This window comes from Pseudomonas sp. C9D1 (assembly GCF_056491235.1).
The window spans coordinates 167,681-613,266 of sequence record NZ_JBSZIE010000003.1; the positions used below are offsets into that span (position 1 = coordinate 167,681).

The following is a 445,586-nucleotide window of genomic DNA, read 5'->3' on the forward strand; positions in this document are numbered from 1 at the left end:
CAGGCCCAGGCGCTTGCCCTGGGCGTCCAGCAGCGCGGTTTCCACCGCCGAGCGGGCGAAGGTGTTGCCCTTCACCACGCGGTCGATGCGCTGCATGGCGGCGTTGATGTTGCTGGCGTCCTGGCCGATCAGCAGTGGCGCGAAGTAGCGGTCGAGGTTGGTCTTGATGCTCTCGGGGCTTTCGTAGCCGTAGGCCAGGCCACCGATGGTGGTGGCTTCGCCGATGCCCTCGATGTCGTCGGCGCAGCGGATGCGCAGGATCACCAGGGTCTGGTTCTGCATGGTGTGCATCGCCAGCTTGTGCGGGCGGATGGTCGGCAGGTCGACGATGATCGCTTCGAGGGACTCGATCGCGGTAGAAATCATTTCAATACCCATCAGGTTCTGTTTTCACTGTTCCGCAGCGTAAATCTGCAAATCCCAGGCTTCCAATATTGAGTTTGTCTGGCACGATACCCACCAGGTATCAAACCAGGCACAGAGAGATTCCCATGGAGCTTCGCCACCTGCGCTACTTCCAGGCCCTTGCCGAAACCCTCAATTTCACCCGCGCCGCCGAGCGCCTGCATATCGCCCAGCCGCCCTTGAGCCGGCAGATCCAGCAGCTCGAGGAAGAGCTCGGCGTCACCCTGCTGGAGCGTGGCCGGCCCCTGCGCCTGACCGAGGCCGGACGCTTCTTTCACGAGCACTCCAGCGCCCTGCTGGAGCAGTTGGCCAAGGTCTGCGACAACACCCGGCGCATCGGCCAGGGCGAGAAGACCTGGCTGGGCATCGGCTTCGCCCCCTCGACCCTCTACGGCGTGCTGCCGGAGCTGATCCGCCGCCTGCGCAGCGACGCCGAGCTGGAGCTCGGGCTCAACGAAATGACCACCCTGCAACAGGTGGAGGCGCTCAAGGCCGGGCGCATCGACATCGGCTTCGGCCGCATCCACATCGAGGACCCGGCCATCCACCAGCAGGTACTGACCCTGGACCCACTGGTCGCCGCCCTCCCCGCCGGCCACCCGCTGCTGGCCGCCCCGGCGAGCCTGGAAGCCCTGGCCCGCGAGCCCTTCGTGCTCTACCCGGGCAACCCGCGCCCGAGCTACGCCGACCATGTGCTCGCGCTGTTCGCCACCCACGGATTGCAAATCCGTGTCGTGCAGTGGACCAACGAACTGCAGACCGCCATCGGCCTGGTCGCCGCCGGCATCGGCATCACCCTGGTGCCCGCCTCGGTGCAGCTGCAGCACCGCGACGACATCGGCTACACCCGCCTGCTGGAAAGCAACGCCACCTCGCCGATCATCATCAGCCGCCGCGTGGGCGACACCTCCCCGGCATTGGGGGACTGCCTGGCGCTGATCGGGGAACTGGTGGCGCAGGACGCCTGAACGCACAGGCGCATCGCAATAAAAAAGGCCCGCAAAGGAGTGGCCGGGCCGAGGTGAAAACAACGAGATTGGTACAGGACGCGGGCTCATCGCCCGCACGGTCCGTAGGAGCGAGCTCTGCTCGCGAAGCGCCTTCAAGGGGCTCATCACCCATGCTGTCCTGGGGCCGCTCCGCGACCCTTGGCGAATGAATTCGCCCCTACAGGTTTGATCCGGCCCGGCAGTGTGCTTCCAGCTTTTGCAGGAAGCGACAACGCCGGGCCGGCCCTTCATACCCTGCGGCTCAGAACTTGAAGGTGTAGGTGGTGATCAGGCGGTTCTCCTTGTAGTCCGCCCCCGAGGCCGCGCCGTTGCCGTAGCGGGTCTTGACGTCGATGTTGCGCCACTCGAAGCCGACACCCTTGAGCAGGCCGCTCTGCACCACGTAGCTGAGGAAGATGTTGCGCTCGCTCTCGACGTTCTCATCCAGGGCGTTGTTGCCGCGATCGATGCCGGTGCCGCGCAGGTAGCGGGTCATCAGCTTGAGGCCCGGCGCGCCATAGCTGGCTAAGTCCAGGTCGTAGCGCAGCTGCCAGGAGCTTTCGTTGGGCTTGACGAAGGCGACGGTGGACCAGTTCACCAGGTACGGCTGCGGGGCGTAGCCGTTGAGCGTGGGGAAGGTGCTGTCGCCGAGCATGCGCTGGTAGCCGACGCCGATGGCGTGGGCGCCCTTGCGCAGGGTGGTCATGGCGCCGTAGGAGCGGTTGTCGATCTCGCCGTAGAGCGCCTTGCCGTCTTCCTTGTTGTCGAAGTAGCGCAGGTCGGTCTTCAGGCCGAAGCCGTCGCCCAGGTCGGCGTTGTAGGTCAGGCCGCCGTAGTGCTGCTCGTAGATGTCCTCCAGCTGGCCGTAGAAGTAGGTGGCCGAGAGCGCCGGGCTGAAGGCGTAGGTGGCGCCGCCGAAGTTGAGACCGTCGCTGCGGCGTTTGATGTCCGGGCCGTTGAACAGGTACATCTTCTCCCGGTCGGAGGATTCGCGCCCGCTGATCTCGGTGAAGCGCCCGCCGGTGAGGGTGAGCTTGTCGATCTCGCGGGATTCGACCAGGAAGCCGTGGTAGGTGGTGACCAATTGCCGCGAGTCGTCCATGAAGGCCACCGGCAGCATCGGACGGTGCTCGCCGATCTTCAGCTCGGTCTTGGAGTACTTGACCTTGGCGGTCAGCGCGGCGCGACCGTAGTCACGCACCTGCTCGCCCTTGCTGTCGTCGTAGGGAATGATGCTGTCCGGGCCACGGCCACCACCGCCATCCAGGCGATAGGCATATTGCGCGGAAAGATCGAGGCCGAACTGGATGGGGCCTTCGGTGTAACCGGAGATGGCGCGGAAGTCGAAACCCTGGGTCCAACTGCCAATACGCGACTTCGGTGCATCGCTCTGTTTGTAATCACGGTCGATATAGAAGTTGCGCAAGCCGAGGCTCACTTGCCGATCATCGAGAAAGTCCGCCTGGGCGGTAATCGGCGCGAGCGCACCCATCAGGCTCGCGGCAGCAACGCCGCGGGCCAGCCAGCTTTTCTGAAACATGGGATGTTCCTTTAATACATGTGCAAGGCACTAGAGTGGGAGCAGATTAATTGGCAAATCAGCAAACGCAGGCAGTTAATCCGCAGTGTTGTTTTTATGACCACTTACTGCAAAAAGGCGAAACAGACCCATTACCCGAACATCAGTAACGGGCACCCTCCTTTATTGTTATGTGTTTCATACAGCAGACTTTGCGCGGGAATCACTCGCAAAGTTTCCGGCGATAAACACCGAAACTTTCTACACCGGGACGTTGCTCTTCCCCGGCCTTGAAGCGTTATCAGCAGGCGGCCTTGGAGGCATCGCCGAGGCGGTGATAGGCGCGGTTGAAATACACCAGGCCTTCCTGGTTCTCGCCGTGGCGGATGCCCAGCACCTCGCAGTAGAAGATGGTGTGCGAGCCCACTTCATGGGCCTGGGCGATGCGGCAATCGAAGCTCACCAGGGCCTCGTCCAGCAGCGGCGCGCCGCTTTCCAGGGTGTGCCAGCTGGCGGCGGCGAAGCGCTGGTCGGAGTCCAGCTCGCGGTTGGCGAACACTGCCGAGATGTCCTTCAGCTCGGCGGTCAGCACGTTCACGCCGAGCACGCCGTTGCTCTTGAAATGCACGTTGGAATACGAGGAGCGGTTCATGCACACCAGCAGCGTCGGCGGCTGGTCGGTGACGCTGCACACCGCCGAGGCGGTGAAGCCGAAACGCCCGGCGGTGCCATTGGTGGTGATGACCGAAACGGCGCCGCCCAGCAGCGCCATTGCGTTACGAAATCCCGTGGTATCAACCATGGTAGTGCCCTCCGGTGTTCAGATATCCAGGACCAGCTTCGGGGTCCTGGCGCGCGAGCAACAGACCAGGATCTGGTCGTTGGCGGCCTTCTCGTCGTCGGTCAGGTAGACGTCGCGGTGATCCGGCTCGCCCTCCAGCACATCGCACAGGCAGGTGCCGCAGACGCCCTGCTCGCAGGAAATCTCGATCTTGATGCCCACGCCCGCCAGCGCGTCGAGAATGCTCTGGCCCTCGGCCACCTGCACCGTCTTGCCGCTGCGCGCGGCCACCACTTCGAAGCCCGCGCCGCTGGCGTCGACCTCGACCTGGAAGTACTCGCGGTGGATGTTGGCCTCGGCGTAGCCGGCGTTGCGCGCCTCGCCTATCACCCAGTCCATGAAGCCGGCCGGGCCGCAGACATAGACGTGCACATCCGCCTGGGGCGCGCCCAGCACGCGGGGCAGGTCGAGCTTCTGTGCCGGCTCGTCGTCGAAATGGGTGCTGACGCGCCCGGCGAAGGGCGCGGCGGCCAGCTCGTCGAGGAAGGCGGTGCGGCCGCGCGAACGGCCACAGTAGTGCAGCTCGAAGTCGCTGCCGGCGGCCTGCAGTGCATGGGCCATGGCGATCATCGGGGTGATGCCGATGCCGCCGCCGATGAGGATCGAACGCTTCGCATCGGCGGCCAGCGGGAACAGGTTGCGCGGCGCGCTGATCTCCACCTCGGCCCCTTCCAGCAGGCTGTCGTGCACGCCCAGGGAGCCGCCGCGGGAGGCCGGGTCCTTGAGCACGCCGAGGCGGTAGAGGCTGGAGTCGGCGGGGTCGCTGCACAGCGAATACTGACGCACCAGGCCGGGGGCGACGTGGATGTCCACGTGGGCGCCGGCTTCGAAGGCGGGAAGCGTCGCGCCGCCGACCGGCAGCAGATCGAGGACGACGACGCCGTCGCCCTGCAACTGGCGCTTGTGCACCACGACCTTGAGGAGTTGTTCTGTCATCTCGGGTTCACCCGCATTGCACGTCATGGAAAGAAGGCGGCCGTTCAGCGGCCGTCGCATCGTTGTTCGGTGTCGCTCAGCGCATGTACAGGCCGCCGTTCACATCCCAGGTGGCGCCGGTGGTGAAATAGGCTTCCGGCCGCGTCAGCTGCACGATCAGGTCACCGAGGAAATCCGCATCGCCCAGGCGCTTGACCGGGATGTTGGCCAGCAGCCCCTCCATGCGCTCCGGCGGAATCGCCGCGCGCACCGCCGGGGACTCGATGGGCCCTGGGGCGATGGCGTTGACGGTGACGCCGCTGGCCGCCAGCTCCTTGGCGAAGACCTTGGTCAGGGTGACGATGGCGCCCTTGGAGGCCGCGTAATGCGCGCCGGTGGCGGTGCCGCCGTTCTGCCCGGCCAGGGACGCCAGGTTGACGATGCGCCCATAGCCGGCCGCCGCCATGTGCGTGCCGAACACCTGGCAACCGACGAACACGCTGCGGGTGTTGAGGTTCAGCACCCGGTCGAATTCCTCGGGGCTGATCTGCATCACAGGCGTGGTCAGGGTCATGGCGGCGTTATTGACCACCGCATGCAGCGCACCGAAGCGCTCCAGGGTCGCCGCCAGGGCGGCCTCGAAGTCGGCCTTGCTGGCAACGTCCAGTTTCAGTGCCAGGCTGCGCGCACCGCTCGGATCGAGACGGTCGGCGGCGGCCTGGGCACGCTCCAGCGACAGGTCGGTGATCACCACCGAATGGCCGGCGGCGAACAGCCGGCCGGCGATGGCGAAACCCAAGCCCTGGGCGGCGCCGGTGACGAGTGCGATCTGGCTCATGACCGGCTCCCCAGGGTCTGTTCATGAGCTCGCGAGCTAGAGCGAGACAAGGAAGCAATGGCTGAGAGAGCGGAATTTACGTGCTGTAAATGAGCATCTCGAAGCCATTGATGACGCCGTATCGCCGACGCGCAGCAGCTCATGGGCAGACCCTCACAGGATGTAGCCGATACCGGCGAGGGTATCGGTCGAGTTGATGAGTTGGATCAGCTTGCGCTGGATGCGGAAGCCCTCGCCTTCGCGCTGGAGCTCGAAGGTGATGTCGGCGGTGTAGTGCTTGAGCACGTCCTTGCGGAATTCCCGCAGGTTCTGCGCGCAGCGCACGGTGACCACGCCACTCTCCTCGCCCAGCACGCGGAAGCGCGACAGGGCACGCACGGTGCGGGCGCGCGGGCTGGTGGAGATGGATTCACCGCCGATCAGGCGCTTCACCCGCAACTGACGCATGTGGTGGTCGTCGTAGGCGTAGTTGAGGGTGTTCTCGAAATCGGTCTCGTTGGGGTCGATCGGGATGATGTAGGTGCCCTTATCGGCCCAGAGGTCCAGCCAGGCGTCGAACTCGCCGTGGTCGAGCATGTCCGCTTCCTGCCAGATGAAGGCGCTGACGTGGTTGAGCAATTCAAGGTTCATGATCGGTCTCTCAAGTAGTGCGTCGAGCAGCGTAGGAGCGAGCTCTGCTCGCGAAGCTTCTGTGGCACCTATGTTCGCGAGCAGAGCTCGCTCCTACAGGCATGTGCCATCCGGGTTGGATATCGATCCGCCCTAGGCCGACATCATCTTTTTCCACTGCTGGTAGGCCGCGCGCATGCCGGTTTCGGCGCTCACGTCGCTGACCAGCCCGTCCTCGCTGGGCTTCTCGCCCGGCAGGCCGCGGTTGAGCATGATCCACAGGTCGCTGCCGGCCTGGGCGCCCTTCTGCACGCGCTCCCAGGCTTCGGAGTCGTCCGGGGTGCCGAAGCCCATGGGGCCCTGGAAGTGCTCGTGCAGGCGCAGGCGGTAGCGGTTGGCCACGGCCGGGCCGCCGTCCATGGTGATCACCGCGTGGTGGATCTCGGTCTCGTTCACCGAGATCGGCTGCAGCACGCGGAAGAAGGCCATGGAGCAGGCGACGTTGGGGAACAGGTTGAGGTTGAAGCCCGAGCCACCCACGGCGCGGACGATGCGGCGCACCTGCTGCTCGTCGATGCCTTCGCCGCGCAGTTCCTCGGCCAGGGCCTCGAAGCGCTCGGGGATGGGCTTGTCCAGATCGGCTTCGAGGTCGATCAGGTCGGGGATCATCACCATCACGCTGTGGCCATTGCCCAGGTCTTCGACATAGCCCGGGCCTTTGACGAAGTCGAAGAGCTCCAGGGTCTGTTCGTCCACCGAGGACAGGAACGACTTGTGCACCAGCGGGAAGTGGTAGGCGTCGGTGGTGTTCTCCAGCTGGATCTTCCAGTTGCCGGGGAAGCGGAAGCGGTGCTCGCCGGACACCTTCACGCCGTAGCCGGCGCCCTGCTTCATGAACAGGTCGATCCATTTCTTCGCCGGGCCGAGGAAGTTCACCAGCGGCTCGATGTCGTCCTTGAAGGTGGCGAAGATCATGCCGTTGTACTGCTCGACGCGCAGGCTCACCAGGGGCAGCTCGCCCTTGTCCAGGCAGTCGGCGTAGCTCTCCGGGTGCGGCACGCCGCGCAGGCTGCCGTCCAGGCCGTAGCTCCAGCCGTGGTAGGGGCAGACGAAGCTGTTGGCCTTGCCCTTCTTGTGCTCACAGACGGTGGCGCCACGGTGGCGGCAGCGGTTGAGCAGCACGTGCACGTCCTTCTTACGGTCGCGCACCACGATCACCGGCTGCTTGCCGATGTAGGTGCTCTTGTAGCTGCCGTTGTCGGGGATCTCGCTGGCGTGGGCGACCCAGATCCAGGTGCTGTAGAACACCTTCTCCAGCTCGTCGTCGAAGATGCGCCCGTCGGTGTAGAGCGAGGTGTGCACGCGGTCGTGCTGCACCAGGTCGGCCGGGGTGGCGGCCAGGTTCACGGTTTCGATCAGGTTGGTCACGATCACTCCTCGTCGGCGCTGGGTGCCGACTTGATTTTTCTCGCCGTGCCGGCAAGTCGGAGCTTCCGGTCGGCGCGATCTTTGTAGGGTGGGCTTCAGCCCACGTCTGGCCTTTCTGTGGTGGGCTGAAGCCCACCCTACGTTTGTTGGTTCTTGCCCGGCACCGGCAGGTGCGCGGCGCTGTTCCAGGTATCCACCGGGCGGCTGAACAGGTTCTCGGTCTGGAAGTGCGCCATGCGCCAGGCGCCCTCCTCCTCGCGGAACTCCACTGTCAGGCGCGCCGCGTTGAGGTGCGAGGCGCCACTGGCGAAGGTGGAGGTCTGCAACATCACCCAGCTGCCGATCGCTACGCCGCCCTCCACGCGGATCAGTTCCGAACAGAGGAAGTGCACGTTCAGGGCGAAGTGCGCCGGCTCGACCATGTAGGTGGCGAACATGGCGGCGATGGCCTCGCGTCCGCGGTAGCCGCCGAAGCTCTTGGCGTACTTGGCGCCCTTGCCCTCCCACAGCGCATCGTGGGTGAACAGCCCGGCCAGCTCGTCGAGCGGGGTGCGGGCGTCCAGCGCGTCGCACAGCACCATGTAGCGGTTCATGCAGGCGCGTATGGCGTTCTCGCTTTCCAGCCGGTGCAGGCGCGCCTCGAGCGCTTCGGTCGACATGGCGGTCACGCGCGCTGGATGATCAGTTCGCGGCCGGTGCGAGCCTCGACCTTGCAGTAGCGCCACAGCTTGTAGGGGCCGGTGCCCACGGCGGTGGTGCGGAACAGGTTGCAGGCGGCGTGCACCGTCTCGATGTCCGGCACGTCGGCCAGCAGGTAGGTGGTCCAGGGGTAGCCGGTGGACGGGCCGACCATGCTCTGGTCGTCGTCCATGTTGCCGAACACGGTCACGCCGGGCAGGTCGTGGATGCCGTTCCACATGGCGCTGAACGCAGCCCAGACTTCCAGCTGCTCTTCGCGCGGGGCGTCGAAGAAGTTCTGGTTGATTCCCATGCAGAACAACACACGCAGGGCTTTTTTCTCGCTCATCACAATCACCGATCAGTCAGTTGGAATTCACAGGTAGCCGGGCAGCGGCTTGTTGCCGAAGAAGATCGCGCCGGCGTTCTGGTAGGTCATGTCACCCATGAAGGCGTGCTGGGTGATCACCAGGGTGTCGTTGACGAAGCGCGACAGCGGGTTTTCGCGGTACACGCCGCTCATGCCGGAAAGCATCTGCGCGCTGCGCGCCACCTCGGCGGAAACACGGGTCGCGTGAGTCGAGGACAGGCGCAGCAGGTTGGTCTGCTCCACCGACACCGCGTCGCCGGCGAGGATGCTGGCCCAGGCGCTTTCCATCGCCTCGTAGAACCAGGCGCGGGCGGCACGCAGCTCGGCTTCGGCCTTGGCCACCTGCATCTGCGCCAGGGGGCGGTCGGAGAGCGCCGGCGCACCGGTCACCGAGAAGCGACCGCTGGCCATGCCGCTGAGGTAGTCCAGCGCGGCGCGGGCGACACCCAGGCCGACCACGGACAGCACCTGGGTGGCGAAGGACAGCGATGGGTAGCGGAACATCGGCTCATCGAGGTTGGCCGGGCCGCCGCGGACGAAGGTCCAGTCCTCGGGCACCACCACGCCGTCGATCACCACGTCGTGGCTGCCGGTGCCGATCAGGCCCACCACGTCCCAGGTTTCCTCGATCTTCACTTTTTCCCGCGGCATCACCGCCAGGCGCGGCAGGCCGAGCATCTCGCCGTTCTTCGGGGCGATGCCGACGCCGATCAGCGAGGCGCCCATGCAGCCGCTGGAGAACTTCCAGCGGCCGTTCACTTCCAGCCCGCCCTCGACGAAGGTGGCCGGTTGCGGCGGGAAGATGCCGCCGGCGAAGACCACGTCCGGACCGTTGGCGTAGACCTTTTCCAGGGTCGCCAGGGGCAGCGAGGCCAGGTACACCGGGTTCATGCCGAAGCTCGCCACCCAGCCGGCGGAGCCGTCGGCGATGGAGATGTCCTCGATCATCTGGCAGAACTCGATGGGCGAACGCTCATCGCCACCGAAGCGCTTGGGCACCAGGGCGCGGTACACGCCCAACGCCTTGAAGCGCTCGATGATGTCCTGGGAGATGTATTTCTGCCGGTCGAATTCCTCGCTCCGGGCGCGCTCGCGGATCTCGGCGAGCAGCGCCTGGAACGCGTCGTTGGCGGTGATCGACACGGGGCGCTGGTAGTCCAGCTCGCTTAGCGCAGACATGGTGTGCTCCAGGGTTGGCATGGGGTTAAGGCTCCAGGCGCCGCACCAGTTCGCGGGCGACTGCACAAAGCAGTTCGTCCGCGCCCTTGGCGGCGATCAGTTGCAGGCCCACCGGCAGCTTCGAGGCACCCACCAGGGGGATGCTCAGTGCCGGGTGGCCGGTGAGATTGAAGGGCCGCACGAAGGCGGTCATGCCGATCACCGCGCGGGTGTCGGCGGCATCCGCCGTCAGCAGCGGGTAGTCGGGCATGGTCGGCATGGCGAGAATCGGGCACTGCGCCAGGGCCGCGTCCACCTCGGCGGTAAAGGCCACGCGGCAGGCTTCGGCTGCGGCCAGCGCCTCGTCGGTGGTGGCGCCGGCGGCCTCCAGGCGGCCGGCGATATCGGCGCCGACCTTGCCGCTGGCCAGCAGGTGCTGGCAGGCATTCCAGGTCTCGCGGTTGATCACCGTGAGGCCGGCGTCATAGGCGGCGCGCATGCCCGGCAAGGGCAGCGTCTGCAGGGGGAAATCCGCGGCGGCCAGGGCCGCATCGACGGCGAACTGCACTTCGTCCAGCGCCTGCACCGGCACCGCGCCGATGCGCACGCCCTCTATAGAAGGCAGCGGGCCGAAGTCGGGGACGATCAGGCCCATGGCCTCGATCAGCATGTCCATGTCACGGGCGAATGGGCCCACGCAATCCAGCGACGACTGCGCCGGCATCACCCCTTGGCGGCTCACGCGGCCGAACGTGGACTTGAGGCCGAACACGCCGCAGCAGGCGGCGGGGATGCGCACCGAGCCGCCGGTGTCGGTGCCCAGGGAGAAGTCGCAGAGCCCACCGGCCACTGCCGTGGCGGAGCCGCTGGAGGAACCGCCGGGGATGCGCCCGGGGTAAAGCGGGTTGTTCGGCGTGCCGGTCCAGGCATTGATGCCGGTGGTGCCGAAGGCCAGCTCATGGAGGCTGGTCTTGCCGGTGATACAGCAGCCGCCATCGAGCAGCGCCTGGACCACATCGGCATGGTGGCTGGCGTCGGGCGCCTCTTCCAGCGCACGGCTGGAAGCGCGGGTCGGGTAGCCGGCGATATCGATGGTGTCCTTCACCATCACGGTCCTGCCGGACCCTCCAAGCTGCAGTTTCTCGACGACTGTCGCCATGCCTTCACCTGTATTCGAGTTGTTCGCGCTGTGCGCTTTCAGGGAAGCCTTCTGCCTGCCTGAGCAGGTGAACGCTTAAATCTAAAATCGGAATATTTACGTGAAATGTCAATTGAATTTTGGCAAATAAATCCGTGTGTAGATTCGGTGCACTTCTCTCTGCTTCGCACCCTTTCCGTGCATTTCGGTAACAGGCATGAAAATGGATATTTCACCTATGAATCTTATTTTTATTGTTTATTTTCAATGATTTATATATTTAATGAGAAACACAATCATTCAATAAAGTGTTCCCTCTCCCTGCCTAAAGACCCTGCACAAACCCCTTGCGAAAAGAATTTTCAGCCCCTAAAAACAGGCCAAAAATGCCACCAAAAAACAGGTGTTTTTTAGCCTGAAAAATCGAGATTTTTTGGTCAGGAAATCGACTTTCCAGAAGCCGTATTGATCCAGATCAATGCCTTGTCGCCTGCGGGATCGGCGCGCATCGGCAGCGGTGCGCGAGTGGCCACGGGAACCCCGGCGCCATCCCCTCGCCCAGCCGCCGCAGACGACGTGCCGAAACGCCCCCTGTCCGACGGCGCCGCAACGGGGTAACGATTTTTCCTGGCATGCAACCTGCTATCGCCCTACACGCCACTCGGCCCTCCATGGGCTCGACGGCGCCGCCCTGCCCTCGGCAGCGTGCAGCGCACGGGCATCACAACAAGAAGGACCACGGGCTCGCCACGCGGCACCCGTCGGACAACCGCCCCGTATCGCCTTGCAACTCTTCGGAGAAAGTCATGCTCTTCAAGAAAGCTGTGTCCACGTTGCTCCTCAGTGCCGCCTGCGCCTCCCTTGCGCAGGCCGAAGTCAAAGTCGGCGTCATCACCTCCTCCACCGGCCCCATCGCCCTGGTGGGCCTGCCGCAGAAGAACAGCGTGCCGCTGCTGCCGACCCAGGCGGGCGACCAGCAGGTGAAATACATCGCCCTGGATGACGGCAGCGACCCGACCGCCACGGTCAAGGCGCTGAAGAAGCTGATCAGCGAGGAGAACGTCGACGCCATCATCGGCCCGAGCGGCTCGCCCAACGCCATGGGCGTGATCCAGTTCGCCGCCGAGGCCGGCGTGCCGCTGCTGGCCCCGGTGGGCACCGCCGCCGTGGTGCTGCCGATGAACGAGCAGAAGAAATGGGTGTTCAAGACCACCCAGAACGACGACCTGATCGCCAAGGCCCTGGTCGACGACATGGTCGGCCGTGGCGTGAAGACCCTGGGCTTCATCGGCACCGCCGACCCCTATGGCGAGAACTGGTCCAAGGTGATGGGCGCGATGGCCGCCGAGCACGGCATCAAGGTGGTCGCCAACGAGCGCTTCCAGCGCCAGGACACCTCGGTCACCGGGCAGAGCCTCAAGGTGCTCTCCGCACGCCCCGACGCGGTCCTGGTGGCGGCGCCCGGCAGCTCCGCGGTGATGCCGCAGACCACCCTGTTCGACCAGGGTTATCGCGGGCAGATGTACCAGACCCACGGCGCCGCCCTGCCCGACTTCCTCAAGCTCGGCGGCAAGAAGGTCGAGGGCACCATCCTCGCCGCCAGCCTGATGCTGGTGCTCGACGAAGTGCCGGACAGCCACCCCTCGAAGAAGGTCGCCGCCGACTACATCGCCGCCTACGAGAAGCTCAACGGCAGCAAGCCGGCCACCTTCGGCGCCAACACCTTCGACGCCGGCCTGCTGCTGCAGCAGGCCATCCCCACCGCCGCCGCCAAGGCTGCACCGGGCACGCCGGAGTTCCGCGCAGCGCTGCGTGACGCGCTGGAGCAAAGCCACGAGCTGGCTGCCACCCAGGGCGTCTACAACATGACCCCCGAGGACCACAGCGGCTTCGACGAACGCGGCCGCGAGCTGATCCAGGTGAAGAACGGCAACTGGACGCTGCTGCGCGGCAACTGATCGCAGGCACGGTTTCCCCGTAGGGTGGACAGCGCTTTTCTGTCCACCAGGCGGAGCCCGGCTCAACGCCGAAAGGTGGATGAAAAAAGCGTCATCCACCCTACGTCTGCCAACGAGCGAAACCCTCGCGGACACCCCCCGTAGGGTGGACATCGCTCTTCATGTCCACCAGGCGAGGCCGCACTGGGCTCCGAAGCCACAGTCTCTTCCATTGCGATAAAGAGTTCCCACCATGAATTTCCAGATAGCCATGCTGCTCGGCCAGGACGGCATCACCAACGGCGCGATCTACGCGCTGCTGGCCCTGTCGATCCTGCTGGTCTTCACCGTCACGCGTATCCTGCTGATCCCCCAGGGCGAGTTCGTCACCTATGGCGCGCTGACCATGGCCACCCTGCAAGCCGGCCATCCCACCGCCCTGGTCTGGCTGCTGCTGGGCCTGACCCTGATCGACTGCGCGCTGGACCTGTACGACGCCGCGCGCTCCAGCCACGCCTTCCGCTTTCCCAAGCGCATCCTCGCCAAGCTCGCCTACGCCCTGGCCATGGTCGCGGCCATCCGCCTGCTGCCGCTGGCCGAGCTGCCCATGGCGGTGCAGGCGCTGCTGACCCTGGCCCTGGTGGTGCCCCTGGGCCCGCAGATCTACCGCCTGGTGTTCCAGCCCATCGCCTCGGCCAGCTCCCTGGTGCTGCTGATCGTCTCCATCGCCGTGCACGTGGCCATGGTCGGCATCGCCCTGCTGCTGTTCGGCCCGGAGGGTGCGCGTACCGAGCCCTTCTCCGAAGCCGGCCTGGAGCTGGGCCCTGTGACCTTCAACAGCCAGACGCTGTGGGTGATCGCCGTATCCCTGGGGCTGATCATCGGCCTGTTCCTGTTCTTCGAACGCAGCCTCTACGGCAAGGCCCTGCGTGCCACGGCGGTGAACCGCATGGGCGCGCGGCTGATGGGCATCTCGCCGACCCTGGCGGGCAAGGCCACCTTCCTCCTGGCCACCTTCATCGGCGCACTGTCGGGCATCCTCATCGCGCCCATCACCACGCTCTACTTCGACTCCGGCTTCATCATCAGCCTCAAGGGCTTCGTCGGCGCCATCATCGGCGGCCTGGCGAGCTACCCGGTGGCCGCCCTCGGCGCGCTCTCGGTGGGGCTGATCGAAGCCTTCTCGATGTTCTGGGCCAGCACCTACAAAGAGATCATCGTGTTCACCCTGATCATCCCCTTCCTGCTCTGGCGCTCGTTCACCAGCCGTCACGTGGAGGAAGAAGAATGAAACCGCGCCACCTGATCCTGCTCCTGGTCGCCGTGCTCGGTGTCGCACCGCTGGTGCTGCCGCCCTTCTACGTCACCCTGCTCAACTACATCGGCCTCTACACCCTGGTGGTGCTGGGCCTGGTCCTGCTCACCGGCGTCGGTGGCATGACCAGCTTCGGCCAGGCGGCCTTCGTCGGCCTCGGCGCCTACACCACCGCCTACCTGACCACCGCCGAGCAGTTGCCGGCCTGGCTCGCCTGGGCCAGCGCATCACCGTGGCTGACGCTGCTGGTGGGGGTGGCCATCACCGCCCTGGTGGCCCTGCTGCTGGGCGCGCTGACGCTCAAGCTCTCGGGCCACTACCTGCCCCTGGGCACCATTGCCTGGGGCCTGTCGCTGTACTACCTGTTCGGCACGGTGGAATCCCTGGGCGGCCACACCGGCGTCAGCGGGTTGCCGTCGATCTCGCTGTTCGGCGTGCTGCTCGACAAGGGCGAGAAGGTCTTCTACCTGATCTGGGTGGTGCTCCTGCTGGCCATGCTGATCACCCAGAACCTGCTGGATTCCCGCGAAGGCCGGGCCATCCGCGCACTCAAGGGCGGCCAGCTGATGGCCGAGTCCATGGGCGTCGACACCTTCCGCTCCAAGCTGGTGATCTTCCTCATCTCGGCGGTGTTCGCGGCGGTGTCCGGCTGGCTCTATGCGCACACCCAGCGCTTCGTCAACCCGACGCCCTTCGGCCTCAACATGGGCATCGACTACCTGTTCATGGCACTGATCGGCGGCGTCGGCAGCGTCTGGGGCGCCCTGCTCGGCAGCGGCATCCTCACCCTGCTCAAGCAGTGGCTGCAGGACCTGCTGCCGCACCTGCTGGGCAGCACCGGCAACTACGAGACCATCGTCTTCGGCCTGCTCATCGTGCTGCTGATGCAGCGCGCGCCGGGTGGCCTGTGGCCGCTGCTGGTGCGCCTGGTGCCAGCCCGCCTGCGCACCCGCCACCGCCTGCCGGCGGCCGAGGCCCCGGCTCGCGAGCTGCCGCAGCGGGAACGCCCGGCCCACGGCGAGGTGATCCTCGAAGCGCGCCATGTCACCCGGCGCTTCGGCGGCCTGGTGGCCAACAACGACATGAGCCTGGACGTCCGCGCCGGGGAAATCCTCGCCCTGATCGGCCCCAACGGCGCCGGCAAGAGCACGCTGTTCAACCAGCTCTCCGGCGTCGACACCCCCAGCAGCGGCGACGTGCTGTTCATGGGCAGGCGCATCAACGGCCTGGCCTCGCGCCGTGTCGCCGGCATGGGCATGAGCCGCACCTTCCAGCACGTGAAACTGCTGCCCGGCATGAGCGTGCTGGAGAACGTCGCCATCGGCGCCCACCTGCGCGGCGGCAAGGGTGTGCTGGCCTCGGCCCTGCGCCTGGACCGTGCCGAGGAGGCCGACCTGCTGGCTGAGGCGCGCCGCCAGCTGGAACGCGTCGGCCTCGGCGACTACCTGCATCAAGAGGCCGGCAGCCTCGCCCTCGGCCAGCAGCGCATCCTCGAGATCGCCCGCGCGCTGTGCGCCGACCCTTGCCTGCTGCTGCTCGACGAGCCCGCCGCCGGCCTGCGCCACAAGGAGAAGGAGGCCCTCGGCCTGCTCCTCAGCCGTCTGCGCAGCGAAGGCATGGCCATCCTCCTGGTGGAGCACGACATGGACTTCGTCATGGGCCTGGTGGACCGCGTAGTGGTGATGGAATTCGGCCAGCGCATCGCCCAGGGCCTGCCGGAAGAGGTGCAGAAGAACCCGGCCGTGCTGGAAGCCTATCTCGGAGGCGCAGAGTGATGAACATGCAGATCGAACCCCTCAAGCCCATGGAAAACCAGGTGGCCGACGCCGTGCTGGAGGTCAGCGACCTGTGCGTCGCCTACGGCAAGGTGGAGGCCCTGTCCAACGCCAGCCTGCGGGTTGGCCAGGGACAGATCGTCACCGTCATCGGCCCCAACGGCGCCGGCAAGACCACCCTGCTCTCGGCCATCATGGGCGTGCTCGGCTCCCGTGGCCGGGTCGAGTTCGACGGCAGCCTGGAAGCGGTGCCGGAGGTGGAAGTGCTGGTCTCCCGCGGCCTCGGCCTGGTGCCGGAGAAGCGCGAGCTGTTCACCAGCATGAGCGTGGCCGACAACCTCCTGCTCGGCGCCTTCCAGCGTCACCGCCGGGGCGACCGCAGCCATGCTGCCACCCTGGCCGAGGTCTATGAGCTGTTCCCACGGCTGTGGGAACGCCGCGACCAGCTGGCCGCCACCCTCTCCGGCGGCGAGCGGCAGATGCTCGCCGTGGGCCGCGCGCTGATGGCCAAGCCCAAGCTGCTGATGCTCGACGAACCCAGCCTGGGCCTGGCGCCGCTGATCACTCGCGAGATCTTCCGCATCATCACCGCACTGCGCCAGCAGGGGGTGTCCATCCTTCTGGTGGAGCAGAACGCCCGTGCAGCCTTGCGCGTGGCCGACTATGCCTACGTGCTGGAAACCGGGCAGATCGCCATGCAGGGCCCCGCCGCCCAGCTGGCCGACGACCCCCGCGTGATCGAGGCCTACCTGGGCCTCGCCAGCAAGCATCAGGACATGCTTGCCGGTTGACCCGAGCCCGCCCGGCGATCCCGGGCGGGCCACTCGATGGAGCGAACCATGAAGCAACCTCCCCTGCGTATCTGCATCGCCGGTGCCGGCGCCATCGGCTGCACCCTGGCCGCCCGTTTCGCCGCCAGCGACCAGGTGGTCAAGGTGCTGGCCCGGGGCAAGACCCTGGCAGCCATCCGCCGCGATGGCATCCACCTGCACGACCTCGACGGCTTGCACCAGGTGCGGGTCGACGCCAGCGACGACGCCGCCGAACTGGGGCAGCAGGACCTGGTCTTCCTCTGCACCAAGGCCCCGGCCCTGGCCGCGCTGTTGCCGCAGATCCAGCCCCTGCTGGGCGACGAGACGATGGTGGTGCCGGTGGTCAACGGTGTGCCCTGGTGGTACTTCCACGGCCTGTCGGGGCGCTTCGCCGGGCGCCGCGTGGAGGCGGTGGACCCGGACGGCGCGCTCAGCGACGCCCTCGACCTGGCCCGGGTGATCGGCTGCGTGGTGTTCATCACCGCGCAGTGCCCGGCGCCGGGGGTGGCCGAGTCGAGCAACCCGCACCTGATGATCGTCGGCGAGCCGGACAACAGCCTGACCCCGCGCCTGGAACGCCTGCGCACGGTGATCGCCGACGCCGGCATCGAGGCCCGCGCCAGCGAGCGCATCCGCGACCCGCTGTGGACCAAGGTCATCGCCAACCTCACCTCCAACCCCCTGTCGGTGGTCAGCGGCGCCACCCTGGAACAGCTCTACGGCCAGCCCGGCCTGCGCGAGCTGGCCCGCGCCACCCTGCACGAGGCGCTGCTGGTGGCCGCCGGCCACGGCGCGCGGGTGGACATCGACCCGCAGACCTTCCTCGAACTCGGCGCCGGCATGGGCGCCGTGCGCACCTCGATGCTGCAGGACCACGACAAGGGCCAGCCCCTGGAGCTGGCCGCCATCGGCGACGCCGTGCTGGAACTGGCCGAGCTGCTCGACCTGCCCATGCCCATCACCCGCCACCTCATCGCCCTGGCGCGCTTTCGCGGCGCCCAGGCCAGCCATTGATTCTCAGGAGCCTCCCATGAACGCCATCGCCATCACCCAGCCCCAGCACTGCAGCGACGAGGAGTGGGCCCTGCGCGTGCAGCTCGCCCACTGCTACCACCTGGTGGATTTCTTCGGCTGGACCGAAACCATCTTCAACCACATCTCCGCACGCCTGCCGGGGCCCGCGCACCACTACCTGGTCAACCCCTTCGGCCTCAACTACCGCGAAGTGACCCCGGCCAACCTGCTCAAGGTCGACCTCAACGGCCACAAGCTGGAGGACTCGCCCTACGACGCCAACCCCGCCGGCTTCGCCCTGCACAGCGCCGTGCACGGGGCCCGCGACGACATCCACTGCCTGATCCACACCCACACCACACCCATCTCCGCCGTGGTGCAGAAGAAGGCCGGCTTCGGCCACCACGACTTCTACGGCGCCCAGTTGTACGGGCGCATCGGCTACCACACCTTCGAGGGCATCACCCTGTTCGATGACGAGAAGGTGCGGATGATCGACAGCCTCGGCGACAAGCACATCCTGGTGCTGCGCAACCACGGCATCGCGGTGGGTGAAAGCAGCATCGCCAAAGCCTTCTTCCTGCTCTGGACGGTGCAGCGCGCGGCGGAGATCCAGTGCGCGGCCGGGGCCCTCGGCGGCGAGGACAACCCGCTGCCGGAAGCCGTCAGCCAGAAGTGCGCCGACCTCACCGCCATGCTGATCCGCGAGAGCGGCTTCGCGGTGAAGTTCTTCGACGCCATGGTGCGCAAGATGCAGGCCGAACGCGGCGCGGGCTGGTAAGCATGGGCACCTCGATCGCCACCCTGCCCGCCTTCGTCGAGCCGCCCATTTCGCGCCTCGACCCGCAAGGCCGCCTGCTGGCCTGCAACGACGCCTACCTGGCGCTCTGCGGTTACCCGCGCGAAGAGCTGCTGAACCAGAGCTTCGAGCTGATCAACCATGCGCAGATGCCCGCCCAGGTCATCGCCCGCATGTGGCAGACGCTGCATGCCGGCACCCCCTGGAGCGGCCCGCTGATGGGGCGCAGCAAGGACGGCGGCAGCTTCTGGAGCCACCTCTACGTGGTGCCGTTGTTCGACGCCGGCAAGCTGGTGGCCCTGGGTACCGTCTACCACCCCATCGACGCCGCCCAGAGCCGTCGCGCCGCCCGCCTCTACGGCCGTCTGCGCCAGGGGCGCGGCCCCAGGAGCCTGCCGCAGCGCCTGGGCCGGGCCCTGGTCGAGCAGGGCCTTCTCGGCCTGCTCGGTGCCACCCTGGTCGGCGCCACCCTGGGTGGCCTGGTCGCCCCGCCGCTCGGCCTGGTGCTGCTCGCCCTGCTGCTCGGTGCCGGCCTGCAGCAATGGGCGGGCCGGCGCCGTGAGCTGCACCGCGCCCTGGGCGGCCATGCCCAGGTCTACAGCGATGCGCTGCTGGCGCCGATCTACGGCAACGGCAGTGGCGCCAGCGGCCTGTTCGAGATGGCGCTGAACAGCCAGAAGCTGCGCATGCGCACGGTGATGGCGCGGATCAGCATCAACGGCGAGATCCTTCGCAGCCGCAGCGAGGAATCGGCGCAACTGGTGGCCAGCGGCGCCGAGCAGCTCGAACGCCAGTTGCAGGAAGCCGAGCAATCGGCGGCGGCCATCCACCAAATGAGCGCCACCATCCAGGAACTCTCGCGCAACCTGCAGGAAGCGGCCGAGGCCACCCAGGAAGTCGACCAGTTGGCCCGCGACGGCGAGCGCCTGGCCGAACAGAGCCAGGGGTCCATGCACGGCATGCGCGACACCGTGGCCGGTATCGATGCGGCGGTGGGCCGCCTGGCGGAATCCATCGAGTCCATCAGCGGCATCGCCACGGTGATCCAGAGCATCGCCGAGCAGACCAACCTGCTGGCCCTCAACGCCGCCATCGAAGCGGCGCGAGCGGGTGAATCCGGGCGCGGCTTCGCCGTGGTCGCCGACGAAGTACGCACCCTCGCCTCACGCACCCGGGACTCCACCGGGCAGATCCAGCAATCCATCCAGCGCCTGCGCGACGGCAGCGCCGAGGCCCTGGCCGCCGCCCGCCGGGGCGAGCTGGCGGTGCAGCAGTCGGGGCAGGACGTCGAGCAGGTGCGCCAGGCCCTGCAACGCATCTGCGGCGCGGTCGGGCAGATCAGTGGCATGAGCCTGCAGATGGCTTCGGCCATCGAACAGCAGGGGCTGGTGGCCGAGGAAGTGAACCGGCAGATCGCGCAGATCGCCGAGCTGGCCGAATGCAGCGCCGGCCAGGCCCAGCGCAACAGCCAGATCGGCCAGGAGCTGCACCAGCTGGCCAACTCGCAGCTGGACCTGGCGCAGCGTTTTCTCGATGGCTGAGTCGCAGAACCTCACGCAACCGCTCTCGTAGGGTGGGTAGAGCTCCGCGAAACCCACGCGGAAAGAGCACCGTAGCCCGGGGTTGGCACGAAGGCGTTCCCGGGCTGAAGCCCGGGCTACCGGCAGGGTTCGAACGGGGAAGGCACGGATGCAGGGTGCGCGGCGCCGCTCAACGGCCGCCGCGCAGGGTCTCCGACGGCAGGCAGCCGTACTGGCGGCGGTAGTGGGTGGCGAAGTGGCCGAAGCTGCTGACCCCATGGCGCAGGAGGATGTCGGTGACGCTGTCCTGCGCTCGCGCCTGCTGCAGCGCCTCATGCACCAGCGCCAGGCGGCGGCTGCGCATGTAGTCGGTGGGGGTCTGCTTGAGGAAGTGGGCGAAGCCGTTCTGCAGGGTGCGGATGGAGACCCCGGAAAGCTCGGCCAGGGTGGCCAGGGCGATGGGCTCGTCGAGGTGGCTTTCGATGTAGTCGCGGGCCTTGCGCACATGGAAGGGCATGGGCTGGCGGCGATCCTCGCGCAGCGCTTCGGAGTAGTTGTGCGGCAGCTGGGTGAGCAGCACCGAAAGCAGGTAGTCCGACAGCCCGCTGCCCAGGGTCGGCGCCAGGTCCTCGACCATCGGCCCCTGGTGCAGGCGGCAGATGTACTCCAGCGTCTCGCGCACCGCCGCCATCCCCGGGTGCCCCGCCGCCACCTGGATGTCGAACAGCAACGGCTGCTTCAATGGCCGCTCCAGCAGGCGCTGCAACTGACGCTCCAGGGCATCGCGCTCCACCCGCAGGATCAGGTTGCGGCACTCCTTGCCGATGCGGATCAGGCTGCGCTCGGAGGGCGAGGAAATGGTCAGGCTACCCCGGCGCATGGCCGCGCTTTGCGCGCCCAGGGTCACGGTGCCGGTGCCCTGCAGGGTGATGCGGATCAGGTAGTAGCTGGCGATATCGCCGGCGTCGATCTCCACCTCCGCGCCGTAGTGCAGGTCGAACAGCGCCGAGCTGCCGAAGAACACGCCATAGAGCGCCGAATGCAGGGCATCCGCACGGGGCAGGTTCATCCGGTGCGGCCACAGGTAGTGGCTGACCTTGTCGCGGACCTCGCCGATACCGGCGGCGGGGTTCAGCAGGCAATGGCGCTGCAGGAGGGATGCATCGTCGAGCATGGTGGCGGCCCCGTGATCAGTGCGGCACGCCCACTGCATGCACCGCAGAATTAGTGGAAAAGGAAAGCAATTTCCACGCCACGCACAGCAAATCTGCGCAGCCGGAACAGCGGCTGCGCCTGGCGCATAGAGCCCCGGGGGCCAAGGGCATAAAAAGACAGGGCGGGGCTCGCCGACAGCGGGTTCTGCCAGTTGGCGATGCATGAAAACAACAAAGGGCGCACCAGGGCGAGGCACATCGGTAACGTAGCCGTCACCGAACTACCCCGCTCCCTCCCACGCTGCCGCAGACCTCATCACCACCGCCTCGAGGGGCCGAACCGAATGACCAGCCAGACACCCACCGACCTCACCCGCAAACGCTACGCCTACGAGTGGTACGTGGTCGCCATCTGCATGGTGGCCTACATCTTCTCCTTCGTTGACCGGCAGATCCTCGCGCTGATGATCGAGCCGATCAAACACGACCTGCAGCTCTCCGACACCCAGTTCAGCCTGCTCCACGGGCTGGCCTTCTCGCTGTTCTACGCCTTCATGGGCATGCCCATCGCGCTGCTCGCCGACCGCTTCTCGCGGCCGAAGATCATCGCCATCGGCGTCGCCTTCTGGAGCCTGGCCACCGCCGTGTGCGGGCTGAGCAAGAACTTCACCCAGATGTTCCTCGCCCGCATCGGCGTCGGCATCGGCGAAGCGGCGCTGTCGCCGGCCACCTACTCGATGCTCAGCGACATGTTCCCCCGCGAGAAGCTCGGCCGTGCCGTGGCCATCTACTCCATCGGCTCCTTCATTGGCGGCGGCGTGGCCTTCCTCATCGGCGGCTACGTGATCGACCTGCTGAAGAACCTCGACAGCGTGACCCTGCCGCTGCTGGGCAGCATGCGGCCCTGGCAGGTGACCTTCTTCCTGGTCGGCCTTCCCGGCCTCTTCGTCGCCCTGCTGATCGCCGCCACCGTGCGCGACCCGGCGCGCAAGGGCCTGAAGCTGGATGCCAACGGCCAGGTGCATAAGCCCAGCCTGGGCAAGGCCTTCGCCTTCCTCGGCCGCCACCGGCAGACCTTCACCTGCCACTACCTGGGCTTCTCCTTCTATGCCATGACGCTGTTCTGCATGCTCAGCTGGACCCCGGCCTTCTACATGCGCACCTTCGGCCTGGCGCCCAGCGAGGCCGGCTACATCCTCGGCCTGATCGTGCTGCTGGCCAACACCAGTGGCGTGCTCTGCGGCGGCTGGCTGATCGACTGGCTGGCCAAGCGCGGCTACAGCGACGCACCGATGCGCGCCGGGGTGATCGGCGCCATCGGCATGGCCGTGCCGGCGGTGCTGTTCACCCAGGTGGGCGAGTTGTGGCTGTCCCTGGCGCTGCTGGTGCCGGCGATGTTCTTCGCCTCCTTCCCCATGCCCGCCTCCACCGCGGCCATGCAGATCCTCCCGCCCAACCAGATGCGCGCCCAGGTCTCGGCGCTGTTCCTGCTCATCTCCAACCTCATCGGCCTGGGCCTCGGCACCACCCTGGTGGCGCTGCTCACCGATCGCCTGTTCCAGTCGCCAGCGCTGGTGGGCCACTCGGTCTCCCTCCTCAACGCCGGCGCGGTGCTGCTCACCCTGGGCCTGCTGATCAAGGGCTGCGGCCATTTCCGCCGCAGCCTGGAGCGTGAAAACCTCAGCTGAACCCCCACCGCCTCCCTGCCCCAACGGGCGCGCCGACGCCGCCAGGCGTTGCGCGCCCGCATCCCGCGCCCTGCCGAAGCTGACTTGCATCAAGGCAATGACGACAGCCAGTCGACAGCCTGCGCCCAACCCCCTATAAATCACCCCCACATCTTTGCAACAGCACGCAGTTACCCATGACCACCCCGAAAAAACGCCAAAGCCGCTACAACCCCGCCAGCGACAACTTCAGGAAGGAAGACTTTCCCTTCTACTGGCTGGCACGGGTGCACGGCCGCTACTCCATGGCCATGGAGAAAGCGCTGAAGAAGATCGACATGGACATCCCGCGCTGGCGCATCCTGTTCATCCTCAAGGAGAACGGCGAGTCGAGCATCTCGGAAATCTCCGAACACGCCATCGCCAAGCTCTCCACCGTCACCAAGATCGTCTACCGCATGAAGGCCGACGGCCTGGTGGACACCAACCCCTGCAGCAACGACGGCCGCGTCACCCAGGTCTCCATCACCGAAGCCGGCCGCCGCACCGCCGAACAGATCCAGGTCACCACCGCGCACATCTTCACCAACAGCTTCAAGGACCTCAGCGAAGCGCAGATCACCAAGCTCAACGGCACGCTGGAGAAGATCTTCAACAACCTGCCGGAGGATTGAGGGGCGCTTCAGGGCCTGAATGGCCATTTAACGCGCCCTCGGTCCGGCCTTTCCTCGCCCCTGTGTAGGCGAGGAAGAAGCGCTCGACACGATCCTTCTTCTTTGCACGCCAATGCGCCGCAGCCCCTTCAGTCCGCCCAGCTTGCCACCCTAGTCTGCCGCCGCCTCAGGCAATCCTGCCTGTACGCACGGAGGCACTATGCAGACCCTGTTCGCACGTCATTACCTGGCAACAGCCATCACTCTCGCAATCCTTCCCGCTAGCGCGCTGGCGACCACGCTGGACATCAGCAATCTCGCCCCGACGACGCTCTCATCCAGCTACACCGACCTGACATTGACCGGGACCGTCAACGCCAGCCATGAGGCGTTGGTGGACCTCGTCGGCAACGTGAGCGGGAACCTGACCAACAATGCCGACATGCTGATCGAAGGTGCCGGCGTATTCGGCATCAACGGCACTCTGTACCTGGAAGCGGGTTCGAGGGTGGATGGGAATTTCATCAATAACGGCCGACTCATCAGCCGGGACATCGCCGACGTCAACGTCTGGATCGGGGGCGCGAGTATTGGTGGCTCGTTCATCAACAACGGCCTGATCGAGAAGACGGGGGATAGGAACCCGGGGACCCCCTCCATGGAGATCTACAGTTCGACGCTGACCCGGGGCTTCCTCAACAACGGCACCATCAGCGCGTCCGGTAATGAATCGATCGCGCTGGAGATCGGGCAAAGCCGACTGGGCAGCTTCGACAACAGCGGCAACATCACTGCGGACGGCAACGGATCCATCGGTGTCCATGTAACCGCCGGCACGACACTCGACAGTGCGGCGCTGGTCAACCGCGGCGACATAAGCGTAAGCGGCTTGAATTCGACGGCCGTGGTGCTGACCGAGAATCTGCTATTGGAGAACCAGGGCACGCTGACATCGCAAGGTATCGCTGTCGATCTCAGCCAATCTGGTTGGGCAGCCTTCAAACAGACCTCCGGCAGGATCGATGCGCCTATCGCGATCAAAGGCACCGGCCACAGCCTGATCACGTTCGAGGGAGGTAGCGCCAAAGGCGACTTCTCGCAGCTGGCGGTACTGGAGGTGTATGGCGATGTGCAACTCGACACCACACACATCGACGCAAACTATCTTGAACTGGGCTCGGGACGCCTCACTCTCCTGCGCCCAGGCGGCCGCCTAACAGGTAATCTCAAGCTGATCGGAAGCCAGTTGGAGCTTCTGCTGAACGACAGTGTTTCCCCCACCACGCCCTACCTCCATGTAGCGGGCTATGCAGTAGTCGATCCTGATACTCGGATACTGCTTACCCCCACTCCCAATGACTTCACGCTGGACGGACCTCGGTCATTCCAGCTGATCGAAGCGTCCGAGTGGTCCGGCTCAATTACACCCAACGATCCGGCAACAGCACTTGCCAACCTCTCCGTCCAAAGCACATCGGCCTTGATGAAGGTAAATAGCTACTCGCTCAACGGAAATATTCTCGAAGCCGAGGTGGATGTACAGGTTGGTTCCGAAGCCGCCGAGTTGGTTGCTACTCAAGGCGCAACCGCCAACGCACAACGAGCACTCGCAGCTTTCTCCTATAACCTGGATGCCCTGGCTGTAGAAGACCCTCTGTTCATTGCCCTGGGCAACGCCGATGCGCACGAAAGCGCACGGATTGCCGAGCAACTGACGCCGGAAGTCAACGGTGCAAGCGCGCTGGGCGCCATCGAGAGTCTTCGCCTATTCGAAGCGGCCACCACTGCGAGCGGCGTAGCCGCGCAAAAGGATCAGGGCGAATGGCGAAGCTGGATAAGTCTGCAGGACAGTAACGGGCATACCGGTGAGCGCCAACAGGTCCGGGGCTTCGACCTCCACACCAAGAGCATCGCAGTGGGTCTTGAGCGTAGCCTTGCGGAGGGGGCACTTGGCGTCGGATACAGCCACTACCAGGGCAACGCAAAAAGCCATAACGGCAACAAGCTCGACAGCCAAGGCCATCTGTTGGGGGTCTATGGATCCCAGGTGCTGGATGGCTTCGTCATCCAGGGCAGCCTGACAGCAGGCTGGCTCGATAACGAAAGCAAGCGCTACATCGCAGGCACCCGTGCCAAGGGCAAGCCAGATGGCCACCTGTTCGGCGCCAACCTGTTAGGCGCCTACCCTATCGCCCTCTCCAATGATCTGTCGCTGGAGCCTCGGATGGGCGCTCGCTACTCCCAGGTTCGCCTGGACGGGTATCGGGAAAAAGGATCGTCGGCAGCACTGCATACCAGCGCCTCCCGCTACGAAACTGGCGATCTGGGCGCGGGCATAAAGCTGAGCGGAACCGTGTCGCTGGAAGCAGGCAAACTGAAGCCCGAAGCCTCGATCATGGCGTGGCATGACACCATCGGCGACCGCATCGGGGCAAACAGCCGCTTCATGCTGGGGGATGGTGATTTCGCCAGCCAGGGCGTGCGCCAGGCGCGAGACAGCTACGAGGGCAACCTGGGTGTGACCTATAGCCTGGGCAACATGGCACTCAACGCGGGTTACAGCCGCACCCTGCGCAACGATGCGGCCTGGCGTGCCGCCCATGTTTCATTCGCTTTCGCGTTCTAGATAATCATGGCCAGTCCTGCGGGACTGGCCTTCTCTTCCGGTAGCCTGCATCGCCGCTTGCGATCCACCCCGCCCCTGCTGCACAGTCCACCGACCATTCCGGCAAGCGCCCCCGGGCCGTTGTCTGCCGTCCACCAGGAAGGAGGATCGCTTCAATGGCCAAACGCATACTCTTCGTGCCCTTCGTCATGCCCGACGCCAATAACTTCCGGGACAACCGGGGCTTTCATACACCAGCAAGAACAACAGCTGGATCAACAGCTACCAGGGAAAGAGATCCTCAGTGCTCGATGGCGAATGCCACGACATCTACCAGCTCTGGTACTACCCCTGTTTAGCCGGGATACATGGGTAACGCTTGTCGGGGGACATGGGTAACGGGTTGCTGGTCGTTACTTCTTCTCTCTCAGGTCGAACTGGCGGATTGTCTTATGGATGAAAATCACATCGTAGACACCATCCACACCGGTGGGGCGTATTGCGATTCGCTCGCCCAATAACCCACCACCGACGAACCGGCTTTTCCCTTTGAATTGCACCTGTCCGGTTCCCCCTACCTTGAGCACCTTGTCCTCCGGCTCGTACTCGATTTCCGGCAATTGCTCCGTGTACGCCCTTAGGCTTGGCTGATAGCGCGATATCGGTGGTAACTGGCCCAGCGCCTCATGAGGTCGTTGTTGGTTGTACTGATCTCGCCATTGGTCCATCACGCGCTGGCAGTGCTCCATGTCACTGAAGCTGCGATGCAGCAGCTCACGCTTGAGGGTTTGATGGAAACGCTCGAGCTTGCCTTGCGTCTGCGGGTGATAAGGGCGGCTATGACTGACATCGATACCCAGGCGCATCAGCCAGACTTCCAGGGCGGATAGGCCGCCCTCGATGTTTGAGCCCCAGGGCGGGCCGTTGTCGGCCGTTATCCGGCATGGCAGCCCATAGCGACGGAAAACCGCGGCCAGCTTGGGGCGAACCAGTTCCAGGCGCTCCCCTTCACAGCCCTGCAGGCAGAGCGCAAAGCGTGAATGGTCATCGAGCACCGTCAGCGGGTGACAACGTGGCGAGTTACGGTCCGAAAGATGGAAGTTGCCCTTGAAGTCGATCTGCCAGAGCTCGTTGGGTTGCTTGTGCTCGAAGCGTTGGGTGGCCGGTGCCTGGGCGTCTTCGGCGTGATAGCGCACCTGGCAGCCATGGCGCCGAAGAATCGCATCGAGGGTGCTGTGATGAGGGCGATCCATGGCCTTTGGCAACAGATGGAGCAGCTTGCGAGCGCCCCAATAAGGGAATTGGTGATGCAGGCGCACCACCTCTCGCTCCAGCTCGGCGCTGGTGCGTCCAGGACTCGTAAGCGGACGACGGGATTGGTCCTGCAGACCGGAATCACCCAGTTCTTGATATCGCTCCAGCCATTTGTAAGCCGTCTTGGGGCTGATGCCGTAGCGTCGACAGAGCTCCCGGATGTTGCTCTGCGGGTGTTGGGCCAACAATACGAATTCACGTCGTATCGACATGGTGGTGCACTCCTGCCACGGCATCGCTCGAACTCCTCTTCGAAGGATTCCGTAAGCCTAAATGCGTTACCTATGTCTCCCGACACCTGTCACCTATGTCCCCCGGCTGAACAACCCCGGCTCCATGGGCAGCCCGATGCTGATGGGCCTCGGCGAGGACGACCAGATCTACATCCGGGGCCACTCGGTGGCCGGCATGAGAGGCATCTTCGACAACTGCACCCTCGATGAAAAAGGCAATCAGCTCAACGTGCAGCGGATCCTCGATAAGTCCAATCACTTGCTCAAGGTGACGGACGAGAACTACGCCGGCAGCCGCGCCAGGTACTTCATCCTCAACGCCGACGAGGTGGCGCTGCGGCTGCAGGAAATGGGCCTGTCGAAGGGTTTCGCCGGCACCATCAAGTGCTACAACTGCCACAGCGCGGAGGGCGCGCAGAACTTCAGCCAATCACTGACGGATGAGTTCTACGACCTCGGCTACACCGCATGCAAGGTCTACGGCTATACCGGCGCGCTCAGCTCGGTGTACGGGAACGCCCACAAGGAGAGCCTGCACGAACACCGGACCGTACGAGCCAGCGCCAATCGCGTGCGTATCTACCCGACGGCGCAGGCCGCCAGCTCATCCGGTGCACCGGGCGCCTCCAGCCCCGGGAAGTGACCCACACTGCGAACCCCGCCCCAGACACGTCGGCCTTTCATCCGGGCACCTTTCCAATCACCGATCCGTTGCTAACCTTGCTGCGCACACTCAATCGCAGCAAGGAACCGGACGCCGATGAAAAAGCGCTACACCCTCGACCAGGACGTGATCTGCCATATCTTCAAATCCGGCAAGCACACCAACAACGTGATCGAGCCCAACGATGGCTCGGGCGGTCATGCGGTTCAGGACATCAGGAGCAAGATCACCGAGTGCACCATTCTCGCCGTGCCCCAAGCGAACAAGGCCGACCTGACGGAATGGGCGAAGAAGAAATTGGAGGAACGCCTGCTCTGCCCCTATCCCCACGTTGCCACCTTCAAGTTCAGTGGCCAGTCGTACAACAGCAAGTCGATGTTCCCCGGCACGGGCACCAAGGACGAGCTGATCAAGACCATCGAACGCGCACTCACCAGCGGCACCTCGGCGCATACCTATAACGGCTCGGCCAAGGTCAATGCGGCGAACGGCAAGGCCTGGGTCGCCCCGGCGGACTTCAAGCGCCCGCTGTCGGACATGACGGTGGAGAACGGCGACTACGTGGTCGGCCGCGCCAATGGCCTGCGCATCAAGGGCCAGAAGAAAGGCGCCGGCGGTGCCGGCCTGACGTCAGCCTTCCCGGACACCACCGGGTTCTACTGGGGTTAGCGCACAGGCCGCGTAGATACCGTCTTGATCCCTAGTGAGCAAGGGCCAGCTTTACGTCGTACGGCTGGCCCGATTTCAAGACGCCATAAGCGATGTTCAGCAGCTTACGCATCGCTGCACAGATGATCTGCATGCCGGTCTTGCCCTTGGCTCTGAGGCGTTCTCTCATCGCTTTGATCGCCCCGTTGTGCTGCAGGGCGCAAACGGCAGGCATGTACAGCCCAGCGCGCAGCCGCGATGAGCCCATCTTGGAAATGCGGGTCTGCCCCCGGTACTTACCAGACTCCTGCAAACGCGGGTTGAGCCCGGCAAAGGCGGTAATCGCGCGGCTGCTGGTGAAGCGATGAGGGTCGCCCAGCTCCGCCAGGATCAGGGCGGCTGTCTTGTCCGCGATGCCATCGATGCTGGTCAACAGATCACGTTTACCGCGCAGATCCGGGTCATTGTCGATGTGGTTGTTGATGGCCTTGAGGGTTTCCTCGATCTGTTGCTCGATGTGCCGCAACACTGAGCGGATCGACTCCTGCACGCTGGTATCGGCCACCTCCAGGCGATTGCTCTCCATCTGCTGGATTTCCTGCAGATCCGCCAGGCGCCGCATCAGTGCTTTCAGGCGCCGTATGGCGCGAGGTTCAGGCTGCCAGGGCCGTAGCTCGTCCTGGTGGCGCTCGCCGTATTCGGCGATCAGCTTGGCGTCGACCTTGTCAGTTTTCACGCGCTGCAGCTGACTGCGGGCGTAGTGAGCGATCTGCGCAGGGTTGAGGACGCAGACCCGATAGTTCTGCTCCAGCAGCCATTCGGCCAGGGCTTCATGGTGGATGCCGGTGGCTTCCATCACGACCCAGGCACCCGCCTCGCTGTGCTTGTTCAGCCACTCCTGCAGCGTGCGAAAGCCCGCCTCGCTGTTGGCCAACTTGGCCTTGGTGCGGTACTTGCCGTTCGCCTGCAGGGTGGCGATATCGAACGTGTGCTTGGCAATGTCGATACCAATGACACTGGGCATGTGAGCTCCTCCTGATCTTTTCAGACACGATCATCACTGCACCCGGCCCAACCTTGTGAATGCGAGCTCTGGGCTCAAGATACCGTTCGGGCTGTTCGAGTGAGTGTGGAGGGGCGGAGCACTATCTACGTCGCAGGCTCAGGGCCTAAGGGTGGACACGACTTCCAGCCCCTCCCCCGATGATCAGTCGGGAACTATTACCCCTGAAGGGGTAGTTAGTCGAGATACAAGGGTGGACCACGCTTCACCGGTCCACCTTTCGTGCTGCCCGGTGACTCCGCGGGTGGAGGTAAAAAGCGACCTCCACCCGGCGGAGCACCGAGCGCTTCGTAGGATGGCGTAGAGCGAAGCGAAACCCATGCTGTGGATGTACCAGGTGCCCAGCGAGACCCTGAAAGCACAGCTCTTTACTTTGAATCCACAACAGCTAGAGCAGACACAGTCCATTCATTTGCCAAGCAACGCCCCGCCGCCGGCGACCCCGGACTGAAGTCCGGGCTACGGAACGGTGGAATCCGCTCACTTCACCTTCAGCACCTTGCGCTCCAGCGCCGGGTCGGCGTCGATCTCGGCGTTGCTGAAGGGCAGCTTCTGCCATTGCTGGCGGGCGAAGAGCTCGGTCTGGTCGCTGTGGTGCGGCGAGCCGGCCTCGCTGGACTGGGAGAAGGCCAGCAGCCCACGAGCTTGCGGGCCCTGGCCGTCGAAGGTGACCAGTTGCAGGTAGCTGGTGCCGCTGACCACTTCCAGGTGATCGCCCTGCAGTTCGCTCTGCATGGCGTTGTAGACGCCGAAGTGGCCGTCGCCGCCGGGGATGCCGATGGCGCCCGAGCGCTGGATGTCGCCCCAGCGGGCCTGTTCGGGTACACCGGCCTTGGCCACTTCCTCACCGGCGGCAACCAGCGCCTGGATCACCTTGTCCTTGGCCGCCGGGTTCAGCCCGCGCGGGGTGACGGTCGGGCGTTGCGGGTCGAAGGGCTCGCGCCAGCCGTCCTCGATCTCGGCGAAGCCCTTCATGAAGTGCTGGAAGTGCAGGAAGCCGATGCCGCTGTCGAGGTTGGCCTTGCCGTCCCAGGCCGCCAGGGCCTTGCAGGGCGCGGCCAGGGCGGCGTTGCCCGCCTCGGCCTGGCACAGCTCCAGCAGCTCGGGCAGCAGGTCGGTGGCCAGGGCCACTTCGTTGTCGGTGACCATCGCCTTGAGGAACTCGGCGCTCAGCGGCGCGTCGCCCTGCAGGCGGCCCAGGGCGAAGCGCGCGCGCGGCGACAGCTCACGCCCTTCGCGGTTGACCAGGAGCGAATAGCCGGCCAGCGGGCTGTCCGGGTTGCTCAGCCAGGCGCTGTCGTTGGAGTTCTGCACGAAGTCCTCGCGCTGCAGCACCGGCAGCTGGGCCGCCGGGGTGATGCCCGGCTGGGCGGCGCTGGCGTCGCGGGTCCATTCGCAGGCGCTGGTAGTGCCCTGCAGGGCCGGCAGGCCTTCGGCGGCCAGTTGCGGGATCACGCATTCCGCCAACTGCTTGGGCAGCAGGTGCGGCACCACGGACTGGTTCATGTACAGGGCCTTGCCGCTGGCGTCGGCGGCCAGGGTGTTGACCCAGGGGATGCCCTGGATTTTGGTCACGGCGGCACGCAGGGCATCGACGTCACGGGCCTGGTTAATCGCATACCACTGCTGCAGCACGCGGGTATTGCCGAGGTTGGCGTCCTTCAGCGCCCAGGCTTCGCCAGCGGTCCACTCCAGCATGCCCGGCCAGTTGAGCAGCGGACCGAAGCGCGACTCGTAGAGGTCGTGGCTGCGCACCGAGAGCGTGCCGGCGGCGTCACGGACCTGCACCTGAAGGCGGGTCTTCTTCAGCTTCTCGGTACGGTCGTCGATGCGGTAGCGGGTCGGGTCCTTGGGGTCGAGTTCCAGGCGGTAGAGGGTGAAGTGCGCGGAGGTGTCGACGGTGTGGGTCCAGGCCAGCTGCTGGCCGAAGCCGATGTTGACCACCGGCAGGCCGGGCAGCGCGGCGCCCATCACGTCGAGCTTGCCGGGGATGGTCAGGTGCAGCTGCCAGAAGCGCAGTGCGCCGCTCCAGGGGAAGTGCGGGTTGGCCAGGAGCATGCCGCGCCCGTCGGCGCTGCGCTTGCTGCCCACGGCCACGGCGTTGCTGCCGCGCTCCAGGCGGAAGCCTTCGGTGCGCGCCGCGGTGTAGCCGGAGTCCAGCTGCGCCTGCTGGGCACCGGGCGGCGCGGCACCGATCAGCGCTTCGGCGAACTGGCCGGCACCGCCTTCCACCAGCAGGCGACGGGTCAGGCGCACCAGGTCGTCGGCATCGATGGGGCGCAGCCAGCCCTCGCCCAGGCAATGGGTGGTGCGCGCATCGGCTTCCTTCAGGTAGTGGTTGAAGCCGGCGGCGTAGCCGTCCAGCAGTTGGGCCACTTCGCGGGTCTGCGCCTTGCGGAAGGCGGCAATCGACGCCGGCTGGTTGAGCCAGGTGAAGAAGAAGTCGGATGGCAGGTTGTCGAGGTGGGCGGAGGACTGGCCCTCCGCGCCGAACCAGCGGGAGCGCTCGCCACGGGCGGTGACGATCTCCTCGGCCAGCAGGCAGGCGTTGTCGCGGGCATAGGCGTAGCCGATGCCGTAGCCGAGGCCGCGTTCGTCCGCCGCCTGGATGTGCGGGACGCCATGGGCGGTCCAGCGGATAAGCGTTTCTCTCGGCTTGGCGGCCGTATCGGCGGCCAGAACGGCAAAAGCCGGGCACAGCAACAGCGCTGCGACACCGGCAACAAGGCTACGCATGGGCATCGGGGGTTCTCGCAAGGAAGGGTGGAAACCGCGCCGACGGGTGTCGGCGCGGATCAAACGGATCAGCTGGCGGCGGCCAGCGCCTGGACGACACCGCGCTCGGCACAGGAGCCAGGCTGGATATGGTCGTAGAGCGAGGCGGCGATCTCGTCGGCGCGGATCGGCAGCACCGACAGCAGGGTGTCGCTGAGGCCGTGGCTGGCCTGGCAGAAGCCCTGCATGTAGACGGCCGCCTGGCAGCGCTCGTCGGTGCGGACGCGGTAGTCGCGGCCCACCTCGAAGTCGCCCATCCACTGGGCCAGGGGCTCCAGCAGGTGACGGTGCACTTGGCGCTCGTAGCCGGTGGCGAGCACCACGGCGTCGTAGCGCTGCACGCTCTGCTCGCCGCTGGCGTTGTTGCGCAGCACCAGTTCGATGCCGTCGGCACCGGCGGTGGCGCGCTCCACGGTGCTGAGGATGTGGAAGGCGTGGCGCTGGATGCCGGAGACCTTCTGGCGGTAGAAGATGCCGTAGATGCGCTCGATCAGGTCGATGTCCACCACCGAGTAGTTGGTGTTGTGGTGCTCGCGGATGAAGCGCTCACGCTCGGCGCCGGTCTGGTTGAAGATCAGGTCGGTGAACTCGGGGAGAACACCTCGTTGACGAAGGGGCTGTCGTCCGCCGGTTTCAGCGCCGAGCCGCGCAGCACCATGTCCACCTGCACCGACGGGTAGCTGTCGTTGAGGTCGATGAAAGCCTCCGCCGCGCTCTGCCCGCCGCCGATGATGGCGATGCGCATCGGCTTGCCACCGACGCAGGGCTGCTTGGCGATGCGCTCCAGGTACTGGGAGTGGTGGAAGACCCGGGCGTCGTCCTTGAGGTGGCGGAAGGCCTGGGGAATCCGCGCGGTGCCACCGGCGCTGACCACCACCGAGCGCGTGGCGCGGACATGGGTCTCGCCACCGGCATCGCGGGAGATCACCCGCAGCGCCTCGACGCGCTGGCCTTCCAGCACCGGCTCGATGGCCAGCACCTCTTCGCCATAGCGGCTCTGCTCGATGAACTGCCCGGCCACCCAGCGCAGGTAGTCGTTGAACTCCATGCGGCAGGGGTAGAAGGTGCCGAGATTGATGAAGTCCACCAGGCGGCCGTGCTGGTGCAGGTAGTTGACGAAGGAATAGGGGCTGGTGGAATTGGCGCAGGGACACCAGGTCCTTGAGGAAGGAGATCTGCAGCTCGCTCTGGGTCACCAGGGTATTGCCGTGCCAGCGGTAGTCGGCCTGCTTGTCGAGGAACAGGGCATCCAGCGCCCCCTGCTTGCGGGCACGCTCCTGCAAGGCGATGGCCAGGGCCAGGTTGGAGGGGCCAAAACCAATGCCGATCAGGTCGTGGATAGCGGTGTTCAGGGGCTGAGTCATGTCCAGTGTCCTCTGGAGGTGCGCCCGTCCGGCGACGGTTGCCGTTCGCTGACGGCCCCACTGGCCGCCTGTTGACTAGGAACGAGGACAAGGAAATGAAATTTAGCCGGCGGGCGTTGCACTGCACCGGTCGATCAGGCCGCGTCCCACTCACGCATGCGCAGGCGGCAGTGTTTCATGGCGTTGACGATGTGCTTCTCCACCAGGGGCTGGGAAATCCCCAGGCGCTCGGCGATCTCGTCATGGGAGAGCCCCTCCAGCTTGCGCAGCAGAAAGGCGTCACGGCACGGCGCCGGCAACTCGTCGAGGGCGCGCTGCAACATGCCCAGGCGCTGGCTTTGAGCCAGGGAACGGTGCGGCGATGGAGCGTGGTAGCGCTCCTCCTCATCCAGCACGTCCAGCGGCTCGTTGCGGCGAATGGCGTTGCGGCGGTGTTCGTCGATCACCAGATTCAGCGCCGTTCGGTAGAGAAACGCGCGGGGCGAATCGATCCGCTCTTGACTCGCGCGTTCCATCACCCGCAAATACGCGTCATGTGCCACATCCGCAGCTGCCTGCCGATCACCCAGTTTTGCACTGAGGAAACGCACCAACTCGCGATAGTAGATTTCCAAGTCGCTTCCCCGGCGCCTAACGAATGCGGCGCATACACTTGAGCTGGATCAAGACATACCCTTTGGGTGATGCTGGCAGTCTGAAATTATTAAATTTATAATAATTCTCATCAAGATTCATATTTCAGCGTGCCGCTCCACCGTGTGAATACAGAACTCGAATTCAGGCATAACCGGTAATCCTGATGAACAACGCCTCCTCGCAAACCCAAAGCGACCCGCTGGTCGAGGTCGCCGCACACTGGTGCATGCGCCTGCACGCGGAGGATTGCACGGACGAGGAGCGCGCCCAGTTCAAGGCCTGGATCGAAGCCGACCCGAGCCATGCCCTCGAATACGCCGAGATGCTGGAGATCCGGACCTGAGCGAGCACCTGCCGCCGACCCAGCCTTCGCCCCGCCTGCACATTCCCCTGCCACTCCCGCTGCCACCGCCGACCCTCGCCCAGCTGCCGGTACGCCAGCGCCCACGCGGCTTCATCCGCCGCCATGCACGCGCCCTGGCCCTGGCCCTGATCGCCGCGCCCCTGGCCGGCTACAGCGGCTGGCTGGCCGGCTGGGTGCCCGACAGCTACCAGCGCTACGAGGCCGAAAGCAGCATCCGCCGCGTCACCCTGCCCGACGGCAGCGACGTGGAGCTGAACCTGGCCACCCGCCTGAGCTACGCCAACTTCATCGACCGCCGCCGGGTCAGCCTGGACAGCGGCGAAGCCTACTTCCACGTCAGCCACGACAGTGCCCACCCCTTCGTGGTGCATGCCGGCGAAGGCTCGATCACCGTGACCGGCACCCGCTTCAACGTGTGGAAGTACCAGGACAACATCGTCGTCACCGTCACCGAAGGCTCGGTCAAGGTGCGCAGCGAGCAACGCGGCAACGACAGCAACCTGACCCCCGGGCATGCAGGCCAGCTTCAAGGCCGGCGACATGAAGCCCCGGGTCGGCGCCGTGGACACCCAGCAGGCCCTGGCCTGGCGCGACGGGCAAGCTGATCCTCGACGACCTGACCCTCGCCGAGGCGGTGCCGCTGATCAACCGCTACCTCGACGCGCCGCTGGTACTGGGCGACCAGGCCAGCGCCGACCAGCGCATCGGCGGCATCTACAGCACCCGCGACATCCGCAGCCTGGTCACCGCGCTGCCCCGCGTCCTGCCCATCAGCCTCGCCCAGCAGGCCGACGGCAGCACGCTGATCAGCAACCGCAAGATGCGTCTCTGATTCCGGGCGTCCGGGCCGCCAAGGACGCACCGCCGGTAAATTTTTCCGCCCCTAGCTCGTTCAACTGGCAGCGCCCCTTCGGCTGCCGCACCGCGCCGGCCAGGGCCCCACCCAGAGCCGGACATCTCCATGAGCGCCCCACGACTTTCACGCCGCCTGATCCTCGCCCCGCGCTGCTCGTCCCCCTCATCGCCCTGGCCGCCTGGAAGGCCCTGCCGGACGGCATCCACGAAGGCGACACCGTGCGCGTGGCGGTCACCAGCATCGAAAGCAGCGTCAGCGCCCTCGGCACCCTGCAGCCACGGCGCTACGTCGACGTCGGCGCCCAGGCGTCCGGACAGATCCAGAAGCTCCATGTGGAAGCCGGCGACACGGTCGAGGAAGGCCAGCTGCTGGTTGAAATCGACCCCTCCACCCAACAGGCACGGGTCGATGCCGGGCGCTCCTCCATCGACACCCTCAAGGCCCAGCTGGAAGAACAACGGGCCCAGCACGAACTGGCCCGGCAGCAGTACGCCCGCCAGCAGAAGCTCGCCGCCAGCGGCGCCACCCGTGACGAAGACCTGCAGGTGGCCCACGCCCAGCAGCGCTCCACCCAGGCGCGCATCGCCATGATCCAGGCGCAGATCCGCCAGGCCCAGGCCACACTGCGCAGCGACGAGGCCGAGCTCGGCTACACGCGCATCTACGCCCCTATCTCCGGCACCGTGGTCGCCGTCGACGCCCGCGTCGGCCAGACCCTCAACGCCCAGCAGCAGACGCCGCTGATCCTGCGCATCGCCAAGCTCTCGCCCATGACGGTCTGGGCCCAGGTGTCCGAAGCCGATATCGGCCGCGTGCGCCCCGGCATGCCCGCCTGGTTCACCACCCTCAGCGGCGAAGGCCGTCGCTGGGAAGCCCGCGTGCGCCAGGTGCTGCCCTTGCCGCCGCGCCCCCTCGACCAGCTCAGCCAGGGTGGCGGCAGCCCCACCGGCAGCGGCGGTCGCGTGGTGCTCTACACCGTGCTGCTGGACGTGGACAACCAGGACAACGCCCTGATGACCGAGATGACCGCCCAGGTCCACTTCGTTTCCCAGCGTGCCGAAAACACCCTCGCCGTGCCCATCGCCGCCCTGCGCGACGGCGACGCCGGCGGCGACATGGTGCTGGTGGTCGGTGCCCGTGGCGCCCTCGAGGAGCGCCCGGTGCAGACCGGCGTGCGCGACCGCATGCAGGTCCAGGTGCTGTCCGGCCTGGCCGAGGGCGAGCGCCTGCTGATCGGCGAACCCGCCCCATGAAGGCCCTGCACGAACCCGCCCTGCTGGAACTGGTCGACGTCCGCAAACGCTACGGCGGCAACGGCACCCCGGAAGTCGAAGTGCTACGCGGCATATCCCTGCGCATCGATGCCGGCGAATTCGTCGCCATCGTCGGCGCCTCGGGCTCCGGCAAGTCCACCCTGATGAACATCCTCGGCTGCCTCGACCGCCCCAGCTCCGGCAGCTACCGCTTCGCCGGCCGCGACGTCGCCGCGCTGGATGTCGACGAGCTGGCCTGGCTGCGCCGCGAGGCCTTCGGCTTCGTGTTCCAGGGCTACCACCTGATTCCCTCCGCCTCGGCCCGTGAAAACGTCGAGATGCCGGCCATCTACGCCGGCACCCCCGGCCCCGAGCGCGCCGCCCGGGCTGCCGAACTGCTGCAGCGCCTGGGCCTGGAAAGCCGCGCCGGCAACCGCCCGCACCAGCTGTCCGGCGGCCAGCAGCAACGCGTCTCCATCGCCCGCGCGCTGATGAACGGCGGCCACGTGATCCTCGCCGACGAACCCACCGGTGCCCTCGACAGCCAGAGCGGCATCGAGGTGATGAAGCTGCTCGACGAGCTTTCCGCCCAGGGCCACGCGGTGATCCTCATCACCCACGACCGCGAAGTGGCCGCCCGCGCCCAACGCATCATCGAAGTGCGCGACGGCCATATCCTCAGCGACAGCGCCGACGGCCAGCTGCCCAGCGGCAACGCCGGCGCGCTGCCTGCCAGCCGCCTGCGCGAGCGCCTGGAAGAACGCCGCGAACTGCCCGCCGGCGCCTGGCGCGGCGAACTGCTGGAAGCCCTGCGCGCCGCCTGGCGGGTGATGTGGGTGAACCGCTTCCGCACCGCCCTGACCCTGCTCGGCATCGTCATCGGCGTCGCCTCGGTGGTGGTCATGCTGGCCATCGGCGAAGGCAGCAAGCGCCAGGTGATGGCGCAGATGGGTGCCTTCGGCTCCAACATCATCTACCTCTCCGGTTTCTCGCCGAACCCACGCGTGCCCGAGGGCGTGGTCACCCTTGCCGACATCGCCGCGCTGTCCGGCCTGCCCCAGGTGCAGCGGATCATGCCGGTCACCGGCGGCGACACCCTGGTGCGCCACGGCAACCTCGATTTCCAGGCCTACACCCGGGGCAACGGCATCGACTTCCCCAGCATCCTCAACTGGCCCGTCGCCGAAGGCGCCTTCTTCGACCAGGCCGACGAAGACAGCGCCGCCACCGTCGCGGTGATCGGCCAGAAGGTGCGCGACAAGCTGTTCGCCGGGCGCGACCCCATCGGCCAGCACATCCTCATCGAGAACGTGCCCTTCCAGGTGATCGGCACCCTGGTGGCCAAGGGCGCCAGCTCCGGCGACGAAGACGCCGACACCCAGATCGTCGTGCCCTACTCCACCGCCAGCATCCGCCTGTTCGGCAAGCCCGACCCGGATTTCGTCGTGGTCGCTGCCGCCGACGCCAGCCGCGTGCAACAGGCCGAAGCCGCCATCGACCGCCTGCTGCTGCGCCTGCACCGCGGCGTGCGCGACTTCGAGGTGACCAACAACGCCGCGCTGATCCAGGCCGAGGCCAGTACCCGCAACAGCCTCTCGCTGATGCTCGGTGCCATCGCCGCCATCTCCCTGCTGGTGGGCGGCATCGGCGTGATGAACATCATGCTCATGACCGTGCGCGAACGGACCCGTGAAATCGGCATCCGCATGGCCACCGGCGCCCGCCAGCGCGACATCCTCCGCCAGTTCCTCACCGAAGCCACGCTGCTCTCGGTCACCGGCGGCATCGCCGGCATCGCCATCGCCCTGCTGGTGGGTGGCGCGCTGCTACTGGCGGACGTCGCCATCGCCTTCTCCCTCACCGCCATGCTCGGCGCCTTCGGTTGCGCCCTGGCCACCGGCGTCGCCTTCGGCTTCATGCCGGCGCGCAAGGCGGCACGGCTCGACCCGGTAACCGCACTGAGCAGCCCATGACCGTATTCACGCCCCGCACCCTGCTGCCCCTGTGTCTCGCCCTCGGCGCCTGCGCCGGCACGGACAAGACACCCACCACCGGTATCGCGCCGCCCGCCCATTGGCAGGCCAGCACCGACAACCGCCAGGCGCAGGCTGCCGCCGACTGGTGGCGCGCCTTCGGCAGCCCGGAACTCGCCGCGCTGATCGACCAGGCCCGCCAGGGCAGCTTCGACCTGGCCGCCGGCCGCGCGCGGGTGCGCCAGGCCAGCACGGCTGCGATCATCGCCGGCGCCCCGTTGCTGCCCGAGGTGAAGGCCGAACTCAGCGGCAGCTACCAGCAATTGCTGGGCGACAAGGGCTTCAGCGCCCTGGACGCCTCCTCCGACCAACCCCGCTTCGACACCTACGCCACCGGCCTCAGCGCCAGCTACGAGCTGGACTTCTGGGGCGGCAAGCGCGCCGCCCGCGACAGCGCCCTGCACGGCCTGGATGCGGCCCGCTTCGACCAGGCGACCCTGGAGCTGACCCTGCTCGCCGGCGTCGCCAGCAGCTACCTGCAGGTGCTGGCCCTGGACGAGCAACGGCGCATCGCCAAAAGCAACCTCGACAATGCCCGCCAGGTGCTGCAACTGGTGGACGCGCGCCAGGGTGCCGGTGCCGCCACGCAGCTGGAGCTTGCCCAGCAGCGCAGCCTGGTGGCCGGCCGTGAACGCGCCCTGGAGCGCCTGCACCAGCAGGCCGGGGAAGCCCGCGTCGCCCTCGCCGCCCTGCTCGGCCAACCGGTGCAAACCCTCAGCCTGAAGGGCGAGAAGCTGGGCACCCTGCAATGGCCCAGCACCGGCGCCGGCCTGCCCAGCGAACTGCTCGGGCGCCGCCCCGACATCGCTGCCGCCGAAGCCCGCCTGGCCGCCGCCGATGCCGACGTGCGCGTCGCCCGCGCCGCGATGCTGCCGAGCCTGACCCTCAGCGCCAACCTCGGCACGGGTTCCGAGCAGTTCTCCGACGTGCTGCGCAACCCCTACTTCGGCGTCGCCGCCGGCCTCGCCGCGCCGATCCTCAATGCCGGCCGCCTCGACGCCAGCCACCAGCAGCGCCAGGCCCGCGAGGAAGAGTTGCTGGCCAACTACCGCGCCGCCATCGTCGCCGCCTTCGGCGATGTGGAGCGCGCCCTGCTGGCCATCGACGGCCTCGACCGCCAACGCCAATGGCAAGCCGAGGAGCTGGCCCAGGCGCAACGCGCCTTCGACCTCGCGGAAAACCGCTACCGCGCCGGCGCCGAAACCCTGCTCACCGTGCTGGAAACCCAGCGCAGCCTCTACCAGGCCGAAGACGAAGCCGTGCAACTGCGCCTCGCCCGCCTGCAAGCCGCCGTCGGCCTCTACAAGGCCCTGGGTGGCGGCTGGACACCGGACGCTAATCAGCTGGCCGAACGCACCCCGGGCTGAAGCCCGGGCTACCCAATTCGCACCAGGCGCAACATCGCCTGTAGGAGCGAATTCATTCGCGATTGGCAATGCACCACGCGCCGGGTTTCACCCGACCGACATCCCGCCTCGACCGCCATCGGTGTCGACCTGATGCCCCGCCTGGTGGAGGTAAAAAGCGACCTCCACCCTACGCTCCGGGGTACGCCCTGCCTGTGGGAACGAATTCATTCGTGATCGGCATTCAGGCACGCGCACAGGCCGATCCCGGCACGCTTGTGTAGGGGCCAATTCATTCGCCCAGCGGTGCGCAGCATCGCCCGTGGGAGCGAATTCATTGGCTCTGTCTGCGTTAAGTGTTGCTAAAGGATTTGAGCTCAGCTGATTGTCGAGCTCTGGTGATGTTTCTGGTTTCGCCCCCCCGGGCGAGTCTCTTTTGGCAGTCGCCCCAAAAGAAACCAAAAGGGCTTGCCCCATCATCCGGCCCCGGCTTCGCCGGGGTTCCCTCACTCCATCGTCGCTATCGGGGGCCGGCGCGATGGGCCATCCATGGCCTGGCGCGCCTCTCGCGGCATCCATGCCGCTCGTCCCCCGGCGCAACGACTGCGTTCGGCCTCCTGGAGGGGCGTTGGCGGCTGCTCCAACTTTCTCTGCTCAAATCCACACATTGATGTGCGCACCAACCCAACGTGCACGTAGCGGCGGCTCTCGTAGGATGGCGTAGAGCGAAGCGAAACCCATGCTGTGGAGGTGGCAGAAATACTTCGGTGCCCGGAAAGAACCGTGCTTGAGCGCCTGCATTAAAACCACAACAGCTAACGCAGACAGAGCCAATTCATTCGCCCGGCTGATCAGGCCTTGCCCGGTAACTTCAGGTTGCGCGCATACCAGGGCCGGCGCGGGGTGCGGCGCAGCAGGTCGCTGATATCGCCCTCGTCACTGAAAGCGATGCGCAAGGCCAGCTTCATGGCTTCGATCTCCATCTCGCCCATGCCGCCGCCGGCGTCGGTGATGCCACCGCAGCCATGGGTGCTCGGGCCGAGCCAGGGGTCGGGCACCTCCACCCAGCGCCCCGGCGCGAACCAGGAGACGCCGTTGATATCGCGGCGCTGCACCTCGCCCGGGTGGGCGCGCTCATGGGCGCGGTACCAGTCCTCGATGCGGTCGTCGATCCAGCCATGGAAGCGCCAGAACACCGGGTTCACATGGGAGGAAAAGGGGTCGCCCAGATAGTCGTTCTCGGCGCGGAACCAGCGCGCGGCGTAGTCCGCCTGGTCGCGGTCGCCCACCACCGGCATGCCGTTGGATGGGTCGCGGGTGACCGTGGCCCAGCGCATGTGCAGCCAGTCGTGGATGTTCAGCTCCACCTCGGAGCCGAACTCCGACAGGGTCAGCCGGCTCAGGTAGTCCGGGTCCTGGTACTGGGATTCCCACACCTGGAAGTTGCTGAAGAAGGTCTCGGTCGCCTTGATGCCGCGCAGCCACTCGCTCAGCTCCTCGTCATCGGCCGCCAGCCAGGCCGGCGGTACCGAGTTGCCGTCGTGGTTCTCCTGGTAGCGGATGAACCCCAGGCGATCGTGCTCGACATAGGGCGAGGGCAGCGGCAGGCGCGTCCAGTTGGGCAAGTCGGGCTGCAGGGCACGGGCCTGGCCGAGCATGTGCCGGTGCATGAAGAAGAAGTCCTCGCCCGAGCCGTTGAGGTGCTTGCGCCGCCCCCGTGCGCCGCGTTCGGCGTCACGCGGGCCGGGCTGCCAGCCGGCGCCGCGCAGGGCATCGCGGCGGGCGTCGTCGAAGCGGTGCCACTTGTCCCGCGTGGCGTGCCAGAGCTGGTGGAACAGCCGGTGCTCGGCGGACACCAGCCAGCGCATCAGCGCCGGTGCCAGCGGGGTGACCTGGTGCGCCTCGGGGAAGGCACGCTTGGTGGCGACGAACTGGCTGTCCGGCTCGGGCATGTCCAGTGGCCGGTCGATACGGCGGATGCGCCCGGTCAGCGTCCCCGCCCCGGCATCGCCCCAGCTGCTCCAGACCTCGTCGAGGATCGCCTCCAGCTCATGGCTGGGGGCCGACTCGCCCACCGGCACCAGGCGCCAGCGCAGCTTCCCGGCATCCGCCGCCACCAGCTCGCCCAGCACCCGGTAACGGGGCTCTTGGCTGCCACGCAGGCGTTCGCCCAGGTCGATGAAGCCGCGCAGGGAGCGCCCGGTGGGGCCGATATCGAGGAGCATCTGCACGCCCTGCACGGGCAGGTCGTCCAGGCCGATGTCCATGCCGCTGAAGCGCAGGTCCCAGATGCCGCGCAGCTTGCCGGTAAGGCTCACGCCCTCGCCTGCGGCGGCCTCGACACTGGCCTCGCCAGGGGTCTCCACCTGGTCCTTCTCCAGCTTGTCGTCGTGGTCCACCGGCTGGCGTGCGTACCACACCGCAGGCACTGCCGCCCCGACCACCGCCAGCCCCGCCATGAACCCACGCCTGGAAAACCTCATCGTCACATCCGTATCCGTGTCAGCCACTCCAGCTAGAACGAGAGGCCCTGATACAAATTTACTGCCCCCGCAGCGCTAAATTTCCCGCCGCCACCCTCGTTCCTCCGTGACAGGCGAACCCCGCAGCGGCGGGCGCCGGAACCGCATCGACCCTGGCAATCAACGGGATGGCAATGAACACGACCCGCTCCAGCAAGGCCCCCTACCTCGTCGCCCTGGCGCTTCTCCTCGCCCTCGTCGCTGCTGCGGCCTGGTACGTCCTCTTCCCACGGCCCGCCGAAGGCTACCCGCGCGAGGTGATGAAGCACGCCGAGGAGCTGCAGGACCGCATTCTTTCCTTCGACAGCCACATCACCGTGCCGCCGGACTTCGGCACCGGAGGCAACGAGGTCGACAAGGACGGCGAAGGCCAGTTCGACCTGGTCAAGGCCGGGCGCGGACGCCTCTCCGGCGCGGCGCTGACCATCTTCGGCTGGCCGGAGATCTGGAACGGCCCCAACGCCCCCCACCGCCCCACCGCCGCCTTCGTCGACGAGGCGCGCCACCAGCAGGAGCTGCGCTACAAGATCATCAGCGGCATGGTGCGCGACTTCCCCAACCAGGTCGGCATCGCCTACACCCCGGCCGACTTCCGCCGCCTGCACGGCGAAGGCAAGTTCGCCATCTTCATCAGCATGCTCAACGCCTACCCCCTGGGCGAAGACCTCAACGCCCTGGACACCTGGGCCGCGCGCGGCATGCGCATGTTCGGCTTCAGCTACGTGGGCAACAACGCCTGGGCCGACTCCTCGCGCCCGTTGCCCTTCTTCAACGACAGCGTCGATGCCCTCGGCGGCCTCTCGCCCCTGGGCGAGCAGGCGGTGGCGCGGCTCAATGACCTGGGCGTGATCATCGACGTGTCGCAGATGTCCACCCTGGCCCTGGAAGACGTCGCGCGCCTCAGCCGCGCCCCCATGGTCGCCTCCCACTCGGCGCCGCGCGCGCTGGTGGACATCCCGCGCAACCTCAGCGACCGCGAGCTGCAAACCATCAAGGACAGCGGCGGCGTGATCCAGGTGGTGGGCTTCCCCGCCTACCTCAAGCCCCTCAGCAAGCCGACCCTGGACAAGCTCAACGCCCTGCGCGCGCGCTTCGACCTGCAGCCGCTGGACGGCCTGGCCAACGCCCTGATGCCGGGTGACGCGATCATCTCCATCTGGCCCGAACAGCGCTTCGGCGAGTACGCCAGTTCGCTCTACGCCATCCTCGAAGAGGAGCCCCGTGCCAGCGTCAAGGAGCTGGTGGACGCCATCGACTACACCGTGCGCAAGGTCGGCATCGACCATGTCGGCATCGCTTCCGATTTCAACGACGGTGGCGGCGTCGACGGCTGGATGAACGTCGGCGAGTCGCGCAACCTCACCGCGGAACTGATCAAGCGCGGCTACTCCGACGCCGATATCGCCAAGCTCTGGAGCGGCAACTTCCTCCGCGTCTGGGAAGAGGTGCAACGCCGCGCCAAGCCGGCCGCCGCCAGCGCCGAGCAACCGCAAGCGGAGCGTGGCTGATGAGCGATCGCCGTACCTTCCTCAAGCAGGCCGGCCTGCTCGCTGCCGCCCTGCCCCTGGGTTCCACCCTCGCCGGCCACACCCAGGCCGCCACGCCGCCGGCCAGCCCGGCCAAGGACAAATGGCAGGCGCTGCGCCAGCAGTTCGACCTGGACCCGGCCTACCTGCACTTCTGCAGCTTCCTCCTCGCCTCCCACCCCCGCGTGGTGCGCGAGGCCATCGCCCACTTCCGCGCCCGCCTCGACCAGAACCCCGGCGAAGTGCTGGACTGGGAGCGCGAGGAACTCTGGGGCTACGAGAACGAAGTACGCGCCTGGGCTGGCCGCTACTTCGGCGTGCAACCGAACCAGGTCGCCCTCACCGGCAGCACCACCGACGGCCTGTCGATGATCTACGGCGGTCTGCAGGTGGCACCGGGCAAGGAGATCCTGGTCAGCGCCCACGAGCATTACTCCACCATGACCCGCCTGGAGTACCGCGAGCAGATGATGGGCACCCGGGTGCGCAGCGTGCCGCTGTTCAAGGCGCCGCACAGCGCCTCGGTGGACGAGATGCTCGGCAACATCCGCCAGGCCATCCGCCCCGAGACCCGCGTGCTGGGCATGACCTGGGTGCAATCCGGCAGCGGCGTGAAGCTGCCGGCACGCGAGGTCGGCCAGCTGGTGAAGGAAGCCAACCAGGGCCGCGACGAGGCCGACCGCATCCTCTACGTGGTGGACGGCGTCCACGGCTTCGGCGTCGAGGACCTGAACTTCGCCGACTTCAACTGCGACTACTTCATCGCCGGCACCCACAAGTGGCTGTTCGGCCCGCGCGGCACCGGCGTCATCATCGCCCGCGAGGAAAAACCGCAGCCCCATCTGGTGCCCAGCGTGCCCACCTTCACCATGGGCGAGACCTTCGGCACCCTGATGACCCCCGGCGGCTACCACGCCTTCGACCATCGCCTGGCGGTGGGCAAGGCCTTCGAGCTGCACCTGGAGCTGGGCAAGGCTGATGTTCAGGCACGCATCCACCAGCTCAACAGCTACCTCAAGGACCGCCTCGTCGAGCATGCCAAGGTGCAACTGGTCACGCCACGCAGCACCGCGCTGTCTTCGGGCTTCACCTTCTTCCGTGTCGCGGGCCGCGACTGCGACGCCGTCGCCCGCCACCTGATGGCCAACAAGGTGATCAGCGACGCCGTGGACCGCGACGTCGGTCCGGTGGTGCGCCTGGCCCCCAGCCTGCTCAACGACGAAGCCGAGATCGACCGGGTGATGGACATCCTCGCCCCGCAGCTCGCCTGACCCTTTCGCCCTTCGAGAAAATCGCCATGCATGCACTCAAGCCCCTGGCCCTGGTGGCCACCCTGTTCGCCGCCGCCCCGGCCTTCGCCGCCGAGGCGAACAAGCCCGGCAGCCTGTTCAAGGACTGCAAGGACTGCCCCGAGATGGTCGTGCTGCCCGCCGGCAGCTTCACCATGGGCACCCCCGACGACGAAGTCGGCCGCCAACCCGACGAAGGCCCGCTGCACACCGTGACCTTCGCCAAGCCCTTCGCCATCAGCAAGTTCCAGGTGCTGGCCAAGGAGCTGCAGGCCTGGCAGCGCGAGGCCAAGGTCACCCTCCCCGACGGCGACGACCGCCCCGGCCGCCTGTGCAGCAACGGCAAGCCCAGCTACCCGCAAGGCCCCGAGCAGCCCGCCGTGTGCATCAGCTACGACGAGGTGAAGGCCTATGTCGCCTGGCTGTCGAAGAAGACCGGCAAGCACTACCGCATGCTCAGCGAATCCGAACGCGAGTACGCCGCCCGCGCCGGCAGCGAAGGCCCGTTCCCCTTCCCCTTCGACGAAGGCAAGGAGTACAGCATCGCCCAGCACGCCAACACCTACGGCGCCGCCGACGGCTACAACTTCACCTCCCCGGCGGGCACCTTCCCGGCCAACGCCTTCGGCGTCTACGACATGCACGGCAACGTCTACGAATGGGTGGCGGACTGCCTGCACGACAGCTACGTCGGCGCCCCCACCGATGGCAGCCCGTGGATGGAGGAGACGTGCGAGGTCGTGCAGATCCGCGGTAACGACTGGGGCGAGGCGCCGATCTTCTCCCGCTCCGGCAACCGCAATGCGCTGGTCACCACCGAGCGCGGCGACTGGATCGGCTTCCGGGTCGCTAGGGAGCTTTAGCCCCCCCGCTAAATTTGCCCCGTCACCAGACGTTCAAGAGGTGCGCAGCCACGGGTTGCGCCCCAGCGGGTGGCAGCGGCCACCCGCCAACTCTTCAAGCAGGTACCCCCCATGAACAGGCCCGCGCGCGGAGTGATCAAAGAGTTGTTCACGCTGCTCAAACCTTTCCGACTGATCGTCATCAGCTCCATCGTGCTGGGCATGGTGGGCGGCCTCAGCGTCACGGTGCTGCTGGCGACCATCAACGGCGCCCTGCATTCCGAAACCAGCCTGAGCGGCGGCGTCGTGGCCGCCTTCGCGGGGCTGTGCCTGCTGGCACTGGGCAGCGCCATCTATTCGGACATCGGCACCAACTACGTCGGGCAGCACATCATCGCCAAGCTGCGCAAGGAACTGGGCGAGAAGGTGCTCTCGGCGCCGATCGAGCAGATCGAGCGCTTCCGCACCCATCGCCTGATCCCCGTGCTGACCCATGACGTCGACACCATCAGCGACTTCGCCTTCGCCTTCTCGCCGCTGGCCATCGCACTCACCGTCACCCTGGGGTGCATGGGCTACCTGGCCATGCTGTCCTGGCCGATGTTCCTGATACTGGTGCTGGCCATCGTCATCGGCATCACCGTGCAGTACTTCGCCCAAGGGCGGGGGATCAGAGGCTTCATGCAGGCCCGCGACTGGGAAGACGACCTGCAGAAGAACTACAGCGCCATCGCCGAGGGCGCCAAGGAACTGAGGATCCACCGCCCACGCCGCAACCGCATGTACGTGTCAGGGATCGAGCAGACGGCCCAGAACATCTGCAACACGCAGATCCGCTCCATCAACACCTTCGTGATCGCCAAGTCCTTCGGCTCGATGCTGTTCTTCGTGGTCATCGGCCTGGCCCTGGCCATGCAGTCGATGTGGCCGAGCGCCGACAAGACGGTCATGAGCGGCTTCGTCCTGGTGCTGCTGTACATGAAGGGGCCGCTGGAACACCTGATCGGCACGCTGCCGATCATCGGCCAGGCACAGATCGCGTTCAGCCGCATCGCCGAGCTGTCGGAGCAGTTCTCCTCACCCGAGCCCCACCTGCTCCTCAACGCCCAGGGCAGCCCGGACAAGTCCATCAGCAGCCTCGAACTGCGCGATGTGTCCTACGCCTTCCCCGCCGTCGAGGGCAGCGCCCCGTTCCGCCTCGGCCCGGTGAACCTGAAGATCGACCAGGGCGACATCGTCTTCATCGTCGGCGAGAACGGCTGCGGCAAGACCACCCTGATCAAGCTGCTGCTGGGCCTCTATGCCCCGCAACATGGCGAGATACGCCTGAACGACCAGGCGGTGAACGCGCGCACGCGGGATGACTACCGCCAGCTGTTCACCACCATTTTCGCCGACTACTACCTGTTCGACGATGTCGTCCAGGGCGACCAGCACCTGCCCGAAGACGCCAACACCTACCTGGAACGCCTGGAGATCGCCCACAAGGTGAGCGTCCGGGACGGCTCCTTCACCACCACCGACCTGTCCACCGGGCAACGCAAGCGCCTGGCGCTGGTCAACGCCTGGCTGGAAGAGCGGCCCGTGCTGGTGTTCGACGAATGGGCCGCCGACCAGGACCCCACCTTCCGCCGCATCTTCTACACCGAGCTGCTGCCGGACCTCAAACGCCTGGGCAAGACCATCATCGTGATCTCCCACGACGACCGCTATTTCGACATCGCCGACCAGCTGGTGCGCATGGAAGCGGGAAAAGTGGTGACCGAATTGCAGACAGCATGATTGATCACGATTCTTATTTCCGGTTTTTCCAGTGCCATTCGTCTTATCAAAAATCAAAAACAACGCCATCACTTTGAAGACCACGAGGACCACCATGCCAGCGCTTCCGGGACTTACGAACCTCACCAAGGCATTGCTCATGCGCCGTATGCTTCAGCCGGGTTTCAACGCCACCGCGCTGGGCTTCGCCTTCTCCATGGCGGTTGCCGCCCAGGTACAAGCCCAAGAGATCGAATTCAACATTCCCGCCCAGTCGCTGGCCAGCGCGCTGCTGACCCTGGGCAAGCAGGCCGACCTCCAGGTGCTGTACAGCGCCGATGACGTCCAGGGCCTGCGCAGCCAGGCGGTCGTCGGCCGGCTCTCCACCGACAAGGCCCTGGCGCGGATGCTGGCGGGCACCAACCTGTCCTTCAGCCTGCAGAACAACACCGCCATCCTGCAGAAGCGCTCCGCCTCCGACTCCCTCGAGCTGAGCACCATCAACATCTCCGGCCAGTCGACCGAATCGGCCTATGGCCCCGTCGACGGCTACGTGGCCACCCGCAGCGCCACCGGCACCAAGACCGACACCCCGATCCTGGAGATCCCCCAGGCCATCAACGTCGTCACCGCCGACCAGATCGAAACCCAGGGCGCCCGCAACCTGACCCAGGCCCTGCGCTACACGCCCGGCCTCGGCGTCAACGGTTTCACCGATCGCAACGCCATCGCCGACGAGATCACCAGCCGCGGCTTCGCCCCGACCCCGCTGTACCTGGACGGCGCCTACCTGCCCTACGCGGGCAGCCTGGGCGGTGCACCGCAGATCGACCCCTACACCCTGGAACGCGTCGAAGTGCTCAAGGGGCCGTCCTCGGTCCTCTACGGGCAGAACCAGCCCGGCGGCGTGGTGAACATGGTGTCCAAGCGCCCGACCACCGAGCAGCGCAGCCAGGTGAAGTTCGGCCTGGGCAGCTACCACCGGGTGAACGGTGCCTTCGACACCAGCGGCCCCATCGACGAGGAGAAACAGTTCTCCTATCGCCTGGTCGGCCTGGCCAAGAAAGGCAACGAGCAGGTCGCGCACACCAACAACGAACGGCTGCTGCTCGCCCCCAGCCTGACCTGGGCCCCGTCGGAAGACACCTCCCTGACCCTGCTGGCGCAGATCCAGCGTGACGACGGCCTGTTCGACTACCAGGCCCTGCCGATGGTCGGCAGCCTGGTCCGTGGCCCCAACGGGCAGAAGATCGACCGCGACTTCTTCTCCGGCGACTCCAAGTACAACGACTACAAGCGCGACCAGTACATCCTGGGCTACGACTTCACCCAGAGCCTCACCGATGACCTGAAATTCCGCTCCACCGCCCGCTACATCGACGTGCGCGACCGCTACAAGGGCTTCTACCTGCGCAGCTTCGCGACCGACACCAACGGCGACACCGACTACACCCGCGCCAACCGCGTGAAGCTGGACTGGCAACAGCACAACACCGCCTACACGCTGGATAACAACCTGGAGTTCAAGTTCAACACCGGCGCCCTGGAGCACACCACCCTGGCGGGGATCGACTACCGCCACTTCAACCGCAAGTACGACGGCTACAACGCCTACAACGTGCTGCCGGTGGACCTGTACGGCAAGAACAACTACGACACCAGCAGCCTGACGCCCGTGCTGGACACCAAGTGGGACAACACCATCCGCCAGATCGGCCTCTACGCCCAGGACCAGATCAAGCTCGACAGCTGGATCCTGACCATCGGCGGCCGCAAGGACTGGGCCGAGGTGGAGAACAAGGACCTGCTGGCCGACACCATCACCGAACAGCGTGACCACAAGTTCACCGGTCGCGTGGGCCTGACCTACGTCACCGACTTCGGCCTGGCGCCCTACATCAGCTACTCCGAGTCCTTCCTGCCGACCGTCGGCACCGCCGCCCCTGAGCGCGGTGGCAAGGCATTCGAGCCGACCGAAGGCAAACAGTACGAAGTGGGCGTGAAGTACCAGCCCTATGAGAAGACCCTGATCACCGCCGCGGTTTTCCAGATCGAGCAGAAGAACGTGCTGACCGGGGACGTCGAATACCCCCAGTACCAGTCGCAACAGGGTGAAGTGCGCTCCCGAGGCATCGAGCTGGAGGTCAAGTCCAGCATCGAGAACATCGACGTGCTCGCGGCCGCGACCTACATCGACTCCTTCTACACCAAGGAAACCTACGGCAACGAAGACAACCGCAGCGAGGCGCAGGCCCCCGTGTCCGCAACCGCCTGGGTCGATTACCACTTCGTCCAGGCGCCCCTCGCCGGCCTCACTTGGGGCGTGGGCGCGCGCTACACCGGCCGCAAGCCGGGCGACGCCGCCAACAGCTTTCACACCCCGTCCTACGTCGTCTACGACACCACCCTCAGCTATGACCTGGGCAAGCTCTCCAGCGACATGCGAGGCCTCCAGGCCAGCCTGAACGTGCAGAACCTCTTCGACCGCGAGTACGTGTCGGACTGCAACTACTCGTTCGGCTGCTACTACGGCCAGGAGCGTGTCGCTTCGGTCGAGGTGTCCTACGACTGGTGAACGCCAGCGGCATGAAGAAACCGGGCTCAGGCCCGGTTTTTTTATGGCTGCCGTGCAGGGTCGAGGCCAGCATTCGGGGACGGCCCCCCCCTCCTCCGCCCATGAAAAACCGGGCCTTGAGCGGCCTGGGCCGCCGGGTGCTATGGCTCTGTCTGCGTTAAGTGTTGCTAGAGGATTTGAGTCCAGCTGATTGCCGAGCCCTGGTGATGTTTCTGGTTTCGCCCACCCGGGCGAGTCCCTTTTCCAATCGTTTGTATAGACCGAGGACATAGCTGACAGGTGTACGGAGACATGGTTGACACTTTCCGGCGAGCTGCCTTGCCGGGGATCCATACCATGCCTTGGAACACGAGAGACGCCATGAGCTTGAAAGAGGAATTCATTGCGTTGGCCTTACAGCCTGACAGCAACAGGCGAGAACTGTGCCGACGCTTCGGTATCAGCCCGCAAACGGCTTACAAGTGGCTTAAGCGATACGAACAGAGCGGGAGAGATGGCCTGCACGAGAAATCCCGCCGGCCGCTCAATAGCCCCAAGCGGACCCCTCCCGCGCTGGAAACGGAGGTGGTTGCGTTGCGTCAGGCGCATCCTGCGTGGGGCGGACGCAAGATCAGCTATGTCCTTAACTGCGGTATTGCCCCCAGCACTGTGACTAACGTCCTGCACCGCCATCTGCTGATCCTGCCGCCTGAAAAGGAAGCCAAGAAGCCCTGGCAGCGCTTCGAGCACGAGGCCCCCAATGACCTCTGGCAGATGGATTTCAAGGGCTACTTTCCGACCCAGCAAGGCCAGTGTCATCCGTTGACGGTTGTGGATGACCATTCCCGCTTCAACCTGGCGATCCAGGCCTGCGCCAATGAGCGCAAGGAAACGGTTCAGGAAAAGCTGAGCGAAGTCTTCCGCCGCTATGGTTTGCCTGCCCGAATCAACACCGATAACGGCTCCCCTTGGGGCTCGCCACGTAATCCGGGTGAACTATCCGAGCTGGGTGTTTGGCTGGTCCGGCTGGGCATTCGCCTGAGTTTCAGCCGGCCTTACCATCCACAAACCAATGGCAAAAACGAGCGCTTTCATCGCGCGCTCAAAGCTGAAGTACTCAAGGGAAAGCGCTTTCACGACTTGATCGAAGCCCAGGCTGCTTTCGATCAATGGAGGGAGATCTACAACCTTCAACGGCCCCACGAAGCGCTGGGCTATCAGGTTCCCATGGAGCGATACCGCACAAGCCCCTGGCCATTTCCAGAAAAACTGGAGGACTTCGAATATGCCCCGGATGACGAAGTGACAAAGGTTTATCACAGCCGATTCCGCTTTAGAAAACACTACTTCCGCATCGCCAAGGGGCTTGCTGGGCACCTGATCGCTATACGTCCCAGGCCTGAAAGCGATGCGTTGTACGACGTGTACTTCTGCCATCAATTTCTACGAACTATCGACCTGAACAACCCTGACTACGGACCATAATGTGTCAACCATGTCCCCGCACATGTGTCCACCATGTCTCCGGTCTATACACAATCGTTGAAAAGGAACCAAAAACGCTCGCTGCATACGGGTCTGGCTTCGCCAGACTTCCCTCGCTCCATCATCGTTCCAGGGGCATGGCACAACGGGCCATCCCTGGCCCGATGCGCCTCTCGCGACATCCATGTCGCTCAACCCCCTACACGACGATTCGCTCGGCCTCCTGAAAGGGGCGTTTGGCGGCTGCTCCAACGTTCTTCGCTCAAATCCACACATTGATGTGCGCACCAACCCAACGTGCACGTAGCGGCGGCTTTCGTAGGATGGTGTAGAGCGAAGCGAAACCCATGCGGTGGAGGTGGCACGAACCCTTGGGTGCCCGGAAATAGCCGTGTTTGAGCGCTTGCATTAAAACCACAACAGCTAACGCCGACAGAGCCAGGTGCTATCGCCGGCTCAACGCGCCAGCGCCTGGCGCAAGGCGGACACCAGCTGCGCGTAGACGTCGTCGATATCCGGCACCACGCTGCGCAGGCGCAGGAAGTCGTGGATCAGCCCCTCGAACTCCAGCACCTGGACCGCAACCCCCTGCTCCTGCAGGCGCCGCGCATAAGCCCGTCCCTCGTCCAGCAGCGGGTCGAACCCTGCCAGGGCGATCACCGCCGGCGCCACGCCGGCATGGTCGGTCGCCAGCAACGGCGAGAAGCGCCAATCGAGCCGGTCGGCCGCCTCCCGCGCGTAATGCCGGTAGAACCACTCCAGGGTTTCGCTTTCCAGCAGGTAGCCCTCACCGAACAGCTGCATCGACGAGCTGCTGGCCGAGGCATCGGTCACCGGGTAGCACAGGAGCTGCAGGCAGGGCCTGATGACCGCCGCCGCCGAGCGCGCCGCCTCCAGGGCCAACACCGTGGCCAGGGTGGCGCCGACGCTGTCGCCGCCGAAGACCACGCGGGTGAGATCCAGGGATTGCTCCCCGGCATGGGCGGCCAGCCAGGCCAGCGCATCGGCACCGTCGTTCAGCGGGGTCGGGAACCTGTGCTCGGGCGCCACGCGATAGCCGACCGAAAGCACCGCGCACGGCGTCCGCTCGCAGAACTCGCGGCACACGCCGTCATGGGAGTCGAGGCTGCCGACCACGTAGCCGCCGCCGTGGAAATACACCAGGACGGGCAGCGTTCCGCTGGCAGTGGACGGCCGGTACAGGCGCAGGGGCAGCGAGGCGCCATCCCGGCTGTGGAGCTCGAAATCCGTCGAACGCACGCCCTGCGGCGCGGCCCAGCGCAACTGCAAGGTGGTGCGTTCGAAGGCCTCCCGGGCCTGCTGCGGGGACGACACATGGAAAGGCCCGGGGCCACTGGCCTGGCTTTCTTCCGCCAGGTCGAGGAAGGCGTTCAGCTCTGGATGCAATGGCATCGCATGGTTCCTTGATCAAGGGGTACATCCACCGGAGGGGCCACGCAGGTGGCGCCCCCCAGCAGTACGAAGGACCGCAACGAATACTTAGGCCGCCTGCGCGACGCAGTGCTCGATCAGCGCCTCCAGTTCGGCCTGGTAGGCCTGCATAAGTTGCTCGACGGTCTCGACGCGGTAGCGGCGATTGCTGAAGACACAGCGCAAGGCCAGCTGCCCGTCGTACACCTGCCCGACGATTTCCAGCCAGTTGCCCAGTGCGGCCATGGGGCTGTAGCAGCTGCCATAGCTCTCGGCCGCCGGCACCAGCATGGCCTTGTCGTCGAAGCTCTGGTCGAACTGCCCCAGGTAGTTGAAGGTGACCCGCGCCTGGGGGGCGGCGCTCAACTGCGCGGCGACCTCCGGACCACTCAGGTGGCACAGGACGCCGTAGCCGAGCCCCTTGTTCGGCACCGCCGCCAGCTGGCGTTGCACGGCCCTGACCGAGGCGCCGATGTCGTCGTCCAGCCCCGGGGTGAGGCGTACCGGGAACATGCTGGTGAACCAGCCGACGGTGCGGCTCAGGTCGATGTCGGCCACCAGGTCCTCACGCCCGTGCCCTTCCAGCTGGATCAGCGCCGAGGCTTGCCCGCTCCAACGGCACAGCACGCGGCCCAGGGCTGCCAGCAGCACATCGTTGATCTGCGTCCGATAGACCGCCGGCACCTGCTTGAGCAGCTGCTGGGTGTGCACCTCGGACAGGGTCAGGTGAGCCACCGCCTGGTGCCGCACCTGGTTCTTGCCCCGCGGGTTGTCGCAAGGCAGCTCGCTGCCCGGCTGGCGCGCCTGCGCGAGCCAGTAGTCCCGCTCCTCGGCCGGGAAGCTCTCGGCATAGGCGCCCAGACCTTCCGCCCAGGCACGGTAGCTGCTGGTGCGGAACGGGAAGCTTGGCGCCTCGCCCCTGTCGTAGGCCTCGTAGGCCATCTGCAGGTCCTGCAGCAGCACCCGCCAGGAGACGGTGTCGATGACCAGGTGATGGATCACCATCAGCACCCGGGTCTCGCCGTTGGCCATGGCCACATGGGCGGTGCGCCAGACCGGGCCGTCGTGCAGGTCCAGGCTGCGCTGGACCTCCTCGGCGAACAGTTCCAGCTCCGCCTCGTCCACGACCTCCCGCTGCCAGAGCAAGGGCTCCGACGCCCAGAGCGCCTGCATCTCCGCCAACGGCTGGTAGTGCTGCAGGTTGCGCCCGCCGACCTCGGTGAAGCGCAGGCGCAGGGCGTCGTGCTGCTGGACGATGCTGCGCAGCGCCAGCTCCAGGGCCGCCAGGTTCAATGCCTGGCGTGCGCGCAACATCAACGCCTGGTTGAAGTGGTGAGGCTCTTCCATGCGCTCATCGAACAGCCACTGCTGGATCGGAATCAGGTTGAACTGGCCTTCGGCAGCCACCTGGGTGGTGTCCGCCTGGGGCTGATCCGCAACTGGTCGCTGCCCGAAGATCGCCTCGATGGTCTGGTGGCGCATCAGGTCCCGGAGCTTCAGCTCCATGTTCAGCTCCGGGTGGTTACGCACCCTCGACACCACCTGCAGGCTGAGGATGGAGTCGCCCCCCAGCTCGAAGAAGTTGTCGGTGATGCCCACCTGCTCCACCTGCAGCACCTCGGCCCAGACCTGCGCCATCAACTGCTCGTCGCGGGTCCGCCCGGCCACGTACTGGGTGCCCTTGAACTCGGGCTCCGGCAGCGCCTGGCGATCAAGCTTGCCGTTGGGCGTCACCGGCAGGCGCGGCAGGCAGATGATCTGCGCCGGCACCATGTAGTCCGGCAGGCTGGCCCGCAGCTCGGCTTTCAGGCGGTCGCCGATGGGCTCGCCGCCCGGCGTCACCACGTAGCCGATCAGTTGCTTGCCCGAAGCGCTGTCCCGGGCGACCACGACGGCGTCGCCGACATCGCCCGACTGGCGCAGGCAGGCCTCGATCTCACCCAGTTCGATACGGAAGCCCCGTACCTTGATCTGGTGATCGATGCGGCCGACGTAGTCGAGCACGCCATCGGCGCGGCGGCGCACCAGGTCGCCACTGCGGTACATGCGATCACCCGGCTTGCCGAAGGGGTCGGGCACGAAGCGCTCGGCGCTGAGCCCGGCACGACGGTGATAGCCGCGGGCGACGCCTTCGCCACCGATGTAGAGCTCGCCGGCGATGCCCGGTGGCAACGGGTTGAGGTTCTCGTCCAGCACATAGAGCGCGCGCTGCCCCACCGCGCGCCCGATGGGCGCATAGGCGGCTTCGCAGCGGGTGCTGGCCGGCACCTTCCACAGCATCGGGGTGACCACGGTCTCGGTCGGCCCGTAGCCGTTGGTGAAGTAGCGGGGACGCAGGGCGGCCTTCACCTGTTCGAAGGTCTGGTCCGGCACCGCGTCGCCGCCGAAGCAGTACACGCGCACCGGTGGCGGGGTCAGCCCGCTCTGCTCCGCGTATTCGGCCAGCTGCTTGAGGTAGGCCGGCGGGAAGCAGGCGATGCTGATGGCGTGCCGGTGCAGGGCCTCGAAGGTCTGCTCGGGCGTCCACAGCGCACCGTCGCGGATGACCAGGGTGCCGCCGCTGAACAAGGTGCTCAGCCAGCGCTCATGGGCCCCGTCGAAGGCGAACGACATGAAGTGCAGCTCGCGGGTCGCGGCATCCATCTCGTACAGCCTGGCGATCGCCTGGCAATGCATGCTCAGCGGGCCATGGGTCACCGCGACGCCCTTGGGCCGGCCGGTGGAGCCGGAGGTGTAGATCAGGTAGGCCAGGTTCTGCACCAGCAGGCCGCTGCGCAGCGGCTCGGTGCTGCCGGCCCATTCGTCGAAGCCATCCAGCAGCAACACCTGCGGGCCATCCACCCGGGGCAAGCGCTCCTGCACGCCGCTGTGGCTCACCAGCAGCGCCATGGCGGAGTCTTCGATCATGAAGGCCAGCCGTTCCGCCGGGTAGTCGATGTCGAGGGGGACATAGGCCGCCCCGCTCTTCATCACCGCCAGGAAGGCCACGACCGTCTCCACCGAGCGCTCCAGGGCCACGCCGACCACGTTCTCCGGGCCTGCGCCAAGCGCCAGCAGGCGGTGGGCCAACCGGTCCGACAGGCTCTCCAGCTCGCCATAGGACAGTTGCCGTTCACCACAGATCAGCGCCACGGCGTCCGGGCGCTCGGCGGCGTGGCGGGCGATCAGCTCGGGCAGCAGTGCCGTCGGCTGTTCATCGGCCACGGGCGCCGCGCTCCACTGGGCGAAGGCCTGCTGCTGCACGGGCGGCAGCAGCGCGAGGTTGCCCAGGGCCACGTCCGGCGAGGCGATCAGCACCTCCAGCATGTGCTCCATGGTGACGCGGATACGCTCCACCGCCTCGACGCTGAACGCATTGCGCAGGAACAGGTACTCGATGGACAGCCGATCCCCCAGGTGCACCGCCAGGTCCATGGGGAAGTTGGTCACATCGTGGTTGCGGGACGCACCGAAGCTCAGGCCGGTGTCGTTCTCCTCGCCCAGGCGTTCGTCGATCGGGTAGTTCTCGAACACCAGGATGCTGTCGAACAGCCCCTGGCCGCCCATCCCGGACCAGCGCTGGATATCCGCCAGGGGGGCGTGGGCGTGCTCGCGGATCTCCAGGTTGTACGCCTGGAGCTGCTGCAGCCATTGCACCAGGGGCTGCTCCGCCCGCAGGGTCTGGATCACCGGCAGGGTGTTGATGAACAGGCCCAGGATGCTGTCGGCGTTGGCCAGGCTGGCCGGGCGCCCCGCCACGGTGGCGCCGAACACCACGGTGGATTGGCCGGTGAAGCGTTGCAACAGCAGCAGCCAGGCGCCCTGGATCAGGGTGTTGGGGGTGATGTGCAGGTCGCGGCAGGCCTGCTGCAGGCGGCGGGTCTGCACCTCGTCCCAGCGGGTGTACAGGGCGTCGTGGCCCGGCAGGTCCTGCACATGCCGGGGGAAGACCGACTGGCCGAGGAAGGTGGCCTGCTCCAGCTCGCCCAGGCGTGCCCGCCAGAACGACTCCAGGCTGTTCCCATCCTGCCGCTTCAGCCAGGCGATGAAGTCACGGTAAGGCCCGTTGCGGCTCGCGACCTGGCCCTTGGCATAGAACTGCATGACCTCGCCGAACAGCCGCGAACTGCTCCAGCCGTCCATGAGGATGTGGTGGCAGGTCCAGATCAGCTGGTGGCGCTGCTCGTCCAGGCGCAGCAGCAACACGCGCTGCAAGGGGGCCTGCGCCAGGTCGAAGCCTTCCCGGTAATCGGCCGCCGCGCGCTCGGCGAGGGCCTCTTCGCCCTGCTCGCGCTGCCGCCAGTCTTCCTGCCGCAGGTCCAGCGCCACATGGCGGTGGACGATCTGCACCGGCTCGCTCGAGCCGCTCTGCCAGTGGAAGCTGGTCCGCAGGATGTCCTCGCGGGCGATCACCTGCTCCCAGGCCCAGGCGAAGCGCTCGGCGTCGAGGCCCTCGACGGGCAGGCTGATCTGGTTGACGTACAGCCCGGTGGCGTCGTCGGCCAGGCTGTGGAACAGCATGCCTTCCTGCATCGGCGACAGCGGGTACACATCCTGGATCTGCGGCACCGCTACCGGCAGCGCATCCAGCTGCTTCTGGTTCAGGCCGGCGAGCGGGAAGTCGGACGGCGTCAGGCCCTGGATGCCCTCGTCGCAGCAATGGTCGATGAGCCGCCCCAGCGCAGCGCCATAGGCGCCCGCCAGGCGCTCCATCACGGCGATGTCGAACACCTCGCGGCTGAAGGTCCAGTCCAGGCTCAAGCGGCCATCGAAGACCTTGCCGTTGATGGTCAGCCAGTTGCCCAGGGGCACATCGTCGCCGTGGCCGTCACCGCTGCCCTCCTCGCCCGGCACGAACAGCGCCTGCTCGTCGAAGCTCTGGTCGAACTGGCCCAGGTAGTTGAAGGTGATGCGGGCCTGGGGCAACCCGGCCAGGCGCTGCTGGATATCCGGCGCGCCCAGGTGGCGCAGCACGCCATAGCCGAGGCCCTTGTCCGGCACGGCCCGCAGCTGCTCCTTGATGCGCTTGATCGATTCCCCCGGGTTGTCCGAAGGGGTCAGCAGCACCGGGTACAGGCTGGTGAACCAGCCGACGGTGCGGCTCAGGTCGATGCCGTCGAAGATCTCCTCGCGGCCGTGGCCTTCCAGCTCCACCAGGCAGGCCGGCTGGCCGGTCCATTGGCAGACGGCCGTGGCCAGCGCGCTGAGCAGCAGGTCATTGACCTGGGTGCGATAGGCCGACGGGGCCTGCTTGAGCAGGCGCTGGGTCTGCTCGACGCTCAGCGACAGGCTCACCGAATGCCCATGCACGGAGGCCTGGCTGCCTTCGGGGTTCGCCCTGGGCAATTCCGGCACGGGCTGGTCGAGGCGGCTGGTCCAGTAGGCCAGCTCCCGCTCCAGCGCATCGCTTCCCGCATGGTCGTGCAGGCGCTCGGCCCAGGTCCTGAATGCTGTCGACTTGGCCGGCAGCTTCACCGCCTCGCCGCGCGACAGCTGCTCGTAGGCGCTCTGCAGGTCTTCCAGGAGGATGCGCCAGGACACGCCATCCACCACCAGGTGGTGGATGGCCAGGTGCAGGCGCGAGCTGCCATCGGCCATGTCGATCAGGCTGCAGCGCAGCAACGGGCCCTGTTGCAGGTCCAGGCTGCGTTGCGCGCGGTTGGCCAGGGCGACGAGCTCATCGGCATCGCGAGCGGTGCCTTGCCAGACCTCGAGCGGTTGCGCAGCCACGGCCGCGTGGCGGGCCTTCCAGCTGCCGCTGGCGGTCTTGTGGAAGCGCAGGCGCAATGCATCGTGATGGGCGACGACCGCTTCGAGGGCCCCACCCAGCCGCGCGACGTCGAGCGGCTCGCGCGGCGTCAGCAGGATCGACTGGTTCCAGTGCTGCGGCTGGGCGATTTCGCTGGCGAGGAAGCCCTGCTGCATGGGCAGCAGCAGGCTCTCCCCGGTGACCGGTCCCTGGTCCGCCAGGTTCGCCTCGCCCTGCTGGGCGACCTGGGCCAGGGCCTGGATGTTCTGGTGCAGGAACAGGTCGCGAGGCGCCAGGACGATGCCCCGCTGGCGGGCGCGGCTGACCACCTGGATCGAGTTGATCGAATCGCCGCCCAGGGCGAAGAAGTTGTCGGTGATGCCCACCTCGGGCACACCGAGCACCGCCTGCCAGATTTCCGCCAGGGTCCGCTCGACCTCGCTGCCGGGTGCCACATAGGCGCTCTGCGCCTCGTCCAGGCTCGGAACCGGCAGCGCCTTGCGATCCAGCTTGCCGTTGGGGCTCAGCGGCATGCGCTCCAGCGCGGTGATGTGCGGCGGCACCATGTGCTCGGGCAGGGTGCGCTGGAGGTGCGCGACCAGTTGCTCACGCAGGAGCGGCCAGTCCGGCGTTTCTCCCTGCAGGACCAGGTAGGCGCTGAGGTACTTGCCGCTGCGCCCGTCCAGGGCGACGACCACGGCCTCGCGCACGCCGTCATGGTCCAGAAGGCGCGCTTCGATCTCGCCCAGCTCGATGCGCAGGCCACGGATCTTCACCTGGTGGTCGATACGGCCCAGGTAGTCGATGACGCCATCGGCGCGGTAACGGGCCAGGTCACCGGTGCGGTACAGCCGCTCGCCCTCCACGAAGGGGCTGGCCACGAAGCGCTCCGCCGTCAACGCGGGACGGCGATGGTAGCCACGGGCAAGGCCCTGGCCACTGAGGTAGAGCTCGCCGCTGACGCCGACCGGCACCGGGTTCAGCTCGGGGTCGAGGATGTAGGTCATCAGGTTGGCGATGGGCTCGCCGATCGGCACCGCCTCGCGCCCTTCGTCGCGGCAGGTCCAGTGCGTCACGTCGATGGCCGCTTCCGTCGGGCCATACAGGTTGTACAGGGCGGCACCGGGCAATCGGGCGAACACCTGCTGCTGGGCATCCACCGGCAGGGCTTCGCCGCTGCAGACGATGCGGGTCAGGCTGCGGCAGCGCCCCGCGTTCTCGTCCAGCAGGAAGGCCTGCAGCATCGAGGGCACGAAATGCAGGGTGGTGATGGCCTCGTCCTCGATCAGCCGGATCAGCTGCGCGGGGTCGCGGTGGGCACCCGGCTCGGCAACCACCAGGCGCACACCGTACATCAGCGGCCAGAAGAACTCCCAGACCGAAACGTCGAAGCTGAACGGCGTCTTCTGCAGCACGCTGTCGCCTTCGCCGAGCCCGTAGGCGTCCTGCATCCAGCACAGGCGGTTGGTCAGCGCGCCGTGGCTGTTGCCCGCGCCCTTGGGCTTGCCCGTGGAGCCGGAGGTGTAGATCACATAGGCCAGGTTCGAGGCGGCGAGCGGCACCTCGGGGTTGCCGGCCGGGTAGCCCTGCAACCGCGCATCGCCATCGTCCAGCAGCAAGGTCTTCACGCCACCGGGTATCGGCAGCTGATCCTGCAGCCCGGCCTGGGTCAGCAGCAGCTCGATGCCGCTGTCCTCGATCATGTAGGCCAGGCGTTCGCGGGGGTATTCCGGGTCCAGCGGCACATAGGCGCCGCCGGCCTTGAGGATGGCCAGCAGGCCCACGACCATTTCCAGGCTGCGGTGCACCGAGATCCCCACCAGGGAGTCGGCGGTCACGCCCTGTTCGATCAGGCGGTGCGCCCAGCGGTTGGCCCGCGCGTTGAGCTCGCCGTAGCTGAGGGCCTGGCCGGCGAAGACCAGCGCACAGGCTGTGGGGTTCGCCGCCGCCTGTGCCTCGATCAGGTGATGGACCGGCTGGTGGTTCGGGTAGTGGGCGCCGGTGCGGTTCCACTCGTAGAGCATGTGATGACGCTGCCCGGCATCCAGCAGCGGCAGCTCGCCGACGGCCTGGCTGGGGCTGGCGACGATGCCGCGCAGCAGGTTCAGCCAGTGCTGCCCCATGCGCTCCACGGTGGCGCGGTCGAACAGGTCGGTCGCATAGGACAGCGCGGCGGAAAGGCCCGCCTCGTACTCGAAGGTGTCCAGCGTCAGGTCGAACTGCGCGGTGCCGGCATCCCAGCTGAGCTCTTCCAGCGCCAGGCCGGCCAGGGACGTGACCTCGCGCTGCACCTCGCCGCCGTGGTTGAACATCACCTGGAACAGCGGGCTGTGGCTCAGGTTGCGCGCCGGTTGCAGCGCCTCCACCAATTGCTCGAAGGGCAGGTCCTGATGCGCCTGGGCCTGCTGGGCGGTGTGGCGCACCTGGCGCAGCAGCGTCGCGAAGGGCGCGTGGCCGTCGACCTGGGCCTTGAGTACCTGGGTGTTGACGAAAAAGCCGATCAGGCCTTCGGTCTCCAGGCGGTTGCGGTTGGCGGTCGGCACGCCGACACGGATGTCGCCCTGCCCGCTGAAGCGGTGCAGCAGCACCTGGAAGGAGGCCAGCAGCACCATGAACAGGCTGCAGTTCTCGCGCTGCGCCAGTTGCTTGAGCGCAACCGCCAGGGTCGGCTCCAGGGCGATGGCGATGCGCGCGCCGCGATAGCTCTGTTGTGCCGGGCGCGGCCGGTCCGTCGGCAGCTCCAGGACGGGCTGCTCGCCTCCCAGCTGCGCGCTCCAGTAGGCCAGCTGGCGGGCCTGCTCGCCCTCCTCCAGCCAGCGCCGCTGCCAGTGGCCGTAGTCGGCGTACTGGATCGGCAGCTCCGGCAGGGCTACGGGCTGGCCCTGGCTGTGGCCGACATAGAGTTTCAGCGTCTCGTCGATCATCACGCGCATCGACCAGGCATCGGAAACGATGTGGTGCTGGGTGAGTACCAGGACATGGTCGTCCTCGGCCAGCCGCAACAGCTTCACCCTCAGCAGAGGGCCGGCCTGCAGATCGAACAGGCGCCGGGTCTCGGCCTCCACCGCCGCCCGTATCGCCTCGTCGCTCGCGTCGGCGGCCAGCGCCTCGACCTCGATCAGCACCGGCGCCGCCGGGTGGATCACCTGCAGGGGCCGCTCGCCGTCCAGCACGAACGACGTGCGCAGGCTTTCATGGCGCGCGACCAGGGCGGCGAAGCTGCGCTCCAGCGCGGGCAGGTCCAGGGCGCCGCGAAGGCGCAGGGCCGCCGGGATGTGATAGGCGCTGCTGCTGGGCTCCAGCTGCCAGAGAATCCATTGCCGTTGCTGGGCATGGGAGAGTTCCAGCGGCTGCTCCCGGGAAACCCGCGGGATCGGTTGCTCGACCGGCTGCATGTCCTCTTCCAGGGCACGCGCCAGGGCATCGAGCTCGGGGTGGGCGAAGAGCAGGCGCAGCGGTACCTGGGCCTGCAGGGCCTGGCGCAGGCGCGCCATGACCTGGGTGGCGAGCAGCGAATGCCCGCCCAGCTCGAAGAAGCTGTCGTGCACGCCGACCCGGTCGACGCGAAGCACCTGCGCCCAGACCTCGGCGATGGCCCGCTCCAGTTCGGTGCGCGGCGCCACATAGGCCTTCTGCCATTGCCGCGCATCGGGCCTGGGCAGTTGCTTGCGGTCCAGCTTGCCGTTGGGCGTGAGGGGGAAGCGCTCCAGCAGCACCGTGTACGCGGGCACCATGTAGTCCGGCAGCTTCAGGCGCAGGCGGTCGTTGAGGCCGTCACGCAGCCGGGCCTGGGCGTCGGCATCTTCGGCAGCCGGCATGTCGCGGGGCACGACGTAGGCCACCAGCACCTGTCCGCCCGGGGCGTCCTGCGCCACCACGGCGACCTCGCGCACTTCGTCCTGTTCCTGCAGGCGCGCCTCGATCTCGCCCAGCTCGATGCGGAAGCCACGGATCTTCACCTGGTGATCGATGCGGCCCAGGTACTCGATGATGCCGTCGGCACGGATACGGGCCAGGTCGCCGGTGCGGTACAGGCGCTCCCCAGCCTTGAAGGGATTGGGAATGAAGCGTTCGGCGGTCAGCCCCGGGCGCTGGAAGTAACCCCGCGCGAGGCCGTCGCCGGCGATCAGCAGTTCACCGGCCACGCCATGGGGCACGGGGGACAGGTCGGCGCCGACCACATAGAGGGCGGTGTTGTCGATGGGGCGCCCCAGCCAGGGCTCGGGGGCCTCTTGGCCAAGCCCGTGGATGGCCGACCAGATGGTGGTCTCGGTCGGCCCGTAGAGGTTCCATACCTCGCCGCCCAGGGCCAGCATGCGGGCCGCCAGTTCGCGCGGCAGCGCCTCGCCGCCACAGAGGAAGGTGCAGCCACGCAGGACCTCTGCCCGCTCGTTGTCCAGCAGCATGCGCCAGGACGAAGGCGTCGCCTGTAGCACGTTCACCTGCTCGCGTTCCACCAGGTCCAGTACCGCGTAGGGGTCCTGGGCGACCTCGGGTCCACTCAGCACGATGCGCGCGCCGACCATCAGGGGCACGTAGATTTCCAGGCCGAAGATGTCGAAGGAGAAGGTGGTCAGCGACAGCACCCGGTCCCCGGCCACGACGCCCGGAACACGGGCCATGCTGGCGACGAAGTTGGTCAGCGCGCCATGGCGCACCATCACGCCCTTGGGGCGCCCGGTGGAGCCCGATGTGTAGAGGGTGTAGGCGAGGTTTTCCGCTTCGATCCGGGTGGGCAGGTCCGCGTCGGGGAAGGCATCCAGCGAGTCGCCAAGCTCGTCCAGCAGCAGTGCCCGCACCGTCGTCGGTACCGGCAGGCGCTCGGCCAGCGCGCGCTGGGTCAGCAGCAGCTCGACGCCGCTGTCCTCGATCATGTAGGCCAGGCGATCCTCGGGGAACGCCGGGTCCAGCGGCAGGTAGGCGCCGCCGGCCTTGAGGATGGCGAGCAGCCCCACCAGCATGTCCACGCTGCGCTCCACCGAGAGCCCCACCAGCACGTCCGGCCCCACGCCCAGCTCGACCAGCCGGCCGGCCAGGCGATTGGCGCGACGGTTGAGATCGGCATAGCCCAGTCGTTCTTCGCCGATCACCAGGGCGATGGCGTCGGGATCACGCGTCACCTGGGCCTGGAACAGCTCATGGACGAAGCGCGCCTCCGGCAGCGCGACCGCCGTGTCGTTCAGCTCCACCAGCATCGCCTGCTGCTGGCTCGCATCCAGCAGCGGCAGCTCGCCGACGGCCTGCTCCGGCCTGGCCAGGATGCCGCGCAGCAGGTTCAGCCAATGGCCGGCCATGCGCTCCACCGTGGCGGCGCAGAACAGGTCGGTGGCGTAGGTCATGGAGGCGCTGATGCCGTCGGGATGCTCGAGCGTCTCCAGGGTCAGGTCGAACGACGCCGTGCGGGTCTCGCCCTGCAGCCCCTCGACCCGCAGCCCACCCACCGGTGCCCCGCGTGCAGGGCCCTCCGTCTGGTGGTTGAACAGCACCTGGAACAGCGGCGTATGGCTGAGGTTGCGCTCCGGTTGCAGCGCCTCCACCAATTGTTCGAAAGGCAGGTCCTGGTGGGCCTGGGCCCCCAGCGCCGCCTGCTTGACGTCCTGCAGCAACGCGCGGAACGGCGCCTGGCCGTCGACCTCGCTGCGCAGGACCTGGGTGTTGACGAAGAAGCCGATCAGGCGCTCGGTCTCCACCCGGTTGCGGTTCGCGGTGGGCACGCCGACGCGGATGTCGTCCTGCCCGCTGTAGCGGTGCAGCAGGGCCTGGAAGGACGCCAGGAGCAGCATGAACAGGCTGACGCCCTCACGCTGGGCCATCTGCTTCAACCCGGATGACAGGCCGTCGTCCAGCGCGACCTCCAGGCGCGCGCCGCGGTAGCTCATCACCGCCGGGCGCGGGAAATCGGTGGGCAGTTCCAGCACCGGCTGCCGGCCGCCGAGCAGGCCCGTCCAGTACTCCAGCTGCCGCTCGCGCTCGCCCGCTTCCATCCAGTGCCGCTGCCAGATGGCGTAGTCGACGTACTGGATCGGCAGCGGCGGCAACTCGGGCGCCTGGCCACGGCTGAAGCCGGCATAGAAGGTGACCAGCTCCTCCACCATGACCTGCATCGACCAGCCATCGGAGACGATGTGGTGCAGCACCACGATCAGCAGGTGATCGTCATCGGCCAGGCGCAACAGACGGACGCGCAGCAGCGGCCCGTTCTGCAGGTCGAAGAGCTGCTCGGTCTGCTCCTCGATCAGTTGGCGCAGCTGCTGGGCATCCGGAACCTGCGCCAGGGGCTCGGCCGCCAGCGTCAGCGGTGCCGGCGAGCCGACCCGCTGGAAGGTCGCCTCACCGTCCTGGACGAAGGTGGTGCGCAGGCTGTCGTGCCGCGCGACCAGGGCGTTGAAGCTGCGCTCCAGCGCCGCCACATCCAGCGCGCCATGCAGGCGCAGGGCCGTGGGCATGTGGTAGGCGGCGCTGTCCGGGTCGAGCTGCCAGAGGAACCATTGGCGCTCCTGGGCGAAGGACAGCGGCAGGCTGTCGAACACATCGCTCACCGGCGGGATCGGCAGGTTCGCCGGCGACACGTTTTCTTCACGCATCTTCTGCAGGTACTGCCTGCGCTTCTCCAATGGCAACGTGATGAAGCGCCTGGCGATGCGTAAAGCAACCGTGTTGTCCATCAAACCTCCTCCATTTCATCGAGCAGGGCCTCGAGCCTGCTCAATGTCGACGTACTCGTTGGCGCCCCGGTCTGTTGCAGCTGGGCGACGAAGTCCCCCAGTACCGGGTGCTGGAATATCAATTGTGGGGTGAGGCTCATGCCCAGCTCCAGTTGCAGGCGCGAAACCACGTTCACCGCCAGCAACGAGTGCCCACCCCGTTCGAAGAAATCGTCGCCGAGCCCGACCTGATCGAGCTTCAACACGTCCTGCCAGATGGCGGCGACCTTCAGCTCCAGCTCGCTGCTGGGCGCCACATAGGCCACCTGCAACGGGCGGACATCCGGCGCCGGCAGTGCCTTGCGATCCAGCTTGCCGTTGGTGGTCAGCGGCAGGCGGTCCAGGAACACCACCTGGCCGGGCACCATGAAGTCCGGCAGGTGATCGGCCAGGCGCGCCTTCAGCCGTTCGCCGAGCACCGCTTCGGCCGGTTCCAGCGCGCCTTCCTCGGCGACCACATAGGCCACCAGGGCCTGGCCATCCGGGGCCAGGACCACGGCTTCACGCACCTCCGGCTGGGCCCGCAGGCGGGCCTCGATCTCGCCGAGTTCGATGCGCAGGCCACGGACCTTGACCTGGTGGTCGATGCGCCCGATGTATTCGATGACGCCATCCGCGGCGTACCGCACCAGGTCCCCGGTGCGGTACAGCCGCCCGCCCTCGCGACCGCTGCGGGCGAAGGGGTCGGGTATGAAGCGCTCGGCGGTCAGCGCCGGTCGCTGGTGATAACCACGGGCCAGCGAATCGCCAGCGATGTACAGCTCGCCGACGGCGCCGATGGCGCAGGGCTGCAGCGCACAGTCGAGAACATAGGTGCGCACGTTGCCCAGCGGGCGGCCGATGGCGACCGTGCGGCGCTCGTCACCCTCGGCGGCTGCCACGAGGTGGCTGGTGCTGTCGATGGTGGCTTCCGTCGGCCCGTAGAGGTTGTGCAGCTCACCGTCGAACAGCGCCATCGCCTGGTCCGCCAGGTGCTGGCCCAGGGCCTCGCCGCCGCAGAGCAACAGGCGCAGGGAGGCCAGCTGCTCGCGCCGGGCCAGGGGCAGCAGGGCCTGCAGCAGCGAGGGGGCGAGCTGCAGGACGCTGATCCGCCAGCGCGCCACCTCGGCCCAGAGACGGGTCAGGTCGAGGTTCAGGTCCGGGCTCGCCAGGACCAGCTGCGCACCGCTCATCAACGGCAGCCAGAATTCCCAGACCGAGGCGTCGAAGCTGATCGCGGTCTTCTGCAGCACGCGGTCCTCGGCCTGCAGCGCCAGGCGGTCCTGCATCCACGCCATGTGGTTGCTCAGCGCGCTGTGGCGGATGCCCACGCCCTTGGGGCGCCCGGTGGAACCGGAGGTGTAGATCACATAGGCCAGGTTCTGCCCGTCCGGCGAAACCGCCGGGTCGCGCTCGTCGCGGCTGGCCAGCGCTTCGTCCAGGCCATCCAGCGCCAGGCAGCTCACGCCGCTGTCGGCGAACCGCGCCTCCAGGGCCCGCTCGCTGAGCAGCAGGGCGATGCCGCTGTCCTCGACCATGTAGGCCAGGCGGTCCTGCGGGTAGGCCGGGTCCAGGGGCACATAGGCGCCACCGGCCTTGAGGATCGCCAGCAGCCCGACCACCATCAGCGGCCCTCGCTGCAAGGCGAGCCCCACCAGCACATCGGGGCCCACGCCGCGCTCGATCAGCAGGTGCGCCAGGCGGTTGGCTTGGGCGTTGAGCTGCCCGTAGGTGAGGCTCTGCCCCTCTGCCAGCACGGCCACGGCCTGGGGCTGGCGCTGTGCCTGGAAGGCCACCCACTGGTGCACCTGGCGCGCATCCCGCAGCGCGGTCTCGGTGGCGTTCCACTGCTCCACCACGCGGGTGTGCATCGGCGCGTCCAGCAGGCCGAACTCGCCGAGACGACGCTGGGCGTTCGAACCGGGCATCTGCATCAGCAGGTGCACCATCTGGTCACCGAGGCCCTGGATCGATTCGCGGGAATAGCAAGCGTTGGCATAGGTGAAGTGCAGGTTGAGGATGTCACTCAGATGAACGGCCAGGGTCAGCGGGAAATTAGTTTGTTCCCGGTTGCCGAGGGCGCCGAAGCCGAGCCCGTCCGGTGCGCTGTCCTGCAGCGCCTGGGAGACCGGGTAGTTCTCGAACACCAGCAAGGTGTCGAACAGGCTGTCCCCGCCCTGCCCCGCCCAGCGCTGGATGTCGTACAGCGGCGTGTGCTCGTGCTCGCGCAGCGCCAGGTTCTGCGCCTGCAACGCCTGCAGCAGGTCGACGAGGGGTTGCTCGGGACGCGGGCTGGCGATCACCGGCAAGGTGTTGATGAACAGGCCGATCTGTTCCTGGATGCCCCGCAGTTCGGCCGGGCGACCGGCCACCGTGGCGCCGAACGCCACGCCGTCCTGCCCCGTGTGGCGTTGCAGCAGCAACAGCCAGGCGGCCTGCACCAGGGTATTGAGCGTGACCTTCTGCTGCCGGGCGAACTCGCCCAGGCGCTGGCATTCCTCCCGCGAAAGCGAGCGATGGAAGCTGTCGTGGCTGGGCTCGTCGGCCCGGGAGGCGCGCGGCTGGTCCGGCCCGGCCAGGCGGGTCGGCGCGTCGAGGGCTGCCAGTTGGCCACGCCAGAAGGTTTCGCTGGCAACGGGGTCGCGCCCCGCCAGCCAGGCGATGTAGTCGCGGTAGCGCCCGCCCTGGCGCACCACCTGCTGCCCCGCATAGCGCTGCAGCACCTCGCCGAGCAGCTGCGAATTGCTCCAGCCATCCATGAGGATGTGGTGGTGGGTGTAGACCAGGTGCCAGGCACCTTCGCCGACCTGCACCAGGGCCAGGCGCAGCAAGGGCGCACGGGCCAGGTCGAAGCCCTGCTCCAGTTCGGCGGTCGCCAGGGCATCGAGCGCGGTGGCCAGGGCATCGCGGCCACGCCAGTCGTGCCGTGTGAAAGGAACCTCGACCTGGCGCTGGACGACCTGCAGCGGTCGCTCCAGGCCACCCTCCCAGATGAACCGGCTGCGCAGGATGTCGTGGGCTTCCACGGCTTCCTGCCAGGCCCGCTGGAAACGCTCGGGGTCGAGCCCCTGCATGTCCAGGCGCATCTGGTTGATGTAGTGGCCGGTGCCCGGCTCATACAGGCTGTGGAACAGCATGCCCTGCTGCATCGGCGTCAGCGGGTAGAGGTCGTCGACCTCTCGGGCAGAAACCGGCAGCGCATCCAGCTGCCCCTGGCCGAGCCCGGCCAGGGGGAAGTCCGAGGGCGTCACGCCCTGGTTGATCGGCTGGGCGCAGTGTTCGATCAGCTGCTCCAGCTCGGCGGCATAGTCATCGGCCAGTCGCTGGATCGTCCGCTCGTCGAACTGCTCGCGGCTGAAGGTCCAGCCCAGGCTCAGCTCGCCGTCGTACACCTGGCCGTTGAGGCTCAGCCAGTTGCCCAGGGGCGCCAGCGGGCTGTGATCGGCACCGGAACCCTCGCGGGCCGGGCGGAACAGTGCCGCCTGGCTGTCGTCGAAGCTGCCGTCGAACTGGCCGAGGTAGTTGAAGGTCAGGCGCGGCTCGGGCAGCGCCCGCAGCGCGGCACGGGCGCTCTCGTCCCCCAGGTAGCGCAGCGCACCGAAGCCCGTGCCCTTGTCGGGAACGGCCCGCAGCTGCTCCTTGATCGCCTTGATCGACGCCGCCAGGGCGCCCGCCGGCGTGAGCTTCACCGGGAACAGGCTGGTGAACCAGCCGAGGGTGCGGGTCAGGTCGATGTTGGGGAACAGCTCCTCACGACCATGGCCTTCCAGCTGGATGAGGGTGTTCGGCTGCCCGGTCCAGCGGCAGATCACCCGTGCCAGGGCGGTGAGCAGCAGATCGTTGACCTGGGTGCGGTAGGCCTTGGGGGCCTCCTGCAACAGGCGTCGGGTCGCCTCCCGGCCCAGCTGGGTGAACAGGGTGTGCGCCAGGCGCGCCTCGCGGGGTGCATCCGGGTGTTCGCAGGGCAGTTCGGCGCAAGCGTCCTGCAGGTGCTCCTGCCAGAACCCCAGCTGCCGTTGCAGGGTTTCGCTGCGGGCATGGCGCTGCATCTGCTCGGCGAACGCCTTGACCGAACTGGTCTTGGACGGCAGCCGCACCGGCTCGCCGCCCTGCACTTGGCGGTAGGCGGCCTGCAGGTCGTCGAAGAGGATGCGCCAGGAAACGCCATCGATCGCCAGGTGGTGGACCACCAACTGCAGGCGCTGGGTGCCGTCCGCCAGGGTGGCCAGCACCGCGCGCAGCAGCGGGCCGTCCTGCAGGTCCAGGCTGCGCTGGGCCCGCTCGAGCAGCGCGTCCAGGGCGGCGGCATCCGCGACACTGGCCTCCCAGAGCAGGCTGGCGTGTGCCCAGCCCTGTTCCTGGCGGTCGAGGTCACGGTGAGTCGCCTCCCAGCCTTCCACGCCCTCGACGAAGCTCAGCCGCAGGGCATCGTGATGCCTGACCAGGCTGCGCAGGGCCTGCTCCAGCACCCCGGGTTGCAACGGGCTGGCCGGGGCCAGCAACACCGACTGGTTGTAGTGATGGCGTTCGGGGATGGGCTCGGCGAAGAAGGCTTGCTGGATCGGCAGCAAGGGCGTGCTGCCCAGGACCGGCCCCTGGTCCACGACGAACGCTTCGTCGCCCACCTGCGCAACGCCGGCCAGTGCCTGGACGGTCTGGTGCTGGAACAGGTCCTTGGGCGTGATGCGGATGCCGTCCTGACGGGCGCGGCTCACCACCTGGATGGAGATGATCGAGTCGCCGCCCAGCTCGAAGAAGTTGTCGTTGAGCCCTACCCGCTCCAGCTTGAGCACGTCCTGCCAGATCAGCGCCAGGCGCTGCTCCAGCTCGCTTTGCGGCGCCACGTAGTGCTGCTGCGCCTGGCTCGCATCCGGTTGCGGCAGCGCCTTGCGGTCCAGCTTGCCGTTGGCGGTCAGCGGCCAGTGCTCCACGAACAGCAGGTGCGTCGGCACCATGTAGTCCGGCAATTCGGCCTTCAGCTCGGCTTTCAGGGCGTCGCGCAGTGCTGCGGCATCCTCCAGCGGACTCGCTGGCAGCACGTAGCCCACCAGCTGGGTGCCGGTCGGCCCTTCATGGGCCAGTACCACGGCCTCGCGCACGGCATCCAGCGCCGCCAGGCGCGCCTCGATCTCACCCAGCTCGATGCGGAAACCACGGATCTTCACCTGGTGGTCGATGCGCCCCACGTATTGGATGACGCCATCGCTGCGGTACTGCGCCAAGTCGCCGGTGCGATACAGGCGCGCACCGGGCTCGCCGAAGGGGTCGGGGATGAAACGCTGTGCGGTCAGGTCGCCCCGGTTCAGGTAGCCCCGCGCCAGGCCGGCGCGACCTACATAGAGCTCACCGATGCAGCCACGGGGCACGGGGTTGAGCTCGCCATCGAGCAGGTACCAGGACAGGTCCGGAATCGGCTCGCCAATGGGGCTGCTGGCGTCATGTTCCAGGTCCGCCAGGGACAGCGGACGGTAGGTGACGTGCACCGTGGTCTCGGTGATGCCGTACATGTTGATCAGCTGCGGCGCGGTGTCGCCGAAGCGTTCGAACCAGGGGCGCAGGCTGTGCACGTCCAGGGCCTCGCCACCGAACACCACGTAACGCAGCGCCAGCTCATCCTGGGCGGCGCAGGCGATCTGCATCAGCGGCTTGAAGGCCGAGGGCGTCTGGTTCAGCACGGTGACGCCGGTGCTCACCAGCAGGGCATGGAAGTCCTGCGGCGAACGGCTCACATCGTGGGGCACGATCACCAACTCGCCGCCGTAGAGCAGCGCGCCGAAGATTTCCCAGACCGAGAAATCGAAGGCATAGGAATGGAACAGCGACCAGACATCCTGTGCGCCGAAGTCGAACCAGCCCTCGGTGGCCTGGAACAGCCGCATGATGTTGCTGTGGGGCAGCAGCGTGCCCTTGGGCTTGCCGGTGGAGCCGGAGGTGTAGATCACATAGGCCAGGTTGGCCGGCGACATCGCCACCTGCGGATCGTGCTCGGGGTAGCCCGCCGCGCCCTCCAGCAGCAATGCATCCACCGTTGCCGGGATCGGCAGGCTCTGTAGCAAGGCTGGCAGGGTCAGCAGCAGGCGGATGCCGCTGTCCTCGATCATGTAGGCCAGGCGGTCCTCGGGGTAGCTCGGGTCCAGGGGCACATAGGCGCCACCGGCCTTGAGGATCGCCAACAGGCCCACCACCATTTCCAGGCTGCGTTCGACAGCGAGGCCCACTCGCACATCCGGGCCGACGCCGCGCTCGATCAGCTGGTGGGCCAGGCGGTTGGCCCAGGTATCGAGTTCGCCATAGCTCAGGGTCTGTGCCTCGAAGCGCAGGGCGATGGCCGCCGGGCGCAGGCGCGCCTGCTCGGCGATGCGCTGGTGGGCACATTGGGTGACGTCGAAATCACGGGCCGCCGGGTTCCACTGCTGCAGGTTCGCCTGGCGCTCCTCGGCATCGAGCAGGGGCAGTTCGCCGACGCGGCACTGCGGGTCGGCGACGATGCCGCGCAGCAGGTTGAGCCAATGGCCGGCCAGGCGCGAGACGGTGCCCGCATCGAACAGGTCGGTGGCGTAGGTCAGCGAGGCGGTGAGTTCACCGGCGGCTTCCAGGGTGTCCAGGGTCAGGTCGAACTGGGCGGTGTGGCTGTCCCAGTCCTGCGCTTTCAGCGTCAACCCGGGAAGGGACGGCAGCGCCTCACGACCGGCGCTCTGGTGGTTGTAGAGCACCTGGAACAGTGGGCTGTGGCTCAGGCTGCGCTCCGGGCGCAGGGCATCCACCAACTGTTCGAAGGGCAGGTCCTGGTGTGCTTCCGCGCCCAGCGCCGCATCCCGGGCCTGCCCGAGCAGATCGGCGAAGCGCACCTGCCCATCGACCTGGGCCCTGAGCACCTGGGTGTTGACGAAGAAGCCGATCAGGCGCTCGGTCTCCACGCGGTTGCGGTTGGCGATCGGCACGCCGACGCGGATGTCTGCCTGCCCGCTGTAGCGGTGCAGCAGCGCCTGGAACGAGGCCAGCAGCACCATGAACAGGGTCACGCCCTCGCGCTGCGCCAGCTGGGCGAGTTGCCCGGCCAATGCCGGCGGCAGCTCGATGGCCAGGCGGGCACCGGCGAAACTCTGCTGGGCCGGGCGTGGGCGGTCGGTGGGCAGCTCCAGCAACGGGTGCTCGTCGCCCAGGGCGGCGGTCCAGTAGGCCAGCTGGCGTTCGCGCTCGCCCGCTTCCATCCACTGGCGTTGCCAGGCGGCATAGTCCGCGTACTGGATGGGCAAGGCGTCCTGACGCACGGCCAGGCCCTGGCCATGGGCCGCATAGCCCTCCATCAGCTCCTGCACCAGCAGTTGCATCGACCAGCCATCGGAGACGATGTGGTGCTGGGTCAGCACCAGCACATGCGCCTGCGGCGCGATGCGCAGCAGGCCGACCCGCAGCAGCGGGCCCTTTTCGAGGTCGAAGGGTTCGCTGACCTGCTTCTGCACGAAGGCGCGGATGTACGCCTCATCCGCGCCCTCCTCCACCTCGGGCGACAGCACCAGCGGCAGGTCGGGGTGGATCAGTTGACGGGCCTGCCCATCGCTCTGGACGAAAGTGGTGCGCAGGCTTTCGTGACGCTGCACCAGGCCCGCGAAGGCCCGTTGCAGTGCCTCGATGTCGAGCTCGCCCTCGATCCGCAGCGCTGCAGGAATGTGATAGGCGGCGCTGCCCGGCTCCATCTGCCAGAGGAACCACTGGCGCTGCTGGGCATAGGACAGCGGCAGGCTCTGCCCGCGATCCACCCGTGGAATGGACAGGGTCTGCACACCTGCGGATTGTTCCAGCACCTTCACGCAGGCCTTGAAGTCGGCATTCTCGAACAGTTGGCGAAGCTGCAGGTCGAGCCCCAGCTCCTGGCGAATCCGCGACACCATCTGGGTGGCCAGCAACGAGTGCCCGCCCAGCTCGAAGAAGTTGTCGTTGAGCCCTACCCGCTCCAGCTTCAGCACGTCCTGCCAGATCAGCGCCAGGCGTTGCTCCAGCTCGCTCTGCGGCGCCACATGGTGCTGCTGCGCCTGGCTCGCATCCGGCTGCGGCAGCGCCTTGCGATCCAGCTTGCCGTTGGCGGTCAGCGGCCAGCGCTCCACGAACAGCAGGTGCGTCGGCACCATGTAGTCCGGCAACTCGGCCTTCAGCCCGGTTTTCAGGGCGTCACGCAATGCGCCGGCATCCTCCAGCGGACTCGCTGGCAGCACGTAGCCCACCAGCTGCGTACCGGTCGGCCCTTCATGGGCCAGCACCACGGCCTCGCGCACGGGTTCCAGCGCCGCCAGGCGCGCCTCGATCTCACCCAGTTCGATACGGAAACCACGGATCTTCACCTGGTGGTCGATGCGCCCCACGTACTGGATGACGCCATCGCTGCGGTACTGCGCCAGGTCGCCCGTGCGGTACAGGCGCGCACCGGGCTCGCCGAAGGGATCGGGAATGAAGCGCTGTGCGGTCAGATCACCGCGGTTCAGGTAGCCCCGTGCCAGGCCGGCACGGCCCACGTAGAGCTCGCCGATGCAGCCACGGGGCACGGGGTTGAGCTCGCCATCGAGCAGGTACCAGGACAGGTCCGGGATCGGCTCGCCGATGGGGCTGCTGGCGTCATGCTCAAGATCAGCCAGGGACAGCGGGCGGTAGGTGACGTGCACCGTGGTCTCGGTGATGCCGTACATGTTGATCAGCTGCGGCGCGGTGTCGCCGAAACGTTCGAACCAGGGGCGCAGGCCGTGCACGTCCAGGGCCTCGCCGCCAAACACCACATAGCGCAGCGCCAAGGGGCGCGAATCGGCGCAGGCCACCTGCATCAGCGGCTTGAAGGCCGAGGGCGTCTGGTTGAGCACGGTGACGCCGGTGCTCACCAGCAGCGCGTGGAAGTCCTGCGGCGAACGGCTCACGTCATGGGGCACGATCACCAGCTCACCGCCGTAGAGCAGCGCGCCGAAGATTTCCCAGACCGAGAAATCGAAGGCATAGGAATGGAACAGCGACCAGACGTCCTGCGGGCCGAAGTCGAACCAGCCCTCAGTGGCCTGGAACAGCCGCATGATGTTGCTGTGGGGCAGCAGCGTGCCCTTGGGCTTGCCGGTGGAGCCGGAGGTGTAGATCACATAGGCCAGGTTGGCCGGCGACATCGCCACCTGCGGATCGTGCTCGGGGTAGCCCGCCGCGCCCTCCAGCAGCAATGCATCCACCGTTGCCGGGATCGGCAGGCTCTGTAGCAAGGCTGGCAAGGTCAGCAGCAGGCGGATGCCGCTGTCCTCGATCATGTAGGCCAGGCGGTCCTCGGGGTAGCTCGGGTCCAGGGGCACATAGGCGCCGCCGGCCTTGAGGATCGCCAGCAGGCCCACCACCATCTCCAGGCTGCGTTCGACAGCGAGGCCCACTCGCACATCCGGGCCGACGCCGCGCTCGATCAATTGGTGGGCCAGGCGGTTGGCCCAGGCATCGAGTTCGCCATAGCTCAGGGTCTGCGCCTCGAAGCGCAGGGCAATGGCCTCCGGGCGCAGGCGTGCCTGCTCGGCGATGCGCTGGTGGGCGCACTGGGTGACGTCGAAATCACGGGCTGCCGGGTTCCACTGCTGCAGGTTCGCCTGGCGCTCCTCGGCATCGAGCAGGGGCAGTTCGCCAACGCGGCACTGCGGGTCGGCAACGATGCCGCGCAGCAGGTTGAGCCAATGGTCGGCCAGGCGCGAGACGGTGTCTGCATCGAACAGGTCGGTGGCGTAGGTCAGCGAGGCAGTGAGTTCGCCGGCGGCTTCCAGGGTGTCCAGGGTCAGATCGAACTGGGCGGTGTGGGCGCTCCAGTCCAGGCTCTCCACCCGCAGCCCCGGCAGTTGCAGGGCTTGGCCCGCCGCATCGGTCTGGTGGTTGAACATCACCTGGAACAGCGGGCCATGGCTGAGCTGACGCTCGGGAGCCAGGGCCTGCACCACCTGTTCGAACGGCAGGTCCTGATGCGCCTGCGCACCCAGGGCGGCCTGCTTGACCTGCGCCAGCAGATCGGTGAAGGGCATGTCGCCGCGGATATCCGCATCCAGCACCTGGGTGTTGACGAAGAAGCCGATCAGGCGTTCGGTCTCCACGCGGTTGCGGTTGGCGATCGGCACGCCGACGCGGATGTCCGCCTGCCCGCTGTAGCGGTGCAGCAGGGCCTGGAACGATGCCAGCAGCACCATGAACAGGGTCAGCCCCTGGCGCTGGGCCAGTTCGCGCAACGCCGAGGCCAGCGCGGTTTCCAGCTGCAGGTCCAGGCGTGCACCGCGGTGGCTCTGGACCAGCGGTCGGGCACGGTCGACGGGCAGCGACAGCACGCTGCCGGCATCGCCCAGCCGTTCGGTCCAGTAGGCCAGCTGGCGTTGCTGCTCGCCGGCTTCCATCCACTTCCGCTGCCAGATCGCGTAGTCCGCGTACTGGATCGGCAGCGGCGCCAGCGCCGCCGCTCGACCGCTGGCATAGGCGAGATAGAGCTCGATCAGGTCCTCGACCATCACCTGCGAGGAGGCACCGTCGGAAACGATGTGGTGCAGGGTGAGGACCAGTACATGGTCGTCCTGGGCCAGCTTCAGCAGCTTCAGCCGCACCAGCGGGCCCCGCTGCAGGTCGAACGGGCGGGCGACTTCGTGATCGACGAACGCCTTGATCGCCCCCTCGTCGACAGCGCCTTCGAGGGCCTGGACCTCCATCGCCAGGCTGCCGGCCTCGACCACCACCTGGCGCAGGCCCTGCCCGTCCTCGACGAACACCGTGCGCAGGACTTCGTGGCGCTCAAGCAGGCCGTCGACGCTGCATTGCAGCGCCTCGATATCCAGGGCACCCCGCAGCCTCAGGGCGGTGGGCATGTTGTAGGCGGCGCTCTCGGGGTCCAGGCGCCAGAGGAACCATTGGCGCTCCTGGGCGTAGGACAGCTCCAGCGAGGGGAACTCGTGGCGCGTCACCGGTATCGGCAGCGCCGAGAAGCTCATGTTCTTGCTGCGCAGCTTGTCCAGGAAGGCCTGGCGCTGTGCCAGCGGCAGGCGGATGAAACGCTGGACCAGGGAGAGGTTGTCGAGCGGGGTCATGTCAGAGGGCCTCCAGGTCAGCGAGAAAATCGTGCATCTCATTCAGGTCGTCGCTGGAGTGAGGCGTCAGGTGTTCCGCCAGCTGCTGCGCGTATTCGGACAGGGATGAGGTTCTGAAAAGCAGGTCGAGGGGCACGGCAGCCCCCTGTTCCATCTGTAGCCGTGCGGTCGCTTGGGTCGCCAACAGTGAATGCCCACCGAGTTCGAAGAAGTTGTCGTCGCGGCCGACGCGCTCCAGCTTGAGCACGTCCCGCCAGATGTCGGCCACGCGCCGCTCCAGCTCGCCCTCGGGCGCCACGTAGGCACGCAGCAGCTGGTTGCCGTCCGGCCTGGGCAGGCTCTTGCGGTCGAGCTTGCCGTTGGGCGTGAGGGGGAAGCGTTCGAGCACCAGCCAATGGGCGGGGATCATGTAGTCGGGCAGCGCCGACGCCAGGGCCGCCTTGAGCTGGCTGCGCAGCTCCGCCACCTCCAGAGCCTCGTGGGGCACCAGGTAGGCCACCAGCTGGCTGCCCAGGGGGCCTTCCTGGGCGACGACCGCCGCCTCGCGGATCAGCGGGTGGGCGAGCAGTTGCGCCTCGATCTCGCCCAGCTCGATGCGGAAGCCACGGATCTTCACCTGGTGGTCGACGCGGCCGAGGTACTCGATCACGCCGTCGGCCCGGTGCCTGGCCAGGTCCCCGGTGCGGTACAGGCGGGTGCCGTTGCCGAACGGGTCCGGCAGGAAGCGTTCGGCGGTCAGCGCCGGGCGGTCGTGGTAGCCACGGGCCAGGCCATCGCCACCGATGTACAGCTCGCCGATCACCCCCGCCGGGTTCGGTGCGAAGTCACCGTCGAGAATGAACAGCGAGGTGTTGGCGATCGGCCGCCCGAGCCAGGGGTGGGGCTGCTCCGGGGTCAAGCGGTGGGTCGCCGACCAGATGGTGGTCTCGGTGGGGCCATAGAGGTTCCACACGGCAGCGCCCAGGGCCAGCATGCGCTGGGCCAGGTCATCGGCCAGGGCCTCGCCGCCGCAGAGGAAGGTGCGGCCGGCCAGGATCGCGGCGCGGGGATGATCCAGCAGCATGCGCCAGGTGGACGGCGTGGCCTGGATGACGCTGACCCGCTGCTGCTCGATGAGCTGCAGCAGGCGCTCCGGGTCATGGGCGCCGTGCCGGTCCGCCAGCACCACGCAGGCGCCCTGGAACAGCGGGCCATAGAGCTCCAGCCCGAAGATGTCGAAGGAGAAGGTGGTCAGCGACAGCACCCGATCGGCCGCCTCGATGCCGGGCTCCCGCACCATGCTGGCGACGAAGTTGACCAGGGCCTGGTGGCGCACCATCACGCCCTTGGGCTTGCCGGTGGAGCCGGAGGTGTAGATGGCGTAGCACAGGTGTTCGCCAGCGACCGCGACCTGCGGGTCGACCGGGCTTTCCTCCAGGCTGGCCGCCGGCTCCACCAGCAGCGTGCGCACGCCAGCCGGCAGGGCGAACTGCCCGGCCAGGGCCGGCTGGGTCAGCAGCAGTTGCAGGCCGCTGTCCTCCACCATGTGCGCGAGGCGGTCCTGGGGATATTGCGGGTCGAGCGGCACGTAGGCGCCGCCGGCCTTGAGGATGGCCAGCAGGCCGACCACCATCTCGACGCCACGCTCCAGGGCGATACCGACGAGCTGGTCCGGCACCACGCCGAGCCCGATGAGCCGGTGCGCGAGGTGGTTGGCCTGGCGGTTGAGCTGGCCGTAGCTCAGTGCCTGCCCATCGAAGCGCAGGGCGATGGCGTCAGGCGTGGCGCGGGCCCGGGCCTCGAACAGCTGGTGCATGCAGGGCGCCTGCGGGTAGTCGGCGGCGGTGGCGTTCCACGCGCTGACCACACGCTCGTGCTCGGCCGCATCCAGCAGCCTCAGCTCGCCCAGCGGCCGCTCGGCGGCGTCGGGCATCTGCTGCAGCAGGTGGCCCAGGTGGCGGCCCAGTTGCTCGATGGCATCAGGGGCGAAGGCTTCGCGCTGGTAGCTGAACTGCACCGAGAGGCATTCGCCGAGGCTGACCATCAGGGTCAGCGGGTAGTTCGTCTGCTCCTGGCTGGCCACGGCGCCGAAACGCACCCCATGGGCGGCGCTCTGCTCCAGGGCCTCGGCGATGGGGTAGTTCTCGAACACCAGGATGTTGTCGAACAGGGCTTCGCCGCCCTGCCCGGCCCAGCGCTGGATGTCGAACAGCGGGGTGTGCTCGAACTCGCGCAGCGCCAGGTTCTGGGCCTGCAACGCCTGCAGCCAGTCGACCAGCCGCTGTTCGCCGCGCGGGCTGGCGACCACCGGCAGGGTGTTGATGAACAGGCCGATCTGCTGCTCGCTGCCGGGCAGGTCCGCCGGGCGGCCGGCGACGGTGGCGCCGAAGACCACGCCCGACTTGCCGGTATGGCGCTGCAGGAGCAGCAGCCAGGCGGCCTGTACCAGGGTGTTGACGGTGACCTTGGCGGCCCGCGCAAACGCGCCGAGCCGGCGGGTCGGCCCGGCATCCAGCTGGATGCCATGCAGGCCATGGGCGACCGTCGCGTCGTGGGCATCCGGCCTCGGGAAGACCGAGGCCAGGCGCACGGGCTCGTCCAGCACGCTCAGTTGGCGGCTCCAGAAGACTTCTGCAGCGGCCGCGTCCTGGCGCTGCAGCCAGGCGATGTAGTCGCCGTAGCGGCCCGGGACCGAAGGCAGCGTGCCCTGGCCGTAGTGCTGCAGCACCTCGGCGAACAGCTGGGCGCTGCTCCAGCCGTCCATGAGGATGTGATGGTTGGTGTAGATCAGGTGGTGGCGATCGTCGCCGGTGCGCACCAGGACCAGGCGCAGCAGCGGCGCCTGTTCCAGCTCGAAGCCACGGGCGCGTTCTTCCTCGGCCAGCGCATCGAGCGCCGCCTCCAGGCTGGCCTGGTCACGCCAGTCCAGCAGGCTGAAGGGGATGTCGAGCTGGCGGTAGACCAGTTGCACCGGCTGTTCGAGATCGCCCTGCCAGAAGAACCCGGTGCGCAGGATGTCGTGACGGTCCAGCACCGCCTGCCAGGCCGCGCGGAAGCGCGCGGGCTCCAGCCCCTCGATGTCGAGGCGGGTCTGGTTGACGTAGTTGCCGCGGGCCTGCTCGAACAGCGAGTGGAACAGCATGCCCTGCTGCATCGGTGACAGCGGGTAGAGGTCGTCGATGGCCGCAGCGGCCACCGGCAGCGCGTCGAGCTGGGCCTGGATCAGGCGGGCCAGGGGGAAGTCGGACGGGGTCACGCCCTGGTTCGCGGCGCTGCAGCAATGTTCGATCAGCGCACGCAGCTCGTTCTGGTAGTCATCGGCCAGGCGCTCGATGGTGGCGACCTCGAACAGCGCGCTGCTGAAGGTCCAGCTGAGGTCCAGCTCGCCGCCGAATACCTGGCTGTCCAGGGCCAGTTGGTTGCCCAGCGGCCCCTCCAGGTCGACTTCCTCGCCCCCCGACTCCGCGGTCGGGGCGAACAGGGCGGCATCGGCCTCATCGAAGCTGCCGTCGAACTGCCCCAGGTAGTTGAAGGTCAGGCGCGGCACGGGCAACTGGCCCAGCGCGGCGCGGGCCTGGGGCTCTCCCAGGTGGGCCAGCACGCCGAAGCCGATGCCCTTGTTGGGAATCGCCCGCAGCTGTTCCTTGATGCCCTTGAGCGCGGCCCCGAGGTCCCCCTCGGCGCTCAGCCGGGCCGGGAACACGCTGGTGAACCAGCCCACGGTGCGGGTCAGGTCGATGGCATCGAACAGGTCTTCACGTCCGTGCCCTTCGAGCTGGACCAGTACGTTCGCTTCACCGGTCCAGCGGGCGATGGTACGGGCCAGCGCCGTCAGCAGCAGGTCGTTGACCTGGGTGCGATAGGCCGCCGGGGCCTCCTGCAGCAGGCGGCGGGTCAGCCCGGCATCCAGGCGGCGACGGACCGCCACGGCGCTGCGGTGGGTCAGGCCCCCTTGCGGATGGTCGCACGGCAGGGACACGGAGGCGCCCTGCAGCTGCGCCTGCCAGTAACCCAGTTCCGCCTGCATGGCGGTGCTCCGGGCATGGGCCTGCAACTGCTCGGCCCAGTCCTTGGTGGAGCTGGTCTTGGCCGGCAGCGCGACCGCCTGGCCACCTTCGATGCGGCGATAGGCGAGCTGCAGGTCTTCGAACAGGATGCGCCACGACACGCCGTCCACCACCAGGTGATGGATGACCAGCAGCAGGCGCTGGCTGCCGTCATCGAGGGTGGCCAGGAGTGCACGCAGCAAGGGGCCCTGTTGCAGGCTCAGGCTGCGCTGCACGGTGTTGCCCAGTTCATGCAGCGCCTGGGCGTCGGCGACCCGGGCCTGTTGCAGCAGCGCTTCGCCCTGGGCCTGTGGCTCCTGGTAGCGGGCCGTCCAGCCCGCCTCGGTTTCGCTGAAGGACAGGCGCAGCCCGTCATGGTGCTCCACCAGGCGTTGCAGGGCCTGCTCGAGCGCCTCCGGCTGCAGGGGGCGGGTCGGCTTGAGCATCACCGACTGGTTCCAGTGATGGCGCTGGGGGATGTCGTTGTCGAAGAACATCCGCTGCACCGGCAGCAGCGGCGACTCGCCGCGCACCGGCCCCTGGTCGATGGTCAGGGTCGCTTCGCCCTGGCGCGCCACGCCGGCGAGCGCCTGGATGGTCGGGTGCTGGAACAGGTCTTTCGGGGTGAGGCGGATGCCCAGCTGGCGCGCGCGGCTGACCACCTGGATGGAGATGATCGAGTCACCGCCGAGCTCGAAGAAGTTGTCGTTCAGGCCGACCTGCTCCAGCTTGAGCACCTCTTCCCAGATCCGCGCCAGCTGCCGTTGCAGCTCGCTCTGCGGGGCCACGTAGGCCTGCTGCAGCTGGCTGAGGTCCGGGCGCGGCAGGTTCTTCCGGTCGAGCTTGCCGTTGGGTGTCAGCGGCAGGCGCTCCAGGCGCATCAGGTGGGACGGCACCATGTGCGCCGGCAGGCTGGCCTTGAGCTGCTCTCGCAGGCCCTCGACGAAGCCGGCCGCGTCGTCGCTGGCGACGACGTAGCCCACCAGGCGCTTGCCGCTTCCGGCCTCGCCTTCCTGGGCCACCACCACCGCCTCGCGCACGCCCTCCAGGGCCTGCAGGCTCGCCTCGATCTCGCCCAGCTCGATGCGGAAGCCGCGGATCTTCACCTGGTTGTCGATGCGCTCCAGGTAGTCGAAGGTGCCATCGGCACGCTGGCGCACCCGGTCGCCGGTGCGATAGAGCAGGCCGCCCGCGCTGCCGAAGGGGTCGGCGACGAAGCGCTCGGCGGTCAGGCCCGGGCGGTTCAGGTAGCCGCGCGCGAGGCCGCTGCCACCGAGGTAGAGCTCGCCGGTCATGCCCTGGGGCACGGGGTTGAGGTCGGCGTCCAGCACATAGGTGCTGCGATCACCGATGCGGCTGCCGATGGGGGCATAGGCCGCGCCGCATTGCTGGTCCCGCCCGGCCTTCCAGATCAGCGGGGTGACCACGGTTTCGGTCGGGCCATAGCCGTTGATGATGAAGTCGGGGTCCAGCGCCCGCTTCACCCGCTCGAAGCTGGCATTGGGCACCGCGTCACCGCCGAAGCAATAGATCCTCACCCGGGGCGGGTTGCCCTCGCGCTCGGCGTGCTCGGCCAGTTGCTGCAGGTACACGGGCGGGAACGCCGCCACGGTCACGCCTTCGGCCTGCATCGCGCGGTAGGTCTGCTCCGGGGTCCAGAGGCTGTCATCGCGGATCAGCAGCGAGCCGCCGTGGGTCAGGCTGGTGAGCCAGCGCTCGTGCGCGCCGTCGAAGGCGAAGGACATGAAGTGGAATTCGCAGTCGTCGGCGCTCATCTCGTAACGCTCGCCGATCGCCTGGCAGTGCATGCTCAACGGGCCATGGGCGACGCATACGCCCTTGGGCTGGCCGGTGGAGCCGGAGGTGTAGATCACGTAGGCCAGGTGGTGCGGGTCGACCTGTACTTCCGGGGCCTGGCGCGGATGCCGCGAGAGGTCGAGGCGGTCGAGTTCCAGCACCTTGAGGTCGGCGTCGACGGGCAGCGCGGGCAGCAGCTGCGAGTCGCTCAGCAGCAACGCGAGCCCGGAATCCTTCATCAGGTAGGCCAGCCGCTCGCGCGGGTAGCTGCTGTCCAGCGGCACGTAGGCGCCCCCGGCCTTGAGCACCGCCAGCAGGGCGACGATCAGGCCATCGCCACGGGGCAGCGCGACGCCGACCCGGACTTCCGGCCCGATGCCCTGGGCCACCAGCTCGTGGGCCAACTGGTTGGCACGGCCCTCCACCTCGGCGTAGCTGAAGCGCTGCCCGGCGAAGATCACCGCGGTACGTTGCCCCTGCGTTGCGGCGAGCTCGGCGAAACGCCGGTGCACCGGCGTCTCGACCGCATAGGGTTGCGGCAGGTTCTGTTCCTGCAGCTGCGCCCGTTGCTCAGGGGTGACCAGGGCGATTTCGCCCAGCCGGCGCTCGGCCGATACGCAGAATTCCTGCAGCAGGTGCAGCAGTTGCCCGGCAACGCGGGCGACGGCCGCCTCGGAGAAACGGGCGGGCGCATAGCTGCAGTGCAGGGCCAGGGTTTCTCCCAGGGTCACGCCGACGCTCAGGGGGTAGTGGGTCTGGTCGAAGTTGCCGACCGCGCCGAAACGCACCCCGAGCGTCCCGCCCTGGCGCAGTGCTTCGGCGATCGGGTAGTTCTCGAAGACCAGGATGTTGTCGAACAGGGCCTCACCGCCCTGCCCGGCCCAGCGCTGGATGCTGGCCAGCGGCGTGTGCTCGAACTCCCGCAGCGCGAGGTTCTTCTCCTGCACCGCTTGCAGCCAGTCGGCCACGCGCTGGTCCGGCCGGGAGCCGGCGACCACCGGCAGGGTGTTGATGAACAGGCCGATCTGTTGCTCGATGCCTGCCACCTCGGCAGGGCGCCCGGCCACCGTGGAACCGAAGGCCACCGACTCGGCGCCGGTGTGGCGCTGCAGCAGCAACAGCCAGGCGGCCTGCACCAGGGTGTTGACCGTGATCTTCTGCTGACGGGCGAACGCATTCAGGCGCTGGGTGCGCTGCGGGTCCAGCGCGGCATCGAGCAGGCGGTGGCTGCCCGCCTCCAGCAGGTCCTGGGGCTGGACACAGGCCTGGGCGAGCAAGGTGGGCTCCTGCAGCTCGGCGACCTGCTGTTTCCAGAAGCCTTCGTCACGCACCGCATCCTGCTGGTGCAGCCAGCGGATGTAGTCACGGTAACGGCCGACGACGGGGGCAGGCGCCTCTGCGCTGTAGCGCTGCAGGACTTCACCGAGCAGCTGCGAGCTGCTCCAGCCGTCCAGCAGGATGTGGTGGTTGGTGAACACCAGGTGGTGGCGCTCGTCGCTCGTGCGGATCAGCGCCAGGCGCAGCAGGCCCGGTTGCGACAGGTCGAAGCCACGTGCCCGGTCCTCTTCGAGGAAACGCGCCAGCGCCACATCGATATCGCGACGGCCACGCCAGTCCAGCTCCACGAAGGGCAGGCTCACCTGGCGGTGGAGCACCTGCAGCGGATGGGGCAGATCGCCCTGCCAGAGGAAGGCCGTGCGCAGGATGTCGTGGCTGTCCACCGCCGCCTGCCAGGCGTCGCGGAAGCGCTGCGGGTCCAGCCCGTCGACGTCCACGCTCAACTGATTGATGTAGGTGCCATCCCCCTGCTCGTAGAGGCTGTGGAACAGCAGGCCCTGCTGCATGGGCGACAGCGGGTAGATGTCTTCCACCGCCTGGGCGGGCAGCCCGAGCGAGTCCAGCTGGGCCTGGTCCAGGCCGGCCAGGGGGACATCCGAGGGCGTGAGGCCCGCTGCGTCTGCCTGGCAGCAGTGCTCGACCAGGGCTTGCAGCTCCAGGCCGTAGCCGTCCGCCAGTTGGCGGATGTCGGCTTCATCGAACATATCCTGGCTGAAGGTCCAGCGCAGTTCGAGCTCGCCGTCGTAGACCTGCCCTTCCACGCCCAGCCAGTTGTCCAGGGGCGCATCCGCGCTCTGTTCGGCCCCGGCACGCTCGCTGGCGGGCACCAGCAGCGCGCCCTCGCGGCTGTCGAAGCTGCCGTCGAATTGCCCCAGGTAGTTGAAGGTGATGCGCGGTTGTGGCAACCGTGCCAGCGTCTCGCGGTCCGCCGCCTGCCCGAGGTAACGCAGGATGCCGAAGCCGATGCCCTTGTTGGGGATGGCCCGCAGCTGCTCCTTGACCCGCTTGAGGGTGTCCGCAAGGCCCGGAGCCGGGCTCAGGCGTACCGGGAACAGACTGGTGAACCAGCCGACGCTGCGGCTGAGGTCGATGCCGTCGAACAGGTCTTCGCGGCCATGCCCTTCCAGCTGGATCAGGACATGCGCCTGCCCCGCCCATTGGCCCACGACCCTGGCCAGGGCGGTGAGCAGCAGGTCGTTGACCTGGGTGCGGTAGGCCGCGGGGGCCTGCTGCAGCAGCTGCCGGGTGCGCGCCCGGTCCAGCCGGCTGCGCACCACCCGCGCGTGGCGGCTTTGCAGGCCGCCTTCCGGGTTGCGGCACGGCAGTTCGGTGGTCGCACCCTCGAACTGGGCGGTCCAGTACCCCAGCTCGCGCCTGGCCGTCTCGCTCTGGGCGTAACCCTGCAGCTGCTCGGCCCAGCTCTTGTAGGCGCTGGTCTTGGCCGGCAGGGACGGTCGCTCGCCCTGGGCGCTTTGCTGGTAGGCCCGCTGCAGGTCTTCCAGCAGGATGCGCCAGGACACGCCGTCGACCACCAGGTGGTGCACGGCGAGCAGCAGGCGCTGGGTGCCGTCCTGCAGGGTGGCCAGCACCGCGCGGAGCAGCGGCCCGTCACGCAGATCGAGGCTGCGCTGGGCATCGGTGCACAGCGCCTGCAGGTCGTCATCCGCCACGTCGTCACGCACCCAGAGCAGGGTCGGCAGGCCGGCAGCGAGGCCGGCCAGTTCCGCCCGCCAGGCCTCGCCACGCTGTTCGAAGCGCGTGCGCAGCGCATCGTGATGCACGACCACGGCGTGCAGCGCCTGCTCCAGCGCGGCGGCCTGCAGCGGCTCGAGCGGGCGCAGCAGCAACGCCTGGTTCCAGTGGTGCCGGTCGGGGATGGCTTCGTCGAAGAACCCGTGCTGGATCGGCAGCAACGGCAGCTCGCCGGTGACCGGCCCCTGGTCGATGCCCTGCCCGGCCTCGCCGAGGCGGGCCACGGCGGCCAGGGCCTGGACGGTCTGGTGCTGGAACAGATCGCGCGAGGTGAACGCGATACCGGCCTGGCGGGCCCGGTTGACCAGTTGGATGGAGACGATCGAGTCGCCGCCCAGCTCGAAGAAGTTGTCGGTCAGGCCGACCCGCTCCAGCTTGAGCACGTCCTGCCAGAGACTGGCGATGCGCTGCTCCAGCTCGCTGCGCGGTGCCACGTAGGCCTGTTGCAGCTGGCTCGCATCCGGCAGCGGCAGGGCCTTGCGGTCCAGCTTGCCGTTGGGGCTCAGGGGCAGCGCATCGAGGAACAGGATATGCGCCGGCACCATGTAGTCCGGCAGGCTGCCGCGCAGCTGCTCGCGGATGCCCTCGCGCACCTCGTGCTGGGCATCGCCAGGCGCCTGGGCCAGGGCCTTGTCCGTCGCCACGACATAGGCCACCAGTTGCAGCGCCGATTCGCCCTGCACGGCCTGCACCGTGGCATCGCCGACGGTGTCCAGCTCCAGCAGACGCGCCTCGATCTCGCCCAGCTCGATGCGGAAGCCACGGATCTTCACCTGATGGTCGACACGGCCGACGTATTCGATGACACCGGCCTCGTTGAAGCGCGCCAGGTCACCGGTGCGGTACAGACGGCCACCGGTGGTGGAGAACGGGTCGGGGATGAAGCGCTCGGCGGTGAGGCCGGGGCGCTGGAAGTAGCCCCGGGCGAGCAGCTCGCCCCCGATCATCAGCTCGCCCACCACACCCACGGGTACCGGTTGGCCGTTGCCATCCAGCAGGTAGGTGCTGCGCCCGGGCAAGGCGCGACCGATCGGCAAGACCCGCGGCAGCGCCTGGCGGCCCTCGACATAGTCGCTGCAGTCGAAGGTGGTGGCGGTGACGGTCGCCTCGGTCGGCCCGTAGGTGTTGAGCAGCCGTACCTGTTCGAGCCCGGCCTGGCGCCAGGCCTGCACCCCTTCCGGCGGCATGGCTTCGCCGCCACTGTGCACCTGGCGCAGCACGCCGTAGTCGCGCGGCCCGGCCGCGGCGAACGCCTTGGCCATCATGTTCCAGTAGGCGGTGGTCAGGTCCATGACGGCGATGCGCTGTTCGAGGATCTGCCGGTACAGCGTCTCGCTGTCCCACACCTCGGTGCCACGCATGACCACCGATGCACCATGGATCAGCGGCCCGTACAGCTGCTCGGCGAAGGCGTCGAAGTTGAAGGTGGCGAACTGCAACACGCAGTCGCCGCGCTCCAGGCGGTAGTAATGCACCGCCGCATGGGCGTGCCCGGCCAGGGCGCCGTGGCTGATGGCCACGCCTTTGGGCCGGCCGGTGGAGCCCGAGGTGAACATCACGTAGGCCAGGTTGCCGAGGCTCGCACGCGGCGGGAGGTTATCGCCGGCGGCATGTGCCCCGGCGTCTTCGTGGTCCAGGCACAGGGTCGGCAGCGTATCGGGGATCGGCAGGCGCTCGAGCAGTGCGGCCTGGGTCAACAGCAGCCGACAGCCGCTGTCCTCGATCATGGCGGCCAGGCGCTCGCGGGGGTATTGCGGGTCCAGCGGTACATAGCCGCCGCCGGCCTTGAGCACGGCAAGAATCGCGACCACCAGCTCCAGGCTGCGGTCCACTGCGACACCGACCAGCACCTCAGGCCCTACACCCCGCTCCACCAGCACATGGGCCAGGCGGTTGGCACGGGTGTTCAACTGGCCGTAGGTCAGCCGCTGGCCCTCGCAGACCAGCGCCAGCGCCTCCGGATCACGGGCGGCCTGTACCTCGAACAGCGCATGGACACACTCTGTGGCGGGCTGGGCCTGCTCGTAGCCCCCCCAGCCCTCCACCAGCTGGCGGTACTCGGGATCGGCCAGCAACGGCAGCTCGCCGACGCGCTGTTGCGGGTTCCGCACCATGCCGTGCAGCAGGTTGGCCCAATGCTGCGCGAGGCGCTCGATGGTGGAGGCGTCGAACAGGTCGCTCGCGTAGGTGAAGGAGGCATGCAGGCGGCCCGCCTTCTCGAAGGTGTCCAGGCTCAGGTCGAACTGGGTGGTCCGGCTCTCCCAGTCGATCACGCCCAGTTCCAGTCCGCTTCCCACCTTGAGGGTGGTGACATCCGCCACGTCGGGCTGGTGGTTGTACATGACCTGGAACAGCGGGTTGTAGCTGAGGCTGCGCTCCAGCTTCAGCGCCTCCACCAGGCGCTCGAAAGGCAGGTCCTGGTGGGCCTGGGCGCCGAGAGCGGTCTCCTTGATGTCGCGCAGCAGGTCTCCCAGGGAGGTGCGGCCGTCCAGGCGGGTGCGCAGCACCTGGGTGTTGACGAAGAAGCCGATCAGCCCTTCGATCTCGCTGCGGTTGCGGTTGGCGATGGGCACGCCGATGCGCAGGTCGGTCTGCCCGGTGTAACGGTGCAAGAGGACGTTGAAGCTGCCCAGCAGCAGCATGAACAGTGTCACCCCGTGCTGCCTGGCCAGCTCGCGCAGCTGCTCCGACAGCGCCGGCTCCAGGGCCAGCTCATGGCGCAGCCCCTGGTAGCTCGGCAGCGCCGGGCGTGGATGGTCGGTGGGCAGCTCCATCACCGGGTGCTCATCGCCCAGCTGCGCGAGCCAGTAGCCGAGCTGGCGCTCCTGCTCGCCCGCCTCCAGCCATTGCCGTTGCCACAGCGCATAGTCGCGGTACTGCACCGGCAGCGGCGCCAGCTCGGGCTCCCGCCCCTGCTCGTGAGCGTCGTAGAGCCGGCAGAATTCCTCGATCAGCACGCCCATCGACCAGCCATCGGAGACGATGTGGTGCAGGGTCAGCAGCAGGACGTGCTCACGCTCCGCCAGCCGCAGCAGGCGCACCCGCAGCAGCGGCCCATTGGCCAGATCGAAGGGTTGCAGGGACTGCTCCTGCGCCTGCCGGGCGACCTCCACCTCGCGCTCGGCGCTGGGCAGCGCACTGAGATCGTCACGCTCGATGACCAGTGGGGCGTCGAAGGCGACCAGGCGCAGGCTGTCATCCTCGGTTGGCCGGAAGACCGTGCGCAGCGTCTCGTGGCGCGCCACCAGGCTGGCGAAGGCGGCTTCCAGGGCGGCCTCGTCCAGTGGCCCGGTCAGGCGCACGGCCGCCGGCAGGTTGTAGGCACCGCTTTGCGGGTCCAGGTGCCAGAGGAACCACATGCGCTGCTGGGCATAGGACAGCTTGTCGCGCTCAACGGACTCCACCCCCGACGGAATCGGGAACACCGAGAAATCGATGCCTTCCTGGCGCAGGCTGGCGAGGAAAATCCTGCGTTTCTCCAGGGGCAGCTCGATAAAGCGGCGCGCGAGTTTCAGGGAGTCTTCTGCATTCATCGGTCTTCTTCCGTGCACGTGGGCAACGAGCGTTCAAGGCTCGGTCGTCCATGGAAAACGGATGGAAGGCTCGGAAAATTAGCGCTGCCAGCCCCGCCGGCAAAGGCGCGGGACGGGCGGATTTCCATAGGCATCAAGCAATTGGCCGCCCAGGGGCATCTTCGTGCGCTCCCGCTGCGGGAGGCTTACCAGGACAGGGCGCGACCGACCCCTGAACGCCGCCGCTCGACCCTGGCGGCGAGGACGTTGCGCAGGTAGCCCAGCACCTCCGCTTCCAGGGTGTGGAAATAGAAGTGGCCACCCTCGAACTGGCGCAGCTCGAGGGTGGCGGAGGTCTCATCGCCCCAGGCGCGGAGCTGGGCGCGGGTGATCCGGTCATCGACCCCCGAGAGCACATGGATCGGGCAATCCAGCGGCGTGCGCGGCCTGGGCCGGTGGCCGACGCAAAGCAGGTAATCGGCGCGCAGGAGAGGCAGCGCCATCGACCCGCTGATGCCGGTGACAGGGGCCGGGTCATGCCCCAGGTGGAACAGGCTGGCACCGCACTCCTCCCGACGCGCGGGCGCAGCCGCTCCCGAGACGAACAGGCAGCGGGGCATCGGCAGCCCCCGCGCCCTCAGGACATGCAGCAACTCGCAAGCCAGCAAGGCCCCGAGCCCGTGCCCGAACACCGCATAGCGCCCATGGCGCAACGCCGGCTCCAGCTCACGGGCCAGTTGCCGCGCCAGCCCGACGATATCGGTCTGCGCGGGCTCTTCCGCACGCTCGCCACGACCCGGCAACTCCAGCGGGTGAAGCTCCAGCCAGGCCGGCAGGTGCCGCTGCCATCGCAGATAGACCTGTGCGCTGGCACCACAGAACGGCAGGCAGATCAGCCGCAACGAAGAAGGCGCCATTCAGCCCGCCAGGCGGCCCTTGCCGGCGAGGTACCAACCGACGGGAATCGCCTTGCGGGCGCGCCAGACGGCGCGGTGCCGCACCCGGAACAGCCGGTCGTCACGATCGAATACGAATGCCATGGGGTCTGCTCGAAATGAATGAGGCGCCCATGACGGGGCGCCTCGGGGAAGACGGACGCTTCAGCGGCGGGATGGGCGACTCAATCCCGCAGCGCGGCCGCCAGTGCCCGACCGAAGCGGCGGGCGACTTCGTCCACCTGTTCGGCGGTGATGATCAGCGGCGGCAGGAAGCGCACCACGCTGCCATGGCGGCCGCCCAGCTCGAGGATCAGCCCGCGCTTCAGGCACTGCGCCTGCAGGCGCGAGGCCAGGGCGTTGAAGGTCGGGGGGTGGCCGAGGGCGTCGCGCGGGCCGGACGGGTCCACCAGCTCGACGCCGAGCATCAGGCCGCGGCCACGGATGTCGCCCAGTTGCGGGTAGTCACGCTGCAGCTCACGCAGGTGGCCCACCAGGCGCTCGCCCATGGCGGCGGCGTGGCCGGGGATGTCGTGCTCCTTGAGGTAGCGCAACACCGCCGAGCCAGCGGCCATGGCCATCTGGTTGCCCCGGAAGGTGCCGGCGTGGGCGCCCGGACCCCAGACGTCGAGCCATTCGCGATAGACCATCACCGCCAGCGGCAGGCTGCCACCGATGGCCTTGGACAGCACCACCACGTCGGGCACGATGCCGGCGTGCTCGAAGGCGAACATCCTGCCGGTACGGCCGAAACCGCTCTGGATCTCGTCGACGATCAGCGCCACACCGGCTTTCTCGGTGATGCGACGCAGGCCGCGCAGCCACTCGATGTCCGCCGGCACCACACCGCCCTCCCCCTGCACCGCTTCGACGATCACGGCGGCGGGCAGCAACACGCCGGCCTCCGGGTCACTGAACAGGTTCTCCAGGTAGTGCAGGTTGGCGCGTACACCGGCTTCGCCACCGATGCCGAAGGGGCAGCGGTAGTCGTAGGGATAGGGGGCGAACTGCACGCCGTTGCCCAGCACCGCGCCCAGGGCCTTCTTCGGCCCGAGGTTGCCCATCAGCCCCAGGGCGCCCTGGCTCATGCCGTGGTAGCCACCCTGGAACGAGAGGATGGTGCTGCGCCCGGTGGCGGTGCGCACCAGCTTCAGCGCGGCTTCCACGGCGTCGGTGCCGGTGGGGCCGCAGAACTGGATCTTCGCCTCGCGGGCCAGGCCCTCGGGCAGCAGGCCGAAGAGGTCCTGGACGAACTGGTCCTTCACCGGGGTGGTGAGGTCCAGGGTGTGCAGCGGCAGCTCGTCGGCGAGCACCTGGCGGATGGCGTCGATCACCACCGGGTGGTTGTGACCCAGGGCCAGGGTGCCGGCACCGGCCAGGCAATCGATGAAGGTGCGGCCTTCCACGTCCTCGACATAGAGCCCGCGCGCGCGCTTGAGCGCCAGGGGGATGCGCCGGGGGTAGCTGCGGGCATTGGACTCCTGCTGCTTCTGGCGGGCCAGCAGCGGCGTCTCCTCGAACTGGTAGAGCGTCTCTTCTTCTGCGGCGGACAGCGGCAGGCTGGTAGCGGCTTGCATCCTTCGACCCTCGATAAAGTGGCATCAAGCTCCGGGCCGTGCGCTTGTGGCGCTTCTCGGCCTTGTGCAGAGGAGACGATGGAGCGGGCTGGCGATTTAGCGACTTATGAGCAGCGGCGTCACAGAGAAGCAAACCGTTACACTGCGTGCCTCGAAACCAGGGAGGCAATCCTCTATGCAGACCACGGAACAGGCACGAGCCAACCTTGAGACGGCACGTACCCTGCTGGGTCGGCGCCTGACAGGAGTACGCAACGCCCGCTACCTGTTCAGTGGCACGCCCGATGCGGAAGCCGTCGGCGAGATCGAGTTCGCCTGCGAAGAGGGTGTTCGGGTGACCCTATCCCTCGCCTCCGATGGAGAAAGTGCTCTGGCCACAGCCCGGGCACTTAATGTCATCGAAGGGTTCGAGATCAGTGATACCGACCGTTGCGACTGGATGGCCGAGAACCTTCTCGTCAGCCTGGATGCCGACCATCTCGTCGGGCTGAAGGTGGTTGAGGTCGAAGGGCTACAGGTCACCTACGCCAACCAAGACGCACTCTTTCTCGTGGGTTTCAGAGTCACTCTGGAAGGGGGTGACTACCTGGTGTTTTTCAACTGCGGCGACGAGGAAGCCGTGTGCCTCAATCAGCTTCCCCCGCCCCTGAGCGGTGTCGATGAACGCTGGGTCAAGGAGATCTGAGGCGATGAAGGTCTATCTGGACGACGAACGCACCACCCCCGACGGCTGGGTCCGCACCTGGTGGCCGGACGAGGTGATCGAGCTATTGAAGACGGGCAGTGTCAGCGAGCTGAGCCTGGACCACGACCTGGGCGACGACGAACGCGGCACCGGCTACGACGTGATCCTGTGGATCGAGGAAGCCGTCGCCCTGCACGGCTTCGTGCCGCCACGCATCCACGTGCATTCGGCCAATTCCTCGGCGGTGCTGAAGATGCAGGCCGGGGTCCGCGCCATCGAAGCCCTGGCCCGGCGCAACCGCCAGCCCTGGGCCGGGTGACTCGACGTCAGACTGAAGGCAGGTGCAGGAGCGCCTTTCTGATCTAGTCTCTTGCAGCATTCATCAGGGAGGAGCGCCCATGCCAAGAGGCCCGCAGAAAACCAAGAGCAAGCTGAGAGTCCATATCGACCCCGTCTCCGGAGACGTCAAGGTGACCGGCCGCCCGGATTGGACCACCAACGCCAAGCGCATCAAGGTCAACCAGCGCTCGAGCCACGGCGACATCGAGGACAGGCGACACATGGTGCATTGGAGCCAGTCGATCAGGAAGAACGCCGAGCGTGTCTTCAGTGCCATCAACCAGGCGTACGGATCGGATGCCAAGAAGCTCTACGAGGTGTTGGTCGAGCCCTTGCAGTCGCGGAACCTCAAGCGCATCCCCAAGAACAGCAAGGATGTGATGCTCTATATCGCCAAGTACCTGAACAGCGCGCCGGTGAACCTGGTGGCGGGCCGGGCCGATACCAACAAGGCCATCGAGATCGTGCGCAAGAACCTCGATCTCTTCGCCACCTACCTGCGCGAAAGCCATACGGACAGCGACACCGACCCGGCTTCAACGACCAACCACCAGCGCATGCAGGCATGCAGGGCCAAGGCCCGGGAGCTGCTGCCGGTCGGCGACAAGAGCAGCGACATCAAGGCCCAGGTCAGCAAGATCCACAAGCAGCTGATCGCTCATATCGATGGCATCGAGTCACCCGCCGAACTCTGGTCGCTGCTGTTCGACCTGCGCTATTCGGTGACCTTCGACATCTCGCCGATGGCCCAGCGCCAGGCGACCGAAAAGATGCTCAGTTGGGAGCGGATGATGCTTTCGTCCACCTACATGCCGGCGACAGACCAGCTCGAGCGGCTGGTCTCGCTCGCGGACGCCTGAGCAGGGAGCGCGATAGCCGGCCCCGCTCGGGTAGCCCCAACACCAGGCCGCGAAGGGTGCACGGCCGATAGCGGCGGCAACGCGCGCCCCTCCCCCTCAATCGGCTCGGTAACGCCCCACGAGCTGTTGCAAGCCACCGGCCATGTCCCCCAGGCGCTGGGTGATGTCGCTGGCGGTGCGCGAGCCGGCGGCGGTCTGTTCGGCGATGGCGGCGATCTGGTGCACGTTGGCATTGATGGATTCACAGACCTGGGTCTGCTCCTCCGCCGCAGCGGCGATCTGCGCGTTCATGCCATTGATGGTGGTGGTCGCCTCGACGACCGCCTCCAGGGCCTGGCCGACCCGGCCCACCTCCACCACGGCGCGGGCGCTGCCGCCCCGGATCTGGCCGATGGCGGCTATGGCCTCGCGAGCGCCGGCCTGCAGGCGGCCGATCATTTCCTGGATTTCCGCCGTGCTGCTCTGGGTGCGGCCGGCCAGGGTGCGCACCTCGTCGGCGACGACCGCGAAGCCGCGCCCCTGGTCAGCGGCACGCGCGGCTTCGATGGCGGCGTTGAGCGCCAGCAGGTTGGTCTGCTCGGCGACGCCGTGGATCACATCCAGCACGCCGCCGATGCCCTCGGACTCGCTGCCCAGCCGGCGGATGATCTCGACCCCGCTTTCCACCTGCCCCTCCAGCCCGTCGATCACCTCGGCGGCGCTGCGCACCAAGCCCTGCGCGCCCTGTACCTGGTCCTCCGCGGCCTGGGCCGCCTGCGCCGCGCCAGCCGCACTGCTGGCGACCTGCAGGGCCGCCGCCGACATCTGCTCCATGGCGGTGGCCAACTGGTCGCTCTCCACGTGCTGGCTGGCGATGCCCTGACCGGTCTGCTCCATGAAGGCACCCAGTTCCTCGCTGGCAGCTCCCAGGGTGGCGGCGGACGAGCGCGTCTGCCGCACCAGTTGGCCGATCTGCTCGGCGAAGTGGTTGAAGGCCCGCGCCAGGGTGCCCAGCTCGTGGCCGGCGGAAGGGTCCAGGCGGCGGGTCAGGTCGCCTTCGCCCCGGGCGATGTTCTCCATGGTCCGCACCGCCTGGTCCAGGGGCCGATGGATGCTGCGTGCCAGCAGGATCGCCAGCGCAGCGATCAGCACCAGCAGGATGGCGGCGGAGGCGGCGCTGCGGATCAGGCTCAGGCGCACGGCAGCGGCGAATTCCCGCTCCAGCCCGGCGAGCTGCGTTTCCAGGTCGTCGATGTAGAAGCCGGTGCCCAGCACCCAGTCGCTGTCGGGCATCGGCACCACGTAGGCGAGCTTCGGCGAGGGCTCCTCCTCGCCGGGCCGCGCCCAGCCGTATTCCACGTAGCCACCCCCGGCGGCGCCGGCCTCGACGTATTCGCGCACCAGATGGCGACCCTCGGGGCTGGTGGAGTCCCAATAGCCCGTGCCTTCGCGGGCCGGGTTGTCGGCGCTCATCACCTGCACGCCCTGGCTGTCGTAGGCGAAGAAGTAGCCGCTGCCGCCGTCGAAGCGCAGGCTGCGCAGCGCCTCCTTGATGCGCTCACGGCCCGCTGCCGAGTCGCCATTGGCCAGCGGCGCCACGGCGCTCAGGGCCAGCTCCATGTAGTTGGCCAATTGCTCGCGCTTGGCCGCCAGCAACGACTCGCGCAGGTCGTCGCGGCTCAGGTCGCGCAGTTCCCGGGCCTGGGATACGAACAGCCAGGCGCTGATCGTGGCCAGCGCCAGGACCGGCAGCAGGGCCAGGAGGAGGATCTTCTGCCTGATGGATAAGCGATTCATCCCGTCATTCCCTCTGTGAGTTTCGACGGGGCCTTCTAGCACGGTGGAATCCTGGACGATGGAGCGCTGCCCGAGCCCGTCATCGTCGCCAGGAAAGGACGCAGGCGCTCACGCGAGCAGCAGGTGCACGGCCTGGCCGTGGCCGGGCGCGAGGGCGTGGGCACAGGCTCACGAAGGGTTCGCACCCGTCCTGCCCCCGGGGCCGGCATGCCCCTACGACGCAATCACCGGCAGGCAGGCGGCTCGCGGGTCAGGTCCCCTGGATCGCGCTCCACACCTGCGAAAGCCCCACCAGGTGCAGCCCGCCCAGCGTCAGGCAGATGGCCGAGCTCCATAGCCAGAAGGCGGCGCTGCGGCCCAGCCCGCGCTTGACCAGCAGCAGCCCGCCGAGCCCCCGCAGCAGGTAGACGGCGGTGACCAGGCACAGCACGGCCCGTGTCAGGGGAAGTGGCAGGCCGAGCCCGGCCAGCAGCGCGTAGAGCGCCCAGAGCCCCAGCACCGTGGCGATGGCCAGGGTGACCAGCGTGGCCACCGGGCTGCCGGCCTCAGCCAGGCGCGCCATGCGCTCACCGGCGCCGAAGAACCGATACCAGGGCGCGCCATAGCGGATGCAGCCCAGATGCAGCATCGCGGCGATGGCGCTCAGGGCACCACCGGCCAGCAGGAAGGGATTGGGGAAAAGGTCGTCCATGGCGGAGCTCCTGTGTAGAGGCCCGCCATTCTGGGGGCCCCAGGCCCCATGCGCCAGCAGCCGGGCGCACTAGCTCGCGAAGCGCCCCAGCCGGTAAGCCTCCAGCCCCGCCATGGCCTGCCCCTGGGCCAGTTGGCCGATGTACTCGGCGGTGACGGCGGCCTGGGTCAGCCCGAGGTGCTGGTGGCCGAAGGCGAGCAGGACGCGACCCTCGCCCACCCGATCGATGATCGGCAACGAGTCCGGCAGCGAGGGACGGAAGCCCATCCAGGGGCTGGCGCCTGCGGTGTCCAGCTCGTCGCGGAACAGCCCCTGGCTGAGGCGATGCAGCTGCCAGGCACGCTCCATGTTGGCGGGGCGTACCAGGCCGGCGAACTCCACGGTGCCGGCCAGGCGCAGGCCGTCGGCCAGGGGCGTCATGATGAAGCGGCGCTCGAGCGAGGTGACGGCGAAGGGCAGCCGGCCGTGCTCGTGGGGCAGCATCAGGTGATAACCGCGCTCGGTGTCCAGGGGCACCTGCTTGCCCGTGAGGCTGGCGGTCAGCGGGGCCGAGTGGGCGCCACAGGCCACCAGCACCTGGCGCGCCTGCACACTGCCTGCATCGGTGCTCAGCGCCACGCCATCCGCGAGAAGATGGCCACCGTGCACCCGCTGGCGCACGAAGCGCACGCCCAGCCCTTCGGCGGCCGCCGCCAGTTCACGAACCACCCGATGCGGGTCGATGAAGTGCCCGGTGCGAGGGAAGAACAGCCCGCCGCGTATGCGCTCGCTCAACTGGGGCGCATACGCGTGCACGGCGGCGCCCTCCCAGAACTCCAGCGGCACGCCCTGCCCGGCCATGCGCGCCTGCACCTGCTGCAGCGCCCGGCGGGATTCCTCGCGCTCATACACCAGCAACGAACCGTCCGCCTTGAGCAGCTCGGGGCGCTGGATGCTGGCCAGCAGCCGTTGCCAGGCCTCCAGGCTGGCCTCATTGAGCCCGCGCAGGCCGGCCACGGTGCGCTGGAAGGGCGCAGCGCGCAGGTTGAGCAGCAGGCGCAGGAACCAGGGCAGCGCCTGGGGCAGGTACTTCCAGTCGAGGCGCAGCGGGCCCATCGGGTCCATGAGCATGGCCGGCAGGCGCGTGAGGATCGACAGGTCGGCGATGGGGAAGACCTGCTCGGTGGCCAGGTGCCCGGCATTGCCGAACGAGGCGCCCTGCCCCGGCTCCTGCGGATCCAGGACCCGCACGCGCTTGCCCTGCCGCGCCAGTTGCAAGGCGCAGGCGACGCCGATGATGCCGGCGCCGACCACCGCGATATCGATCGCGTCCGAAGCGGGATGATTACCCATGGCGCTACGCCTCCCGCTGGCCATCGAGCAGGCGGCGCAGCTGCAGCGGGTTGCCCTGCCGGAGCGCAGTGGGCAGCAGCGCATCCGGGAAGCCCTGGTAGCAGACTGGCCGCAGGAAGCGCTGGATGGCGGCGGTGCCCACCGAGGTGCTGCGGGCATCGGAGGTGGCCGGGAAGGGGCCGCCGTGAACCATGGCATCGCACACCTCGACGCCGGTGGGCCAGCCGTTGACCAGCACGCGGCCGGCCTTCAGCTCCAGGGTCGGCAGCAGGGCCCGGGCGGCGTCGTGGTCCGCTTCGTCCAGGTGCAGGGTGGCGGTGAGCTGGCCTTCGAGGTGCTCGGCGATGGCGCGCACCTGCCCCGCATCCCGGCACTGCACGATGAGCCCGGCGGCACCGAAGATTTCCACCTGCAGCACCGGGTCGGCGAGGAAGGCGTCGGCCTCGGTGACGAACAGCTGCGCCTGGCAGCGGTTGGGTCCATCACCCGGCTGCCCGCTGGCCACCCGGCGCACCTTGGCGTGCCGGGCCAAGGCGCCGACGCTGGAGGCGAAGGCATCGAAAATGCCCGGCGTCAGCATGATCTGCGCCGGGCTCCTCTCCAGTTGCCCGGTGGCGGCGGCGATAAAGGCATCCAGCGCCTCGCCCCGCTGGGCGATGAGCAGGCCCGGATTGGTGCAGAACTGCCCGGCGCCCTGGGTCAGCGAGGCGACGAAGCCTTCGGCCAACGCCTCGCTCCGGGCGTGCAGGGCAGCAGGGAACAGGAACACCGGGTTGATCGCGCTCATTTCCGCATACACCGGAATCGGCTCCGGCCGCGCCTGGGCCGCCCGACACAGGGCCAGGCCACCGCTGCGCGAGCCGGTGAAGCCGACGGCCTTGATGCGCGGGTCGCTGATCAGGGCGATGCCCACCTCGTGGCCGGCACCGTACAGCAGCGAGAACACGCCCTCGGGCATCGCGCAGCGCTCCACTGCGCGGGCCACCGCCCGCCCCACCCACTCGCTGGTGCCCGGGTGGGCGCCGTGGGCCTTGACCACCACCGGGCAGCCGGCCGCCAGCGCCGAGGCGGTATCACCACCGGCCACGGAGAAGGCCAGGGGGAAGTTGCTGGCGCCGAACACCGCCACCGGCCCCAGGGCCACCTGGCGCTGGCGCAGGTCCGGGCGTGGCAGGGGCTGGCGTTGCGGCTGGGCGCTGTCGACCCGCACGTCCAGCCATTCACCGGCGCGCAGGGTGTGGGCGAAGGTGCGCAGCTGCTGGCAGGTGCGGCCACGCTCGCCCTGGATGCGTGCCAGGGGCAGGCCCGTTTCAGCCACCGCGCGCTCGATCAGCGCATCCCCCAGTGCTTCGATCTCCTCGGCGATGGTGTCGAGAAACGCCGCGCGTGCCGCTGGCGAGGTTTCCCGGTAGGCGGTGAAGGCTTCCCGGGCCAATACGCAGGCCTGTTCCACCTGTGCCGGGCTGCCGCCCGGGTAGGCGGGCTCCAGCACGGCGCCGGTGGCGGGGTCGATGGCACGGATGGCCGCGCCGCGACCGGCCACGGCCTGGCGGCCGATCAGCATGTTGCCTGTGAGTGTCATGGTGCTTCCTGTTGTGCGGGGCGCCGCTACGCAGGGGCTGCGCAGCGGCACCTGGGTCAGACGAGGTTCTGTTCCACCGACCAGCTGGCGTACCACTGGCGGAACAGCGCGTACTGCTGCTCGGCGTAGCGACGCTGGGCATCGCTGAGGGCATCGCTTTCGTTGAAGTGCAGGCTGTATTCGCGGTCGCCGTTGAGCACCATCAGGTACTTGTAGAACAGCACCAGGTCGCAGCCCTCGTCGAAGGACGAGAGCACATCCAGTGCCTCGCTCAACTCCAGGGCCAGGCGCCGCGCGCGGGTGTCGCCGGCAGCGGCCTGGCGGCTCAGGGCCACCAGTTGCAGCACTTCGCGGGGCAGCACGTTGCCGATGCCGGTGATGGTGCCGGCGGCATTGCAGTGGACGTAGCCGTGGAACACCTGGGTGTCGACGCCCGCGACGAGGATGACCTCGTCGTCGCGGGAGGTGATGTGTTCGGCGGCGTAGCGCATGGCCTCGGCGCCACCGAACTCCTTGAAGCCGATCAGATTGGAGAACTGGCTGCGCAGGTCGAAGAACAGCTCAGCGCGGGTGGAGAAGCTGTAGTAGGGGCTGTTGTAGATCACCGAGGGCAACTGCGGCGCGGCACCGAGCACGGCGGCGAAGTGCGCCTTCTGTGCGGCGGGCGAAGCGGCGCGGGACAGCAGGCGCGGGATCACCATCAGGCCCTGGGCGCCCACCTTGGCGGCATGCGCGGCGTGGGCGACCGCCTCGCGGGTGTTCACCGCGCCGGTGCCGACCACCGTGGGCACGCCGGCCTGCACCAGGCGCGCCACGCCCTCCTGGCGCTGGGCCTCGCTGAGCAGCGGCCAGTCACCCATGGAGCCGCAGTACACCACCCCGCTCATGCCCAGCTCGACCAGCTCACGGCCCTTGGCGACCAGGGCGTCGAAGTCCGGCTGGCGGGCGGCGGTGCAGGGTGTCATCAGGGCGGGGATGCAACCGGTGAAGATGTCGTGATTCATGGTTCTGCTCCTTGGTGCAGGGAAATGGAGAGGCGCGCGCGGGTTCAGATGCCCCACGCGAAGGGGTCCTGTTCGTCGATGAGCAGGACGCAGTCGGCGGTGATATGGGCGCGCCCGGTGATGAAGGGGCGGATGCGCTCGCCCTCCCATTCGTAGCGGCCCTCGAAGCGGCTGCCGGTGATGCCGGCCTGGACCCAGGTCTCGCCCGGGGCGAGCTTGCCGTCGGCCGCCAGGCACGCCAGCTTGGCGCTGGTGCCGGTGCCGCAGGGGGAGCGGTCGTAGGCCTTGCCCGGGCACATGACGAAGTTGCGGCTGTCGCCGTGTTCGTCCTCGGCGAACAGCTCGACATGGTCGATCAGCGCGCCGCCTTCGCCCTGGATGCCTTGCGCCTCCAGGGCCCTGAGCATCGCCCAGGTGAAGGCGGTGAGGGCTTCGACGTTGTCCAGCTGCAGGCGCTGGCCGTGCTCGGCCACGAGGAAGAACCAGTTGCCGCCCCAGGCGATATCGCCCAGGAAGGTGCCGTGGCCGGGCACCTCCACCGGCACCTGGGTGCGGTAGCGGTAGGACGGCACGTTGCCGATGGTCACGCGGCCATCCTCGTGGAGGGTGGCGCTGACGGTACCCACCGGGGTGTCGATGCGGTGCTCGCCCGGGTCGATCAGCCCCTGGTGGTGCAGGGAGACGACCAGGCCGATGGTGCCGTGCCCGCACATGCCGAGGTAGCCGGCGTTGTTGAAGAAGATCACCCCGCAGGTGGCGCCGGGCGACAGCGGCGGGCAGTGCAGCGCCCCCACCAGCACATCGTTGCCGCGCGGCTCCAGCAGGCAGGCGCGGCGCCAGTGGTCGTGGTGCTCGCGCAGGCTGTCGCGCTGCTCGGCCAGGGTGCGGCCAGCGGGTTCGGGGAAGCCTTGCATCACCAGGCGCGTGGGTTCGCCGCCGGTGTGGGAGTCGATCACATGTATGCGCTTCATGGGCGGTTCCATTCAGGGAGACAGGTGGGTGGCCGGGGCGCTAGGCCGCCAGCCGCTCGATATCGTCCAGCAGGGTTTTCGCCACCCAGACGCCGTCACGCGCGCTGCGCTGGCGGGCATCGAAGCGACGTTGCGAAGGCAGGCGTGCGCCCTGCCCGGTGATGGCGGCGAACAACTGCTCGGCGCGGCGTTGCCCCTCCTCCAGGGCGCCGCCGAGGAAGCGCGCCGGGTCGAAGGCCAGCAGCAGTTCGCCATGGCAGGGCGTGGCCCCGGCGCCGGCATCGAAAGCCAGCGATTCGGCGCTGGTGAGGTCGCCGATCAGCGCGCCGGCCATCAGCTCGATCATCGCCGCCAGGGCCGAGCCCTTGTGGCCGCCGAAGGTCTGCATGGCGCCTTCCAGCACGGCGCGGGCGTCGGTGCTGGGCCGCCCTTCGGCATCCAGGCCCCAGCCCAGGGGAATGGGCTTGCCCTGGCGGGCGTGCAGCTCGATGTCGCCCCGGGCGATGGCGCTGGTGGCGAAGTCGAAGACGAAGGGTTCGCGCCCCGCGCGCGGCCAGGCGAAGGCCAGCGGGTTGGTGCCGAACACGCCCTGGCTGCCGCCCTCCGGCGCCACCCAGGCGTGGCTGGGGGTCATGGCCAGGCCCACCAGCCCTTCAGCGGCGATGGCCTCCACCTCCGGCCAGAGCGCGGAGAAGTGGAAGCAGTTGCGGATCACCAGGGCGGCGACGCCCAGCTCGCGGGCCTGCTCCACCAGCAGCGGCAGCCCGGTCTGCAGGGCCAGCAGCGAGTAGCCGCGGTGGGCATCGACGCTGACGATGGCCGGTGCCGGCCGGCTCAGGGTCGGCCGGGCGTTGGGGTCGACCTTGCCGGAGCGCAGCGAGTGCACGCACACCAGCACGCGGTAGAGGCCATGGGAGTGGCACTCGTCGCGCTGCCCCTGGGTGATGGTGTCGGCGATGGCCCGGGCGTGATCCTCGCCCATGCCGTTGCCGATCAGCGTGCGCAGGGCCAGGTCATGGACTTGCTCGAGGCTGAGGTTGATGAGCTCGCTCATATCCGTACTCCTTCTTGCGGCTATCAGGACAGGGCCTGGCTGGGCGCCGCGGCCGGTCGCAGGCCCTGCTCGGTGTCGGCGGCCTCCTCGCTTTCATCCTCGCCACTGAGGATGATCAGCTCGGCCGGCACGCCCGTGGCCGCGCCCCAGTAGTAGATCGCGGTGGCGCAGGCCGCCACGGCGAGGGTGTCGAAGGGGTGGGCCAGCAGGCCCAGGCCGCCGAAGCTGCCGAGCCAGGAGAGCAGCAGGGTCACGGCGTAGAAGCCGATCAGCCAGGCGGACGAGCGCACCTGCTGGGCCAGGCTCAGGTGCTCGGTGGGCACGAAGCGGCGGCACAGCAGGTAGATGACGAACATCAGGATCTGCAGGCTGAGCAGCCAGGACACGGTGTTCCAGCCCGACCAGTAGACGATCAGCGCGGCGATGACGAAGGACAGCGGCCCCATCACCGCCATGCCCCGGACGCGGAACGGCCGCGGCATGCCGGGGGCGTTGCGACGCAGTGCGGCGACGGTGACCGGGGCTACGGCGTAGCTGAGGATCAACGCTGCCGAAACGACGTTGATCAGCGCCTCCCAGGAGGGGAACGGCAGGGTCCAGAACACCGACAGGCCGAAGGTCAGCCACAGCGCCGGGCGCGGGATGCCGGACTGTTCATCGATGCGGGTGAAGAGGCGGAAGAAGGTGCCGGTCTGCGCCCAGCCGTAGACGACCCGGGGCGTGGCATTCATGTAGATGTTGCCGCAGCCGCTGGGGGAGACCACTGCGTCGGCCACCACCAGGTAGGCCAGCCAGCCGATGCCGAGGACCAGGGCGATGTCGCGGTACGGCAGGGCGAACTCCTTGGAGATGCCGGCCCAGCCGTTGGCGAGCATTTCCGTCGGCACGGCGCCGAGGAAGGCCAGTTGCAGCAGCACGTAGATGGCGGTGGAGAGCAGCACCGAGAGGATCAGCGCGATGGGGATGGTGCGCTGCGGGTTCTTCACCTCGCTGGCCACCGAGATGATCGGCGTGAGCCCCAGGTAGGCGAAGATGATGCCGCCGGCGGAGACCGCCATCTCGATGCCCGAGAGGCCGAAGGGGGCGAAGCCCTGGGCCTGGAAGTTCTCCGGCTTGAAGAAGGCGAAGAGCACGCCGATGACCAGCAGCGGCACGATGAACTTGAACACGCTGACCAGGTTGTTGGCCCGGGCGAAGGTCTTCACGCTGCGATAGTTGAGCCAGAAGAACAGGCACAGCAGGCCGAACTGCACCAGCCAGCCGCTGAGTGTCGGGTTGCTCGAACCGGCCTCGGTCAGCCCCGGGAACCAGGCCGCCGCATACTGGCGGGAGGCGACCACCTCGATGGCCACCAGGCTGGAGAAGGCGATCAGGGTGATGAAGCCCATCAGGTAGCCCAGCAGCGGGCCGTGGGAGAACACCGGGTAGCGCACCACGCCACCGGCGCGGGGCAGCGCCGCGCCCAGTTCGCAGTAGATGATGCCGAGCAGCAGCACAGCGAAGCCGCCGATGAACCAGGAGATGATCCCCGCCGGGCCGGCGATGGCGGAGACGTGGCTGGCGGCGAACAACCAGCCGGAGCCGAATATGGCGCCCAGACCGATGAAGGTCAGGTCGGTCAGCGACAGCTGTTTCTTGAACTTCCCAGACATGGCGTAGCCTTCTTGTGCGTTATTGGATGGGCTGGAAGATCACGCTGCGGTACCGCTGCGAAAGACGATCCGGGCACTCCCGGCCCTTCGTCCGCCGGCGCCATGCCGCATGCGATAGCCATAGAGTGGACTGGCCAGGTGGTGCGGGGCTTGATGCTTTTCCCCAGCTCCGATGACGAAATCAGCACAATGGAGCGGGACGGCACGAGGCCGCTCGACAGCCACTCCGGGCTGCGGCACTCTCCTGCCGGTCAGGCTTCGAACGAGGTGAAAGGCATGGTGCGAAGAGCACTGGCGGCACTGACCGCGATAGAGCCCCAGCGCCGTCCGGCATCCCTGGACGAACTGCTGGCCAGCGCCGATTTGCTGTTGCCGGTGCTGGATGCGATTCCCAATGCGGCGGTCTTCATCAAGGACACCCAGGCCCGTTACGTCCTGGCCAACCGTACCCTGGTGCAGCGTTGCGGCCTCAAGCAATTGCAGCCGCTGCTGGGCAGGACCAGCGCAGAGGTCTTCCCCGCCCAGCTCGGCCCCGGTTACACCGAACAGGACCGCCGCGTCCTGGAGAAAGGCCAGGTGCTGGAGGACCAGCTCGAACTGCACCTCTATGGCAGCCGCGAACCCGGCTGGTGCCTGACCCACAAGCGCCCACTGCTGAGCCGCAGCGACGCCATCATCGGCCTGGTGGGCATCTCGGTGGACTTGCAGTCGGCCGCCACCGCCCACCCCGCCTACGCGCGCCTCGCGGAAGTGGACGAGTACATCCGCCAGCACTTCCACGAGCCCATCACCCTGGACACCCTGACCCGCATCGCCGGGCTTTCGGTCGCCCAGCTGGAGCGCTACTGCACCCGCGCGTTCCAGCTGACGCCACGGCAGATGATCACCAAGGCGCGCCTCGAACACGCCCATCGCCTGCTGCAGACGGAGTTACCCATCACCGATGTCGCCCTGCAATGCGGCTACACCGACCACAGCGCCTTCAGCCGCCAATTCAAGCAACTCACGGGCTTCACGCCCCGGCAATACCGGCAGGCGATGGGTGGCGGCACCTGAGAACGCCGCCGCTGGCTGTACCGAAGTCGGCGGGCCTCAGCCCTCCTCCCCCAGCAAGGTGCGCAGGGTGCGCGCCGGGTTGGCGAGGAAGCCACGGCTGACCTGCACGTGCTCGGTGTCGTCGTAGGCGGTGAGCGTGAAGCCCTCCGGCCCGCACTGGTAGATCCAGGCGTCCGGGTAGGCCATGAGGATGGGCGAGTGGGTGGCGATGACGAATTGCGAATCGTCCTTCACCAGGTCGTGGATGCGCGCCAGCATGGCCAGCTGGCGCTGGGGCGAGAGCGCCGCCTCGGGTTCGTCGAGGAGGTACAGGCCCTTGCCACCGAAGCGGTTCATCAACAGCGCGAGGAAGGATTCACCATGGGACTGCTCGTGCAGCGAGCGGCCGCCGTAGGCGTCGATCACCGGCGGCGCCGGAGCCGGCTCGGCGTCCAGGTGCTCGATCTCGGTGGCCAGGTTGAAGAAGCTCTCGGCACGCAGGAAGAAGCCGTCCCGCGCGCGGCGCACGCCCCGGCTGACGCGCAGTGCACGGTGCAGCTCGGAATGGGAGGCGCGGGTGCCGAAGTTGAAGTTGCGGGTGCCGCCTTCGGGGTTGAAGCCCAGGGCCACCGCCAGGGCCTCCATCAGGGTGGACTTGCCCGAGCCGTTCTCGCCCACCAGGAAAGTCACCTTGGGGTGGAACTCCAGGCGCTCCAGGCTGCGCACCGCCGGCAGGACATAGGGGTAGCGGGAGAAGGAGTCCACCTTATCCCGCTTCAGCAGCATCTCGATCAGGTAACGCGTGTCCATCGGCGGGGTCCTTGCTCTGGGGCGACCATCCTAGAGGGGGTCGCCCCATAGCACCAGCGTCAGCTCATCGCCCGAACAGGGCGATCAGCCCCTCCGCCAGGGTGCCGCGCCAGTTCAGGTAATCGTGGCCGCTGGCCCATTCGCGGTGGATCACCGGGTAGCCCCTGGCCTGCAGCACATCGCGCAGGTGGCGGGTGGTTTCGAAGATGCCGCTCTGCCCTTCGCCGCGCTCGAACTGCCCTGCCTCCAGGTAGAAGCGCACCGGCAGCTTCGTCGTGCGGGCGTACTCGCGGGTCAGCCACTCGGGCTCCTCACCCGGTGGTGCCCACCAGTAGGAGCCGGACTGGCTGAGTACGTTGCCGAAGATCTCCGGGTGCTTCAGCGCGGCGTAGCTGGAAGCCAGGCCGCCATAACTGGAGCCGGCGATCACCGTGCGTGCCGCCGGGGCGTCCAGGCCGTGGGCACGGACCCAGGGCTGCAGTTCCTCGGCAAGGAAGCGGGCGAAATCCGGGTTGGGTGGCAGCTCGGCGCCACGCGCCTCGGGGCTGGGGTTGTCGATCAGCACAGCGGCCATGGGCGGGATGGCGCCGGCGGCGATCAGGTTGTCCAGCACCCGGGGCGTCGGCACCTTGCCCAGGTAGGCCTCGGCGTCGAACAGGTAGAGCAGGTGATTGTCCGCCGCGCCCGGGCGGTAGCCGGCGGGCCGATACAGGTGCACGGTACGGCGGTTGCCGAGGAGGGTGCTGGCCAGTTCGAAGCGCTCCAGCGTGCCCCTGGGCACCCCGGCGCGCGGGGCAATCCAGGGTTGCGGCGGCGCGCGGTCCAGCTCCAGCACCGAGTCGTACTGGAAGGGGTCGATGCCGCGCTCGGGGTAGGCGCCAGGGTTGAGCGGATCGGCCTGGGCGGTGGCGAGGATGGCGCGACGGCGGGTGCCGGCATCGGCGTCCAGCTCGGGCACGTCCGGCGCCAGTTGGTAGGACAGTCGCGTCTCCCGGGGCAGCCGGAAGGTCACGAACCAGACGTCCGAATCCCCCAGGCGGGCGAGATGGGCGTGGTCGTAGCCCGGCCCACCGAACAGGCGCACGTTGTGCCGGGCGCCGCGCCAGAGGAAGGTCACCCGGGCATTCGCCTCGTCCAGCGGTTCCACCAGGGGCGTGCCGCGCTCGGCCATTTCACCCCAGAAGGCTTCGCTGTCACCGCCCTCCTCCAGGCGCTGCTGCAGGGCCCGCAGGCGCGGACTCTGCAGCTGCTCGCGCGGGGCGCGCTGCTCGGCCAGAGGGATGGGCGCCGCCAGCTCCAGACGGTAGCCGGCGCCCGCCGCCCCTTGCAGCGCCAGGCGGTAGTCGCCGTCTCCCGGCGCCACCATGAGAAAGGCGCGACGGCCGGCGTCGCCCCCTACCAGGCGGCGCAGGTGCGTGCCGTCGGCGCCTTGCAGGTCGAGGGTGATACCCGCCGACGGCAGCTGGCCGCCGAGGTAGTCACCCGCTGCCAGGGGCAGTTCGATGCGGTGCCGGCCTGCCTCGTCCAGCCGCCCCTCGTAGGTGCGCGCCTCGCCGGCCTGGGCGGTGAAGCCCAGGCCGGCCAGCAGCGCCAGCGCGATCAATCTCGACATGCCGGTCACCAGGCGTAGTTGAGGTTGGCGGTGAGGGTGCGGCTGGCGCCGTAGAAGCAGGAATCGGAACCCGCGCAGGACGCCGCGTAGACCTTGTCGGTGAGGTTGCTGGCGTTGAGCTGCACCGAGGCGCCCTCCAGTTCTGGCGCCAGGAACTTCAGCTCGTAGCCGAGCATGGCGTCGAACAGGGTCACCGAGGCCACCTTGTAGGTGTTGCGCGCGTCGCCGTAGCTGGAGCCGACATAGCGCGCGCCGGCGCCGACCGAGAGCCCCGGCACGCCGAGGGTGGCCAACTGGTAGGTGCCCCAGAGCGAGGCCAGGTGGTTGGGCTGGCGCGCCGGCTGCATGTCTTCGACGCCGGCCTGTGCGGATTCGGTGACCTCGGGCTTGAGGTAGGTGAAGGAGCCCACCAGTTCCAGGTTCTCGCCCAGGTTGCCGCGCGCCTCGAACTCCAGGCCACGTGAGTGCACCTCGCCGTTCTGCACGTTGTAGCCGAGGTTGCTGTCCCAGGCGACGACGTTGCGCTGGGTCAGGTCGAACCAGGCCAGGGTGAACAGCGCCTCGGTGCCCACCGGCTGGTACTTCACGCCGACCTCGGTCTGCTTGCCGGTGGTGGGCTTGAAGGGCGAGCTGCCCGGCGCGCCGCTGCTCAGCTCCGGCTCGAAGGAGGTGCTGTAGCTGGCATAGGGCGAGATGCCGTTCTCGAAGGCGTAGAGCAGCCCCACGCGGCCGGTGAACTTGTCGTCCTTGACGGTCACGCGGGTGTCGGCGAGGTGGTTGTCGGTCTCCACTTCAGAGCGGTCCTTGCGGCCGCCGATCATCAGGTTCCAGCCGCCCCATTCGATCTGGTCCTGCAGGTAGGCGCCCAGTTGCTCGGCGCGCTGGCTGTTGTCGTCGATGGTGGTGAGGGTGCCCACCGGCACGTGGTAGACGGGGTTCTGCGAGTCCAGCAGGTAGTTGTTGAACCAGTTCAGGTCGCGGGCGGTGTCGGTGTCCAGGCGCGTGCGCTTGTAGTCGACGCCGGCCAGCAGGGTGTGGGCCAGCGGGCCGCTCTGGAAGTCGAACTGCAGCTGGTTATCCACCACCCACTGCTTCAGCTCCTCGCGGGAGGCCGAGGGTGCCCGGCGCAGGTAGCGGCCGTCGGCGGTCATGGTCATGAACACCATCTGCCGGTAGTCGGCATCCTCCTGCAGGTAGCGCAGGTTCTGGCGGAAGGTCAGCAGGTCGTTGAAGCGGTGTTCGAACTGGTAGCCGAGGGAGGATTGCTCGCGCTCGGACTTGTAGAAGTCCGGGTCGCCCACGTCGAAGTGGCGCGACAGGCGACCGAAGCGCCCGGAGTTGGCGACGCCCTCGGTGGGCCAGAAGTTGCGGTAGCCGGCTTCCGGGTCGTGCTGGTAGTAGCCGAGCAGGGTCAGGCGGGTGTCTTCATCAGGCTGCCAGGTGAGCGCAGGCGCCAGGGCGTGGCGTTCCTCGTCCACGTGGTCCACCTCCGCCTGGCCTTTGCTGAGCACGCCGTTGAGGCGATAGAGCAGCGTGCCGGCTTCGTCCAGCTGGCCGTTGAGGTCGAAGGCGCCACGGCGCAGCGAGTCGCTGCCCACGCCCAGCTGCAGGGCGTTCCTGGCGTCCTGGGACGGCCGCTTGCTGGTCATCGCCAGCAGCCCGCCCGGGCTGGCCTGGCCGTAGAGCACCGAGGCCGGGCCGTGGATCAGCTCGACACGCTCGAGCATCCAGGGGTCGACCTGGGAGCGCGACTCGCCGCCGAAGCTGAGGCCGTCGAGGTAGGTGGGCGTGTAGCCGAAGCCGCGGGAGAACACCTCGTCCACGCGGTGCGAGGAGCCCCGGTATTCGGCGAAGGTGCCGCCGGCATAGCGCAGCGCCTGGGCCACGCTGGTAACGCCCTGGTCGTCCATCTGGTCGCGGGTGACCACCGATACCGACTGCGCGGTGCGGATCAGCGGCGTGTCGGTCTTGGTGCCGGCAGCGCTGCGCTCGGCCACGTAGCCACGCAGCGGGCCACTGACGTCCTGGCGGTTGCCGATGATGCTGGTGGCGCCCAGCTCGACGCCAGCGCCGGCTTCCGGCAGCGGCCGCACCAGGTAGACGCCCTCGCCGCCCGGCACCGCTTCCAGGCCGGTGCCGCGCATCAGCCGCTGCAGGCCTTCGAGCACCGACCAGTTGCCGCTGAGGCCGGGGCTCTGCTTGCCGGCAGCCAGCGCCGGGGGCATGGCGACGCTGACGCCGGCCTGCTCGGCAAAGGCCGCCAGGGCACCGGAGAGGCTGCCGGCGGGCACATTGAAGCCCTGCTGGGCCTCGCTGGCTGCGAGGGCGACGGCGGGCAGCGCCACCAGGGGCGCGCCGGAAATCAGCAACATGGCCAGCAGGCCGTGGCGTACCGCGCGGACACTGGGGCGCAGCGAAGTCGGGAAGCTGTGGTTCATGGGTGTGTTCGGACTCTTGTCAGTGGGCAGTGAGTGTTTTTCTGCCGCCTTGACACGCGAATCGAAGAAAGGGGACAGGCGCGATGAAAAAATTTCCAACCCGCATCAGGCGGGCTGGATCGACGCCCAGTAACGGGTGCGGTAGACCACCCGCACGGGCAGCACCTGGGCCAGGCTGTCCAGCACCGGCGTGGTGTTGGCCAATTGGAAGGCACCGGAGAGGCGCAGCTCGGCCACCGCATCGGCGCAGCTGACGAAGCCGGCCCGATAACGCTGCAGCTCGGCGGCGAAATCGGCCAGGCGCATGCCGTCGGCCACCAGCAGGCCACGGGTCCAGGCGTCCACCTGGGCCGCCAGCGGCGTGATCGCCCGGGCGCCGCCCCGCTCGAAGCTGAGCTGCTGCCCCGCATGCACCTGCAGCGCCGCATCGGCTTCGCCGCCGGGGCGCACTTCCAGCACCCCATCGAGCACCGCCACGCGGGTCACGCCGCCCACCTGGCGCACGTTGAAGCGCCCGCCCTGGGCACGCATGCAGCCGTCGGCGCTGCGCACCACCAGCGGTCGCGCCTCGGTAACGGCGTGCAGCAGCATCTCGCCCTGGCGCAGCACCAGGCGCCGGCACTCGGCACTGAAGTCCAGGTCCACCGCACTGGCGCTGTTGAGCTCCAGCGAGCTGCCATCGGCCAGTTCGAAGCGCCGCCGTTCGCCGCGGGCGGTGCGCAGGTCCGCCAGCCAGCCCTGGGCCGTGGCTGCCTGGTAGCCGCCCCAGCCGAGGGGCGCGGCGCCGGCCAGCAGAAGCAGGGATTTGAGCACCTCGCGCCGGGCCACGCGGCGGCTGCGCCCCAGCGCCGGCATGCCCAGGGAGGATGGCAACTGGCCGAAGCGCTGGGCGATGTACAGGGCCTTCTGCCAGGCCGCCTCGTGGTCCGCATGGCTGGCACGCCAGCGGGCGCAGGCCTCGTGGTCGGCGCTGCCGGCTTCCGGGGACTGCAGCTGCACGAACCATTCGGCCGCCTCGTGCACCACCCGGGGGTCGAGGGTGCCGCTCATGGCAGCGCCAGCATGCAGTGGGCCAGCGCCTGGGCGATGTAGCGCTTGATGCTGCGCTCGCAGACGTCCATGCGCGCGGCGATCTCGCCATAGGTCAGCCCTTCCAGCTGCGCCAGCAGGAAGGCCTCGCGCACCCGCGCCGGCAGGCCATCGAGCAATGCATCCACCTCCTGCAGCACCTCCACCAGCAGCTAGTTGCTGCTCGGGGGACGGCGCCTCGGCTTCCGGCAGCAGGGCCAGGGCCTGCTGCCACGCGCGCTCCAGGGATTGCCGGCGGTAGTGGTTGAGCAGCACCCGCTTGGCCACAGTGGTGAGGTAGGCGCGCGGCTCCTGCAGGGTACCCAGCTGCAGCGCCTGCTCGCGCTGCCACACGGCCAGCAGCACCTTGACGAAGGTGTCCTGCGCCAGGTCGGCGGCCTGCCAGGTGTCGCCCATGCGGAAGGTCAGCCAGCCGCAGAGCCAGTTGTGGTGCTGGCGATAGAAGGTACCGAGGTCGTTGGACGCGGAAGAGGAATTGGCGGTGGGCACGATGGCGACCCAGGCAAATGAGAAGCGTCGCATTTAATAATAATTATCATATAGATCCAAGAGGCGTTCGGCGAAAGGCGGCAATGGGTCACGCCCGGCGACGCGTGAACACCACCGCCCACCTTGGGGGCGGTGGTTCTCCTGGTGCTCTGCAACGCGCTATTCAGGCCGTGGCGTGCTCGCGGTGCTGGCCGGCAGGATCGGGTAGCTGACATCCGGCTGACGCCCCGATAGCCCGTGGAGGAAGGCGGTGATCGCGGCCACTTCCTTGTCCTTGAGTTCGCGGCCCAGCTGGCTGTTGCCCATGATCGCCACCGCCTCCTTCAGCTCCCAGACCTGGCCGCTGTGGAAGTACGGCGCGGTGAGGGCGATGTTGCGCAGGGGCGCGGCGCGGAATACGTAGGCGTCGCTGGAGGTCTTGGTCACCGCGAAGCGGCCCTTGTCGCCGATGGGCAGGATGTCTTCGGTGGGCTTGCGCACCAGGCCGAAGGGGAAGTACGCCTGGCCGCCGACGTTGACGCCGTTGTGGCAGGCGCTGCAGCCGCTGTCGATGAACAGCGCCAGGCCTTCCTTCTGCTGGGCGTCCAGGGCCTTGTCATCCCCGGCCAGGTAGCGGTCGAAGGGCGAGTCCGGGGTGGTCAGGGTCGCTTCGAAGGCCTCGATGGCCAGGGCCATGTTGTCGAAGCTCACCGGTTTCTCCGCCTTGGGGAAGGCGGCGGAGAAGGCCGCCACGTACTCGGGGATGCTGGCCAGGGTCTGCTCCACGCGCTCAGGGGTGTTGTTCATCTCCACGCTGGCCTGGATCGGGCCCTTGGCCTGGGCTTGCAGGTCTTCGGCGCGGCCGTCCCAGAACTGCGCGGCGTTGAACACCGCGTTGAACACCGTCGGTGAGTTCCGCGGCCCTTTCTGCCAGCCGTGGCCGACCGAGGTGGGCACGTTGTCCGCCCCGCCGGTGCCGATGTTGTGGCAGGTGTTGCAGCTGATGATGTGGCTGCGGGAGAGGCGCGGTTCGAAGAACAGTTGCTTGCCGAGGGCGATCTGCGCTTCGGTGAGCGTGCGCCCCTGGGTCTGCGAGACCGTGGCCGGCACCGGCTTGAACAGCGCAGTGGCCTTGTCGCGCAGGGGATCCGCCGTGGCCTCCCAGGGCAATGCCGCTGCGAACGTAAGACCACCGAGCACTAACATCTGTATAGGGCGCATACGGGTGACTCCTCAGGCTTTCTTCTGGTTTGCCTCAGGAGAGTTCAGCCAGCCACCGCGCTTGTTGATTTGCATCAAAACGCCGCCGCAGGCGCAGCGGCGCGATTGTCGCAGCCGGGGCTGTCGGCGCCTCTAGCCAGTGGATAGACTCCTCCCCCATTGCGGCCCCAGCACAAGGATGTTCGATGCGCTCCCCCCCTCAGCCTCACCCCGGCCCTGCTCGCCTGTGCCCTGCTCCTCACACCGCTGGCCCCGGCCTCCGCCGCCATCTACAAATGCCAGGCCGCCAACGGCGCCACCCAGTTCTCCGACCGCCCCTGCGGCACGGCGGAGAACCAGGAAGAGATCGCACACGAGCCCCCCGCACCGCCAGCTCCCAGCAGCACGGAGCAAACCGGCAAGGCCACCTTGCCGCTGGACGACATCCAGGCGAGCTACGCGGCGGCCGAGCAGGCCAACCCGCCGCTGCTGACCCTGGCCGACCTGCAGGGCACCTGGTCGGACCTGGACTTCGACTCGCCCCTGCGTGGCTACTGGGTGTTCGGCTCCAGTACCGTGCGCATGGACCGCAAGGGCATGGAAATCCGTGATCGCGTGGAGATCACCGTCCGCTTCAGGCTCAAGGGCAATCTGCTGACCTACATTAATGAGCCCGATTCCTTCCGCAATAAGCGCTGGGAAGAGAAGGTCGTGATCGAGCGCTACGAACCTGGCCGGCTGATCGACTTCGGCTCCGTGGTGCTCTATCGCGTCAGGTAGCGCATCGCCCGGCTACGCTGAACCCAAGAGTTTTCGAGACCGCCTCATGAAAGGGCTTTTCACCCGCTTGCTGCTCAGCGCCGCGCTCGCCATCCAGGCCGCTGGCGCCACCGAACTGCGCCTGCTCACCGACAACCACCCGCCCCTGCATTTCGAGCGCGATGGCGAGCTGGTGGGCTTCGCCGTGGACCTTGTGCGCGAGCTCGCCCGGGAGACCGGTGACAGCATCCAGCTGGAACGCCTGCCACTGCTGCGTGCCCTGGTAATCGCCCGCGAGGGCCCGGACGTGGCCGTCTTCACCATCCTGCGCACCCCGGAACGCGAGGCCGACTACCGACTGGTGGGCCCGGTGCTCAAGGTGCAGACCGCGCTCTACGCCCTCGCCGACCACCCCCCCGCCATCGCCGGCCTGGACGACGCGCGCAAGGTGCAGCGCATCGCCGCCCCGCGCAAATGGCTGATCTATCGCCGCCTGCAGGAGATGGGCTTCACCAACCTCTACGGCGTCGACACCCCCGAACAGATGATGCGCCTGCTGCGCCTGGGCCGAACCGACCTGGTGGCCGCCGACACCCTCAGCGTCGCCACCCTGGCCCGCGAAGAAGGCCTCGCCCCTGAGCAGCTGCGCTACGTGGCGCCGGCGATGGACCAGAGCAGCTACATCGCCTTCTCCCCGCAGACCGATGCCCGCATCATCGCCCGCTGGCAGCAGGCACTGGAGAAGGTGCGCGCGGATGGACGGCTGGTGAAGCTGGAGCGGAAGTGGCTGGGTGGGCCGAGGTAGCGTCATTGGCCCCCACCACCCGGCGTTGCCGGGTGGATATGCAGGGAACCGGCATCGACGCGCTCGTCGCGTCGCAGCACAGTCAGGGCCCAATCATCGTCCAGTACTTCGCGCCCCACTGACGAAGGGGTGATCTCCCGTATGCCCTTGCTCTCGCTCGAGAGCGTCCAGCCAATGCGTTCGGCGGGTATCACCAGGCCGCGGGGATGCAGCAGGTAGAGATAAAGGGACGAATGGTCCGGCCCGTACCTCTTCACCATGCGAACTTCACTGCCCTCGAACGGGAATCTGTACACCTCAGCGTCCGGCACTGCTTGCAGCGCCTGCAGCAGCTTGGCCGCGCGCGCCTCCGTGCGGTGGGCCGCCAGCGCCTGGTAATAGGCGTATACCGCGCTCGCCCGGCAGTAGCGCGTGCCGTTGTAGAAGAACCATGTACTGCCCGAGGTATCACAGGCCAGCCCTTGGTTGAACCAGGCATTGGCCAGCAGCCTGGCGTCCTTGCTGCTGTCGATCAGCGCCTGCCCAGCCTGCAGCGAAAGGCCAAGATCGCCATCGCGCAGCGCCACCAGGGACAGGTCGCTCAGGGCCCGCTCGTTATGCGGCTGGATATTGATCGCCAGGTTCAGCTTGCGCAGCGCCAGCTTCAGATCGCCTGCGCCATAGGCCTTCTCGCCCTCCAGCACCAGCCGCTTGGCACGCGCCTGCAAGGCCTCGTCCGTAGGCGGCTGCAGCAATGCTTCGACCTCCGCCACCTGGGCCGGGGCGATGTTCGGATTTGGCTCCTCGGCATTCGCCGCGGTGTATCGGTGGAGCCAGTCCAGCGGCGTACTCCCCTCCTCCCACTCGCGATGGGCCTGGATGAAGGGCTCGGCCCCGTTGTTCACCAGCAGCCTCACCAATGCTGGCGAGGCGTAGCGTGCCGCATAGTGCAGTGCGGTCATGTTGCGGGTGGTGATGCTGTAGTAGCAGTCGCCCTCGGGGATGACGGTCACCGCATTGGGGTTGGCACCCTGTTCCAGCAGGATGCGCGCGGATTCGGGCTGGTCGTAGTGCGCGGCGTACATCAGCGCCGTCTTGCCGAAGGCGTTGGCCTGGTTGACGTCGGCGCCCCGCTCGATCAGGTACCCGAGCGCCTCGGGGTATTCGATGGCGATGGACAGATCGCTGACCTGGCCTTCGATGGCGCGGATCTCGTCCATGGGGCGATGGGCGAGGATGGCGTTGCGCAGGGCGGTTTCGTCCTTGGGGAAGGGTTCGTACATATAGAAGCGGATGCCGCTGCTGATCGCTCCCTCCAGTGCCTGGCGAGCCATGATACGGGCCTGTCCATCGCTCCAGCCGAAGCGCCGTTGATAGAACGCCGCCATCACCGTCTGGCTGCTGGTCATCTGCTGTAGAAAGACCCGGTACGCCTCGTTCTCGACAACACCCGTGGCCGCCCAGAGCTGCAGGTTGCTCAGGTCCTGCTCGTAGGAGCCATAGCTGTCACGTGCATCATCCCGCACCGCCCAGGGCCGGTAATAGACCTCCTGCAGCCTGGCGCCAATGCGCTCGCTCCAGCGCTCGTGGGTCCGCAGGCTGCCGCACCAGCTTCCCGCCCCTTGCCTCATATTCGATGTGCGGGCGCTCAGCGCGTAGACCGATGCACGCAGCTCGGCAGGAACGATATCCACCACCCTGTCCACCGCTGGAGCTGTGCTGATCCGGCAAGCCGTCCAGGTCAGGTCATCGTTGAGCCGGTTTATCTCGACCGTGTCGGATTTTCCATCGATACCACTGGCAATGCTGAAGAGTCGTTTATCCGCGCCCTTGAACAGCGCGATGTCGGCAGCTGGGGCGGGTGAGCCCTTCGCCATCGCCTCCAGATGCTCCAGGCTCGGCTCAGGCCCTCGGCTTGCCACGTACTGATAGCGTTCGCATGCGCTGCCACAACCGCTATGGGTATACACCTGAACGTGAATCGGCCCCTTCGCATCGGCAAGATCATCGCCCCAAGGCTGCACTTGCTCCGCCCCAGGCAGCTCGAACGACGCCCACCGCTTCGGCGACAGGAAATGGGCCTTGGCAGCCTTGATGGCCTCATCGTAGAGCGCACCCTTGCCTTCGACCAGCACCGGGGTGAACCAGGGCCTTACCAGCGCCGGGCGTGCTGGCTCTTCGGCGGCCTGTGTGGCGCCGAGCAAAAGCATCAGGGGAAGACAAAGCAACGGCGTAAAGCGCATGGAACATCCTTGTATCGAGAGTTCGAGTGCAGAAGGAAATCAGGGCCGCTGTATAGCGCTTTAAACCCCGGGCCGGCAATGAATCAGAACAGCCGTCTGGCATCACGCGTCCCGGCTCCCGTCTCATCCTCCTCGGTCAGCACCTCACCACAATTCGAGGCCGCGACACTCCATTGGTGGTCGACCAGGCCACGGTCGAAGGACTCCCGCCATTCCCAGTATTCGCGGCGCTTTCTCGCCAGGTAGTCCGGGTGCGGCTCGCCGGCATGCGCACTGTCGCAGCATTCCGTATCGAGGAAGGTGTAGCTCACGCGATAGAAGTGCCGGCCGAAGCCCCGGAACCGTTCATAAAGGCTCGGGCTGTAGTCCAGCTTCGCCGTGGCGACCGGGTCGAGCCTTTCTACGCGGCGGGTATCCAGGAGGCTGGCGCTGCCTGAATCATCTTTCCGATAGCTCACCAGCACGTAGGGCTCATGCAGGCTGCGCGGGTCGAAGCCGGGGCGCCGCGGTGCAATCGGCTCGATGGAAAAATTAGCCTCGAACGAGCGGTCGTTGTGCGAGAACGCCTCCATGAGCGTCGGGAAGTCATAGCGTGGCGGGTTGCGGATGACACCGGTCTTGAGCTTCTGCCCGCCCAGGTACTCGTCATGGGTGCGGCTGTTCTCCATTGCCAGGCGCACCAGGCTGCGCAGCAAGGCCTGGCGATGCTCCTCGGGGCTGAGGGCACGATCCACGGCCATGCAGATGCCCCCATCGAGGCGCTGGACGCGATACAAGGAATAGGCGGCGAGTGACAGCAACGGCACCAGCGCAACGGCCAGTGCAGCCGCAAGTAATCGCTTTCCGAATCGGTTGTTTGAAACTGACATTGATCATCCTTGACTGCATGTAAAGCGCCGACTCCTGCCAGCACATCGAAACCGGCCCTGTGGCAACAGCCGGGACAGGTGGATACCGAAGGTCTATCACTCGATGTCTCATGAACCGCCTGGCCCGATTGCTCCCGCTGGCTCCAGGCTCATCGACCTAGTGGAGGCAATTATCACAGAACAGCTGGATCCGCCTGAGCCCCTGAATGCGCATGTCATTCAACTCCACCTGGCAAGCCTTTAGAAACAGCGCATGCTGGTTCTCCGGGTCACGATAACCCCGAGCCCCAACCGACTGGACGGCACATTCGCGGCGGCGGAATTCCAACCAGGCATGTTGGGCCGCATCAAACAACTGGAGGTCCACCTTCAAACGAGTGCGAATACCTTGCACTGTCGCATTGAGTTCATCTTCTGAGCGTTGATAAAGCGGCTCGACGCACATCACCACCTGATCACTGCTCAGGTTAAAGCAACCCGCAACCTCACCCCCGGCTTCCTCGGCCTGCACGCTCCCGCAAACCGCGAATACAAGAGTGATCAACGTCGTGCGCATATCCATTCGCTTGGAGCTCCTCGATGTGAAAGTCCTTCTCATGAATCAGACTCGCGACGTCGCATCAATTCTGGATACCGCCCACTTCCCTGCGGACCGTTTCCATGATCACGTGCCAATTCACCAAAGCGCTGTACTCGAAGAAGACCCGAACCTGCAACCCTGAGCCCAGGTAGTAGTACGCTCTGCAATGACCGTTTCTCAGGACTGGGTCCTTTGGCCAGGCCACGCTGCAAAAGAACTCCCTGCCATTCCCGCGCGGCCCTTCTGACGGCACATAGACATAGGCTCCAGAGTATTCAGCCTCCGCAGAAGGCCCTTTCAATGGGTACTCCGCAAGGCCCAGCGCTGGGCGAACGATCGGCGCCTCGGCCCTCTCCTTCCCACCCTCGAAATAGGACTTCCCGTTGGGGTCTCCCATTCTCGAAATCTCGACCCTGATCCTGCTGTCCCGAGCGGTTGGAACGGGGTTTCCCTTGTGAAGCCCTGCCTGGTCGATGAAGAGGTGCAAGGTCAGTTCATCGGCCTTGCCCGGACGAATGTCTCCAGCCGAATAGACATCGAACTCCAAATCACTTGGCACTCGAAACGGCACCCCGCTGACCTCGACCCTGTTGTCCCCGCCTTCGACCAGTCCGTGCGCCTCTCGGTACTCGGGGGTATGGGGCGCGGGTCGTTCCTTTCCACAGGAGACTAGGGCAAGGCAGACAAGCAAGATCGCCAGACCGGAATAGGTCTCTCCATGCCCAGATACCGATAGACGCTGCCCTCCGCAGAGCACCTTGAAACTCATACATCCCCCTGCTCAACCCGAGCACGCAATACTTAAGAAAAAGCCCCACTTCCTCAACAGAACTTAATTGATCATCCCCACTATGTCCGCTATGGAAGAGTTAATTTTCCTTATAAGACCTTGCCAGTCCGACAGAGCCGACTCCGCAAACTCGAATTGAGCTTCCCAACCACGCCCCACATCTAGAGTGAGGGTACAGGAGTGACGATTACACAAAAAGATATAAGGATTACCAAGACGGGTCCTATAGGCATCCAAGTCCTCTACGACCCACCATCTGGTCCCCTCTGGCATTGCATCACTTTCATACTTGGCAAGCCCGGGAAAAACATCACCATCTTTAGCTGCTCGAAAAACCTTTTCCCCGCTAACTACAGTCCGTGCACGCTCCTCATACTGACGTAGGTATAGCGTTTTACCTTGAATATCAGCGTTCACAGGAAAGGGGTACTCAAACCATCCACCTCCCTCTAAAAGAGGCCGCCCATCCAGTAATGAATTTTTGTATTCAACCTGAACCATTCGCGGATTCTTTCCAGGCAAACCCCCACCGCACCCAACCTCCCCTTCGGGTGAGAAATCAGGAAGACAATAATGCAGATAAACCGAATACCCGTTGATATCTCCATATATAGGGGCATATTTATTGTCCATTCCCCTGAGCCCAGGCCCAACATCCGCAGCGGCACCAGCAAGAGGAAAGAAAGAAATTGCAAGGAATACGTATAAACGCACCCGATCAATACACATGCATTGCCCTAAATTTCAAAAAACCACCCAAGATGGGGCCATGACAACTTCCAAGCATCAGAGCACACGAACAAATAGATCACTCTACCTGCACGCCATTAAGCAGCGCCGTGATAACCCACTCACTTCTCCCAGGCAACAGGCATGACAGTGCATTGCAACTCAGGCGGGCCGTTTCGGTGCATTGAAAATACAAGAAGCTCAGGTGGGGCAAAGGTGCGTGTCGGTACCGATACAAAAACTACCCCTTTGGGCAGGCTGTACACCGCCCAATAGGTGCTGAAGCTCGATCCCACATTTCTAACCAAGCGCCCCCTCTGCCGCCCATATATCTCCTGTGTAGACGTTGCATCGCCCATGGCCTGTGAACTGGGATCCTGCCTGGTGGAAACCCATTCCTCCGCCAGCCTGCTGTTCGCCGGTAGATTCATCACATGCTGAATAAGCCCGGCTGCGGTGCCACACCTGCCTCTCTTGCCTTGCCACTTCAAGCAATCAGGACCATATGGGAGCAGCTTGTCAGGCCTCTCATGAAGGGCCTCATCCGTGATCATCAACTGCTGAGTTCCATGCTCCTGGATAATTCCAGTCCTCCTGTAGATCTGCTCAATCGATCCATCGCCATCCACGTCGATCGACACGTATTCCAAGGCGCGCTCCACCCCCGTCCATTCAGGCATCACCAAGGATTCTTCCAGTGGCTGGAACGCCAGCCTACGGCTGGAGCTGGAGAGCCACTCAAAGAGATTGCCCGCCGATACACCCTCTTTGTTCATGTCCTCCAGGAACTCGGCACAAAGCGCTTCGTCCCGAACACCCGCCAGTTGATAAAAACCCGCTGGCCGCTTCGTTGACAAAAGGGTCTTGATCTTCGCCCCGCCCTTCACCAGGACCGTTTTCCTGATGTCCGAATAGAAGGCATTTCTTTGGGGCACTTCTTCAGTGATCGACGCCTTATCCAGGTGAGCTTCCGCTGCAAACAGAACGTTTGAGAACGGCAAGAAAAATACCAGGCCCAACAAAGGAAGAAGACGCCGTGGAGAAGCGGTCAGCCTAGGTCGTCCAAAATAAATAAACATGCGCTTCCTACGTGCTCGGCCTCAAAAAGACACACTGGCGTCAGCCAAATCCAATCGGGTTGCACCTTCCGATTTCGAACCCCAACGCTACAAAATCTAATAAACCAATTTTGCTCTATCATCCTGTAAACACACTCCCCCCGACTCCAGTCTGGAGGCGTATCATCAAGAGATTCAAATAGCCGAGAACTATCATCAACAGGGTAAGTATGAACGGGCAGCAGGAGGCGTCCTTCCTCAACCCTGGGCACAACTGGAAAGTACACAAGCGTTTTCTGAACAAGAGAAAAACCTGAACCCAAGAGAATCAAAGCGAAACCTTCCTTTTCATTCCCTTCAGCACCGACATCCACAATTATAGAGTGACACCGCTGCAGTAACTGACCGCACTCCGCATCGCGAAACGCATCATCCTGAAGTAACCTCCAGTAAAACAGCCTTGAATAGGGCCTACTGGTCCACATTGGAAATGTCTCACCAATCTGCCTTAACCCAGCAGCAACAAGGCGCTTGCGATTCTCATCCTGTCGCACCCACGGACCACGCCCACGCTCAGTTCGGTGCCTATATTCGTAGACCAGCGCCTCAATCTCCGCACGATTCAATTCGAAGTGCCTGATATAGAACTCATCATTGGGAAGTGGATTATGTCGTCCCCACAAGACAATTAATAAGAAAATGAATGAGAATACAATCAGGCTTACCTTAAACTTAGTTAGCCTCAATTTCGCTTCCAGACATAAAAACCAGCTCATTAGTCACTGAATAGATATCTTTCAACAGGCACAACCTAGCCCTGTATGGCTGAACACACACAAGCCGCGCAATTTTAAAGTCGCCACCAACACAAGTACTTGGTCGAATACCAGAGCCAGGGCGAATGCCTGGAGAACGCGAAAAAGGTCGCTGAGTGAAAACGATCAGCATCAAGATAGGCATGTTCATCCTTGAGCGAGGCCATGACCGACGATCCTGTCGGCTTCCGGGGAGATGACGTAGAAAACGCCTTTGACAGATCAGCGTCAATTGGCCCGATGAAGATTTTGTGAAGCCGTTCAGGGAACCCTGAAATCCCACAAATTCTACTTGAAAACCCCATTCCAGAGCCTTTCAAGCGTGCTTCGCACTAGGCCATGCCCAGGGGGCTAGCAGCAGATACACCTGACCCCCCACGTAGTTGACCCGTCTCCTCACCCTCGTTATCGTTCGCCCGTCGCTGCTAGCCAGCGGCCTGGGATTGGCGTCCCGGTGACTCAGGCGGATACACAACCGCCACCGAGCGGTTTTTTTGTGTCCGCCGCATGGCTCACCTTTATGGGCGGGCCGTGCGTGGGTGCCTTCGGGCACGCCGGCCCTGAGTCCGGTACGCCAACCCGCACGGCCTGCTCACCCAAATTGGCGTTTGGGTGGCGGGGAGCACATAGCAACTCAGGAGTTTCACCATGCTCAGCTGCACGCTTAGGCGTCTGGACGATCTGCAAGACCACCTCGAACCGTTGCGCGGTGCCGACAGCGCCCTGCTCCGATCCAATGATTTCGATACACGGCTCGATGAACTGCATGCCATCCGCGTGGACTTGGCACGCCTGCCCGGTGTCGGCCACGAACTGGCTCGGGTGAGCGGCGCCCTGGAACTGCTGCTGGGGTTGCTCCTCGACGCCGATACCAACGGGCCAGACTGCGCAAACCTGCATTGCCTGCTGTCGCTGCTGGCACGGGGGCTGACCCAGGCGGAAGAGACGCTGGAACAGGTCATCTAGGGTCGCCAGGGCACACGGCTTTTTCTTCGGTATTGCAGGGGCTTTTAGATACAGAGGGCTGCGGAGCGCGACACCGAGCGTTCCGCCTCGATCAGCGAGGCGGCAGACCGGCATCCAGCCGGTCCGTCGCGTCAAGCCCTACGGGTTCAGGCAAGGGTTCTCTGGCCTGGGCCATGACCACATCGCGGCAGATGTCTATCCGCGTTGAGTCGGCATCCACTCAGGCCAGGAAAGAACGGTACCGCCCCATCAAATCCTGAACGTATCCACCAGTTGCTTGAGCCGGCTGACCTGCTGATCCAGCTCGGTACAGGCCTTCAGGCTGGCCTGCAGGTTGTGCACGCCGTCCTGGTTGAGGACGTTGATCTCGGTGATGTCCATGTTCAGGCTTTCGATCACCGAGGTCTGTTCCTCGGTGGCGGTGGCCACGGACTGGTTCATGCCGTCGATCTCGCCGATGCGGCGGGTGACGCCGCGCAGGTTTTCGCCGGCCTGGCCGCCGATGCGCACGCTGTCGTCGCTGAAGTGGCGGCTTTCGCCCATGGTCGCCACGGCGTCGCGGGCACCGGTCTGCAGCTGCTCGATCATCTGCTGGATCTCCAGCGCCGAGCTCTGGGTGCGCTGGGCCAGGTTGCGCACTTCGTCGGCCACCACGGCGAAGCCGCGGCCCGCCTCGCCGGCGCGGGCGGCTTCGATGGCGGCGTTGAGTGCCAGCAGGTTGGTCTGCTCGGAGATGCCCTTGATCACGTCGAGGATCTGGCCGATGTCGTTGCTCTTCTGGCTGAGCACTTCGATGTGGTTGCTGGACGCCTGGATCTTCTCCGACAGCTCGCCCATCGCCACCAGGGTGCGCTCGACCATGCCCTGCCCTTCCTCGGCATCGCGGCGGGCGTCGCTGGCCTGTTCCGAGGCGTCGGCGGCGTTGCGGGCGATTTCCTGGGCAGCGGCGCCCAGTTCGTTGATGGCGGCGGCCACACTGTCGGTGCGGGCGGCCTGCTCGCTGGAGTTGGTCATGGAGGCGTTCGACGCCTGCACCACGGTGCTCACCCGCTCGTGCACCTCGCGCGTGGCGGACGCCACTTCGCGGATCGATTTGTGGATGCGCTCGACGAAGCGGTTGAAGGCATCGGCCAGCTCGCCGAACTCGTCACGGGAGTCGATCGACAGGCGCTGAGTCAGGTCGCCCTCGCCCTCGGCGATGCCGCTCATGGCGTGGCTCATCACGTGCAGCGGGCGCAGCAGGATGCGGATCAGCCCGCCCAGCAGCAGGAGGATGGCGACCACGCCGATGATGGTCGACATCAGCGCGGAAACGCGGAACTCCTGCAGGGCGGCGAAGGCCTTGGACTCGTCGACGGACAGGCCCACGTACCAGCGCACCCCGGTCAGCCCTTCCACCGGCAGGAAGGTCACGATGCGTGCCTCGCCGTTGCGGTCGCTCACGCTCTGCAAGGCGGACTCCAGGCGCGGCGCGGTGCCGGCGAACAGGTCCGGCAGCTTCTTCAGGACCAGCTGCTGGTCGGGGTGGACCAGCACCGTGCCCTTGTCGTCCACCAGGAAGGCGTAGCCCATACCGCCCAGGTCGAAGGAGTTGAGGATCTCGTCGACCGTCTTCAGCTTGAGGTCACCGCCGACGACGCCCTGCAGGGCACCCGAGGCGGTCACCGGGCGGGTGATGGTGATCAGCAGGCCGTCGCGCGGGTCGGCGGCCAGGTAGGGCTCGGTCAGGCCGGGGCCGCTGGTCTGCGCCGCCTGCTTGTACCAGGGCCGCTGGCGCGGATCGTAGCCGGCGGGCAGTTCGCTGGACGGGAACTGGGTGTAGGTACCACTCGCCTGGCCGTAGTAGGCATAGAGGAAGGCGGCGGCGATGCTGCGGTGCTGCAGGCTCTTGGCCAACGCGGCCTCGCTGGCGTCGTCCTCGATGGACTCGGCCAGGTTCTCCAGCAATTGCATACGCCCCACCAGCCAGTGCTGGATGTTGCCCGTGGAGACCTGGCCCACATCGTTGAGGTAGTTGGCAAGGTTCTGGCGGATGGCGTTCCGCTGCAGGTAGTCGTTGTACAGCGCGAAGGACGCGAAGGCAGCGATCACCACCAGGGAGGCCGCCACCATGATCTTGTGGCTGAATTTCAGGGTTCGCATGGAGGAACTCGCTCAAAAAGGTGCAGATATATGGGGTGGCCACAGGTTTTGTCGGCGTCCAGTCGGCAATCGACTGGGCACGGACGCTGAGCCGTCCCCTGCTATCGGCGCTAGCACGTTCTTCTTAAGCGGTTTATCAGCCGTTTATGTGCGGGCGTTCAGGTATTTTCTGAAAATACCGTGCACCCGCCCATCCAGCCGGCACACGCGGAGCCCTCCCCGCTCCGCGTGCCCCGCTGCCCTTACAGCATCTCCAGCCTGGCCATCAGGTCCTCCAGCCGTGCGGCCTTCTCTTCGGTGACGACGCTGCTTTCCAGCGACTCGATGTAGCTCGCCAGCTCCTCCACCGTGCTGCACTCGAACATGGCCCGCAGGGGCACGTTGCGTTGCAGGGTTTTCTGCACGCGGGAGGCGATCTGGGTGGCGAGCAGGGAGTGGCCGCCGAGTTCGAAGAAGTTGTCGCGCACGCCGACCCGTTCGACCTTGAGCACCTCGGCCCAGATGCCGGCCAGGGTGGCTTCCAGTTCGCTGCGCGGGGCCAGGTAGTCCTGGGCCTGCAGCGGGCCGAATTCCAGGGGCGGCAGGGCCTTGCGGTCGAGCTTGCCGTTGGCGTTCAGCGGCAGGCGCTCGAGCACGAGCCAGTGCAGCGGCACCATGTAGTCCGGCAGGTCGCCACGCAGTTGCTGCTTGATGGCCTCGAACCAGGCGCCCTCTTCCGCCAGGCGGCTGGCCGGCGAGGCGGCGCTGGCGAAGCGCCCGGCCTCGCGTGGCACCAGGTAGCCCACCAGGTATTTGCCGGTGGGGCCTTCCTGCACGCTGACGGCGGCGTCGCGCACGTCCTGGCGCTCGAACAGGCGGGCTTCGATCTCGCCCAGTTCGATGCGGTAGCCGCGGATCTTCACCTGGTGGTCGACACGGCCGACGTATTCCAGCACGCCATCGGCGCGGCGCCGGGCCAGGTCGCCGGTGCGGTAGAGGCGTTCGCCCGGCGCGCCGAAGGGGTTGGGCACGAAGGCCTGAGCGGTGCGCAGCGGGTCGCCGACGTAGCCACGGCCGACGCCGGTGCCGGCGACGCAGAGTTCGCCCACGGCGCCCAGGGGGGCCAGTTCGAAGGCGTCGTCCAGCAGGTAGAGGCGGTTGTTGTCGGTGGGGCTGCCGATGGGCAGGTAGGTGCCTTCGGTGGAGGCCGCATCGACGCGGAAGAAGGCCACGTCGTCCGAGCACTCCGCCGGGCCGTAGGCGTTGACCAGCCCCACCTGCGGGTAGCGCTCCAGCCACTGGCGCGCCAGCTCCGGCGGCATGGCTTCACCGGTGGGCAGCATCCAGCGCAGGGCGCCGAGTACGGCACGGTCCTCGGCGAGCATGCCCTGGATCAGCGAGGGCACGCTTTCCAGCACGGTGATGCCACGCTCGCGCACATGGGCCAGCAACGCCTGCGGGTCGTGGGCGATGGCGTTGGGGACGATCTCGGTGCAGGCGCCGAACAGCGGTGCGGCGAGGAACTGCCAGACCGAGATGTCGAAGCTCTGCGAGGCGGTCTGGGCGATCACGTCCGCCTCGGTGAGATCCAGGTACGGCACCTTGCTCAGCTGGTTGTTGAGCATGCCGGCCTGCTCGACCATCACGCCCTTGGGCAGCCCGGTGGAGCCGGAGGTGTAGATGACGTAGGCGAGGTTGGCCGGGCCGCTGTGGATCCCCAGGTCCTGCTCCGGCCAGGCGCCCTGCAGCACGTCCTCCCACACCAGCAGGCGCGGACGGTGGCCACAGCCGAGTTCCTCCAGCAACAGCATCGCCTGGTCGCGGCAGGCGCGGGTGGCCACCAGCGCCGGGGCACGGCTGAGTTCGAGGATGCGCGTCAGGCGCGGGGTGGGTAGCGCCGGGTCCAGCGGCAGGTAGCCGGCGCCGGCCTTGAAGGTGCCGACCATCATGCCCAGCAGGTCGAGCCCACGCTCACCCAGCAGCGCCACCGGCTGGTCGAGGCTGACGCCGGCGGTGCCCAGGGCGTGGCCCAGGCGGTTGGCGTGGCGGTTCAGCTCGGCGTAGCTCCACTGGCGGTCGAGGCAGCGGGCGGCGATGCGCGCTGGGTGCGCGGCGACGCGGGCCTCGAACAGGCGCACGTAGCCCTGCTCCAGCGGGTAGTCGCGGGCACTTTCATTGACGCCATTGAGCAGCAGCTCGCGCTCGGCCTCGCCCAGCAGCGGCAGCTCGCTCATGTCGCCTTCGATGCGCTCGCCGAGGGCCAGCAGCAGGCGCTTGAACTCGCCCAGCAGGCGGTCGATGGTCGCTTCCTCGAAGTAGCGCTGGTCATAGGACAGGTGCAAGCCCAGGTCATCCCCCGGGTAGCAGACCACGGTGAGCGGGAAGTTGGTGTGGGTGCGGCCGGAATCCGAGCTGGCGGAGAGGCTCTGCGCACGGTCCAGCACCGCGACTTCCACCGGCGCGTTTTCGAACACGAAGAGGCTGTCGAACAGCGGCTGGCCCTTGGGCAGCTCGCTGCATTCCTGGATGGCCACCAGCGGTAGGTATTCGTGCTCGCGCAGTTCCAGGTTGCTGGCCAGCAGCCCCTGCAGCCAGTCACGCACGCTCAGGCGCTGGCCCGGTGCGGGCAGCTTCACCCGCAGGGCGATGCTGTTGATGAACAGGCCGACGGTGCGCTGCATCTCCGGCAGGCCCACCGGGCGCCCGGCCACGGTGACGCCGAACACCAGGTCACGCTCGCCGCTGTAGCGCGCCAGCACCAGGGCCCAGGCGGCCTGGGCCAGGGTGTTGACGGTGAGTTGGTGACGCTGCGCCAGTTCCCGCAGCCGCGCACCATCGGCGGCGTCCAGGCGGGTGATGCGGTCGCCCACCTGCATGCCGCCGCTGTCGTTGGCGTGCTCGCGGAGGATCGGCCGGTCGCTCGGCAGGTGCGTGGTGCGCTCGAAGCCGGCCAGGTTGCCCTGCCACCAGGCGCGGGACTGGCCGAGGTCCTGGCGCTGCAGCCAGCCGATGTAGTCGCGGTAGCGCGGCGCCAGCGGCAGTTGCGGCTCGCGGCCCTCGCCCAGGGCGGCGTAGACCTCGAAGAAGTCGCTCATCAGCAGGCCACGACACCAGGCGTCGATGAGGATGTGGTGGTTGCTCATCATGAACCAGTAGCGCGCCTCGCCCAGGCGGATCAGGCGCAGGTGGAAGGGCGGCTGGTGCAGCAGGTCGAAGCCGGCCTCGCGCTCCGTGCGGTGCAGCGCCTGCAGGCGTGCCTCGTGGCCCTCCTCGGGCAGGTCGCTCCAGTCCAGCAGGTCCACCTCGGTGGCGCCGGGCTTGTGGATCACCTGCAGCATGGTTTCGCCGGCGTTCCACACGAAGGACGCGCGCAGCGCTTCGTGCCGCGCCACCACGGCGCGCCAGGCGCGGGTGAAGCGCTCCACGTCCAGCGCGCTGTTGATGCGGTAGCGGTCCTGCATGTAGTAGATGCCGGTGCCCGGCTCCAGCAGGGTGTGCAGCAGCAGGCCTTCCTGCATGGGCGTGAGCGGGTAGATGTCGTCGATGGCGGCGGCCGGCACCGGCAGCTGGTCGATCTGCTCCTGGCTCAGGTGCGCCAGGGGGAAGTCCGACGGCGTCGGGCCACCGGCGCCCTCCTCCAGGCAATGGGCGATGAGCGCCTGCAGCTCGGCGATAAAGGCCTCGCCCAGGCCCTGCACCGTGGCGCGGTCGTAGCGCGCCTCGCTGTAGGTCCAGTTGAGCAGCAGCTCGCCGCCGAATACCTGGCCGTCCACGCTCAGCCAGTTGGGCAGCGTGGCGTCGGCGTCGTGGGCCGGGCCGGCACTCTCTTCCAGTGGGCGCAGCAGCGCGCCCTCGGCGAAGCTGCCGTCGAACTGGCCCAGGTAGTTGAAGGTGATGCGCGCTGGCGGCAGCGCGGCCATGGCGGCGCGGGTCGCCGGGTCGGCCAGGTGGCGCAGCACGCCGTAACCGAGGCCCTTGTGGGGCACCTGGCGCAGCTGCTCCTTGATTGCCTTGATGGAAGCGCCGAGCCCGTCGGCGGGCGCCAGGCGCAGGGCGTAGGCGCTGGTGAACCAGCCGACGGTGCGGCTGAGGTCGATGTCGTCGAACAGCGGTTCGCGGCCATGGCCTTCCAGTTGCACCAGCACCGAATCACGCGAATCCCAGCGGCACAGCACGCGGGCCAGGGCGGTGAGCAGCAGGTCGTCGACGCGGGTGCGGTAGGCGGCGGGCGCCTGTTGCAGCAGCTGGCGGGTGCGCTCGGCATCCAGGCGCAGGGTGATGCGCTGGGCGTCGCGTTCCAGGTCCTGTTCGGCGTTGCGGTCGCAGGGCAGCGGCGCGTCGTCACCACCGAGCTGCGCCTGCCACCAGCCCAGCTCTTCGCGCAGCGGCTCGCTGCCGGCGTAGGCCGCCAGGCGTTCGCCCCAGTGCTTGAAGGCACTGGTACGCGGCGGCAGCGCCAGGGGTTGCCCGGCCTGCAGGTGGCGATAGGCGGTTTGCAGGTCGTCCAGCAGCACGCGCCAGGAGACGCCGTCCACCACCAGGTGGTGGATGGCCAGCAGCAGCTTCTGGCGCCCGTCCGGGCCTTCCAGCAGCAGGGCACGCAGCAGCGGGCCGTGAGCCAGGTCGAGGCTGCGCTGGGCATCGGCCAGCAGGGTGTCGGCCTCGGCGAAATCGTCCACCTGCGCTTGCCACAGCAGGCCGTCGGCCTCGCTGGCGGGTGCGCGGTGTTCGGCGTGCCAGGTGTCGCCGTCACGGCTGAAGGACAGGCGCAGGGCGTCGTGGTGTTCCACCAGGCCTTGCAGGGCCTGCTCCAGGTAGCCCGCATCCAGGCGGTCGCCCGCTTCCAGCAGCAGCGACTGGTTCCAGTGGGCGGCGTTCTCCGGCGCCTGCTGGAAGAACCAGTGCTGGATGGGCGTCAGCGGCATGGAGCCGGTCACCGGGCCCTGGTCCACCTGGGTCAGCGCCTCGCGGCGGGCGACGGCGGCCAGGGTCTGCACCGTCTGGTGCTGGAACAGGTCGCGCGGGCTGAAGTGGATGCCCTGCTGGCGGGCACGGCTGACCACCTGGATGGAGAGGATGGAGTCGCCGCCCAGTTCGAAGAAGTTGTCGGCGAGCCCGACCTGCTCGACGTTGAGCACCTCGCGCCAGATGGCCGCCAGGCTCTGCTCCAGCTCGCTGGTCGGTGCCAGGTACTGCTGGCGGTTGTGCTCCGGGTCCGGCGCGGGCAAGGCGCGGCGGTCGAGCTTGCCGTTGGGGGTCAGCGGCAGGCTGGCGAGCAGCACCAGGTGCGCGGGCACCATGTGTTCCGGCAGCTGGGCACGAAGGTGCGCCTTGAGGGTTTCGCGCAGGGCCTGTTGTGCATCGCTGCCCTCTTCCGCCGCCGCGCAGGCCACGTAGCCGGCCAGCTGCTTGCCGCTGGGGCTGTCCAGGGCCAGCACCACGGTTTCGCGCACCTCCGGGTGTTCCAGCAGGCGTGCTTCGATCTCGCCCAGTTCGATGCGGAAGCCGCGCACCTTCACCTGCTGGTCGATGCGGCCGAGGTATTCCAGCTGGCCGTCGTCGCGCTGGCGCACCAGGTCGCCGGTGCGATACAGGCGCCCGCCGTCGGTGGCGAAGGGGTTGGGCACGAAGCGCTCGGCGCTGAGGCCCGGGCGCTGGTGGTAGCCACGGGCGAGCCCGGCACCGCCGACATAGAGTTCGCCGATGGCGCCCGGTGGCACCAGGGCCAGGTCGGCGTCGAGGATGCAGGCCACCCGCGCACCGACCATGCGGCCGATGGGCACGCTGGCGGCGCCCTCCTCCAGCTGCGCCGGGGCCAGGGCGGCCAGGGGCATGACCACCGTCTCGGTGGGGCCGTAGGCGTTGAAGAAGGCCTGGGGCGCGAAGCCCGCGCGGATGCGCTGCAGGTGCTCGGCGGTCAGCGCCTCGCCCCCGGTGATCACCAGGCGCACCGGCAGGGTCTCGCCCCGCGCACCGAGCCACTGGGCCAGCTGGCTGCCGTAGCTGGGGGTGAAGCCGAGGATGGTCACGCCCTGCTCGCGGATCAGCTGGCAGATGTCCTCGGCGCCCCATTGGCCCTGGGCCCGCAGCACCAGGCGCGCGCCGCAGAGCAACGGCGTCAGCAGGCGTTCGCTGGCGGCGTCGAAGTTGATGGAATAGAAGTGCAGCTCGCAATCGTCGGCGCGCATGCCGAAGCGACGGATCACCGCCTGGCAGTGCATGGCGATCTCGCCGTGGCTCACGGCCACGCCCTTGGGCTTGCCAGTGGAGCCGGAGGTGTAGATGAGGTACGCCTGGTGTTGCGGCAGCGCGAGGTCGACCGGTGCGTGGGCGGGGTAGCCGGCCAGTGCGGCCTCGTCCTCCTCCAGGCACCAGCGGCCGACGCCGGCCGGCAGTTCACCGAGGGTGTCGAACAGCGCAGCCTGGCCCAGCAGCAGGACGATGCCGCTGTCTTCGATCATGTAGTGCAGGCGTTCGGTGGGGTATTCCGGGTCCAGCGGCACGTAGGCGCCGCCAGCCTTGAGGATGGCCAGCAAGCCGACCACCATGGCCGCCGAGCGCTCCAGGGCCAGGCCGACGCGCACCTCGGGGCCGACGCCGCGCTCGCGCAGCAGGTGAGCCAGGCGGTTGGCGCGGGCGTCCAGGGTGGCGTAGTCGAGGGTTTCCCCGGCGAAGGTCAGCGCCGGTGCCGTGGGCGTGCGCGCGGCCTGCTCGGCGAACAGGCGGTGGATGCTGCCGTCGAGGCGGTGCTCGCCGGGCTCTTCGCCCAGGCTGGCGAGCTGCGCCAGGCGCTCGTCGTCACTTAGCAGCGGCAGTTCGGCCAGGCGCTGTTCGGGGTCGCCCAGCAGCGCTTCCAACAGGTTGCACAGGTGAGTGGCCATGCGTGCGATGCGCGGCTCGTCGAACAGGTCGGAGCTGTAGGTGAAGCAGCAGCCGAGGCGATGATCGAGGTCGGTGACTTCCAAGTTCAAGTCGAACTTGGTGGCGCGGGCGTCGTTGGCGATGTACTCCACCGTCATCCCCGCCAGCTCGCGGGTCTGCTGGAACTCCCAGCGCTGCACGTTGCACATCACCTGGAACAGCGGGTTGTAGGCGCTGCTGCGCGGCGGCTGCAGGGCTTCGACGAGCTGGTCGAAGGGCAGGTCCTGGTGCGACTGGCCCTCGATCACAGTGTGGCGCACCTGCTCCAGCAGCGCGGCGACGCTCATCTGCCCGTCGAGCTGGCAACGCAGCACCTGGGTGTTGAGGAAGGCGCCGATCAGCCCTTCGCTTTCCGGGCGGATGCGGTTGGCCACCGGCGCGCCGATGCGCAGGTCCTGCTGGCCGCTGTAGCGGTGCAGCAGCGCGGCCAGGGTGGCGGTCATGGTCATGAACAGGGTCAGGCCGTTGGCCGCGTTGAAGGCGCGCACGCGCTCGGCCAGCGCGGCCGGCAGGTCGAAGCGGTACAGCTCGCCCCGGTGGCTCTGGGCCGGCGGGCGTGGGCGATCCGTCGGCAGTTCCAGCAGCGGGTGCTCGTGGCCCAGCTGGGCCGTCCAGTAGTCCAGCTGGCGCTGGCGTTCGCCGGCTTCCAGCCATTGGCGCTGCCAGGCGCTGTAGTCGAGGTACTGCACCGGCAACGGCGCCAGGGGCGACTCACGGTCATCGAGGAAGGCCTCGTAGAGCGCGCCCAGCTCACGGGCGAAAATATCCATCGCCCAGCCTTCGGTGACGATGTGGTGCAGGGTCACCACCAGGTGGTGCTCGCGCTCGCCGCCCTTGACCATCACCACCCGCAGCAGCGGGCCGGTCTCCAGGTCGAACGGCCGATGGGCCTCGTCATCGGCCAGGGCCTGCAGGCGGGCCTGGCGGGTGTCGGCATCCAGAGCGGAAAAGTCCTCCCAGCCCATCACCAGGGTCGATTGCTCGGCCACCTGCTGGCGGGCCACGCCGTTCTCGCTGGGGAAGGTGGTGCGCAGGGTCTCGTGGCGCTGCACCAGGGCCTGCAACGCGGCCTCGAAGCGGGCCACATCCAGCGGGCCGCTGAGGCGTGCCAGGCCACCGACGTTATAGGCGGGGCTGTCCGGCTCCAGCTGCCAGAGGAACCACATGCGTTGCTGGGAGTAGGACAGCGGCACCGGGCGGCTGCGGTCGACATGGGCGATCACGCCCTGGCTGTCCACCTGGCCGCTGGCCCGGATGCGCGCCACCTCGGTGCAGAAGCCTTCCAGGGTGCTGGCTTCGAACAGCGCGCGCAGCGGCAGCTCGACGTCGCAGGCCTGGCGGGTGCGGGAGACGATCTGGGTGGCCAGCAGCGAGTGGCCGCCGAGGGCGAAGAAGTCGTCGTCCAGACCCAGGCGCTGGATGCCCAGCACCTCGCACCAGATGGCGGCGACCTGCTGCTCCAGTGCGCTGACGGGCTCGCGGTGCTCGGCCTGTTGCCAGGCCGGCTCGGGCAATGCCCGGCGGTCCAGCTTGCCGCTGGGGCCGACCGGCAGTGCGTCCAGGCGCATCAGTTGCGCGGGCACCATGTAGTCCGGCAGCTCGTCACGCAGGGCCTGCAGCAGGCATTCGGTCTGCCGGGCTTCATCCTCGGCAGCGCCGTTGGCGCAGTAGTAGCCCACCAGGCGCGGGCCGCCGGGGCCGTCGCGCAATACCACCACGGCCTGGCCGACACCGGGCTGGGCCAGCAGGCGCGCGCGGATCTCCTCGGGCTCGACGCGGAAACCGCGCAGCTTCACCTGGCTGTCGAGGCGGCCGAGGTACTCCAGGGCGCCATCGGTGCCCCAGCGGGCACGGTCACCGGTGCGGTACAGGCGTGCGCCCGGTTCGCCGAAGGGATCGGGCACGAAGCGTTCGGCGGTCAGCGCCGCGCGGCCCAGGTAGCCACGGGCGAGGCCGGCGCCACCGATGCACAGCTCGCCCGGCACACCGACCGGCAGTACCGAGAGTTCGGCATCCAGTACGTGGCAGAGCACATTGCCCAGGGGCTGGCCGATGGGCGAGCGCTCGCCGTCATCATTGCGGCATTGCCAGTGGGTGACGTTGATGGCGGTTTCGGTGGGGCCGTAGCGGTTGTCCAGGCGCACCGCCGGCAAGCGCTGCAGCACCCGATCACGCAGGGCCGCGGGCAGCGCCTCGCCACCGGAGAACAGGCGGCGCAGGGAGGTGCATTCGCCAACCCCCTCCTCCTCGATGAACAGCTGCAGCAGCGGCGGCACGAAGTGCAGCGTGGTCACGCCGTGTTCGCGCACCAGCTGCACCAGGCGGCGCGGGTCGCGGTGCTCGCCGGGCGCGGCCAGCACCAGGCGTGCCTCGCTGACCAGCGGCCAGAAGCATTCCCAGACGGAGACATCGAAGCTCACCGGTGCCTTCTGCAGCAGCACGTCGCTGGCGTCCAGACGGTACTGCGCCTGCATCCAAGCCAGGCGTTCGACCAGGGCGGCGTGGGTGTTGCCGACGCCCTTGGGCTGGCCGGTGGAACCGGAGGTGTAGATGACATAGGCGAGGTTGTCGCCGTGCACGCCGGAGGTCGGCGCGCGCTCGGGCCAACCGCCCTCCTCGCGGTCCAGGGCGATGGCGCTGACGCCGTCGTGGATGGGCAGGCGTTCCACCAGGTGCGACTGGGTCAGCAGCAGGCGCGCGCCGCAGTCCTGCAGCATGTAGGCGAGGCGTTCGCGGGGGTAGTCGACGTCCAGCGGTACATAGGCGCCGCCGGCCTTGATGACGGCCAGCAGGCCCACCAGCAGTTCGGGCGAGCGCTCGGCGGCGATGGCCACCGGCACGTCGGGGCCGACGCCAAGGGCCTGCAGGCGATGGGCCAGGCGGTTGGCGCGGCGGTGCAGCGTGGCGCTGTCCAGTTGCCCCTTGGCCCAGTGCAGCACGATGCGCTGCGGGGTAGCGGCGGCTTGCTGTTCGAGCAGCTCGGGCAGCCAGCGGCTGGCGGCGGGTTGTGGTGCGCGGGCCCAGCCGGCCAGTTGGCTGCACTCGGCGTCGTCCAGCAACTGGATATCACCCAGCGCGACGGCAGGCTGCTCGGCTACCTGGCGCAGCAGGCTGACGAAGCGCTCGGCCAGGCGGCGCACGCTGCCGGCGTCGAACAGTTCGGTGGCGTAGTCGAAGGCCAGAGTCAGGCGGCCACGGGCGTCTTCCTCGCTGTGCAGTTGCAGGTCGAACTTGGCCTCGCGGCTGTGCCAGGGCAGCTCGTCGGCGAGCAGGCCCGGCAGGCGGCGCAGCGCCGAGAGGTCGCGCTGCTGGTGGTTGAACATGACCTGGAAGGGCTCGCCGCCGAGGGCGTCCACCAGGCGGTCGAAGGGCAGGTCCTGATGCGCCTGGGCACCGAGGGTGGCCTCGCGGGCCTGGGCCAGCAGTGCGCTGAAGGTGCGGCGGCCGTCGAGCTGGCCACGCAGCACCAGGGTGTTGATGAAGAAGCCGACCAGGCCCTGGGTTTCCAGGCGCTGGCGGTTGGCGCCGGGCACGCCGACGCGGATGTCCGCCTGCCCGCTGAGGCGGAACAGCAGGCCCTGGAAGGCCGCCAGCAGCACCATGAACAGGGTGGAATGCTCGGCCTTGGCCAGCGCGCGCAGGGCCTTGGCCAGGTCGTCGTCCAGGCGCAGGCTGTGGCGCGCGGCGGCGTGGCCGCGCTGGGCGCCGCGCGGGCGGTCGGTGGGCAGTTGCAGGGCCGGGGCCTCATCGCCCAATTGCTCGCGCCACCAGGCCAGCTGGCGCTCGGCCTCGCCCTCGGCCAGCCACTGGCGCTGCCAGGCGGCGAAGTCGGCGTAGCCCAGGGGCAAGGGCGCCAGGTCCGCTGCGGGGCCACCGCAGGCGGCGCCGTAGAGGCGGGAGAATTCGTCCAGCAGCAGGTTCAGCGACCAGCCGTCTGCGACTATGTGGTGCAGGGTCAGCCACAGCTGGTGCTGTTCATCGTCCAGGCGCACCAGGGTCAGGCGCAGCAGCGGGCCCTGCTCCAGGTGGAAGGGCACCTGGGCTTCCTCTTCACGCAGCTGGGCGACACGGGCATCGCGTTCGGCGCCGTCGAGGTGGCTGAGGTCGATGCGCGACAGGCTCAGCTCCAGGGACGGCAGGATGCGTTGCAGGGCGACGCCGTCCCGTTCGAGGAAGCGCGTGCGCAGCGCTTCATGGCGCTGCACCAGTTGCTGGAAGCTGCGCAGCACGGCGCCTTCGTCCAACTCGCCCCGCAGGCGCAGGCCGCCGGGGATGTTGTAGGCGGCGCCTTGCGGGTCCAGCTGCCAGAGGAACCAGAGGCGGTTCTGCGCCGGGGATTGCGGCAGGTCCTGGTTGCGCGGCAGGCGCGGGATGGCGCCCTGGCGCGGCACGCCGGCAGCCTGCTGGGCTTGCACGGCGGCGGTGAATTCGGCCAGGGAGCGGGCTTCGAAGAGCTGGCGCAGTTCCAGCTCCAGGCCCAGTTCGTCACGCAGACGCGCCATCACCTGGGCGGCGCCGATGGAGTTGCCGCCCAGCAGGAAAAAGCTGTCGTCGGCATTCACTGCCGGCACCTGCAACTGCTCGGCCCAGATGGCGGCGATGCGCTGTTGCAGCTCGCCGGCGGCTTCGGCCGGGGCAGTGGATGCTGTGGTGGAGTCGATGGCGGGGAAGCAGGCGTAGGCGTCGAGGCTGCCGTCTTCCAGGCCACTGCGGCAGGCGGAGCGTTGCAGCTTGCCGCTGGAGGTTTTGGGCAGCGCGCCGGGGTTGAGCAACACCACCACGCGCGGCGCCTCCTGGCAGGCTTCGGCCACGGCCTGGCGGATCATGCGGATCAGGGTTTCCGGCGCATGGGCCTTCTGCACGCTGCGGCCGATCTCCACGGCGATGCCGATGCCCTCCTCGCCGTCCTGTTCGACGGCGAAGGCGGCGACGCGGCCCTTGCGCACCAGCTCCACCTCGGTCTCGACGGTGCGCTCGATGTCCTGCGGGTAGAGGTTGTGGCCACGGACGATGAGCATGTCCTTGAGGCGGCCGCTGACGAACAGTTCGCCGTCGCGCAGAAAGCCCAGGTCACCGGTGCGCAGCCAGCTGACGCCATCGCGGTCGACGAAGGCCTTGGCGGTGGCTTCCGGGTTGCGCCAGTAGCCGTGGGCGATGCTCGGGCCGCTGGCCCAGATCTCGCCCACCTGGTTCTCGCCGAGGGTGGCGCCGGTGGCCGGCTCGACAATCATCACCGCGTGCTCGGGCTGGCCGAAGCCACAGCTCAGCAGCAGGCAGTCGGCGCCCGGTTCGATGCGGTTCTGCGCCAGCGCGGCGCCGTCCACGCCGAGGGCGGGAATGCCCTGGCCGCGCACGCCGCCGGTGACGAACAGGGTAGCCTCGGCCAGGCCGTAGCAGGCGAGGAAGCTGGCGGCGGAGAAGCCACAGGCGGCGAACTGGCCGGCGAAGCGTTCGAGGCTGTCCTGGCGGATCGGCTCGGAGCCGGAGAAGGCCACGCGCCAGCCGCTGAGGTCCAGGCGCGCCAGGGCCGCGGTGCTGACCCGCTCGCAACACAGGCGGTAGGCGAAGTCGGGGCCGCCGCTGACGGTGCCGCCGTATTGGGCGATGGCCTCCAGCCAGCGCACCGGGCGTTCGAGGAAGTAGCGCGGCGACATGAGCACGCAGGGCACGCCGCTGAAGATGGGTTGCAGCAGGCCGCCGATCAGGCCCATGTCGTGGTAGAGCGGCAGCCAGCTGACGATCACATCGTCCGCGCCGATGCCGAAGCCACGGCGGATCAGCAGCTCGTTGGACACCAGGTTGCCGTGGCTGACCTGCACGCCCTTGGGCAGCGAGGTGGAGCCGGAGGTGTATTGCAGGAAGGCGATGTCGTCGGCGGCCAGCACCGGCTCGCACCAGGCGTCGGCCAGTTCGTCCTGCAGATCCTCGACGCAGAGCAGCGCCGGGCCGGCAGTGCCCAGGTCGGTGCTCAGCTGCTGCAGGGGCTCGCGCAGGGCGGCGCTGGTCAGTACCAGGGCCGGCTCGGCGTCGTCGATGATCGACAGCAGGCGCAGCTGGTGATGGCGGCGTGCGGACTCCGGCGGGTAGGCCGGCACGGCGATGACGCCGGCATAGAGGCAGCCGAAGAACGCCGCGACGTAATCGGGGCCGCTGTCGAACAGCAGCACCGCGCGGTCGCCGAACTCCGCTTCCGCCTGCAGGGCGGCGGCGATCACCCGGGCGCGCCGGTCCAGCTCCCGGTAGCTGATGACCACGCCGTCGCCCTCGCCTTCGAGAAAGCGCAGGGCGAGGCGTTCCGGCTGCTCGGCAGCGCGGCGCTGCAGGGCCTGGACCAGGGTGCTGGGGAGTTCGAAGGCGTCCATCATGTTGTCGTCCTGCCTAGTGCGGCTTGAATTCGGGGTTCGGAACAGCGAAGGGGCGCAGCCGGCAGACGGCCGCGCCAGGCGGCTCAGCCGGCCGCCAGTGGTACCTGGCGCAGGGTGCGGGTGCGCAGGCGCAACAGGTGCTGCTCGGCGTAGCGCTTGAGGGTGCGCAGCACGGCGGCTTCCTGTTGCTGGAGGAAGAAGTGGTGCCCCTCGAACATGTCGAGGGAGAAGCCGGTGGCGGTCTCTTCCTGCCAGTCCAGCAGTTCGTCCACGCGCAGTTCGTCGGCCTTGCCGCCGAGCACGTGGATGGGCGAGCGCAACGGCTGGCGCCGGCGGTAGGCGTAGCTGCCGGCGACGAGGAAGTCGGCCCGCAGGATGGGCAGCGTCAGGCGCAGCAGCTCCTCGTTGGCGAGGGCCTCCTCGGGGGTGCCCTGGAGGTTGCGCAGCTTGGCGATGAGTTCGGCGTCGCTCTTGGCTTCGCGGTAATCATCGACATTGCGCCGGGCTGGGCCGGCGGTGGCCGAGGGGAACAGCGCCAGGGGCTCGGGCAGCCCCTTGTCACGCAGGGCGTGGGCCAGCTCGAAGGCGAGCAACCCGCCGAGGCTGTGGCCGAACAGCGCGTAGGGCTGCTGCACCTGGGGCGCGACTTCGCGGGCGAGCTGCGCCACCAGCGTGTCGAGCCGGGTGTGCAGCGGCTCGTCCATGCGCATGCCGCGCCCCGGCAATTCCAGCGGCTGCACCACCAGCCAGGCGGGCAGGATGCGCCGCCAGCGGTTGTAGGTCATGGCGCTGGCGCCGGAATACGGCAGGCAGAACAGACGCAAGCTGATCGGCGCGTCCACCTTCAGGCCACCACTTTGTCCTGGTCCATCTTCTGCCGCAGGCTCAGCGGGCGCATGTCGGTCCAGTTCTGCTCGATGAACTCGAGGCAGTCCTTCTTCAGGCCGCTTTTGCCGGCGGCGCGCCAGCCGGCGGGGATGGCCTTGTAGTCCGGCCAGATCGAGTACTGCTCCTCCTGGTTGATGACCACCTGGAAGATCACATCGTCACGATCGAAAACCATGTCGTTCTCCTGTCTGCGAAACCGTTGCAGCGGGGCCAGCTGCCCGCGCTTTCACAGAGGAGAACGGATGGAGACGGAAAATAATTAACGGAATTTCCCGGGGCCGGGAGCGCTTTCACCGTCGATCGGAAGAGTCTTCGCGGGGCGGAGCTGCAACAGCCCTGAAGCCTTTCCGTGCTCTTCTTCGGATATATGCATATTAATTATTCATCGCATTTGACAATGATTATCATTGGACATAATTTGTTACCCCGCTGAACAGGTCGCCCTTTTTCCGGCGCCCTTTGCCTACCCAAGCGCAAGGTGATTTCCATGACGGATCAACTGTCCACAAGCAGGTGCGATTCACCCTTACTCCAGGCATTCATCGATAACCGCACGATCCTTGTGAAGATCGCCGCGCGTATCACCGGATGCCGCTCCCGCGCCGAGGATGTGGTGCAGGATGCGTTCTTCAGGCTGCAGTCGGCTCCGCAGATCACCTCGTCGTTCAAGGCGCAGCTCAGCTACCTGTTCCAGATCGTGCGCAACCTGGCCATCGACCATTACCGCAAGCAGGCGCTGGAGCAGAAGTATTCCGGCACCGAGGAGGAAGGGCTCAACGTGGTGGTCACCCAGGGTGCTTCGCCCGAGACCTCGCACATCAACTACGCGACCCTCGAGCACATCGCCGATGCCCTGGCCGAGTTGCCGGCGCGTACCCGCTATGCCTTCGAGATGTATCGCCTGCACGGCGTGCCGCAGAAGGACATCGCCAAGGAGCTGGGCGTCTCGCCGACCCTGGTCAACTTCATGATCCGCGATGCCCTGGTGCACTGCCGCAAGGTGACCGCGTGCCGAAGCCGAGAAGGCCGCCGGCAATGACCAGGACCGCAGCGAAAAATCCGCCTGACCCCTCCCCCGTTTTCCGCCCCGGGCGCGACTCGCGCCTGGGCGAACCTCTACCTGGTAGCTCGGACTTCAGTTCGGGGATTCCTTCGACGCCGGTCCCGGGCTGAAGCCCGGGCTACGCATTGAGAACGCGGCTCGGCCTCAGGCCAGCACGCAGTGATCGAAGAAGCGTTCGCGGCCGATGGCCATGAGCGCGGCGCGCTTGTGCGGGAAGTCGAACTCCTTTTCCCGGTAGTAACCCAGGTTCTGCATGTGGCCGATCATCCGCGCGTTGTCGGCACGGGGTTCGGCCACCACGCGGCGGGTACGCGGGTCGTCGAGGAACAGGAAGTGGGTCAGCGCCGCCAGCCAGCTGGCCACCTTGTGCGGGCCGCGATGGCTGTCCTCGCCCACCAGCATGTGGATGCCCCGGTCGTAGTCGTCCACTGCATAGAAGGGCGCGATGCGGTCTTCCTTGGCCCAGTAGGCTTCGAAGTAGGCGAAGGGCTGGTCGTCGAAGCAGCCGATCAGGGTCAGCGCATGGGGGTCGTCGTGCAGTTTCTGCAGGTAGGCGCGGTGCTGGTCGAGGTCGCCGCCCTCCTGCCAGAACGCCAGCACACGGGGCGAGTTCTGCCAGCGGTTGAAGCGCTCCAGGTCGCTGTCGATATCCAGCGCGCGCAGGGAGATCCAGCTGCCCAGGCGCGCATCGAAGCGGCGGTAGAGCTCGCCGGTGGGCTTGGGCGGACGCTGCGGGTGGCGCTTGCCGTCGCTGATGACCATGCGCTCCGGGTAGGGGCTGGCGGCAGTGATCCAGGGTGCCGGCAGTTGCCAGAACTGGCCGCGCTCGCAGCGGTACTCCCCTGCCCCGGCCGCCACCAGCAGGCCGCTGGCCAGGGCCTCGGCCGGTACCTGCGGCAATTGCCAGTGCAGCCGCTGGCAGGCCGGGTCGCGGGCCAGCAGCCAGTAGCAGGCGGCGTGCAGGGCCTGCGCGGAAGGCTGGGCGCCGAGCACCTGCAGGCGCAGTTCAGCGCCGCGTTGCAGCGCCAGGTCGATCAGCGGCTGGCCATCGAGGGTGAGGTGCAGGGGGTTATCGGTTTCGTCGGCGCCGAGGCTGCGCCCATCGGGCAGCGGGAGGTTCGACTGGGGGTTGTGCTGGGACATGGGCGGCTCGCGAAATGGGAGGTCTGTGCAACAGATGACGTCGGGGCGCGAGGGAAAATTAGGGGAATTTCGTCGGTGATGGCGGCAGTGGGCGCGGGCGTTCTCAACGTGCCTGGAGTAGAGGTAGGCGTCCGAAGTATCGGTGCGCCACCCCGGAGGGCAACGCACTCGGACGCGGATAAAAGCTCGACCCGCGCGGGCTACTGGACGGTCAGCTGCGGTGAGGTGGTGAACTGCAAACTATCGAATCGGCAATTCGCCACACTTTGGTTCACAGCACTGAATCCTGCGGAGTTACTCCACGAACCTTGAACGACGGTGGAGGCAGACCCGCCGCAATTGATTCCAAGGAACGTCATATCTACGCCCGTGATAGCCATGGTAGTCAGGCTCGTGGCCTCCAGTTTCCAAGGCAGTCCCTTAGGTACGATGGATTGGCAGATCGAGTTACCCGAGAACGAGACCGAATTGACAACCATTACATTCGATCCATTCGAGTCAGTCTGGCCACTAAGGCTCATCGAACAGCCTTTGACGACGAGGAGCGGCCCACCTCTGAAATCAACCAGGCCGCCACCTGTGAATGTGGATCCAGCAGGCAATACCTGAGCGAAGGCAACGGGCGCAATTGTAACGGTGGAAAGCAGAGCGAGGAGCAGACGAGCAGGTTTCATCTTCATTTTCACATTCCATGTTGTGAGGGCTCTTGCGAGCCAGGCAGGCGCCCAATCCGGGCACGAAGAGACTAGGTCACAACATGATTTCTCCATCCCTCACCAAAGTCGGGATGGCGCGTAACAGGCAGAGGGTACGTACCAACGCATGCCCCATCTCGGCATTTGGCAGTCGGAGCTTTCGCGTGAGGAATTCCCGGGCTGAAGCCCGGGCTACAGAGGCGGCCCTCTCATGGAGAGAGGGCCGTGCGCAGGGGCTAGCCCTGTTTCTTGACGATGGTCTCGGCGATGTTGGCGGGGGCTTCGGCGTACTTGGAGAACTCCATGGAGTAGCTGGCGCGGCCCTGGGACATGGAGCGCACGTCGGTGGCGTAGCCGAACATCTCGCCCAGCGGCACCTCGGCTCGGATGATGCGCCCGGCGGGGGCATCGTCCATGCCCTGAATCAGGCCGCGACGGCGGTTGAGGTCGCCCATGACGTCGCCCATGTAGTCCTCGGGGGTGACCACCTCGACCTTCATGATCGGCTCCAGCAGCACCGCGCCGCCCTTCTGCGCGAGCTGCTTGGTGGCCATGGAGGCGGCGATCTTGAACGCCATCTCGTTGGAGTCGACGTCGTGGTAGGAGCCGTCGAACACCGTGGCCTTGAGGCCGAGCAGCGGGTAGCCGGCGAGCACGCCGTTCTTCATCTGCTCCTCGATACCCTTCTGGATCGCCGGGATGTATTCGCGCGGGATCACGCCGCCTACCACTTCGTTGACGAACTCGAGGGTGTCCTTGCCGTCCTCGCCCGGTTCGAAGCGGATCCAGCAGTGGCCGAACTGGCCGCGACCGCCGGACTGGCGGACGAACTTGCCTTCGATCTCGCACTTGTTGCGGATCTTCTCGCGGTAGGCCACCTGGGGTTTGCCGATATTGGCCTCGACGTTGAACTCGCGCTTCATGCGGTCGATGAGGATGTCCAGGTGCAGCTCGCCCATGCCGGAGATGATGGTCTGGCCGGACTCCTCGTCCGAGCGCACGCGGAAGGACGGGTCCTCCTGGGCCAGCTTGCCGAGGGCGATGCCCATCTTTTCCTGGTCGGCCTTGGTCTTGGGCTCCACCGCCACCGAGATCACCGGTTCGGGGAAGTCCATGCGTTCGAGGATGATCGGCTTGTCGAGGTCGCAGAGGGTGTCGCCGGTGGTGACGTCCTTCATGCCGATCAGTGCGGCGATGTCGCCGGCGCGTACCTCCTTGATCTCCTCGCGGGTGTTGGCGTGCATCTGCACCATGCGGCCGACGCGTTCCTTCTTACCCTTGACCGAGTTGAGGATCGAGTCGCCGGAGCTGAGCACGCCGGAGTACACGCGGGTGAAGGTCAGGGTGCCGACGAAGGGGTCGGTGGCGATCTTGAAGGCCAGGGCCGAGAACGGCTCGTCGTCGTCGGCATGGCGCTCGTCGTGGCGCTCCTCGTCGTCCGGGTGGGTGCCCTTGATGGCGGGGATCTCGATGGGCGCCGGCAGCAGTTCGATCACCGCGTCCAGTACCAGGGGCACGCCCTTGTTCTTGAACGAGGAGCCGAGCACGGCGGGGACGATCTCGCAGGCGATGGTGCGCTGGCGCAGGCCGGCCTTGATCTCCTCGATGCTCAGCGCCTCGCCTTCGAGGTATTTGTTCATCAGCTCTTCGCTGGCCTCGGCGGCGGCCTCCACCAGCTTCTCGCGCCACTCCTCGGCTTCGGCCAGCAGGTTGGCGGGGATCTCTTCCTCGCGGAAGCTGGTGCCCTGGTCGGCGTCGTTCCAGTAGATGGCCTTCATCTTCAGCAGGTCGATCTGGCCCTCGAAGTTCTCCTCGGCACCGATGGGCAGCTGGATGGGCACCGGGGTGTGGCCGAGGCGCTGCTTGATCTGCCCGACCACCCAGAGGAAGTTGGCGCCGGCACGGTCCATCTTGTTGACGTAAGCGATGCGCGGCACGCCGTACTTGTTGGCCTGGCGCCACACGGTTTCAGACTGCGGCTCGACGCCGTCAGCACCGCTGAAGACCACCACCGCGCCGTCGAGCACACGCAGGGAGCGCTCCACCTCGATGGTGAAGTCGACGTGCCCGGGGGTGTCGATGATGTTGAAGCGGTACTTGTCGAACTGCTTGGCCGAGCCCGACCAGAAGGCGGTGGTGGCGGCCGAGGTGATGGTGATGCCGCGCTCCTGCTCCTGCACCATCCAGTCCATGGTGGCGGCGCCGTCGTGCACTTCGCCCATTTTGTGGTTGACCCCGGTGTAGAACAGGATCCGCTCGGTGGTGGTGGTCTTGCCCGCATCCACGTGGGCCACGATGCCGATGTTGCGGTAGCGGTTGATGGGGGTCGCGCGGGCCATTGTCTACACCTCGTAATGGTCGGGATGGGTTCGGAACGGGAACGGCACGGCCGCTCGGGGACGCGAGCGGCGAAGCAGCCGGGGCGGATTACCAAGCATGGTTGAAGATGCCGCCGACGCAAGCCGCGAAGCGTCGTCAGGCCGCTGTTTTTTTACCGCCGGCCGATGACAGTCGTGCGATGCGTCGCCGTGCACGCCTTCGAGGCATAGACTGGGCGGCATCTTTCCATCACCGGAGCATTTCCCATGAGCAAGACCATCAGCATCGACTTCGTATCCGACGTGGTCTGCCCCTGGTGCGCGGTGGGCCTGGGCGCGTTGCAGCAGGCCATCGCCAACCTCGGCGACGAGGTGCGGGTGGAGCTGTCCTTCAAGCCCTTCGAGCTGAACCCGGATATGCCGCCCGAGGGTCAGGACATCGTCGAGCACATCCAGCAGAAGTACGGCAGCACACCGGAACAGGTGGCCGCCAACCGCGAGCACATCCGCCAGCGCGGCGCCGAGGTGGGCTTCCGCTTCGACATGCAGGCGCGCGGGCGCATCTACAACACCTTCGACGCCCACTGCCTGCTGCACTGGGCGGAGCTCGAGGGGCGCCAGCTGGAACTCAAGCAGGGCCTGCTGGCCGCCTACTTCACCGAGGGGCGCAACCCCAGCGACCGCGCGGTGCTGGTGGAGGTTGCCGCTGCCGCCGGGCTGGACGCCGAGGCGGCGCGCGAGGTGCTGGAATCCGGCCGCTTCGCCGAGGAAGTGCGCGAGGAGGAGAACTTCTACACCAGCCACGGCATCCGCTCGGTGCCGTCGGTGATCCTCAACGGTCGCCACCTGATCAGCGGCGGCCAGCCGGCGGAGTATTTCGAGCAGGCGATCCGCCAGCTCGTTGCGGCCGAATAGAGGCCTTCGCGCAGCACCCTTGATTTTATAGACGATCGGTCTAATATCCTCCGCCATGACCGATTCCACTCCCCCGCCCCGTCGCGGCCGACCACCCAAGGTCGCCCGCGACAACCTCGACACCCGCGACGCCCTGGTGCGTTGCGGCACCGAGATCCTCACCGAACAGGGCTTTCTCAGCACCGGCATCGACACGGTGCTGAGCCGCGTCGGCGTGCCCAAGGGCTCGTTCTATCACTACTTCCAGAGCAAGGAAGACTTCGGCCACGCGGTGCTGGAGAACTACGCCGGTTACTTCGCGCGCAAGCTCGACCGCTGCCTGCTGGACGAGTCGCGCCCGCCCCTGGCGCGCATCGCCGCCTTCGTCGAGGAGGCCAAGGCCGGCATGCAGCGCTTCGAGTACCGCCGCGGCTGCCTGGTGGGCAACCTGGGCCAGGAGGTGACCCAGTTGCCGGAGGCCTTCCGAGAGTCCCTGGAGGCCATCCTGCTCAGCTGGCAACAGCGCCTGTCGCTGTGCCTGGAGGCGGCCAAGGCCGAGGGCGAGCTGGCCCCGGACACGGATTGCGCGCACTGGGCGGCGTTCTTCTGGATCGGCTGGGAAGGCGCCGTGCTGCGCGCCCGGCTGGTGCGGGACAACGGGCCGCTGGACTGCTTCATCCAAGGATTTATCGCCGGGCTGCCCCGCTAGCCCGTCCCTTTCCACTGCTTCCCATGAGGAGACAACCGATGTTCAAAGGCATCCTGATCGACAAGGACGACGCGGGCTACCGCGCCACGCTGGCCGAGCTGGACGAGGCGCAACTGCCCGAGGGCGACGTCACCGTGCAGGTCGACTACAGCACCCTGAACTACAAGGACGGCCTGGCCATCACCGGCAAGAGCCCGGTGGTGCGCAAATTCCCCATGGTCGCCGGCATCGACCTGGCCGGCACCGTGGAAGCCAGCGACAACCCCGCCTTCAAGGCCGGTGACCGCGTGCTGCTCAACGGCTGGGGCGTGGGCGAGACCCACTGGGGCGGCCTGGCGCAGAAGGCGCGCCTCAACGGCGACTGGCTGATCCCCCTGCCGGCTGGCTTCACCCCGCGCCAGGCGATGGCCATCGGCACCGCCGGCTACACCGCGATGCTTTCGGTGCTGGCCCTGGAGCGCAACGGCGTGACCCCGGACAAGGGCCAGGTGCTGGTGACCGGCGCCAACGGCGGGGTCGGCAGCTTCGCCATCGCCCTGCTCGCCCGCCTCGGCTACCAGGTGGCGGCCTCCACCGGTCGGCCCCAGGAAGCGGACTACCTCAAGCACCTGGGCGCCACTGAGATCATCGACCGCGCCAGTCTCTCCGAGCCCGGCCGGCCGCTGGGCAAGGAACGCTGGGCCGGCGCCGTCGACTCGGTGGGCAGCCACACCCTGGCCAACGTCTGCGCCGGCATCCGCTACGGCGGCGCCGTTGCCGCCTGTGGCCTGGCCCAGGGCATGGACTTCCCTGCCAGCGTCGCGCCCTTCATCCTGCGCGGCGTGACCCTGGCCGGCATCGACAGCGTGATGCGCCCACGCGCCGACCGCATCGAGGCCTGGGACCGCCTGGTGCGTGACCTCGACCTGGCGCTGCTGGACGAGATCACCAGCGAGATCGGCCTGGGCGAGGCCGTGTTCAGCGCCAGCGAACTGCTCGAAGGCCGCGTGCGTGGCCGCGTGGTGGTGGACGTCAACCGCTGACCCTTCCGGGCGCCGCCAGCCTGGCGGCGCCCTCTGCGGCGCACGATGCGCTGCCCCGATAATCACTATCAAGCCTGATGATTTCTGCCCCGACCGCCGCTTGGCTAATCTGCGCCCATCGCAACGCAGACAGCCGAACAGGAGGGCCAGATGCACACGTCGATCGCACTCATCGCCCTGCTCGCCACCCTCGCGCTCGCTGGCTGCGCCTCGCCGCAACACAGCGAGGAAACGCCCTACACCGATGCGCAGGTCCGCCAGTTCGCCCTGGAGATGTTCGGCAAGAGCGGCCTGCCGCCCGAGCAGTTGGCCAAGGTCCGCCGGGCGCTGCTGAAACAGGATCAACGGATGTCCAACGCCATCCGCGACGTGCAGCCGAGCAAGGGCTGAGTCACCCCAGATTGCATGCTCCTCCCATGGCCACTCCCCCCTTTGGCCAATACGCAGCTCACCCCCCGAGCTGCTTTTTTTTGCCCGCGAATCGGACGCGTCCGCTGGGCGGTCACAGGGGCGGGAAGCAGAATCGACGGATTGTCATGAAGAAGGGGTAGAAAAAGGAAAGATTCGGATACATCTGGGCCCGGGTGGCCCTATCCAATCAACGGAGCTTGCCGTATGATCGCGCACCTAGTACCAAGCTGTAAGTCAATCCGGCCAGTCGCAGCCAGCGCTTCTCATGCGCATCGCGACGCCGGTCTCCTCGATGGTTACCTGACCCATGCCTCCCGCCAATCACTGGCAGCGCATTCGTCCTGGCCTCCCATCCAGAAGTCTGATCAGGACAATCACCGGGCCGGAACCTTGCCCACGATTACAACCTGGCATCCAAAGTACTTGGCTGGCACGCTCCGCTCACAGGCGGAACTTTCCGCCAGCTCATTCGCTCCGATAAGGATCATCCGGTGTGCCCAAGGTGGGCGACGGATTCGGAGTTTTATTACGCGGCCTGATTGCCGCACTTTGCAGGACCTAACAATATGACTATCCACCACCAGGCCGAACAAGCCATTACCACCCTTACCCGCGCATTTGCGCCGCTCCAGTGTCAGATCAACGCGCCTTCCCGCAAGGGCGGCTTCAGCTTCACCATCGTCAGCGAGTACGGTGTCGCCTGCCACAGCCAGCGCATCTACCCGGAGCAGTACAGCAACTCCAGCCAGCTTCAGCAGGTGATCGATCGCGCCCAACGCGCCCTCGCCGCCTGACGCCAGGCACGTCGACCCAAAGCCCCGCATAAGCGGGGCTTTTTCTTGCCTGCGATTTACCCCGGTTGGTGCCGTCGGGTGTGGCACCACTTGTTGTAGGAGCGAATTCATTCGCGATGGAGTGTCCCGCCGGCTCGCGGCCCAGTGCCTGCGGCAGGTCTTTCGCGGCTGAAGCCGCTCCCACGGGAAGGGCCTGCAGCGGGGCCGAACATCGCTGCGCTCGGCGCCAACCTACGGCACCGTGCCCAGCCCGAACCACGAAGCCAATCGGTGTGTAGGGTGGATGGCGCTCTTCTCATCCACCCAGCGACCTTGCAGCCCACACGCATGCCCACCTCGTGGAATTCATTCGCGATGGAGTGTCAGGCCGGCTCGTGACCCAGTGCCTGCTGCAGGTCTTTCGCGGCTGAAGCCGCTCCCACACGAACATCGCCGCGTGACGCCCTAGCCGTTCACCACGATGCCGCCGTTCACGTGGAGCACCTGGCCGCTGACATAGGCCGAGTCGGCACTGGCGAGGTAGACGTAGGCCGGGGCCACGTCCGCCGGCTGGCCGGGGTGGCCGAGGGGTGTTTCGGCGCCGAAGTGGCTGACCTTCTCGGCATCGAAGGTGGACGGGATCAACGGCGTCCAGATCGGCCCCGGGGCCACGGCGTTGACGCGGATGGCACGCTTGGCCAGGTTCAGCGCCAGGGAGCGGGTGAAGGACGTGATCGCGCCCTTGGTGGAGGAATAGTCCAGCAGCGTCGGGTTGCCCTTGTAGGCGGTCACCGAGCTGGTGTTGATGATGCTGGCCCCCGGGCGCAGGTGTGGCAGCACGGCCTTGGTCAGCTGGAACATGGCGAAGATGTTGGTGCGGAAGGTCTGCTCCCACTGCTCTTCGGAGATGTCCTCCAGGCGTTGCTGGGGATGCTGCTCACCGGCGTTGTTCACCAGCACGTCCACCCTGCCCCACTTCTCGATCACCGCCTCGATGACCCGGCGGCAGAACTCGCCATCGGCCGCATCACCGGCGAACAGCAGCGCCTCGCCCCCCGCCGCCTGCACCTCCAGGCGCGTGCGCTCGGCATCCTCCACCTCGTTCAGATAAAGCACCGCCACGTTGGCACCCTCGCGGGCGTAATGCACCGCAACGGCACGGCCGATGCCACTGTCGGCCCCGGTGACGATGGCGGTCATGCCGTCGAGCTTGCCGGCGGCTTGGTAGTACTCACCGATGGTCAGCGGCTGCGGGCGCATCTCGGTTTCCTGGCCCGGTTGCTGGTCCTGGTGCTGGGGCGGAAAGGTCTGTTCGTCGCTCATGGTCGTCTCCCGTATCAGTGCCTGTTACTCAACAGGACTGGCCCTGGCGCGGCCGGTTCAGGGAAATTCACCCAGCGGCCTCAGTCCTCCGGCACCGCTTCCAGGCGCTCCCACATGGCGCGGGTGATGCGCTGGCGGGCGACGTAGTCGTGCCAGGGGTCTCGATCCAGGCCGTCCAGGCGCTGACGCAGGTTGCCCAGGGTCCATTGCGCCGAGCCCTTGAGCCGCTCCAGCTCATCGCGCTCGATGGGCACCGATACCGGTAGCCCCGGCCGAGCCCGCACCGAGTAGGCGCACACGGTACTGGCGCCACGCTGGTTGCGCAGATAGTCGACGAAGATGCGCCCGATGCGGTTCTTCGGCCCCATCTTGTCGACGAAGCGCTCCGGCAACTGGCGGGCGAGGAAGCTGGCGATGGCCTTGCCGAACCCCTTCACCTCGTCCCAGCCGGCATGGCGCGCCAGCGGGACGACCAGGTGCATGCCCTTGCCGCCGCTGGTTTTCAGCCAGGCCTGCAGGCCCAGTTCATCGAGCACCGATAGGGTCAGGCGGGTGGCCTCCTGCATGGTCTTCCAGGGCAGCTTGGGGTCCGGGTCGAGATCGAGGATCAGGCGGTCGGGTCGCTCGATGCGGTCGCTGGTGGCGCCCCAGGTGTGCAGCTCGATGGCACCCATTTGCACCGCGCCCACCAGGGCCTCCAGCGTGTCGATCTCCATCAGCCGCGCGTGCCCGGGGTCCAGCGACGGGTCGAGGTGACGGATATTGGGAATCGCCAGGCGCTCGGCATGCTTCTGGAAGAACAGCTCGCCACCGACGCCCTCCGGCGCCCGCAACAGGGATACCGGGCGCCCCTTCAGGTGCGGCAGCACCCACTCGGCCACGTCCGCGTAGTAGCGCGCCAGTTCCAGTTTCTGGGTGCCGCTCTGGTCGTCGATGACCCGCTGCGGATGGCTGATGGACACCTTGGCCAGGGTCTGGCGGCCACCCTCCCCGGCTTGCCCGGCCGTCTCGGCGACCGCCGCGGGGGCCTTTCTCAGGCTGGAGGCGCTACGCGGCTGCTCGCGGATGATCTGCTCCGCCGGCTTGTCGCTGCGCAGGGCGATGAACGCCGCCTGGCGCACGATGGCGTCATCGGTCCACTCGGCGAATTCCACCTCGGCCACTAGTTGCGGCTCCACCCAGTGCACACCCCGGCGCTGGCTGGCGGTCAGGGCCTTGGTCAGCGGGCTGTCCTTGCGGGCGATGGCCTGCAGGCGGCCGAGAATGTCGGCCAGCCGTGCCTCGTCGAAGCCGGTGCCCACCCGCCCGGCGTAGCGCAGCTCCGCCCCGCCCGGCTCGTCGTGCACCGCCAGCAGCAAGGCGCCGAAACCGCTGCGGCTGCCCTTGGGCCCGGTGTAGCCGACGATGACGAACTCCTGGCGCCGGCGGCATTTGAGCTTGATCCAGTCCGGGCTGCGAGCCGAGCGATAGGGGCTGCCCGCGCGTTTGCCGATCACCCCTTCCAGGGACATGGAACAGGCGCTTTCCAGGATCGATTCGTGGCTGGCGGCAAAATCCTGGGAGAAACGCAGCAGGCTGCGTTTGTGGCCCTTGAGCACCCGCTCCAGGGCGGCGCGGCGGTCCTCCAGCGGCTGCTGGCGCAGGTCGCGGCCGTCGAGGTACGGCGCGTCGAACAGGTAGTAGAGGATGCTGTGGCTGCGGCCGATTTCAAAGGCGTTCTGCAGGCCCTGGAAGCTCGGCAGGCCGTCGTCGTCGAGCACCACCACCTCGCCGTCCAGCCAGCTGTCGCCCAGGTCCAGCGCCGCCAGGTCGCGGGCCTGCAGCGGCAGGCGCGCGGTCCAGTCGTTGCCGTTGCGGGTGTAGAGGCGCACCTCGCCGTCGCGGATGCGGGCGAGGATGCGGTAGCCGTCGAACTTGATCTCGTAGCGCCAGTCGCCCGAGGGTGGCGCATCCACCAGGGTCGCCAACTGCGGCGCCAAGGTGTCGGGCATGCCCGGTTCGGCACCCTCGCCCTTGCGCGCCTTGGCCGCCTTGGAAGCACGCGGCCGAGCGGCCGGCGCATCGCTGCCCACATCGGCACCACTGATCACGCTGGCCGGCTCGGCGGAGACGATGTCGTACTCGTCCGCCGGGCGCGCCACCTCATCGTCCTGCTTGATCAGCAGCCACTGCTCCTTGTCACCACTGCCACGCAGGCGGGTACGCACCAGGCTCCATTCGCCGCTGAGCTTCTCGCCCACCAGGGTGAAGGTCAGCTTGCCGGCGGCGTAGGCGGCGCGCGGGTCGCCATGGGGCTGCCAGATGCCGCGATCCCAGACGATCACATCGCCCGCGCCGTATTGCCCGGCCGGGATGCTGCCCTCGAAGTCGGCGTAGCCCAGCGGGTGGTCCTCCACATGCACGGCCAGGCGCTTGTCCTTGGGGTCCAGGCTCGGCCCCTTGGGCACCGCCCAGCTCTTCAGGGTGCCGTCCAGTTCGAGGCGGAAGTCGTAATGCAGATGGCGGGCGTCGTGCTTCTGGATCACGAAACCCAGCGCGCCGGCCCTGGACCGGCCCTTGGGCCGCCCAGCCTCATGGGGCTCGGAGGTGACCTCGAAATTGCGCTTGCGGTTGTACTCGCTGGAACGGCGGGCCATGGCGGATCACCTCGGCGTGGATGCGGATTCAGCCAGCCTTGGCCTTGCTCCGTGATGGCTTGGCGCTGCTCTTGCGCGCCGGTTTGGCGGCCGCCTTCGCCGGCTTGGCCTTGCTGGCGGGCTTGCCGCCGAGGCTGCGCTTGAGCAGGTCGGTGAGGTCGATCACATCGGCGCTGCGCCGCTGCTCCTCGCCCGCTGGCGACTCCACCGCCTCGATGCGGCCCTGGCTGGCCTTGCGCTCCACCAGTTCCATGATGCGGTCGGTGAAGCTGTCGACGTACTCGTCCGGCTGCCAGTCGGCGCTCATGTCCTTGATCAGCCGCTTGGCCATGTCCAGCTCGGCCTTGGCCAGCTTGGCGTCGGTCACCGCGCTGCCCAGCTCCAGGCTTTCCAGCCCGCGAACCTCGGCGGGCCAGCGCAGCATGACCAGCACCAGCGCGGACTCCAGCGGCATCACCGCCGCCAGGTGCTGGCGGGTGTGCAGCACCACATTGGCCAGGGCCACCTTCGCGGTGCCCGAGAGCGCCTCGCGCAGCAAGGCATAGACCTTCTCGCCACGTTTGACCGGTGCCAGGTAATAGGGGGTATCGATGTTCTGCAGGGGGATGGCAGCGCTGTCGACGAAGGCGAAGATATCGATGGTCTGGGTCGCCTCGGGGTGGGCGGCGCGGATTTCCTCCTCGCTGATCACCACATAGCGGCCCTTCTCCAGCGCCACGCCCTTGACGATATCGTCCTTGGCCACTTCCTTGCCGGTGCGCTTGTTGACCCGCTTGTAGCCCACCGGGTCCATGTTGCGCTTGTCCAGCCAGTCGAAGTCCACGCCCTGGGACGAGGTGGCCGAAACCAGGCCCACCGGGATGTGCACCAGGCCGAAGCTGATAGCGCCCTTCCAGATCGCACGCGCCATGGGTCACCTCTCGGGCGGGCCTAGAGCGCCACGCCGTCGCTGTAGATCACGCTGCCTTCCACGGTGATGTCGCGGATCTCGCGCAGCATGTTGTCGGCGGCGGTCTCCGCCTCGTTCTCGCACACACAGCCCGGCGTCAGCACCCAGAGCACGCGCACGCCGGCACCTTCGCGCTTGGGCTGGTACTCGATGAGGCCGACGTAGTTCTGCCCTTCCCTCATGGCATCGGTCCATGCGGTGCAGTGTTTGAAGTCTCTGAACATGGCGAAAAGCTCCTTGTTGCTGACTGCCACACAAGGTTCTGAGTGGCGTCGGCGGAAAAGAGTTTCGCCTATCGCTTGTCCAACTTTTCCAGGCGGGCCACCAGGTGCGGCACCAGGTTGAGGATCACCAGCGCCACCAGGGTCGCGAGAACCGCCGTGGCTTCGCGGCCGAGGCCGACGGTGACGCCAATGGCGGTGGTCAGCCAGAGGCCGGCGGCAGTGGTCAGGCCCTTCACCTCGGCCACACTGTCGCGCTTGAGGATGGTGCCGGCGCAGAGAAAGCCGATGCCCGCGACTATGCCCTGGATCACCCGGCTCATCGCATCGTGTTCGGCGCCGGCCATTTGCGGCACCAGGACGAAGAGCGCGGCGCCCAGGGCCACCAGCATGTGGGTGCGGATGCCGGCCGCCTTGCCGTGCTGCTCGCGCTCGAAGCCGAGCAGGCCGCCGAGCAACGCGGCCAGCAGCACGCGCAAGGTCACCCGGGTCGCCTGGGTGGGGTCATCGAGGTCGGAGAACTCGCTGGCGAGGGTCGCCAGGACTTGGTCCCACCAGGTCACGATCCACCGCGCTCCAGGGCGCCCTTCAGGGGCAGGTAGCGATAGGCACCGCAGCGGGCGCACACCTGGCAGAGCAGGTCTTCCTTGCCGATGTGCACCGAGGTGCTGGGCGACCAGGAACAACCACCGATCAGACAGAAGAGCGTCATGTCACCTCCACCGGCGGGGTGCCGTATGAATACCGGACTCATGTTTTTCGACTGTGGCACTTCGCCAAAGGTTTGCTGTTTTTTGCCGCCAGGCCACGGGCAAAGCCGCTCGGAGCGATTCATGAACCCTTTGCGCCGTGCCCCGGGTCTAGATGGCAAGCCCCGCAACACTGCCAAGGAATTTCCATGAAGAACCTCGAATCACCCGCCTACAAGCTGGCCCTGTTCGGCGCCCTCGGCAGCCTGGGCAGCGCCGTGCTGGTGGAGGCCCTGAGCCGGCAATGGGAAGCCACCGCACTGCTCGACGACCTCAATGTCGTCCCCTCACGCCCCGGCATCCGCACCAAGCCCGGCGACCCCTTCGATGCCTTGGCCGTAAGCCATGCGGTGGCAGGCATGGACGCCGTGCTGTGCAACCTGTGCAGCCAGCCGCTGCTGGCCAGCGCCCGGCAACCAGCGGTGGGGTTCGAGATGGAATTCCGCAGCATCACCGCCCTGCTCGACGGCCTGGCACTGGCCAAGGTCAATCGCCTGCTGGTGATCGGTGACTTCCGTTGGCTGGATGAAACCGCCGGCTACCCGGACGGGCCCGGTGCGCAGTTGCAACAGCGCCTGCTGGACAGCCCCCTGGGCTGGACCCTGGTGGACGCACCGAGCGTGGGTGGCGAGGACCTGTTCGGCCTGGACCACTTCCTCGCCCCCACCCACAGCAACGAGCCCGATGCCGTGACCGCCCTGCGCCGCTTCGCCGCCGCCGTGCTCGATGAATGCCAGCTGGCGGCCCACCGGCACCAGCGGGTGCGCATCCAGGGCTGATTGGCAGCATCGCCCCCGCCCCAGCGCCTTCCCTGGCGCCGGTTGCGGGCTAGGCCGGCACCGCCTTGGCCTTGGGCTCCCGCGCCCAGACCCGGTGCTTGGCGATGGCATCGAACAGCGGCTTGGTGACGTCCTTGGCGGCGGCACCGCTGAGCAGTCCTTCGTCCGCCTCCAGGTGCAGCTGGCTGGCCAGATCGCCCGCCGCGCCGCACAGGGCGATGGCCTTGAGGTGCTTGTAGGCCTCCTGCAGGTAGTGCAGCGCATCGCCATCCCCGCCGAAGGTTTTCGCCGCACTGTCGCCACCGGGCACGAACACCGCATCGAACGCGATGGAAGGCAGCCCGGCGATGGTGGCATCGGGTACCAGTTGCTTGCCCTCCGCGGTGCTCACCGGTGCCGAACTCGGTGCCAGCAGCTTGGCGCTGGCGCCGGCCTTCTTCAGCTCGCCCTGGATGAACTCCACATCACTGCCCTGCACGCCATTGGCGATGAGGATGGCCACCTTGCGCGACTTGATATCACCAGGCAGCAGGTTCATCTGGCTAAGTGCGGGCGAGGCCTTGAGGCCGATCTCCGGCACCTGCACCGTGGGCGCCTGGGGCGGTGTGAGACCGAGGTTCTCGGCCACCTGGCGGGCCAGGTCGAGGTCGATATTGGCGAGGATTTCCTTCACCTGGCGCTCACGGATGTGCACCCGCTCCACCTTGCCCAGCTCGAAGCTATAGGCCGCCGCTACATGGCCTTTCTCCGTCTCGCTGAGGCTGTTGTAGAACAGCCGCGCCTGGGAGAAGTGGTCGGCGAAGGAGTCGGCGCGCTTGCGCAGCTTGGTGCCCGACAGCGGCTCGTGGTAACTGCTGAAGCCACCGCTGCGCGCGGCGGGCGGCGTCTCCTTCGGCCAGCCGCCGTCGATGGAGTTGGGCTCGTAGGCAGCACGCCCCTTGTTCACCGTCTGCCGGTGCTGGGCGTCACGCTGGTTGTTGTGGAACGGGCACAGCGGGCGGTTGATGGGAATCTCGTTGAAGTTCGGCCCACCAAGACGCGAGAGCTGCGTGTCGGTGTAGGAGAACAGCCGCCCCTGCAGCAGCGGATCGTTGCTGAAGTCGATACCGGGCACCAGGTGGCCGGGGTGGAAAGCGGCCTGCTCGGTCTCGGCGAAGAAGTTGTCCGGGTTGCGGTTGAGCACCAGCTTGCCCACCTTGCGCACCGGCACCAGCTCCTCGGGCACCAGCTTGGTGGGGTCGAGCAGGTCGAAGTCGAACTTATGCTCGTCCTCCTCGGGGATCACCTGCAGGCCCAGCTCCCATTCCGGGTAGTCGCCTTTTTCGATGTCTTCCCAGAGGGTGCGGCGCTGGAAGTCCGGGTCCTTGCCGGCGAGCTTCTGCGCCTCGTCCCAGACCAGCGAGTAGACGCCCGACAGGGGCCGCCAATGGAACTTGACGAAGACGCTGCGGCCCTCGGCGTTGATCAGGCGGAAGGTGTGCACGCCAAAGCCCTGCATGCCCCGGTAGCCCACCGGGATGGCGCGGTCGGACATGGTCCAGAGCACCATGTGCGCCGACTCGGGCACCAGGGAGACGAAGTCCCAGAAGGTGTCGTGGGCCGAGGCACCGGTGGGGATTTCGTTGTGCGGTTCGGGCTTCACCGCGTGCACGAAGTCGGGGAACTTGATGGCGTCCTGGATGAAGAACACCGGCATGTTGTTGCCCACCAGGTCGAAGTTGCCCTCGTCGGTGTAGAACTTCACCGCGAAGCCGCGCACATCGCGCACGGTATCGGCCGAGCCACGCGGGCCCTGCACGGTGGAGAAGCGCACGAACACCGGGGTTTTCTTCGCCGGCTCGTTGAGGAAGTCGGCCTTGGTCAGCTCGGCCAGCGGCTCGTAGACCTGGAAGTAGCCATGGGCCGCAGCGCCACGGGCATGGACGATGCGCTCGGGAATGCGCTCGTGGTCGAAGTGGGTGATCTTCTCCCGCAGGATGAAGTCTTCCAGCAACGAGGGGCCGCGCTCGCCGGCCTTCAGGCTGTTCTGGTTGTCGGCGATGCGCGTGCCGGTGTTGGTGGTCAGGGCCTGGTCGGTAGCGTCTTCGCGAAAGCCCTCCAGTTGGTCGAGCTTGCGGTTGCTGTTTTCACGGTCGGGGGTGTCGGTACCGGCGAGTTGGCTGCCGGTCTTCTTCTGGGTGGGCATCGGGCTTTCTCCTGGCTTGGAATCGACGCCCAGGCAGGCGCCGGGCCTGACGACGCATTGCGCGTGCGCAGGTAATCACGGGTATGGCAGGTAATGCGGCAAGGGTGGGGAGCGACGGCCGCATGCCGCCGCCCCCCGTTAGGCGTCAGTCACTGTTATTGCTGTGGCTGCGCTGTCCTCCCTTGCGGCCGGCTGCGGATGCGCGTGCCGGGTCGTTCCTGAAATTGCCACCACTCACATGTCCGCCCTTCTTACCGGCTTCGGATGCGCGTTGTGGGTCTTCTGCGAAGTTGCCTTTGCCGCCTCGATGTTGAGCCATTGCACAGGTCCTCTCTGGTCGTTGATCTGACGTTGGTGGAGCAGGCGCCAAACCGGCGCCTAGAAGGTCTGAGGGCAGCATTGCGGAGAGGTTCTAACTATTTGCACCCCGTTCGGCGCGGGCTGCGGGGCTGTCGATTGAGTGCGGCTATGGCCACGACTAGGGGGTCGATAGCGAACGCCAATCACAGGGGCCGCCGCCAATTAACTGCCGGGAGGTATTTCGCGGGCGCAGGCTGATGTAATCACGGGCAATTCCCGGCCCATGCCGTACCTGGGCCGTTGGCCAGTATTTACGCGTGTCGGCAGGGGTTTAAGGTGAAAACAGGCAAGACACCGGAGCGGAGTTGCCGCCCCTATCCTGCGACCGGAGGTAGTCACCGTGCCCAGCAGCCAACCCCGTGCCCGCGATATCGAAATCCACTTCAACCAGCGTCTGCGGCCCAGCACCCATGGCCACTGCGTGATGGAGGCGGATGGCACCCTGACCATTCACCTGCACGATGGCGAACGGCAGCTGACGGTGGTGGGCATTACCCGTGCAACCTATGGCAACCAGGAGGCTCTATTCAAATTGGGGCCCGCGCTACTGGAAGAGTGGTCGGCCCTGTGTTCGCAACCCGATGGAGCCTTGCCATGAATCCAGCCGCACCCGAGCCGACCTCGCTCCCCTCGCCCAGCAAGACCCATGAGTTTCTCCGCGACGTCGAAACGGCCCTCGCCAGCCAGGCCCTGCCGCTGTTCGAGGAAGCGGCGCGCCATGCCCGCCGGGGCGGCATCGAGGTGACGGTGGAGATGGACAGCAGCGACCCGCTGCACCCGCAACTGCGCCTGGCCGCCAGCAACCCGGGGACGCGTACCAGCCACTACCGGATCATCGCCGACGCGGCCAACCTGGGCCTGGTGCATGAAGAGTTCTACGCCTTCAACGACGAAACTCGCACCCTGCCGGCGCAGTTGGCTTCGATCAACGAAACGGTGATCGACACCCGCCTCGCCGCCTTCTTCCTCAAGGCCTTCGCCCTGCCCCTGGATTACGTCACCGAACGCCGCCAGGCGGGGTTCTGGTAGGGCCGTCGCGGATGCTCCGCGTGGTGGACGGGTGAAGCGTCGTCCACCCTACCGCTGCACCTCACCCATGAGCTCGCTCTCACACACGGGTGTGGGGTGGAGGTCGCTTTTCACCTCCACCAGGCGGTGTCGCAGGTGAGCACGATGGTTGAGCGACAGGTAGGTCGGGTGAAACCCGGCGCGCGGTGCTCTCTCGATCGCGAATGAATTCGCTCCTACACAGAGCGGCGGCGCTGCGCGTCGCTTGGCGACTGAAGTCGCCCCTACACAGCACCTGCCAGGGCATGACTGCGGTGCCACCTCGAGCTGCGAATGGTGGACGGGTGGAGCGTCGTCCACCCTTGTATCTCGACTAACTACCCCTTCAGGGGTAATAGTTCCCGACTGATCATCGGGGGAGGGGCTGGAAGTCGTGTCCACCCTTAGGCCCTGAGCCTGCGACGTAGATAGTGCTCCGCCCCTCCACACTCACTCGAACAGCCCGAACGGTATCTTGAGCCCAGAGCTCGCATTCACAAGGTTGGGCCGGGTGCAGTGATGATCGTGTCTGAAAAGATCAGGAGGAGCTCACATGCCCAGTGTCATTGGTATCGACATTGCCAAGCACACGTTCGATATCGCCACCCTGCAGGCGAACGGCAAGTACCGCACCAAGGCCAAGTTGGCCAACAGCGAGGCGGGCTTTCGCACGCTGCAGGAGTGGCTGAACAAGCACAGCGAGGCGGGTGCCTGGGTCGTGATGGAAGCCACCGGCATCCACCATGAAGCCCTGGCCGAATGGCTGCTGGAGCAGAACTATCGGGTCTGCGTCCTCAACCCTGCGCAGATCGCTCACTACGCCCGCAGTCAGCTGCAGCGCGTGAAAACTGACAAGGTCGACGCCAAGCTGATCGCCGAATACGGCGAGCGCCACCAAGACGAGCTACGGCCCTGGCAGCCTGAACCTCGCGCCATACGGCGCCTGAAAGCACTGATGCGGCGCCTGGCGGATCTGCAGGAAATCCAGCAGATGGAGAGCAATCGCCTGGAGGTGGCCGATACCAGCGTGCAGGAGTCGATCCGCTCAGTGTTGCGGCACATCGAGCAACAGATCGAGGAAACCCTCAAGGCCATCAACGACCACATCGACAATGACCCGGATCTGCGTGGCAAACGTGATCTGTTGACCAGCATCGATGGCATCGCGGACAAGACAGCCGCCCTGATCCTGGCGGAGCTGGGCGACCCTCATCGCTTCACCAGCAGTCGCGCGATTACCGCCTTTGCCGGGCTCAACCCGCGTTTGCAGGAGTCTGGTAAGTACCGGGGGCAGACCCGCATTTCCAAGATGGGCTCATCGCGGCTGCGTGCTGGGCTGTACATGCCTGCCGTTTGCGCCCTGCAGCACAACGGGGCGATCAAAGCGATGAGAGAACGCCTCAGAGCCAAGGGCAAGACCGGCATGCAGATCATCTGCGCAGCGATGCGTAAGCTGCTGAACATCGCTTATGGCGTCTTGAAATCGGGCCAGCCGTACGACGTAAAACTGGCCCTTGCTCACTAGGGATCAAGACGGTATCTACGCGTCAGCCCCCTGCTCTGCTCCGGTCAATCCCGGTTGGTGGGCACCTTCCAGATGTCGGCGGCGTATTCGCCGATGGTGCGGTCCGAGGAGAACCAGCCGGCGCGGGCGGTGTTGAGCACGGCCGATTTCCACCATTGCGCGGGCTTCTGCCAGGCGGCGTCGACGCGGCGCTGGGCGTGCCAGTAGGCGTCGAAATCCGCGCAGACCATGAAGCGGTCGTCCCGCACCAGGCCCTCCACCAAGGCTTCGTAGCGGTGCGGGTCATCCGGCGAGAACACCCCACGGCGCACCGCCTCCAGCGCCCCGCTAAGGCGCTCGGAGCCGGCGATCACCGCACTCATGTCCAGCTCGCCGGCACGCTTGCGCTGCTCCACCTGGCCGGCGGTCATGCCGAAGATGAACATGTGCTCGGCGCCGATCAGCTGGCTCATCTCCACGTTGGCGCCGTCCAGGGTGCCGATGGTCAGCGCGCCGTTGAGGGCGAACTTCATGTTGCTGGTGCCGGAGGCTTCCAGCCCGGCGGTGGAGATCTGTTCGGACAGGTCGGCCGCAGGGATGATCACCTCCGCCAGGCTGACGTTGTAGTTGGGGATGAACACCACCTTGAGCAGCCCGCGCACCGTCGGGTCGGCGTTGATGGTGCGGGCGATGTCGTTGGCCAGCTTGATGATCAGCTTGGCCTGGTGATAGCTGGCCGCCGCCTTGCCGGCGAAGATCTTCACCCGTGGCGCCCAGTCGGTGGTCGGCTCGTTGCGGATGGCCTGGTACAGCGCCACGGTGTGCAGCAGGTTGAGCAACTGGCGCTTGTACTCGTGGATGCGCTTGACCTGCACATCGAAGATCGCCTCGGTGTCCAGGTGAATGCCCAGGCGCTCGTGCACCAGCCGCGCCAGGGCCGCCTTGTTCTGCTGGCGGTGGGCGGCGAACTGCTTGCGGAAGCCGGCCTTGTCGGCATGGGGCTCGAGGTTGCGCAGCAGCTCCTCGGGGGCGTCCAGCAGGTTTTCGCCGAGGGCGTCCACCAGGGACCCGGTGAGCAGCGGGTTCACCTGGTACAGCCAGCGGCGGAAGGTCACGCCATTGGTCTTGTTGCCGATGCGCTGCGGGTAGAGCCGGTGCAGGTCGCGGAACACGGTTTCCCGCATCAGGTCGGTGTGCAGCGCCGAAACGCCATTGATGCTGTGGGAGCCGAGGAACGCCAGGTTGCCCATGCGCACCCGGCGCCCGTGGTCTTCCTCGATCAGCGACACCGAGCGCAGCAGGGCGAAGTCGTGGATGTCCTGCGCGCGCAGGGAATCGATGTGGTAGGCGTTGATCAGGTAGATGATCTGCATGTGCCGGGGCAGCAGGCGCTCCATCAGCGACACCGGCCAGGATTCCAGCGCCTCCGGCAGCAAGGTGTGGTTGGTGTAGGACAGCGTCGCCACGGTCATTTCCCAGGCCGCGTACCACTCGATCTGGTAGACATCCACCAGCTGGCGCATCAGCTCGGCCACGGCGATGGCCGGGTGGGTGTCGTTGAGCTGGATCGCCGCCTTCTCCGGCAGCGAGCGGATGTCGCCGTGGCTGGTCATGTGGCGGTGCAGCAGGTCCTGCAGCGAGGCGGAAACGAAGAAGTATTCCTGGCGCAGGCGCAGCTCCTGCCCGGCCTCGGTGCTGTCGGCCGGGTACAGCACCCGCGAGATGCTCTCGGCACGCACCACATCGGCCACCGCGCCGAAGTGGTCGCCGGCGTTGAAGCGCTCCAGCTGCAGGTCTTCGATGGCCCGTGCGCGCCACAGGCGCAGGGTGTTGACGCTGGCACCGCGCCAGCCCACCACCGGCGTGTCATAGGCGATGGCGCGCAGGGTTTCGTTGGGCTGCCAGACCTGGCGCGGCACCTCGCCCTCGCCATCTTCGGTGAGCACGCTGCCGCCGAAGCCGATGTTGTAGCTGACCTCGGGCCGCTCGAACTCCCAGGGGTTGCCGAAATCCAGCCAGGTTTCGGTGTGCTCCTGCTGCCAGCCATCACTGACCACCTGCCGGAACAGGCCGTGCTCGTAGCGGATGCCGTAGCCGTGGGCGGCGAGCCCGAGGGTCGCCATGCTTTCCATGAAGCAGGCCGCCAGGCGCCCCAGGCCACCGTTGCCCAGGGCCGCGTCGGGCTCCACCTGGCGGATGGTGTCCAGGTCCACGTCCAGCTCGGCGAGGGCCGCGCGGGCGGTTTCCAGCAGGCCCAGGTTGCTCAGGCAGTCCACCAGCAGGCGACCGATAAGGAACTCCAGGGACAGGTAATAGACGCGCTTGTGCTGCTTGCGGTCGACCTGCGCCTCGGCCTCTTCCCAGTTGTCCACCAGGTGGTCGCGGGCGGCCAGGGCCACGGCTTCGAACCAGTCGTGGCTGTAGGCATTGCGCGGGTCCTTGCCGACCGCGTACTTGAGCTTGGCGAGGATGTTCTGCTTGAAGGCCTCGACCGGCGTGGGGCCGGCCGGGGTGGCGGCTTTCTCGGTGGACATGTCCTGCTCCTTGGCTGATGAGGCGCGAGCCCTCAGTTGAACAGTGCGTCGTTGTGCGCCAGGCGCAGGTGACGCGCGGTGTCGCCCGTGGCAGGCGGCCGGGCCGTGGAGCGCAGCGTCTCCAGGCTGATGCCACCCATGCGCTGTTGCAGGAAGGCCTTGGTCGCCTCCCAGGCGTCGTCATCACGGATGGGGTCGAGCAGGTCGTGGCCGGCCAGGGTGAGGCCCTTGGCGATCATCACCGGGTCACCGTTCCAGGGGTGATGCGCGGTGCACTCGGCGAGGCCCGCCTGGCACATCAGGTGGAGGTGGTGGCTGACCGACTCCAGTGTGTGCCCGGCGTAGGGCTGGGGGTGGAAGTGCTGGCCGGTTCCGAGTGATTCGATCTCCAGCAGCAAGGCCCTGATCAGGTCCCAGTCTCTTTTCATGTCGCGGTGTCCTTATGCCCTATCGGTGCGCGATTGCATGCGTGCGAGGAGGTGCTGCCCGGCAGGGTTCGGCCGGGGCTGCGCAACGTCGTGCGGTGGCGCACCGGAGCCGGTGCGGAGCGCGTTTCCATCCCCTAGGAGGTGAGTCCGCCGGGGGGCGGCGAGAGTTCAACCTAATCGTGCATTTCGCACGTCGCACCGCGACCGCCGGTCATGGCGCGCCGGCAAAAACCTGAACTCTGCCCGCCGGGGCCCTTCAGAAAACCTGAGGGCCCCGAAGCGGCACAGGCCGCACGGGGCGAGCCGAACGCGACGCACGGAGGTTCATATGCCACGCGGAAGCAAAGACAAGTACACCGAAGCCCAGAAGCGCAAGGCCGCCCATATCGAGGAAGGCTACGAGCGCCAGGGCGTGCCCCAGGGCGAAGCCGAGGCCCGCGCCTGGGCCACGGTCAACAAGCAATCCGGCGGTGGCGAAAAGGCCGGCGGCTCGGGCCGCAGCACCTCGCCGGCAAGCAAGGCGGCGGCGCGTCGTTCCTCGGCCCGTCGTGCCGTGGCGACCAAGCACGGCGCCCCACGCCCCGGCACCCGCCTGGAAGACACCAGCAAGGCCGACCTGATGATCCGCGCCCGTGCGCTGAAGATTCCCGGCCGTTCGCGGATGCGCAAGGACGAGCTGGTCAAGGCCCTGAAGAAAGCCGCCTGACCGCCCCCCTGATCACGCACGACGATCACGCGCGGCCGGCCTTCCCGGTCGCGCCCACCAAGGAGAACCCCATGGCCGAACCTTCCAACATGGAACGCCTGGTCGCCATCGGCGGCGGCATCCTGCTGATCCGCAAGGGCGTCGCCACCCGCGGCCTGCTCGGGCTGGCCGACATCCTGGTCGGCGCCGCCGCCATCTACCGCGGCATCAGCCGTGCCCGCCCCCGCGCCAGCGTGCATCAGCTGCACCCCCTGCCAGTGGTGGAGCGGGTGCCGCCGGGCAAGCAGTTGGTCAATCCGGCCAGCCTGGTGAAAACGCCCTTCCAGCAGTAGTCGCACACGGCGCGCCAAGGGTGCGCGAGGAGAACCGTCATGACCCTGAGGATGCCCCTGCTGCTGGCCGCCTGCCTGGCCTCGCCCCTGGCGCTGGCCGATGCCTGCCAGGTGGAGACCCACCCGGTGAGCCGCCAGGTACCCGGCGTCGAAACCGAGACCTGCTACGAGTACTCCGGCATGCCAGCCGGCGCGGTCGACTGGTCCTGCAGCAACGAAAGCAAGGACATGCTGCAGAGCGACAAGCGCAAGGTAGCCAGCTGCAAAAGCGGCTGGTTCGGCCGCTGTACGGGCGCCCTCACCCAGGAGGCGCTGGCCAACCCGCAGTCCAGCGGCGAAGAAGGCAGCGACCCGGCCAACATCCCCGCCGACGCCAAGGTGGTCACCTACCACTACACGGCCAAGGACCCGGCGCAGGCGAAGATCGATTGCGAAAGCGGCGGCGGCACCTGGCAAGCCCCCTGATCACCCGTCGCCACGAGGAGCAGCCCCATGCCTGAATCCCCACCACCCCGCGAAGGGGTCGCCCTGCTCGATGTGCGCCACGACGCGCCCGAGCATGAACGCCGCGTGCACCACTGGCTTGGCGAACATATCGCCGCCCTGCTCGGCACGCCTTTCCTGGGCGGTCGACAAGCCAGCGCTACACGGGCGTGCTACTTCATCCCCAACGACACCCTGATCGGCCGTGGCCAGGCCCGCGAACTGGGCATCCGTTCGGATGCCGACTTCTTCGGCGGCATGGTCGCCGAACCCTTCATGGCCACCAAGGCCATCACCCATCCCCTGCCCGGCCCCTCCGCCCACGCGCCGCCGGGCTGGTCGGAAGGCTTCTTCCACCTGGCCGGGCGCGCGGTGCTCAGCGGCTACAGCGCCTTCAACATCGACGACGCCATGCAGGCCGGCATCCGGCTGCTGCTGTCCGGGCCGGTGCGGGTCAAGCCGGTGCGCGCCACCGCCGGGCGCGGCCAGTGCCGGGTGACCGACGAGAACCAGCTGCGCGAGGCCATCGCCGCCCAGGACCTCGACGAGATCGCCACCTGGGGCCTGGTGCTGGAAGAGCACCTGGAAGACGTCCTCACCTACAGCGTCGGCCAGGTGCAGGTGGCCGGCATCACCGCCAGCTACTTCGGCACCCAGGGGCTGACCGAGGACAACGGCGGCGTCTCCGTCTACGGCGGCTCGGAACTGCTGGTGGCACGCGGTGGCTGGAAGGATCTGCTGGACCTGGCCGGTGACGAGCCGGTGCACCTGGCCATCGAACAGGCCCGGGCCTATGAGCAGGCGGCCCAGGCATGCTTCCCGGGCTTTCTCGCCTCGCGGCGCAATTACGACATCGCCCAGGGCATCAATGCCCGGGGCCAGTTGCGCTCGGGGGTGCTGGAGCAATCCTGGCGCATTGGCGGGGCCAGCGCGGCAGAAATACTGGCGATCGAAGCCTTCGCCGGCGACCCGCAGCTGACGTGCATCCGCGCGGCGACCGTCGAGCGCTACGGCACGGGGTTCGAGATACCGGGCGGGGCCAACCTGCTCTACCAGGGCGACGATGCCGAAGTCGGCCCCATCAGCAAATTCGCGAGGGTGGAACCTTATGGCGTCGCGTAGCGAAAGCGTGGATATCCAGGTCGCCAACGAACAGATCGCCGGGACCTTCCTCACCCCCGCCGCCAAGGTGCCGGGCATCCTCTTCGTCCACGGTTGGGGCGGCAGCCAGCAGCGCGACCTGGCGCGTGCCAAGGGCATCGCCGGGCTCGGCTGCGTGTGCCTGACCTTCGACCTGCGCGGCCACGAGAAGACCGAGGTGCAGAAACAGACGGTGACCCGCGCCGACAACCTCGACGACCTGATCGCCGCCTATGACCTGCTGGCCAGCCACCCCGCCACCGACACCTCGGCCATCGCGGTGATCGGCAGCAGCTACGGCGGCTACCTCGCGACCATCCTCAGCACCCTGCGCCCGGTGCGCTGGCTGGCCCTGCGGGTACCCGCGCTGTACTGGGATGATGAGTGGGACACGCCCAAGCACGCCCTCGACCGCCAACGCCTGGCGAGCTACCGGCTGACCGCCGTGCGCCCGAGCGAGAACCGCGCCCTGGCGGCCTGCGCCGCCTTCGAGGGGGATGTGCTGATCGTCGAATCCGAACACGATGACTTCGTGCCGCACCCGACCATCATGAGTTACCGCGCCGCCTTCGAGCGCGCCCACTCGCTGACCCACCGCATCCTCGACGGCGCCGACCACGCGCTGAGCGGCGACCGCAGCCAGAAGGCCTACACCGGCCTGCTGACCGACTGGATCAGCGAGATGGTGATCGGCGAGCGGGTGGGCGACTTTCCCCACCATTCGGCCTTCTACTCCTGAGCCCCCGGTCGCCCGGCCTGAACCTTTGGGGGCGCGGGCGCTTCTACCCAACAGGCTCAGCCATGCAAGGAGAACGACATGTCCGTGAACATCGATCTGGAAGGCGGCACCTGCGCCATCGAACTGAACGGCAACCACAGCGAGATGCCGATCCGCGACATCGTCATCAGCACCGATGACGGCCTGCGCGCCTCGGTGATCCGCAGCCCGGCGGGCGACGCGCTGATCAGCGAAGACGAAGCCCAGGTGCTGGTGGGGGCTGGCGCCAAGGATGATCGACACAACGTCATCGCTGATTGAGTTTGCCGCCGTGTTGCCCAGAGGGGTGGAGGGGCTGAGGGCCCAGGCGCTCCCGAGCAAAGACACCCTGCACGGGCACAGGAAATGCCCCGAGGGAAAAGAGAAAGGCCGCTGATTCCTTCCGGCGGCCGACGTAAAAAGGGGGCAGGCCCACCCGTGGTGAGGACACGAGCCCGGACCCGCCCCAACTTCCCCACCTGTTCTGATCGGCCCGATGCCCCGGGAACCGGGTGACGATCGAGAGCACAGATGGGGAATTTCCAGTCTTTGCAGGCAATTGAGAAACTGACTGCGTTTTCAGCGGCCTGTTAGAACATGTAGGTAGCCGAGACGCTGAAGATCTGCCCCTTGGATTCCACCTTGCCATCGACGCTGCCGCCGCCCAGACGCGGTTGGTTCTGGGTGCGCAGGCGACCTTCATCGACGAACTGGCGGGAATAGGCCACATCCACGCTCAGGTTCGGGTCGGAGGCGAAGCGGTAGCTGCCACCCAGGGAGACGAAGGTACGGTCACCGTCGGGGATGCGCGCATCGCGGGTGGAGTTGCGGGTCGGCGTCTGGTCCAGCGCCACGCCCGCGCGCAGGGTCAGCTGGTCGTTGAGACGGTAGTCACCGCCCACCGAGTACATCCAGGTGTCCTTGTAGTTGTAGGGAATGTCGACGATCAGGTTGCCGTGGGACTCCAGCTTCAGGGACTGGAAGGACGACCACTCGGTCCAGGTCACGCTGGCGCCCAGGCTAAAGCTGTCGTTGAAATCGTGCACCCAGTCGAAGGTGGCCATGGCCGGGATGTCCATGCGCGATTCGGCGTGGTCACCATTGGGATTCAATATCAGCCCTGCATAGCCCGCTTGTGCCAAAGCATCGGGGTTCATCAATTCGGGCGAGGTGAGGAAGTTCAATCCATTGGCATCCGAGAAATGCCAGTTGTAGTCCCCGTCCAGCTCGTTCTTGATCTTGGCGTGGTACGCCAGGCCCAAGGTGTCCTGGGCGGTTGGCTTCCAGGCAACGCTGGCAAACCAGCCCGGGGATACGTTGTCGACCTTCACACGCATCGTCGCCCTGGTGACACCACTGGGTAAGCCACCTGCGAAAATGGAACCCGGGTTTGCCGCAGCGGCAGCCATGAGGTCCACGTTCTGGCTCACGAAGCCCTGGGTACGCTGAATCACAACCCCACCGCCGACCGCCCACTGATCATCGATCTTGAAGGACAGCGAGCCGGCCAGGGCCGCCGTCTCGATCTTGGTATCCAGGGCGAAGTCTTTGGCTTTGAAGTTCTTGTCCCACGTGCTGCGCATGCCCATGGGGACAACTTGACCAAGGCCAATAGCGAAGCGATCACCGACAGGGATGACCAGGAACTGGGTGGGCAACCACTTGCTGAACCCGCCGTTACCGCCATCACCCAGCTCCCGAGTTTCGGGCCCGTTAACATCGATGAGTTCGCTACGGGGGTTGCCCGCGTAGTCATAGGCCTCCCCTTTGAATTTCATGTCGATATCGGCATAGATCGCCGACACCTGGCCGATGGGACGCTCGATAAAGGCCATGGCGGCCGGGTTGTTGAAGGCGGCGCTGGGATCGTTCTTCCACACCGAGCCACCGGCGAAGGCACGGCCCCAACCGGGCGTGCCATAGGTAGGTACGGCGAAAGCGCCCGCTTCGGCTTGTTGAACACCGATAACGGCACTGAGTACGGCCAGGCTCAGCAAACTGCGTTTGCACGTGAAATTGAAAAGAGAGGGGCGCTTCGAATACGTCTTCATGACAACTCCTTGCTTATTATAGTTTTCTGCCTCACGGGGCGCGTCCTGCACAACTAATAGTTCAGAAAATCAAACTTCCTCACTAATGGCTCGAAACGTTTCTTACTTGCCGAATGTGCTGAACCCATATAGCGACAGTATTCCAATCACAATGAAAGCGGCCTTCCCACCCTGGGATGGGAAGGCCGTTCACGCTTACGGAACCAGCGTGAATGCCGGGGTCGGGCTGACATACAGGCTCTGGATGGTGCAGGAGCCAACCGGCTGGTTCGGGGTCAGGGTCAGGGTGTTGGTGGCGTTGCTCCAGCCACCGGTCACGGTGACCGGAGAAGAGCTGCAGTTGATACCGGCCACGGTGAACTTGACGCCGCTGACGTTGCCAGCGGTGAGGCTGGAAGCGGTCAGGGTCCAGGGCAGGCCGGCCGCGCTGGCTGCACCGCAGAAGCCGCCGCCGGTGATGTTCACGGCAGTGATGGTGGCTTTATCAGCACCGCCCACGGAGGTGGTGCCGATGAATTCCACGTTGCAGGTCACGGGCGACAGGAAGCCAGGCTTGACCACCGAAACACCCTTGGCGGAGAAGGCGGTGTTGGCCGGGGTAATGGTTACGGCCATGGCCGAGGAAGCGCCCATGCACAGAGCCAGAGCAGCGGTAGCAACGGAGATTTTGGACATTTTCATTGTTTTCGTTCCTTGGTTGAATAAGCAAAACATGGTTTTGTTTTTGGTCACTGGGAATACACCACGAAGACCTTCCTGTTTAACCCATGACCGCTTTTCAAACTTGCCCAGTCACCCGCTGCTTCAAGTTACCGGCGGACGTTATTCCAATTCCGGCTTCAATCGGCGACGCCACACTGTTTCCGGGCAAGTTCCCAGGCCAACTTCCGTTGCGGATACATAACAATCGAAGTGCAGCTATCCAGGCTGCGTCATGTCATCCATCCAACAACGTCCGCATGGCACTGATCGGGCCGGTACCTGCCGAAGCAAGTGCCGGACGAGTTCCTCAACGCTGTTGTTCAGTCACGCTCGTTTCGATGCAGGGCCATGGACACACGACGGCCTGCGAGAGGGTTTCCACCGCTTCCGCCACCAGGGCGAAAAGGACGCATCGACTCGGGCACAAGGCTCGATACGAGGCGAGGGAGCCGGGCGGCAGATTCCCGGCGAGTGATAGGGGCGTTGCCTGATACAGGCGAAAAATGGAGCATCCGTTGCCACCTCCCTGCTGCGTTCCAATGCGTAGCGATCTTTACCGACTCGCCAGGGGTTGTTACTCATCGGCGTCTTACCTGTGGGACCCGGGCTTGTGCCCTTGTGGGTGACTTCCCAGTGGGTAGCGCCGGGAACGAGATTAGGTTGCTGGACCGCATTTCATACCTAGCAAAAGGTTGGGTACCCCCGCTCCAGAGCCTGCCAGCGAAGCCGCAAAAGCGGGAACTTCCTACACACCCGCGTCAAAGGTCGCACGCCATATAGCTGACTATCCCGACAACTCGGGGCTTGACGGGTGTTTCCATCACGGACACTCGCCCATCCGCCGCATCGTTCTGGTGCATGAATTGATTGTTCGAAAAATGAATCCGCGTCCATCCACGGCGAATCTGCAGGAAGAAAGCCGGGTAATACGCGCGATCGTGCGAGTTGGAGGCATAAAACCGATGCATCTCGCCGGTTGAATTGAGCGACGAAGCCCAACGCATCGGTGCCTCGATGGGCTCGGCAGCGTTGGGCCTCGCTGCGCTCGGCGCCAACCTACGGGGATTGCATGAGGGTTCGGCGTAGGCCGGGTGAAGCCCGGCGGGGATGGCGAAACGCAGAGGTCAGCCGGAGACGCCGACGAACCCTGGCTCCAGGCCGAAGACTTCGACACCGGCGGGGGTGGAGCGGCCGGTGCGCACCTCCACTTCGCGCTCGGGTTGTTCGAGGGTGGGGCGGTAGTCCAGCAGCCAGCGCCCTTCTGCGTTGCGCAGGGCCTCAGGCGGCACCACCATGGCCGCTTCGTTGCGGTAGGCAAGGATCGACAGCCGTGCGCTCATGCCCAGGCGCACCCGGCGCATCTGTTCTTCGCTGAGGTCGGGGATGGCGACCATCACCTCGAACTGTGCGCCGCCCTGGGTGCTCGGCAGCGCCTGGCCACCGACCACGCTCACCTGCCCATGCAACGCCTCACCCTCGAAGCCATCGCCCTGCACGTCCACCGCCATGCCTTCGCGCAGCTGGTTGACGTCCAGCTCGGAGACCCGCGCGACGATCTTCAGTTGCTCGATGCTGGCCAACCCGAACAGCGGCGCGCCCTGGGTCACCTGGGAGCCGGCCTGCACCGGGCCGCGCGCGGCGTCCTCCAGGCTCAGGCCGGGGGCCGCGACAACGATGCCGGAGAACGGCGCCTTGATGTCCTTGGCCTCCAACAGCTTGCGCAGGGCCTGGTGCTTGACCTCGGCATTGGCCAGTTCCATTTCGGCGATCTGCAGGTATTCGCCACTGCCGCGCGCCTGGGAACGGGCCAGGTCGCGCTCGGCGGCGCTGAGGTCCAAACGCTGCAGGCGCTCCTGCTGTTCCAGGTCTTCCAGCTCGTTGCGCGGGATGATGCCGCGGTCGAACAGCGCGCGGGTCTGGCCGAGCTTCTTCTCGGTGCTGGCCAGGGCCAGCTGGGCGCTGCGCAGGGTCCGGCGGGCGCGGGACATCTCCTCGCCGCTGTCCCAGTCCTTCAGCTCCTGCACCGCGCGCCGCGCCTTGAGCAGGGCCGACAGCGCATCGCGCTGCTGCACCTCGGTTTCGGCCACATCCATGCGCAGCAGTAACTGCCCGGCCTTGACCCGTTGCCCCGCCTCCACCAGGGACTCGGCCACGACGCCGGCGAAGGGCGCGCCCAGGGCCAGGGTCTTCTCCGGCTCGATGCGCCCCACCAGGCCGATGCTGTGCTCCAGCGGTGCCGGGTCCACGCGCTGCCAGCGCAGGGCGGCCGGTGCAGCGCCCGGCGCATCACGCAGGCCCCAGGTGATGCCGGCAATGGCCAGCACGGCGACGGCGAGCAGCAGGCCACGGCGGGCCAGCGGGGAGCGGTCAGTAGTCATTGAGCGAGATGTCCCATCTGTCGAGCGTCATGCCCAGGGCCAGGTCCAGTTGCGTCTGCGCGTCGAGGTAGGCGATCAGCGCATTGAGGCGGGCGTTCTCGGCACTGCGCAGGTCGCTCTCGAAGCTGAGCACCTGGAAGTTGCTGGAGCGTCCGGCGTTGAGCTTGTCGCGCTCGATATCCAGCTTGCGCCGTGAGAGGTCCAGGGCGCGGCTGGCGATCTCCAGCTGGCGCCAGCGGGTGCCGACATCGCGCACCACATCGGTGACGTTGCGTTCCAGGGCCTGGCGCGCATCGGCCACCTGCAACTCCTGGTCCTCGACATTGACCCGCGCCTGCACCTCGCCCTGGCGCCGCGTCAGGTCGCCGATGGGGATGTCCACGCGCACCCCGGCGTAGCTGTCCCAGGAGCGGTTGCTGCCGCTGCTGTACGGGTAGTCGTAGCGGTCCTGGGTCTGGCTGCCCCCCACCTCCAGGGAAACGTCCCAGAGCCGTTGGTTCTTCGCCACCACCAGGTTGATGTCCGCCTGCTGGCGGGTGATCAGCTGGCGCAGGTAATCCGGCTGCTGCTGCTCGGCCAGCTTCACCGCCTGCTCGCGGTTCACTTCGATGCGCTCGGCCTCCAGGGCGTCGCTGGCGCGCACCTGCGAGGATAGGTCCAGAGCCAGCAGGCGCAGCAGCTCCAGGCGCGCGGAATCCAGCTGGTTGGCGGCCTCCTCCACGCTCAGCTCCTGGGTGGCGAGGTCGGCTTCGGTCTGCACGATCTCGAACTCGGCCATGCGCCCAGCCTCGATCATCGAGCGGTTGACTGTGACCAACTGCTGGGTGCGCTCCAGAGCGGCGCGGGCGATGCGCTGCTGCTCCTGGGCGCGCAGCAGGTTGCGGTAGGCACTGATGATGGCGGTGACCGTCTGCGAGACGCTGGATTTGAGGTTGAGCCGGTTGGCCTGTTCCGACAGCTGGGCCAGGCGCACCGGTGCGGTGTTCACCTCGCGCCCGGCGCCACGCAGCAGCGGCTGGATGATGCTCAGGTCGACGCCGTCGTTGCGCGTGCGTCCGGCGCGGTCGGCATCGTTGTAGCCCTTGCTCCAGCCCAGGGCGAACTGGGTGCCGTACTCGTTGAGAACGGTCGCGGTGGGGCCGATGCGGCCGTCGCGGTAGCGGTCCTCGTGGTTGCGGTTGGCCCGGTAGCTGCCGGTGATATAGAGCTTGGGGTTGAACACGTCTTCGGAGACGCGCAGGTCGAACTTCTCGGCGATGCGCCGCAGGTAACCGCTCTGGATGCTGCGGTTGTTGCGCAGGCCGAGGAATACCGCATCCAGCAATGACAGGTCGGCCATCTGCTCGCTGAGCAGCGGGCCGTTACCCTGGCGCTCCATGGTCGGCGCCGAGGGGTCCAGGCGCTCCTCGCCCCAGGGTTTGGCCTGGGCCGGCAGGATGACCATCAGCAGGGCGAAGGGCAGCAGGCGGCTACGCATCACGCAGGGCCTCCACCGGTTGCAGGCGCGCGGCCGAAATGGCCGGGTGCAGGCCGAAGAACAGCCCCACCAGCAGCGTGCTGCCAATGCCCAGCGGCAATGCCGAGGACGCCAGGGCGAAGTCCCAGCCACACAGGCGTGCGTAGCCCCAGGCGGCAGCCACGCCGAGCAAGGCGCCGGAAACGGCGCCGGCGGCGGTGAGCGTCACCGCCTCCAGCAGGAACAGGTTGCGGATGTCGCGGCGCCGCGCACCCAGGGCCATGCGCACACCGATCTCGCGGCGCCGCTCGCTGACGTTCATCAGCATCACGTTCATCACCCCCACCCCGCCGCCCACCAGGGAGATGCCGCCCAGGGCCGCCAGCAGGTAGGTGAAGGTGCGGGTCTGCTGCTGCATGGCGTCGATCATCTGCTGGGCCACCTGCAGGGTGCCCTTCTGCTCGCCGGCGATCTCGCGGTTGACCCGTTGCAGCAGGCGCTCACCGATGGTGGCCACGTCCTTGCCCGGCACCACCCGGGCGATCAGCGTGCTGATGCTCGGCGCCGGGTTGATGCGCGCCATGCCCGCCGGTGGCAGGAACAGCGCGTCGTCGGCGGTGAAGGGAATGATGCCGCCAGCGCCCTGGGGCTTGAGGATGCCGATCACCTGGAACTGGTAGTCATCGATGCGCACACGGTCGCCCAACTGCAGCGGGTCGCCCGGAACCCCCAGCGCCAGGGCCGCCTGGGCACCGACCACAACGAAAGTCTGGCGGGCGTCGAAAGCCGACAGGTAGCGCCCCTGGGCCACCCGCAAACGCGCTGCATCGCCCAGGGACGCATCGGCGCCCACCAGAGCCAGGCTGCGGGTGCGACCGTGGAACACCACCTGGCTGCTGTAGAGCACCAGCGGGCTGACGTGCTCGATGCCGGGCACGCTCGCCTCGATAGTCGGGCCGTCCAGTACCAATGGCAGGCCGTCGCTCCCCCGCGCCACGGAAGGCAGCTGCACCACCACCGCCTCGGTGCCCATCTCGCGGAACACGCTCATGGCCTGGTCGGCGGCGTTCTGGCCGATGTTCAACAGAGCGATCACCGAGCAGCTGCCCATGACGATGCCCAGCAGCGCCAGCAACGAACGCCGCCCGAGGTTGCGCAGGCTGCCGAGCGCCTCGTGCAGCAACTGCGTCAGCGAGGGGGCCGGGGCCGACTCCAGCAGCGTCATGCCGGGACCGCCTCGTCCACCACCCTGCCCTCGCGCACGCGGATGCGCCGTTCCAGGCGGGCGGCGATGCCGGGGTCGTGGGTGACGATCACCAGGGTCACGCCATTGGCGCGGTTGAGCTCCAGCAGTAGCTGCATGATGTCTTCGGCGGTGGCGGCATCGAGGTTGCCGGTGGGCTCGTCGGCGAGGATCAGCGCCGGCTCGCCCACCAGGGCACGGGCGATGGCCACGCGCTGGCGCTGGCCGCCGGAAAGGTCCGCCGGCAGGTGCCCGGCACGCGCCGCGAGGCCCACCCGCTCGAGCATGGCATGGGCCCGCTCACGAGACTCGCGCAAGGCCACGCCGCGGTAGCTCAGGGGTAAGGCGACGTTGTCCAGCGCGCTGAGCCGGGGCAGCAGGTTGAAGCTCTGGAAGACGAAGCCGATCAGGCGGTTGCGCAGCGCCGCCAGGTCATCCGGGCTGGCCGTGAATACATCGTGGCCACCCAGGTGGTAGAAGCCGCTACTGGGCAGGTCGAGCAGGCCGAGAATGTTCAGCAGCGTGCTCTTGCCCGAACCGGAACTGCCGAGAATGGCGCAGCTCTCGCCCCGGGCGATCTCCAGGGAGACCCCACTGAGGATGCGCAGCTCCTGCTCGGCGAGCCGATAGCGCTTTTCGATATCCCGCAGGCGGATGAGCCGCTCGTTATTGTTGTTCAACATGTCCATGTTTCCGCTGACCTGCATCCTTTAGCGGACCGATACAGGGGTTCCGTTCCCATCCCGTGGAAAAAGGCAGGCCACTCGGGATGCCAGAGCCCTGGCTCAGATAATTAACACCCGCCAGTAAGGCCAGGAACCCACAGGAGGTATAGCCAATCTTTAGTTTGGCCAGGCGGGTAAATAGCGCCCTGGCGCGGTGGCAACCCCGCCTTTGGGCCGGCCCACCGCCCGAGCGGCGGGCCCTGGCGGCACCACCCATCTTGCGATAGGCCCCATTCTCCAGGCCCGGGCGGCCAGGTATATTCACGCCCGGCAACACCCATTCAAGGATGAACCATGCGCCCTCTCCTGCTGCTTTGCTGCCTGTCGCTCACCGCTTGCCAAAGCAAGCAGATCCCCGCCAACCAGACCTGGCCGGTTCCGTCAGAGCGGTTGTTCGCCTATCAGGAAACACCGGCCGAGCCGAGCCAGTACCTGATCGTCAACCGCGACGATGCCTGGTGGGGGCGCAAATGCCTGGCCAGCGTCTACATCAATGGCAAGCTCGCCGTGCAGCTGGAAACGGCGGAGTCGGCCGCTTTCCAGCTTCCCTACGGCCAGTGGGACCTGGCGGTCGACGCCGGCGACTGCGGCCGCGCGCAGCTCATGGTGCCGCTGTCCGACCAGGCTGCAAGCCGCTACCGAATCGCCTTCGACGTCGAGGCCAATGTGCAGCTGCTGCCCACCGAGGCGGGCAACAGCATCCTGTGCAACTACGGTGGCTGTGGTGCGCCCAGGGGACACCGACTGCGAACGCTGTTCTGACCCATTACCCGACGCACCGCTGCGTTGGGCCTCGCAGGCTCGGCGCCAACCTACGGATGTGCCAAGCCGGCGACGTAGCCCGGGCTTCAGCCCGGGGCAGGCTTGGCAACGCACCACTGGGTGCGTTGCCTGGGAGGCCGCTCAACCGACGCGCAGCACCGCCACCACTTCCTGGCTGACCCAGCGCCGCAGCATGCGGTTTTCCGGGTGGAAGCAGTAGACGCTGAGCAGATCATGCAGGCCGGATTCGCTCACCACCGCCTCCTCTTCGAACCAGCCGTTGGCGGTGCGCAGGCGCACGCGGCGGTGTTGGTCGTCGCAGAGGCGGAACAGGGTCCGGCGGTTGATATCGGTGTTGAGCAGGCGGCGCAGGTCGCGGGTGGAAAACCAGGCTTCGTGGCCCATCAGGAAAGCGCGCAGTTGACGCTGGTGACGCAGGAAGATGCGAGGGGTGATCTCGGGAAGGGTCATGGCAGTACTCCATCCTGTGATAGAGCCGCCACCTACTGCATGAAGGGTGGCGGACCGTGCGAGGTGGAAGTACCGGGGAAATCACGCGAAAACCGGCTGGGCGCGAGCCCACTCACACGGTCCGCCATAGACTGCCGACGCCAGACGTCGCTATGGCGCGCACAATTTCCATTGTTACCCAGGCTTCCACACCCGACCGCTTTCTGTGGAAAGCAGCGGCGGAACCCTATCCAAGCCCTTTGTAGGCTCGCAACAGCGTTGCCTTGTAGGCGTTTTCCATAAGGCGCTTTCTGCGTTCGCTGTTGGTTGTGACGCCTGCCCTCAAGCACGGTGCTGTTCGGTCGCCCAGGGGTTGCTGCCACCGCCGCCGCATGGGTTTCGCTTCGCTCTACACCATCCTACGAAAGCCGCAGCCGCGGCGCGCCCCCACATCGAGCGCAGCAGTGTTGGGCCAAGCCGGCTAGTTCACCTCGTCCAGCAGTTCGGCGCGGCTGGGTTCGGGGAAGCCGAGGGTGCGGTAGCGCGGCGGGTAGAAACCGGGGGCTTCTTCGAGCAGGTCGCCCAGCAGCGCCATGGCCTGTTCCCAGGAAACGGCGCGGGTCTCGGCGTCGCTGCAGTCTTCGTTGGGGCGCACCAGCACCAGGCGGTCGACACGGGGCAATAGGCTGTCCACGCCCTCGGTCCAGCTGGCGATGGAAAACAGCTGGTCGGGATCTTCCTGGGCGGCGTACAGCTGGTAGTTGGCAACGAAGATGTCGGTGCTGTTCTCCTGGTGGATCAGGTCCAGCGCGTGCTTCTGGGTGTCGTATTCGTTCTTGGTGGTGAGGTAGCGCATGCGCGCCAGGCGGGCCTGCAGCAGCGGATGCTGCACCGGGTAGGTCGCCACCTTGCCGTCCTCGTAGCAGTACAGCCCGGTGGAGATGGCGCGGCCTTCGCTGGCCGCCTGCAGGCCCAGCTCGACCATGGCGGCGAGCGCGTGACCGTCGTGATCCCCGGTCACCAGCAGGGTTTCGCGGCTGGACACCATGAACACGGGCCGGCCCTTGAGCGGCAGGCGCTCGAGCACATCGGGCAGGAAGATGCGGCTGATGTCGTAGCTGTCATTCCAGTCGCCCCGGAACAGCCCCGGCACCACCTCGACGAAGCTGTCGGCGGTGGTGTCGCGCAGGTTGGTCAGGGCGATGGCCAGGCCCTCTTCCAGGGTGATGCCCCAGCTCTTGTCGGGGCCCTGCACCAGGGTGGCGGTGGATTCGGGGTGGTCGATGGCCAGCAGCACCACGGCGTCATCGCCCATGGGCAGGTAGACGGGGCTGAAGTCCAGGTCGTCGCCTTCGGTGCGCACCTGGTGCAGGCGCAGCTCTTCGATCATGCCGCGGCTGCGGATCACCGGCAGCAGCAATGGGCGCGCCTCGTCTAGGGGCAGCGCGCGGCTGCGCTGGTTTTCGCAAAGTGCAGCGATGTAGTTGTTCAGGGTTTCGCGGCGCCGCGCGCCACGCTGGCTGCAGTACTCGCGGTAGGCATTGTGCAGGTTGAAGAAGGCACTTTCGCCATACACCAGGCGGAACTCCCGGGGGCGATAGGTCAGCTCACCCTTGAAGCCGGCCTTGCGCGCAGCCGACTCGAAGAGCACGGCGAAGTCATCCGGGGAGGGCTTGCGGTTGAACAGGAAATCCAGAAATCCCATGGCGATACCAAACGATGAAAAAGCGTCGCCGAACTTTAGAGGAGCGGATGCCGCCGCACCAGCACGCCGATGCATGGGGCGCACGCAAGATAATCCCTGAACCTTTGTTCGCCGTCCGGCACCCAAAGCCATGAGTGCCGGCAAAAAAGGCACGGCGACCGCCGCCCCTGGCGGTCACGGCGTTGAGCCTCCGAACAAGGACACGACGATGAACACCACCACTTCTGATGCCTACGCAACCGCCCTGGAAGTCACCGACGCTTCGGGCGTCTCCTGGAGCGCGGTATTCGCTGGCGCGGCGGCTGCCGCCGCGCTGTCCCTGATCCTCGTGCTGCTGGGCTTCGGCCTCGGCTTCGCGGCCATCTCGCCCTGGCAACACGAGGGCATCAGCGCCGAGGGGCTGGGCTTTGCCAGTATCGCCTGGCTGGCCTTCACCCAACTGGCTGCCGCCGGCTTGGGCGGCTACCTCGCCGGGCGCCTGAGGTTGCGCTGGAGCCGCCTGCACGGTGATGAGGTGTTCTTCCGCGACACCGCCCACGGCTTCCTCGCCTGGGCCGTGGCGACCCTGGTGACCGCCGCCTTGCTGGTGGGCACCGTCGGCAACCTGGTGGGCGGCGGCGTGCAGGCCGGCGCGGCCGTGGCAGCCGGTGCCAGCGCCGGCACCGCAGCCGGCGCCAGCGACGATGCGCAGAACCCCTATGGCTACTACGTGGACACCCTGTTCCGCGACGACCGCCCCGCCCCCACCGTGGACGATGCCGCCCACGGCGTGGTGTCGCGCATCTTCGTGCGCAGCCTGGCCGAAGGTGGCCAGCTGAGCCCCGAGGACCACGACTACCTGGTGCGCCTGGTGGCCCAGCGCACCAACCTCTCCCAGGCCGAGGCCCAGGCCCGCGTCGAGCAGGTGCACGCCATGGCCCAGCAAGCGGTGACCGACGCCCGCCAGGCTGCCGACGCCGCCCGCAAGGCCGGCATCCACGCCTCGCTGTGGATGTTCGTCGCCCTGCTCATCGGTGCCTTCACCGCCAGCTTCGCCGCCACCCGCGGTGGCCGCAGCCGCGACACGGTGACCGACAGCCTCGCCTACCACCGCCCCGCCCCCCTTCGCTGAACGAGGAAACGACCATGCGCTCGCTACTGCTCTGGTTCCTGGGTGTCCCGATCCCGATCATCATCCTCATCGCCCTGCTCACCTGAGCCGCGATGACAACGAAAAGGCCGCTGCTCCGGGAGGACAGCGGCCTTTGTGTTTTGTGCGTGGGGGAAGCGCATCGCGAATGAATTGGCTCTGTCTGCGTTAGCTGTTGTGGTTTTAATGCAGGCGCTCAAGCACGGTGCTTTCCGGGCGCCCAAGAGTTCGTGCCACCTCCACCGCATGGGTTTCGCTTCGCTCTACACCATCCTACGAAAGCCTGTGCGCACCTGTGGTGATGCGCTGGACGAAGAAAGTTGGAGCAGCCGCCAACGCCCCTCCAGGAGGCCGAACGCAGTCGTTGCGCCGGGGGACGAGCGGCATGGATGCCGCGAGAGGCGCGCCAGGCCATGGATGGCCCATCGCGCCGGCCCCCAGAGCGGCGATGGAGTGAGGGAACCCCGGCGAAGCCGGGGCCGGATGATGGGGCAAGCCCTTTTGGTTTCTTTTGGGGCGACTGCCAAAAGAGACTCGCCCGGGGGGGCGAAACCAGAAACATCACCAGAGCTCGGCAATCAGCTGGGCTCAAATCCTCTAGCAACACTTAACGCAGACAGAGCCAATGAATTCGCTCCCATGATCGGTGCATCCCTGGCATTGCGTAGGTCGGGTGAAACCCGACGCCCCCGCTCAGCGATCGGCCGGGTGGTTGACCCCGTCGCTGGTGGGCACTTCGCCCAGGTCGAAGGGGTTGACCCCCTCCAGGCAGCCGACGTTGAAGCCGTACTGATGCGGGTTGGAGCGGCGCTGGTGGTGGGTGTGGATGCCGCAGCGGGAGCAGAAGTAATGCCGTGCAGCGAGGGTGTTGAACTGGTAGAGCGTGAGCACGTCGGCGCCCTGCACCACGCGCAGCCCAGCCAGCGGCACGCTGGCGACGATGGCGCCCTTGCGCCGGCACATGGAGCAGTCGCAGCGGCGCGGGTCCACCACCCCGTCCGGCAGGGTCAGCTCCAGCACCACGGCGCCGCAGTGGCAGCTGGCGCGGTGGATGGGGAGGATCGGGGTGTTGCCAAGCTGCTTGATCATCGACGTGCTCCTCGTGGCGGCCTCAGTTGCGCGCGAAGGCGGCGGCCTCGGCGATCTGTTCAGCGCTGGGGCGGATGCCGGTGTATAGCACGAACTGCTCCACCCCTTGCAGGACGATGACTTCGCCGCCGGTGATCACCCGCTTGCCGAGGGCACGGGCGGTGCGGATCAGCGGGGTCTCCACGGGAATGGCGACCACGTCGAAGATCACCTCCGCGGCATCGATGGTGGCCTCGTCGAAGGCCAGCTGCCCGGCCTCGGGGCCGCCATCCATGCCGATGGGGGTCACGTTCACCAGCAGGCGCGGGCGCAGCTCGCCCTGCTCCGCCTGCCATTCGTAGCCGCACGTCGCGGCCAGGGCCTGGCCTCGTGATTCGTTGCGCGCCACCAGGGTGCCGTGGGCGAAACCACTGTCACGCAGGGCGAAGGTCACCGCCTTGCCCATGCCGCCGCTGCCGCGCAGGGCGAAGTCCGCCTGCGGGTCGACGCCGTGGCTGCGCAGCAGGCTGGCCACGGCCAGGTAGTCGGTGTTGTAGCCCTTGAGGTGGCCGTCGTCGTTGACGATGGTGTTGACCGACTGGATCACCGCCGCCGAGGAATCCAGCTCGTCGAGGTGGGGGATGCAGGCTTCCTTGAACGGCATCGACACCGCGCAGCCACGGATGCCCAGCGCGCGGATGCCGCCGATGGCGGCCGGCAGGTCAGCCGTGGTGAAGGCCTTGTAGACGTAGTCCAGGCCCAGTTGCTCGTAGAGCGAGTTGTGGAAGCGCGTACCGAAATTGCCGGGGCGGCCCGACAGCGACATGCACAGGCGGGTGTCCTTGTTCAGGGTGCGGGGCATTGCGTGGCTCCGTTGGGGAAGGTGGACGGAAAAATCACGGCCCGTGGGAGGCGACCGGTTCTGGTGCGGCGCCGCGCTTGAGCGCGGCATAGAGCAGGCCGGTGACCAGGCTGCCGGCGACGATGGCCAGCAGGTAGGCGAGCACGTGGTTGATGGCGTTGGGGATGAGCATCACGAACAGCCCGCCGTGGGGCGCCATGAGTTTGCAGCCGAAGTACATCGACAGCGCACCGGTGAGCGCGCCGCCGGCGATGCTGGCGGGGATAACCCGCAGCGGGTCCTTGGCGGCGAAGGGGATGGCGCCCTCGGAGATGAAGCACAGCCCCAGCACCAGCGCCGCCTTGCCGGCCTCGCGCTCGCTCTGGGCGAACTTGCGCCGCGCCAGCAGGCAGGCGATGCCCAGGCCGATGGGCGGCACCATGCCGGCCGCCATGGTGGCGGCCATGGGCGCGTAGCTGTGGGAGGCCAGCAGGCCGACGGAGAAGGCGTAGGCGGCCTTGTTGATCGGCCCGCCGAGGTCGACGCACATCATCCCGCCCAGCAGCACGCCGAGGAGGATGGCGTTGGTGCTGCCCATGCCGTCGAGGAACTGGGTCAGCGCGGCGAGCATGCCGGCCACCGGCTTGCCGACCACGTAGATCATCACCAGGCCGGTGATCAGGCTGGCCAGCAGCGGGATGATGAGGATGGGTTTGAGCGCCTCCAGGCTCTGCGGCAGCCTCACCCAGCGGCTGATGGCCTTGGCCGAGTAGCCGGCGAGGAAGCCCGCGATGATGCCGCCGATGAAGCCTGCGCCCAGTGTGGCGGCCAGCAGCCCGCCGATCATCCCCGGCGCCAGGCCCGGGCGGTCGGCGATGGAATAGGCGATGTAGCCGGCCAGCAGCGGCACCATCAGCTTGAAGGCCGTGTCGCCGCCGATCTGCATCAGCGCGGCCGCCAGGGTGCCCTGCTCCTTGAAGGCCTCGATGCCGAATACGAAGGACAGTGCGATCAGCAGGCCGCCCGCCACCACCATCGGCAGCATGAAGGACACGCCCGTGAGCAGGTGCTTGTACACGCCTTTCGCTTCGCCCTGGCCCTCGGCCTGGGGGCTGCCGGGCTTGCCGGCCTGCTGCACCTGGGCATCGGCCAGGGCCTTGCGCAGGGTGGCGTCGGCCTGCTTGAGGGCGACACCGGTGCCGCAGCGGTAGACGCGCTTGCCGGCGAAGCGGGCGGTGTCCACCTCGATGTCGGTGGCCAGCAGCACCACGTCGGCGGCGGCGATGGCCTCGGCCGACAGCGGGTCGCGGGCGCCCACCGAGCCCTGGGTCTCCACCTGCAGCTCCATGCCCAGGCGCGCAGCGGCCTGCTTCAGCGCTTCGGCGGCCATGAAGGTGTGGGCGACGCCGGTCGGGCAGGCGGTGACCGCCACCAGGCGCGGCCGCTCGCCCGCCACGGCCGTTGCGGCGGGTGCCGGCGCGGTGTCCTGCACCTGCGCGTCACGCTCGGCGCGCTGGAGGAAGGCCTGCGGCTCGTGCAGGGCCTCGGCCGGTGTCGCCAGGTACAGGCGCTTGCCGGCGAAACGTGAGAGGTCCAGCGGGCCGGTCTTCACCACCAGCACCCAGTCGGCAGCCGCCAGCGCTTCGGCGGGCACGGTTTCGCCGCCGGGCATTTCCACCTGGGGCGTCCAGCCCAGGCGGCGCGCGGCGGCCTCCAGCAGGCGCGCGCTGATCAGGCTGCTGACCGCGCCATTGGGGCAGGCGGTGACAAGGGCGAATTTCATCGGGGTACCTCGTGTTGTTCTTCTACGGGCTGCACGCGCACCGCGCTTTCCAGCGCGGCCAGTTGCGCCCGGTCATTGATGCCGAAACCGATCTGCGTCACTGCCTGGGCGGCGATGGCGGTGGCGTGGGCCAGGGTGCGCTCGGCGGGCCAGCCGGCCAGCAGGCCGTGGACCATGCCCGCCAGCAGCGAATCGCCGGCGCCCACGGTGCTGGCCACCTTCACCTTGGGCGGGCGCGACTGCAGGGCCTGCCCCCGGTTGAACCAGCGCACGCCCTCGGCGCCCATGGACAGCACCAGGTGTTCGATGCCGGCGGCCTGCAGGCGCGCGGCCTCCTCGGCCTGTGCGGCCAACTCGTCGAGAGGGCGGCCACAGGCGTCGGCCAGCTCCTCGGCGTTGGGCTTGACCAGCCAGGGCGCGCTGGCGAGCCCGGCGCGCAGGGCCGCCCCGCTGCTGTCCAGCGCCACCCGGGCGCCCAGCGCGCGCAGGCGCCGCAGCAGCGCAGCGAACCAGTCGGCGTCCACGCCCCGTGGCAGGCTACCGGCCACCACCACCAGGTCGTGGCCGGGCACCAGGGCGTCGAGGCGGCGCAGCAGTTCGTCTTTTGCCGCTGCGTCCACCTCCGGCCCGGGGCCGTTGATGTCGGTGATGCGGCCGTCGTCTTCGGCCAGCTTGAGGTTGCTGCGGGTTTCGCCCTCGACGCGGACGAAAGCGTCGTGGAAGCCGCGCCGGGCGAACAGCGCTTCGAAGGGCTGGGCGTTGCCGGCGCCGAGGAAGCCGCTGACGCTGAGGGAGTGGCCCAGGTCGGCCAGCACCTGGGCGACGTTGAGGCCCTTGCCGGCGGCGTGGCTGACCAGCGCCTGGCCCCGGTTGACCGCGCCGGGCTCCAGGCGCGGCAGGCGCAGGGTGAGGTCCAGCGCCGGGTTGAGGGTGAGCGTGAGGATGCGTGCCATCAGAATTTCTCCGCCAGGGCGCGTACCGCTTCGGCGCTTTCCGCCGCCAGCGCCACGCCCGCCAGTTCCTGGGCGTCGGCCAGGCTGAGCTCGCGGATGCGCGCCTTGACCTCGGGCACGCTGCGCGCCGCGACGCTGAGTTCGTCCACCCCCAGCCCCACCAGCAGCGGCACCGCCAGCGGGTCGGCGGCCAGCTCGCCGCACACGCCCACCCATTTGCCCCGCGCATGGGCGGCGCGCACGGTGAGCTCGATGAGTTGCAGCACGGCCGGGTGCAGGCCATCGGCCTGGGCCGAGAGCGTCGGGTGGCCCCGGTCGATGGCCAGGGCGTACTGGGTCAGGTCATTGGTGCCGATGCTGAAGAAGTCCACCTCGCGGGCCAGCACTGGGGCCAGCAACGCCGCGGACGGCACCTCGACCATGATCCCCAGCTGCAGGTCGGCCTGGGGGATTTCCTCCGCCAGGCGCAGGGCCATGTCGCGGGCCTGGCGCCATTCGGCAACGCTGCCGACCATAGGGAACATGATGCGCAGCGGGCGGCCGTCGGCGGCACGCAGCAAGGCGCGCAACTGGGTCTCCATCACCTTGGGCCGCTGCAGGGTCAGGCGCACGCCGCGCAGGCCGAGGAAGGGGTTTTCCTCATGGGCGATGGGCCAATAGGGCAAGGGTTTGTCGCCACCCACATCGAGGGTGCGCGCCACCAGCGGGCGGCCGTCGAGGGCGTCGAACACCTTGCGGTAGTCGGCCTCCTGGCTCGCCAGGTCGGGCGCCTGGGAATGGGCCATGAAGATGAATTCGGTGCGCAGCAGGCCGACGCCTTCGGCGCCCTGCTCCACCGCCGCCACGGCGCCGGCAGCGTCGCCCAGGTTGGCGCAGACCTCCACCCGGTGGCCGTCGCGGGTTCGGGCCGGTTCGTTCTTGTGCGCCTCGGCCTCGCGCAGCAGGCGCTCGCGGTCCTGGTGCTCGGCACGGGCGCGCTCCAGCAGGGCCTGCTCCGGTGCCACCACCAGGCGGCCACGGCCGCCGTCCAGCAGCAGCGGCGTGCCCGGCTCCAGGGCCAGCACCCCGGCCCCGGCGCCGACCAGGGCGGGAATGCCCAGGGCGCGGGAGACGATGGCGCTGTGGGAGGTGGCACCACCGCGCGCGGTGAGGATGCCGGCCACGCGGGTGCGGTCCAGCCGGGCGACGTCGGAGGGCGCCATTTCGTCCAGCACCAGCACATAGGGCTGCTCGGGTTCGGCCTGTTCCTCGACGCCACAGAGCTTGGCCAGCACGCGGTGGCCGACATCGCGCAGGTCGGCGGCGCGCTCGGCCAGCAGCGCATCCTGCAGGGATTCCTGCTGGGCGGCGGCGGTGCCGATCACGCTGGCCCAGGCAGCAGCGGCACTCTCGCCGCGTTGCAGGCGTGCCTCCACCTCATCGCCCAGGCCCGGGTCGGCGAGCATTTCCAGGTGGGTGATGAAGATCTCGCGGATGGCCTTCACCTCGCTGCGCTCCACCAGGGCCTCGATCTCCGCGCGCACCTGGGCCAATGCCTGGTGCAGGTGCTTGCGCTCGCTGGCCGGGGATTCGCCACGGGCGGGGTAGTCGAAGGCCCGCGCGACACGCACATGGGCCGGGCCGATGGCGATGCCGGGCGCGGCCGGCACGGCGTTGAGCAGGCTGCCCGGAGCGGGTGCGCCGGGAACGGCTTCCTCGGCCTCGGACTCGGGCTGCTCGGTGCTGGCGGTCGAGCCGGCGGCCAGGGGCTCCACCTCCTCGCCCAGGCCTTGCTCCACCGCCTGGCGCAGCACCGGCAGGGCCTGGTCGGCGATGCCCGGTTCGGCCAGCAGCTCCAGCACCTGGCCACGGCGGATGCCCAGACCCAGAAGTTTGCTCAGGCTGCGCGCACTGACCGCGGGCAGGCCGCTGTCGGCGATGCGCACCCGCACCTCCCCGGCGAAGCCCTGGGCCAGTTGCGCCAGCTCCTTGGCCGGGCGGGCGTGCAGGCCGTGGGCGTTGGCCAGGGGTACGCGCAGGCTGGGCCAGTCGGCGGTGGCATCGCCGGCCAGAGTTTCCAGCACCCGGCGGCGGTCGGCGGCCTGGGCCAATTCGGAACCGCGCCCTTCGATAAGCAGTGCGCAGAGCCGCTCCAGCAGCGCCACGTGGGCGTCACCTCGGCTGGCCAGGCAGAACAGCCCGGCCAGCGACTGGCCCTGGTGGCGCAGCGGCGTGCGCGGCGCGACGAAGGCCAGCCCGGGGCGGTTCACTGCGTGGCTGCTGTCCAGCCACCAGAGGCCTGCGCCCAGGGGCAGCGCGTCGCCCTGCAACAGCTGGGTGGCATAGCCCTTGTCCACGCAGCCGGCACGACGCAGCAGGCGCGCGCCTTCCAGGGCCAGTTCGTCGAAGTCTTCGGCGGCGCTGCCGAGCGTCACCAGCTGTTCGTCCAGCGCCAGCTCGCCGGGGCCGCCCTGGAGCAGCGCGATGATGGCTTCGGCGGTTTCGGCGCGGCGCAGCTCGGCGCCCAGGTCACCTTCGCCCAGGGCTCGGGTGAGCAGTTGCAGGAGGCGCAGGTGTTCATCGGATTTCGCGGCGATGCCGATGGCCAGGTACACGCGCTGGCCGTCGCCCCAGTCCACCCCGTCGGGAAAGTGCAGCAGGCGCACGCCGGTGCCGTGGACCAGGTGACGGGTTTCCGGGGTGCCGTGGGGAATGGCCAGGCCCTGGCCGAGGTAGGTGGAGCCCTGCCCTTCACGGGCTTGCAGCGCGGCCAGGTAGCCCTCGGCGGCGAGCCCGTCGTCCACCAGGCGGCTGGCCACCCGTTGCAGGGCGGCGCCCTTGTCCGCCGCCGCCAGGCCCATGGACACCAGAGCCGGGGTCAGTTCGAGCATGCCGTTTCCTCCACGCGGGCCTTCAGGCCCTGTTGTCGTTGTGCGATGAACCTTCAGCTTAGGCGCTGCCCAACCCTTGGCAGAGGGTGGTTGCTATCTGGACAAAAGCCGTGCTGAATCGTTTCATTAATCCAGGGCGGCACGTTACTCGATATTCTTCGCCGCTTGAAGCCCGACCGATGAAACGCGCACCCCACGAGGAGTCGCCCCTTGAAACTCAGTGACATCGCCCGGCTGGCCGGGGTTTCGGTCACCACCGCCAGCTATGTGGTCAACGGCAAGGCCGAGGAGAAACGCATCTCCCCCGCCACCGTGGAGCGGGTGCGCGCGGTGGTCGATGCCCACGGTTACCGCCCCGATCCCCATGCCGCCGGCTTGCGCCGTGGGCAGACCCGCACCCTGGCCTTCATCCTCCCGGACCTGGAAAACCCCAGCTATGCGCGCCTGGCCAAGCTGCTGGAACAACAGGCACGGACCCGGGGCTACCAGTTGCTGATCGCCAGCTCCGACGACGAGCCGGAGAGCGAGCGCCAGCTGCTGCAGCTCTTCAGTGCGCGGCGTTGCGATGCGCTGATCGTCGCCAGCTGCCTGCCACCCCAGGACCCGAGCCTGGGCGCGTTGCTGGATGCCGGGCTACCGGTGATCGCCGTCGACCGCGAGCTGGCCCCGGGGCGTTTCTGCTCGGTGGTGAGCGATGACCACCAGGCGGCGCAACTGCTCACCCGCAGCCTGCTGAACCCGCCGCCGCGCCAGGTGGCGCTGCTCGGCGCGCGGCCGGAGCTGCCCATCAGCCGCGACCGCGAGGCGGGCTTCCGAGCCGCGCTGGCCGGCTTTGGCGGCGAGACACTCGTGCAATGCGGCGCCGAATTCAGCCGTGAGTGCGGGCGGCGCATGATGCAGGAACTGCTGGAGCGCCAGGGCCGCCTGCCGGATGCACTGGTGACCACCGCCTACGTGCTGCTGGCCGGCGTGCTGGATGTGCTGCGCGAGAACGGCGCCTGGCCGCAGCACCTGCAGCTCGGCACCTTCGGCGACACCCAGTTGCTGGACTTCCTGCCGCTGCCGGTGAACTCCATGCGCCAGCAGCACGAGCTGATCGCCGAACAAGTACTGGAGCGTGCATTGCAGGCCATCGCCGGGGACTACCAGCCCGGGGTGCTGGCGATACCGCGAAGGTTGCAGGTGAGGCGCGGAAGCTGAAGGACGCATCGCATACCCGATGTGGTTTCGCGGGGCTCACCCGCCCTGCACAGCTGCCGTAGCCCTGGCTTCAGCCCGGGACGGGGCCATCGCGAATGAATTCGTAGGGGCGACTTCAGTCGCCAGGCAGGCCGCAGGACTGCCTTGACTCCGCGCTTCCCGACCACACCGCCGGTGGATGAAAAAAGCGTCATCCACCCTACGCCCGGACCACCTCCCGAGGTTGGCGTCGCAGCGGGCTCTCCTTGTGGGAGCGGCTTCAGCCGCGAAGACCCGCAGCCGGCACGTGGCTGCGGCTGCCCAAACGCCCCATCGCGAATGAATTCGCTCCCACAAGAAATCCCCTTGGCACGACCTTGTAGGGGCGACTTCAGTCGCCAGGCAGGCCGCAGGACTGCCTTGACTCCGCGCTTCCCGACCACACCGCTGGTGGATGAAAAAAGCGTCATCCACCCTACCTGGCGCGTAGCAGCCCCCGGGATCACGGGTCTTCGAGATAGAGGGTGACGCTGACGTGGAAGCGGTCGATGCGCGCCCAGTCCTTTTCCAGGGTTTCCCCTGAGCTCATGCGGATTTCGTAGGGCCGGCCGCTGGCGTGGGGCGCGCTGGCGGGCGGGGTGTCCCAGCCGCAGCAGATGAACCGCAGCGGCTGCAGGCCGAAGCGCTGTTGCAGCAGGCTTTCCACGGCATGGGCCTGGGGGCCGGGCACCTGGTACTCGGCCACCAGTTGGCGCAGCTGGCCGCCCTCCTCCAATTTGCAGCCTTCGAAGTGCAGCCCGGGCGACTCGACCCCGAGCTGCTCGAGGAAGTCACCGCAGGCCGGTTCCGCCGCCTGTGCGGCACCGGCCAGGAGCAGCAGCGCGAGGATCGGGACGCCGCGCATCAGAAGATGTAGTCGGTGCTGATGAAGCTGGATTCGCGGTTGCGGATGATCTCGCTGATCAGCGTCTTGTTGTCCTCCTGGAAGCGCGTGGCCACCAGGGTGCGGATGGAGAAGGTGCGCAGCGCGTCGTGCACGGACAGGGTGCCCTCGGCGGAGTTCTTGCGCCCGTTGAAGGGGAAGGTATCTGGCCCGCGCTGGCACTGGGCGTTGATGTTGATGCGCCCCACCTGATTGGCGAAGGCGTCCACCAGGCGGCCGACCTCGGCGGAGTCGTTGCCGAAGATCGACAGCTGCTGGCCGTAGTCGGAATCCAGCACGTAGTCGATGGCGACCTGCACGTCGCGGTACGGCACCACGGGCACCAGCGGGCCGAACTGCTCTTCCTGGTAGATGCGCATGTCCGGGCTCACCGGGCACAGCAGCGCCGGGTAGAAGAAGCTCTCGCGGCTCTGGCCGCCGCCTTCGTTGACCACCTGGGCGCCCTTGGCGGTGGCGTCCTGCAGCAGGGTGGTGAGGTAGTCGACCTTGCCCGGCTCCGGCAGCGGCGTCAGTGCCACGCCGTCTTCCCAGGGCATGCCCGGCTTGAGCGCGGCGAGCTTGGCGCTGAAGCGCGCGAGGAAGGGTTCGAGCACGTCTTCATGGACGAAGAGGATCTTCAGCGCGGTGCAGCGCTGGCCGTTGAACGACAGTGCGCCGGTGACGGCCTCGTTGACGGCGTTGTCCAGGTCCACCTGTGGCAGGACGATGCCGGGGTTCTTGGCATCCAGCCCTAGGGCGGCGCGCAGGCGGTGCGGTCGCGGGTGCAGCTTCTTCAGGTCGCTGGCGCCCTTGTTGGTGCCGATGAAGGCGAAGACATCGACCTTGCCGCTGGCCATCAGCGCGCTGACGGTCTCGCGGCCACGGCCGTAGATGATGTTGATGACGCCGGCCGGGAAGCTGTCGCGGAAGGCCTCCAGCAGCGGGCGCATCAGCAACACGCCGAACTTGGCCGGTTTGAAGACCACGGTGTTGCCCATGATCAGCGCCGGAATCAGCGTGGTGAAGGTTTCGTTCAGCGGGTAGTTGTAGGGGCCCATGCACAGCGCCACGCCCAGGGGCACGCGGCGGATCTGGCCGAGGGTGCCCTGCTCCAGCTCGAAGCGGCTGGAGCGGCGGTCGAGCTCCTTCAAAGCGTTGATGGTGTCGACCATGTAGTCGCAGGTGCGGTCGAACTCCTTCTCGGAATCCTTGAGGTTCTTGCCGATCTCCCACATCAGCAGGCGCACCACCTCGTGGCGCCGCTCGCGCATGCGCGCCAGGAACAGCTCGACATGGTGGATGCGCTCACCGACACGCATATTGGGCCAGGCGCCCTGGCCGTTGTCATAGGCACGCACGGCGGCGTCCAGCGCCTCCAGCGCGGCGTCGGCATCCAGCAGCGGCGTGCTGCCGAGGATGACCTGTTCTTCACCCTGCTCGCCCTTGAGGAAGATCGGGCTGCGCACCGTGGCCAGGGGGCCATCCCAGCGGCGCAGCTCGCCCTCCACCAGGTATTCGCGCTGCTCCACCGGTGCGCCGAGGCGCCAGGCTTCGGGGATGTCGGCGAGGCTGGGGAACAGGGCTTCGGGGGCGAAACGGGACATGGGGCGATCCTCGGGGCAGCGTGAATGGCAGTGATGACGCGGCGATCTGACTCTTCCTTGCACCGCCAGCGCTCCCGCACGGGCGGCTTGCATCTTCCGGCTGCGTTTATTCCAGCAGCTTCAAGGCCTCGGCTGTGGCGGCTTCGATGCGCGCCCAGTCGCCGGCGCGCACCCAGGCGCTGTCCATCATCCAGGTACCGCCTACGCACATGACGTTGGGCAGGGCCATGTAGTTACGCACGTTGTCCGGCTTGACGCCGCCGGTGGGGCAGAAGCGGATGCCCGGGAAGGGCCCGGCGAATGCCTTGAGGGCCGCTGCGCCGCCCACCACTTCCGCCGGGAACAGCTTGAAGCGCCGGTAGCCGCGGGCGTGGCCGAGCATGATTTCCGAGGCGCTGCCGACACCGGGCAGCAGCGGCAACGGGCTTTCGCGGCCGGCGTCGAGCAGCTCGGCGGTGCAGCCGGGGGTGACGATGAACTGCGCGCCGGCGGCTTCGGCGTCGGCGAGCATGTGTTCATCCAGCACGGTGCCGGCGCCGATCAGCAGGTCCGGGCGCTGCTCGCGCAGCAGGCGGATGGCGGTGAGGCCGTACTCGGAGCGCAGGGTGATTTCCAGGGCGCGCAGGCCACCGGCGGCCAGGGCGTTGGCCAGGGGCAGGATGTGTTCCTCGCGCTCGATGGTGATCACCGGGAGGATGCGCGCTTCGGCGCAGAGGCGGTCGATCATCTCGACCTTCTCGGCCATGCTCGGCACGTTGCGCGCTGGGGAGGGATTCGCGTTCATGACAGGTCCTTCGGGCTCAAGGGCACCAGTAGATCTCGAGGGGCTGGTGGAGGAAGGCGCGGATCGGCATGGCCGCCACGTCTTCAACGGCCAGCGCGGTGGCCAGGGTGTCGAGCTTGCCCTGCCCCTGCACCGCCAGCAGCGTGAGGCGCGCGCCGGCCAACAGCGGCAACGGCATGGACAGGCGCTGGCGCGGCACGCTCGGCGCCTGCATGGGCACGCAGCGCCGGGTGCAGGCGTGGCTCAAGGCATCGTCCAGGCCGGGGCTCTTGGGGAACAGCGAGGCGGTGTGACCGTCCTCGCCCATGCCCAGCACCAGCACGTCGATGGGCTGCGGCAGCTCGGCGAGCGCGGCATCTGCCAGGCGCGCCGCCTCGTCCAGGCTGGCGGCGGAATGATAGAGGCCGATGAAGCGTGCCTTGGCCGCCGGGCCGCGCAGCAGGTGGCGACGCACCAGGCCTTCGTTGCTGTCGGCGTGGCCCACCGGCACCCAGCGCTCGTCGGCGAGGCTGACAGCGACGCGGGACCAGTCCAGTTCCTGGGCGGACAACCGCTCGAGGAAGGCGATGGGGCTGCGCCCGCCGGACACCACGAGGGAGGCCACGCCGTGGGATTCGATGGCCGAGCGCAGGGCGCCGGCCACGTGCAGGGCCAGTTCGCCGGCCAGTTGTTCGGGGCTGCCGAGGCTGACCCCGGTGACCTGCGTGGGCAGGTCGAGATTACAGATCGCCATACCAGCTCCTGCCGTCACGGGTGATCAATGCGATGGATGCGACCGGCCCCCAGGTGCCGGCCGCGTAGGGTTTGGGGGAGTCGCCCAGCTGCTTCCAGCCGTCGATCAGCTGGTCGCACCATTGCCAGGCGTACTCGATTTCGTCCTTGCGCACGAAGAGGTTCTGGTTGCCCTGCATCACCTCCAGCAGGAGGCGTTCGTAGGCATCGGGGATCCGCGCGCTGCGGTAGGTGTCGGAGAAGCTCAGCTGCAGCGGGCCGCTGCGTAGCTGCATGCCCTTGTCCAGGCCCTGGTCTTTGGTCATCACCTGCAGGGAGATGCCTTCGTCGGGCTGCAGGCGGATGATCAGCCGGTTGCTGATCAGCGGGCGCTGCTCGGGGGCGAAGATGTAGTGCGGCGGCTCCTTGAAGTGGATGACGATCTGCGACAGCTTCTGCGGCATGCGCTTGCCGGTGCGCAGGTAGAAGGGCACGCCGTTCCAGCGCCAGTTGCGGATGTCGGCGCGCAGGGCGACGAAGGTTTCGGTGTCGCTCTGGGTGTTGGAGTTCTCTTCTTCCAGGTAGCCCGGCACCGGGCGGCCCTGGGTGCTGCCGGCGATGTACTGGCCGCGCACCACCTGCTGCGCCACCTGGGCAGCGGTGATGGGCGCCAGGGCCTTGAGCACCTTGACCTTCTCGTCACGGATGCTGTCGGCGGAGAGGTCGCTGGGCGGGTCCATGGCGATCAGGCAGAGCAGCTGCAGCAGGTGGTTCTGGATCATGTCGCGCAGCTGACCGGCCTCGTCGAAATAGCCCCAGCGCCCCTCGATGCCCACCTGTTCGGCCACAGTGATTTCCACGTGGGAGATGTGGTGCTGGTTCCACTGGGTTTCGAACAGGCTGTTGGCGAAGCGCAGGGCGATGAGGTTCTGCACCGTCTCCTTGCCCAGGTAGTGGTCGATCCGGTAGATGCGGTTCTCGGGGAAATGCACGGCCACCGCGTCGTTGACCCGACGCGAGGATTCCAGGTCGTGGCCGATGGGCTTTTCCAGCACCACGCGGGTGTGGCGGGCGCGCTCGACGCGGGCCAGGCCCTCGCAGATGGCGCCATAGACCGAAGCCGGCGTGGCGAAGTAGGCGATCAGCCGTTCCTCGGGGCCGACGCGCTCGGCCAGCACCTGGTAGCCCTCGGCGTGGAGGAAGTCCATGGGCAGGTAGCTCAGCCGCGCCATGAAGCGCTGCAGCACGGCCGCGTCGATCTCCCGCTCCGGCACGTAGCCACGCAGGTGTTCCTCGATGGATGCCAGGCGGGCGCCGCCCTCCTCGCTTTCGCGGGCCAGGGCGAGGATGCGCGTGTCGCCATGCAGCAGGCCGGCGCGGTCCAGTTGGTAGAGCGCCGGGAACAGCTTGCGCAAGGCCAGGTCGCCGAGGGCGCCGAACAGGGCGAAGGTGCAGGGTTCTACGGATAAGGAAGCCATAATGATTGTTCTTTTACGAGGTTGAACTAGAAATACACGGTGAGAATGGCCATATCAAGAATAAATGTAGTAATAAGAACAACATTTTGTCACCCTCCTGTTACCTCTGGCTCTGGCCGGTGCCCCTCATTACGATAGGCCACCGATTTTGCAGGCCCCTTGCAAGGAACCTACATGGACCGCGTACGCAATCTTCTGGAGCAGATCCAGGGACGACTCGAAGACCTCAACAAGGCCGAACGCAAGGTCGCCGAAGTCATTCTCCAGGACCCACAGCAGGCGACGCGCTTCAGCATCGCCGCCCTCGCCCAGGCCGCCAGCGTCAGCGAGCCGACGGTGAACCGCTTCTGCCGCTCCTTCGGCGTCAACGGTTACCCGGAGCTGAAGATGCAGCTGGCGCAGAGCCTGGCCAGCGGCGCCGCCTACGTCAGCCGCGCGGTAGAGGCGGACGACGGCCCCGAGGCCTACACGCGCAAGATCTTCGGCAGCGCCATCGCCTCCCTGGACAGCGCCTGCAACGCCCTCGACCCGCAGTTGATCAGCCGCGCCGTGGACCTGTTGATCCAGGCCCGGCAGATCCATTTCTTTGGCCTGGGTGCCTCGGCACCGGTGGCCCTGGACGCCCAGCACAAGTTCTTCCGCTTCAACCTCGCCGTGTCGGCCCATGCCGATGTGCTGATGCAGCGCATGCTGGCTTCGGTGGCCCACACCGGCGACCTGTTCGTGATCATTTCCTACACCGGCCGCACCCGCGAACTGGTGGAAGTGGCGCGCCTGGCGCGGCAGAACGGCGCCTCGGTGCTGGGCCTGACCGCCGCCGGCTCGCCGCTGGCCCGCGCCAGCACCCTGAGCCTGGACATCCCGCTGCCGGAGGACACCGACATCTACATGCCGATGACCTCGCGCATCATCCAGCTCACCGTGCTCGATGTGCTGGCCACCGGCGTGACCCTGCGCCGCGGCGTCGACTTCCAGCCGCACCTGCGCAAGATCAAGGAAAGCCTCAACGCCAGCCGCTACCCCGCGGACGAAGAGCCGGGCTGAGCCCCTTTCAAGGGCAGACCCATGGTTGCGGGATTGATTCGGGGCCGGTGGTCGGAGGGGTGGCGCGTTCGCGAGTAAACACCCACGTTCCTGGAGCATGGCGTTGCTTTTTGCCCCCCCCTGGAGTGAGCACAGCCAAGCCTCGGAGCATGCAGCCGCCGTTCACTCCGGACGTAGGGTGTGCTGCGCGCACCTCGAACTCGCCGGAAGCACAGAGCGGAGGTGCGCACGGCACACCCTACGGCACGCGTTCATCCTGTCGAGTTTCGTAGCCCGGGAATGCCCGCTCCCGGGCTGAAGCCCGGGCTACCTGCGGATTCATTCCACCCGCGCCTTGAGCTGGATGCGCGCTTCTTCTCCGGGCGCTAGGACCTGGCTGCCGGTGCCGCAGGCGGCGGCTTCGATGCTGGCGAAGCCGAGGCCTTCCTTCCAGCTGACATCGCTGAGCGGGCGGCTGCCGGGGTGCCAGACCACGGTATTGGGTGAACCGCCGGTGTCGATGCGCACGCGGCGTTGCCAGCCGGCGTCCTGCAGGTGCAGCGGGCCGGCGTGATCGAAGATGCGATGACAGCCTTCCACCGGGCGCAGCTCGCCCTGCTGGGTGAAGCGCTGGCGGCTGAGCAGATCCTGCCCGCTGGCGCCCTCCAGCCCCAGCACGGCGACCCGGGCGATGTCGCTGATGCACCAATAGGCGTGCAGCGCCTGGCTGAGCACGCAGGGTTCCTGGTCGCCATGGCGGGTGGTCAGGGTCAGCGCCAGTTCATCGCCCAGCTCCGCCTGCAGCTCCACCTCCCAGTCATGCAGGGCCAGGCGCCAGCGCAGGCGCACGCCGGCGTCCGAGCTTTCGCGCTCCTGCAGGCGCCAGTCCGTGAGGCGTGCCCAGCCGTGGTGGGGCCAGCCGCTTTCCTGCGGGTGGCGACCGAACCAGGGCCAGCACACCGGCACGCCGCCGCGTATGGCGCCGAGCCTGGGCCAGCGCGCGGCGCACCAGAGCAGCGGGCGTTCGCCGCGCGGCTGGAAGTGCAGCAGCTGGCCGCCCTGGCGGGCAAAGATGGCGCGGCAGCGCGGGTGATCGATCAGCAGCAGCTCGCGCCCCTGCTCGCTGCCCCAGCGGAAGACCTGGCGCACACCGGGAACGAAGAGCCCGGCGAGCGGATGCTCCACGGGCTCGGTCGCCAGTTCCAGGCCATGGCGGCGCGGTTCGCCACGACTCATCGCAGGGCCGCGCCGCGCAGGCTCACTTCCACCAGTACTCGATCTGCACGCCGACGTTGGAGCCGTGCAGGTCGGTGCCGTAGGCGCCGGTGTCGGAGAGCGCCGAGCCGGCCGCCAGCAGGCTGGCCGAACGCTGCGCCGCTTCGTTCCAGCTGGCGTAGGTGTAGTAGAGGCGAATTTCCGGGCGCTCCCAGAAGCCCGGGCCGGCGGGCGACCAGGTGGGGGCGATGGTGAACTTGGTCAGTTTGCGGGTGCCGCCAGGGGCTTCCACCTGGTCGCGACCCAGCTCGGTGACCAGCTTGAACTGCTCGGTGATGGCGTAGACCGGGCGCACGCCGACCGACAGCCAGTTCTGGTCGGCGCCGTCGGGGCGCTTGTCCTTCTGGTAGACGACCTCGAACTGGCCACCGAAGCGCGGGGTGATCTGCCAGTCGAAGAACTCCACGGCGCGCCAGCTGGAGGCGCTGTTGTCCAGGGTCGGGTCACCGGTGTAGCCGAGGCCGGTGCCCGGGCCGCGGCCGTACTGCAGGGCGAAGGTGTTGGCGCCGCCGGCGAAGGGCTTCTGCTTGTGCTGCGCGGTCACCGCCCAGCCACTGTGGGAGTCGGTGCTGTCGGGCTTGTCGATGTAGCTGAAGCCCACTTCCATCTCGCCGCCGGGGTTGGTCTGGAAGCCGCCGACGTTGAAGTCGTGGCGGTTGATGTAGGGCTTCTGGTCGTAGTTGTCCTTGCGCGAGAAGACGTAGCTGTACTTCAGGTCGCCGATGGCCACTTCGTCGAAGCCGAAGCCGGTGGCGCTCTGGTTCCAGTAGTAGAAGTCGGAGATGTGGATGTCGTTACGCTTGTAGAAACGACGCCCCGCCCAGAAAGAGCCGCCATTGAGGGCGGGCATGTTGCTCCACTCGGCGTACATCTGGTTCATCCGCGCGAAGCCGTAGTCGCCGGTGAACTTGGGCGTATGGCCGTACTGGTTGTACAGCTGGGCCATGCCTTCGAGGCTGATCACCGAACCGTCGTCGAGCTTGAACACGTCCTGGCGCAGGTCCAGCTCGATGTACTGCTCGCATTCGTTGCCGAGGCGGTACTTGGACTGCGCCCCCGGCAGCTGGAAGCACGACTGGGTGCCGCCGTCGGTGGAGCTGCCGGCGCCACTGCGCATGTAGCCGGTGAATTCCAGTGCATTGGCCGCTCCGGGCAGCGCCAGCATGGCGCAGGGCAGCATCCACCAACTCTTCTTCACGTTCATATCCACTCCAGTTTTTATTGTTGTATTGCCTTGGATATCAGGGCCGTCCCTGGGCTCGGATGGCAGCCGGGGCGGCCTTCCTTTCAACGCCCCTTGAACTGCGCGACATTGCCCGCGCGCTCAACGGTTCGTGACTTTCCCAGCCCACCCAGCCGTTCACCGCTCTGCGCGTCGAAGAGCAATACCTTGCTGGGATCGAAATACAGCGAGAGGGTTTCACCTATCTGCGGCGCGGCGTCCGGCGCCAGGCGGCAGCAGACCTTGGTCTGGTTGAGGCTGGTGAACACCAGGGTGTCGGGGCCGGTGGGTTCGGTGACTTCGATTTCGGCGCGGATGCTCGGCAGGCTGGCGTCGGCCGGCGCACTGGCGAGGATCTGCTCGGGGCGCACGCCGAGGATCACCTCGCGCCCTTCAATGCCCTCCCCCAGCTCGCCCAGGGGCAGCTCGCAGCGGGCCTGGCCGCTGTCCAGCAGGGCCCACAGCTGGCCGTCGCGGCGCTGCAGGCGCAGGGGGATGAAGTTCATCGGCGGCGAGCCCATGAAGCCGGCGACGAAGAGGTTGGCCGGGTCGTTGTAGATCTGCTGCGGGGTGCCGAACTGCTGGATGACGCCGTCCTTCATCACCGCCACCTTGTCGCCCAGGGTCATGGCTTCGATCTGGTCGTGGGTGACGTAGACGGTGGTGGTCTTGAGGCGCTGGTGCATGAGCTTGATTTCGGTGCGCATCTCCACCCGCAGCTTGGCGTCGAGGTTGGAGAGCGGCTCGTCGAACAGGTAGATCTTCGGCCGCCGTGCCAGGGCCCGGCCCATGGCCACGCGCTGCTGCTGGCCGCCGGAGAGCTGGCCGGGCTTGCGCTCGAGCAGGTGCTCGATCTGCAGCAGCTTGGCCACGCGGCTGACTTCGGCCTCGATCTCGGCGGCAGGCAGCTTGCGGATCTTCAGGCCGAAGGCGATGTTCTGGCGCACGCTCATGGTCGGGTACAGGGCGTAGGACTGGAACACCATGGCGATGTCCCGGTCCTTGGGGCTCATGCCGCTGATGTCGGCACCGTCCACGAGTATGGCGCCACCGGTGATGTCCTCCAGCCCGGCGATGCAGTTCATCAGGGTGGATTTGCCGCAGCCCGAGGGGCCGACGAGGATCAGGAATTCGCCCGAGTCGATGGACAGTTCGATATCCCTGAGGGTGTCGGCCAGGCCGCTGCCATAGCGTTTGTTGACGTTGCGCAGTTCGAGGGTTGCCATATCAATCTCCACAAATAAGTAGCGTCGCGGGCACGCGCAGCGGCGTTCAGCCCTTGACCGCGCCAGCCGTCAACCCCCGGAGGAAGTACTTGCCGGCTAACACGTAGACGAGCAGGGTCGGCAGGCCCGCGATCATCGCGGCGGCCATGTCGACGTTGTATTCCTTGGCCCCGGTGCTGGTGTTGACCAGGTTGTTGAGGGCCACGGTGATGGGCTGGCTGTCGCCGCTGGCGAACACCACGCCAAAGAGGAAGTCGTTCCATATCTGGGTGAACTGCCAGATCAGGCAGACCATGACGGTGGGCACCGACATGGGCAGCAGGATGCGCCCGAAGATGGTGAAGAACCCCGCGCCGTCGAGCCGCGCCGCACGCACCAGGGCGTCGGGGATGCTGACGTAGAAGTTGCGGAAGAACAGCGTGGTGAAGGCCAGGCCGTAGACCACGTGCACCAGCACCAGGCCGGCGGTGGTGTTGGCCAGGCCGAACTGGCCGAGGGTGAAGGACGCCGGCAGCAGCACCACCTGGAACGGCAGGAAGCAGCCGAACAAAAGCGCGCCGAAGAACAGCTGCGAGCCACGGAAGCGCCACATGGACAGCACGTAGCCGTTGAGCGCACCGAGCAGCGTGGAGATCAGCACCGCCGGCACGGTGATCATCACCGAGTTCCAGAAGTAGCCGCCGACCTGGGTCCAGGCCTTGGCCCAGCCGATCAGGGTGAACACGTCCGGCAGCGACAGCAGGTTGCCGGTGCGGATGTCGTCGGGGGTCTTGAAGCTGGTCAGCAGCATCACCACCAGCGGCACCAGGTAGAGGGCGCAGGCGAAGATCAGGGTCGCGTGGATGGCCAGGCGGCTGAGGCTGAACGGGGGTTTTCCGGCCAGGCTAGTCATGGCGCTTGTTCCTCAGTTCGGAATACAGGTAGGGCACGATGATCGCCAGCACGGCGCCGAGCATGAGCATGGCGCTGGCCGCGCCGAGGCCCATCTGCCCACGGGTGAAGGTGCTGGCGTACATGAACATCGCCGGCAGGTCGGAGGAGTAGCCGGGGCCGCCGGCGGTCATCGCCGCCACCAGGTCGAAGCTCTTGATGGCGATGTGGGCGAGGATCATCAGCGCGCTGAAGAACACCGGGCGCAGGCTCGGCAGGACGATGCGCAGGTAGATGGTGGGCAGGCTGGCGCCGTCCACCTGGGCGGCGCGGACGATGGACTGGTCGACACCGCGCAGGCCGGCGAGGAACAGCGCCATGACGAAGCCGGAGGACTGCCACACGGCGGCGATCACCAGGCAGTAGACGACGCGGTCCGGGTCCACCAGCCAGTCGAGGCGGAAGCCTTCCCAGCCCCAGTCGCGCAGCAGCTTGTCCAGCCCCAGGCCGGGGTTGAGCAGCCACTTCCAGGCGGTGCCGGTGACGATCATCGACAGCGCCATGGGGTACAGGTAGACGGTGCGGATGAAGCCTTCGCGGCGGATGCGCTGATCCAGCAGCACGGCGAGGAATACGCCGATCACCAGGCTGATGGTGATGAACAGCCCGCCATAGACCAGCAGGTTGTGGCTGGCGACCCACCAGCGGTCGTTGTCCCACAGGCGCTCGTACTGCTGCAGGCCCACCCACTTGTAGCTGGGCATGAAGCGCGAGTTGGTGAACGACAGCAGAAAGGTCCAGAGGATGTAGCCGTAGAAGCCGACCAGCACGATGAGCATGCTCGGCGCCAGCACCAGCTTGGGAAGCCAGCGTTGCAGCGCATCCAGCGGCGATGCCTTGGTGAAGACTGCGGTTGAGCTCATGGGGCACTCCGTATGACAGGTGACGCGAACAGCCCGCTCTCCCGGAGGGAGCAGAGAGAAATCGAGGCAGCAGGAACCCATGGCGCCTGCCGGCACCTGGAAAATCGTCGGTAAGGGAGGGGCCGCTTACGCGGCCCCGGGGATCACTGCACGGCCTGGATGGCAGCAGCCAACTGCTGGGCGGCTTTCTTCGGGTCCGCCGAGGGCGAGTTGAAGAAGTTGGTGACCACATCGAACACGGCGCCCTGGACGTAGCCCGAGGAGGCCATCAGGTGCGCCATGCTCGGCTGCAGCCCGCCGTTGCCGACGGCTTCCTTGAAGTCCTTCATGGAGGCCTGGGCGCAGCTGTCGAAGCCGCTCATGTCGACGTCCTGGCGCACCGGGATGGAGCCCTTGTTCTGACTGAACAGGGTCTGGAACTCGGTGCCCATGACGATGCGCGCCAGGTCTTCCTGGGCACTGCGGTTGGCTTCGTCCTTGAGCTTGAACATCGTCAGCGAGTCGATGTTGTAGTCGAAGCTGCCCTGGGTGCCGGGGAACGGCACGCAGAGGTAGTCCTTGCCCGCCACCTTGCCGGCGGCAGTCCATTCGCCCTTGGCCCAGTCGCCCATGATCTGCATGCCGGCCTTGCCGTTGATGACCAGCGCGGCGGCGGAGTTCCAGTCGCGGCCGGCGGCGTTGGCGTCGATGTAGCCGTGGAGCTTCTGCAGGGTGGCGAACACCTTGACCATCTTGTCGCCGGAGAGGGTCGCCGAATCCAGCTCGACGAAGGCCTTGTGGTAGTCCTGCGGGCCGAGAATGCTCAGGGCGATGTTTTCGAAGGTGGTGCCGTCCTGCCAGGGCTGGCCACCGTGGGCGACGGGGATGAAGCCGGCGGCCTTGAGCTTGTCGGCGGCGACGAAGAATTCATCGAGGGTGGTGGGCGGCGTGGCGCCGGCCTTCTTGAACACCTCGGGGTTGATCCACAGCCAGTTGACCCGGTGCACGTTGACCGGCACGGCCACGTAGTGGTCGTCGTATTTCATGATGCCGGCGACCTGCTTGGGCAGCAGTTGGTCCCACTTGCCCTCCTCGGCCACGTTGTCCATCTCGGTGAGCAGGCCGAGTTCGCCCCACTCCTGGATGTCCGGCCCCTTGATCTGCGCGGCGGACGGCGGGTTGCCGGATACGGCGCGGGTCTTGAGCACGGTCATGGCCGCCTCGCCACCACCGCCGGCGACGGCGAAGTCTTTCCAGGTATGGCCTTTCTTCTCGACCAGTTCCTTGAGGGTATCGGCGGCGCGTTTTTCGCCACCGGAGGTCCACCAGTGCAGAACCTCCACTTCACCGGCTAGGGCGGAAAGGGGGAAGAGCGAAGCGAGGGATACGACAACGGCCAGGCGAGAGAACGCATTCATGAGGGGATCACCTTTTTGTTTTTATGGCTGTGCAAGTCGGTGCTTGCGCATGCCAGGAGTCTAAACAGGATGGTCGGAACGCCGGGTAACAAAGGGATGCCCGAAGGTCACAGCTCGGTTACACAGAACGGAAACTGCCTCGGTTGGTTCAACCCATCGCCGACACCACCCGGGGCGGGTTCGGCGCCTTGCGGTGCAGGCGGCGGAAGTCCCTCGGGGTGCTGGCCTTGAGCGCGAGGAACTGGCGGTTGAACAGCGAGAGGTTGGCATAGCCCACCTGCTCGGCGATGCGTACCACGGCCAGGTCGGTAGCGATCAGCAGCGAACAGGCGCGACCGATGCGCAACCGCGTGACGTATTGCACGGCGGTCATCCGCGTGTGGCGGCGAAACATCCGATGGAAAGCCGAGACGCTGACGCAGGCGAGTTCGGCCAACTCGGGGATGGAAAGCGGCTCGGCAAAGCCCTGGTGCAGCCGGTCCAGCACCCGCTGGATGCGCGGGTCAGCCGTGGGCATGGCGGCAGGCGTGGCCGGTGCGTTGGCGAGGTGCAGCACATCCGGGTCGCGACAGAGTTGCAACAGGACGTCCAGCAACAGCATCAGGCGCCGGCCCGGCTCCGCCCCCGGCATCGCTTCGATCAGCGGGCGCACGCCGGCGCGGGTCGCCGCACCGAAACTCAACCCCTGCTCCGCACCCGCCAGCAGCACGCCGATGTCGCGCAGCTCGGGGAACATGGCCAGCAGGCCATTGGCCCAGTCACGGTGGAACCAGATGACCAGCGCCACATGGGGCGACCCGGCGTCGATCCGCTCGCGGGAGCACCAGCTGTGGGGCAACCCGGGGCCGACCAGCACCAGGTCGCCATCGTCGTAGGGCTCGATGTCGTCACCGATGTAGCGATGGCCACGGCTGTTGAGGGTGAGGGTCAGCTCGTACTCCGGGTGGTGGTGCCACTCGAAGGGGATGCCCTCCTCCAGGCGCCGGTTCAGCAGTGCCCAGGAGGCCCCGTCGTCGGGAGTGATGGTTTCGAGGAATGCGCGCATGCCGGCACGATAGCGCAACCGGTGAACGCACTCACGCCATAAAAGTATCGGTTTCTACCTCTAACCGCGGCATCGGCGCCGCGCCCCGCTGGATAGCCTGCGAAGCGTTCCCATAACAACAACGCAGGAGAACGACATGGCGACCCTCTACACCGACGGGCACGGCAACCACCCTGGCGCGGGGAGCTCGACCACCCCGCTGCAAGCCATCGACAAGCGCCGCCCGCTGCGGGTGCTGAGCGAGGCCGACTGGCAGCACTGGACCCGCAAGGGCTACGTGATCGTGCGCAACGCGGTCAGTGCCGCCGAGGCCGACGCAGTGGTGGCCATGCTCTGGCGCTTCCAGGAGATGGACCCGCACGACCCGAGCACCTGGTATCGCCCGCAACTGCGCGAACACCGCATGACCGAGCTCAACAACACCGGGATGGTGGAGGTCTACAACCACCAGAGCCTGTGGGACACCCGACAGAACCGGCGCATCTACGATGCCTTCGTCGACATCTGGGACCGCGAGGACCTCTGGGTGGCCATCGACCGCGCCAACCTCAACCCGCCGAACAAGGCAGCCCGCGCGGCCGGGAAGAAGGACGGCTTCATCCACTTCGACGTCGATGTGTCGCAACGGCCGCTGCCCATCGCCGCTCAAGGCGTGCTGTCCCTGGCGCCGCAGGACGACGAGGTCGGTGGCTTCCAGTGCGTGCCCGGCATCTTCGAAGCGATCGAGCAGTGGTGGTCGCGCCAGCCCGAAGGCGCCAACCCCTTCAAGCCGGATATCGGCGCGCACGCCATCGAAAACATCCGCCTCGACAAGGGCGACCTGTTGATCTTCAACAGCCTGCTGGCCCACGGCGTGCGCCCCAACCGCTCGGAGGACCGCGTGCGCCTGGCGCAGTACATCTCGATGTTCCCGGCGGACTTCGACAACGAACCGCTGCGCCAGGCGCGCATCCATACCTGGGCGGAGCAGACCCACCCGCTGGGCGACCCCTTCCCCGGCGACCCAAGGGAGTACGAGCGCCGCCACTTCGCCCGTGCCGAGCTCAGCGAACACGGGCGCCGCCTGCTGGGGCTGGAGCCCTGGCCCTGATACGCAGTGGCGAGCGGGGCTCAGTCGGCGACGCGGGGCAGCTCCAGGGTCACCCGCAGCCCGCCTTCACGCAGGTTGCGCAGGCTGACCTCGCCGCCATGGCTATGGGCGATGTTGCGGGCGATGCCCAGGCCCAGCCCGTAGCCCTGCTGCTGGCCGGAGAGACGGAAGTGCGGCTCGAAGACCTGCTCCAGGCGCTGCTCGGGCACGCCGGGGCCTTCGTCATCCACGTGCAGCACGAAGGCGTCGCGGCCGTCCTCGATGTGCAGGTGGGCGCGCTGGCCGTACTTGAGGGCGTTGTCCACCAGGTTGCCGATGCAGCGCCGCAACGCCAGGGGCTTGCCCGGGAAAGGCCGGCGCGCGGTGCCTTCCAGGGTGACGCGGCCATTGCCCAGGTAGGGGTCCACCAGGCAGTGCAGCAGGTGGTTGAGGTCCACCGGCTCGATGTTCTCGTGGATGTCGGTGTCCTTCACGCATTGCAGCGCGCCCTTGACCAGCAGCTCCAGGTCGTCGAGGTCGCGGCCGAACTTGGCTTGCAGGGCTTCGTCCTCCAGCAGTTCGACACGCAGGCGCAGGCGGGTGATGGGGGTGCGCAGGTCGTGGGAGATGGCGCTGAACAGCTGGCTGCGCTCGCTGAGGTAGCGGCTGATGCGCTCGCGCATGCTGTTGAAGGCGCGGCTCACCTCCACCACCTCGCTGCCGCCCGCCTCCGCCAGCGGCTCCACGGTGGCGCCCAGGGACATGTCCCGCGCCGCTGCCGCCAGGCGCTTGAGCGGCCGGCTCTGCCAGTGCACCAGCAGGCCGATGAACAGCAGCAGGAAGCTGCTGGTGAGGATGATGAACCACAGCTGCTGCGCCGGCAGGCCCTGGTCTTCGAGGCTGACGTAGGGCGCCGGCATCAGCGAGGCGAGGTAGAGCCATTCGTTGGGGGCGATCTGGATCTGCGTCACCAGCACCGGCGGGTTGAGCGGCTCCAGGCTCAGGGCGTAGTGGGCCCAGGAACGCGGCAACTCGTCGAGCTTGAGCTCGCCGTTGAAGATGCGCAGGTCGTCCGGGCTGACGAACTGCACCGAGAGGTCCACCTGCTTGCCCAGGCGCTCGCGCAGCACGTCGTCGACCACGTCGAGCACCGCGGCCTTGCGCGGCGTGGCGGGCAGCACCTGCATGTCCAGCGGCTTGTCGTTGAGAGAAACGAAGAAGCGCGTGCCGCCCATGCTGCGCAGCTGGTCCAGCACCAGCGGCCGGTAACCCAGGGGCAGCGAGCGGAAGTAGGCGACGCTGGCGGCCATGGAGTGGGCCAGGCTGCGCGCGCTGGTGAGCAGGCCTTCCATCTGGCTGGCGCGCAGCTGCGAGACCCAGATGACGCTGGACAGCGCCTGGGCCATGAGCACCACCAGCAGGGTGAGGAACAGCATGCGCCCGAGCAGCGAGCGCGGCATGGGGTTCCAGCGGCGTTTAGGCATGGGGCGAGACCTGGGCCGCCAGCAGGTAGCCCGAGCCGCGCACGGTGCGGATCAGCCGCGGCGCCTTGCCGGTGTCGCGCAGGCGCTGGCGCAGGCGGCTCACGGCCATGTCGACGATGCGCTCCAGGGGCATCACCTCGCGGCCCCGGGTGGCGTTGGCGATGGTGTCGCGGTCGAGGATCTGCTGCGGGCGGTCGAGGAACAGCTTGAGCAAGGCGAAGTCAGCGCCGGAGAGGATCACTTCCTCGCCGTCGATGTGGAACAGGCGGTGGCTGACCATGTCCAGCCGCCACTCGTCGAAGGCCAGCACCTGGGACTCGCCGGCACCGCGCTCCTGGGCGAAGCCGACACGACGCAGCAGCGCCTTGATGCGCGCCTGCAGCTCGCGGGGGCTGAAGGGCTTGCCGATGTAGTCGTCGGCGCCCAGTTCGAGGCCAATCACCCGGTCGGCCTCGTCGGAGCTGGCGGTGAGCATGATGATCGGCACCTGGGCCAGGCGCTGGTGCTGGCGCACCCAGCGGCACAGGCTGAAGCCGTCTTCGTCGGGCAGCATCACGTCGAGGATGACCAGGTCGGCGGCCACCTCGCCCATGGCCTGGCGGAAGGCGGCGCCGTCGCCCACGGTGCGCACCTGGAAGCCGGCGCGGCTCAGGTAGGTGTGCAGCAGGTCGCGGATTTCCTCGTCGTCATCGACCAGGAGGATGGTTTTACCGGCTTGGCTCACGTGGGCCTTCCTTTGTTGTTATGGGTCATGTCCATTTGGATGCAGGGCGTTGGCGTCGGGTGGATGACGCTCTTTTCATCCACCTGTCGGCGTCGGTGCATACCATCGGTGGACCGGTGAAGCGTGGTCCACCCTACATCAGGCGCCGTGCCGGGAACGTGCAATGCGTCCGCTTCCCGTGTTTGCGCCTCAGGGCTACAGCACTTGCTGCAAAGCTACGCCCGCGCCTTCCAGTCCCGGGTATTCGGCGGTGACCAGCCACACCGGTACGCCGCTGAAGTAGTCGCTCATGCAGCCCTTGCTGGCGAAGGCAGCGGCGAAGCCACTGGCCTTGAAGAACTCGGCGAAACGCGGCACCACGCCACCGACCACATAGACCCCGCCCCGGGCGCCGAGGGTCAGCACGTTGTTGCCGGCGACCCGTCCGAGCCAGACGCAGAACTGCTCCAGCACCGCCCTCGCCTCGCTGTCCTCGGCCAGGGCCGCCGAGGTGATGGCGGCCGGGCTGTCCAGGTGCGGCTCGATGCCGTCGAGGGCGCAGCTGGCGCGGTAGAGCTGCAACAGGCCACCGCCGCTGAGGATGCTCTCGGCGCTGACATGGCCCTGGCGCTCGTGCAGGTGGCGCCACAATTCGGCTTCGCGGGCGCTGCCGATGGGCAGGTCGACATGGCCACCCTCCCCTGGCAACGCCGCCCAGCGTCCTTCACCCAGAGGCAACAGGGTGCCGACACCAAGCCCGGTGCCGGCACCGATGACCACGGCCGGGCGCTCGGCATCGGCCTCGCCCGCGCAGATGGTCATGCGCTCGCCGGGCTGCAGGCGGGTCATGCCCAGGGCCATGGCGGAGAAGTCGTTGATCAGCAGCAGCCGCTCGACTTTCAGCGTTGCGCAGAAGCTGCGGCGATTGAGGCGCCAGTGGTTGTTGGTGAAGCGGAAATCCTCGCCCCCCACCGGCCCGGCGCAGGCCAGGCAGACGGCGGCGATGGCACCCGGCGCCAGGCCGAGGCCCGCCAGGTAGTGTTCGATGGCCAGTTCCGGGGTGGCGAAATCCACCGTCGCCAGGACCTTGACCGACTCCAGCTGCTCGTCACGCCACAGGGCGAAACGCGCGTTGGTACCTCCGATATCGCCGACCAGCGCCAAGGTCACTTCAGGCTCTCCAGGCTGGATGTAAAGGCGCTCGCCCCCTGCTCCGCCGTGCTGAACGCGGCACGCATGAAGGCGAACATCTCGCGGCCACAGCCGATCTCGGCGTTGTGCTGGATCGGCGCGAGCTCGCGGGCGGCGAACGCGTCGGCATCCACCAGCACCCGAAGGGTTCCGGCCTGGCCATCGACACGGATGATGTCACCGTCGCGCACGCGCGCCAGTGGACCTCCGTCGTATGCCTCGGGGCACACATGAATGGCCGCCGGGATCTTGCCGGAAGCACCGGACATACGCCCGTCGGTGACCAGCGCCACCTTGAAGCCGCGGTCCTGCAATACACCAAGGAAGGGAGTCATCTTGTGCAGCTCGGGCATGCCGTTGCAGCGCGGGCCCTGGAAGCGCATCACCGCCACCATGTCGCGCTCCAGCTCACCCGCGGCGAAGGCATCGGCGAGGGCCTGCTGGTCATGGAAGACCCGCGCCGGCGCCTCCACCACCTGGTGCTGCGGCGCGACGGCGGACACCTTCATCACCCCGCGCCCGAGGTTGCCCTCCATCACCCGCAGCCCGCCTTCCGGCGAGAACGGATTGGAGACGGGGCGCAGGATGTTTTCGTCCAGGCTCGCCGCCGGACCGTCGCGCCAGGCGATGCGGCCGTTCTCGAGGAAGGGCTCCTGGGCGTAACGGCGCAGGCCGGGGCCGGCGACTGTGTTGACGTCTTCGTGCATCAACCCGGCGTCGAGCAGCTCGCGCACCAGGAAGGCGACGCCGCCCGCCGCGTGGAAGTGGTTGATGTCGGCCTTGCCGTTCGGATAGACGTGGGCCAGGGTCGGCACCACTTCGGAGAGGTCGGCCATGTCCTGCCAGGTGAGCTGGATGCCGGCGGCCTGGGCGATGGCGGGCATGTGCAGGGTGTGGTTGGTGGAGCCGCCGGTGGCGTGCAGGGCGACGATGGAGTTGACCAGTACGCGCTCGTCCATCAGCTCGCCGATGGGCATGAAGCCGCCGGCCTGCTGGGTCAGCCGGGTGACCTGGCGCGCAGCCTCTTCGGTGAGGGCGTCGCGCAGCGGCGTGCCGGGGTTGACGAAGGAGGCACCGGGCAGGTGCAGGCCCATCATCTCCATCAGCATCTGGTTGGTGTTGGCGGTGCCGTAGAAGGTGCAGGTGCCAGGGGCGTGGTACGCCGCCATCTCAGATTCCAGCAGCTCGTCACGGGTGGCCTTGCCTTCGGCGTAGCGCTGGCGGACGTCGGCCTTTTCCTTGTTCGACAGCCCCGAGGGCATGGGCCCGGCGGGGATGAACAGCGTGGGCAGGTGGCCGAAGCGCAGCGCGCCCATCATCAGGCCGGGGACGATCTTGTCGCAGATGCCGAGGAACACCGCCGCGTCGAACATGTTGTGCGACAGCGCCACGGCGGTGGACATGGCGATGACTTCGCGGCTGGCGATGCCCAGCTCCATGCCCGGCTCACCCTGGGTGACGCCGTCGCACATGGCCGGCACCCCGCCGGCGACCTGGCCCACGGAGCCGATCTCCCGCAGCGCCTGCTTGATGCGCTCGGGGTAGTGCTCGTAGGGCTGGTGAGCGGAGAGCATGTCGTTGTAGGCGGTCACGATGGCGACGTTGGCGGCGTCCATCAGGCGCAGGCGCTGCTTGTCCTCGCCACCGCAGCCGGCCACGCCGTGGGCGAAGTTGGCGCACTGCAGCTTGCCGCGCTGCGGGCCCTTGCTGGCGGCCTCGCGGATCATCGCCAGGTAGCGCTCGCGGGTGGGGCGGCTGCGGGCGATAAGGCGTTCGGTTACTTCGATAATGCGGGGATGCATATCAGCGGCTCCAGGCGATATCTTGTTTTAATCGCATCAAGATAACTCAGAATCACGGAATCACGCCATTTCATAAGCGCTATTTTGTTATTAGAACAACATTAAGCAGATTCGGCGTGCAGGTCCTGCTTTGGACCGGTGGCCGGGGCGAAGGTGCGCCCAACCAGGGCCCCGTCAAAGCATAGGTTGAACCCGACCCAGCCCCTTGTACTCCACCGCCATGACCAATACACCCGCGACGGGTTCACGGGCTGCACAGAGATCATGGCGAGGAGGCTTCGATGACAGAGCGCAAGCGCAACAACCTGAACGACCCGCAACAGACACCAACGGAAGTCGCCGATCACGAGGCACTGATAGAGGAAGCGCGCCGCGAACAGGGCCGCACCGGCCAGCGCAACGACAACCAGGGCCATACGGCGCGCCTGCGCCGCCCGTCACGCTGAGGGCGGCGCAAACCCGGTATCAGCGGGGGAAGAGGTCCTTGAAGAAGCTTTGCATGTCGGCCCAGGAGTTTTCATCGGCGACCTGGCTGTAGCCGATATCCGGGCCCTTCTCGCTGCCGTGGCCGGCGTGGCTGAGGCGATCCGCATCCGGGTTGGTGAAGCCGTGCTTGGCCTTGGCCTGGAGGACGAAGCGGTAGTCGGCCTCGGCCTTGTCCATCTCCTCCTTGAAGGCGGCGACGTCGGCCTTGGTGACCATGCTGTCCTGGCCGCCGTGCTCCACCAGCACCTTGGCCTTGACGCTGCCCTTGGTGGCCGGGGTGGCGGTGGCCAGGGCGCCGTGGAAGCTGACCACGCCGGCCAGGGGCACGCCTTGGCGCGCGGCGTCCAGCACCACCTTGCCGCCGAAGCAGTAGCCGATGGCGGCGAGCTTGGTGGCATCGGTCTGCGGCTGCTTTTTCAGCAGGTCGAGCCCGGCGAGGAAGCGCGCCTTGGCGGCGGGGGCGTCCTTCAGGGCGGCCTGCATGAAGGCCAGCGCGTCGGCCGGGTGCTCGGTGTTCTTGCCTTCGCCGTACATGTCGATGGCCAGGGCGCTGTAGCCCAGCTCGGCGAGGTCACGGGCGCGGCGCTTGGCGTAGTCGTTCAGGCCCCACCACTCGTGCACCACCACCACACCGGGGCGCTTGCCCTCGACGGCGTCGTCGTAGGCGTAGTAGCCCACCAGCGCCGTGCCGTCGGCGGCCTTGTAGGGGATCTCCTGGGTGCGGATTTCCGCCTGGGCGATACCCGCGCAGGCCAGCAAGGCGAAAATGAGCGGCAATCTGGGCATTTCTATCTCTCCCTGGGTGAAGCGAAGCGCTTGGAAAGCATGCAGTGTCGCGGTTTTCCCGGCATTCGCCAATCGCCGATAGGGTCGCACCCGCACAGCGCCCTCCTTATGGCAGGTGAAAGCGCAGCGGCGAGACTCCATACTCGCGCGCCCACTGGAGGATTCCGCATGCCCCGATACGCCCTGTTGCTCCTGCTTGCACTGGCCGGCTGCGCCCGCGACCCGGTTGGCCTGCCGCTGACCGCCGAGCGCGATGCCCCGCCACCGAAGCTGCAGTATCTGGGCGTGGGCGGTTATCTGATGCACTGGCGCGGCGAGGGGCTGCTGATCGCGCCGTCCTTCAGCAACCCGTCCTTCCTCGGCCTGCCGCCGCTGCGGGTGAAGGCCGACGAGGCGATTATCGATGCCCGCATGCCGCCCGCCGATGACGTCAGCATGCTGCTGATCGGCCATGCCCACTACGACCACCTGCTCGATGTGCCAAGGGTGATGCAGAAGCAGGCGCCGAACGCCATCGCCTACGGTTCGGCCACCGCCGGGCACATCCTCCGCGCGGTGCTGCCGGCGGAACGCATCGTCAACGCCGAGCCGGCCATGGCCAACGTCAAGGAAGCCGGGGAACCCGGGAAAGCCGCGCAACCGGGAACCTGGCTCTATTCCAGGGACCGACGCTTCCGCGCCATGCCGATCCAGAGCATGCACGCCCCGCATTTCGCCGGGATCACCTTTCTGCGCGGTAGCTACGACCAGGACCTGAAGGAACTGCCGACCGCCGTGTGGAACTGGAAGGAAGGCCAGACCCTGGCCTGGCTGGTGGACCTGCTGGATGAAGCCGGGAAGCCTGTGTACCGCATCCACTACCAGGACTCCGCCAGCACCCCGCCCTATGGCTTCCCGCCGATACTCGAAGACGGCAAGGCCATCGACGTGGAGATTCTTTGCGTCGGCTCCTGGAACCAGGTGCAGCATTACCCCGACGCCCTGCTCAAGGTCAGCCGCCCGCGCCTGGTGGTGCTCGGCCATTGGGAGGACTTCTTCGGCAACGACCCGCAGCGGCCGCAGACCATCCGCCTGCTGGACGAACAGGGCATGGTCGAGCGCACCCGCGCCGCGCTACCTGAAGGCACGCCCGTGGTGATGCCGGTACCGTTCTCGGAAGTCGCCCTGCCGGCGACGCCCTGAGGCTCCGGGGCACGGCGGTGATATCGTGCGCAGCCACCACCGCCTGCCGGACTCTGCCGATGCGCCCTCTTCCCTTTCGTTCACTGCCCTGGAAACGCCACGCGCTGCTCCTGCTGACGCTGCTGGCCTGCACCACCAGCCAGGCGGGCGAGCTGTCGCTTGGCGAGGCGCGGGCGCAGCCGTCCGACTGGGATGCCACCGCTGCGGTGGTTTCCCTGGCTATCACCGATACCGGCGCCCAGGGCGATCGACTGGTGGGCGCCAGCACGCCCCGTGCCTGGCGGGTGGATTTGCAGACGACGGTGCGCATCGGCGAGGCGCGCCGGGTGATGACCCTGGTGTCCTTCGGCGTGCCGCCCGGTGGCGTGCTGAAGCTGGCGCCGACGGGCAGCCACCTGACCCTGGTAGGCCTCAAGGGCGCATTGAAGGATGGCGAGCGCTTTCCGCTGACGTTGCGCTTCGCCCGGGGTGGCGAGATGACGATCGAGGTACGGGCCGAGCGGCCCGCGACGACTCAATCCAGATAGCGACCGGGCGCGAGGTCAGTCGCGGTCCAGCAGGTGGAAGCGCGGCAGCGAGAGCCCCCAGCGGATCGCCGCCAGGCGCGTGCCGAGCACCACCAGCATGGCGACACCGGTGTCCAGCCAACGGGGCAGCCCGAGGTGCAGCATGCCGATGAACACCAGGGAGCCGGCGACACAGGCGATGGCATAGATCTCCTTCTGGAAGATCAGCGGGATCTCGTTGCAGATGACGTCACGCATCACGCCGCCGGCAACGCCGGTGATCACCCCCATGATGATGGCGGTGCTGAACGGCACCTGGTGCTGCAGGGCCACCTCGGTGCCGTAGACGGTGAACACCGCCAGGCCGAAGGCGTCCGCCACCAGCAGGCCGGTTTCGTTGATCGGCCGGGTCAGCCGCACCCAGAGCACGGTGCCCACGGCGGCCAGGGAGGCGACGAGGATGTAGGTGTCGTCGCGTATCCAGCTCACCGGGTGGTTGCCGAGGATGACGTCCCGCAGGGTGCCACCGCCCAGCGCGGTGATGATGGCGATCACCAGCACGCCGAACAGGTCCATGGACTTGCGCCCGGCCATCAGCGCGCCGGTGATGGCGAAGACGGCAACGCCGAACAGGTCTGCCAGGTAGAAGAGCTGGGCCATTTCCGCGTCAGTTCCCCACGGGGGTGCGCATGGTGACGAACTCCTCGGCGGCGGTGGGGTGCACACCGATGGTCTCGTCGAAGATGCGCTTGGTGGCGCCGGCCTTGAGCGCCACGGCCAGGCCCTGGACGATCTCGCCTGCCTCGGGGCCGACCATGTGGCAGCCGAGCACGCGGTCGCTTTCGGCGTCGACCACCAGCTTCATCAGGGTGCGTTCCTGGTTCTCGGTGAGGGTCAGCTTCATGGGGCGGAAGCGGCTCTCGAAGACCTTGACCTTGTGGCCGCGCGCGCGGGCGTCTTCCTCGCTGAGGCCGACGGTGCCGATATTGGGCAGGCTGAAGACAGCAGTGGGGATGTGGTCGTAATCCACCGGGCGATATTCGGCGGGCTTGAACAGGCGACGGGCGACGGCCATGCCTTCGGCGAGCGCGACCGGGGTCAGTTGCACGCGGCCGATGACATCGCCCAGGGCGAGGATGGAGGGCTCGGTGGTGCGGTATTCGTCGTCCACCTTGATGAAGCCACGGTCGTCCAGCTCGACGCCGGTGTTCTCCAGGCCCAGGTCGTCCAGCATCGGGCGGCGGCCGGTGGCGTAGAACACGCAGTCGGCCTCGAGGGTGCGGCCGTCCTTGAGGGTGGCGAGCAGGCTGCCGTCGGCCTGCTTGTCGATGCGGGTGATGTCGGCATTGAACTGCAGGTCGAGCCCCTTGCGGCTCAGCTCGTCACGCAGGTGGGTGCGCACGGCGCCGTCGAAGCCGCGCAGGAACAGGTCCTTGCGATACAGCAGCGTGGTCTTGGCGCCCAGGCCGTGGAAGATCGAGGCGAACTCGACGGCGATGTAGCCGCCGCCCACCACCAGCACGCGCTGGGGCAGTTTTTCGAGGAAGAAGGCTTCGTTGGAGCTGATGGCGTGCTCGCGGCCCGGCAGATCAGGAATCTGCGGCCAGCCACCGGTGGCGACGAGGATGTGCTCGGCGCTGAAGCGCTGCTCGCCGACCTGCACGGTGTGGGCATCCACCAGGCGCGCATGGCCCTCCAGCAGGGTGACGCCGCTGTTAACCAGCAGGTTGCGGTAGATGCCGTTGAGGCGCTGGATTTCGCGGTTCTTGTTGGCGATCAGGGTGGGCCAGTCGAAGCCCGCCTCGCCCAGGTTCCAGCCGTAACCCTGGGCCTGCTCGAAGTCTTCGGAGAAGTGGGCGCCGTACACCAGCATCTTTTTCGGCACGCAACCGACGTTCACGCAAGTGCCGCCCAGGTAGCGGCTTTCCGCTACCGCGACGCGGGCACCGAAACCGGCGGCGAAGCGCGAGGCACGTACACCGGCGGAGCCGGCTCCTATGACGAAGAGGTCGAAATCGTAGGCCATGGCAGGGTCTCCAGAAACAGGCGGCCAGCATACCTGAACGGGCGCCGCTGACCAGTTGCCGGGCCTATGCTTGAGCCAGCGAAGGAGGAACCCCATGCGCCCTACCCTCACCCACCTCGCCCTGCACGTGCCGGACCTCGAACCCTGCATCCGCTTCTACGAAGCGTTCTGCGGCATGCGTGTGATTCACGAGCGCGCCGGCAAGGGCTCGAAGATCGTCTGGATGGCCGAGCCGGGGCAGGAGCACCGCTTCATCTTCGTCATCATGCCCGGCGGCCGCCCGCGCGACCTGGCGCCGGACGACTACAGCCACTTCGGGTTCGCCCTGGACAGCCGCGAGGCGGTGGACGCGATAGCCGCCCGCGCCCGGTCCGAGGGCTGCCTGGTGTGGGCGCCACGGGACGAGCCCTACCCGGTAGGCTACTACTGCGGGCTGCGGGACCCGGCGGGAAACTACGTGGAGTTCAGCTACGGGCAGCCATTGGGGCCGGGTTCGGAGGGGATGGTGATTCCCTGAGCACGACCTCCCGGGCTGAAGCCCGGGCTACGTGAATGCCGGAAACGACAAGGCCGCCCAGAAGCGGCCTTGTGGATGCGACTGGCAGGGCCTGATCAGTAGGCCTTGCCGGTCTTGTAGAGGTTTTCGAAGCAGTAGTTGGTCGCGTCGATGTAGCCTTCGGCGCCACCGCAGTCGAAACGCTTGCCCTTGAACTTGTACGCCAGCACGCAACCGTCCTGGGCCTGCTTCATCAGGGCGTCGGTGATCTGGATCTCGCCACCCTTGCCCGGCTCGGTTTCTTCGATCAGCTTGAAGATGTCCGGGGTGAGGATGTAGCGGCCGATGATCGCCAGGTTGGACGGGGCGTCTTCCGGCTTGGGCTTCTCGACCATGCTGTTCACGCGGTAGATATCGTCACGGATCATCTCGCCTGCGATCACGCCATACTTGGAGGTCTCCTCCGGCGGTACTTCCTGGATGGCGACGATGGAGCAGCGGAACTGGTTGTACAGCTTGACCATCTGGGTCAGCACGCCGTCACCTTCGAGGTTCAGGCAGAGGTCGTCCGCCAGGACCACGGCGAAGGGCTCGTCGCCGATCAGCGGTCGGCCGCTGAGGATGGCGTGGCCGAGGCCTTTCATTTCCACCTGGCGGGTGTAGGAGAAGCTGCACTGGTCGATCAGGCGGCGGATGCCGACCAGGTATTTCTCCTTGTCGGTGCCCTTGATCTGGTGCTCCAGCTCGTAGCTGATGTCGAAGTGGTCTTCCAGGGCGCGCTTGCCGCGGCCGGTGACGATGGAGATCTCGCTGAGGCCTGCGTCGAGGGCCTCTTCAACGCCGTACTGGATCAGTGGCTTGTTCACCACCGGCAGCATTTCCTTGGGCATGGCCTTGGTGGCTGGCAGAAAACGGGTACCGTAACCAGCGGCCGGGAACAGGCATTTCTTGATCATGTTTAACCTTGAAAAGGTGGGGTGTTGGGCAAACTGCCGCGCAGTCTAATCAGGCCGCAGTCGCCTTACAATGCCCAGCTGCTGGGCGTCCGATGCCGCGATATAGAAACCCCATTCCAGCCAGCTGCGCCGGGTCGTAGAGATTCCTGCCATCGAAGATGACCGGCATTTTCATCAGACCGCGAATCCGCTCGAAGTTCGGCTGCCGGAACTGCTTCCATTCGGTCACCAGCACCAGGGCGTCGGCATTCTCCACCGCCTGGTACGGCGAGTCGCCCAAGTGTAGCTGCCCGCTGGCGAGCTGCTCCGGGTAGCGCGCCGCCACCGCTGACACCGCCACGGGATCACAGGCGCGAACGCGCGCGCCCGCAGCGAGCAGCGCATCCAGCAGCACCAGGCTCGGCGCCTCGCGCAGGTCATCAGTGCCGGGCTTGAAGGCCAGCCCCCAGACCGCAACGGTGCGCCCGCGCACGAAACCATTGAAGTGCTCACGCACGGACTGGAACAGCAGGGTCTTCTGCAGCGCGTTGCGCGCCTCGACCGCCCGCAGGATGCCGGGCTCGATGCCTTCCTGCTCGGCACAGCGGATCAGCGCGCGCACATCCTTGGGGAAGCACGAGCCGCCATAGCCGCAGCCGGCATAGATGAAATGGGTGCCGATGCGCCGATCACTGCCGATACCGCGGCGCACCTCCTCCACATCGACACCCAGGCGCGCACAGAGGCCGGCCATCTCGTTCATGAAGGAGATGCGTGTGGCGAGGAAGGCGTTGGCGGCGTACTTGCTGAATTCGGCGGCACGGGTGGCCATCACCAGCACCCTATCGTGGTTGCGCGAGAACGGCGCGTAGAGGCGGCGCAGCAATTCGCCGGAGGCCGGGTCGTCACAGCCGATGATGATGCGGTCCGGCCGCATGAAGTCGTCGATCGCCGAACCTTCCTTGAGGAACTCGGGGTTACTTGCCACCGGCACGGTGAATGCCAGGTCACGCCTGGCGAGCGCCATGTGGATGCGATCCGCTACCCGCTCCGCCGTACCCACCGGCACCGTGGACTTGTTCACTACCAGGCAGGGCCGCCGCAGCATGGCGCCCAGCTGATCGGCCACCGCCAGCACGTGGGAAAGGTCGGCAGAGCCGTCCTCGCCGCTGGGGGTGCCGACGGCGATGAAGATGATCTCCGCCCGTTCGACGCTCTCCTCCAGCTGCGCGCTGAAGCTCAGCTGGCCGCTGGCGAGGTGCATCTTCAACATGGCTTCCAGGCCGGGCTCGTAGATCGTCGGCTCGCCACGTTGCAGGCGCGCGAGGCGCCAGGGATCGCGCTCCACGCAAACGACCCGATTGCCCATCTCGGCGAAACAGGCCGCCGCCACCAGCCCGACGTAACCCGCACCGACGACGCAAAGCTGCATGGCTCACCCTCCCTGTATGGATACAGGGATTGCAGCGGACTCCGGTGGCAGAACGGTGACAGCGGGATGACCGCGCCGTGATGGCGCTCAGCGCCCGTCGGCGGGAAGGTTGAGCTCGACCTCGACCAGGGTTTCGGTGGACTCGTGGACCACGGGCTCGCCGGCGTAGGTGCCGAGGGTTTCCCAGTGCTGATCGAGGCCAGCGCCGATGGCCGCCAGGTGATCGATCATGCGTTGCCCGGCCTGTTTGATGGCCTGGTCGTCGCTGCGCATCATCTCGAACGACATTTCGGTCATCGCGGCGGTGAGGTGGGTGAGACTGCGGGTTGTGAGACTGAGCAGGCGAACCAACTGCTGTTCCTTGGATTCCATTCATGCACCTCTTGAACCTGACTCCTTCAGGCAGCACTCAGGCTAGCTGAAAAGCATGGCAACACATGCGCGGAGCCCGGTACTGCAAGAAAAATTTCAAATTTGAGCAGCCTGCCCGCACAGGGGTTCAAACCCGGCGGGGAAATCGGACAAGCGGAACCGCCCCTATCCTTCGTACGGAAAAGGCAAGCGCACAACCACGCATCCAGAAGGATGGAACTTCGAAACATGGCGATAGGTCAGGAGATCAGGTAGCTGCAATCCATGTCCGTCGGGAAGTCATGCCGATTTCCGGAAGCGCTGCCGGAGTGCCCCACGACAACCCTATGGGAGATCCGTCATGCAGCTATTCATCAATTCGGTCGGCGAACGCTTCGTCATAGAAGGCGGCATCACGGTGGAAGTGATCAGCATCCACGGGCATCAGGTGAAGTTCGGCATCGTCGCGCCGAAGAACGTTGCCGTGCACCGCAAGGAAGTCTACGAACGCATCCAGGCCGGCGTACCGCACCCCAAGCTGACGGCCTGAACCGGTCCTTTCACCCGAAGAACGAGGGCGCGTGCGCCTTTTTCCGGCTGCAGTAATCCGGCCAAGCCAGCCCCTGCACGCAGCCAGGGGCGCAGCTCGTCGAGCCGATCGAAGGTTCTTTGCGTTGAGGCCAGGTCACTTCTACGCTCCCTGAACATTTACTCCATGGAGGGCATCGCCATGTCATACGACCTCAATCGGGCGTACATCCAGGTTAGTGATATGCCGATTTTCGAAGCGTTCAAGGGCGCCCCAGTGGCTGGCCACCTGATAGTCCGGGCCTGCGAGCTGTCGAATCGCGAATACGGCCACCGCCACCAGAAACTCGCAAAATCCAACAACATGAAGCATCCGCCCAGCGCCGACCGCATCTTCGCCGGCTACCTCGTGGTGCGGAACATCGACACCCCCGCACAATACGAAACCTGGATGCCGGGCCACGTCTTCGAAGACCTCTACAGGCCGGCCAAGGCAGCACGCGGCGCCGCGTAGCATTGAATGCCCTGCTGCCTCATCCAGGCGCAGGGCTTTTCACTTGCGAGATACCTAGATAGGGCTGAGCGCCCGGCTACCGCGTCGTCACCCCAACGCGCTGAATTGCGGCAATTTGTGGGAATTGCGGCAATAAAAACAACAAGGGCCTGCGTACATGATGCACGCAAGCCCTTGATTCGTATGGTGCCCGAAGCCGGGGTCGAACCGGCACGCTGTTACCAGCGAGGGATTTTAAGTCCCTTGCGTCTACCGATTTCGCCATTCGGGCGGTAGCGCTGAACGATGGGAAGAGTGCCCTCCCTTTCGCGAGGGCAGGACTATATACAGCCACTCCTCCCCACGCAAGCCGACGAAAATACCCCGCCGGAAACCTTAAACCATGTAGATCGGCGATCTCGGGCTCACCCGAAATCCCCCACCCTGCGCGCTCAAACTAAAGAACAACGCATAAAAGAAAAAGCCCCACAGGCGTGAGCCTGCGGGGCTTTGTATTGGAGGCCAGAGTCGGAATCGAACCGGCGTACACGGATTTGCAATCCGCTGCATGACCACTCTGCCATCCGGCCTCAAACGAAGACGCCGCTTGGGGCGGCGTCTATCGTGACAATCTGGAGCGGGAAACGAGACTCGAACTCGCGACCCCGACCTTGGCAAGGTCGTGCTCTACCAACTGAGCTATTCCCGCTTTGTCTTGGTGACGGGCGCCATTCTATAGATTCATAAGCGCCCGTCAACCCCTTGATTCAAAAAAGTTTATTTCTTTTTCGGCTCGGTGCTGAGATGCGGCCAGGCGGCCAGCAGGTAGTGCAGCATCGACCACAGGGTAAGGCCGGCAGCGATGATCAGTAGCACATAGCCCACCAGCACCCAGAAGGTGAAATGCGGCGGGTTGGCCAGCAGGATCACCAGTGCCAGCATCTGCGCGGCAGTCTTCCATTTACCGAGATTGGATACCGCCACATGGGCGCGGGCGCCGATCTCGGCCATCCACTCGCGCAACGCGGAGACGACGATCTCGCGGCCGATGATGATGGCGGCCGGCAGGCTCAGCCACAGGTTGTGATGCTCCTCCACCAGCAGCACCAGCGCCACGGCGACCATCAGCTTGTCGGCCACGGGGTCGAGGAAGGCGCCGAAGGGGGTGCTCTGCTCCCAGCGCCGGGCCAGGTAGCCATCGAACCAGTCGGTCACCGCTGCCACAGCGAACACCGCACTGGCTGCCAGGTAGCTCCAGGAAAACGGCATATAGAAGAGCAGGATGAAGACGGGAATCAGCAGAACGCGCAGAACGGTGAGAAGATTAGGAATATTCATCGTGACAGCTGAACCGGAAATGAGCGGGCATTCTACTCGCTGTGCAGGGCTGCATAAATCGACTCTGCGAGCTTTTTGCTGATACCAGGCGCCTTGGCGATTTCCTCGATGCTGGCGCGGGACAGTTCCTGCAGCCCACCGAAGTGCTTGAGCAGCTCGCGCCGACGCTTTGGCCCCACGCCCGCCACCTCCTCCAGACTGGAAGTTCGCCGAGCCTTGCCACGACGAGCGCGATGACCCGTGATAGCGAAACGGTGGGCTTCGTCGCGGATCTGCTGGATCAGGTGCAGCGCGGGCGAGTCCGCCGGCAAGGTGAACTCATGGGCCGCGTCGTTCAGGTAAAGGGTCTCGAAGCCGGGCTTGCGGGTCACGCCCTTGGCGACACCGAGGAGGATGAGCTCGGGCACGGCCAGCTCCTGGAGCACTTCCTGCGCCATCGCCATCTGGCCCTTGCCGCCGTCGACCAGCAGGATGTCGGGGAGCTTGCCCTCACCTTCCTTGAGCTTGCTGAAGCGGCGGGTCAGCGCCTGGTGCATGGCGGCGTAGTCGTCGCCAGCGGTGACGCCTTCGATGTTGTAACGGCGGTAGTCCGACTTCAGCGCACCTTCCGGCCCAAAGACCACGCAAGAGGCAACGGTCGCCTCACCACTGGAGTGGCTGATGTCGTAGCACTCCAGCCGTTGCGGCGGCTCGTCCAGGTCCAGCACCTCGGCCAGCGCTTCGAACTTGTCAGCCATGTGCTGACGATTGGCGAGGCGCGCAGCCAGGGCCTGCTCGGCGTTGGTGACGGCCAGCTGCTGCCAGCGGGCACGATTGGTCCGTACCCGATGACTGATGCTCAGCTCCCGCCCACGCAGTTCGGCGATGGCCTGGACCAGCGTGGGGAAGTCCTCATGCACGGTATTGACGATGAGCTCCTGGGGCAGGTCGCGCTCCATGTTGCTCAGGTAGTACTGGGCGATGAAGGCCACCAGTACGTCACCTACCTCCTCCTCGATAGCGACCTGGGGGAAGAAGTTCTTGCTGCCAAGCACTCGCCCGCCACGCACGCTGATCATGTGCACACAGGCACCGCCCGGGTTGACGATGGCGGCGACCACATCCACATCCCCGGTACCGCCCTCGATGCTCTGCTGATCCTGGACGCGGCGCAGGATGGCGACCTGATCGCGCAGCTCGGCGGCTCGCTCGAACTCCAGCCGCATCGAGGCCTGCTCCATGCTGCTGGACAGCTCCTCGGCCAGCGCATTGCTACGCCCCTCGAGGAACATCACCGAATGCCGCACGTCCTCGGCGTACTCGGCCGGCTCGACCAAATCCACGCACGGCCCCTTGCAACGCTTGATCTGGTATTGCAGGCAGGGCCTGGTGCGATTGCGGAAGTAGCTGTCCTCACACTGGCGCACGAGAAAGGCCTTCTGCAGCAAGGCGAGACTCTCGCGAATGGCCCCGGCGCTTGGATAGGGCCCGAAATAACGCCCCTTCCGCTTCTTCGCACCACGGTGGATGCTCAGGCGCGGATACGGGCCATCGGACAGGTGCACGTAGGGATAGGATTTGTCGTCGCGCAACAGGATGTTGTACGGCGGGCGCCACTCCTTGATCAGGGTCTGCTCGAGCAGCAGCGCCTCGGTCTCGTTGGCGGTGATGGTGGTTTCAATCTGCGCGATCTTCGCCACCAGGGCGGCGGTCTTGGGTGCCAGCCCGGTCTTGCGGAAGTAGCTGGCGAGGCGCTTCTTGAGGTTCTTGGCCTTGCCCACATAGAGGAGCTTGCCGCCCTCTTCGAACATCCGGTAAACACCCGGGCGCCCGCTGCAGGCGGCAAGGAAATCAGTTGCGTCGAAAATGTCGGGCATCTTAGCTGACGGCGTCCACCATGCCGTGGCGCACGGCCAGGAGGGCCAGCTCGACGTCACTGGAAATGGAGAGCTTGTCGAAGATCCGGTACCGGTAGGTGTTCACGGTCTTGGGCGACAGGCACAGCTTGTCGGAGATGGTCTGCACCTTCTGGCAGTTGGCGATCATCAGGGCGATCTGGATCTCGCGCTCGGAAAGCAGGTCGAAGGGCGAGCCACTGGTTTGCGGCTGGAAGGATTTCAGCGCCAACTGCTGAGCGATCTGCGGGCTGATATAGCGCTGCCCACCGAACACCTGGCGAATGGCCTGGACCATCTCTTCCAATGCGGCGCCCTTGGTCAGGTAACCGGCAGCACCTGCCTGCAGCAAACGCGTGGGGAACGGGTCTTCCTCGCAGACGGTAACGGCCACCACCTTGACGTCCGGATGGCTGCGCAACAGCTTGCGGGTCGCCTCCAAGCCGCCGATGCCCGGCATCTTCACGTCCATGAGCACGACATCCGGCTTGAGCTCACGCGCCTTCTTGAGCGCCTCTTCGCCGCTGTCGGCCTGCCCGATCACCTGCAGGCCGTCTATATCGGCCAGCATGCGCGTTATACCTGTACGAACCAGATCGTGGTCATCGACCACCAGTACCCTAATCAAGCGACACCTCGCAGTGCATCGCAGACCGCCTGGGCGGCTGGATTGTAGAAAGGCAGATACATTATCAAGACAGCCTCACAAGACCTAGCTTGATTCATCGCCGTCAAATAGCAAGCGCCAGGAAAACACAGTCCATAGGGGCTGACAATCGAGCACCAGGCAGGGAGACGCACTCTCAAGGTGGCACATCACAGCACCACCTGAAAGTTATGGCTGCAATCGGGCGACCAGCGAACCGAAAGCGCGCGGCCGCCCTCGCCTTAGCGAGAACCTGCCTCTTCGATGAGTTGCTGCAAAACCTGCAATACGCGCCCAGGCTCGGACATCTGCGGGAAGTGCCCACTGCGGGCCGCCAGCAACCGCTGACCATAAGGAGAAAGCGCGGACAACCCAAGCTGGTTGCGCGCCCGCAAGGCGACGGCTTCGGCGGACATCAGCCAGGCAAGAGGACGCCGCGCCCCCGATAGCACCCGCAGCGGGATCGGCGGAAAGCCAGGCGCCGCCGCCATCTGCGCCAGTGTCTCGCGCTCGTTGCTTACTTCGTCTTATGGAGTGCGCCGTGTCAGCCAGCCAGGCGCTGCACACCCAGCGTTGCTTCACGCTTTTCCGGCATGTGTTTCGTGGCCATCCCTGCATGCGACATCGCGCTCCGATGCGACGATCCGTGGCAAGGATTCTCCACGCCGGCTCGACCCCGAAGCCAGTCATGGCAGGAGGCTGTTCCTTGCAGGGCATTTCATCTACGGCAATGGGAAGCTTCCCGGAACCAGGATGCGATGATCGAGCTCACGCACATCCTTGTAGCCACATAGCGCCAGCGTCAGGTCCATTTCTCGGCCGATGATTTCCAGCACTTTGTCGACCCCCTCCTCCCCCAAGGCGCCAAGGCCATAGAGATGCGCCCTACCGATCAGTGCGGCGCGAGCGCCGAGGGCCAGGGACTTGATCACGTCCTGCCCGCTGCGAATGCCGCCATCCAGCCACACCTCCACCTGCTGACCCACCGCCTCGACTATGACGGGCAACGCACTGATGCTCGAAGGTGCTCCATCCAGCTGACGGCCACCGTGGTTGCTGACGACCAAGGCGTCGGCGCCGAGGCTGGCGGCGATACATGCATCCTCCGCGTCGAGAATGCCCTTGAGCACCAACTTGCCGCCCCAACGCTGCTTGATCCAGGCGATATCACCCCAGTTGAAGCTCGGGTCGAACTGCTCCAGGGTCCAGTCGGCCAAACGATGCAGATCATCCACACCTTTCACATGCCCCATGACATTGCCAAAGTGATGACGCCGGGTACGCAACATACCCGCAGCCCAGAGGGGCTTGCAGAGGATATCCAGCAGATTGGCGGCGGTTAGCCGGGGCGGCGTGCTCAAGCCGTTTTTCAGATCCTTGTGGCGCTGACCGCTCAGCGGCAGGTCGAGGGTCAGCACCAATGCGTCGCAGCCAGCGGCCTTGGCCCTGTCGATCAGGCTACCGACGAACCCACGGTCCCGCATGACATAGAGCTGGAACCAGAACGGCGCACCGACCGCGTCGGCAATGTCCTCCAGGGAGCAGATGCTGACCGTCGACAAGGTGTAGCGGATACCCGCACGCGCTGCTGCTCGTGCCGCCAGTATCTCGCCGTCGGCGTGCAGCATGCCGGCCAGGCCGGTAGGTGCGATGGCCAGCGGCATGGTCATGTCGATGCCAAGCATCCGGGTCGCCAACGAGCGATGCTCGATATCGCGGCCGACACGCTGGCGTAACTTGATCCGGGCGAAATCAGCCTGGTTCTCCCGGTAGGTGGTCTCGGTCCAAGAGCCGGCATCGACATAGTCGTAGAACATTCTCGGAACGCGTCGACGGGCCAGCGCACGAAGGTCTTCGACACAGGTGATGGTGGGCATGCAGTCCTCCTCAGGCGATCGGGGAGGATGCTAGCGAGCCAGCCTGTGGCGAATGAGGAAAAGAATTCCCGCTACCCAGGCGGATTATTCCGCGAGCAGTTCATCCATCTGCGCCTGCGACTGAGTCACCGCGTCACTGCAGATCGACCTCAGCCACACCATGAATGCATCGGCAGCCGGTGAGGCTTTCAGCAGCACCGCTTCGTAGTGATAGGAAGGCCGGCTGCGCACACGCCCAAGGGGTACCAGTTGCCCGTCCGCCAACCACGGGCGAGCCAGCGAAGGCCGGGCGAGGACCACGCCCTGACCATTGGCCGCAGCCTCCAGCATCATGCCCAGGTCGAGCAGCGCCGGCCCCTGGTCAGGTTCTGGCAGGGACAGCCCGGCAGCTGCCAACCAAGGCCGCCAGGGCTCCAGAGGGGAACGAAGAAGTGGCAGGCGACCGAAGTCCGGCGCGCTGCCGGGCACCGAGAGCCGGGCCAGCAACTGCGGAGCGGCCAGGGGCTGCAGCCACTCATCGAGAAGCGGTAGAGCACATGAACCCTCGGGGCTCCCGCCGAAGATATCGACATCACTCGCGCCATTCCCGGCGCCATTCAGCGGCGCCGTCACCTGGATTTCCAGATCGACACCGGGGTGGGCCAGGCAATGCTCCGCCAGGCGGGGAATAAGGATTTGCCGTGCGAAGGTCGGCGGACAGGAAATGGCCAGGCGTTGCCGACGCTGCACCAGACGACTGTGCATGGGAATCGCCACGAGCTGCGCCATCACCGGCCTGATCTGCTCCAGATAGACCTACCTGCCCCTGTGCCGTCAATGACAAGGCGCCGTCACGGCGATTGAGCAACTGCACACCCAGCAACTGCTCGAGCCCGGAGACCCGCTTTCTCAGCGCGCTGCCCGTCAGCGACAACTCCTCAGCGGCGCGCTCGAACGAGCCAAGGCGGGCAGCGGCCACGAACGCCTGCATGGCATCCAGGGACGGCAGTCGATAGTTGCCATAGTCATTCATGCTTGCCCCCTACTCCGCTCATCCTCGTCAAACACAGTGGAACTCACGAGCGCGAATGTATCGGAAAAAACCTCCCTGCCTGCGGGAGGCTATTTCCACGCACCGCCGACGGCTCATCACTAGGATGGCCCTGCATGCCGGACGGTGGACGAGAAGCCCTGATCTCCGCCTTGAAATGACAACAAGAACAAGGGATATCGATCATGCTCAAACCCTCAGCAGTCGCTTTCTTCATTGCCATCTCGGCGCTCGAAGCCCACGCCTCCACTTTGACCGTCGTTTCCCTGGGCGGCCTGAACAAGCAAGCCCAGCAAGCAGCGTTCTACACGCCCTTTGAGCAAGCCCATGGCACCCCGGTGCGTTCGGACGACTACAACGGCGAACTGGGCAGGATCAAGGCCATGGTCGCGACCGGCTCCATCAGCTGGGACCTGGTCGAGGTGGACCACGCCGACCTGCAGCGAGGCTGCGAAGAGGGCCTTTTCGAGCCCCTGCCACCACTGCAGAAATTGAATGCCGAAGACCTGATCGACGACGCGATCAGCGAGTGCGGCGTGGGCATATTCATCTGGTCGACCGCTTTGACCTACGACGCCAAGGCGCTGGCAACCGCACCCAAAGGCTGGACGGACTTCTGGGACCTGGACGCATTCCCCGGCAAACGCGCCCTGCGCAAGGGCGCCAAGCTCACCTTGGAAATCGCCCTGATGGCCGACGGCGTGCCCTCCGAGCAGGTTTACGAGGTGCTATCGAACCCCCAAGGCGTCGAGCGCGCATTCCGCAAGCTGGACCAGATCAAACCCCATATCCAGTGGTGGGAAACAGGGGCTCAGCCCTTGCAGTGGCTGGCCTCGCGCGATGTCGTCATGACCTCCGGCTACACCGCCAGGGCGATAGGTGCGCGCAAGGATGGCTACGACTTCCCGGTGATCTGGGCCGGTAGCCTCTATGACATGGACAACTGGGCCATCGTCAGAGGCAGCCGCAATCAAACCGCCGCCCTGCAATTCATGCAGTTCACCAGCCAGCCCGATCAACAGGCACGCTTTGCCGAGATCATGCACAACGGGCCAGTGAACCTTCGCGCCCTCGACATGGTGAGCCCCGCTACACGGGCGGATTTCCCCACCGCGCCAGAGAACATCGCACCGGCGCTGAAGGTCGATGCGCAGTTCTGGCTGGACCACGGCGAGGAGTTGGAGCAGCGCTTTATTGCTTGGTCGGCTAAGTAGCACCTGCCAAGGCCACGGAGAACGTCATCCACGAGCAAGTACGGCGTGTTGCGTTGCAGGAGGAGCAACCCGATCCCTACCATCGCCGTACTTGCAACGAGGAAAACCCATGAGTGACAACGAACTGATCCAGCAACGCTCAAGCTCCGCAATGGCCTACGCGAACAAGCCCAGCGTTCTCGTCGAAGTCTTCAAGAAGTACGAAGACAGCGTCCTGTTTCCCTATTTCGTCTGGGCGGTGAATCTACTGGGAGGCGGGACGATCGACCGGATCGCCTCCAATCATGTGGCCAGCTACAACATCAAGCGGCTGGACAACCTCTTCGAGCACCTGGCAAGAAGAGTGGATCGCAACGCCCCAGACCCTGAGTCAGAAGAATTCATGGCGGCGCTGCATGTATGCATCACCGCGCTCATGGGCAGCACGAGCCAAAGGAAGGCCAACTACTTCGCCGCCATCCTCGCGCATGCATGGATGAACAGCTCAACTGACTGGAACGAGCTTTCACAGGTGCTGAAACTCATCAGAGAGCTGGAGGACGTCCACATCATCATCCTTCGCGAAGCCGCGGCATTGGGGCAGGACGCACGCGGCAAGGCCATCATCTTCAGCGTGGGTCAGAGCGCCCCGAATGCAATACCGCTGGACCCCAAGCTCACAGCCTTCGACCCGAACCTGATCGCACTGTGCATCTCCGAGCTCATTGCCAAGGGCCTGCTCAACGACTCATTCACCCAGAGAACCAGCTTCAGCAATAACGGCGGCCGCCAAGCCGCAGAGCTGGTCTATTCACTCTCCGACCTGGGCAAATGGTTCATCAGAAGGATCCAGGATCCCGACATCAAGACTGGCAGTGGTGCGACATCGACCCTGTCGACCACGACCTGAGCGCTCGACAACACCTGAAGATGCAAGACCGTTAAGCGCAAGACGGTCCAGGTAGCCAAGGCCCAGAAACGACAAAGCCCCGAAGAACGGGGCTTTGCGGTGTAACTATATGGCGGAAGCGGTGAGATTCGAACTCACGGACAGTTTCCCGTCGGCGGTTTTCAAGACCGCTGCCTTCAACCACTCGGCCACACTTCCGCATTTGCGGGCCGCCATACTACCCGAACGCAACACGCTGTCAAACTCTCGCAACAGAGCCGATGCTGACCTCTGTTATCATTTCGCTCGACTGCGGTCACGGACCCAATTTCTTGCAGGAGTTTTGCAGATGAGCGATCAAGATTACGTACTGAACCAGGCGCAGGCCGGCGGGCTCGAAGTCAGCCGCGTGCTGCGCAATACCTACGGGCTGCTGGCGCTGACCCTGGCTTTCAGTGGCCTGGTCGCCTATGTCGCGCAGCAGATGCGCGTCGCCTACCCGAGCATCTTCGTGGTGCTGATCGGTTTCTACGGCCTGTTCTTCCTCACCGTAAAACTGCGTAACTCGTCCTGGGGCCTGCTTTCCACCTTCGCCCTGACCGGTTTCATGGGTTACACCCTGGGCCCGATCCTCAACCGCTACCTGGGCATGCCCAACGGCGGCGAGGTGATCAGCTCGGCCTTCGCCATGACGGCCCTGGTGTTCTTCGGCCTGTCCGCCTACGTGCTGACGACCCGCAAGGACATGAGCTTCCTCGGCGGCTTCATCACCGCGGGCTTCTTCGTCCTGATCGGCGCCATGCTGGCGAGCTTCTTCTTCGAGATCAGCGGCCTGCAACTGGCGATCAGCGCCGGCTTCGTGGTGTTCGCCTCGGTCTGCATCCTTTATCAGACCAGTGCGATCATCCATGGCGGTGAGCGCAACTACATCATGGCGACCATCAGCCTGTACGTGTCGATCTACAACCTGTTCGTCAGCCTGCTGCAGATCTTCGGCGTGATGAGCGGCGACGACTGATAGCAACGCCTTGCAAGAGCCCGCTTCGGCGGGCTTTTTCTTGCCTGCAAAACCTGGACGCAAGCCGTATCATTGCGCCCAGCAATCCTGTGTCGAAGCACCCTCATGAAATTCGCCATCGCCCTCTTCGCCCCCGCTCATGCGCCCTCCTCCCGCCGCGCCCTGCGCTTCGCCGAGGCCGTACTGGACGGTGGCCACGAAATTACCCGACTGTTCTTCTATCAGGACGGTGTCCACAGCGCCTCCGCCAATGTGGTGACCCCGCAGGACGAGCCGGACATAGCCCGCGACTGGGCCAATCTTCTGGCCAAGCACCAGCTGGACGGTGTGGTTTGCATCGCTGCCGCCCTGCGCCGCGGCGTGATCAACCAGGAAGAGGCCGAACGCTATGGCCGCGTAGCCGCCAACCTGGCGCCGGGGTGGGAACTCTCCGGCCTGGGCCAGCTGCATGAGGCTGCACAGATGGCCGACCGCCTGATCTGCTTCGGAGGGAATTGATATGGCCAAGTCCATGCTGATCATCAGTCGCAGTGCGCCCTGGGCCGGCCCCGGTGCCCGTGAGGCGCTGGATATCGCCCTGGCAGGCGGTGCTTTCGACCTGCCGCTGGCAATACTGTTTCTGGACGATGGCGTCTTCCAGCTCGCCAACAACCAGGCCCCCGCAAAACTGCAGCAGAAAGACCTGACCGCCAACCTGCAGGCCCTGCCGCTGTTCGGCGTGGAAGCCCTCTACGCTTGCGCCTACAGCCTGGACAAACGTGGCCTGACCGCCAACGGGCTGAATCTTCCCGTCGAGGTCCTGGATGATGCAGCCCTGCGTTCCCTCATCGGGCGCCATGATCAGGTAATCACCCTCTGATGAGCACATTGCACGTTCTTTCCCATTCGCCATTCGGTGACGACCGCTTCACCAGCTGCCTGCGCCTGCTGGGCGAACAGGATGCGCTGCTGCTCAGCGGTGAAGCCGTCCAGGCCCTGCGCCAGTCGACCGCCCCGTTTGAGCAACTGGAAGCCCTCCCGACTGGCATCGCTCTTTTTGCCCTGGAAGAAGATGTGGCCGCGCGAGCGCTCGGAACCCTGCCCTCGCGTATCACACAGCTCGACTACCCGGGGTTCGTGGCGCTTTGCATCCAGCACGACAAGGTGAACAGCTGGCTATGAGCAGCCTCGACCTCAACGGACAGTGCATCCCGCTGGATAAGGACGGCTACCTGCAAGAGCTGGCGGACTGGTCCCCGGCGGTCGCTGAAGCCCTGGCCCTTCGCGAAGAAATCACGCTACGGGCCGAGCATTGGGAAATCCTCGATTTGCTGCGGCGCTTCTACGCTGAATTCCAGCTGTCGCCGGCCAATCGCCCACTGATCAAGTACGTCGCCCAGCAGCTCGGCCCGGACAAGGGCAACAGCCTGCATCTCAACCACCTATTCAAGGGCGCCCCGGCCAAGCTTGCCGCCAAGCTCGCCGGCCTGCCCAAGCCGACCAATTGCCTATGACTCCCGCCGCCCCCGTTGAACACCCCTTCGCCCAGTTCGTGCGTATCCTCGGCAAGGGCAAGCGTGGCGCCCGCCCCATGACCCGCGAAGAAGCTCGCGAAGCCATGGGCATGCTACTGGACGGCAAGACAGAAGACAGCCAACTGGGCGCCTTCCTCATGCTGCTGCGGCACAAGGAAGAAAGTGCCGAAGAGCTGGCCGGCTTCACTGAAGCCTTTCGTGAACGCAACGACGCTCCGGCCATTCCCGTGGACATCGACTGGCCCAGCTACGCGGGCAAGAAGCGCCACCACCCCTGGTTCCTGCTGGCCGCCAAGGCACTGGCCCATGGCGGCGTGCGCATCCTCCTGCACGGCGGCGGCCTGCACACGGCGGGCCGCATCTACACCGAGCAATGCCTGGAGCTGCTCGGCATACCCGACTGCACGAACTGGCAGGACGTCGCCCTGGCACTGGACCAGCAGAACCTCGCGTTCATCCCGCTGGGCGCCTGGTCGGCACCGCTGCAGCGGATGATCGACCTGCGCAACATCCTCGGCCTGCGTTCGCCGATCCACTCGCTGGCACGCATCCTCAACCCGCTGGGCGCACGCTGCGGGCTGCAGAGCATCTTCCATCCGGGCTATCAGGCAGTGCACCGTGAAGCCAGCCGGTTGCTCGGCGATACGGCAATCGTGATCAAGGGTGAAGGCGGAGAGATCGAGGTCAACCCGGATGCCACCTCCCACCTATACGGCACCCAGGGCGGCAGCGACTGGGACGAGGAATGGCCGGCCCTCTCGCCCCTGCGCCATGTCAAACCCGAGCGCATCGAGGCGGCACAGCTGCTGGGCGTGTGGGACGGCAGCATCGAAGACAGCTACGCCCGCCTGGCCATTCTCAGCACCATGGCCCTGGCCCTTCGTGGCCTGGGCAAACCCCGGGATAAAGCCTTCAGCGAAGCGGAAACGCTGTGGGCCAACCGGAATCGTTCGATTTAATCGATCAAAGACACTTTGAATTTGCGCCATTCAATCGACTCAACACCATTAGACTCAGCCCAATTTCCAACTTCAGAGGGTCAGAGCCATGGGATTGCTGGTCGAAGGCAAATGGCAGGACAAGTGGTACGACACCGCCAAAGACGGTCGCTTTCAACGTGAAAGCGCGCGCCGGCGCAACTGGATCACCGCTGACGGGTCGCCCGGCCCGAGCGGCAAGGGTGGCTTCACCGCCGAGCCCGGCCGCTACCACCTCTACGTGTCGCTGGCCTGCCCCTGGGCCCACCGCACGCTGATCTTCCGCAAGCTGAAAGGCCTCGAAAGCCTGATCGACGTTTCCGTGGTCAGCTGGTTGATGCTGGAGAACGGCTGGACCTTCGATCGCAGCCACGGATCGAGCGGCGATGCTCTCGACGGCCTAGATTACCTCCATCAGCGCTATACCCGCGATGACGCCGACTACACCGGCCGCGTGACCGTGCCGCTGCTGTGGGACAAATTCGAAGGGCGCATCGTCAGCAACGAGTCCTCCGAGATCATCCGCATGTTCAACTCGGCCTTCGATGGCCTGACCAATGATCGCCAGGACTTCTACCCGGAACACCTGCGCAGCGAAATCGACGCGCTGAACGAACGCATCTATCCGGCGATCAACAATGGCGTCTATCGGGCAGGCTTCGCCACCACCCAGGACGCCTACGAGGAAGCCTTCGGCGAGCTGTTCAATGAATTGGATGCCCTGGAAGCGCTACTGGGCGAGCGCCGATACCTGGCCGGAAGCCACCTGACCGAAGCGGACTGGCGCCTGTTCACCACGCTGATACGCTTCGACGCCGTCTACCACGGGCATTTCAAGTGCAACCTGCGTCGCCTCGCCGACTACCCCAACCTCTCCGGCTGGTTGCGCGAGCTGTACCAATGGCCCGGAGTGGCCGAGACGGTGGACTTCGAGCACATCAAGAGCCACTACTACGGCAGCCACCGCACCATCAACCCGACCGGGATCATTCCCGCCGGCCCGTTGCAGGACTTCAGCCAGCCCCATGGGCGCGACCACCTGCCGGGCAAGGGCGTGGCTCAGTCGGCCTGAGCCCCTTCGAACCAGGCGAGCTTGTCACGCAGTTGCACTACCTCACCCACGATTACCAGGGTGGGCGCGTGCACTTCGTGCTCGGCGACCAGCTGCGGCAGGTCGCCGAGGGTACCGGTGAACACTCGCTGGTTGCTGGTGGTGCCTTGCTGCACCAGAGCGGCCGGCGTATCCGCTGCGCGCCCGTGGCGGATCAGCTCGCTGCAGATACTCGGCAAGCCCACCAACCCCATGTAGAACACCAGGGTCTGCCCCGGCGCCACCAGATCGGTCCAAGGCAGGTCGCTGCTGCCGTCCTTTAGGTGTCCCGTGACGAAGCGAACCGACTGCGCATAGTCGCGGTGGGTCAGCGGAATCCCGGCATAGGCGGCACAGCCCGACGCTGCGGTGATGCCAGGCACCACCTGGAAGGGAATGCCATTGGCGGCCAACTCACCGATTTCCTCGCCACCACGACCGAAGATGAACGGATCACCACCCTTCAGGCGCAGCACGCGCTTGCCCTGGCGCGCCAGGTCGATCAGCTGACGATTGATTTCGTCCTGGGGCACGGCGTGTTCCGAGCGGCGCTTACCAACGTAGATACGCTCGGCATCACGACGGCACATCTCGACGATGGGGCCCGCCACCAGGCGGTCGTAGAGCACCACATCGGCCTGCTGCATCAGACGCAAGGCGCGGAAGGTCAGCAGATCGGGATCACCCGGGCCCGCACCCACCAGGTAAACCTCACCCAACGCCTGCTTGGCTCCACCACCAGCCACGCGCTCCTCGAGCATGCGCTCGGCTTCGGCCGGTTGGCCGGCGAGCATGCGCTCAGCGATCGCCCCCTGGAAAACGTCCTCCCAGAACACCCGACGCTGCTGCACATCAGGGAAGAGCGCCTTGACCCGGCTGCGAAAGCGGCTGGCGAGCCCGGCTAGCTGGCCATAGGCGGAAGGGATCCAGGTTTCGATCTTGGCGCGGATCAGCCGTGCCAGAACCGGTGCATCCCCCGCGCTGGAGACGGCGACGATCAGCGGCGAGCGATCGACAATGGCGGGGAAGATCACGCTGCACAGGGCCGGCGCATCCACCACGTTCACCGGCACGCCGCGCGCCTGCGCATGCTGTGAAATCAGTGCATTGAGCGGTTCGTCATCCGTGGCGGCAATGGCCAGCACGCACTGATCGAGATCCGACTCTTCGTAACCACGGAGATGGGCCTGCCCCTGCGATGCCAGCACCAGCTCACTCAACTGGCCGTCGATCTCCGGCGCCACCACACGCAGCACCGCACCGGCATCCGCCAGCAGGCGGGCCTTGCGCAGGGCGACTTCGCCTCCGCCGACGACGAGCACCTGGCGGCCCTGGAGGTTATGGAAGAGCGGGAGGAAATCCATGGGGAAGCCTTGCTGCAGTGGTTGCCGTGGAAAACGACGCCCGCATCCGGGGAGAACCGGAACGCGGGCGCCTGGGAGCACTCAAGCCACTCCCGCCGAAGCGGGAGCGATGAGGATCAACCGATGATTTCGATACCGCCCATGTAGGGCTTGAGTACGTCCGGCACGCGGATGGAACCGTCCGCCTGCTGGTAGTTCTCCAGCACGGCAACCAGGGTACGACCGACTGCCAGGCCGGAGCCATTGAGGGTGTGTACCAGCTCGGGCTTGCCGGTTTCCGGGTTGCGGTAACGGGCCTGCATGCGGCGAGCCTGGAAATCACCGCAGTTAGAGCAGGAGGAGATCTCGCGGTACTTGTCCTGGCTCGGCACCCAGACTTCCAGGTCATAGGTCTTGGTGGCGCCAAAGCCCATGTCACCGGTGCACAGGGCCAGGACGCGGTACGGCAGTTCGAGCAGCTGCAGGACCTTCTCGGCGTTGCCGGTCAGGCTTTCCAGAGCCTCGAAGGACTTGGACGGCTCGACGATCTGCACCATCTCGACCTTGTCGAACTGGTGCTGGCGGATCATCCCGCGGGTATCGCGACCGGAGGCGCCGGCTTCGCTGCGGAAGCAAGGCGTGTGGGCGACGAACTTCAGTGGCAGCTGCTTGGCGTCGAGGATCGCGCCAGCCACGATGTTGGTCAGGGACACTTCAGCGGTGGGGATCAGGTACAGATCGGCCTCATCTTCACGGCCGATCTTGAACAGGTCTTCCTCGAACTTCGGCAGCTGGCCGGTGCCCTGCAGTGCAGGAGCCTGGACCAGGTAAGGCGTGTAGGCCTCTTCGTAACCGTGCTCGGCGGTGTGCAGGTTGATCATGAATTGCGCCAGGGCGCGATGCAGACGGGCGATGGGGCCACGCAGCAAAGCGAAGCGTGCACCGGAGAGCTTGGCGGCGGTCTCGAAGTCCAGCCAGCCATGGGTTTCGCCCAGGCTGACGTGGTCCTTGACCTCGAAATCGAAGCTGCGCGGAGTGCCCCAACGGCGAACTTCGACGTTGCCCTCCTCATCCTCGCCCACCGGCACGGATTCGTGAGGCAGGTTGGGGATGTTCAGCAGCAGGTTGTCCAGCTCGACCTGGATGTTCTCCAACTCGCGCTTGCCCTCTTCCAGCTCATTACCCATGCGGTCGACATCCGCCAGCAGCGGTGCAATGTCTTCGCCACGCTGCTTGGCCTGGCCGATGGCCTTGGAGCGGCTATTACGCTCGGCTTGCAGCTGCTCGGTGCGGGTCTGCACGGACTTGCGCTGGTTTTCCAGGGATTCGAGGCGCGCCACGTCCAGTTGGAAGCCGCGGCTGGCGAGGCGGTCAGCCACTTCCTGGGTCTGGGTACGTACCAGTTTGGAGTCGAGCATGTGAGGTTCCCGTCTATCAGAATTTGGTCAGAGTCAGGCCTGCCCAGGTGGCGAGCAGGCCTCCCAGCACGCTTACCGCCGCATAGCCAAGGGCCAGGGGCAGCTGGCCGCTTTCCAGCAGGCGCAGCGTGTCGAGGGAAAACGAAGAAAACGTCGTCAGGCCGCCGAGGAAGCCGACCATCAGCCCGGCGCGGATCTCGACGGGCACTTCGGGCCGTTGCAGGAACAGGCCGTAGAGAAAACCGATGAGCAGGCAGCCGACGATATTGACGGCAAGAGTACCGAGGTAGAAGTGGCGAGGCCAGTGGGCGTTCACCCAATTACCAGCGGCGAAGCGCAGCAGGGTGCCGGCGATGCCCCCCACCGCCACGGAAAGGACCAGGGGGATCATGGGCGCCTCTTCCTCGGGCTGCGGGCATCGAGCCCGGCCAGGTGCTCCAGCTTGTCGCGGATCTTCAGCTCCAGGCCACGCGGCACGGGCTGGTAGTACTGGCGCGGCTCGAGGTTTTCGGGGAAGTAGTCCTCACCCGCCGCATAGGCATCCGGCTCGTCATGGGCGTAGCGGTACTCATCGCCATAACCGAGCTGCTTCATCAGCTTGGTCGGGGCGTTGCGCAGGTGCAGCGGAACCTCATGGGAGCCGTTTTCAGCGACATCGCGCATGGCGGTCTTGAAGGCGGTATAGACGGCATTGCTCTTCGGTGCGCAGGCAAGGTAGACGATGGCCTGGGCCACCGCCAGCTCGCCCTCCGGGCTGCCGAGGCGCTCCTGCACATCCCAGGCAGCCAGGCACAGGCTCAGAGCGCGCGGATCGGCGTTGCCGATGTCCTCGCTGGCCATGCGCACCACGCGCCGGGCGATGTAGAGCGGATCACAGCCGCCGTCGATCATCCGCGCATACCAATAAAGCGCGCCATCGGGGCTGGAGCCGCGCACGGACTTGTGCAAGGCGGAAATCTGGTCGTAGAAGGCCTCGCCACCCTTGTCGAAACGACGGCGGCTGTCACCCAGGAGGTTCTGTAGCAGCTCGGGCTCGATATCGCTGTCGTCCTCGGCGAGGTCGGCCGCATTCTCCAGCAAGTTGAGCAGGCGTCGGCCATCACCATCGGCAGCGGCGAGCAGAATGGCGAAGCTCTCGTCCGGCAGGCGCAGCTTGCGCTTGCCGAGCCCCTTCTCCTCGTTCAACGCACGGTCGACAAGCCGCCGCAACGCGGCCTCGTCCAGGCTCTTGAGCACATAGACACGGGCCCGGGACAACAGCGCGTTATTCAGTTCAAATGAGGGGTTTTCGGTGGTGGCGCCGATGAAGATCAGCGTGCCGTCCTCGACGTAAGGGAGGAAGGCGTCCTGCTGGGACTTGTTGAAACGGTGCACTTCGTCGACGAAGAGGATGGTGCGACGACCGTACTGGGCCGCCTGCTGCTTGGCCATCTCCACCGACTGGCGGATTTCCTTGACGCCGGAGAGCACCGCCGAAATCGTCTCGAAATGGGCGTCACTGACCTGGGCCAGAAGCTTGGCCAGGGTGGTCTTGCCCACACCCGGCGGCCCCCAGAAGATCATGGAGTGCAGCGCCCCCTGCTCCAGTGCCTCACGCAGGGGCTTGCCCGGCGCCAACAGGTGCTCCTGGCCAACGTACTCATCCAGACTGCTGGCGCGCAGGCGTGCGGCCAGGGGCTGGGCGATGGGCTCGGAACGGAACAGGTCCATGGCTGCGCGAAAAGCCTCTTATTCCTGAATGACGTCGGCGCCTTCCGGAACCTTGAAGTCGAACTGGGCAGCGTCGATCGCCTGGTTCATCTTCACGCCGAGGAAGAGGATGTTGGTGCGCTGGCCGACGCTGTCGATCAGCTGCATGTCGTTGATCACGCCGTTGCGGAAGGACAGGCGCAGGGTGTCGAACAGGGTGTCCTTGGCCTTGGGCGTGAGGATGAAGTCGACCACGTCGCCACCTTCCTTGTGGGTGATCTCGAAGTTCTCGCTGATCTTCGACACATCGCCCGACAACAGCAGCGCAGGCGTATGGGTCAGGCGCTGATCGAGGGTCTGGATGGTGACCTGCTGCAGGTCCGGGTCATACAGCCAGACCTTCTGGCCGTTGGATACCAGCAGCTGCTCCATCGGCTCGTCGGTGTGCCAGCGGAACAGCCCGGGGCGCTTGAGCACCAGCTCACCGGAGGTTTCCTGCAGTTGGGTGCCGGAGCCGTCCAGGGTCAGCTGGGAGAAGCGGCCGGTAATGGTCTGTGCCTTGTTGAGCATTTCAGTCAGGCGGGCGATGGCTACCTGGTCATCGGCCTGGGCCTGCAGGGCGCCAAGACTCAGCGCGGCAACGAGCAGCATGCGGATCAGTCGCATGGGGGTCCTCATCAGAATTCGTTCGGGGTTAGTCGCGAATCGGGCCCGGCGCGATTACGTCACGCGAGCCGTTGGTGTTCATGGGCGTGACGACGCCAGCCATTTCCATCGCTTCGATCATCCGTGCAGCACGGTTGTAGCCGATCTTGAGCTTGCGCTGCACGGCGGAAATCGAGGCCCTGCGGCTCTCGGTGACAAAGCGCACGGCCTCGTCGTAGAGCGGGTCTTCCTCGCTGCCCTCGCCGCCTTCGCCACCATCGAAACCACCGCTGGAGCCACCACCCTCTTCGGCGCCGGCAAGGATGTCTTCGATGTAGTCAGGCGCGCCACGCAGCTTCCAGGCTTCCACGACGCGGTGCACTTCATCGTCGGAAACGAAGGCGCCATGGACGCGGATGGGCAGGCCGGTACCCGGCGGTAGGTAGAGCATGTCACCGTGGCCGAGCAGCTGTTCGGCACCGCCCTGGTCGAGAATGGTGCGCGAGTCGATCTTGCTGGAAACCTGGAACGCCATGCGGGTGGGGATGTTGGCCTTGATCAGGCCGGTGATCACGTCCACCGAGGGGCGCTGGGTCGCGAGGATCAGGTGGATGCCCGCCGCACGCGCCTTCTGCGCGATACGGGCGATGAGCTCTTCCACCTTCTTGCCGACGATCATCATCATGTCGGCGAATTCGTCGACGATGACCACGATGGTGGGCAGCGTCTTCAGCAGAGGCGCTTCGTCCTCCATGCTCTCGCGACGGTAGAGCGGATCGGTGAGCGGGGTGCCCGCCTCTTCCGCATCCTTGACCTTGCGGTTGAAGCCGGCCAGGTTACGCACGCCCATGGCGGCCATCAGCTTGTAGCGCCGCTCCATCTCGGCCACGCTCCAACGCAGCGCGTTGGCGGCTTCCTTCATGTCTGTCACGACCGGGCACAGCAGGTGCGGAATGCCTTCGTAGATCGACAGTTCGAGCATCTTCGGGTCGATCATGATCAGCCGCGCCTGCTCGGGCGTGGACTTGAACAGGATCGACAGGATCATGGCGTTCACACCCACGGACTTACCGGAACCGGTGGTACCGGCAACCAGCAGGTGGGGCATCCTGGCCAGGTCGGTGATCACCGGGCGGCCGCCGATGTCATGCCCCAACGCCATGGTCACGGGGGACTTGGCATCGTCGTATTCGGTCGAGGACAGCACTTCGGAGAAGCGCACGATCTGCCGATCCTCGTTGGGGATTTCAATACCCACGGTGGTCTTGCCGGGAATCACTTCCACGACGCGCACGCTGATCACCGCGAGGGAGCGCGCAAGGTCCTTGGCCAGGTTGGAAATGCGGCTGACCTTCACCCCGGCGGCGGGCTGGATCTCGAAACGGGTGATCACCGGACCCGGATGCACGGACTCGACGAGCACCTCGACACCGAACTCCTTGAGCTTGATCTCCAGCAGGCGCGACATGGCCTCCAGGGATTCCGGGGAGTAGCTCTTCTGCTTCTTCTCCGCCGCATCGAGGATGGAGATAGGTGGCAGGGTGCCTTCCACAGCGCTGTCGACGAACAGCGGGGCCTGCTTCTCCTTCTGCACCCGCTTGCTGGGCTCGGCCGCCTTGGCCGGCGCAGGCGGGGTGATGACGGGAGCCGGGCGCTTGTCGCGTTCGGTCATGTGCTTGGCCAGGGCCTCTTCGCGCTCTATCAGGCGCTCCTTGACCTTGGCTTGCTCGCGGCTGTCGCGAACCACAGGGGCGGCGACTTCGCTGACGCGGTCATCGACCTCGCGCAGCTTGGCCACCAGCAGCTTGCGCTCGGAGCGCGCGCTCCACCAACGGTTGATCAGGCTCTGGATCAGCTCGATGAGGTCAAGGGTGATCTTGCCGGTCAGGTCCATCACCTTGAACCAGGACAGGTCGGTGAACACCGTCAGGCCAAAAAGGAACAGCGCGAAGAACATCAACGTGCTGCCCTGGACGTTCAGGGCATTGACCGCCAGGTGGCTGAGGCTTTCGCCCAGCGCGCCCCCAGCAGAGGCCGGCATGCCGACGCTGTCCTGGAAGTGGATATCGGCCAGCGCAGCGCCGGAAAGCACCAGGAACACCAGGCCGATCAGGCGCCAGGAGAACAGCCAGCCACTCCAGTCGATAGCCTGGTGGCGATGACGGAAAACCTGCAGCGTCTTGATCGCCAGCAGCAACGGGAAGATATAGGCGAAGTAACCCAGGGCCATGAACAGGATGTCGGCGAACCAGGCGCCGAGGCGGCCCGCCGCGTTCTGCACCTGCTCGACGTTGCTGGTGTGGGTCCAGCCCGGGTCGGAGGAGTCGTAGGTGAGCAGCGCCATCCACAGGTAAAGGCACAACGCGCCCAGCGCGATCAGCGCACCTTCCTTGAGGCGGTAATGCAATTGCTGGCGCCAGACGGGCGTCTGGGCGGTACTAGTGGAATTCTTCAAACGCCTTTTTTCCTGCGCCCCGAGGCGCGCTCAAGAATCGGTTACTGGCGGAAATGCCGCCTATTGTACGGGCTTAACCACCCGGCGCGACAGCGCGCCCATTGAGCCTGGAGCGTTTTGCCGCTGATTCGTGCTTCGGTGTAGCATAGCCGCCAACATCTTGCGCAGCGCTCAATTTGAGCATGCATTCTCTTTTGTGACAAAGACTTATGAGGCCTTTTTATGAGCGACGTCAAGCATTCACGCCTGATCATCCTGGGCTCCGGCCCAGCCGGTTACACCGCCGCCGTGTATGCCGCCCGCGCTAACCTCAAACCCGTCGTCATCACTGGCATCCAGCCCGGCGGCCAGCTGACCATCACCACCGAAGTCGACAACTGGCCTGGTGACGTCGAAGGCCTCACCGGCCCGGCCCTGATGGAGCGCATGCAGAAGCACGCCGAGCGTTTCGACACCGAGATCGTCTACGACCACATCCACACCGCCGAGTTGCAGCAACGCCCGTTCATCCTCAAGGGCGACAGCGGCACCTATAGCTGCGACGCCCTGATCATCGCCACCGGCGCCTCCGCCCAGTACCTGGGCCTGCCGTCCGAAGAAGCCTTTGCCGGCAAGGGCGTTTCGGCCTGCGCCACCTGCGACGGCTTCTTCTACCGCAACCAGGTGGTCTGCGTGATCGGCGGGGGCAACACCGCAGTCGAAGAAGCGCTGTACCTCTCCAACATCGCCAAGGAAGTCCACCTGATCCACCGCCGCGACAAGCTGCGCTCGGAGAAGATCCTTCAGGACAAACTGTTCGAGAAAGCCAAGAACGGCAACGTTCGCCTGCACTGGAACCACACCCTGGAAGAAGTACTGGGCGATGCCACCGGCGTCACCGGCGTGCGCCTGAAGGACACCACCAGCGGCGAAACCCGTGAAATGCCCCTGGCCGGCGTATTCATCGCCATCGGCCACAAGCCCAACACCGAACTCTTCCAAGGCCAGCTGGAAATGCGCGACGGCTACCTGGTAGTGCGCGGCGGCTCCGAAGGCAACGCCACCGCCAGCAGCATCGAAGGGGTGTTTGCCGCCGGCGACGTAGCCGACCACGTCTACCGCCAGGCCATCACCTCCGCTGGCGCCGGCTGCATGGCCGCACTGGACGCCGAAAAATTCCTCGACGACAACTAAGGCCCTGAGGCGGCGCCCACCCGCGCCGCCCTCCCCTCCTCCATGCTGACCTGGCTGAGCCGCGACAACCTCACCTTCCCACCCCTGGAGCGCGCCCTGCGCGAGCCGAACGGCCTGCTGGCCGCGGGTGGCGACCTCTCCCCGGAGCGCCTGGTCCAGGCATACCGCCACGGCTGCTTCCCCTGGTTCCAGGATGGCCAGCCGATACTCTGGTGGTCACCAGACCCCCGCACCGTCCTGCCACCCCAGGAAATCCATATCTCCCGCAGCCTGGCCAAGCTGATGCGCCAGCAGCGCTTCCGCATCACCTTCGACCAGGATTTCGCCGCCGTCATCCAGGCCTGCGCCGGGCCACGCAGCTACGCGGACGGCACCTGGATTACCACGCCGATGCAGGCCGCCTATCTGGAACTGCACCGCCGCGGCGTCGCGCATTCGGTCGAGGTCTGGCTGGAAGACGAGCTGGCAGGTGGCTTGTACGGACTCGCCATGGGCAAGCTGTTCTTCGGTGAGTCGATGTTCAGCCGCACCGACAACGCGTCCAAAGTGGGCTTCGTCACCCTGACCCAGCACCTGTCCCGCTGGGGCTTCGTACTCATCGACTGCCAGATGCCGACCCAGCACCTGCACAGCTTCGGCGCCCGCTCCATCAGTCGCGAGAAGTTTTCGCGCTACCTGCAGCTCTACCTCGACCAACCCAACAGCGCCGACTGGGTCGTCGCCTAGGCGAGTCGCCAACCCTGGCTTACACTTGCAGAAGGCTTTTTCGAGATTAGACCATGACCGAGCTGGCTCGCCTGAAGTTCTATGCCACTCAACCGCATCCTTGCAGCTACCTGCCCGAAGAACAGGCCACGACACTGTTCCTCGACCCCAGTCAGCCGATGGATGTGGAGGTCTACGCCGAGCTCTCGGAAATGGGTTTTCGCCGCAGCGGCGACCACCTCTACCGCCCCCACTGCCAGCGCTGCACCGCCTGCGTCCCCGCGCGCATCCCCGCAGAAGCCTTCGCCCCCAGCCGCCAGCAGCGGCGCATCCTCAAGCGCAATACCGATATCGAAGTCCGCGCCGTGCGCCCGACCTTCAACGAGGAGTACTACGCCCTCTACGTCCGCTACATCGAAGAGCGCCACGCGGATGGCGACATGTACCCGCCGAGCCGCGACCAGTTCTCCACCTTCCTGGTTCGCGACCTGCCCTTCTCGCGCTTTTACGAGTTCCGCCTGGACGGCCGCCTGGTTGCCATAGCGGTCACCGATGTCCTGCCCAACGGCCTCTCCGCCGTTTACACCTTCTACGACCCGTCGGAGGAGCGCCGCAGCCTCGGCCGCTTCGCCATTCTCTGGCAGATCGGAGAAACACTGCGCCTGGGTCTCCAGGCGGTCTATCTCGGCTACTGGATCAAGAACTGCCGGAAGATGAACTACAAGACCCAGTACCGCCCCATCGAGCTCTTCGTCAACCAGCGCTGGGTCACCCTCACCTGAAACTCTTGGCTTACGGTGCAATTTTCGGGCACAATGCACGCCGTTTTTGCCAGGCGCCGTTTGCACCCGGCCAATCATTGATACCGAGGGCTTTACTGCATGTCGAAAGAAGACAGCTTCGAAATGGAAGGCACTGTCATCGATACCCTGCCTAACACCATGTTCCGCGTGGAGTTGGAAAACGGGCACGTCGTCACCGCGCATATTTCTGGAAAAATGCGCAAGAACTACATCCGCATCCTCACCGGCGACAAGGTTCGCGTTGAACTGACCCCCTACGATCTGAGCAAAGGCCGCATCACCTACCGCGCCCGCTGACAGATCCACAACAAAAAGCCCGGCACTAGCCGGGCTTTTTGCGTTGCTCCATCGTCAGGCCATTTCGGCAGTGGTCTCGAAATCGAACTCGAGCTCACCATCCTTGACGTCGATGTGCACGACACCGCCGTGCTCGGCCAGCTCACCAAAGAGGATCTCCTCCGCCAGCGGACGCTTGATCTTGTCCTGAATCAAGCGCGCCATCGGGCGGGCACCCATCTGCACGTCATAACCCCGCTCGCCGAGCCAGCCACGCGCCTCGTCGCTAACCACCAGTTGGACGCGCTTGTCCTCGAGCTGCGCCTGCAACTCGGTGAGGAACTTGTCGACCACGTTCTTGATGGTTTCGTGACTGAGGCGACCGAACTGGATGATGGTATCCAGACGGTTGCGGAACTCCGGCGTAAAGCTCTTGCGGATGACCTCCATCGCATCGGACGAGTGGTCCTGATGCGTAAAGCCGATGGAGGCACGCGCAGCGGTTTCGGCACCGGCGTTGGTAGTCATGATCACGATGACGTTGCGGAAATCCGCCTTGCGCCCGTTGTTGTCGGTCAGCGTGCCGTGGTCCATCACCTGCAGCAGCAGGTTGAAGACCTCGGGGTGCGCCTTTTCGATCTCGTCGAGCAGCAACACGCAATGCGGCATCTTGGTGATGGCTTCGGTGAGCAAGCCACCCTGGTCGAAACCTACGTACCCGGGAGGCGCACCGATCAGGCGTGACACAGTGTGCCGCTCCATGTACTCGGACATGTCGAAGCGCACCAGCTCGATACCCATCGCCTTCGCCAATTGGCGGGCAACTTCGGTCTTGCCGACACCCGTGGGGCCCGCGAAGAGGAAGGAGCCCACCGGCTTGTCCGGCGACTTGAGGCCAGCCCGGGACAGCTTGATGGCCGTCGACAGCGAGTCGATGGCGGCATCCTGGCCGAATACGGTCAGCTTCAGGTCGCGCTCGAGGTTACGCAGCAATTCCTTGTCGGAACTGTTGACGTGCTTTGGAGGAATCCGCGCGATCTTCGCGACGATATCCTCGACCTGCGCAACATCGATACGAGGAGCACGCTTGTCTTCCGGCTGCAGGCGCTGATAGGCCCCCGCCTCGTCGATAACGTCGATGGCCTTGTCCGGCATGTGCCGATCGTTGATATAGCGCGCAGCGAGCTCAGCAGCAGCCCGCAGAGCCTCGTCGCTGTACTCGATGTGGTGGTGCTGCTCGAAGCGGCCCTTGAGCCCCCTGAGGATGCCCACGGTGTCTTCAACCGACGGCTCGCTTACATCGACCTTCTGGAAGCGACGCGCCAGGGCTCGATCCTTCTCGAAGATGCCGCGGAATTCCTGGAAGGTGGTCGAGCCGATGCAACGGATCTCCCCGGAGGACAGCAGCGGCTTGAGCAGATTGGACGCATCCATTACCCCGCCCGATGCCGCACCCGCACCAATGATGGTGTGGATCTCATCGATGAAGAGGATCGCATGGGGGCGCTTGCGCAGCTCGTTGAGCAGCGCCTTGAAGCGCTTCTCGAAGTCACCGCGGTACTTGGTGCCCGCCAGCAGGGCCCCCAGGTCGAGGGAGTAGACGACGCTATCAGCCAGCAACTCAGGAACCTGATTGTCGACGATGCGCTTGGCCAGGCCTTCGGCGATCGCCGTCTTGCCGACCCCCGCCTCACCCACCAGCAACGGGTTGTTCTTGCGGCGGCGCGCCAGGATCTGCGCGACACGCTCCACCTCGGTCTCGCGACCGACCAGCGGGTCGATCCGCCCCTGGCGCGCCAGTTCATTCAGATTGCTTGCATAGGCATCCAGTGGATGCCCAGCGGAAGAAGACTCCCCACCTTCGTCATCCTGCATTTCCTGCTCGCTATCATGCTGCTCGCCATGGCCGGGCACCTTGGAGATGCCGTGGGCGATGTAGTTGACGACATCGATACGGGCGACGCTCTGCTGCTTGAGCAGGAACACCGCCTGGCTTTCCTGCTCGCTGAAGATGGCAACCAACACGTTGGCGCCCGTGACTTCACGCTTGCCGGAGCTCTGCACGTGGAACACGGCGCGCTGCAATACGCGCTGGAACCCGAGCGTGGGCTGGGTTTCGCGGTCCTCGTCATGCTGAGGGATCAGCGGCGTGGTGGAGTCGATGAATTCCTGTAGATCATGCCGCAGCTTGTCCAGATTCGCCCCGCAGGCCTTCAGCACTGCGGAGGCTGCCTCATTGTCCAGAAGGGCCAGCAACAAATGCTCGACCGTCATGAATTCATGACGCTTGGCACGGGCCTCCTTGAAGGCAAGATTGAGGGTGACTTCGAGCTCACGGTTCAACATAGCTTCACCTCATACCCAAGCGGTCGGCGTTAACCGTCCTTCTCGATCTCACAGAGTAGCGGATGCTGACTCTCTCTCGCGTATTGATTCACCTGCATCGCCTTGGTTTCAGCAATATCGCGTGTAAACACTCCACAGACCGCCCGCCCTTCGGTATGGACGGTCAGCATGACCTTGGTCGCTGCCTCGCGGTTGTGACTGAAGAACACCTCTAGAACTTCCACCACGAAATCCATCGGTGTGTAGTCATCGTTAAACATGACCACCTTATACATGGGTGGCGCCTGCAGGATCGGCTTGGCTTCCTGGACCAACAGACCGGAGTCGTCGTCCCCATGATGCTCAGGGCGATCCTGATTGAATGTTAGTCGAATCTGGCTGCTTGCATGCATGCTGGAATAAAGCTTCTTGGTAGACGAAATGGGACGCCCCATGGACTTTGACCCGCTTCTCAGCTGGCCGCTGCATTGCCTTGACTAAAGGCAAAACGGTGTTACAAACAATGGATACCCACCTACGGGTATCAGGGGTTCCGCACCCTCGTCCATATGGTCGAAGCGGGCGCGGGGTCGAAGTGGATGATACTCCAGTGATGGAGTCCTTTGCAGAGGGATATCAGCATGGTTAGCGGTAAGGTCAAGTGGTTCAACAACGCCAAGGGCTATGGATTTATCCTCGCTGACGGCCGAGATGAGGACCTGTTCGCCCATTATTCGGCCATTCAGATGGATGGCTATAAAACCTTGAAAGCTGGCCAACCGGTAAGCTTCGATATCATCCAGGGCCCCAAAGGCCTGCACGCCGTGAACATCAGTACGGTCACGGCAAATTCCGAAGCACCTGCCGCCACTGCCAGCCTCCCCCAGGGCAGCACGGTCGAGGCTTGAGCCCAATTCCTTAGGGCATAAAAAAGGCCGGTCATGATGACCGGCCTTTTTGTCACGCCATCAATCTCACATGTGAGCGATGGTGGCGTCGCCGAAGCCAGAGCAGGAAAGCAGCGTGGCACCGTCCATCAGACGCTCGAAGTCGTAAGTAACGGTCTTCGCAGCGATGGCACCGTTGGTGCCCTTGATGATCAGGTCAGCAGCTTCGACCCAACCCATGTGGCGCAGCATCATCTCGGCAGAGAGGATGACCGAACCCGGGTTGACCTTGTCCTGGCCAGCGTACTTCGGCGCGGTGCCGTGAGTCGCTTCGAACATGGCGATGGTGTCGGACAGGTTGGCACCCGGAGCGATACCGATACCACCCACTTCAGCCGCCAGGGCGTCGGACAGGTAGTCACCGTTCAGGTTCAGGGTGGCGATGACGTCGTACTCGGCCGGGCGCAGCAGAATCTGCTGCAGCATGGCGTCGGCGATGGCGTCTTTCACCACGATGTTCTTGCCGGTGTTCGGGTTCTTGAACTGCATCCACGGGCCGCCGTCCAGCAGCTCGGCACCGAACTCATCACGTGCGACTTCGTAGCCCCACTCTTTGAAGGCACCTTCGGTGAACTTCATGATGTTGCCTTTGTGGACGATGGTCACGGAGCTGCGATCGTTGTCCACGGCGTACTGCAGGGCCTTGCGCACGAGGCGCTTGGTGCCTTCCAGGGAAACCGGCTTGATGCCGATGCCGCAGTTTTCGGTGAAGCGGATTTTCTTGACGCCCATTTCCTCGGTGAGGAACTTGATGACCTTCTCGGCCTCGGGGGAGCCAGCTTTCCACTCGACGCCGGCGTAGATGTCTTCCGAGTTCTCACGGAAGATGATCATGTCCACGTCACCCGGCTTCTTGACCGGGCTGGGCACGCCTTCGAACCAGCGAACGGGACGCTGGCAGACATACAGGTCCAGCTCCTGGCGCAGGGCAACGTTCAGGGAGCGGATGCCACCACCGACCGGGGTGGTCAGCGGGCCTTTGATGGAAACGACGTAGTCACGTACCGCTTCCAGGGTTTCTTTCGGCAGCCAGGTGTCCTGGTCATAGACCTGGGTGGCCTTCTCGCCAGCGTAGACTTCCATCCAGGAGATCTTGCGAGTGCCGTTGTAGGCCTTGGCAACGGCGGCATCAACCACCTTGATCATGACTGGGCTGATGTCGACGCCGATACCATCACCTTCGATGAAGGGGATGATCGGGTTGTTCGGGACGTTCAGGGACATATCGGCATTGACGGTGATTTTGTCACCGGTAGCAGGCACCTGGATCTTTTGGTATCCCATGCTGGACTCCGTAGTTCTCGTGGTCTGACAACCATCACGCGGTCGGCGCGACGGATGGATCTTGGGTCTCGGAAAGGCGGCACATTCTTGTAGTTTTTCTACAGAAAGTCACGCACTTTTCCATGTTTCGACAGATCGGGCTGGCAGTTAAACCCGCATGAAACCTGTGCTTTAGCCCTACATGTAGTCAAACTACAACTTCGCTACACGTAGCCATCCGAGCAAGCGCTATTCATCCTAGCAGCTTGCTTCCGGATTGCTCCTCTCTCGCCGGGTCATCAACCGATGGCTACTATCAGCCACCTACCCAAGGAGGACTCCATGCGCTTCACCCCCCATGTCACAGTCGCCACCCTGATCGAAGACCAGGGCCGTTTCCTGATGGTCGAGGAGATGTCGGATGGCCGGGCGGTATTAAACCAGCCTGCCGGCCACTTGGAAGCCGACGAAAGTCTCATCCAGGCCGCCCTGCGCGAAACCCTCGAGGAAACCGGCTGGGAAGTCGAGCTGACCGCCGTCACCGGCATCTACCTCTATACAGCGCCGAGCAATGGTGTCACCTACCAGCGCGTGTGCTTCGCCGCCCGCCCCTTGCGCCACCTACCCGAACGCGAGCTGGACGATGGCATCATCGGCCCGCGCTGGCTGACCCGCGACGAGCTCTTGGCCCACCGCGAGCAATGGCGCAGCCCACTGATCCTGCGTTGTATCGATGACTACCTGGCCGGCGAGCGCTTCCCCCTCAGCCTGATCCGCGACCCGGCGTGATCGCCCGAGGCAAGCGCACCTGATAGAATCCCGTTCTTTTTTGCAGCAGCCCCAGAGTCTTATGTCCGATACAGCCAAAACCCGCGTGATCGTCGGCATGTCCGGCGGCGTGGACTCTTCCGTTTCCGCCCTCCTGCTGATGGAACAGGGTTACCAGGTGGAAGGCCTGTTCATGAAGAACTGGGACGAGGACGACGGCACCGAATACTGCACCGCCAAGGAAGACCTGGCGGACGCCCAGGCCGTGTGCGACCGCATCGGCATCAAGCTGCACACCGCCAACTTCGCCGCCGAGTACTGGGACAACGTCTTCGAGCACTTCCTTGCCGAATACAAGGCCGGCCGCACGCCGAACCCGGACATTCTCTGCAACCGCGAGATCAAGTTCAAAGCCTTCCTCGACTACGCTCTGATGCTCGGCGCCGACCTGATCGCCACCGGCCACTACGTGCGCCGCCGCGACATCGACGGCCGCACCGAACTGCTCAAGGGCCTGGACCCGAACAAGGACCAGAGCTACTTCCTCCACGCCGTCGGCGGCAAGGAAATCGCCCGCACGCTGTTCCCCGTGGGTGAACTGGAGAAGCCGGAAGTCCGCGCCATCGCCGAGAAACATGGCCTGGCCACGGCCAAGAAAAAGGACTCCACCGGCATCTGCTTCATCGGCGAGCGCCGCTTCAGCGACTTCCTCAAGCAATACCTGCCCGCCCAGCCCGGCGACATCGAGACCACAGACGGCGACGTCATCGGCCGTCACCATGGCCTGATGTACCACACCATCGGCCAGCGCCAGGGCCTGGGCATCGGCGGCATGAAGGACGCCAGCGACGAGCCCTGGTACGTACTGGCCAAGGACCTGGAGCGCAACGTCCTGGTGGTCGGCCAGGGCAACGAACACCCCTGGCTGTTCTCCCGCGCCCTGCTCGCCTCCGAGATCTTCTGGGTCAACCCCATCGATCTCGAGCAGCCCCGCGCACTGACCGCCAAGGTCCGTTATCGCCAGGCTGATCAGGCCTGCACCCTGGAAAAAACCGCCACCGGCTATCGCGCCGTGTTCGACGAGCCTCAGCGCGCCGTCACCCCCGGCCAGTCCGTGGTCTTCTACGACGGCGAAATCTGCCTCGGCGGCGGCGTCATCGAAAGCTATGACGCCTGGGACGCCGAGGTGCGCCCATGACCCCATTGCAGGAACAACTGATCGCGCTGGGCGCCGTATTCGAAGCCGCCGTACTGGTGGACAAGATCGCCAAGACCGGCCAGATCAGCGAAGCGCCGCTGGGCTGCATGCTCGGCAGCCTGCTGGTTCGCGACCCGAAGAGCACCCTCGACGTGTACGGCGGTGACGACATCAACCTGCGCGACGGCTACAAGGCCCTGATCAGCGCCCTGGAACGCGAACCCAGCAGCCTGCAGCGCGAGCCCCTGCGCTACGCCCTGTCGTTGCTGACCCTGGAGCGCCAACTGAACAAGCGCGAAGACATGCTGCAGCTGATCGGCAGCCGCCTGGACCAGATCCAGCAGCAGACCCAGCACTTCGGCCTCGTCCACGACAACGTCATCGCCTCCTGCGGCAGCCTCTACCAGGACACCCTCAGCACCTTCCGCCAGCGCATCCAGGTCCATGGCGACATGCGCAACCTGCAGCAACCGAGCAACGCCGCCAAGATCCGCGCCCTGCTGCTTACCGGCATCCGCTCCGCACGCCTCTGGCGCCAGCTCGGCGGCCACCGCTGGCAACTGCTGTTCAGCCGCCGCAAGCTGCTCGGCGAGCTCTACCCCATGCTGCGCGGCTGAGCCATGGGCAGGCGCCGAACGGCGCATGCCCGGACGCGGTTTCGGGGCCGGTTTTCATGTATGATGTGCGCCCTTTTCGTTGACCGATTGTCCGAGAACGCCCCATGCAGCTCTCCTCGCTCACCGCGGTTTCCCCCGTCGATGGCCGCTACGCCGGCAAAACCAGCGCACTGCGCCCGATCTTCAGTGAATATGGCCTGATCCGCTTCCGCGTACAGGTCGAAGTCCGCTGGCTGCAGCGCCTTGCTGCCCATGCTGGCGTTCCGGAAGTCGCGCCCTTCTCCGCCGAAGCCAACGCCCTGCTCAACGAGCTGGCCGAAAACTTCCAGCTGGAGCACGCCGAGCGCATCAAGGAAATCGAGCGCACCACCAACCACGACGTGAAAGCCGTGGAGTACCTGCTCAAGGAGCAGGCCGCCAAGCTGCCGGAGCTGGCCAAGGTCAGCGAATTCATCCACTTCGCCTGCACCAGCGAGGACATCAACAACCTGTCCCACGCCCTGATGCTGCGTGAAGGCCGTGATGACGTCCTGCTGCCGCTGATGCGCCAGGTGGCCAACGCCATCCGTGAGCTGGCGATCCGCTTCGCCGACGTGCCGATGCTCTCCCGCACCCACGGCCAGCCCGCCTCCCCCACCACCCTGGGCAAGGAACTGGCCAACGTCGTCTACCGCCTGGAGCGCCAAATCGCCCAGGTAGCCGCCGTGCCGCTGCTGGGCAAGATCAACGGCGCCGTGGGCAACTACAACGCCCACCTCTCCGCCTACCCGGAAGTCGACTGGGAAGCCAACGCCCGCGAATTCATCGAAGGCGACCTGGGCCTGGGCTTCAACCCCTACACCACCCAGATCGAGCCGCACGACTACATCGCCGAGCTGTTCGACGCCATCGCCCGCTTCAACACCATCCTCATCGACTTCGATCGCGACGTCTGGGGCTACATCTCCCTCGGCTACTTCAAGCAGAAGACCGTTGCCGGCGAGATCGGCTCCTCGACCATGCCGCACAAGGTCAACCCGATCGACTTCGAAAACTCCGAAGGCAACCTCGGCATCGCCAACGCCCTGTTCCAGCACCTGGCCAGCAAGCTGCCGATCTCCCGCTGGCAGCGCGACCTGACCGACTCCACCGTGCTGCGCAACCTCGGCGTCGGCTTCGCCCACAGCGTCATCGCCTACGAAGCCAGCCTCAAGGGCATCGGCAAGCTGGAGCTGAACGAAGCCCGCATCGCCGCCGACCTGGACGCCTGCTGGGAAGTCCTCGCCGAGCCGATCCAGACCGTGATGCGCCGCTACGCCATCGAGAACCCCTACGAGAAGCTGAAGGAACTGACCCGCGGCAAGGGCATCAGCCCCGAAGCGCTGCAGACTTTCATCGACGGCCTCGACATGCCGGCCGAAGCCAAGGCCGAGCTGCGCAAGCTGACCCCCGCCGCCTACATCGGCAACGCGGTGGCCCAGGCCAAGCGCATCTAACGGCTATCGCCCCCTTGCACGCCCGGCTGTGCCGGGCGTTTTTATTTCAAAGGTTCCGCCATGACTTCCGATCTCCCCCTGCAAATCCTCGGCGGCATCTCCGCCCGTGAATTCCTCCGTGACTACTGGCAGAAGAAGCCGCTGCTGATCCGCCAGGCCATCCCGGGCTATGAAAGCCCCATCTCGCCCGACGAGCTGGCCGGCCTCTCCCTGGAAGAGGAAGTCGAATCGCGCCTGGTGATCGAACATGGCGAGCGCCCCTGGGAGCTGCGTCGCGGCCCCTTCGCCGAAGACACCTACCAGGACCTGCCGGAAAAGGAATGGACCCTCCTCGTCCAGTCCGTCGACCAGTTCGTCCCGGAGGTCGCCGAGCTGCTGGAGCACTTCCGCTTCCTGCCGAGCTGGCGCATCGACGACATCATGGTCAGCTTCGCCGCGCCCGGTGGCGGCGTCGGCCCGCACTACGACAACTACGACGTCTTCCTGCTCCAGGCCCACGGCCAGCGCCGCTGGAAGATCGGCCAGATGTGCGACACCGACAGCCCGCTGCTGCCCCACGCCGATCTGCGCATCCTCGCCGAATTCCACGGCACCGATGAGTGGGTACTGGAACCGGGCGACATGCTCTACCTGCCGCCGCGCCTGGCCCACTTCGGCATCGCCGAAGATGACTGCATGACCTACTCGGTCGGCTTCCGCGCCCCCAGCGCCGCCGAGGTACTGACCCATTTCACCGACTTCCTCGCCCAGTTCATTCCGGACGAAGAGCGCTACAACGACGCCGACATCACCCCGGTCAGCGACCCGCACCAGATCCAGCAGGACTCCCTCGACCGCCTCAAGGCGCTGCTGGCCGAGCACATGAGCGATGAACGCCTGCTGCTGACCTGGTTCGGCCAGTTCATGACCGAGCCGCGCTACCCCGAACTGGTCGCCGGCACCGAAGTGGACGAAGACGAATTCGTCGGCGCCCTGGAAGACGGCGCGGTACTGATCCGCAACCCCAGCGCCCGCATGGCCTGGTCCGAAATGGATATCGGCCTGATGCTGTTCGCCAGCGGCCAGAGCCGCCTGCTGCCCAGCAGCCTGCGCGAGCTGCTGAAACTGGTCTGCGCCAGCGACGCGCTGCACATCGACAACCTCGGCCAATGGCTGGCGGACGAGGACGGGCGTAAGCTTCTGTGGGAACTGATCAAGCAAGGAAGTCTGGAGTTTGCCGATGAGTGAGATACACGTCCGCATCGCCGATTGGCAGAAGGACAATGCCGACCTGCGCCGCATCCGTGAAGCCGTGTTCATCGCCGAGCAGGCGGTGGCACCGGAGCAGGAATGGGATGCGGAAGACGTCGACGCGGTCCATTTCCTCGCCCTCGAGCATGACTACGCCATCGGCACCGCACGCCTGCTGCCCGACGGCCATATCGGCCGCGTCTCGGTACTCAAGGACTGGCGTGGCCTGCGGGTCGGCGATCGCCTGCTGGAAGCGGTGATCGCCGAAGCGGAACGTCGCGGCCTCAAACAGCAGATGCTCTCCGCCCAGGTACACGCCACCCCCTTCTATGAACGCCACGGCTTCCGCGTCGTCAGCGGCGAGTTCCTCGAAGCCGGCATCCCTCACGTGGACATGGTGCGCGACAGCCAGTAGAGGTCGACATGGAACCCAACGCCCCGGAAAACCAAGAACCCGAGACCGAATTGCCGGCCATCGAATTCCAGTCACCGGGGCGTTTCGAGGTCCATAACCCGGTGCCGGACCTTCGCGAGCCCGCCCCCTGGGAGCCCGCGCCCTTCACCCTTGGCGAGCACGGCGACCTGCAGCGCTTCGCCAAGCCCGAAGACGCCCGCCCCCACGCCCTCGCCCTACTGCAACAGGCGCAGCGCAGCCTGTGCCTCTACACGCCGGACCTCGAAGCCTGGCTCTACCACCACAGCAGCATCCAGGACGCCTGCACCCGCTTCCTCCTGGCCAACCCGCGCAACCGCCTGCGCATCCTGGTGCGCGACGTGACCCGCCCGGTGAAGGAAGGCCATCGCCTGCTCAACCTGGTGCGCCGCCTCTCCAGCAACAGCCAGATCCGCAAGCTCAACCCCGACCATCCCAACGAAGAATGCGCCTACCTGCTGACGGACGACCGCGGCCTGCTGCTGCGCCCTGAACCGGACAGCTTCTCCGGCTACGCTCTGTACAACGACCCCGGGCGCTGCCGCCTGCGCCAGGCCCAGTTCGACCAGGCCTGGGAACAGAGCGTCAGTGACCCCGACCTGCGGAGTTTCCTGCTATGACCCCACGCGCGCTCCTCGCCGCCCTGCTCCTTGCCCTGAGCCTGCCGCTCCAGGCAGCCACCGAGGTCATCCCGCTCAACTACCGTACCGCCGAAGACGTGATGCCCGTGGTGCAGTCGGTACTCGGCAACGAAGGCCGCGTCAGCGCCTACGGCAACCAGCTGATCGTCAACGCCGAGCCGGCGAAGATCCAGGAACTGCGCACGGTGCTGGGCCAGCTCGACACTGCACCCAAGCGCCTGCTGATTTCCGTGGACACCAGCGACAGCAACTACCAGGACGATCGCGGCTACGCGGTCAACGGCTCGGCCAGCGTCGGCGGCGTCGACATCGAAGCCGGGCGCGGTGAAGTGCGCGGGCGCGACCAGGTGCGCATCATCCGCCGGAGCACCGACACCCGTGGCGGCGGCGTGCAGCAGGTGCAGGCCAGCGAGGGCTACCCGGCACTGATCCAGGTCGGCCAGAGCGTTCCCATCACCACCGCCAGCACCGGCCCTTACGGCCAGGTCTACAGCAACACCGAGTACCGCAACGTGACCCGGGGCTTCTATGTCACCGCCAGCATCACCGGCGACATTGTCCACGTCGCCATCAGCAGCAACCGTGATCGGCTGAGCCAATCCCAACCCGGCGTGATCGACGTGCAGAGCACCGACACCCGCGTCAGCGGCCGCCTCGGCGAATGGATCACGGTGGGTGGCGTCAACGAATCCAGCCAGTCCGACGACAGCGGTTTCCTCCGCCAACGCAGCACCCAGGGCAGCGAAAACATGACCATGCGCCTGAAGGTCGAGAGCCTCGACTGAGCCCCCCTTCCCTGACCAATCGGTCGTTCTTAAGACTTATGTAGTAGTGCCAAAAAATCACTACAAAAACGTTTGACGAACACTTGTTTGAAGCGCATCATGGCCCCGCTCCCGCTAACCAGGGGCCCTGAAACGGGCTCCCGGGCCGCGCTCAATACCTTCGAGCCGTCCCGTGTTGTTACAGCCCACAAGGCCGTTCGACGAGGTTGCGACTGGAACGAAGTTGTCCTGAGGGACGGGGAAGCGTTTAGCGCAGCAGCCAGATCGACGATCCAACCGAACCTGATACGCCCTAGGCATCCACGAGCCGAAAGCGCATCCGGAAAGGGCAGCGAAGTCATCCGTGCCGCTCGTATCGTCACCCCTCCTCTCGAGTGTCCTACTCGTACCGGTCACATTCTCGGCGTTCTGTTGTGAGCTACCCGTGTTGCCTTCCAAGGCTCACAGGGGGAAGTCGGTGCTCAACCAAACACATTTGAAGGATTGACCATGTCCGCATATCAAAACGACATCAAGGCAGTTGCCGCTCTGAAAGAAGCCGCAGGCAACAGCTGGAGCGCTATCAACCCGGAATCCGTCGCCCGTATGCGCGCCCAGAACCGCTTCAAGACCGGTCTGGATATCGCCAAATACACCGCGGCCATCATGCGCAAGGACATGGCCGAGTACGACGCCGACGCCTCCGTCTACACCCAGTCCCTGGGCTGCTGGCACGGCTTCATCGGTCAGCAGAAGCTGATCTCCATCAAGAAGCACCTGAAGACCACCAACAAGCGCTACCTCTACCTGTCCGGCTGGATGGTCGCTGCGCTGCGTTCCGACTTCGGCCCGCTGCCGGACCAGTCGATGCACGAGAAAACCGCCGTTTCCGGCCTGATCGAAGAGCTGTACACCTTCCTGCGCCAGGCTGATGCCCGCGAGCTGGACCTGCTCTTCACCGCCCTGGACGCTGCCCGCGCCGCTGGCGACAAGGTCAAGGCCGACGAGATCCAGGCTCAGATCGACGGTTACGAAACCCACGTCGTTCCGATCATCGCCGACATCGATGCTGGCTTCGGTAACCCGGAAGCCACCTACCTGCTGGCCAAGAAAATGATCGAAGCCGGTGCCTGCTGCATCCAGATCGAGAACCAGGTTTCCGACGAGAAGCAGTGCGGCCACCAGGACGGCAAAGTGACCGTTCCGCACGAAGACTTCCTCGCCAAGATCAACGCAGTTCGCTACGCCTTCCTCGAGCTGGGCGTTGACGACGGCGTGATCGTTGCCCGTACCGACTCCCTGGGTGCCGGCCTGACCAAGCAGATCGCCGTTACTAAGCAAGCCGGCGACCTGGGCGACCAGTACAACTCCTTCCTGGATTGCGAAGAAATCTCCGCTTCCGACCTGCAGAACGGCGACGTGGTGATCAACCGCGAAGGCAAGCTGCTGCGTCCCAAGCGCCTGCCGTCCAACCTGTTCCAGTTCCGCGCTGGCACCGGCGAAGACCGCTGCGTACTGGACTGCATCACCAGCCTGCAGAACGGCGCCGACCTGCTGTGGATCGAAACCGAGAAGCCGCACGTTGGCCAGATCAAGGCCATGGTTGACCGCATCCGTCAGGTAATCCCGAACGCCAAGCTGGTTTACAACAACAGCCCGTCCTTCAACTGGACCCTGAACTTCCGTCAGCAAGTGTTCGATGCGTTCGTTGCCGAAGGCAAAGACGTTTCCGCCTACGACCGCGCCAAGCTGATGGCCGTCGAGTACGACGAAACCGAACTGGCCCAGGTTGCAGACGAGAAGATCCGTACCTTCCAGCGCGACGGTTCGGCTCACGCCGGCATCTTCCACCACCTGATCACCCTGCCGACCTACCACACCGCCGCGCTGTCCACCGACAACCTGGCCAAAGGGTACTTCGCCGACCAGGGCATGCTGGCCTACGTCAAAGGCGTACAGCGTCAGGAACTGCGTCAGGGCATCGCCTGCGTCAAGCACCAGAACATGGCTGGCTCCGACATCGGCGACAACCACAAAGAGTACTTCGCTGGCGAAGCGGCTCTGAAAGCAAGCGGTAAAGACAACACCATGAACCAGTTCCACTAATAGGAACTGTTCACCAGCACGGCCTTCGGGCCGGCTGGATGCCTCAAGGCCCTGGCAGCGATGCCGGGGCTTTTTTTATGCCCCGCCCCCACCCGGGAACATCTTGCGTTCGCGCCACGTCTGAACTTACCTCTGGCCAACAGCCCAAGGTCTCCAGCCCCATGTTCCGAACGCTCGTTACCAGCCTGCTGGCCCTGCTTCCCCTCCTCGCCCATGCCGGCGACCTGGAGCAGCGTTTCCCGGCGGACACCCTCCAGCCGATTCTCCAGCGCCTGCAACAGAACGAGCACCCGCGCTTCGCCGTGGTCGACTACTCCCAGCGCTCGGACCAGAAGCGCTTCCTGCTGTACGACAGCCGCAACCACGCCCTGCTGGCCAGCTACCGCGTCGCCCATGGCAAAGGCTCGGATGCCGACCATGACGGCTACGCCGAGCGCTTCTCCAACGAGCCCGAAAGCCGTGCCTCCTCGCTGGGCACCTACCGCACGGGCGAGGTCTACCAGAGCCGGCAACCCGGGCACGGCCTGTCGATGCGACTGACGGGGCTGGACCCGAGCAACGACAAGGCCATGGAGCGCGCCATCGTCATCCACGCCATGGACTACATGGAGGATCGCTTCATCCGCCAGCACGGCGTGGCCGGGCGCAGTTTCGGCTGCCTGGTGCTGGCCGCCGCTGATCGCGACCAGGCAATCGAGGCACTCCAGGGCGGCGCGCTGATCTTTGCCATCAAGCCGCCATCTGCGCCGGGCGCCCACTAAAAGCGTTTTGTGCGCTGCAGCACATAAGGCACTGCACCCGCCGCACTGTCACAGTTCCGTCGCCTTGAGGCCGTAGCGTCGAGTCTCCGTCGATTCGCCTGTATGGAGACAAAGCCTTGAATAACGAGAAAGAGAACGCCGTCCTCTTTGGAAATGGCGACGAAGTGCCTAGCAACCTTTCCAGCAACCCTCACATCAGCGAGCTGATCGAGGGGGTTAAACGCCGCGAAGTGCTGGCCGGTGGCGCCGCACTGGGCGCCCTCGCCTTCCTCGGCGTATCCCTGCCCGGCCAGGCCGAAGCCGGGCAGAGCGAAGCCCGTGGGCTGGGCTTCCCCTTCAAGCCACGCCGCCGCCTGGGCTTCGAAGGCATCCCGGCCGGCCGTGCCGACACCATCACCGTGCCGCCCGGCTACAAGGCCACGCCCTTCATCCCCTGGGGCACCCCCATCACCGGCCGCTACCCTGCCTTCGCCGACGACGCCAGCAACAGCGCCCGCGACCAGGCCGAGCAAACCGGCATGCACCATGACGGCATGCACTTCTTCCCCATCGACACCCGCCTCGGCCTGGGCCTGCGCTCCGACCACGGCCTGCTGGTGCTCAACCACGAATACATCGATGCACCGCTGCTGCACCCTAATGGCCCCACCGTGGTGAACGGCAAGCGCACGAGCGCCGAAGAAGTCCGCAAGGAGATCAACGCCCACGGCGTTTCGGTGGTCGAAATCCGCCGTGACGTGCGCGGCGAGTGGACCGTGGTGCCCAGCCGCCGCAACCGCCGCATCACCGCCGCCACGCCCATGCAGATCAGCGGCCCGGCCCGCGGCAACAAGCTCCTGCAAACGCGCCACAGTCCCAACGGCACTGCGGCCCGCGGCACCCAGAACAACTGCTCCAACGGCTTCACCCCCTGGGGCACCTACCTCACCTGCGAGGAAAACTGGGCCGGCTACTTCTCCACCCGCGACACCGACCTGCCCCGCGAGCTGAAACGCTACGGCCTGCGCAACGGCAGCCGCTTCGGCTGGGAAACCCTGCCCGGCGACGAGTTCGAGCGCTTCGACGCCACCCGCAAGGCCGCCGACGCCAAGGGCGACTATCGCAACGAACCGAACCAGTTCGGCTGGATCGTCGAGATCGACCCCTTCGAGCCCGACTCCGTGCCGGTGAAGCGCACCGCCCTCGGCCGCTTCGCCCATGAAGGCCTGATCTTCGCGCCGGTGAAGCCCGGCCGCCCGGTGGTCTGCTATTCCGGCGACGACTCGCAGAACGAGTACATCTACAAATACGTCAGCCGCGACACCTATCGCCCCGGTCGCAGCAACGGCCGCCTGCTGGACGAAGGCACCCTGTACGTCGCGCGCTTCAATGCCGACGGCAGCGGCCAGTGGCTGCCGCTGGACATCAACGACAAGTCCTTCCTCAAGGCCTGCCTCGCCGCTGGCGTGGCCTTCGCCGACCAGGGCGATGTGCTGATCAACACTCGCCTCGCGGCGGACGTGGTCGGCGCCACCAAGATGGACCGCCCCGAATGGGGCGCGGTGAACCCGGACAACGGCGAGGTGTACTTCACCCTCACCAACAACACCGCGCGCACCGTCCCGGACGCCCCCAACCCGCGCCCGGCCAACGCTTACGGCCACATCATCCGCTGGCGCGAACAGAGCCGCGACTACGCCGGCAAAAGCTTCAACTGGAACCTGTTCATGCTCGCCGGCCCGGAAACCGACAGCCGCGGCCCGAACGGCAAGCCGCTGGATGCCAGCAACATCCTCGCCAGCCCCGACGGCCTGTGGTTCGACGACGACGGCCGCCTGTGGATCCAGACCGACATGAGCGGCAGCCAGCTGTCCGCCGGCCCCTTCGGCAACAACCAGATGCTGGTGGCAGACCCGCGCACCGGTGAGCTCAAGCGCTTCCTGGTCGGCCCGCTGGGCGCCGAGGTCACCGGCATCGCCGCCACGCCGGACTTCCGCACCCTGTTCGTCAACATCCAGCACCCGGGTGAGGGCTCGACGCCCACCAACCTCACCAGCGCCTGGCCCGACGGCCCGGGCAAGCGTCCGCGCTCGTCCACTGTGGTGATCACCCGCGAAGACCGTCGCCGCATCCTCTGATCCCCCAGCCACTGGCCGAAGTGCCAGGCATTTGCGACCGGCCAGCAATGGCCGGTCCCTTTTTCCACTGACAGACTGGCCAGCCACACACCAAGGGCCTGCCCATGCCTGCCAACCGCCTGAGTCGCGCCACCTCCCTGGTGAGCAAACTGCCCGCCGCCCTGCACACGCCCCTGCTCAGCCTGCTGATCGGCAGCCAGGTGCGCTTCGCCGGCACCGCCCGCGTGCGCGTCCATCACCTCAGCCAGCAACGGGCGGTGATGAGCCTCGCCAACCGTCCCCGGGTGCGTAACCACATCAAGGGCGTACATGCCGCCGCCATGGCATTGCTGGCCGAATCCGCCACCGGCCTGCTGGTGGGCATGAACGTGCCGGACGACAAGCTGCCCCTGATCAAAAGCCTGCACGTGGACTACCTCAAGCGCGCCACGGGCGGCCTGAAGGCAGTGGCGCAACTGGATGCCGAACAGGTCCGTCGCATCCATGAAGAAGACCGGGGCGAGGTGCGGGTCGCGGTATCCATCACCGACGAAACCGGCATCGAACCCATCCGCTGCGAGATGATCTGGGCCTGGGTCAGCCGCAAGCGCGAGCATTGACTAAGCTGTACGAATGTCCCAACTGAGAGGCCGAGAACCGCAATGGCCCGAACCACGCTCATCCTGGCCGGCACCGCGATCGCCGCGACGACAGCCGCCGCCACCCTCTACTGGCGCCTGGGCCCAGAATCCCAGGCTGTCGCCCAGCCCCGCTCGCAAGCCAGCCAACCCCTGGCCACCCCGGCCAGCGACGCGACGGCAGCGGCGAGCGCCCAGCACATCGACCCCGCCCTGACGGCGGAGTACGAGAAGCGCCTGGCCTTCCACTCCGCCTACCGAGCCTTCTTCAAGGCCGCACCGGACCTGCCCAGCGAAGAACGGGAGAAACAGGCCGAGCGCTTGGCGGAGGAAGTGCAATCCCATGAGCAGAGCGGCGAGTTGGCGGCCAGCGAATCCCTGGTGCTGCAGATCGCCCTGATCCAGGCCAGCGGCGGTGACGTCGAGGAACAGAAGGCACGCGCCAACGCCCTGCTGCAGCGGTACAAGGCGCGCAGCGATGCCCTGGAGAAGAAGCTCGCGGCACAGCCTTCCCCCCAGTTCGATCACTACAAGCAGGAAGAGAAACGCATCGTTGCCGAGGTGCTGGCGATGCAGTCCATCCCCGACGGCCTCAGCCGTGACGAGTACCTGAGGCAGCGCCTGCAACAGGCCCGCGAGCAGGCCTACCACTGAGCTGCGGGGCGGATTGCCCGCCCCGCAGCCGCTTCTCAGAGCAACTGGTTGAGCACGTAGTAGAGCAGGTTGAACGGCTTGGCCCGATCGGCCGCATCGCTCGACTCGGATGCATCCATCACCGGCCCGGTGCCATCCAGCACATTGGTGACGAAGTCATCCAGCTGCAGGTTCTGCTCCTGGATGTCGGCGTTGGCGAACTCGATGATGCTGGTGCAATGGCTCTCGTTCACCGCCCGGTACTGCGGGAAGTAGCCGCCGAAGTTATGCAGGTTGGCCAGGGTGTTGCGCAGGCGGCCGGTGTCCACATCCCACTTGGCGTGGATCAGCGCCTCCTTGGTGGCCTGGTCCGGCGCGTTGGCGATCTCCGGGTAGAAGCGCTCATAGGAGTAGGACGAGTAGTTCAGGTCCTTCCAGAAGTGCGTATGCCCGAGACGATCACCCGGCAGGTTGGCGGAAAGCGCCGGATAGATGCTGCCCAGGTCATTCAGGGTGACGCCCGGCAGACGGCTCTGCAGCAATTGCAGCGGTCCATTGTCGAGGCCCCAGGCCTGGCGGATGAAAGTCTGCAACGGCAGCGACGGATAGGCCTGGTTGCTGCCCCCGGTCACCGCACTGAACACCGGCCCCGAGTCGTCGATCAGGAAGCCACGGTTAGGCGCGATGTCCTGGCGCGTCACCGCATGGCTGATCAGGCTGCCCGCCCCGCCGGCGCTGCAGCCGGTGGAGAGCATCTGTCCGGGGCGCTCGAGGTTGTCCTTGAGCCAGGCGGTCACCGCGCGGGTGTTGCGCAGCCCGTTGTGGTGCCACACCAGCTGCGGCTTCTGCCCGGTCGGATCCTGGTAGACCGCCACCTTGTCACCGGAATAGATGTCACCGGTGCAGTACGGCACGTACACCATGTTCCAGTTCTGCGTCTTCACCCGTGTCCAGGGATGCAACCGCACCACGAAGGGGCTCACCAGGCTGGCGCTGGGGTTGAGCAGCTTCATGTAATCGTCGGGAATGCCATTCGGGTTCCGCGCACCCCGGATGCCGGTCTGGCCGGTGCAGCTGGCGTAATCCCAGCAGGCGCCACCGCCCTCCATATAGATGATGGTGTTGCTGGTGTTCGGTACCCGGTTGACGAAGAACTTGTAGGGCGAACCATCACCACACACGGCACCGGTCTCGGGTGCGAGCTGCACCGTCTGCCAGGCGTAGTAGTTGGCCGCCTTGAAGCCGGAGTTGAACCCCGCCGGGTTGGCCAGCAACGGATAGGGCCCGACCCGCTGCTCGGGCAGGACCTTGTTGTCGGCCTTGGGTGGGGAGGTGAGATTGCCCAGCGTCTGCCAGAACCCGTAGTCGCCGAGCTCGGCGTGGGCAGGCAGTGAAGGCAGGAAGAACAACAGAAGCACGAAGCAGTGACGCAGCAACTTGGCAACGCCCATGGCGATTCCCTCTTTTTCTTGTTTTCTGAGTGGACCACCACGCCAGGCAGACGAATCCGTGGTCCAGCCGACCCGCTGAGTACGGCAGGGAAACAGGGGGGAGCGCACCGCATCCACGGCGCTTCTAGCACGCTAGTACAAGGTTGTCAGAGCGACAACGGCAGTCACATATGAATTAGGCATAGAGGAAAGAAGTTGTGAGTAACAGCGGCTATTAAGTGCGCATGTTTTAACCACTTCCGTAGGACTCACCATGTAGTGGTTATATATTCCCCAGTCAAATGATAATGACTATCATTAACTTGCTTATATTTGCGCCCTGCGGCATAGCGACGCAATCCGACCAAAGCCTGACAAAAAACTGGAACCCACACCGCTCTAGGCTTTCAGAGCAGTACAAGCTCTTTAAACTGCCTTTCGAGTTAATTTTTTAGTCTGAAAAATTTACTTGTAGACCCATACGGGCATAAAATTGTCCGAATAGATTGCCGGGCACTCTAGTGCGGGCAAGACCCCATTTAATTACGAGTGAACGCCGTTCCTTGTTGAAGGAGTTCCGGCATGTCGGACGCCACTGCCATTCTTTCCCATAACTGGGGTTTCGCTATTTTCCTGCTGGGCGTGATCGGCCTCTGTGCCTTCATGCTCGGTGTCTCGAGCCTTCTCGGCAGCCGAGCCCATGGCCGCGCCAAGAACGAGCCGTTCGAATCGGGGATGCTCCCCACCGGCAGCGCGCGCCTGCGCCTCTCCGCAAAATTCTATCTGGTCGCGATGCTCTTCGTGATCTTCGACGTCGAAGCCCTCTTTCTCTTCGCCTGGGCCGTATCCGTTCGCGAAAGCGGGTGGGCGGGCCTCATCGAAGCTACCATTTTCATAGCAATTCTGTTGGCAGGTCTTGTCTATCTCTGGCGCATCGGTGCTCTTGATTGGGCTCCCGAAGGTCGTCGCAATCGGCAGGCGAAGCTAAAACAATGAGGCTTTGGCGATGCAATACAAACTTACTCGGATCGATCCGACTGCTCCCAACGAGCAGTACCCGATCGGCGAGCGGGAGATCGTTTCCGACCCCCTGCTAGAAGATCAGGTCCACAAGAACATCTTCATGGGCAAGCTCGAAGATGTTCTCAACGGTGCAGTCAACTGGGGTCGCAAGAACTCCCTGTGGCCGTACAACTTCGGTTTGTCCTGCTGCTACGTGGAGATGACTACCGCCTTCACCGCGCCGCACGACATCGCCCGCTTCGGTGCGGAAGTCATTCGTGCATCACCCCGTCAGGCTGACTTCATGGTCATCGCCGGCACCTGCTTCATCAAGATGGCGCCCATCATCCAGCGCCTCTACGAGCAGATGCTGGAGCCCAAGTGGGTGATCTCGATGGGTTCGTGCGCCAACTCCGGCGGCATGTACGACATCTATTCGGTGGTTCAGGGCGTGGACAAGTTCCTCCCCGTGGACGTGTACATCCCTGGCTGCCCTCCCCGCCCGGAGGCATTCCTGCAAGGCTTGATGCTGCTGCAGGAATCCATCGGCAAGGAGCGCCGCCCGCTTTCCTGGGTCGTCGGCGACCAAGGCATCTACCGTGCCGAAATGCCGTCGCAGAAGGAACAGCGCCGCGAACAGCGTATTCAGGTCACCAACCTGCGCAGCCCCGACGAAGTCTGATCCGGTCTCTTCCACGAGAAGAGACCCGGCTCACTCTGTACGTTGACCGAAAGCGACCGAGACCATGACTGCAGACACCGTTCTGTCTATCCCGCCTTACAAGGCTGACGACCAAGACGTCGTCGTTGAACTGAATTCCCGCTTTGGCGCCGAGAGCTTCACCCTCCAGGCCACCCGCACCGGCATGCCGGTGATCTGGGTCGCTCGCGAGAAGCTCGTCGAAGTCCTCACCTTCCTGCGCAATTCGCCGCGCCCCTTCGTCATGCTGTACGACCTGCATGGCGTCGACGAGCGTCTGCGCACCCAGCGCCGTGGCCTGCCGGGCGCCGACTTCACCGTTTTCTACCACCTGATCTCCATCGAGCGAAACAGCGACGTGATGATCAAGGTGTCCCTGTCCGAAGGCGACCTCAACCTGCCCAGCGTCACCGGCATCTGGCCGAACGCCAACTGGTACGAGCGTGAAGTCTGGGACATGTACGGCGTGCACTTCTCCGGCCACCCGCACCTGTCGCGGATCATGATGCCGAACACCTGGGAAGGTCACCCGCTGCGCAAGGACTACCCGGCGCGCGCCACCGAATTCGATCCCTACAGCCTGAGCCTCGCCAAGCTGCAGCTGGAAGAAGAAGCCGCGCGCTTCAACCCCGAAGACTGGGGCATGAAGCGCCAGGGCGAGAACGAGGACTACATGTTCCTCAACCTCGGCCCCAATCACCCCTCTGCCCACGGTGCCTTCCGCATCATCCTGCAGTTGGACGGTGAAGAAATCCTCGATTGCGTACCGGAGGTGGGCTACCACCATCGTGGTGCCGAGAAGATGGCCGAGCGCCAGTCCTGGCACAGTTTCATCCCCTATACCGACCGCATCGACTACCTCGGCGGGGTGATGAACAACCTGCCCTACGTGCTCGCGGTCGAGAAACTCGCCGGCATCAAGGTGCCGCAGAAGGTCGACACCATCCGCGTGATGCTGGCCGAATTCTTCCGCATCACCAGCCACCTGCTGTTCCTGGGTACCTACATCCAGGACGTCGGCGCCATGACCCCGGTGTTCTTCACCTTCACCGACCGCCAGCGCGCCTACAAGGTGATCGAAGCCATCACCGGCTTCCGCCTGCACCCGGCCTGGTACCGCATCGGTGGCGTCGCCCACGACCTGCCGCGCGGCTGGGACGGGCTGGTCAAGGAGTTCGTCGAATGGCTGCCCAAGCGCCTCGACGAGTACACCAAGGCTGCCCTGAAGAACAGCATCCTCAAGGGCCGTACCATCGGCGTCGCCCAGTACAACACCAAGGAAGCCCTGGAATGGGGCGTCACCGGCGCCGGCCTGCGCTCCACCGGCCTGGACTTCGACCTGCGCAAGGCACGCCCCTACTCGGGCTACGAGAACTTCGAGTTCGAAGTGCCGCTGGCCCACAACGGCGACGCCTATGACCGCTGCATGGTCCGCGTCGAAGAGATGCGCCAGAGCATCCGCATCATCGACCAGTGCCTGAAGAACATGCCGGAAGGCCCGTACAAGGCCGACCACCCGCTGACCACGCCGCCGCCGAAAGAACGCACGCTGCAGCACATCGAAACCCTGATCACCCACTTCCTGCAGGTTTCCTGGGGCCCGGTCATGCCGGCCAACGAAGCCTTCCAGATGATCGAGGCGACCAAGGGCATCAACAGCTACTACCTGACGAGCGATGGCAGCACCATGAGCTACCGCACCCGGATCCGGACGCCCAGCTTCGCCCACCTGCAGCAGATCCCCTCGGTGATCCGCGGCAGCATGGTGGCCGACCTGATCGCCTACCTGGGCAGTATCGACTTCGTTATGGCTGACGTGGACCGCTGACATGAGCATTATCCAGACCGACCGTTTCGCCCTCAGCGAAACCGAGCGCTCGGCCATCGAGCACGAGATGCACCACTACGAGGACCCGCGCGCGGCGTCCATCGAAGCCCTGAAGATCGTCCAGAAGGAGCGCGGCTGGGTGCCTGACGGCGCCGCCGATGCCATTGGCGAAATCCTCGGCATCCCCGCCAGCGACGTCGAAGGTGTAGCCACCTTCTATAGTCAGATTTTCCGCCAGCCGGTGGGCCGCCACATCATCCGTGTGTGCGACAGCATGACCTGCTACGTCGGCGGCCATGAGTCCGTGCTCGGCAGCATCCAGCAGAACCTCGGCATCGGCCTCGGCCAGACCACCGCCGACAACCGCTTCACGCTGCTGCCGGTGTGCTGCCTGGGCAACTGCGACAAGGCCCCGGCCCTGATGATCGACGATGATACCTTCGGCAATGTCAGCGCCGATGGCGTCGCGCAACTGCTGGAGGCCTATCAATGAAGACCCTCACCTCCGTCGGCCCGGCCAACCGCATTCAGCGCAGCGCCGAGACGCACCCGCTGACCTGGCGCCTGCGTGACGACGCGCAGCCCATCTGGCTCGAGGAATACCAGCAGAAGAACGGCTACGCGGCCGCACGCAAGGCCCTGGGCGAAATGGCCCAGGCCGACATCGTGCAGACCGTCAAGGACTCCGGCCTCAAAGGCCGCGGCGGTGCGGGCTTCCCCACCGGCGTGAAATGGGGCCTGATGCCCGCCGACGAATCCATGAACATCCGCTACCTGCTGTGCAACGCGGACGAAATGGAACCCAACACCTGGAAGGACCGCATGCTGATGGAACAGCTGCCCCACCTGCTGGTGGAGGGCATGCTGATCAGCGCCCGCGCGCTCAAGGCCTATCGCGGCTACATCTTCCTGCGCGGCGAATACGTCGACGCGGCGCGCAACCTCAATCGCGCCATCGACGAGGCCAAGGCCGCCGGCCTGCTGGGCAAGAACATCCTCGGCAGCGGCTTCGACTTCGAGCTGTTCGTCCACACCGGTGCCGGCCGCTACATCTGCGGTGAAGAAACCGCCCTGATCAACTCGCTGGAAGGCCGCCGCGCCAACCCGCGCTCCAAGCCGCCCTTCCCCGCCGCTGTCGGCGTCTGGGGCAAGCCCACCTGCGTCAACAACGTCGAGACCCTGTGCAACGTGCCGGCGATCGTCGCCAACGGCGTGGACTGGTACAAGGGCCTCGCCCGCCCCGGCAGCGAAGACATGGGCACCAAGCTCATGGGCTTCTCCGGCAAGGTGAAGAACCCCGGCCTGTGGGAGCTGCCCTTCGGTGTCCCCGCCCGCGAACTCTTCGAAGACTATGCCGGCGGCATGCGTGACGGCTTCAAACTGAAAGCCTGGCAGCCCGGCGGCGCCGGTACCGGCTTCCTGCTCCCCGAACACCTGGATGCGCCCATGTACGCCGCCGGTATCGCCAAGGTCGGCACCCGTATGGGCACCGGTCTCGCGCTCGCCGTAGACGACAGCATCAACATGGTCTCGCTGCTGCGCAACATGGAAGAGTTCTTCGCCCGCGAGTCCTGCGGCTGGTGCACCCCCTGCCGCGACGGCCTGCCCTGGAGCGTCAAGGTCCTGCGCGCCCTCGAGCGCGGTGAAGGCCAACGCGGTGACCTGGAAACCCTCGAAGGGCTGGTCAACTTCCTCGGCCCAGGCAAGACCTTCTGCGCCCACGCACCGGGCGCCGTCGAGCCGCTGGGTAGCGCGATGAAGTATTTCCGTCCGGAGTTCGAGGCAGGCATCGCCGAGAACGCACCGGCGATCCGACCCGAACCGGTCGGCGCATAAGAGCCAGTTCCGCCGGTTGGCGGCCGCCACAAGCGGCCCCGACCGCAACCTGATTCCATTAGCCACGCCCGGTCAAACGGGCAGATGAAGACTGAACCATGGCCACTATCCACGTAGACGGCAAGACGCTCGAAGTCGATGGTGCAGACAACCTCCTGCAGGCCTGTCTGTCCCTCGGACTCGACATCCCCTACTTCTGCTGGCACCCGGCGCTCGGTAGCGTCGGCGCCTGCCGCCAGTGTGCGGTCAAGCAGTACACCGACGAAAACGACAAGCGCGGCCGCCTGGTCATGTCCTGCATGACCCCCGCCACCGACAACTCCTGGATTTCCATCGACGACGAAGAGGCCAAGCAATTCCGCGCCAGCGTCGTCGAGTGGCTGATGACCAACCACCCGCACGACTGCCCCGTGTGCGAGGAAGGCGGCCACTGCCACCTGCAGGACATGACGGTGATGACCGGCCACAACGAGCGCCGGTACCGCTTCACCAAGCGCACCCACCAGAACCAGCAGCTCGGCCCGTTCATTTCCCATGAAATGAACCGCTGCATCGCCTGCTACCGCTGCGTGCGCTACTACAAGGACTACGCCGGCGGCACCGACCTCGGCGTCTACGGCGCCCACGACAACGTCTACTTCGGACGTGTCGAGGACGGCACCCTCGAGAGCGAATTCTCCGGCAACCTGGTCGAGGTCTGCCCGACCGGCGTGTTCACCGACAAGACCCACTCCGAGCGCTACAACCGCAAGTGGGACATGCAGTTCGCCCCAAGCATCTGCCACGGCTGCTCCAGCGGCTGCAACATCAGCCCCGGTGAGCGCTATGGCGAAATCCGCCGTATCGAGAACCGCTTCAACGGCTCGGTGAACCAGTACTTCCTTTGCGACCGCGGCCGTTTCGGCTACGGCTACGTCAACCGTGAAGACCGCCCGCGCCAACCGCTGTTCGGCAGCCAGAAGCTCGGCCTCGATGCCGCCCTGGACAAGGCCGCCGAACTGCTCAAGGGCAAGCGCGTGATCGGCATCGGCTCGCCCCGCGCCAGCCTGGAATCCAACTTCGCCCTGCGTGAACTGGTAGGCGAAGCCAACTACTACTCCGGCATCGCCGCGGGTGAGCTGGAAAACATCCGCCTGATCCGCGACATCCTGCAGAACGGCCCGCTGCCGGTACCGACCCTGCGCGACATCGAAAGCCACGATGCCGTGTTCGTCCTCGGCGAAGACCTGACCCAGACCGCCGCGCGCGTCGCCCTGGCCCTGCGCCAGTCGGTCAAGGGCAAGGCCACCGACATCGCCGCCTCGATGAAGATCCAGGACTGGCACATGGCGGCCGTACAGAACGTCGCCCAGGACGCGCTCAACCCGCTGTTCATCGCCAGCACCACCGAGACCCGCCTCGACGACGTCGCCACCCAGTGCGTGCACGCCGCCCCGGCTGACCTCGCCCGCATCGGCTTCGCCGTGGCCCACGCCATCGACCCGAGTGCACCGGCCGTTGAAGGCCTGGACAGCGAAGCCGCCGAGCTGGTCAAGGCCATCGCCGACGCCCTGGTCGCCGCCAAGCGCCCGCTGATCGTCTCCGGCGCGTCCCTGGGCGAAAAGGCCCTGATCGAGGCCGCCGCCAACATCGCCAGCGCGCTGAAGAACCGTGAGAAGAACGGCTCCATCAGCCTGGTGGTCCCGGAAGCCAACAGCATGGGCCTCGCCCTGCTCCTGGGTGAAAAGCTCGGTGGGAAATCCGTGGACGCCGCCCTGGAAGCCCTGACGGCCGGCCAGGCCGACGCCGTAGTGGTACTGGAGAACGACCTCTACCGCCGTGCCGACGCTGCCAAGGTCGACGCCGCCCTCGCCGCCGCCCAGGTGGTGATCGTCGCCGACCACCAGCAGACCGCCACCGTCGAGCGCGCCCACCTGGTGCTGCCGGTAGCCAGCTTCGCCGAAGGCGACGGCACCCTGGTCAGCCAGGAAGGCCGCGCCCAGCGCTTCTTCCAGGTCTACGACCCGACCTATTACGACGCCAACATCCTCGTGCGCGAGGGCTGGCGCTGGCTGCACGCCCTGCACAGCACCCTGCAGGACAAGTCCGTCGACTGGACCCAGCTCGACCAGGTCACCGCCGCCGTCGCCGACAGCAGCAGCCTGCTGGCCTCGATCCGTGACGCCGCGCCCAGCGCCTCGTTCCGCATCAAGGGCCTGAAGCTGGCCCGCGAACCGCACCGCTACAGCGGCCGCACCGCCATGCGCGCCAACATCAGCGTGCACGAGCCGCGCCAGCCGCAGGACAAGGACTCGCCCTTCGCCTTCTCCATGGAAGGCTATGCCGGCAGCGCCGAACCCCGTCAGCAGATTCCGTTCGCCTGGTCCCCGGGCTGGAACTCGCCCCAGGCCTGGAACAAGTTCCAGGACGAAGTCGGCGGTCACCTGCGTGCCGGCGACCCGGGCGTACGCCTGATCGAAGCCAAGGGCGCCACCCTGCCCTGGTTCGCCGTCGCCGCTCCGTTCAACCCGGCCCAGGGCACCTGGCAGGTGGTTCCCTTCCACCACCTGTTCGGCAGCGAGGAAAACTCCTCCCGTGCCGCGCCGATCCAGGAGCGCATGCCAGAGCCCTACGTGGCCCTGGCCAAGTCCGAGGCGGATCGCCTGGGCGTGAACGACGGCGCCATGCTGGCTCTGCGGGTCAAGGGCCAGGCCCTGCGCCTGCCGCTGCAGGTCCGTGAAGAACTGGCCGCCGGCCTGGTGGGCCTGCCCGCCGGCCTGCCGGGTATCCCGGGTGCCATCGCTGGCGCCACCGTGACCCTGCTGCAGGAGGCCGCGCAATGAGCTGGCTCACTCCCGAGGTGATCGACGTCATCATCGCGGTGGTCAAGGCCATCGTCATCCTGCTCGCCGTGGTCGTCTGCGGCGCCCTGCTCAGCTTCGTCGAACGACGCCTGCTGGGCTGGTGGCAGGATCGCTACGGCCCCAACCGCGTCGGCCCGTTCGGCATGTTCCAGATCGCCGCCGACATGCTGAAGATGTTCTTCAAGGAAGACTGGACCCCGCCCTTCGCCGACAAGGTGATCTTCACCCTGGCGCCGGTGATCGCCATGAGCGCCCTGCTCATCGCCTTCGCCGTGGTCCCGATCACCCCCACCTGGGGTGTGGCGGACCTGAACATCGGCATCCTGTTCTTCTTCGCCATGGCCGGTATCACCGTGTACGCGGTGCTCTTCGCCGGCTGGTCGAGCAACAACAAGTTCGCCCTGCTCGGCAGCCTGCGTGCCTCGGCCCAGACCGTCTCCTACGAGGTGTTCCTGGCCCTGTCGCTGATGGGCATCGTCGCCCAGGTCGGCTCGTTCAACATGCGCGACATCGTCGAATACCAGGCCCAGCACCTGTGGTTCATCATTCCGCAGTTCTTCGGCTTCTGTACCTTCTTCATCGCCGGCGTCGCCGTGACCCACCGTCACCCGTTCGACCAGCCGGAAGCGGAACAGGAACTGGCCGACGGCTACCACATCGAATACGCCGGCATGAAATGGGGCATGTTCTTCGTCGGCGAGTACATCGGCATCGTGCTGGTGTCCGCGCTGCTGGTGACCCTGTTCTTCGGCGGCTGGCACGGCCCCTTCGGCATCCTGCCGCAGATCCCGTTCATCTGGTTCGCCCTGAAGACCGCCTTCTTCATCATGCTGTTCATCCTGCTCCGCGCGTCGATCCCACGTCCGCGCTATGACCAGGTGATGGCCTTCAGTTGGAAGTTCTGCCTCCCGCTGACCCTGATCAACCTGCTGGTGACCGGCGCCGTCGTGCTGGCCACGGCCCAGTAAGGAGAAAGACCATGATCAAGTACATCTACGACGTGGTGGTCGGCACCTTCACCCAGCTGCGCAGCCTGGTGATGGTGTTCTCCCACGGCTTCCGCAAGCGTGACACCCTGCAATACCCCGAAGAACCCGTGTACCTGCCGCCGCGCTACCGTGGCCGCATCGTGCTGACCCGTGACCCCGACGGCGAAGAGCGCTGCGTAGCCTGCAACCTGTGCGCCGTGGCCTGCCCGGTCGGCTGCATCTCGCTGCAGAAGGCCGAGACCGACGACGGTCGCTGGTACCCCGAGTTCTTCCGGATCAACTTCTCCCGCTGCATCTTCTGCGGCCTGTGCGAAGAAGCCTGCCCCACCACCGCGATCCAGCTGACCCCGGATTTCGAGATGGGCGAGTACAAGCGCCAGGACCTGGTCTACGAGAAGGAAGACCTGCTGATTTCCGGCCCCGGCAAGAACCCCGATTACAACTTCTATCGCGTGGCCGGCATGGCCATTGCCGGCAAGCCGAAAGGCGCCGCGCAGAACGAAGCCGAGCCGATCAACGTGAAGAGCCTGCTGCCCTAAGGAGACGTGCGTGGAATTCGCTTTCTATTTCGCCGCAGGCGTCGCTGTTGTTTCCACCCTGCGGGTGGTCACCAACACCAACCCGGTGCATGCGCTGCTCTACCTCATCATTTCCCTGCTGGCCGTCTCGATGTGCTTCTTCGCACTTGGGGCACCCTTCGCCGGCGCCCTGGAAATCATCGTCTACGCCGGCGCCATCATGGTGCTGTTCGTCTTCGTGGTGATGATGCTCAACCTTGGCCCAGCCATCGTCGAGCAGGAGCGCAAGTGGCTCAAGCCCGGCATCTGGGTCGGCCCTTCGGCGCTGTCCCTGGCCCTGCTGGCCGAACTGCTCTATGTGCTGTTCAGCCAGAGCAGCGGCGCCACCATCGGCCAGACCACGGTAGACGCCAAGGCAGTGGGTATCAGCCTGTTCGGCCCTTACCTGCTGGCCGTCGAACTCGCCTCCATGCTGCTCCTGGCAGCCCTGGTCGCGGCCTACCACCTCGGCCGCCACGAAGCGAAGGAGTAACGCCATGCTGCAAGCAATCCCCCTGGAACATGGCCTCGCCGTCGCCGGCATGCTGTTCGGCCTCGGGCTGGTCGGCCTGATGGTGCGCCGCAACATCCTCTTCGTGCTGATGAGCCTTGAAGTGATGATGAACGCCGCCGCCCTGGCCTTCGTCGTCGCCGGTGCCCGCTGGGCCCAGGCCGACGGCCAGATCATGTTCATTCTGGTGATCACCCTCGCAGCCGCCGAGGCCAGCATTGGCCTGGCCATCCTGCTGCAGCTGTATCGCCGCTTCCACACCCTCGATATCGACGCTGCCAGCGAGATGCGCGGATGAACCTTCTATTCCTGACTTTCCTCTTCCCGTTGCTCGGCTGGCTGATCCTGTCGTTCTCCCGCGGGCGCTTCTCCGAAAACACCTCCGCCGTGATCGGCGTGGGCTCCGTTGGCCTCTCGGCACTGACCACGGCCTGGATCATCTTCCAGTTCAACGTCGCCCCGCCGGAGGGTGGCATCTACACCCAGGTGCTCTGGCAGTGGATGAACGTCGACGGCTTCGCCCCCAGCTTCACCCTGTACCTGGACGGCCTATCGCTGACCATGCTGGGTGTGGTCACCGGCGTCGGCTTCCTGATCCACCTGTTCGCCTCCTGGTACATGCGTGGTGAGGAGGGCTACTCGCGCTTCTTCTCCTACACCAACCTGTTCATCACCAGCATGCTGTTCCTGGTGCTCGGCGATAACCTGCTGTTCCTGTACTTCGGCTGGGAAGGCGTGGGCCTCTGCTCCTACCTGCTGATCGGCTTCTATTACAGCAACCCGAACAACGGCAACGCCGCGCTCAAGGCCTTCATCGTCACCCGCATCGGCGACGTGTTCATGGCCATCGGCCTGTTCCTGCTGTTCATGCACCTGGGCACCCTGAACATCCAGGAGCTGATGGTGCTGGCCCCGCAGAAATACGTCGCCGGCGACGCCTGGCTGTGGATCGCCACCCTGATGCTGCTCGGCGGCGCCGTGGGCAAGTCCGCCCAGCTGCCGCTGCAGACCTGGCTGGCCGACGCCATGGCGGGCCCGACCCCGGTTTCCGCACTGATCCACGCGGCCACCATGGTCACCGCGGGCGTCTACCTGATCGCCCGTACCCACGGCCTGTTCCTGCTGACCCCCGAGATCCTCGAACTGGTCGGCATCGTCGGTGGCGTCACCCTGGTACTCGCCGGCTTCGCCGCGCTGGTGCAGACCGACATCAAGCGCATCCTCGCCTACTCCACCATGAGCCAGATCGGCTACATGTTCCTCGCCCTGGGCGTTGGCGCATGGGACGCGGCGATCTTCCACCTGATGACCCACGCCTTCTTCAAGGCCCTGCTGTTCCTCGCCTCCGGTGCGGTGATCAACGCCTGCCACCACGAGCAGAACATCTTCAAGATGGGCGGCCTGTGGAAGAAGCTGCCGCTGGCCTATGCCAGCTTCCTGGTCGGCGGCGCGGCCCTGGCTGCACTGCCCCTGGTCACCGCCGGCTTCTACTCCAAGGACGAGATCCTCTGGGAAGCCTTCGCCAGTGGTCACCAGTGGCTGCTCTACGCGGGCCTGGCCGGTGCCTTCCTGACCTCGATCTACACCTTCCGCCTGATCTTCATCGCCTTCCATGGCGAGGCCAAGACCGAAGCCCATGCGGGCCACGGCGTAGCCCACTGGCTGCCGCTGTCGGTGCTGATCGTGCTGTCCACCTTCATCGGCGCGCTGATCACCCCGCCGCTGGCTGGCGTCCTGCCGGAAAGCGTCGGCCACGCCGGTGGCGAAGCCCAGCACAGCCTGGAGATCGCCTCGGGTGCCATCGCCCTGGCGGGTATCCTCCTGGCCGCCCTGCTCTTCCTTGGCAAGCGCCGCTTCGTCAGCGCCGTCGCCCAGAGCGCCCCGGGCCGCTTCCTCGGCGCCTGGTGGTTCGCCGCCTGGGGCTTCGACTGGCTCTATGACAAGCTCTTCGTCAAGCCTTACCTGCTCATCACCCGCCTGCTCGGCCATGACCCGATCGATTCCGGCATCGGCCTGATCCCGCGCATCGTGCGGGGCGGCAACGGCCTGCTGAGCAGCAGCCAGACCGGCCAATTGCGCTGGTACGCAGTATCCCTGGTCGGCGGAGCCGTGCTCGTGCTCGGCGCCGTGTTGCTGACTTGAATCTTCTTAAGGAAACCAGCCCGTCATGATTCTGCCCTGGCTAATCCTGATCCCCTTCATCGGCGGCCTGCTGTGCTGGCAAGGTGAGCGCTTCGGCAACACCTTGCCGCGCTGGATCGCGCTGCTGACCATGTCCCTGCTGTTCGGCCTCGGCCTCTGGCTGTGGGCAACCGGTGACTTCACCCTGGCCCCCTCCCCTGAAGCCGGCCCCGTATGGGCGCACGAGTTCAAGGTGCAGTGGATCGAGCGTTTCGGCATCACCATCCACCTCGCGATGGATGGCCTGTCGGTGCTGATGGTCACCCTCACCGGCCTGCTCGGTGTGCTGTCCGTGCTCTGCTCCTGGAACGAGATCCAGAACCGCGTCGGCTTCTTCCACCTGAACCTGATGTGGATCCTGGGCGGCGTCGTCGGTGTGTTCCTCGCCGTCGACCTGTTCCTGTTCTTCTTCTTCTGGGAAATGATGCTGGTGCCGATGTACTTCCTCATCGCGCTCTGGGGTCACAGCGGCAGCAAGGGCAAGACCCGCATCACTGCCGCCACCAAGTTCTTCATCTTCACCCAGGCCAGCGGCCTGGTGATGCTGGTGGCCATCCTCAGCCTGGTGTTGATCAACTACAACAACACCGGCGTGATGACCTTCAACTACGCCGACCTGCTCAAGGTCCAGCTCACCCCGACCGCCGAATACCTGCTGATGCTCGGCTTCTTCATCGCCTTCGCGGTGAAGTTCCCGGTGGTGCCGTTCCACTCCTGGCTGCCCGACGCCCACGCCCAGGCCCCGACCGCGGGCTCCGTGGACCTCGCCGGCATCCTGCTGAAGACCGCCGCCTATGGCCTGATGCGCTTCGCCCTGCCGCTGTTCCCCCATGCATCGGCCGAGTTCGCGCCCATCGCCCACTGGCTCGGCGTGTTCGCCATCATCTACGGTGCCCTGCTGTCCTTCGCGCAGACCGACATCAAGCGCCTGGTGGCCTTCTCCAGCGTGTCGCACATGGGCTTCGTGCTCATCGCCATCTACTCCGGCAGCCAGATCGCCCTGCAGGGCGCGGTGGTGCAGATGATGGCCCACGGCCTTTCCGCCGCGGCGCTGTTCATCCTCTGCGGCCAGCTCTACGAGCGACTGCACACCCGTGACATGCGCGAGATGGGTGGCATCTGGAGCCGCATGCCCTACCTGCCGGCCATCAGCCTGTTCTTCGCCGCAGCGGCCCTCGGCCTGCCCGGCACCGGCAACTTCGTCGGCGAGTTCCTGATCCTGGTCGGCTCGTTCCAGAAGGCAACCTGGGTCACCGTGATCGCCGCAACCGGCCTGGTGTTCGGCTCGGTCTACTCGCTGATCATGATTCACCGCGCCTACTTCGGCCCGGCCAAGTCCGACACCCCGCTGCAGGCCCTCAAGCCCCGCGAGCTGATCATGGTGCTCGGCCTCGCCGTCCTGCTGATCCTCCTGGGCGTCTACCCGCAACCGGTGCTGGACACCTCCGCCGCTAGCATGCACGGCGTGCATCAGTGGCTGGATGCAGCCTTCACCCAACTCGCCTCGGCCCGGTAGCTGTTATGGAACATCACGCTGTGGAATTCACGACTCAACACCTGATCGCCCTGCTACCGCTGCTGGTGGCCTGCACCACCGTCGTCGTAGTGATGCTGGCCATCGCCTGGAAGCGCAACCACACCCTGACCTTCGGACTCTCGGTGGTCGGCCTCAACCTGGCACTGCTGGCGATCATCCCGGCCCTGGGCGTCACGCCCATCGAGGTCACCCCGCTCCTGAAGATCGACACCTTCGGCTGCTACTACATGGGCCTGGTGCTGGCCTCGACCCTCGCGTGCGTCACCCTGATCCACGCCTACCTGGGCGGCAACACCGGCCAGGGCTACCCGGGCAACCGCGAGGAAATGTACCTGCTGATCCTGCTGTCGGCCTGCGGCGGCCTGGTGCTGGTCACCGCGCAGCACATGGCCGGCCTGTTCATCGGCCTGGAGCTGCTCTCGGTGCCGGTCTACGGCATGGTCGCCTACGCCTTCTTCAACAAGCGTTCGCTGGAAGCCGGCATCAAGTACATGGTGCTCTCGGCCGCCGGCTCCGCCTTCCTGCTGTTCGGCATGGCGCTGCTCTACGCCGACGCCGGCACCCTGAGCTTCACCGGCATCGGCGCGAAGTTCTCCGCCGAAGGCGCGCAGAACATGCTGGTCCACCTCGGCATCGGCATGATGCTGATCGGCCTGGCGTTCAAGCTGTCCCTGGTGCCCTTCCACCTCTGGACCCCGGACGTGTACGAAGGCGCTCCGGCACCGGTCTCGGCCTTCCTGGCCACCGCCAGCAAGGTCGCCGTATTCGCCGTGCTGCTGCGCCTGTACCAGATCTCCCCGGCCACCGCCGGCGGCTGGTTGAACGACCTGCTGGGCGCCATCGCCATCGCTTCGATCCTGTTCGGCAACCTGCTCGCGCTGGTGCAGAACAACATCAAGCGCCTGCTGGGCTACTCCTCCATCGCCCACTTCGGCTACCTGCTGATCGCACTGATCGCCAGCAAGGGCATGGCCGTGGAAGCCATCGGCGTCTACCTCGCCACCTACGTGCTGACCAGCCTCGGCGCCTTTGGCGTGGTGACCCTGATGTCCACCCCGTACAACGGCCGTGACTGCGACGCCCTGTACGAATACCGCGGCCTGTTCTGGCGCCGTCCGTACCTGACCGCCGTGCTCACCGTGATGATGCTGTCGCTCGCCGGTATCCCGCTCACCGCAGGCTTCATCGGCAAGTTCTTCGTCATCGCCGCCGGTGTCGAGTCGGGCCTGTGGCTGCTGCTGGGCGTGATGGTCCTGGGCAGCGCCATCGGCGTCTTCTACTACCTGCGAGTGATGGTCACCCTGTTCCTGGTGGAGCCCAACCTGCGCCGCCACGACGCCGACCTGCACTGGGCGCAACGCGCCGGCGGCATCATGCTGCTGTTCGTCGCCCTGCTGGCGTTCTTCCTCGGCGTCTACCCGCAGCCGCTGCTGGACCTGGTGCAGCACTCCGGCCTGGTGGCCCTGGCTCACTGAAGCCAGCCGCTGCACTGAAAAACCCGGCCTAGGCCGGGTTTTTTCTTTTCCGGGAGCAGGCAGTGCGCGAGTGCTCCCCTCCCCCGCCGCAGCGGTCAGGGGTTCTTCTTCTCCAGCCAGGCGCCGTGGCCCAGCCAGGTCGCCGCGTTCTGGTCCAGCCACTGGCTTGCAGCCGCCGCACGGCGCAGGCGCGAATCGAGAAATGCCAAGGTCACTGCCTGCACATAAGCGGCTTGCCGAGGGTCGAAGTGCTCGCGTATGCCACCGCCGGTGCCAGGCTTGCGGCCGTCATGGCGACCGCCCGGGCCTTCACCGGGGCCACCTCGGCGTCCCTCACCACCGCCCTCATTGAAAGCCAGTGGCCGCGCCATGCCGCCACCCGGCCCGCCACGCTCGCCACCGTGCCCCGGCCCGCCCATCGGGCGTGGCAGTTCGCCCCCCAGCAACGCGTGATCGGCCTCGATCAGGGTCAGCAGGTAGCTGTCGTTCACCTGCAGCCCACGCCAGAGCACCTGGCGCTGCTGGGGCGAGGGAATCCAGCTGAAGGGGTCTTCGTCGCGCGGCCCGCTGACGCTCAGCACCGGCACGTCGATATGGGTGAAGCGATCGGTGTCGTAGCTGCTTTCCACATAGGGGCTGAGCAGGATCGCCGCCTTGGGCCTGAGGGCGGAAAGCCGCGCTTCGCCGTTGCCGTGCTCACCGACCAGCGCGGCGGCGGTCTGCGCCCCCAGATCGAAGCCGGCCACCATCCAGTTGTCCCAGTCCACCCCCGCCAGCGCGGGGTCGCCCGCCCGGCCGCGTTTCGCCGCCTCGGCCAGTGCCGCCTGGGCCAGGGTGATGCGCTGCCTGAGGGACGCCTGGGAGTAATTATCCTGGGCCAGCTTGCGGAAGGCCCCGGCCTGGGCGTCGCCACTGGAATACAGCGCGCGCCCCTGCTGCGGCATCTGGATCGACAGCACCGCGTAACCCGCCTCGGCCCAGGCGCGACGCCAGAGCTCGCCGGAACGGGCCGACTCTCCCAGCCCCGGCAGGTAGAGGATCAGCGGTGCCGCGCCATGTTCACCGGCCGGCGCCAGCCAGCTCACCTCAAGTGGCTGTTGGCCCAGCGTCCAGGTGGCATCCCAGCCCTGCACCGGCCCGGCTATCGGCACATAGCCGCCCTGGCGCGCCGCCTGGATGGCGGCCACCTGGTCCTGGGGCTTTTCCGGCGGGCTGGAACAGGCGCCCAGCGCAAGGGCGATGGCCAGGGGCAACGGCAGTAAGGAAAAACGTGAACGACGGGAACGGGAATTGGGCATGGCGATAGCCGAAAAGGACCAGGGAAGGGAGCCGGCATTATCGGCAGCGGGACCGGCGACATCGGTCAGTGCTCGGTAAAGACTGGGTAAACCCGCCGATACATGACGCCCGTCCTCGGCATAGAATCCTCCCTCCAGCAAGGATGCCGCCCATGCACGACACACCCTACCTGTTGTTCGACCCCCACTTCCTCGAGACCCCGGACGCGCTCTTCCAGCAGCTGATGGCCAGCGTCGAGTGGGATACACGGATGCGCGCCCGGCGCACCGCCAGCTACGGCGTGGCCTACAACTACTCGCAGATCGACTACCCCGCCACCCCGCTGCCGGACGTCCTCCAGCCCCTGTGCGAGCGGCTGCACCAGCGCTTGGGCTTCCGGCCCAACAACTGCCTGCTCAACCTCTATGACGACGGCCAGTCCTCCATGGGCTTCCATTCCGACGACTGCACCGGGCTGGCAGCGGACACCGGCGTCGCCATCCTCTCCCTGGGCAGCACCCGCCCCATCCACTTCCGCAACAAGGCCGACAGGAGCCATGAAGTCACCTGGGAGCTGGTACCGGGTTCGCTGCTGTACATGGACCAGGCCGTCCAGGCCCACTGGCTGCACGCCATTCCCAGGGTGGAAGCGGCCGGCCCGCGCATCAGCCTGACCTTCCGCCAGATCCTCAGCTGAGGGCCGCCCTCAAGGCAGCCTGACCTGCTTGCGGGTGCTGGTGAACAGGTCCCAGCTGGCCATGAACAGCGCCGCGATCAGCGGCCCGATGACGAAGCCATTCAGGCCGAACAGCGACAGCCCGCCCAGGGTGGAGAGCAGCACCAGGTAGTCCGGCATGCGCGTGTCCTTGCCCACCAGGATCGGGCGCAGCACGTTGTCCACCATGCCGATCACCAGCACGCCGAACAGCGCCAGCACCACGCCCTGCCAGGTGTTGCCGGACAGCAGCAGGTAGGCGGCCACCGGTGCCCAGATGATCCCCGAGCCCACCGCCGGCAGCAGCGAGAGAAACGCCATCAGCACGCCCCAGAGCAACGCGCTGGGGATGTCCAGCACCCAGAAGATCAGCCCGCCCAGGGTGCCCTGGATGGCCGCCACCACCACGTTGCCCTTCACCGTGGCCCGCACCACCCGGGTGAACTTGATCTGCAGGCGGCGCTTGTGGTGGTCGGCCAGGGGCACCGCCATGCGGATGCCACGGACGATGTCCAGGCCGTCCCGCAGGAAGAAGAACAGCAGGTAGAGCATGAGGAAGAAACCGATCACCACCTGGAAGGTGTCCTGGCCGATGGAGAAGGCCTGGGTGGCGATGAACTGGCTGCCCTGCATGGCACCGCTGACGATGCGGTCACGCAGGCCATCGAAATCATTGAGACCGAAACGGTCGAGCTGATGTTGGAGAACCGCCGGCAGCACCTCGCGCACCCGCGCCACGTAGACACCGACATCCAGCTCGCCCGAATCCAGTCGCTGGTAGATATCGGCGCCCTGCTGCACCAGCAGCGCAGCAATACAGAACACCGGCAGGATCGCCACCAGCAGGCAGACGCTCAAGGTGATCAGCGCCGACAGGTTGCCCCGCCCGCCCATCCGCAGTGCCAGCCGCCGTTGCAGCGGGCTGAACACCACCGCCAGCACCACCGCCCAGAACACCGCCCCATAGAACGGCAGCAGTATCCAGCCGAAGGCCAGGGTCACCAGCACCAGCAACAGGATCAGCGTGCGGACTTCCAGTGGGTAGCGGGATTCGGACATGGAGCGGACACCATCAGGGAGGGTTCCTGATTAGTCCGCAGCGAGACGGGGAAAGTGCGAAGACTTTGCGACCAGGCGCTGTAGCCCGGGCTTCAGCCCGGGGAAACGGAGCACGAGGAGCGAATCTCCACTGGATTCGCCCCCGTGAATCACTACCGGATCAGATGCGGAACTGACGCACCAGCGCCCCCAGGCGCTCACCGAGAGCGGCCAGGCTGCGGGCGGTCTGCGCGCCCTGCTGGGTTTCGTCGGCGACGCTGTCAACGGCGACGGCGATCTGGTGCACGCTGCGGTTGATCTCCTCGGCCACTGCGGTCTGCTCCTCGGCGGCGCTGGCGATCTGCGCGTTCATGGCATTGATGGTGCCGATCAGCTGGGCGATGGCATCCAGCGAGGAGCCGGCCTGGTTGGCCTGCTCGCTGGTGATCTCGCCGGCATCGCTGGAGCGGCGCATGGAGGTCACCGCCTCCTGGGTGCCCTGCTGCAGGCGGTCGATCATGCCCTGGATTTCCTGGGTGCTCTGCTGGGTGCGGCTGGCCAGCGCGCGCACCTCGTCGGCGACCACGGCGAAGCCGCGACCCGCCTCGCCGGCCCGTGCGGCCTCGATGGCGGCGTTGAGCGCCAGCAGGTTGGTCTGTTCGGCGATGGAGCGGATCACCCCCAGCACGCTGACGATGGACTGCACGTCCTGCTGCAGGCTGTCCAGGGATGCACCGCTCTCGCGGATATCGCCCACCAGCGCATGGATGCGGGTGATGCTGCCGTCCACCACCTTCTTCGCCGCCTGGCCTTCCTGGTCGGTCTGCTGGGCGGCCTCGGCGGCCCCCTGGGCGCTCTTGGCCACTTCGTGGGCGGCGGCGGACATCTCGTTGATCGCCGTGGCCACCTGGTCGGTCTCGTGGCGCTGGCGCTCCATGGCCTGCTCGGAGCGGTGGGCCTGGGCGGATACCTCGCCCACCAGGCCGGTGAGCTGGCCGGTCATGTCGACGATCTGGCGCACCAGGCCGTGGATCTTCTCGACGAAGCGGTTGAACGACCCCGCCAGTTCGCCCAGCTCGTCATGGCTGTCGGCCGGCAGGCGGCGGGTCAGGTCGCCTTCACCTGCGGCGATGTCGTCCAGGTTGGCCTTGATCTGCTGCAGGGGACGCAGGAAGGCGTTGCTCAACGCGGTGCCGATGATGCCGAACACCACCAGCAGGATCGCGGCGATCACCGCGATGCTGGTGAGGATGGTGCTGATGCGCGCGTCGATCGCCTCCTGCACCACCGCCACCTGGGCCTCCACGCCATCGAGGTTCACCGCAGTGCCGAGCGCCATGTCCCACTTGGGCAGGTAGTAGGTGTAGCCGAGCTTGGGCACCTGCACGCTCTCGTTGCCCGGTAGGGGCGAGCTGTAGAACACGTAGTGGCTGTCGTCCTTGGCGACCCGGACCAGCTCGTCGTTGACAGGCACGCCGTTGACGTCCTTGCGGCCCGAGAAGCTCTTGCCCACGTCAACCGGGCTGTCGCCGCGGAACAGGCGGATCACCTGCGAATCGTAGGCGAAGAAGTAGCTGTCCTTGCCGTACTTGATCTTCTTGAGAATCTCGATGGCCTTGTCGCGGGTGGCCATGTCGTTGGCCGGGGACGCGTCATAGAGGGTCTGGACCGAGCCCAGGGCGATCTGCATGTAGTGCTGCAGCTCCTGGCGGCTCTCCTGGATCAGCCGTTCGCGGGTTTCCTTGACCTCGCCTTCGGCCAGGTCGAGCAGCACCTTGGCGGCGGCTCCGCTGAGTACGAGGGCGAAGAGGATCACCGGCGCGAGCGCCAGCAGCAAGACCTTGGTTTTGAGTGTCAGGCGCATATTTCCATTCCTTGAAGGGAGGCAGGCCGGGAAAACGAAACGGGATCGACCGCTTATCGGCAGCCCCGTGAATAGCTGTAGCACCCGGCCGACACCGACGTTCGGCCGGATGGCACGGGGGCTGTCAGAGAAGCATGGCTGCCGCCCAGCCGAATGCCAGTAGCGGCAGGTTGTAATGCAGGAAGGTGGGCACCACCGTGTCCCAGATGTGATCGTGTTGGCCATCGACGTTGAGCCCGGAGGTCGGCCCCAGGGTCGAGTCCGAGGCGGGCGAGCCGGCATCGCCCAGCGCCCCGGCGGTGCCAACGATGGACACGATGGCCAGCGGGCTGAAGCCAAGCTGCACGCCCAGCGGCACGAAGATCGCCGCGATGATCGGCACCGTGGAGAAGGACGAACCGATGCCCATGGTCACCAGCAAGCCCACCAGCAGCATCAGCAGCGCGCCCATGGCCTTGCTGTTGCCGATCAGCGCAGCGGAGGCCTCCACCAGGCTGGAGACCTGGCCGGTGGCGCGCATTACCTCGGCGAAGCCGGCGGCGGCGATCATGATGAAGCCGATCATGGCCATCATCTTCATGCCCTGGGTGAACAGGTCGTCGACCTCTTTCCAGCGCACCACGCCCGACAGCGAAAACACCAGGAAGCCCACCAGGGCGCCGACGATCATCGAGTCCAGCCACAGCTGCACCACGAAGGCGACCAGGATGGCCACGCCGGCCACCGCCAGGCTGCGCGGATCGTACTTCGCCTCCACCTGCTCGGCCTGGGCGATCAGCGTCAGGTCATAGACGCGCTTGCGGCGATAACTGAACAGCACCGCGATGAGCAGGCCGGAAACCATGCCCAGCGCCGGTATCAGCATCGCCTCGGTGACGTTCACACCGGTAACGTCGACGCCACTTTTCACCACATTCGCCAGCAGGATCTCGTTGAGGAAGATGTTGCCGAACCCCACCGGCAGGAACATGTAGGGGGTGATCAGGCCAAAGGTGATCACGCAGGCCACCAGGCGGCGGTCGATCTGCAGGCGCGTCAGCACGTACAAGAGCGGCGGCACCAGCAGCGGGATGAAGGCGATGTGGATGGGCAGGATGTTCTGCGAGGAGATGGCCACGCACAGCAACAGGGCGATGAGGATCCATTTCAGCGCAGCGCCTTCCTGTGCACCACCCCGGCCGATACGGCCGATGATGCCGTCCGCCAGTGCATGGGCCAGCCCGGAACGCGCGATGGCCACGGCGAAGGCCCCCAGCAGCGCGTAAGACAGGGCGACGGTCGCGCCACCACCAAGGCCTTTGTTGAAGGCATCCAGCGTGCCCTGCACGCCCAGGCCGCCGAGCAGGCCGCCCGCCAGCGCGCCGATCACCAGGGCCATCACCACGTGCACCCGGCACAGGCTCAGCACCAGCATGATGGCGACAGCTACAATCACTGCATTCATCCGCTTCTCTCCCGCCTTGCGGTGTCCCGCAAAAAAAGCCGCGTACTCTGCCGAATGAGCGGGCGGGTGTCAAAAGAAACGCCGTGCGAAATACTGGACGCCCTGTGCATAATATTTGCATCCAGATTCGCCGCTCCCATGCATTCCGTGTGGAAGCCGCATCGCCATGGCAGGCGCATCAAGTTTTTCCCTGCCGCGCCGATAGCGGCTTGCAGTCCGACGAGATAGAAGGAAAGACCCATGCCGTTCAGTCGCCTGTCCATTCAGTGGAAAATCACCCTGCTCGCCGGCCTCTGCCTGCTGGCCATCGTGACCCTCCTGGTCGGTGCCTCGCTCTACCAGTCCAAACGCAGTGCCGAGCTGGTGAAATCCGCCAGTTCGCAGATGCTCGACCAGAGCGCACGCCAGCGCATGCAGGCCCGCGGCGAGTTGCAGGCGCTGCGCATCCAGCGCTACTTCATGGACACCTACCAGTACGGCAAGGGCTTCTCGCGCCAGGTGCTGTTCCTCAAGGACCAGGCCGAGAAACGCTTCCTCGACGCCTTCGACCTGCGCGAGGACATGACCCGCCAGGTGAAGACCAGCCTCGAGGCCAACCCCAATCTGCTCGGCCTCTACCTGGTGTTCGAGCCCAACGCCCTGGACGGCAAGGACGAGTTGTTCATCGACCAGGCCGAGCTGGGCAGCAACGACAAGGGCCGCTTCTCCCTCTACTGGTCGCAATCCACCCCCGGCAAGCTGGAGTCCGAATCCATGACCGAGGAGCTGCTCGGCGACAGCAGCCCCATGGCCAACGGCATGCCCTACAACACCTGGTACACCTGCCCGCTGAAAACCCGTGACTCCTGCGTGCTGGAGCCCTACTACGACGACGTCGGTGGCAAGAAGGTGCTGATGACCAGCATCGCCTTCCCCCTGGAACTGAACGGCAAGGTGGTCGGCGTCATGGGCCTGGACATCAGCCTGGACAACCTCCAGCAGCTCAGCGTCGACGGCAGCAAGGACCTCTACGACGGCCAGGGCCAGGTCAGCATCATCAGCCCCATCGGCCTGCTCGCCGGCCACAGTCGCGACGCCTCGCAGCTCAGCCTCAAGCTGGACAAGGCCTTCGGCGCCGACGCCGGCGAGATCGCCTCGGTGGTCAGCGCCGGCAAGCCCGCCGAGATCGACCGCGAAGGCATTCTCCGCGTCATGCAGCCGTTCAAGCCGATCCCCACCAGCGCCGCCTGGAGCGTGCTCCTGGAGGTGCCGGACAAGGTCCTGCTGGGCCCGGCGCTGAAGCTCGAAGCGCAGCTCGATGAGCAAAGCGCCGCCAGCAGCCTGACCGCCACCCTGATCGGCCTCGCCGCCGCCGTGGTCGGCCTGCTGCTGATGTGGCTCACCGCCCTGGGCGTGACCCGGCCGATCCTCGGGGTCGCCGCCATGCTGAAGAACATCGCCAGTGGCGAAGGCGACCTCACCCGTCGCCTGGAGTACGCCCGCCAGGACGAACTGGGAGAGCTGGCCGGCTGGTTCAACCGCTTCCTCGACAAGCTGCAACCGGTCATAGCCGACGTGAAACGCTCGGTACAGGACGCCCGCAGCACCGCCGACCAATCCGCCGCCATCGCCAGCCAGACCAGCGCCGGCATGCAGCAGCAGTACCGCGAAGTGGACCAGGTCGCCACCGCCTCCCACGAAATGAGCGCCACCGCCCAGGACGTCGCCCGCAGCGCCGCCCAGGCCGCCGAAGCCGCGCGCGGTGCCGACCACGCCACCCGCGAGGGCCTGGGCGTGATCGGCAAGACCACCAGCGCCATCGAGCAGCTGGCCAGCGAAATGAGCGCCGCCATGAAGGAAGTCCAGGGCCTGGCCAGCAGCAGCGAGCAGATCGGCTCGGTGCTGGAGGTGATCCGCGCCATCGCCGAACAAACCAACCTGCTGGCCCTCAACGCCGCCATCGAAGCGGCCCGTGCCGGTGAGGCCGGGCGTGGCTTCGCCGTGGTCGCCGACGAGGTGCGCAACCTCGCCCAGCGCACCCAGGATTCGGTGGAGGAAATCCGCCAGGTGATCGAAGGCCTGCAGCACGGCACCCGCGAGGTGGTCGGCTCCATGCACAGCAGCCATCGCCAGGCCCAGGGCAGCGTCGAGCAGGTGGAACACGCGGTCGCCGCCCTGCAGCGCATCGGCGATGCCGTGGCGGTGATCACCGACATGAACCTGCAGATCGCCAGCGCCGCCGAGGAACAGAGCGCGGTGGCCGAGGAGATCAACCGCAACGTCGCCGCCATCCGCGACGTCACCGAGTCCCTCTCCGGCCAAGCCCAGGAATCCGCCCAGGTCAGCCAGGCGCTCAACAGGCTGGCCAACCACCAGCAAGGGCTGATGGACCAGTTCCGCGTCTGACGCCGTGCCAGGGGTCGCGTTCGCGGCGCCTGGCACGCACCGCCCCTGTCACCATTTGCCCGCCGCGCTGACGCGCCGGTGCTTGTCCGCCGCTGCGCTGCCAGCTAGCCTGCGCCATCCCTCAGAAAGGAAACCCGAGATGCTCAACTACGCCATCGTCGCCGGCTCCAGCCGTGCCAACAGCCAGTCCGGCAAGGTCGCCCGCTTCATCCGCCAACGCCTGGTGGAGCTGCAACTGGCCAACGAAGCCCACACCAGCGTCATCGACCTGGGCGCCCAGCCGCTGCCCCTGTGGCCGGCCGAAGACACCGGCCCCTGGGCCGGCTTCCAGCAGCAGCTGAAGGCCGCCGACGCGGTGATCGTCATCGCCCCCGAGTGGAACGGCATGGCCTGCCCGGCGATCAAGAACTTCTTCATCTACGCCAGCAAGGCCGAACTGGCCCACAAGCCGGCCCTGCTGGTGGGCATCTCCTCCGGCATCGGCGGCGGCTACCCGATCAGCGAGCTGCGCGCCTCCAGCTACAAGAACTGCCGCCTTTGCTACCTGCCCGAGCACCTGATCGTGCGCGGCGTGGAGAAGGTGCTCAACGGCGCCGAAGTGGTCGGCGAAGACGACCAGCGCATCCGCGCGCGCATGGACTACGACCTGGACATCCTGGCCAAGTACGCCACCGCGCTGAAGCCCGTTCGCGAAACCATCGACATGAGCATCCCGGCCTTCGCCAACGGCATGTAATGCCCCGCCCCGCGCCGCCTGGCGCGGGGTTCCCCATACCCGCTTCCCCCGCACATCCGCACATCCGGGTGGATGACGCTCTTTTCATCCACCAGGCGATCTTGCAGCCAGCACCGCAACCCACCTCGTGGGAGCGAATTCATTCGCGATGGAATACCCGGCCACGCGCAACCCTGTGCCTGCGGAAGGTCTTTCGCGGCTGAAGCCACTCCCACGGGGAGAGCCCGCCGCGAGACCGGACATGGCTGTGTTGGACCTCGCTGCGCTCGGCGCCAACCTACGGTGTCCGGCTTACAACGAGAACGCCCGTTGCACCACTTCGCCGCGAGGGTCGTCGCTGGGCGCGACGAGGGCGTAGTTGTAGCCACCCCGTGACCAGTAGCGCGCTTCCAGCTCGCCATCACGGCGGTTACCGGCGGGCATCTCGGCATAGAGCGAACCCGGCGAGCGTAGGTACAGGCTGATGCGCTGCCCGCCCACGTCCTCGAACAACAGAAGCGCCGCAACGCCCTGCTCGTTGGTCAGCAAGCGGCCGCCCACCGGGTGGAAGCCATAGGGGGCGAGATCGGGAATGCGCGAGGCGTGGTTGAAGCGCTGGTCCAGCCAGGCCTGCAGTTGCCCCGGTTCGCGAGCGGCGATGTCGACCACCCCGGCGTGGCCGGTGGCGAACAGGCGGTGGGCTTCCAGGGCGTCCTGCATCGGTGGGTTCTCCGCCAGCAACGAACGGTCGCGGGCCTGCCAGCCGCCCAGGCCGCCGAAGCCCAGGGCCAGCACCAGCGCCGCGGCCGTGGCCAGGCGCTGGCGGCGACGCGCACGCAGGGAGCGGCGGATCGCCAGCGGGTCCAGCTGCGGGTTGGTGGTGCGCAGCTCCAGGTTGGCCAGGCCCGCGCGCAACTGCTGCATGTCGCGGCGCCAGGCGTCTACCCGCGCCGCCTGGTCGGGGTTGGCCGCCAGCCAGGCCTCCACCTGGGCCCGCTGCGCGGCATCCAGTTGGCCATCGAGGTAGGCGTGCAGATCGTTCTCGCTGGGTTCGAAGCGGTTCATTTGAGTATCCGTAACGGGGGATTTGCGATTTCGCCCTCGGCCAGCTCGCGCAGCGCCTTGCGCGCCCGGGACAGGCGGGACATCACGGTGCCGATGGGCACGTCCAGGGCCACGGCGGCCTCCTTGTAGCTCAGGCCCTCGACGCTCACCAGCACCAGCAGCGCGCGCTGCTCGGCGGGCAGCCGGGCGAAGGCCTCCAGCGTGGATTGCGCCATTACCAGCTCCTCGGTGGAGGCCGTCTCGGCCGGTGCCGCACCGAAGAACTCGAGGATGCGTGCATAACGCCGGGCACGCCGCTGCCCATCGAGAAACTTGCGGTAGAGGATCGCGAACAGCCAGGCACGCAGGCTGCCATCGGTGCGCGGCCCGGCGCGACCATCCAGGGCGCGCTCCAGGGTCGCCTGCACCAGGTCGTCAGCACTGGCGGGGTTGCGCGTCAGCCACAGGGCGAAGCGGCGCAGGCGCTGCAGCAGCTCGCGAAGTTCGTCGTCATCGATGTCGTGCATGGGGTCGTGCGGTGCTCGTCGTGGTTCCAGTGCAAGGAAGACGCTCAGGCAGCAACTTTATTCCAGGGGCCGGGAATAAATCTGCAACTGGTTCGTCCCACGGGCTCGACGACATGATCGCAAGCCCATGGAGCTGCCAATGAGCCGACCCCCGCTTTCCCCTTCCCAGACCCTGGGCCGCCTGGCGCTGATAGGCCTCGGCCTGGCCGTGCTGGCCGGCACCTTCGCCTATGCCGGCGGCTGGATAGGGCCCGACCGGCTGACGCCGCAACGCATCATCGACACCTTCGAGGCCAACGCCGGCAGCTACCCCGGTTACCGCAAGAACCACGCGAAGGGCCTCTGCGTCAGCGGCCAGTTCCTCAGCAACGGCGCCGCCGCCGGGCTGTCCCGGGCCGAGGTGTTCGCCACCGGCGAGGTGCCGGTGATCGGCCGCCTGGCCATCGGCGGCAGCAACCCCTATGCGCCCGACGCCAGCGTGCCGGTGCGCAGCCTGGCACTGCAGCTGCGCAGCGCCAGCGGCCAGGAATGGCGCACCGGCATGAACACGCCGCCGGTGCTGCCGGTGTCCACCATCGAAGGCTTCTTCGAGCAGGTGCTGGCCTCCAAGCCCGACCCGGCCACCGGCAAGCCGGACCCGGCGCGCCTGCAGGCCTTCTTCGCCGCCCACCCGGAAAGCGCCGCCTTCCGCCAATGGGCCAAGGACAACAAGGCCTCCAACAGCTTCGCCAACGCCACCTACAACAGCATCAACGCCTTCCGCCTGGTGGATGGCGATGGCAAGGGCCGCTACGTGCGCTGGGCCATGGAGCCGGAGACGCCCTACCAGCCGCTGGGCAGCGAGGCGGACGACAAGGACTTCCTCGCCCACGACCTGCTCCAGCGCCTGCAGCAGGGCCCGTTGCGCTGGCACCTGGTGCTGACCCTGGCCGAAGCCGGCGACCCCAGCGACGACCCATCCAGCCCCTGGCCCGCCACGCGCCAGCGCATCGACGCCGGCACCCTGGTACTCGACCAGGCCCAGCCCGAGGACCAGGGCGCCTGCCGCGACCTCAACTTCGACCCGCTGATCCTCCCCGACGGCATCGAGCCCTCTGCCGACCCAATCCTCGCCGCGCGCTCGGCGGCCTACGCCGTCTCCTTCAACCGCCGCACCCGCGAAGGTGCTCCCAGCGCCCCCATAGGAGCCCACCCATGAGCCGCCACATCCAAGGGTTCAGCCCCCTCGCCCGCCTGCTGCACTGGTCCATGGCGCTGCTCATCCTCGCCATGCTGTTCATAGGCGTCGGCATGGTGGTCACCCTGTCCACCCGCCACACCTGGCTGGTGGAATTGCACAAGCCGCTGGGCATCGTCCTGCTGGCCCTGGTGCTGCTGCGCATCGCCGTGCGCCTGCGTCGCCCGCCACCCGCGCTGCCCGCTGACCTGCCAGGCTGGCAGCACAGGCTCGCCCACCTCTCGCACCTGCTGCTCTATGCACTGATGCTGGCGATGCCGCTGGTGGGCTGGGCGATGCTCGCGGCCGGCGGCTACCCGGTGGTGCTGCTGGGCTGGCTGCAACTGCCGGCGATCGCCCCCCATGACGTCGCGCTTTATGCCGTGCTGCGCCAGGCCCACCACTGGCTGGGCTACCTGCTTTTCGCCACCGTGCTGCTGCACCTGGGCGCGGCGCTGTTCCACGGGCTGATCCGCCGCGACGGCGTGCTCGCCAGCATGGTCACCGGCAACGGCGAACGCTGACGGAAGCCCGCGCGCAGGGCCAGTCACCACAACAAACGGCCAGGCGCGCGGTCTACGCTGCTGACACCCACTGCGGAGAAGCCCCTTGAAGACTCGCCATTGCCTGCTCGCCACCCTGCTGTTCTGCGCCGCCAGCGCCCAGGCCTCGACGCCCGAAGCCTGGCAGGAGCAGGACAAACGCATGCTCGCCGCCTGCACCAAACTCAGCGGGCTGAAAGAAGTGAAGGCCGCCGGCCAGGCGGTGCTCTTCGACGACCGTCTAGGCATCACCGCCCTGGCCCTCAGCGGCCGCTACCCCCAGGCGCACATGAAAAACCGCGCCGGCCGCGAGCTGTGCCTGTACCAGCGCAAGAGCGGCAAGGCCTTCATCAGCGAGGCCGACAACCTGATCGAAGCCCGCAAGCCCTGACCGAAAAGAACGGTTACAGCGCGGCGCCGGTTTTTCCTGTCGCCGCGCGCCGTTGTCTGGCAAAACCCTTGCCCATCCCCACCCGGAACCAAGGAGCCCGACCATGCGCACCGCCTGCGCCGCACTCTTGCTGAGCCTCGCCCTCCCCGCCCTGGCCGCCGAGCCGCCCGCCTACGGCCCCGAGCTGGAAGGCTTCGACTACCCGCACCCGGTCAAGCGCTTCGCCTTCGACTCCCAGGGCGAGAAACTGCAGATGGCCTACATGGACGTCCAGCCGAGCACGCCCAACGGCCACACCCTGGTGCTGCTGCACGGCAAGAACTTCTGCGGCGCCACCTGGGAGGGCAGCATCCAGGCGCTGACCCAGGCCGGCTACCGCGTGGTGGTGCCGGACCAGGTGGGCTTCTGCAAATCCAGCAAGCCGCAGCGCTACCAGTTCAGCTTCCAGCAGTTGGCGGCCAACACCCACGCCCTGCTGGCGAGCCTGAAGCTGGAGAAGGTCACGCTGATGGGCCATTCCATGGGCGGCATGCTCGCCAGCCGCTACGCGCTGCAGTACCCGCAGCAGGTGGAGCAGCTGGTGCTGGTGAATCCCATCGGCCTGGAGGACTGGAAGGCCAAGGGCGTGCCCTGGCGCAGCATCGACGCGTGGTACCAGCGCGAGCTGAAGACCAGCAGCGAGGCCATCCGCAATTACCAGAAGAGCACCTACTACGCGGGCCAATGGCGGCCGGAGTTCGACAAGTGGGTGGAGATGCAGGCCGGCATGTACCGCGGCAAGGGGCGCGAGGCGGTGGCCTGGGACTCGGCGCTGACCTACGACATGATCTACACCCAGCCGGTGGTGCACGAGTTCGACAAACTGCAGATGCCGGTGCTGCTGCTCATCGGCCAGACCGACAACACCGCGCCGGGCAAGGACGCCGCGCCCGAAGCGTTGCGCGGCCAGTTGGGCAACTACAAGGTGCTCGGCCAGCAGGCCGCCGAACGCATCCCCGACGCCCGCCTGGTGGCCTTCGCCGACCTCGGCCACTCGCCGCAGATCCAGGCGCCGGAGGTGTTCCACAAGGCGCTGCTGGAAGGCCTGAAGGCCCGCTGAGTTCGCACCCGGGCCGGCGCTGCACTATCATCGCCGGCCATTCACCCCGGGAGCCCCAGCCCATGTGCAACGAAACCACCCTTCTCGACCGCCTGGCCAACAGCGACATGCTGGAAATCGACGGCCTGCACGCCTGGCAGTTCGAGCTCGACGCCGGCGCCCTGCTGATCGAATGCGTCGACGGCCGCACCCAGCGCCGCTGGAACTTCAGCGCCGAGCAGGTGCAGGCAGCTCAGTTCGACGCAGCCCAGGGCACCTGGACCCTCCATGACGACCAGGGCGTTCACAGCCTGGTGTGCATGGAAGCCTTCAGCGGCAGCAACGACGACGAAGACGAGGGCGAAGAAGAAGCGGGCGACGCCGCTAACGACGACGGCATCGACCGCGCCTGAAGCCTCAGCTCACCACATTGCGGATATAGCGCACCGCGACTTCGCCACGGTTGGCATAGCCATAGGGCTGGCTGCTGGCGAAGACGTGGAAGTCCCCCGCGCCAATGCGCACCTCGCCTTCCGGCAGCTCCAGGGTCAGCTCGCCTTCGGTGACGTAGACCATCTCCCGCCAGCCTTCGGCATCGGCCTCCGACACATAGCGTTCACCCGGTTCCAGCGACCAGGCCCAGAGTTCGACTTCGCGCCGCGCCGGCGCACTGGCCAGCAGGGTGGCGCGGCTGCGCGGGTCTTTGCCGACCCAGGCCACCGCCTCGATGCGCGAACGGTCGGGTCGGCTCGGCGTCTGCACCAGGTCGGGAAACAGCACGCCCAGCGCCTCGGCGATGCGGTCCAGGGTGGCCAGGCTGACGTTCACATCGCCCCCCTCGATGCCGACGATCATCCGCCGGCTCACACCTGAAGCCGTGGCCAGGGCGTCCTGGCTCAGGCCAAGCGCCTTGCGCAGCCGCCGCACGTTGTCGGAGACGTGTTCGAGTACGTTGGGTCTGTCCATGGAGGGAATCATAGAGTTGGGCAATATATTGCTCACACGCTGTTTTTTGCGCATTATGTTGCACACAACGAACCAGAACAAGCTTCGCCCCCTCGTAACTGCCTGATCCGGACCCTCCATGAACGCCCGCAACCTCGCTTCGACGCTGCTGCCCGTCGGCATCCTGATAGTCGCCATGATCTCGGTGCAGAGCGGCGCCTCCCTGGCCAAGAGCCTGTTCCCGGTCATAGGCGCCCAGGGCACCACCACCCTGCGTCTGATCCTCGCCGCCATCTTCCTGTTGCTGGTGCTGCGGCCCTGGCGCACCCGCATCAACACCGGCGCCCTGGGCACCGTGCTGCTCTACGGCCTCGCCCTGGGCTTCATGAACCTGCTGTTCTACATGTCCCTGCGCACCGTGCCCCTGGGCATCGCCGTGGCCCTGGAATTCACCGGCCCGCTGGCGGTGGCGGTGTTCTCCTCGCGCCGGGCGCTGGACTTTCTCTGGATCGCCCTTGCGGTGGTCGGCCTGCTGCTGCTCCTGCCCATCGGCGAAAGCGCCGCCCATCTCGACCTGGTGGGCGCCGCCTACGCCCTGGGTGCCGGGGTCTGCTGGGCGCTGTACATCATCTTCGGCCAGCGCGCCGGTGCCGATCACGGCATGCAGAGTGCCAGCCTCGGCGTCCTGGTCGCGGCGCTGGTCATCTCGCCCTTCGGCATCGCCCATGCCGGCACCGACCTGCTCAACCTCAGCCTGCTGCCCGTCGCCCTGGGCGTGGCGCTGCTCTCCACCGCCATCCCCTACACCCTGGAGATGTACGCCCTGACGCGCATGCCCGCGCGCACCTTCGGCACCCTGATGAGCATCGAGCCGGCCCTGGGCGCGCTTTCCGGGCTGCTGTTCCTCGGCGAGCGCCTGTCGCTGCTGCAATGGCTGGCCATCGGCGCGATCATCCTCGCCTCGGTGGGCACCACCGCCAGCATGAAGAGCCGCAAGGAAGCCGAAGGGCTGATCCCCGCCGATTGATCGCGCTGCGAATCTGCTTGCCGAGAAGCGCACTCCTGCGCAAGGCTATCGCCAGCCTTGCGCATCAACAGGACCCTCCATGAACAAGTTCACTTCCGGCCCCAGCGGCTGCCCCCCGGTCAACTGGCAGCTGGAGCAGATCGTCACCGAACTGCGCGCCGCCCGCGCCGAATGGCGCAGCCGCAATGGCCGCACCCAGGATCGCGGCGGCCGCGAGCTGCCCTCACGTACTGCAGTCGGCCAGATCATCGAAGCCATCAGCGGCGCGCTCTTCCCCATGCGCCTCGGCCCCACCGACCTGCGCGAAGAGAGCGAAGACTTCTACGTCGGCCACACCCTGGACACGGCGCTCAACGCCCTGGTCATCGAAGTGCGCCGCGAACTCGGCTACGCCGCCCGCAACGGCAGCGCCGAAGACGGCGACAGCGAATGCCAGGCGATCCGCGTGGTGAAAGGCTTCGCCGCCGCCCTGCCGGAGCTGCGCGTGCTGCTGGATACCGACGTGCTGGCCGCCTACCAGGGCGACCCGGCGGCACGCAGCGTCGATGAAGTGCTGCTCTGCTACCCGGGCGTGCACGCGGTGATCCACCACCGCCTGGCCCACTACTTCTACCGCAACGGCCTGCCGCTGCTGGCGCGCATCATCGCCGAGATCGCCCACTCGGCCACCGGCATCGACATCCACCCCGGCGCCACCATCGGCCGGAGCTTCTTCATCGACCACGGCACGGGCGTGGTGATCGGCGAGACGGCGATCATCGGCGAGCGCGTGCGCATCTACCAGGCGGTGACCCTGGGCGCCAAGCGCTTCCCCTCGGACGATTCGGGCAACCTGCAGAAGGGCCAGCCGCGCCACCCCATCGTCGAAGACGACGTGGTGATCTACGCCGGTGCCACCATCCTCGGCCGCATCACCATCGGCAGGGGCTCGGTCATCGGCGGCAACGTCTGGCTGACCCGCAGTGTGCCGGCGGACAGCAACATCACCCAGGCCACCCTGCAGAACGACTGCGGCGCCTGAGCCCCGCACGCACCAAAAAAGAACCCCGCGCTTGCGGGGTTCTTCGTATCAGGCCGATGTTTCCCTGGGGACGAACAGCCGGCGCGTCAGCATCAGGTGGAGGATGAAGGCCAGCAGCGCGGCCAGGGGGACGGCGGTCAGCGCGCGGGTGATGCTGGAGCCGAAATCGGCCTGGCTCTGCAGCACGTCGAGGCGGCCGAAGTGCGACGGCTCGGCATTGGCGTAGCCCACCTTCACCGAGGCGCCCTCATGCAAGTAGGGCTCGGCATTGGACGCAGAGGTCTCGAAGGTGCCGTCGTAGGGTTTGCCGGCCACCTCGAAGCTGTAATGGAAGTGGTAGGTCTCGCTGGTACGGCCGCGGCGATGGTGTTCTTCGGTCACACTGTCCAGGCTCACCGGCGCCAGCACCTCGGAGTGGTCCTTGAGGATGGCGTTGGCATTGAAGTAGTTGAGGATCGCAGTGACGATGAGAAAGCCGGCGCCGATCACGGCGGCGAGGCTGAGCAGGATCATCGACACCTTGCTCAGGGTGCGATGGGTTTCAGGCGAGGTCTTGAAGCTGATCATGGTGTCCCTTCCGGTTGGTTGCAGTGCCCTGTCGCCCCCGGGCGGCGGCAGGCAGCTCCACAAACACCTGCGGGCCCACCCGGGGTCACCATGGAAAACCCAGCACGGCACCGGACAGGCGTGAAAAACGCACGCCGCCCGATGCACGGGCCAACCCTTCCATGGCAAGTTAATAGCACTAAGCTAGCATCCAGAGGCGAGGGAACCACTTGATTGGCGTCACATCCTGTTACATTCATTGCAAAGCCGATGACAGGTTGTCGTGCGGCAGAGACGAGACTGCCTCCAACGGACCAGGGACGGGACCATGAGCCTCCACGTCGTCCAGCGTAGCCAGCCGTTTCTCGAGGTATTGATGTGAGCACCACGGCCAACCGATTCTCTTCCCTGCTGCACCTCGTGCGCCTGCACTTCGGCGTCAGCGCTGCCGTGCTGATCGAGCCCGACGGCCCGCTCGCCTGCGATGGCATCGACCAGCAGCGAGCCGCTCGCACGCTGGTTTCCGGCACTCCCCAACCGATCGCCCGCTGCCCCATCGCCGATGGCGGCGGCGAGCTGCTGCTGTTCGATGACCAGCCCCGCGAGGTGGACCAGCAGGCGCTGGCCGAATTCGCCAGCCTGGCGAGCGAATTGTTCACCCGCCGCCGCGAAGTGCTGGGCATGCGGGAGTGGCTGCGGGTGCTACGGGAAAAGGAACAGCGCCTGGCCCTGGCCGTGGCCGGCAGCGGCACCGGCATCTGGGACCGCGACGTGGTCAACGGGCTGATCCACTACTCGCCCGGCTGGAAATCGCTGCTGGGCTATGCCGACGATGAAATCGGCACCCGCATCGAGGACGCCTACGTCCGCGTACACGCCGACGACCTCGAATACGTCCGGCGCACCATGCTCGACCACTTCGAATCGCGCAGCGATCAGTACAAGGTGGAGCATCGCCTGCGCCACAAGGACGGCCACTTCATCTGGGTAAGCAGCCGCGGCCGTGTGGTCGAGCGCGATGACCAGGGCCGCCCGCTACGAATGATCGGCACCACCACCGACATCACCGAAATGAAGCGCATGGGCGAGCGCCTGGAGCAGAACCTCGAACTGCTGACGGAACTGACCAACGAGATCCCCGGCATGGTCTTCCAGTACATGGGGCGCCCTGACGGCAGCGGCAGCTACCGCTACATCAGCGCCGGCAGCCTGGACGTCTACGGGCTGTCCCCCGAACAGCTGAAACTGCCCAACGGGCGCGAACGCATCCTGGCGCTGGTCCACCCGGACGACCTGCCCGCCTACCAGAACTCACTGGAAACCTCCGCCCTGGCCCTCACCCCCTGGCAGATGGAATACCGCGTACTGATCCCCGGCCGCCCCACCGGCTGGCGCCAGGGCAATGCCCACCCCAAGCGCCTGGCTGACGGCAGCGTGCTCTGGCACGGCTTCATCACCGACATCACCGAACAGAAGCGCATCGAGGTCGAACTGCAGGCCCTGGCCACCACCGACTTTCTCACCCAGTTGCCCAACCGCCGCCATTTCATGGCGCGCCTCGAAGAAGAACTGGCCCGGCTGCAACGCGCGCCGGGGCGTGGCGCGGTGCTGCTGATGTGCGACCTGGACCACTTCAAGGTGATCAACGACCGTTGGGGCCACGGCGTCGGCGATGACGCCCTGCGCCACTTCGCCGCCCTCCTCGCCGGGCAGATGCGCCGTGTCGACCTGGCCGGCCGCATGGGCGGGGAAGAGTTCGCCGTGCTGCTCAATGAGGCGGACCACGCCAGCGCCCTGGCCTTCGCCCAGCGCCTGCAGCAGCAGATGCTGGAAACCCCGCTGCGGCACCAGGGCGAAGTCATTCCCCTGACGGTCAGCATCGGCATCACCACCCTCGATGCCGGCGACGCCAACGCCGAAGCAGCGCTTTCACGCAGCGACCTGGCGCTCTATCGGGCCAAGGCGGAAGGACGCAACAGGATCGAGATGCACTGACGCTGCCACCCGGCAGCCAAGCGGGCCGGCGCACCCTTGCGATGCGCCGGCTACCGGTCAGTCGGTGCCGTACTTCGGCGAACGCGGACCGTAGAGCAGGCCACCGTTGTAGCCGGTGGAGAGCAGGCGCGCGCTGGTGATCCCGGCGATGGGATAGGACGCATCCTCCATGGAGCTGTTGATGATCTGCTTCACCGCAGCCGTCACCAGCATGCCCACCAGGCCGCCACCGTTATTGTTGTTGCCTTCCTCGCTGGAGGCGCTCGCCGAGCCGGTCCACAGGGTGGTGCCGCTTTTCAGGTCGACCAGCTTGGCGCTGGCGGTAACGATGGATGCACTGCTGATCAGCATGTACTGGGTGCCGTACTCGCTCACCGTGACATAGAGCGCAGCATCGGCGCCGTAGACCTCGCGCAGCTTGGCCGGCGGCAGCTGGTGAATGTCACCGGGGCTGGTCAGGCCGTTCTGGCGGAAGGTTTCGTCCACCAGCGCCACCGGCACCACGTAGTAACCGGCCTCGGCGAGCGGGTAGGTCACCTGGGACAGCATGCTGTAGGTGGCCTTCACGTCGGGCGACTCGTTCAGCGGCGGCAGCACCAGAATCGAGCGCGGGCGCGCTTCCTTGTAGGCCGAGTAATCGACGCTGCGGGTCGGCGCGCAGCCGCTGACCAGGGCCGCCAGCGCGGCGCAGGCCAGCAGGCGGGAGAGTAGACGGGTCATTGGGCGCCTCCCTTGGCGTTCTTCATGAGGAAGTCCATGTACGAAGCGGATTCGGGGAACAGCGCCTTCTCGGTCTCAAAGGAACGCATCATCTCGTCATCCTTGCCCAGGCTGGAGTACAGCAGGCCGAGCTGGGCGTGATAGCCCGGCGGCACCGCGCCGTTCTTGGCCCGGATCTTCTGCAGGTCGGCTTCCAGCGCCTCCACCTGCGCCTCCTTGGATTCGCCCTTGAAGTACTGGTTGACCTGGGTCTGGTAACCCTCCCACTGGTACAGCGTCTTGGGGCCGCTGCAACCGGCCAGCACCATGCTGCCCAACAGCGCGGCCGCGCATGCGATTGTCCTGCTCATGTTCATGTCCTGACGTCCCTGTTTCAGTTCTGCGGCTTCCAGGCGCCGCTCTCCACCGCATTCACCAGCTTGTTCACCGCCTCGCGCATGGCCAGGTCGAGCACCTTGCCGTTGAGGGTGGAGTCGTAGCTGGCGGTGCCGCCGAAGCCGATCACTTCGCGGTTGGACAGCGCGTACTCGCCGGCGCCCTGGGTCGAATAGACGACCTCGGAGGTGGAGATGTTGACGATGTTCAGGGCCACCTTGGCGTAGGCGATCTGGGTCTTGCCGCGGCCGAGGATGCCGAACAGCTGGTGGTCGCCCACTTCCTTGCGGCCGAACTCGGTGACGTCGCCGGTGACCACGAAATCGGCACCCTTGAGGCGCTGGGCCTGGCCCTTGATCGCGGCTTCCTGCTGGATCTCGCTCATGTTGTCGCGGTCCAGCACGTTGAAGCGGTTGGTCTGCTGCAGGTGAGTGATGAGGATGGTCTTGGCCTGGCCGCCGAGGCGGTCGACGCCATCGGAGAAGATGCCGCGCATGTAGCTGGAGCGGTTATCGAACTTGCCGACCGCGATCGGCGCGCGCACGCCACTGTAGGGACGGTTGACGCTTTCGACCTGCTGCACGGCGACGGCGGTGGAGGTTTCGGTGGCGCAGCCCGACAGGCCGGCCAACGCCACCGTAGCCAGGATCGGCAGCAAAGCGGTTCTCGAAACGATGCTCATGGGGTTCTCCTTGAACGAGCGGAAGGTGCCGGCGACGGCCGCCCGGTGGGCAGCGGTGCATCGGCGGAGGTGATGGGCGAAGCGATAAGACTGGAGACGCCCTGCGGGGACGATTCCCCACATGCATCCCCCGGAAAATCTGCCGAATGTGATTGCGTCGGCGAAATACCATGCAGCGCACGGCCGCGCACCTGATGGCGGGCCCTATGCAGTGCGTGATCGGCAAGGGGGCGGAACGAGCGGGCCAGAGGAAACCCGGCCGGGCTGAGGGGTGAAGACAACATCCAATGTCCTGCGACTACGACTCCATGGATCTTGCTCCCCAGCAGCGCGCCGACGCCGCACGCGGGCGGCCGTCCGGGCCTGGGGAACAGACTGGCGCGGAGGATACTGGCCTTTCGCCGTAAATCCGACGATCGGCCGACCAGCGGACGTATCGGCTGGACCTGCTGATACCCCCGTCACACACCCACGCCAGCGCGGCTGACGCCCCCACTGCAACCAGGGCGGAAGCCGCGCGCGACGCGACCTGAGGCAATTTGCCGCGAGGCTGGCAGGCCCAAGCCTGCATAGATTCAATCCAGATGATTAGCCTTGGAGCCCTGCATATGGATAGCGAAAGCGGCACACTCGACCTTGACTACCAGCGGATTCACCGGGAGGCAACGGCACTGGCCGGCACCCTTACCGACCTCGGCCAGCGCGCCTCGGTCTACCACCACCTCTACGAGGATTCCGGCGGGCGCAACGTCTTCCCGCTGATCGCTGCCCACGGCGCGCTCTGGGGCGCCGGCTACTTCGCCCTGGGCATGCGCGTGGGCACCCTGCTCTCCGCGCAATTCCTCTTCACCCCCACACTCCGCCACTACAAGCTGCGCCAGCTGCACGCCTTCGCCGACGCCTTCCGCGAGATCAACCGGCGGGTCTGCGTCGAGGCCTATACGGCCTATCACCTCAGCCGGCTGCATGGCCAGGCTGTCGGCATCGAGCGCTACCTGCAGCCACGCCTGCTGGCCGCGCTCAACCGCTGCCACCAGGCCCAGGCGCTGGGCGAGCCGCTGCCGCAACCGGTGCGACGGGAGCTGTTCGAAGCGTTCTTCCTCTGGGAGCAGGAAGTCATAGTCGGGCCCGCCGTGGAGCATGCGCTAGCAACACTGGACTGGCCACTGATCCGCCAGGTAGCGCTGCGCCCCCGCATTGAGTTCGCCTACTTCGCCAGCAGCCGTGATATGAAATTCAGCGACTTCGCCAGTACCCGGGAGCGCATCGAAAAAGGCATGCGTGCCTACGAACTGGCCGAGCAGGCCGGGCTGGATCGGGTAGAGGCTGCTCTGAGTCGCTACGGCGTGCTACCACAGGCCTTCTTCCATGACTCGCTCGCCCATTTCCGCGCCCTGCGCCAGCGCCTGAACCTGCCCGAGGCGTTGCCCGCGACCGGTTGAGTCGCCAGGTGCCTGGGGCGGGGCCGTAAAAAGGTGTGAGGGAATGCCAGGCAATGAAAAGCCCCGGCACGAGCCGGGGCTGCGGGTGTAACGCCAGCCCGTGGTTCAGGCGGGATAGAGGTGGACGATGCGCTTGCCGTTATGCAGGTCATGGATCTTGTAGCCCTGCAGCACGCTCTCCCAGAACGACGCCGCGATATCGCTCTCGATCTCCAGAACCAGCTCATCCTTGCCCCGCTTCTTCAGCAGGTCGATGATCTGGGCCACCGCGCGCCTGCCCACCCCCTTGCAGCGAGCGGACGCTGCAACGAACAGCCGGAATATCTCGAAAAAGCCCGAGTTGCCGGCAGAAGCGCCTCGGATCACCGCAAAGCCGACGTAGTCGCCCCCAAGCGCCACCAGGTAGCACTCCTCGTCCAGCGCCGCGGACAACTCCCCGCTCATCACCTGCCTGAAACTGCTGTAACCATCCAGCTCGAGCAGCTTCTCCGCAGCCTGGATACCCGGAGCGCCCGCCAGGTGAATGGAAACCCGATCCGACATGAAGAACTCCTTTCCGTGATTGATTTCGGGCGCATCCTAGCGACTGGAAACCCGCCGCAATTGATCCGGCGCATGGATCGCCGCACTCTCCATCCCCCTGCCATTCGTGTTCGTGACGGGGTTGGCAACGCTGCTGAGCTAGCCGGTACATCGAGCGCAGCGCAGAGCTCACAGGTCGTCTCTTCCGGCCGGATAACCGTCTTTCCTGATAAACTCCCGCGCCTGTCTCGCAGGGCCTCAAACTGGGCCAGACCGACACTGCCTCGTCTGAGCGCTTCCGTTTCCCTGCATCGCCGTGCCAGTGAGTCGAATCGCCACTTGCTGCCGGCCTCAAACCGCCCCTTATCAGCTGTACGAAAAATGCTCAACGAATCCACCGCAACCCCAGCAAACACGCGCCCTGCGCTGTCCCGCCGCTTTTCCGTTGCGCCGATGATGGACTGGACCGATAGAAATTGTCGGTTCTTCCTGCGCCTGCTTTCGCGCCATGCGCTGCTGTACACGGAGATGGTGACCACCGGGGCGCTGCTCCAGGGGGATCGTGCGCGTTTCCTGCGCCATGACGAGGCAGAGCCCCCCCTGGCGCTGCAGCTGGGTGGCAGCGTGCCGGCCGATCTGGCGGCCTGCGCGCGCTTTGCGGAGGAAGCGGGTTACGACGAGGTGAACCTCAACGTCGGCTGCCCCAGTGACCGGGTGCAGAACAACATGATCGGTGCTTGCCTGATGGGGCACCCGGCGCTGGTGGCCGATTGTGTGAAGGCGATGCTGGATGCGGTGGCGATCCCGGTGACGGTCAAACACCGCATCGGCATCAACGGGCGCGACAGCTATGCCGAGCTGTGTGATTTCGTCGGCCAGGTCCGCGACGCCGGCTGCCGCAGCTTCACCGTGCATGCGCGCATCGCGATCCTCGAAGGGCTGTCGCCGAAGGAGAACCGTGAAATCCCGCCGCTGCGCTACGACGTCGCCGCGCAACTGAAGCAGGATTTCCCGGATCTGGAGCTGATCCTCAACGGCGGCATCAAGACGCTGGATGAGTGCACGGCCCACCTCGAGGTATTCGACGGCGTGATGCTAGGCCGCGAGGCCTATCACAACCCCTACCTGCTGGCGGGCGTGGATGCGCGGCTATTCGGCGACCAGGCGCCACAACCGACCCGGGCCGAGGCCCTGACGGCGCTGCGTCCCTATATAGAGCGGCACATCGCGGAAGGCGGGCAGATGCACCACATCACCCGCCATGTGCTGGGCCTGGGCCAGGGCTTCCCCGGGGCGCGGCGCTTCCGTCAGCTGCTTTCGGTGGACGTGCACAAGACCCAGGACCCGTTGGGCCTGCTGGATCAGGCCACCGAGCTGTTACGCGGCCACTAAGCCGCGCTCTGGCTCCGCGCCAGGCAGTAACCCTTCTGCCCTTCGGGCACCACCAGGCCGCTTTCCAGCATGCGGCCAAGCACCTGGCGCACGCTGATCAGTGACAGGGGCTCGCCGGCGGCGTTGAGGCGCTCGTGCAGCAAGCGGGTGGAGATGCCGCCGGTTTCCTGGCTGGCATCGCAGAGTACTTCCAGCACCTTCAGGCGGGGCAGGCTGGCCTTCAGGCCGGCCTCCTGGAGCATGTGGCGCAGGTGCTGGTGGTCGCTCATCGGCATGGCATGACTCCTTGTTGTATCTGTTGCCTGTTCGGCTCGCATCGAGGCTGGCTGTCCTGCTGGCCTCTTTTCCCCCTGCAATTTCAGGGGTTCTACTAATAAAGACGAACGAGAACGAAAAACCCGCAAGAAAAAAGGAAAAAAATCCAAATCCGGCGGTCAGACTGCTGCGGCGGTTCCGCTCGATCCCTCAGGGAAGAATGACGCGGGACAAGGCCACGAATTTACCCGCACCGCCCCGTTGAGCGGGCCAGGCGGCTCGGGTAAGGTCATGCAATCTGCAACGACAAGGCTTCGTCCATGACATCCAAGCTGGATCAACTCAAGCAGTTCACCACCGTGGTCGCCGACACCGGCGACCTCGACGCCATCGCCCGCCTCAAGCCGGTCGATGCCACCACCAACCCCTCGCTGCTGCTCAAGGCCGCCGCCCTGCCCCGCTACGCCGAATTGCTCGACGCGGCGGTCGCCGGTAGCGCAGGCGACCTGGGCCTGGCCTGTGACCGCTTCGGCGTCGCCGTCGGCCAGGAGATCCTCAAGGTGATCCCGGGCCGCATCTCCACGGAAGTGGACGCCCGCCTGTCCTTCGACACCCAGGCCACGCTGCGTCGCGCCGAACGCCTGATCGGCCTCTACGACAAGGCCGGCATCGGCCGTGATCGCGTGCTGATCAAGATCGCCTCCACCTGGGAAGGCATCCGCGCCGCCGAGCAGCTGGAGCGCGACGGCATCCAGACCAACCTCACCCTGCTGTTCAACTTCGCCCAGGCAGTCGCCTGCGCCGATGCCGGGGTCTTCCTCATCTCGCCCTTCGTCGGGCGCATCTACGACTGGTACAAGAAGGCCGAGGGCCGCGACTTCGCAGGCGCCGAAGACCCCGGCGTGCAGTCGGTCTCGCGCATCTATCGCTACTACAAGGCCCACGGCTACGACACAGTGGTCATGGGGGCGAGCTTCCGCAACCTCGGCCAGATCGAGCAGTTGGCCGGCTGCGACCGCCTGACCATCAGCCCCGACCTGCTGCAACAGCTGGCTGACGACACCGGCACCCTGGAGCGCACGCTCAGCGCGGGCAATGACAACGAGCCGCGCGTCGCCCTGGACCAGGCCCAGTTCCGCTGGCAGTTCAACGAAGACGCCATGGCCACCGAGAAACTCGCCGAAGGCATCCGCCTGTTCGCCCGCGACCAGGAAAAGCTCGAAGCCCTGCTCAACGCCCGCCAGAAATAAAAACGCGCGCGCAGCCACAAGGCTGCGCGCGCGGGTTCACCAATCAGGGGGAAAGACGATCAGCTGCGCTCGAGGGCGCTCACCAGATCGTGGAAGGCTTCTCGATTGGACTCGTTGAGCCCCATCAGGATGCGGTGTGCTTCCAGCACCTTGGTGCGTACCACGTCCTCGGTCTGGTCCTGCGGAGGCAGGTCTTCCAGGCATTCCGGGCATGGCAGCGGCTTGCCGACGATATTGAACACCTGGTCGAACCCCATCGACTGCAACAGTCGAGTGATGTCCGGGTGGGTGGTCACCACGGTCGGCAACAGTCCTACCTTCTGCCGCGAGAGGATCGACAGCTTGGCCAGCAGGCCCAATGTAGTGCTGTCGATACTGCGAGTTTCCGTGAGATCGATGACGATCGCAGAGAAATTCAGCGCGGAGAAGATCTTTTCAATGGTCGCATCCAGAGCCGAACACAAGGTAAGGCGAATTTCACCGACGAACTTCAGGACGAAGGTTCCGTCCTGCTCGGCAAACTGGATTTTACCGGTACTCATGCAAGGTTCCTGCTCAACACCAGCAAGGCGATATCATCCGGCATCTCGCCCAGATTGGCCAGTCCAAACACCTGTCGCAAGCCATCCAGACTGCCACCTGCCGTGCACACCAATTCCGGTAGCACAGCCTCTTTTTCTTTGAGCGTATCTCCCGGCAAAAGGTCCAGAATGCCGTCGGATAAAAGCGTCAGGCTGAAGGACTCCGGCAGCTCGAGGACCTGGTCCTCGTAAGTCGCCTCATCGAACAGCCCAACCGGAAGGCCGCGCCCGCTCAGGTAACGCGCCTTGCCTTCGCTGAACAGCACCGGCAGCGGCAGGTGCCCGCCAATGCTGTAGGTCAGAAGACCGCTTTCCTCGTCGATCACCCCGCCGAGCATGGTCACGTGCTTGCCCAGCTTGCAGTTGATCAACCCACGGTTGATATGGCCGAGCACATCGGAAGGCTTGAACTCGGGAAGCAACCCACCCCGGCGGGATTCGTACAGCAGCCGGGTGGTCATGAATTTCAGCAGCACGGTAACGAAGGCCGACGACGCGCCATGGCCGGAAACATCGGCCAGGTAGAAAGCGACGCGGTGATCGTCCACGCGGAAGTAGTCGACGAAATCCCCCGACAGGTACAGCGACGGGATGATCTGGTGGGCGAACTTCAGCCCATCCACCGTCCAGGGCGTCACCGGCAGCATGTTCATCTGCACCTGGCGCCCGGCGTTCTGGTCTTCCTGCAGCAGGTGCAGGCTGGCCTGGAGCTCGCGGTTGGCCGCTTCCAGCTCTTCGCGGTAGCGCTGGTTCTCCACGCGCAGGGCGTGGCGGTCCAGCGCCCGGTGCACCGAGTGCTCCAGTACCGCCAGGTCTTCCAGGGGTTTGATCAGGTAGTCGGCCGCGCCCAAGCGCAGCGCTTCCACGGCATCGCTCATGACGCCAGCGCCGGACACGACAATGACCGGGGTATCGGACTGGAGTTGGTTGACGCGGCGGATGAGTTCGAGGCCATCGACCTGTGGCATGCGCAGGTCGCAGATCACCAGGTCAGGACGTTCCTGCTCGAAAACCTGCAACCCCTGCAAGCCATTGGCAGCCTGCAGGACGCTGAAACCACTGTCTTCCAGATAGGCCGCAAGGCTTGCGCGCACTACCTCGTCGTCATCGATGATCAGCAGCTTGGCACTGGTATTGTGCATGGAGTATCCAGGCAAACGGCGCCATGGGACGGGCTGGTTGAACACCCGGCCCAAGGCCCTGGTGCGCGTATGGGGGTTCGCTTTAAGGCGCAGACGGTACTCCCATCCGCGGGGCGATTCAAGCGTGCACCGATTGTCGAAACCCGCCTTTACACAAGAAATCGACGGGAGTTATAAGAAGCTCGGGGAGAGTCCATCAAATACAAGAGGACAGTGGCAATGAGCCAAAGCGATCGAGCCTATAGCGAGAAACGCGATTTCATCCGGATGCAAGTCGAAGCCCATGTCGTCCTGCATCATGCCGGACGCGAGATTCCCGCCCTTTGCCGCGACCTCTCCAGTACCGGCATGCAGCTGGAAGCGGACGTGGAGCTGGCGATCGGCGACAAGGTCAAGGTCCACATCCCATCCGACCACGCCGAACTGCAGGGCCTCCTGGCTGAAGCCGAGGTGGTGCGCCTGAGTGATAGCGAGAACGGTGGCAAGTCCATCGGGCTCGCCATCATCTCGATGCGCTGAGCAACGCGCGGAAACGAAAAAGGCGGCCCGATGGCCGCCTTTTTCATACCCGCGAACGCTTAGAAGTCGTCCTCGACCTCGCCGTCGCGCACCTTGAACTCACGGTTCTGCAGGTAGGCGTTGCGGATGAAGTTGTACTTGTCGCCCTGGATGAACTTCTCCGCCGACAGCAGGTTGGCGCGGGCGTCGATAACGTTCACGCCACGGATCACGTTGCGCGTCGGCACGTGGTCGATGTACGGGTACGGGCCCAGGTAGCTGTCCGGGATCTTCGCCGGCGCATCACGCAGGGTGCTCGAGCCCAGCAGCGGCAGCACCACGTACGGGCCACTGCCCACGCCCCAGGCGCCCAGGGTCTGGCCGAAGTCCTCGTCGTTGCGCTGCAGCCCCATGCGGGTGGCCACGTCGAACACGCCCAGCAGGCCGAAGGTGGTGTTGAAGATCAGCCGACTGGTGTCGACGCCGGCGTCATGGAACTTCGCCTGCAGCAGGTCGTTGGCCAGGTTGCCGACATCGCCGACGTTGTTGAAGACGTTGTGCACGCCACTTTCGACGAAGTCCGGGGTCACCGCCTGGTAGCCCTGGGCGACAGGCTTCAGCGCATAGGTATCCAGGGTGTCGTTGAAGCGGAAGATCACCCGGTTGACGCCTTCCCACGGATCGCTTTCCGCCGCATTCGCCGCCAGCGGCAGCAGTGCCAGCCCCGCTACGCAGCACACACGACCCAGACGATCGAGCCACCCGGTGGCGATCATTCGCATTGCAGACTCTCCTAGAGAAAAGTAGTGTGGCGAACCCGTGGGCCGCCCGGTGAGGCGCGCATTATACGGCCATCGGGAACTCAATAGGCAGCATAGCGAAGGCGCCCGATGCAGGAAAAACGATTGCTTCATATTGCCCGCATCCCGGTGCGCTGGGGCGACATGGACAGCTACGGCCACGTCAACAACACCCTCTATATCCAATACCTGGAAGAAGCCCGCGTCGCCTGGTTCGAGCAGCACGGCATCCCCATGACCAACGTCGAACAGGGCCCGGTGGTCCTGCAGACCCTGCACACCTACCTCAAGCCCGTGGTGCACCCCGCTACCGTGGTCATCCAGCTGTTCGCCGGCAAGGTCGGTACCTCCAGCCTGGTGGTCGAGCACCGCCTCAGCACCGAGGAAGACCCGCACACCCTCTACGGCGAGGGCTACTGCAAGCTGGTCTGGGTCGATCACGCCGGCAACCGCCCGGTCCCCGTGCCAGCCAGCCTGCGTGAGCTGATGAACGGCAGCTGAGCCGTCATCTTTCCTTAATCCAGCCGTCATGCGGCAGGGCTAGGCTGGGGCCTGACCCCGTCAGGATGACCTTGCCATGCCCACCAGCACACCGCCCGCATTCAATGCCCTGCTCTTCGGCCTCTCCGGCTGCCTCGTGGATTTCGGCGCCAGGACGCTCCCCGTGGCCCTGACCCGCACGCTGCCCCGCTGCACCGCGGAGCGCCTGCAGGAAGCCGCCACCCTGCCGCCGACCCAAGCCCTCGGCCACGCCCTGCAACGCCCGGCCAAGGCCGCCGAACTGGCGCGCTTCAACGAAGCCCTGGCCAGCGCCGCCGATGAACACGCCGAAGCCGCACCCGGGCTGGACCAGCTCCTCGACCTGCTCGCCGCCCGGCAGATCCCCGGCGCCTGGCTCGACGAGCTGCCCGAAGGCACCACCCACGCCCTCGCCGGCCCCCTGGCCAGCACCCTGGCCGCCGGCAACGACCCCGAAAGCCGACCCTGGCCAGCCCCCGACGCCTGCTGGCGGGCCCTCGCCGCCCTGGGCGTGGAGCGCCTGGAAGGCTGCGTGCTGGTCAGCAGCGAACCGCGCCTGCTCCAGGCCGGCCTCAATGCCGGGCTCTGGACCGTCGGCCTCGCCGCCAGCGGCCGTCTCTGCGGCCAGGCCCTGGGCGACTGGCAGGCCCTTGCGGCCAACGAGCGCGACCCCCTGCGCGCCCGCGCCACCCTGGAGCTCTACCGCCTGGGCGCGCACTCGGTGATCGACCACCTGGGCGAGCTGCCCGCCTGCCTGGACGACCTCGCGGCGCGCCGGCAGAAAGGTGAAAAGCCCTGACCGCGCAATTGTTACAGCCTTGATCGGGATCAGGCGCGCGCGGCACTCCTGGATTAATCTCAACGACACGAGGGACCTTTTGGCAGTCGCCGGAGGTCCACTCCTGAGTCATATGAAAGGAGAACGCCATGTCTGAACGTCTGCAGCAGCAACTGCAAGAACTGCGCGAGCAGTTGTCCAGCGACGCCCCGATGGATGAACAGGAACGCGCCGAGCTGAACACGCTGATCCAGGACATCGAACTGCAACTGGCCACCGAACCGGCCACCCCGCCCGACGACAGCCTGGTGGACGGCGTCAACCTCGCGGTCGAGCGCTTCGAGATCAAGCACCCGACCCTGGCCGGCACCCTGCGCAACATCGTCCAGAGCCTGGCGAACATGGGCATCTGAACGCCCGCAAACGAAAAACCCCGGCCATGTGCCGGGGTTTTGCATTCTGGGGCCGTGGCCGGGCTTCAGCCCGGCATCCCGCGCCGCTTACTGCCGCGCGAGCCGCCCGTTGTCCGGTGCCAGCTCATGGGTGCTGCGGTAGGGGTTGATGTCCAGCCCGCCCCGGCGCACGTAGCGGGCATGTACCGTCAGGTACTCCGGCTTGAGCAGGCGCTGCAGGTCGAGGAAGACGCGCTCCACGCACTGCTCGTGGAAGTCGCAGTGCTGGCGGAAGCTGACGATATAGGCCAGGAAGCTGGCGTGATCCAGGCGCGCGCCCTTGTACTCCACCACCAGGGTGCCCCAGTCCGGCTGGCTGGTGACCGGGCAATTGGACTTCAACAGGTGGCTGTGCAGCGCCTCTTCCACCACCTCGCCGGCATCGGCACGCAGCAGCTCCGGCTGCGGGTGCTCGTAGTTGGCGATGGCCACGTCCAGGTCGTCGATGCAGGTCCCGGCGGCACGGGCCACGCCTTCGGCTTCCACCTCGGCCAGGCTGCGCACGCGCACCTGCACCGGCGCGCCAGCGGCGGCCGACAGGTCCTTCTCCAGCACCGCCACCAGCTCGGCGGCATTGGCGAAGGCGCTCTGGTTCAGCGAGTTGAGGTAAAGCTTGAACGACTTCGACTCGATGATGTTCGGCGAGGCCGCCGGGATGGCGAACTCGCCGATGGCCACCACCGGCTTGCCGGACGGGGTCAGCCAGGACAGCTCATAACAGTTCCAGAAATCCACGCCTTTATAAGGCAGGGTCTCCGCCGTCAGCCCCAGCTCGTTCCATTTCGCCACGCGGGAGATGGGGAACAGCAGTTGCGGGCTGTAGGTGCTGATGTATTCGCTGGATTTGCCCAGCGGCGAGTGTTCGGCGGGATGCTGCATGAGGAAGGCGACCTGAGCGGGAAAACCCGGCAATTGTATACAGGCCGCCACCCGCCGCGAAACCCGCGCGGCGCCCGCTCAGAACCAGGCGCGCAGCCCCACCACCCAGGCCCCCTCCTCGTCCGCCTCGCCCTCCTGCCGCAACCAATCGCCGCTGCGCCCATAGGTGCGCTCCCACTCGTAGCCGACGTAGGGCGAGAAGTCCGGCGCCAGCCGCCAATGCAGGCGCAGCCCGGTCTCCAGCGTGCTGCCACCAGCGCCGCGTCCCAGGTCGTGGTCATCGGCCAGGGCCAGGTCGTATTCCAGGCGCGGCTCCAGCACCAGGCTGCGGGTCAGCAGCAGCTCGTACTCTGCCTCCAGGCGCAGGGAGGGGTCGCCCCGCTCGCTGAGGAACAGGTTCGCCTCCACCTCGAACCACTGCGGCGCCAGCCCCTTGAGGCCGAGCACCGCGTGGCTGCGCGAAGGCCCCGGCTGGTCGTCGTGGCGCAGCCCCGCCTGCCAGTCGAAGAAGTCGCTGACCATGCGCCGATAGAGCAGCTGCGTCTCGCTGTCCACGGTCGGCCCACCGGCATCGCGCACGCCTTCGCTCTTCAGCACCAGCTTGTGCAGGTCGGTGCCGTACCAGCCCTCGGCCTCCCAGGCCAGCTGGGCATCATCGCCGTGGAAACGGCTCTCCAGGCGATCGAAGCCGAAGTAGCCGACGGGCATGGCGTCCATGTCCATCGCCAGCGCTGCCGGGCTGGCCAGTGCCGCCAGCAATCCCCACTTAATGCTGCGCATGAGCGGCCTCCCCCTTGCTGTCCATCTCCATCGCGTCGCCCAGGGAACGGCTGCTGCCGTCGGGCGCCTCGACGATCACCTTGCGGAACATGCCGCTGGCCATGTGGTAGATCAGGTGGCAGTGGAAGGCCCACTCACCGATAGCGTCGGCCGGCACATCCACGTCCAGGGTGCTGCCTGGCGCCACGTTGACCACGTGCTTGAGCGGGTTGAGCCGCCCGTTGCCCTTGTCCAGCTGCATCCACATGCCATGCAGGTGCATGGGGTGGTTCATCATCGTCTGGTTGACGAAGCGGAAGCGCACCCGCTCGCCGTAGCGCAGGCGGATCGGCTCGGCCTCTGAATACTTCACCCCGTCGAAGGACCAGAAGTAGCGCTCCATGTTGCCGGTGAGCTTCAGCTCGATGGTGCGGTCCGGCGCGCGGTAGCGGGCATCCGGGCGCATCGCCTTGAGGTCGCCGTAGACCAGCACGCGCCCGCCCTCGGCCTCCGGCGCCACGCCGCTGCCCGGCGCGTAGTCGGGGTTGCCCGCCGGCGCCGACGGCATCCCGTGGCCCATGGTGGCGTGGTCCATCCCGGCCATGGCGCCGTGGTCCATGCCTGCCATGTCCCCCATGTCGTGAGCCATGCCCATGTCGGCCATGGTCAGGCGGCGTGGCGCGCCCAAGGGCGGCACCTCGCCGGCCATCCCCTCGCGCGGTGCCAGGGTGGCGCGCACCAGGCCGCGCCGGTCCATGGATTCGGCCAGCAGCGAGTAGGCGCGGTCCTCGGTCGGCTGCACGATCACGTCATAGGTTTCCGCCACCGTCATGCGCAGGCTGTCCACCGTCACCGGCAACACGTCGTTGCCGTCGGCCTGCACCACGGTCATCGGCAGGCCGGGGATGCGCAGGTCGAAGTAGCTCATGCCCGAGGCGTTGATCAGGCGCAGGCGCACCCGCTCGCCCGGCTTGAACAGCGCCGTCCAGTTCTGCCCGGTGTCGCGGCCGTTGACCAGGAAGCGGAAGCCGCTGACATCGGCGATATCGGTCGGCGACATGCGCATATCGCCCCAGGCCCAGCGGTCCTTCAGCGTCGCCCAGACGCCATCGCGCCCGGCATCGCGGAAGAAGTCCCCAAGGGTCAGCTTCTGGTCGTTGTAGTACTCGGCGTCCTTCTTCAGGTTGGCCAGGGTGCGTTCGGGCTTCTCGTCCTGCCAGTCGAACAGCATCACCGTGTATTCGCGGTCGTAGCGGTACGGCTCGCGGGCCCGGGGCTCGATGACCAGTGGCCCGTACAACCCCTCCTGTTCCTGGAAGTCGCTATGGGCGTGGTACCAGTAGGTGCCCGACTGCTGCAGGCGGAAGCGGTAGGTGAAGGTCTGCCCGGGCTTGATGCCGGGGAAGCTGATGCCCGGCACGCCGTCCTGGTCGTAGGGCAGGATGATCCCGTGCCAGTGCAGCGAGGTGTCGCGGTCCAGGCGGTTGGTGACGCGGATCTCCACCTCCTCGCCCTCCTTGAAGCGCAACTCCGGGGCGGGGGACTGGCCGTTGATGGTCAGCGCCGGCCGGCGGCCATCGCTCAGCTCGACCTGCCCCTCATCGATCACCAGGTCATAGCTGCCACCTAGGGCGTTGGCGGCCAGGGCCAGCAGCCCCGCGCCGATCAGCACCCGCTTCATGGCGTGACCTTGAGGCTGCCCACCATCCCCGCCTGGTAATGGCCGGGGATGTTGCAGGCGAACTCCAGCCCGGTGGTGGCGCTGAAGGTCCAGGTCAGCTCGGCGGTCTTGCCCGGCTCCACCAGCACGCTGTTGGGGTCGTCGTGCTTCATCATCGCGCCATGGTCCATGCTGGCCATGTCGTGGCCCATCTTGCTGTGGTCCATCTGGCCCATGTCGTGGTTCATGCCGGTGGGGGTGAGCATGCCCATCTGCTGCATCTGCAGCATTTCCTTCTGGTGCGCCGCATGCATGGCGGCGTCGCCCAGGTTGAACTCATGCAGCAGGCCGCCCGTGTTCTTCAGCACGAAGCGCACCGTCTCGCCCGCCTTCACCTCCAGGCTGGCCGGCTCGTAATACATGTCGCCGAGGGTGATCTCCACGGTGCGATCGGCCTCGGCGGCCTTGCCCGGGTGACCGAAGGCGTAGCCGCCGGCTGGGGTGCCGGCCAGTACCGGCAGGCTGAAGGACAGGCCCAGGGCCAGGGCGATGAGAGAGGATTTCATAAGGCGCTCCTTGAGTGACGATGACGCCACCTTAAGCACCCCAGGCTGGCGCCTGGCTGACCGCGACATTACAACTTTGTCAGCTTGCGCCACCGACAGCCGCCGGCGCGGTATAAAGCAAGCGTTCCCCGCTACGAGTACTCCATGAAACTGCTGATCGTCGAAGACGAACCCAAGACCGGCCACTACCTGCGCCAGGGCCTGGGCGAAGCCGGCTTCCTCGCCGACCTCGCCAGCGACGGCATCGCCGGCCAGCACCTGGCCCTCACCGGTGACTACAACCTGGTGATCCTCGACGTCATGCTCCCCGGCCGCGACGGCTGGCAGGTGCTGCGCGCCCTGCGCGAGGCCGGCCTGGAGATACCCGTGCTGTTCCTCACCGCCCGCGACGCCGTGGAAGACCGCGTGCGCGGTCTGGAACAGGGCGCCGACGACTACCTGGTCAAGCCCTTCGCCTTCGCCGAACTGCTGGCCCGGGTGCGCACCCTGCTGCGTCGGGGCGCCACCGGCCAGCAGGAAACCAGCCTGCAACTGGCCGACCTGCGCCTCGACCTGCTGCGCCGCCGGGTGGAACGCGACGGCCAGCGCATCGACCTCACCGCCAAGGAATTCGCCCTGCTGGAACTGCTGCTGCGCCGCCACGGCGAGGTGCTGCCCAAGTCGCTGATCGCCTCCCAGGTCTGGGACATGAACTTCGACAGCGACACCAACGTCATCGAGGTCGCCATCCGCCGCCTGCGCGCCAAGATCGACGACGCCTGGCCGACCAAGCTCATCCACACCGTGCGCGGCATGGGCTACGTGCTCGAGGCGCGGGACGCCTGATGCGCCGCCTGTCCCTCGGCGCCCGCCTCAGCCTGCTGTTCGCCGCCTGCACCGCCGCCGTCTCGCTGATCGCCGGCCTGCTCTTCGACCGCGCCAGCGCCGCACACTTCGTCGAACTCGACCAGCAACTGCTGGCCGGCAAGGTCGAGGTGTTCCGCAGCATCCTCGGCCCGGCACGCAACGCCGAAGCCATCGGCCGCCATGCAGACGAGCTGCGCACCGAGCTGGAACGCCACCCCGACCTGGCCCTGCGCATCCTCGGCGCCGACGGCGAACCCTGGTTCGACAGCCAGGCCGTCTCCGGCGCCGGCCATGACCGCCACGGCGACACCGCCTGGCGCCGCTTCGACGCGCCCCTGGAACCGCAGCGCGCGCAATCGCCCCGGCTGGAACTGCGCCTGGACATCACCCACCACCAGCACTTCCTCGAACGCATGCAGCGGCTGATCTGGCTCACCGTCGGCCTCAGCGCCCTGGCCACCGCCCTGCTCGGCGCCTGGGCCGTGCGCAGCGGCCTGCGCCCCCTGCGGCGGATGACCGAAGTCGCCGCCGGCGTCTCCGCCAGCTCGCTCACCACGCGCCTGGCCGACGACCGGCTGCCCGCCGAACTGGCCGGCCTCACCCAGGCCTTCAACGCCATGCTCGGCCGCCTCGACGACGCCTTCCAGCGCCTCTCGGCCTTCTCCAGCGACATCGCCCACGAGCTGCGCACGCCGCTGTCCAACCTGCTCACCCAGACCCAGGTCACCCTCGCCCAGCCCCGCGACGGCGACGCCTACCGCGAAGCCCTGCACTCCAACCTCGAAGAGCTGCAGCACCTGGCGCAGATGGTCAACGACATGCTGTTCCTGGCCAAGGCCGAGCACGGCCTGCTCCCCACCCGCCTGGAACCCCTGCAGCTGGGGGCCGAGCTGGACGCGATGGCGGAATTCTTCGCGCCCCTGGCCGAGGATGGCCAGGTCACCCTCAGCCGCCAGGGCGACGCCCGCCTGCCGGCCGACCGCGCCCTGCTGCGCCGCGCCCTGTCCAACCTGATCGACAACGCCCTGCGCTTCACCCCGGCGGGCGGACGCATCCAGCTCCTGGTGCAGCAGGACGCCGGCCAGGTGCGCCTGGAAGTGGCCAACGACGGCACCCCGATCCCCGCCGAACTGCTGCCGCGGCTGTTCGACCGCTTCTTCCGGGGCGACCCGGCGCGCCGTGAAGGCCAGGCGGAGCACGCCGGCCTCGGCCTGGCCATCACCCGCTCCATCGTCCACGCCCACGGCGGCGCCATCCGCTGCGAATCAGCCGGTGGCTGGACGCGCTTCGTGCTGGAGTTCCCGCTAGCGCCCTGAATCGGGGCCGGCGGGCTGGCAGTCGTAGCTCAGCAGCACATCCACGCCCCAGGCCTGCCAGCAGGACGCCTCCAGCACATAGGTCGAGCCGTTGAAGCGCCAGTCGGAGACCCCCTGCCCCTGGTCCGCATACACGCGCACCGGCACATGGCCCTGGCTCAGCGGCCCGCTCACCGCGCCGAGCATGCCCTGCCCTTCCAGCAGCAGTTGCGGCTCGCCTGGGTCATCCACCGCGAACAGCCAATGGGCGTTGCTGCGCTGCACGTTCTGCGACACCAGCACGCCCGGCCGGCCTTCGCCCAGGTCGACCCGGCCGAACCCCAGGCTCGCCTTGCCCCAGCCATCACCCATGTCCTCGTCTTCGGGCGAGTAGTCGGCCGACTGCGCCACCTGTTGGCGCAGGCGCTGCTGCAGCGCCTCCGGCACCCCGCCCGGGAGTTCCGGCAAGGCCATGCCGCCTTCCGAAGCCACCGGCTGCGCCCAGCGCGGGTCGCTCAGTCCCTCGTCCAACAGCGCCCGCTGGCAGCCGGTGTCGGCCTTGCAGGCCCGCAAGCGCGCCAGCCAGGCATCGAGGGCAGCGGACCACTGCAGGATCGAGCGCTCCGGCGCCAGGCTGCCGTGCAAGCGCACCGCCATCTGCTGCGCCTTCGCCCGCAACTGATCGTCCACACACAGGCCCGCCCAGTCACCGCCCTGCCCCTCCAGCGCCACCCGCCGCTCTTCGGGCGAAAGGTAGTTCGCACCGTTCAGCACGCAGGGCAGGAACGGCAGCGGCTCCGGCAACTGCTCCAGCTGCGGGTCGGGGAAATGGCGCGCCAGCAGCTCGTCGTAACGGGCCAGCACCTGCCCGCTGCGGTCAATCAGCGCCTCGACGCTGCGCTCGTAGGGCAGCGGCAGGGTCACCACCGCCCGCCCCTCATCGAAATCGTCGATCACTGCCGGGTAGCTCGGGGCGATCACCCAGGCTCCCTGGTGATCGATAAAGCCCCACAGGTGATTCTGCGACGAACGCGCCGCCGCCAGGCCCTCGTGGAAGCCGTGGGCATCCTCGAAATCCCCCGGCAGCGGGTAGCTGCCGTCCACCGCCATGAAACGCACCGTGCTCGGCGACTGCACCTGCCCCAGGTTCTCCCCGGTGGGCAGCCGCACCGGCAGCAGGCCCTCGCGCAGGCTCAGGTCGAGCGGCTCGCTGTACAACCTAGGCGCCGGGCCGAACAGCAGCTTCGCCTGCTCATCCAGCAGGCCCCAGCCCCAGGGCCCGTCCGTCGCCATCACCCGCACGCCTTCGTTCAAGGGGTGCACACGGGTGATCTGCAGGTGCAGCCACTCGCTGAACAGCGCCGCCAGGTCCAGTTCCAGGGGCGGCACCGCCTCCAGCGCCTGGGCGCAATCGCCCAGCGGGTGCTGCGCATCGGCCCCCGGCACCGGCAGCCGCCCATCCGCCGGCAAGCGCCCGAGGGCGCGGGCGGAACGGGTCTCCAGCACCCAGGTATTGCAACGGCCGGCCGCGCTGGCCCCCAGTTCCTGGCGCACCCCGGCGCTGTCCATCATGAAATTGCCCCGGCCGCCATCGGGCGCTGCCAGGGTCTGGCCACCACGGTAGTCACGGAGGAAATACAGCCCCTCGACCAAGGGGAACACCGGCTTGCCATCCAGGCCCAGGTAGCCACAGAAGCGCCGCTCGGCCTCCTCGCGGCAAACCATCGCCCGCCCCTCGACAAAGGGCCGGGCAATGCTCAGGCCGGGCGCCACCAGCACCCGCCCCGCGTCATCGGCATAACCCCAGAGCTCGTCACGCTTGAAGGCGAAACGCCCAGCCTGCAACCCGCCGCCCACCTGCTGGAACAGCTGCGGCACCTGCAGCGCCCCCTTCGCCGTCACCAGCATGCAATCGCCACCCAGACGCTGGTCGACCGCCTCGTTGGCGCTCGACCAACGCATGCCGCAGAGCAGCTGCGACGCCGCCTCGGCAGCGCCCGTGCCGCCCATCATCAGCGCCAGGCCCCACAGCAGCGCCTTGCTTCCCTTCACCATGCCAACACTCCCTGCACCCCGTATCGATCGACCACCCGCCGCGCGCTCAACGACAAGCGGCAGCGAATGCTGCGGCGCGACTGTACAGGGCTTGCCGGGGTTTTTCCTCGCTTTGCTGAAGGGTCAGGCGGGACGGCTCAAACGATGCCGCCGTTGACCCGCAGCGTCTGGCCGTTGATCCAGCCGCCCTCCTCGCTGGCGAGGAAGGCCACCACCCCGGCGATGTCTTCCGGCTGGCCGAGGCGCTGCAAGGGCGCCAGGTTGGCCAGGCGCGCCACGGTTTCCGCGTCCTTGCCGTCGAGGAACAGTTCGGTGGCGGTCGGCCCCGGCGCTACGCAGTTGACGGTGATGCCGCGGCCGCGCAGCTCCTTGGCGAACACCCGGCCCATGGCCTCCACCGCCGCCTTGGAGCCGGCATAGGCGGCGTAGCCCGGCAGCGCCAGGCCCACCACGCTGGTGGAGAAGTTGACGATCCGCCCGCCATCGCGCAGGCGCTGCGCGGCCAGCTTCATGGTGTTGAAGGTGCCGCGGGTGTTGACCGCGAAGATCCGGTCGTACAGCGCCTCGCTGGTATCGGCCAGGTCCACCAGGCCAGGCTGGATGATCCCGGCGTTGTTCACCAGCACATCGACCCCGCCGTACTCCAGCTCGGTCTGGTCGAAGAGCACGGCCACCGCCGCCGGGTCGCTGACGTCCGCGAGGATGGCGTACGCCCGGCCTCCGGCCTGGATGATCGAGCGCACCACCTGTTCGGCGGCCTCGGGACGGGCGGCATAGTTGACGACGATCTGGAAGCCGTCGGCGGCGAGGCGTCGGGCGATGGCGGCCCCTATCCCTCGGGAGGCGCCCGTGACGATTGCGGTTCTGGCAGGGTGCGGCATGGATTCCCTCCGGGAGGCCACGGCGACTTCAGGCAGGCCGGGCCTCCACTGGGTATAGCTGGCGGGGTCGCGGCCGTGATGCCGGTCATCCGCCAGGGGCGCCGTCGACGCAGCCAGCCGACGACACGTCACCCGCGCCACCGGCTATTTGCCAGAACTGAGCAGTGCTCCGCTCATTGGAGCGGCCGCTCTGGGAGATAATGGGCGGTCCGTCGCAGTCGATGGCCACCCGCCAGCCCCCTGCCCGAAACCGCCCCGGCAAACTGCCGAAGCGGGAACTACCATAACGACAAGGCCGTAGCCGGACGCTCCCGATGGGCGCCACTGGGCCTGCCGCCCTCGCTAACCCGCGAAGGTGCACTTATCTGCCCGATAACAAGAAAGGGACATCAATGATCAAGAAGTACATCGCCGTCCTGGCCTGCGCACTGACTCTGCCCACCGGTTTCGCCGCCGCTGCGGAGGAAGCGCCCATTACCCTGCGCTTCTCCCACGTGGTGGCCGACGACACGCCCAAGGGCCAGGGCGCGCTCCTGTTCAAGAAGCTGGTGGAAGAACGCCTCGGCAACCAGGTGAAGGTGGAGGTCTACCCCAACTCCACGCTGTTCGGCGACGCCGACGAGCTGCAAGCCCTGGCGGACGGCAAGGTGGACCTGCTGGCCCCTTCGCTGGCCAAGTTCGACCAGTACACCAAGCAGCTGCAGATCTTCGACCTGCCCTTCCTGTTCGACGACCTCGAAGCCGTCAACCGCTTCCAGAAGCGCGCCAAGGGCCGCCAACTGCTGCGCTCCATGGAAGACAAGGGCATCATCGGCCTCGCCTACTGGCACAACGGCATGAAACAGATGTCGGCCAACCGCGCCCTGCACACACCGGCCGACGCCCGCGGCCTGGCCTTCCGTATCCAGGCCTCCGGCGTACTCGAGGCGCAGTTCGCCCAGCTCGGCGCCAAGGCCGTGCCGATGCCCTTTGCCGAAGCCTTCGCGGCGCTGCAAAGCGGCAAGGTGCAGGGCACCGAGAACACCTGGTCCAACCTCTACAGCCAGAAGATCAACACCGTTCAGCCCTTCATCATGGAAACCAACCACGGTGTGCTGGACTACATGCTGGTGAGCAACGCGCGCACCTGGTACGCCATCCCGCACAAGACCCGCACCGAGCTGGAAGCCATCATCGATGAGGTCACCTTTGCGGTGAACCACGCCGCCGAGCAGCAGAACCAGGCCGACCGCCAGCGCATCCAGAGCAGCGGCAAGACCCAGCTGGTCACCCTCAGCCCCGAGGAACGCCAGGCCTGGCGCACCGCCATGCAGCCGGTGTGGGAGCAGTTCACCCCCGAGATCGGCGCCGACATCGTCAAGGCCGCGCAGGTCGTCAACCGCAAGCAGTCGCAGTAACCCGCCTCAGGCCCGGGCCGGCACTTCGCCGCCCGGCGCCATCCCATAGCTGGCCGGGCTGAACACCCGGGTCAGCGCCAGCATCGCCAGCACCATCACCACCAGCACCACCCAGGCGCTGGTGAAGCTGCCCGTCACTTCCCGCAGCCAGCCCGTCAGCCAGGGCGACACCGCATTGATCAGGAAGCCGATGCCCTGCACGAAGGCTGCCAGTTGCCCCGCTTCGCGCGGGTCACGGCGATGGTCGAGGGTGAGGATCAGGCTCAGCGCAAAGCACGCGCCCAGGCCGAAGCCGATCAGCGCCACCCACAGCAGGGTCAGCTGCTGCGGCATCCACACCAACCCGGCGAAGCCCACCGCCTGGGCCGCCAGGCACAGCGTCAGCAGCGGGCGGCGGTCCACGCTGCGTTGGGCCAGGGCCGGCATCACCAACGCGGCCAGCACCTGGAACACCGTCATGAAGGCCAGCAGGGAGCCGCTGCGGGTCGGGCTCCATCCCAGCTGCTGATAGAAGGCCGGCAGCCAGGCCACCATGCTCATGTAGCCGCAGTTGATCAGCCCGAAGTACAGCGCCAGCGTCCAGGCGCGGCGGTCTCCCAGCAACCTCGGCCCGCCGCCCGCCACGCGCGGTGCCGCGCTGCCCGCCATGGGCAGCCACAACCACAGCACCCAGGCCAGGGCCGCCGGCACCAGCCAGAAGCCCAGCCCCGCCTGCCAGTGGCCGAAATGCCCGGCCAGTACCGGGCTGAGCAAGGCCGACAGCCCGCCACCGCTCATCAGCGACGCCGAATACAGCCCCATGGCCAAGGCCACGCGGCCGGCGAACTGGCGCTTGATCACCGCGGGCACCAGTGCCTGGATCAGCGCCACGCCGATGCCACCCAGCAGCGCCGTGCCCAGCAGCGCACTGCCCTGGTCGCACAGCCAGCGGGCCAGGCAGGCAGCGAAGATCAACGCCAGCCCGATGGCCACGCCACGCCGCTCACCCAGGCGCGCTTCCAGGCGCACCGCCGCCAGGGCCACCAGCCCCATGCAGATCACCGGCAGCGTGGTCAGCAGCGCCGTGCCCTGGAAGCTCAAGCCGGTGGCCGCGCGGATCTCGCCCAGCAGCGGGCTCACCGAACCGAGGATCGGCCGCAGGTTCAGCCCCAGGGCCACCAGCAGCAGCCAGGCGACCAGCGGGGTGCGGGTTTCAGCCTTGCGCATGCAGGTCCTTCCAGCGCTGGTAGAGCGTGGTGGCGCCCGCCTGGGGCAGGTGCCGCACCGGCAGGCGCTGCTGCGCCAGGGGTAGCGCCATCTGTTGGTAGATGGCGGCGGTGGAGAGGCCGAAGGGCTCGCCCTCTTCGTTGGCGATGGCGAACACCGCGCGGCTCACCCCGCTCAGGTGCATGGCGGCCAGGCACATCGGGCACGGCTGGCCGCTGGCGTAGATCACGCAGCCCTCCAGGCGCGGGCCCAGGCTCTGGCTGGCGGCACGCAGGGCCAGCAACTCGGCGTGGGCGGTGGGGTCGCCGCTGAGGTGGATCTCGTTCACCGCCTCGGCCAGTACGTCACCGTCCTTCACCAGCAGCGCACCGAAAGGCCGGCCGCCGCGCTCGACGTTGGCGCGGGCCAGTTCCACCGCCCGCTGCAGGAATGCCTGGTCATCCGTCATGGAAATCGCTCCGAAGGTGAGGAAAACCTGCGGATTATGTCCAGCCGGCCAGGTATTCTGAAATTAAATATGACCATGCAAACCAGTGGCAGAGGACATGATTCCATGTTCGACCCGCAACTCCTGCGCAGCTTCGTGGCAGTGGCCGACTGCGGCAACTTCACCCGCGCCGCCGAGCGCCTGCACCTCACCCAATCCACCGTCAGCCAGCAATTGCGCCGCCTGGAAGAGGACGCCGGCTGCCGCCTGCTGGACCGCAGCCAGCGCCGCGTGGTGGCCACGGTCGAAGGCGAGCGCCTGCTGGGCTATGCGCGGCGCCTGCTCGCCCTGCAGGAAGAGGCGCGCGACGCCATGGGCGACCTGGAAAGCGCCGGTGTGCTGCGCCTGGGGGTGCCTGAGGACTTCGCCGCCGAACGCTTGATGCCGCTGCTGGCCGCCTTCGCCGCCAACCACCCCGGCACGCGCCTGGAGGTCACCAGCGGCCTCGGCCCGGACCTGCGCCGTGCCTGGCAGGGCGGCGAATTCGACTTGCTGCTGGTCAAGCAGATGGGCGACAGCGACGACTGCCTCGCCTCCTGGCCGGAACCCATGGGCTGGTTCGACAGCCGCGACAACCCGGTGCTGGGCCGCGAGCCCCTGCCCCTGGTGGCCTTCCCCGCCGGCGGCCTGTACCGCAACGAGATGCTCCACGGCCTCGACGTGCAGGGCCGCCGCTGGCGCATCGCCTACTCCAGCGCCAGCCTCGCCAGCGTCTGCTCCGCCGTCGCCGCCGGCCTCGGCATCAGCCTGCTGCCCCTGCGCATCGCCACCACCCAGCACCGCGTGCTCGCCGCCAGCAGCGGCCTGCCCGACATCCAGGGCGTACGCCTCGCCCTCTACAGCCGCCAAGGCCAGGGCAGCGCCGGCCGTGAGCTGGAAGAGCGCCTGGTCAGGCTCCTCAGCCCAGATGGCGCAGACCTGTAGGGGCATCCGCGACAAACCCACTTTCCCGTGGCGTAGGGTGGATGGCGCTCTTTCATCCACCGAGCGAAGCCGGTCCCATGCACAGAGGCATTGGGTCACCGCACAACCGCATGGGTTTCGCTTCGCTCTACCCATCCTACGGGCTGGTCAGGCTCTGTGGCGGGGGCAGCCAATAACCGCGATGCCCGGCACGAACGCCGTTCGCGAATGAATTCGCTCCCACGACGGATGGACGTGACCGCTGCGTAGGGGGGATGGCGCTCTTTCATCCACCGAGCGAAGTCGATCCCATGCACAGAGGCATTGGGTCACCGCACAACCGCATGGGTTTCGCTTCGCTCTACCCATCCTACGGGCTGGTCAGGCTCTGTGGTGGGGGCAGCCAATAACCGCGATGCCCGGCACGAACGCCGTTCGCGAATGAATTCGCTTCCACGACGGATGGACTTGACCGCTGCGTAGGGTGGATGGCGCTCTTTTCATCCACCGAGCGAAGCCGATCCCATGCACAAAGGCATTGGGTCACCGCACAACCGCATGGGTTTCGCTTCGCTCTACCCATCCTACGAGCAGGATGCAGGGCAACGTGCCAGCCGCCCCGCTCAGGGCGCCGGCTGCCCCTCGTCGTCGGAATCCACCTGCTCCAGCTTCGCCTGCTCCCAGCCGCCGCCCATGGCGGCGATGAGCTGGACGCTGGCGGTGAGGCGGGTGCCGGTGAGGCTGAGCACGGTGCGTTCGTTGGACAGGGCGGTGGCCTGGCTGGAGACCACGCTGCTGTAGTCCTGCAGGCCGGCCTTGTACTGGTTGGTGACCAGGCGCAGGGCCTCGCGGGCGGATTCCAGGGCCTCCTGCTGCACGCCGCTCTCCTCTTCCAGCACGCTGAGCTGGACCAGGTAATCCTCCACCTCGCGGAAGCTGTCGAGCACGGTCTGGCGGTAGCTGGCCACTGTCTGGTCGTAGCTGGCCTCGGCCTGGTCGACCTGGGAGCGGATCAGGCCGCCGTCGAACAGGTTGAGGGCGAACTCGGGGCCGATGGACCAGAAGCGGTTCGGCGTGCTGATCCAGTCGCTCAGGCCGCCGCTGCGGTAGCCGCCGGTGGCGCTGAGGTTGAGGCTCGGGTAGTAGGCGGCCTTGGAAACCCCGATCTGCGCGTTGGCGGCGATCACCTTGCGCTCGGCCGAGGCCACGTCCGGGCGGCGCTCCAGCAGCTGCGAGGGCACCAGCGCCGGCACCTGGGGCAGGCTTGGGACGCTGTCCACCTCGGCCAGGTCGAACTCGGCCGGCGGCACGCCGATGAGCACGGCGATAGCGTTCTCCAGCTGCGCGCGCTGGTACTTGAGGTCGATGGCCTGGGCCTGGGTACTCTTCAGCTGGGTACGCGCCTGGGCCACATCAGCGCGGGTGACGATGCCGGCGCGGAACTGGTTCTCGGTGAGTTTCAGCGAGCGCTCGTAAGCCTGCACCGTGGCATCCAGCAGGCGCTTCTGCGCGTCCATCACCCGCAGTTGCAGGTAGTTCTGCGCCAGCTCGGACTGCTGGCTCAGGCGCACGGCGGCGAGGTCGGCGGCGCTGGCCTGCATGCTCGCGCTGTCGGCTTCCAGCTGGCGGCGCAGCTTGCCCCAGAGGTCCAGCTCCCAGCTCACGCCGAGGGTGGCGCTGTAGCTGTTGGAGATGCCGCCGCTGCCACCGCTGGTGACGGTGGAGCCATCGGACAGGCGCACGGTGCTGCTGCTCCCGCCCTGGCCGGAGCGGGTCTTGCTGGCGTTGGCGCTCACCGAGGGGAAGAACGAGGCGCGCGCACCCCGGGCCAGCACCTGGGCCTGGCGGAACTGGGCGACGGACTGCGCCAGGGTCTGGTTGGAGGTTTCCAGGCGATTCTGCAGGTCGTTCAGGGTGGTGTCGCCGTACAGCTCCCACCAGGCGCCACGGGTCAGGGCGTCGGCGGGCGCGGCGGCCTTCCAGCCTTCGGCATGCTTGAACTGGGCGGGCACGGCATGGTCGGGTTGCTGGTAATCCGGCCCGATGGCACAACCGGCCAGGGCGATGGCCAGGGCCAGCACCGGGAACAGACGGCGGGTTTGCGGACTCATAGCGGTGTCTCCAGCGAAGCGTCGGTACGCACGCCGCGCCAGCGGTTGAAGCGATGGCGCAGGCGGTCGAGGTACAGGTAAACCACGGGGGTGGTGTAAAGGGTGAGGATCTGGCTCAGCACCAGGCCGCCGATGATGGTCACGCCCAGCGGCTGGCGCATCTCCGCGCCCTCGGCGCCGCCGATCAGCAGCGGCACCGCGCCGAGGATGGCGGCCAGGGTGGTCATCAGGATCGGCCGCAGACGCAGCAGGCAGGCGCGGTGGATCGACTCCGCCGGCGACAGGCCCTCGTTGCGCTCCAGCTGCAGGGCCAGGTCGATCATCAGGATGGCGTTCTTCTTGACGATGCCGATGAGCAGGAACAGCCCCAGCAACGAGATCAGGCTGAACTCGCCGCCCAGCAGCTGGATGGTCAGCAGCGCGCCCACCCCCGCCGACGGCAGCGTCGAAAGGATGGTCAGCGGGTGGATGTAGCTCTCATAGAGAATGCCCAGCACCAGGTACACCAGCACCAGCGCGGCGAGGATCATCCACGGCTGGTTCTGCTGGGTGCTGGCGAAGGCGTCGGCGGTACCGCCCAGGCGCGCGACCACGGCGCTGGGCATGCCGATGGCCGCCACCGCCTTCTCGATGGCCACGGTGGCCTGGTCCAGGCTCACGCCCGGCGCCAGGTCGAAGGAGATGCTTTCCGAGGCGAACTGGCCCTCGTGGTTGACCCGGTCCTCTTCCAGGCTGCGCTCATAGCTGGCGAAGCTCGACAGCGGCACGCGCTGGCCGTCGGCGGTGATCACCTGCACCTGTTCGAGGGTGGCCGGGTCCTGGGCGTATTTCGGGTTGACCTCCATCACCACCTGGTACTGGTTGAGGCTGTCGTAGATGGTGGAGATCTGCCGCTGGCTGTAGGCGTTGTTGAGCACCGCCGTGACCATGTTCATGTCGATGCCCAGGCGCTTGGCCGTCTCGCGGTCAACCTTCAGCGTCACCTGCTGGGCGCCCTCGCCTTCCTTCGCGTCGATGGCGGTCAGCTCCGGCAGGGCCTTCAGCGCGGCGGTCACCTGCGGCAGCCAGGTGCGCAGGTCGCCCAGGTCCTCGGCCTGCAGCACGTACTCGTACTCGGAGCTCCGCTGCTCGCGGGAGCCGCCGGTCATGATGTCCTGGTCGGCCATCAGCATCAGCCGGCCGCCGGGCACCAGGGGCATCTCCTTGCGCAGCCGCTCGATGACCTTCTGCGCCGACAGCTTGCGCTCCTTGATCGGCTTCAGGCGCACGATCATGAAGGCGTTGTTGATGCCGCCGCTGCCGCCGATGAAGCCGGCGACGCTTTCCACCGCCGGGTCCTTGAGCACGGCACGACGGAAGATCTCCATCTTCGGCTGCATCACGCTGAACGACAGGCCGTCGTCGCCACGGATGAAGCCGATCAGCTGCCCGGTGTCCTGCTGCGGCAGGAAGGTCTTGGGCACCACCACGTAGAGCGCGACGTTGAGGCCGATGGTGATGAACAGGCTGAGCAGGGTCAGGCGCGGGTGGCGCAGGGCCCAGCCGAGGGTCACGTCGTAGAGCCGGGTCATGCGCTCGTGGATGGCCTCGCTCCAGCGCTGCATGCGGCTGTCCTTGTCCGGCACGTGGGGCTTGAGCCAGCGCGCGCAGAGCATCGGGGTCAGCGTCAGCGACACCAGCAGCGACACCAGGATGGCCGCCGCCAGGGTCAGGGAGAACTCGCGGAACATGCGGTCGATGATGCCGCCCATGAACAGGATGGAAACGAACACCACCACCAGCGACAGGTTCATCGACAGCAGGGTGAAGCCCACCTCGCGGGTGCCCTGCAGCGCCGCCTTGAACGGCGGCATGCCGTCGTTGATATGCCGCGAGATGTTCTCCAGCACCACGATGGCGTCGTCCACCACCAGCCCGGCAGCGAGGATCAGCGCCATCAGCGACAGCACGTTGAGGGAGAAGCCGCACAGGTACATCACCGCGAAGGTGCCCACCAGCGACACCGGCACCGCCAGCGCCGGGATCAGCGAGGCGCGCAGGCTGCCGAGGAACAGGTAGACCACCAGAATCACCAGCACCACGGCGATCAGCAGGGTGCGCTCGGCCTCGTGCAGGGTGGCGCGGATCACCGGCGAGCGGTCCATCGCCTGGTTCAGCTTGACGCTGGCCGGCAGCACTGCCTGCAGGGTCGGCAGCTGCGCCTTGATGCTTTCGATGGTCTCGATGATGTTGGCGCCGGCCTGGCGGTTGATCACCAGCAGCACCGCGTTCTCGTCGTTGAAGAAGCCGCTGTTGTAGCGGTCTTCCACCGCATCGCGGACCCGGGCCACATCGCCCAGGCGCAGGGCCGAGCCTTCCTGGTAGCGGAGGATCAGCGGCGCGTAGTCGGCGGCCTTTTCCAACTGGTCGTTGGCGCCCACCTGCCAATGCCGCGCGTCGTCCTCCACCGCGCCCTTGGGGCGGCGCTGGTTGGCGGCGGCGATGCGGCTGCGCACGTCGTCCAGGGACAGGCCGTACTGGTTGAGCAACTGCGGCTCCAGCTCGACCCGCACCGCCGGCAGCGAACTGCCGCCGATCTGCACCTCACCCACGCCCTTAACCTGGGACAGGCTCTGGGCCAGGATGGTCGAGGCCAGGTCGTACAGCTGGCCCTTCTCCAGCACATCGGAGGTCAGCGACAGCACCATGATCGGCGCCTGGGACGGGTTGACCTTCTTGTAGGTGGGCATGCTGCGCATGCCGCTGGGCAGCAGGTTGCGCGAGGCGTTGATCGCCGCCTGCACATCGCGGGCGGCACCGTTGATGTCACGGTCCAGGTCGAACTGGATGATGATCCGCGTCGAGCCCTGGCTGGTGCGGCTGGTCATCTGGGTGACGCCGGACATGGTCCCCAGCGAACGCTCCAGCGGCGTTGTCACGCTGGAGGCCATGATCTCCGGGCTCGCCCCGGGCAGGCTCGCCTGCACCGTGATCACCGGGAAATCCATCTGCGGCAGCGGCGACACCGGCAACAGCCCGAAGCTCATGCCGCCCAGCAGCATGATCGCCAGGCTCAGCAGCATCGTAGCGACGGGGCGGTGGATGAACGGGGCGGATAGGTTCACGTCCGTGCTCCGCACTGAGCCGGAAGCTGGAAGCTGGAAGCCGGAAGCGAAAAGCTCACCCCCAGACGACTGCTCTGCCCCTTCAAGCTTCCAGCTTCAAGCTTCAAGCTCGCCCCTCTCATACTTCGACTCCGGCGGCACTGCGGCCGGCGAAGCGCCGCGACAACCGATCAAAGACCAGATAAATAACGGGCGTCGTAAACAACGTCAGCACCTGGCTGACCAGCAAACCGCCGACCATCACCAGGCCCAGGGGCTGGCGCAGTTCGGCGCCGGAGCCGGTGGCGAGCATCAGCGGCACGGCGCCGAACAGCGCGGCCAGGGTGGTCATCAGGATCGGCCGGAAGCGCAGCAGCGCGGCTTGGTAGATGGCGTCCTCGGGGCTCATGCCCTGGTTGCGTTCGGCCTCCAGGGCGAAGTCGATCATCATGATCGCGTTCTTCTTGACGATGCCGATCAGCAGGATGATGCCGATGATGGCGATCAGGCCCAGGTCGTTGCCCGACAGCAGCAGCGCCAGCAAGGCGCCGACGCCCGCCGAGGGCAGCGTGGAGAGGATGGTCACCGGGTGGATGTAGCTCTCGTAGAGCACGCCCAGGACGATGTACATGGTCACCACCGCCGCCAGGATCAGCAGCAGCGTGCTCGACAGCGAAGCCTCGAAGGCCGCCGCCGCGCCCTGGAAGCGGGTCTGGATGCCTTCCGGCATGCCGATTTCCTGCTGCACCCGCTCGATCACCGCCACCGCCTCGCCCAGGGCGACGCCGGGGGCCAGGTTGAACGACAGGTTCACCGCCGGGAACTGGCCGATGTGGTTGATCGCCAGCTCCGTCTGCCGCTCCTCGATGCGCGCCAGGGTGGCCAGCGGTACCTGCACGCCGTCGGTGCCGGCGACGCGCAGCTGCTGCAGCGCCTGCGGGCCGATGCGGTCGCCAGTGGCGGACTCCAGCACCACGCGGTACTGGCTGGCCTGGGTGAAGATGGTGGAGATCTGCCGCTGGCCGAAGGCGTCGTAGAGCGCGTCGGTGATGGCGGAAATCTCCACCCCCAGGCGCCCGGCCATGTCGCGGTCGATGTCCAGGTACACCTGCAGGCCCTTGTCCTGCAGGTCGCTGGCCACGTCCGAGAGTTCCGGCTGCTGGCTCAGCGCGTCCACCAGCTTGCCGGTCCACTCGCGCAGCAGGTCGGCGTCGGGGGACTCCATGCTGAACTGGAACTGGGTGCGGCTGACCCGGTCCTCGATGGTCAGGTCCTGCACCGGCTGCAGGTACAGGCGGATGTCGCTGAGCTTGTCCAGCTGCGGCTGCAGGCGCTGGATCACCTCGCTGGCGGTGAGGTCGCGCTCGCCATGGGGCTTGAGGTTGATCAGCATGCGCCCGCTGTTGAGGGTGACGTTGTCGCCGTCGACGCCGATATAGGACGTCAGGCTGGCCACCGCCGGGTCCTTCAGCACCAGCTCGGCGAGGCGCTGCTGGCGCTCGCTCATGGCGCGGAACGACACCGATTGCGGCGCCTCGGTGATGCCCTGGATCACGCCCGTGTCCTGCACCGGGAAGAAGCCCTTGGGCACCGCCAGGTAGAGCACCACGGTCAGGCCCAGGGTGGCGACCGCCACCAGCAGGGTCAGCGGCTGGTGGCGCAGGACCCAGCGCAGGCCGTGGGAATAGCGCTCGATCATGCCGTCGATGAAGGCGCCGCTGACGCGGTAGAAGCGGCCCTGCTCCTTCTCTTCCGGCTCGGGCTTGAGCAGCCGCGCGCACATCATCGGCGTCAGGGTCAGCGACACCACCAGGGAAATCAGGATGGCCACCGCCAGAGTGATGGCGAACTCGCGGAACAGCCGCCCCACTACATCGGCCATGAACAGCAGCGGGATCAGCACGGCGATCAGCGAGAAGGTCAGGGAGATCAGGGTGAAGCCGATCTGCCGGGCGCCCTTGAGCGCGGCCTCCAGCGGCGTGGCGCCCTCCTCCAGGTGGCGGGCGATGTTCTCCAGCATGACGATGGCGTCGTCCACCACGAAGCCGGTGGCGATGGTCAGGGCCATCAGCGTCAGGTTGTTCACCGAGAAGCCGGCCAGGTACATCACCCCGAAGGTGCCCACCAGGGACAGCGGCACGGCGATGGACGGGATCAGCGTGGCGCTGACCCGGCGCAGGAACAGGAAGGTCACCATCACCACCAGGGCGATGGCGATCAGCAGCTCGTGCTGCACGTCGGTGACCGAAGCGCGGATGGTCTGGGTGCGGTCGGTGAGCACCACCACGTCCAGGCCCGCCGGCAGGTTGGCGGTCATCTTCGGCAGCAGTTCCTGGATGCGGTCCACCACCTCGATGACGTTGGCGCCGGGCTGGCGCTGGATGTTCAGCAGCACTGCCTCGTTCTGGTTGGCCCAGGCGGCCAGGCGCTCGTTCTCCGCGCCCTCGACTATGGTCGCCACGTCCTTCAGGCGCAGCGCCGCGCCGTTCTGGTAGGCGAGGATGAGGTTGGCGTATTCCTCCGGCGACTTCAGCTGGTCATTGGCGTCCAGCATCGAGGTGCGGGTCGGGCCGTCGAAGTTGCCCTTGGGCTGGTTGACGTTGGAGGCGCTCACCAGCGAGCGCACGTCGGACAGGTTCAGGCCGTTGGCGGCGAGCGCCTCCGGGTTGACCTTGATCCGCACCGCCTGGCGCTGGCCGCCGGCGATGCTGACCATGCCCACGCCGCTGATCTGCGACAGCTTCTGCGCCATGCGCGTGTCGACCAGGGTGTGCAGCTGCGGCAGCGGCAGGGTCTTGGAGCTCACCGCCAGGGTCAGCACCGGGGTGTCGGCCGGGTTGACCTTGTTATAGACGGGGGGCGCCGGCAGGTCGTTGGGCAGCAGGTTGTTGGCCGCGTTGATGGCCGCCTGCACCTCCTGCTCGGCCACGTCCAGCTGCACCTCCAGGCTGAAGCGCAGGGTGATCACCGAGGCGCCGCCGGAACTGGTGGACGACATCTGCGTCAGCCCCGGCATCTGCCCGAACTGGCGCTCCAGCGGCGCGGTCACGGCGCTGGTCATCACGTCCGGGCTGGCGCCCGGGTACAGGGTCATGACGCGGATGGTCGGGTAGTCCACTTCCGGCAGCGCCGAAACCGGCAGCAGGCGGTAGGCGATCAGGCCGGCGAGGAGAATCGCCAGCATGCTCAGCGTGGTGGCGACCGGCCGCAGGATGAACAAGCGGGAGATGTTCATACGCCGCCTTTTTCAGCCTTGCCGCCCTTCTCGGCGCCCTTGTCCGCGCCTTGCAACTGCTCGCTGGGCTGGGTCGGTACCTGGTCGCTGTCGTGCACCACTTCCACCTCGCTGCCGTCGCGCAGGCGGTCGGTGCCTTCCAGCACCACGCGCTCGCCGACCTTGAGCCCGGCCTTGATCACGGTGCGCTCGCCATCGCTCGGGCCGGTTTCCAGGGCCTGCACGCGCACCTTCTTTTCGCCGTCCATCACGTAGGCGAAGGTGCCCTGGCTGCCGAACTGCACGGCGGCGGACGGGATCAGCACCGACTGCTTGAGGGTGTCGGCCAGCAGGCGCACGTTGACGAACTGGTTGGGGAACAGCGTCTCGTCCTCGTTGGCGAAGCGCGCCTTGAACTTCAGGGTGCCGGTGGCGGTGTCGATCTGGTTGTCCAGGCTCTGCAGCACACCCTCGGCCTGCTTCAGGGTGTCGCCACGGTCCCAGGCTTCCACCGCCAGGGCATTGCCCGCACGGAAGCGCGTGACCACCGCCGGCAACTGGTTCTCCGGCAGGGTGAAGATGACGCTGATGGGCTTGGTCTGGGTGATCACCACCAGCGGCGTGGTATCGCCGGAGCTCACCTGGTTGCCCAGGTCCACCTGGCGCAGGCCGACGCGGCCCGACACCGGTGCGCGCACCTGGGTGAAGCTGAGGTTGAGCTTGGCATCGGCCACCGCGGCCTGGTTGGCCTTCACCGTGCCCTTGTACTGGCCCACCAGGGCTTCCTGGGTGTCCAGGGTCTGCTTGGCGATGCTGTCCTCGGCGTACAGGCCGCGGTAGCGCGCCAGGTCGATCTCGGCGTTCTTCAGCTGCGCCTGGTTCTGCAGCAGCGTGCCCTCGGCCTGCTGCAGCGCCACCTCATAGGGGCGCGGGTCGATCACCGCCAGCAGGTCGCCGGCCTTCACCTGCTGGCCTTCCTCGAAGGCCAGCTTCATCACTTCGCCGTTGACCCGGCTGCGCACGTTCACCGTGTTCAGCGAGGTCACCGTGCCCAGTGCCTTGTAGAACACCGGGAAGTCGCCTTCGCTGGCGGCCGCCACGCGCACCGGCACCGGTCCGCCGAACGCGCCGAAGCCCGGGCGCGCCATGCCGGCGGGGCCGGGTCGGGTGCGGGTCGCCTCCCCTTCCGAGTGCTTGGACGAGGCCGGCCAGAACCACCACACCAGCGCCACCAGGGCGGCCAGGCAGAGGGTGATGATCAGCCAGTTGCGGGAAGGACGGGGGCGCGAGTCTTGTATCGAGGACATGATTCAGGGTCGGTCTGTGCGAGAGCGTGCACGATAAGCACTCGGCGCCCATAGGCAAAGCCTCTTTACCGCCTATTTACCCATTCCTTACCGCGTCGGTGGCGCGCCCTTGAGCGGTGGCGCAGCCTTGCGGCCAAGCGCGCAAATGTCACATCTCCTTTCCGCGCCCGCTCTTGTCCATCAAGCCGCCCCGCGCGACCATGCGCGCTTGCCTTGCCGATGATTGGGAGCGCCCCGTGTTCGAACGACTCAAGCAGCAGTTCTCCACCCTGCGCAGCCGCGCCGACTTCCACGCCCTGCGCATCGTCCGCCAGAGCGGCGAGCACTGCCGGGTACGGCGCAACGTCGCCGAGCCGCCGTTCTTCTCCAGCGACCTGGGCGCCATGCTCAGCGTGCGCATCGATGGCGTCGAAGCCTATGCCGCCACCAGCGACCTCAGCGCCGAAGGCCTGCAGCGCGCCCTCGACCTGGCCGAGGCCCGCGCCCGGCTGATCGCCCCGCACAACCTGGTGGACGCCCGCGTCGCCCCGCCCCAGGGCCGCGCCGAGTACCGCTCCCCGGGCCTCGACACCCCGCTGCCCGGCATCGCCGAGCGCATCGAGCTGCTGCGCGAGGAGTCCGCCGCGGTGCCCACCGACCCGCGCCTGGTCAACTGGACGCTGCTGCTCAGCGTCAACCGCCACGAGCAGCTCTACCTCAACAGTGCCGGCGCCGAGCACTGGCAGGAACTGCAATTCGTCTACCCCGGCGCCAGCGTCACCGCCTTCGACGGCCACGACAGCCAGACCCGCAGCTTCGGTGGCTACCACGGCGGCCAGCAGGGCGGCGCCGAGGTCATCCAGCGCCTCGGCCTGCGCGGCTCGGCCCCCCGCGTGGCCGACGAGGCGCTGCAGTTGCTGCTGGCGCCCAACACCCCGGAAGGCCCGCGTGACCTGCTGCTGATGCCCGAGCAGATGATGCTGCAGATCCACGAATCCATCGGCCACCCGCTGGAGCTGGACCGCATCCTCGGCGACGAGCGCAACTACGCCGGCACCAGCTTCATCCGCCAGGAAGACTTCGGCCACTACCAGTACGGCTCGGCGCTGCTCAACGTCAGCTTCGACCCGGGCATCCCCGAGGAGCTGGCCAGCTACGGCCACGACGACGACGGCAGCGCCGCGCAGAAGACCCTGCTGATCGAAAGGGGCCTGCTCCTGCGCCCCCTCGGCGGCGCCCTCTCGCAGCAACGCAGCGGCCTGCCGGGCGTGGCCAACAGCCGCGCCTGCAACTGGAACCGCGCGCCCATCGACCGTATGGCCAACCTCAACATCGAGCCCGGCAACCAGCGCCTGGAGCAACTGGTCGGCGGCATCGAGCGCGGCATCCTGATGACCACCAACCGCTCCTGGTCCATCGACGACGCGCGCAACAAGTTCCAGTTCGGCTGCGAATGGGGCCAGCTCATCGAGAACGGCGAGCTCAAGGGCGTGGTGAAGAACCCCAACTACCGGGGCATCTCCGCCAGCTTCTGGCGCAGCCTCGCCGCGGTGGGTGACGCCAGTACCTTCGAGGTGCTCGGCACGCCCTTCTGCGGCAAGGGCGAGCCCAACCAGGTGGTGCGGGTGGGCCACGCGTCCCCCGCCTGCGTGTTCAGCCAGGTCGACGTATTCGGAGGTGCCGCCTGATGAGCGTCCATATCGACTCCCGCGAAGCCGGCTTCGCCGCCCTCGCCGACTCCCTGCGCCAGGCCATGCGCCCCGGCGAGGACTTCACCCTCTGGTACAGCGCCGAGGAATCCGACTTCATCCGCTTCAACCACGCCCGCGTGCGCCAGGCCGGCCATGTGTGCCAGGCCGGCGCCACCCTGCAGCTGATCGCCGCCGAGCGCCAGGCGCAGATGGCCGTCACCCTCTCCGGCCAGCCGGACGAAGACCGCCAGCGCCTGGCCGACGGCCTCGAACGCCTGCGCGCGGTGATCGGCCAGCTGCCGCCCGACCCCTACCTGATGCCCGACCGCACGCCCTGGCAGCGCCGCCATGTCGACAGCCAGCCGCTGCCCGACCCGGCCGCCGTGCTGCCCTGCATCAGCGCCGCCGCCGAGGGGCTGGACATGGTCGGCATCTACGCCGCCGGCCCGCTCTACCGGGGTTTCGCCAACAGCTGGGGTGCCTTCGGCTGGCACAGCGCCCACTGTTTCAACTTCGACTTCAGCCTGTTCCACGCCAACGGCCAGGCGGTGAAGGCCGACTACGCCGGCCAGGGCTGGAACGACGAGGAATTCCTCCGCCGCTTCGCCGCCGCCCGCGCCCAGCTGGAGCACCTGGGCAAGCCCCTACGCATCCTCGCCCCGGGCGGCTACCGCGCCTACATCGCCCCGGCGGCGCTGGAGGAGATCACCGGCATGCTCTGCTGGGGCGGCTTCTCCGCCCGCGCCCTGGCCAGCAAGGAAAGCCCGCTGCAACGCCTGGACGACGGCGCCCGCTTCAGCCCGCTGCTGGGCCTGCACGAACAGGTGGCCGGCGCCCTCTCGCCGCCCTTCACCGCCGAGGGTTCGCCGCGCAGCGACGTCGCGCTCATCCAGCAGGGCCGCCTCACCGGCCGCCTGGTGGGCTCGCGCAGCGCCCGTGAATACGGCCTGCCCGGCAACGGCGCCAGCGGCGACGAAAATCCCCTGGCCCTGGTGATGGACGCCGGCACCCTGCCCGAAGCCGACGCCCTCGCCGCCCTCGGCACCGGCCTCTACATCGGCAACCTCTGGTACCTCAACTGGTCCGACCTGCCCGCCGCCCGCATCACCGGCATGACCCGCTTCGCCACCTTCTGGGTGGAGGACGGCCGCATCCAGGCGCCGGTCAGCACCATGCGTTTCGACGACAGCCTCTTCGACCTCCTCGGTGACCAGCTCGAAGCCCTAACCGCCGAACGCCAGCTGCGCCTCTCCGCCAGCACCTACGACGAACGCCAGACCCTCTCCTCCCTGCTCCCCGGCGCCCTGGTCAAGCGCCTGCAGCTCACGCTATAGCGCCACACCACCCCGTAGCCCGGGCTTCAGCCCGGGAGCGGGCTTCACCCGCCCTACGGAGCCGACCGCTGCGTAGGGTGGATGACGCTTCACCCATCCACCATCGGCGCCCCGCCACACACCGCTGGTGGAGGTAAAGAGCGACCTCCACCCTACACACGGGTCAACGCCGTACATGGCCCCGCGCAACCCCATCGGTCGGCCCTGGCACGCCTCGTAGGAGCGAGCTCTGCTCGCGAAGCTGTTGCTCGAACCCGTGGGAATTCATTCGCGATGAAACATCCGCCCACTCGCAGCCCGGTGCCGGCGGTGGGTCCTTCGCGGCTGAAGCCGCTCCCACAGGGAATGCCCGCAGCGAGGCCCGACATCGCTGCGTTGGGCCTCGCTACGCTCGGCGCCAACCTACGACACCGAGCCCCTCGTAGGTCGGGTGAAACCCGACACTCCGGCCGACCACCACGCGGGTTTCACCCGCCCTACGGCGCCAACCGGTGCGTAGGGTGGATGACGCTTCACCCATCCACCATCGGTGCCCCGCCCAACACCGCCGGTGGAGGTAAAAAGCGACGGCCCCACACACGGCTCAACGCCATCACTGCCCACAAAATCGCACCCAAAGAAAAAGGGAGGCCATCGGCCTCCCTTTTCGTCACCCTCGCCCGATCAGAGCGCGGCGATGGCGGCTGCGTAGTGGAGGTGGCACAAACCCTTTGGGGCCCGGAAAGGGCCGTGCTTGAGCGCTTGCATTAAAGCCACAACAGCTAACGCAGACAGAGCCAATTCATTCGCGATGAAATATCCAGCCACTCGCAGAACCCGGTGCCGGCGGTAGGTCTCCTTCGCGGCTGAAGCCGCTCCCACAGGGAATGCCCGCAGCGAGGCCACACATCGCTGCGTTGGGCCTCGCTGCGCTCGGCGCCAACCTACGAATCCGACCGCTGCGTAGGGTGGATGACGCTTCATCCATCCACCATCGGAGCCCCGCCGAACACCGCCGGTGGAGGTAAAAAGCGACCTCCACCCCACACACAGCTCAACGCCGTGCCTGGCCACAAAATCCCGCCCAAAGAAAAAGGGAGGCCAATGGCCTCCCTTTTCGTCACCCTCGCCCGATCAGAGCGCGGCGATGGCGGCTGCGTAGTTCGGCTCGTCGGCGATTTCACCTACCAGCTCGCTGTGCAGCACTTTGTCATTCTCGTCCAGCACGACCACGGCGCGGGCGGCGATGCCGGCCAGGGGGCCGTTGGCGATGGCGACGCCGTAGTCCTTGAGGAACTGCGCGCCACGCATGGTGGACAGGTTGATCACGTTTTCCAGGCCTTCAGCGCCGCAGAAGCGCGCCTGGGCGAACGGCAGGTCGGCGGAGATGCACAGCACCACGGTGTTGGCCAGCTTGCTGGCTTCGGTGTTGAACTTGCGCACGGAGGTGGCGCAGGTGGGGGTGTCGACGCTCGGGAAGATGTTCAGCACCTTGCGCTTGCCGCTCAGGCTGGCCAGGGTCACGTCCGCCAGGTTGCCTCCGACCAGGCTGAAAGCCGGAGCCTGGGCGCCTTTGGCCGGCAGTTGGCCATCGACGCTGACGGGGTTGCCCTTGAGGGTTACTTGAGCCATGGAGTTGATCCTTTTATTGATGGGTTGTTCTGTACTGCAAGCAAGAGTGCCGCAGGATAATGAATTCCGACCGGCAAGTCAGATATTTAATCCAAACGTCACACAGGCCGCCCCATGGCCCCCAGAAACGACAATGCCCGGCTTATCGGGCCGGGCATCTGTCACGTCGAGCAGCTGGGCTCAACCGTTGGAGCACCCATTGCCGAACACCATGTACTCGAGGCGATGCACCTTGCCCTGGTGGTCTTCATAGGTCAGGTAGGCCGGCACCACGCCGCAGACATCGGGAACTTCGCTGCGGGAGATGACCCGGGCGATGTCCAGCTCCATGCCGTAGTGGTAGGGCTCGGTTTCGGCGGGGGCGGGTTGTTCGGGGGCGGCAGCAAAGACGAGAGGAGACAGGCCGGCCAGGGCCAGCAACATGAACGCTTTCATTGATCTGTTATCCGAATTGCCTTGGAGGGAGGGGCTTCGGCCCGCTCTCCACGAACGGGCCGAAGGTACTGCGCAACACCGCAGGACGGTGAGGTAGATCAGCATGTGCGCCTCGTCGTGGGAGGCAGGTCAATTTTAAGGAGCGCCACCCGGCGCTTACAGAGCGATCCAGCACAAAGACTGTGGCCGCTGGCTCAACAATCCCTCAGCCCCGCGAAGCGTCCCCGCCCTGCCCCTCGTCCACCACCACGGTGCAGGTCATTCCCGCCGACAGCGCCAGCCCTTCGGGCACCTCGTCCAGGTGGATGCGCACCGGCACGCGCTGGGCCAGGCGCACCCAGTTGAAGGTGGGGTTCACGTCCGCCACCAGCTCGCGGCTCTCGGGGTTGTCGCGGTCGTAGATGCCCCGGGCGATGCTGTCGACGTGCCCCAGCAGGCGCTCGCCGCTCATCAGGCGCATCTCCACTTTCGCGCCCACGTGGATGCGCGGCAGGCGGGTCTCCTCGAAGTAGCCGTTGACGTAGAACGAGCGCCCGTCCACCAGCGCCATGCTGGCCTGGCCGGTGCGCGCGTAGTCGCCCCGGTAGATGTTGAGGTTGGTGACGTAGCCGTCCACCGGCGCGCGCACTTCGGTGCGTTCCAGGTCCAGCCGCGCCGCATCGCGCTGGGCCAGGGCACGGCGGTAACGGGCCTCGGCGCCGTTGGCGATATGGCTGGCGTCCTCGCGGCTCTCCCGCGACACCACCAGGTCGTCCATGTCGGCGCGGCGACGGGCATTGAGGCGGCGCATGTCCAGCTCGGCGCGGGCGGCGTCCACCTCCGCCTCGGCCTCGCTCACCGCCAGCGCGTAGTGCGACGAGTCGATGCGCAGCAGCACGTCGCCGGCCTTCACCGCCTGGTTGTCGCGCACCGGCACCTCCACCACCAGCCCGGCGACATCGGGGGCGATGTTGATCACATCAGCGCGCACCCGGCCGTCGCGGGTCCAGGCCGACTCCATGTAGTGCTGCCACAGCTGGTGCACCAAGGTCACCGCCAGGGCGAGGATGAGCAGGGTCGCGACGACACTGATGATTCGTTTCACGGACAGGGGTCTCTCAACGGTAGGTGGCCAGCGCCAGGGCGCCGTACAGGCAGGTGAACAGGCTGACCCGCAGCAGCACCGGGTGCCAGGCGTGCTGGTACAGCCCCAGGCGCGCGGCCAGGCGGTCGAGCACCCAGCCACCGGCCAGGGCCAGGAGGAACAGCAGCGTCAGGCTGGGCAGGTAGACGCCGTGCAAGGCGATCTCACGTGGCATGGGCGAGTACCGGGGCAGGTGCCGGCTCGAGGGCATCCGCCCAGGGCGCCAGCGGGTCGAGCAAGGAGGTGCGGATGAAGTGCAGGTAGCTCTGCAGGCGGCGCAACGGCGAGGTCTCGAACTGCGGCGCACAGGGCTCGGGGGTGGTGCGCACCGCCTCGATGGCCTGCTCAACCGCCTGCAGCGCGCGCAGGCGGTTGCCCTCGCCGGGCTGGATCAGCAGGCGGATCAGCGCCCGCCCCATCACCCGCACCGATTGCCGCCAGGGCATCGACTCGGCATAGCAGGACAGCGCCGGCAACCGCGCCTGCTCCAGGCGCAACTCGATCACCGCGTGCCCCACTTCCTGCACCGCATACATCCAGCGCAAGAGGCGACGCTGCACGTCGGGGCGCCCGGCGGAGAAGGCGTAGGCCTGGGCCAGCAGGTCACGGGTGCCGCTCTCGAAGCCGCTCACCAGCCCACGGATTCGCCCGCTCACGGTGTGCACCGCGCACAGGCGCAGGTCGTGCTCCAGGCGCCGCCACAGCCAGGGCCGGTTGGGCGGCAGGATCAGCGCCGCCGCCAGGGTGGCCAGGGTCATGGACAGCAGCACCGCCAGGTACTCGTTGAACAGCCGGTAGGGGTCGTAGTGGGTGAGGTTGGCCGGCAGCGACAGCAGGCAGAACCACACCAGCAAACCGACGCCGTAGCCCGACCACTGGCTGCGCGACAGCAGCAGCGCGCCCAGGGCGAAGGTGGGCGCCAGGGCGCAGCAGAGCATGGCGAAGCCGTCCAGCCAGGGCAGCACCCAGAAGGTGGTCGCGATACCGGCCAGGGCGCCGCCGGTGGCGCCGATGGTCAGCTGCAGAGCCAGGCGCTTGGGGTTGGAGGATGACGACGCCAGTGCCGAGATCATCCCCACGGTCATGGTGAAGGTCTCCCCGGCCGGCCAGGCGGTGGCCATCCAGAAGGTGCCCAGGGCGAGGATCAGCAGGCTGCTGCGCATGCCGGCCACGGCGGCGGCCAGGGAGTTGGCGCGGGGGCGGAAGCTCTCCCGCCAGTCCTCGCGGGCGTGGCGGTGGTCCAGCAGCGAGGCCAGGGTCAGGGCGTAGCTGTGGAGGTCATCGACGAAGCGGAACAGCAGCTCGGCGGCGGTATCGAAATCCAGCGCGCCGGCCTCGTCCACCTGCTGCATGGCCAGGCGTCCGCGCCCGGCGCGGATCAGCTGCATCAGTTCCTGCCGGCAGGCCGCCAGGCGCCCGGCGAACTCCGCCGCCTCGGCGTCGCTGCCCAGGCTCTCGCGCTGGGCGGCCAGCAGCGCGGCCACTTCCGCCAGGCAGGGCGCCAGGGCCTCGCGCACCAGCTGCCCGGTCGGTTCCACGGCAGCGGCCAGGCGGTTGAGCAGCTGGTGCAGGGCGTGGAAGCGCGTGGAGAGCACCATGAACTCGTTGTTCAGCCGCCCCAGGCGCCCGGCACGCAGGCGCATGTGCGGGTCTTCGAAGGCGGTGGCGTTGCGCAGGTTCTCCAGGCCCACGGCAGCGGCGGCGAAGCGCGCGTTGAGGGCCTCGAAGCGCTCGCTGTCCAGGCGCCCGGCCAGCCCCTCGCAGGCGAAGGCGGCGAAATCACGGAAGCGCGCCTGCAAGGTGGCGCGCAGGTCGACGCTGCTGGTCTGCGGCAGCACCAGGGCGTTCACCAGCCCAGTGCAGAGGATGCCCAGGGTGATCTCCAGCACCCGCCACAGCGCCTGCATGAAGGCGCCTTCCGGGTGCAGGGTCGCCGGCAGGCCGATGATCACCGCCGTGTAGCCGGCCAGCACGCAGGCGTAGCCGCGAAAGTCCCGGTAGCGCGCGGCACCGGCGGTGCACAGGCCGATCCAGATGGCCACGGCGAGCATGAACAGCACCCGCTCCTGGTTGAACAGGGCGATCAGCGCCACCATCACCGTCAGCCCCAGCAGGGTGCCGATGATGCGGTAGAAGCTCTTGGCCAAGACCTGGCCGCTCTGCGGCTGCATGACGATGAACACCGTCACCAGCACGGTGCCGGGTTGCGGCAGCTCCAGGCGGTAGGCCAGCCACAGGGCGATGAAGGCGGTGAGCAGGGCCTTGAGGATGAACACCCAGGTCAGGCCCTCGGTGCGCGCCCACTTGGCCAGGTCGCGGCGCAAGGTTGTGGTCATGGTCGTTTCTCAGGGATGGGGGATGTGCAGCGTGGGTTCGCTGGGCGTCAGTCGCTCCGGCTGTGGGCCGGCGGCAACCGGCAGCACGCCGCCGCCCAGTTGCAGCAACAGGTCGGCCTGGGCCACCAGGCGTGCGGCGCGCACCTGCTGCTGCAGGCGTTGGGCCTGGAGCAGCGCCGGTTGCGCCTCCAGCACCGCGCGCTGGTCGGTGAGGCCGCGCTGGCGGGCCAACTGGGCCAGGTCGAAGGCGTGTTGCGCCTGGGCCACCGACTCGGCGGCCAGGTGCTGCTGCTCGCGCAGGGACTTCAGCCGCACCAGGGCATCGGCCACGCCCTTGATCGCCAGCACCAGCGCCTGGTTGTAGCCCTCCACCGCCAGGTCGTAGCCGGCCCCCGCCTCGGCCAGGCGGCCACGGCGCAAGCCACCGTCATAGACGGGCAGGGACAGCGCCGGGCCCAGGCCCCAGGTCAGCTTGTCGTAGCGCAGGAAGTCCAGCACCCCACCCTGCACCGCCGAGGTGCCGAGGCCGCCGAGCAGGTCGACGTTGGGGTAGAAGTCCGCCTTCGCCGCCTCGATGCCCCGTGCCTCGGCCGCCACCCGCCAGCGCGCGGCCACCAGGTCCGGCCGGTGGCCGAGCAGCTCCAGGGGCAGGCGCGGCGGCAGGCCCAGGTCCAGCAATGGCGACAGCGCCGGGCGTTGCAGGGCCTCGCCCTCCCCCGGGCCAGCGCCGGCCAGGGCGGCGAGCTGGTTGCGGTCCAGTGCGATGGCTTCGTGCAGCAGGTCGATCTGCCGGTGGGCCTCGGGCAGGCCCAGTTGCGCGCGGGTCTCCTCCAGGCCGGTGCCGATGCCGTCGTGGCGGCGCTGGCGGGTCAGCGCCAGCAGCTGCTCCTGGCGGGCCAGCTCGGCTTCGGCAATATCCAGTTCGGCGTGGTGCAGGGCCAGGCCTATATAGCTGCGCACCAGGTTGCCCTGCAGCTCCAGGGCCGCCAGGCGCGCCTCGCTTGCCGTCGCCCGGGCCTGGTCGAGGGCCGACTCGCCGCGGTTGCGCTCGCGCCCCCAGAGATCCAGCGGGTAGCTGAAGCCCAGCTGGCTGGTGTTGTTCCAGCTGCCGCTGCGGGCCAGGTCGCCGGGGCCGTAGAAGGCGTCGTCGGGCCAGCGCTTGCGTTGCAGGCTGGCATCCAGCCCCAGTTGCGGCGCCTCGTCGGCTTCCACCACCCCGGCCCGCGCCCGGGCCTGGCGCACCCGCGCGGCGGCCATGGCCAGGCTCGGGCTGCCGGCCAGGGCGCGGTCCATCCAGCGGTCCAGCTGCGGGTCGCCATAGGCGCGCCACCACTGCCCGGCGGGCCAGCCGGCCTCAGCCTGGGCGGCGCTGATGGCCGCGCCCGGCGCCAGTTCATGGGCGTCCAGGGGCCGGGAAGATGGCGCGAGGCCGGAGGAATCGATACAGGAACACAGAAGCGGGAAGACGGCGAACAGACTGGCTCGGGTCAACCCGGGCCGACGATTGCGGGGCACGTGCGGCACATCCTGAGGCAAGGGCCTGAAAGGCCCGAAACGGCGGCGATTCTATGTGTGGCCCGGCTTCGGGATAAGCGCTCGGATAGGCGATTCATTGTGTACTGATCGGCCATAATCCCCTCGGCACTTCATGCCAGAATTCGCCCCCCTTCCAGGCCGGAGCCCTTCATGGACATCCTCTTCAACATGCGCGCCTTCGTCTGCGTGGCCGAAACCGGCAGCTTCACCGCTGCGGCGGCCCGCCTCGACCTCACCACCTCCTACGTATCGCGCGCCGTGGCCACCCTGGAAACCCACCTGCGTACCCGCCTGCTGCACCGCACCACCCGTCGCATCGCCCTCACCGAAGCCGGCCAGCGCTACCTGCTGCGCTGCGAGCAGATCCTCGGCTACATCGAAGAGGCCGAGGCCGAAGCCAGCGAGGCCCACGCCCGCCCCGCCGGCAACCTCAAGGTCCACGCCATGACCGGCATCGGCCAGCACTACCTGATCAAGGCCATCGCCCAGTACAGCGAGACCTACCCCGACGTCAGCTTCGACCTGACCCTGGCCAACCGCACCACCGACATCCTCGACGAGGGCTACGACATCTCGGTGGTGATCGCCCAGGAGCTACCCGACTCGGGCTTCATCTCCAAGCAGCTCGGCACCACCTACAGCGTGCTCTGCGCCTCCCCCGCCTACATCGCCAAGCACGGCGCCCCGCGCCAGCCGTCGGACCTCACCCAGCACCGCTGCCTGCGCCTGGTGAACTCGGTGATGGCCCTGGACAAATGGCTGTTCGAAGGCCCCGACGGGCAGCAAATGATCTCCATCAACCACACCCCCTTCCAGGCCAACACCGCCGACGCCATGACCGAAGCGCTGATCGCCGGCATGGGCATCGGCGTGCTGCCGGTGTACTCCGCGGTCAAGGGCCTGGAAGACGGCAGCCTGGTGCGCGTGCTGCCACGCCACAGCCTGTTCCCCCTGGGCATCTACGCCCTCTACCCGTCGCGGCAGTTCCTCGACGCGAAAATCCGCACCTGGGTGGAATTCCTCCGCGACTTCCTCCCCGACCGCCTCAAGGCCGACGACGCGGTGATCACCGCCTGCAGCAATGCCCTGGCGCCGCAGCCGTAGGGTGAACCCCGCCTCACCAGCCAGCCCAGCATCCGTGGTCACGCCGGGCTCCGCCGGTGGATGAAAAGAGCGTCATCCACCCTACATCGGCCCACCTCTGTGCCCCACTCCAGCACCACGGTCGCCGCTGCTAGGGTGGATGACGCTTCACCCATCCACCAAGCGGAGCACCCGATCGCACGGAGCGGTACCCGACAGCCGGCCCACCTTGGTGCCTGCGAAAAATAATCGCAGGTACCCCGCCATCGCCGGCGTACAACCCTCGAACCCGCCCTTTCCCCGGCAACGAGGCTCCCATGAACGCCCCCCTGCGCAACGCCCTGCCCCACCTGCTCTGCCTGCTCTTGCTGTGCGCCTGCCTGGCCGAGGCCAGGGAACGCCAACACGCGGGCGGCTTCGTCACCGGCCGTGGCCAAGCCGGCAGCTGGCAGACCCAGCGCAGCGGCAACCTGGCCGACGGGCTGACCCGCCAGCGCAGCGTCACCGGTAACGACGGCCGCAGTGCCAGCACCAGCAGCACCACCCGCTACGACCGCGACAGCGGCCAGTTCAGCCGCAGCAGCACCACGGCGGACGGACGCGGCCTCAGCCTCGAAGGCACCCGCACCGACGGCCAGAGCAACGGCACCTGGACCACCAGCGATGGCCGCAGCGGCAGCTTCAGCCAACAGAGCCAGCGTGGCGACGACGGCCTCACCCGCCAGACCCAGGTCACCAACGCAGCGGGCGAGACGGCGCAGCGTTCGGCCAGCTACAGTTTCGACCGCGACAGCCACACCCTTTCCCGCAGCGTGACCGGCAACCAGGGCGAGACCCGCACCGGCAGCCTCACCCTGACCCCGAACCCCTGAGGTGATTCCATGAACCCCATCCCCAGCCTGTGCCTGGCCCTGCTCCTCGGCGCCAGCCTCAGCGCCCAGGCCGCCGGCGACGGCAGCCGCCGCGAGATGCTCCAGGAGCGCATGCAGGAACGCATCAAGGCCATGGACGGCAACGGCGACGGCGCCATCTCCCGCGAGGAGTACATGGCCCACGCCGAACAGCAGTTCCAGCGCCTGGACGCCAACCACGACGGCCGCATCACCCAGGACGAGATCGGCAAGCTGCGGCAGCAGGCGCAGCAGCGCCAGGGCGGCCAGTTCCCCTGAAGCCGGCCCACTGACGGATGGAACTCGATGACGAGCAGTTGATGGCCGCCGTGGCCGAAGGCGACCAACGCGCCTTCGCCACCCTGGTGCAGCGCCACCTGCCGCGCGCCTATGCCATCGCCCGGCGGGTACTGCCCGAGCAGGCCGATGCCGAGGACGCCGCCCAGGAAGCCTTCACCCGCATCTGGACCCATGCCGCCGACTGGCAACCGGGCCGAGCACGCTTCACCACCTGGCTGCAGCGCATCCTGGTCAACCAGTGCCTGGACCAGCTGCGCCGCCGCAAACGCCGCCCCGAGCAGGACATCGACGCCCTGCTGGACGAGCTGCTCGACCCCGACGCCGACACCGCCGCCGAAGTGCAGCGCGCCCGCGAGGCCGCCGAGGTGCAGCGGGTGGTGCAGCGCCTGCCCGACAAGCAACGCATGGCCGTGGTGCTCTGCTACTTCGAGGAGCACAGCAACCCCCAGGCGGCGGAGCTGATGGGCGTGCATATCAAAGCCCTGGAGGGGCTGCTGGGCCGCGCCCGCGCGCAACTGCGCCGCTGGCTGCCCGGCCGCCCGAACGAGGAGAACACCGATGAACGATGAACAGGACCTGCGCCGGCGCCTTGCCGCACAGCCAAGACCGACGCCCCCGGCCGACCTCGCCGCGCGCATCGTCGCCCACGCCACCGCGCAACCCCAGCGCCAACCCTGGAGCCGCCGCCTGCAGCGCGCCCTGGAGCAATGGCGCTACGGCTGGCAGGTGAAGCTTGCCAGCGTCGCCCTGTGCGGCCTCCTTGGCCTGCTCGTCGGGCACGTCAGCACGCCGGCCGACGACGACCTCGACGTCGCCGCCCAGGCCATGAGCCCACTGCTATGGACGGACCAACCATGAACAAGACCTGGCTGCTCGGCGGCGCCCTGCTGCTGTCCCTCGCCGGCAACGCCTTCCTCGGCGGCTGGCTGATCGCCCGCCCGGCAGCGGCCGAAGCCGGCCTGCAAGGCCAGCCCCTGCGCCAGCTCATCGCCAAGGTGCAGGAGCTGCCGCCGGAGCAACGCGGTGAAGTGCGCGCGGTCATCCGCCAGCACGCCCCGCAGCTGCGCGAGCTGGCCGCCGCCAACCGCGAGAACCGCCAACAGTTGCTGGACCAACTGGGCCAGGAGCCCCTGGACCACGCCGCCGTGGAGCAGCGCTTCGCCCGCCAGCGCCAGGCCACCGCGGCACTGCAGACGGCGGCCCAGGCAATGCTGTTGGAGATCGCCGAGCGCCTGCCGCAGGAACAGCGGCGCCGCTTCCTCGACCGCCCGGAAGCGTTCGGCGCCCCGTAAGGCTCGCAAGCCACCTGGCGCTGGCAGGCCGGCACGCCCTGTGCTTGGCTGAACGGGTGCCACGCCGCCCGGCGTGCATCGCCGGGAGAATTCGATGTCCCGATTCCGGGTCCTGTTGTTCATCTGCCTGTTCGCCTGCGCCCGCCCGCTCTTCGCCGAGGGCCACATCCGCATCGCCATCGGCGAGTGGCCGCCTCTTATCAGCGCCTCGCAGCCCGGCAACGGCGTGATCCCCACCCTGGTCAGCGAAGCCTTCGCCACCCAGGGCATCACCGTGGAATACGGTTTCTTCCCCTGGAAGCGCGCCTTCGAGGAAGTGCGCCAGGGCCGCTGGCAGGCCTCGGCCGTGTGGGGCCGCAACCCCGAGCGCGAGGCCTGCTGCCTGTTCTCCGAGCGGGTCTACAGCGACGAGGTGGTGCTCTTCTACAACCGCGCCCGCCCGGTGCAATGGGACGGCACGCCGGCCGGCATCGAGGACTTACGTGGCCTGACCATCGGCCTGCCCCTGGGCTCGGCGAAGACCCCGCTGCTGGAGGAAGCCGAACAACGCGGCCTGCTGAAATACGAAGTGGGCGGCGATGAAACCAGCAACCTGCGCAAGCTCGCCGCCGGGCGCATCGACGCCGTGGACATGGTCAAGGGCACCGGGCAGTGGCTGGTGAACCAGAAGCTGGACGCGGACGAAGCCGCGCAGCTGGCCACCACCGCGCCGCTGCAAAGCTGGGAGTACTTCGTGCTGTTCGCCGGGCAGCCCGCCGGCAACCGCGATTATCTGGAGGCCTTCAACAAGGGCCTGGCCGCCCTGCGCGCCAGCGGCCGCGAGGCCGAGTTGTGGCGGCGTTTCTTCGCCGCGCCGCGCTAGCCTACGGCGCCTGGCGGGCTCACCCGACGAGCTTCAGGGTGCCCCTCGCCGCGCCACAAGGCGTAACCTTGACGCTCCGCTACGCTGAACCCGTGCCCTCTCACAAGGAAACCGCATGAGCCTGTCGCTTCTCAGCCGCTACGCGTTCTTCGCCTTCTGCGTGCTCTTCACCCTCGCCACCCTGCCCTTCATCGAACATGAATGGGTCTGGCCCTTCACCCTGCTCACTGGCGTGCTGTCGCTGGTCGGCATCCTCGACCTGCTGCAGAAACCCCACGCGGTGCGCCGCAACTACCCGATCCTGGGCAACATCCGCTACCTGGTGGAAGGCATCCGCCCGGAAATCCGCCAGTACCTGCTGGAAGCCGACGGCGACAAGCTGCCCTTCTCCCGCGCCCAGCGCTCGCTGGTGTATGCGCGAGCCAAGAACGAAGGCGCCGACAAGCCCTTCGGCACGCTGATGGACGTCTACCAGGCGGGCTTCGAATTCATCGGCCACTCCATGCGCCCGGCACCGCTGAGTGACCCGTCGGCCTTCCGCATCGAGATCGGCGGGCCGCAGTGCAAGCAGCCCTACTCGGCGTCGATCTTCAACATCTCGGCCATGAGCTTCGGCTCCCTCAGCGCCAACGCCATCCGCGCCCTCAACCAGGGCGCCAAGCTCGGCGGCTTCTACCACGACACCGGCGAAGGCAGCATCAGCCCCTACCACCGCGAGCACGGCGGCGACCTGGTGTGGGAACTGGGCAGCGGCTACTTCGGCTGCCGCACCGCCGCCGGCCTGTTCGACCCGGAGCGCTTCGCCGCCCAGGCGCAGGACCCGCAGGTGCGGATGATCGAAATCAAGCTCAGCCAGGGCGCCAAGCCGGGCCACGGCGGCATCCTGCCCAAGCACAAGGTGACCCAGGAAATCTCCGAGACCCGCGGCGTGATGATGGGCGAGGACTGCATCTCCCCCTCGCGCCACAGCGCCTTCTCCACCCCGGTGGAGATGATGCAGTTCATCGCCCAGCTGCGTGAGCTGTCCGGCGGCAAGCCGGTGGGCTTCAAGTTCTGCCTGGGCCACCCCTGGGAATTCATGGGCATCGCCAAGGCCATGCTGGCCACCGGCATCTACCCCGACTTCATCGTCGTCGACGGCAAGGAAGGCGGCACCGGCGCCGCGCCCCTGGAGTTCACCGACCACATCGGCGTGCCGCTGCGCGAGGGCCTGCTGTTCGTGCACAACGTGCTGGTGGGGCTGAACCTGCGGGACAAGATCAAGCTCGGCGCCAGCGGCAAGATCGTCAGCGCCTTCGACATCGCCAGCGTGCTCTCCATCGGCGCCGACTGGGCCAACTCCGCGCGGGGCTTCATGTTCGCCATCGGCTGCATCCAGTCGCAGAGCTGCCACACCAACAAGTGCCCCACCGGCGTCGCCACCCAGGACGCCCTGCGCCAGCGCGCCCTGGTGGTGCCCGACAAGGCCCAGCGCGTGCACAGCTTCCACCGCAACACCCTCAAGGCCCTGGCCGAGATGCTCGCCGCCGCCGGCCTCGACCACCCGGCGCAGCTGGAGCCGCGCCACCTGGTGCGCCGCGTCTCCGACAGCGAGATCCGCCTGTTCTCCCAGCTTCACGTGTTCCTCAAGCCGGGCGACCTGCTCAAGGACACCATCGAAGCCGACTTCTACGGCCGCATGTGGGAGATGGCCCGCGCCGACAGCTTCGAGGCCGCCTGCGGCTGGTGACGCGCTTGTTGGCTGCGCCTTGGGGACAAGGACGTCCCCTTCACGCTTTCCTGAACGACTTCACGCGCACACCGTAAGTCTCCCCCGCAAGCTCCAGGCGCCCGTGGGTGACCCGTGCTCCGGGGTAGAGCTTCGATTCCCACAAGTCGTCAGGCATGCCGTCGACTTTGGGGCCGGTGTACTTCTTGGTGGCATGGCTGGCGAAATGGCCGTTGGAAATGGCCATGAGGTCCACATCCGCGGCATCGTGCCCCGCTGGCACCTCGACGAACCCCTTGCTCAGGTAGAACTGCACCATGCCAGTGACCGCCTCCACATCGAACTCGAGCGTGGTGTCGCCCACCGTCCAGCCGATGCAGTTGTAGCCGTCATAGCAGCCGGGGGAGGTCACGTAGACATTGGCGCGGGTCAGGCCGGGGAAGGCCGCGCTGTAGTCCGCCCACTCCTCATCGGTGACCGGCCTGGGTAGCGAATCGTGTTGAACGGTGCCAACGGCGGCGGTATTCACGGGTTTCTTCTTGCGCGGCATAAGGCACTCCATCGCTGGGCCGGGTCGTCAGTGGCAGCATCCTGGCCTGTGCACAAGAGGATCGCTGCCAAGGACTTCTTATAGACCACCGCCCATCACTCACCCAGGCTGAGCAGCCGCCAACGAGCGCTCCATCACGATGGTGCGCTCCTCGCCCCGGATGATCTGCTGCACGGCCTGGAAGCCCAGCCCTGCGTAGAAGCCTTCGGCGGTGATCGACGAAGGCACCTTCAACAGCGCGACGCCGCGCTCCCGGGCCAGCGCCTCCACTTGTTCCATCAGCCGCCGGCCGACGCCCAGCCCCTGGGCACCCGGCGCGACGAAGACGGTGCGCACCACATCGCCGTCCAGGCTGGCGGTGCCGATCACGCAGCCCGCCTCCTCCGCCACGAGCACCTCGCGCGCCGCCAGCAGCCCCCGCACCTGCTCGGGGCCGAAGTTCGCCTGCACCGAGGCGATCACCGCCGCCGGGTAGTCGCGGGCGTTGCTCTCGGCCAGCGCCAGGAGCACCACCTGGCTGATGGCCGCGGCGTCGTCAGGGGTGGCGGTTCTGATCAGGTATTCCATGTTCGATTCCTCAAGCCCTGCCCGCCTCGGCCAGCAGCCATTCGCGGAACGCCGCCACTGCGGGACGCTCCAGAACGCCGGCCGGGTAGACAAGAAAATAGGCCAGGGCGCTGGCAACGCCCTGGTCGAAAAGCACCGCCAGGGTACCGGCCGCGAGCTCGCGATGCACAAGGGAGCGCCGCACTAGCGCCACCCCGAGCCCGGCCCGGGCCGCCTCGATGGCGCCGTTGCTGTCGACGAACAGCGGCCCGCGCGTGGCGTCCACCTCCGCAGCGCCGGCCGCCTCCAGCCACAGTGGCCAGTCGTGGCGGTGCTCGTCGTGCAGCAACGTGAAGCCCGCCAGTTGCGCGGGCGTCGACAGGCTCGCATCGGCGGCCAGCGCCGGGCTGCACACCGGCACCAGCTCATCGTCCACCAGCCGCTCGGCCACCAGCCCCTCGTAGCGGCCGAAGCCGTGGCGCACCGCCAGGTCGATGCCGTCGAGGGCGAAATCCATGCACCGGTTGGACGGGCTGATGCGCACGTCGATCCCCGGCATCCGCGCCTCGAAGCCACCCAGCCGGGGCACCAGCCACTGCAGGGCGAAGCCCGGCGTGCAGGTCAGGGTGAGCACCGCCGGCCGCGCGCGGGCGGTGATCTCGGCGGTGGCCTCACGCATCAGGCGGAAGGCCGTGCGCAGGGTGGCGAAATAGTCCGCACCCTCGGCGGTCAGGGCCAGGCTGCGCGGCCGGCGCAGGAACAGCTGCACGCCGAGGGCCGCCTCCAGCTCCTTCACCTGCAGGCTCACCGCCCCCGGCGTCACGCAGAGTTCACGGGCCGCCAGGGTCACGCTGAGGTGGCGGGCCGCCGCTTCGAAGGCGCGCAACGCGCTGAGGGAAGGCAAGGTGCTCATGCTTTAGGAAAACTCGATCGTCCGTGGAGAAAAGCTCGTTTGTCACGCCGAGCCCCGTCCGAATAATAGGGAGCCACAGACGGGATTCAAGCGACCGCCTGCAACGAATGGAACTCAAGCAAGGAGACAGGCGATGAACACGCAGAACGTCATGGGCGCACGTGAATGGGGCATGCTGGTGGCCCTCTCCATCCTCTGGGGCGGTTCGTTCTTCTTCGTCGGCATCGCCGTGAAGGAATTGCCCCCCTTCACCATCGTCATGGCCCGCATCGGCCTGGCCGCCCTCGCCCTTCTGGCCCTGGTGCACCTCATGGGCCTGCGGATGCCGCGCGATCCCCGTGTGTGGCTGGCGTTCTTCGGCATGGGGCTGCTCAACAACCTGATTCCCTTCTGCCTCATCGTCTGGGGCCAGACCCACATCGCCAGCGGCCTGGCCTCCATCCTCAACGCCAGCACGCCGCTGTTCTCGGTGCTGGTGGCGCACCTGCTGACCCAGGACGAGAAGATGACCGGCCGCAAGCTCGCCGGCGTGCTCATCGGCCTGGCCGGCGTCGCCACCCTGATCGGCCCCGCCGCGCTATCGGGGCTCGGCAGCCACATCTGGGCGCAGCTGGCGGTGCTCGGCGCCGCGCTGTCCTATGCCTTCGCCGGTATCTTCGGCCGTCGCTTCAAGGCCATGGGCGTGCCGCCGATGATCACCGCCACCGGGCAGATCAGCGCCTCGACCCTGCTGCTGATCCCCGTCGCCCTGCTGGTGGACCACCCCTGGACCCTGCCCCTGCCCGGCCCCGCCACCTGGGCCGCGCTGGCCGGCATCGCCCTGCTCTCCACTGCCCTGGCCTACGTGCTGTACTTCCGCATCCTCGCCAGCGCCGGCGCCACCAACCTGATGCTGGTGACCTTCCTCATCCCGGTCAGCGCCATCCTCCTCGGCGCCCTGGTGCTGGGCGAACAGCTGGAAGCCAAGCACTTCATCGGCATGGCCCTGATCGCCGCCGGCCTCGCCGCCCTCGACGGCCGCCTGGTCACCGCCCTGCGCCCGAAACCGCGCCACCCCGACCGCGACAGCTTCCTCGGCAAGGACATCTAGCCCTCCCGCCACTCCCCAGGCCCCGGCGCGCGGGGCCTGGCAACCCAGCCGACACAAGGCTCGAATAATTCTGCAACTCACCCTCCGGCACCCGGTCTATGGTTATCAGCGATCGTCACGCCCGTTGCACAGCGGCCACAGAGCCGCGTCGCGCAGCGGTCGGCAGGATCGCGACCCCATTCAAGCCTGTCGTCTGCCGGACAAAGGAGTTGCCCCGTGAAGTGCTTGATCTGCGAACACGAAGCCAAGGCCCTGGAATCGCGCGGCCCCGGCCTCGCCCTGCGTTGTCGCGAGTGCGGCAGCTACCAGGTGGACGAACGCCTGCTGGCGCGCCTGCGCCTGAGCGGCGAAATCCTCGATGAACAGCAGGCCCGCACCCGCCTGCACTTCCGCCGCGCCGGCCACCAGGGCCTGCCGCTGCTGGACGCCGCCGACGCCGACCTGCTACAACCGCGCCCGCTGATCCACGACTGGATCCGCGATATTTCCAGTTGCTGAGAGGCTGTAGGAAATCGACGCGTCTGAAGGGCCGCCCATCGTCGGCGAGCCCTGCTTCCAGGTTGCGGTGATAAGGTCCGCCGCGACTTTGCCGCCTGGCCGGCACGGAAGCGGAGGACATCATGAATATCTACACAGCGGGTTATGAAGGCCTCTCCATCGATGCCTTCATCGCGCGCCTGCAAGAAGCCGGGATCGACAAGGTCCTCGACGTTCGTGAATACCCCCTCTCGCGCAAGCCGGGCTTCTCCAAGAAGGCCTTTGCCGAATGCCTGGCAAAAGCGGGCATCGCCTACGAGCACGAGCCCGCCCTCGGCTGCCCCAAGCCCGTACGCAAGCGCTACAAGGAAGATGGTGACTGGGCCGCCTATGAGCACGGCTTCAATGCCTATATCGACACCCAGGACGAGCGGCTCCATGACCTGCTCGCCGAAGTGCCCAGCCAACGGATCTGCATGGTCTGCTACGAAGCGGACGCCCGGTTCTGCCACCGCAACCTGATCGCCCAGCGCGCCCTCAGCCTCGATGGCGCCTTGCAGGCCGTTCATCTCCCCGTTAGAGCATCAGCAACTGCGGAGCTGTTCCCAGTTCTAACCTAGTACGGGACGATCAGCCCAAGCACACAAGTGTTTGCAGCCAATCCGCTATTCGTCGCCGGACCGGGTGCCGAGCGGGCACCGGACCGGTACAATTCGCGCCCTGCACCGTGCCGGAAGCCTTTTTGCCATGTCCCTACCCAAACACCACCTCGAACTGCTCAGCCCTGCCCGCGATGTGCACATCGCCCGCGAGGCCATCCTGCATGGGGCCGACGCCGTCTATATCGGCGGGCCGAGCTTCGGCGCGCGGCACAACGCCTGCAACGAGGTGGCCGATATCGCCCAGCTGGTGGAGTTCGCCCGGCGCTTCCACGCCCGCGTGTTCGTCACCATCAACACCATCCTCCACGATGACGAGCTGGAGCCGGCGCGCGCGCTGATCCACCAGTTGTACGACGCCGGCGTCGACGCGCTGATCGTCCAGGACATGGGCGTGATGGAACTGGACATCCCACCGATCGAGCTGCACGCCAGCACCCAGACCGATATCCGCACCCTGGAGCGAGCCAAATTCCTCGACCAGGCCGGCTTCTCCCAGCTGGTGCTGGCCCGCGAGCTGGACCTCAAGCAGATCCGCACCATCGCCGACCACACCGACGCCGCCATCGAGTTCTTCATCCACGGCGCCCTGTGTGTGGCCTTCTCCGGCCAGTGCAACATCTCCCACGCCCAGACCGGCCGCAGCGCCAACCGCGGCGACTGCTCCCAGGCCTGCCGCCTGCCCTACACCCTCAAGGATGACCAGGGCCGCGTCGTCGCCTTCGAAAAACACCTGCTGTCCATGAAGGACAACAACCAGAGCGCCAACCTCAGCGCCCTGGTGGACGCCGGCGTGCGCTCCTTCAAGATCGAAGGGCGCTACAAGGACATGGGCTACGTGAAGAACATCACCGCCTACTACCGCCAGCGCCTGGACGGTATCCTGGAAAACCGCCCGGACCTGGCCCGCGCCTCCAGCGGCCGCACCGACCACTTCTTCGTGCCCGACCCGGACAAGACCTTCCACCGTGGCAGCACCGACTACTTCGTCACCGACCGCAAGATCGACATCGGCGCCTTCGACTCCCCCACCTTCACCGGCCTGCTGGTGGGCAACGTCGAGAAGGTCAACAAGCGCGACCTGCTGGTGGTCACCCAGGAGCCCCTGTCCAACGGCGACGGCCTCAACGTGCTGGTCAAGCGCGAAGTCGTGGGCTTCCGCGCCAACATCGCCGAGCCCAAGGGCGAGTTCGAGGAAGACGGCCAGAAGCGCTACCGCTACCGCGTCGAGCCCAACGAAATGCCCGAGGGCCTGTTCCGCCTGCGCCCCAACCACCCGCTCTCGCGCAACCTCGACCACAACTGGCAGCAGGCCCTGCAGAAGACCTCGTCCGAGCGCCGTATCGGCCTCTCCTGGGTCGCCAAACTGCGTGAAGAGCGCCTGGAACTGACCGCCACCAGCGAGGAAGGCATCACCGCCAGCGTCGCCCTGGAAGGCCCCTTCGGCGCCGCCAACAAGCCCGAGCAGGCGCTGGAGCAACTGCACGACCTGCTCGGCCAACTGGGCACCACCCAGTACCACGCCGACGCCGTGGAGCTGGACGCGCCCCAGGCCTTCTTCATCCCCAACTCGCAGCTCAAGGCCCTGCGCCGCGAAGCCATCGAGGCGCTGACCGCCGCCCGCGTCGCCGCCCACCCGCGCGGCGGCCGCAAGCCCGTCGCCGTGCCGCCGCCGGTGTACCCGGAAGCGCACCTGTCGTTCCTCTACAACGTCTACAACCAGAAGGCCCGCGACTTCTACCACCGCTACGGGGTGCAACTGATCGACGCCGCCTACGAGGCGCACGAGGAAGCCGGTGAAGTGCCGGTGATGATCACCAAGCACTGCCTGCGCTTCTCCTTCAACCTCTGCCCCAAACAGGCCAAGGGCGTGACCGGCGTGCGCACCAAGGTGGCACCGATGCAACTGGTGCACGGCGACGAAGTGCTGACCCTGAAGTTCGACTGCAAGCCCTGCGAAATGCACGTGGTGGGCAAGATGAAGGGCCACATCCTCGACCTGCCGCAACCCGGCAGCGCCGCGACCCAGGTGGTCGGTCACATCAGCCCCGACGACCTGATGAAAACCATCCGCAACCGCGCCCCGCACTAACCCCCCGCCCAAGCACGCCCCCGTAGCCCGGGCTTCAGCCCGGGAACGGTGAGGCCCATCAAGCCCCGGGACTCCGCTGCTCTGCAGGGGCAGCCAGGCGCGCGCGCCGTATCGCCCGCCGCGCCCGGGGGAAATAGCCCCACTCCCCGGGCAGCACACGCCAGGCCAGCCGCAGGAACCCGGCGAGCAGGCGCAACCGGCGCTGGTCCGACGCCGTCCAGCGCAGCCCCAGCCGCTCCCGCAATACCGGCGGCAAGGTGCCCCGCGCCACCCAGCGCACGCCGCCCACCAGCAGGGGCTGCAGGCACCACCACAGCGGGCCGCGCATCCAGGGATAAGGCGCCTGCAAACGCCCGGTCGAGCCGAAGTACCAGTCGGTGATCTCCGTTGGCTGGAGGCGTTGCTCCAGCATCCGCTGCCAATAACCCTGGAAGGCTACGTAACTCTCCGGCACCTGCCCCATCGGCAACCCATAGAGGGCGTACCAGTGGACGGACTCCTGGTAGAGGCGCTCGCATTGCTGTTCGTCCAGGGGCGTACCGAGCCACTGCTGCAGGGCGATCTGTGCCTCGAAGAAGGTCGCGTGGGCCCAGTAGAACAGCTCGGGGCTGAGGGCGTGGTAGGGCCGCCCCTGCCCGTCCTGGCCCTTGATATCGCGATGGAAGGAGCGCACCTGCAAAGCCGTGCCGGAAGCCTGGCCGCCGTCGTAGACCACGCCCAGGATCGGCGGGATGGAGCGCAGCAGGCGGTTCCAGGGATTGGCGAACAGATCGGAGTGCTGCAGCACGCCGGCGGCCAGGCCCGGGTGCATGTTCTGCAGGATGCCGGTGCGCCCGATCAGCAGCAGGCCGCGCAGGTCGCCGAAGTAGCGCCAGGTCAGCGAGTCCGGCCCCAACGGGCTCGGCGGGACGGGTTGATGGGCGGGCTGGGCGAGGTCTGCTGCGTGCATGGAAGCGGCTCCGGCAAGGGCTTGGAAACGCCCTCACGCTAATGCGACTATCCGCTCGCATTCAATTCGCGTCCGGAGCCCGCCATGCGCAAACAGCCCCGCCAGCAACGCTCGCAACAGATGGTCGCCGACCTGGTGGAAGCCTGCGCCCGGGTCATCGCCCGCGACGGCCTGGCACGCCTGAGCACCAACCTCATCGCCGCCGAGGCCGGGGTCAGTGTCGGTTCGCTCTATCAATACTTCGCCAGCAAGGAAGCCTTGGTCGAGGCCCTGCTCGAACGCATGAGCCAGGCGCTGGCCGGCGTGGTCCGCGACAACGCCACGGCCTTGCTGGCGGACGACGTGCACACCGCCGTGGAGCGCCTGCTGCAGGCGGTATTCGCATTCATCGACCGCAACGCCAGCCTGCACCTCGAACTGGCGCGCCACTGGCAGGACTTGCGCACGCTGAAGGTGGTCGACGAAATGGAGCGGCACCTGTTCGACTTCTGCCGCCTCTACCTGCTGCGCCACCTGCGGGAAATCCCCATCGACAACCCGCTGCCCACGCTCTACGTCGTCATCAACAGCGCGCTGATGACCATCATCCGCTTCATGAGCCACCCCCAGCCGCCGCTCACGCGCAGCGAACTGATCGGTGCCTTGAGCGACATGTTCGCGGCCTATATGGCCAGCCTGGCCAAGGCGAAGTAAGGGCTACGCCCCGACAAGCCACTAAAAAGCATCAGCACTAGCAAGGTCGAAGGGCCATGTAGCCTGGGCTTCAGCCCAGGAATCGGTGCGCACAAAGCTCCCGGGCTGAAGCCCGGGCTACGCCCTGTGACGATGCGAATCAAGAGCAGGACGAACACGATCCGTAGGGTGTGCCGCGCGCACCTCCGCACGGTGCTTCCGACGGGCTCCCCTGCTTTCAACGCCGCGATGGCAACGCAGCTAGGTTTTTACGGAGCGCCCAGCAGCAGCGTCCAGTAGACCCCACCCGCCTTCGCCGCCGGCGACTGGGCACCGCCCAGGTCGGTGAACAGCGGGCTCATCAGCCGCGAGCATTCCTCCGGGCTGGCCAGCCAACCCTGCACCGCGCTGGCCGCCGAGCCCATGCCGGCGGCGATGCTCTCCGCCACCCGCGTGCCCGTATAGCCAGCACTGCGCGCCCGGTCCGCCGGCGCGCTGCCGTCGGTGCCCTGGTGGGCGAAGAAGCCGTTGAGCGCCATCGACTGGCTGTGGTTGGTCGCCGCCACTCCCAGGGCCTCGTTCCAGCGCAGCGGTGGCGCCGACGCGAAGGGCTCGTTACCGCACAGGCGTGGTTGCGCCCGCGCTGCGTTCACCTGCTCCAGCAGCATCGGCCCCTGCAAGGGCCCGGCGGCCAGGGCCGCGCTGCGCAGCGGCCGTGCAAAGGTCACCCGCCACACCGGCCCCGCCTGGCTCACGCCCACATCGACGAACTGCGGGTTCAGCAGCACATCGCAATACCCCAGCAGCGCCTTGAACGCCGCCTGGGCATCGGCCGGGCCGGTGAGGCGAATGGTGCGCACATCCCCCGGCCGGTAGCCGGACTGCTCCAGCGCCGCGCGCCAGGTTTCGCCATTGCCGGTGGGCAACGCCAGGCGCGGGTCACTGGCCAAAGGCGTAAGCGCAACGGTGGGCTGGTTGCCGCAGTTCTGCGGCTGGGCGCGGTAGGCATTGATGGCATCGACCAGCACCGCCTCCTCGGCGGCGGAAGCACCGGTGGCGAGCAACAGGCCGAGCAATAAAGCGAACGGACGGATAGGCAAGGCAGCAAGTGGGCGCATGGTTCGAACCTCATATAAAGGAAGTCGGGCAACCACGGCGCCAGCCCGGGCACCAAGGCACTCGGGGTTCGCAAGCCCGTGAAGGTTGGAACCGCAACGGCGCCGCCGAGTTCAGCGGTGCCCGAAGGGTGATGGCACAGCCAGCGCCCGCCACCGCCCCGCTGCCTATCAGGGCACCTGGCGCCCCAAGGGCAACCCGACCATCTCCACCAGCCGCAGGTAATCCTCGTAGTTGCTGCGCGACAGGTGGATCACCGCATCCATCAACGCACCCTCCCGGTAGCCATCGAGAAACGGCCCCGGCACACCATCGTGCAGGGACACGTTTTCCAGAATCACCTCGGCGATCACCAGGGTGGTATGCAGGCGTGCATCCAGGCCCTGGACCAGTTGCTGGAGGCGGCGTTGTTCGTGAGTGATATCGCTCATGCCGAAACCTCCCCGTGGGTGGGAAGGAAGGAGCGCGGGGCTGAGCGGTAGAGAACGAGAGGGGTATATGCGTCGTGCATGGTGGTTCTCCAATGTTGGATTGAAGGCCGCCACATTCGCTATCAGTCGAAGGGTGGCAGGCCACGCGGGGTTGACAGACCGGCAACATTGGAACCGGCAGACCGCGAGGGTCTCCCCGCGCGACCTGCCATAAAGCAGAGCAGTTGTGAAAACTGCATGCGTGCTGATGCCTGCAAAAAACATTCGCCGTTTTTCGCATGCACCTTCAGGCGCATTCGCGCCAATGTTGTTTCGGGCTGTCAAACCCGGCCACGGGACTTACCGTGGCGGGTGCAGGATAGGGATGAGGGGGCGGGAGGGCAAGGGAGGTTAGGCAGCTGACGGCCAAAAGTGGCCATTGGGTAACACTGGCCGAGAGCTCTGAACGAATGTGTTGCGACAGCAGTACGAGCAGCCTACGCTGATGCTCCGTAACCCCCTTTACTGGTCCCTCTGACCGTGTAGCACTCGGTCTAGCTAGGGATTGGAAAGAGGGTCAGGAACGATATCCCCTAAGCCTGGGGATTCGTTATCACCCCACTTGAGGTCTAGTTGTAGCTAGCCCCCACCATGCCCGCCCGTTACGAATCTCACTGCATAGGCTGCCCCTACAACAATGCAGCACATCTTCCGGTGTCTTCTCAGTACAACCGCTCGGCCCCACTTTCCATAGAAGACAATGGCGCTTCTGTACTACTCATATTCCAAGCGCCCGGTGTCGATGAATGGGCCAAAGGGAGGCCCGTGGCGAGCACGAACCCTAGTTCGGCTGGCGTTCGTCTAGCGACAGCCTTTCGCATTGCGGGCCGAACACGACAGGACTACAACATCACAAACACAGTCCAGTGTTTCCCTGGCAAGGAACCGCAAGTTGGTACAACCCGGCCCAGAGACAATGCCCCTACTGCCGCTGTACGCCGACATTGCTCGGAATGGTTACGCCAAGATATACAGGCGCAGTCGTACAAACGTATTGTTGTCTTTGGTGCCCACGCCCGCAGAGCTGTTCGCAACTTGGGCTTCGGGGACGATCCCCGCTTCCGTTTCATCCGGAGGCATTTCGAATGAAAGTCTTGCCGAAGCTGTCGGCTACCCCTTCGGTCAAGCGGACTGAATCGCCCTTAGTTAGCAGATATCTTTGAGTGTCTTCTTTTGGCTGCGGTTTCAAACGCGGACAGCTTCTCAGGCCGGCAAATCCCCAAGTAACATCTTTGCGGATCGGAAGTGGGCGCTCAGGCTTCGCGCAGGTTATGCAGCGGCTGCGGTTGTTGCTGCATGTAGCTTTTCACCGGAACCAGATGCATGTCAGCGCAACGCGCCGCTTCGTGGATGGCATCACGGTCTCTGCCGTCCATCCTGTTGCACCTCCAATACCGCCGCACATGGCGCGGACGCAGCATCATCCGATGCCCTCCCGCCTGCGCCAACCGGCCCCGGCAATGCGCCATGCCACAGGCCTCCATCAGCCACTCGACAGGCTCGCCCTGCTCCTGTACATATCGGGCCAACGCCTCTCGATTTAGTCACCTGCACTGCATCTCCTCGCCTGCACGGACACTCTCGGCAACTTGGTAAACGGACTTGGCCAAATCCACTGCAATTCGCCTCATCGACTCTCTGCTTTTGCACGCCACTCAAAACTTCAGAGTGTGGCATGGGGAAAATCCATTACAGCATTTAAGTGGACACACCCTCTTTAACTCAAGCGTTGGGAGGCACACGCATACTAATCGCTTTGGCCTAGAGCAACTGTTCAGACTGCCGAACAAATGACGGGCTCTTCCGTGGCCCCATCGTGCTGACAGAGTCATCAGTTCGTATCACAAACGTGCCCCCTTACATTGCCTATTGAGGCATTTGGTCAGGCAAAAATACTTTCAACAAAATGATGGAATGAAGCTGATGGCAACCCTGACACGGGTATATGAGACCTCTTCGCCTGATGCGCTGCACGTCATCTTCGTGCACGGGCTGGGTGGAGATGCACGGTATACATGGATGCACAACCCGAATGACCATACGACCCTCTGGCCGAGCTGGATCGGGGAAGATGTCGAATGCCACGTGTGGGTTGCAGGATACGGTGCAGCACTTTCAGGTTGGACTGATGCAGCCATGCACCTTGCCGATCTCGGCGAAGCGCTGTTTGCCGCTTTGCAGGTTGAACAAGGCCTGCAAGGACGCAGAATTGTTTTGGTAGGGCATAGCCTCGGTGGTCTAGTCATCAAGTCTGGCATGACGCAAGCGCAGGCGCTCGGCGACCCGCAACGGATGAAACTGTTGGAGCGAATTGCCGGTGTCGTCTTTGTCGGCACACCGCACCAAGGGTCAAGTCTTGCCACGGTCGCGGACAAGTTGCGCCTCTTGCTGAGGACGAACCCTCAGGTCACAAATATGGCCAATGATGACGCCTGGCTGAAGTTGCTAAATGGGCAGTTTCGATCCCTGCACGTACAACGCAGCTTTGGGGTGCGAGTCTTCTTCGAAACAAGAGGGGTCTTTATTGGACGTCGAGTTCTTGGCATCGCGATTGGCAGAAGGCAATTGATTGTTGATAGGAACAGCAGCGATCCAGGGATTGCTGGAGTGGTACCTACCGCCATTGAAGGCGACCATATTGAGATTGCCAAGCCCAACTCTCGCCAAGCGCTTATCCACAAAGCGCTGATCCAGTTCCTGAAGGAGATGGGGGATGGACCTGCGGGCCATCCCCCCACTGATAGGAGCCACCCGACAACTTGGTCGAGCCCCACTGACCTCCCAACAGCGCTACGGAATGCTTCAGCGCCTTTGCTCAACTGGCCTAGTACCCTGGCTGATGGCACATGGCTTCAGCGCCCAGAACTAAACGTGCTAACCGAGAGTCTTCCAGCCGAGTCGTCGAGCACCCATTTCTTGCTAGGCGATCCAGGGTGCGGGAAGTCCTCCCTGTTAGTACGGCTTGCTCAAGAAAGGCAGTCGGCCGGCTGGTGTGTTCTTGCCATTAAGGCTGATCGACTACCGCCGGACGTGTTGGATCGGGAAGCACTCGCGAGATATCTAAATCTCGGCTCCGATATATGCGCGGTTTTGCGAGAGCTGGCCAAGAGCGCGCCCGTACTCGTGCTCATTGACCAGGTAGATGCCCTGGCTGACCTGGTTGTCCAGCACTCCGCGCGCTTACGAGTCTTGCTCCAGTTAGTTCAAGACCTCTCTGACGTAGATGGGGTTCACACCGTAATCTCGTGCCGCACTTTTGAGCAGAAGCACGATCCCGCGCTTCGGAACCTTGACGCGACTATCATCCGGTTAGAACTACCAGAGTGGTCAACCGTGCAGCCAGTCTTGATGGCAAGGGGCCTTCAAGCCGAGGTATGGAACCAGGACATTCAGCAGGTTCTGCGGTCTCCACACGCTCTGGATATCTTCCTTTCCCTCCTTGGTGGCACAACTGAGCCTGAGGTCCTGAGGAGTTTTCAGGGGTTGCTGGAAAAACAATGGGAAACCCAAGTGCTGAGCGACACGACCGGTAAGCGTCGTGCAACGCTACGCCATCTAGCCAAGTTGATGGCGGACCGTGAAGTGCTGGGGCTTCCCCTCGCTCAAGTCGAAGACCATTACGCAGAAATTCAGACGCTGGCTGCTGCTGGATTGCTTCGGGTGGACCAAGGGCCAGGACGAGTCGAGTTCCGCCACCAAACTCTCTATGAGTTCGTGCGCGCGCGCAGTTTCCTAGAGGAGAGCGGGAGTCTCACCGAAACGGTGCGAGCGCAGCAAGGCAGCCTACGTATTCGCCCCCAGTTGTGGCATGCACTTGGATACTTCCGAGTCGCGAGCCCCGAAGAGTACAGCATGGAAATCGGCAAGCTATGGGCGGCAGAACTGCGCCCCCACTTAAAGATGTTGCTGATCGAGTTCCTAGGGCTGCAAACCGCACCGACGCTAGCCGAGCGCCGGCTCGTGGAACAAGCAATGACGGATCAATGGTTCCTGCCCCGTTTCATTGGGGCCGCCGTTGGAAGCCCTGGATGGTTTGCCGTTTTGTTGCCGACCCATCTACCCAGATTAATGGCCTTACCGGTGGAGCAGGCCCAAGTGCTGTTGCCAATGCTTAGGGAAGCATTGCACTTCAGTGAAGGCGCGGTTGTCGATCTTGTGCGCCGGTATTGGTTGCCCAGCAAGGATCGAGATCTACTGAGCTGGCAGGCTCTGGGGGGCGGAGATGTTGCGCCGCAGGTCGGCCATTGGCTGGATGGCCTCGTCTTAATTGCCGGGCGAAGTTCGATTGCCGAGTGGGCCATAGGGCATCTGGCTGCTGTGGTGAGTGCTGCTCTACCTGAGGAAGCCCCGAGGTTGGTCGCAGTATGGCTCAAGCACCAGATCGACTCTGCTACGGCAACCTTGGCCACAACTTCCACGCAGGACGAGGCGGCTGTTGCCAATGTGTCAAAGAGCGTTCAATCAATTCTAGAGGCGCGTCAGCTCCATGATATGGAGGCAATAGCAGAAGCCGCCCCTAGGTCTTTTGTAGAGGCTGTGTGGCCGCTCCTCTTGGAAGGTTTGCAGCTATGTGTCTCGGAGGCACCGAGCGTAGTGATCGGCTATCGCCAAAGCAGGGGGCTACTGTTCCAAGACTTGGATGATGATGAGACTCGATACGAGCGCCCCTTAATGCGATCAGTTCAGTTGGGTATCCAGGGCTGGGCGGATTTCGATCCCGAAAACTTTATGGAATTCGTGGCCGCAAACGTGCAGTCCGAGTTGCTTCTAGTGCACAGGTTCTTGGCAGTAGGTCTCGTGCGCGCTGCTGCGCATTCACCGCAACGCGTATTCGACTATTTGCTCGGCGACCCTCGGCGGCTTGTTCTCGGCCCCTACACCGATGTGCACAAGGAGAGCGTTGCGCTGATCAGGACTGTCTGCCCGCTGCTAGACGATCCTACTTATGCTCGCTTGGAAGCGACGATCCGAGATTGGCGCTACTACAGCGACTCGGCCCAGCAGGATGATGCAAGCATTCGCCATCAACGGTTGCAGTGGGCTCGCCAGCATCGACTGCGGCTGCTTCGAGCGCTGCCCGTCGGCCGACGCAGTCCGGCCTTGCAAAGGCTCGTGGAAGAAGAGGAGCGCGCATTTCCGGGGCTGACCGGCGAGGACGTGCGTTTCTCCGGCGCCCAATGCATCGGAAGCCCGGTAAGCGCGACGCAGATGGATCGGGCGGCCGATGCCGACGTCCTGAACCTATTCAACGAACTGACGGATGACACGGCTTGGGATCATCCGCGACATCGCATGAACGGGGGCGCGATACAGGCCGGCCGGGAATTGGCCGAGCTGAGCAAGAGCAACTTGGCCAAGGTTCTCCGAATCATTCGGGCACTTGATCCGAGGCGCAACGAGATTCCGGTTTCCTGTGCTCTCCGCGAACTCGTTCCGGCCGGCCTCTCAGCACCAGCGTTCTATTCGCTGGTCGCCGAATTGGAAGACAAGGGGTTCGTTGGCGCCGACTTTCGCCGTGACGCAGCTTACGCAATCACGAACGCGGCCAACAAAGAGGCCCCTGTCCCGGATGATATGGTGGATCGGATGGAGCGTTGGTTAGTTCCTAGTCCGGCTGAAGACTCCAGCGACATTGAGACCGATGCAAAGGACGATTCCTCGTCTGTCTTGTGGGGATATGGGACGATAGGTGCGCTTCCAAACGGGAACTACCCTACGTTGAGCGCTCTAACATCAGCGTGTCTGACGGCAGAGCCTCCTCGGCTTGATCGCTGGCTTTCCATCCTTGAGCGGCATACTACGTGTGTCGAATGGCCTCAAGTGTGGGAGGCACTGATTCCGCGCGAGTTGTTGTATCTGCGGATGGTGGACCGCTCAAGAGCGGAGGCTCTTGTTGATCAATTGGTTGCGAGCGCGCCATCCATCGTCACCGGGCGAGGCTGGGCTCATTTCGTCGCACGTGCGTTTCACTGGGCTTCGGCTACTGCGGCGCAACGATGGCTGATGGCCGTTGTGGAGCAGGGTGGAAAGGGGCTCCAGGGGGCGGGGGAACTGGCCTGTTTGAGACATGCGCTCTTCCCTGCAGAGGATTGGTCTCGTGAGCTGGTTGGCGTGCTCTGCAATGATGCAGCTTCAGCGGCGGCCCTGGGAGTGGCCCACGGCGTGGCCAATTTGTGGCATGAGCCAATGACCAGGCCGGTGGTCCATCCTGTCTTGCTTCAGCTCCTGCGCAGCAGCGATGACCGCGTCCTGACTGCGTTGTCCGAGATATTCCTGAATGACGGGCTCGCTGCAGACACAGAGACGAGAGAGCTTCTGGATGCCCTCGCGGAGTTTCCTGAGGTATTGAGGAATGGTCGGGCTGAGCGCTTACCTGAGAACCTCATCAAACTGGTTGCGTCAGAGCCGGAGCGAGTCTGTCAAGTGGTCCACGCTTTGCTGAACGTGGCCGGCAATCAAATGGGCAATGTCGCAACATCTTGGTATTTGAGTACCGAGTGGTTGCTGGATATCGCACTGCAGCTTCAAGACATGGGTGCAACTGAGCGAGCGGCCGGATCAGTTCTCTTCGAGCGCATGTTGGAATTCAACATGCCGCAGGTCAGGGTGATGACGCTGGATTTAGATAAGCGGACACCAGTGGGCAATAGCACTCGCGCGCCGATTCGGAAAAGATCGCGGTCCAAGGCGCGCAGATCCCGGCCACGCTGAGTCGCGAAGTAGGCGTAGTACTAATGTGACCTTACCCAAGTGTCGAGATCGTGGCGCAATCAACGATCTGATGTGACAGAAAAGGTGTATAGATCAGTGGTGCCGAAAACTGCAGTGGGTCTGTTTCAGCCGGCCCCAGCAAGCAGCTCTTGGCCGAAAGCCGCCTCCCCTACCTCTCCCCCACCTCCCCCCTCACCTCACTCGGCGTCCTCCCATACCTCGCCTTGAAGCTCCGCGCGAAATGCGCCTGGCTCGAATACCCGTGCCGGTAGGCCACCTCGCTGATATCCAGGCCACTGGCCTGTGGGCTGCTGAGCAGGCGGTGGGCGAGTTCGAGGCGGCGTTCGGCGATGTAGCGGCTGGGTGAGCCGCCTTCCTGGGCGAACAGGCGGGTGAGGTGGCGCACGGAGATGCCGATGCCCTGGGCGACGCGCTCGCAGCTGAGGGCCGGGTCGCCCAGTTGTTCGGCGATCAGGCGTTTGGCGGCCAGTAGATAGGAGGCGCCCTGGGCGCTGACGCGGTGTTCACCGGTGCTGCCGGCGATGATGCTGGAGAGCAGCTCCAGGGCGTCGTCCTCGAAGTGCTCGGCCTCGCGGTTGGCGGGGCGCTGGAAGAAGCCCTGGGTGCGCTCGCAGAGGGTGCGGGTGAGCAGGCGTTGCAGGCGGGTTTCCGCGCCCACCTTGAGCGGGCCGTCGAGGCGGCCGAGGCAGCGTTCGCCGAACAGGTCCTGGGGGATGTCGAAGATGAACTGGCGCATGGCGCCGGAGAAGCCGAACAGGTAGGGCTTGTCGGTGCGGTAGATGATCATCTCCCCCGGCTCCAGCAGGGTGCAGCCTTCGCCCTGGTAGAAGAACGAGCGGCTTTCCTGCACCAGGGAGACGAACACCGATTCCTTGGGCACCGAGCGGATCATCGAGCAGTCCCGCTCCACCACGTGCTGGTTGCCGCGCACCAGGGCCAGGCTCATGGCGCCCAGTTCGAGGTTGGACTGCGAGGCGGCGAGGCCACCGTCAGCATAGGAGGAGCATTTGAGGCCGACGAGGATGGAGGCGTTGTACTGCTCCCAGAACCTCAGGCGCTGTTCGACCGGGATGTCGCAGGTACTGGCTCGCCGGGTCTCGAGCAAGGCGGGTGTGGTCATTCTTATTGTTCTCGTGGGTCGCCGCGGATCGAACCCCCGGGCCAAACATCGGCAGCTCCCGGGGACCGGGCGTCGCGCATCCTCTGTGGGTGTGGGCGACGCCCGATCATTAACATCTGAACGCTGCCCGCCGTCAATCGCCCCCCGCCCGCTGCCCGGGCCCTGTCCGAAAAGCGCAAACAACAGGGCCGAGGCGATCAAACCCGCTGCCGCCGCGCCCTCTAGAGTCGGCCCCAGTCCATAACAACAACGAGACTGGAACATGGCCGAGCCTGCCCGCAACGAATTCTGGAAAGACCTGCAAGCCATCCCCAACTGCTTCAAGCCCGACGCCAAGCCCGAGGTTTATCTGCCCAACGCGGCGAGCGACGACCTGAGCCTGTACGTGCCCTTCACCGAGACGGTGTCCTCGCGCCCGCTGTGGATCTCGCCGAGCGAGAACCGCTGGTGCGACATCCTCATGGCCCGCAGCGCCGGCCTGGTGAACCGCCACTACCACCCCCACGAAGTCTTCGCCTACACCCTCTCCGGCAAGTGGGGCTACCTGGAGCACGACTGGACCGCCACCGCCGGCGACTTCGTCTACGAGACGCCCGGCGAGGGCCACACCCTGGTGGCCTATGAGCACGAGGAGCCCATGCGCGCCTTCTTCATCGTCAAGGGCCCGCTGATCTGGCTCGACGAGCGCGGCGAGCCGGAGGGCTACTTCGACGTGCACTCCTATATCGCCATGTGCCGCGAGCACTACGAGAAGATCGGCCTCGGCGCCGCCTACATCGACTCCCTGTTCCGCTGACCCCTTGCCCGGGGCGCCCGCACGGCGCCCCGGAGGAGAACGACATGGCGCCCACGACCTCCAACGCCCGGTACGAAAACGTACTGCTCGGCGTGCTCTTCCTCACCTTCGGCTTCGTATTCTTCGACCGCCTGGCACTGTCCTTCCTGTTTCCCTTCATGGCCGAGGAGCTGCAGCTCGGCAACCGCCACCTGGGCATGCTGTCGTCGGTGCTGGCCCTGGCCTGGGCGGTATCCGGGGCCCTGGTGGGCCTCTGGTCCGACCGCAACGGCGTGCGCAAGCCGCTGCTGATCGCGGCGGTGATCCTCTTCTCGCTGTGCTCGGCGCTGTCCGGGCTGGTGGGCGGCTTCCTCAGCCTGCTGCTGTTCCGGGGCGTGATGGGGCTGGCCGAGGGGCCGATCCTGCCGCTGTCGCAATCGCTGATGGTGGAGGCCTCGTCGCCCCATCGGCGCGGCCTCAACATGGGCCTGCTGCAGGGCTCGGCCGCCGGCCTGCTCGGTGCGGTGATCGGCCCACCAGTGCTGATCGGCCTGGCCGAGGCCTTCGGCTGGCGGCATGCCTTCGTCATCTCCCTGGTGCCGGGGCTGCTGATCGCCTGGCTGATCTGGCGCTACGTGCGCCCCGACGACCGGGTACGCAAGCCCGACGCCAGCACGGCCGGCAACGGCGTTGGGCTCGGCGGCCGCCTGGCCCTGCTGAAGAGCCGCAACATCCTGCTGTGCACGCTGATCAGTTGCGTGTTCCTCACCTGGTTCATCGTGCTGATTTCCTTCACCCCCACCTTCCTGGTCAGCCAGCGTGGCTACAGCCCGGCGAGCATGGGCGGGATCATGAGTTGCCTGGGCGTGGCCTGGGTGTTCTGGGGCTTCGCCGTGGCGGCGATCTCCGACCGCATCGGCCGGCGCCCGACCCTGGTGCTGTTCTCCCTGGTCGCCGCCTGCTGCCCGCTGGCCCTGCTCTATGCGCCCACGCCCTTCAGCCTCGGCGCGCTGATGCTGCTGACCTACACCGGCCTGGGCTGCTTCACCCTGTTCATGGCCACCATCCCGGCGGAGACGGTGCCGCGCGGCGTCATCGCCACCGCCCTGGGGCTGATCATGGGCATCGGCGAGTTGGTGGGCGGCTTCATCGCCCCGACCATCGCCGGCTTCGCCGCCGACCGCTACGGCCTCTCCATCGTCATGTGGATGAGCTGCGGCGGCGCCCTGCTGGCCGCCCTGCTCTCGCTGTTCCTCAAGGAAACCGCGCCCACGGTGCTGGCCCGCCAGGCCGGCCGCCCCCTCGCCGACACCGCCAACCTGCAAGGACAACCCTGATGAACGCATTGCGCTGGCATGGCGCCCGGGACCTGCGCCTGGACGCCCTCGACATCGCCCCGCCCGGCCCCGGCGAGGTGGAGCTCAAGGTGGCCTATTGCGGCATCTGCGGCAGCGACCTGCACGAGTACCAGGACGGCCCGCACTCCATCCCCCAGCAGCAGCCGCACCCGCTGTCCGGCTGCCGCGCGCCGCTGACCCTGGGCCACGAGTTCAGTGGCGTGGTCACCGCACTGGGCGCCGGGGTGCAGGGCTTCGCGCTGGGCGACCGGGTGGCGGTGGAGCCCATCTACCGCTGCGGTGATTGCCGCTACTGCCGCGCGGGCCAGTACAACCTGTGCAGTTCCATGGGCTTCATCGGCCTGATGGGCGATGGCGGTTTCGCCGAGCGCGCCCGGGTGCCGGCCTACATGCTGCACCGCCTGCCGGCCGGCGTGAGCCTGCGCCAGGCCGCCGTGCTGGAGCCGGCCGCCGTGGCCCTGCACGCCCTGCGCCAGAGCAGCCTGCAGCCCGGCGACCGCTGCGCGGTGTTCGGCCTCGGGCCCATCGGCCTGCTGCTGATCGCCCTCGCCCGGCTGCGCGGCGTGGAGCACATAGTCGCGGTGGACGTGGCCCCCGAGCGCCTGGCGCGGGCTCTGGAGTTCGGCGCCGAGCGCGTGCTCGACGCCCGCCAGGTGGACGTGGCGCAGCAGCTGCAAGCCAGCGGTGGCGTGGATTGCGCCTTCGAGGCCGCCGGCACCCAGGCCACACTGGACGCGGCCCTGCACGGCCTGCGCAAGGGCGGCGAGGCGGTGCTGGTGGGCCTGATGGGCGAGGCGCGCTTCGACGCCTTCCACCTGGTCAATAACGAGCTGCGCATCACCAGCAGCGTCGGCTACCGCGAGGTCTACCCGGAGCTGATCGCCCTGCTGGACAGCGGCCGCCTCGACCTGGGCCGCGCGGTGACCCGCTGCGTGCCGCTGGAGCGCGCCGTCAGCGATGGCTTCGAAGCCCTGCTGGCCGACAAGGCGCAGATCAAGGTGCTGGTCAATCCCAACCCCGAACTGGCGGAGGCCTGAACATGCACACATCGACCTTCAACCCCGGGCTGTTCCGTGATCGCCAGGTGCTGGTCACCGGCGCCACCTCCGGCATCGGCGCCGCCATCGCCCTGCAGTTCGCCGAGCTGGGTGCCTCGGTGCTGGCCGTCGGGCTTAACGCCGATGGCGCGCTCACCCCGCGCCACCCGCTGGTGCGCCCGCAGGAGCTGGACGTAAGCGATGCCGCCGCGCTGGAAGCAGCCATCCAGGCCCTGCCCCGGCTGGATGTGCTGGTGAACTGCGCCGGCATCAGCCGCGACCGCGAGGAATACCAGCCGGCGAGCTTCGAGCGCGTGCTGCAGATCAACCTCGTCGCCGCGATGCGCGCCAGCCAGTGCGCCCGCGAGCTGCTGACCCGCCAGGGCGGCAGCATCGTCAACATCGCCTCGATGTTCAGCACCTTCGGTTCGGCCGACCGCCCCGCCTACAGCGCAAGCAAGGGCGCCATCGTGCAGCTGAGCAAGTCGCTGGCCATCGAGTACGCGGCCCTCGGCATCCGCGTCAACGCCATCGCCCCCGGCTGGATCGATACGCCCCTGGGCGCCGGTCTCAAGGCCGATGCGCAAGCCACCCGGCGGATCATGCAGCGCACGCCCCTGGAGCGCTGGGGCGAACCGGCCGAGGTGGCCGCCGCCGTGGCCTTCTTCTGCAGCCCGGCGGCCAGCTTCATCACCGGCGCCGTGCTCGCCGTGGATGGCGGCTACCTCTGCACCTGAAGCCCTGAGCCACCCGAAAACGCCCACCCCGGAGCCCGCGCCCCGGGGCGGGGCCCTGCTGCCCAAAACAACCGCGCCTTAACAACAACAAAAAAGGACCGCCCAACCATGAACCGCACCCTGGCCCGCAACGCCCTGCTCCTGAGCCTGCCCCTGCTGCCGCTGCCCGGCCTCGCCGACGAGGCCCCCGGCCCACTGGCGGAGCTGGGCAGCCAGCTCGCCGAACACGGCATCAAGACCCACGCGGTATTCCTCAGCCTGGCCGTGAAGAACCTCGACACCGGCCCGCGCCCGCACAGCTTCGGCAATAGCGGCGACCTGTTCCTCGGCGCCGACCTGGACCTGGGAAAAATGGCCGGCCTGGACGGCGCCGCCCTGCACATCGAGCAGACCCAGTTCATCCTCGACCGCAACACCGGCCAGCCCACCTCGGGCGCCTGGCAAGGGGCCGTCGGCAGCTACTTCGGCGGCGCGCCGATCCACAACGACATCGGCGCCAGCCAGCTGAGCCTGCTGACCTGGGAGCAGCAATGGCTCGACGGCAATCTCGAAACCCACCTGGGCCGCACCAACGCGCGCCGCTACTTCTTCATCTACAACTGCGAGAGCCAGGTCACCTGCAACGACCCGGTGATCGACGCCTCCACCGGCGTGCTGCCGCCGCCCTACGGCGCCTGGGGCGGCTACCTGAAATACCGCCTGACGCCGGACCTGTACCTGCACGCCGGGGCCTTCGAATCCAACCCCGTGGACTACCTGAAGAAGCGCCACGGGCTGGACTTCAGCACCACCGACGCCAGCGGCACCAGCCTGCTCTACGGCATCGGCCGCCGCGAGGGCGTCGAGCGCAACCCCTACAGCTCCCACTACGAGCTCAACGGCTACCACAACACCTCAAAACAGACCGACCCGCTCACCGGTGCCAGCGAGCACGGCAGCAGCGGCGCCTTCTTCAAGTTCCAGCAAACGGTGTGGCGCGCCGACGGCGGCCAGGGTGATGCGCCCCAGGCGGCACAGCTGTTCGGCTCGCTGTCGGCCGCCGCCGACGACAAGCAGCCCTTCCGCCACTTCGCCGAGGCCGGCATCAGTTGGCTCGCGCCCTTCGAGCGCCCCGGCGACAAACTCAACCTCAAGGCCAGCTACCTGCGCCTCAACCCGCACCAGCTGGAGTTCCAGCGCCAGAGCCGCATCGCCGCCGGCGGCGACCCGAGCCAGGGCTCGCGGGATGTCTACGCACTGGAAGGCAACGGCCACTTCGCCCTCACCCGCCACCTCGCCCTGGAACCCAGCGTCCAGTACCTCCTCAACCCGGACAACTACTACAACCCCGGCGCCACCGAGATCAGTGGCGACGGCTTCGTCGTCGCCCTGCAGCTGACCCTCGACGTCGGCTCGCTGCTGGGCCTGTGAACCGCAAGGAATCCGCCATGACCTCACCCCGTCGCTTCGACTACATCATCGTCGGTGCCGGCTCGGCCGGCTGCGTGCTGGCCAACCGGCTCTCCGCCGACCCGGGCCTCTCGGTCTGCCTGATCGAGGCCGGCCCCAGCGACCGCAGCCTGTTCCCCGGTAGCTACATCCGCACGCCGGCGGGCATCATCCGCCTGATCGCCAACCCGAAATGGAACTGGATGCACCGCTTCAGCCACGCCACCGGCAGCGGCGAAGTGGAAGTGCCCTGCCCGCGCGGCCGCGTGTGGGGCGGTTCCAGCGCCATCAACGGGATGATCTACATCCGTGGTCACCGCCACGACTACGACCAGTGGGCCGCCCAGGGCAACCGCGGCTGGAGCTACGACGAGGTGCTGCCCTACTTCCGCCGCTCGGAACACTTCGAGCCCGGCGTCTCGGCCTGGCACGGCCAGGGCGGCGAACTCAACGTCGCCGAGCTGCGCAGCCCCAGTGCGGTGAATGCGGTGTTCTACCAGGCCGGCGAAGAACTCGGCTGGCGCTACAACGCCGACTTCAACGGCAGTGATCAGGAAGGCATCGGCCCCTTCCACGTCACCCAGATCAACGGCGAGCGCTGCAGCGCCGCGCGGGCCTTTCTCCACCCGGTGCTGACGCGTCCCAACCTGCAGGTGCTCAGCGGCGCCCTCACCCACCGCGTGCTGCTGCAGGGCGACCGCGCGGTGGGCGTGGAAGTGAGCCAGGGCGAGGAATTGCTGCAACTGTTCGCCGAGCGCGAGGTGATTCTCAGCGCCGGCAGCATCAACTCGCCGCAGCTGTTGATGCTCTCCGGCATCGGCCCGGCGGTGGAGCTGGCGCGCCACGGCATCGCCCTGCGCCACGAGCTGCCCGGCGTGGGCCAGAACCTGCAGGACCACCAGGACGTGGTGCTCATGTACCGCAGCGACGCCGCCCTGGGCTACGGCCTCTCCCCGCGCGGACTCTGGCCGCTGCTGCGCTCGCCCTGGCAGTACCTGGCCGGCCGGCGCGGCCCGCTCACCTCCAACACCGTGGAAGCCGGCGGCTTCCTGCGGCTTGACCCGGCCGCACCGACACCGGAACTGGGCCTGATCGTCGCCCCGGCACTGAAGAACCAACCGCAACGGCCAGTGCCCTTCGGCCACGGCATCAGCCTGCACGTGGCGGTGATGCACCCGCAAAGCCGCGGTGAAGTACGCCTGAATTCACCGGACCCACGCGACAAACCGCACCTGGCCGCCAACTTCCTCAGCCACCCCGAAGACCTGCGCAAGCTGGTGGAAGGCGTGCGCCTGGTACGCCGCCTGGCCGGCACCGCCGCCTTCCGCCAGCACCTGCGCGGCGAACTGGTGCCCGGCAAAGCCATCGACAGCCAGGCGCAGATCGAGCAATGGATACGCCACAACCTCGGCACCGTGTTCCACCCCGTCGGCACCTGCAAAATGGGCCACGACCCGCTCGCCGTGGTCGACGACCAGCTGCGCGTCCACGGCATCGACGGCCTGCGCGTGGTGGACGCCTCGATCATGCCCACCCTCATCACCGGCAACACCAACGCCCCGGCGATGATGATCGCGGAGAAGGCGGCGGAGATGATTCTGGGTACGCGGCGCGCTGCGACTCACCCGGAATCCAATGCCACCGCCCAGCCCGTGCTGACCTCTTAGGGTGCTCGGCATGTAGGGGCGACTTCAGTCGCCAAGCAGACCGCAGGTCTGCCACTCGGTATCGCAGGGGGATGCTGCGCATCCCTTGGCGACTGAAGTCGCCCCTACACCGCCCCGTCGTTTAGCCGGTCTCCTTCGCGCCCCCTATGCCACGCTCGCAAAGCGAAACCTGGATCGCCCGGCACGACCTGCCACGTTGTATGGCCGCGCGCGGTGATCCGTTGCTAAGAGATGGGCCGAGTTGGAAGCGGTTTTTCTAAAGGTGCAGAAATGAAAAACGCCGCATGGGGGGCGGCGTTACTGATGGGAATGGCGGCTATCGGCCGATTCTGTTGAAAAAGTAGCTGTCGCCCCCTGCCGTCGGCAGAATTGCTCTGTCAGCGAGCGCGGGGGCGAATAGCATGATGGGGCAGTTACCGGGAGGGCAGCAGCGCCTGTTCTACTCGTTCAATCTGGAAGACCACGTTCCTCCCCAGCATCTCTTGCGCAGCATCGACCATTGCCTGGATCTTAGCGATCTGCGTGCACACCTAACCGACTTCTACAGCCCCATCGGACGCCCCTCGATCGACCCAGAGTTGATGGTGCGCATGCTGGTCGTTGGCTACTGCTACGGCATCCGTTCCGAGCGACGGCTGTGCGAAGAAGTGCATTTAAATCTGGCCTATCGCTGGTTCTGCCGACTGGGCCTGGAAGATGAAGTCCCCAATCACTCGACCTTTTCGAAGAATCGCCACGGCCGCTTCCGTGACAGCGGACTGTTTCGCTGGTTGTTCAATGAGGTACTGCGCCGCTGCATGGCGGCTGGCCTGGTCAAAGGCGAAGGCTTCGCTGTGGACGCCAGCATCATCAAGGCGGATGCCAGCCGGCAACGTGGGGTGGCGGGAGATGAAGTCGATTGGCGTGATCCAGCGCTCAGCAACCGCGCTGTGCGCGAGTACCTTGAAGCCCTTGATGAAGAGGCGCTGGCTGAAGCTCTTCCCAAGAAAATCTCGCTCACTGATCCGCTGTCCCGTTGGACTGCTGCACCAGGCGGCCCGGCCTTCTTTGCCTACTCCACGAATTACCTGATCGATACTGAGTACGGCGTGATCATGGATGTGGAGGCGACTCCGGCGCACCGTACCGCCGAAGTCGATTCGACCAGGACGATGGTGGAGCGTGTCGAAGCGCAGTTCGACCTCACGCCGGAACGCCTCATCGGGGACACCGCCTACGGCACGGCCCCGATGCTGGCCTGGATGGTCGAAGAAAAGAACATCGAGCCGCATGTGCCGGTGTGGGACAAGACCGAGCGCAAGGACGACAGCCTCTCCAGTAACGACTTCCTCTGGAGTCCGGAGGCCAATGAATACCGCTGCCCAGCCGGCAAACCGCTACGCAGTGAGTGGCGCACCTTCACTCAGCAAAGATCGCGCGTGACCAAGGCCAACACCATCATCTACCGCTCCAGCCAAACCGACTGCACCACCTGTCCGTTGAAAGAAAAGTGCTGCCCCAACACACCGAATCGGAAGATCGTTCGCAGCGTCCATGAGGCTGCCCGCGACGTAGCTCGACGCATCGCCAAGTCACCGGAGTACCTCGTCTCCCGCTGCGAGCGAAAGAAGGTAGAGATGCTTTTCGCCCACCTCAAACGGATCATGAAACTCGACCGTTTACGATTGCGTGGCCTGACGGGTGCGACTGACGAATTCACTTTGGCCGCGACCGTGCAAAACTTGCGACGCATGGCCAAGCTTTTGCCTAACGGGCCGCCACTCACGGGATAGGTACGCCTGCTGTGAGCAGAAACCCTCGAATTAACCTTCAAACCTGAGCCAGAACGCTCAGCGAAACACCAAAAGGTAACCTGAAGTGGCTTGCAGCCACTTCTACAGCAGGCACACCTGAACGGCTGGCTGCCGTTGATACGACTTTTTCAACAGAATCGGTCAAAAGCAGACTTCAAAAGCGACCCTGTCTCCGTCCTTGTATGGGCAGGTTAATTATGACGACAACAACCAATGCGGATTGGTAGACCATCCGAGAAAAACGCGAGCGCCTTCGGCAGTAGGTTCGCTCTGAGGTAGCCGGTGCCCAGCGGCTGCCAAGCGTAGCCCGTTCATAGCGGGCAGAAACCTGTCCCGAAAAGTTGCGGGCTGCGCTGCGAAGTGGTTTTCGATGTCTGCGAACGCGGAATACCTTCCAGACTCGTCGAGCATGGACAGATAGAACACCATCTGGCGCCAAGCATAAGCAGTGTTCTTGAGCATCACGAGACGAGCGTGATAGCACGCAATCCGCATTTGCTGGCGTGCGCAGATCCATTCGAAGCAAGTCAGAGCAAGTTTCCCCAGGCGTGATTGCAACAGCATTTTCAGATCGAGTTCGCAGAAGAGGGGGGCGAGATTCTGCGTAGTTAGGATCTGTTGCTGCTCGATGATCGTGCCGTTGGTCGCGGGATGCCAGCTGCCCAGTTCGGCCTTCGCGCGACGCGCACTCAGGATCGTCAACGCATCGCTGCTGTTTTGTGAACGCTGCCACCAAGGTTCCGGCGTCTGCAATTTCGGCCTGTCGGGAATCGTGGCCAATGCATCCGTGTCGATGTCGTAGTAGCGGGCGTACAAGGTCCCCGCAATGAGCCTGGCCGCACGCCTAGCGGCTTCAATGAACTTGTTCGAAAACTCACCCATGAAGATGTCCGCGGCGATTTCGTCCACGAATGGAAGATCCAATTTCGCAGTCTTGGCCAGTGCGTGGAATTCCTGCAGTAGCTTGTTGGGCAGGATTGCATGCGGGAATGCGGAGAACGTCAATGCCGACGTTTCGACAAGCGCCTGGCGAGCGGCATCCGCCGCGCCGGCGTGAAGCTGGCGGTCTCCCTCTACTGCCGCGACCCACGGCAACTCGTTCAGGGCGACTTGGTTCTGAAGGTTCAGCAGCAGTAACGAGCGACGACGACGGAACGATCGATACGTCGCTGCATACAGCATGCGCAGTACAGCATCACGGAATCCGGCGCTGCGGATCTCGGCAGTCATCGCGGGCAACACCTGCGCGATGGTGTCGCCTGAGGTGATTACTCCACAATCGATCAATTCAGTGATCGTCCCACTGCGGCAACGTTCGAGGCGCCGGTGGATCGCCTTTGGAAGTCCGATTCCCTCTGTCAGCTTGAAGGCTTCCGATTCCTCGGCGGTGATCGGCTCTGACAGGGAGGAGAAGTCGGAAATTCCTGCATTAGCCGGATATCGCGCCAGGCGCACCGACACAGCTTCTGCGATGAGGTGATGCCCAGGCGCGGCCACCTCACACCTCTGCTTGGACCGGTACTCACAATGGGCGTCCGAATCGGGAAGACCATGCTTGCGCACGAAATCACCGACGATCCGACGAATACGTCCGACTTGGCGCCCCGTCAGCGTGCTCGGAGCGCGGGAGCAGTGAGCGAGCAATGTGTACAACTCCACGACCCGGCTCCTGGAGGGAGTGCCAGCGCGGCAGGTGGCATCGAAGTGGGTGCAAAGCTCTGCTGCCTTTTCGTGCCATCCCTCCGGATAACGCCGGCAAGGCCACTCCTCCAAGTAGGTCAAGAGAAAATGGCTGATGGCCGCGTCGTACAGTGGCAGACGGGTTTCAATGACCTGTTTCTGGACAGCCAGGCGTGATTGGGCGGGCAGCGTCGCAAGCTGCTGCTTGATCTCACCGACAGGGAAAACATGTACTTCTGCCGCCGAGACCGGCAGCCCCTGCGCAGGTGCCGGAAAGAACCGCAGACGGTCGAAGAACGGCACGATCGTTTCGATCAGCCTCCGGGCTTCCTCCGCGCGCTTTTGCCCCAGGAGCCAGGCCACGGTCGGCAGTGCTGCCTCCTCCGGCACATCGATCCGGTAATCGCCCCTAATCAGGCGGTGCTGCAGCGCTTCCAAGCCTTCATCAGTGAGATGCCACGTATTGATGTCAAGCCGCTCAAAGCCCGCGCGGACGTCCCGGATCGATGCAGCCAGTTCGCGTTCATACTCTGTCAGTTCACCACCAGCCAGCAGACGCCCGGTGGCAAAGCCGCCGGTACTGACTTCCAGCGTCACCCAGGCTGGTATATCCACAAACGGTGTGCGTGAGCCGTATTGCGCAGTACCTTGTACAGCATGCGCAATCACCTGCTGCCAGCGCATGATCCGTTCGGCTGCGTTGGCGCGCGCTTCCTCACTGAGACTGTTGTCCTGAGCGATCAACGCTTTCGACAGTTGGAAGATCGCATAACCCGCGCCGATGCCAAGTGTCCCGTCAGATTCGGTATCTTGCCTGGACATGTGTCCTCATGACCGTGCGGTGTAATGGGTCCGGGGGCTGGATTCGAACCAGCGCCCACCCGGTTAGGAGCCGAGTGTTCTACCGCTGAACTACCCCGGAGTAGAACGGGAATTGTCGGGTAACACCAACGAGATGTGAAGCCCCTCCATGTACTTCATCGTAGAGCTCGATGTGGTGCTGAGCGGACAAGAGCAGTCCGCTTGCGCCACCCTCATTTGTCTTGCTCAAAGAAAGACCGTGCGAGTGCCTTGATCGAGACATAGTGTTGAATCATTACGCAAGGAACATGCGGTAGCCGTTAGCTATGTAGATGCGTGCTTCAACCAGCGTTAGCTGGTTTGGCCGTCCGCTATTGGCCGATTCTGTTGAAAAAGTCGTATCAACGGCAGCCAGCCGTTCAGGTGTGCCTGCTGTAGAAGTGGCTGCAAGCCACTTCAGGTTACCTTTTGGTGTTTCGCTGAGCGTTCTGGCTCAGGTTTGAAGGTTAATTCGAGGGTTTCTGCTCACAGCAGGCGTACCTATCCCGTGAGTGGCGGCCCGTTAGGCAAAAGCTTGGCCATGCGTCGCAAGTTTTGCACGGTCGCGGCCAAAGTGAATTCGTCAGTCGCACCGTCAGGCCACGCAATCGTAAACGGTCGAGTTTCATGATCCGTTTGAGGTGGGCGAAAAGCATCTCTACCTTCTTTCGCTCGCAGCGGGAGACGAGGTACTCCGGTGACTTGGCGATGCGTCGAGCTACGTCGCGGGCAGCCTCATGGACGCTGCGAACGATCTTCCGATTCGGTGTGTTGGGGCAGCACTTTTCTTTCAACGGACAGGTGGTGCAGTCGGTTTGGCTGGAGCGGTAGATGATGGTGTTGGCCTTGGTCACGCGCGATCTTTGCTGAGTGAAGGTGCGCCACTCACTGCGTAGCGGTTTGCCGGCTGGGCAGCGGTATTCATTGGCCTCCGGACTCCAGAGGAAGTCGTTACTGGAGAGGCTGTCGTCCTTGCGCTCGGTCTTGTCCCACACCGGCACATGCGGCTCGATGTTCTTTTCTTCGACCATCCAGGCCAGCATCGGGGCCGTGCCGTAGGCGGTGTCCCCGATGAGGCGTTCCGGCGTGAGGTCGAACTGCGCTTCGACACGCTCCACCATCGTCCTGGTCGAATCGACTTCGGCGGTACGGTGCGCCGGAGTCGCCTCCACATCCATGATCACGCCGTACTCAGTATCGATCAGGTAATTCGTGGAGTAGGCAAAGAAGGCCGGGCCGCCTGGTGCAGCAGTCCAACGGGACAGCGGATCAGTGAGCGAGATTTTCTTGGGAAGAGCTTCAGCCAGCGCCTCTTCATCAAGGGCTTCAAGGTACTCGCGCACAGCGCGGTTGCTGAGCGCTGGATCACGCCAATCGACTTCATCTCCCGCCACCCCACGTTGCCGGCTGGCATCCGCCTTGATGATGCTGGCGTCCACAGCGAAGCCTTCGCCTTTGACCAGGCCAGCCGCCATGCAGCGGCGCAGTACCTCATTGAACAACCAGCGAAACAGTCCGCTGTCACGGAAGCGGCCGTGGCGATTCTTCGAAAAGGTCGAGTGATTGGGGACTTCATCTTCCAGGCCCAGTCGGCAGAACCAGCGATAGGCCAGATTTAAATGCACTTCTTCGCACAGCCGTCGCTCGGAACGGATGCCGTAGCAGTAGCCAACGACCAGCATGCGCACCATCAACTCTGGGTCGATCGAGGGGCGTCCGATGGGGCTGTAGAAGTCGGTTAGGTGTGCACGCAGATCGCTAAGATCCAGGCAATGGTCGATGCTGCGCAAGAGATGCTGGGGAGGAACGTGGTCTTCCAGATTGAACGAGTAGAACAGGCGCTGCTGCCCTCCCGGTAACTGCCCCATCATGCTATTCGCCCCCGCGCTCGCTGACAGAGCAATTCTGCCGACGGCAGGGGGCGACAGCTACTTTTTCAACAGAATCGGCCGCTAGCGGCCTCGCATCAGGACTTACCACGCTTACAGGAATCGATCTGGCCGGCATGGATCAAGAGCACCCTGCATCGCTCCATCCATGATTTCCTCGCTGGCAAGACGCCCCACTATCGCCGCCAGTGTCACGCCAGGGTGCATTGCACACACATAGACACCGTGCACCTTGGGTAGATAGCCGATGATGGGGACACCATCGACAGGCATGGGCCTGAGCCCGACGCAGGCCAATTCCGGTTCTACGGAAACAGCGCCATGGAGTTCGCGCTGGATCGCCCTGGCAGTTCGAAGCGCTATCGCGTCCGGCTGATTTTCCAGCGCGTCATCCAGGTAATCCTCTGCCGCCAGCAAGGCCCCGTCCGTGGTTTGCCTCACTTCCATTTCGGTGCTGGAGATAAGGGTGCGCAAGAGGTTGGGCTGGGCCTTGTAACGGATGAAGATGGCCGGTGAGGCCTCGATCGGAAGCGGCACCTCAAGCATCTCCGTCAACGTGGTGATGGCGGTCCCGGCGGCCACTACGACAGTATCGGCCTCGAGGGTGCCTATCGCCGTTCTGACTCCGATGACCCTTGCACGCTGGATTTCAAAACCGAGAACCGGCATCTGGGTGAGAATTTCCGCGCCATGCGCCCTGGCACCGGCGATTAGCACATGTGCAGCGTCCACTGCGTCCAGCGCGCCCTCTTCTGCCGCATATGAGGCGGACTCGGGAGGGTTCTTGAGATTGGGTTCAAGCTCGAGAATCTGTGATCGGGACACCTGGCTCGTCGAAAACGGGCGCTGTGCAACCGGCAGCGCGCCACTCTGCACTCCGCTGTAGGACAAGGCGCCTGTCCAGCGGATATTCAAGCTAGGCAGCTGGGTTTCGAGTTGGCGGTACGCCTCGATTGCAGCGCCGCGCAGTTGCGCAATGGGGTCAGGCCCGGTGTATGAAGTATTGATCCAGGCGAATGAGCGGCCCGTCACTCCCGACGCTATACCTTCAGCCTCGACCACAGTGACCTTCGCCCCTTTGGCCGCCAGGTGATAGGCCAGTGACGCACCCACGATGCCTGCACCAATCACGACGATTCGCTTGCCCTGGGTTCCTTCCATATCCACCTCCGTTCCGTCGAGGTGCCGATGGTACGACAACGGTGTGATTTCATGACATGAGCCCCTGATCGTTCAGGCCGCCTGCTGAGCCTCTTCTGGCCGATAGCGGCCCACCACCAGCACCCGCTTCAGGCCAGAAGCGGGCACTGGGCACAGCCAGGCAGATAGCCCCCACTCAGAACCGCGTCTGCAGCCCCACCCGCCAGGTGCGCCCCGGCGCCGGCATGAAGCTCTGCGCCAGCGGGTCGAGGTAGTAACGGTCGGTGAGGTTCTGCACCGAGACATTCATCTCGGTGTGCTCCAACAGCTGGTACTTGAGGAACAGGTCGAGGAGCGTCACCGAGCGGTAGTCGATCTGCGGGGTGGTGGCGCCGGTCTGCCAGGGCTTGTCCATCTGCGCGGTGGGGCCGGAGCTGTAGGTCATGCGCCCGCCCACGGTCAGGGCCTCGTCGAAGAAGCGCAGCCCGGCGAGCAGGTTGGCCGAGTAGCGCGGCGGGTTCTGGGTGTTGGTGTACGAGCCCATGTAGCTGCCCGGCGTGCAGTCAGGCGTGTCCTGCGTGGGCTGGTACGGGTTGGCGGAGGCGCGCAGCTTGGCGGCGAAGGCCGCGTCGCAGGTTTCGGTCTTCAGGTAGTAGGTGGCCGAGAGGTCGGCGAACACGCGCCCGGCGTCGTAGTGCGATTGCAGCTCCAGGCCCCGGGTGCTGTAGCTGTCGGTGTTGCTGAAGGTCATCTGCCCCCACAGGCCCGGGCTCGGGTCGTAGTAACGGGTGATGTAGTTGCGGATGTCGTTGTCGAAGTACGCCAGCTTGGCCGAGGCCGAGTCGCCGCCCACCAGCAGGTCGCTGCGCAGCGCACTGACGCCCACTTCCCAGCTGCGCGAGCGCTCGGGCTTGAGGTGCTTGCCCGGCGTCACCTGCTGGGTGCCCTGGCTGGTTTCGAACAGCGACGGCAGGCGCAGGCCCTGGGTGTAGGAGGCGTAGACGAAGGTGTCGGGCAGGAACTCGACATTGATGCCGAAGGCCGGCGAGAAACCACCGCCGCTGCTGCCGCGCTGGGGGGTGTAGTCGTAGCCAGTGACCACGTTGCTGACGCCTTCCGGGTGCACGGTCACGTTGGTGGCGCCAGATTCGTTGAACGGCACGCCATTGAACGGCTCGTTGCTGTTGCCGAAGACGATGCCGTTGTTCAGGCGCGGGTCGGTAGCGTCGGTGTACTGCCCGTTTTCGTCCGGGAACCACATCATGCTGCCCCAGCTCGTGGGGCTGCTTACGGTGATCCAGCGCATCTGCCGGTCCTGCCGCCGGGCCTCGGCCAGCAGGGTGTTGTCCTTGGTGCGGTAATGGCTGTAGCGGCCGCCGCCCCAGAGCGTGACCTCCTCGATGGGCAGGTATTCCAGCTTGCCGTTGAAGCTGAACTCCTGGCGCGAGGCATCCCGCAGGCCACGGTTGGCGTTGATGTCGTGCTGGGTGGTGACCACGCTCTTCTGCGGTTGCAGGTCTTCGAGCTGGAAGCCGCCGCCCAGGTCGAGGGTGAAATCGCCGTGGCGGGTGGCGAAGCGCGAGATGTTGTTGAGGTCGCCGCCGATGCGCCGGTTGTCCTGGCGGGCCCAGCTGCGGTCGGTGCGGAACAGCTGGGATTTCGGCGCCATCCAGGCCGCGCTCAGGGTGCTGGTCTTCGAGTCGGTCATCCACAGGTTGCCGGTGAGGTCCACCAGCGGGTTGCCCTCGGGCAGGTAGTGGTAGCGCGCGGTGTAGCCGTCGATCTTCACTTCGCTGGTGGGGTACTGATAGATGCCGGCGGTGCCGTAGCGGAAGATGTCCGACGGCATGATCTCGCCCATGTTGCCGTCGAAGCGCCGGTAGCCCAGGTCCAGGGTGTGCTCGTCGGCCAGGCGCCAGGTGGTCTTGAACAGGTAGGAATCCGTCTCCGCCGAGGAGTTGAGCACCTCCTCGCCCGGCTCGTAGGTGTTGGCCACGCTGGCCTGCTCGTCACCCCAGCGGTCGTAGAGGCGATAGCGCTCCTGCCCGTGCTTGCCCGAGAAGTAGTTGCCCTGGTTGCGATGGGCATAGGCGGCGACCAGATCGAAACGCTCATGGCTGTAGGCGAAAGCGGCGCTGCCGGATTCGGCCGCCGAACCGAACAGGCTGGCCCGGTCGTCACGCGGCACGGTGCTCAGTTCCTCGTCCTTCGAATGGCGGCTGCGGTGGGCGGGTTCGACGCCGTTGTTCCACAGGTTGCCGGTGAAGCGCACGCCGACGTCCTTGCCGTCCACCAGGATGTCGTCCACGCCGAGGGTGGTCATCTCCACCGCACCACCGATGGCCCCCGAGCGCAGGCTGGGGCCCTTGTTCACGGTCACGCTGCTGAGCAGGTCCGGGTCGATGTAGCTGCGCTGCTGGGTGCCGCCGTAGCCCCGGTAGACATCCAGAGCCTGCTCCGAGCCGTCGACCCGCACCGCGACGCGGCTCTGCCCCTGGATGCCACGGATGTTCACGTCCAGCGCACCGCCGTTGCGGCTGTCACCCACCTGCACGCCCGCCACACCCTTGAGCGTGTCACCCACCGACACCGTGCCGAAGCGGTCCATGTCCTCCCGCGAGAGGCGCACCGAGGAACGGGGCGCGCGGTAGGTGTCCTGCTCATCCAGGCGGGTGGCGCCAACCATGGTGGGCGTCAGCTCCAGCGCGGCCTTCGGCTCCGTGCCTTGGGGCACGAGCACATAGGTACCAGGAGAACTCGGCAGCAGCTGCAAGCCGGAGCCCTGCAGCAGGCGCTGGGCGCCTTCGAGCACGGTGTAGCGCCCCTTGAGCGACGGTGCGGTATGGCCACGTGTCAGCTCGGCGTCATAGGACAGCAGCAGGCCGGACTGGCTGGCAAAGCGGCCAAGCACCGTGCCCAGCGGCCCCTGGGCGATGTCGTAGTCACGGGGCGTGGCATCGTCCAGCCGGGTGGCGGTGGTCGCCGTGGTGCCGGCGGCGTGGGCACTCACGGGCACACCGCTCGCCAGCAGGCAGCCGATCATGGCGAAGCCCATGGCCAGGGCGACCGGGGACAGGCGTTGCGGGGGGCGCGGAACAGGGGAAAGCCGGTGTACTGCGGGCATGCTTCTCTCGCTCGTAGGGTGTGTGCCCGGCACTCGATGCGGGCTCTCACTCCCTCTGTCGCACGAGATCAAAAAAGGTATATGCGGAATATTCGTATTTTCATTTGGGCTTGTGGCGCAAAAGATTTTAGTGATAATTGTTTTCATTTGCGACAACCGCCTGCCGATTCAGCTCACGATGAACCCCCTCGACGCCCCGCCCCTGCTCACCGATCGCTGCGCCCTCACGACGCTCTACGTCGAGAACCACGCCTGGCTGCGCACCTGGCTGACGTACCGGCTCAGGTCCTGGGGGCGCGGCGTGGCCGACGACCTGGCCCAGGACGTATTCCTGCGCGTGCTGGTCAGCCGGGAGGCGAACCAACCCGAAGCCATCCGCCAGCCCAGGGCCTACCTCACCCGTATCGCCAACTGCGTGCTGGTCAGCTGGCGGCGGCGCAATTCGCTGGAGCAGGCCTGGATCGAAGCGCTGCTACTGCTGCCCGAGCCAGAGCACCCGTCGCCCGAGCAGCAGAGCGTCATCCTCGAAACCCTGCATGAGATCGACGCCCTCCTCGACGCCCTGCGCCCACGGGTTCGGCAGGCCTTCCTCATGGCGACCCTGGACGGCATGAAGCAGAAAGACATCGCCCAGGCCCTCGGCATCGCCCTGCCCACCGTGAAGAAGTACATCCACGAGGGCTACGTGGCCTGCCTGAGCCAGATGCCCGATGCATGACGCCAGCGCCAATGGCGAACCCATCACCCAGGCCGTACTCGCCCAAGCCGCCTCCTGGCTGCTGTTGATGCAGGAAGGGCCGCTGAGCCCTGCGCAACAGGCCGAACTGGAACGCTGGCGGCACCTCGCCCCGGAACACGAACGGGCCTGGAAGCGCGCGCAAAGCCTGCTCGCCCGCCTCGGCACCCTGCCGCCGGCACTGGCCAGGCAAACCCTCGACCGCCCGGCCGCCAGCCGCCGCACTGTCCTGCGCGGTTTGCTCGTGCTCATGGGGGCCGCGCCACTGGGTTGGTGGGTATGGCAGCGCAGCAGCGCGGGCATCGACTACCTCACCGCCCTGGGCGAACGCCGGGACCTGGTGCTGGAAGACGGCACCCAGGTTTCGCTCAACAGCGACACCGCCCTGGCCGTGCGCTTCACCGCCGAACAGCGCCTGCTGCACCTGCGCCACGGCGAGCTCTACATCGCCACGGCGGCGGACCGGCATGCCCCTCCTCGCCCGCTACGGGTGCAGAGCGAACACGGCCTCATGCAGGCACTGGGCACCCGCTTCAGCGTGCGCCAGCTCCCCCAGGAAACCCTGCTCGCCGTCTACGAAGGCGCCGTACGGGTGCAACTCGCCGGCGCCGCGCAGGAACAAACTATCCGCGCCGGGCAGCAAGTACGCTTCGGCCGCGACCGGTTCGGCCCCCTCGAAACGGCCCGCGACACCTCCATCGCCTGGCGCAACGGCCTGCTGGTGGCGGACGACATGCCCCTGCAGCAATGGGCCCAGGAACTGATGCGCTACAGCACCCAAAGCCTCACCTGCGACCCGGCCCTGGCGAACCTGCGCGTCTCCGGCACCTTCCCCCTCGACGACCTGCCATTGGCGCTGGCGATGCTGGCCAAGAGTCATGGGTTGCGGGTTCAGGCGGGGGCGAATGGAGTCGTTATTGGGCGTTGAATTGAGTGGGAAGCCTGACGCCGAGGAACGCCAGCGAGGGCTCCCATTTTCCTGATGACATCGTGCTATCTGCTCAGCTATTTTCCGCAGGCTCAGCTCTGGAACCAGTCAAGGGAATGCACTGCAGATGAATGCAACAACCAGCAAGCCTCACGCCACGCTCAAAGCACTCGCGCTGATCTCCATAGCACTGCTGCTGATATCCGGGCTCCTCGCGATCTTCTATACCCAGCCCGAATCAATCGGAAAGCCAGCCTTCTACACCATGCTACTGCTGGTGATTGTCCAAGGCCCGCTGGCCGGCGTCTTTTCATACGCCCTTAAAGGCTCGATCGTAAGAGCGATCTTTGCCTGTTTGTTCTCGTGGGCGGTACCGCTCATAGGGCTGGTGTTGTTGGCGACCTACCATCGCCAAGCGTCAGAGGCATCGGCAGTAAACGGGCTTGCTTAAGACGCCTCAGGAAGCGCAGTTCGAGCAGCAGTGATTCCAGCATCCAGGTGTTCATTAGCACTTCAGCACCTGAGCCCATGCAGCACTTAGTTGGAGCACTAACGCACATGCAGGCATCGTGTACTCAACGCAGGATCAAGCAGAAGTGAGCATACCTACCAATGTGCCTGAGCCCGTCAAGCTGGATGCTCTTGCAGCAGTGCAGCAGCACCCCTTGTATCAGGAGGCCAGCGCTTGGACATACTGCGAAAGCGATGTTTTCTACGCAGCAAAGAGCTTTGTCAAAAAGGTCCCTATCCCACTTCCACTAGCGGATACCGAGTCTGTCCTGATGGTTATCTACTGGACCTCAGCTCGAAAGCCAGAACCGCTTTCTGGCTTTGGGAAAACCTATAGCTTCGTTCTACACCCAGAAACCCTGGCCATTCTTTTTTCTAGCGTTGATACATGGCGTTCATGAAAAAGCGGAATCGAGAGCAATCTCAAGAGAGCTGGACTTCAATGCAGCGGGCAAAGCAACTTCACCTTTAAGAGGTTATGGCAACATAGCCAACCTTGCGTGTGTCGCCTACTCAAACTCGGATGCTAAACAGTGGATGTCAGCGAACTGCTTGATCAAGTCAAGGATATTGAGACCTTCCTGGTCTTCGCACGCGCATTGGCAGCAGATCGTGCTGCATCAGTTGCCCAGGAAAAGATAGATCCCAGCTCAGCCTATGGGCCTGATGCACATGGCTGGGAAAACACCTCGATCGAGTCATTTCTTGAAGGCGCAATTGCTTGGGCTGAGGACAGTGATTTTGGCGTGGCCCAGGGCCTTTCCTCAGCCAATCCGTGGCAGCAATTCGCTGCCTTTCTTTACTGCGGAAAAATCTATGAGTGACCGCCCAACCAGGCGCGCGACTCATGGCGAACACTGAATCCCCCGGCGCTATTGCCGATCAGGAATCCTGCTCCGGCCGCCTATACGCCATCCCCACCGAGCGCGGTGCGGTATGCACGAAGCCGAATTGCGCGTACAGATCCTGTGCCTGGCCATCCGCAATAAGGCTGACGTAGCCGCTTTCCGGAACATTGGCTTCGATGTACTTATGGAATGGACAGGTTTCTGATGCATCGATAACGTGCGCGAAAGACATGCCGGGTTCGATTTTCTCTCCATGCCCCGCACCTCGCCTACACCCAGAGTCTTCCGGAGCTACGCATGGGCAAGGAATGCTGTGCCGCGCAAAGCGCGGAAAGTCCGAGCCCCTCTGTTCCCCCACACTTGCCAGGATGCATTCATGACGACTCCCTGCATTTATGCAGACTTCAATGCCGCTCTGTGCGCGAAGAAGAGGGAGGGCACGTCAGAGGTCGAAATGCCCATCACAGGTTATGGAACCCTCCAGAGCCTGGCCCAGCAAGGCATTCGCTTAACAGAGGGAATGCCACTTTTGCTTTTTGAGCCTGGCGACATCCAATGCGAAGCTTTCGCGCATTTCGACGATCAGTTGACTGATCCGGCGGGTCGTGCGGGCGCTTGGGTCGCCGTGCTCAACCTCAACGATGTGCAAGACTCAACGATGCCCTGGCCTTCTGATCTTCGCGATCATTTGCGAACTCATGGGAGCGGGTATGTCGAGCATTGCCCTCGATGTGATGCAAGCGTTATGGAGCCAATGGCGCCCCCTCGCTGAGAGCCTATCGAAGACTTATTGATGACCGCCACGGACAGCCAACACACCGTTGAGCGCCACTGAACCGAGGACATGACGATGGACGCAGCGAACAGGCCCAAACCGCTCTACCTGGACGACCTGGCGGTGGGTGACCAATTCACCAGCGGCACCCACGCGCTGGATGCCGAGCAGATCGTCCAGTTCGCCTCGCAGTTCGACCCGCAGCCGTTCCACCTGGATGCCGAGGCGACGCAAGGCAGCTTCTTCCAGGGCCTGGCCGCGAGTGGCTGGCACACCACCGCCCTCACCATGCGCCTTATCGTCAAGAGCATGCACTTCGCCAAGGGCGTGATCGGTGCCGGTGCGGAGGTTTCCTGGCCCCAGCCCACTCGCCCCGGCGATGTGCTCAAGGTCACCAGCACGATCATCGAGATCATCCCCTCCCGCTCCAAGGCAGACCGGGGCATCGTCATCCTCGAGTGCATCACCTCTAATCAGCAGGAGCAGGTGCTGCAACGCATGGTCACCAAGGTGCTGTGTTTCAGGAAGGAAGGCTGAGCCGCTAGAAGAGCTTCTCGTAGGTCAGCTCGCCCGGCGCCTTCCTCAGTTCACTCTCCCCTACGTAGAACCTGTTGCCGTTGTCGCAGACGACCGAAACCACCACCACCGTGGGCGGGGTGCTTTTCGCGCTCTTGGGTTCGACGGTGATGATGCGATTGCAGGCGGGCGACAAGGCGACATGGGCAACGGCCTTGCGCTCCATCACCTTGATGCGCTCTATGCCTTCCTTCCCCCACAGCGCATAGAGTTCGGGCTGATCAGCCTCGGAATAGTCGAGGTAGGTGCTTTCAGCAACGGGGGCCGGAGTCGCCGCGAGAGCCAACCCGGCAGTGCCCATGCCGCTGGCCAGCAATACGGCGGCCAGAAGCCGAAAGGCGCTCGAGCGCAGCACCTCGTTAAGTAGATTGATCATCGGAACGTGCATCGGGACGCCCTTCTCTAGCTGAAGGGCGTGAATGTAACTCGGCTTGAGGGGCTCTTTCGAGCTACCGATCAAGCCCCCTCCCCTGGTCGCCTATACGCCATCCCCACCGAGCGCGGCGCGGTATGCACGAAGCCGAACTGCGCGTAGAGGTCCTGTGCCTGGCCATCCGCAATGAGGCTGACGTAGCCGCTTTCCGGAACATTGGCTTCGATGTACTTGAGGATCTCGCCCATGATGCGTTTGCCCAGGCCCTTGCCTTGGTGCGCCTTGAGCACGGCGATGTCCACGACCTGAAAGAAGCACCCGCCGTCGCCGATCACCCGCCCCATTCCCACAGGTTGCGACTGGTGGAGAATCTGCACGGCGAATAGCGTATTGGGCAGCCCCCGCACCGCGGCTTCATCGGTCTTGCCGCTGAGGCCGGAGCCGGTGCGCAGAGCCTGGTAGACCTGAACGGATGGCGTCTCCAGCAGGCAGGAATAGTCAGTCAATCGAGTCACCCTGGTTGAGTTCGAGGTAGGGCTAGTAAGCCAGATGGCCGCCGGCCATGGATAGAAGCGCCTCATCGAATGGCTGGCGAACCTTTCCCCTCGTGTGGCCGACAGTACAGCGACGGCACGATGAATAGGCCGCCCATTGGCATCGCTGATGCGCAGTTGCCGAGCGACTAGGCGTCCTTCCCCTCCGCCCCACCCCGCGCATTCAGGTCATCCCGCGGCGAGCGGCCGAAGAAGGCTTTGTAGGCGCGGCTGAAGGCGGCTTCGGATTCGTAGCCGATGGCAAAGCCGATCTCGCCGATGCGGCTGTCGTGCCGGGCCAGCATGGTTTTCGCCAGGGTCAGCCGCCATTCGTTCTGGTAGCGCAAGGGCGAACGCCCCACCAGCACGCTGAAGCGCTCGCAGAAGCTGGAGCGCGACATGCCGGCCAGCTCGGCGAGGGCGTCGATGCGCCATTGCTGCCCGGGCTGCTCGTGAATGGCCCGCAGCACCCGGGCGATGCGCGCGTCGGCGAGGCCGCCCAGCCAGCCGGAGGCAGCGCCCTGCTGCACCCAGGTGCGCAGGATGCGGATGACGGTGAGGTCGATCAGGCGCGAGATCATCAAGGCGCCGCCGGGCTGGACGTCATGGGCTTCCAGCAGCATGAAGTGCATCAGCCCCTCGGACCAGGCCGCCGCGTCCGTCTGGCGAATGTGGATCAGCCCCGGCAGGGCGAAGAGCATGGCCTGGAAGCTGCCGGCGTCGAACCAGAAGCGGCAGATGACCACGGTCGCCGGCCCATTGATTGCGGTGATGCTCAACCCCGACGGGTCGTGGGGCAGCAGGAGGATGTCGCCCTGCTCCACCGTCACCGCCGGCTGGCTGGTGCAGCGGATGTGCAGGCGCCCCTGTTGCAGCACGCAGATGTGGGCGCTGTTGCTGTCCAGCAGCAGGCGCTCCCCGCTGCCCGGCGCGGAGGAATAGACGCGGTCGCCGGTCAGGCGGATCTGCGCCAGCACCTGGGAGAGCAGATCCCCGGTGGCGAGACCCTCCAGCTGCATTTCCGGAAGAATGGTCAAGTTTTCCAGTGAATCCGTCATGTCGAGCTGGTCGCGTGTTGAATAACCTGGGGCCTGAATCATAGCGCCCCGGTATAGCGCTGCAGAAGCGTTGCGGCACCGTGACCGGCAGCAGCGGCTATGCCGATCGTCCAACCAGAAGGAAACAGCGAATGTTCGGAATCTCCCCCCTCGGCTGGCTGCACACCCTGGGCAGCCTGCCGGCCATTCCACTGGCGCTCTATATGTTCGCGCGGCATGGCCGCATCGTGCCGCGCTCCGGGGCGGGCCTGGGCTACTTCGTCTCGATGCTGCTGGGTGCGGGCACGGTGTTCCTGGTTGCGCGGCAACCGGTGAGCAACGCCATCGCGGTGGTCACCCTGGTGCTGCTGGTCGTCGGCTACGGGGTTGGGCGGATAGGCGCACTGGGCCGCGCGCGGGTGTACCTGGAAACCATCCTGCTGAGCCTGACGGCGTTCCTGCTGATGCTGCCCACCGTCACCGAGGTGCTGCGCCGCGTGCCGGATGGCCACCCGCTGGTGACCGACCTGCACGCGCCATTGCTGGTGGGCGCCCAGGGCAGCCTGCTGCTGGCGCTGGTTCTCGGCGTGACGGCGCAGGTCGTCTACCTGCGCCGGCAGGGCGCGCGGCTCGGCACGCCCGGCAACGCCTGATCAGCGGTTGCGCCCCAGCGCCTCGTGGCTGCTGACCCAGTCACCGGCCAATATGGCCGAGGTCAGCGACACGTCCCCCGCCAGCACCACCGCAGCGATGATCTCCGCCAGCTTGTCCGCCTTGCCGGTTCCGTAGCAGCCCAGCAGTTCCAGGCATTCGCGCTGGGTCGGCAGGCCGGTGCCACCGCCGTGGGTGGCGCAGATGACCGCGGGCAAGGTCACCGACCAGTAGTAGTCGCCGTTGTCCAGCAACTGGCCGTAGGTGATGCCGCCGTGGGATTCGGCGACGTTGGCCGCGTCCTGCCCGGTGGCGATGTACAGCGCCGCCAGGCCATTGGCCGAGTGCGCGCCGCTGTACGCCGAGCCGGCCTGGAAGGCGCCCACGGCGGCGATCTGCCGGTAGCGGTAGAGGTTGGCGGGGTCGACGCGCAGCAGCTCGTGGGCCACCTCGCGCTTGAGGGTGAACTCGGCGATCACCCGTTTGCCACGGGTCTGGATCATGTTCATCGCCGAGTGCTTCTTGTCGGTATCGATGGCGCCGGAGAGGATGTAGCGTGGCTGCAGCGGGTGGTTGGCCTTGATCCACTCGCAGGCGGCGTAGGTGGCCTTGCTGGTCATGTTCTGCCCGGCGGCATCGCCGGTGGTGTAGCAGAAGCGGGTGTAGAGCATGTTGGCCACCGGGTACTGCTCGATCTCGAACAGCTTGCCGCTGCGGGTGGTGGTTTCGCTGGCCGCCTTGATCGCCTCGAACTCGCGCACCAGCCAGACGCCGAACTCACGGGCCTGCAAGGCATCCTCGAACATGAACACCGGCGCCCGCTGCATGGAGTGCTTGACCACCGTGGTCTTCACCCCGCCGGAAGCGCTGATGGCGCGCATGCCCCGGCTGTAGCTGGCCAGCAAGGTGCCTTCGGTGGTGGCCATGGGCACGTAGAAGTCGCCGCGCGCGTGCTCGCCCTCGATGCGCAGCGGGCCGGCCAGCCCCAGGGGCATCTGCACCACGCCGATGAAGTTCTCGATATTGCCCTGGGTGACGGCCGGGTCGATGGCGTACTGGCCCACCACATCCAGCGCGGCGCCGGTCTGCGCCTTGATGAAGTCGCGGCGCACGCCGGCCTGCTCGTTGGAGTAATCGTTCTCGGGGTTGCGGGGAATCGGGGCGCCTCTGGACATCGTGCTCTCCTGATGGTCGGGCGGATCGCCCTGGGTGAAATCCGTTGCCCCGAGTGTGCCCAAGGGCGCCGGAGCCGGCATGACCGATCACGCCAATCAGGTGATCCAACGCGTCAATCTTAGTGATGATGGCCGCTGGCGCCAGAACCACGGATGGAGGGCCGCGCCTCACACCCCTTCGTCATCCCCCCGGCGCAGCAGGTAGGTGTCCATTATCCAGCCGTTGGCCTCGCGCGCCTGCTGGCGGGTGCGGGCGATGTCGGCGGCCACGTCCTTGAGCTTGCCGGCGATGAGGATTTCATCCGGCGTGCCCACGTAGGCGCCCCAGTAGATGTACAGGTCGGGGGCGTCGAGGCGGGTGTAGGTGTCTTCCGCGTCGAGCATCACCACCACGCTGTCGACGTTACTGGGGAAGCCCTCGGCGAGGCGCCGGCCGGTGGTGATCTCGATGGACCGGCCGATGCGGTTCAGCGGCACCTTGTGACGGGCCGCCAGCGCCTGGATGCTGCTGATGCCGGGGATGACCTCGTACTCGAACGCCAGCCGCCCGTCCCGGAGGATCGCCTGCAGGATGCGCAGGGTGCTGTCGTAGAGCGACGGGTCGCCCCAGACCAGGAAGGCGCCGCATTCCCCCTCTCCCAGCTCCTCGCCGATCAGCCGCTCGAACACCTGCTGCTTGGCCAGGTTCAGGTCCTTGACGGCCGCGTCGTACTCGCCGCCGCGCTCGCGCTCGGGGCTGCCCGCCTCGACGAAGCGGTAGTCGCGCCCGCTGATGTAGCGCTCGCAGATCTCCCGGCGCAGGTGGATGAGCTTGTCCTTGCTGCTGCCCTTGTCGAGGATGAAGAACACATCGACCTGGTTGAGCGCCTTCACGGCCTGCAGGGTGATGTAGTCGGGGTCGCCCGCCCCGATGCCGATGACCAGTAGTTTCTTCATGGCGGCTCCTCGCCCGTTCACAGGCCGCCATGGTGAGCGCAAAGGCGGTGGTGATGAAAGAGGCGCAGCCCGTTCCCAGGGCCTGCAAGCCCCCGCGCCAGCCCGACACCGGCCGTCGCCACGGTCGGGTAATGGCTGCATCCGGGCAGGTCAGCCTGGGCACTGGCCGCCAATTCCCCTATCCTTCCCGCCGGCGAACCCACTGCGGCATCGAATGCCGGTCACAGGACCGCTTCCATGCACGCCCTGCGCAGCCCGATCCCGCCCCGCTCCCTCTGCTGGAACCTGCACGCCCTGGCCTGGCCACGCGCGTTGCCGACGGGGCCGATCGTCCCGGCTGCTCAGTGCGCCCCCCTTCATCGCTCCACTTTTTACGCTGGTACCCCCGCATGGAAATCAAGGTCAACTTTCTCGACAACCTTCGTCTCGAAGCCAAGTTCGACGACTTCACGGTCATCGCCGACCAACCGATCCGCTACAAGGGCGACGGTTCGGCACCGGGGCCGTTCGACTACTTCCTGGCCTCCTCGGCCCTGTGCGCGGCGTACTTCGTGAAGCTGTACTGCCAGACGCGCAACATCCCCACCGAGAACATCCGGCTGTCGCAGAACAACATCGTCGACCCGGAAAACCGCTACCAGCAGATCTTCAAGATCCAGGTCGAGCTGCCGGCGGACATCTCCGAGAAGGACCGCCTCGGTATCCTCCGCTCCATCGACCGCTGCACCGTGAAGAAGGTGGTGCAGCAGGGCCCCGAGTTCATCATCGAAGAGGTGGAGAACCTCGACGCCGACGCCCAGGCCCTGCTGATCCCGAGCAGCAGCGAGCAGAGCACCTACATCGCCGGCAAGGACCTGCCGCTGGAAGAAACCATCGCCAACATGTCCGGCATCCTCGCCGGCCTGGGCATGAAGATCGAGATCGCCTCCTGGCGTAACATCGTGCCCAACGTCTGGTCGCTGCACATCCGCGACGCCGCCTCGCCGATGTGCTTCACCAACGGCAAGGGCGCCACCAAGGAAAGCGCCCTGGCCTCCGCACTGGGTGAGTTCATCGAGCGGCTGAACTGCAACTTCTTCTACAACGACCAGTTCTGGGGCGAGGACATCGCCAACGCCGACTTCGTCCACTACCCCAACGAGCGCTGGTTCAAGCCGGGCCCGAAGGACGCGCTGCCGGCCGAGATCCTCGACGCCCACTGCCTGGAAATCTACAACCCGGACGGCGAACTGCGCGGCTCGCACCTGTACGACACCAACTCCGGCAACACCGTGCGCGGCATCTGCTCGCTGCCCTTCGTGCGCCAGTCGGATGGCGAGACGGTGTACTTCCCGTCCAACCTGATCGAGAACCTCTACCTCAGCAACGGCATGAGCGCCGGCAACACCCTGGTCGAAGCCCAGGTGCAGTGCCTGTCGGAAATCTTCGAGCGCGCGGTGAAGCGCGAAATCCTCGAAGGCGAGATGGCCCTGCCGGACGTACCCCAAGCCGTGCTGGAGAAGTACCCCTCCATCCTCGCCGGCATCCGTGGGCTGGAAGAGCAAGGCTTCCCCGTGCTGGTGAAGGACGCCTCCCTGGGCGGTGAATTCCCGGTGATGTGCGTCACCCTGATGAACCCGCGCACCGGCGGCGTATTCGCCTCCTTCGGCGCCCACCCCAGCTTCGAAGTGGCGCTGGAGCGCAGCCTCACCGAGCTGCTCCAGGGCCGCAGCTTCGAAGGCCTCAACGACCTGCCGCAGCCGACCTTCGAAGGCCACGCGGTGACCGAGCCGAACAACTTCGTCGAGCACTTCATCGACTCCAGCGGCGTGGTGTCGTGGCGCTTCTTCAGCGCCACGGCCGACTTCGAGTTCGTCGAGTGGGACTTCTCCGGCCAGGGCGAAGACAGCAACGCCGAGGAAGCCGCCACCCTGTTCGGCATCCTCGAGGACATGGGCAAGGAAGTGTACGTGGCCACCTACGACGACCTCGGCGCCAACGCCTGTCGCATCCTGGTGCCGGGCTACTCGGAGATCTACCCGGTGGAGGACCTGATCTGGGACAACACCAACAAGGCGCTGCTGTTCCGTGCGGACATCCTCAACCTGCACAGCCTGCCCGACCGTGGCCTGAAGTCCCTGCTGAAGAACCTCAACAACACCGAAGTCGACGACTACACCGACATCACCACGCTGATCGGCGTCGAGTTCGACGACAACACCGTCTGGGGCCAGCTGACCATCCTCGAGCTGAAACTGCTGATCCACCTGGCGCTGAAGAAATTCGAAGACGCCAAGGAGCTGGTGGAAGCCTTCCTGCAGTACAACGACAACACCGTAGAGCGCGGGCTGTTCTACCAGGCCCTGAACGCGGCGCTGGAAGTGACCCTGGACGACGACCTGGAGATGGACGACTACGAAGCCAACTTCCGCCGCATGTTCGGCAACCCGCGCATGGACGCGGTGCTGGGCTCGCTGGACGGCAGCGTGCGCTTCTACGGCCTGACGCCCACCAGCATGAAGCTGGAAGGCCTCGACCGGCACCAGCGCCTGGTGGAGAGCTACAAGAAGCTCCACGCCGCGCGGGCCAAGGCAGCAGCCAAGTAACCAGCCCCCTCAGCGGCCCTCGCCCCTTCTCGGGCGGGGGCCGTATCTACCTGCCCCCTCCCCCCGTCACCAGGTCCGCTCGCGGTACGCGTCCTGGGATTTCTGCAAGCGGCGCTTCACGGCGGTGGCCTGGTTCCTGCGGCCGATCACCCGCCGCTGCCACAACCGTTCCTGCCCCAGGGCAGCAGACTCCGAGGTGCTCCAGGCGCCGATCAGCAGGTGCTTGGCGGCGGCCAGTGCATCCGGCGATTGCTGGGCGAACTCCAGGCAAAGCGCGTGGGCCTGCGCCAGCGGGTCATCGGCCAGGTGGGTGACCAGGCCCAGCTGGTGGGCCTGCGTAGCGTCGATGATGCGCCCGGAGAACGTCAGCTCCATCGCCACGTCCTTGGGCAGCAGCTCGCGCAACAGCACGGTGCCGCCCATGTCCGGAACCAGGCCCCATTGGGACTCCATGATGGACAGCTGGGCGGTGGGCGCGGCCACGCGGATGTCGGCACCGAGGGCGATCTGCAGGCCGGCGCCGAAGCAGTTGCCGTGGATGGCGGCAATGACCGGAACGCTCAACGAGCGCCACACCAGCGAGACCTTCTGGTAACGGTTCATGCTGGGCTTCCACAACGGCACGAGGGCCATGATCTTCTTCAGCGGGCTGCCGGTGACGATGTCCTTGAGGTCCATGCCGGAGCAGAAGGACGGGCCGTTGCCGGCCAGGATCACCGCGCGCACGGCCCGGTCGCGCTTGAGGAATTCGCCGCAGGCGATCAGCTCCAGCAACAGCTGGGTGCTGATCGAGTTGTGCTTGTCGGGGCGGTTCAGGCGCACGGTGGCGATGGCGCCGTCATAGCTCAGGTCTACATGGTTCCACACGGGCTGGGTCACGCCGGCAGGTCCTCGTTCGGTTGGAAGGGTGGGTAGGCGTTGCGCCGCTCATGGTAAGCGCGCTCCGGCGGTTTGGGTGCGGCGGGCATGGCAAAAAAGGGCCGGCCGGAAACCGGCCAACCCAAAGGCCGGTGCTCGGGACGGGCACCGGCGCAGACACAAGCCAGGGTTATGCCGCGAACCCCGTCAGCGCGTCGTGGAGTAGCCGCCGTCCAGCGGGATGACGGTGCCGGTGATGTAGGCGGACGCAGCCGACGCCAGGAAGATCGCCGTGCCGGCCACATCCGAGGCCTGCCCGGTACGGCGCCGGGGGATGGTCTGGATGATCTGCTCGGCGTGCTCCTTGAGCATGAACTCGGTCATCTTCGTCTCGAACGGGCCGGGGGCGATGGCGTTCACGTTGATGTTGGCCCGCGCCAGGTGGGCGGCCAGGTGGCGGGTCAGGTGGTGCACCGCGGCCTTGCTGGCGGAGTAGGAATAGTTGCCGTAGCCGGGGCTGGTGAGGCCATCGATGGAGCCGATGTTGATGACCCGGGCCGGGTCTTCGTCGGTGCCGGCGGCCTGCAGCGCGGGGCCGAGCTTCTGGGTCAGGAAGAACAGGGATTTCAGGTTGATGTCCATGATCTTGTCCCAGCCGCTTTCCGGGAATTCGCCGAACCTGGCGCCCCAGGTGGCGCCGGCGTTGTTCACCAGGATGTGCAACTGCGGCTCGCGCTGCAGGAACGCCTCGGCGAAGGCGCTGGCCTGCTCCGCCGAGGACAGGTCCGCCGCGATGCCCACCGCCTCGCCGTACTGCTTGAGCTCGGCTTCAGCTTCGGCGCAGGCCTCGGCCTTGCGGGACACCACGTAGGTCTTGACCCCGGCTTGCACCAGGCCTTTGGCGATCATCAGGCCGATGCCGCGCGTACCGCCGGTTACCAGGGCGACTTTGCCGCTTACATCGAACAGCGCATGTTTCGAAGTCATGGGGATTCCACTCAAAAGTTGAGGTTCAGGGGGTAGGTCTTCAGGGCCTGCTCGATGTCGCTGGCGGCTGCCAAGCGGGCGATACGCAGCTCGGCATCCGGCAGCAGGTAGGCGAAATAGAACCGGGCTTGGGCGTGTTTCGCGGCCGTGTCGATGGGCAGGCCGCTGCCGTCCAGTGCCGCCAGCGCCCGCAGCCACAAAGTGGCCATGACGCCGTGCCCCACCAGCCAGAGGAGCTCGCGGGCGCATTGCAGCGCGGCGAAGGGCGCGCTCTTGAGGTCGGCCTTGAGCTGCGTCACCACCCCGTCGATACGGTCGAGCACGGCGAGGGTGCCCGACACGTGATCAAGGTGCGGCCCGGCGGCCGGCAATTCCGCGATCTGCTCACGCAGCCAGGCCAGGGTGGCGTCGATGGCCTGGTGGCGGCCGTCGTCCAGCCGACGCAGCACCAGGTCGAGGGACTGCACATCGTTGGTGCCTTCGTAGATGGGCAGGATCTGCACATCGCGCAGCAGCACTTCGATGCCCGTGTCTTTGATGTAGCCGTGGCCGCCGTGGGTCTGCATCGCCGCCGTGGCGACCTCCACGCCGATCTCGCTGCTGATGGCCTTGGCGGCGGACATCAGCACCGGCAGCACCACCTGGGCGCGCATGCGGGTGGCCGGGTCAGCCGACGCCTGGGTCTGCTCGTTCACCAGGGCGGTGACGAACGCCAGCATGCGCGCCGAGGCCGTCAGCGTGCGCATGCGCACGATCTCGCGGCGGATATTGGGATGTTCGGCGATGGGCAGCGGTGCCTTGCCGCCACCGACCAAATCACGCCCCTGGATACGCTCCAGCGCATAGGCGATGGCGTTCTGGCTGGCGATTTCCGCCACGCCTATGGCCTGGAACGCGGTGCCGATGCGCGCCAGCTTCATCATGCTGAACATGCCCGCCAGGCCAGCCCCTGGAGCACCGACTATCCAGCCCCTGGCGTTGTCGAACAGCAGCTCGGCGGTGGCCGAGGCGTGGATGCCAAGCTTGTCTTCGACGCGCGGACAGGTCACGCCGTTGCGCTCGCCCAGGCTGCCGTCGGCGCCGACATGGAACTTGGGCACGATGAACAGCCCCAGCCCCGCCAGCCCGGCCGGCGCCCCCTGGATGCGGGCGAGCACCAGGTGGACGATGTTGCGGGTCAGGTCGTGGTCGCCGCCGGTGATGAAGATCTTGGTCCCGGACAGGCGATAGGTGCCGTCGTCGCTCGCCACCGCCGTGGTGCGCAGCAGCGAAAGGTCGGTACCGCACTGCGGCTCGGTGAGGCACATGGTGCCGTTCCATTCGCCGCTGCCGATCTTCTGCAGGTAGGTGGCCTTGAGGGACTCGGAGCCGATGCCCTTCAACACCGCGTACACACCCAGGCGAATGGACGCATAGAGGGCGAAGGACATGGAGCCAGCGCTGAGCAGCTCGTCGCAGGCGAAGCCGAACGGCAGCGGCAGCCCCTGCCCGCCGTCCTCCACGGCGGTGTGCAACGCGCCCCAGCCATCGGCGACGAAAGCATCATAGACGCCGTGGTAGCCGGCCGGGGCGCGGACGCCTTCGGGGGTAACGGTGCAACCTTCCCGGTCAGCTGGGCCGGCGAGCGGCAGCAGGCGATCGGCGACGAAGCGGCCCAGGGTGTCGAGCACGCTGCCCAGCGTCTCCGCCGATTCGTCAGCGCCGGTGACGCCGTTGTATTCCCTGGCCAGCACATGGCCGGCGAGGAACTGGTATTCCCCCACGGGCGCGCGATAGGTCGTCATGGTGCCGCCTCACTCGCCCTTGAAGGTCAGGCCTTTGTTCAGCACCGCGGCGCCTTCACGGGTGAAGCGTTCCACCGCGTCCATCATGTCGTGGGTGGCGAAGGTGGCCGGGGCGGAATCCAGCAGGCGCTGGTCGGCGGCGGTCAGGCCGTGGGCCACGGCGGTGTTGATCAGGTGCTTGGAGGCGGCGTAGGCAACGGTGGGGCCATTGGCGAGCTTGGCGGCATAGGCGCGGGCCTTCATCTCCACTTCCGGGTCGGGCATCACGCGGTTGACCAGACCCCACTCCAGCATGGTCTTGGCGTCGTAGATGCCGGCGGAGAAGACCATCTCCTTGGCGCGAGCCAGGCCCACCCGGGCGACCAGGCGTTGCGCGCCGCCCAACAGGGTGGTGGTGCCGATGCGCGCCTCGACCTGGCCGAAGTTGGCCGATTCACCGGCGAAGATGATGTCGTGGATCTGCGCCATCTCGCAGCCGCCGCCCAGGCACATGCCGCGCACCGCCACCACAGTGGGGAATGGCAGGTTCTCAAAGCGCTGCATCTCCGGGATGGAGCGGTTGAGCATGCGCCGGGCGAAGTTGGCGTCACTGCCGGTGAAGTTGCTGATGACGTCGGCGCCAGCGCAGAAGTGGTCGCCCTCGGCCAGGGTCAGGAAGGCGCGGGCCTTGGCTTCGATGGCCTGGTCGACGGCCTCCATCAGCCCACGGAAGGATTGGTTGGTCAGCAGGTTCATCGGCCCGCCGCAGAAGATGGCGATGGCCAGGGCACCATCCATTTCGAATTTAACGGTCATGTTCGTAGCTCCAGGTTCAGGTTTGTTCGGGCAAGCCGAAGGCGTTCCCGCTGCCGGACAGCGGGGGTTGCGCAGGGGGAATCAGCGGCCTTTGAAAACGGCGGGCCGGCGCTCGGCGAAGGAGCGCAGGCCCTCCTTGAAGTCCTCCGAGGCGAAGCAGGTCTTCTGGATCTGCGGGATGCAGTCGATGGCGGCCTGCTCGCCGTCCTGCAGGTAGGTTAGGGCGGCGGCCTTGGCGGCACGCAGGCCGATGGGGGCGTTCTTGCAGATCAGCCGGGCGATCTCCATGGCGCGCTCCCGGTGCTGGCCTAAGGGGTGCACTTCCTGCACGAAGCCGATGGCCAGCGCGCGTTGGGCGTCGAACTCATCGCAGAGGAACAGGTGGTACATCGCATTGCCCCAGCCGGTGCGGGTGAGGTAGCGGAAGTGAGCGCCGCCGAGGGGGGCGATGCCGCGCTTGGACTCCATCTGGCAGAAGGTGGCGGTGTCGGCGGCGATGACGATGTCGCCGGCGAGCATCATCTCGATGCCCACGGTGTAGGTCTTGCCATGGACGACCGAGATCACCGGCTTGGTGCAGCGCTTGTACAGGCCGAACGGGTCGACCCAGCCCTCGGGCAGCGGCTTGGCGGTGGCGCCGGGGCCGAAGAACCTCGGCATGTCGAGGCCGGCGGTGGTGTGCTCGCCCTCGGGGCAGAGCACGGCGACCCAGATGTCGTCATCGTTGTCGACGGTGGTGAGGTGCGCGGCCAGTTGCTCGATCATCTCCGGGGAGAAGGCGTTGAACTTGGCAACGTTGTCGACGGCAATGACGGCGATATGGTCCTCGACGACCATGCGGACTTCGCCGGCCTTTTTCTCTTCGCTCATGATGGTTTCCTTGGTTCCTTGGGTGCATCGGGCGTTCCGGCTGCCCACGCGGGCAGCCGGCATGGATCAGGCGATTCCGCGTGAGTGGTGCTGCCAGTAAGGTTCGCGCACCAGGCGCCGCAGCACCTTGCCGGTGGCGTTGCGTGGCAGATCAGCCACGAAGTCGACGCTCTTGGGCAGCTTGAAACCCGCCACCCGGCCCCTGGCGTGGGCGATCAGTTCCTCGGCCGTGAGGCGGGCGCCGGGTTTGAGCACGGCGATGGCCTTGATCGCCTCGCCCCATTGCGGATCGGGGACGCCGATCACCGCGACATCGGCGATGGCCGGGTGGCTGTAGAGGATGTTCTCGACCTCGGCGGGGTACACATTCTCGCCACCGGTGATGATCATGTCGCGCTTGCGGTCGTAGATATGCAGGTAGCCACGCCCGTCGAGATAGCCCATGTCGCCGGTGTGGAACCAGCCGTCCTGGATGGCCGCGCGGGTCTCCTCCTCGCGCTGCCAGTAGCCGTTCATGACCTGGCTGGAGCGGCAGGTGATCTCGCCGATGCCACCGGCCGGCAGCGGCTGGCCATCCGGGTCGATGACCCGCAACTCGACCCCGGCGGTGACCTGGCCGCAGGACAGCGCCAGGTCGGTATCGCCCGCGAGGATCGCCTGGTGGTCTTCCGCCGTCAGGTAGGTGATCGGCCCGGAGGTTTCGGTCAGCCCGTAGATCTGCCCGAAGCCGGTATGGGGCAAGGCGGCCATGGCTTCCTGCAGCAGCGAGGTGGCCATCGGCGCGGCGCCGTAGAGGATCTTCTGCAGGCTGGGGCACGTGCGGCCGCTGTGGGCCATGGCGGCGATCAGGCCGCGCACCATCACCGGCACCATCAGGGTCAGGGTGACCTGCTCGCGCTCGATCAACGCGACGATTTCGGCCGGCACGAAGTCGCTGACGATGATCAGCCGGGCGCCCCTGGCCAGGCCGTAGATGCCGAGGATCGAGCCGGCCACGTGGGCATGGGGCAGGCACAGCAGGATCACATCCTCCCCGTCGATCTGCCGGCACGGGCTGCGCTCGCCGGTAACCAGCGCGGACAGCGGCGCATTGAAGAGGCTCTCGCTGCTCAGGCGTACGCCTTTCGGCCGGCCCGTAGTGCCGCTGGTGTAGATCTGCAGGCAGTCATCCCGCGCGTCCAGGGCCGGCCCGGCGCCTAGCACCGCCTGGCGATCCCGCCACGCGGCGTAGGCAGCCCCCATGACGATGCAGTGCTCGATGAAGGGCAGCCCGGGGCGGATCTGCTCGATCAATGCCGCGAACGCCGCGCCGACGAAGAGGATGCGTGGCCGGCAATCCGCCAATACCTGTTCGATCTCGGCCGCGGCGAGCCGGCTGTTGAGGGGCACCAGGGCGAGGTTGGCGCGGGCGCAGCCGATCCACAGTTCGTAGAACTGGTCGCTGCTGTGGTCGAGGATCGCCACGCGCTCCTGGGCGCTCGCCCCCAGGGCCAGCAGACCACTGGCAACCTGATCGGCCCGTGAATCCAGCTCGCTGAGCGGGGTTCTTCTGTCGCCGAATACCAGGGCGGTGTGATCGTCGGGAATGGCAGATGTCACGCGTGCAACATCGGCCAGCAACTGCTCGGCCATAAGGTCTCCTGGGGCGCCTTGTTGTTCTTGGGGGCGCTTTCGGGGACCGATGCTAGGGCAGGCCGGAATTCAACAACGTCGGCCAGAAGACAGTGTTGGCAAACTCGCCAGGCGGTTACTCCGCACGGCCGTGGCGCTGGTTGTCGCTGATGAAGCGGAGCAGCCCGGCGGGGTCTTTCACCGTGACCTTGCCGTAGTCGGTTTCTATCAGCTTGAGCTTGCGCAACTCGGTGACGACACGGTTCACGCTTTGCCGCGTAGAGCCCACCATCAGCCCGATATCCGCCTGGGACAGGGCGATGTCCGCATCGCCGCTGCCAGCATCGCCCTGGATATCGGCCAGCCAGAAGAAGCGCGACGCGATCCGCGCCGGCACCGGCTGCGTCAGCATCTCCTCCAGCAGCCGCAAGGCACCGCGCAGGCGCCGGCTCAGTTGCGCGCTCACCGCCGAGGCAACCTGGGGATGGGTGGCCAGCAGCGCGGAGAAATCCCTGACCGACCAGGCCCGCAGCTCCACCGCGCCCCGGGTGATGAAGGTGACGGAAGACGGGCCGCCATCGGAGATGGAGCTATCTCCCACCAGGTCACCGGGCTGGTAGATGTAGATCAGCACCTCCTGCCCGTCCTCGGTAAAGATGCACTGGCGGATCTCCCCGGAAACGATCTGGAAGACCTCGACTATGGGGTCGCCCTGGCGATACAGGGTGTTGCCGTCGGCGAAGCACTTCGTCCTCGCCTTCGCCAGCAACGCGTCCCGAACCTCGGGGGTGAGGTCGGCAATCCAGTTGAAGCCGCTCATCGTCGTCAAGGCTCCCCAGAGCAAGGCCATTCAGCGAACCCCCGGCACCGTGGACTCTCACCTGAAAGGCGGTTTCAGCGCTGGGATTCGGGGTACACAACGGCGGTTGCACGCTGTGCCGGCCCATCTAAACAAACGTTCGGTAATCGGTCAATTTGTCTTGCGGCCACCTCGCTACGTGCCTTGATGGAGCATGCCTGTAGGGTGGATGACGCTCTTCTCATCCACCAGCGGAGCGCCCGGCGAGCCCGAAAGGTGGACCGATAAAGCGTGGTCCACCCTTGTATCTCGACTAACTACCCCATCAGGGGTAATAGTTCCCGACTGATCATCGGGGGAGGGGCTGGAAGTCGTGTCCACCCTTAGGCCCTGAGCCTGCGACGTAGATAGTGCTCCGCCCCTCCACACTCACTCGAACAGCCCGAACGGTATCTTGAGCCCAGAGCTCGCATTCACAAGGTTGGGCCGGGTGCAGTGATGATCGTGTCTGAAAAGATCAGGAGGAGCTCACATGCCCAGTGTCATTGGTATCGACATTGCCAAGCACACGTTCGATATCGCCACCCTGCAGGCGAACGGCAAGTACCGCACCAAGGCCAAGTTGGCCAACAGCGAGGCGGGCTTTCGCACGCTGCAGGAGTGGCTGAACAAGCACAGCGAGGCGGGTGCCTGGGTCGTGATGGAAGCCACCGGCATCCACCATGAAGCCCTGGCCGAATGGCTGCTGGAGCAGAACTATCGGGTCTGCGTCCTCAACCCTGCGCAGATCGCTCACTACGCCCGCAGTCAGCTGCAGCGCGTGAAAACTGACAAGGTCGACGCCAAGCTGATCGCCGAATACGGCGAGCGCCACCAAGACGAGCTACGGCCCTGGCAGCCTGAACCTCGCGCCATACGGCGCCTGAAAGCACTGATGCGGCGCCTGGCGGATCTGCAGGAAATCCAGCAGATGGAGAGCAATCGCCTGGAGGTGGCCGATACCAGCGTGCAGGAGTCGATCCGCTCAGTGTTGCGGCACATCGAGCAACAGATCGAGGAAACCCTCAAGGCCATCAACGACCACATCGACAATGACCCGGATCTGCGTGGCAAACGTGATCTGTTGACCAGCATCGATGGCATCGCGGACAAGACAGCCGCCCTGATCCTGGCGGAGCTGGGCGACCCTCATCGCTTCACCAGCAGTCGCGCGATTACCGCCTTTGCCGGGCTCAACCCGCGTTTGCAGGAGTCTGGTAAGTACCGGGGGCAGACCCGCATTTCCAAGATGGGCTCATCGCGGCTGCGTGCTGGGCTGTACATGCCTGCCGTTTGCGCCCTGCAGCACAACGGGGCGATCAAAGCGATGAGAGAACGCCTCAGAGCCAAGGGCAAGACCGGCATGCAGATCATCTGTGCAGCGATGCGTAAGCTGCTGAACATCGCTTATGGCGTCTTGAAATCGGGCCAGCCGTACGACGTAAAACTGGCCCTTGCTCACTAGGGATCAAAACGGTATCTACGCAGCGGTCAAGGCCGTGCCTGAGGTAGCCCGGGAATGGCAGGCAGCGCAGCCGTTCAGGCGGTTCCGCCCTGCTCCTGCCGGGCGTCGGCGTCCAGCCATTGGCCGGCTTCGAAGCGGTTGCGGCCGCCCTGCTTGGCGCGGTAGAGCAGGCGGTCGACGGCTTCGACGAAGGTCAGGGCGCGGTCGTGGCGGGTGGGGATGATGGTGCCGACGCCGAGGCTGATGGTGAGCAGCGAGGCGACGCCGGACTTCTCGTGGGGGATGCAGCGCTCGCGCAGCAGGCGGCGGCAGCGTTCGGCCACCTGGCGGGCGGCGTCGGCGTCGGTTTCCGGGAGGATGAGGACGAATTCCTCGCCACCGAAGCGCCCCACCAGGTCTCGTGGGCGGTTGGCGGCGGCGGTGAGCGCCTGGCCGACGCTCTTCAGGCAGTCGTCACCCTGGATATGGCCGTAGTGGTCGTTGTACTGCTTGAAGTAGTCGATATCGAGAAGGATCAGCGACAGTGGCTGCAGGGTGCGCTGGGCGTTGGCCCATTCCACGTCGAGGGTCGAGTCGACCATGCGCCGGTTGGCGACGCCGGTGAGGCCGTCCTTGTAGGAGTACTCCTCCAGCTGCTTCTGCAACTCCACCAGCTTCTGCTCGGCGTGCTTGCGCTCGCTGATGTCGAACATGAAGCCGATCAGCGCTTCCACCTCGCCTGCCTCGTCGCGCATCACGTGCACCACGTCGCGTATCCACACGTAGTCGCCGGCGGCGGTCAGGGCGCGGTAGTCGGCTTCATGGTCGGTACCGGCCTGGGATTGGGAGACGCAGAAGGCGACCACCGCGTCGCGGTCCTCGGGGTGCATGCGCTCGGCCCAGTCGTTGACCCCGACCCAGCTCGCCGGGCTCCAGCCCAGCAGGGTTTCGATCTGCGGGCCGATGTAGGCGAAGGTCATGGTCTTCCAGTCGATCTTCCAGGGGATCGCCTTGGTGGATTCCAGCAACGTCTTGTAGACCGCGTTGGTGGTTTCGACTTCTTCTCTCATGACGGTTGATCTCGGCGACTGCGTGATGGCCTATCGCCTCTTATACAGGCGTGCAAAGCCCGCCAACAGGGCGTTTGGTCGGTTTTGATCGGCCTATTTGCCGGCGGCGAGGCGGTAGCGCGCCAGGTCGGACGCCGAGAGCACGCGCATCTGCCGGGGGTCGATGCGTTGCATGTCTTCCAGCAGGCTGGGCGGAATGTTCATTTCCTTGAAGTAGGCGGCGGAGTTGTAGCGCCCGCCCTTGTACAGCGCCTGGTCGCGGGAGGAGTCGCCGTGGGCGTAGTACGGGCGGTGCAGGCCCACCGAGCCGCGCACCATCTTGCCGCGCCCGGCGGCCAGCAGGTAGACGCAGGTGCCCTGGCACAGGCCGGTGGACGGCACCAGCGCGTCGAAGCCGGTTTCGCGCAGCAGGCGGCCCATGCGGATGGCCTCCGGCACGCTGCCGCCGATGCTGTCGAGGATGACGATCTTGCGCGCGAACTTGCCGGGGTGGCCGAGCACCCCCTTCATCAGTGCGTCGTAGTCGCCGGGGGCGATGTCTTCGGAAACCTTGGCCACCAGCATGGGGCCGCTCTTGTGCTGCACGGCCTCCACCTCGACCCGGGCGAAGGCGGCGGCCGAGCAGAGGGTGGCGATGCCGAGGACGGCGAGCCGAAACGACGAGCTGATCATGGAGCGAAAACCCTGACGAACACCTGGGGAAGGTGCGCACGATACCTGCTGCGAAGGGCGTAGGACAGCTCCCCCGCCACTCAGCCCTGGCCGCCGCCCTGCTGCAGGCGCCAGCCGCATTCGCGGGCGCCGTCGAAGTCCAGCTCCTCCACCAGGCGGACGAAAGTGAGGCAGGCATCGCGCAGGGGCGGCGGCGCCTTGTGCAGCAGTGGCTCGGTGTGGTCCAGGGCTGCCAGGCTGCCGGTTTCCAGCAGCTCCAGCACCTTGTCCAGGATGGTCTGCCAGTCCGCCATGGCCAGGGCGCCGGCCTGCTCGGCGGGCACCCCGCGCGGCGCGGGCGCGGCACCGATTTCCGGGAAGTGCACGAGCAGCGCGGCGCTGCTGCGGTCGAGCAGGCCCTGCAGTTCGTCGAGCCAGGGCGGCTCGTGGAGGAACGCGGCGGCGCCTTCCGGGGCGACATGTATGCCCTGCTGCTCCAGCTCCCCGGTGCGCGCGCACAGTGCGCTGGCGCCCATGGTGCCGGAGCTGCCCTTGAGGCCGTGCAAGGCGCCGACCACGCTGCGCAGGTCACCGGCGGCGACGGATTCGCGCAGGCGCACCAGTTGCTTCTGCATCTCGGTGTCGAAGCTGGCGAGCACCGAGAGCAACAGCTTCAGGTTGCCGCCGAAGCGCGCCAGGATCGAATCCCGGGACTCCACCACCGCGGCATCGCCCGTGCGCTCGACAGGTGCCGGCTCAGGCCGTGCCACCGCGCCGGGCTCGGTCCAGCGCAGCAAGGTGGCCACCAGCTGGTGGATGTCGATGGGTTTGCCGACGTGGTCGTCCATGCCGGCGTCGAGGCAGTTCTGGCGGTCCTGGGCGGCGGCGTTGGCGGTCATGGCGATGATCGGCAGGGTCGGGTGGCGCCCGTCGGCACGGATGCGCCGGGTGGCTTCCAGGCCGTCGATATCGGGCATCTGGATGTCCATCAGCACCGCGTCGAAACCCTGGGCGTCATCGAGTACGGCCTGCACGCCTTCCAGGCCGCCTTCGGCCAGGCACACGCGGGCACCCTCGCCCGCCAGCAGCTCGGAGGCCACCTGGCGGTTGAGCGGGTTGTCTTCCACCACCAGCAGGCGCAGCCCCTGCAGGCGTTTCTTCGGGCCCTCCAGCGCCACCGGTCGCGGCGCTTCCAGCTGGCCGAGGGCGCGCTGCACGGCACTGGCCAGCTGCATGGGGGTGACCGGCTTGGTGAGGAAGCCGGCGAATGGCGCACCGCCCTGTTGCTGCCGATCGGCCAGGACCTCGCTGCCGTGGGCGGTGATCATGAGGATGCGCGGCACCTCCAGCTCGCCGGCCAGAGCCTGGATCGCCTGGCTGGTGGCGAGGCCGTCGAGGCCGGGCATGCGCCAGTCCATCAGCACCAGGTCGAAGGGCTCCAGGCGCCCCGCCGCTTCGCGCACATGGCCGACGGCAGCTTCGCCCGTGGAGGCGTACTCGGCTTGCCAGCCAAGGGACAGCAAGGTGCGCAGCAGCACTTCGCCGGCCGCCGGGTTGTCGTCCACCACCAGCAGGCGCAGCGGTGCGTCCACGCCGGGGCAGGCGGCGCGCAACGCGCCGGGCTCGGCCAGCTCCATGGACACGTCGAACCAGAAGCGGCTGCCCTTGCCCGGCTGGCTTTCCACTTGCAGGTGGCCGCCCATCAGCTCGATCAGGCGTTTGCAGATCACCAGCCCCAGCCCGGTGCCGCCGAAGCGCCGCGAGGTGGAGGCTTCGGCCTGGGTGAAGCCGTCGAAGATGCGCTCCAGCTGCTCGGGGCTGATGCCGATGCCGGTGTCGCTGACCGAGACCCGCAGCAGGGTCGAACCCTCGAACAGGCCCAGCAGGCGGAAGCCCACCACCACCTGGCCGACGCTGGTGAACTTGAGGGCGTTGCCGGCGAGGTTGATGAGCACCTGCTGCAGGCGGAAGCTGTCGCCCACCAGGCGCCGTGGCAGGCGTGCGTCGAGGTCGAACATCACTTCCACGTCCTTGTCGCCCTGGTTGCCGGCGAGCACCACGGCGAGGTCGCGCATCAGCGCTTCCAGTTCGAACTCGTGGGGGTCGAGCTGCAACTTGCCGGCTTCGATCTTGGAGTAGTCGAGGATGTCGTTGAGCAGCCCCAGCAGCGAGCGCGCGGCGGTCTGCGCCTTGACCACGTAGTCCAGCTGGCGGCCGTTGAGGTCGGTGCCCTGGACCAGCTGCAGCATGCCCAGCACGGCGTTCATTGGCGTGCGGATCTCGTGGCTCATGTTGGCCAGGAAGAAGCTCTTCGCGGCGCTGGCGGCATCGGCCTTGTCGCGGGCCTCCAGCAGACGTGCTTCCAGTTCGCGCTGGGCGGTGATGTCACGATTGATGCCGGTGACCTTGGTCGGCGCACCCTGGGCATCGCGCTCGATCTGCGCCGCCGCCTGGATGAACAGCACCTGGCCGTTGGGGCGGACGATGCGGAAGATCGGCTCGTAGCGCGCGCTGCCGTCGATGGCGGCGAGCAGTTGCTTGGCCACCCGGTCGATGTCTTCCGGGTGAACACGCGCTTGCCAGTGCTGGAGCAGCAGGCCCTGCTCGTTCTGCTCGGGCGGCATGCCGTAGATCTCGTACATGCGCTCGTTCCACTGCAACGAGTCGTCCGCCAGGTTCCACGACCAGATGCCCAGCTCGGCCACCTCGGCGGCCAGCAGCAACTGGTCACGGGCGGCCAGCAGGCTCTTGCGCTGCTGGTGCTGCTGGGTGAGGTCGGTGATGACGCACACCAGCCGCCGCTCGCCATTGCTGCCCATGGCGGCCAGGGTCAGTTGCATGGGGAAGCTGCTGCCGTCGCCGCGCAGGCCCCAGAGTTCCTGGCCGCTGGGCCCGCCGGCGGTGGCCTGGTCGGTGTAGCTGGCCAGCAGTTTGGCGAAGGCCCCGCGCGAGGCTGGGTCCACCAGCTCTTCCAGGCGACGCCCGGGCATGGTCTCGGGGTCGCAGCCGAAGACCACGCCGCCGGAGGGGTTGAAGGTGTGGATGCGGCCGTCGGTGCCGAAGGTGATGACCGGGTTGACCGCCGTGTCGAGCACGGCGCGGGTGGTGGCGAGGCTTTCCTCCAACTGGTGCTCGGCGGCCTTGCGCTCGGTGATGTCCAGGGCGATGCCCAGGTAGCCGGTGACCTTGCCGCCGGCGTCGCGGATGGCGGTGATCACCAGGGTCACGGGGAAGCGCGTGCCGTCCTTGCGCACGTAAGTCCACTCGCGGGCCTCGACGCCCTCGTGCTCGGGCACATGGACGAAGACGCGGAAGCCGCGGATCGGCTGGTGGTAGCGCTCGCTCAGCTCTTCGCTGCGGGACACCACTTCGGCGGTGTCGTGGAACAGCGCCGGCGACTGGCGCCCCACCAGCTCCGCCGCCGAGTAGCCCAGCAGGCGCTCGGCGCCCCGGTTGAACACGCGGATCAGGCCGTCGGTGTCGGTGGCGATGATGGACACCTCCGACGCCGAGCTGAGCACGCTGTCGAGCAGCACGTTGGTGGCCAGCAGCTCCTTGGTGCGCGCCGCCACCTGCTCTTCCAGCCCGGCATTGAGCTCGAGGATGCGCGCCTCGGCGTACTTCTGCGCGGAGATGTCGCGCACCGTCTTGGAGATGCCCACCACCTGGTGCAGGCGGTCATGGATGGGCGCGATGGACAGGGAGACGTTCACCAGGCTGCCGTCCTTGCGGCGGCGCTGGGTGTCGAACAGGGCGATGCGCTCGCCCTGGCAACCCGGCGGAGGATGTCGCGCTCCTCGTCGAAACGCTGCTCGGGAACGATCAGTTCCTTGAGCAACCGGCCGATGGCTTCCTCGGCGCCATAGCCGAAAATCGCCTCGGCGCCCGGGTTCCAGGCCGTCACCGTGCCATCCAGGGCCTGGCCGACGATGCCGTCGGGCGAGCTTTCGACGATGGCCGCCAGGCGCGAGCGCTGCTCGAACACCTGCTGCTTGCGCCAGCCGCTGACGCCGTTGGCCCCCACCAGCGCGGCCAGCAGGCAGGTCAGCGCCAGGCCGCCGCCCCAGGCCAGGCGGGGCGAGAGCAGGTTGAGCTGGGCGGTGAAGGCCGGGTAAGCGGCCAACTCCACCTCCCAATGGCGCCCGTAGAGGCTGCGTTCGACCCGCAGGCTCATCACCTCGGCACTGCCGTCGGGGGTGGCGGCACTTTCGTAGAACGCCTCTGCGAAACCCGGCGCGGTGATGTCACGCAGGCGCAGCTGCAGGGAGTGGACATCCACCTGCAGGCCGTCTAGCACCTCCTCGGTGAGCAGCGGCGCGTAGCTCCAGCCAACGAGCAACCGTTCACGCTCCTCGACGCTCTCGGGGACGGTCACGCCCTGGTAGATGGGCATCAGCATGAGGAAGGACTGCAGCGGCTTGCCGACCGCCTGCACCAGGGTGATGGGCGCGGTGAGGCGCACCTCGCCGCTGCGCATGGCGGCCAGCGCGGCCTCGCGCCGATTGCTTTCCGAGGCGATGTCCAGGCCGATGGCCGCCGAATTGTTGGTCACCGGCTCCAGGTACTGGATGACGAAGCGGTCGCCCTCGTGCTGGCTGATCTGGCGGATGATGAAATCCGGCTTGCCATCGGCGCGGGCGCGGCTAAGGAAGTCGGCCTCATCGGCTGGCGCGACCTTGCGGATCAGGCCGAACCCCCGCGCCCCGGGAAACTCGACGGCGATGTCGCGGGAACGCGCGTAGCGATTGAACAGCTCGCGGCTGATGCCTGCCTCGCCAACGGTCACCAGGGCGCCACGGGCGCCGCGCAGGCCGTATTGGTAGAGACCCAGGCGACGCACCACGGCATCGGCCATGGCGTCGGTGGCCCGCCCCAGCGCCTCGTGGATGCGCTGCTGGTTGTGCTGCTGCAACTGGCCGGCCACCAGCGCGGTGGCCAGCACGCCGACCAGGACCACGGCCAGCATGCTGTAGACCGGCCCGGACAGGCGCCGGCTCATTGGCCGGCTCCGTCGTCGGTGTCGAGCCAGCGTTGCGGGTGGGTGGTGTTCTCGGCGAGAAAGCGGCTGGCCTCGGGAAAGGGCACCGGCCGGCCGAACAGGTAACCCTGCATGATCCGGCAGCCCAGCCCGAGCAGCAGCCGCGCCTGCTCGCGGTGCTCGACGCCTTCGGCCACCAGGTCCAGCCCCAGGGCCTGGGCCAGGCGGATCACCGCTTCGATGATCGCCGCGTCGCTGCGGTCGGTGAGCATCTCGCGGACGAAGCTCTGGTCGATCTTCAGCACGTCGATGGGCAGGCGCTTGAGGTAGGCGAGGCTGGAGTAGCCGGTGCCGAAGTCGTCGATGGCGATGCGCACACCCACGTCCTTGAGTTCCAGCAGGGTCTTGCGGGTCTTGTCGATGTCGTGGGCCAGCACCCCTTCGGTGATTTCCAGCTCCAGGTGGCTGGGCGGCAGGCCCGATTCCTGGAGGATGTCCTTGACCATGCCGAGGAAGCTTTCCTCACGGAACTGCACGGCGGAGATGTTCACGCTGAGGCACAGCGGGTAGCCCATTTCCAGCAGGCGCTTGGCGTCGTTGCAGGCCTGCAGCATCACGTACTTGCCGATGGGGATGATCAGCCCGGTTTCCTCGGCCAGGGGGATGAAGTCGGCCGGCGACACCAGCGAGCCGTCGGCGGTGCGCCAGCGGATCAGCGCCTCGATACCCATGGGGCGGCCGTCGGCGGCGTCGATCTTGGCCTGGTAGAACACCTCGAACACCCGCTGCTCCAGGGCCCGGCGCATATGGCGTTCGAGCATGTGGCGGGCGCGGGTGCTGGCTTCGATCTTCTCGGAGAAGAAGCGGAAGCGATTCCGCCCCTCCACCTTGGCCTGGTACATGGCCGAGTCGGCGTAGCGGTAGAGGGATTCCAGGTTGTCGCAATCGTCCGGGTAGACGCTGATGCCGATGCTGGCCGAGAGGTCGTAGCGGGCGCCGTTGATGGTCAGCGGCAGGGCGATGGTCGTCAGCAGGCGCTCGGCGAAGTCGCTCACCGCTTCGAAGCCCTGGATATCCGGCAGCAGCACCACGAACTCGTCGCCGCCCTGGCGGCTGACGGTGTCGACGGCGCGTGCCGTGCCCGAGAGGCGCAGCGCCACCTCGCGCAGCACCTGGTCCCCGGTGGTGTGGCCGATGGAGTCGTTGATGAACTTGAAGTTGTCCAGGTCGAGCATCAGCATCGCCACCTTGCCTTCGCCGCGCCGCGCCTTCTGCAGCGCCTGGGCGGCACGGTCCTTGAGCAGCGAGCGGTTGGGCAGGCCGGTGAGCGCATCGACGTAGGCCACCCGCTTGGCCTGTTCGCGCAGGCTCAGGTGGGCCTTCACATGGGCGCGCACCACAGGCAGGTTGAGCGGCTTCTGGATAAAGCCCAAGGCGCCGGATTCCAGGGCTTTCAGCTCGTTTTCCGGCTCGCTGTGGGAGGTAACGAAGATGATCGAGGCATCGCACAGCTTGGGGTCGGCCTTGAATGCACGGCAGATCTCGAAGCCGTTCATCTGCGGCATCTCGATATCCAGCAGCACCACGTCCGGGCGGCAGGAACGGGCGATCTCCAGGGTGCCCGGCCCACCGTTGGCGATGTGCACGGCGGCCAGGTCGCGCACCGCTTCGCTGAGCACGCGGATATGGGTCGCCTGGTCGTCGACGATGAGGATCACTGGGTCGTGGCTGAAGAGGTCGTGCATTCCCTGGCTACCCCGATTGACACTATGGTGCTGAGTAACTGACAGCCTAGACGAAGTTATCCGACGCTCAGGTTCCACCTTGCCGTATGGAGAAAGACTCCAACAGGCTAGCCGTTGTGACGGGGGTTGCCGGAGCAACCCTGGAACATGCGGGGCTCACCCACCCTACGGAGTGGTGCCGGATGTAGGGTGGATGGCGCTTTTTCATCCACCAACGGCAGCCTGTCTGGGCTGTGAGGGTGGGCGGCGCTGCGTTCCTTCCATTTCGCGAATGAATTCGCTCCCACAAGGGCGGCGGCGCTACGCGCCGCTTGGCGACTGAAGTCGCCCCTACAGGCGGAGCCTGGGCTTCAGCCCAGGAGCGTGCTGCCGAAACTCCCGGACTGAAGTCCGGGCTACAGAACGATGAAAAGCATCGCGAATGAATTCGCCCACAAGGGGCAGCAACGGCGTGCCCCGTGTCTTCCCCTACCCCACCCCCGCCAGGCGCTTGAGGCGTTCGATCTCGGCCGCAGACTCATTGCCACATTGGGCAGCGGCGAGGCGCATGACCGCCTGTTCCTGCCGCACCTGGAACTGCGGCAACGCATAGCAGGCGCCGATCAGCTCGCGCAGGGCCATGGGCAGGCCCCAGTGCGCCTTGAGGCGGATGGCCAGGGGTTCGGCGAAGTCGGCGAAGGCCTTCAACAGGGTGTTGTCGTCGATGCTCTGGCGGCTTTGCCGGGCCCACTCCTGAGCCTGGAAGATCACGCACATCTCGCCCAGGCGGTAGAGCAAGGCCGCCGCCTGAAGGGCGCCATGGTCAAGGCCGCACTGGCGCGCGGTGCGCACCACCGTCTCGGCGAGCTGGTCGATCTCGTCGAGGTAGTTCTGCAGGAATATCTTCAGGAAGGGGTCGGTGGTGCTGCCGGCCTGGCGCAGGGCCAGGGCGGTGGCGAGGTTCATGCAGGTGCGTGCGCCCAGGCGCTTGAGCGCGTCGGGCAGGCTGGTGCAGGGCGCCTGGCCGCCGCCGTAGACGGCGCTGTTGGCAGCAGCGATGAGGTAGGCGCAGAGCGCCGGGTCGCGGTTCCAGTCCGCGGCCAGCTCCTGGAAGTCCATGGACACGCCGCGACTGGCCTGCTGCAACTTGTCCTTCACATCGGAGAGCAGCGGTACATCCAGCTGCTCCGGGGTGAGGCTGCGCAGGTGCTCTTCGAAGCTGACCTGCCGCGCCTCCGGCTCCGCTGCCGTTACATCGGCGGGCAGCAGGCTTTCCAAGCAGGCAAGTACCTTAGGCACATCGAAGGGCTTGGTGATGTAGGCGCTGATGCCCATGGGCCGGGCCGCCAGCACGCTTTCGCGGTCGGCGCGGCCGGTCACCACCAGCAGCGGCACGTCCTTGTCCAGCCGGCGGATCTTCTGCATCACGTCCAGCCCGGTGCCGTCCGGCAAGTTCCAGTCGACGATCACCAACTGGTAGCGGTTCGGTTGCCAGGCGTCGATGGCGGCCTGCACCGAGGCGAAGCATTCGATTTCAGCGCCGGAGCGGATGCTCAGGACCAATTGTTCCAGCAGATTGGCAATCCACGGATCGTCGTCAACTATCTGAACCCTCATCTGCAACCCTCGTCGTTGCGCCATCGGGACGATGCCAAGACGTGGCTCCCCAACCCCGGCAAAAGAATAGAACAGCCTCGCCGGCACTGCCCGGCCGCATCCCCGACCAGTTGGTTGGGCGATGCATAAAGGCCTCTGCAACGGCCAGCGTTGCCTATAGTGAGTGCGTATCGACGCGCAACCTGAGCTGCGCCCTCCGTGCCGCGATCCAACCCTGCGGACCGCACCCGGTGGGTGGCGGCCAGGCCGTGCCAGGCGTCGGGCCGGACAACCCCTTAATGAGATGTCGAATGGTGTTAAAGCGAATCGCTACCGCCGACCTGCAGCTTGGCATGTACGTACAGGAATTCTGCGGGTCCTGGATGGACCACCCCTTCTTCCGCGCCAAGTTCGTGGTCAAGACCGAGAAGGACCTGCAACGCATCCGCAGCAGCGAGATCACTGAGGTGTGGATCGACACCAGCAAGGGCAAGGACGTGGCCGAGCACCTGCCCAGCCGCACGGTGGCGGAAGTAGAGGCCGAGATCGACGAGCGCCTGGCCGCCGCCGAGCGCAAGCCACCCCTGCGCCCCACCAGCCTGGAGGACGAGGTGGCGCGTGCCGCCGAGCTTTGCGCACGCTCGAAGGAGGCGGTGGTGTCGATGTTCGGCGATGCGCGCATGGGCAAGGCCATCGACGTCGAGAACGCCCAGGGGCTGGTGGAGGAGATCGCCGATTCGGTGCTGCGCTGTCCCAACGCGCTGATCAGCCTGGCGCGCCTGAAGTCCGCGGACGAATACACCTACATGCACTCGGTGGCGGTCTGTGCGCTGATGATCGCCCTCGCCCGCCAGCTCGGCCTGGCCGAGGCCCAGGTGCGCGAGGCGGGCATGGCCGGGCTGCTGCACGACATCGGCAAGATGGCCGTGCCCATGGATGTACTGAACAAGCCGGGCAAGCTCACCGACAGCGAGTTCGAGCAGGTGCGCAGCCATCCGGAGGCGGGTGCGCAGATACTCCTGCACAGCGGCCAGGTCAGCGCCCTGGTACTGGACGTGTGCCTGCACCACCACGAGAAGGTCGACGGCACGGGTTACCCGCATCGCCTGCAGAGCGACCAGATCAGCCTGCTGGCGAAGATGGGCGCGGTATGCGACGTGTACGACGCGATCACCTCCGACCGCCCCTACAAGCGCGGCTGGGATCCGGCCGAATCCATCCGCCGCATGGCCGAGTGGAGCAAATCGCACTTCGACGAGGCGGTGTTCCAGGCCTTCGTCAAATCCATCGGCATCTACCCCACCGGCTCGCTGGTGCGCCTGGACAGCGGGCGCCTGGGCGTGGTGCTGGAGCAGCACCCGAAATCCCTGACCATGCCGCGGGTCAAGGTGTTCTATTCCGTGCGCATGAAGGCGGCCATCCCGGTGGAGGTGATCGACCTGGCCAAGCTCGCCGGGCGCGACAAGATCGTCGCGCGGGAGTCCTCCGCCGACTGGCCGTTCAAGAACCTCGACGAGCTCTGGTCGGGCATCGCCGACGTGCGCCGCACCCGTGCCGGGGACACGCAACGCTGACACGGCGCTTGTACGGACGGCGGCGCTGCTGTTCCATGTGCGCTCCCGAACCTGCAAGGACGACCCCATGTACCGCCTGGACTGGCTGCGCAACCACATGCAGCACAGCGACACCTATGCCCGCTGGCTGCACCAGCAATTCGCCTATGAGTTCGTCGACCAGCCGCTGGACGCCTGGCAGCGCGAGTTCGCCGAGGGCCAGCGCAGCGGCGAATGGCAGTGCCTGGTGGCGCTGGACGGCGAGCACCTGCTCGGCGGCGCGGCCCTGGCCGAGGACGACCTGCCCGGCCGCGACGACCTGGGCCCCTGGCTGGCCTGCGTGTTCACCACCCCCGAGGCGCGTGGCCAGGGTATCGCCGAACGCCTGATCGAAGGCATCTGCGAACAGGCCCGCAGCCAGGGCCATGGGCGCCTCTACCTGCACACCCAGGACCGCGCCGACTACTACGCCCGCCGGGGCTGGGTGCCGCTGGAGCGCTTCCAAGCCTGGGGCGCCGAGCACACCCTGATGTGGCGTGCCCTGCAACCCGATGCCCTGGACGGTGCCGCCTGAGCCGGTGAACCCTGCCCGCGAAAAAGAGTCAGAGCGGCTCCATGGTGCCCGGCGCAATGGCCGGGCAGAATGCCGCCCCCGTGATCAATGGAGTGTTCCAATGCGTTTCCTCGCCAGCCTCGCGCTGCCCCTGTTCGCCGCCAACCTGGCGCTCGCCGCCCCCAAGCCCCTGCCGCAGCTGGAGGCCTATGAAGGGCTGCAAGCCTGGCTGGTGCCGGTGGAACCGCTGCGCATCAGCGACCACGTCTGGCAGATCGGCACCGCCAGCATCAGCGCCCTGCTGGTGAAAACCGACGCCGGCGCGGTGCTCATCGACGGCGGCATGCCCCAGGTGGCCGACCACCTGCTGGCCAATATGAAGAAGCTCGGCGTGCAGCCCCAGGACCTGCGCCTGATCCTCCACAGCCACGCCCACATCGACCACGTCGGCCCGCTGGCGGCGATCAAGCGCGCCACCGGCGCTGTGCTGGTGAGCAACGCCGAATCCGCCGTGCTGCTGCAACGCGGCGGCGCCGACGACATCCACTTCGGCAGCGGCATGCTCTTCGCCCCGCTGACGCCCGAGCGCCTGGTGCAGGACGGCGAGACGGTGACCCTGGGCGACACCACCTTCACCGTGCATTTCACCCCGGGCCACACCCCGGGCAGCATGAGCTGGACCTGGACCGACACCCAGGACGGCAAGCCCCTGCGCATCGCCTACGCCGACAGCCTCAGCGCGCCGGGCTACCAACTGCGCGACAACGCCCGCTACCCGCACCTGGTCGACGCCTTCCGTGCCAGCTTCGCCGCCGTCCGCGCCCTGCCCTGCGACCTGCTGCTGACACCCCACGCCGAAGGCAGCGGCTGGGACTACACCAACGCCGAAAAGCCGCACCCGGCCCCGGTGAGCTGCAAGGCCTATGCGGACAAAGCCGAGCAGAAGCTCGACCAGATGCTCGCCGAGCAGGCAAAGTCGCGCTGACAGCCAACCCACTGGGAGCCCGGACATGGCCAGCAAAGACGAGATCGCCCGCTTCATCGGCGACGCCTTCCCGCAGACGCGCGTGGTGATCGAGGCCGTGGGCCCGATGAGTGCCACCGTGTCGCTGCAAGTGGACGACAGCGACCTGCGCCCCGGCGGCACCGTATCCGGCCCCACCCTCATGGCCGTGGCCGATGTCGCGCTCTATGTCGCCGTGCTGGGGCAAATCGGCATCGTGCCGCTGGCGGTCACCACCAGCCTGACCATCAACTTCCTGCGCCGCCCGGAAGGCGGCCGCCGGGTGATCGGCGAATGCCGGCTGATGAAGCTGGGCAAGACCCTGGCTATGGGCGAGGTCTCCCTCTACTCCGAAGGCCTCGACGACCCGGTGGCCCATGTGGTCGGCACCTATGCCATCCCGCCGGAACATCTGCGCTAGCCCCGAACAGTAGGTTGGCGCCGAGCCCAGCGAGGCCCAACGGTGCAAGGCGGACCTCCGCTGCGTTGGGCCTCGTACCTCGGCCCAACCTACGATCCATGGCAGCAAACGGATTGGCGAAACGCCCCGCCCCTCAATCCGCCAGCCACACCTCGCGCACCTGGCCATTGTCGATATAGAGCACACGGGTCGCGGACTCGAAGGTGAACAGCGCCAGCGCCGGATGGGCGAGGGTCACCGCCTCGGTGCATGGCGCATCTGCCTTGCCCGCCCCCTTGCCGCAAGCGGTCGGGTAGTGCCCCGGCGCCTGGGTCGCAAGGCCTACCCGGGCGATCTCGGTGCCGGTGCTGACGATATGCGGCACCTGCCGTTCGCTCGACAGCGCGAGGGCCACGGCGAACTCGCCGTCACCCGCCGCACTGGCCAGCAGGCGCGCGGAATCCTCCTGGCCATCGCCATCGAAGTCCCCTACGGCGCGGGTGTAGCCGCTCGCTTCCTGCTTGCGCAGTGCCTCGTCCGCCGTGCCGGCGAAGAAGCCCGGCGACACCTCGACCCACTGTTTTTCTGCGGCGCCGGCCTGGAGGCCGGAAGCGAGCAGAAACCCCATTACGGCAAGACGAACTTCATTGTTCAGGAGCATGCGATCCTCCGATCACATCGGGTTGGCGGCAGTTCAGAAAGGCTGACGAAGCAGCGAAAGATGCATGTTAGAGCGGTTTTATGACTCTATCCTGACGAGTGCGACAGGATGAAGCGATTTCGATCGACAGCCCGGGAAACTCATTCGCGCCGATGAACCGGCACCTTGGTCGCATTGACCGTCGCCGCGTGGCCGCGTTGTATGGGCGGCATAACAACGACCACCCGACGCTACGGGACCCGTCCATGACTGCACCCGCCACCGGTCTTGCCACCACCCGAGGCTCCACGCTGCTGCTCACCGCCCTGGCCATGCTCGCCTTCGCCGGCAACTCCGTGCTATGCCGCCTCGCCCTCAAGCACACCGGCATCGATGCCCCCAGCTTCACCGTGCTGCGCATCGCCAGCGGCGCGCTGATGCTGTGGTTCCTGCTCACGTGGCGCAACGCCGGCAAGCCCATGGCGGGCAGCTGGCCCGGGGCCCTGGCGCTGGTGGTATACGCGGCGGGCTTTTCCCTGGCCTATATCCACCTGGACACCGGCACCGGCGCGCTGCTGCTGTTCGGCGCGGTGCAGCTGAGCATGCTGCTGTACGGCTTCGTGCGTGGCGAACGCCTGGGCCTGCAAGGTGTGGCCGGCCTGCTGCTGGCCATCGCCGGGCTGCTGGTGCTGCTGTTGCCGGGCGCCAGCGCGCCGCCCCTGGGCAGCGCGCTGCTGATGCTGATGGCGGGGTTCGCCTGGGCGGTGTATTCGCTGCTGGGCAAGGGCTCCGGTGACCCGCTGGCGGCCACCACCGGCAACTTCGTGCGCGGCATCCCCCTGGCCCTGGCCTGCGCCCTGCCCTTTCTCCAGGGCCTGCATTTCGACCCCGCTGGCGCCGGCTTCGCCCTGCTTTCCGGCGCCGTCGCCTCGGGCATGGGCTACGCCATCTGGTATGCGGCGGTAGCACGGCTGGCATCGATCCAGGCCGCCACGGTGCAACTCAGCGTGCCGATCCTCGCGGCGGCGGCGGGCATCCTGTTTCTCGGCGAGGCGCTGACCCTGCCCCTGGCGATCGCCTCTCTGGCAGTACTCGGGGGTGTGGGGCTGGTATTGAGCAGCAAGATGAAGCACTGACCGCCGTTGCAGCTTTCAGTGGCCTGTCAGTGGTTTGCCGTCTCGCTATAGCAAAAGGCTTACAAGAGGCGGATGGATTCTCCTCTTTTTGGCTTTGCCTGACAGCCCTATCCTACACACATGACTGAAGCGCAGGACGCGCTAGGTCAGGGAAGATCGACCAACGCCAGGATGGCAGCCGACAGGATGTCGGACGGTCTGGAAAAAGCCCGCTTCGGCGGGCTTTTTGCTTTTCTGCGTTTCGGTTTTCAGGCGTGCCGCAGCCGAGCACTCCGCCGACCTTGGTCGGACTGGAAGGATGCGCCGCCGAGGGGGATCATGGGCACCTCTCCCCGCAGCCTGGAGCCTTTCGATGAGCTGGTCCGCCGCGCAATACCGGAAGTTCGAAGACGAGCGCAACCGCCCCATCCACGACCTGCTCGCGCAGGTGCCCGAACGCCCCGTGGCCCGCGCGGTCGACCTGGGCTGCGGCCCGGGCAATTCCACGGAGTTCCTGCTGCAACGCTTCCCCGAGGCGCGGGTGACTGGCCTGGACAGCTCCGACGACATGATCGGGGCCGCGCGCAAACGCCTGCCGGGCGTGGACTTCCAGGTGGGTGACATCGCCAGCTGGAGCGGCGCCGAACCGGTGGACCTGATCCTCGCCAACGCCTCGCTGCAATGGGTGCCGGACCACGCGCACCTGCTCCCGGCACTGCTGGAAAAGCTCGCCCCCGGCGGCAGCCTGGCCGTGCAAATGCCCGACAACCTGGATGAACCGGCCCACCGGCTGATGCGCGAGATCGCCGCCGAAGGCCCCTGGGCCGAGCGCCTGGCGGAAGCCCACCGCGCCCGCGGCAGCCGCCAGCCAGCACAGTGGTATTTCAGCGTGCTGCGGGACGCGGGCGCGCAGGTGAACCTGTGGCGCACCGTCTACCACCATCAGCTGGCAGGCGGCCCGAGGGCCATCGTCGAATGGTTCAAGGGCAGCGGCCTGCGTCCGTTCCTGGCGCCGCTGTCGGCAGCGGAGCAAGAGGAATACCTGGCGCGTTACGAGGCGGCGCTAGCCGGGGCCTACCCGGGCTATGCCGACGGCACCGTGCTGCTGCCCTTCCCCCGATTGTTCTTCGTCGCCACGCGATGAATCGCAGGTAGAAGCGAATTCATTCGCGATGGCGCATCCGACACCCCGCAGCCAAGTGCCGGCGGTGAGCCTTTCGCGGCTGAAGCCGCTCCCACAGGGGGTGCGACATCGCCGATGTGCGACAGAGCCTGCAGAGCTGCGGAAACACCAAAAACGTCGCCGAGGCAGCCAGCGCAAGGCAGAAACAGGCGAAAAAGCGGAGTTTACGTTCTGTAAATGAGCATTTTTAGCCTGTTTCTAACGCAGCGATGGCAACGCAGGCAGTTTTTTCAGGGGATCATCGCGAAGCCGACGCCAAAGCGGTTCCAGGCATTGATGGTGGCGATGGCCAGGGTCAGGTTGGCGACCTCGGCGTCGCTGAAGTGCTCGCGCAGGGCTTCGTACTGGTGTTGCGGAGCGTGGTGGATGGAGAGCTGGGTGAGGCTTTCCGTCCAGGCCATGGCGGCGCGTTCGCGCTCGGTGAAGAAGCGGGTTTCCTCCCACACGCTGAGGGTCTGCAGGCGGGCTTCGGTTTCGCCGGCCTTGCGCGCGTCATTGGCATGCTTGTTCACGCAGTAGGCGCAGCCGTTCAGTTGCGAGGCGCGCAGGCGCACCAACTCCAGCAGCGAGTCTTCCAGGCCCGTGCTGGCCATGGCCTGCTCCAGGGCGACCATCGCCTTGTAGGCGTCGGGGGAGGCCTTGGCCCATTCGATGCGGTTGTTCATGTCGATCTCCAATCCAGTGGCGTAGCGGGAATGGGCGCTAGGTTAGCCCTGCGCCGGCGATGGCCCGATAGCCAATTGCGGGAGATTTGCGGTGACCAATCGATTAGGTTCAGCGGGTACGTAAGGGGGGAGCGTTACGCCGCCCGGCGCGACCAGCACCTCAACCGAGGCGTGGGCATCGAGCGGCGTAGCAGGCGCCTCAACCGGCCACGGCGTGGCGGCTGCTGCCACCGTCGCGGCGGATGGCGCGGCGGGCGAACAGGGTCTTGGCGGCGGTGACCTGGATCGGGCCGCCGGTGAAGGTCGGCAGCTCGCCACGGACCCATTGGTTGCCCTCGCCCTTCCAGCTGACTTCACCGGCGGCCAGCTTGATGTCGCGGGTGAGTTCGCGAATCAGGCAGCGCACCCGTTGCTGGCAGAACACCGCGTCGCTGTCGATGGCCTTGCGCAGTGTGGGGCGGTCCTTGCGGTCCAGGCTCAGCAGGAGCTTGCCGTCCGGGCGCGGTTTGATGGAAACGGTGTAGCCGGGAAAGGCGTCGAAGAATTCTTTGATGGCGATCTGCATTGTTGTCACTCCAGTACGGTTCATTGCCGCAACGACAATTGCACCGGGCATGCCAGCTTTCCCGATTGGCAAAACTCCCTTTTATTCAATGAGTTGAAAAACATTGATATCAGGCTGTCATTTGCAGGATGCACGGGCGGCCCGGATCGGCGCGGCATTCTGCAAGCCCTCAGCCATCACGCAGGCAGCGGGCGAAGAGCTGCTGGATGGGCAGGTTGCGCTGCCCGTGGCGGGTGAGCAGGAGGATGCGCCGCTGGAAGGTCAGCTCGCCCAGGCGGATGACGCGGATGGCCGCCTCGCGCTCCAGCCATAACCCCGCCTCGGGGATCAGCGACACCCCCAGCCCCGCCTCGACCATGCGCACGATGGCGTCGAGTTCGTCCAGCTCCAGCGCCACCTGCACCTCCAGGCGCTGCCGGCGCAGGAAGCGGGTGACCTGCCGGCCGCCGAACGAGGTGCGGTCGTAACGCACCAGCGGCTGGCTGGCGAGTATCTGCAGCGGGTCATCGCCCTCCAGGCCACGGGGCACGATGAGCACGAAATCCTCCTCACGCAGCACCTCGGCGTGCAGTTCCTTGGGCAGCTCGAATGGCGGCTCGATGAGAATCGCCAGGTCCAGCTCGCCGGCATCCACCTGGTTCAGCAGGTTCAGCGAGACGCCGGGAATCAGCTTGGGCTCGACCCGGGGTGCCGCCTCGCGCAGGCGCAACAGCGCGGCGGCCAGCAGGCCGGTCTGCACCGTGGCGATGGCGCCGATGCGCAGCTCGCCGCTGAACTGCTCGGCCGCCTCGGGGGTGGCCATGCGCGCGAAAATGTCCAGCATCTCCCGCGCCATGGGCAGCGCGCGGTGGCCGGCAGCGTTGAGGATGGCCTGGCGCCCGGTGCGGTCGAACAGGCGCACGCCCAGGGCGTTTTCGAGGTTGCGAATCTGCGCGCTGACCGCCGACTGGGTCAGGCCGATGTGCATCCCGGCGGCGGCAAAGGTGCCGTGGCGGGCGACGGCGATGAAGGTACGGAGTTCGCGCAACATGGCGTGGCCTCTGATCGAAATTATTCGCGCTCGGCACAAATTATCCCGACTTTCCATCGACAATCCCATCTCTAGAATGGGCCGGAAACCACCACGAGGCAGCGCGCCATGAGTCTTTCCCCGTTCCACCTGGCCATTCCCGTCTACGACCTGGCCGCCGCCCGGCACTTCTACGGCGAGGTGTTCGGCCTCGCCGAGGGCCGCTCCAGCGAGCACTGGGTGGATTTCGACTTCTTCGGCCACCAGCTGGTGATCCACGAACACCCGAAGACCGCCAGCCAGGAAGCCGCCCACACCAATGCGGTGGACGGCCACGATGTGCCGGTGCCGCACTTCGGCGTGGTGCTGGGCTGGGCTGAATGGGAGGCGCTGGCCGAACGCCTGCGCGGGCTGGGCACATCGTTCGTGATCGAACCCTACGTGCGCTTCAAGGGCCAGGTGGGCGAGCAGGCCACAATGTTCCTCTTCGACCCCTGCGGCAATGCGCTGGAGTTCAAGGCGTTCAAGGACATGGGGCAGCTGTTCGCCAAGTGATGGGGCGGGCGGCACCGCGAGCCGTACCAACCCCGCCAAACACTACGCGCCGCTACAGCATGGGTTTCGCTCCGCTCGCGGAACGCCGCCCGACCCATCCTACGGACTGGTTGGAGCGTCGTCGGGCAGCTCGCGGGAGAGCAGCGCCTTGATGGTGTTGGCGTGGCGCTGTTCATCCTGCAGCACCGCCTGGAAGCGGCGCAGCCAGGTGTCGTCGCCGCTGGCGGCCATCAGGGTCACCAGGGTTTCCCAGGCGGCCTGTTCCCCCAGTTCGTAGATGAGCATGGCGTGCAGGCACTGCGACATGCTGTTGTGCGGCTGGGCCAGCACCTGGGCCACGTGCTGGGCGGCGATGCCCCAGTTGCGCGGGTGTTCGGCGAGGGCGGTACGGGCACGCACGCCGACCCGCTCCAGCGCTTCGATCAGGGTCCAGACGTGGGCAAGCTCTTCGTCGCGGATCTGCCGGAAGGTGGCCACCAGCTCGGCGCGGTAGCCGTCGTGGTGCATGGCGCGCTCCAGCAGCATGTCGTAGAGCTGCACGCAGATGCTTTCGGAGAGCACCGCTTCCTCCAGCTTGGCGATGAACAACCGCGAGTCGCTGCGGACCATGGCTTCGAAGGCTTGCTCGCCCCGGCTGCGCCAGCCGTCCTCGATCTGCAGGTCCAGCTGCTCGGGGCTCTGGCCGATGATGCCGGCCTGAGTGAGTTCGCTGGGGTTGGCGCGTCCTGACGTGACACTGGGCATTGTTATTCTCCTCTCGTGACCCGGCCGGTACTTGCCTGATTACCGGCCTTGTCATGGGAAAATCTGCCCTGCGGGAGGTTCAAGGAGTTTTCACCCGGGATGACCGGATGGCGTGCACCTCAGCGCGCCATGCAGCGCCGGTAGCGCTCATCCACGCGCTGGGCGAACCAGGCGGTGGTGAGCTTGCGGGTGATCTTCGGGCTCTGCAGGGTGATGCCCGGCAGCACCGCACGGGGCAGCGTGCGCCCGGCGCCCTTCTCGGCCAGGGCGTAAACCTTCTCGTACAGCTCGCTTTCGGCGAAGTCCGGCCCGTCGCCCTGTTCCAGCGCGCGACGGATGGCACCGTCGCCCATGTCCAGGCGCCGCCCCAGGGTGCGCACCGCCTTTTCCGTGGAGCCGGCGTCGCGGCTGCCGTGGATGATCAGGTCGCCATCCAGCGCCAGGGGGATGCCGCTGGCCAGGCTCACCGCCTGCTGGAAGGCGGCGTTGCGACTGGCGTACCAGCCGGCGTTGAAGTCGGCGAAGCGGTACAGCGGCTCGGGGTAATCTGCCTCGTAGCCCAGCAGGTGGGCGATGCCGAAGTACAGGCCACCGCGGCGGGTGAACACCTCGTCGCGCAAGCTGCCGGTGGTCGTATAGGGGTAGTTCTCGGCGTGCTGCTGGGCGAAGGCGATGCTGACCTGCATGGGGCCGCCGGTGTGCACCGGGTTGAAGGTACCGAACAGCTGGCGGCCAAGGGGCACCATGCCGATGAAGTCGTCGAAGATCACGCTCAGCTGGCGCTCGGTGCGCACGGCGGCGAGGCGCTGGGCGTAGGTCTTGCCGGTGGGCGAACGGATGTCCAGCGCCGAATCCACCAGGAAGCCCGGCAGGTGCAGGCGCGCGGCGCGGCGGTCGATCTCCTGGCGGGCGATCTTCGCCAGGCCCGGCACCGCCGGGTCGGCCTGGTAGGTGGACTCCTGCTCGGTCACCGCCAGCACCGCGCAGAAGTTGCCTTTCACCGTGGCCAGCTCCTGGGCGGTGAAGGCCACCTGGATGTCGGTGGCCCAGCCCTGGCGGTCCACCACGTTGCTGGGGATCAGCCGCGCCACCTGGGCACGCACTTCGGCCGGGGTGAGCTGCGGGCCTTCCTGGCTGCGCTGGCTGCCGCAACCGGCCAGCAACAGCGTGGCGAACAGGATGAGGCTGGCGGGGGCGAGATTCATGGGGGCTCCGGAGGCGGTAAACGAAACGGCGTGGCCCAGCTTCGACAGATGTGCAGTGAAGCTGTTCAACCGACATGCCGGCAACCCGTGCGCGAAGGCGCGCGCCTCTGTAGAGTCGCCTCATCCACGCAAGGAGCTGCTGCATGACTGACGATTGGGATTTCTATTTCGCACAGGTCGACGACCGTCCCGCCTCCATCTACGTCGACCTCGGCGCGGTGCGCGAAGTGCCGCTGGAGCACCTGCCGTTCATGGCTTACGTGCGCCTGCACATGCGTACGCCACGGGACGATGGACTCTCCAGCCAGGAGGAGTTCGACCGGCTGATCGAGATCGAGGACCAACTGACCGCGCGCCTGCTCAATGAAGGCTGCGCCTACCTGGGCCGCTACACCGGCAACGGCCTGCGCGATTTCTTCTTCTACGTGGGCGACGAGACGCTCTGGAACGAGCGGGTCGCCGCCGTGCTGGAGGCCTTCCCGGAATACGAGTACGAATCCGGCACCCAGGAAGACCCGGAATGGTCGACCTACTTCGACTTCCTCTTCCCGCCCGCCGAAGACCAGCAGCGCATCAGCAACCGCCGCCTGTGCGCGGTGCTGGAGAGCAACGGCGACACGCTGGAAACCCCGCGCGAGATCGACCACTGGTTCTACCTGCCCGACGAAGCCCGGGGCGAAGCGCTGATCGCCGAGGCCACCACCCTCGGCTTCACCCTGCGCGACCGCGGCTGGACCGAGGACGAGGAGGCCTACCGGGTGCAGCTGTGGCGCGAGGACATCCCCCAGCCGGGCACCATCGATGAGCTGACCCTGGCGCTGCTGGCCCTGGCCCTGTCCTTCGACGGCGATTACGACGGTTGGGAGACGGTGCTAGTGACGGACGAGCCGACGACCTTGCATTGAGGTCGGGATGGTTGATGGGGCCGCTGCGCGGCCCTTTTCGCGAATGAATTCGCTCCCACCGTTGGGGGCGCAATGGAAGCGGGCGAATGAATTGGCTCTGTCTGCGTTAAGTGTTGCTAGAAGATTTGAGCCCAGCTGATTGCCGAGCTTTGCTGGGCCTTCTGGTTTCGCCCCCCGGGCGAGTCCCTTTTCCAGTCGCTGGAACGCCAGCCCGGTGAAAAGGAACCAAAAAACTTGCCCCTCCATACGGGTCTGGCTAAAGCCAGACTTCCCTCGCTCCATCATCGTTCCAGGGGCACGCCGCGAAGGGCCATCCCTGGCCCATCGCGGCTCTCGCGACATCCATGTCGCTCAACCCCTTACACGACGATTCGCTCGGCCTCCTGGGAAGGGGCGTTTGGCGGCTGCTCCAACTTTATTCGCCCGGCGTATCAGGACGTGGTGCGCACGGGCTTTCGTAGGATGGGTAGAGCGGAGCGAAACCCATGCGGTGGAGGTGGCAGAGGTCCATAAATGCCCGGAAACCAACGTACTTAAGCGGTTGCTTAAAAACCACAACAGCTAACGCAGACAGAGCGAATGAATTCGCCCCTACAGGCCGCCGATTTCCTCGATGCTGATTTCGCGCATGCGGAATTTCTGGATCTTGCCGGTGACGGTCATGGGGAATTCGCTGACGAAGCGGAAGTGCCGCGGGACCTTGAAGTGGGCGATGCGGGCGCGGGCCCAGTCGCGCAGTGCTTCCGCCGTGGCGTCGTGGCCGGGGTGCAGCTGGACCCAGGCCACCAGCTCCTCGCCGTAGCGGCTGCAGGGGATGCCGATCACCTGGACGTCGGCCACCGCCGGGTGGGTGAAGAAGAATTCCTCCACCTCGCGCGGATAGATGTTCTCGCCGCCGCGAATGATCATGTCCTTGCTGCGCCCGACGATGCGCACGTAGCCCTCCTCGTCCATGGCCGCCAGGTCGCCGGTGTGCATCCAGCGCCCGGGGTCGATGGCGTCCGTCGTCGCCAGCGGGTTATTCCAGTAGCCGAGCATCACGCTGTAGCCCCGGGTGCACAGCTCGCCGATCTGCCCACGGGGGACGATGCGGCCGTCGGCGTCGACGATCTTGCTTTCCAGTTGCGGCTGGGTGCGGCCGACGGTGGTGACGCGCAGCTCGAGGCCGTCATCGGGGCCGGTCTGCAGGGAGACCGGGCTGGTCTCGGTCATGCCGTAGGCGATCTGCACCTCGGCCATGTGCATCTCGTCGATCACCCGGCGCATCACTTCGATGGGGCAGGTGGCGCCGGCCATGATCCCGGTGCGCAGGCTGGAGAGGTCGAATTCGTGGCGCCGGGGGTGGTCCAGCTCGGCGATGAACATGGTGGGCACGCCGTAGAGCGCGGTGGCCTTTTCCTCGGCCACGGCGGCCAAGGTGGCCAGCGGATCGAAGGCGTCGCCCGGGTAGATCATGGTGCTGCCGTGGGTCAGGCAACCGAGGTTGCCCATGACCATGCCGAAGCAGTGGTAGAGCGGCACCGGGATCACCAGGCGGTCGTGCTCGGTGAGGCCCAGGCTCTCGCCGACCATGTAGCCGTTGTTGAGGATGTTGTAGTGGCTGAGGGTGGCGCCCTTGGGGAAGCCGGTGGTGCCGGAGGTGTACTGGATGTTGATCGGCTCGTCGAACTGCAGCTGGGCCTCGCGTTCGGCCAGGGCCTCGGTGCTCACCGCCCCCGCCGCTTGCTGCAACACGGCCCAGGGCAGGAAGCCGGCCGGTGGCTCGGCGGCCAGGCTGACCACGCCGCGCAGCTCCGGCAGCTTGTCACTGGCGAGCGTGCCCGGCTCGCCGTCGGCCAGGGCCGGGACCAGTTCCAGCAGCATGGCGTGGTAGTCGGAGGTCTTGAAGGCGTCGGCGCAGATCACCCAGCGGCAGCCGGACTGCTTGAGGGCGTATTCCAGCTCGCTGCTGCGGTAGGCCGGGTTGATGTTGACCAGGATGGCACCGACCTTGGCGCTGGCGAACTGGGTGATGGTCCATTCGGCGCAGTTGGGCGCCCAGATGCCGAGGCGATCGCCCGCTTCCAGGCCGATGGCCATGAGCGCGCGGGCGTGGCGTTCCACTTCCGCCGCCAGTTGCGCCCAGGTCAGGCGCAGGCCCTGGTGGCGCACCACCAGCGCTTCGCGCTCGGGGAAACGCGCCACGGTGGCGTCGAAGGCGGCGCCCAGGGTCATGGCCAGCAATGGCTTGTCCTGGCGCCCTCGGGTGTAGCTGGGGTGATTCATGGCTTTCCCTTCTTGTGCTTATTGGGACAGACGCAGAACCGACTGCCGCTGCCAGGCAGGCAACGCGGGGTGCCGGTCATATTTAACCTTTACGTAAACGTTAAGCCAGGGTCGGGGATGGCTCCGTTGGTCGTAGAGGCGTTGCGCCATGTCGGCCGCAACGCCCTGCCCTCTCACCCTAGCGGACGAACACCTGGGTGGTGGTGATGGCCATGTCGCCGCCGGGCAGCTTGATGTTCTTCACCTTCTCGAGGCTGTCCGGGTCGAACACGGCGATGTCGTTGAAGGTGCCGGCGAGGTAGAGCTTGCTGCCGGCCTTGTTGAACGCCACGCAGTAGTAGGTGTGTTCGAGGTTGGCGGCCTTGATCAGCTTCTGCTGCTTGATGTCGTACTTGGCCAGGCGGTTGAGCACGCCGAACATCAGGTTCGGGTCCTTGGGCGAGCGCATGCCGGTGAAGTACAGCTCGGTGAGCGGGGCGAAGTCCTGCACCGTGCTCTTGCCGGTCTTCAGGTCGACGCTGACGAAGCCGTAGATGAAATCGGCGGTGGCCAGGTCCTGCTTGTCGTCCTTGAACTTCGCCGTGGTGTAGAGCATGGAGAAGTCATGCAGCGCGCTCTGGTGCGGCCAGAAGTACAGCACGTCCGGCGCGCTGTAGTTGGGCCGTTGCCAGTTGCGCCCGGGCACGGCCACTTCGTACTGGCCGGTGTGCACGTCCATCTTGTAGATGTCCGGCCCCGCCACGAACAGGCTGCCGTCGTCGGCGGCGCGCATCAGGTAGACCTGACGCGGCATGGGGAAGCTGCGCACGGGCTTGGCGTCGAGGCCGTCGGCGGTGCGGAACACCTCCAGGCGCGGCGGCTTGACCACGTAGTGGTCGCTCATCATCTGGGTCGGGTTGACCGTGGTGTAGAGCTCCTTGCCGTCCGGGCTGAGGGCGAAGGAGAACATCGAGCGCACCTTCTCCCCCGGGTTGCGCGAGAGCCGGGCGTGGAACACGGTCTTGCAGTCATCCAGGTCGACGCCATAGAGGTCGCCGAAGTGGTTGTTGAGCAGGTAGGCGGTCTTGTTGTCCGGCGCCATCATCGCGGTGCCGGGACCGAAGGCGTCGGGCAGGCGGCAGGTCTTGTAGAGGCTGTCGCTGGCCAGGTCGACCACGTGGAGGTTGTTGGGGTAGTTGGTGGCGATCAGGTATTCGCTGCCGGGCTTGAGGGCCGGGCCGGCGTTGTCGGCGGCCCAGGCGCCGGCGCCCAGGGCGAGCCCGGCGATGGCGGTGGCCAGGCGGGCGATGACGGTGAGTTTCATGCGGATTCCCCTGTTGTTCTTCTTGTCGTCACTTGTCTTTCGGGAAGACGGTGCCGAGGTTGCGCCAGTCCTGCGAGGAATCCGCGGCGTTGGCGTTCCAGTCCTGGTAGGTGCTCATCATGTCCGGCACCTGGGCCGGCCACCAGCAGGGGTCGGAGCACCCGTAGAGGTCGGCTTCCATCGGCTGGCAGAGCGAGGAGACGCCACCGAAGGCGTCCACTTCCCAGCCCGGGTCGGTGGTGGCGGTGCAGCCGGCCACGGCGCTCATGGCCACCACTTCTTCGACGCGGTCTTCGGCCACGGCCTGGTCCAGCAACTGGGCTTTGTTGTTCAGCGGCTTGAGATGCTTCATGTCAGTGCGCCTTCCGCGGGGTGATGTAGCGGCTGATGAAGGCCGGGTTGGCGGCCATGATCCGGCTGTAGACCTCGATGCCGAAGTCCACCCAGTCGCGCATCAGGTCGCAGTAGTGGTAGGTCGGGTGGGTGGGGTCGCCGTAGCGGGCGTAGCTCTCGTGATAACAGCCGCCGGAGCAGAGGTTGCGGATGCGGCAGGTGTCGCAGCCGGTGCCTTGCCGGTCCAGGCGCAGGGAGAGGAAGTCGTTGAGCTCGGCCTGTTTCACCCCGCTGTGCACATCGCCGAAGGTGGGCAGGCTGGAGCCGGTGAAGCGGTGGCAGAGATTGAGGCCGCCTTCGTGGTCCACGGCCAGCATCTTCAGTCCGGCGCCACAGGGCAGCGCCTTCTTCTGCCCCTCGTGGATGTCGGTGATGAGCTGGTGCAGGTTGGAGAAGCCGATGTTGCGGTGCTCCAGCGCCGCCTCCAGGTAGCGCCGGCCGAGGGCCTTCATGTTGGCGAAGACCTGCACCAGTTCCTCGCCCGTGAGGTTGTAGTCGCTGAGGTCGCCCGAGGTGACCGGGGCGAAGCCGACTTCGGCGAAGCCCATCTCGTTGAACAGGTGGTTCCAGATGGTTTCCACATCGGTGACGCCGCGGGTCAGGGTCACCCGCGCGCCCACCGGGCGGCTGCGGTAGCGCGACAGCAGCATGTCGGCCTTGCGCCGCACCACGTCGTAGGTGCCCTGCCCGCCCACGGTGATGCGGTTGCGGTCGTGCACCGTCTTCGGCCCGTCGATGCTGATGGAGAGGCCGAAGCGATGGGCGTCGAGCCAGTCGACGATCTCTTCGGTGAGCAGCGTGGCGTTGGTGGTCATGATGAACTCCACCTGCTTGCCGGCCGCCGCGAAGCGCCGCTCGCAGTAACCCACCATGTGCTCGATCAAGGCGCGGTTGGAGAGCGGCTCGCCGCCGAAGAACACCACGCTGTAGCGGGTTTCGTCGGGGGATTCGCGCAGCAGCATCTCCACCGAGGCTTCGGCGGTCTCAACGGCCATCTTGCGGCCGGCGGAGGGCTTGTCGAGGTCTTCCTTGTAGCAGTAGGTGCAGCTGAGGTTGCAGCCGGTGTTGACGTTCAATACCACGGTGTTCAGTGCGGTGCGCTCGACCCGCTTGACGCCGATTTCCGGCGTCAGCGGCGAGCCGTCGCTGACCAGTTCCAGCGCGATCAGCTCGCGCAGGGTCTCGCTCACCTCCTGCCCGGGGAAGCGCCCGGCCAGGCGCTGCACCAGGTCTTCGGGCGAGCAGCCCTGCTGGCGCAGCGTGTCGATGATGCCGCCGGTGACGGCGTCGGTGCTGAACAGCGAGCTGCTGGGGATGTGAAACAGCATGCGGTCCGCGTCCACCTGCACTTCATGCAGGTTGCGCTCGACCAGATTCAAGATTGCGCCCATGGCGACCTCCGGGAAATTTGCCCAATCGTCGATGCGGTTCGCGGCCGGTTCATGGCAGCGGCGGGTTGTTCCAGCGCTGCACGGTGACGATCAGGTGGCCTTCGCCCTTCTGGCCGCCCTCCTCCAGCTGGGCGATCACCTTCAGGTTGCCGGCGTTGTTGGTCATCATCCGCCGCTCGGGGTTGGGGCCGGCGGCGCCGGGGACGAACACGCCGTCCTTCTGCATCTGCCCGGCGAACTTCACGTCCTGGTCTTCCTCGGCGCGCTCATCGAAGGGCGCGACCGACCAGGTAGCCGGCAGGTAGCCGATGCGATACGGCTGGCCGGCCGCATCCTTGCCCCAGGCCTCCGCTTCGAAGCGGCCTTGCACCTTGGGCGTGGAGCCGCCGTTCTCGCCCACCCGGGCGATGGAGAAGGCGGGCACCACCTTCACTTCGGCGATGTCCTTGTACACCGCGAGGTCCACGCCCTTGAGCGCGCCCAGGGCCACCGCGCGGGGGCCGACCGCGGCATCGGCGGCGGCCTTGACCTTGACCCGCACCTGCCGGGGCGTGACCTCCAGCACCTTGACCACCTCGACGCCCGGGCCGAACTCGGGGGTGCCGGACAGGCCGCTGCCCACCAGGGTCAGCTCGGCCTCGCCACCCGCCTTGAGGAAGGCCGGCTGCACCGAGAGCAGCCGGGCGTTGCCGTCCTTCGCGGCGCTGAAGTCGAGGCCGCGCTCATCGTGCTCGGCCTCGAACATGCGGCCCTTCATCTCGCCGTTCAGGGCGGCGAAGACCTGGCGCATGGGGGTGTCGCCGACCTTCACATTGCCGCGCCATTCGTAGCCGTTGTAGAGGATGGCCGAGCCCGAGCCGGTGAAGGGGGTGCCGTCGGCGTACTGGCCCTGTACCTCGACCTTGAAGGTGTCGCCGCTGTCGGCGCTGACCGTCATCACCCCACGCACATCGCCCTTGGCCAGCATGTGGCCGCTGAAGCTCCACTGCCCCGGCAGCGCCTGCGCCTTGGGCCGGGCCTTCTGCCAGTCGGCCCAGGCCTGGTCCTCCAGCGGGAAGCGCTTGGCCAGCTCGGGCACCATCTGCGTGAGGGCCAGCTCCAGCCAGTCGCGATCACGGGACTGGGCCTGGTATTCCAGCGAGGGCCACTGGCCGAGGTGGAAGTTGACCAGGTGTTCCCACTCCTTGGCCGGGCGGCGTTGCAGGGCCACTCGCGCGCCGGAGTGGCAGCGGCCGCACATCTGCGTCAGCTGTTCGTCGAAGTGCTCGACCGTGTTGAGGCGCCGCTCCATGGCGTAGCGCACGCCGTCGGTCTCGCTGGGGGCCAGGCCCTGCTTGTCGGCCAGGTACTTGACCAGGGTGCGGCGGTCGTCGTCGCTGATGGAGAGGCCGTGCATCACCTGCATGCGCGCGATGCTCATCAGCCAGCCTTCGGGGGTCTTGCGCTGGTGGCTGATGCGGCTGTAGCTGTCGCCGCCTTCGGGGATATGGCACCCCATGCACTTGCCCTTGAGCAGCGCCGGGCCCTCGTCCGCCGCCTGGGCCTGGGTGCACAACAAGGCGGCTGCAGCCAGGACCAGGCTGCCCGCACGCCACCGGAGTCGAATCGTCTTCAAGGTCAGACCTCCACGGTATTGTTCTTATGGTTCGCACCTGTCTCGCCGGCGGTGCGTCTGCCATGGCAAATACACAATGTGTGCCAGTGGCCGGCAGCCCCTTGCGGAACAATGACTTAGGTCATTTCCAGCGTTGTATCGAGGCCCTCGGTAACGGGGCCGGGCGTCTAATTTCGCGACAGCTCGTCACAGGCTGAGACAGGAGCACCCACCGCGCTGACTGGGCCGGGCGGCGGGACTGTCCGGCGGTTGTCTCAGGCCGTCTCAAACTGCAACACGCCGGCCTGGCGGGCGCACGCCAGCCCCCGAACAAATCATCGACAGATCAACGGGTTAACGGCTTCCAGGAGCCTTGGCACGGCGGTTGCGCACGCCTGGGGGATGCCCACAGACAGAGGCCCTGACCCATGCATGCCGAACTGCCCGTACTGCCCCACACCCAGGCTTTCCTGCAACGCCCGCTGAAGATGCTGATCGGCGCCCAATGGCAGGACGCCGCCAGCGGCGCCACCATGAGCTTCCGCAACCCCGCCACTGGCACTGTGCTGGGCGATGTGCCCTCCGCCGCCGCCGAGGATGTGGACCGCGCCGTGCGCGCCGCGCGCCAGGCCTTCGATGATTCGCCCTGGAGCCGCATGCGCCCCCGCGAGCGGCAGAACCTGCTGTGGCGCCTGGCCGGGCTGATGGAGCGCGATGCCCAGGAGCTGGCCGAGCTGGAGTGCCTGAACAACGGCAAGAGCGCCGCCGTCGCCCAGGTGATGGACGTGCAGCTGGCCATCGACTTCCTGCGCTACATGGCCGGCTGGGCCACCAAGATCGAAGGCACCACGGTGGAGCCCTCCCTGCCGCTGATGCCCGACGACCGTTTCCACGGCTTCATCCGCCGCGAGGCGGTGGGCGTGGTGGGCGCCATCGTCGCCTGGAACTTCCCCCTGCTGCTGGCCTGCTGGAAGCTCGGCCCGGCGCTGGCCACCGGCTGCACGGTGGTGCTCAAGCCGGCCGACGAGACCCCGCTCACCGCCCTCAAGCTGGCCGAGCTGGTGCTGGAGGCGGGCTACCCGGCGGGCGTATTCAACGTGGTGACCGGAACCGGCCTCAACGCCGGCGTCGCCCTCACACGCCACCCGGGTGTGGACAAGCTGACCTTCACCGGCTCCACCGAGGTGGGCAAGCAGATCGGCAAGGCGGCCATGGACAACATGACCCGCGTGACCCTGGAGCTGGGCGGCAAATCCCCCACCATCGTCATGCCCGACGCCAACCTGCAGGAGGCCGCCGCCGGCGCCGCCACGGCCATCTTCTTCAACCAGGGCCAGGTGTGCTGCGCCGGCTCGCGCCTGTACGTACACCGCAAGCACTTCGACAACGTGGTCGCCGACATCGCCGGCATCGCCAACGCCATGAAGCTCGGCAACGGCCTCGACCCGAGCGTGCAGATGGGCCCGCTGATCTCCGCCAAGCAGCAGGACCGCGTCACCGGCTACATCGACCTCGGCCGCGAGCTGGGTGCCACCGTCGCCTGCGGCGGCGAGGGCTTCGGGCCGGGGTATTTCGTCAAACCCACCGTCATGGTCGACGTCGACCAGAAACACCGCCTGGTGCAGGAAGAGATCTTCGGCCCGGTGCTGGTGGCCATGCCCTTCGACGACCTGGACGAGGCCGTGCGCCTGGCCAACGACAACCCTTACGGGCTGGGGGCGAGCATCTGGTCCAACGACCTGTCGGCGGTACACCGGATGATTCCGCGCATCAAGTCCGGCTCGGTGTGGGTCAACTGCCACAGCGCGCTCGACCCGGCACTGCCGTTCGGCGGCTACAAGATGTCGGGGGTGGGCCGGGAGATGGGGGCGGCGGCGATCGAGCACTACACGGAAGTGAAGTCGGTGCTAATCAGGGTGTGAACGGAGCGGCAGGCCGGTCGCGGGTACCGGCCTGCGATCAGGGCTTCAGCCCTTGAAGCCCTTGCCTACGAGGTAGACCTCGCGGGAGCGCGGGCGCGAAGCTTCCGGCTTGCGGATGAAGACCTTCTCGAACGAGGTGCGCACGTCTTTCAGGAACTCGTCCGAGCCTTCACCCTGGAAGACCTTGACCACGTAGTTGCCATTGGGCTTGAGCACCTGGCGGACCATGTCCAGGGTGAGCTCCACCAGGTACATGGAGGACGCCTGGTCGGCCGCCGCGACGCCGCTGATGTTGGGCGCGATGTCGGAGACGATCAGGTCGGGCTTGCGGCCGTCGAGCTTGTCGAGGAGCTGCTGGAACACGCCGTCGTCGGTGAAGTCGCCCTGGATGAAGTCGACGTTGTCGAGGCCGTCCATCGGCAGGATGTCGGTGGCGAGGACGCGCCCGCTCTCACCCACCAGCTTGCCGGCCACCTGCGACCAGCCACCGGGGGCGGAGCCCAGGTCCATGACCAGCATGCCGGGGCGGATCAGCTTGTCCTTCTCGTTCAGCTCGATCAGCTTGTAGCTGGAGCGCGAGCGCAAGCCATCCTTCTGGGCCCGTTTCACATAGGGGTCATTGACGTGTTCGTCCAGCCAGCGGCGGCTGCTTTTGGATCGTTTCATGAGAGAGCCAACCACGGAAAATCAGTAGAGGAACGGGCCACCCTGGGCACAGCGGGGAGCTGTACGGGCCCGAAGCGGCGGCAATTATAAGCCGAGAATCCCGCTCAGGTTAAATAAGCCGGCCGGTGGCGCCCGGCGCACCCGCGGCAACGCCCGACGGAAACCTGCAGGCCAGGCCTGACAGGGGCCCGCGGCGGCGAGTACAATTCGCGCCCTACCCCCTCTGTTACCTCCTTTGCCGGATCGACCGGCCAGGATATCGCCATGATTCGCATCAACGAACTGTCCCTGCCCCTCGAGCATTCCGCCGACGAACTGCGCCAGGCCATCATCAAGCGCCTGAACATCAGCGACGCCGACCTGCTGGATTTCACCGTATTCAAGCGCAGCTACGATGCCCGCAAGAAGAACAGCGTGATCCTGTTCATCTACATCATCGACCTCGAAGTGCGTAACGAGGCGGCGATCCTCAAGCGCTTCGCCGACGACAACAACGTGCGCCCGGCCCCGGACACGAACTACTACCCGGTGGGCCAGGCACCGACCGACCTGGGCGAGCGCCCGATCATCATCGGCTTCGGCCCCTGCGGCCTGTTCGCCGCGCTGCTGCTCGCACAGATGGGCTTCAAGCCCATCGTGCTGGAGCGCGGCAAGGATGTGCGCAGCCGCACCAAGGACACCTGGGCGCTGTGGCGCAAGAAGATCCTCACCCCCGAATCCAACGTGCAGTTCGGCGAAGGCGGTGCCGGTCTGTTCTCCGACGGCAAGCTCTACAGCCAGATCAAGGACCCGAAGTTCTACGCCCGCAAGGTGATGCACGAGTTCGTCCGCGCCGGCGCGCCGGACGAGATCATGTACGTGAGCAAGCCGCACATCGGCACCTTCCGCCTCACCGGCGTGGTCGCCACCATGCGCGAAGAGATCATCGCCCTGGGCGGCGAGGTGCGCTTCGAGAGCAAGGTCACCGACCTGGTGATCGATGACGGCCAACTCGAAGGTGTGGTACTGGCCAATGGCGAAACCCTGCGCAGCCGCCATGTCGTCCTGGCCCTGGGCCACAGCTCCCGCGACACCTTCCGCATGCTGCACCGCCAGAACGTATTCCTCGAAGCCAAGCCCTTCGCCATCGGCTTCCGCATCGAGCACCCGCAAGGCCTGATCGACGAAGCCCGCCTGGGCAAGTACGCCGGCCACCCGGAGCTCGGCGCCGCCGACTACAAGGTGGTGCACCACGCCAAGAACGGCCGCGCCGTGTACAGCTTCTGCATGTGCCCCGGCGGCACCGTGGTAGCGGCCACCTCCGAGCCGGGCCGCGTGGTCACCAACGGCATGAGCCAGTACTCGCGCAACGAGCGCAACGCCAACTCCGGCATCGTCGTCGGCATCACCCCGGAGCAGGACTTCCCCGGCGGCCCGCTGGCCGGCGTCGAGTTCCAGGAACGCCTGGAATCCCGCGCCTACGAGCTGGGCGGCAGCGACTACTGCGCCCCCGGGCAACTGGTGGGCGACTTCATCCGTGGCGTGCCTTCCAGCGAGTTCGGCGACGTGGAGCCTTCCTACAAACCCGGCGTGCGCCTGGGCGACCTCGCCCCCTCGCTGCCGGACTACGCCATCGAAGCCATCCGCGAAGCACTGCCGGCCTTCGGCAAGCAGATCCGCGGCTTCGATCGCAATGACGCCGTGCTCACCGGCATCGAAACCCGCACCTCCTCCCCCGTGCGCATCACCCGCGACCACGAGACGCTGCAGAGCCTCAACCTGCGCGGCCTGTACCCGGCCGGCGAAGGCGCCGGCTACGCGGGCGGCATCCTCTCGGCGGGCGTGGACGGCATCAAGGTCGCCGAAGCCCTGGCCAAGGCGATGCTGGCCGAGCTGGGCAACGCCAACGAGCAGAGCAACTGAGCGCCGCATTGATGAAATTCGATGACATCAAGAAGCTCCACCAGAAGAAGTACCGGGCCGAGTTCGGCCACTTCCTGGTGGAGGGCGAGCACCTGCTGCTGGAACTGCAGAAGGCCGCCGAGCACAACCCGCTGCTGCTGCGCAGCCAGCTGTACGTGACCGGCGCCTACGAGCACTGGCACAGCCCGTTCGAAACCCAGGTCATCAGCGACCGGCAGATGGCGCAGATCGCCGACACCAAGACGCCGCAAGGCATCATCGCCCTGGTGCCGATGCTGCCGGCCGCCGCGCCGGCTGCCGCCGCCAACGAACGCGCCATCTACCTGCACGAGATCCAGGACCCGGGCAACCTCGGCACCATCCTGCGCACCCTGGCCTGGTTCGGCGGCTTCCGCTGCCTGCTCAGCCCCGGCAGCGTTGACCCGTACAACCCCAAGGTCGTGCGCGCCAGCATGGGCGCCATCTTCCACGCACCGATGGAACTGGACGTGGAACTGGAATCCCTCGGCAGCCGCTTCCAACGCATCGCCTGCCTGGACATGCACGGCGAGCCCGTGCAATCCGCCGCCTTCAAGACCTTCGACTGCTACCTCTTCGGCAACGAAGCCCGCGGCGTCCCCCGCGACCCGCTCACCGCACTCAACGCCCAACCCTTCACCATCCCCGGCAGCGGCGCCATCGAATCGCTCAACCTGGCGACCACGGTGAATATGTGTGCGTATGAGTTGAAGAGGTAACGGGGGCTGGCGGGAGCCGAGTGGAGCGGTGCAACGCCAATCCCTGGTTCCTTGTGCCAACTACTGTTGGCACATTCTTCCTCGAGCGGAAGTGCAAACAGGCACTCGCCATTTCAACCAGCGGAACCCGCCACGCAGGTGCGTCAATACAGCACTTCGCCAGTATGGATTTTCCCCTTTCAAGCTGATTGACTAGCGCACTGATCGCCGGATGCGGTCATCCCCTCTGCGGCTGTCTACGACAACGGATTGCTCGATGCGCAAGTACCTTCTCCCCCTCCTTCTGCTCGCCTGCTCGAACAACGCCTTCGCGCTCTACGGTTATGACTACATCTGGGAAATCGGGAACTGGATCGGATGGGGGGCGGTCGTTGAAACCCCTGAAGCAGGCTGCCGCGCCGGGGAGCACACTAACTCCTACGGCCAGACATACATCTATCGAGGTTACAGGCTCACAAGCCCGGATAGGGCCGCGTGCATCTTCAGCTACATCACCCCTCAAGGCGAAAATCAGGGAGAAGGTGAGTGGCTGAACTGGGGGGTCTACAGGTTCGGCGACGGTTGCACCGGCGGCACGATCTACGATCCCACCAAGCTCAAGTGCACGATGCCGGATGCCTCCGCCGGCTCCTTGTGCCAGGATCAATTCGGAGCCACTGCGGGCAACCCACTTCTCAAACAAATCGACGGAAGCTGCAAGAGCCTTTCGCGCTCCCCTAGCCAGAAAGGGTATGAAGCAGGCCCTTCCTGCGGTGCGACAGCCGGGAACCCAATCAACTTCGCGTCGGGAAACAAGGTCCAGACCGAGCTGGATTTCACCTTTCAGGGAAGCTCGCCCCTTGCCTTGCAGCGAACCTACAACAGCATCGATGGTTTCTGGCGCCACAACTACTCGGCAAACCTGAGCGCCGGCACGAGCTTCGCGCTGATCACACTGCCTGACGGCAAGGAAATCTACTTCCAGGTATCTGGCGACCAGGCTCACGCCACCCGTGAAGGTGTCGGGGAGCTGCGTAAGATTGCGGGGGTCTGGGAATACACCGCCCCCGATAATCGACGCATGGGCTTCGATAGCCAGGGGCGCCTCAGCTATGCCATTCAACCCTCGGGGGAAAGGACAACGCTGAGCTATGGAGCCAGCGTGATCACCTTGCAGAATGATGCGGGAAACAGCCTTGCATTGACCGAGGATGAACAGCATCAACCGACCCGGCTTGCAGGCGACTCGATCGAGATCCAGTACACGTACGATTATCTCAGCCGCCTCACAAAGCTCACCAGGACGCTCAACGGCCAAGTAAGCGAACGCACCTATCACTACGACCCCACGCCCGGCTCCCGGCTTCTCACCGGCATCACCGATGAACGCGGCGTCCGCTACGCCACCTGGACCTATGACGACCAGGGCCGCGCCATTTCCAGCGAGCACGCCGGCGGTGCCGAACGCACCCTGGTGAGCTACAACGCCGATGGTTCTTCCACGGTCACCAACGCCCTGGGCAAGCGCACCACCTATCGCTTCCAGACCATCCAGGGCGTGCGCCGCATCACCGCCATCGAAGGTGAACCCTCGGCTAACTGCCCCAACAGCAACTCGACGTACACCTACAACGAGCGTGGGCTGGTGAAGAGCCGTACTGACAACAAGGGCAATGTCACCATCTTTGACTACAACGACCGTGGTCTCGAGGTATCGCGTACCGAAGCCTTTGGCACGCTTCAGGCGCGTACCGTTACTACGGAGTGGCACCCGACGCTGTTTCTGCCAACCACCATCACAGAACCTGGCCGAACCACCCGTTACAGTTATGACGTACAGGGAAGACTGATTGGGCAAACCACTACCCAGCGTTGAGTGCTGCCATAGTCAACCCAAGGACCATGCAGACAAGGATGATCTAAATTGCAGACTCGCTTTCCATTTAAAGCCGGCACCCTGCTTGCTTTGCTTCTTTTAACTTCTACCGCAAAGGCAGAGTATTTCTATTGGTGGGCCCCCATCTACGGATTCGACAAATTCCCCTCACGCGATGCGGCAGCCCAAGCGGTACTTTCTATATATACAGAAAATGACAGAGACTATTACAGCAACTATTCCATAACAAGCATTGATTATGTACGAGAAGGAACTTACATAGTAGAGATGCTTGGCTACTTCGTCGGGACAACACCATCGCGCGCCAACAACCTTGTTTATCTTGGTGGCGATAGCTGCCCACCTGGTGCGTCCTATGACACTATTTCGTATAAATGCAGCAGCCCACTACTGGATGCTAATAAAGGCCTACCACCTACTGACTTGACCTGTGCAGTCCCGAATGACCGTCAGGGAAACCCAATAAATATATCTATTGGCAACAAGGTCCAGACTATCGTAGACGCCCCAGCTGCAAGCAACTCACTCATCAGCCTTACGAGAACCTACAACAGCGCTGATGGTGTATGGCGACACAGCTACTCGACCCATCTAGAGAAATATGGAAGCTCGTTGATTCTTGTTCGCGCGGATGGCCGCGAGACAAGATTCCAGTTGCAAGATGGCGTGAATAGCTATGGCATAGCTGCTAGCGGCATCCTCACCCGCCAAGGGGAAGAGTGGTCTTTTGAAGAACCTAATGGCGCCAAGCTCTCCTTCAATCCAGCACTTCGGCTTTCAAAAATCACTGAAAAGAATGGTCAATGGCAAACGTTGACGTATCTCGATGCGCTCATAACCATTACCGACTCTTTCGGCAACACGGCGACTCTTCGCCAAGATGCTGAGTATCAGCCCAAGCAGTTTGCAATGGGAGAAACGTCCGTCAGCTACACATACAACTCCATAAGAAGATTGACTGCTGTAACGACGACTCGGGGCACGGCCATTTCCAACCAGACCTATCAATACGAAGACGCCAACCCCAACCTCCTCACCGGCATCACCGACGAGCGCGGCGTTCGCTACGCCACCTGGGCCTACGACGACCAGGGCCGCGCCATCTCCAGTGAGCACGCTGGCGGCGCCGAACGTACCCTGGTGAGCTACAACGCCGACGGTTCCTCCACCGTCACCAACGCCCTTGGCAAGCGCACCACCTACCGCTTTCAGACCATCCAGGGCATACGGCGCATCACCACAATCGAAGGCGAACCCTCAGCCAACTGCCCCAACAGCAATTCCACCTTCACCTACGATGACCGTGGCCTGGTGAAGACCCGTACCGACAACAAGGGCAACGTCACCACCTTCGACTACAACGAGCGTGGCCTCGAGGTGTCCCGTACCGAAGCCTTCGGCACGCCCCAGGCACGTACCGTTACTACGGAGTGGCACCCGACTCTGTTTCTGCCAGTTACTGTCACAGAACCTGACCGAGTTACCAATTACAGTTATGACACGCAGGGACGCGAATTGAGCCGCCTGGTCTCACCGCGCTGACGACGGTCAGCGACAGCGGCATCATCAAGACCACATGGAGGTTGAATGAAACGGAAACACACAAGATTCGCGTGGGTAGCGAGTAGTCTGTGCTTGGCCATCGCATCGAGCGCCTATGCGGAAACCCGAAAGCCGGAGCTCTCGTATGGTGGTTACAGGACCCCCATAGAGCTGAAGATGGCTTATTACTCATCATGGGTAAGCCACTTCGGTTATACCAGCTGTGGTTTCGATCAATGGAGCTGGATCGAAACCACAACCTACATCACTGGCATACCTGCTACTAATGCAATCTGCGGCAGCGGCCACGGGTATAACTACTTCTACATAACCAAGGTATGCCCTTCAGGCTTCACGCCAGATAACAAGGAAAACCCGTCTATTTGCACCAAGCCGGATGACGTTCCCGATCTAGGAAAAGAGAACGGCGAACCTGACGGCCCCCAAGCATGCAGTGCGGCAACGGGAAACAGCAAAACAGCCGGCAACCCGATCAACTTCGCTGTTGGCAACAAATTCCAGCGTGAAGTGGACTATCTAGCTTCGGGCAAGCTTCCGCTTACCTTCGAACGCATCTACAACAGCCACGACAAGCTTTGGCGCCACAACTACAGTGCTCATTTGGTACTGGGTCCCGACAACATCCTTTTCATCGGCAATGATGGTAAGGAGTCCTATTTCCAGCTTGAGAATGGTGTTGCTACAGCTCAGCCAAATGAACTGGGCCGGCTCTATATGGAGAACGGCAACTGGACATATGAAGGTCCGACCCAGGAAATCTTCTCGTTTGATGGTGAAGGCAACCTGATGAAGTGGGGCAACACTGCTTCGGGGTTCCATACGCTGGTGCGGAATAACGTGCTGACGATCACCATCACGGACTCCCTGGGTAACTCCATGGTCGTGCAGGAAGATGCGAGACGTCGTGGGCAGCCTTCGTCACTCGTCACAAGTGACTCGCGTATAGATTTTGAATACGACTCCAGCGACAGGCTCACGAAACGCATCACCACTATCCAAGGCCAAACGCAACAGCGCATTTATCACTATCAGGACAGCCGAAACCCCAACCTCCTCACCGGCATCACCGACGAACGCGGCATCCGCTACGCCACCTGGGCCTATGACGACCAGGGCCGCGCCATCTCCAGCGAGCACGCCGGCGGCGCCGAACGCACCCTGGTGAGCTACAACGCCGACGGCTCTTCCACTGTCACCAATGCCCTCGGCAAGCGCACCACCTACCGCTTCCAGACCATCCAGGGCATACGGCGCATCACCGCCATCGAAGGCGAGCCCTCGGCCAACTGCCCCAACAGCAATTCCACCTTCACCTACGACGACCGTGGCCTGGTGAAGACCCGTACCGACAACAAGGGCAACGTCACTACCTTCGACTACAACGAGCGTGGCCTTGAGGTCTCCCGCACCGAAGCGTACGGCACGCCCCAGGCCCGCACCGTCACCACCACCTGGCACCCGACCCTGTTCCTGCCGGCCACCGTGACCGAGCCCGACCGCATCACCACCTACAGCTACGACGACCAAGGACGACCACTCAGCCAGAGCGTAAGCCAGCGCTGATTCGCACAAGGACTTGCCCATGAACCCCCTGCACCACCGCTTGAGCGTCCTTACGCTCGCCCTGGCCGGCACCCTCGCCGCCGCCAGCCTCCAGGCCGCCCCGCGCAACTGGAGCTACACCTACACCGCCACCGGCCAGATCGAAACCGCCGATGGCCCGCGTACCGATGTCCAGGACGTCACCCACTACGCCTACGACGCCCAGGGCCACCTCATCAGCGTCACCAATGCCCTTGGCCATATCACCCAGCTGTCCAGCTTCGACAGCTTCGGCAACCCGCAGACCGTCATCGACCCCAACGGCGTCACCACCGCCCTCACCTACACCCCGCAGGGCTGGCTCGCCTCGGTCAGCGTCGGCGGCGGCACCACCGCCTTCGAGCACGACGCCATCGGCCAGATCACCAAGGTCACCCGGGGCGACGGCAGCTGGCTCGCCTACACCTGGGACGATGCCCGGCGCCTGACCAAGATCACCAACAACCTCGGCGAGCAGGTCGAGTTCGACCTCGACGCCATGGGCAACCGCACCGCCCAGCGCATCAAGGACGCCTCCAACAACCTCACCCAGCAGCAACAGTGGGTGTACGACGAGCTCGGCCGCCTGCTGCGCTCGGTCGGTGCTGGTGGCCAGACCCACAGCCAGCAGTACGACCTCAACGACAACCCCACCACCGACACCAACCCGCGCCAGTTCAGCCACACCCAGGCCTATGACGCCCTCGACCGCCTGGTCTCCAGCACCGACCCGCTGAACAAGGTCACCAGCCTCGGTTACGACGCCCAGGACAACCTCACCCAGGTCGTCGACCCGCGCGGTGTCACCACCCGCTACGAGTACGATGGCCTCGGCAACCTCACCACGCTCATCAGCCCCGACACCGGCACCACCACCTACGGGCACGATGCCGCCGGCAACGTCACCCAGAAGACCGACGCCCGCGGCATCGTCACCACCTACAGCTACGACGCCCTCGACCGCCTCACCGGCCGCCAGTACCCCGCCACTCCTGCGCTCAACGTCCAGTACCACTACGACATGACCGCCAACGGCAACAAGGGCATCGGCCGCCTCACGGCGGTGCAGGACGCCAGCGGCGTGCTGGGCTACAAGTACGACGAGCGCGGCAACCTCATCGAGCAGCTGCGCTCCGTTGCGGTGTTGGGGACTGATCAGTACGACACCCTCGGCTACGCCTACGACGCCGCCAACAACCTCATCCGCATCGACTACCCGGCCGGCTTCAGCATCCACTACAGCCGCAACGCCGCCGGCCAGGTCAGCCAGGTCGGTTTCGCTGTCGGCAGCGCCACGCCCACCAGCCTCGCCAGCAACATCGGCTACGCCCCCTTCGGGCCGCTCAAGAGCCTCACCTGGAACAACGGCATCGTCCTCAGCCGCACCTACGACCAGGACTACCAGCTCACCGCCCAGCAGGTCGGCAACTGGCAGAGCAGCTACAGCCACGACGCCAACGGCAACATCACCGCCCACGCCCACAGCCTGTTCGGCAGCCTCGACTACCGAGTACGACGCCCTCGATCGCCTGACCGAGGAAAAGGCTGCCGCCAGCCGCAAGGCCTACGCCTACGACGCCACCGGCAACCGCAGTTCGCGCACCACCTACGCCACCACCAACGGCAGCGAAGCGCAGACCGCCAAGCAGACCCTGCACTACGCCACCGACAGCAACCGCCTCAGCCAGCGCAGCACCAGCTACGCCGTCGAAGCCGATGCCGCCGGCAACTACACCCGCTACAGCCAGAGCCGCCGCTACACCTACGACGACCAGGGCCGCCTCAACGCCGTCACCGACGAGGCCGGTACGCCCATCGCCCGCTACGCCTACAACGCCCTCGGCCAGCGCGTGCTCAAGGACGTGCAGCAAGGCACTGCCCATACGCCCTACACCTACCTCTACGGCCCGGACGGCCAGGTGCTCGGCCAGGTGCGCTACACCAGCAACGGCAAGAAGAGCAAAGCCAGCTACTACGTGTGGCTCGACAGCCTGCCCATCGCCCAGATCGACCTGGGCTACGACGCCGCCGGCACCACCATCGCCAGCACCACCCTCACCTACCTGCACAGCGACCACCTCAACACCCCACGCCTGGCCACCAACCAGGGCGGCAACCTGGTGTGGAGCTGGCAGAGCGATGCCTTTGGGGTGGGGCAACCCAACACCTATGGCGGCAACATCGATGTGATCCTGCGCTTCCCCGGCCAAGTCGCCGATGCGCACAGTGCGCTCTACTACAACTACTTCAGGGATTACGATCCGGAGACCGGAAGGTATGTGGAGAGTGATCCGATTGGATTGGATGGGGGGCTGAATACTTATGGGTATGTGTATGCCAATCCGCTCATCTACGCCGATCCACTCGGGCTCGCTGTAAAATGTAAAACAATTCTCAAACTTCCTTTCAGAGACATCCAAGCCTGTACAACAGACGACAGCACCCCAAGCGAGCAAGATGCCAAAAATGCCACACGGATGACTAAAACAGAGTTGGATGAGGCATGTAAAAACAATGGGTACAAGGATGCCCATGACATGAAGAGAGACTTACAGCTAGATTCAAAATATGACATTTTTGCAGACAAACATGGAAACATGTACGCCGGCCCTCGCAAAGGCACGGGCATCCCGCAATATCTAAACATGAACACACAGGGTTGGTAGCTGCGTAATGAATGCTTCTCTACAAATTGACTTTCAGCTTCTAGGGACTACGGTACCCCCGAAAGAAATTTCAAAGCTTATTGAAATAATTCCGGACACCGCCCTATTACAAGGTGAACGAAACCCAGCCCGTGGGCTGCCCCACTGGCAAAATATTTGGTCTATCAGATCGAACGCCTCATCGAGTGACCTTGCTGATCATTGGAAAAGCCTGGAAACAGCGCTAGTTAAGGCTAAGGATAAAATAAGAGAAATAGCAATGACAGGCAGGGCAAAATTGACAATTATAGTATCTGACGAAAATAAAATTCCGCCAATCACCATACCCCCTGCCATGTCTGAGTTTGCTGGCTTTATAAATGCTGAAATAGATATCGATCATCTCCAGCAATAGATCCCCATATAAAAAAGCCACGCCCCACGCAACGTGGCTTTCTAGATCTCATATTCCCGCCACGATCTTGTATCGAAAAACACCCAGCAATATGCTCACGTTTTTCGATTAGAAGTTTCAGGGGAGACTGACGCGACATCAAGGCTAAAGCACCTGAGCGACAGGCCAATTCGTTGAGACACCTAGACGACTTGTCGATATATCAAATTCTGCCAACACAACAACCCCCCAGCTATATTGTTAAGCAGTCCATATACAATTTGACCTTTATAAATTTTCATTAACAGACTTCAGAGCGGGGCGATCACGCAACTTGTTTGATAGCCGGCCCCGCCCCTTGCCCTCCCGCCCCCTCCTCCCTATCCTGCCCCGGCCACGGTCAATCCCGTGGCCGGGTTTGACAGCCCGAAACACTGGCGCGAATGCGCCACAAGGTGTAGTGCGAGAAACAGCGAATGTTTTTTGCAGGCATCGGCACGCATGCAGCTTTCATAGCTGCTCTGCTTTATGGCAGATCGCGCGGGGAGATCCTCGTGGTCTGCCGGTATCCAGTGTCCGGTCTGTCAACCCCGCGTGGTCTCCACCCTCCGACGACAGCGAATGGCGGCGGCTTGGTCCTCTTAGCACTGGAGCTCCACCATGCATGAAGCTTATGTCCCTCTTGCTCACCCCCTCCACGTATCCACAAAGGAGGCCTCGGCATGAACAGCGCCTCTCTGATCGATTACAAGGAGCAGCGCATCCAGCAGCTGGTCGACCACCTCGACACGCGGATTGCACACCACCCAGGTGATGGCGGAATTGCTTCTGGATTTCGCAGCCTTGCGCGACGGCGCCGACTACTCCTACCTCAGCCGATACCGGGAAGGCGCCTTGATGGACGCGATGGTCCATCTGTCGCGCAACAACTATGAAGACTTCTGCAAACTGGCAGAGCTGGCGCAGTTGCCGGGTAAATAGCCGGGGCCCTGATCTATTCCCTAATTAAGGGATCGCCAGGGACAACGACGTTGCCCCTGGCAAATAACCGCTCCCAACAAACCCGGCCCGCCGACCACCGGCCACCCCTCCTCCACGGATTCAGGCCTCTCTCACAGAATTTCCTGCCTGGCTCCCCCGATAATTGCCGCCTCAACACCTCATCCCAAAATCATCTGCTGCCACCGCAGCCGCCGGAACGAGACCGAAAGGACGCACCATGGCCAACGCCCCGAGCCCCGCTCTCGCCGCAATCGATTACGACCGCATCCAGGCCCTGCTAATTCGGAGTACGTGGAAGAGCACTTCCACGCGTACATCGAAGGCGGCGACAACGACGAGTGGGTGACCCTCGAACACGGGGATGACGAGGAGACGGAAGCGTTCGT

Annotated in this window: 353 protein-coding genes, 5 tRNA genes and 9 pseudogenes (1 of these 367 cut by a window edge); 171 read left to right on the forward strand and 196 right to left on the reverse strand. The window is 66.4% G+C overall.

What is annotated here, in order from left to right:
• Positions 1-366, reverse strand: the beginning of a protein-coding gene (locus tag ACXI0U_RS28465) for a muconate cycloisomerase family protein (protein WP_431484566.1). The gene continues 756 nt to the left of window position 1, outside the view; the window shows 366 of its 1,122 coding nt (coding positions 1-366); its start codon is at positions 364-366; its stop codon lies beyond the left edge, outside the window.
• 125 nt (positions 367-491) lie between these two features.
• Between ACXI0U_RS28465 and ACXI0U_RS28470 the strand changes: the two genes are divergently transcribed.
• Positions 492-1,373, forward strand: a complete 882-nt coding sequence (locus ACXI0U_RS28470) for a LysR family transcriptional regulator (protein ID WP_265168490.1) — start codon at positions 492-494, stop codon at positions 1,371-1,373.
• 283 nt (positions 1,374-1,656) lie between these two features.
• Here ACXI0U_RS28470 and ACXI0U_RS28475 read toward each other — a convergent pair whose 3' ends face one another.
• The 10 genes from ACXI0U_RS28475 to ACXI0U_RS28520 all read right to left on the reverse strand — a co-directional run bounded on the left by ACXI0U_RS28475 (position 1,657) and on the right by ACXI0U_RS28520 (position 10,909).
• Entirely contained in the window at positions 1,657-2,934 is a 1,278-nt protein-coding gene (locus ACXI0U_RS28475; RefSeq protein ID WP_431484567.1) for an OprD family porin, read from the reverse strand.
• A gap of 280 nt (positions 2,935-3,214) precedes the next feature.
• On the reverse strand, positions 3,215-3,715 hold the full coding sequence (locus ACXI0U_RS28480) for a flavin reductase (protein WP_031286976.1): 501 nt from the start codon (positions 3,713-3,715) through the stop codon (positions 3,215-3,217).
• 18 nt (positions 3,716-3,733) lie between these two features.
• Positions 3,734-4,690: a PDR/VanB family oxidoreductase gene (locus tag ACXI0U_RS28485; protein WP_431484568.1), complete on the reverse strand. Its 957-nt coding sequence runs from the start codon at positions 4,688-4,690 to the stop codon at positions 3,734-3,736.
• Between the two features lie 76 nt (positions 4,691-4,766).
• Entirely contained in the window at positions 4,767-5,507 is a 741-nt protein-coding gene (locus ACXI0U_RS28490; RefSeq protein ID WP_431484569.1) for an SDR family NAD(P)-dependent oxidoreductase, read from the reverse strand.
• A 153-nt stretch (positions 5,508-5,660) separates the two neighbouring features.
• Positions 5,661-6,137 (reverse strand): aromatic-ring-hydroxylating dioxygenase subunit beta, encoded by a 477-nt coding sequence (locus ACXI0U_RS28495; RefSeq protein WP_021217325.1) that lies wholly within the window; start codon positions 6,135-6,137, stop codon positions 5,661-5,663.
• A gap of 132 nt (positions 6,138-6,269) precedes the next feature.
• Positions 6,270-7,544, reverse strand: coding sequence for an aromatic ring-hydroxylating oxygenase subunit alpha (locus ACXI0U_RS28500; RefSeq protein WP_479551171.1), 1,275 nt, complete (start codon positions 7,542-7,544; stop codon positions 6,270-6,272).
• 137 nt (positions 7,545-7,681) lie between these two features.
• Positions 7,682-8,203 carry a nuclear transport factor 2 family protein gene (locus ACXI0U_RS28505; protein ID WP_184489126.1) on the reverse strand — a complete coding sequence of 174 codons (522 nt, stop codon included), beginning with the start codon at positions 8,201-8,203 and terminating at the stop codon, positions 7,682-7,684.
• Positions 8,204-8,208: 5 nt separating this feature from the next.
• Positions 8,209-8,571, reverse strand: coding sequence for a hypothetical protein (locus ACXI0U_RS28510; protein WP_021217328.1), 363 nt, complete (start codon positions 8,569-8,571; stop codon positions 8,209-8,211).
• Positions 8,572-8,598: 27 nt separating this feature from the next.
• Positions 8,599-9,771, reverse strand: coding sequence for an acyl-CoA dehydrogenase family protein (locus ACXI0U_RS28515; RefSeq protein ID WP_431484570.1), 1,173 nt, complete (start codon positions 9,769-9,771; stop codon positions 8,599-8,601).
• Between the two features lie 25 nt (positions 9,772-9,796).
• The gene (locus tag ACXI0U_RS28520; protein WP_479551172.1) at positions 9,797-10,909 is read right to left on the reverse strand and encodes an amidase; all 1,113 of its coding nucleotides are present in this window, start codon (positions 10,907-10,909) and stop codon (positions 9,797-9,799) included.
• A 785-nt stretch (positions 10,910-11,694) separates the two neighbouring features.
• On the opposite strand from ACXI0U_RS28520, the gene ACXI0U_RS28525 reads away from it, so the two are divergent.
• The 7 genes from ACXI0U_RS28525 to ACXI0U_RS28555 all read left to right on the forward strand — a co-directional run bounded on the left by ACXI0U_RS28525 (position 11,695) and on the right by ACXI0U_RS28555 (position 20,081).
• Positions 11,695-12,846, forward strand: coding sequence for an ABC transporter substrate-binding protein (locus ACXI0U_RS28525; RefSeq protein ID WP_431484571.1), 1,152 nt, complete (start codon positions 11,695-11,697; stop codon positions 12,844-12,846).
• A gap of 232 nt (positions 12,847-13,078) precedes the next feature.
• Positions 13,079-14,116 (forward strand): branched-chain amino acid ABC transporter permease, encoded by a 1,038-nt coding sequence (locus ACXI0U_RS28530; RefSeq protein WP_021217332.1) that lies wholly within the window; start codon positions 13,079-13,081, stop codon positions 14,114-14,116.
• A complete protein-coding gene (locus ACXI0U_RS28535; protein ID WP_431484572.1) occupies positions 14,113-15,915 on the forward strand; it encodes a branched-chain amino acid ABC transporter ATP-binding protein/permease in 1,803 nt (600 codons plus the stop codon). The genes ACXI0U_RS28530 and ACXI0U_RS28535 overlap by 4 nt, the downstream gene beginning before the upstream one ends.
• A 5-nt stretch (positions 15,916-15,920) precedes the next feature.
• Positions 15,921-16,706, forward strand: a complete 786-nt coding sequence (locus ACXI0U_RS28540) for an ABC transporter ATP-binding protein (RefSeq protein ID WP_371876966.1) — start codon at positions 15,921-15,923, stop codon at positions 16,704-16,706.
• Positions 16,707-16,754: 48 nt separating this feature from the next.
• Positions 16,755-17,741, forward strand: coding sequence for a ketopantoate reductase family protein (locus ACXI0U_RS28545; protein ID WP_431484573.1), 987 nt, complete (start codon positions 16,755-16,757; stop codon positions 17,739-17,741).
• Positions 17,742-17,757: 16 nt separating this feature from the next.
• The gene (locus ACXI0U_RS28550) at positions 17,758-18,522 is read left to right on the forward strand and encodes a class II aldolase/adducin family protein (RefSeq protein ID WP_021217336.1); all 765 of its coding nucleotides are present in this window, start codon (positions 17,758-17,760) and stop codon (positions 18,520-18,522) included.
• Positions 18,523-18,524: 2 nt separating this feature from the next.
• Entirely contained in the window at positions 18,525-20,081 is a 1,557-nt protein-coding gene (locus ACXI0U_RS28555) for a methyl-accepting chemotaxis protein (protein WP_479551173.1), read from the forward strand.
• Positions 20,082-20,250: 169 nt separating this feature from the next.
• Here ACXI0U_RS28555 and ACXI0U_RS28560 read toward each other — a convergent pair whose 3' ends face one another.
• Entirely contained in the window at positions 20,251-21,234 is a 984-nt protein-coding gene (locus tag ACXI0U_RS28560) for an AraC-like ligand-binding domain-containing protein (RefSeq protein ID WP_021217338.1), read from the reverse strand.
• 324 nt (positions 21,235-21,558) lie between these two features.
• Between ACXI0U_RS28560 and ACXI0U_RS28565 the strand changes: the two genes are divergently transcribed.
• The 3 genes from ACXI0U_RS28565 (at position 21,559) to ACXI0U_RS28575 (ending at position 26,160) form a co-directional block, all read left to right on the forward strand.
• Positions 21,559-22,902 (forward strand): spinster family MFS transporter, encoded by a 1,344-nt coding sequence (locus tag ACXI0U_RS28565; RefSeq protein ID WP_479551174.1) that lies wholly within the window; start codon positions 21,559-21,561, stop codon positions 22,900-22,902.
• 176 nt (positions 22,903-23,078) lie between these two features.
• The gene (locus tag ACXI0U_RS28570) at positions 23,079-23,555 is read left to right on the forward strand and encodes a MarR family winged helix-turn-helix transcriptional regulator (protein WP_021217341.1); all 477 of its coding nucleotides are present in this window, start codon (positions 23,079-23,081) and stop codon (positions 23,553-23,555) included.
• Between the two features lie 199 nt (positions 23,556-23,754).
• Positions 23,755-26,160, forward strand: a complete 2,406-nt coding sequence (locus ACXI0U_RS28575) for an autotransporter family protein (RefSeq protein ID WP_431484577.1) — start codon at positions 23,755-23,757, stop codon at positions 26,158-26,160.
• 392 nt (positions 26,161-26,552) lie between these two features.
• On the opposite strand, the gene ACXI0U_RS28580 is transcribed toward ACXI0U_RS28575, so the two are convergent.
• Entirely contained in the window at positions 26,553-27,689 is a 1,137-nt protein-coding gene (locus tag ACXI0U_RS28580) for an IS481 family transposase (protein ID WP_431482418.1), read from the reverse strand.
• Between the two features lie 37 nt (positions 27,690-27,726).
• Between ACXI0U_RS28580 and ACXI0U_RS28585 the strand changes: the two genes are divergently transcribed.
• Positions 27,727-28,329 carry a hypothetical protein gene (locus ACXI0U_RS28585; protein WP_431484307.1) on the forward strand — a complete coding sequence of 201 codons (603 nt, stop codon included), beginning with the start codon at positions 27,727-27,729 and terminating at the stop codon, positions 28,327-28,329.
• 117 nt (positions 28,330-28,446) lie between these two features.
• Positions 28,447-29,019 (forward strand): hypothetical protein, encoded by a 573-nt coding sequence (locus tag ACXI0U_RS28590; RefSeq protein ID WP_479551175.1) that lies wholly within the window; start codon positions 28,447-28,449, stop codon positions 29,017-29,019.
• Positions 29,020-29,050: 31 nt separating this feature from the next.
• On the opposite strand, the gene ACXI0U_RS28595 is transcribed toward ACXI0U_RS28590, so the two are convergent.
• The 4 genes and pseudogenes from ACXI0U_RS28595 to ACXI0U_RS28610 all read right to left on the reverse strand — a co-directional run bounded on the left by ACXI0U_RS28595 (position 29,051) and on the right by ACXI0U_RS28610 (position 34,814).
• Positions 29,051-30,022: an IS110 family RNA-guided transposase gene (locus tag ACXI0U_RS28595; protein ID WP_350448597.1), complete on the reverse strand. Its 972-nt coding sequence runs from the start codon at positions 30,020-30,022 to the stop codon at positions 29,051-29,053.
• Positions 30,023-30,541: 519 nt separating this feature from the next.
• A complete protein-coding gene (gene pvdQ, locus ACXI0U_RS28600; protein ID WP_479551176.1) occupies positions 30,542-32,803 on the reverse strand; it encodes a bifunctional acylase PvdQ in 2,262 nt (753 codons plus the stop codon).
• 62 nt (positions 32,804-32,865) lie between these two features.
• Positions 32,866-34,200, reverse strand: a pseudogene (locus tag ACXI0U_RS28605) (lysine N(6)-hydroxylase/L-ornithine N(5)-oxygenase family protein).
• A gap of 134 nt (positions 34,201-34,334) precedes the next feature.
• Entirely contained in the window at positions 34,335-34,814 is a 480-nt protein-coding gene (locus ACXI0U_RS28610; RefSeq protein ID WP_316925257.1) for a sigma-70 family RNA polymerase sigma factor, read from the reverse strand.
• A 185-nt stretch (positions 34,815-34,999) separates the two neighbouring features.
• On the opposite strand from ACXI0U_RS28610, the pseudogene ACXI0U_RS28615 reads away from it, so the two are divergent.
• The 4 genes and pseudogenes from ACXI0U_RS28615 to ACXI0U_RS28630 all read left to right on the forward strand — a co-directional run bounded on the left by ACXI0U_RS28615 (position 35,000) and on the right by ACXI0U_RS28630 (position 40,709).
• A pseudogene (locus ACXI0U_RS28615) lies at positions 35,000-36,032 on the forward strand (FecR family protein).
• Positions 36,033-36,161: 129 nt separating this feature from the next.
• A pseudogene (locus ACXI0U_RS28620) lies at positions 36,162-37,309 on the forward strand (efflux RND transporter periplasmic adaptor subunit).
• Positions 37,306-39,282 (forward strand): MacB family efflux pump subunit, encoded by a 1,977-nt coding sequence (locus tag ACXI0U_RS28625; RefSeq protein ID WP_043243517.1) that lies wholly within the window; start codon positions 37,306-37,308, stop codon positions 39,280-39,282. Before ACXI0U_RS28620 ends, ACXI0U_RS28625 begins: the two are co-directional and overlap by 4 nt.
• A complete protein-coding gene (locus ACXI0U_RS28630) occupies positions 39,279-40,709 on the forward strand; it encodes an efflux transporter outer membrane subunit (protein ID WP_479551177.1) in 1,431 nt (476 codons plus the stop codon). Before ACXI0U_RS28625 ends, ACXI0U_RS28630 begins: the two co-directional genes overlap by 4 nt.
• A gap of 830 nt (positions 40,710-41,539) precedes the next feature.
• On the opposite strand, the gene pvdP is transcribed toward ACXI0U_RS28630, so the two are convergent.
• Positions 41,540-43,171: a pyoverdine maturation tyrosinase PvdP gene (gene pvdP, locus ACXI0U_RS28635; protein ID WP_479551178.1), complete on the reverse strand. Its 1,632-nt coding sequence runs from the start codon at positions 43,169-43,171 to the stop codon at positions 41,540-41,542.
• 173 nt (positions 43,172-43,344) lie between these two features.
• On the opposite strand from pvdP, the gene pvdM reads away from it, so the two are divergent.
• The 6 genes from pvdM (at position 43,345) to ACXI0U_RS28665 (ending at position 52,667) form a co-directional block, all read left to right on the forward strand.
• Positions 43,345-44,718 carry a pyoverdine-tailoring dipeptidase-like protein PvdM gene (gene pvdM, locus ACXI0U_RS28640; RefSeq protein WP_479551179.1) on the forward strand — a complete coding sequence of 458 codons (1,374 nt, stop codon included), beginning with the start codon at positions 43,345-43,347 and terminating at the stop codon, positions 44,716-44,718.
• Positions 44,718-46,007, forward strand: coding sequence for a pyoverdine-tailoring periplasmic protein PvdN (gene pvdN / locus ACXI0U_RS28645; RefSeq protein WP_479551180.1), 1,290 nt, complete (start codon positions 44,718-44,720; stop codon positions 46,005-46,007). Before pvdM ends, pvdN begins: the two co-directional genes overlap by 1 nt.
• A gap of 26 nt (positions 46,008-46,033) precedes the next feature.
• Positions 46,034-46,888: a dihydropyoverdine dehydrogenase gene (gene pvdO / locus ACXI0U_RS28650; RefSeq protein WP_271661096.1), complete on the forward strand. Its 855-nt coding sequence runs from the start codon at positions 46,034-46,036 to the stop codon at positions 46,886-46,888.
• A gap of 111 nt (positions 46,889-46,999) precedes the next feature.
• On the forward strand, positions 47,000-48,649 hold the full coding sequence (locus ACXI0U_RS28655) for a cyclic peptide export ABC transporter (protein ID WP_184489146.1): 1,650 nt from the start codon (positions 47,000-47,002) through the stop codon (positions 48,647-48,649).
• Between the two features lie 148 nt (positions 48,650-48,797).
• Positions 48,798-51,203, forward strand: coding sequence for a TonB-dependent siderophore receptor (locus tag ACXI0U_RS28660; RefSeq protein ID WP_479551304.1), 2,406 nt, complete (start codon positions 48,798-48,800; stop codon positions 51,201-51,203).
• 336 nt (positions 51,204-51,539) lie between these two features.
• Positions 51,540-52,667: an IS481 family transposase gene (locus ACXI0U_RS28665; protein ID WP_431483522.1), complete on the forward strand. Its 1,128-nt coding sequence runs from the start codon at positions 51,540-51,542 to the stop codon at positions 52,665-52,667.
• A 456-nt stretch (positions 52,668-53,123) separates the two neighbouring features.
• Here the strand turns inward: ACXI0U_RS28665 and ACXI0U_RS28670 are convergent, their stop codons facing one another.
• The 7 genes from ACXI0U_RS28670 to ACXI0U_RS28700 all read right to left on the reverse strand — a co-directional run bounded on the left by ACXI0U_RS28670 (position 53,124) and on the right by ACXI0U_RS28700 (position 92,511).
• Positions 53,124-54,080, reverse strand: coding sequence for an alpha/beta hydrolase (locus ACXI0U_RS28670; RefSeq protein ID WP_431484297.1), 957 nt, complete (start codon positions 54,078-54,080; stop codon positions 53,124-53,126).
• Between the two features lie 87 nt (positions 54,081-54,167).
• Positions 54,168-66,491: a non-ribosomal peptide synthase/polyketide synthase gene (locus ACXI0U_RS28675; RefSeq protein WP_479551181.1), complete on the reverse strand. Its 12,324-nt coding sequence runs from the start codon at positions 66,489-66,491 to the stop codon at positions 54,168-54,170.
• Positions 66,491-77,575 carry an amino acid adenylation domain-containing protein gene (locus tag ACXI0U_RS28680; RefSeq protein WP_479551182.1) on the reverse strand — a complete coding sequence of 3,695 codons (11,085 nt, stop codon included), beginning with the start codon at positions 77,573-77,575 and terminating at the stop codon, positions 66,491-66,493. Before ACXI0U_RS28680 ends, ACXI0U_RS28675 begins: the two co-directional genes overlap by 1 nt.
• A gap of 1 nt (position 77,576) precedes the next feature.
• Positions 77,577-90,020: a non-ribosomal peptide synthase/polyketide synthase gene (locus ACXI0U_RS28685; protein ID WP_431484294.1), complete on the reverse strand. Its 12,444-nt coding sequence runs from the start codon at positions 90,018-90,020 to the stop codon at positions 77,577-77,579.
• 185 nt (positions 90,021-90,205) lie between these two features.
• On the reverse strand, positions 90,206-90,916 hold the full coding sequence (locus tag ACXI0U_RS28690) for a thioesterase II family protein (protein ID WP_431484293.1): 711 nt from the start codon (positions 90,914-90,916) through the stop codon (positions 90,206-90,208).
• Positions 90,917-91,039 (reverse strand): hypothetical protein, encoded by a 123-nt coding sequence (locus tag ACXI0U_RS28695; RefSeq protein WP_271661089.1) that lies wholly within the window; start codon positions 91,037-91,039, stop codon positions 90,917-90,919.
• 80 nt (positions 91,040-91,119) lie between these two features.
• Complete coding sequence (locus tag ACXI0U_RS28700; RefSeq protein ID WP_431484292.1) at positions 91,120-92,511, reverse strand: aspartate aminotransferase family protein; 1,392 nt, start codon at positions 92,509-92,511, stop codon at positions 91,120-91,122.
• 175 nt (positions 92,512-92,686) lie between these two features.
• Here ACXI0U_RS28700 and ACXI0U_RS28705 point away from each other — a divergent pair, with 175 nt between their 5' ends.
• From ACXI0U_RS28705 to ACXI0U_RS28715, 3 genes are all read left to right on the forward strand, one after another.
• Positions 92,687-93,196, forward strand: a complete 510-nt coding sequence (locus tag ACXI0U_RS28705; protein WP_431484291.1) for a hypothetical protein — start codon at positions 92,687-92,689, stop codon at positions 93,194-93,196.
• A 4-nt stretch (positions 93,197-93,200) separates the two neighbouring features.
• Positions 93,201-93,515, forward strand: coding sequence for a cyclic-phosphate processing receiver domain-containing protein (locus ACXI0U_RS28710; RefSeq protein WP_316927493.1), 315 nt, complete (start codon positions 93,201-93,203; stop codon positions 93,513-93,515).
• A gap of 79 nt (positions 93,516-93,594) precedes the next feature.
• Positions 93,595-94,395: a hypothetical protein gene (locus tag ACXI0U_RS28715; protein ID WP_479551183.1), complete on the forward strand. Its 801-nt coding sequence runs from the start codon at positions 93,595-93,597 to the stop codon at positions 94,393-94,395.
• 96 nt (positions 94,396-94,491) lie between these two features.
• On the opposite strand, the gene ACXI0U_RS28720 is transcribed toward ACXI0U_RS28715, so the two are convergent.
• From ACXI0U_RS28720 to ACXI0U_RS28755, 8 genes are all read right to left on the reverse strand, one after another.
• Positions 94,492-96,171, reverse strand: a complete 1,680-nt coding sequence (locus ACXI0U_RS28720) for a methyl-accepting chemotaxis protein (RefSeq protein ID WP_479551184.1) — start codon at positions 96,169-96,171, stop codon at positions 94,492-94,494.
• A 250-nt stretch (positions 96,172-96,421) separates the two neighbouring features.
• Positions 96,422-96,862, reverse strand: coding sequence for a hypothetical protein (locus ACXI0U_RS28725; protein ID WP_479551185.1), 441 nt, complete (start codon positions 96,860-96,862; stop codon positions 96,422-96,424).
• A gap of 69 nt (positions 96,863-96,931) precedes the next feature.
• Positions 96,932-98,194 carry an NAD(P)/FAD-dependent oxidoreductase gene (locus tag ACXI0U_RS28730; protein WP_479551186.1) on the reverse strand — a complete coding sequence of 421 codons (1,263 nt, stop codon included), beginning with the start codon at positions 98,192-98,194 and terminating at the stop codon, positions 96,932-96,934.
• 4 nt (positions 98,195-98,198) lie between these two features.
• On the reverse strand, positions 98,199-99,776 hold the full coding sequence (locus ACXI0U_RS28735; RefSeq protein ID WP_479551187.1) for an aldehyde dehydrogenase (NADP(+)): 1,578 nt from the start codon (positions 99,774-99,776) through the stop codon (positions 98,199-98,201).
• 56 nt (positions 99,777-99,832) lie between these two features.
• The gene (locus ACXI0U_RS28740) at positions 99,833-100,780 is read right to left on the reverse strand and encodes a dihydrodipicolinate synthase family protein (protein ID WP_265168454.1); all 948 of its coding nucleotides are present in this window, start codon (positions 100,778-100,780) and stop codon (positions 99,833-99,835) included.
• Positions 100,781-100,824: 44 nt separating this feature from the next.
• Positions 100,825-101,751: a 4-hydroxyproline epimerase gene (locus ACXI0U_RS28745; RefSeq protein WP_021220726.1), complete on the reverse strand. Its 927-nt coding sequence runs from the start codon at positions 101,749-101,751 to the stop codon at positions 100,825-100,827.
• 40 nt (positions 101,752-101,791) lie between these two features.
• Positions 101,792-102,805, reverse strand: a complete 1,014-nt coding sequence (locus ACXI0U_RS28750; RefSeq protein ID WP_479551188.1) for an Ldh family oxidoreductase — start codon at positions 102,803-102,805, stop codon at positions 101,792-101,794.
• Between the two features lie 23 nt (positions 102,806-102,828).
• A complete protein-coding gene (locus ACXI0U_RS28755; RefSeq protein WP_479551189.1) occupies positions 102,829-104,457 on the reverse strand; it encodes an APC family permease in 1,629 nt (542 codons plus the stop codon).
• Positions 104,458-104,733: 276 nt separating this feature from the next.
• Here ACXI0U_RS28755 and ACXI0U_RS28760 point away from each other — a divergent pair, with 276 nt between their 5' ends.
• A complete protein-coding gene (locus ACXI0U_RS28760) occupies positions 104,734-105,513 on the forward strand; it encodes a helix-turn-helix domain-containing protein (protein ID WP_479551190.1) in 780 nt (259 codons plus the stop codon).
• Positions 105,514-105,549: 36 nt separating this feature from the next.
• On the opposite strand, the gene ACXI0U_RS28765 is transcribed toward ACXI0U_RS28760, so the two are convergent.
• The 6 genes and pseudogenes from ACXI0U_RS28765 to ACXI0U_RS28790 all read right to left on the reverse strand — a co-directional run bounded on the left by ACXI0U_RS28765 (position 105,550) and on the right by ACXI0U_RS28790 (position 113,130).
• A complete protein-coding gene (locus ACXI0U_RS28765; RefSeq protein WP_021220730.1) occupies positions 105,550-106,302 on the reverse strand; it encodes an AAA family ATPase in 753 nt (250 codons plus the stop codon).
• A 64-nt stretch (positions 106,303-106,366) separates the two neighbouring features.
• On the reverse strand, positions 106,367-107,914 hold the full coding sequence (locus ACXI0U_RS28770; RefSeq protein WP_431484286.1) for an alpha/beta hydrolase-fold protein: 1,548 nt from the start codon (positions 107,912-107,914) through the stop codon (positions 106,367-106,369).
• Between the two features lie 5 nt (positions 107,915-107,919).
• Complete coding sequence (locus ACXI0U_RS28775) at positions 107,920-110,352, reverse strand: TonB-dependent siderophore receptor (protein WP_479551191.1); 2,433 nt, start codon at positions 110,350-110,352, stop codon at positions 107,920-107,922.
• Between the two features lie 105 nt (positions 110,353-110,457).
• A complete protein-coding gene (locus tag ACXI0U_RS28780) occupies positions 110,458-111,402 on the reverse strand; it encodes a FecR domain-containing protein (protein ID WP_479551192.1) in 945 nt (314 codons plus the stop codon).
• Positions 111,399-111,963 (reverse strand): annotated as a pseudogene (locus ACXI0U_RS28785) (sigma-70 family RNA polymerase sigma factor). Before ACXI0U_RS28785 ends, ACXI0U_RS28780 begins: the two are co-directional and overlap by 4 nt.
• A gap of 126 nt (positions 111,964-112,089) precedes the next feature.
• On the reverse strand, positions 112,090-113,130 hold the full coding sequence (locus ACXI0U_RS28790) for a cytochrome-c peroxidase (protein ID WP_479551193.1): 1,041 nt from the start codon (positions 113,128-113,130) through the stop codon (positions 112,090-112,092).
• A 159-nt stretch (positions 113,131-113,289) separates the two neighbouring features.
• Here ACXI0U_RS28790 and ACXI0U_RS28795 point away from each other — a divergent pair, with 159 nt between their 5' ends.
• Both ACXI0U_RS28795 and ACXI0U_RS28800 read left to right on the forward strand, forming a co-directional pair.
• Positions 113,290-113,889, forward strand: coding sequence for a DUF4124 domain-containing protein (locus ACXI0U_RS28795; protein ID WP_479551194.1), 600 nt, complete (start codon positions 113,290-113,292; stop codon positions 113,887-113,889).
• A gap of 46 nt (positions 113,890-113,935) precedes the next feature.
• Positions 113,936-114,673 carry a substrate-binding periplasmic protein gene (locus ACXI0U_RS28800; RefSeq protein WP_479551195.1) on the forward strand — a complete coding sequence of 246 codons (738 nt, stop codon included), beginning with the start codon at positions 113,936-113,938 and terminating at the stop codon, positions 114,671-114,673.
• Positions 114,674-114,675: 2 nt separating this feature from the next.
• Here ACXI0U_RS28800 and ACXI0U_RS28805 read toward each other — a convergent pair whose 3' ends face one another.
• From ACXI0U_RS28805 to ACXI0U_RS28830, 6 genes are all read right to left on the reverse strand, one after another.
• A complete protein-coding gene (locus tag ACXI0U_RS28805) occupies positions 114,676-116,895 on the reverse strand; it encodes an ankyrin repeat domain-containing protein (protein WP_479551196.1) in 2,220 nt (739 codons plus the stop codon).
• 83 nt (positions 116,896-116,978) lie between these two features.
• Positions 116,979-117,764: a hypothetical protein gene (locus tag ACXI0U_RS28810; RefSeq protein WP_479551197.1), complete on the reverse strand. Its 786-nt coding sequence runs from the start codon at positions 117,762-117,764 to the stop codon at positions 116,979-116,981.
• Positions 117,765-117,921: 157 nt separating this feature from the next.
• A complete protein-coding gene (locus tag ACXI0U_RS28815; protein WP_431484277.1) occupies positions 117,922-118,326 on the reverse strand; it encodes a lysozyme inhibitor LprI family protein in 405 nt (134 codons plus the stop codon).
• A 58-nt stretch (positions 118,327-118,384) separates the two neighbouring features.
• Entirely contained in the window at positions 118,385-119,113 is a 729-nt protein-coding gene (locus ACXI0U_RS28820; RefSeq protein WP_479551198.1) for a hypothetical protein, read from the reverse strand.
• A 63-nt stretch (positions 119,114-119,176) separates the two neighbouring features.
• The gene (locus ACXI0U_RS28825) at positions 119,177-119,635 is read right to left on the reverse strand and encodes a hypothetical protein (protein WP_431484275.1); all 459 of its coding nucleotides are present in this window, start codon (positions 119,633-119,635) and stop codon (positions 119,177-119,179) included.
• A gap of 350 nt (positions 119,636-119,985) precedes the next feature.
• Positions 119,986-120,942: a hypothetical protein gene (locus ACXI0U_RS28830; protein WP_479551199.1), complete on the reverse strand. Its 957-nt coding sequence runs from the start codon at positions 120,940-120,942 to the stop codon at positions 119,986-119,988.
• A 1,442-nt stretch (positions 120,943-122,384) separates the two neighbouring features.
• Between ACXI0U_RS28830 and ACXI0U_RS28835 the strand changes: the two genes are divergently transcribed.
• On the forward strand, positions 122,385-122,702 hold the full coding sequence (locus ACXI0U_RS28835) for a hypothetical protein (RefSeq protein ID WP_479551200.1): 318 nt from the start codon (positions 122,385-122,387) through the stop codon (positions 122,700-122,702).
• 249 nt (positions 122,703-122,951) lie between these two features.
• On the opposite strand, the gene ACXI0U_RS28840 is transcribed toward ACXI0U_RS28835, so the two are convergent.
• The 5 genes and pseudogenes from ACXI0U_RS28840 to ACXI0U_RS28860 all read right to left on the reverse strand — a co-directional run bounded on the left by ACXI0U_RS28840 (position 122,952) and on the right by ACXI0U_RS28860 (position 139,172).
• Positions 122,952-123,716, reverse strand: a complete 765-nt coding sequence (locus tag ACXI0U_RS28840; protein ID WP_371850563.1) for a methyl-accepting chemotaxis protein — start codon at positions 123,714-123,716, stop codon at positions 122,952-122,954.
• A 93-nt stretch (positions 123,717-123,809) separates the two neighbouring features.
• Positions 123,810-124,844: pseudogene (locus tag ACXI0U_RS28845) on the reverse strand (HAMP domain-containing protein); the annotation flags it as partial.
• Between the two features lie 242 nt (positions 124,845-125,086).
• Positions 125,087-138,109 carry a non-ribosomal peptide synthase/polyketide synthase gene (locus tag ACXI0U_RS28850; RefSeq protein ID WP_479551201.1) on the reverse strand — a complete coding sequence of 4,341 codons (13,023 nt, stop codon included), beginning with the start codon at positions 138,107-138,109 and terminating at the stop codon, positions 125,087-125,089.
• 83 nt (positions 138,110-138,192) lie between these two features.
• Positions 138,193-138,951: a thioesterase II family protein gene (locus tag ACXI0U_RS28855; protein WP_479551202.1), complete on the reverse strand. Its 759-nt coding sequence runs from the start codon at positions 138,949-138,951 to the stop codon at positions 138,193-138,195.
• Between the two features lie 2 nt (positions 138,952-138,953).
• Positions 138,954-139,172, reverse strand: coding sequence for an MbtH family protein (locus ACXI0U_RS28860; protein ID WP_021220748.1), 219 nt, complete (start codon positions 139,170-139,172; stop codon positions 138,954-138,956).
• Between the two features lie 312 nt (positions 139,173-139,484).
• Here ACXI0U_RS28860 and ACXI0U_RS28865 point away from each other — a divergent pair, with 312 nt between their 5' ends.
• Complete coding sequence (locus ACXI0U_RS28865) at positions 139,485-140,036, forward strand: RNA polymerase factor sigma-70 (protein WP_479551203.1); 552 nt, start codon at positions 139,485-139,487, stop codon at positions 140,034-140,036.
• A gap of 168 nt (positions 140,037-140,204) precedes the next feature.
• On the opposite strand, the gene ACXI0U_RS28870 is transcribed toward ACXI0U_RS28865, so the two are convergent.
• The 3 genes from ACXI0U_RS28870 to fusA form a co-directional block, all read right to left on the reverse strand.
• Positions 140,205-141,203, reverse strand: a complete 999-nt coding sequence (locus tag ACXI0U_RS28870) for a GNAT family N-acetyltransferase (RefSeq protein WP_479551204.1) — start codon at positions 141,201-141,203, stop codon at positions 140,205-140,207.
• 200 nt (positions 141,204-141,403) lie between these two features.
• Entirely contained in the window at positions 141,404-141,883 is a 480-nt protein-coding gene (locus ACXI0U_RS28875) for a hypothetical protein (protein ID WP_479551205.1), read from the reverse strand.
• Positions 141,884-142,134: 251 nt separating this feature from the next.
• Positions 142,135-144,237, reverse strand: a complete 2,103-nt coding sequence (gene fusA / locus ACXI0U_RS28880; protein ID WP_271661060.1) for an elongation factor G — start codon at positions 144,235-144,237, stop codon at positions 142,135-142,137.
• 246 nt (positions 144,238-144,483) lie between these two features.
• Here fusA and ACXI0U_RS28885 point away from each other — a divergent pair, with 246 nt between their 5' ends.
• The 5 genes from ACXI0U_RS28885 (at position 144,484) to ACXI0U_RS28905 (ending at position 148,046) form a co-directional block, all read left to right on the forward strand.
• Positions 144,484-145,131 carry a DsbA family oxidoreductase gene (locus ACXI0U_RS28885; protein ID WP_479551206.1) on the forward strand — a complete coding sequence of 216 codons (648 nt, stop codon included), beginning with the start codon at positions 144,484-144,486 and terminating at the stop codon, positions 145,129-145,131.
• 55 nt (positions 145,132-145,186) lie between these two features.
• Positions 145,187-145,819 (forward strand): acrylate utilization transcriptional regulator AcuR, encoded by a 633-nt coding sequence (gene acuR, locus ACXI0U_RS28890; protein WP_479551207.1) that lies wholly within the window; start codon positions 145,187-145,189, stop codon positions 145,817-145,819.
• Between the two features lie 38 nt (positions 145,820-145,857).
• Complete coding sequence (acuI, locus tag ACXI0U_RS28895) at positions 145,858-146,841, forward strand: acrylyl-CoA reductase (NADPH) (RefSeq protein WP_479551208.1); 984 nt, start codon at positions 145,858-145,860, stop codon at positions 146,839-146,841.
• Positions 146,842-146,991: 150 nt separating this feature from the next.
• Positions 146,992-147,231: a hypothetical protein gene (locus tag ACXI0U_RS28900; RefSeq protein WP_316927459.1), complete on the forward strand. Its 240-nt coding sequence runs from the start codon at positions 146,992-146,994 to the stop codon at positions 147,229-147,231.
• Positions 147,232-147,818: 587 nt separating this feature from the next.
• Positions 147,819-148,046 (forward strand): hypothetical protein, encoded by a 228-nt coding sequence (locus ACXI0U_RS28905; protein ID WP_021220756.1) that lies wholly within the window; start codon positions 147,819-147,821, stop codon positions 148,044-148,046.
• Between the two features lie 444 nt (positions 148,047-148,490).
• Here ACXI0U_RS28905 and ACXI0U_RS28910 read toward each other — a convergent pair whose 3' ends face one another.
• The 6 genes from ACXI0U_RS28910 to ACXI0U_RS28935 all read right to left on the reverse strand — a co-directional run bounded on the left by ACXI0U_RS28910 (position 148,491) and on the right by ACXI0U_RS28935 (position 153,866).
• A complete protein-coding gene (locus ACXI0U_RS28910) occupies positions 148,491-149,348 on the reverse strand; it encodes an SDR family oxidoreductase (protein ID WP_021220757.1) in 858 nt (285 codons plus the stop codon).
• Between the two features lie 80 nt (positions 149,349-149,428).
• Positions 149,429-151,984, reverse strand: coding sequence for a DNA ligase D (ligD, locus tag ACXI0U_RS28915; protein WP_479551209.1), 2,556 nt, complete (start codon positions 151,982-151,984; stop codon positions 149,429-149,431).
• 28 nt (positions 151,985-152,012) lie between these two features.
• Positions 152,013-152,894, reverse strand: coding sequence for a non-homologous end joining protein Ku (gene ku / locus ACXI0U_RS28920; RefSeq protein WP_350446301.1), 882 nt, complete (start codon positions 152,892-152,894; stop codon positions 152,013-152,015).
• 20 nt (positions 152,895-152,914) lie between these two features.
• Positions 152,915-153,157: a hypothetical protein gene (locus tag ACXI0U_RS28925; RefSeq protein WP_021220760.1), complete on the reverse strand. Its 243-nt coding sequence runs from the start codon at positions 153,155-153,157 to the stop codon at positions 152,915-152,917.
• 68 nt (positions 153,158-153,225) lie between these two features.
• Positions 153,226-153,720, reverse strand: coding sequence for an MgtC/SapB family protein (locus ACXI0U_RS28930; RefSeq protein WP_031288210.1), 495 nt, complete (start codon positions 153,718-153,720; stop codon positions 153,226-153,228).
• Positions 153,714-153,866, reverse strand: a complete 153-nt coding sequence (locus ACXI0U_RS28935; RefSeq protein WP_479551210.1) for a PSPA7_2676 family Cys-rich small protein — start codon at positions 153,864-153,866, stop codon at positions 153,714-153,716. The genes ACXI0U_RS28930 and ACXI0U_RS28935 overlap by 7 nt, the downstream gene beginning before the upstream one ends.
• A gap of 186 nt (positions 153,867-154,052) precedes the next feature.
• Here ACXI0U_RS28935 and ACXI0U_RS28940 point away from each other — a divergent pair, with 186 nt between their 5' ends.
• Positions 154,053-154,682: an NAD(P)H-binding protein gene (locus tag ACXI0U_RS28940; RefSeq protein WP_479551211.1), complete on the forward strand. Its 630-nt coding sequence runs from the start codon at positions 154,053-154,055 to the stop codon at positions 154,680-154,682.
• Positions 154,683-154,731: 49 nt separating this feature from the next.
• On the opposite strand, the gene katE is transcribed toward ACXI0U_RS28940, so the two are convergent.
• A complete protein-coding gene (gene katE / locus ACXI0U_RS28945) occupies positions 154,732-156,867 on the reverse strand; it encodes a catalase HPII (RefSeq protein WP_479551212.1) in 2,136 nt (711 codons plus the stop codon).
• 145 nt (positions 156,868-157,012) lie between these two features.
• The gene (locus tag ACXI0U_RS28950; protein ID WP_081672301.1) at positions 157,013-157,186 is read right to left on the reverse strand and encodes a con-10 family general stress protein; all 174 of its coding nucleotides are present in this window, start codon (positions 157,184-157,186) and stop codon (positions 157,013-157,015) included.
• A gap of 381 nt (positions 157,187-157,567) precedes the next feature.
• Between ACXI0U_RS28950 and ACXI0U_RS28955 the strand changes: the two genes are divergently transcribed.
• From ACXI0U_RS28955 to ACXI0U_RS28965, 3 genes are all read left to right on the forward strand, one after another.
• Positions 157,568-157,825 (forward strand): hypothetical protein, encoded by a 258-nt coding sequence (locus ACXI0U_RS28955; protein ID WP_479551213.1) that lies wholly within the window; start codon positions 157,568-157,570, stop codon positions 157,823-157,825.
• Positions 157,822-158,256: a hypothetical protein gene (locus ACXI0U_RS28960; RefSeq protein WP_184489187.1), complete on the forward strand. Its 435-nt coding sequence runs from the start codon at positions 157,822-157,824 to the stop codon at positions 158,254-158,256. The genes ACXI0U_RS28955 and ACXI0U_RS28960 overlap by 4 nt, the downstream gene beginning before the upstream one ends.
• Before the next feature lie 571 nt (positions 158,257-158,827).
• Complete coding sequence (locus tag ACXI0U_RS28965; protein WP_350446189.1) at positions 158,828-159,799, forward strand: IS110 family RNA-guided transposase; 972 nt, start codon at positions 158,828-158,830, stop codon at positions 159,797-159,799.
• 44 nt (positions 159,800-159,843) lie between these two features.
• On the opposite strand, the gene ACXI0U_RS28970 is transcribed toward ACXI0U_RS28965, so the two are convergent.
• Together ACXI0U_RS28970 and ACXI0U_RS28975 are read right to left on the reverse strand one after the other, a co-directional pair.
• Positions 159,844-162,312 (reverse strand): glycogen/starch/alpha-glucan phosphorylase, encoded by a 2,469-nt coding sequence (locus ACXI0U_RS28970; protein ID WP_043244714.1) that lies wholly within the window; start codon positions 162,310-162,312, stop codon positions 159,844-159,846.
• 32 nt (positions 162,313-162,344) lie between these two features.
• Positions 162,345-162,740, reverse strand: a complete 396-nt coding sequence (locus ACXI0U_RS28975; RefSeq protein ID WP_021220768.1) for a DUF2513 domain-containing protein — start codon at positions 162,738-162,740, stop codon at positions 162,345-162,347.
• A 328-nt stretch (positions 162,741-163,068) separates the two neighbouring features.
• Here ACXI0U_RS28975 and ACXI0U_RS28980 point away from each other — a divergent pair, with 328 nt between their 5' ends.
• The 6 genes from ACXI0U_RS28980 to ACXI0U_RS29005 all read left to right on the forward strand — a co-directional run bounded on the left by ACXI0U_RS28980 (position 163,069) and on the right by ACXI0U_RS29005 (position 166,440).
• Positions 163,069-163,446 (forward strand): Rho termination factor N-terminal domain-containing protein, encoded by a 378-nt coding sequence (locus ACXI0U_RS28980; RefSeq protein ID WP_184490209.1) that lies wholly within the window; start codon positions 163,069-163,071, stop codon positions 163,444-163,446.
• Between the two features lie 71 nt (positions 163,447-163,517).
• Positions 163,518-163,778 carry a hypothetical protein gene (locus tag ACXI0U_RS28985; protein WP_479551214.1) on the forward strand — a complete coding sequence of 87 codons (261 nt, stop codon included), beginning with the start codon at positions 163,518-163,520 and terminating at the stop codon, positions 163,776-163,778.
• Between the two features lie 39 nt (positions 163,779-163,817).
• The gene (locus tag ACXI0U_RS28990; RefSeq protein WP_271661044.1) at positions 163,818-164,243 is read left to right on the forward strand and encodes a hypothetical protein; all 426 of its coding nucleotides are present in this window, start codon (positions 163,818-163,820) and stop codon (positions 164,241-164,243) included.
• 27 nt (positions 164,244-164,270) lie between these two features.
• Positions 164,271-165,383, forward strand: coding sequence for a DUF3182 family protein (locus ACXI0U_RS28995; RefSeq protein ID WP_479551215.1), 1,113 nt, complete (start codon positions 164,271-164,273; stop codon positions 165,381-165,383).
• Entirely contained in the window at positions 165,370-166,140 is a 771-nt protein-coding gene (locus ACXI0U_RS29000) for an alpha/beta hydrolase family protein (protein WP_043244718.1), read from the forward strand. The genes ACXI0U_RS28995 and ACXI0U_RS29000 overlap by 14 nt, the downstream gene beginning before the upstream one ends.
• A gap of 78 nt (positions 166,141-166,218) precedes the next feature.
• Positions 166,219-166,440, forward strand: a complete 222-nt coding sequence (locus ACXI0U_RS29005) for a DUF3203 family protein (protein WP_021220774.1) — start codon at positions 166,219-166,221, stop codon at positions 166,438-166,440.
• A 308-nt stretch (positions 166,441-166,748) separates the two neighbouring features.
• Here the strand turns inward: ACXI0U_RS29005 and ACXI0U_RS29010 are convergent, their stop codons facing one another.
• The 6 genes from ACXI0U_RS29010 to ACXI0U_RS29035 form a co-directional block, all read right to left on the reverse strand.
• Positions 166,749-168,209 carry an outer membrane protein transport protein gene (locus ACXI0U_RS29010; protein WP_479551216.1) on the reverse strand — a complete coding sequence of 487 codons (1,461 nt, stop codon included), beginning with the start codon at positions 168,207-168,209 and terminating at the stop codon, positions 166,749-166,751.
• A 195-nt stretch (positions 168,210-168,404) separates the two neighbouring features.
• Positions 168,405-168,890, reverse strand: coding sequence for an alkane oxidation protein activator PraA (praA, locus tag ACXI0U_RS29015; RefSeq protein ID WP_271661041.1), 486 nt, complete (start codon positions 168,888-168,890; stop codon positions 168,405-168,407).
• Positions 168,891-170,035: 1,145 nt separating this feature from the next.
• Positions 170,036-171,289 (reverse strand): efflux RND transporter periplasmic adaptor subunit, encoded by a 1,254-nt coding sequence (locus tag ACXI0U_RS29020; protein WP_479551217.1) that lies wholly within the window; start codon positions 171,287-171,289, stop codon positions 170,036-170,038.
• On the reverse strand, positions 171,279-172,766 hold the full coding sequence (locus ACXI0U_RS29025) for a TolC family protein (protein WP_431484257.1): 1,488 nt from the start codon (positions 172,764-172,766) through the stop codon (positions 171,279-171,281). The genes ACXI0U_RS29020 and ACXI0U_RS29025 overlap by 11 nt, the downstream gene beginning before the upstream one ends.
• Positions 172,759-173,970, reverse strand: a complete 1,212-nt coding sequence (locus tag ACXI0U_RS29030; RefSeq protein WP_021220779.1) for an ABC transporter permease — start codon at positions 173,968-173,970, stop codon at positions 172,759-172,761. The genes ACXI0U_RS29025 and ACXI0U_RS29030 overlap by 8 nt, the downstream gene beginning before the upstream one ends.
• Positions 173,967-174,671, reverse strand: coding sequence for an ABC transporter ATP-binding protein (locus ACXI0U_RS29035; protein ID WP_031288220.1), 705 nt, complete (start codon positions 174,669-174,671; stop codon positions 173,967-173,969). Before ACXI0U_RS29035 ends, ACXI0U_RS29030 begins: the two co-directional genes overlap by 4 nt.
• 336 nt (positions 174,672-175,007) lie before the next feature.
• On the opposite strand from ACXI0U_RS29035, the gene ACXI0U_RS29040 reads away from it, so the two are divergent.
• The gene (locus ACXI0U_RS29040) at positions 175,008-175,475 is read left to right on the forward strand and encodes a hypothetical protein (protein ID WP_043244723.1); all 468 of its coding nucleotides are present in this window, start codon (positions 175,008-175,010) and stop codon (positions 175,473-175,475) included.
• Positions 175,476-175,616: 141 nt separating this feature from the next.
• Here ACXI0U_RS29040 and ACXI0U_RS29045 read toward each other — a convergent pair whose 3' ends face one another.
• A complete protein-coding gene (locus ACXI0U_RS29045) occupies positions 175,617-175,946 on the reverse strand; it encodes a BRO-N domain-containing protein (RefSeq protein ID WP_021220783.1) in 330 nt (109 codons plus the stop codon).
• A gap of 460 nt (positions 175,947-176,406) precedes the next feature.
• The gene (locus tag ACXI0U_RS29050; RefSeq protein ID WP_479551218.1) at positions 176,407-177,630 is read right to left on the reverse strand and encodes a DUF1444 domain-containing protein; all 1,224 of its coding nucleotides are present in this window, start codon (positions 177,628-177,630) and stop codon (positions 176,407-176,409) included.
• A 208-nt stretch (positions 177,631-177,838) separates the two neighbouring features.
• Between ACXI0U_RS29050 and ACXI0U_RS29055 the strand changes: the two genes are divergently transcribed.
• The gene (locus tag ACXI0U_RS29055) at positions 177,839-178,741 is read left to right on the forward strand and encodes a hypothetical protein (RefSeq protein WP_479551219.1); all 903 of its coding nucleotides are present in this window, start codon (positions 177,839-177,841) and stop codon (positions 178,739-178,741) included.
• A gap of 711 nt (positions 178,742-179,452) precedes the next feature.
• On the opposite strand, the gene ACXI0U_RS29060 is transcribed toward ACXI0U_RS29055, so the two are convergent.
• From ACXI0U_RS29060 to ptsP, 5 genes are read right to left on the reverse strand one after another with little or no spacing between them, the layout of a single operon-like run.
• Positions 179,453-179,848: a GFA family protein gene (locus ACXI0U_RS29060; protein WP_021222880.1), complete on the reverse strand. Its 396-nt coding sequence runs from the start codon at positions 179,846-179,848 to the stop codon at positions 179,453-179,455.
• Between the two features lie 22 nt (positions 179,849-179,870).
• On the reverse strand, positions 179,871-180,689 hold the full coding sequence (locus tag ACXI0U_RS29065) for a shikimate 5-dehydrogenase (protein WP_479551220.1): 819 nt from the start codon (positions 180,687-180,689) through the stop codon (positions 179,871-179,873).
• 34 nt (positions 180,690-180,723) lie between these two features.
• On the reverse strand, positions 180,724-182,451 hold the full coding sequence (locus ACXI0U_RS29070; RefSeq protein WP_479551221.1) for a PTS fructose-like transporter subunit IIB: 1,728 nt from the start codon (positions 182,449-182,451) through the stop codon (positions 180,724-180,726).
• Entirely contained in the window at positions 182,448-183,404 is a 957-nt protein-coding gene (gene pfkB / locus ACXI0U_RS29075; RefSeq protein ID WP_479551222.1) for a 1-phosphofructokinase, read from the reverse strand. Before pfkB ends, ACXI0U_RS29070 begins: the two co-directional genes overlap by 4 nt.
• Positions 183,404-186,274 carry a phosphoenolpyruvate--protein phosphotransferase gene (ptsP, locus tag ACXI0U_RS29080; protein WP_479551223.1) on the reverse strand — a complete coding sequence of 957 codons (2,871 nt, stop codon included), beginning with the start codon at positions 186,272-186,274 and terminating at the stop codon, positions 183,404-183,406. The genes pfkB and ptsP overlap by 1 nt, the downstream gene beginning before the upstream one ends.
• Positions 186,275-186,484: 210 nt before the next feature.
• Here ptsP and cra point away from each other — a divergent pair, with 210 nt between their 5' ends.
• The gene (cra, locus tag ACXI0U_RS29085) at positions 186,485-187,474 is read left to right on the forward strand and encodes a catabolite repressor/activator (RefSeq protein ID WP_479551224.1); all 990 of its coding nucleotides are present in this window, start codon (positions 186,485-186,487) and stop codon (positions 187,472-187,474) included.
• Positions 187,475-187,955: 481 nt separating this feature from the next.
• Here the strand turns inward: cra and ACXI0U_RS29090 are convergent, their stop codons facing one another.
• The 5 genes from ACXI0U_RS29090 to zwf form a co-directional block, all read right to left on the reverse strand.
• Positions 187,956-188,357, reverse strand: coding sequence for a DUF4952 domain-containing protein (locus ACXI0U_RS29090; RefSeq protein WP_479551225.1), 402 nt, complete (start codon positions 188,355-188,357; stop codon positions 187,956-187,958).
• Complete coding sequence (locus tag ACXI0U_RS29095) at positions 188,357-189,979, reverse strand: NADP-dependent glyceraldehyde-3-phosphate dehydrogenase (RefSeq protein ID WP_479551226.1); 1,623 nt, start codon at positions 189,977-189,979, stop codon at positions 188,357-188,359. Before ACXI0U_RS29095 ends, ACXI0U_RS29090 begins: the two co-directional genes overlap by 1 nt.
• A 106-nt stretch (positions 189,980-190,085) precedes the next feature.
• On the reverse strand, positions 190,086-190,724 hold the full coding sequence (locus tag ACXI0U_RS29100) for a bifunctional 4-hydroxy-2-oxoglutarate aldolase/2-dehydro-3-deoxy-phosphogluconate aldolase (RefSeq protein WP_479551305.1): 639 nt from the start codon (positions 190,722-190,724) through the stop codon (positions 190,086-190,088).
• 55 nt (positions 190,725-190,779) lie between these two features.
• Positions 190,780-191,496, reverse strand: coding sequence for a 6-phosphogluconolactonase (gene pgl, locus ACXI0U_RS29105; RefSeq protein WP_479551227.1), 717 nt, complete (start codon positions 191,494-191,496; stop codon positions 190,780-190,782).
• On the reverse strand, positions 191,483-192,952 hold the full coding sequence (gene zwf, locus ACXI0U_RS29110) for a glucose-6-phosphate dehydrogenase (RefSeq protein ID WP_021222870.1): 1,470 nt from the start codon (positions 192,950-192,952) through the stop codon (positions 191,483-191,485). The genes pgl and zwf overlap by 14 nt, the downstream gene beginning before the upstream one ends.
• Positions 192,953-193,126: 174 nt before the next feature.
• On the opposite strand from zwf, the gene ACXI0U_RS29115 reads away from it, so the two are divergent.
• Positions 193,127-193,996 (forward strand): MurR/RpiR family transcriptional regulator, encoded by an 870-nt coding sequence (locus ACXI0U_RS29115; RefSeq protein ID WP_021222869.1) that lies wholly within the window; start codon positions 193,127-193,129, stop codon positions 193,994-193,996.
• 318 nt (positions 193,997-194,314) lie between these two features.
• Here ACXI0U_RS29115 and ACXI0U_RS29120 read toward each other — a convergent pair whose 3' ends face one another.
• From ACXI0U_RS29120 to ACXI0U_RS29150, 7 genes are all read right to left on the reverse strand, one after another.
• Positions 194,315-195,211, reverse strand: coding sequence for a D-hexose-6-phosphate mutarotase (locus ACXI0U_RS29120; protein ID WP_316927047.1), 897 nt, complete (start codon positions 195,209-195,211; stop codon positions 194,315-194,317).
• A 22-nt stretch (positions 195,212-195,233) separates the two neighbouring features.
• Complete coding sequence (locus ACXI0U_RS29125; protein ID WP_423728179.1) at positions 195,234-196,454, reverse strand: maltoporin; 1,221 nt, start codon at positions 196,452-196,454, stop codon at positions 195,234-195,236.
• 83 nt (positions 196,455-196,537) lie between these two features.
• Complete coding sequence (locus ACXI0U_RS29130) at positions 196,538-197,698, reverse strand: ABC transporter ATP-binding protein (RefSeq protein ID WP_021222509.1); 1,161 nt, start codon at positions 197,696-197,698, stop codon at positions 196,538-196,540.
• A 46-nt stretch (positions 197,699-197,744) separates the two neighbouring features.
• Entirely contained in the window at positions 197,745-198,590 is an 846-nt protein-coding gene (locus tag ACXI0U_RS29135) for a carbohydrate ABC transporter permease (RefSeq protein ID WP_479551228.1), read from the reverse strand.
• A complete protein-coding gene (locus ACXI0U_RS29140) occupies positions 198,583-199,491 on the reverse strand; it encodes a carbohydrate ABC transporter permease (protein ID WP_021222507.1) in 909 nt (302 codons plus the stop codon). Before ACXI0U_RS29140 ends, ACXI0U_RS29135 begins: the two co-directional genes overlap by 8 nt.
• 143 nt (positions 199,492-199,634) lie before the next feature.
• Complete coding sequence (locus ACXI0U_RS29145; RefSeq protein WP_021222506.1) at positions 199,635-200,888, reverse strand: ABC transporter substrate-binding protein; 1,254 nt, start codon at positions 200,886-200,888, stop codon at positions 199,635-199,637.
• A gap of 148 nt (positions 200,889-201,036) precedes the next feature.
• Positions 201,037-201,933 carry a helix-turn-helix domain-containing protein gene (locus ACXI0U_RS29150; protein ID WP_316927045.1) on the reverse strand — a complete coding sequence of 299 codons (897 nt, stop codon included), beginning with the start codon at positions 201,931-201,933 and terminating at the stop codon, positions 201,037-201,039.
• A gap of 136 nt (positions 201,934-202,069) precedes the next feature.
• Here ACXI0U_RS29150 and ACXI0U_RS29155 point away from each other — a divergent pair, with 136 nt between their 5' ends.
• On the forward strand, positions 202,070-203,023 hold the full coding sequence (locus ACXI0U_RS29155) for a phytanoyl-CoA dioxygenase family protein (protein WP_479551229.1): 954 nt from the start codon (positions 202,070-202,072) through the stop codon (positions 203,021-203,023).
• Between the two features lie 20 nt (positions 203,024-203,043).
• On the opposite strand, the gene ACXI0U_RS29160 is transcribed toward ACXI0U_RS29155, so the two are convergent.
• From ACXI0U_RS29160 to edd, 4 genes are all read right to left on the reverse strand, one after another.
• Positions 203,044-204,462, reverse strand: coding sequence for an ATP-binding protein (locus ACXI0U_RS29160; RefSeq protein ID WP_021222503.1), 1,419 nt, complete (start codon positions 204,460-204,462; stop codon positions 203,044-203,046).
• Positions 204,463-204,478: 16 nt separating this feature from the next.
• The gene (locus tag ACXI0U_RS29165) at positions 204,479-205,210 is read right to left on the reverse strand and encodes a response regulator (RefSeq protein WP_479551230.1); all 732 of its coding nucleotides are present in this window, start codon (positions 205,208-205,210) and stop codon (positions 204,479-204,481) included.
• A gap of 195 nt (positions 205,211-205,405) precedes the next feature.
• Positions 205,406-206,359, reverse strand: coding sequence for a glucokinase (locus ACXI0U_RS29170; protein WP_479551231.1), 954 nt, complete (start codon positions 206,357-206,359; stop codon positions 205,406-205,408).
• A complete protein-coding gene (edd, locus tag ACXI0U_RS29175; RefSeq protein ID WP_479551232.1) occupies positions 206,356-208,182 on the reverse strand; it encodes a phosphogluconate dehydratase in 1,827 nt (608 codons plus the stop codon). Before edd ends, ACXI0U_RS29170 begins: the two co-directional genes overlap by 4 nt.
• A gap of 281 nt (positions 208,183-208,463) precedes the next feature.
• Here edd and ACXI0U_RS29180 point away from each other — a divergent pair, with 281 nt between their 5' ends.
• On the forward strand, positions 208,464-208,628 hold the full coding sequence (locus ACXI0U_RS29180) for a hypothetical protein (RefSeq protein ID WP_479551233.1): 165 nt from the start codon (positions 208,464-208,466) through the stop codon (positions 208,626-208,628).
• 19 nt (positions 208,629-208,647) lie between these two features.
• Here ACXI0U_RS29180 and ACXI0U_RS29185 read toward each other — a convergent pair whose 3' ends face one another.
• Positions 208,648-209,454: a dienelactone hydrolase family protein gene (locus ACXI0U_RS29185; RefSeq protein ID WP_184490242.1), complete on the reverse strand. Its 807-nt coding sequence runs from the start codon at positions 209,452-209,454 to the stop codon at positions 208,648-208,650.
• 168 nt (positions 209,455-209,622) lie between these two features.
• Between ACXI0U_RS29185 and ACXI0U_RS29190 the strand changes: the two genes are divergently transcribed.
• Both ACXI0U_RS29190 and ACXI0U_RS29195 read left to right on the forward strand, forming a co-directional pair.
• Positions 209,623-210,636: an MBL fold metallo-hydrolase gene (locus ACXI0U_RS29190; protein WP_479551234.1), complete on the forward strand. Its 1,014-nt coding sequence runs from the start codon at positions 209,623-209,625 to the stop codon at positions 210,634-210,636.
• Positions 210,637-210,695: 59 nt separating this feature from the next.
• Positions 210,696-211,163 (forward strand): copper chaperone PCu(A)C, encoded by a 468-nt coding sequence (locus ACXI0U_RS29195; protein WP_184490244.1) that lies wholly within the window; start codon positions 210,696-210,698, stop codon positions 211,161-211,163.
• A 15-nt stretch (positions 211,164-211,178) separates the two neighbouring features.
• Here the strand turns inward: ACXI0U_RS29195 and ACXI0U_RS29200 are convergent, their stop codons facing one another.
• Together ACXI0U_RS29200 and gorA are read right to left on the reverse strand one after the other, a co-directional pair.
• Positions 211,179-211,802, reverse strand: coding sequence for a trimeric intracellular cation channel family protein (locus ACXI0U_RS29200; RefSeq protein WP_021222495.1), 624 nt, complete (start codon positions 211,800-211,802; stop codon positions 211,179-211,181).
• Between the two features lie 7 nt (positions 211,803-211,809).
• Positions 211,810-213,168 (reverse strand): glutathione-disulfide reductase, encoded by a 1,359-nt coding sequence (gorA, locus tag ACXI0U_RS29205; protein ID WP_479551235.1) that lies wholly within the window; start codon positions 213,166-213,168, stop codon positions 211,810-211,812.
• 94 nt (positions 213,169-213,262) lie between these two features.
• On the opposite strand from gorA, the gene ACXI0U_RS29210 reads away from it, so the two are divergent.
• Positions 213,263-213,685: a VOC family protein gene (locus tag ACXI0U_RS29210; protein ID WP_479551236.1), complete on the forward strand. Its 423-nt coding sequence runs from the start codon at positions 213,263-213,265 to the stop codon at positions 213,683-213,685.
• Positions 213,686-213,780: 95 nt separating this feature from the next.
• Here the strand turns inward: ACXI0U_RS29210 and galU are convergent, their stop codons facing one another.
• The 3 genes from galU to ACXI0U_RS29225 form a co-directional block, all read right to left on the reverse strand.
• On the reverse strand, positions 213,781-214,620 hold the full coding sequence (galU, locus tag ACXI0U_RS29215) for a UTP--glucose-1-phosphate uridylyltransferase GalU (RefSeq protein WP_021222492.1): 840 nt from the start codon (positions 214,618-214,620) through the stop codon (positions 213,781-213,783).
• Between the two features lie 49 nt (positions 214,621-214,669).
• A complete protein-coding gene (locus ACXI0U_RS29220; protein WP_479551237.1) occupies positions 214,670-216,031 on the reverse strand; it encodes a UDP-glucose dehydrogenase family protein in 1,362 nt (453 codons plus the stop codon).
• An 87-nt stretch (positions 216,032-216,118) separates the two neighbouring features.
• Entirely contained in the window at positions 216,119-216,403 is a 285-nt protein-coding gene (locus ACXI0U_RS29225) for a hypothetical protein (protein WP_021222490.1), read from the reverse strand.
• Between the two features lie 340 nt (positions 216,404-216,743).
• Here ACXI0U_RS29225 and ACXI0U_RS29230 point away from each other — a divergent pair, with 340 nt between their 5' ends.
• Both ACXI0U_RS29230 and ACXI0U_RS29235 read left to right on the forward strand, forming a co-directional pair.
• Positions 216,744-216,932 carry a carbon storage regulator gene (locus ACXI0U_RS29230; RefSeq protein ID WP_021222489.1) on the forward strand — a complete coding sequence of 63 codons (189 nt, stop codon included), beginning with the start codon at positions 216,744-216,746 and terminating at the stop codon, positions 216,930-216,932.
• A gap of 180 nt (positions 216,933-217,112) precedes the next feature.
• The gene (locus ACXI0U_RS29235) at positions 217,113-217,424 is read left to right on the forward strand and encodes a hypothetical protein (protein WP_184490247.1); all 312 of its coding nucleotides are present in this window, start codon (positions 217,113-217,115) and stop codon (positions 217,422-217,424) included.
• 184 nt (positions 217,425-217,608) lie between these two features.
• On the opposite strand, the gene ACXI0U_RS29240 is transcribed toward ACXI0U_RS29235, so the two are convergent.
• From ACXI0U_RS29240 to ACXI0U_RS29280, 9 genes and pseudogenes are all read right to left on the reverse strand, one after another.
• Positions 217,609-217,695 (reverse strand) — tRNA-Leu (locus ACXI0U_RS29240).
• A gap of 224 nt (positions 217,696-217,919) precedes the next feature.
• Positions 217,920-217,993, reverse strand: a tRNA-Cys gene (locus tag ACXI0U_RS29245).
• Positions 217,994-218,036: 43 nt separating this feature from the next.
• Positions 218,037-218,112: transfer RNA gene (locus tag ACXI0U_RS29250), tRNA-Gly, on the reverse strand.
• Positions 218,113-218,180: 68 nt separating this feature from the next.
• Complete coding sequence (gene pgsA, locus ACXI0U_RS29255) at positions 218,181-218,741, reverse strand: CDP-diacylglycerol--glycerol-3-phosphate 3-phosphatidyltransferase (protein WP_021218990.1); 561 nt, start codon at positions 218,739-218,741, stop codon at positions 218,181-218,183.
• A gap of 32 nt (positions 218,742-218,773) precedes the next feature.
• Positions 218,774-220,597, reverse strand: a complete 1,824-nt coding sequence (gene uvrC, locus ACXI0U_RS29260; RefSeq protein WP_435635568.1) for an excinuclease ABC subunit UvrC — start codon at positions 220,595-220,597, stop codon at positions 218,774-218,776.
• A gap of 1 nt (position 220,598) precedes the next feature.
• Entirely contained in the window at positions 220,599-221,243 is a 645-nt protein-coding gene (gene gacA, locus ACXI0U_RS29265) for a response regulator transcription factor GacA (RefSeq protein WP_031287554.1), read from the reverse strand.
• 740 nt (positions 221,244-221,983) lie between these two features.
• Positions 221,984-223,138, reverse strand: coding sequence for an alpha-hydroxy acid oxidase (locus tag ACXI0U_RS29270; RefSeq protein WP_374981262.1), 1,155 nt, complete (start codon positions 223,136-223,138; stop codon positions 221,984-221,986).
• An 84-nt stretch (positions 223,139-223,222) separates the two neighbouring features.
• The gene (locus ACXI0U_RS29275; protein WP_479551238.1) at positions 223,223-223,882 is read right to left on the reverse strand and encodes a LysR substrate-binding domain-containing protein; all 660 of its coding nucleotides are present in this window, start codon (positions 223,880-223,882) and stop codon (positions 223,223-223,225) included.
• Positions 223,883-223,997: 115 nt separating this feature from the next.
• A pseudogene (locus tag ACXI0U_RS29280) lies at positions 223,998-224,150 on the reverse strand (LysR family transcriptional regulator); the annotation flags it as partial.
• A 203-nt stretch (positions 224,151-224,353) separates the two neighbouring features.
• Between ACXI0U_RS29280 and ACXI0U_RS29285 the strand changes: the two are divergent.
• The gene (locus ACXI0U_RS29285) at positions 224,354-225,382 is read left to right on the forward strand and encodes an ABC transporter substrate-binding protein (protein ID WP_479551239.1); all 1,029 of its coding nucleotides are present in this window, start codon (positions 224,354-224,356) and stop codon (positions 225,380-225,382) included.
• A 109-nt stretch (positions 225,383-225,491) separates the two neighbouring features.
• On the forward strand, positions 225,492-226,271 hold the full coding sequence (locus ACXI0U_RS29290; RefSeq protein ID WP_374981265.1) for a hypothetical protein: 780 nt from the start codon (positions 225,492-225,494) through the stop codon (positions 226,269-226,271).
• Positions 226,272-226,381: 110 nt separating this feature from the next.
• On the opposite strand, the gene ACXI0U_RS29295 is transcribed toward ACXI0U_RS29290, so the two are convergent.
• A tRNA-Ser gene (locus ACXI0U_RS29295) sits at positions 226,382-226,469 on the reverse strand.
• A 130-nt stretch (positions 226,470-226,599) separates the two neighbouring features.
• Here ACXI0U_RS29295 and ACXI0U_RS29300 point away from each other — a divergent pair.
• From ACXI0U_RS29300 to ACXI0U_RS29330, 7 genes are all read left to right on the forward strand, one after another.
• Positions 226,600-227,268: a Bax inhibitor-1/YccA family protein gene (locus tag ACXI0U_RS29300; RefSeq protein ID WP_021219001.1), complete on the forward strand. Its 669-nt coding sequence runs from the start codon at positions 226,600-226,602 to the stop codon at positions 227,266-227,268.
• A 105-nt stretch (positions 227,269-227,373) separates the two neighbouring features.
• Positions 227,374-227,766 carry a sulfurtransferase complex subunit TusD gene (gene tusD, locus ACXI0U_RS29305; RefSeq protein WP_021219002.1) on the forward strand — a complete coding sequence of 131 codons (393 nt, stop codon included), beginning with the start codon at positions 227,374-227,376 and terminating at the stop codon, positions 227,764-227,766.
• A 1-nt stretch (position 227,767) separates the two neighbouring features.
• Positions 227,768-228,127: a sulfurtransferase complex subunit TusC gene (gene tusC / locus ACXI0U_RS29310; RefSeq protein WP_021219003.1), complete on the forward strand. Its 360-nt coding sequence runs from the start codon at positions 227,768-227,770 to the stop codon at positions 228,125-228,127.
• On the forward strand, positions 228,127-228,429 hold the full coding sequence (gene tusB, locus ACXI0U_RS29315; RefSeq protein WP_021219004.1) for a sulfurtransferase complex subunit TusB: 303 nt from the start codon (positions 228,127-228,129) through the stop codon (positions 228,427-228,429). Before tusC ends, tusB begins: the two co-directional genes overlap by 1 nt.
• Positions 228,426-228,761, forward strand: coding sequence for a TusE/DsrC/DsvC family sulfur relay protein (locus tag ACXI0U_RS29320; RefSeq protein ID WP_021219005.1), 336 nt, complete (start codon positions 228,426-228,428; stop codon positions 228,759-228,761). The genes tusB and ACXI0U_RS29320 overlap by 4 nt, the downstream gene beginning before the upstream one ends.
• Positions 228,758-229,741, forward strand: coding sequence for a glycosyl transferase family protein (locus ACXI0U_RS29325; RefSeq protein ID WP_271661001.1), 984 nt, complete (start codon positions 228,758-228,760; stop codon positions 229,739-229,741). Before ACXI0U_RS29320 ends, ACXI0U_RS29325 begins: the two co-directional genes overlap by 4 nt.
• A gap of 88 nt (positions 229,742-229,829) precedes the next feature.
• Positions 229,830-230,831 carry a glutathione S-transferase family protein gene (locus ACXI0U_RS29330; protein ID WP_374981268.1) on the forward strand — a complete coding sequence of 334 codons (1,002 nt, stop codon included), beginning with the start codon at positions 229,830-229,832 and terminating at the stop codon, positions 230,829-230,831.
• On the opposite strand, the gene cysG is transcribed toward ACXI0U_RS29330, so the two are convergent.
• The 6 genes from cysG to ftsK all read right to left on the reverse strand — a co-directional run bounded on the left by cysG (position 230,819) and on the right by ftsK (position 238,399).
• Positions 230,819-232,213, reverse strand: a complete 1,395-nt coding sequence (gene cysG, locus ACXI0U_RS29335) for a siroheme synthase CysG (RefSeq protein ID WP_265168404.1) — start codon at positions 232,211-232,213, stop codon at positions 230,819-230,821. The two genes, ACXI0U_RS29330 and cysG, sit on opposite strands and share 13 nt — an antisense overlap.
• 116 nt (positions 232,214-232,329) lie before the next feature.
• Complete coding sequence (serS, locus tag ACXI0U_RS29340) at positions 232,330-233,610, reverse strand: serine--tRNA ligase (protein ID WP_043241734.1); 1,281 nt, start codon at positions 233,608-233,610, stop codon at positions 232,330-232,332.
• A 16-nt stretch (positions 233,611-233,626) separates the two neighbouring features.
• Positions 233,627-234,001, reverse strand: a complete 375-nt coding sequence (gene crcB, locus ACXI0U_RS29345) for a fluoride efflux transporter CrcB (RefSeq protein WP_184490262.1) — start codon at positions 233,999-234,001, stop codon at positions 233,627-233,629.
• Complete coding sequence (locus ACXI0U_RS29350; RefSeq protein ID WP_021219011.1) at positions 233,998-235,320, reverse strand: replication-associated recombination protein A; 1,323 nt, start codon at positions 235,318-235,320, stop codon at positions 233,998-234,000. The genes crcB and ACXI0U_RS29350 overlap by 4 nt, the downstream gene beginning before the upstream one ends.
• Before the next feature lie 18 nt (positions 235,321-235,338).
• On the reverse strand, positions 235,339-235,965 hold the full coding sequence (gene lolA, locus ACXI0U_RS29355) for an outer membrane lipoprotein periplasmic chaperone LolA (protein WP_021219012.1): 627 nt from the start codon (positions 235,963-235,965) through the stop codon (positions 235,339-235,341).
• A 28-nt stretch (positions 235,966-235,993) separates the two neighbouring features.
• Positions 235,994-238,399, reverse strand: a complete 2,406-nt coding sequence (gene ftsK, locus ACXI0U_RS29360) for a DNA translocase FtsK (protein WP_021219013.1) — start codon at positions 238,397-238,399, stop codon at positions 235,994-235,996.
• Between the two features lie 222 nt (positions 238,400-238,621).
• Here ftsK and trxB point away from each other — a divergent pair, with 222 nt between their 5' ends.
• From trxB to infA, 4 genes are all read left to right on the forward strand, one after another.
• On the forward strand, positions 238,622-239,572 hold the full coding sequence (trxB, locus tag ACXI0U_RS29365; RefSeq protein WP_021219014.1) for a thioredoxin-disulfide reductase: 951 nt from the start codon (positions 238,622-238,624) through the stop codon (positions 239,570-239,572).
• 42 nt (positions 239,573-239,614) lie between these two features.
• Complete coding sequence (aat, locus tag ACXI0U_RS29370) at positions 239,615-240,298, forward strand: leucyl/phenylalanyl-tRNA--protein transferase (protein WP_431484230.1); 684 nt, start codon at positions 239,615-239,617, stop codon at positions 240,296-240,298.
• A 53-nt stretch (positions 240,299-240,351) separates the two neighbouring features.
• Complete coding sequence (locus tag ACXI0U_RS29375; protein ID WP_021219016.1) at positions 240,352-241,059, forward strand: arginyltransferase; 708 nt, start codon at positions 240,352-240,354, stop codon at positions 241,057-241,059.
• 99 nt (positions 241,060-241,158) lie between these two features.
• Entirely contained in the window at positions 241,159-241,377 is a 219-nt protein-coding gene (infA, locus tag ACXI0U_RS29380) for a translation initiation factor IF-1 (protein WP_016492441.1), read from the forward strand.
• Between the two features lie 54 nt (positions 241,378-241,431).
• Here infA and clpA read toward each other — a convergent pair whose 3' ends face one another.
• Both clpA and clpS read right to left on the reverse strand, forming a co-directional pair.
• Positions 241,432-243,702: an ATP-dependent Clp protease ATP-binding subunit ClpA gene (clpA, locus tag ACXI0U_RS29385; protein ID WP_043241728.1), complete on the reverse strand. Its 2,271-nt coding sequence runs from the start codon at positions 243,700-243,702 to the stop codon at positions 241,432-241,434.
• A gap of 29 nt (positions 243,703-243,731) precedes the next feature.
• Entirely contained in the window at positions 243,732-244,094 is a 363-nt protein-coding gene (clpS, locus tag ACXI0U_RS29390; RefSeq protein WP_021219018.1) for an ATP-dependent Clp protease adapter ClpS, read from the reverse strand.
• 228 nt (positions 244,095-244,322) lie between these two features.
• Here clpS and cspD point away from each other — a divergent pair, with 228 nt between their 5' ends.
• On the forward strand, positions 244,323-244,589 hold the full coding sequence (gene cspD, locus ACXI0U_RS29395; RefSeq protein ID WP_111262174.1) for a cold shock domain-containing protein CspD: 267 nt from the start codon (positions 244,323-244,325) through the stop codon (positions 244,587-244,589).
• 66 nt (positions 244,590-244,655) lie between these two features.
• On the opposite strand, the gene icd is transcribed toward cspD, so the two are convergent.
• Positions 244,656-245,912 carry an NADP-dependent isocitrate dehydrogenase gene (gene icd / locus ACXI0U_RS29400; protein WP_021219020.1) on the reverse strand — a complete coding sequence of 419 codons (1,257 nt, stop codon included), beginning with the start codon at positions 245,910-245,912 and terminating at the stop codon, positions 244,656-244,658.
• A 321-nt stretch (positions 245,913-246,233) separates the two neighbouring features.
• Here icd and ACXI0U_RS29405 point away from each other — a divergent pair, with 321 nt between their 5' ends.
• The 13 genes from ACXI0U_RS29405 to ACXI0U_RS29465 all read left to right on the forward strand — a co-directional run bounded on the left by ACXI0U_RS29405 (position 246,234) and on the right by ACXI0U_RS29465 (position 259,272).
• Positions 246,234-246,680, forward strand: coding sequence for an NUDIX hydrolase (locus tag ACXI0U_RS29405; RefSeq protein WP_043241725.1), 447 nt, complete (start codon positions 246,234-246,236; stop codon positions 246,678-246,680).
• A gap of 61 nt (positions 246,681-246,741) precedes the next feature.
• Positions 246,742-247,857, forward strand: a complete 1,116-nt coding sequence (gene mnmA, locus ACXI0U_RS29410) for a tRNA 2-thiouridine(34) synthase MnmA (protein WP_184490267.1) — start codon at positions 246,742-246,744, stop codon at positions 247,855-247,857.
• Entirely contained in the window at positions 247,854-248,474 is a 621-nt protein-coding gene (hflD, locus tag ACXI0U_RS29415; RefSeq protein WP_021219023.1) for a high frequency lysogenization protein HflD, read from the forward strand. The genes mnmA and hflD overlap by 4 nt, the downstream gene beginning before the upstream one ends.
• A 104-nt stretch (positions 248,475-248,578) precedes the next feature.
• Positions 248,579-249,949: an adenylosuccinate lyase gene (purB, locus tag ACXI0U_RS29420; RefSeq protein ID WP_184490268.1), complete on the forward strand. Its 1,371-nt coding sequence runs from the start codon at positions 248,579-248,581 to the stop codon at positions 249,947-249,949.
• A 60-nt stretch (positions 249,950-250,009) separates the two neighbouring features.
• Positions 250,010-251,176, forward strand: a complete 1,167-nt coding sequence (locus ACXI0U_RS29425; protein WP_043241716.1) for a ribosomal protein uL16 3-hydroxylase — start codon at positions 250,010-250,012, stop codon at positions 251,174-251,176.
• Complete coding sequence (locus tag ACXI0U_RS29430; RefSeq protein WP_021219026.1) at positions 251,169-251,594, forward strand: GNAT family N-acetyltransferase; 426 nt, start codon at positions 251,169-251,171, stop codon at positions 251,592-251,594. Before ACXI0U_RS29425 ends, ACXI0U_RS29430 begins: the two co-directional genes overlap by 8 nt.
• 8 nt (positions 251,595-251,602) lie before the next feature.
• The gene (locus ACXI0U_RS29435) at positions 251,603-252,232 is read left to right on the forward strand and encodes a DUF7931 domain-containing protein (protein WP_184490269.1); all 630 of its coding nucleotides are present in this window, start codon (positions 251,603-251,605) and stop codon (positions 252,230-252,232) included.
• Entirely contained in the window at positions 252,229-253,038 is an 810-nt protein-coding gene (locus ACXI0U_RS29440; RefSeq protein WP_021219028.1) for a secretin N-terminal domain-containing protein, read from the forward strand. Before ACXI0U_RS29435 ends, ACXI0U_RS29440 begins: the two co-directional genes overlap by 4 nt.
• Before the next feature lie 489 nt (positions 253,039-253,527).
• On the forward strand, positions 253,528-255,123 hold the full coding sequence (locus ACXI0U_RS29445) for an isocitrate lyase (RefSeq protein ID WP_021219029.1): 1,596 nt from the start codon (positions 253,528-253,530) through the stop codon (positions 255,121-255,123).
• Between the two features lie 161 nt (positions 255,124-255,284).
• Positions 255,285-255,884: a murein L,D-transpeptidase catalytic domain family protein gene (locus ACXI0U_RS29450; RefSeq protein WP_374981274.1), complete on the forward strand. Its 600-nt coding sequence runs from the start codon at positions 255,285-255,287 to the stop codon at positions 255,882-255,884.
• A 116-nt stretch (positions 255,885-256,000) separates the two neighbouring features.
• Positions 256,001-258,001: a PhoX family protein gene (locus tag ACXI0U_RS29455; protein WP_374981275.1), complete on the forward strand. Its 2,001-nt coding sequence runs from the start codon at positions 256,001-256,003 to the stop codon at positions 257,999-258,001.
• Between the two features lie 104 nt (positions 258,002-258,105).
• Positions 258,106-258,600: a DUF4442 domain-containing protein gene (locus ACXI0U_RS29460; protein WP_263402978.1), complete on the forward strand. Its 495-nt coding sequence runs from the start codon at positions 258,106-258,108 to the stop codon at positions 258,598-258,600.
• Between the two features lie 42 nt (positions 258,601-258,642).
• Positions 258,643-259,272 carry a hypothetical protein gene (locus ACXI0U_RS29465; protein ID WP_271660986.1) on the forward strand — a complete coding sequence of 210 codons (630 nt, stop codon included), beginning with the start codon at positions 258,643-258,645 and terminating at the stop codon, positions 259,270-259,272.
• Between the two features lie 35 nt (positions 259,273-259,307).
• Here ACXI0U_RS29465 and ACXI0U_RS29470 read toward each other — a convergent pair whose 3' ends face one another.
• Entirely contained in the window at positions 259,308-260,702 is a 1,395-nt protein-coding gene (locus ACXI0U_RS29470) for a pectin acetylesterase-family hydrolase (RefSeq protein WP_021219034.1), read from the reverse strand.
• 561 nt (positions 260,703-261,263) lie between these two features.
• Between ACXI0U_RS29470 and ACXI0U_RS29475 the strand changes: the two genes are divergently transcribed.
• From ACXI0U_RS29475 to nuoN, 13 genes are all read left to right on the forward strand, one after another.
• Positions 261,264-261,677, forward strand: a complete 414-nt coding sequence (locus ACXI0U_RS29475; RefSeq protein ID WP_021219035.1) for an NADH-quinone oxidoreductase subunit A — start codon at positions 261,264-261,266, stop codon at positions 261,675-261,677.
• 10 nt (positions 261,678-261,687) lie between these two features.
• On the forward strand, positions 261,688-262,365 hold the full coding sequence (locus tag ACXI0U_RS29480; protein ID WP_021219036.1) for a NuoB/complex I 20 kDa subunit family protein: 678 nt from the start codon (positions 261,688-261,690) through the stop codon (positions 262,363-262,365).
• A 64-nt stretch (positions 262,366-262,429) separates the two neighbouring features.
• Entirely contained in the window at positions 262,430-264,211 is a 1,782-nt protein-coding gene (nuoC, locus tag ACXI0U_RS29485) for an NADH-quinone oxidoreductase subunit C/D (RefSeq protein ID WP_021219037.1), read from the forward strand.
• A 1-nt stretch (position 264,212) separates the two neighbouring features.
• Positions 264,213-264,704, forward strand: coding sequence for an NADH-quinone oxidoreductase subunit NuoE (nuoE, locus tag ACXI0U_RS29490; RefSeq protein ID WP_021219038.1), 492 nt, complete (start codon positions 264,213-264,215; stop codon positions 264,702-264,704).
• Positions 264,701-266,047 carry an NADH-quinone oxidoreductase subunit NuoF gene (nuoF, locus tag ACXI0U_RS29495; RefSeq protein WP_021219039.1) on the forward strand — a complete coding sequence of 449 codons (1,347 nt, stop codon included), beginning with the start codon at positions 264,701-264,703 and terminating at the stop codon, positions 266,045-266,047. The genes nuoE and nuoF overlap by 4 nt, the downstream gene beginning before the upstream one ends.
• Positions 266,048-266,145: 98 nt before the next feature.
• Positions 266,146-268,869, forward strand: coding sequence for an NADH-quinone oxidoreductase subunit NuoG (nuoG, locus tag ACXI0U_RS29500; RefSeq protein ID WP_479551240.1), 2,724 nt, complete (start codon positions 266,146-266,148; stop codon positions 268,867-268,869).
• Positions 268,866-269,858, forward strand: a complete 993-nt coding sequence (gene nuoH, locus ACXI0U_RS29505; protein WP_184490278.1) for an NADH-quinone oxidoreductase subunit NuoH — start codon at positions 268,866-268,868, stop codon at positions 269,856-269,858. The genes nuoG and nuoH overlap by 4 nt, the downstream gene beginning before the upstream one ends.
• Positions 269,859-269,869: 11 nt before the next feature.
• A complete protein-coding gene (nuoI, locus tag ACXI0U_RS29510; RefSeq protein WP_173174306.1) occupies positions 269,870-270,418 on the forward strand; it encodes an NADH-quinone oxidoreductase subunit NuoI in 549 nt (182 codons plus the stop codon).
• 10 nt (positions 270,419-270,428) lie between these two features.
• Complete coding sequence (gene nuoJ, locus ACXI0U_RS29515; RefSeq protein WP_021219043.1) at positions 270,429-270,929, forward strand: NADH-quinone oxidoreductase subunit J; 501 nt, start codon at positions 270,429-270,431, stop codon at positions 270,927-270,929.
• Between the two features lie 7 nt (positions 270,930-270,936).
• The gene (gene nuoK / locus ACXI0U_RS29520; RefSeq protein WP_031287559.1) at positions 270,937-271,245 is read left to right on the forward strand and encodes an NADH-quinone oxidoreductase subunit NuoK; all 309 of its coding nucleotides are present in this window, start codon (positions 270,937-270,939) and stop codon (positions 271,243-271,245) included.
• Positions 271,242-273,089: an NADH-quinone oxidoreductase subunit L gene (nuoL, locus tag ACXI0U_RS29525; RefSeq protein WP_479551241.1), complete on the forward strand. Its 1,848-nt coding sequence runs from the start codon at positions 271,242-271,244 to the stop codon at positions 273,087-273,089. Before nuoK ends, nuoL begins: the two co-directional genes overlap by 4 nt.
• A 25-nt stretch (positions 273,090-273,114) precedes the next feature.
• A complete protein-coding gene (gene nuoM, locus ACXI0U_RS29530; RefSeq protein WP_043241691.1) occupies positions 273,115-274,644 on the forward strand; it encodes an NADH-quinone oxidoreductase subunit M in 1,530 nt (509 codons plus the stop codon).
• A gap of 20 nt (positions 274,645-274,664) precedes the next feature.
• The gene (nuoN, locus tag ACXI0U_RS29535) at positions 274,665-276,140 is read left to right on the forward strand and encodes an NADH-quinone oxidoreductase subunit NuoN (protein WP_479551242.1); all 1,476 of its coding nucleotides are present in this window, start codon (positions 274,665-274,667) and stop codon (positions 276,138-276,140) included.
• 95 nt (positions 276,141-276,235) lie between these two features.
• Here the strand turns inward: nuoN and ACXI0U_RS29540 are convergent, their stop codons facing one another.
• Positions 276,236-277,438, reverse strand: coding sequence for an alpha/beta hydrolase family protein (locus tag ACXI0U_RS29540; RefSeq protein ID WP_479551243.1), 1,203 nt, complete (start codon positions 277,436-277,438; stop codon positions 276,236-276,238).
• Positions 277,439-277,590: 152 nt separating this feature from the next.
• Between ACXI0U_RS29540 and ACXI0U_RS29545 the strand changes: the two genes are divergently transcribed.
• Positions 277,591-278,115, forward strand: coding sequence for an alpha-ketoglutarate-dependent dioxygenase AlkB family protein (locus ACXI0U_RS29545; protein WP_479551244.1), 525 nt, complete (start codon positions 277,591-277,593; stop codon positions 278,113-278,115).
• A gap of 9 nt (positions 278,116-278,124) precedes the next feature.
• On the opposite strand, the gene ACXI0U_RS29550 is transcribed toward ACXI0U_RS29545, so the two are convergent.
• From ACXI0U_RS29550 to ACXI0U_RS29560, 3 genes are all read right to left on the reverse strand, one after another.
• Positions 278,125-279,192 carry an AI-2E family transporter gene (locus tag ACXI0U_RS29550; RefSeq protein ID WP_350446337.1) on the reverse strand — a complete coding sequence of 356 codons (1,068 nt, stop codon included), beginning with the start codon at positions 279,190-279,192 and terminating at the stop codon, positions 278,125-278,127.
• Between the two features lie 160 nt (positions 279,193-279,352).
• Entirely contained in the window at positions 279,353-281,035 is a 1,683-nt protein-coding gene (locus ACXI0U_RS29555; protein WP_350446338.1) for a methyl-accepting chemotaxis protein, read from the reverse strand.
• A gap of 124 nt (positions 281,036-281,159) precedes the next feature.
• Positions 281,160-282,479, reverse strand: a complete 1,320-nt coding sequence (locus ACXI0U_RS29560; RefSeq protein ID WP_479551245.1) for a Na+/H+ antiporter family protein — start codon at positions 282,477-282,479, stop codon at positions 281,160-281,162.
• 240 nt (positions 282,480-282,719) lie between these two features.
• Here ACXI0U_RS29560 and ACXI0U_RS29565 point away from each other — a divergent pair, with 240 nt between their 5' ends.
• Positions 282,720-284,864, forward strand: coding sequence for a methyl-accepting chemotaxis protein (locus ACXI0U_RS29565; RefSeq protein WP_479551246.1), 2,145 nt, complete (start codon positions 282,720-282,722; stop codon positions 284,862-284,864).
• Between the two features lie 139 nt (positions 284,865-285,003).
• Positions 285,004-285,600 carry an NADPH-dependent FMN reductase gene (locus tag ACXI0U_RS29570; protein WP_479551247.1) on the forward strand — a complete coding sequence of 199 codons (597 nt, stop codon included), beginning with the start codon at positions 285,004-285,006 and terminating at the stop codon, positions 285,598-285,600.
• Positions 285,601-285,891: 291 nt separating this feature from the next.
• Here ACXI0U_RS29570 and ACXI0U_RS29575 read toward each other — a convergent pair whose 3' ends face one another.
• A complete protein-coding gene (locus ACXI0U_RS29575) occupies positions 285,892-286,644 on the reverse strand; it encodes an anti-sigma factor family protein (RefSeq protein WP_374981282.1) in 753 nt (250 codons plus the stop codon).
• Positions 286,641-287,150, reverse strand: a complete 510-nt coding sequence (locus tag ACXI0U_RS29580; RefSeq protein WP_021219055.1) for a sigma-70 family RNA polymerase sigma factor — start codon at positions 287,148-287,150, stop codon at positions 286,641-286,643. The genes ACXI0U_RS29575 and ACXI0U_RS29580 overlap by 4 nt, the downstream gene beginning before the upstream one ends.
• 139 nt (positions 287,151-287,289) lie before the next feature.
• On the opposite strand from ACXI0U_RS29580, the gene ACXI0U_RS29585 reads away from it, so the two are divergent.
• From ACXI0U_RS29585 to ACXI0U_RS29605, 5 genes are all read left to right on the forward strand, one after another.
• Entirely contained in the window at positions 287,290-288,348 is a 1,059-nt protein-coding gene (locus ACXI0U_RS29585) for a catalase family peroxidase (RefSeq protein WP_271660976.1), read from the forward strand.
• A complete protein-coding gene (locus tag ACXI0U_RS29590; protein ID WP_184490288.1) occupies positions 288,345-288,890 on the forward strand; it encodes a cytochrome b in 546 nt (181 codons plus the stop codon). Before ACXI0U_RS29585 ends, ACXI0U_RS29590 begins: the two co-directional genes overlap by 4 nt.
• Before the next feature lie 85 nt (positions 288,891-288,975).
• Positions 288,976-289,299 (forward strand): hypothetical protein, encoded by a 324-nt coding sequence (locus tag ACXI0U_RS29595; protein ID WP_184490289.1) that lies wholly within the window; start codon positions 288,976-288,978, stop codon positions 289,297-289,299.
• A gap of 103 nt (positions 289,300-289,402) precedes the next feature.
• Positions 289,403-290,398 carry an alpha/beta fold hydrolase gene (locus ACXI0U_RS29600; RefSeq protein ID WP_271660973.1) on the forward strand — a complete coding sequence of 332 codons (996 nt, stop codon included), beginning with the start codon at positions 289,403-289,405 and terminating at the stop codon, positions 290,396-290,398.
• 62 nt (positions 290,399-290,460) lie between these two features.
• On the forward strand, positions 290,461-290,790 hold the full coding sequence (locus tag ACXI0U_RS29605) for a DUF5629 family protein (RefSeq protein ID WP_479551248.1): 330 nt from the start codon (positions 290,461-290,463) through the stop codon (positions 290,788-290,790).
• A 4-nt stretch (positions 290,791-290,794) separates the two neighbouring features.
• On the opposite strand, the gene ACXI0U_RS29610 is transcribed toward ACXI0U_RS29605, so the two are convergent.
• The gene (locus tag ACXI0U_RS29610; protein ID WP_271660971.1) at positions 290,795-291,397 is read right to left on the reverse strand and encodes a helix-turn-helix domain-containing protein; all 603 of its coding nucleotides are present in this window, start codon (positions 291,395-291,397) and stop codon (positions 290,795-290,797) included.
• 64 nt (positions 291,398-291,461) lie between these two features.
• Between ACXI0U_RS29610 and rhtA the strand changes: the two genes are divergently transcribed.
• A complete protein-coding gene (gene rhtA, locus ACXI0U_RS29615) occupies positions 291,462-292,349 on the forward strand; it encodes a threonine/homoserine exporter RhtA (RefSeq protein WP_184490293.1) in 888 nt (295 codons plus the stop codon).
• A 79-nt stretch (positions 292,350-292,428) separates the two neighbouring features.
• Positions 292,429-293,370, forward strand: coding sequence for a serine O-acetyltransferase EpsC (gene epsC / locus ACXI0U_RS29620; protein WP_021219063.1), 942 nt, complete (start codon positions 292,429-292,431; stop codon positions 293,368-293,370).
• 48 nt (positions 293,371-293,418) lie between these two features.
• Here epsC and ACXI0U_RS29625 read toward each other — a convergent pair whose 3' ends face one another.
• Positions 293,419-293,937, reverse strand: coding sequence for a DUF3592 domain-containing protein (locus ACXI0U_RS29625; protein WP_021219064.1), 519 nt, complete (start codon positions 293,935-293,937; stop codon positions 293,419-293,421).
• A 357-nt stretch (positions 293,938-294,294) separates the two neighbouring features.
• On the opposite strand from ACXI0U_RS29625, the gene ACXI0U_RS29630 reads away from it, so the two are divergent.
• On the forward strand, positions 294,295-295,911 hold the full coding sequence (locus tag ACXI0U_RS29630; protein ID WP_479551249.1) for a sensor domain-containing diguanylate cyclase: 1,617 nt from the start codon (positions 294,295-294,297) through the stop codon (positions 295,909-295,911).
• A 57-nt stretch (positions 295,912-295,968) separates the two neighbouring features.
• Here the strand turns inward: ACXI0U_RS29630 and ACXI0U_RS29635 are convergent, their stop codons facing one another.
• From ACXI0U_RS29635 to ACXI0U_RS29645, 3 genes are read right to left on the reverse strand one after another with little or no spacing between them, the layout of a single operon-like run.
• On the reverse strand, positions 295,969-296,631 hold the full coding sequence (locus tag ACXI0U_RS29635) for a DUF799 domain-containing protein (protein ID WP_423501018.1): 663 nt from the start codon (positions 296,629-296,631) through the stop codon (positions 295,969-295,971).
• Positions 296,628-296,981 (reverse strand): DUF4810 domain-containing protein, encoded by a 354-nt coding sequence (locus ACXI0U_RS29640; protein WP_184490295.1) that lies wholly within the window; start codon positions 296,979-296,981, stop codon positions 296,628-296,630. Before ACXI0U_RS29640 ends, ACXI0U_RS29635 begins: the two co-directional genes overlap by 4 nt.
• Before the next feature lie 23 nt (positions 296,982-297,004).
• Complete coding sequence (locus tag ACXI0U_RS29645; protein ID WP_021219068.1) at positions 297,005-297,688, reverse strand: CsgG/HfaB family protein; 684 nt, start codon at positions 297,686-297,688, stop codon at positions 297,005-297,007.
• Between the two features lie 608 nt (positions 297,689-298,296).
• On the opposite strand from ACXI0U_RS29645, the gene ACXI0U_RS29650 reads away from it, so the two are divergent.
• The gene (locus tag ACXI0U_RS29650) at positions 298,297-299,130 is read left to right on the forward strand and encodes a hypothetical protein (protein ID WP_479551250.1); all 834 of its coding nucleotides are present in this window, start codon (positions 298,297-298,299) and stop codon (positions 299,128-299,130) included.
• Between the two features lie 105 nt (positions 299,131-299,235).
• Here ACXI0U_RS29650 and ACXI0U_RS29655 read toward each other — a convergent pair whose 3' ends face one another.
• The gene (locus ACXI0U_RS29655) at positions 299,236-299,673 is read right to left on the reverse strand and encodes a GNAT family N-acetyltransferase (protein WP_479551251.1); all 438 of its coding nucleotides are present in this window, start codon (positions 299,671-299,673) and stop codon (positions 299,236-299,238) included.
• Between the two features lie 360 nt (positions 299,674-300,033).
• Here ACXI0U_RS29655 and dusA point away from each other — a divergent pair, with 360 nt between their 5' ends.
• Positions 300,034-301,044 (forward strand): tRNA dihydrouridine(20/20a) synthase DusA, encoded by a 1,011-nt coding sequence (gene dusA / locus ACXI0U_RS29660; protein WP_479551252.1) that lies wholly within the window; start codon positions 300,034-300,036, stop codon positions 301,042-301,044.
• Here the strand turns inward: dusA and ACXI0U_RS29665 are convergent.
• Positions 301,041-301,319: a hypothetical protein gene (locus ACXI0U_RS29665; RefSeq protein ID WP_021219128.1), complete on the reverse strand. Its 279-nt coding sequence runs from the start codon at positions 301,317-301,319 to the stop codon at positions 301,041-301,043. The two genes, dusA and ACXI0U_RS29665, sit on opposite strands and share 4 nt — an antisense overlap.
• Positions 301,320-301,619: 300 nt before the next feature.
• On the opposite strand from ACXI0U_RS29665, the gene tal reads away from it, so the two are divergent.
• Entirely contained in the window at positions 301,620-302,549 is a 930-nt protein-coding gene (gene tal / locus ACXI0U_RS29670) for a transaldolase (RefSeq protein WP_265168386.1), read from the forward strand.
• A gap of 59 nt (positions 302,550-302,608) precedes the next feature.
• Here the strand turns inward: tal and rssC are convergent, their stop codons facing one another.
• Together rssC and rssB are read right to left on the reverse strand one after the other, a co-directional pair.
• On the reverse strand, positions 302,609-303,091 hold the full coding sequence (rssC, locus tag ACXI0U_RS29675) for an anti-sigma factor antagonist RssC (protein ID WP_021219130.1): 483 nt from the start codon (positions 303,089-303,091) through the stop codon (positions 302,609-302,611).
• On the reverse strand, positions 303,088-304,272 hold the full coding sequence (gene rssB, locus ACXI0U_RS29680) for a two-component system response regulator RssB (RefSeq protein ID WP_021219131.1): 1,185 nt from the start codon (positions 304,270-304,272) through the stop codon (positions 303,088-303,090). The genes rssC and rssB overlap by 4 nt, the downstream gene beginning before the upstream one ends.
• Positions 304,273-304,491: 219 nt before the next feature.
• Between rssB and ACXI0U_RS29685 the strand changes: the two genes are divergently transcribed.
• Positions 304,492-304,791: a PilZ domain-containing protein gene (locus ACXI0U_RS29685; protein WP_021219132.1), complete on the forward strand. Its 300-nt coding sequence runs from the start codon at positions 304,492-304,494 to the stop codon at positions 304,789-304,791.
• 59 nt (positions 304,792-304,850) lie between these two features.
• On the opposite strand, the gene ACXI0U_RS29690 is transcribed toward ACXI0U_RS29685, so the two are convergent.
• Positions 304,851-305,552, reverse strand: coding sequence for an MlaA family lipoprotein (locus tag ACXI0U_RS29690; RefSeq protein WP_479551253.1), 702 nt, complete (start codon positions 305,550-305,552; stop codon positions 304,851-304,853).
• 108 nt (positions 305,553-305,660) lie between these two features.
• On the opposite strand from ACXI0U_RS29690, the gene ACXI0U_RS29695 reads away from it, so the two are divergent.
• From ACXI0U_RS29695 to ACXI0U_RS29705, 3 genes are all read left to right on the forward strand, one after another.
• Positions 305,661-306,071: an acyl-CoA thioesterase gene (locus ACXI0U_RS29695; protein WP_031287577.1), complete on the forward strand. Its 411-nt coding sequence runs from the start codon at positions 305,661-305,663 to the stop codon at positions 306,069-306,071.
• A 76-nt stretch (positions 306,072-306,147) separates the two neighbouring features.
• Positions 306,148-306,888, forward strand: coding sequence for an HAD superfamily inactivated hydrolase PcrP (locus ACXI0U_RS29700; RefSeq protein ID WP_021219135.1), 741 nt, complete (start codon positions 306,148-306,150; stop codon positions 306,886-306,888).
• 128 nt (positions 306,889-307,016) lie between these two features.
• Positions 307,017-307,280 carry a DUF4404 family protein gene (locus tag ACXI0U_RS29705; protein ID WP_479551254.1) on the forward strand — a complete coding sequence of 88 codons (264 nt, stop codon included), beginning with the start codon at positions 307,017-307,019 and terminating at the stop codon, positions 307,278-307,280.
• A gap of 87 nt (positions 307,281-307,367) precedes the next feature.
• On the opposite strand, the gene queF is transcribed toward ACXI0U_RS29705, so the two are convergent.
• The 4 genes from queF to copI form a co-directional block, all read right to left on the reverse strand.
• Positions 307,368-308,198, reverse strand: a complete 831-nt coding sequence (queF, locus tag ACXI0U_RS29710) for an NADPH-dependent 7-cyano-7-deazaguanine reductase QueF (RefSeq protein WP_021219137.1) — start codon at positions 308,196-308,198, stop codon at positions 307,368-307,370.
• A gap of 78 nt (positions 308,199-308,276) precedes the next feature.
• Entirely contained in the window at positions 308,277-308,978 is a 702-nt protein-coding gene (locus ACXI0U_RS29715) for a copper resistance protein B (RefSeq protein ID WP_263402916.1), read from the reverse strand.
• Positions 308,965-310,638, reverse strand: coding sequence for a copper resistance system multicopper oxidase (locus ACXI0U_RS29720; RefSeq protein WP_479551255.1), 1,674 nt, complete (start codon positions 310,636-310,638; stop codon positions 308,965-308,967). Before ACXI0U_RS29720 ends, ACXI0U_RS29715 begins: the two co-directional genes overlap by 14 nt.
• Positions 310,635-311,183 (reverse strand): copper-resistant cuproprotein CopI, encoded by a 549-nt coding sequence (gene copI, locus ACXI0U_RS29725; RefSeq protein WP_271660900.1) that lies wholly within the window; start codon positions 311,181-311,183, stop codon positions 310,635-310,637. Before copI ends, ACXI0U_RS29720 begins: the two co-directional genes overlap by 4 nt.
• Positions 311,184-311,327: 144 nt before the next feature.
• Between copI and ACXI0U_RS29730 the strand changes: the two genes are divergently transcribed.
• Positions 311,328-312,008 (forward strand): heavy metal response regulator transcription factor, encoded by a 681-nt coding sequence (locus ACXI0U_RS29730; protein WP_431484148.1) that lies wholly within the window; start codon positions 311,328-311,330, stop codon positions 312,006-312,008.
• The gene (locus tag ACXI0U_RS29735) at positions 312,008-313,345 is read left to right on the forward strand and encodes a heavy metal sensor histidine kinase (protein WP_479551256.1); all 1,338 of its coding nucleotides are present in this window, start codon (positions 312,008-312,010) and stop codon (positions 313,343-313,345) included. The genes ACXI0U_RS29730 and ACXI0U_RS29735 overlap by 1 nt, the downstream gene beginning before the upstream one ends.
• Here ACXI0U_RS29735 and ACXI0U_RS29740 read toward each other — a convergent pair.
• Both ACXI0U_RS29740 and ACXI0U_RS29745 read right to left on the reverse strand, forming a co-directional pair.
• The gene (locus tag ACXI0U_RS29740) at positions 313,334-315,379 is read right to left on the reverse strand and encodes a WG repeat-containing protein (RefSeq protein ID WP_479551257.1); all 2,046 of its coding nucleotides are present in this window, start codon (positions 315,377-315,379) and stop codon (positions 313,334-313,336) included. The two genes, ACXI0U_RS29735 and ACXI0U_RS29740, sit on opposite strands and share 12 nt — an antisense overlap.
• A 137-nt stretch (positions 315,380-315,516) precedes the next feature.
• Positions 315,517-316,260 (reverse strand): SDR family oxidoreductase, encoded by a 744-nt coding sequence (locus ACXI0U_RS29745; protein ID WP_021219144.1) that lies wholly within the window; start codon positions 316,258-316,260, stop codon positions 315,517-315,519.
• A 392-nt stretch (positions 316,261-316,652) separates the two neighbouring features.
• Between ACXI0U_RS29745 and ACXI0U_RS29750 the strand changes: the two genes are divergently transcribed.
• Positions 316,653-317,657 (forward strand): TRAP transporter substrate-binding protein, encoded by a 1,005-nt coding sequence (locus ACXI0U_RS29750; RefSeq protein ID WP_021219145.1) that lies wholly within the window; start codon positions 316,653-316,655, stop codon positions 317,655-317,657.
• A gap of 6 nt (positions 317,658-317,663) precedes the next feature.
• Here the strand turns inward: ACXI0U_RS29750 and ACXI0U_RS29755 are convergent, their stop codons facing one another.
• Together ACXI0U_RS29755 and ACXI0U_RS29760 are read right to left on the reverse strand one after the other, a co-directional pair.
• The gene (locus ACXI0U_RS29755) at positions 317,664-318,863 is read right to left on the reverse strand and encodes a CynX/NimT family MFS transporter (protein ID WP_479551258.1); all 1,200 of its coding nucleotides are present in this window, start codon (positions 318,861-318,863) and stop codon (positions 317,664-317,666) included.
• Positions 318,850-319,311, reverse strand: coding sequence for a nucleoside deaminase (locus tag ACXI0U_RS29760; protein WP_479551259.1), 462 nt, complete (start codon positions 319,309-319,311; stop codon positions 318,850-318,852). Before ACXI0U_RS29760 ends, ACXI0U_RS29755 begins: the two co-directional genes overlap by 14 nt.
• 105 nt (positions 319,312-319,416) lie before the next feature.
• Here ACXI0U_RS29760 and ACXI0U_RS29765 point away from each other — a divergent pair, with 105 nt between their 5' ends.
• The gene (locus ACXI0U_RS29765) at positions 319,417-320,274 is read left to right on the forward strand and encodes a LysR family transcriptional regulator (protein WP_479551260.1); all 858 of its coding nucleotides are present in this window, start codon (positions 319,417-319,419) and stop codon (positions 320,272-320,274) included.
• Positions 320,275-320,876: 602 nt separating this feature from the next.
• On the opposite strand, the gene ACXI0U_RS29770 is transcribed toward ACXI0U_RS29765, so the two are convergent.
• The 4 genes from ACXI0U_RS29770 to ACXI0U_RS29785 all read right to left on the reverse strand — a co-directional run bounded on the left by ACXI0U_RS29770 (position 320,877) and on the right by ACXI0U_RS29785 (position 329,968).
• Positions 320,877-322,364 (reverse strand): efflux transporter outer membrane subunit, encoded by a 1,488-nt coding sequence (locus tag ACXI0U_RS29770; protein ID WP_479551261.1) that lies wholly within the window; start codon positions 322,362-322,364, stop codon positions 320,877-320,879.
• A complete protein-coding gene (locus ACXI0U_RS29775; RefSeq protein WP_479551262.1) occupies positions 322,361-325,468 on the reverse strand; it encodes an efflux RND transporter permease subunit in 3,108 nt (1,035 codons plus the stop codon). Before ACXI0U_RS29775 ends, ACXI0U_RS29770 begins: the two co-directional genes overlap by 4 nt.
• Positions 325,469-325,586: 118 nt before the next feature.
• Positions 325,587-328,682 carry an MdtB/MuxB family multidrug efflux RND transporter permease subunit gene (locus tag ACXI0U_RS29780; protein WP_479551263.1) on the reverse strand — a complete coding sequence of 1,032 codons (3,096 nt, stop codon included), beginning with the start codon at positions 328,680-328,682 and terminating at the stop codon, positions 325,587-325,589.
• Positions 328,679-329,968, reverse strand: coding sequence for an MdtA/MuxA family multidrug efflux RND transporter periplasmic adaptor subunit (locus ACXI0U_RS29785; protein ID WP_479551264.1), 1,290 nt, complete (start codon positions 329,966-329,968; stop codon positions 328,679-328,681). The genes ACXI0U_RS29780 and ACXI0U_RS29785 overlap by 4 nt, the downstream gene beginning before the upstream one ends.
• A 236-nt stretch (positions 329,969-330,204) precedes the next feature.
• Here ACXI0U_RS29785 and ACXI0U_RS29790 point away from each other — a divergent pair, with 236 nt between their 5' ends.
• Positions 330,205-331,635, forward strand: a complete 1,431-nt coding sequence (locus ACXI0U_RS29790; RefSeq protein WP_479551265.1) for a TldD/PmbA family protein — start codon at positions 330,205-330,207, stop codon at positions 331,633-331,635.
• Entirely contained in the window at positions 331,635-332,972 is a 1,338-nt protein-coding gene (locus ACXI0U_RS29795; RefSeq protein ID WP_431484136.1) for a TldD/PmbA family protein, read from the forward strand. The genes ACXI0U_RS29790 and ACXI0U_RS29795 overlap by 1 nt, the downstream gene beginning before the upstream one ends.
• 1,113 nt (positions 332,973-334,085) lie before the next feature.
• On the opposite strand, the gene tpx is transcribed toward ACXI0U_RS29795, so the two are convergent.
• The 6 genes from tpx to ACXI0U_RS29825 all read right to left on the reverse strand — a co-directional run bounded on the left by tpx (position 334,086) and on the right by ACXI0U_RS29825 (position 339,992).
• Entirely contained in the window at positions 334,086-334,583 is a 498-nt protein-coding gene (gene tpx, locus ACXI0U_RS29800) for a thiol peroxidase (RefSeq protein WP_021219155.1), read from the reverse strand.
• A 180-nt stretch (positions 334,584-334,763) separates the two neighbouring features.
• Positions 334,764-335,018 (reverse strand): DUF2790 domain-containing protein, encoded by a 255-nt coding sequence (locus tag ACXI0U_RS29805; RefSeq protein WP_236232614.1) that lies wholly within the window; start codon positions 335,016-335,018, stop codon positions 334,764-334,766.
• 205 nt (positions 335,019-335,223) lie between these two features.
• Positions 335,224-336,108 (reverse strand): efflux RND transporter periplasmic adaptor subunit, encoded by an 885-nt coding sequence (locus ACXI0U_RS29810; RefSeq protein WP_479551306.1) that lies wholly within the window; start codon positions 336,106-336,108, stop codon positions 335,224-335,226.
• Between the two features lie 7 nt (positions 336,109-336,115).
• Positions 336,116-336,316, reverse strand: coding sequence for a DUF1656 domain-containing protein (locus ACXI0U_RS29815; RefSeq protein ID WP_021219158.1), 201 nt, complete (start codon positions 336,314-336,316; stop codon positions 336,116-336,118).
• Positions 336,306-338,477, reverse strand: a complete 2,172-nt coding sequence (locus ACXI0U_RS29820) for an FUSC family protein (protein WP_479551266.1) — start codon at positions 338,475-338,477, stop codon at positions 336,306-336,308. Before ACXI0U_RS29820 ends, ACXI0U_RS29815 begins: the two co-directional genes overlap by 11 nt.
• Positions 338,478-338,486: 9 nt before the next feature.
• A complete protein-coding gene (locus ACXI0U_RS29825) occupies positions 338,487-339,992 on the reverse strand; it encodes an efflux transporter outer membrane subunit (protein ID WP_479551267.1) in 1,506 nt (501 codons plus the stop codon).
• Positions 339,993-340,163: 171 nt separating this feature from the next.
• On the opposite strand from ACXI0U_RS29825, the gene ACXI0U_RS29830 reads away from it, so the two are divergent.
• The 8 genes from ACXI0U_RS29830 to ACXI0U_RS29865 all read left to right on the forward strand — a co-directional run bounded on the left by ACXI0U_RS29830 (position 340,164) and on the right by ACXI0U_RS29865 (position 346,169).
• Positions 340,164-341,117, forward strand: coding sequence for a LysR family transcriptional regulator (locus ACXI0U_RS29830; protein WP_021219161.1), 954 nt, complete (start codon positions 340,164-340,166; stop codon positions 341,115-341,117).
• Between the two features lie 296 nt (positions 341,118-341,413).
• Complete coding sequence (locus tag ACXI0U_RS29835) at positions 341,414-341,968, forward strand: hypothetical protein (RefSeq protein WP_479551268.1); 555 nt, start codon at positions 341,414-341,416, stop codon at positions 341,966-341,968.
• A gap of 9 nt (positions 341,969-341,977) precedes the next feature.
• Positions 341,978-342,265, forward strand: a complete 288-nt coding sequence (locus ACXI0U_RS29840; RefSeq protein ID WP_350446365.1) for an EF-hand domain-containing protein — start codon at positions 341,978-341,980, stop codon at positions 342,263-342,265.
• A 17-nt stretch (positions 342,266-342,282) separates the two neighbouring features.
• Positions 342,283-342,855, forward strand: coding sequence for a sigma-70 family RNA polymerase sigma factor (locus tag ACXI0U_RS29845; RefSeq protein WP_184491160.1), 573 nt, complete (start codon positions 342,283-342,285; stop codon positions 342,853-342,855).
• The gene (locus ACXI0U_RS29850; RefSeq protein WP_316927157.1) at positions 342,845-343,144 is read left to right on the forward strand and encodes a hypothetical protein; all 300 of its coding nucleotides are present in this window, start codon (positions 342,845-342,847) and stop codon (positions 343,142-343,144) included. The genes ACXI0U_RS29845 and ACXI0U_RS29850 overlap by 11 nt, the downstream gene beginning before the upstream one ends.
• Complete coding sequence (locus ACXI0U_RS29855) at positions 343,141-343,578, forward strand: periplasmic heavy metal sensor (RefSeq protein WP_316927158.1); 438 nt, start codon at positions 343,141-343,143, stop codon at positions 343,576-343,578. Before ACXI0U_RS29850 ends, ACXI0U_RS29855 begins: the two co-directional genes overlap by 4 nt.
• Before the next feature lie 94 nt (positions 343,579-343,672).
• Entirely contained in the window at positions 343,673-344,440 is a 768-nt protein-coding gene (locus ACXI0U_RS29860) for a substrate-binding periplasmic protein (RefSeq protein WP_374981359.1), read from the forward strand.
• Positions 344,441-344,555: 115 nt separating this feature from the next.
• The gene (locus ACXI0U_RS29865; RefSeq protein WP_236209165.1) at positions 344,556-346,169 is read left to right on the forward strand and encodes an FMN-binding glutamate synthase family protein; all 1,614 of its coding nucleotides are present in this window, start codon (positions 344,556-344,558) and stop codon (positions 346,167-346,169) included.
• Between the two features lie 40 nt (positions 346,170-346,209).
• On the opposite strand, the gene ACXI0U_RS29870 is transcribed toward ACXI0U_RS29865, so the two are convergent.
• The 3 genes from ACXI0U_RS29870 to gcvA form a co-directional block, all read right to left on the reverse strand.
• Positions 346,210-346,698, reverse strand: coding sequence for a DUF7689 domain-containing protein (locus ACXI0U_RS29870; protein ID WP_374981360.1), 489 nt, complete (start codon positions 346,696-346,698; stop codon positions 346,210-346,212).
• Positions 346,699-346,797: 99 nt separating this feature from the next.
• Positions 346,798-347,265 carry a GNAT family N-acetyltransferase gene (locus ACXI0U_RS29875; RefSeq protein WP_374981361.1) on the reverse strand — a complete coding sequence of 156 codons (468 nt, stop codon included), beginning with the start codon at positions 347,263-347,265 and terminating at the stop codon, positions 346,798-346,800.
• A 10-nt stretch (positions 347,266-347,275) separates the two neighbouring features.
• On the reverse strand, positions 347,276-348,157 hold the full coding sequence (gcvA, locus tag ACXI0U_RS29880) for a transcriptional regulator GcvA (protein ID WP_479551269.1): 882 nt from the start codon (positions 348,155-348,157) through the stop codon (positions 347,276-347,278).
• A gap of 133 nt (positions 348,158-348,290) precedes the next feature.
• Between gcvA and ACXI0U_RS29885 the strand changes: the two genes are divergently transcribed.
• From ACXI0U_RS29885 to ACXI0U_RS29900, 4 genes are all read left to right on the forward strand, one after another.
• Entirely contained in the window at positions 348,291-349,247 is a 957-nt protein-coding gene (locus ACXI0U_RS29885) for a DMT family transporter (RefSeq protein WP_374981363.1), read from the forward strand.
• A gap of 216 nt (positions 349,248-349,463) precedes the next feature.
• Positions 349,464-349,745, forward strand: coding sequence for a hypothetical protein (locus tag ACXI0U_RS29890; RefSeq protein WP_374981364.1), 282 nt, complete (start codon positions 349,464-349,466; stop codon positions 349,743-349,745).
• 122 nt (positions 349,746-349,867) lie between these two features.
• Positions 349,868-350,344 (forward strand): DUF488 domain-containing protein, encoded by a 477-nt coding sequence (locus ACXI0U_RS29895; RefSeq protein WP_374981365.1) that lies wholly within the window; start codon positions 349,868-349,870, stop codon positions 350,342-350,344.
• Between the two features lie 127 nt (positions 350,345-350,471).
• A complete protein-coding gene (locus tag ACXI0U_RS29900) occupies positions 350,472-352,475 on the forward strand; it encodes a peptidase U32 family protein (protein WP_479551270.1) in 2,004 nt (667 codons plus the stop codon).
• A 58-nt stretch (positions 352,476-352,533) separates the two neighbouring features.
• Here the strand turns inward: ACXI0U_RS29900 and ACXI0U_RS29905 are convergent, their stop codons facing one another.
• Positions 352,534-353,424 (reverse strand): oxygenase MpaB family protein, encoded by an 891-nt coding sequence (locus ACXI0U_RS29905; protein ID WP_479551271.1) that lies wholly within the window; start codon positions 353,422-353,424, stop codon positions 352,534-352,536.
• Positions 353,425-353,508: 84 nt separating this feature from the next.
• On the opposite strand from ACXI0U_RS29905, the gene ACXI0U_RS29910 reads away from it, so the two are divergent.
• The gene (locus ACXI0U_RS29910) at positions 353,509-354,117 is read left to right on the forward strand and encodes a TetR/AcrR family transcriptional regulator (protein WP_479551272.1); all 609 of its coding nucleotides are present in this window, start codon (positions 353,509-353,511) and stop codon (positions 354,115-354,117) included.
• A 248-nt stretch (positions 354,118-354,365) separates the two neighbouring features.
• On the opposite strand, the gene ACXI0U_RS29915 is transcribed toward ACXI0U_RS29910, so the two are convergent.
• Together ACXI0U_RS29915 and ACXI0U_RS29920 are read right to left on the reverse strand one after the other, a co-directional pair.
• Positions 354,366-355,214 carry a CAP domain-containing protein gene (locus ACXI0U_RS29915; RefSeq protein WP_431484125.1) on the reverse strand — a complete coding sequence of 283 codons (849 nt, stop codon included), beginning with the start codon at positions 355,212-355,214 and terminating at the stop codon, positions 354,366-354,368.
• Between the two features lie 168 nt (positions 355,215-355,382).
• Positions 355,383-355,643 (reverse strand): hypothetical protein, encoded by a 261-nt coding sequence (locus ACXI0U_RS29920; RefSeq protein WP_021221747.1) that lies wholly within the window; start codon positions 355,641-355,643, stop codon positions 355,383-355,385.
• 630 nt (positions 355,644-356,273) lie between these two features.
• Here ACXI0U_RS29920 and ACXI0U_RS29925 point away from each other — a divergent pair.
• The gene (locus tag ACXI0U_RS29925; RefSeq protein ID WP_431484124.1) at positions 356,274-356,771 is read left to right on the forward strand and encodes a uracil-DNA glycosylase family protein; all 498 of its coding nucleotides are present in this window, start codon (positions 356,274-356,276) and stop codon (positions 356,769-356,771) included.
• Positions 356,772-356,941: 170 nt separating this feature from the next.
• Here the strand turns inward: ACXI0U_RS29925 and ACXI0U_RS29930 are convergent.
• Positions 356,942-357,313: pseudogene (locus ACXI0U_RS29930) on the reverse strand (IS110 family transposase); the annotation flags it as partial.
• 292 nt (positions 357,314-357,605) lie between these two features.
• Between ACXI0U_RS29930 and ACXI0U_RS29935 the strand changes: the two are divergent.
• A complete protein-coding gene (locus ACXI0U_RS29935) occupies positions 357,606-362,393 on the forward strand; it encodes an alpha/beta fold hydrolase (RefSeq protein WP_431484123.1) in 4,788 nt (1,595 codons plus the stop codon).
• A gap of 169 nt (positions 362,394-362,562) precedes the next feature.
• On the opposite strand, the gene ACXI0U_RS29940 is transcribed toward ACXI0U_RS29935, so the two are convergent.
• Positions 362,563-363,534, reverse strand: a complete 972-nt coding sequence (locus tag ACXI0U_RS29940) for a helix-turn-helix domain-containing protein (protein WP_479551273.1) — start codon at positions 363,532-363,534, stop codon at positions 362,563-362,565.
• A 262-nt stretch (positions 363,535-363,796) separates the two neighbouring features.
• On the opposite strand from ACXI0U_RS29940, the gene ACXI0U_RS29945 reads away from it, so the two are divergent.
• The 7 genes from ACXI0U_RS29945 to ACXI0U_RS29975 all read left to right on the forward strand — a co-directional run bounded on the left by ACXI0U_RS29945 (position 363,797) and on the right by ACXI0U_RS29975 (position 372,308).
• Positions 363,797-364,330 (forward strand): 2,4'-dihydroxyacetophenone dioxygenase family protein, encoded by a 534-nt coding sequence (locus tag ACXI0U_RS29945; RefSeq protein WP_021221744.1) that lies wholly within the window; start codon positions 363,797-363,799, stop codon positions 364,328-364,330.
• A 44-nt stretch (positions 364,331-364,374) separates the two neighbouring features.
• The gene (locus tag ACXI0U_RS29950) at positions 364,375-365,646 is read left to right on the forward strand and encodes an MFS transporter (RefSeq protein ID WP_479551274.1); all 1,272 of its coding nucleotides are present in this window, start codon (positions 364,375-364,377) and stop codon (positions 365,644-365,646) included.
• Positions 365,646-366,704: a 2,3-butanediol dehydrogenase gene (locus tag ACXI0U_RS29955; protein WP_479551275.1), complete on the forward strand. Its 1,059-nt coding sequence runs from the start codon at positions 365,646-365,648 to the stop codon at positions 366,702-366,704. The genes ACXI0U_RS29950 and ACXI0U_RS29955 overlap by 1 nt, the downstream gene beginning before the upstream one ends.
• A 2-nt stretch (positions 366,705-366,706) precedes the next feature.
• Positions 366,707-367,441, forward strand: coding sequence for an SDR family NAD(P)-dependent oxidoreductase (locus tag ACXI0U_RS29960; protein ID WP_479551276.1), 735 nt, complete (start codon positions 366,707-366,709; stop codon positions 367,439-367,441).
• A gap of 108 nt (positions 367,442-367,549) precedes the next feature.
• Positions 367,550-368,851: a carbohydrate porin gene (locus ACXI0U_RS29965; RefSeq protein ID WP_479551277.1), complete on the forward strand. Its 1,302-nt coding sequence runs from the start codon at positions 367,550-367,552 to the stop codon at positions 368,849-368,851.
• Positions 368,852-368,868: 17 nt separating this feature from the next.
• Positions 368,869-370,536 (forward strand): GMC family oxidoreductase, encoded by a 1,668-nt coding sequence (locus ACXI0U_RS29970; protein ID WP_479551278.1) that lies wholly within the window; start codon positions 368,869-368,871, stop codon positions 370,534-370,536.
• A 401-nt stretch (positions 370,537-370,937) separates the two neighbouring features.
• Complete coding sequence (locus tag ACXI0U_RS29975; RefSeq protein ID WP_374980510.1) at positions 370,938-372,308, forward strand: transposase; 1,371 nt, start codon at positions 370,938-370,940, stop codon at positions 372,306-372,308.
• 216 nt (positions 372,309-372,524) lie between these two features.
• On the opposite strand, the gene ACXI0U_RS29980 is transcribed toward ACXI0U_RS29975, so the two are convergent.
• From ACXI0U_RS29980 to ACXI0U_RS30000, 5 genes and pseudogenes are all read right to left on the reverse strand, one after another.
• On the reverse strand, positions 372,525-374,831 hold the full coding sequence (locus ACXI0U_RS29980) for a hypothetical protein (protein ID WP_431484697.1): 2,307 nt from the start codon (positions 374,829-374,831) through the stop codon (positions 372,525-372,527).
• 25 nt (positions 374,832-374,856) lie between these two features.
• A tRNA-Arg gene (locus ACXI0U_RS29985) sits at positions 374,857-374,931 on the reverse strand.
• Between the two features lie 419 nt (positions 374,932-375,350).
• A pseudogene (locus tag ACXI0U_RS29990) lies at positions 375,351-376,720 on the reverse strand (transposase).
• 111 nt (positions 376,721-376,831) lie between these two features.
• Entirely contained in the window at positions 376,832-377,899 is a 1,068-nt protein-coding gene (locus ACXI0U_RS29995) for an NAD(P)/FAD-dependent oxidoreductase (protein WP_479551279.1), read from the reverse strand.
• A 175-nt stretch (positions 377,900-378,074) separates the two neighbouring features.
• A complete protein-coding gene (locus ACXI0U_RS30000; protein WP_479551307.1) occupies positions 378,075-380,921 on the reverse strand; it encodes a TonB-dependent receptor domain-containing protein in 2,847 nt (948 codons plus the stop codon).
• A 259-nt stretch (positions 380,922-381,180) separates the two neighbouring features.
• Here ACXI0U_RS30000 and ACXI0U_RS30005 point away from each other — a divergent pair, with 259 nt between their 5' ends.
• From ACXI0U_RS30005 to ACXI0U_RS30025, 5 genes are all read left to right on the forward strand, one after another.
• Positions 381,181-381,720 (forward strand): sigma-70 family RNA polymerase sigma factor, encoded by a 540-nt coding sequence (locus tag ACXI0U_RS30005; protein WP_043242147.1) that lies wholly within the window; start codon positions 381,181-381,183, stop codon positions 381,718-381,720.
• Positions 381,713-382,666 (forward strand): FecR domain-containing protein, encoded by a 954-nt coding sequence (locus ACXI0U_RS30010; RefSeq protein WP_043242146.1) that lies wholly within the window; start codon positions 381,713-381,715, stop codon positions 382,664-382,666. The genes ACXI0U_RS30005 and ACXI0U_RS30010 overlap by 8 nt, the downstream gene beginning before the upstream one ends.
• A 127-nt stretch (positions 382,667-382,793) precedes the next feature.
• Positions 382,794-383,117, forward strand: a complete 324-nt coding sequence (locus tag ACXI0U_RS30015) for a hypothetical protein (protein WP_431484116.1) — start codon at positions 382,794-382,796, stop codon at positions 383,115-383,117.
• A 145-nt stretch (positions 383,118-383,262) separates the two neighbouring features.
• Positions 383,263-383,577, forward strand: a complete 315-nt coding sequence (locus tag ACXI0U_RS30020) for a hypothetical protein (protein ID WP_169708413.1) — start codon at positions 383,263-383,265, stop codon at positions 383,575-383,577.
• A 132-nt stretch (positions 383,578-383,709) separates the two neighbouring features.
• Entirely contained in the window at positions 383,710-384,000 is a 291-nt protein-coding gene (locus tag ACXI0U_RS30025; RefSeq protein ID WP_431484115.1) for a DUF7660 family protein, read from the forward strand.
• A gap of 58 nt (positions 384,001-384,058) precedes the next feature.
• On the opposite strand, the gene ACXI0U_RS30030 is transcribed toward ACXI0U_RS30025, so the two are convergent.
• Entirely contained in the window at positions 384,059-384,256 is a 198-nt protein-coding gene (locus tag ACXI0U_RS30030; protein ID WP_431484114.1) for a hypothetical protein, read from the reverse strand.
• A gap of 144 nt (positions 384,257-384,400) precedes the next feature.
• Between ACXI0U_RS30030 and ACXI0U_RS30035 the strand changes: the two genes are divergently transcribed.
• Both ACXI0U_RS30035 and ACXI0U_RS30040 read left to right on the forward strand, forming a co-directional pair.
• Positions 384,401-384,796 carry a hypothetical protein gene (locus tag ACXI0U_RS30035; protein ID WP_431484113.1) on the forward strand — a complete coding sequence of 132 codons (396 nt, stop codon included), beginning with the start codon at positions 384,401-384,403 and terminating at the stop codon, positions 384,794-384,796.
• A gap of 78 nt (positions 384,797-384,874) precedes the next feature.
• Positions 384,875-385,336, forward strand: coding sequence for a MaoC family dehydratase (locus tag ACXI0U_RS30040; RefSeq protein ID WP_479551280.1), 462 nt, complete (start codon positions 384,875-384,877; stop codon positions 385,334-385,336).
• A 4-nt stretch (positions 385,337-385,340) separates the two neighbouring features.
• Here the strand turns inward: ACXI0U_RS30040 and ACXI0U_RS30045 are convergent, their stop codons facing one another.
• The 3 genes from ACXI0U_RS30045 to ACXI0U_RS30055 form a co-directional block, all read right to left on the reverse strand.
• Positions 385,341-385,751, reverse strand: coding sequence for a hypothetical protein (locus tag ACXI0U_RS30045; RefSeq protein ID WP_148304219.1), 411 nt, complete (start codon positions 385,749-385,751; stop codon positions 385,341-385,343).
• 80 nt (positions 385,752-385,831) lie between these two features.
• Complete coding sequence (locus tag ACXI0U_RS30050; protein ID WP_021220100.1) at positions 385,832-386,254, reverse strand: GNAT family N-acetyltransferase; 423 nt, start codon at positions 386,252-386,254, stop codon at positions 385,832-385,834.
• A gap of 176 nt (positions 386,255-386,430) precedes the next feature.
• Positions 386,431-387,318 carry an AraC family transcriptional regulator gene (locus ACXI0U_RS30055; RefSeq protein ID WP_479551281.1) on the reverse strand — a complete coding sequence of 296 codons (888 nt, stop codon included), beginning with the start codon at positions 387,316-387,318 and terminating at the stop codon, positions 386,431-386,433.
• A 152-nt stretch (positions 387,319-387,470) separates the two neighbouring features.
• Here ACXI0U_RS30055 and ACXI0U_RS30060 point away from each other — a divergent pair, with 152 nt between their 5' ends.
• Entirely contained in the window at positions 387,471-387,971 is a 501-nt protein-coding gene (locus ACXI0U_RS30060; RefSeq protein WP_043242142.1) for a hypothetical protein, read from the forward strand.
• On the opposite strand, the gene ACXI0U_RS30065 is transcribed toward ACXI0U_RS30060, so the two are convergent.
• On the reverse strand, positions 387,972-389,144 hold the full coding sequence (locus ACXI0U_RS30065) for a hydroxymethylglutaryl-CoA reductase (RefSeq protein ID WP_021220097.1): 1,173 nt from the start codon (positions 389,142-389,144) through the stop codon (positions 387,972-387,974). It abuts the gene before it with no gap.
• Between the two features lie 168 nt (positions 389,145-389,312).
• Entirely contained in the window at positions 389,313-390,080 is a 768-nt protein-coding gene (cobF, locus tag ACXI0U_RS30070; RefSeq protein WP_479551282.1) for a precorrin-6A synthase (deacetylating), read from the reverse strand.
• 389 nt (positions 390,081-390,469) lie between these two features.
• On the opposite strand from cobF, the gene ACXI0U_RS30075 reads away from it, so the two are divergent.
• Positions 390,470-392,665: an OsmC domain/YcaO domain-containing protein gene (locus ACXI0U_RS30075; RefSeq protein ID WP_374980636.1), complete on the forward strand. Its 2,196-nt coding sequence runs from the start codon at positions 390,470-390,472 to the stop codon at positions 392,663-392,665.
• Positions 392,666-392,731: 66 nt separating this feature from the next.
• Here ACXI0U_RS30075 and ACXI0U_RS30080 read toward each other — a convergent pair whose 3' ends face one another.
• The 7 genes from ACXI0U_RS30080 to ACXI0U_RS30110 all read right to left on the reverse strand — a co-directional run bounded on the left by ACXI0U_RS30080 (position 392,732) and on the right by ACXI0U_RS30110 (position 400,390).
• Positions 392,732-393,544, reverse strand: a complete 813-nt coding sequence (locus tag ACXI0U_RS30080) for a crotonase/enoyl-CoA hydratase family protein (protein WP_431484109.1) — start codon at positions 393,542-393,544, stop codon at positions 392,732-392,734.
• Between the two features lie 186 nt (positions 393,545-393,730).
• A complete protein-coding gene (locus ACXI0U_RS30085; RefSeq protein ID WP_431484108.1) occupies positions 393,731-394,510 on the reverse strand; it encodes an SDR family oxidoreductase in 780 nt (259 codons plus the stop codon).
• A gap of 11 nt (positions 394,511-394,521) precedes the next feature.
• Positions 394,522-396,294: an acyl-CoA dehydrogenase family protein gene (locus tag ACXI0U_RS30090; protein ID WP_431484107.1), complete on the reverse strand. Its 1,773-nt coding sequence runs from the start codon at positions 396,292-396,294 to the stop codon at positions 394,522-394,524.
• 9 nt (positions 396,295-396,303) lie between these two features.
• Entirely contained in the window at positions 396,304-397,089 is a 786-nt protein-coding gene (locus ACXI0U_RS30095) for an enoyl-CoA hydratase/isomerase family protein (RefSeq protein ID WP_431484106.1), read from the reverse strand.
• An 81-nt stretch (positions 397,090-397,170) separates the two neighbouring features.
• Complete coding sequence (locus ACXI0U_RS30100) at positions 397,171-397,959, reverse strand: crotonase/enoyl-CoA hydratase family protein (RefSeq protein ID WP_431484105.1); 789 nt, start codon at positions 397,957-397,959, stop codon at positions 397,171-397,173.
• Positions 397,960-398,025: 66 nt separating this feature from the next.
• Entirely contained in the window at positions 398,026-399,591 is a 1,566-nt protein-coding gene (locus ACXI0U_RS30105) for a long-chain-fatty-acid--CoA ligase (RefSeq protein WP_431484104.1), read from the reverse strand.
• Positions 399,592-399,706: 115 nt separating this feature from the next.
• On the reverse strand, positions 399,707-400,390 hold the full coding sequence (locus ACXI0U_RS30110; RefSeq protein ID WP_431484103.1) for a Crp/Fnr family transcriptional regulator: 684 nt from the start codon (positions 400,388-400,390) through the stop codon (positions 399,707-399,709).
• A 511-nt stretch (positions 400,391-400,901) separates the two neighbouring features.
• Between ACXI0U_RS30110 and ACXI0U_RS30115 the strand changes: the two genes are divergently transcribed.
• Entirely contained in the window at positions 400,902-401,873 is a 972-nt protein-coding gene (locus ACXI0U_RS30115) for an IS110 family RNA-guided transposase (RefSeq protein ID WP_350446189.1), read from the forward strand.
• A gap of 74 nt (positions 401,874-401,947) precedes the next feature.
• Here the strand turns inward: ACXI0U_RS30115 and ACXI0U_RS30120 are convergent, their stop codons facing one another.
• From ACXI0U_RS30120 to ACXI0U_RS30145, 6 genes are all read right to left on the reverse strand, one after another.
• Positions 401,948-402,922: a sensor domain-containing diguanylate cyclase gene (locus tag ACXI0U_RS30120; protein WP_021218088.1), complete on the reverse strand. Its 975-nt coding sequence runs from the start codon at positions 402,920-402,922 to the stop codon at positions 401,948-401,950.
• Between the two features lie 93 nt (positions 402,923-403,015).
• A complete protein-coding gene (locus ACXI0U_RS30125) occupies positions 403,016-403,594 on the reverse strand; it encodes a COG3904 family protein (protein WP_479551283.1) in 579 nt (192 codons plus the stop codon).
• Between the two features lie 80 nt (positions 403,595-403,674).
• Positions 403,675-407,286: a PAS domain-containing hybrid sensor histidine kinase/response regulator gene (locus ACXI0U_RS30130; protein WP_479551284.1), complete on the reverse strand. Its 3,612-nt coding sequence runs from the start codon at positions 407,284-407,286 to the stop codon at positions 403,675-403,677.
• A complete protein-coding gene (locus ACXI0U_RS30135) occupies positions 407,283-408,572 on the reverse strand; it encodes a CHASE domain-containing protein (RefSeq protein WP_479551285.1) in 1,290 nt (429 codons plus the stop codon). The genes ACXI0U_RS30130 and ACXI0U_RS30135 overlap by 4 nt, the downstream gene beginning before the upstream one ends.
• Entirely contained in the window at positions 408,569-410,296 is a 1,728-nt protein-coding gene (locus ACXI0U_RS30140; RefSeq protein WP_431484099.1) for a two-component system response regulator, read from the reverse strand. Before ACXI0U_RS30140 ends, ACXI0U_RS30135 begins: the two co-directional genes overlap by 4 nt.
• Positions 410,297-410,764: 468 nt before the next feature.
• Positions 410,765-411,892, reverse strand: a complete 1,128-nt coding sequence (locus ACXI0U_RS30145; protein ID WP_031287260.1) for a response regulator — start codon at positions 411,890-411,892, stop codon at positions 410,765-410,767.
• Between the two features lie 293 nt (positions 411,893-412,185).
• Here ACXI0U_RS30145 and ACXI0U_RS30150 point away from each other — a divergent pair, with 293 nt between their 5' ends.
• From ACXI0U_RS30150 to ACXI0U_RS30165, 4 genes are all read left to right on the forward strand, one after another.
• Positions 412,186-413,445 (forward strand): HD-GYP domain-containing protein, encoded by a 1,260-nt coding sequence (locus tag ACXI0U_RS30150; RefSeq protein ID WP_479551308.1) that lies wholly within the window; start codon positions 412,186-412,188, stop codon positions 413,443-413,445.
• A 67-nt stretch (positions 413,446-413,512) separates the two neighbouring features.
• On the forward strand, positions 413,513-413,998 hold the full coding sequence (locus ACXI0U_RS30155; protein WP_479551286.1) for a GNAT family N-acetyltransferase: 486 nt from the start codon (positions 413,513-413,515) through the stop codon (positions 413,996-413,998).
• A gap of 100 nt (positions 413,999-414,098) precedes the next feature.
• Positions 414,099-414,962: a subclass B3 metallo-beta-lactamase PAM-5 gene (locus tag ACXI0U_RS30160; protein ID WP_184489348.1), complete on the forward strand. Its 864-nt coding sequence runs from the start codon at positions 414,099-414,101 to the stop codon at positions 414,960-414,962.
• A gap of 25 nt (positions 414,963-414,987) precedes the next feature.
• On the forward strand, positions 414,988-415,401 hold the full coding sequence (locus ACXI0U_RS30165) for a PaaI family thioesterase (protein ID WP_021218096.1): 414 nt from the start codon (positions 414,988-414,990) through the stop codon (positions 415,399-415,401).
• Positions 415,402-415,534: 133 nt separating this feature from the next.
• Here ACXI0U_RS30165 and ACXI0U_RS30170 read toward each other — a convergent pair whose 3' ends face one another.
• The gene (locus ACXI0U_RS30170) at positions 415,535-416,041 is read right to left on the reverse strand and encodes a hypothetical protein (RefSeq protein ID WP_316927233.1); all 507 of its coding nucleotides are present in this window, start codon (positions 416,039-416,041) and stop codon (positions 415,535-415,537) included.
• Positions 416,042-416,286: 245 nt separating this feature from the next.
• On the opposite strand from ACXI0U_RS30170, the gene ACXI0U_RS30175 reads away from it, so the two are divergent.
• Both ACXI0U_RS30175 and tam read left to right on the forward strand, forming a co-directional pair.
• Positions 416,287-417,156 (forward strand): DMT family transporter, encoded by an 870-nt coding sequence (locus ACXI0U_RS30175; RefSeq protein WP_374981422.1) that lies wholly within the window; start codon positions 416,287-416,289, stop codon positions 417,154-417,156.
• Between the two features lie 352 nt (positions 417,157-417,508).
• Positions 417,509-418,279, forward strand: coding sequence for a trans-aconitate 2-methyltransferase (tam, locus tag ACXI0U_RS30180; protein WP_479551287.1), 771 nt, complete (start codon positions 417,509-417,511; stop codon positions 418,277-418,279).
• A 269-nt stretch (positions 418,280-418,548) separates the two neighbouring features.
• Here the strand turns inward: tam and ACXI0U_RS30185 are convergent, their stop codons facing one another.
• The 3 genes from ACXI0U_RS30185 to ACXI0U_RS30195 form a co-directional block, all read right to left on the reverse strand.
• On the reverse strand, positions 418,549-418,983 hold the full coding sequence (locus tag ACXI0U_RS30185; protein ID WP_263404153.1) for a carboxymuconolactone decarboxylase family protein: 435 nt from the start codon (positions 418,981-418,983) through the stop codon (positions 418,549-418,551).
• Positions 418,984-419,182: 199 nt separating this feature from the next.
• Entirely contained in the window at positions 419,183-419,548 is a 366-nt protein-coding gene (locus ACXI0U_RS30190; RefSeq protein WP_479551288.1) for a DUF3509 domain-containing protein, read from the reverse strand.
• 169 nt (positions 419,549-419,717) lie between these two features.
• Entirely contained in the window at positions 419,718-420,578 is an 861-nt protein-coding gene (locus ACXI0U_RS30195; RefSeq protein WP_021218101.1) for a LysR family transcriptional regulator, read from the reverse strand.
• 108 nt (positions 420,579-420,686) lie between these two features.
• Between ACXI0U_RS30195 and ACXI0U_RS30200 the strand changes: the two genes are divergently transcribed.
• Positions 420,687-421,112 (forward strand): VOC family protein, encoded by a 426-nt coding sequence (locus tag ACXI0U_RS30200; RefSeq protein ID WP_316927237.1) that lies wholly within the window; start codon positions 420,687-420,689, stop codon positions 421,110-421,112.
• Positions 421,113-421,211: 99 nt separating this feature from the next.
• Here ACXI0U_RS30200 and ACXI0U_RS30205 read toward each other — a convergent pair whose 3' ends face one another.
• Entirely contained in the window at positions 421,212-421,856 is a 645-nt protein-coding gene (locus tag ACXI0U_RS30205; RefSeq protein WP_479551289.1) for a hypothetical protein, read from the reverse strand.
• Between the two features lie 119 nt (positions 421,857-421,975).
• On the reverse strand, positions 421,976-423,061 hold the full coding sequence (locus tag ACXI0U_RS30210; protein ID WP_479551290.1) for a DUF1615 domain-containing protein: 1,086 nt from the start codon (positions 423,059-423,061) through the stop codon (positions 421,976-421,978).
• Positions 423,062-423,204: 143 nt separating this feature from the next.
• Between ACXI0U_RS30210 and ACXI0U_RS30215 the strand changes: the two genes are divergently transcribed.
• Positions 423,205-423,966 carry a DUF695 domain-containing protein gene (locus tag ACXI0U_RS30215; protein ID WP_184489356.1) on the forward strand — a complete coding sequence of 254 codons (762 nt, stop codon included), beginning with the start codon at positions 423,205-423,207 and terminating at the stop codon, positions 423,964-423,966.
• A 591-nt stretch (positions 423,967-424,557) separates the two neighbouring features.
• Here ACXI0U_RS30215 and ACXI0U_RS30220 read toward each other — a convergent pair.
• The 5 genes from ACXI0U_RS30220 to peaA all read right to left on the reverse strand — a co-directional run bounded on the left by ACXI0U_RS30220 (position 424,558) and on the right by peaA (position 430,933).
• Positions 424,558-426,231: an AMP-binding protein gene (locus ACXI0U_RS30220; protein WP_479551291.1), complete on the reverse strand. Its 1,674-nt coding sequence runs from the start codon at positions 426,229-426,231 to the stop codon at positions 424,558-424,560.
• A 178-nt stretch (positions 426,232-426,409) separates the two neighbouring features.
• Positions 426,410-427,534, reverse strand: coding sequence for a quinohemoprotein amine dehydrogenase subunit beta (gene peaD / locus ACXI0U_RS30225; RefSeq protein ID WP_479551292.1), 1,125 nt, complete (start codon positions 427,532-427,534; stop codon positions 426,410-426,412).
• A 28-nt stretch (positions 427,535-427,562) separates the two neighbouring features.
• Positions 427,563-427,886 (reverse strand): quinohemoprotein amine dehydrogenase subunit gamma, encoded by a 324-nt coding sequence (qhpC, locus tag ACXI0U_RS30230; RefSeq protein WP_021218108.1) that lies wholly within the window; start codon positions 427,884-427,886, stop codon positions 427,563-427,565.
• 1 nt (position 427,887) lies between these two features.
• Positions 427,888-429,318: a quinohemoprotein amine dehydrogenase maturation protein gene (peaB, locus tag ACXI0U_RS30235; RefSeq protein ID WP_479551293.1), complete on the reverse strand. Its 1,431-nt coding sequence runs from the start codon at positions 429,316-429,318 to the stop codon at positions 427,888-427,890.
• A gap of 49 nt (positions 429,319-429,367) precedes the next feature.
• Positions 429,368-430,933 carry a quinohemoprotein amine dehydrogenase subunit alpha gene (gene peaA, locus ACXI0U_RS30240; protein ID WP_479551294.1) on the reverse strand — a complete coding sequence of 522 codons (1,566 nt, stop codon included), beginning with the start codon at positions 430,931-430,933 and terminating at the stop codon, positions 429,368-429,370.
• 407 nt (positions 430,934-431,340) lie between these two features.
• Between peaA and ACXI0U_RS30245 the strand changes: the two genes are divergently transcribed.
• Positions 431,341-432,834, forward strand: coding sequence for an aldehyde dehydrogenase family protein (locus ACXI0U_RS30245; RefSeq protein ID WP_479551295.1), 1,494 nt, complete (start codon positions 431,341-431,343; stop codon positions 432,832-432,834).
• A 45-nt stretch (positions 432,835-432,879) separates the two neighbouring features.
• Here ACXI0U_RS30245 and rlmE read toward each other — a convergent pair whose 3' ends face one another.
• On the reverse strand, positions 432,880-433,500 hold the full coding sequence (gene rlmE, locus ACXI0U_RS30250; protein ID WP_021218112.1) for a 23S rRNA (uridine(2552)-2'-O)-methyltransferase RlmE: 621 nt from the start codon (positions 433,498-433,500) through the stop codon (positions 432,880-432,882).
• Between the two features lie 264 nt (positions 433,501-433,764).
• Here rlmE and ACXI0U_RS30255 point away from each other — a divergent pair, with 264 nt between their 5' ends.
• The 9 genes and pseudogenes from ACXI0U_RS30255 to ACXI0U_RS30295 all read left to right on the forward strand — a co-directional run bounded on the left by ACXI0U_RS30255 (position 433,765) and on the right by ACXI0U_RS30295 (position 445,179).
• Positions 433,765-435,402 (forward strand): NAD(P)/FAD-dependent oxidoreductase, encoded by a 1,638-nt coding sequence (locus ACXI0U_RS30255; RefSeq protein WP_479551296.1) that lies wholly within the window; start codon positions 433,765-433,767, stop codon positions 435,400-435,402.
• 11 nt (positions 435,403-435,413) lie between these two features.
• Positions 435,414-436,139, forward strand: coding sequence for a TrmH family RNA methyltransferase (locus ACXI0U_RS30260; protein ID WP_479551297.1), 726 nt, complete (start codon positions 435,414-435,416; stop codon positions 436,137-436,139).
• 256 nt (positions 436,140-436,395) lie between these two features.
• Positions 436,396-437,994 (forward strand): DUF6531 domain-containing protein, encoded by a 1,599-nt coding sequence (locus tag ACXI0U_RS30265; protein WP_479551298.1) that lies wholly within the window; start codon positions 436,396-436,398, stop codon positions 437,992-437,994.
• Between the two features lie 48 nt (positions 437,995-438,042).
• A complete protein-coding gene (locus ACXI0U_RS30270) occupies positions 438,043-439,557 on the forward strand; it encodes a DUF6531 domain-containing protein (RefSeq protein ID WP_479551299.1) in 1,515 nt (504 codons plus the stop codon).
• 177 nt (positions 439,558-439,734) lie between these two features.
• Entirely contained in the window at positions 439,735-441,141 is a 1,407-nt protein-coding gene (locus ACXI0U_RS30275; RefSeq protein WP_479551300.1) for a DUF6531 domain-containing protein, read from the forward strand.
• Between the two features lie 13 nt (positions 441,142-441,154).
• Positions 441,155-443,531 (forward strand): annotated as a pseudogene (locus ACXI0U_RS30280) (RHS repeat-associated core domain-containing protein); the annotation flags it as partial.
• Positions 443,508-443,825 (forward strand): polymorphic toxin type 33 domain-containing protein, encoded by a 318-nt coding sequence (locus ACXI0U_RS30285; protein WP_479551309.1) that lies wholly within the window; start codon positions 443,508-443,510, stop codon positions 443,823-443,825. The pseudogene ACXI0U_RS30280 and the gene ACXI0U_RS30285, both read left to right, overlap by 24 nt.
• 7 nt (positions 443,826-443,832) lie before the next feature.
• A complete protein-coding gene (locus ACXI0U_RS30290; protein WP_479551301.1) occupies positions 443,833-444,219 on the forward strand; it encodes a DUF4279 domain-containing protein in 387 nt (128 codons plus the stop codon).
• 774 nt (positions 444,220-444,993) lie between these two features.
• Positions 444,994-445,179, forward strand: coding sequence for a hypothetical protein (locus ACXI0U_RS30295; protein WP_479551302.1), 186 nt, complete (start codon positions 444,994-444,996; stop codon positions 445,177-445,179).
• Positions 445,180-445,586: the final 407 nt, after the last annotated feature.

What these genes read in the sequence shown, in the direction of transcription:
- ACXI0U_RS29610 (WP_271660971.1), bottom strand. Translation starts at nt 291,397, where the DNA reads ATGCGCAAAAAACAGCGTGTGAGCAATATATTGCCCAACTCTATGATT.
- ACXI0U_RS29300 (WP_021219001.1), top strand. Translation starts at nt 226,600, where the DNA reads ATGAGCGATCAAGATTACGTACTGAACCAGGCGCAGGCCGGCGGGCTC.
- ACXI0U_RS29115 (WP_021222869.1), top strand. Translation starts at nt 193,127, where the DNA reads ATGGACCGCGTACGCAATCTTCTGGAGCAGATCCAGGGACGACTCGAA.
- nuoL (WP_479551241.1), top strand. Translation starts at nt 271,242, where the DNA reads ATGAACCTTCTATTCCTGACTTTCCTCTTCCCGTTGCTCGGCTGGCTG.
- ACXI0U_RS29025 (WP_431484257.1), bottom strand. Translation starts at nt 172,766, where the DNA reads ATGCGTAGCCGCCTGCTGCCCTTCGCCCTGCTGATGGTCATCCTGCCG.
- ACXI0U_RS30155 (WP_479551286.1), top strand. Translation starts at nt 413,513, where the DNA reads ATGTACCGCCTGGACTGGCTGCGCAACCACATGCAGCACAGCGACACC.
- ACXI0U_RS29375 (WP_021219016.1), top strand. Translation starts at nt 240,352, where the DNA reads ATGACCGAGCTGGCTCGCCTGAAGTTCTATGCCACTCAACCGCATCCT.
- ACXI0U_RS29785 (WP_479551264.1), bottom strand. Translation starts at nt 329,968, where the DNA reads ATGTCCTCGATACAAGACTCGCGCCCCCGTCCTTCCCGCAACTGGCTG.
- ACXI0U_RS29635 (WP_423501018.1), bottom strand. Translation starts at nt 296,631, where the DNA reads ATGACCCGTCTACTCTCCCGCCTGCTGGCCTGCGCCGCGCTGGCGGCC.
- ACXI0U_RS28490 (WP_431484569.1), bottom strand. Translation starts at nt 5,507, where the DNA reads ATGAGCCAGATCGCACTCGTCACCGGCGCCGCCCAGGGCTTGGGTTTC.
- ACXI0U_RS28595 (WP_350448597.1), bottom strand. Translation starts at nt 30,022, where the DNA reads ATGCCCAGTGTCATTGGTATCGACATTGCCAAGCACACGTTCGATATC.
- ACXI0U_RS30105 (WP_431484104.1), bottom strand. Translation starts at nt 399,591, where the DNA reads ATGGCCGAGCAGTTGCTGGCCGATGTTGCACGCGTGACATCTGCCATT.
- ACXI0U_RS30205 (WP_479551289.1), bottom strand. Translation starts at nt 421,856, where the DNA reads ATGCCCAGTGTCACGTCAGGACGCGCCAACCCCAGCGAACTCACTCAG.
- ACXI0U_RS28735 (WP_479551187.1), bottom strand. Translation starts at nt 99,776, where the DNA reads ATGACACTCACAGGCAACATGCTGATCGGCCGCCAGGCCGTGGCCGGT.
- nuoF (WP_021219039.1), top strand. Translation starts at nt 264,701, where the DNA reads ATGAAGACCCTCACCTCCGTCGGCCCGGCCAACCGCATTCAGCGCAGC.
- ACXI0U_RS28970 (WP_043244714.1), bottom strand. Translation starts at nt 162,312, where the DNA reads ATGTCCACCGAGAAAGCCGCCACCCCGGCCGGCCCCACGCCGGTCGAG.
- ACXI0U_RS30000 (WP_479551307.1), bottom strand. Translation starts at nt 380,921, where the DNA reads ATGATCGGCTGCCTGCTGGCGAGCGGTGTGCCCGTGAGTGCCCACGCC.
- ACXI0U_RS29730 (WP_431484148.1), top strand. Translation starts at nt 311,328, where the DNA reads ATGAAACTGCTGATCGTCGAAGACGAACCCAAGACCGGCCACTACCTG.
- ACXI0U_RS30100 (WP_431484105.1), bottom strand. Translation starts at nt 397,959, where the DNA reads ATGAGCGAAGAGAAAAAGGCCGGCGAAGTCCGCATGGTCGTCGAGGAC.
- ACXI0U_RS30290 (WP_479551301.1), top strand. Translation starts at nt 443,833, where the DNA reads ATGAATGCTTCTCTACAAATTGACTTTCAGCTTCTAGGGACTACGGTA.
- ACXI0U_RS29865 (WP_236209165.1), top strand. Translation starts at nt 344,556, where the DNA reads ATGAGCCTGTCGCTTCTCAGCCGCTACGCGTTCTTCGCCTTCTGCGTG.
- ACXI0U_RS29565 (WP_479551246.1), top strand. Translation starts at nt 282,720, where the DNA reads ATGCCGTTCAGTCGCCTGTCCATTCAGTGGAAAATCACCCTGCTCGCC.
- ACXI0U_RS29780 (WP_479551263.1), bottom strand. Translation starts at nt 328,682, where the DNA reads ATGAACATCTCCCGCTTGTTCATCCTGCGGCCGGTCGCCACCACGCTG.
- ACXI0U_RS30005 (WP_043242147.1), top strand. Translation starts at nt 381,181, where the DNA reads ATGAACCCCCTCGACGCCCCGCCCCTGCTCACCGATCGCTGCGCCCTC.
- ACXI0U_RS28705 (WP_431484291.1), top strand. Translation starts at nt 92,687, where the DNA reads ATGCAGACCACGGAACAGGCACGAGCCAACCTTGAGACGGCACGTACC.
- ACXI0U_RS29960 (WP_479551276.1), top strand. Translation starts at nt 366,707, where the DNA reads ATGCACACATCGACCTTCAACCCCGGGCTGTTCCGTGATCGCCAGGTG.
- ACXI0U_RS28720 (WP_479551184.1), bottom strand. Translation starts at nt 96,171, where the DNA reads ATGAATCGCTTATCCATCAGGCAGAAGATCCTCCTCCTGGCCCTGCTG.
- ACXI0U_RS28990 (WP_271661044.1), top strand. Translation starts at nt 163,818, where the DNA reads ATGACCCTGAGGATGCCCCTGCTGCTGGCCGCCTGCCTGGCCTCGCCC.
- ACXI0U_RS28985 (WP_479551214.1), top strand. Translation starts at nt 163,518, where the DNA reads ATGGCCGAACCTTCCAACATGGAACGCCTGGTCGCCATCGGCGGCGGC.
- ACXI0U_RS29805 (WP_236232614.1), bottom strand. Translation starts at nt 335,018, where the DNA reads ATGAAAGCGTTCATGTTGCTGGCCCTGGCCGGCCTGTCTCCTCTCGTC.
- ACXI0U_RS29195 (WP_184490244.1), top strand. Translation starts at nt 210,696, where the DNA reads ATGCGCCCTCTTCCCTTTCGTTCACTGCCCTGGAAACGCCACGCGCTG.
- epsC (WP_021219063.1), top strand. Translation starts at nt 292,429, where the DNA reads ATGAACAAGTTCACTTCCGGCCCCAGCGGCTGCCCCCCGGTCAACTGG.
- ACXI0U_RS28940 (WP_479551211.1), top strand. Translation starts at nt 154,053, where the DNA reads ATGAAGAACCTCGAATCACCCGCCTACAAGCTGGCCCTGTTCGGCGCC.
- ACXI0U_RS29690 (WP_479551253.1), bottom strand. Translation starts at nt 305,552, where the DNA reads ATGCGAATGATCGCCACCGGGTGGCTCGATCGTCTGGGTCGTGTGTGC.
- ACXI0U_RS29445 (WP_021219029.1), top strand. Translation starts at nt 253,528, where the DNA reads ATGTCCGCATATCAAAACGACATCAAGGCAGTTGCCGCTCTGAAAGAA.
- acuR (WP_479551207.1), top strand. Translation starts at nt 145,187, where the DNA reads ATGACCGATTCCACTCCCCCGCCCCGTCGCGGCCGACCACCCAAGGTC.
- ACXI0U_RS30045 (WP_148304219.1), bottom strand. Translation starts at nt 385,751, where the DNA reads ATGATCAATCTACTTAACGAGGTGCTGCGCTCGAGCGCCTTTCGGCTT.
- ACXI0U_RS29560 (WP_479551245.1), bottom strand. Translation starts at nt 282,479, where the DNA reads ATGAATGCAGTGATTGTAGCTGTCGCCATCATGCTGGTGCTGAGCCTG.
- ACXI0U_RS28540 (WP_371876966.1), top strand. Translation starts at nt 15,921, where the DNA reads ATGCAGATCGAACCCCTCAAGCCCATGGAAAACCAGGTGGCCGACGCC.
- ACXI0U_RS29855 (WP_316927158.1), top strand. Translation starts at nt 343,141, where the DNA reads ATGAACAAGACCTGGCTGCTCGGCGGCGCCCTGCTGCTGTCCCTCGCC.
- ACXI0U_RS28550 (WP_021217336.1), top strand. Translation starts at nt 17,758, where the DNA reads ATGAACGCCATCGCCATCACCCAGCCCCAGCACTGCAGCGACGAGGAG.
- ACXI0U_RS29580 (WP_021219055.1), bottom strand. Translation starts at nt 287,150, where the DNA reads ATGCACGACATCGATGACGACGAACTTCGCGAGCTGCTGCAGCGCCTG.
- pvdM (WP_479551179.1), top strand. Translation starts at nt 43,345, where the DNA reads ATGAACACGACCCGCTCCAGCAAGGCCCCCTACCTCGTCGCCCTGGCG.
- ACXI0U_RS28815 (WP_431484277.1), bottom strand. Translation starts at nt 118,326, where the DNA reads ATGGATATGCGCACGACGTTGATCACTCTTGTATTCGCGGTTTGCGGG.
- pfkB (WP_479551222.1), bottom strand. Translation starts at nt 183,404, where the DNA reads ATGGCACGCATCCTCACGCTCACCCTCAACCCGGCGCTGGACCTCACC.
- ACXI0U_RS29755 (WP_479551258.1), bottom strand. Translation starts at nt 318,863, where the DNA reads ATGCGCAAGGCTGAAACCCGCACCCCGCTGGTCGCCTGGCTGCTGCTG.
- ACXI0U_RS29665 (WP_021219128.1), bottom strand. Translation starts at nt 301,319, where the DNA reads ATGCCGATGAGCGACCACCAGCACCTGCGCCACATGCTCCAGGAGGCC.
- ACXI0U_RS29190 (WP_479551234.1), top strand. Translation starts at nt 209,623, where the DNA reads ATGCCCCGATACGCCCTGTTGCTCCTGCTTGCACTGGCCGGCTGCGCC.
- ACXI0U_RS30195 (WP_021218101.1), bottom strand. Translation starts at nt 420,578, where the DNA reads ATGTTGCGCGAACTCCGTACCTTCATCGCCGTCGCCCGCCACGGCACC.
- ACXI0U_RS28710 (WP_316927493.1), top strand. Translation starts at nt 93,201, where the DNA reads ATGAAGGTCTATCTGGACGACGAACGCACCACCCCCGACGGCTGGGTC.
- tpx (WP_021219155.1), bottom strand. Translation starts at nt 334,583, where the DNA reads ATGGCTCAAGTAACCCTCAAGGGCAACCCCGTCAGCGTCGATGGCCAA.
- ACXI0U_RS29055 (WP_479551219.1), top strand. Translation starts at nt 177,839, where the DNA reads ATGAACACCACCACTTCTGATGCCTACGCAACCGCCCTGGAAGTCACC.
- ACXI0U_RS28730 (WP_479551186.1), bottom strand. Translation starts at nt 98,194, where the DNA reads ATGGGTAATCATCCCGCTTCGGACGCGATCGATATCGCGGTGGTCGGC.
- ACXI0U_RS29180 (WP_479551233.1), top strand. Translation starts at nt 208,464, where the DNA reads ATGACAGAGCGCAAGCGCAACAACCTGAACGACCCGCAACAGACACCA.
- ACXI0U_RS29915 (WP_431484125.1), bottom strand. Translation starts at nt 355,214, where the DNA reads ATGCGCCCACTTGCTGCCTTGCCTATCCGTCCGTTCGCTTTATTGCTC.
- ACXI0U_RS30120 (WP_021218088.1), bottom strand. Translation starts at nt 402,922, where the DNA reads ATGAGAGAAGAAGTCGAAACCACCAACGCGGTCTACAAGACGTTGCTG.
- ACXI0U_RS28530 (WP_021217332.1), top strand. Translation starts at nt 13,079, where the DNA reads ATGAATTTCCAGATAGCCATGCTGCTCGGCCAGGACGGCATCACCAAC.
- ACXI0U_RS30115 (WP_350446189.1), top strand. Translation starts at nt 400,902, where the DNA reads ATGCCCAGTGTCATTGGTATCGACATTGCCAAGCACACGTTCGATATC.
- ACXI0U_RS29910 (WP_479551272.1), top strand. Translation starts at nt 353,509, where the DNA reads ATGCGCAAACAGCCCCGCCAGCAACGCTCGCAACAGATGGTCGCCGAC.
- ACXI0U_RS29435 (WP_184490269.1), top strand. Translation starts at nt 251,603, where the DNA reads ATGGAACCCAACGCCCCGGAAAACCAAGAACCCGAGACCGAATTGCCG.
- ACXI0U_RS29700 (WP_021219135.1), top strand. Translation starts at nt 306,148, where the DNA reads ATGCCCACCAGCACACCGCCCGCATTCAATGCCCTGCTCTTCGGCCTC.
- ACXI0U_RS30125 (WP_479551283.1), bottom strand. Translation starts at nt 403,594, where the DNA reads ATGATCAGCTCGTCGTTTCGGCTCGCCGTCCTCGGCATCGCCACCCTC.
- ACXI0U_RS30260 (WP_479551297.1), top strand. Translation starts at nt 435,414, where the DNA reads ATGAAATTCGATGACATCAAGAAGCTCCACCAGAAGAAGTACCGGGCC.
- ACXI0U_RS30215 (WP_184489356.1), top strand. Translation starts at nt 423,205, where the DNA reads ATGACTGACGATTGGGATTTCTATTTCGCACAGGTCGACGACCGTCCC.
- ACXI0U_RS29900 (WP_479551270.1), top strand. Translation starts at nt 350,472, where the DNA reads ATGTCCCTACCCAAACACCACCTCGAACTGCTCAGCCCTGCCCGCGAT.
- rhtA (WP_184490293.1), top strand. Translation starts at nt 291,462, where the DNA reads ATGAACGCCCGCAACCTCGCTTCGACGCTGCTGCCCGTCGGCATCCTG.
- rssC (WP_021219130.1), bottom strand. Translation starts at nt 303,091, where the DNA reads ATGAGTACCGGTAAAATCCAGTTTGCCGAGCAGGACGGAACCTTCGTC.
- ACXI0U_RS29655 (WP_479551251.1), bottom strand. Translation starts at nt 299,673, where the DNA reads ATGTCGGATCGGGTTTCCATTCACCTGGCGGGCGCTCCGGGTATCCAG.
- purB (WP_184490268.1), top strand. Translation starts at nt 248,579, where the DNA reads ATGCAGCTCTCCTCGCTCACCGCGGTTTCCCCCGTCGATGGCCGCTAC.
- ACXI0U_RS28495 (WP_021217325.1), bottom strand. Translation starts at nt 6,137, where the DNA reads ATGAACCTTGAATTGCTCAACCACGTCAGCGCCTTCATCTGGCAGGAA.
- qhpC (WP_021218108.1), bottom strand. Translation starts at nt 427,886, where the DNA reads ATGAAGCATCTCAAGCCGCTGAACAACAAAGCCCAGTTGCTGGACCAG.
- ACXI0U_RS28690 (WP_431484293.1), bottom strand. Translation starts at nt 90,916, where the DNA reads ATGGCGCCTTCTTCGTTGCGGCTGATCTGCCTGCCGTTCTGTGGTGCC.
- ACXI0U_RS28580 (WP_431482418.1), bottom strand. Translation starts at nt 27,689, where the DNA reads ATGCCGTGGCAGGAGTGCACCACCATGTCGATACGACGTGAATTCGTA.
- lolA (WP_021219012.1), bottom strand. Translation starts at nt 235,965, where the DNA reads ATGCGACTGATCCGCATGCTGCTCGTTGCCGCGCTGAGTCTTGGCGCC.
- peaD (WP_479551292.1), bottom strand. Translation starts at nt 427,534, where the DNA reads ATGAAACTCACCGTCATCGCCCGCCTGGCCACCGCCATCGCCGGGCTC.
- ACXI0U_RS29440 (WP_021219028.1), top strand. Translation starts at nt 252,229, where the DNA reads ATGACCCCACGCGCGCTCCTCGCCGCCCTGCTCCTTGCCCTGAGCCTG.
- ACXI0U_RS28830 (WP_479551199.1), bottom strand. Translation starts at nt 120,942, where the DNA reads ATGTTTATTTATTTTGGACGACCTAGGCTGACCGCTTCTCCACGGCGT.
- clpS (WP_021219018.1), bottom strand. Translation starts at nt 244,094, where the DNA reads ATGCATGCAAGCAGCCAGATTCGACTAACATTCAATCAGGATCGCCCT.
- ACXI0U_RS30265 (WP_479551298.1), top strand. Translation starts at nt 436,396, where the DNA reads ATGCGCAAGTACCTTCTCCCCCTCCTTCTGCTCGCCTGCTCGAACAAC.
- ACXI0U_RS29570 (WP_479551247.1), top strand. Translation starts at nt 285,004, where the DNA reads ATGCTCAACTACGCCATCGTCGCCGGCTCCAGCCGTGCCAACAGCCAG.
- ACXI0U_RS29480 (WP_021219036.1), top strand. Translation starts at nt 261,688, where the DNA reads ATGCAATACAAACTTACTCGGATCGATCCGACTGCTCCCAACGAGCAG.
- ACXI0U_RS29645 (WP_021219068.1), bottom strand. Translation starts at nt 297,688, where the DNA reads ATGAGCATCGTTTCGAGAACCGCTTTGCTGCCGATCCTGGCTACGGTG.
- ACXI0U_RS29210 (WP_479551236.1), top strand. Translation starts at nt 213,263, where the DNA reads ATGCGCCCTACCCTCACCCACCTCGCCCTGCACGTGCCGGACCTCGAA.
- ACXI0U_RS29925 (WP_431484124.1), top strand. Translation starts at nt 356,274, where the DNA reads ATGCCCGCCCGTTACGAATCTCACTGCATAGGCTGCCCCTACAACAAT.
- ACXI0U_RS28700 (WP_431484292.1), bottom strand. Translation starts at nt 92,511, where the DNA reads ATGCAAGCCGCTACCAGCCTGCCGCTGTCCGCCGCAGAAGAAGAGACG.
- ACXI0U_RS29650 (WP_479551250.1), top strand. Translation starts at nt 298,297, where the DNA reads ATGGATAGCGAAAGCGGCACACTCGACCTTGACTACCAGCGGATTCAC.
- nuoM (WP_043241691.1), top strand. Translation starts at nt 273,115, where the DNA reads ATGATTCTGCCCTGGCTAATCCTGATCCCCTTCATCGGCGGCCTGCTG.
- nuoH (WP_184490278.1), top strand. Translation starts at nt 268,866, where the DNA reads ATGAGCTGGCTCACTCCCGAGGTGATCGACGTCATCATCGCGGTGGTC.
- ACXI0U_RS29460 (WP_263402978.1), top strand. Translation starts at nt 258,106, where the DNA reads ATGCCTGCCAACCGCCTGAGTCGCGCCACCTCCCTGGTGAGCAAACTG.
- ACXI0U_RS29010 (WP_479551216.1), bottom strand. Translation starts at nt 168,209, where the DNA reads ATGAAGACGTATTCGAAGCGCCCCTCTCTTTTCAATTTCACGTGCAAA.
- ACXI0U_RS29795 (WP_431484136.1), top strand. Translation starts at nt 331,635, where the DNA reads ATGAGCGTCCATATCGACTCCCGCGAAGCCGGCTTCGCCGCCCTCGCC.
- praA (WP_271661041.1), bottom strand. Translation starts at nt 168,890, where the DNA reads ATGAAAATGTCCAAAATCTCCGTTGCTACCGCTGCTCTGGCTCTGTGC.
- ACXI0U_RS30095 (WP_431484106.1), bottom strand. Translation starts at nt 397,089, where the DNA reads ATGACCGTTAAATTCGAAATGGATGGTGCCCTGGCCATCGCCATCTTC.
- ACXI0U_RS29935 (WP_431484123.1), top strand. Translation starts at nt 357,606, where the DNA reads ATGGCAACCCTGACACGGGTATATGAGACCTCTTCGCCTGATGCGCTG.
- infA (WP_016492441.1), top strand. Translation starts at nt 241,159, where the DNA reads ATGTCGAAAGAAGACAGCTTCGAAATGGAAGGCACTGTCATCGATACC.
- ACXI0U_RS28715 (WP_479551183.1), top strand. Translation starts at nt 93,595, where the DNA reads ATGCCAAGAGGCCCGCAGAAAACCAAGAGCAAGCTGAGAGTCCATATC.
- ACXI0U_RS29600 (WP_271660973.1), top strand. Translation starts at nt 289,403, where the DNA reads ATGCGCACCGCCTGCGCCGCACTCTTGCTGAGCCTCGCCCTCCCCGCC.
- ACXI0U_RS30160 (WP_184489348.1), top strand. Translation starts at nt 414,099, where the DNA reads ATGCGTTTCCTCGCCAGCCTCGCGCTGCCCCTGTTCGCCGCCAACCTG.
- ACXI0U_RS28885 (WP_479551206.1), top strand. Translation starts at nt 144,484, where the DNA reads ATGAGCAAGACCATCAGCATCGACTTCGTATCCGACGTGGTCTGCCCC.
- ACXI0U_RS28995 (WP_479551215.1), top strand. Translation starts at nt 164,271, where the DNA reads ATGCCTGAATCCCCACCACCCCGCGAAGGGGTCGCCCTGCTCGATGTG.
- tusB (WP_021219004.1), top strand. Translation starts at nt 228,127, where the DNA reads ATGAGCACATTGCACGTTCTTTCCCATTCGCCATTCGGTGACGACCGC.
- ACXI0U_RS29135 (WP_479551228.1), bottom strand. Translation starts at nt 198,590, where the DNA reads ATGACTAGCCTGGCCGGAAAACCCCCGTTCAGCCTCAGCCGCCTGGCC.
- ACXI0U_RS30185 (WP_263404153.1), bottom strand. Translation starts at nt 418,983, where the DNA reads ATGAACAACCGCATCGAATGGGCCAAGGCCTCCCCCGACGCCTACAAG.
- ACXI0U_RS29140 (WP_021222507.1), bottom strand. Translation starts at nt 199,491, where the DNA reads ATGAGCTCAACCGCAGTCTTCACCAAGGCATCGCCGCTGGATGCGCTG.
- gorA (WP_479551235.1), bottom strand. Translation starts at nt 213,168, where the DNA reads ATGGCCTACGATTTCGACCTCTTCGTCATAGGAGCCGGCTCCGCCGGT.
- fusA (WP_271661060.1), bottom strand. Translation starts at nt 144,237, where the DNA reads ATGGCCCGCGCGACCCCCATCAACCGCTACCGCAACATCGGCATCGTG.
- ACXI0U_RS29895 (WP_374981365.1), top strand. Translation starts at nt 349,868, where the DNA reads ATGAATATCTACACAGCGGGTTATGAAGGCCTCTCCATCGATGCCTTC.
- ACXI0U_RS30090 (WP_431484107.1), bottom strand. Translation starts at nt 396,294, where the DNA reads ATGACGACCTATCGCGCGCCCGTGGGGGAATACCAGTTCCTCGCCGGC.
- ACXI0U_RS28545 (WP_431484573.1), top strand. Translation starts at nt 16,755, where the DNA reads ATGAAGCAACCTCCCCTGCGTATCTGCATCGCCGGTGCCGGCGCCATC.
- ACXI0U_RS29350 (WP_021219011.1), bottom strand. Translation starts at nt 235,320, where the DNA reads ATGGACCTGTTCCGTTCCGAGCCCATCGCCCAGCCCCTGGCCGCACGC.
- ACXI0U_RS29030 (WP_021220779.1), bottom strand. Translation starts at nt 173,970, where the DNA reads ATGACGCTGCTGGAGTCGGCCCCGGCCCCCTCGCTGACGCAGTTGCTG.
- edd (WP_479551232.1), bottom strand. Translation starts at nt 208,182, where the DNA reads ATGCATCCCCGCATTATCGAAGTAACCGAACGCCTTATCGCCCGCAGC.
- ACXI0U_RS29320 (WP_021219005.1), top strand. Translation starts at nt 228,426, where the DNA reads ATGAGCAGCCTCGACCTCAACGGACAGTGCATCCCGCTGGATAAGGAC.
- ACXI0U_RS29995 (WP_479551279.1), bottom strand. Translation starts at nt 377,899, where the DNA reads ATGGAAGGAACCCAGGGCAAGCGAATCGTCGTGATTGGTGCAGGCATC.
- galU (WP_021222492.1), bottom strand. Translation starts at nt 214,620, where the DNA reads ATGATCAAGAAATGCCTGTTCCCGGCCGCTGGTTACGGTACCCGTTTT.
- ACXI0U_RS28980 (WP_184490209.1), top strand. Translation starts at nt 163,069, where the DNA reads ATGCCACGCGGAAGCAAAGACAAGTACACCGAAGCCCAGAAGCGCAAG.
- ACXI0U_RS29475 (WP_021219035.1), top strand. Translation starts at nt 261,264, where the DNA reads ATGTCGGACGCCACTGCCATTCTTTCCCATAACTGGGGTTTCGCTATT.
- ACXI0U_RS29970 (WP_479551278.1), top strand. Translation starts at nt 368,869, where the DNA reads ATGACCTCACCCCGTCGCTTCGACTACATCATCGTCGGTGCCGGCTCG.
- ACXI0U_RS29605 (WP_479551248.1), top strand. Translation starts at nt 290,461, where the DNA reads ATGTGCAACGAAACCACCCTTCTCGACCGCCTGGCCAACAGCGACATG.
- nuoG (WP_479551240.1), top strand. Translation starts at nt 266,146, where the DNA reads ATGGCCACTATCCACGTAGACGGCAAGACGCTCGAAGTCGATGGTGCA.
- ACXI0U_RS29770 (WP_479551261.1), bottom strand. Translation starts at nt 322,364, where the DNA reads ATGAGTCCGCAAACCCGCCGTCTGTTCCCGGTGCTGGCCCTGGCCATC.
- ACXI0U_RS29965 (WP_479551277.1), top strand. Translation starts at nt 367,550, where the DNA reads ATGAACCGCACCCTGGCCCGCAACGCCCTGCTCCTGAGCCTGCCCCTG.
- ACXI0U_RS30015 (WP_431484116.1), top strand. Translation starts at nt 382,794, where the DNA reads ATGAATGCAACAACCAGCAAGCCTCACGCCACGCTCAAAGCACTCGCG.
- ACXI0U_RS30030 (WP_431484114.1), bottom strand. Translation starts at nt 384,256, where the DNA reads ATGTCTTTCGCGCACGTTATCGATGCATCAGAAACCTGTCCATTCCAT.
- cysG (WP_265168404.1), bottom strand. Translation starts at nt 232,213, where the DNA reads ATGGATTTCCTCCCGCTCTTCCATAACCTCCAGGGCCGCCAGGTGCTC.
- ACXI0U_RS28825 (WP_431484275.1), bottom strand. Translation starts at nt 119,635, where the DNA reads ATGGTTCAGGTTGAATACAAAAATTCATTACTGGATGGGCGGCCTCTT.
- ACXI0U_RS28770 (WP_431484286.1), bottom strand. Translation starts at nt 107,914, where the DNA reads ATGTCGAGATTGATCGCGCTGGCGCTGCTGGCCGGCCTGGGCTTCACC.
- ACXI0U_RS29430 (WP_021219026.1), top strand. Translation starts at nt 251,169, where the DNA reads ATGAGTGAGATACACGTCCGCATCGCCGATTGGCAGAAGGACAATGCC.
- ACXI0U_RS29405 (WP_043241725.1), top strand. Translation starts at nt 246,234, where the DNA reads ATGCGCTTCACCCCCCATGTCACAGTCGCCACCCTGATCGAAGACCAG.
- ACXI0U_RS29540 (WP_479551243.1), bottom strand. Translation starts at nt 277,438, where the DNA reads ATGCCCAATTCCCGTTCCCGTCGTTCACGTTTTTCCTTACTGCCGTTG.
- ACXI0U_RS29090 (WP_479551225.1), bottom strand. Translation starts at nt 188,357, where the DNA reads ATGCGCGGCGTCCCGATCCTCGCGCTGCTGCTCCTGGCCGGTGCCGCA.
- ACXI0U_RS29150 (WP_316927045.1), bottom strand. Translation starts at nt 201,933, where the DNA reads ATGCGCGCATTCCTCGAAACCATCACTCCCGACGACGGGGCCTCCTGG.
- rssB (WP_021219131.1), bottom strand. Translation starts at nt 304,272, where the DNA reads ATGCACAATACCAGTGCCAAGCTGCTGATCATCGATGACGACGAGGTA.
- ACXI0U_RS29155 (WP_479551229.1), top strand. Translation starts at nt 202,070, where the DNA reads ATGGCGACCCTCTACACCGACGGGCACGGCAACCACCCTGGCGCGGGG.
- ACXI0U_RS28860 (WP_021220748.1), bottom strand. Translation starts at nt 139,172, where the DNA reads ATGGTTTTCGATCGTGACGATGTGATCTTCCAGGTGGTCATCAACCAG.
- ACXI0U_RS29040 (WP_043244723.1), top strand. Translation starts at nt 175,008, where the DNA reads ATGCGCCCTCTCCTGCTGCTTTGCTGCCTGTCGCTCACCGCTTGCCAA.
- pvdO (WP_271661096.1), top strand. Translation starts at nt 46,034, where the DNA reads ATGCATGCACTCAAGCCCCTGGCCCTGGTGGCCACCCTGTTCGCCGCC.
- copI (WP_271660900.1), bottom strand. Translation starts at nt 311,183, where the DNA reads ATGAAATCCTCTCTCATCGCCCTGGCCCTGGGCCTGTCCTTCAGCCTG.
- ACXI0U_RS29875 (WP_374981361.1), bottom strand. Translation starts at nt 347,265, where the DNA reads ATGGAATACCTGATCAGAACCGCCACCCCTGACGACGCCGCGGCCATC.
- ACXI0U_RS30200 (WP_316927237.1), top strand. Translation starts at nt 420,687, where the DNA reads ATGAGTCTTTCCCCGTTCCACCTGGCCATTCCCGTCTACGACCTGGCC.
- ACXI0U_RS28750 (WP_479551188.1), bottom strand. Translation starts at nt 102,805, where the DNA reads ATGAGCGAGCTCATCAACCTCAGCCTCGAGCAAGTCCATGACCTGGCC.
- ACXI0U_RS29270 (WP_374981262.1), bottom strand. Translation starts at nt 223,138, where the DNA reads ATGCCCACCATCACCTGTGTCGAAGACCTTCGTGCGCTGGCCCGTCGA.
- ACXI0U_RS28865 (WP_479551203.1), top strand. Translation starts at nt 139,485, where the DNA reads ATGACGGATCAACTGTCCACAAGCAGGTGCGATTCACCCTTACTCCAG.
- ACXI0U_RS29035 (WP_031288220.1), bottom strand. Translation starts at nt 174,671, where the DNA reads ATGTTGAACAACAATAACGAGCGGCTCATCCGCCTGCGGGATATCGAA.
- ACXI0U_RS28485 (WP_431484568.1), bottom strand. Translation starts at nt 4,690, where the DNA reads ATGACAGAACAACTCCTCAAGGTCGTGGTGCACAAGCGCCAGTTGCAG.
- ACXI0U_RS28555 (WP_479551173.1), top strand. Translation starts at nt 18,525, where the DNA reads ATGGGCACCTCGATCGCCACCCTGCCCGCCTTCGTCGAGCCGCCCATT.
- ACXI0U_RS28835 (WP_479551200.1), top strand. Translation starts at nt 122,385, where the DNA reads ATGCTCAGCTGCACGCTTAGGCGTCTGGACGATCTGCAAGACCACCTC.
- serS (WP_043241734.1), bottom strand. Translation starts at nt 233,610, where the DNA reads ATGCTCGACTCCAAACTGGTACGTACCCAGACCCAGGAAGTGGCTGAC.
- ACXI0U_RS28695 (WP_271661089.1), bottom strand. Translation starts at nt 91,039, where the DNA reads ATGGCATTCGTATTCGATCGTGACGACCGGCTGTTCCGGGTGCGGCAC.
- ACXI0U_RS28760 (WP_479551190.1), top strand. Translation starts at nt 104,734, where the DNA reads ATGGTGCGAAGAGCACTGGCGGCACTGACCGCGATAGAGCCCCAGCGC.
- ACXI0U_RS28965 (WP_350446189.1), top strand. Translation starts at nt 158,828, where the DNA reads ATGCCCAGTGTCATTGGTATCGACATTGCCAAGCACACGTTCGATATC.
- ACXI0U_RS29705 (WP_479551254.1), top strand. Translation starts at nt 307,017, where the DNA reads ATGTCTGAACGTCTGCAGCAGCAACTGCAAGAACTGCGCGAGCAGTTG.
- ACXI0U_RS29835 (WP_479551268.1), top strand. Translation starts at nt 341,414, where the DNA reads ATGAACGCCCCCCTGCGCAACGCCCTGCCCCACCTGCTCTGCCTGCTC.
- ACXI0U_RS29735 (WP_479551256.1), top strand. Translation starts at nt 312,008, where the DNA reads ATGCGCCGCCTGTCCCTCGGCGCCCGCCTCAGCCTGCTGTTCGCCGCC.
- ACXI0U_RS29625 (WP_021219064.1), bottom strand. Translation starts at nt 293,937, where the DNA reads ATGATCAGCTTCAAGACCTCGCCTGAAACCCATCGCACCCTGAGCAAG.
- ACXI0U_RS28850 (WP_479551201.1), bottom strand. Translation starts at nt 138,109, where the DNA reads ATGATGGACGCCTTCGAACTCCCCAGCACCCTGGTCCAGGCCCTGCAG.
- ACXI0U_RS28840 (WP_371850563.1), bottom strand. Translation starts at nt 123,716, where the DNA reads ATGACCAACTCCAGCGAGCAGGCCGCCCGCACCGACAGTGTGGCCGCC.
- ACXI0U_RS28925 (WP_021220760.1), bottom strand. Translation starts at nt 153,157, where the DNA reads ATGTTCAGAGACTTCAAACACTGCACCGCATGGACCGATGCCATGAGG.
- ACXI0U_RS30245 (WP_479551295.1), top strand. Translation starts at nt 431,341, where the DNA reads ATGCATGCCGAACTGCCCGTACTGCCCCACACCCAGGCTTTCCTGCAA.
- ACXI0U_RS30170 (WP_316927233.1), bottom strand. Translation starts at nt 416,041, where the DNA reads ATGCTCCTGAACAATGAAGTTCGTCTTGCCGTAATGGGGTTTCTGCTC.
- ACXI0U_RS30085 (WP_431484108.1), bottom strand. Translation starts at nt 394,510, where the DNA reads ATGACTTCGAAACATGCGCTGTTCGATGTAAGCGGCAAAGTCGCCCTG.
- ptsP (WP_479551223.1), bottom strand. Translation starts at nt 186,274, where the DNA reads ATGCTCGAACTGACCCCGGCTCTGGTGTCCATGGGCCTGGCGGCGGCG.
- ACXI0U_RS28660 (WP_479551304.1), top strand. Translation starts at nt 48,798, where the DNA reads ATGCTTCAGCCGGGTTTCAACGCCACCGCGCTGGGCTTCGCCTTCTCC.
- ACXI0U_RS29045 (WP_021220783.1), bottom strand. Translation starts at nt 175,946, where the DNA reads ATGACCCTTCCCGAGATCACCCCTCGCATCTTCCTGCGTCACCAGCGT.
- ACXI0U_RS28765 (WP_021220730.1), bottom strand. Translation starts at nt 106,302, where the DNA reads ATGGACACGCGTTACCTGATCGAGATGCTGCTGAAGCGGGATAAGGTG.
- hflD (WP_021219023.1), top strand. Translation starts at nt 247,854, where the DNA reads ATGACCCCATTGCAGGAACAACTGATCGCGCTGGGCGCCGTATTCGAA.
- ACXI0U_RS28790 (WP_479551193.1), bottom strand. Translation starts at nt 113,130, where the DNA reads ATGCGCCCTATACAGATGTTAGTGCTCGGTGGTCTTACGTTCGCAGCG.
- tal (WP_265168386.1), top strand. Translation starts at nt 301,620, where the DNA reads ATGACATCCAAGCTGGATCAACTCAAGCAGTTCACCACCGTGGTCGCC.
- ACXI0U_RS28475 (WP_431484567.1), bottom strand. Translation starts at nt 2,934, where the DNA reads ATGTTTCAGAAAAGCTGGCTGGCCCGCGGCGTTGCTGCCGCGAGCCTG.
- ACXI0U_RS30110 (WP_431484103.1), bottom strand. Translation starts at nt 400,390, where the DNA reads ATGAGCGGCTTCAACTGGATTGCCGACCTCACCCCCGAGGTTCGGGAC.
- tam (WP_479551287.1), top strand. Translation starts at nt 417,509, where the DNA reads ATGAGCTGGTCCGCCGCGCAATACCGGAAGTTCGAAGACGAGCGCAAC.
- ACXI0U_RS28565 (WP_479551174.1), top strand. Translation starts at nt 21,559, where the DNA reads ATGACCAGCCAGACACCCACCGACCTCACCCGCAAACGCTACGCCTAC.
- ACXI0U_RS30065 (WP_021220097.1), bottom strand. Translation starts at nt 389,144, where the DNA reads ATGTCCAGAGGCGCCCCGATTCCCCGCAACCCCGAGAACGATTACTCC.
- ACXI0U_RS28875 (WP_479551205.1), bottom strand. Translation starts at nt 141,883, where the DNA reads ATGAAGATGAAACCTGCTCGTCTGCTCCTCGCTCTGCTTTCCACCGTT.
- ACXI0U_RS28870 (WP_479551204.1), bottom strand. Translation starts at nt 141,203, where the DNA reads ATGTCCCAGCACAACCCCCAGTCGAACCTCCCGCTGCCCGATGGGCGC.
- ACXI0U_RS28515 (WP_431484570.1), bottom strand. Translation starts at nt 9,771, where the DNA reads ATGTCTGCGCTAAGCGAGCTGGACTACCAGCGCCCCGTGTCGATCACC.
- ACXI0U_RS29845 (WP_184491160.1), top strand. Translation starts at nt 342,283, where the DNA reads ATGGAACTCGATGACGAGCAGTTGATGGCCGCCGTGGCCGAAGGCGAC.
- ACXI0U_RS29750 (WP_021219145.1), top strand. Translation starts at nt 316,653, where the DNA reads ATGATCAAGAAGTACATCGCCGTCCTGGCCTGCGCACTGACTCTGCCC.
- ACXI0U_RS30075 (WP_374980636.1), top strand. Translation starts at nt 390,470, where the DNA reads ATGGAAATCAAGGTCAACTTTCTCGACAACCTTCGTCTCGAAGCCAAG.
- ACXI0U_RS29840 (WP_350446365.1), top strand. Translation starts at nt 341,978, where the DNA reads ATGAACCCCATCCCCAGCCTGTGCCTGGCCCTGCTCCTCGGCGCCAGC.
- ACXI0U_RS28685 (WP_431484294.1), bottom strand. Translation starts at nt 90,020, where the DNA reads ATGAATGCAGAAGACTCCCTGAAACTCGCGCGCCGCTTTATCGAGCTG.
- icd (WP_021219020.1), bottom strand. Translation starts at nt 245,912, where the DNA reads ATGGGATACCAAAAGATCCAGGTGCCTGCTACCGGTGACAAAATCACC.
- ACXI0U_RS28820 (WP_479551198.1), bottom strand. Translation starts at nt 119,113, where the DNA reads ATGAGTTTCAAGGTGCTCTGCGGAGGGCAGCGTCTATCGGTATCTGGG.
- aat (WP_431484230.1), top strand. Translation starts at nt 239,615, where the DNA reads ATGCTGACCTGGCTGAGCCGCGACAACCTCACCTTCCCACCCCTGGAG.
- ACXI0U_RS29465 (WP_271660986.1), top strand. Translation starts at nt 258,643, where the DNA reads ATGGCCCGAACCACGCTCATCCTGGCCGGCACCGCGATCGCCGCGACG.
- nuoC (WP_021219037.1), top strand. Translation starts at nt 262,430, where the DNA reads ATGACTGCAGACACCGTTCTGTCTATCCCGCCTTACAAGGCTGACGAC.
- ACXI0U_RS28470 (WP_265168490.1), top strand. Translation starts at nt 492, where the DNA reads ATGGAGCTTCGCCACCTGCGCTACTTCCAGGCCCTTGCCGAAACCCTC.
- ACXI0U_RS29060 (WP_021222880.1), bottom strand. Translation starts at nt 179,848, where the DNA reads ATGATCAAGCAGCTTGGCAACACCCCGATCCTCCCCATCCACCGCGCC.
- ACXI0U_RS30210 (WP_479551290.1), bottom strand. Translation starts at nt 423,061, where the DNA reads ATGAATCTCGCCCCCGCCAGCCTCATCCTGTTCGCCACGCTGTTGCTG.
- ACXI0U_RS29185 (WP_184490242.1), bottom strand. Translation starts at nt 209,454, where the DNA reads ATGCCCAGATTGCCGCTCATTTTCGCCTTGCTGGCCTGCGCGGGTATC.
- ACXI0U_RS28505 (WP_184489126.1), bottom strand. Translation starts at nt 8,203, where the DNA reads ATGTCGACCGAAGCGCTCGAGGCGCGCCTGCACCGGCTGGAAAGCGAG.
- ACXI0U_RS29005 (WP_021220774.1), top strand. Translation starts at nt 166,219, where the DNA reads ATGTCCGTGAACATCGATCTGGAAGGCGGCACCTGCGCCATCGAACTG.
- ACXI0U_RS29050 (WP_479551218.1), bottom strand. Translation starts at nt 177,630, where the DNA reads ATGGGATTTCTGGATTTCCTGTTCAACCGCAAGCCCTCCCCGGATGAC.
- ACXI0U_RS30145 (WP_031287260.1), bottom strand. Translation starts at nt 411,892, where the DNA reads ATGAGGGTTCAGATAGTTGACGACGATCCGTGGATTGCCAATCTGCTG.
- ACXI0U_RS28590 (WP_479551175.1), top strand. Translation starts at nt 28,447, where the DNA reads ATGAAAAAGCGCTACACCCTCGACCAGGACGTGATCTGCCATATCTTC.
- pvdP (WP_479551178.1), bottom strand. Translation starts at nt 43,171, where the DNA reads ATGAGGTTTTCCAGGCGTGGGTTCATGGCGGGGCTGGCGGTGGTCGGG.
- clpA (WP_043241728.1), bottom strand. Translation starts at nt 243,702, where the DNA reads ATGTTGAACCGTGAGCTCGAAGTCACCCTCAATCTTGCCTTCAAGGAG.
- ACXI0U_RS30135 (WP_479551285.1), bottom strand. Translation starts at nt 408,572, where the DNA reads ATGAGCCGGCGCCTGTCCGGGCCGGTCTACAGCATGCTGGCCGTGGTC.
- ACXI0U_RS28510 (WP_021217328.1), bottom strand. Translation starts at nt 8,571, where the DNA reads ATGAGCGAGAAAAAAGCCCTGCGTGTGTTGTTCTGCATGGGAATCAAC.
- ACXI0U_RS28625 (WP_043243517.1), top strand. Translation starts at nt 37,306, where the DNA reads ATGAAGGCCCTGCACGAACCCGCCCTGCTGGAACTGGTCGACGTCCGC.
- ACXI0U_RS29575 (WP_374981282.1), bottom strand. Translation starts at nt 286,644, where the DNA reads ATGAACCGCTTCGAACCCAGCGAGAACGATCTGCACGCCTACCTCGAT.
- ACXI0U_RS30060 (WP_043242142.1), top strand. Translation starts at nt 387,471, where the DNA reads ATGTTCGGAATCTCCCCCCTCGGCTGGCTGCACACCCTGGGCAGCCTG.
- ACXI0U_RS28560 (WP_021217338.1), bottom strand. Translation starts at nt 21,234, where the DNA reads ATGCTCGACGATGCATCCCTCCTGCAGCGCCATTGCCTGCTGAACCCC.
- ACXI0U_RS28585 (WP_431484307.1), top strand. Translation starts at nt 27,727, where the DNA reads ATGCGTTACCTATGTCTCCCGACACCTGTCACCTATGTCCCCCGGCTG.
- ACXI0U_RS29585 (WP_271660976.1), top strand. Translation starts at nt 287,290, where the DNA reads ATGAGCCGACCCCCGCTTTCCCCTTCCCAGACCCTGGGCCGCCTGGCG.
- trxB (WP_021219014.1), top strand. Translation starts at nt 238,622, where the DNA reads ATGAGCGACGTCAAGCATTCACGCCTGATCATCCTGGGCTCCGGCCCA.
- ACXI0U_RS28740 (WP_265168454.1), bottom strand. Translation starts at nt 100,780, where the DNA reads ATGAATCACGACATCTTCACCGGTTGCATCCCCGCCCTGATGACACCC.
- ACXI0U_RS29545 (WP_479551244.1), top strand. Translation starts at nt 277,591, where the DNA reads ATGCACGACACACCCTACCTGTTGTTCGACCCCCACTTCCTCGAGACC.
- ACXI0U_RS30035 (WP_431484113.1), top strand. Translation starts at nt 384,401, where the DNA reads ATGACGACTCCCTGCATTTATGCAGACTTCAATGCCGCTCTGTGCGCG.
- ACXI0U_RS29590 (WP_184490288.1), top strand. Translation starts at nt 288,345, where the DNA reads ATGAGCCGCCACATCCAAGGGTTCAGCCCCCTCGCCCGCCTGCTGCAC.
- ACXI0U_RS29745 (WP_021219144.1), bottom strand. Translation starts at nt 316,260, where the DNA reads ATGCCGCACCCTGCCAGAACCGCAATCGTCACGGGCGCCTCCCGAGGG.
- ACXI0U_RS28570 (WP_021217341.1), top strand. Translation starts at nt 23,079, where the DNA reads ATGACCACCCCGAAAAAACGCCAAAGCCGCTACAACCCCGCCAGCGAC.
- ACXI0U_RS29740 (WP_479551257.1), bottom strand. Translation starts at nt 315,379, where the DNA reads ATGGTGAAGGGAAGCAAGGCGCTGCTGTGGGGCCTGGCGCTGATGATG.
- peaB (WP_479551293.1), bottom strand. Translation starts at nt 429,318, where the DNA reads ATGGGCGCAATCTTGAATCTGGTCGAGCGCAACCTGCATGAAGTGCAG.
- ACXI0U_RS29220 (WP_479551237.1), bottom strand. Translation starts at nt 216,031, where the DNA reads ATGCAGCTTTGCGTCGTCGGTGCGGGTTACGTCGGGCTGGTGGCGGCG.
- dusA (WP_479551252.1), top strand. Translation starts at nt 300,034, where the DNA reads ATGCTCAACGAATCCACCGCAACCCCAGCAAACACGCGCCCTGCGCTG.
- ACXI0U_RS28775 (WP_479551191.1), bottom strand. Translation starts at nt 110,352, where the DNA reads ATGAACCACAGCTTCCCGACTTCGCTGCGCCCCAGTGTCCGCGCGGTA.
- ACXI0U_RS29020 (WP_479551217.1), bottom strand. Translation starts at nt 171,289, where the DNA reads ATGACTACTGACCGCTCCCCGCTGGCCCGCCGTGGCCTGCTGCTCGCC.
- ACXI0U_RS28950 (WP_081672301.1), bottom strand. Translation starts at nt 157,186, where the DNA reads ATGGCTCAACATCGAGGCGGCAAAGGCAACTTCGCAGAAGACCCACAA.
- ACXI0U_RS28905 (WP_021220756.1), top strand. Translation starts at nt 147,819, where the DNA reads ATGACTATCCACCACCAGGCCGAACAAGCCATTACCACCCTTACCCGC.
- ACXI0U_RS29470 (WP_021219034.1), bottom strand. Translation starts at nt 260,702, where the DNA reads ATGGGCGTTGCCAAGTTGCTGCGTCACTGCTTCGTGCTTCTGTTGTTC.
- ACXI0U_RS28680 (WP_479551182.1), bottom strand. Translation starts at nt 77,575, where the DNA reads ATGACCCCGCTCGACAACCTCTCCCTGGTCCAGCGTTTCATCCGCCTG.
- ACXI0U_RS28575 (WP_431484577.1), top strand. Translation starts at nt 23,755, where the DNA reads ATGCAGACCCTGTTCGCACGTCATTACCTGGCAACAGCCATCACTCTC.
- ACXI0U_RS29550 (WP_350446337.1), bottom strand. Translation starts at nt 279,192, where the DNA reads ATGTCCGAATCCCGCTACCCACTGGAAGTCCGCACGCTGATCCTGTTG.
- ku (WP_350446301.1), bottom strand. Translation starts at nt 152,894, where the DNA reads ATGGCGCGTGCGATCTGGAAGGGCGCTATCAGCTTCGGCCTGGTGCAC.
- ACXI0U_RS29325 (WP_271661001.1), top strand. Translation starts at nt 228,758, where the DNA reads ATGACTCCCGCCGCCCCCGTTGAACACCCCTTCGCCCAGTTCGTGCGT.
- ACXI0U_RS29275 (WP_479551238.1), bottom strand. Translation starts at nt 223,882, where the DNA reads ATGCACAGTCGTCTGGTGCAGCGTCGGCAACGCCTGGCCATTTCCTGT.
- ACXI0U_RS28655 (WP_184489146.1), top strand. Translation starts at nt 47,000, where the DNA reads ATGAACAGGCCCGCGCGCGGAGTGATCAAAGAGTTGTTCACGCTGCTC.
- nuoI (WP_173174306.1), top strand. Translation starts at nt 269,870, where the DNA reads ATGATCAAGTACATCTACGACGTGGTGGTCGGCACCTTCACCCAGCTG.
- ACXI0U_RS29125 (WP_423728179.1), bottom strand. Translation starts at nt 196,454, where the DNA reads ATGAACGTGAAGAAGAGTTGGTGGATGCTGCCCTGCGCCATGCTGGCG.
- ACXI0U_RS29095 (WP_479551226.1), bottom strand. Translation starts at nt 189,979, where the DNA reads ATGTCCCGTTTCGCCCCCGAAGCCCTGTTCCCCAGCCTCGCCGACATC.
- ACXI0U_RS28670 (WP_431484297.1), bottom strand. Translation starts at nt 54,080, where the DNA reads ATGCCATTGCATCCAGAGCTGAACGCCTTCCTCGACCTGGCGGAAGAA.
- ACXI0U_RS28910 (WP_021220757.1), bottom strand. Translation starts at nt 149,348, where the DNA reads ATGAGCGACGAACAGACCTTTCCGCCCCAGCACCAGGACCAGCAACCG.
- cobF (WP_479551282.1), bottom strand. Translation starts at nt 390,080, where the DNA reads ATGAAGAAACTACTGGTCATCGGCATCGGGGCGGGCGACCCCGACTAC.
- ACXI0U_RS29820 (WP_479551266.1), bottom strand. Translation starts at nt 338,477, where the DNA reads ATGACCACAACCTTGCGCCGCGACCTGGCCAAGTGGGCGCGCACCGAG.
- ACXI0U_RS29200 (WP_021222495.1), bottom strand. Translation starts at nt 211,802, where the DNA reads ATGGCCCAGCTCTTCTACCTGGCAGACCTGTTCGGCGTTGCCGTCTTC.
- ACXI0U_RS29685 (WP_021219132.1), top strand. Translation starts at nt 304,492, where the DNA reads ATGAGCCAAAGCGATCGAGCCTATAGCGAGAAACGCGATTTCATCCGG.
- ACXI0U_RS29330 (WP_374981268.1), top strand. Translation starts at nt 229,830, where the DNA reads ATGGGATTGCTGGTCGAAGGCAAATGGCAGGACAAGTGGTACGACACC.
- ACXI0U_RS29120 (WP_316927047.1), bottom strand. Translation starts at nt 195,211, where the DNA reads ATGAGTCGTGGCGAACCGCGCCGCCATGGCCTGGAACTGGCGACCGAG.
- ACXI0U_RS29145 (WP_021222506.1), bottom strand. Translation starts at nt 200,888, where the DNA reads ATGAATGCGTTCTCTCGCCTGGCCGTTGTCGTATCCCTCGCTTCGCTC.
- uvrC (WP_435635568.1), bottom strand. Translation starts at nt 220,597, where the DNA reads ATGCCCGACATTTTCGACGCAACTGATTTCCTTGCCGCCTGCAGCGGG.
- ACXI0U_RS29980 (WP_431484697.1), bottom strand. Translation starts at nt 374,831, where the DNA reads ATGTCCAGGCAAGATACCGAATCTGACGGGACACTTGGCATCGGCGCG.
- ACXI0U_RS29160 (WP_021222503.1), bottom strand. Translation starts at nt 204,462, where the DNA reads ATGCCGCGCTCGCTGCTCGGGCGCATGCTGTTCCTCACCCTGCTGGTG.
- ACXI0U_RS30010 (WP_043242146.1), top strand. Translation starts at nt 381,713, where the DNA reads ATGCATGACGCCAGCGCCAATGGCGAACCCATCACCCAGGCCGTACTC.
- ACXI0U_RS29765 (WP_479551260.1), top strand. Translation starts at nt 319,417, where the DNA reads ATGTTCGACCCGCAACTCCTGCGCAGCTTCGTGGCAGTGGCCGACTGC.
- ACXI0U_RS29100 (WP_479551305.1), bottom strand. Translation starts at nt 190,724, where the DNA reads ATGGCCGAGAAGGTCGAGATGATCGACCGCCTCTGCGCCGAAGCGCGC.
- ACXI0U_RS29945 (WP_021221744.1), top strand. Translation starts at nt 363,797, where the DNA reads ATGGCCGAGCCTGCCCGCAACGAATTCTGGAAAGACCTGCAAGCCATC.
- ACXI0U_RS29830 (WP_021219161.1), top strand. Translation starts at nt 340,164, where the DNA reads ATGGACATCCTCTTCAACATGCGCGCCTTCGTCTGCGTGGCCGAAACC.
- ACXI0U_RS28780 (WP_479551192.1), bottom strand. Translation starts at nt 111,402, where the DNA reads ATGAGCGGCACCCTCGACCCCCGGGTGGTGCACGAGGCGGCCGAATGG.
- ACXI0U_RS29760 (WP_479551259.1), bottom strand. Translation starts at nt 319,311, where the DNA reads ATGACGGATGACCAGGCATTCCTGCAGCGGGCGGTGGAACTGGCCCGC.
- ACXI0U_RS28535 (WP_431484572.1), top strand. Translation starts at nt 14,113, where the DNA reads ATGAAACCGCGCCACCTGATCCTGCTCCTGGTCGCCGTGCTCGGTGTC.
- ACXI0U_RS29425 (WP_043241716.1), top strand. Translation starts at nt 250,010, where the DNA reads ATGACTTCCGATCTCCCCCTGCAAATCCTCGGCGGCATCTCCGCCCGT.
- tusC (WP_021219003.1), top strand. Translation starts at nt 227,768, where the DNA reads ATGGCCAAGTCCATGCTGATCATCAGTCGCAGTGCGCCCTGGGCCGGC.
- ACXI0U_RS29450 (WP_374981274.1), top strand. Translation starts at nt 255,285, where the DNA reads ATGTTCCGAACGCTCGTTACCAGCCTGCTGGCCCTGCTTCCCCTCCTC.
- ACXI0U_RS28675 (WP_479551181.1), bottom strand. Translation starts at nt 66,491, where the DNA reads ATGGACAACACGGTTGCTTTACGCATCGCCAGGCGCTTCATCACGTTG.
- ACXI0U_RS29975 (WP_374980510.1), top strand. Translation starts at nt 370,938, where the DNA reads ATGATGGGGCAGTTACCGGGAGGGCAGCAGCGCCTGTTCTACTCGTTC.
- ACXI0U_RS29815 (WP_021219158.1), bottom strand. Translation starts at nt 336,316, where the DNA reads ATGCCACGTGAGATCGCCTTGCACGGCGTCTACCTGCCCAGCCTGACG.
- ACXI0U_RS29955 (WP_479551275.1), top strand. Translation starts at nt 365,646, where the DNA reads ATGAACGCATTGCGCTGGCATGGCGCCCGGGACCTGCGCCTGGACGCC.
- queF (WP_021219137.1), bottom strand. Translation starts at nt 308,198, where the DNA reads ATGCAGCATCCCGCCGAACACTCGCCGCTGGGCAAATCCAGCGAATAC.
- acuI (WP_479551208.1), top strand. Translation starts at nt 145,858, where the DNA reads ATGTTCAAAGGCATCCTGATCGACAAGGACGACGCGGGCTACCGCGCC.
- ACXI0U_RS29230 (WP_021222489.1), top strand. Translation starts at nt 216,744, where the DNA reads ATGCAGCTATTCATCAATTCGGTCGGCGAACGCTTCGTCATAGAAGGC.
- gcvA (WP_479551269.1), bottom strand. Translation starts at nt 348,157, where the DNA reads ATGAGCACCTTGCCTTCCCTCAGCGCGTTGCGCGCCTTCGAAGCGGCG.
- ACXI0U_RS29950 (WP_479551274.1), top strand. Translation starts at nt 364,375, where the DNA reads ATGGCGCCCACGACCTCCAACGCCCGGTACGAAAACGTACTGCTCGGC.
- ACXI0U_RS28810 (WP_479551197.1), bottom strand. Translation starts at nt 117,764, where the DNA reads ATGTCAGTTTCAAACAACCGATTCGGAAAGCGATTACTTGCGGCTGCA.
- ACXI0U_RS29225 (WP_021222490.1), bottom strand. Translation starts at nt 216,403, where the DNA reads ATGGAATCCAAGGAACAGCAGTTGGTTCGCCTGCTCAGTCTCACAACC.
- ACXI0U_RS29920 (WP_021221747.1), bottom strand. Translation starts at nt 355,643, where the DNA reads ATGAGCGATATCACTCACGAACAACGCCGCCTCCAGCAACTGGTCCAG.
- tusD (WP_021219002.1), top strand. Translation starts at nt 227,374, where the DNA reads ATGAAATTCGCCATCGCCCTCTTCGCCCCCGCTCATGCGCCCTCCTCC.
- ACXI0U_RS29940 (WP_479551273.1), bottom strand. Translation starts at nt 363,534, where the DNA reads ATGACCACACCCGCCTTGCTCGAGACCCGGCGAGCCAGTACCTGCGAC.
- ACXI0U_RS30220 (WP_479551291.1), bottom strand. Translation starts at nt 426,231, where the DNA reads ATGAATCACCCCAGCTACACCCGAGGGCGCCAGGACAAGCCATTGCTG.
- ACXI0U_RS28900 (WP_316927459.1), top strand. Translation starts at nt 146,992, where the DNA reads ATGCACACGTCGATCGCACTCATCGCCCTGCTCGCCACCCTCGCGCTC.
- ACXI0U_RS30175 (WP_374981422.1), top strand. Translation starts at nt 416,287, where the DNA reads ATGACTGCACCCGCCACCGGTCTTGCCACCACCCGAGGCTCCACGCTG.
- ACXI0U_RS30190 (WP_479551288.1), bottom strand. Translation starts at nt 419,548, where the DNA reads ATGCAGATCGCCATCAAAGAATTCTTCGACGCCTTTCCCGGCTACACC.
- ACXI0U_RS28630 (WP_479551177.1), top strand. Translation starts at nt 39,279, where the DNA reads ATGACCGTATTCACGCCCCGCACCCTGCTGCCCCTGTGTCTCGCCCTC.
- pgl (WP_479551227.1), bottom strand. Translation starts at nt 191,496, where the DNA reads ATGGCGATCTGTAATCTCGACCTGCCCACGCAGGTCACCGGGGTCAGC.
- ACXI0U_RS29720 (WP_479551255.1), bottom strand. Translation starts at nt 310,638, where the DNA reads ATGAAGCGGGTGCTGATCGGCGCGGGGCTGCTGGCCCTGGCCGCCAAC.
- ACXI0U_RS28805 (WP_479551196.1), bottom strand. Translation starts at nt 116,895, where the DNA reads ATGCGCTTTACGCCGTTGCTTTGTCTTCCCCTGATGCTTTTGCTCGGC.
- nuoE (WP_021219038.1), top strand. Translation starts at nt 264,213, where the DNA reads ATGAGCATTATCCAGACCGACCGTTTCGCCCTCAGCGAAACCGAGCGC.
- ACXI0U_RS29290 (WP_374981265.1), top strand. Translation starts at nt 225,492, where the DNA reads ATGAGTGACAACGAACTGATCCAGCAACGCTCAAGCTCCGCAATGGCC.
- ACXI0U_RS29905 (WP_479551271.1), bottom strand. Translation starts at nt 353,424, where the DNA reads ATGCACGCAGCAGACCTCGCCCAGCCCGCCCATCAACCCGTCCCGCCG.
- ACXI0U_RS29235 (WP_184490247.1), top strand. Translation starts at nt 217,113, where the DNA reads ATGTCATACGACCTCAATCGGGCGTACATCCAGGTTAGTGATATGCCG.
- ACXI0U_RS28665 (WP_431483522.1), top strand. Translation starts at nt 51,540, where the DNA reads ATGCCTTGGAACACGAGAGACGCCATGAGCTTGAAAGAGGAATTCATT.
- pgsA (WP_021218990.1), bottom strand. Translation starts at nt 218,741, where the DNA reads ATGAATATTCCTAATCTTCTCACCGTTCTGCGCGTTCTGCTGATTCCC.
- ACXI0U_RS29715 (WP_263402916.1), bottom strand. Translation starts at nt 308,978, where the DNA reads ATGCGCAGCATTAAGTGGGGATTGCTGGCGGCACTGGCCAGCCCGGCA.
- ACXI0U_RS29850 (WP_316927157.1), top strand. Translation starts at nt 342,845, where the DNA reads ATGAACGATGAACAGGACCTGCGCCGGCGCCTTGCCGCACAGCCAAGA.
- ACXI0U_RS30165 (WP_021218096.1), top strand. Translation starts at nt 414,988, where the DNA reads ATGGCCAGCAAAGACGAGATCGCCCGCTTCATCGGCGACGCCTTCCCG.
- zwf (WP_021222870.1), bottom strand. Translation starts at nt 192,952, where the DNA reads ATGGCTTCCTTATCCGTAGAACCCTGCACCTTCGCCCTGTTCGGCGCC.
- ACXI0U_RS29070 (WP_479551221.1), bottom strand. Translation starts at nt 182,451, where the DNA reads ATGAAATTCGCCCTTGTCACCGCCTGCCCCAATGGCGCGGTCAGCAGC.
- ACXI0U_RS28745 (WP_021220726.1), bottom strand. Translation starts at nt 101,751, where the DNA reads ATGAAGCGCATACATGTGATCGACTCCCACACCGGCGGCGAACCCACG.
- ACXI0U_RS29695 (WP_031287577.1), top strand. Translation starts at nt 305,661, where the DNA reads ATGCAGGAAAAACGATTGCTTCATATTGCCCGCATCCCGGTGCGCTGG.
- pvdQ (WP_479551176.1), bottom strand. Translation starts at nt 32,803, where the DNA reads ATGCCCATGCGTAGCCTTGTTGCCGGTGTCGCAGCGCTGTTGCTGTGC.
- ACXI0U_RS29065 (WP_479551220.1), bottom strand. Translation starts at nt 180,689, where the DNA reads ATGCCCCGCACCCTGAACAAGGACACCCGCCTGTGCATGTCGCTGTCG.
- rlmE (WP_021218112.1), bottom strand. Translation starts at nt 433,500, where the DNA reads ATGAAACGATCCAAAAGCAGCCGCCGCTGGCTGGACGAACACGTCAAT.
- ligD (WP_479551209.1), bottom strand. Translation starts at nt 151,984, where the DNA reads ATGGCCCGCCGTTCCAGCGAGTACAACCGCAAGCGCAATTTCGAGGTC.
- ACXI0U_RS30040 (WP_479551280.1), top strand. Translation starts at nt 384,875, where the DNA reads ATGGACGCAGCGAACAGGCCCAAACCGCTCTACCTGGACGACCTGGCG.
- katE (WP_479551212.1), bottom strand. Translation starts at nt 156,867, where the DNA reads ATGCCCACCCAGAAGAAGACCGGCAGCCAACTCGCCGGTACCGACACC.
- ACXI0U_RS28520 (WP_479551172.1), bottom strand. Translation starts at nt 10,909, where the DNA reads ATGGCGACAGTCGTCGAGAAACTGCAGCTTGGAGGGTCCGGCAGGACC.
- ACXI0U_RS30255 (WP_479551296.1), top strand. Translation starts at nt 433,765, where the DNA reads ATGATTCGCATCAACGAACTGTCCCTGCCCCTCGAGCATTCCGCCGAC.
- ACXI0U_RS29860 (WP_374981359.1), top strand. Translation starts at nt 343,673, where the DNA reads ATGTCCCGATTCCGGGTCCTGTTGTTCATCTGCCTGTTCGCCTGCGCC.
- ACXI0U_RS29285 (WP_479551239.1), top strand. Translation starts at nt 224,354, where the DNA reads ATGCTCAAACCCTCAGCAGTCGCTTTCTTCATTGCCATCTCGGCGCTC.
- ACXI0U_RS28525 (WP_431484571.1), top strand. Translation starts at nt 11,695, where the DNA reads ATGCTCTTCAAGAAAGCTGTGTCCACGTTGCTCCTCAGTGCCGCCTGC.
- ACXI0U_RS29870 (WP_374981360.1), bottom strand. Translation starts at nt 346,698, where the DNA reads ATGCCGCGCAAGAAGAAACCCGTGAATACCGCCGCCGTTGGCACCGTT.
- ACXI0U_RS29640 (WP_184490295.1), bottom strand. Translation starts at nt 296,981, where the DNA reads ATGAGCAGGACAATCGCATGCGCGGCCGCGCTGTTGGGCAGCATGGTG.
- crcB (WP_184490262.1), bottom strand. Translation starts at nt 234,001, where the DNA reads ATGATCCCCCTGGTCCTTTCCGTGGCGGTGGGGGGCATCGCCGGCACC.
- ACXI0U_RS28800 (WP_479551195.1), top strand. Translation starts at nt 113,936, where the DNA reads ATGAAAGGGCTTTTCACCCGCTTGCTGCTCAGCGCCGCGCTCGCCATC.
- ACXI0U_RS28935 (WP_479551210.1), bottom strand. Translation starts at nt 153,866, where the DNA reads ATGACGCTCTTCTGTCTGATCGGTGGTTGTTCCTGGTCGCCCAGCACC.
- ACXI0U_RS29885 (WP_374981363.1), top strand. Translation starts at nt 348,291, where the DNA reads ATGAACACGCAGAACGTCATGGGCGCACGTGAATGGGGCATGCTGGTG.
- ACXI0U_RS28755 (WP_479551189.1), bottom strand. Translation starts at nt 104,457, where the DNA reads ATGTCTGGGAAGTTCAAGAAACAGCTGTCGCTGACCGACCTGACCTTC.
- mnmA (WP_184490267.1), top strand. Translation starts at nt 246,742, where the DNA reads ATGTCCGATACAGCCAAAACCCGCGTGATCGTCGGCATGTCCGGCGGC.
- ACXI0U_RS28725 (WP_479551185.1), bottom strand. Translation starts at nt 96,862, where the DNA reads ATGGACGACCTTTTCCCCAATCCCTTCCTGCTGGCCGGTGGTGCCCTG.
- ACXI0U_RS29000 (WP_043244718.1), top strand. Translation starts at nt 165,370, where the DNA reads ATGGCGTCGCGTAGCGAAAGCGTGGATATCCAGGTCGCCAACGAACAG.
- ACXI0U_RS28480 (WP_031286976.1), bottom strand. Translation starts at nt 3,715, where the DNA reads ATGGTTGATACCACGGGATTTCGTAACGCAATGGCGCTGCTGGGCGGC.
- ACXI0U_RS28975 (WP_021220768.1), bottom strand. Translation starts at nt 162,740, where the DNA reads ATGAAAAGAGACTGGGACCTGATCAGGGCCTTGCTGCTGGAGATCGAA.
- ACXI0U_RS30140 (WP_431484099.1), bottom strand. Translation starts at nt 410,296, where the DNA reads ATGCACGACCTCTTCAGCCACGACCCAGTGATCCTCATCGTCGACGAC.
- ACXI0U_RS29555 (WP_350446338.1), bottom strand. Translation starts at nt 281,035, where the DNA reads ATGCGCCTGACACTCAAAACCAAGGTCTTGCTGCTGGCGCTCGCGCCG.
- ACXI0U_RS30275 (WP_479551300.1), top strand. Translation starts at nt 439,735, where the DNA reads ATGGCTTATTACTCATCATGGGTAAGCCACTTCGGTTATACCAGCTGT.
- ACXI0U_RS29130 (WP_021222509.1), bottom strand. Translation starts at nt 197,698, where the DNA reads ATGGCAACCCTCGAACTGCGCAACGTCAACAAACGCTATGGCAGCGGC.
- pvdN (WP_479551180.1), top strand. Translation starts at nt 44,718, where the DNA reads ATGAGCGATCGCCGTACCTTCCTCAAGCAGGCCGGCCTGCTCGCTGCC.
- cspD (WP_111262174.1), top strand. Translation starts at nt 244,323, where the DNA reads ATGGTTAGCGGTAAGGTCAAGTGGTTCAACAACGCCAAGGGCTATGGA.
- ACXI0U_RS28960 (WP_184489187.1), top strand. Translation starts at nt 157,822, where the DNA reads ATGAATCCAGCCGCACCCGAGCCGACCTCGCTCCCCTCGCCCAGCAAG.